Below are 326086 nucleotides of genomic sequence, written 5' to 3' on the forward strand. Positions count from 1 at the left end.
TTCTTCCGTTTTTAGTGGTGAGTGATGAAGATCACTTGCTGCGTGACAAGTTACGCTTGGCAGCCATAGCGCGTTGGACCCACGCCTTCCCATTTCGAACAGGACCGTGAAACGACGTAGCGCCGATGATAGTGAGCATTGCGCTTGTGAAAGTAGGACACTGCCGGGCACCCCACAGGAAGCCCCTGATCTGACGATCAGGGGCTTTTTACGTTTGCAGCGGGGGAATGCACATCGAAACCCGCCTACTCGAACAGGCTGGCGATGCCGTCGAGGCGGCTGGCGTAGTAGGGGCTGCTGAGGTTGTCGGTGCGTACCAGCCCGCCGGTGCTGGGGGCGTGGATGAACTGGCCGTTGCCGATGAAGATGCCCATGTGCGAGTGCGGGGCGCCGCTGGTATTGAAGAAGACCAGGTCGCCGGCCTGCAGCTCGGTGCGGAACAGCGGCTTGCCCAGACGTAGTTGGTCGCTGGCGTTGTGCGGTAGCCGGATGCGGGCAATCTGCTGGAACACGTACTGGGACAGGCCGCTGCAATCAAAGCCGGTACTGGTGGTGCCGCCGCCATAGCGGTACGGGGTGCCGACCAGTCCCAGCGCGGCCATCACCACCTCCTCGCGGAAGTGGGCGGCGATGCGGATGCTTTGCTGGCGCGGCTGGTAGGAGGCCGTAGTGGTACTGGTACAGGCGCTGAGTACGGCGGCGCTGCCGGTGATGAGGGCTGCCAGCGTCAGGGCGCGCAGCGGCTGCGATGGGCGCAGAGTAGGCATCGACCCTCCTGAAAAGTCATTGGTATCTATCCCCTGGCAACGCGGTGCCTAGGGCCGGATGCGGTCTTAATTGCAATCTAGCAGACATCTACCCACTTCGCATTGGTAATCTCGGCGATCTGGGTGGGGCTGATACGCACGGCACTGTGAATGGCCCCTGCGGCGGGCAGGACCTCGTCAAAGCTGGCTAGCGATTTATCCAGATACACCGGTAGCGGCTGTGCCAGTCCGAAGGGGCAGACACCACCGACCGGATGACCGGTCAGTGCGACGACTTCGTCTGGTGGCAGCATTTTTCCTTTGCCAAAGGTGGCTTTGAACTTGCGGTTATCGATGCGTGCGTCACCGGAGGCAACCAGGATGATGGCGCTGCCATCGCCAAGCCTGAACGACAGGGTTTTGGCGATCCGGCCCGGTTCGACACCATGGGCTTCGGCGGCCTGTGCCACGGTGGCAGTGCTGACCGCCAGCTCGATAATGGGAATATCCAGCTCTCTGGCCTGAAAGAATTCGCGTACGGATTGCAGACTCATATGGGTGCTGTCTGTCCTGAGGTTACAAGAAGATAGCCTAACAATAACGGTCTGCTAGTGATTCGGCAAGTCAGTTTTTGTGCTGGCTGGCGCGCCGCCGTTTTTGCCGGATGCCTAGCCAGACCAGGGCGGAGCCGGTGAACAGTACCAGTAGAAGAGAGACCTGATTGAGCAGCTTCCAGCCACTGGCGGTGACCAGTGCGCCAGAGGCGAAGGCCGTGACGGCCATAGTCGCGAATACCCCGAAGTTGATGATTGCCTGGGCGCGGTCTTTTTCTTCCGGCTGATAGGTTTGCATGGCCAGCGTGGTACTACCGGTGAACAGCAGGTTCCAGCCCATGCCAAGCAGTAACAGGGCGATGACAAACTGATGTACGTCTTGACCGGACAAGGCGACGGCAATACAGGCGGCATTGAGCACCACCCCGGCCAGCATCACAGGCAACACGCCGAGTCGACGGATCAGGTGGCCGGTGAAGAAGCCGGGTGCAAACATGCCGATCACGTGCCACTCCAGTACCAGCGCGACATCGCTGAACGGATATTTGCACAGCTGCATGGCCAGGGGCGTGGCGGCCATCAAGAGGTTCATGACGCCATAACCTAAGGCCGCCGCCAGCATGGAGACCAGGAAGGCCGGTTGTTGCATCAGTTGCGACAGTGTGCGTCCCTTCGGCGTGTTGGCGGTGGCTGGTACGACAGGGGGAAAGCGAATAAACGCCATCAGCAGCATGGACAGCAGGGCGACTGCTGCCAGGGTCAGATAGGCTCCCGCAAAGGGTACGCTCAGCAGGTTGCGGGTCAGGTTGGCCAGGTTAGGACCTGTGACTGCGCCTATCAGCCCGCCGGCCAGCACCAGAGAGACGGCCTTTTCCCGATGGGCCAGAGCCGCCAGTTCCCCGGCTGCAAACCGGTATAGCTGGCCATTGGCACTATAGAAGCCTGCCACCACCGTGGTGGCCAGCAATAGCCAGAAATTCCCGTGCATGACCGCCAGCGCGCACGATAGTGCTGATACCAGGGCGACCAGCAACCCCAGTTGAAATGAGACTTTGCGGCCCCAGCGCCGCTGACTGGCCGCGACCAGTCCGGTCGATAATGCTCCGCCAACGACGTAACCCATGACCGGCAGGGTGGCCATCCAGCCATGCGGGGCCAGATGCAAGCCCACCAGACCGTTGATGGCAATGAAAACGATGTTGTTGGTGAGAAACAGGCCTTGAACGGCGGCCAGCAGCCAGAGGTTACGATTCATGCGGGGATTGTAGCCAGTTTTGGCGTGTTGCGCAGGCAGAACATTGAACGAACGTTTTAGGTGTCGGGATTTTGTATACACTTGTGCAAGGCGAGTATAGTGCAGGATGAGTAGCTGCATGCCGGGCATGCAGTCTGATGAATGGCTGAACCGAAAGTGTTTGATGACCAAGCTGCTGTATTCGATTGCCGGTATTTTGTTTGGCAATGCCTTTCTGATGATGGGGCTGGGGGTATTCAGTACCCTGATTTCTGTGGATCTGGTACAGAGTGGCACGGCCCCGCTGGTGATCGGACTGGTGCAGTCTTCGTACTACTTTGGTTTCATCCTGGGGGCGATCGGTGCCAGTCATCTGGTGGCACGGCTCGGCCATGGGTCGGCGTATGCGGCGCTGGCGGCTGTGGTGTGCTGCGCAACGCTGGGGCATGTGATTTTTCCGCATCCGCTGGTGTGGGCGTTGCTGCGGATGATCGAGGGCGCCTGCATGGCGGGCCTGTTTACGGTGATTGAAGGGGGGTTGCACCTGTCGGTCAGTAACAGCCTGCGCGGGCGGGTGTTTTCGTTTTATCTGACGACGGCGTATCTGGCCAGCAGTCTGGGGCAGAACCTGCTCAAACTGGCCGAGCATGACAGTACCAAACCGTTCATTCTGATTGCCTGTCTGTTTGTGCTGTCGTTGGTGCCGATCATGCTGGCCGAAGGGAATGCGCAAGGGGCCGCTGCACACACCACGGTGAAAAAGACATCGCTGAGCATGGGGTCCCTGCGCGAGTTGTATCGCGTTGCGCCGCTGGGTATCTGGGGCGCGCTGGCGGCCGGTACGCTGAACGGGTCTTTTTATTCCATGATGCCGGTGTTTATGCGTGGTGTCGGGTACTCGGTGGTGGAAGTTTCCGGTTTCATGGGCGGGGCGATGATTGCGGCGCTGGCCTTGCAGTGGCCGATCGGCCGCTTGTCGGACCGGATGGACCGGGGATGGGTGCTGTTCGGGGTGGGGATGCTGGGCGCTTGCCTGACGGCGGCGATTGCCTCTTACCGTCACGGGTCGTGGTTAAAGCCGATGGTATTTGTGTATGTCAGCCTGTCGTTTACTGTATACGGGCTGGTGATTTCTTATGTGAATGACCTGATTGCGGACCACCTGCGGATTGCGACCAGTGCGTCCTTGCTGATGCTGTTTTCTGTGGGCGGGACGGTGGGGCCGACAGTGGTCTCTGGCGTGATGACGCGGGTGGGACCGACCGGCTATTTTGTGGTGATCAGCAGCGTGATGGCGTGTCTGGCGGTATATGCGCTGCAGATGAAGTGGCGGGACAAGCGGATTCCGGTCCGGGCAGATGAGTCTGCCTGACAAGGGGTACTGCGTACAAGGTTTGGTGATGCGGGCAGAGTCGCCCGCTTGGACGGTTTGGTGAGGAATAACAGCATGGAATGTTCACGTATTGCCCTGGGACAGGGCGCGATTTCGGTATCCCGGGTGATTGCCGGCATGTGGCGGATGGCTGACTGGGGCATGGATGTGCAAGCCCGGGCCGGGTTGATCGAGGCCTGCATGGAAATGGGGGTGACGACGTTTGATCACGCGGATATTTATGGCGACTATACGGTGGAGTCGCTGTTTGGCGAAGCATTGCACAAGTTGCCAGGCATGCGCGACAAGATGGAGATCATCAGCAAGTGCGGTATCAAGCTGATTTCGGACAAGCGGCCTGCCCATAATGTCAACCATTACGACACGACAGCGGCGCACATCCAGGCATCGGTGGAAACGTCGCTGAAAAACCTGGGAACGGAGTATCTGGACATCTTGCTGATTCACCGGCCTGACCCGCTGATGAACTATGACGAGATGGCCGAGGCGTTTACGCGCCTGCATACGGAAGGCAAGGTGCGGCATTTTGGGGTGTCGAATTTTACGGCCGTGCAGTTTGCCGCCATGCACAAGCGCTTTCCGCTGGTTACCAATCAGATTGAACTCTCGCCAGTCAACGTGGAGGCGATCGAGCATGGCTTGCTGGACGTGATGCAGGATCTGGCTGTGCCGCCGATGATCTGGTCTGCGCTGGGGGGCGGGCAACTGTTTGCCAGCGATCGTCAAGACACGCCGCTGATGCGCCTGTTACAGACCGTGGCGGCGGATCTTGGGGTGACGGTTGCCATGGTGATTTATGCCTGGCTGATGAAGTTGCCATCCCGGCCCATACCGTTGACCGGTACCGGCAAGGTTCAGGGTATCCGCGATGCGGTAGCGGCGACCCGGCTGGACCTGGACCGGATGACCTGGTTCCGGATTTATGAGGCGATCCGCGGCCACGAGGTGGCCTAAGTCCGGGCTTAAGCCCAGTGCATGACGCGCTGAACGGCTTGTTGCCAGCGGGCCATGCGCTGGCCGGCCTGGTCGGCCGAGATGGCCGGTTCAAAGACGCGGTCTGTCTGCCACTGGCGGGCGATCTGGTCGGTATTGTCCCAGATACCCACGGTCAGCCCGGCCAAGTAAGCAGCGCCCAGCGCGGTGGTCTCCAGAATTTTCGGGCGAATGACGGGCAAACCGCACAGGTCGGCCTGCAGTTGCAGTAATAGCGTGTTGGCGGTGGCGCCGCCGTCGACCCGCAGGCTGGTGACGGTTTGTCCGGCATCGTTCTGCATCGCCAGCAGCAGTTCTGCAGACTGGAAGGCGATAGACTCCAGGGCCGCCCGGGCGATGTGGGCTTTGGTGGTGCCACGATGCAAACCCAGCACGCCACCCCGGGCGTATGGGTCCCAATAGGGGGCGCCGAGTCCGGTAAAGGCCGGCACGAAGATCACCCCGTCACTGTCTGGCACGCTGGCTGCCAGTGCTTCTACCGCGCCTGCGGTGGGTATCATCTCCAGACCATCCCTGAGCCACTGAATGACCGCACCGCCGACAAATACGCTGCCTTCAAGTGCGTAGGCGGCGTCCGGCCCTGTCTGGGCTGCGCGCGTTGTCAGCAGGCCATGCTGTGACGCTTTGGCGTCTGCACCGGTCTGCATCAGCATGAAGCAGCCAGTGCCATAGGTGTTCTTGACCATGCCGGGCTGGTGGCAGGCCTGACCAAACAGGGCAGCTTGCTGGTCGCCTGCGACACCGGTAATCGGGCAGGCGTGACCAAACTGGCTGGCATCGGTATGGCCAAACAGCGAACTGGAGGGCTGGACAGCCGGTAGCAGGCTGGCCGGAATATGCAGATGGGCCAGCAGGGTTTCGTCCCATTGCCCGGTATGGATATTGAACAGCAAGGTGCGTGAGGCGTTGCTGGGGTCGGTGACGTGTACCCGGCCCTCGGTCAGTTGCCAGATCAGCCAGCTGTCGACCGTGCCGAAGGCCAGCTTGCCGGCTTCGGCTTGCTGGCGCGCACCCGGGACGTGGTCGAGTATCCACGCCAGTTTGGTGCCGGAAAAATAGGGGTCGAGTAACAGCCCGGTACGGGCGTGGAAATCGGCCTCCAGCCCTTGGGCCTTGAGCTGGTCGCAGTGGGCGGCGGTACGCCTGTCTTGCCAGACGATGGCGTTGTATACCGGCTGGCCGGTCTGACGATCCCACACCAGGGTGGTTTCCCGCTGGTTGGTGATGCCGATGGCCGCGATGTCGGCGAGCGTGAGGCGGGCCTGTTCCAGCGCCTGGCGGAGACTGGTCAGCTGGGTGTGCCAGATGGCCCACGGGTCATGCTCGACCCAGCCGGACTGCGGGAACAGCTGCGGGAACTCGTGTTGGGCCAGGGCTACGATCTGGCCGGTTTCATCAAAAATCAGGGCACGGGAACTGGTGGTCCCTTGATCCAGCGACAAAAGGTAGGGCATGCGGACTCCGGAGCGGCGGTTTCTGGCCTGACGCCAAGCTTATCCAATATAGCACCCCTGCGGGCCGTTGTCTGACCATGGATTATCCAGCCTCTGGTGGACAGGTCAGGCAGACATGACCTGCTGACACAGTGCTTGCAGCTGGCTGGCCAGTTGCTGGACCGTGTGCGGTGCATCCCGGCGGACATGCAACACCAGTTCGAGCGCCGGCAAGGCGGGAAAGCCTTGGGCGGCCGTCAGGCATTGGTGGCTGGGCAGGGCTAGCCGGGTGGGAATCAGGCTGATGCCCAGGCCATGACTGACGGCGGCACGGATGCTTTCCAGACTGGTGCTGCTGTAGCAGATGCGCCAGCGTTTGCCGGCCGACTCGATGGCATGCATCATTTCATCCCGGTAAAGACCGCCCGCCGGAAATACCACCAGCGGAATCGGGTCTTGCCCGTACGCGGGGGTATCGGCGCTGTCGATCCAGGACAGTGGCTCCGGCCAGCAAGCTTGGCCGATGGTATGCCCGGGGCGCTGTTTGATCAGGACCAGATCGTGCTCGCCATCACAGAATTGCTGCCACAACCGGTGGCTGAGATCGCTGGTGACGCTGAGCCGGATGCGACGGCTGGTCTGGATAAACCGTCCCAAGAGCGGCGTGAGCGGGTGGGAGGCAAAGTCTTCCGGCACCCCCAGGCGAATTTCCCCCTGAACATCCCCCTCCTGCAGTTCTTCCACCATGGTACCCATCAGTTTCAGGATTTGCCGTGCGTGTTCCAGCAGCCGTTCTCCTTGCAGGGTGGGGACGATGTAACGGCCGCTGCGGTCCAGCAAGGAGCATCCCAACTGGTCTTCCAGGCGCTTGAGCTGCTGGCTGACGGTGGACTGGCTCAGAAACACCCGCTCGCCTGCCCGGGTAAAACTGCCGCTTTCGACCACGGCAATAAAGCTTTTCAGGAGCAGCGGGTCGATTAACGGGATTTGCATTCGATTTTCCACTGAAATGTAGTTATTTATTTAATTTGTGAATTATAGCGTGCATTGTTAGATTGATGGCAAGACATGTGCCGGCTTCATCACGGGGATGAGGGGCAAAGAGCATGTCACAGGGAATTCGGGTGGCGAGACATACAGACAAGACGTGCTGCACGGCAAGGGCGGGCGAACCCGCCGGATACGGATGGTTGCTGGTGGTACTGCTGGGACTCAACCTGCGGCCATTCATGACCTCGGTCGGGCCGCTACTGGACGAGTTGCGCACGGCGTTATCGCTGGGGTTCCGCCCGGCGGCCTTGCTGACCACCCTGCCGTTTGTGCTGATGGGAGTGATGGCGTTTGCTGGCAGTGCCTTGTCGCGGCGGCTGGGAGAACACCGGGTCATGACCGGGGCGCTGGGGTTGCTGTTGCTGGGGTGTCTGTCACGCGGCTGGGTACAGGACAACGCCGGGCTGTTTGCCGGGACCGTGGTGGCCAGTGTCGGGGTAGCGACCCTGCAGGCGCTGATGCCCGGTGTCATCAAGCGCGGGTTTGGCGGACAGGCGGTCCTGATGATGGGGGTGTATTCGGCTGCACTGGTCGGGGGCGGTGCTTTGGGCGCGCTGGTGAGTCCGTGGTTTGCCGCATGGGGTGGCTGGCGCACCGGTCTGGCTGTCTGGAGTGGCCCGGCCTTGCTGGCGCTGTTGCTCTGGTGCAGGCAAGGGAAGCGTCCGACGGAGGTGTCTGGTTCACAGGTCGCCGCGGTGCCAATGCGGTTCTTTTTTTCCAATATCCGTGCCTGGCTGCTGGCGCTGTATTTTGGACTGACCAACAGCGGCTATTCCAGCCTGGTTGCCTGGTTGCCGACGTTTTACCGCGAACACGGCATGGGGCGTCAGGCGGCGGGCAACCTGCTGGCGCTGATGGCGCTATGCCAGGCCGGCGCGGCGCTGGTTTTCCCGGCCTTGTCGCGGCAACAGGCCGACCGGCGGCAGATGCTGTGGCTGGTGATGGGCTTGCAGGCCGCCGGGTTTGCCGGACTGGCCGTGGCGCCGTCTGCAACGCCCTGGCTGTGGATTGCCCTGGCGGGATTGGGGCTGGGTGGATTTTTTTCACTCAGCATCATTGTCACGCTGGAACATTTTAGCGAGGTGCAACCGGCCGGGGTGCTGGCGGCGTTTGTGCAGGGGGTCGGTTTTCTGCTGTCGTCCTGCAGCCCCTGGTTGCTGGGCTGGTTGCGGGATGAAACCGGGGGGTTTACGGCGGGTTGGAGTGTGCATGTCGGGCTGATTGTGCTGATGGGCATGCTGACCCGGGTGTTTTCTGCGGGGAGCTACCTGCACAGCATGCATGGCTGGCAAGCCCGCGTGCGTGCGGGCTGACCGCAGGGTGGATGGTTGACTGTTTCAACACGGGATGGAGAGATCGAGAATGCGTAAACAAAAAACGTGGTGTCTGGCATTGTGCCTGTCGGTGAGTGCTGCGGTGGCATCGGCGGCGGAAGAACCGGTACTGAACATCTATAACTGGGGCGATTATTTCGGCAAGACCACGCTGGAGAAATTCCGTCAGGAAACCGGTATCAAGGTGACCTACGACAAATACGACAGCAATGAGGTATTGCAGTCTAAGCTGATGACCGGTAACAGCGGTTATGACCTAGTGTTCCCCGGGGCGCAGTTTTACGCCAAGCAGGTACAGGCCAACGTGTTTTACCGGCTGGACAAGCGTCAGTTGCCCAACATGAAGCACCTGGACCCGAAGGTGCTGTCTTTCCTGAATGCCATTGATGCCGGCAATGAACACGGTATGCCGTATGCGCAGGGAACCACCGGCGTGACGGTCAATATCGACAAGGTGAAGAAGGCGATTGGTGGCGAGCTGCCGGACAACCCCTTGGCGCTGCTGTTTGAACCCAAATATGCCAGCAAGGTGGCCAGTTGCGGCATGACCTATTTTGACTCGGCCAGTGAAATGTACGGGCTGGTGTTTTCTTATATGGGCAAGGACCTGGCATTGGCAACAGCGGAAGACTTGAAGAAGGCACAAGCGCTGCTCAAGCCGGTGCGGCCGTTTGTGCGCAAGTTTGTGGGGTTGCCGTCCCAGTACATGGCCAGCGGCGATTTCTGTGTGGCGATGGCGTATTCGGGGGATTCCAGTTTCTCGGTGAAGAAGGCCAAGGCCGCCACCGGTGGCGCCATCCAGTACTTTACCCCGCCCCATCACACACCATTCTGGATCGACATGATGGCGATTCCGCGCGATGCCAAGCATCCGGGCAATGCGCTCAAATTCATGAACTTCATTATGCGGCCAGAGGTGATTGCCGAACTGACGCGCGACATTTACTACTCGACGGCCAATACCGGCACCCAGCCGTATGTGAGTGACGAATACCGCAAGAATACCGGCATTTTCCCGACGGAAGCCATGAAACAGCAGTTTGTGCTGGTCAGGCCGTTGTCACCAGTGCTGCAACGGCAGCTGACCGAACGCTTTAACCAGTTCAAGACCGGTAAATTCAATTAAGTCATGGCGTGAACCGGCAGGCAGCAGCGTCTGCCGGTATTGAAAGAGACAAGGAGTCAAGGTGGAAACAACATGCTGGATTCGACGGGTTCGGCCTTATGGCGGGGACATGCAGGACATCAAGGTGGTAGACGGACGCATTGCGGCACTGACCCCCGCCAGCGATACCCCGGCGAGCGGGGCGGACCTGGACGGGCAGGGGCAGCTATTGACCCTGCCGCTGGTGGAAAGCCATATCCACCTGGACAAAACCCTGTGGGGCTTGCCGTGGCGTGCCCACAGCGCTGGGCCGAGCCTGACCGAGCTGATCGGTAACGAGCGGCAGGTACTGCGCACGCTGACGTCGCCGATTGCCGAACGGGCCGGTGCCTTGCTGGCCCACTGTATTGCCAAAGGCACCCAGCTGGTGCGTTGCCATGTGGATGTAGACCCGGAGCTGGGTTTGCGCCATGTTGAGGCGATGCTGGCCTTGCGGACACGCTTTGCACCGCTGGTGGACATGCAGCTGGTGGCGTTTCCGCAAACCGGGCTGATCACCAATCCGGGGACCGCGGCGCTGATGCGCGAGGCGGTGGCCATGGGGGTGGACGTGCTGGGCGGGCTGGACCCGTGCGGCATCGACAAAGACCCGATTGCGCATCTGACCAGCATCTTTGAGCTGGCCCGCGACATGGATTGCGGCGTGGACATCCACCTGCACGACGGCGGCGAACTGGGGTTGTGGGAAATCGAGCGCATCATCGACTTTACCGAACGCTATCAGCGACAAGGCCGGGTGATGATCAGCCATGCCTTCTGTCTGGGCATGAAGCCCTGGCCGGTGATTGCCCCGCTGGCGGCCCGGCTGGCAGCCAACGGGGTATCGATCTTGAGTTCGGCCCCGGCGGACATCGAGATTCCGCCGTTTCTGCCCTTGCAGCAGGCGGGCGTGAATGTGTGCCTCGGGTCTGACGGCATCCGTGATGCGTGGACGCCGATGGGCAATGGCGACATGCTGGAACGGGCGATGCTGCTGGCTTACCGGTTTGATATGCGGCGGGATGACGAGTTGCAGCTGGCGTTTGAGGCGGCGACCCGTGTTGGCGCCAAAGCACTGGGGCATGAGGATTACGGGATGGCCGTCGGCAAGCCGGCGCACTTTGTGCTGTTCCCGAGCGAGACGCTGGCAGAAGCCATTGTCAGCCGGCCTCTGGCGCGCACGGTCATCCGCCATGGGCGGGTGATTGCCCGTGATGGCCAGCTGCTGGCCGAGGCGGGCTAGCCACAGCCGGCCGACATCCGCACCGGGCTAGCCCGCGGTGCCGGATGTTTGACGGACTGCCGCACAACCCGGTTTCCTGTGCCTGCGTAGCGATGTACACTTGAAGCAGATATCTCTGTGTGTGCGGTGTGGAATCCGTCTGCCTGGACGGGTGAAGCCCGCGAGGTGACGGCATTCAAGACATCGGGGCTGACGAGATGAGGGCATGGTTACATGATCGGAATGCACGGCACCTGGCCAGACAGTGGCCGTTGCTGTGCGTGATGGCAGGCCTCCTGCTGGCCGGCCTGTGGCTGGCCCTGCCAGTGATGGCGGCGCCGCTGGAGATTTATGTCGAAAATGCCTCTACCCCCTGGTCGAACCCGGACGGCACCGGCTATGCCAACCGTCTGGTCACCAGTGCGTTCGCCTCCGTCAATACCCAGATCAATCTGGTGGTAGTGCCTTACAAGCGTTGCAAGCTGATGGCGATGTCCGGCCAGACCAGTGCGTGCTTCAGCATGTCCTGGGAGCCGGCCATGAAAGGGCTGATCCAGTTTGCCGACCAGCCGCTGTACGAAGTGGAAGCCCAGGTGTTCAAAACGGACAGGGCACGGTTTCCTGCCGTCGAGCGTCTGGAGCAGATTCCGCGCGGGCGTTCGGTCGGCATCGTCAATGGTTATGAGTATCCGGAGGCTGTCACCCGGCTTGCCAAGCGGGGTATCCGGTTTGACGTGTCTGCCACCGAGGCCATCTCCCTGCGCAAGCTCAAGGCCGGGCGGATCGACTTTGCGGTGATTTTTGTAGACCCGGTCAAAACCAGCCAGACCATCGTCCGGGAAGCGAACGCGGAAGGTGTGGCATTTGCCTTTTCTGCCGGCAAGCAGGGTTCTTATATCGGTTTTAGCCTGGCACACCCTGAGGGTGCGAAAGCCAGGCAGTTGTTCGATGAAGGGTTTGCCATCATCAAGAATAACGGTGTCCTGAAACAGATGATGACAGCCTGGAATCTCCACTCGTTGAGCACCCCTGACTAATGCCTGCCGCTGCCGGTACGAGCGCCAGCACCTGAATGATGCAGAGGAAGATCGTGAACACACCGGATACCGGCCCTGTAGCGGCCTTTCTGACGCACATCCGTCCATCTTTTCCGTCGGGCACCCGGCTGACCTGGTTGCAGATTGGTCTGGATGACACCCGGGTCGTGACGGACCATGAGGCCGGTACCCCCGTACTGTACCGGCTAGCGGTCGGGACACAGCAGATGGGGGGACGCGGCTTTAAGCAATATCCGCCAACGCCGTATGAGCTGGAAATGGCGATTGCCGAGGTGGAGGACGAGCTGATGCCGCTGGCCAGGCAATGGCACGGGGTCTCCACGCTGGTGCTGGCGGATACGCTGGCGCAGCAGGTGGTGCTCATGTCTGGCGAGCCGGTTGGCGATACCGGTGTGTGCAGCCGCGACGCCATCGAGTCCCTGTTCGGCCAGCTGGCCGCGGTATCGCAGGGCCGGCCGGTAGCCTCCAGCGGTTTGCCCGCCGAGACAGACTTTGCCGCGTATGTCCTGATCCTGCGCGAGTTCATGCATCACGTCGGTTTTGAGTCTCTGACCCTGCGCTAGCCACCGGTTTACGATGCATCTTTCCTGATATTGCCTGCCGGATACGGCATTCTGCCTACCCGGATTTTCCCCTGTTTTTTCCCATGCCAGCTTCATGGCGACCTGCTTATGATTCTTTTAAGGTTTGCTGAGGGTCATTGAGTATTCATTTAAGAAACGTCCGGCATCGGCTTTGGTAAGGTAGCAGACATACCCGAAAAGGGAACGCGTATCTGCAATCAACCGGAGAAGAGAAATGAATGATGTACACAGTGGCCAATCAGTCGCCAACCGTTTAAACCTGTACCAGGCCGTCCATAAAGGCTTGCGGGCGATGATGTCGGACACCTTGTTGCTGGTGGGCAAAACCGATCTTGAAGACACGGACAACTTTGTCCACGCGCTTGAGCGGGTTGACCAGCTGCTGACCATCTGCCAAGCGCATCTGGAACATGAAAATGCCTTCATCCATCCCTCGCTGGAAGCACGGGTTGCCGGCAGCAGTGCCCAGTGCACTCACGACCATGTCGAACATGTGGCCGAGATCAACCGGTTGCGCCATCAGGTGGCCCTGCTGCGGCATGCCGATGCGGTCGATCCGGCCCTGGCCTGGCACCAGCTGTACCAAGCACTGAGCGTGTTCATGGCAGAGAACCTCACCCATATGCTGATCGAAGAAAACAGCCATATGCAGGCGTTATGGTCTGCCTATACGGAAGAAGAACTGCACGGCATTCATTCTGCGCTGGTGGCATCCATTCCGCCCGAGGAAATGGCCATCCATGCCCGCTGGATGGTCTCGTACGTGTCGCACCCGGAACGGGTGGGCATGTTCATGGGCATGAAGGCCGAGGCGCCACCTGCCGTCTACGAGGCCAATCTGGCCAAGGCCCGGGACTGGCTGTCTGCCGCCGACTGGGACCGCCTGAATCGCGCGCTGGCGTAATCCGGCGCATGCAAGTCACCACATACCGATATTACGTTATTGAAAAGGGATGATCAGATGTCCGCACGTTTACTTCGCTGTGCCGTCGTGTATTCGATTGTAGGGATTTCCATGGGGATTGCCATGGCCGGCAGTCATGACTTTACCAACAAGGGCGTGCATGTACACGCCAATCTGGTGGGCTGGGTCTCCATGGCCGTCATGGCCCTGGCGTACCGCGCGTTTCCGGCATTGGCCGCCAGTCGTCTGGCCAGTGTGCATTTCTGGCTGCATAACCTGGGCTTGCCGGTGATGCTGGTCGGCTTGTACGCCCTGTTGCATGCCATTGCCTGGGGAGAGCCGGTGGTTGCCGCCGGGTCGATCATCGTCGCGCTGGCGTTTCTTTGTTTTGCCATCAATGTGTTCAGGCATGCGCATGACTGAGCTTGTACCCTGGCTGCGCCACCCAGGCGCAGCCCGTTGCAATCTGGATAAGGAATGATCATGAAATCATCCGCTGCAGAAGCAGTACAGTTGCTGGAAAAAATGATGCTGATTCGTGCCTACGAAGAGCATCTGGCATCGTTGCAGGCGAGCGGGCATTTCCCGATGACCTGCTCGCCACAGGGGCAGGAAGCCTCGGCTGTGGGCGTGGTGTCCGCACTGGATGCCGACGACACCATTCTGACCAATCACCGCAGTGCCGGCCATCTGCTGGCCCGCGGCGCCGACCCCGGCCGGGTAATGGCCGAAGTCATGGGCAAGGCGACCGGGTATTGCAAGGGCAAGAGTGGTTCGCTGCATATTTCGGCCAAAGAACTGGGCGTGGTGCTGACCTCGACCATTGTCGGCGGGGAATTATCGATGGTGACCGGGGTGGCGCTGGCCAAGAAAATGCTGGCCGAAGCCGGTGTGGTGGTGTGCTTCTTTGGTGACGGTGCCGCCTGTGAAGGTATTTTTCACGAATCGCTGAACCTGGCGTCGGTCTGGCAGCTGCCCATTCTGTATGTGTGCGAGAACAACCAGTGGCAGGCGTTTGTCCGTCGCAAGGAAACCATGGCGGTCGAGTACATTGCCCCGTGGGGCAACAGTTACGCCATGGCCAACCAGACGGTGAACGGCAACGATGTGCTGGCGGTGCAGGCCGCCACCAGGCATGCCGTGGCGCACATCAAGGCCACTGGTACACCGTACCTGCTGGAAACCTGGACGTACCGGCAGCGTGGCCACTACTCCGGCGACAACATGGCCCACATCAGCGCCAGCGAGCAGGCCCCGTGGCTGGTGCTGGACCCGATTGCCCAGTGCCGGCAGCAACTGACGGCCGACGGGACGCTTACACCCGCCCTGCTGGCCGATATCGAGACCAGGGTTGCTGCCGAGATTGCCCGAGCCAGTGAATTTGCCCATGCCTCGCCCTATCCGGCAGCGGCAGAGCTGTTAACCGACGTGTATGCATAAAGGGATGCGCCATGAGTGAAATGACATTGAACGCAGCTGTCGGCCAGGCCCTGCGCGAAGAAATGCAACGTGATAGCACGGTGATGATGTTCGGGGAAGGGGTGGCACTCAGCCGCGCCGACCTGCTGACGGAGTTTGGTGCGGATCGCATTCGCAATACCCCGCTGTCCGAAGCCATCATTGCCGGCACCGCCGTGGGCGCAGCCGCCAGTGGCCTGCGGCCAGTTATCGACATGCTGTATGCACCGTTCCTGACCTATGCGATGGATGCCATCGTCAACAGCGCCGGCAAGTTGCGCTATATCTCCGGCGGGCAGTTTGCTTTCCCGCTGGTGGTGCTGGCGCAAACCGGGGCCGGTTGGGGCGTGGGCGCGCAGCATACCCACAATATCGAGGCCTGGTTTGCCCACAGCCCCGGGCTGAAGGTGGTCATGCCGTCCAATGCCGCTGATGCCAAAGGGTTGATGAAAGCAGCCATCCGTGACAACAACCCGGTCATCATGCTGCTGGACATGTCGCTCGGCTACAACCCGGGCGAGGTCAGCGATGATCCGGACTATGTGGTACCGCTGGGTCGTGCCCACGTGGCGCGTGCCGGTCGCCACGTGACGCTGGTGTCTTACGCCAAAACCACGCTGACCTGCCTGCAAGCAGCCGAGGCGCTGGGGCAGGAAGATATCGATGTCGAAGTGATCGACCTGCGCAGCATCAAGCCGCTGGATATCGGCACCGTGCTGCAGTCGGTCCGCAAAACCGGCCATCTGGTGGTGGTGCACGAGGCTGGCCCGCTGTGCGGAGTGGGCGCAGAAGTACTGGCCCAGGTCAACGAACAGGCGTTTTCACAGCTGAAGTCGGCACCGGCACGCATTACCAGCCCGGATGTGCCGACACCGTCGTCCTATGCGCTGGAACAGGCGTTCCTGCCGCAGGTGGCGCACGTGGTTGCAGCGGTACAGAAACAGCTGGGCCGACAAACGGTTGCGACTGCCAGTGTGGCCATGTAAGCCAGGGGAGGGCGAGGCAAACCGGCCGGGAGACCCCGGTTTGCCTTGTGATCGGGCGTATGCAACCCTCCGCCATGCCGGGGCAGAAACCGGATTGGGCTGCGAGGGGTGTAGATGAAAAACGACAGGCGATTGTGCTAAGATTTGGATTCATGCACATTGAATATCGCTCATGTCTGATTCTGCCGACCCCTTGATCAGCGTTGAACTGGCGTCGTTTCTGGAACGCGAGGTGGCCATTGATGCGGCCTCTCGCGGGGCCGACCTGTGCCCGAGTTCCGCCCGCAGCATGGTTGCGGTGGTCGACGCCGACTACCGCCATGTGACCGTGTGGATAGACCGGGAGAAATCCCGGCCGTTTGTCACGGATGTGCTGGCCAGTGGTGAAATTGCGGTGGTGTTCTGCCTGCCGGAAAGCGAGCGTTCCGTTCAGCTCAAGGGCCGGCGTGTCGAACAGGTGGAAACGACCCAGGCCGACATTGTGCGGGCAGAACGCGCGGCCGCCCGGTTTGTGGACGGTGTGGCCAAACTGGGGCACGGCCGCCAGTTTGCCGAAGCCTATATGGCGTTTCAGCCCCAGCATCTGGTGGGCATCCGGTTTGAAGTCACGGCCATTTTTGAGCAAACGCCTGGGCCCAATGCCGGCAAAAAGTATTGAGCGATGACGCCATGCAAGCTGAAGACATTTGCATCGAAAATTTGCGCGACTGTTTTGAAGGGGCCGTTCCCAGTGCCATCGCGACCTGTTCTCCGGACGGCACCCCCAACATTACCTATATCTCCCAGGTGCAATATGTCGACCGCCAGCATGTGGCGCTGACCTTCCAGTTTTTCAACAAGACCCGGCAGAACATCCTGGCCAACCCGATGGCCATGCTGACGGTGGCCGACCCGTTTACCGGCTCGCGGCACCGTCTGAAAGTGCGCTACCTGCATACCGAGACCAGCGGCCCGCTGTTTGAAAGCATGAAGGCCAAGCTGGCCGGCATTGCATCGCATACCGGCATGGCGGACGTGTTCCGTCTGCAAGGGGCAGACCTGTACCGGGTGGAAAGCGTCGATTCCTTTATCTCGCAGGTGCCGTCTGCCCGGCGCAACAAATTGTCTTTCCTGCCCAAGCTGCGGGAAGTCATCGCCCAGCTGAATACCTGTACCGATCTGAACGAGCTGTTTGATACGGCCCTGACCCTGTTAAACGACAAGTTTGCCATTTCGCATGCCATGCTGCTGAAACTGGATGAAGCCGGACAATGCCTGTTTACCATGGCCAGCCGGGGGTACGAGACCTCCGGTATCGGCTCGGAAATTCCGGTCGGTCACGGGGTGATCGGGGTGGCGGCCAGAGAACGGACCCCGATCCGGATTTCGCACATGACCAGCGACTACACTTACGGTAAGGCGGTGCGCGAAAGTGCCGAGGCACTGGGGTTGCAGCATCATCTGGAAACGGCCATTCCGATGCCCGGCCTGCCGGAAAGCCGCAGCCAGATGGCGGTGCCGATTCTGGCGGGCGACAGCCTGTACGGCGTGCTGTATGTCGAAAGCCCGCAGGATTTGTACTTTAGCTATGACGACGAAGATGCCCTGATGCTGATGGCGTATCAGCTGGGCTGGACGGCCAGCGGGTTGACGTGCATGGAGGCCGTGGCCGATACGCCAGCCTTGTCTCTGGCCGAGCGGGTGATGCTGCCGGAAGGGCAACGCTTGCAGGTGCGATACTTCATGGCCGACCACAGCGTCTTCCTGAACGACGATTACCTGATCAAAGGGGTGGCGGGTGCCATTTTCTGGCGGCTGGTCTCGCTGTACCAGCAACAGCAGCGCAACGAATTTACCAACCGGGAGCTGCGTCTGGATGCCAGCCTGAACCTGCCGGACCTGGTCGATAATCTGGAAGCCCGGCTGGTGCTGTTGCAACGGCGACTGGAAGAGCGCGAGGCCAGCGTGCGCATCGTCAAAACCGGTCGTGGCCGTTTTCATCTGCAGGTCAACCAGTTGCTGGACCTGCACTGTCAGGACAAATAGGCAACCCGCGTTTCATTCCCCGGCCGGGCGGATCAGCAGTGCCTGTGCCGTTTCAAACAATTCCCGTTCTTCAAAGCGGACATGGGCCTCGAGCAGGCTGGCAAATGTCATCAGCGTGTCGCTATCCGGTTGTGCCAGTCGGCTAACCAGCTCGCGGAGCGCCTGATGTTCGGCCAGCGTGCGCGCTGTCAGGGCCTGCTCGCCGGCCGCCGACAAGTTTTTCAGCAGGTCTTGTTCTTCCCGCTGGAAATGGGGCTCCAGTTCGGTGACAAACAGGGTCGTCGCCTGTCGTGACAGGTCCTGAACCGCCGCTGGCTGGCCGCTGGCGGCGGCCAGTCGCGCATGCCGGGCCAGTTTGAGGGCCAGATGATGTTCCCGGGACAGTTGCTGCAGGGTCGGGTGACGCTTCATGTTGTCTGCCTTGAATGGCGGGTGTCAGGTGGATGCACGGAATGGCGTCTGCGGTGGGCCGTCTGACAACCCTGTCGTTACTCATTAGAGAATTTATTGGCGATTATCACCACGTCCGTGACGGCCGTGCAGCTTGCGGTAGCGCGGGGCGTAGTCGCGGTTATACCAGCCGTCCTGCACAAAAAATACCCGTTCGCCACAGGCATGGTATTCCCTGCAATGCTTGTCCCAGTGTTTGGCATGGCCGGGAGGGACCCGCATGTAGATGGGTGAGGGGAGGTCTGACCGCTGCTCGATCATGATCGGGTGCCGGTAGATGACCCGTGGCTGGGGATAGTCGCCAATCTCTATCCGGCCATAAAAGCGGGGATCACCCAGGCTGATGGATAGGCGGGCATCGGCGGCCAGCGCCGGTAAGCTGGCGGCTGCCATTAGGGCGGCGATCAGTAGATGTTTCATGCTGGATACTCCTGTGGCCGGTGTGATGCGGCGGGTGGATGCAAACCGGAACACCGGTGATTCTCCGCTTGTCAGGCGTATCTCAGCTCAGCGATCGGGATACCAGCACTATCCTCTCATTCACGTCGTTTGCCGGTCTGTTCGCTGACAGACACATGCGACGTGCTGTCTTGTTGCGCTGGCCAGACGCGGCCCTGAAACCGGGTACCTGCTCGCTATGTGCATCAACAGACAGACCGGCATCCCGGGGCAGTCTATTCTGGAGTCATTGGCGTCATGGACTGTGCAATACCCCGATGTCACCAAGGCGGGCTCTGGCAAGCAGCAAGCCTGCTCTGTTCCGGTACCTCACCGGTCACATTTTGCAAGAAATAGAGGTAATCCCATGAAAACGAATCAAAAAATTGTCACCAGCATTGTTGCAGCGGCCATTCTGGTCAGCCTGAGTGGTTGTTCCGGCATGTCCCGGCGTGATCAGAATACCGCCATTGGCGCTGGTATCGGCGCGGTAGGTGGTGCCGTCCTGACTGGCGGCAGTACCGTCGGCACGGTTGGCGGTGCAGCTGTCGGCGGCATCATCGGCCATGAACTGGATAAATGACACCACGTTTACCGCGCTCATCCTGACCTGTTGATCAGCGAGTGTGATTTTCATCACACTCGTTTTGGTTTGTTCAGGGTGAATGCCGGCATGTGCCGATTGCTTATGACCCCGTTTGGGCCAGAATCAATCCAAGCCCCGCCATCACCTGCCGGTTGGCATTTTCCATGGCAGCCAGCTCGTCAATCCCGGCGGCCAGCCCACCCTGGTAGTACAGTTCCAGCGCGCGGCGTGCGTGCTGATGCACCGCCCGATGCGGTGTTTCCAGATCCCGATAACCGCTCAGGCTGGCAAAGCGCTCGTGGCCTTCACCCGTGTAATACCATTGCCCCAGCCGGCAATGGGTATCATCCGGCAAGGCGTCCGGTGACAGGGTCGACAGACCCAGAAACACCTTGTACACCTCCAGCTTGAGGACCACTTCTTCGATGTTGGCCAGCTCTACATTCGATAACAGAGCCGAGGAGGACACGGCACGTTCCATGCGGGTCGACAGAGACAGTAAATGCTCCATGCTGTGCATGGCGTTTTCGCTCTCTGCTGCGTACTGGCGGGCTTCTTCTGCACCTGCCTGCATGATCTGGCGTGCCGAACGGGTTTCGGTCTGGATGTTGCCGACCAGGTCTGAAATCTCGCGCGTCGCGTTGGTGGTGCGCTCGGCCAGTTTGCGTACTTCGTCGGCCACCACGGCAAAACCGCGCCCCGCTTCACCGGCTCGTGCCGCTTCAATGGCGGCGTTCAGCGCCAGCAGGTTGGTCTGGTCGGCAATTTCCTTGATCAGGTTGATGATGCCGCCGATTTCGCTGGCGCGCTGGTTCAGGCTGTCCACATTTTGCGAGGCATCGGCCATCTTCTGGCACATGGCGTCCAGATTGCGTGCCGTCAGCTCAAAGGCCTGGCGGTTGGTCTCGGACAAGCCTGCTGCCTCTTGTGCAGAGGTTTTTTCCTGGTTGAGCGTGTTGGCCAGCGACTGAAAAGACTGGCTGACGCCGTTTAGCGAGTCACCAAAACTATCCAGGCTGGTAAACACGCCGCCCAGATGGGTCCGCTCTTGCGTGAGTGCGGCCATGCGGGCCTGCTGGTCCTGATGCTCGGTTTCCAGCCGGGTGATCCGGTCGGTCAGGGCCCGGTTTTCCTGTTGCAGACGGGCATTGTCTGCCAGGGCGGTATCGAGCTGTTGTTTGCGTTTTCGGAAGAACATGCGGTCTCCTGCCAGCGGTGTGAGGCGCTTCGTTTTGTTATTTATGATGTCTGGGGTTGGGGGACGATTTTCCGTCCCCGGCGGATACTGTACAGCATCACGGCAATGAAAAGTAGCAAGGCCACCGCATTGCAAAGACCGCCTGTCCGGCGCAGGGCAAAGTCATTTTGCAAAACACCGCTCACACGTAACGCCAGCGAGGCATGCAAGAGCAGCAGCGGCAGGTAGAACACCGGGCTGTAGGGGATTTTTACCCGCGCCACGGCGGGGAAAATGATCGGCGCATGACCAAAGATCATCGCGAACACAAACCCGAGGCAAACCGCATGCAAGGCAGCGTCGCGCCACGGATGAGCAGCGTTAAACCCGCCCGCCAGGCCGATCAGCCCTGCCAGTAGCAGCCAGAGGTAGCCAGACAACAGGCAGGCGGCGATGAAGCGGGTCAGTCCGTGCTGGCGGATGTTGTGACGGGCAATGTCATAGCGCAGCAGCCACAGCGCCAGCGCCAGCAGGCTGACCGAAAACAAGGCCAGCCCGGCCGGCTCAGAAAACAGGACGACAGTCGCCCCCAGCAGCATGCTGCCGGTGATCCAGAAAAACAGGGTCTGCGCGATTTTGGGGGTGGGCAGGAAGCGGGTCATCTCCAGACGCTCGCCGGCAATGGTCAGCACCAGAAATGCCAGCCACCAGGACACCGCGACAGAAATGACGCCGGTGATCCACCAGACCAGATTACCCGCCAGCCAGCAGGCAGCGCCCAGCGACAGTACCACGGTAAACGGGGCGACCAGCCGTTGCAGCACCCGGGTGGTGGCACCCAGCATGATGAGGGCGGCCAGCACCGACAGCAGATGGGTCAAGAGAATCGGTTGTCCTGCCAGTGCCAGCAAGCCACCCAGTCCGGCGGCTGCCGGGGCCAGGTACGCCCAGCGCTCGCCAATGGCGACCGCCCGCTCCAGACTGATGACGGTCCCCAGAAAAGCGGTGATCATCAGGGCGCCATGCCAGCCGGCCGCGTTCACTGCCAGCGCAGGGACGCCCCATGCCAGCCGTGCCAGTCCGGCCAGTACGCCGCCCAGCAGCGAGAGCATCGCGATGATCAGTAACGGCAGGCGGGCGGGGGTGCGAAGGTCTGGCATGGCAAGTGTCCTTTAACCGGCATTACAGCCGCAGCCGGTAGCGGCGGGCAAGGGTTTGCCGATCCGTACCTGCCAGACGTCAGGACCGGATTCCAGATATTCCCAGTCAAACTGGCCGTTCAGTTCGGCCTGGAACTGATAGTACAGCGGTTTCGGGTCATGGTCATTGACCAGCAGCAGCGACTGGCCGATCGGCAGGGCATCAAACGTGCCAAAAATCAGCGGGTGACGTTCGCGCGGGGCAATGGTACGGACATCAATGACGGGTTGGGTAACGGTGGTCATGGTATTTTCCTTGTCGGGTCAAAAAAGCATGCAGAAAAAAAGGGCCGGTTTACCAGCCAAAGTGCTCGCGGCTGGCGTCGCTCATCATGGCGGGTTCCCATGGGGGCTCCCACACCAGTTGAATCGCCACCTGGCAGCTGGCCGGCACCAGACCGGTCAGTACCGCGTGTACTTCCTCAGTAATCATCTCGCCCATCGGGCAGGCAGGCGACGTCATGGTCATGTTGACCAGCAGTTGCTCCGGACGGATCTCGATCTGGTAGATCAGCCCGAGATCGACGATGTTTTCGCCGATTTCAGGGTCAATCACCTCACGCAGTGCATCGCGGACCGTGGCTTCATCGGGTAACGCTGTCGTGGTTGTCATGACTGCCTCTAAAGATGTATATTTGATGCATGTTATGCTAGCGCGGCGTGATTTCTAAAGCAATATCAAATCTACTGCTTATAGGGGCCAGCTGCATTTTTCTTGATCCAGGTTAGGTTGTATGCGACTGACTTCGTTTTCTGACTACACGTTGCGGGTGCTGATGTTTCTGGCCCTGCATCCCGAGCGGCTTGCCACCATTCCGGAAATCGCCACGGCGTATGGCATTTCGGAAAACCACCTGATGAAGGTGGTCCAGCAGCTGGTGCATGCCGGTACTATCGAATCCGTGCGTGGCAAAGGCGGCGGCATCCGGCTGGCCAGACCAGCGGCCGAGATCCGTCTGGGGCAGGTGGTAAAGGCCAGCGAAGGCAGTGCCCCGATTGTGGAATGCCTGTCACACGATGGCGGCCAATGCAAGATTGCCCCTGCCTGCCGCTTGACCCGTGTCCTGATGAACGCCTTTGCGGCGTTTTATGCCACGCTGGATGAATGCACGCTGGCCGACCTGGTCAGCGCCCCGCATCTGCTCAACCAGCTACTGCAACCGCCGCTGGATCGCTAAAGACAGCCGGGTTACAGGGCGCTGGCACCGGGCCGGCGGCGCATTTGAAAGTCGCACAAAGAAGCGTGTAGACTAGGTCCGGACTCGACCGGCTGGCGGGCAATAACCGCCTCATCCCCCGGTTGCCGGACCTCACAACCAATGCGGAAATCCCGTCATGACCCACACTGATACCGGTCTCGCCATCGCGCCGATGGTACCCAATACCATCCCTTCTGCCCCTGCTTTGCTGCTCACGCATCAGCCCTTGCCGGAGACGGCCGATGTGGTGATTGTCGGTTCAGGCATCATGGGGTGTGCCACGGCCTATTATCTGGCCAAACACGGCATCAAGGCGGTGGTGATCGACAAGTCGCGCATCGCGGGCCAGCAATCCACCCGGGCCTGGGGGTTTGTCCGCCAGCAGGCGCGGGCGCCAGAAGAAGTGCCGCTGATGATGGCCAGCAACCGCCTCTGGCAAGGGCTGGAAGCCGACCTGCAGGCAGATCTGGAATGGCGGCAGGGCGGGTGTCTGTTTACGGCAAGCCACGCAGAAGAAATGGCCACCTATGAAGACTGGATGTCAATCGCCAAAACGCATCAGCTCGATACCCGGCTGCTCACGCCGCAAGAAATCCGGCAACAGTTGCCCGATCTGACCGACAGGCCGCTGGGAGCGCTGTATACCGCCAGTGATGGTCAGGCGGAGCCGCGCAAGGTGGCGCCGGCGTTTGCCCGGCGGGCGACCGAACTGGGTGCGCGGTTTTTTGAAGGTTGCGGCCTGACCGGGCTGGAGCTGGCGGATGGCAAGGTGGTGGGCGTGCAGACCGAAATGGGCAGCATCCGCACCCGTCAGGTAGTGTGTGCGGCCGGCGTCGCCAGCTGGCGCATCCTGAAGTCGGTTGGTATCGACCTGCCACAGCATCTGGTGCGCGGTACCGTGGCCAGAACGTCTCCCGGCCCGCAGCTCAGTGCGGTCAGTTATCTGGGTAACGGCATCGGCTGGCGCCAGCGTACCAACGGCAGCTTTAACCTGGCGGACGATGCCCAGGTGGATGTAGACATCACGCTGGGTCACCTGCGCGGACTGGAATGGTATCTGGGGCCGCTGATGACGCACCACAAGTCGTTCCGGTTTAACGTCAACCGCATGACGCTGGACGACCTGCGCCAGCGCCTGCCCGGTTCTGAGGCCCGGCATAACGGCCCGCTGGTGCATGTACGCGATCTGGCGCTGCTGGCCAACGAAGGGAAAGCGCGGGGCGCTTTGCGCGCCTTGCACCAGTCGTTTCCATCACAAAAGCAGGTGCAGATTGTCGACAAATGGGCAGGCGGCATTGACGTGCTGCCGGATGGCATTCCGGTCATCGATGCGCTCACGCAACCGGACGGACTGCTGGTGGCGACCGGCTTTTGCGGCCACGGGTTTGCCATGGGGCCGATTGTCGGCAAGGTGATGGCGGACTGGATTAGCAAGGGGGAACCCGGCTTTGACCTGCATGGCCTGCGGCTGGCACGTTTTCCGGAGAAAGACGTCAAGCCGCCTTACTCCTTGTTCTGAGGATAATCATGCCATGCCTGGCCCTTTGCCAGGTATGGCGGCACCAGACCGATGTACTGAAGTTCGTCTGTTCACATTGAGTCGGCTAATAATTTGCTGGCTCATGTGTTTCAAAATAAATTCAAAAGAAACACTTGATCTCTCTTGACGCCCGTATTTATACGTGTTTTACTTCGTTCATATTACGAACTAAATGGAATACAGCAGACAGGTACTGCTCCGTTCGTCGGAAACCTCTCGGTGCTAAGTGTGAATAAATGACAAATCAATCAAGGCTGGTCTAAAATTGGTTTAATTCGGTCTAAATACGAACTAAACTATTGATACAGACTTAACTTTGATGGCAGGGGAGGTTGTATGCGAGGCGTATTGTCAGATTCAGCATTGGGCAGACAGGTGAATGGCCAGTTGGTCATGGATTATATCGTCCAGCACGGACCCATTTCCAGGGCTCAGGTCGCCAAGATGAGCGGCCTGTCCAAACAGACCGTCTCTGAACTGGTACTGATGCTGGAAGAACACGGTTGGGTACGTGAAGTAGGGATTGTACAGGGAAAACTGGGCCGCACGGCAGTGACCTATGAATTAAACCCGGAAGCCGGCTATGTGGCGGTGGCCGATATCGGAGGAACCCAGATCAAGCTGGGGGTGGCCGATGTGTCTGGCAAGCTGCTGGAAGAAGTGCGGATTCCGCTGGCGGCCGAAGGCCAGCAAGTAGCAGACCAACTGTTGCATGGCATTAACGACCTGTTAGCGAAAAACGGCATTCGCCAGGACAAGCTGTTGCAGCTGGTAGTAGGTGTACCCGGGGTGGTGGACCGCCAGAAGAAACAGGTGCATCACTCGCCCAACCTGCCGGCTTTGCAGGGTGGCTGGCTGGAAGAACAGCTGCGCGAGTCGCTAAAGACGCAGGTGCTGCTGGAAAACGAAGTCAACCTGGCCACCATTGGTGAGCAATGGAAAGGCAAGGGGCAGCAGCACGGCAGCTTCATCTTTGTGGCCATGGGTACCGGCATCGGCATGGGGGTGGTGCTGGATGGCAAGTTGTGGCGGGGCGCGCGCGGGTTTGCCGGCGAAATCGGCTATATGCCGGTGCTCGATACCATCGACCCGATGGTGAAGCAGCGCGGTGCGCTGGAAAGCGTCGCCAGTGGTCACGCCATCCTGACGCAGTACGCCACCCTGACCGGCCAACCGGCTACCAGCTTGCCAGAAGTATTTGCGCTGGCCGAAGCGGGCGATGCCGTGGCGTTGGGCGTGATGGACAGTGTCGCCATGAGTTGTGCCAAAGCCATTGCGGCGACGGCCACCGTGGTGGACCCGGAAGTGTGCATTCTCGGCGGCTCGATCGGGTCTCGTCCGGAGATGCTGGTACGGGTGCAGGAATGGCTCGGAAAAATGATGGATGAACCGCTACCGGTAGAAGCGAATCATCTGGGTAAAAGTGCAGGTTTGTTTGGTGCCATTGCGCTGGCATTGCAAGCGGTCAATAGCCGCTATTTTTCACCTCAGCACACGTTTGGAGAAGTCGTCATTCCTTCTGCCTAGCCAGAAGACGGCTTGGGTTCCGGCAGGTAGCAGGGAAACGTGTTTCAGGGTTGAGAGATTGCAAATACTGGCAGTGGCAAAGGTCTTTTGAGCGCTTGCTGAAGTTTGGCAGGCAACGTGAAGTCAGTAAGTGTCACACATTTTGCAAACTTGGTGGGAAAGACTATGAGCACAGTAAAAATTGGTATTAACCCTATTACCTGGACAAACGACGATGTGCCGGAACTGGGTGGTGATACACCGCTGGAAGTGTGTCTGAGCGAAACCAAACAAGCCGGCTATGCCGGTACGGAGCTGGGTGGCAAGTTCCCGCGCCAGTCTGCCGTGTTGCGTCCGATCGTGGAAGCCCATGGCCTGGAAATCATATCCGGCTGGTATGACGGCCGTATTGCCGAAAAAGAAGTCGACGCCGAGTTTGACGCCATCCTGCCGCACCTGACCCTGTTAAAAGAAATGGGCAGCAAAGTGGTGGTGTATGCGGATACCAGCTATGGCCGCCACGGCGCCATCCATGACCCTGCCTCCATCCGTCCGGAACTGCCAAACGGCGACTGGGCTGCCTACGGCAAGAAAGTTACCCAACTGGCCGAAAAAATGGCCGACTTCGGTGTGCGCATGGGCTACCACCACCACATGGGTACCGTGGTGCAGACCGACAGCGAAATCGACAACCTGATGCAGCATACCGGCGAAGCCGTCGGCCTGTTGTTTGATACCGGGCATTGCCTGTACGCCGGTGGTGATCCTTACGCCCTGGTCCGCCGTCACGTCAAACGTATCAACCACGTTCACCTGAAAGACGTGCGTCCAGCCGAGCTGGAACGTGCCCTCAAAGAAGACCTGAGCTTCATGGCGGCTGTCATGAACGGCATCTTTACCGTGACCGGCGACGGCTCTGTCAACTATGCCGACATCCTGAAAGTCTTGTGTGACAACGACTACAACGGCTGGCTGGTGGTCGAGGCCGAGCAGGATCCAAACAAAGCCAATCCGCTGAAATACGCCACCATGGGTTACCAGAACACCAAGCGACTGGCCGAAGCTGCCGGTTTCACCGTGATCGTTTAAGCCGTTGCGTGACTGACGTTTCCAGATAAAAGGGATTGGCCATGAAAAAGAAATTGCGTGTAGGCGTGTTCGGTGCGGGTTTGATTGCCCAGCTGGAGCATATTCCGAACCTGCTCAAACTGAGCGACCTGTATGAACTGGTCGGCATTGCCGATGCATCTGCTACCGTACGCGGGTTTTTCCAGAACAAAAACCTGCCGGTGTACGAGTCTCACCAGCAACTGTTGTCCAAGGCCGAGCCGGAAGTCATCTTCGTGTGTTCGCCTGACTGCTACCACGCCGACATGGTGATCGACGCGCTGAACGCCGGCTGCCATGTGTTTACCGAAAAACCCATCTGCTACACGCTGGAAGATGTCGCCCGTATCAAGGTAGCACGTGATGCCAGCGGCAAGCACCTGCAAGTGGGTTACATGAAGCGTTTCGACCCGTCTTACCAGCTGCTGCACGACATGCTGCCAACTGATGGTGCCAAATTGCGCATGGTTAGCGTGGAAGTGTGCGATCCGGATTCATGGCCATTCCGCGAACATCAGGGCGATCTGGTGTTTGCCAACGACATTTCCCAAGAGATGCGCAGCGAATTCAAGGCACGCCAGAGCGAGCAAGTGGCTAAAGCCCTGAATGCGCAACCGGATGAAAACAGCTTCCGCGGTTTCACTGGTGCCTATTGCTCCAGCCTGGTGCATGACATCAACGTGGTCCACGGCCTGTTGCAGAAGATGAACGTGTCTACCGTGGGTATCGAAGGGGCAACCTTCTTTGCCAACGGTGATGGCGGCCAGGCCACTGTCCGTCTGAATACCCAGACCAGCCTGTGGCAGATGATGCACCTGACCGTGCCGAAAGTGGCGGAATACCACGAACGCATCACCCTGTATTTTGACGATGCGGTGTACCACCTGGAGTTCCCGTCGCCTTACCTGAACCACTTCCCGACCCGCCTGACCGTGTGGAAGTCCGATGGCGAGCATTCCCAGAAAACCGAACATCGCGCCAACTACAAGGAAGCGTTTGTCGAGGAAATCAAGTACCTGTGGGAAACCGTGGTGAACAACCGCCCTGCGCGCAACACGCTGGAAGATGCAGAGCAGGATACCCGTTTGCTGGTGGCCATGGGCCGTTCGGCACTTGCTAACAAAATCAGCACCATCTGAGAGGTGTCTATGCGCAAGTTGAAAATTGCAGTGATCGGTGCGGGTGTGATCGGCAAGATGCATATCCGCAATCTGGTCAAGGGTGTCGAAGGGGCAGAGCTGGTGGCCGTGGCCTCGCCTTCTATGAGCAAGCATTCTGAATGGCTGACCAGCCTGGGCGTGGTCAACCAGTTTGCCGACTACAAGGAAATGCTGCAGAAGGTAGATATCGATGCGGTGTGTGTCTGCTCTGCGACCACCGTGCACCTGGATATCGTCAGGCATGTGGCGTCGCTGAAAAAAGCCATGTTCTGCGAAAAACCGCTGGATATCGATTACCAGCGCAGCAAGGAAATCGCGGCCATCGTCAAAGAAGCCGGCGTGCCGTTCCAGGTGGGTTTCAACCGCCGTTTCGATGCGCAGTTCAGCCAGTTGCACAAACTGGTGAGCGAGGGCGAGATCGGCCGTCCGCAAGTGGTCAAGCTGACCTCTCGCGAGTCCGAGCTGCCACCGCGTGGCGCCTTGCAAAGTGCCGGTAACGTGTTCTTCGACATCCATGTACACGACTTTGACATGGCGCAGTACCTGATGAACGACACCATCGAGCGCGTGTATGTGGAAGGTGGCGCCATTGCCGATCCGTCCCGTGCCGACGAAGAAGGCTTTGTGGACACCACCGTGATCACGCTGAAGTTTGCCAAGGGTGGCGTGGGTACCGTGGATTGCTCGCTGCTGGCAGTGTACGGCCATGACCAGCTGGCGGAAGTACTGGGTTCCAAAGGTCTGGCCAAGCTCCACAACACCAAACCGACCACGGTGGAAGTGTTCAAGGAAGACGGCGTCAAGACCGACAAGCCGTACTTCTCTTGTCTGGATCGCTACCCCGCATCTTACGCCGCTGAACTGGCTGCCTTTGCCGATAGCGTGCTGAACAACAAACCGGTCCGCGTCGGCGCAGAAGACTCTCTGCGGGCAGAACGTGTGGCACTGGCGGCAGACCTGTCGCTCCGCGAACAGCGTCCGGTCAATATCAAGGAAGTCATCTAAAAGCGAATTAGCAGGAGGAAGAGGAACAGAAACAGTGGAATTTTAAGATTGGTATCGCGAGTAACACCTGGTGTAGTTCCGAGAAGTCAATTGAAAGTCCAAGATAAGAAAAGAGGAGTTTTAAGATGAAATCCAAATTCAAGAATGTTCTGTTGCGTACAGCCCTGGCCGCTGTTGCTGTGGCAACCACCGCCGTGTCTTTTAATGCTGCTGCGGCAGACAAGCCTGTACGGATCGCCTTTGTGACGCACGGCCAAGCCGGCGACTCTTACTGGAATGCCCTGAAAAAAGGTCTCGAAGATGCCGCCAAAGAAACCGGCGCCAAAGTGTCTTACCAGGCACCTGAATCTTTTGACCCGATCGCCATGTCCCGCATGATTGACGCTGCCGTGGCTTCCAAGGTGGATGGTCTGGTGGTGTCCGTACCGGATGCCAACGCCCTGCAAAAATCCATCAAGGCTGCTGGTGCGGCCGGTATTCCGGTGATTGTGGTGGATTCTGGTGAAGGCGACGTGAAAAAAGTCGGTGCCGAATTCTACGTGGGTAGTGCTGCGGAATATGAAGCCGGTAAACAGGCTGGCGAGCGCTTCAAGGCCGCTGGCGTGAAAAACCCGATCTGCCTGAACCACGAAGTGGGTAACGTGGCCATTGATGACCGTTGCCGTGGCTTCAAGGACGGCATGGGTGGTAACGCACCGGTAGTGGCCATGACCATGGACCCGACCGATGTGACTTCCCGTACCGGTGCTTACCTGGCTAGCCACCCGAACACAGATGGCATTCTGGCAACCAGCTCCAGCGTGGCGAACGTGCTGATCAGCGACATGCGCAAAAAAGGCACCCTGAAGAAATACAAATTCGCCAGCTTTGACGTGTCTCCAGAATTGCTGGATGGCGTGGTGAAAGGTGACGTGTTCTTCGCACTGGACGCACAGCAATACATGATGGGCTACCTGCCAGTGGTGATGCTGACCAAGCATGCCAAATACGGTCTGCTGCCGATGAACAACATCTATACCGGCCCGCTGTTTGTTAACAACAAAGCCGATGCCGCACAAATCCTGAAGTTGAGCAAACAGGGTTACCGTTAATTTCCACGTTATTCATCTAGCCGCATGAGGGTCTTCCATCACGAAGACCCGCCCCGGAAGACCAGCACGGTCTTCCGGCGGGTAGCACCACGTCTGCCGTGCGGCTGAATTTGCAAGAGGCATCAACATGAGCAACAACGTAAAGATTGGCATCGTAGGGCTGGGCCGCATCGGCAAGAACCATGCGCGTAATCTGGCACGTCGCGTACGCGGTGGTGAGCTGATTGCCGGCGCAAGTCCGGTGGCTGCCGAGCGTGAATGGGCACAGACAGAGCTGGGTATCCAGAAGCTCTATCACACCATGGAAGAACTGCTGGCGGACAAGGAAATTGATGCCGTCTGGCTTGCCACCCCAACGTCTTTCCACGCCGACCAGATCGTGGCCGCACTGGAAGCCGGCAAGCACGTATTCTGTGAAAAACCCCTGGCACTGACGCTGGAAGAGTGCGAGCGCGTGATGAAGGCCGCCGAGAAGCAGCCTAAAGCCACCATCATGATCGGCTTCATGCGCCGTTATGACCCGGCTTACGCCGAAGCCAAGCGCCTGCTGGACAACGGCAGCCTGGGCACCTTGTTCCGTCTGCACTGTGCCTCACTGGATGCCATTGATACCAACGGCTTCTTTGTCCAGTTTGCCCCGACCTCTGGCGGCCTGTTCCTGGATTGCAGCATCCACGACATCGACGTGGCCCTGTGGATGACCAACGGTGCCAAACCGGTATCCGTCTCTGCCACCGGCATCCGCGGCATGTACCCTGGCCTGGCCGCTTGCAACGACGTGGATAACGCCACGGCCACCGTGCTGTTTGAAAACAATATTCTGGCGACCTTCCATGCATCACGTACCTCGCATCATGGCGATGAAACGTCCCTGCAACTGGTGGGTACCGAAAGCTCCCTTTCTCTGGGCGTAGGCGGCACGCCAACCTCAGAAGTGAATGTACAAAAAGGCAACGCCAACCATTGCGACATGGTGGTGGATTTCTTCGCCCGTTTCGAACAAGCGTTTGTCGCAGAAGCACAAGCCTTTATTGATGCGGTAAAAAATGGTGACACCCTGCGCAGTCGTCTGGTGGAAGCATGTGATGCAACCCGCATCGGGGTTGCCATGCGGGAAGCGCTGGAACAGCAAAAGATTGTCACTTTTGATTGATTGAAAACCTGAAAACGGCCTTTGACCAGACCTGTCCACCAGGCATAAAGCGATAAAAGCGCAGTCAAAGGCCACCCTGAACATGTGTACATGTCGGGTGACAATCCGAATGGAGAACCAAATGAGCGAGACAAATACCGGGTTGGCTAAAGACCTGAAAATTACGAAGAAAGGTGCCGGCAGCGACGCAAAGCGCATGGCCAAGCAATCCCTCTTCGCCCGAATCATGCATCGTCCGGAGTCTGGTGCCGTTTCCGGTCTGATTTTTGTATATGTGTTCTTTATGATGTTTGCCAGTGGCAGCGGCATGTTCAGTGCCGATGGCCTGATGAACATCTTCAAGGTAGCTGCCGAGCTGGGCATTCTGGCCGTGTCGGTGTCGCTGCTGATGATTGCCGGCGAGTTCGACTTGTCCATCGGTTCGATGGTGGCGCTGGCCGGCCTGATCATCGGCGTGGGCGTGACCAAGCTGGGCATGCCGCTACCGCTGGCCGTGATGCTCGCCTTTGTCTGCAGTATGGCCATTGGTGCCTTCAATGGTTACCTGGTGGTACGGACCAAACTGCCGTCCTTCATCGTGACACTGGCGTCCATGTTCATCCTGCGCGGTCTGGCCGTGGCGGTGACCCGTCTGTTGACCGGCAAGACCCAGATTTCTTACGTGGTGAACGAGCTGAACCAGAATTCTTTCGTGGTGTCGCTGTTCTCTGGTCACCTGTTTACCGGTTTCTTCCAGTATCTGGCCGAGCACGGCGTGATCGGCATCCGCGATGACGGTCTGGCTGTGGTGCAAGGCATTCCGGTGTCTATCGTGTGGTGGTTTGCCATTACCGCCCTGGCCACCTGGGTACTGCTGCGTACCAGCTTCGGTAACTGGATTTTTGCGACCGGTGGCGATGCCAATGCCGCCCGCAACATGGGTGTACCGGTCAGCAAGGTGCGCATCATGCTGTTCACGTTCTCTGCCCTGACGGCCACCCTGTTTGCCACCATCCAGGTGCTGGAATCCGGTTCTGCCGATACCTTGCGCGGTATCCAGAAAGAATTTGAAGGGATTATCGCGGCCGTGATCGGTGGTTCGCTGCTGACCGGTGGTTATGGCTCAGCCGTGGGCTCCATGTTCGGCGCGCTGATTTTCGGTACGGTACAGATTGGCATGTTCTACACCGGCATCGACACCGACTGGTTCAAGGTGTTCCTTGGCGTGATGGTGCTGCTGGCAGTGTTGTTCAACGATTATATTCGCAAGATGGCGACAAGTAGCCGATAGGAGATTGCAAAATGGTTCCCGTAATTGAACTTGCAGATGTACGTAAAACCTTCGGCTCTGTCATTGCGCTAGATGGTGTGTCTTTTGATGTCAAACCCGGCGAAGTGCATTGCCTGCTGGGCGATAACGGTGCCGGCAAGTCAACCCTGATCAAGGTGTTGTCCGGCGTGCACCAGCCTTCACAAGGCACCATCCGCGTGGGTGGCAAGGAAGTGCTGTTCAAGAGCCCGCGTGACGCCTACAGCGAAGGCATCGCGACCGTGTTCCAGGATCTGGCCATGCTGCCGCTGATGAGCATTACCCGTAACTTCTTTCTGGGCCGTGAACCGACAAAAGGCCGTGGCCTGACCAAGCGCTTTGACGTCAAGCGGGCAGACGACATCACCCGTGCCGAGATGGAACGCATCGGCATTGATATCCGCGACCCGGGCCAGGCGGTGGGCACCTTGTCGGGCGGTGAACGCCAGGGGCTGGCGATTGCCCGTGCCACCTACTTCGGCGCCAAGGTCCTGATTCTGGATGAACCGACTTCTGCGCTGGGCGTGCATCAGGCCAGCATGGTGCTGAAGTACATCGACAAAGCCAGAAGCGACGGCATCGGTGTGGTGTTCATTACCCACAACATCAACCACGCCTATCCGGTGGGTGACCGTTTTACCCTGCTGAACCGTGGCAGAAATACCGGTACCTACAAGAAGGCCGACATCACCCGCGACGAGATCCTGTTTGTGATGGCGGGGGGTGAAGACGTGAGTTCCCTGCTGGAAAAAATGCCGGGTGTCGAGGTTTAAGCACGTTTGGATGATGTGGACAGAACATGAAAAACCAAACCAAGTTCGCCAATGACCGCGCCCTGGACCTGATCAGCATCGGCCGGGTGGCGGTGGACCTGTACGCCCACCAGGTAGGCTCAACGCTGCAGGACGTGGCCAGCTTCGCCAAATACCTCGGTGGCTCGTCCGGCAACATCGCCTTCGGTACCGCCCGTCTGGGGCTCAAGTCCGCCATGCTGTCCCGGGTGGGCGACGAACAGATGGGCGAGTTCCTGATCGAGACCCTGCGCACCGAAGGCTGCGACATATCGCAGCTCAAGCGCGACCCGGATCATCTGACCGGTCTGGTCCTGCTGGGGCTGAAGGACCGCGACAGCTTCCCGCTACTGTTCTACCGTGACCACTGCGCCGACATGGCACTGTGCGAAGCCGACATCGACGAAGCGTTCATTGCCACCAGCAAGGCATTGCTGATCACCGGTACCCACTTCTCGACCCCGTCGGTACACGCCGCCTCGGTCAAAGCCTTGAAGGCCGCCCGTGCCAACAACGTCCGGACCGTGATCGACATCGACTACCGGCCGGTACTGTGGGGGCTGACCGGCAAGGGCGACGGGGAAACCCGCTTTGTCGCTGACGGCAAGGTCAGTGCCCATCTGCAGGGCATCCTGCCGTACTTCGACCTGATCGTCGGGACCGAAGAAGAGATCAACATCGCCGGTGGTAGCGAGGACGTGATTACGTCACTACGCACCATTCGCCAACTCAACCCGCACGCCACCCTGGTGGTGAAGCGCGGGCCGATGGGCTGCTGCGTCATCGATGGTGACATTCCATCCCATATTGACGACGCCTTCACCATCAAGGGCATTCAGGTGGAAGTACTGAACGTGCTGGGGGCAGGGGATGCCTTCATCTCCGGCTTCCTGTCCGGCTGGATTCGTGGCGAAGACTATGACACCTGCTGCCGCTACGCCAACGCCTGCGGTGCGCTGGTGGTCAGCCGTCACGGCTGCGCCCCGGCCATGCCGACCCCGGTCGAGCTGCAGTACTTCCTGCAACAGCAACCGGCCAAGCCGGCAGAAGACGCGACGCTTAACCGCCTGCACCGCGTCACCGTGCCACGCGCCAAGCGTGACGAAGTGCTGGTATTCGCCTTCGACCACCGCAACCAGTTCTTCGATCTGGTGCAGAAGCTTGGCGCCGATGAAGGCCGCCTGCCGCAACTGAAACAGCTGTTCGTGCAGGCCGTGGGCGAAGTCGAGACCGAACTGGGCCTGCAAGGCAAGGTCGGCATTCTGGCCGACGACCGTTACGGTCAGGATGCCCTCAATGCCGCTACCGGTCGCAACTGGTGGATCGGCCGGCCGGTGGAACTGCCGCTGTCCAACCCGCTGGAATTCGACCTCGGTCGTTCGGTCGGCAGCTACCTGCAGAACTGGCCGAAGGAACACATCATCAAGTGTCTGGTGCAATACCATCCGGACGATAGCGTCGAGAACCGGCTGGATCAGGAAACCCAGATCCGTACCCTGTACGAAGCGGCGCAGGCTTCCGGTCACGAGCTGTTGCTGGAGATCATTCCCAACAAGCAGCTGCCGCAGCACCCTGATACCGTCTACCGGGCGCTGAAGCGCCTGTACAACCTCGGTATCTATCCGGAGTGGTGGAAGCTGGAACAATTTGATACCGACGAACAATGGGCCGCGATCGACAGCCTGATCCAGGAACGCGACCCGTACTGCCGTGGCGTGGTGCTGCTGGGGCTGAATGCCCCGGTAGAGACGCTGAAGCAGGGCTTCAAGGCTGCCAAGGTCAGCCAGACCGTGCGTGGCTTTGCCGTGGGTCGCACCATCTTCTTCGAACCGGCACGTCAGTGGCTGGCGGGGGAAGTAGATGACCGTGGCGTGATCGAGGCTTGCAAGGCTACCTTTAAAACGCTGATTGCTGCCTGGCGCGGTTAAGCCAGCCAGCGGGGTCAGGTATGTAAAACACAGGCCGGCCGCTAATTGAAAGATCGAAGTGATACGCATTACGGGCAGGTAGATACCGACCTCGGCACAGTGAGTAACTGGCACTTGCAACTGAATACAGGACATACAACATCATGAGTCAAACCATCCGCCTTACCATGGCGCAAGCGCTGGTCCGTTACCTGACGGCCCAGTTTGTTGAAGAAGACGGGCAGCAGGTGCCGCTGTTTGCCGGCTGTTTCACCATCTTCGGTCACGGTAACGTGGCTGGCTTTGGCGAAGCGCTGTACCGTCATCGCGAACAACTGCCCACCCTGCGTGCACACAACGAGCAGGGTATGGCACATGCGGCCATCGCTTTTGCCAAGAGCCATTTCCGTCGTCGCATGATGGCGGTTAGTACCAGTATCGGCCCGGGTGCCACCAATATGGTCACCGCTGCCGCGCTGGCACACGTCAATCGCCTGCCGGTACTACTGTTGCCAGGCGACTACTTTGTGAATCGACTACCTGACCCGGTACTACAACAGGTGGAAGACTTTACCGATGGCGGCATCTCTGCCAACGACTGTTTCAAACCGGTATCCCGCTATTTCGACCGCATCGTGCATCCGGCCCAGTTACTCAGCGCCTTGCCGCGTGCCATTGCAACCCTGACGGACCCGGTCAATTGCGGCCCGGTGACGCTGGCACTGCCACAGGATATTCAGGCCACCGCCTATGACTATCCGGTCGACTTCTTCGAGCCCCGCGTCATCCGTTTCCGCGCCCCGTTGCCGGAGATGACCGAACTGGAAGCTGCGGTGGCTACCCTTAAAACCGCCCAGCGTCCACTGATCGTTTCTGGCGGCGGCGTGCTGTACGCTAAAGCGACCGAACAACTGCGCCAGTTTGCCGAGAAACACGGCATTCCGGTTGGTGAAACTCAGGCTGGCAAGAGCGTATTGCCGTGGGACCATGCGCTGCTGTCCGGCTCCATCGGTGTCACCGGCTCTACCGCCTCCAACGCCCTGGCCAAAGAAGCTGACGTGATTCTGGCCGTGGGTACCCGGCTGCAAGACTTCACCACGTCGTCTAACAGCCTGTTTACCCAGGCCAAGGTGATCAGTCTGAACGTCAACCCGTTTGACAGCGTCAAATGGCGTGCTCAGCCGCTACTGGCGGATGCCGGCCTTGGTCTGACTGCACTGAGCGACTGGCTCGGCCACTGGCAAGCCAGTCCGGCTTGGACCGAGAAAGCCAAAGGCCTCAACCAGGCCTGGCGCGACACCGTGCTGACGATTACCAGCAAGACTCAGCCACCATCCGCCGACTACCTGCCATATGACGGCGAAGTGATCGGTGCCGTCCAGCGTAGCGGGGATTCTACCCATACCGACATCGTGGTTTGTGCCGCCGGTACCTTGCCGGCCGAGCTGCACAAGCTGTGGCGCACCAGCTTCCCGGGTGGCTACCACATGGAATACGGCTACTCCTGCATGGGTTACGAGATTGCTGGTGGCCTGGGTGCCAAGATGGCTCGCCCGGACAAGGAAGTGTTCGTGATGGTGGGCGATGGTTCCTACCTGATGATGAACTCCGAGATCGCTACCTCGGTGATGCTGGATTACAAGCTGATCATCGTGGTGCAGGACAACAGCGGCTACGGCTGTATCAGCCGGCTGCAGGTCAATAGCGGCAGCGAACCGTTCAACAACATGCTGCGCGACTGCCTGGTTGGCCAGCACGGCTTCCCGAAAGTCGACTTCGCCAAACACGCCGAAGCACTGGGTGCGATTTCCGAGCACGTACCGGATATCGCCGCACTGGAAGAGGCGCTGAAACGCGCGCGTGCCGCGGACCGCACTTACGTGATCGTGATCGATACCGACGACCGTCGTGTGACAGAAGAAGGGGGCGCCTGGTGGGAAGTGGGTATTCCGGAAGTCTCGGAAAGCGAACGGGTCAGAAGCACCCGCGCCCGCTACGACGAGATCAAGCGGACGCAAAAGAAATAACAGATGCAACAAGGCCGCGGCAACAAAGCGGTCAATCAACCAGACACCAGCCGGTCCCTTAGTGGGGCAGGCGGTCATCGAGTCTGGGTAGCCGGCGAGTCAGTGTTGAGAGACAGTGCGCGCTTGTTGGTGGGGGACCGGTAAGCCGCGACTCCCGGCTGCTTCAGGCTCCGGCCATCAGGCCGGATGACAGATAGAGGATAAACCATGCAATTTGACGTAAAGATCGGGGTCAACCCCATTTCCTGGTTCAACGACGACCTAACCTCGCTGGGGGGCGAAACGCCGCTGGCAGTGGCGCTGACCGAAGGCAAGGAAATCGGCTTCCAGGGCTTTGAACTGGGCAACAAGTTCCCGAAAGACAAAGTGGAACTCAAAGCCACGCTGGACCAGTACGGCTTTGAATGCGTGTCCGGCTGGTACTCCGGGTTTCTCGGCCACGACAGCGTTGAAGCCGAGATCGACCGGGTGGCCCCGTATCTGGACAAGATGCTCTACAACAACAGCCACGTGATGGTGTACGGCGAATGCGCCGGCACCATCCAGGGCGACCGCAGCAAACCGCTGTACATGCGGCCCAAGTTCCGCAACGACGGCGAATGGCAAGCCTACGCCGACAAACTGACCCGCTTTGCCGACTGGCTGCTGGCGCGCGGCATGCGCCTTGGCTACCACCACCACATGGGCGCGTTGGTCGAAACCCCGGCCGACGTCGACACCCTGATGCGTCTGACCGGCGACTCGGTCGGCCTGCTGTTCGATACCGGCCACATGACCTTTGCCGGAGGCGATGCACTGACCGAGCTGAAGAAACACCTCCACCGCGTCTGCCACGTGCACTGCAAGGACGTGCGCCCGCACGTGATCAAGCTGGCCCGCAACCGCAACTGGGCGTTCCTGGACGCAGTACTGAACGGCGCCTTTACCGTACCGGGTGACGGCGCGATCGACTTTGGCCCGATCCTGCAAACACTAGCCGACCATCAATACAAAGGCTGGCTGGTGATCGAAGCCGAACAGGACCCGGTGGTGGCGCCAAGTTACGAGTATGTGAAGAAAGGCTTTACCACCCTGAAGCAACTGGTCACGCACATTCAAGGACAATCCTCATGAGCCTGCTGGTCAAGAACACCCGTCAGGGACAAGACAGAATCACCATCACCCCGCAAAGCGCCGGCTGGGAACACATCGGCTTTGGCGTCAAACGCCTCGCCCCCGGCGACGTGGTGACGCAACAGGAAACCGGTCGCGAAACCTGCGTGGTGGTGCTGTCCGGCATCGTCACCCTCAGTGCCGGTGAACACAGCTGGAAAGAGATCGGTGCCCGCACCAGCGTGTTCGACGAACGCGCCCCGTACGCCGGTTATGTCCCGCCGAAAGTGCAATGGCAGGTCACCGCCCATACCGACGCCGAGATCGCCATCTGTACCGCGCCAGCGGAAGGCAAATACCAGCCCCGGCTGATCGAACCGTCGCAGATCAAACGCTCGGTACGCGGGGTCTCCACCAACACCCGTTACGTCACCGACATCCTGCCGCAAGGCGAGCCGGCCGAATCGCTGCTGGTGGTGGAAGTGCGCACGCCGCAAAGCCACAGCTCCAGCTACCCGCCGCACAAGCACGATCAGGACGCGATTCCGGACGAGAGCTTTCTGGAAGAAACCTACTACCACCGCATCAACCCACCGCAGGGCTTCGTGTTTCAGCGGGTGTATACCGACGACCGCAGCCTGGACGAAAGCATGGCGGTAGAAGACGGTGATGTGGTGATGGTGCCGCGAGGCTACCACCCGGTGTGTGCGCCCTACGGTTACGAGAGCTATTACCTGAACGTGATGGCCGGGCCGAAGCGCCAGTGGTGCTTCAAGAACGACCCGGCGCACGAATGGCTGATGACGCGCGGACCGGGGCAAGCCAATGCACCGGCACCGACACCGGTGTTTTTCAAGTAGATTTGAAAGTCACTGGTATTAGACGCAAAGAGTTTGTTGTATCTCCACATCTGAAGGGCTTGACCGGGACTATATGTCCCGGTTTTTTTATGTGTTTTGGTTCAGGCTCAAAACATGTCGTGTGCGATGCAAACCGGAGCTGGATTGATTCAAAAGCGAAGGAGGAGAAATCGGGAAAGTAGGCAAAAGCCGACGTCGATGCAAAGTGATGGGGCCAGGCGCTTGTTTTGTTCAACGAAATTTCTGCATAAGTACGCTTTTCGCTAGGTGTCCATCAAATCGGGGTAAAACCACCCTGACTATGTAATAATTCCGCAATCAGGTCATTGTGTCGCAAAGACGCTTGCTGCCAGAGTGGGTATGGCAATCCATTCTTGGTGGAGAGATCGAAAGGATTTTGTAAGGCAATGATTATACGACACTGTCTCAGCATTTTTCTTCTCTTTCCCATTATTTCCCAGGCTGACCAAATAATTCTGGTCGCTGATCAATGGTGTCCATATAACTGTGAAAGCAGTAGCGATAAACCTGGTTTCATGGTGGAAATTGCGTCCACTATTTTTTCTCAAGCTGGTCATCACATTGAATATAAAGTAGTCCCATGGAAAAGAGCTTTACAAGGGGTTCAAAGAGGTATTTATCAAGGAGCGATTGCGGCAACACCTGAAAATAGCAAATTTATTCAGCCCAATTTGATATTTCCTCGTGAGGAACAAGGGAGAATGCATAACGTTTTCTTTACGTTAAAATCTTCCGTCTGGCGCTACCAAGGGCCAAACACACTTGATGGGCAGAAAGTTGGGCTGGTTGGTGGTTATGCGTTTCCGGAAATTTCATCTTATGCTATCGCCCATCCCAAGAAGGTCGATTTGCAATACACAACTGGCGAACTGGCGGTTCAGGAGAATATACGCAAACTCTTTTTTAGACGTGTCAGTACCGTACTGGAAGATGAATCGGTGTTTATCTACAATGCAAATGCTCTAGGCATGCTAGATGCTTTTCATATTGCGGGGGAAGAGGGGAGTAGCACTAGCTCCAATAATTTATATATTGGCTTTACACCTTTCTCAAAAAATCCCAAGTCTATTGAATATGCACGAATTCTATCGGATGGTATGCAGCAGCTGCGTAAAAGTGGCAGACTTGCACAGATCATGGCTAGGTACGGTTTAAAAGATTGGCGATAAGTTTTGAGCAGATTGCATGCGTGTCGTCCTCGACATCTCAAGGGGTTTAGCGTGTTTCAGAATCAAGCTGCTCAATGTGAATAACAGCAGAAGTTGGCCATCAGAGCTGAGACAGTCCAGAAAGCAAAAAAGCCGCTCACGGTGTCGTGAGCGGCTTTTATTTGGCGTCCCCACGGGGATTCGAACCCCGGTTATCGCCGTGAAAGGGCGGTGTCCTAGGCCTCTAGACGATGGGGACAGAAACCTGTCTACAAGAAACCAAACCGAGGCTGTTTGAATTTCAGGTTCACTTGGTGGAGGTAAGCGGGATCGAACCGCTGACCTCTTGCATGCCATGCAAGCGCTCTCCCAGCTGAGCTATACCCCCTAGCGAAGAAACGAGATTATCCACGAACTTTTATGGTTTGTAAATATACCTCGTCACTATTTTGCTAATAATTTTTTTACAGGCCTTTTACCGCATAAATGCCTGGTGCATTACGCCAGTAGCTTTTGTAGTCCATCCCGTAACCAAACAGAAAGCGGTCTTGCACTTCCAGCCCAATGTAGTGGGCTTTGGCTTCTGGCGCTTTGCGATCATGCATCTTATTGATCAGCACGGCCACTTTCACATCTGCCGCACCTTGGGCCAGGCAGTGTTTCACGATTTCTGTCAGGGTATGGCCTTCATCCAGAATGTCATCAATGACCAGTACCGTCCTGCCTGCCACCTTGTTGGTGGGTTCAACCAGCCACTTCAGCTTGCCGCCAGAGGTTTCTGCCCCATAGCGTGTGGCATGGATGTACTCATACTGCAGCGGGAAGCTGAGTTTTGTCAGCAACTGACCAGCAACAATCAGGCCGCCATTCATGACGCAAAAAACCAGCGGGTTTTGTCCCTTGAGATCTTCAGTAATGGCTAATGCCATGTTGGCAATTGCTGCATCAATTTCTTGTTGTGAGTGCAGACAATCTGCGGAGTCCATGACTTCTTGAGCTTCTGAAGGTGTGATTGGCATGGCAGTTCTTTTCAAGGGTTCCAATCTGCCTATTTTAATGTATAGCCGTCACTTGTTTGCAACCTTTGTGAGGCATATTTTTAGAGTTTTTGCTGCTTGATGCAGTTTTGGCAGGCTTTGTTGGTAATTCCGCATTGGTTCAGGCTTTGCATCAAGGCACAACTGGACCGACGGCATGCAAGCATGGGGATGTTGTGCTCATGGGCAAGGAGCCGGAAATGCCGCATGACATTATGACCGACAAAGTCGGTAAACAGGATCAGCATGTCGATGTCTTTGGGGAGTGTGGGCAGTTTCCTTTGATGGGATGCATTTCTGCCGGAGATATGCCTGAAAATGGATATGCCGTGCTCGGAGAGGAGTTGTGGGATTCCGCCAAGGGTGTCTGCACCAATGACCATTGCATTCATGTCGATTCTCCGTGTTTGTAATGTGCATTTATTAAACGATAATCATTATCATTTGTAAAGTGGAAATGTCAGCTTCAAACCGGATAAGAACAATAATTTTCTATGCAACTGTACTTGCCTCTTGCGGCAGAATATACGATGCTTAAGACAGGGTAACCATGGAGTAACCAGATGACTGAACAAATGACGGCATATCAGATTGCGCTGCCTGCAACAGGCGCCCGGGAAATCAAGTTAAGTGACTACGCTGGCAAGTGGGTTGTGCTGTATTTTTATCCCAAGGACAACACGCCTGGTTGTACAACAGAGGGTATGAACTTTCGGGACCTGCACGAAGCGTTCGTGGCACTTAATGCCGTGATTCTGGGGGTATCGCGCGATAGCGTAAAATCGCATGAAAATTTTAAAAGCAAGATGACGTTTCCGTTCGACTTGCTGTCAGACCCGGATGAACTGCTTTGCAATGCGATGGGAGTCATGAAAATGAAAAACATGTATGGCAAACAGGTGCGTGGCGTAGAAAGGAGTACTTTCCTATTTTCACCAACAGGAGAACTGGTTAAGGAGTGGCGTGGTCTTAAAGTACCAGGGCATGTGGATGAAGTTCTTGCCACACTCAAACAGTTGAGCGGTTCTTAGCAGGGTCCGGTCAACACCAAAACAACCATCCCGTCTGAAAGGAATCACAATGGGCAGTCCAAGGAAGGCCAGCAAGAAAAAAAATGCGGAAACAAAGCTGTTCGTTCTTGATACCAATGTGTTGATGCACGATCCAACCAGCTTGTTCCGTTTTGATGAACATGACATCTTCTTGCCAATGATGACACTGGAGGAACTCGACAACAATAAAAAAGGGATGTCAGAGGTTGCCAGAAACGCCCGTCAGGCCAGCCGGTTTCTGGATCAGATAGTCAGTCATACCGAGACAAACTTATCAGAGGGGATTCCGCTCTCTGCGCATTCGCAGGGTGGCGCATCGGGTTACCTCTTCTTGCAGACAGAGCCATTGGCACCTACCCAGCCGGTTGTGATGTCTTTGGGTAAGGCAGATAACCTGATTCTGTCTGTTGTGCTTGGCCTGCGGGACAAGTTCCCGGGGCGTCAGGTCATTCTGGTGTCGAAAGACATCAACATGCGCATCAAGGCACGCGCCATGGGCGTGCCCGCAGAGGACTACTTCAATGACAAGGTGCTGGAGGATACCGACCTGCTATATACCGGGGTCCGGGAGCTGCCTGCTGACTTCTGGGAAACGCACGGCAAGGACATGACCAGCTGGAAAGAGGGGGATCGCAGTTTCTACAAACTGACGGGGCCATTGTGTAAATCATTGGTGACCAACGAGTTTGTATACGATGCCAACGGCGGGGGCGATTTTGCCGCCATCGTACGGGAGCAGAGCGGAAGTACCGCGGTTCTGGAAACACTAAAGGATTACAGCCACCAGAAAAACAACATCTGGGGGATTGTTGCCCGTAACCGCGAGCAGAACTTTGCGCTCAACTTGCTGATGGACCCGGAAATCGACTTTGTCACGCTGCTGGGGCAGGCCGGTACGGGTAAAACCTTGCTGACGCTGGCAGCGGGTCTGGCGATGGTACTTGAGAAGAAAATCTATTCCGAAATCATCGTGACACGGGTGACCGTGCCAGTAGGTGAGGATATCGGCTTCTTGCCGGGTACCGAAGAAGAGAAAATGACCCCGTGGATGGGCGCGCTGGAAGATAACCTGGATGTGCTGAACAAATCGGACCAGGAAGCCGGGGAGTGGGGGCGTGCAGCCACGCGCGACCTGATTCGCGCCCGGATCAAGGTTAAGTCGCTCAACTTCATGCGGGGCCGTACGTTTCTCAACAAACTGGTGATCATTGACGAGGCGCAGAACCTGACCTCAAAACAGATGAAAACGCTGATCACCCGTGCGGGTCCGGGTACCAAGGTGGTGTGTCTGGGTAACATTGCCCAGATCGACACCCCTTATCTGACGGAAGGCAGTTCGGGCTTGACCTATGTGGTTGACCGTTTCAAAGGCTGGGAGCATTCTGGCCATATTACGCTGCAACGTGGTGAGCGTTCACGGCTTGCAGATTACGCCGCTGAAACATTATAGTTTTACTCGCGTATAATGGAGACTGAAAGCAGGCCGGTTTGTCCGGCCTGCTTCTGTTTTGTTATACCACTGGATTTCTGAGACTTCTCTTTTCTGACATTGGCAAAATCACGATGAGTATTCTTGCTGTATTTAACCAGAAGGGTGGCGTGGGTAAAACGACCACCTCGTTCAATCTGGCCGCTGCCATGCGCAAAGATCAGGTGCATCCGCTGTTGCTGGATCTGGATCCCCAATGTCACCTGACGATGCTGGCCGGTGTGCAAACCCAGCTGGGTACGTCTTTGTACGGGTTTTACAAGGAAGGGCGGCAGCTGACCGACCTGATCCGTCAATTGCCAAACGGGTTTAATCTGGTGCCTTCGCATATCGAACTTTGCAAAATCGATATGCTGCTGGGCAGAGAACCCAGAATTGCCACCAAACTGCGTCAGGCAATCCAGTCTGAGATGCTGGAAACCCCGGAAATGCCGATTGTGTTTGACTGCTGTCCGATGCTGGGCGTGTTGTCGATTAACGCACTGGTGGCGTCTGAGCGTGTTCTGGTGCCTGTCGCTGCTGACTATCTGTCTTATCAGGGCGCCGTGCAACTGGCACATACCCTCACTGGCCTTGAGCATGCACTAAAACGCAAGTTTCAGCGTCGATACCTGATAACCCGTTTTGATCCATCCAGAAAGTCTTCTCTGGAAGTGGTTGATAAGCTGCGCGCAACCTTTGGTGAAGATGTGTGTAAAACCGTGATCCATGAGAGTGCGTCGCTGGCTGAGGCTTTGCTGATGGGTAAGGACGTCTTTCATTATGAGCCAGCCCAGCAGTCTGCTGAAGACTATGCCAAACTGTTTGAGGAACTGGTAGGGGACGGCTTCTTGCCACTGGGCGACTAAGCCAAGCGATTGTGAATGGCGGCTAACGACTCAGGCCGTCTCTCCGGTTTGCTTGAGCCATGTCAGAATGCTTTGCCATTGCTCCCTGTCTCGGCTAAAACGCTGGGCCGGCAGGTCGAACAGGGTAATGCCTTTTGGCAGGGTTTGAAGGTAGAGCTGAGTATCGCGGATCGTGCCGATCAGCGGCACATCCCGACTGGACAGAAACTCCGACAGCACACGGTGGCTTTGCGTACGGGTATTTTGCCGCATGGCCACCAGTCCCACCTTCAGCTTGCCTTTACGCACAGCCTTGATGGATTCAATCTTGTCCAGAAAATCGCCCACTGCCCATAAATCAAACTGTGAAGACTGCACGGGCACAATCAGCTGGTCAATTTGATCGAGCAGATAATCCAGTTTCTTGCCATGCAAGCCGGCTGGGCTGTCCAGAATGGCAATGTCGGTGTTTTTAGGCAGTTTGGCAGGGCCTTCATCAGAAATATCCCAGCCTCGGATGCTTGGCAGATTATCGGGCCGAAGCGATAACCAGCGCCGGCAAGATTGCTGGCGGTCAACATCACCCAGCATGGTTTGCAAACCTTGCCACGCAAACCATCCAGCCAGGTTCGTGGCCAGCGTGGATTTGCCGCTACCGCCTTTAGGGTTGGCAATCAGGATTTTTTGCAAACTCATACCGCTTTTCGCTCATACACGGCTTGGGCCAGCGTACCTGAATCTACATATTCCAGTTCGCCTCCCACTGGCAAGCCCCTCGCAATACGCGTGACCATGATCGACTTGCGACGCAGCATCTCGGCAATATAATAAGCCGTTGCTTCACCCTCGGCCGTGTAATTGGTGGCGAGAATCACTTCTTCAACAAATCCATCCTGTACTCGGCTAAACAGCTTATCAATCGCGATATCGTCCGGGCCAATTCCATCCAGCGGGGAGATTCGCCCTTGCAAGACGTAGTAAAGCCCATGATGGCACTTTGCCTGTTCCATCATCAGCAAGTCGGCGGGCATTTCCACGACACAAATCCGGGTGCGATCCCGTTCTTCGTCCTGGCAAAGCGCGCACACATCCGTTTCACTGTAGTTATTGCAAAGGCGGCAATGCTTCAGGGTATCCAGTGCCAGATTCAGCGAAAAGGCAAGACGGCGAGCGCCAGCCTGATCTCTTTGCAAGAGATGGTAGGCCATGCGCTGTGCCGATTTGGGTCCGACGCCCGGAAGGCATTTCAGGGCGTCAATCAGTTCTGCGAGTGCATTGGGCGATTTAATGGACATGTAGTGATCAGAATGGCAGTTTCATGCCTGGTGGCAGGTTAAGCCCGGCACCGAATGCGGCCATTTTTTCGTCAGACGTCGTTTTTACCTTGTTCAGGGCATCGTTCAGCGCCGCAGCAATCAGGTCTTCCAGCATTTCACGGTCATCTTCATCTCCGGAAATGATGCTCGGATCAATGGAAATGCGTTTGACTGCGTGATGGCATGTCATGGTGATTTTTACCATGCCTGCACCTGCCTGACCTTCCACTTCGATGCTGCCCAAGGAGTCTTGCACCTTGCGCATGTTTTCCTGCATCTGCTGGGCCTGTTTCATGATGTTACCAAGGCCACCTTTAAACATAGCTATTTCTCCTGACGTACGAACCGGGACTGTCCCGGCATTGTTAAACGATTTGGTTACTTGTCATGCATCCCGTGTGGTCATGATTGCATGATCCATGGGGGAGTACCCCGTATACCCGGTTATTACGCGGATGGTTGCTCTGCCATCGGAATGACCGAATCCTGCAATAGACGGGCACCCGCATGTTCTTGCAGATATTGCACCACCGGATCGGTCAGAATGGCTTCTGTAGCATTTGCCATTTCTTCCTGTCGTGCTTGTTGTTCCAGTTGTATCGGAGCCGGGCCTTCGGACGCGCCCAAGACAATTTTCAGTGTCACCGGCTGTCCGGACCATTGAGACAACGCATCTTTCAGCTTGTCTTGCTGAATCAACAAGGGTTGCTGGTTGGATGGCAGTTTGAATGACCAAAGGCCGTTATCCACCGAGTCCAGCGTCATGTGCTTGGCCAGCATGGCCGCCATGCCGCTTAGGCCAAGCTCGTAAACCACCTGTTGCCACTCTGGCTGACTTGTCTGTTGTGCATGGACCTCAGCGGTTGCTGCCGCAGGCGGCGTCATGTCTACCGGCAATGCCACAGGTTCTTCTACCACCTGTTCCTGAATCACGGGTTCTTCGGCTACTGGCGCAGGGGCGGCCTCAGCTTCGGCAATTATCGGGGCTGTCGGAGCGACTTCTTGCGCTGACTCGGCCACTGGTGGGGCGTCTTCCCACGGCGGGGTCGCAACGGGTGCAGGCTCAGGCGTTTGTCGGGCTACCGGCGTTGGGGCCGACCGATCATCGGGTTCTGGCCTCACAACCTGTTTTGCCGGTGTCGGTTCTGCTACAACAACCGTTGGAACCGGTGTACTGGCAACATTGCCCGCTGGCAGTGTTGCAGATGGCTTGAAGGCAAACATGCGCATCAATGCCATGGTAAAACCGGCATATTCATCGGGCGCCAGGTCAAGGTCTTTGCGGCTATGAATGGCAATCTGGTAATACAGCTGGATGTGCGCGGGCGGTATTCTGCCTGCCAGATCCATAATGGCGGAATAATCTGGTGTGCTTTTATCCAGCGCAGCCGGTACTGTCTGCGCGAGGGCAATCTGGTGAAGCAGTAATGCCAGTGCCTGCAAGGCCTGATCAAAACTGATCGAACGTGTGGCCATTGCGTCTGCTTCTTGCAGCAGTGTCAGGCCATTGTTCTCAGCGAGCGAGCCCAGTAACCTCAGCAGGTAACTCTGATCGACTGTGCCCAGCATGCCTTGCACTGCATCAGCAGTGACCGTACCCATGCCATAGGCGATGGCCTGGTCCAATAGTGACAGCGCATCCCGCATACTGCCTTGGGCGGCAAAGCCAATCTGTTTGAGGGCACCATCTTCAAAGACGATGTTTTCTTGGCCAAGGACAAAGGCCAAATGTTCTGCAACTACCTGTGGCGGGATTTGTTTCAGGTTAAATTGCAAGCAACGACTCAGCACCGTCACGGGGACTTTTTGCGGGTCGGTGGTGGCTAGAATGAACTTCACATGCGGAGGCGGTTCTTCCAGCGTTTTCAGCATCGCATTGAAGGCACTTTTGGACAGCATGTGCACTTCATCAATGATATACACCTTGAAGCGGCCAGAAGTTGGCGCATATTGCGCATTTTCCAGCACTTCCCGGATGTTATCGATGCCTGTGTTGCTCGCAGCATCAATTTCCAGCAAGTCCACGAATCTGCCGCTATCAATTTGCAGGCAAGCCTGGCACTGGCCGCAGGGTGTATCTGTTACCCCTGTTTCACAGTTGAGCGATTTTGCCAGAATGCGGGCGATGGACGTTTTACCGACCCCCCGGGTTCCGGTAAACAGATAGGCATGGTGCAAACGATCCGTTTGCAATGCGTTTGTGAGGGCGCGGACAACGTGCTCCTGCCCAACGACTTGAGCGAAGTTACGTGAGCGCCATTTGCGTGCGAGAACTTGGTAGGCCATAGACCGGGATTCTACCAGAAAGTCAGGCGAAAATTGGCAGCGAATATGCCTTGCCCGGCCTGAGGTTTCTGTTTTTGCTGCAGGCTTTAAGCAAGAAGCATGAAATATGGGTAAAATGCTGCTTGAATGCGTGCCGCAAGCAGCAGAGTCTTGATAAGCTGCTATAGTGGGTTCTGGTTGGGCATGTGCCTTTGATAATGCAATTGATGGCTGATTTACATTTGTGCTGGGATCTCTGTGGGTATTAAACGGCGTTCACTTTCTATACGGCAGGCTATTTTCGGCGTAATTGCCCTGGGTCTGCTGATTCCTGCGCTGGTCAATAGCTTTATTTCCCTTCGCTATTCTGAACTCTCTCTTCGCCAGAATCTGGATGCACAAGGGCGAATCATTCTGGACAACCTGTCCGTTTCGCTGGAACAACCCCTGTGGGACATGAGTTTTTCTACAGCAGAGCGTCTGGTGGATTCGCTGATGCGGGATACCCGTATTGTCAGGGTGACGATCACCGATGCCAACTTCGGTAAATTTGTAGACCGGTTCAAACCGGAGCGTGCGCATGCCAACCAATGGAAAGAGGTTCGTCCTATTGTCCATGAGGGGCAGCCTATCGGCCGTGTCATCCTGATCATGGATGATGGCGAGCTTCGCAAGCAGTTATCTACCCAGATTACCGGTATCTGGGTGCTAATTCTGGGACAGTTATTCATTTCTCTGGCCCTGATTAGCTGGTTGCTGCAGATACGTCTGATCCGCCCCCTGATGCAGTTGATGAATGATTCGACCCGACTGGCGGCGGGGTCTCTGGATCTTGCGTTTAACTGGAGCCGTAATGACGAACTGGGCATGCTGGGCAAGAGTCTGGAATTTACCCGTCAGTCACTAGAGACCATGGTGAATGAGCTGGAAGACAAAAACGACCGGCTGAATACGGATATCCAGATCCGCAAGCAGATTGAAGAAGCGCTTCGTGCATCAGAGCATCGTTTCCGTACGCTGGCCAGCAATGCGCCGGTGGGGATTTTCCGCATCACGTCCAGTGGGCGATGTTTGTTCATAAATGCCTATTGGACAAGTCGTACCGGCATTTCGGTTGAAAGCGTCATCGGCACAGACTGGCTGTTATTGATTGCGACGGAAAACAGAGAGCAAGTGAAGGCCGCCTGGTTAGAGGCTAGCCAGAACAAGAAAGAATTTCTGGCCGAGTTCCGTGCAGAGAACATGATGGGGGCGCCGTTCTGGGTGGACTGTAAACTGCTGCCTTTGGTAGATGAGCAGGAACTCTTGACAGGCTATATTGGTACGCTAACCGATATTTCCGAACAAAAAGATGCCGAGACCGTCTTGCTGAAAGCCAAGGAGGCGGCGGAAGCCGCAAATGCGGCCAAAACCGAATTCTTGTCCAATATGTCGCATGAATTAAGAACTCCGATGCACGCCATCTTGTCGTTTTCGGATTTGGGTGAGCGACGCATGCCCGAGTTGCCGCCGGAAAAAGCCAAGCAATATTTTAGCCGTATCCGGGCCAGCGCCCAGCGGCTTCTGACACTGCTAAATGACTTGCTGGATCTATCCAAACTTGAAGCAGGGCGTATGAAGTACTATCCTGAAACAACGTATCTGTCTGCTTTGGTTCAGGAAGTCGTTGAAGAGATTGCACCTATTGCCTTGTCACGCAAGATTCGCCTTGTGATAGACGGGGATGCCAGAGAGCCGCTGCAACTCGATCAAATCCGTATCGGGCAGGTTATTTCCAACGTGCTTTCCAATGCAATACGATTTACACCTGACGGTAGCGAAGTCATCATTCGTTTGCAGCAGCCGGCAGGACATGATGGCCATGAAGATGGTACCCGGTTAAGCATCATTGACGAAGGCCCGGGCGTACCGGATCATGAAGTAGAACTGATTTTTGATAAATTCATTCAGAGCAGCCAGACCAAAACCGGAGCTGGCGGGACTGGCTTGGGGTTATCTATATCCAGGCAGATTTTATCCGGACATGGCGGTTATATCTGGGCAGAAAACAGGCAGGATCGATCTGGGGCTATTTTTCACGTTTGGTTGCCAAAAAACTTTCCCTGATAGGGACATCATCAGTAGCATTGGCCTGGCTAGATGAGTTCGGCGCACTGGTAAATTAACGGGACGCACCATATTGGTGCGTTGTGTGGGGCTTTGGACCGGCAAAGTACCGGATTGTGTCAGGGTTGTCAGGCATGATTCTTGCGGAGAATCACGCTGTGAATAACTAAATGATGCAAACTGGCCTTTGTCGGTTTCCTGATGACTATGAATTTGAATGATATGCCTAATATTGCCTCCCCCTTTTTGATCAAGCAATTATCCTCATTGCTGGACAACTGGCATAACCAGTTGGCTGCTAGTCATTTTCAGCCTGTTTTTGGCTTGGCACACCGGCATATCATCGGGTTTGAAGCGCTGCTAAGAGTAGGGCAGGATGCCAGTAACTGGCGCAGTACGCCGGATTTTCTGGTGGAGGCTTCAACTCAGGCCAGTGCCAGAGCGATTGACTTCGTATGCATAGAGTCACATCTTCGCGCCTTTATGGACGCCAGCGACTCTGCCAACTGGCTGTTTATCAATGTATTGCCGGAAACTTTTCTGGACCCTTCCACGGCAGAAGAATACCTGCCCGCATTATTCGAGAAGCTGGGATTCCCGGCAGACAGCCTGGTTATTGAAACAACGCTTGATAACCGGATAGATCCTCCGCTTTATCTTGCCGCTGTCGAGAGGTTCAGAAAACTAGGCTGCCTGATTGCCGTTGACAAGTTTGGTACCGGACGTGGGAGCGTCGATCAGGTCTGGCAATTGCAGCCGGATATCATCAAGCTGGATCATGAGCTGGTGGCACGGGCTGCGGTGGATGATCGCACCCACAATCTGATGAAAGGCATGGTCACCCTGCTTCATGAGGCAGGGGCACTGGTGGCCATTCTGGGGATCGAAACGGAAAAGCAGGCCATGGTGGCCATGCAGACGGACTGTGATTTCGTGCAGGGTTTTTATTTTGGTGCGCCGCAAGCAAATATCCGTCAGATTCGCGACCAGACGGATGTGATTGACCAGTTGTGGCAGAGTTATCGCCGGCTGGACACGGAGGCCAGCATTGCGCACCGCGAAAAACTGGCACCGTATGTGGATGCTTTTCGTTTGATTCCTACCCGCATGATGATGAATGGCGAGCCATTGCAGACGGCGGCAGGTCATTTTCTGGGGTTGCCTGCAACAGTGCTGTGTTTTGTGCTGGATGCAGAAGGGCGCCAGATCGGTGAAGGCATGCGTGGTCTGGCCGCCCGCGAGTTAAGCCGTCAGCAAAACAGGCTTCAGGAAACCGCAGGTGCGAGCTGGGTACGTCGTCCCTATTTCCGGGATGCCATGCATGCGGTTGGCGAGTTGCAAATTTCCCGTCCATATCTGTCATCCAGTACCGGGCAGTTTTGCGTGACCCTTTCCATTGCTTTCGAGTCCGCAGGCCAATGTATCGTGCTCTGCGGTGACATAGACTGGGATGAAGCAGCACATATGCATCCCAACTAAGGCGCAATAGCAAAAAAAGACAATCAAATTGCCGTAATTGGATCTGAACGTGTTTGTTTTGATACGCTATCAGGGTTAAAATCAGGAAGGCGCTTGTTAATTGCTAACAGCGTCTTTTTGTTTTTGGGCTTACACATTTGCATCTGGCAAATCGTATCTATCGAATAATAGGCTTTGACAGGTTTTCAGGGTGGCATGCATGCCAGGTACTACACCAAATTTTTCCGGTTCTCCGCGCGTTGTTAATACACTGGTTGTCATGGGCGTTGGCCTGATTGGCGGGTCTTATGCCCTTGCGCTAAAGCAGGCCGGACTGGTCAAGCATGTCATTGGCGTTGGACGCTCCATGGCTAATCTGGAAGACGCATTGGCCCATGGCATTGTGGATGAGGTGACGACAGACCCTCAATACGCCATTCAAAAAGCGGATCTGCTGATGCTGGCGACCCCTGTGGGTCAGCTGGACACCATCTTGCCTCTGGTCGAGCGCTATTTGCCTGCCCACGCCATGGTGACAGATGCCGGCAGCACCAAAGGAAATGTGGTTGCGTTGGCCCGCCAGCACTTGAAGACTCGCCTGTCAGCCTTTGTGCCCGGACACCCGATTGCCGGTGCCGAATTCAGTGGGGCCAAGGCTGCCAAACCGGATTTGTACCGCAAAAAACACGTCGTGATTACGCCGTTGGCAGAAACTGACCCAGAGGCTGTACTGGCGGTTAAGGCACTGTGGGAAGTCTGCGGTGCCGATGTGCGCGAAATGACCCCGGATTTGCATGATCGTATTTTTGCGGCGGTCAGTCATCTGCCGCATGTGCTGTCTTTCGCATTGGTTGAAGCGCTGGCCAGTCGCGAAAACGGTAGTGTATTTTTTGATTTTGCAGCGAGCGGTTTTCGGGATTTCACCCGCATTGCCAGCAGTCATCCGGAAATGTGGCGCGACATTTGTCTTGCCAATAAACAGGCATTATTGGCCGAACTGAATGAATACCGCCATCAGCTCGACCGGTTGGCCGACTTGCTGGCGTCGTCAGACGGCGAAGCCCTTGAGCAGGTGTTTTTGACCGCTCGAGAGGCACGCAATGCCTGGTTGCAAAAGCGTCAGGCCTCTTTGCAAGTCTGACCGGCACGTTTGGTGACATCATTATCCCCCTGCCATCATTAGCTAACTTCAATCTTAATTAACGGATACGTAATGGAATTTCTGGATTTGGCACCGATTGCTTCGGTAAAGGGCACGGTTTTATTACCTGGCTCAAAAAGCATTTCTAATCGCACCTTGTTACTGGCGGCCTTGGCAGAGGGTAATACCGAGGTTAAAGGGCTGCTTGCATCCGATGACGTTCACTACATGCTCGAAGCCTTAAAGCAACTGGGAGTGAAATGGTCCCAGCACGGTGATTCCCGAGACTTTCTGGTCGAGGGAGTGGCAGGGCTCTTCCCGGTAAAGCAGGCGGATCTTTTTCTGGGGAATGCTGGCACGGCGTTTCGTCCGCTAACGGCGGCGCTGGCGCTGGCGCAGGGTGAGTACAAATTGTCTGGCGTGGCGCGCATGCACGAGCGCCCGATCGGGGATCTGGTGGACGGTTTACGCCAACTAGGCGCCGATATTCGCTACGAAGGCAACGATGGCTATCCGCCGCTGCATATCAAACCGGCGACGATTGAAGCAAATCGCGCTATTCAGGTCCGTGGCAATGTATCCAGCCAGTTCCTGACCGCATTGCTGATGGCCTTGCCATTGACAGGCCAGTCCGCCACCGTCGAGGTAATTGGCGAGCTGATTTCCAAGCCCTATATTGAAATCACCCTGAATCTGATGCAGAAATTTGGTGTGGTGGTTACTCGTACAGACTGGTCATCTTTCCATATCGCCGCTGGCCAGAAGTACATCAGCCCAGGGGTGATTCATGTAGAAGGCGATGCTTCCAGTGCATCTTACTTTCTGGCGGCTGGTGCCATGGGGCAAGGTCCTGTGCGGGTTGAAGGGGTAGGCAAAGAAAGCATCCAGGGCGACAAGCGCTTTGCGGATACCCTGGCAGAAATGGGTGCCCGGATTACCTGGGGCGATAACTGGATTGAAGCCCAGGCGCCAGCATCTGGCCGTCTGAAAGCCATCGATGTGGACCTCAACCATATCCCGGATGCTGCCATGACAATTGCTGTTGCTGCCTTGGTGGCGGATGGCACTACGACCATTCGCAACGTCGCCAGCTGGCGTGTCAAAGAGACAGACCGGTTATCGGCCATGGCGACTGAGCTGCGCAAGGTAGGAGCCGAAGTAGAGGAGGGCGAGGACTATATCCGTATCACGCCACCAGAAACCCTGACACCGAATGCGGTGATCGATACCTATGATGATCACCGGATGGCAATGTGTTTCTCATTGGTCGCGCTAGCTGGTGTGCCCGTCAGAATCAATGATCCTAAATGTACGGCAAAAACGTTCCCGACTTACTTTGAGGTGCTGGCAGGCATCAGCCACTAAGGCCGGAAAAGGTTTTCAAGGCAGTTTTCATGCGCCTTGTTGACGATAAAAGCTGTAGCACCAATACAGGGGCTGTCGATAAATCGCCGACAGCCCTTTGTTTTTACGATAAAATAAGCCCGTTTGCCGACCTGTGTTCGGCTTTATTTCTTTGTGATGGTTATGACTCTTCTGCAATTACTTAATGATCGCGTTAAAGCAGCACTTGCACTGGCAGGTGCGCCAGATGCCCAGGCTATTGTTCAACAGGCAGCCAAGCCGGAATTTGGCGACTATCAGGCTAATGGCGTGATGGGTGCTGCCAAGCAGCTGAAAAAGAACCCTAGAGAGTTGGCTCAGGAGGTGATCAATCACCTCGACTTGCAAGGTATTGCGAGCGAAGTGTCAATTGCCGGGCCAGGTTTTATCAATATTCGCCTGGATAACGGATTTCTGGCTGCTCGGGCCGCAGAAGCGCTAAAAGACCCGTCCTTGTCTGTCAAGGCGGATCATCCGCAAACCGTGGTAGTGGATTTGTCTTCGCCAAACCTGGCAAAAGAAATGCACGTTGGCCATTTGCGCTCCACCATTATCGGCGATGCATTGGCCAGAACCTTGACGTTTCTTGGGCATAACGTCATTCGACAGAACCACGTAGGGGACTGGGGGACGCAGTTCGGCATGTTGACCGCCTACCTGATCGAGTCTGGTAACGAACAGAACCCCGCACACGCGCTGGAAGATCTGGAAGACTTCTATCGTCGTGCCAAAGTACGCTTTGATGAAGACGCCGCTTTTGCTGACCGTGCGCGTGAGTACGTCGTCAAACTTCAAGGTGGAGACGAGCAAGTGCTGGCCCTGTGGCGCCAGTTTGTGGAAATTTCCCTGTCCCATTGCGAGGAAGTCTACAAAGAACTGGGTGTTGATCTGACTCGCAAGGACGTGATGGGTGAGTCTGCCTATAACCCGGCACTACCGGGTATTGTGGCGGAACTCAAAGCCAAAGGCTTGCTGACTGAAGATGCCGGCGCACAAGTCGCATTTCTGGATGAGTTCAAGAATAAAGATGGTGAACCTGCAGTCTATATCGTACAGAAGCAGGATGGTGGTTATCTGTATTCCACGACCGATCTTGCTGCCGCCCGTTATAGAGCAGACGTACTCAAAGCCAATCGCGCCCTGTATGTGGTAGATGCTCGTCAAGGCTTGCATTTCCAGCAGATGTTTACGCTTGCACGCAAGGCGGGGTTTGTGCCTGCCGACATGCAGCTGGAGCATGTGGCATTCGGTACCATGATGGGGGATGACGGCAAACCGTTTAAAACCCGCTCCGGTGGCACTGTCAAACTGGCAGAACTGCTCATTGAAGCCGAAGAACGGGCATTTGCACTGGTATCAGAAAAGAATCAGGACCTGTCCGAAGCAGAACGCAGAACCATTGCCAAGGCGGTTGGTATTGGCGCGGTCAAATATGCAGATCTAAGCAAGCACCGAACCAGTGACTACATTTTTAACTGGGATACCATGCTGGCCTTTGAAGGCAATACGGCACCATACCTGCAATATGCCTATACACGCATTCAAAGCTTGTTCCGCAAAGCAGGCCTGCCTGAAGCCCATCAGCCTATCGTGATTGCTGAACCGGCAGAGCATGCATTGGCATTGGTACTGGCGCAATTCCCGGATGCCGTGGATAGCGTGTCCAGAGAAGCATGTCCTCATTTCATGTGTGCCTACCTGTATCAGGTAGCAACGCAATTCATGCGTTTCTATGAAGCTTGCCCGGTGCTAAAAGGGGCGGTAGAAACCCAGCAGAGTCGCTTGCAGTTGTGTCAGCTCACCGCAAATACATTGAAAACCGGTTTGGGTCTGCTGGGTATCGAAGTACTCGATACCATGTAATGTTGCTCAGCATCTCCTTCATGCAGACAACTTAATATGCGCATGAAGGAGGTGCCTGTTGCCGACCATCAAAGGCAAGCATGTTGCCAGGGTATTCGCCAGGAAATGAATAGATTGCACAATGACAATCCATTCTTTGCGTTGTCGCGAGTGGTGTGCGGCCCATACCTAGCAGAAAGCCATCCCGGCCCTGTTTGCCATAACGGATCAACCTACCGAGAGACATTAACATGGTAGAACTAGCCAGCCTGAATTCAGTTTCAATTATTACCATCGATGGTCCTTCTGCGTCCGGCAAGGGGACTGTCGCACAGAAGGTCGCATCACGCCTGGGCTTTCATTATCTGGATTCCGGTGCGCTTTATCGCCTGGTTGCCTTGGCCGCCCTGAATTCGAGTACCTTGCTGGATGCAGAGACTGACATTGCCCGGATTGCTGCCACGCTGGATGTATCATTTGAAGGCGAAAAGATCGTGATGTCCGGCATTGATGTGACCGAGGCCATTCGTCAGGAAAGAATCGGTACCGCGGCCAGCAAGATTTCTGCCTTGAGTCAGGTTCGCCAGGCGCTGACAGAGCGCCAGCAGGCCTACGCACAAGCGCCAGGCTTGGTGGCAGACGGTCGCGACATGGGCTCGGTGATTTTTCCGATGGCCAAAACCAAGATTTTTTTGACTGCCAGTGCCGAGGTCCGTGCCGAGCGTCGCTATAAGCAGTTGATCGGTAAAGGAATTAGTGCTAATCTACACGATATTCTTCGTGATATCAGGGATAGAGATGTCCGTGATAGCGCCAGAAGCATTGCCCCTTTGCAACAGCATGCGGATTCCGTGTTACTGGATACCTCGCACATGACGATTGAAGAAGCAGTTAATTTCGTCGTCAAGGTGTTCGAAACCAGCGAACCAAAAACTGTCAATTAAGGCTTTGCCAAAATCTGTACTGGCATGATGTCTGTGCCAGAGGTGGTGCTGTTTTTCTCCAAAAACAGTTTTTTAAAACGAACGGTTGTCGCAAGACAACAATCTAGGTATTTATCACATGTCTAACGTAACCTCTGCTGCCGTGGATTCCATGGAAAGCTTCGCCGCCCTGTTTGAAGAAAGCCTGCAACGTCAGGAAATGCGTACCGGTGAAGTGATCACCGCTGAAGTGGTGAGTGTGGATCACAACTTTGTTGTTGTGAACGCTGGCCTGAAATCCGAATCTCTGATTCCTGTTGAAGAATTCAAAAACGACAAGGGTGAAGTATCAGTTAAGCCTGGTGACTTCGTTCAGGTTGCTATTGATTCTCTGGAAAACGGCTTCGGCGAAACCAAGCTTTCCCGCGACAAGGCAAAACGCCTGGCAGCATGGCTGGATCTGGAAGTTGCACTAGCAGAAAACAAACTGATGTCCGGCATGATCAGTGGCAAGGTCAAGGGTGGTCTGACCGTCATGATCAACGGCATCCGTGCATTCTTGCCTGGTTCTTTGGTAGATATCCGCCCAATCAAGGATACCTCTCCATTCGAAGGCAAACAAATCGAATTCAAGGTTATCAAACTGGATCGCAAGCGTAACAACGTTGTTGTTTCTCGCCGTGCGGTACTGGAAGAAAGCCAAGGCGCAGAACGTCAAGCTCTGCTGTCTAACCTGAAAGAAGGCGCAATCGTTAAGGGTATTGTGAAAAACATTACCGACTACGGCGCGTTCGTTGACCTGGGTGGCATCGACGGTCTGTTGCACATCACTGACCTGGCATGGCGCCGTGTTAAACACCCATCTGAAGTTCTGGCAGTGGGTGATGAGGTTGAAGCTAAAGTTCTGAAGTTCGATCAAGAGAAAAACCGTGTTTCTCTGGGTCTGAAACAACTGGGCGACGATCCTTGGATCGGTCTGTCTCGTCGTTACCCACAAAGCACCCGTCTGTTCGGTAAAGTAACCAACCTGACTGACTACGGCGCATTTGTTGAGATCGAACAAGGCATCGAAGGTCTGGTACACGTTTCTGAAATGGACTGGACCAACAAGAACGTACATCCATCCAAAGTAGTTGCTCTGGGTGACGAAGTTGAAGTCATGATCCTGGAAATCGACGAAGAACGTCGTCGTATCAGCCTGGGCATGAAACAATGTATGTCTAACCCATGGGATGACTTCGCTGCTACCTACAAAAAAGGTGACAAGATGTCAGGTACCATCAAGTCAATCACTGACTTTGGTATCTTCATTGGTTTGCCTGGCGGTATCGATGGCCTGGTACACCTGTCTGACCTGTCTTGGACTCTGCCAGGTGAAGAAGCTGTTCGCTCATTCAAGAAAGGCGACGAAGTTGAAGCCGTCGTTCTGTCTATCGATGTAGAGCGTGAACGCATCTCCATGGGCATCAAACAGCTGGATGGGGATCCTTTCAACAATTACATCGCTATCAATGATAAAGGTGCAATCGTTAAGGGTACCGTGAAGTCTCTGGATGCTAAAGGCGCAGTGATTACGCTGGACGGCGACGTAGAAGGCTACTTGCGTTCTACTGAAGTGTCTCGCGAGCGCGTTGAAGACATCCGTTCTGTGTTGAAAGAAGGCGACGAAGTTGAAGCCCTGATCATCAACGTAGATCGTAAGAACCGTTCTATCAACCTGTCTGTAAAAGCTAAAGATGTGGCTGATGAATCTGATGCAATGAAATCTCTGGAAGCTACTGGCAATGCTGGTACCACCAGCCTTGGCGCTCTGTTGAAAGCCAAGCTGGACGGCCGTAGCGCTGAGTAATTTCAGCTAGTGTCTGCCGTCAGTTGCATGAGTAACTGACGGTAATTCATCTTAGTTTTACTGAGCAGGGGTCACATGACAAAATCCGAGTTGATAGCTAAGCTCGCGATGCGTTACCCGCAACTTGTGGCCAAAGATGCCGAACTTGCGGTCAAAGCGATTCTGGATACAATGTCCCAAGGTTTGGCCGAAGGACAGCGCATCGAGATCCGCGGCTTTGGCAGTTTTGACCTGAATTACCGTCCTCCTCGTTTAGGGCGGAATCCCAAGTCTGGAACGAAGGTGGAGGTACCACCGAAGTACGTACCACACTTCAAGGCTGGCAAGGAATTGCGAGAACGTGTCGATGCTGCACCATTTGTTGGTGAATAACAGTTGTATGACTGATTATGCTCAAGGCAAAAAGCAACAAACTGCGTGAAGGCGTAATCCTCCATGTAATTTGAAGCTGGTTGTTTAGTTGTATGAAAACCAGGTCTCCGAAAGGTGGCCTGGTTTTTTTATGTCTGCAAGAAATGGATACACCTGATTGCCTGCCAATACCTTTCTGACTGTCTGGCGTCAGAGGTATGATGTGTCGCCTCAGGCATGGATGAGTCAACAGGCTGCTTGGCTCCTGTGATGCGTGTCTAGGATAACCATCATGAAGATTTCAGTGTGCATCAGTCCTTGGACTTTTGTTGCTCGCAGCAACTTGGTATAGCACTTCTCTGGAAATCCCGTTCCGAAATATATTCGGCCCTGCGTGGTTAGTCTGATTTATAATAATGCCCTCTCGTTTAATGTTCGGACAATGTCATGCCCCTGATTACCCTTGATAATGCACAACTGGCATTTGGCCACTGGCCTTTGCTGGATGGCGCTAACCTTGTGCTGGACAAGGGGCAGCGTATTGGTTTGATTGGCCGCAATGGTGCTGGTAAGTCCTCCCTGCTAAAAGTGCTGTCGTCGCAACAAATGCTGGATGATGGCAAATTCTGGGTTTCACCGGATGCCGTTGTGGCATTTGTACCGCAAGAACCGGTGTTTGAGGCCGGGCATTCCGTGTTTGAGGCGGTTGCGGAAGGTTTGGGTAGCTTGCGTCAGGTGCTGATTGATTACCATGCGATTACGCATCAGGTGACACTGGACCCAAATGACGAAAATCTTGCAGAGATGCAGCGCCTGCAAATGGAACTGGAAAACCAGGATGGCTGGCGGTTCAATTCGCTGGTAGATACGATGATCAGCCATTTGGGGCTGGAGGCCGACAAGCCGGTAGATGCACTTTCAGGCGGCTGGAAAAAGCGTGTTGCGCTGGCACGTGCACTGGTTAGTGAGCCAGATGTGCTGTTGCTGGATGAACCAACCAACCATCTGGATCTGTCTGCCATTCAATGGCTGGAAAGCCTGTTGCAGGCGTTTAACGGCGCTATTCTGTTTATTACCCATGATCGCCAGTTTCTGGATAACGTCAGTACCCACATCATTGAGCTTGATCGCGGGCGTTTAACGGCATTTACGGGTAACTTCACCGCCTACCAGCTGAAAAAGGCTGAAATGCTGGAGGTTGAAGCGGCCCACAATGCAAAATTCGACAAATTCTGGAAAGAGGAAGAAGTCTGGATTCGCAAAGGGATTGAAGCACGCCGTACACGCAATGAAGGCCGTGTGCGACGTCTGGAAGAGCTTCGCCGGGTTCGCTCGCAGAGACGCAGCCAGCAAGGTCAGGTAAATCTGCAACTGGATGCGGGCGAAAAATCCGGAAAGCTGGTCGCAGAACTCGAGAATGTAACGTTTGCGTATGATGACCGGACGCTGGTTCGTAATTTCTCAACCCGTATTCAGCGGGGTGATCGCATTGGTCTGATCGGGCCTAATGGTATTGGTAAAACCACTTTGCTGAAGCTGATTCTGGGAGAGCTGCAACCCCAGTCAGGCCATGTAAAGCAGGGCACCAATCTCAATATTGCCTATTTTGACCAGTTCCGTGTACAGCTCGATGAAAATGCCACCCTGACGGATACCATCAGTCCTGGTAGTGAGTTTATTGAAATTGGCGGTATCAAGAAACACGTTATTAGTTATCTGGAAGAATTCCTGTTCCCGCCGGCACGCAGCCGGTCTCCAGTCAGTTCCTTGTCGGGCGGAGAGCGTAACCGTTTGCTGCTGGCAAGGCTGTTTGCCCGCCCGGCCAATGTCCTGGTACTGGATGAGCCCACCAACGATCTGGATATCGATACGCTGGAGTTGCTGGAGGCTTTATTGCTGGATTATCCGGGTACCGTATTTCTCGTGAGTCATGACCGTATTTTTCTGGATAACGTGGTGACCAGTGTCATTGCATTTGAAGGCAATGGCCAGCTTGAAGAGTATGTCGGCGGTTACTCTGACTGGTTGCGTTACAAGTCAGAAAAAGATGCCGCGCCACCTGTGATCAAGAAGTCCAGCGTGGAGCAGAAAACCATGCAGGAAGGGCGTAAACGCTCGGTTTCCAGCAAGTTGTCGTTTAATGAAAAGCGTGAACTGGAACTGTTACCACAGGAAATCGAGCAGCTGGAAGAAGAGCAGTCTGCCTTGCAATTTCAGTTGCTGGACCCGGATGTGTATCGCAAAGATCCAAAGGGGTCTGCACGCATGCAACAGCGTGTTGAAGAGATCGAATTGTCGTTATTAGAAAAACTCGCGCGTTGGGAGTCGCTAGAAGCAAAGTCAAACGCGTAAACCTCGTGTTAATATGTCGCTACGTTTCCGCCAACGCTTCCATTTTTGCTAATTTTTGTTCAGGAGTTTTGCAATATGTACAGCAAATCCGTTTCTCTTGCTCAGCAAGATCCTACACTGTGGGGTTTTATTCAGCAGGAAGTTCAACGTCAGGAAGATCACATCGAGTTGATCGCCTCTGAAAACTTCACCAGCCCGGCTGTCATGGAAGCGCAAGGTTCCCAGCTGACCAACAAATATGCTGAGGGCTACCCAGGCAAACGCTTTTACGGTGGTTGCGAATATGTTGACCAGGTTGAGCAACTGGCCATTGACCGCCTGAAACAACTGTTCGGTGCCGAATACGCCAACGTGCAGCCACATTCTGGCTCACAGGCCAACCAGGCTGTGTATTTCTCCATCCTGAAACCGGGTGATACCGTCATGGGTATGAACCTGGCGCACGGTGGTCACCTGACTCACGGCTCTCCTGCTAACCTGTCAGGCAAACTGTTCAATATCGTTGCTTACGGTCTGAATGAAAATGAAGAGATCGATTACGATGAAATGGAACGCGTTGCGACAGAAACCAAACCAAAACTGATCATTGGCGGTGCTTCTGCATTTGCCTTGCGTTTTGATTTTGCCCGTATGGCAGAAATCGCGAAAAAAGTCGGTGCCTACTTCATGGTCGATATGGCCCACTATGCTGGCCTGATCGCTGCTGGTGTGTATCCTAACCCTGTTCCACACGCTGACTTCGTGACGTCTACGACTCACAAGACATTGCGTGGTCCACGCGGTGGTTTGATTCTGGCAAAAGCCGAACACGAAAAGATCCTGAATTCAAACGTGTTCCCAAGCCTGCAAGGCGGCCCGCTGATGCATGTGATCGCTGCTAAAGCGGTTGCTTTCGGCGAAGCGCTGAAGCCTGAGTTCAAAGCTTACCAAGAACAAGTGCTGAAGAATGCTGCTGCAATGGCAGAAGCGCTGGCGGCACGTGGTGTGCGTATTGTTTCTGGCCGAACAGAATCTCACGTGTTCCTGGTTGACCTGCGTGCAAAAGGTCTGACAGGTAAGGCTGCTGATGCTGCACTGGGTAAAGCGCACATTACCGTTAACAAGAACGCGATCCCTAACGATCCGGAAAGCCCATTCGTGACTTCTGGTATCCGTATCGGTTCTCCAGCCATTACAACACGCGGCTTCAAAGAAGATGAAGCTCGCATTGTTGCCAATCTGGTGGCTGACGTTCTGGATAACCCGAACGATGAAGCTAACCTGGCTACCGTACGTGAAAAAGTAAAAGCATTGACTGCACGCTTCCCTGTTTACGGTGCGTAATCCGGTTTAGTGCATCATGCATGTATAAAAAACCCTGCCAAACGGCAGGGTTTTTTATTTTGGCGTGTTTCGCGCAGTTTTTTAAGTGTCACGGGTGTTTTTTGGCAACTGTCCATGTCGACAGGACGATTTTCTTTCTAGAGTAATGGACTGTCTGCTCACAGGGTGTAACGATGAAAATTGATCTGCCGGTTTCCACGGTCATAGCCGGATTAATCACGGTACTGGTTGGCTATACCAGCTCTGCTGCCATTGTATTTGAAGCCGCTCATGCCGCAGGTGCTACCTCCGGTCAACTGGCGTCATGGCTCTGGTCTTTGGGGCTTGCAATGGGGTTGACCTGTATCGGCCTTTCCTTGCGTTACAAGGCTCCGATTGTGACGGCTTGGTCTACGCCAGGGGCTGCATTGCTGGCGACCAGCCTGCTGGGGCATAGCATGTCTGAAGCAATTGGCATTTTTCTGTTTTCAGCTTCTTTGATCACCATTGCCGGTTTTAGCGGGTTATTCGAAAAGATGGCCGACCGAATTCCAGTGAATCTTGCATCTGCCATGCTGGCCGGGGTACTGCTCCATTTTGGGATTCAGGTATTCTCCAATCTGCAAGTGCATGCGGAGCTGGTGGGCGCCATGTTGCTGACGTATGTGCTGATGAAGCGGTTGGCGCCACGGTACGCCATTCTGCTGGTGTTACTGGTGGGGGTGGGGTATGCCCAATTTACTGGCGGTATGCAGCTGAGCACGGTTTCATTTGAGCTGACCAAGCCGGAATGGGTGACCCCCACGTGGTCCATTCAGGGGATTGTCGGGGTAGGGATTCCGCTTTTTCTGGTGACGATGGCTTCGCAAAACTTGCCTGGGGTTGCTGTTTTGCGCGCGAATGGGTACACCACACCCATATCTAACCTGATTGGCTGGACGGGTATTACCAATTTTATCCTGGCGCCGTTAGGGTGCTTTGCAGTCAACCTTGCCGCCATTACCGCTGCCATCTGTGCCGGACCAGAAGCGCATGAAGAAACGCGCCAGCGCTTTAAGGCCAGTATCGCTGCCGGTGCATTCTATGTCTTGCTGGGGCTGTTTGGTGCCACTGTCGGGGCATTGTTCAATGCGTTTCCTAGAGAACTGGTGCTTAGCCTCGCCGGCATTGCGCTATTTGGTACTATCGGGCAATCGCTGGCGGTGGCCATGCGCGACGATAGCGAGCGTGAGGCCGCGTTAGTAACATTGCTGGTGACCGCATCCGGTCTAAAGATGTTCGGCATTGGCGCCGCTTTCTGGGGTTTGTTGGCCGGGCTGATTGTCCGGTTTGTCATGACCAGCAGGCGTTAGACCATCAAGTAATGGCACGGATGTCCCAACCCACGGTATGATTATGTTTTGCGCTGCAATAACTTGGATTGCGGCCAGCAAACCACTCAAACCTGACATAGGGGGCATCGGTGAAATGTCCATTTTGCGGGTCACCGGATACACAGGTGATCGATACGAGAATGACCGAAGAGGGCGATACGATTCGCCGTCGTCGTCGCTGTACGTCATGTGAGAAGCGTTTTAATACCTTTGAAACTGCCGAGGTCCGTTTGCCGCAAGTCGTCAAACAGAACGGCAACCGTGCCGAGTTTGATCGCGAACGCCTGCGCATGTCATTCATGCGCCCCTTGCACAAGCGTCCGGTGCCCACTGCCCTGGTGGATGAAGCCATCGGGCGCATTACCCAGCGCATCCTGAGCCTTGGTTTGCGTGAAATTCCTTCCCGCCAGATTGGCGAAATGGTCATGACCGAACTGAAAAAGCTCGACCATGTTGCCTATATCCGTTTTGCTTCTGTTTACCGCAGTTTTGAAGACGTGGAAGATTTCCGTGACGTGATCAAGGAAGTCCAGAAAGATGTCTGACGCAGCAAACGATGCGTACTGGATGTCTTTGGCATTGGCTCAGGCCAGACTAGGTATGTTTATCACCAGTCCTAACCCCAGTGTGGGGTGCGTACTGGTCAAAGACGGACAATTGGTGGGGCAGGGCCATACGCAGCCGGCAGGTCAGGCACACGCCGAGGTCATGGCTTTGCGCGATGCAGGCGCTGCTGTCAAGGGCGCAACCGCCTATGTTACGCTGGAGCCCTGCAGCCATTTCGGACGGACCCCCCCCTGTGCCGATGCGTTAATCAACGCAGGCATTGCCAGGCTGGTGATTGCTGCACATGATCCCAATCCGCTCGTGGCAGGGCAGGGCCTGCAGCGAATCGCAGCCGCCGGGATAGAGATCAAAACGGGCGTGTTAGAGCCGGAAGCGCTGGAGCATCACAAAGGATTCATCAGCCGGATGACGCGCCATCGCCCCTGGCTGCGCCTGAAGATTGCAACCAGTCTGGATGGTAAAACTGCCTTGGCCAATGGCCAGAGTCAATGGATTACCGGGCCAGAAGCAAGGCGGGATGTTCAGGCCTTGCGCGCCAGAAGTTGTGCCATGGTAACGGGCATCGGAACGGTCCTTGCAGATAACCCGCGGCTGAATGTGCGTGAGATCGAAGGACAGCCATGGACGGGGCGCCAACCGGCCAGAGTAATCCTGGATAGCCGCTTAAGAACGCCTATCAATAGCCAGATTCTGGACACGCTAGGCGTGTCCATCATTACCCTGGAACCGGATACTTCGCTACACCAACCCTATCTGGACAAAGGTGTTGAGATAAAGGTGGCAGAGAGCGATAACGGTAAAATCAGCCTGCAATCCCTGTCGGATTATTTGCATCATCAAGGCTGGAATGAGGTCACTGTAGAGGCCGGCGCCATTTTGAATGGCAGCCTGATGCGCTCGGGGCTGGTAGATGAGATTGTGCTCTATCAGGCCCCTGTTTTTCTGGGTCAGGGGGCGCGAGACATGCTGGCAGGACCAGAACTCACCTCGCTGGCACAGGCTTACCGGTTTGATATCCATGAACAGCAGATAGTCGGGCAGGATGTCCGTACCGTACTGCGCCCTGTAATGAAAGAACACTGATGTCTTTTCATGATCATTTCTCCGCATTGGCTAATGAGTACGCCAAGTATCGTCCCCAATATCCTGACACCTTGTTTGCTTACCTGGCCGACCAGGTTGCTACGCATGATTTGGCCTGGGATTGTGCTACTGGCAATGGTCAGGCCGCCAGCCGGTTGGCCGGATATTTCCGGCAGGTGATTGCCACCGAACCGAGCGCTGCCCAGATTTCTCATGCGCCTGCCATTAAAAACGTGGAATACCGGGTAGAAACTGCCGAAAACAGCAGCCTGTTAGATGAAAGTGTGGATTTGATTACGGTGGCGCAGGCCATGCACTGGTTTGATTTTGACGCCTTTGGCAAAGAAGCAACCAGAGTCCTGAAGCCCGGTGGGGTTTTGGCTGCATGGTGTTATGAGGGCATTCGCGGCGTACAGAATGTTGAAGCAGTCACCCGGCATTTTTATCAGGACATCATCGCTGATTATTGGCCGCCAGAGAGGCGCTGGGTAGATGCGGGCTATGAAGGCATCCCGATGCCTTATCCAGCGCTGCCGGTTGAGAAATTTGAATTGACCGCAGCATGGTCGTTAGAGGCATTGATGGGCTACCTCTATAGCCTGTCTGCCGTTAAACAGTACCGAGAGCAGACCGGAGAAGATCCAGTGGCGTTGATCCGGTCAGATCTTCAAAAAGCCTGGGGTGAACAGGAAATCCAGACCATGCGTTGGCCGCTCTCCCTAAAGTTATGCAGAAAGGAATAATGTGTTTACAGGAATTATCGCCGCAGTTGGCAAAATTACGGCCATTGAGCCAAGAGGGCAGGATGTGCGCCTCACGGTAGATTCAGACAAGCTGGATTTGTCTGATGTCCAGTTGGGCGACAGTATCGCCCACAATGGGGTGTGCCTGACCGTGATAGACAAGCTCCCACAAGGATATCTGCTGGACGTCTCTGCCGAGACTTTGCGTGTAACGGTGGGTCTGGAGAAGGTAGGTAATCTGGTAAATCTGGAGAAAGCCTTGCGGCTATCCGATCGGCTGGGCGGACACCTGGTTTCCGGGCATGTAGATGGCGTCGGTGAAGTGGTTCGTTTTGAAACCCCAGAAGGGGAAACCGACAGCGACTGCATGGAGCTGGTCATTGATGCACCGGTCAATATTGCCAAATATATCGCTCATAAAGGGTCGGTCACCGTCAATGGCGTCAGCCTTACGGTCAACAAAGTGGATGGAACCAAATTCTCCATCAATCTGATTCCGCATACGCTGCAAGAAACCAACCTGCATCAGCTCAACGCAGGAAGCAAGGTCAATCTGGAGATTGACCTGATTGCACGTTATGTTGAGCGTATGAATTCATTTAATGCATAAGTTGTAGTTGTCTGCCTCACAAAACAAACAGGCCAGAACATCTGGCCTGTTTGTTTTTACCTGCCCGGGTTTACGCAGGTTTACGTCTTTTTGGCTTTGCTGCCGGCTTTGTCGCAGGTGCGGCGACTGTTTTGGCTGCCGGAGTTTTCAGCGTAGCTGGCTTGCTGGTTGACCGGTTACGCTGTGGCTTGGACGTTGCCGTTGCCGTTGGTTTGTTAGCCTTCGGCTTGGTGGTCTTTGCGTCTTTAGGCTCGTCTGTGGTTTCCTTGTTCAGCTCGCTGGCGTCAACCAGCACGAAATCAATCTTCGAGCTTTCCATGTCAACACGGACGACCTTGATGGTGACCCGTCCCCCTAGCTGGAAACTGGTACCTGTTTTTTCACCATTCAGCTGGTGTCTAACTGCGTCAAAATGGTAGTAATCTCGGCCAAGTTCAGAGATATGAACCAGTCCCTCAACATAAACATCATCCAGTACCACAAAGATGCCAAACGGCGTGGCTGCTGAAATGGTGCCGGAATAAACCTCACCCACTTTATCCTGCATGAAGTAGCATTTCAGCCAGTTTTCCACATCGCGCGAAGCTTCATCTGCACGACGCTCAGTCATCGAGCAATGCTCGCCTAACTGGACCCAGTCACCTGCCTTGTATTTCTTGCCAGCCAGAATTGCTTTGATGGTTCGGTGAACCAGCAAGTCCGGATAGCGACGAATAGGGGAGGTAAAGTGGGTGTAAGCGTCGTATCCAAGCCCGAAGTGTCCCACGTTTTCTGGCCCGTATTGCGCCTGCATCAGAGACCTTAACAATACGGTCTGCATCAGGCCGGCATCCGGCCGAATGCGAATCTGATCCATCAGGGTGGCGTAATCTTTTGCCGATGGCGATTCGCCGCCCGCCAGAGACAAACCAAAATCTTTCAGGAATGCACGCAGCTTTTCCAGTTTGTCCAGTGAAGGGGTTTCATGGTTACGGAACAGGCAAGGGTGCTTGTGTTTGAGAATAATCTCGGCGGCACACACGTTGGCCGCCAGCATGCATTCTTCGATCAGGCGGTGTGCATCGTTGCGCACCACGGGGACAATAGTCTCGATCTTGCCATGCTCATCAAAGATCATGCGGGTTTCTGTGGTATCAAAATCAATCGCACCACGATGATCCCTGGCAGTTTTCAGTGCCTCAAATACCTGATTCAAATGAACCAGATGCGGCAGTACCTTTTTGCCGGTTTCATCCGTAACTTCATCCGGTTTTGCAAGCCATTCAGCAACTTGCGTGTAAGTCAGACGGGCCTGGGAGAACATCACCGCTTCATAAAACTCATAGCTTTTGATTTCGCCTTTACGGTTGATTTGCATGTCGCAAACCATACACAGACGTTCAACGCTCGGGTTGAGTGAACAAATCCCGTTAGATAGTCCTTCCGGCAGCATTGGAATCACGCGACGCGGGAAGTACACCGAATTACCGCGAGCCTTGGCTTCATCATCCAGCGCAGTGCCAGTCGTAACGTAATAGCTAACATCAGCAATGGCGACCAGCAGGCGCCAGCCTTTTCCTTTGGTTTCACAAAAAACGGCGTCATCAAAGTCTTTTGCCGTTTCGCCATCAATGGTGACCAATGGCAGACCCGTGATGTCTACGCGTCCTTCTTTATCTTTTTTCCGGACCTTTTCCGGAATCTTGCTGGCCAGCACCGCTTCAGAGAACTGATGTGGCAGGTTGTGCTTACGCAAGGCAATTTCGACTTCCATGCCAGGGTCAGCATAGTTCCCCAGTACCTCCAGTACACGCCCGATTGGTTTTGCATACTTGCTAGGCTGCTGAACCAAAGACACCATGACGATCTGGCCAGGTTTCAGTGGCTCGGTCAGGTGCGTGTTTTCGCTTTTTGGCAGCAGGATTTCATGCGGAATCCGCTTGTCTTCTGCGAGCGCAAACGGAATGCCGCGCTCAACAATGATGCGCCCCACCAGCGTTTGCTGGGCGCGCTCAAGGACTTCGATAATGATGCCTTCACGCTTGCCGGTGCGATTCCCGCCACGGCGGTCGCTCTGGGTTTCACGAACCAGAACCCGGTCACCATGCATGACCTTTAGCATCTCGCGGGCAGAAATAAACAGGTCCGGACTGCCATCTTCTGGTATGCAGAAACCAAAGCCATCTGGATGTCCCTGGATTTTGCCGCGGATCAAGTCAATCTTTTCGGCGATGCAGATGGCACCCTTGCGGTTGAAGATGATCTCACCTTCGCGTTCCATGGCCCGCAGGCGCTTGGCAAACAGGGTTTCTTCATCGGTATGGATATCAAGCAGGTTCATCAGCTCGACAGGCCACATCGGGACGCCTTGTTCCGTCAGGATCTGGCGAATGTATTCCCGGCTTGGTAACGGGGAGGCGTAGTTGGTTTGCTCACGCTTTAACCATGGGTCCTGCATGCGTATGCTATCTGAGGACATTTTCTTTGGCCTTGGTTTTTCTGTGGCTTGAATAGTAGGGGTTGAAGGCGTCTGAACTGAGGTGTCAGTTCGCTTTCTGGTACCGGTGCGGGGGGTTGAACGAGGGGTAGAAGTACTGGTGTGTCTCTTTTTTTGCATTCTGGTAGTTGACATAGAGTCGGAAAGCCTTATAATGCGTGCTTCTTCGCAAGGATGCAACAGAAAACGAAATTAAATTTTCTGTTGTTGATTGTCAGGAATGCAGAAAATTACTGCCCAGGTGGCGGAATTGGTAGACGCACTAGGTTCAGGTCCTAGCGGTGGCAACACTGTGGAAGTTCGAGTCTTCTCCTGGGCACCAGTAAGTTTCTGTATGAATGATGATTTATCCTTGATCATGTGTCATGATTGAGCACATGCCCAGGTGGCGGAATTGGTAGACGCACTAGGTTCAGGTCCTAGCGGTGGCAACACTGTGGAAGTTCGAGTCTTCTCCTGGGCACCAGCTTTTTTGGTTCCTTTCTGGTTTTAAATCCCAAGTTTCACTTTAGATGTCTTTATCATCGGCCCTCGGTTGATTTGACCTCTATCTCTTAGTCTTAAATTTCCCCAAGTAGTGACCTTCTTCAGATTAAAAATCTGCAAAAACGTTAAAATTTTGACTTCAGACTTGTCTAGATGTCGCGTTTTATGAAATAGTTAACGCTTTTTTGAATCTTTAATCCTTGTCGCGTGGCAAGGTGGTAAGATTATGCGTCATGCAGTTGACGCATTTTTCTGGGTTTTAATTTAGGTAACGAGGGAAACATGGCAGTTAAGCACTTTTTGCAATTTAGCGACTTTACTCTGGCCGAATATGAGTACCTGATCCGACGTACTGCAGAGTTGAAGCGACGCTGGAAAGCGGGCGAAGTGTATCAGCCTTTAAAAGGTAAAGTGCTAACCATGATTTTCGAAAAAAACTCTACCCGTACCCGGGTAGCGTTTGAAGCCGGTATGGCCCAGTTGGGTGGCCACGCAGTCTTTTTGTCAAATAATGACTCCCAATTAGGTCGTGGCGAGCCGATTGAGGATGTCTCCCGTGTTGTCTCCCGCATGACCGATATTGTCATGGTTCGTACCTTTGAGCATCGTATTGTTGAACGGTTTGCTTCCGTATCCCGCGTACCGGTCATTAATGCGCTGACGAACGAACTGCACCCATGCCAGACATTGGCTGATATTTTCACGTTCATTGAGCACCGCGGCTCTATCAAGGGTAAAACTGTTGCCTGGGTCGGGGATGCCAATAATATTTCCTATACTTGGCGGCAGGCAGCCAAGCTATTTGATTTCCAGCTTCGTGCCGCAACACCTAAGGGTTATGAATTCAAGGATGTGGATGGTGTGAAATACGACGAGCGTCATTTCCTCCAACTGACAGATCCTAAAGACGCCATTTCTGGCGCTGATATCGTGACAACCGATGTGTGTGTCTCCATGGGCTTTGAGCGCGAGTCATTGCAGCGCAAGATGGACTTTGAGCCTTATGAAGTAACTAACAACCTGATGTCTTTGGCAAAACCTGATGCAGTCTTCATGCATTGCTTGCCAGCACATCGAGGCGAGGAAGTGGCAGCCGAAGTCATTGACGGGCCGCAAAGCGTAGTCTGGGACGAAGCAGAAAACCGTATGCACACCCAGAAAGCACTGCTTGAATACTTGTTGCTGGGTGAAGTAAATGACTGAGTTGTGACAGACTGTCTGATCTGTCGATAGGCCATGGAGGCAGCAGTGTCTGGCTTACGGCAAATGCAGCGTTGATACAACAAAAAAACCGTGGAATTTTCTTCTGCGGTTTTTTTGTGCTTGTTTTGGCAAGGCAGGGTCAGACTTGGGCGTATAATTTTGGTCTGGTAAAAATGCTGTGTGAACTGGGGTTCTAAATGCAGTTAAATGAAGAAGTGATCTCGACCTTGGGTATGGAAATCGGGGTAACCGGGTTGATTTTGTACATGGGTTTCATTGTCTATGATCTGGCAAAGGAATCAAAAGCTGGCAAGTATGGTTCGATGGTGTTGTTTGGTACGTTGGGCCTTGGCGTATTCGGATTTGTATTAAAAACGGTCTTAACACAAGTATTGACTTGAAAAGGTAACTTGAAATGAGCAATTTGGTATTTGATCAGGTAAGCGTCAATAAAAAAGCCAGTGTGTACTTTGACGGCAAATGCATCAGCCATGGTATTATTTTCCCTGACGGCACAAAAAAGTCTGTCGGTGTTATTTTGCCTGCGTCCCTGACGTTCAATACTGGTGCCCCTGAGATCATGGAAATTATCGAAGGTGCCTGCAAGGTGAAGCTTAACGGTCAGGATACCTGGGTTAGCTATACGGCCGGTTCGCAATTCAACGTGCCTGGCAACTCCAGTTTTGAGATTGAAGTGACAGATACCGTACATTATGTTTGCCACTTTGGCTAAGCTAGCATAGTCGCTGTAATTTGACCGCCACTTGCACAATCTTGAAGTGGCGGTCTTGTTGTTGTCATAAAATTATTGCATCATTCTCTAAGGTTTATGGCTTGCACCCAAGTCATGAGCGTGCTCTCTGCCAAGTCCGTAGCTGGCTTGATATCACTCGATTCTCGTATTGCAGTGCCATTTGGAAGTTGAATATCAACGATGGGGTCTAGATGCTGAATAATGATCAATTGACGGATATTCTTTCTGCATTTCCTGATCCCGTATTCATCCTGTCACAAAGCGGCAAGTATGTTGCCATCCTTGGGGGGACTGATCACCGTTATTACCATGATGGCAGCTCGCTGATTGGCAAATCGATCCTGGATGTGATTCCGGAGGATAAGGCACGTTGGTTTATTGAGCAGATCAGCCTGGCCATCCAGCATCAGGGCTTGCATATCGTTGAGTATAGCCTCGGAGGTGAGGAGGTTGCCGGTCTTGAAGAAGACGGTCCCATAGGGGCCATCTGGTTTGAAGGTCGAATTCAGCTTTTACCGGGGCTGTATGAGGGGGAGCAGGCAGTACTGTGGGTTGCCAGCAATATTACCGAGCGCCATGAGCTGGAAATCAAGCTTCGTCAATTAACGGAGATTGATGAGCTGACAGGTATTTTTAACCGGCGAAAGCTCATGAGTACGCTACAGGACGAGTTCGAACAATTTACTCGCTACCAGGCTGCTACTTCATTGTTTATCTTTGATATCGACAACTTCAAACACATCAATGACAGTCTTGGGCACCATGCGGGGGATGAAGTTCTGCGCGTAGTGGCTGATGTTTGCAAGCATCACCTGCGTAAGACAGACCTTGCCGCCAGGTTGGGAGGAGATGAGTTCGTTGTCTTGATGCCACACACCCATCCCGAACAAGCCCTTCAACTGGCAGAGCGCATCAGAAGCCATTTACCAGAAGCAATTGCGACCATGTTGCAACTGGGGCCGATAAGCCAGTTAGGGACCATCAGTGGAGGTATCAGCGAGATGCGCACGGAGGATGCGTCCATGGCCGATGTGTTGCGGCGCGCAGATGCAGCCCTTTACCAGGCCAAGGGTGAAGGCCGAAATTGCCTGAAATTTCTGTAAGTACCTGGCACAGGATTCTCCTGCCAGCCAAGCCCCCCCCCCTTTTTGATGGTACGGACTAGAGAAAGCGATCCCACTCAATGGGTGAACGCCCCATTGCCTGAAGCCATTCATTTGCGGTTTTGAAATGACCACATCCTATGAACCCTCTGTGTGCTGACAGCGGGGAGGGGTGAGGTGCTTCAAGGATCAAGTGTGATGCAGTATCCAGGAGCGGCTTTTTCTTCTGTGCATCACTTCCCCATAGCATGAAAACCATTGGTTGTTCTGATGCCGCCAACGCATGAATCAGATGGTCGGTAATGATCTCCCAGCCACGTTTTCTGTGGCTTCCTGCTTCTCCGGCTCTAACCGTCATGACGGTATTCAGCAGCAAAACTCCTTGATCAGCCCATCCTGATAGATGGCCATGCGCAGGCATGCTGGAGATTTGTCCGGAGTGTTGTAGTTCCTTGAAGATATTCTTGAGGGATGGAGGGGCTTTGACACCTGGCAGGACAGAAAATGACAATCCGTGGGCCTGCCCCTCTCCGTGATAGGGATCTTGTCCGAGAATGACGACTTTGACCGCCTCCAGCGGGGTGTGCTGCAATGCCGTAAAGGGGGTGGACGGATAAATCTGATGGCCGGCCTGACGCTCTTGCTCCAGAAAGTCTTGCAATGCTTGCCAGGTAGCCGTCAGTTGAGGCGTCTGTAGCATGTGTTTCCAGCTTGCGGGCAGGGAGTCAAGCTGATCCGCCAGTGGTGTCATTGCCTGTGCTTGTGGGGGCGCAAAAAGATCTGATTGCATGCGTTATCGTTTCAGTTTGGCAAAGGCTGCAGAAAAAGCAGTTTCTTGCTGGGCTGGTTGATGTTTGCCAGCCGCTTTGGCTGCAGGCGTACGTGGTTGTGCCGTTTGTGGCGCCTGCTGCGGTCTTGCCGGTTTAGCTGCTTCATCCTTCAGACGCATTGTCAGTGCGATACGCTGCCTTGGAATATCAACTTCCACGACTTTGACTTTGACGATATCACCCGCTTTAACCACCTGACGCGGGTCTTGCACAAATTTGTCGGCCAGTGCCGAGATATGGACCAGCCCATCCTGATGCACGCCAATATCCACGAAAGCCCCGAAATTGGTGACGTTGGAAATAACGCCATTCATGATCTGGCCGGGGATAAGGTCTTTAATCGTTTCAATACCTTCCGTAAAGACAACCGCCTTGAATTCCGGGCGCGGGTCGCGGCCTGGCTTCTCAAGCTCGCTCATGATGTCTTTGACGGTAGGCAAACCCACCTGCTCATCAATAAAGTCTGCCGGTTTTAATTGCCTTAACAGCTCGATCTGCCCCATCACTTCTTTGATGGACTTATCCAGTGTCTTTAGCATTTTATGCACGACTGGATAACTTTCCGGGTGCACAGCTGATGCGTCCAGCGGGTTTTCCCCGTTGTTGACCCTTAAAAATCCTGCTGCCTGTTCAAACGTTTTTTCGCCAAGGCGAGGCACTTTCTTCAGCTGTTGCCGGCTGTCAAAACGACCCGTTTCATTGCGGTACTTAACGATATTCTGTGCCAAGGTGGTGCTAAGGCCAGAAACGCGTGCCAGCAGGGCCACTGAAGCGGTATTGAGGTCTACCCCTACGGCATTCACGCAATCCTCTACAACGGCGTCCAGCGCACGTGCAAGCTGTGTCTGGTTGACGTCATGCTGGTACTGGCCAACCCCGATGGATTTGGGTGTGATCTTGACCAGCTCTGCAAGCGGGTCCTGCAAGCGCCGGGCAATCGAAACTGCACCCCGCAGGCTGACGTCAAGATCTGGAAACTCTTTGGCAGCCAGTTCCGAAGCTGAATATACAGAGGCTCCGGCTTCAGAAACAACCAGTTTTTGCATGCCCAGAGAGGCATTCTGCTTGATCAGGTCGGCTGCCAATTTGTCGGTCTCCCGGCTAGCAGTACCGTTGCCGATGGCAATCAGCGCGACTTGATGTTTTTCGGCCAGTTTGGACAATTGGTGCAGGCTACCATTCCAGTCATTCCGAGGTGCATGCGGATAGATGGTTGCTGTTTCAAGCAGCTTGCCTGTCGCATCGACAACGGCTACCTTGACGCCGGTACGCAACCCTGGGTCGAGGCCCATGGTTGCCTTCATGCCAGCTGGCGCTGCCAGCAATAGATCGCGCAAGTTACTGGCGAAGACCCGAATGGCCTCGGACTCGGCCTGTTCTCGCAACTGGTTGATCAGCTCCAGCTCCAGGCTGGTACCAATCTTTGCACGCCATGCAAGGCGGACCGTATCGAGCAGCCATTTGTCTGTCGGTGTGCCTTGGTCGCGGATGGCGAAGGCTTGTGCGATGCGTTGCTCGGCACGATGAAAGGGCGGCGGGGTATCCTCAAGCTGCTCTGGCAGCAAAAGAGAGACATTGAGTACACCTTCATTTCGCCCCCTTAGCAGTGCCAGCGCACGGTGTGAGGGGACTTGCCGTATGGCTTCCGTATAGTCAAAGTAATCCGAGAATTTGGTGCCTGCATCTTTTTGCCCATCAATCAGGGTTGATTTCAGTACCCCATCCTGCCACAGCAGTTCACGCAGTTGTCCGAGAAGCGGGGCATGCTCAGAGAAAGTTTCGATCAGGATATGGCGTGCACCATCCAGTACGGATTTGGTATCTGCAAAGCCCGTTTCAGGGTTCAGGAATGGCGTTGCCAACGCTTCAAGCTGTGCATCCGGTGATGTCAGCAACTGATCTGCCAAAGGCTGTAGACCAGCCTCTCTCGCAATCTGGGCTTTGGTTCTGCGCTTGGGTTTGAACGGGAGATAAAGGTCTTCCAGGGCCTGTTTGGTTTCTGCCCGCAGGATCAGGTTCTGCAATGGGGTATCCAGTTTGCCCTGTTCTTCGATGCTCTGGATGATGGCTTGGCGCCGGTCTTCCAGTTCACGCAGGTAGGATAGCCGCTCTTCCAGAAGACGTAACTGTGTGTCGTCCAGACCGCCGGTGACCTCTTTGCGATAACGTGCAATGAAGGGCACTGTTGCACCTTCATCAAGCAAGTTCACGGCAGCAGCAACCTGTGACTCTCTTGCATGAAGTTCGTTGGCTAATCTGGAAAAAATCGAAGGAAGCATGTGGCGATCCTGCTAGATAACAAGTTCGCCACTTTGGGGAAGTTTAACCAGAAAATCAAGTATTAGTTGATCTTTGCATGTAAGCCGTCATGTCCTCTGAAGACAATGGCTTGCTGTAGTGGAAGCCTTGGGCGTACTCACAGCCCAACTGGCGCAGGAATTTGGCTTGTTCCTCTGTTTCTACGCCTTCCGCAACCACTTGCAGCTTCAGGTTGTGTGCCATCGCGATAATCGCCGACGTGATGGATGCATCGTCCGGGTCATTGATCACATCACGCACAAATGACCTGTCTACTTTCAGATGGTCAATCGGGAAGCGTTTCAGGTATGACAGGCTTGAGTAACCTGTCCCAAAATCATCAATTGCCAGAGATACCCCAAGCTCATGAAGCTCGGATAGCAGCTGAATGGTGTCTTCCACTTCATACATCAGCAGAGATTCTGTAATTTCGAGTTCCAGATAATCCGGGTCCAGCCGGCTTTCTGCCAAAGCACCAGATACGGTCTCAACCAGAGAGCCTTTCAGGAATTGTCTTGCAGAAAGGTTGACGGCGACTGGAATCTTGATCAGCCCGGCATCCTGCCAGATTTTTGACTGACGGCATGCTTCTCTCAGCACCCATTCACCAATCGGAACGATCAAACCGGTTTCTTCGGCAATCGGAATAAAGCGCAGCGGAGAAACCAGGCCATGCTCAGGATGGCGCCAGCGAATCAGGGCTTCCATACCGACCAGTTCACCAGTGTTCAGATCGACCTGCGGTTGGTAATGCAATTCAAACTGATTCTGCTTGATGGCAATCCGTAACTGACGTTCCATATCCAGTCGCTCTGTCGCCGCAGTATTCATGCTTTGCTTGAAGAACTGGTAGTTGTTACGGCCACTGTCTTTGGCAAAATACATGGCTGTATCGGCATTACGCATCAGCCCATCAACGGTGGAGCCGTCATCCGGGCAGATTGCAATACCGATTGACGGCGTGATGTGCAGATCCATATTGTCAATGACAAACGTGCTGGTCAGCGCTTCCATGATCTTCAGGGCGCTGGTTTCGGCGCCGCTGGCATCATCCAGGCTGGACAATACAATCACGAACTCGTCACCGCCAATCCGCGCTACTGTATCTGCATGCCGCACACAACCAATCAGCCGATCCGCCACATGCTTTAGCAACCGGTCACCAAAGCTGTGCCCCAGGGTATCGTTGATGTTCTTGAATCGGTCCAGATCGATAAATAGCAGGGCACTCTTCTTGTGGTTGCGCTCTGCCTGCAAGATGGACTGCATCAACCGGTCTTGCAGCAGGTTTCTGTTTGGCAGACCTGTCACCGTGTCGTGATGTGCCAAATGCCAGATGTGGTCCGCATGCTGTTTTTGCTCGGTAATATCAGACGTGATGCAGACAAAGTTACGGATACCGCCATCATCCATGCGGATAGGGGACAGCGTGACCAGTTCCAGGAACATTTCGCCGTTCTCTTTGCGCGTCCAGATCTCACCTTCCCAATAGGTGTGGGTTGTCAGGTGCAGCTGTATGGTGTCCAGCAGGTTCTGGTAATGGTCCTTGCCTTTCAGCATGGGTGCAATAGAGCCGATCAAATGATCTTCAGTGGTGGCCAGCATCTGGCAGAATGCCGGGTTGGCCGAAATGATCTTGAAGTCACGGTCCAGAATCAGAATACCGTCCCGGCTTTGCTGAATGGCTCTTGACGCCAGTTGCAGGCCTTCTTCAATCATCTTCCGCTGCGTGACATCTACAATGGTGGCGCGAACATAGTTTCCAGACAGGGATGGCATCCTTGAAAGACGGATTTCCACCTGCAAATTAGGGTTTCTGGTGGTGGTATGCAACCACTCAAATACTTGGGGCTTACCAGAGAAGGTGGCCTCAAGAATGCGATGCCCACGCTCTTTGGAGGGTTGCCCATCCAGTTGCAGTGCCGGGGTGATGAGTGCATCCCACAGTGACAGGGTCAGCAGGCGTTCGCGGGTCAGGTTGTACAGGTCGCAGGCAAACGGGTTCGCATCGGTAAAGATGCCGGTATCGACATCAATCACCACAATGGCTTCAGGTGCATTCTCAATCAGAGAACGGTAACGCTCTTCGCTCATGGCCAGGGCCTGAGCCGAACGTTTACGGCCTTCAAGATCTTCTTCCAGCTTGAGATTGGTTTCTTCAAGTTCGATAAAAAGCGTATTGAGCGAACGGCGCGTGGTTTCCAATGATTGTCCCAGCATGCCCAATTCGTCCGTACGATCCCAGATGAATGGGGTTTCCAGCTCTTTTCGGGCCAGGCTTGTTGATTCTGAGATCAGTTTTCGGAGCGGGTCCAGCAAGCGCTTTTGTAGCAGGACCAGAATCATGATCATGCTGAGTAATAACTGACCCAGTAGAATGTTCAGGAAGGTGCGCTGGTAAATCGCGAGTTGCTCTTGCAGCAGGCCATCATGCATCACAATTTGCACGTCACCAATGGCCGTTCCTTTGCGCATGATCGGGCGTGTCACGCTGTAAGCCGTTCCAATGGCATTCTCTGTGTGTGACAGGGACAGGAAAGTACCTACGTTTTCGGCCTGGACTTTGATGCTGGCAATACGGTGGTCGCTGGCCAGTGCCTCCAGAATCGGTTTGGCCGATTCCGGGCTCAAGTTCCAGACAGGCTCTTGCATCCCTAGCGCCAGAATTTCTGCCAGCCGCTTTTGATCAAGATTAAAAGACTCATAAAGCTCTGCACGTCGTTTTTTGATGGCGTACAAACCCGTGCCTACTGCTGGCACGAGCAAGGCCAAAACCACTGTTACGATTAGAGCGCTACGAAGTGTTAGTCGAAAATTCAATCTCATGCAGTTGCCCGTCTAGCGACTGATAACCCGTTTTCGTTATAAAATTCTGTGTTCATTGTGTTGCTTCTTATTATTAGAGCATAACAGATGTTTGCTGCAATTGTTGTATAGAAAAAAGCATTATGCGTAAAGGGTTCACTGTACAATGTGCATCAGAAATTAAACGGCGCTATGCTGTCAATCGTTTATTGCACGTCAATTACGTAATCTCAATCCTATGTGAGCGTGTGCATTATACGCATTTAACACATATTCAATATGAGTTATTGTCAACCTTTTACTGTACCCGAGCGTTATTTTCCGGATGCTTTTCGAGTTTAATCAAACAATATAATTGAGTGTCAAATGAGTATCGAATCCTCGCGCATGTCATCTCTTGAGTTACGGGCCGGTTTGGGCCTGGCTGGCATCTATGCCCTCAGAATGTTGGGGATTTTTTTGTTTCTGCCGGTGTTTATGCCTTACGCCTCACATTTGCCTGGTAGTGATCCGGCGCTGGGCGGTATGGCGTTTGGCATTTTTGCATTGGTTCAGGCATGTCTGTTAATCCCGTTTGGCATGTGGTCAGATCGGGTGGGGCGAAAAAGAGTTATCTATATTGGCCTTGCCTTGCTGGCCATTGGTAGTTTTATAGCAGGTTCTGCTACTGATATCTACACGTTAATTGCTGCGAGAGCATTACAAGGGACAGGGGCAATCTCTGCCGCGCTAACCGCACTGCTGGCTGACTTGACCCGTGAAGAGCATCGAACCAAAGCCATGGCGATGATTGGTGGCAGTATCGGCGTGACATTTGCCGTTTCTCTGGTGGTCGCAGCCAAAATCGAGCACTGGATTGGGGTGCCCGGCATGTTCCGCCTGATCGGTTGTCTGGCAATTGCGGCCGCGCTTGGTGTGAAGTTCGTCGTGCCTGATCCCGTGATTTCCAGATTCCATTCAGATGCAGAAACCAAAGCCAACAGGCTGCCTGACATATTACGCAACCCGGATTTGCTGCGTCTTAACTTTGGGGTGTTTGCACTGCATGCTGCGCAGGCCGCCATGTTTGCCGTGATTCCGTTTGTACTGACAAAAGTATTGCAGCTGGACAAATCGGTGCAGTGGCATATTTACTTGCCGGTTGCCGCACTCGGATTTGTCCTGATGGTGCCTGCCATTATCTATGGCGAAAAGAAAGGCAAGCTGAAACCGGTGTTTTTAGGCGCGATCATACTCATGTTGATTGCCCAGGCAGGTATGGCATTCGGTCTGGTTTCGTTTACCAACATTTTTGCGTTGCTGGCCATCTACTTTGTCGCTTTTAACGTGCTGGAAGCGACACTACCTTCCTTGATTTCAAAGATGGCGCCCGCCGATGCCAAAGGGACGGCGATGGGCGTTCAAAATACGGCGCAATCCATCGGTTTTGCGGTGGGTGGTGGCTTGGGAGGGGTTATCTACAAGCATCAAGGTACCATGCCAACCTTTCTGTTCTGTGCTTTTCTGATGCTTGTCTGGTTTGTGATTGGCCTTGGCATGCGGCCTCCAATGAAGGTATCCAGCAAGATGTTTCATCTTGGAGATGACTGGCGTGGAGATGCCAATGCCCTCAGACAAAAACTGGCGGCATGTGATGGCGTACTGGAAGTAGCCGTGATTCCTGAAGAGTCTGCTGCTTATCTGAAGGTTGCACAAGCTGGCTGGGATGAGATGGCGGTCAAACAGTTGATTGACTCCACGCTGTAAACTGACCCCGCGGCAATTTTTTATGTGTTTGACATAAATATTTTTGACGTTGATCTGTTTGTGATGTGTTTTGCCTGTGATTTATAGGCTAGAATGCAGGTGATTAACGATGAGTATCGTTGCGTAGGTTTATTGCCTGTTTAGTTTACGAATGGATGATGTGTGTTATGGCTTCCTTAAATAAAGTGTTGTTGATTGGTAATCTTGGTCGTGATCCGGAAGTGCGTTACATGCCAAACGGTGAGGCTGTTGCCAATTTCAGTATCGCAACAACTGATAACTGGAAAGACAAGAGTGGTCAGAAGCAAGAGCGTACAGAATGGCATAACATTGTCATGTACCGTCGCTTGGCCGAGATTGCCGGGCAATATCTGAAAAAGGGCAGTTCTGTCTATCTGGAAGGGCGTTTGCAAACGCGCAAATGGCAAGATAAACAGACTGGTGCAGACCGTTACACAACCGAGATTGTGGCTGACCAGATGCAAATGCTGGGTGGCCGTACCGGCGCAGGTGGTAGTGCCGATTTTGGAGCGTCTGATGATGGCGGTTTCTCTGCACCTCCAGCTTCTGCTCCGTCTCAGCAGTCTTATGCCCCACCCGCTGCCAGTGCGCCGCGTCCGGCCCAGCGTCCGGTTATGGATGATTTTGCTGATGATGACATTCCATTCTGATACTGTGCTAAAAATATAGCCGTGAGAATGACAGGACAAGACCCGCTTAGTGCGGGTTTTGTCGTTTATTGACAAGCAAAACTGGCCGGTTCGGTTATGCTTTTGCACTAATTTGACCGGTTGTTTCAAGATACTTGGAACAACTGATTTACCCGACGACATACAGCAAGTATTCACATTTAAAATTTTCACTCTTCTGGAGATGCTCATGGATGTTCGCGCAGCAGTTGCCCATAAAGCGGGTGCCCCACTGACAATTGAAACCGTACAGCTGGAAGGCCCAAGATTTGGTGAAGTTCTGGTGGAGATCAAAGCGACCGGGATTTGCCATACGGACGAATTTACCCGTTCGGGTGATGATCCTGAAGGTATCTTCCCTGCCATTCTCGGCCATGAAGGGGCTGGTATTGTGGTGGATGTCGGACCAGGTGTGACTTCTCTCAAGAAGGGGGATCACGTCATTCCGTTGTATACACCTGAATGTCGTCAATGCAAATTTTGTCTGAGCCAGAAAACCAACCTGTGCCAGGCGATCCGGACGACTCAGGGTCAAGGTCTGATGCCGGATGGCTCCAGCCGCTTCTCATTGAATGGCGAGAAGGTTTTTCATTACATGGGGACGTCTACATTTGCAAACTACACGGTCGTGCCGGAAATCGCCCTGGCAAAAATTCGCGAAGACGCGCCTTTTGACAAGGTCTGCTACATTGGTTGTGGTGTGACGACCGGCATTGGTGCCGTGATCAATACCGCCAAGGTAGAACCTGGTGCCAATGTCGTCGTATTTGGCTTGGGGGGCATTGGCCTGAACGTGATTCAGGGGGCTCGCCTGGCCGGTGCCAACAAGATCATCGGGGTGGATATCAACCCGGCCAGACGTGCACTGGCAGAGAAATTCGGGATGACTCACTTTGTAAACCCGAAAGAGGTTGAGGGGGATCTGGTTCCGTATCTGGTGCATCTGACCGATGGCGGTGCCGACTATAGTTTTGAATGCATCGGCAATGTGGATGTTATGCGCCAGGCACTGGAGTGCTGTCACAAGGGCTGGGGTGAAAGTATCATCATCGGGGTTGCCGGTGCGGGTAAAGAAATCAAGACCCGGCCATTCCAGCTGGTGACCGGTCGAGTCTGGAAAGGGTCTGCATTCGGTGGCGCCCGTGGACGTACGGATGTACCCAAGATCGTGGACTGGTACATGGACGGCAAGATCAATATTGATGACTTGATCACGCATGTCATGCCGCTGGAAGACATCAATAAAGGGTTTGACCTGATGCATTCCGGTGAATCCATTCGCAGTGTGGTGGTATTTTGATGAAAGCAAATGCGATTGACACTATTTCTGCCCACAAGGCTTTTGATGGAGTTCAGGGCTTTTACAGCCATGAATCCGAATCTTGCCGGGGACAGATGAAGTTTTCTGTCTATCAGCCACCTCAGGCAACTTCTGGCAAAGTACCCGTGTTGGTGTATCTGGCCGGGCTGACATGTACAGAAGAAACCTTCATGATCAAGGCCGGCGCGCAGCGTCTGGCCAGCGAACTGGGGATGATGCTGGTAGCGCCGGATACCAGCCCGAGACATGCGGCTGTTGCAGGGGAGTCTGATAGCTGGGATTTTGGTGTGGGTGCCGGTTTCTATGTAGATGCAACCGGACACCCATGGTCTGCCGCATATAATATGTACAGTTATGTGGTAAAAGAATTGCCTGCCATCCTGGCTGAGCATTTTCCTGCGGCGGATCTATCCCGTATGGGGATTTTTGGCCATTCGATGGGCGGGCATGGTGCACTGACCATCGGGTTGAAGCATCCTGAACTTTTCCGGTCGTTGTCTGCATTTGCACCGATTGTGGCGCCGATGACGTGTCCTTGGGGTCAAAAAGCCTTTACCGGATATCTAGGTACGGATCAGGCACAGTGGAAGGCCTATGATGCCTGCCAGTTAGTCCAGCAATCATGCTTCCCGGGCGAGATTCTGATTGATCAGGGAACTGCAGATAAATTTCTGGTTGAGCAGCTTAAGCCTGAGCTTTTTGTAGCAGCTTGCAAAACGGCCGGGCAGTCACTCAATCTGCGTATGCACGATGGTTATGATCATGGGTATTACTTTATTAGTACCTTTATGGAAGACCATCTAAGGCATCATGCCAAAGCACTAGGTAAATAAGTGTATTACCCTTAAAATGGGCTGCCTGAAGGCAGCCCATTTTTTATGGGGCTGATTACAAAATGTACCTGGTCAATGCTTGCAAATTGACCGGTTGAGGTTTGCGCTGGAGCCAATTGGTGATTTATCTGAAACTCATTTTAACGACCCTGTTCTGGGGTGGTTCGTTTATTGCGGCGCATGTTGCCGTTGGCTCATTGCCACCCATGGTGGCTGCCTGGTTAAGATTTCTGATTGCATGCATTTGCCTGTTTGGTTTGATGTACCGTAAAGAAGGCCTGCCATCCCTGAGTAAACAGCAGTTATTGGCTGTGTTTGGCCTAGGGGTTACCGGAATCCTTGCGTACAACTATTTCTTCTTCAAGGGCTTGTCCCTGATTCCTGCCAGCCGGGCGGCGTTACTGGTGGCGTTAAACCCCATTTTGACAGTTGTGGCCGATGCGCTTATCTTCCGGCGCCGTTTGGCGCTTAGCAGGCTGGTTGGGGTGGTTTTGTCTCTGGTGGGGACAGTATGGGTCGTTAGTCAGGGGAACCCGGATTTTCTGTTGCAGATGCATGGTGGAATGGGGGAGCTGATCATTCTGGGAGCCTGTCTTTCCTGGGTGGCTTATACCATGATCAGCAAGCTGGCTGTTACCGGGCTTTCTCCGCTGACCAGCACAACGTTATCCAGCCTGATCGGCTTTGTGCTGATAACTCCGTTTGCCCTGAATGAAGGGTTGATCGGTTTTCTTCCCGGTTTGCACATGAAAGACTGGTATCTGGCGGCTTATCTGGCCATTCCTGGTACAGTGCTTGCATTTAGCTGGTATGCCGAAGGTATCAAGGCAGTTGGCGCCCAGCGAACCATCATTTTTACCAACCTTGTTCCAGTATTTGGGGTGCTCTTGTCTGTCATTTTGTTGGGCGAACACCTCAGCATGGCTACCTTGCTGGGTGGGTGTTTAACGGTGGTTGGCGTTTTCCTGACCAATCGTCCTCAACCTGTAAAAGCTGTCGGGTAATTTATGATTCCTGTTCTTGTTTTTGATATTGAAACCATCCCGGATGCTAACGGATTGCGGCAGTTGCAGGAGTTTCCGGATAACGCAAGTGATGAAGAAGTCATCAAGCTGGCCATGGAACGACGGCGTGAATCGCATGGTCATGACTTTATGCCATTACATGTACAAAGAGTCGTCGCCATATCGTGCGTATTAAGGTCTGATGCTGGATTCAAGGTATGGTCACTGGGAGAGCCAGACGAGCCTGAAGCAGCCCTGATTCAGCGTTTTTTTGATGGTATCGCACGTTACACACCGCAATTGGTTTCCTGGAATGGCGGCGGTTTTGATCTGCCCGTGCTGCATTATCGGGGCATGATCAATGGCGTAGTAGCACCACGTTACTGGGATCTGGGGGAGGATGACAGAGAGTTCAAGTGGAACAACTATATCAGTCGCTACCATACCCGCCATATGGACCTGATGGATCTGCTTGCCTTGTATCAACCGCGTGCAAATGCACCGCTGGATGATCTGGCCAAATTGTGTGGTTTTCCGGGCAAATTGGGGATGGATGGCAGCAAGGTATGGCAGGCTTTTCTGGACGGGAAAATCGGTGAGATCCGTGACTATTGCGAAACCGATGTCGTTAACACCTATCTTGTGTATGTGCGCTTTCAATTGATGCGTGGAACCCTAAGCCCCGAGGCTTATGCCAATGAAGTTGCTTTCGTAAGAGAACACCTTACCAGATTGCCGGGTGCGCATTGGCAAGCCTATCTTGAGGCCTGGAAGTAACACAAACAGGCTTAACAAAATTTATCATCCATTTAATACACTTGCAGAACAGACATGAAAGACGACAAGTATCCGGTAACCACAGCGGTAAGGGCACTGCGTGCAGCCAATGTGCAGTTCACGCCTTTTTTATATGAATACGTGGAAAAGGGCGGAACACGTGCCAGTAGTGAGGCGCTTGGGGTTGCAGAACATTTGGTCATCAAGACCATTGTGTTTGAAGATGAAAGCAAGCAGCCCCTGATTGTCTTGATGCACGGGGATATGGATGTTTCTGCCCAGGCACTGGCCAGACTTATTGGCAAAAAGAAGATTACCCCTTGCCAGCCTGAGACTGCCAACAAGCACACAGGCTATCTGGTGGGGGGGACTTCCCCGTTCGGCACACGCAAGTCCATGCCTGTTTATGCTGAAGCAAGCATTCAGGCACTCGACACATTCTGGATCAATGGGGGGAAACGTGGTTTTCTGGTCAAGATGAGCCCTCGGGATCTATTGCAAGTACTGGATATCCAGTTTGTTACGGTTGGCGTCTGATTTTTCGTCTCAGACCATCAAAATGGCAAAGTATTGCTAGGCATCGCGAATCTAATTGTTCTATGATAAATGGATTGTTGGTGTGCTTAAAGTTAGATTTCAAAAGGCGATGTCGTGATGGGGGTTGTGACCAGATTACCTGATAGCCTGGGCCTGTTGAGTAATAGCTTCAGCGTCTTGAATGCACTCACCAGCCCGGTATGGATTTTTGATATTGATGAGTCGCGGATTTATTGGGCAAATCCGCCGGCACTTGATATCTGGAATGCCGAATCCTTGACTGCACTGCAAGACCGCGACATGGCGGCAGACATGTCTCATGCCGTCACCCGCCGGTTGCAACAATACCAGCAAGACTTTGAGCGCAATCAGGCGCGTTTTACCGAGATCTGGACCCTGTACCCGAAGGGGGTCGCCAAGACGTTCAAGGTTTTCTTTAGTGGTATCCGTCTGGAAGATGGCCGTGTGGCCATGCTGTGCGAAGTTGAGAGTGAATATCGGGGAGACCCGGAGACCTTGCGCAGTGTTGAGGCATTACTGCATACCAATACCATGATCTCCCTCTATTCGCCTGATGGGGATGTGCTGTATCAAAACCCTGCTGCCAGAGCGTCATTTCCCCTGAATCTGATTCCTTATCCTTACGGGTTTGCCGCACAAGAAGATTATTTGCGTCTGAAAAGTACAATGGATCTGCATGGCTTTTGCCAGCAGACGGCGCTGATGATGACCAACCACGGAAAGCGCTGGCATGAAATTTCTGCCCGTGTTTGTCATGATCCGGTCACTGGAGAGCAGGCCATTCTGGTCAGCGAACTGGATGTCAGTGATCTGAAAATGGCCGAGGGCAAGGCGAGTTATCTGGCAGAACACGACATTCTGACAGGGTTGCCTAACCGTAACTATGTGCTGCAGCACTTTGAAAAACAGTTACAGGTACTGTTATCACACGGTCAGGAAGCTGCACTGATCTTCATCGATCTGGATCACTTCAAGCAAGTCAATGATTCGCTGGGGCACACGGTTGGGGACATGTTGCTTGTACAGATGGCCAGCCGGTTGACCGATCTGATGAACCCAGGCGACATGCTGGCCAGACTGGGTGGGGATGAGTTCGTCGTATTGAGTACGGCGCGGCATATCGAAACCCATGCAAAATCATTATGTGAGACCTTGCTGGAGCGATTAAGTGACCCGCTTGTTGTTTCTGGCTCTCTCATTCACCCCACCTTATCGATAGGGGTTAGCCTTGCCCCGAAAGATGCAAAAGACATTAACCACTTGATGCGAAATGCAGACTTGGCCATGTATCGGGCCAAGGATGAGGGGCGAAACCGTTACGCATTTTTTACCCGGGATCTGACAGAGGCAATCCAAAGCCGGCATGTGCTTGAAAACGAGTTGAAACATGCGCTGGTGAATGATCAGTTCGAGGTGTTCTTTCAGCCCCGGATCAATGCAAAAAATGGTTGTATTACCGGGGCAGAGGCTCTTGTCAGATGGCGTCACCCTGAAAGAGGGATTATTGCCCCCGGTGTGTTTATCACGTTATGTGAGGACTGCGGGATTATTGACCAGCTGGACATGTTCGTATTGCACGAAGCTATCCGCTACCAAAAAATCTGGTTGTCGCAAGGCTGGCATCTCAAAATATCCGTCAATTTGTCGCCACGCCAATTTGCGAACCCTGAGTTAGCGGAGGACATATGTGCCATGTTCACCGAGTTATCAGCCAACCCTGCAGATTTTGAACTGGAAATTACCGAGTCTGCGCTGCTCGGGAATGATCACAAAACCATACAGATGCTGACCCGGCTTCAGGATTCCGGCTTCAGTATTGCAATTGACGATTTTGGTACCGGGTATTCAAATCTTGCCTATCTACGTCGTTATCCGATTGACTGCATGAAGATAGACAAATCGTTTGTGCAGAAACTGGATGAGTTTGAAGCTATTACGGGTCTGATTGTTGCGCTCGCAAAAGTCATGAACCTGAAAATTGTCGTGGAAGGGGTTGAGACGGAAGCGCAACTGGCATGGCTGAAGGAGCAGGGATGTCACGAGTATCAAGGTTATCTGTTTAGCCCGCCAGTGCCACCAGAGCTATTTGCATCCTACAGAGACAGGCAAGAATTCAGGTCAATGGATAGGACCGAATAAACACAAAGGCCTGCATTTAGCAGGCCTTTGTGTTTATTGTGTAGCATGGGGAACTGGGCGACAGGGAGATCAGTCTTCCAGCAAGCCTGCTGCAATAAATGTATTTTCCATCAGTGAAGCAACCGTCATCGGGCCGACACCACCTGGCACAGGGGTAATCCAGCTTGCTTTTTGTTTGGCAACTTCATACTCAACATCGCCCGTAATCCGGTCATCATCCAGCCGGTTAATACCCACATCCAGAACAATGGCACCCGGCTTGATCCAGTCACCTTTAACGAACTGTGGACGACCTACGGCAGCGACAACAATATCGGCACGCGATACATGCTCAGCGAGTTCCTTGGTGGCACTGTGGCAAACCGTAATCGTACAGCGCGCCATCAAGAGTTCCAGCGCCATCGGGCGGCCGACAATATTGGATGCGCCGACAACAACCGCATTTTTACCCACCAGGTCTTCGCCGGTTTCTTCCAGTAGGGTCATCATGCCTTTGGGTGTACAAGGTCTCAGGAGAGGCATCTTCTGTGCCAGGCGGCCGATATTATAGGAGTGGAAACCATCCACATCCTTCTTGGGGTCAATAGCGGCAGTGACTGCATCTGCATCAATGTGTGCAGGCAATGGCAACTGGACAAGAATGCCATCCACTTCCGCATCATTATTCAGCTTGTTAACCAATGTCAGCAAATCAGTCTGAGTTGTCGATGCTGGCAACTCATGGGAAATGGAGCGAATACCGGATTTTTCGCAGGCATTTTTCTTGTTTCTGACATAGATTGCGGAGGCAGCGTTGTCGCCCACCAGCACAACGGCCAGTGTCGGGCTGCGTTTTCCCTGTGCAATCAAAACCTTGGTGCGTTCGGCCAGCTGATTAATAATCCGTTGAGAAATGGATTTACCATCAAGAATGCGTGCAGTCATGGGGAGGCTATATTCATTATGTTGTGAAAGCCGAATTATCTCACCCAATAGCCGCCTGACTCAAGCAAGAAAAAATTTGACACTCCCTTATGATCTAGGTATAGTCACGTCCTCCGGTTCGGTGTGTAGCGCAGCCTGGTAGCGCATCTGGTTTGGGACCAGAGGGTCGGGAGTTCGAACCTCTCCACACCGACCAAATTAAAAAAGCGCAATGTGCAAACATTGCGCTTTTTTAATTTTCAGGCCTTGTCATTGCATCACGCGATGAAGGCCAGGATTTGACATGCATTTAGAGTGTGTTATATTCGCAGTCCCTTGAAACATGAACATTGTTCGGTTCTATTGTAGAATGTCTCGTGATTCTGGTTGTAGCAGTTGTTTTTCAAAGCGGCAGTAGCTCAGTTGGATAGAGCAGTGACCTTCTAAGTCACCGGTCGGGGGTTCGACTCCCTCCTGTCGCGCTCTGATGTTCTCTAGGTAATACCCCTTTTTTCCCGATATTGCATGCGAATACGCCAACGGTGTTGTTATACTCCGTCCAAAGCATTGATGAATTGAATCCAGGATTTGATTTCGTCTTGCCTTGTGTATTGATGGTGTTTCTTACGTTTTCCATTAAGGGTGTGAAATGTCTCATCTTTGGTCTTTTCTGATTCAGAATACGCTCTTGATTGCAGCAGCATTGCTGCCAATTATCAATCCGGTTGGCCAGGTACCGATATTTTTGTCGCAAACCAAGCAAGATACTGCGGCAACCCGGAATATCCTTGCCCGAAAAACAGCCATTTATGGCTTCTTTGTCATTCTGGTGTCGCTGGAAATCGGGTCTTATGTCCTGAATTTCTTTGGTATTTCGATTCCGATCGTGAAGGTGGGGGGCGGGTTGCTGGTGACATCGATTGGCTGGAGTCTATTGAATCCGGATGAAACACCAAAATCCGCTGTTGAACTTAACAAACCCAGATATGGCACGGCACTGAAAAAGGCATTCTATCCGCTGACATTCCCGCTAACGGTTGGGCCCGGGTCTATCTCTATTTCCATTACGCTGGGCGCATCTGTGCCTGATAGCCGTATTGAAGACTTATACTGGTTGCCAGCCGGTGTGGCCGGTGCTGCCATCATCGGGGTGTGTATTTTCATCAGTTATCGCTTTGCCGATAAGGTCAGCAAGTTGCTGGGGGAAACCGGGACTCATATCTTCTTGCAGCTTTCTGCCTTTATCGCTTTGTGCGTCGGCTTGCAGATTACCTGGGGTGGGGTGCTGGAGCTTGCGCACCTGTTGCAAAAGTCTCTGGCTGCCGGCTAATGCTGGCAAATTGATGAAATCCGATGTTTTGGTACGTTCGTTCTTTATCAATTTTTTAAAGCATGGTATAACGACGCCAACCTATATTTGCCGTACTGGAATTTCCGCTTATGTCAAAGCTATACGATGAATCGTCCGTCAGGGTATTAAAAGGCCTGGAGCCCGTAAAGGAGCGTCCCGGGATGTATACCCGGACCACGGACCCTACTCATATTTGCCAGGAAGTAATCGATAACGCGGCAGATGAGGCATTGGCTGGTTTTGCCAAGAAAATTGAAGTCACGTTGCATCATGATGGTTCTTTGACCGTTGCAGATGACGGCCGCGGCATACCGGTCGGTTTGCATCCGGATGAACACGTACCTGTTGTCGAATTGGTATTTACCCGTTTGCATGCCGGGGGCAAGTTCAATAAAAAGGATGGCGGCGCGTATAGCTTTTCTGGCGGCTTGCATGGGGTCGGTGTGTCAGTCACCAACGCCTTGTCAACCCGGCTGGAGGTTGAGGTCATGCGCGAAGCCAAAGTGCACCGGCTGGTGTTCTCTGGCGGTGACGTGATTGAGCCGCTGGCGGAGATTGGCACTTGCGGGCAAAAACGTAGCGGGACCAAAGTCAGGGTTTGGCCAGACGCAAAGTATTTCGAGTCTGCCAAGGTCAGCATCCATGAGCTTGAGCGCTTGCTGCGTGCCAAGGCGGTACTGCTGCCCGGCACGACTGTAACGCTGAATCAGGAAAAGGCAGACGGCACGATAGAGGCCAAAAACTGGACCTATCCGGAGGGTTTGAAAGGCTATCTGGCAGAGCTGTGCATGGATAGTGAGCTGATTGTCCCGATTTTTGCCGATGAACGCTTCTGTGGAAGACCAGCGGAGGGCGACGCATTTGCCGAGGGGGAAGGTGCTTCCTGGGCGGTGGCCTGGACCAATGAGTCTGGGGGCGGTGAGTCTTACGTGAACCTGATTCCTACGGCGCTTGGCGGTACACACGAAGCTGGACTGCGTACCGGCTTGTTTGAAGCATTACGTGATTTTATCGATCACCATAATCTGCTGCCCCGAAACGTCAAATTGCAGGCGGAAGATGTCTGGTCACGAGTGCGGTATGTATTGTCGGCCAAAGTTCTGGACCCTCAGTTTCAGGGTCAGACTAAAGAGAAGCTCAACAGCCGTGAAGCACTGAAACTGGTCGCCAGCGTGGTGCGGTTGCCATTTGAAGTATGGCTGAACCAGCACGTTGAAGAAGGCAAGAAACTTGCGGAACTGGCCATTGCACAGGCCATGAGTCGTTTGCGCTCAGTCAAGAAGGTGGAGCGTCGCAAGAGTTCTGGTATCGCCGTACTGCCCGGGAAACTGACGGATTGCGGATCAGAAGATACTGAGCGGAACGAATTGTTTCTGGTAGAGGGTGATTCTGCCGGTGGGTCTGCCAAACTGGCGCGAGATAAAGAATACCAGGCCATTTTGCCATTACGCGGCAAGGTGCTGAACTCTCTTGAAACACCACGGGAGCAGCTGTTTGCCAATCGCGAGATTGCCGATATTTCTGCATCCATCGGGGTGGATCCGCATGATGTCACTGAGCCGGATAGCGTTTTGTCCGGTTTGCGGTATGGAAAAATCATTATCCTGTCGGATGCGGATGTGGATGGTTCGCACATTCAGGTCCTGCTGCTGACCCTGTTTTACCGGCATTTCCCGAAGTTGATCGCAGCCGGACACATCTATATTGCCAAACCCCCACTGTACCGGATTGATACTGCGAGCCAGGGTAAAGGACGTCCTGCACGCAAGTTCTATGCGCTGGATGAAGCCGAGCGCGAGCATATTCTGGAGCGCCTGACAGACGAAGGTGTTCGTGAAGATCATATCAGTGTTGGTCGTTTCAAAGGTCTGGGTGAAATGAATGCAGACCAGTTAAAGGAAACGACCATGTCCACAGATACCCGGCGTTTGTACAAGGTCAGTATTGTGGATGGTGCCGAACATGATACCCGGCAATTAATGTCCATGCTGATGGGTAAAGGCGAAGCCTCCGGTCGGCGTGAATGGATGGAACGACGCGGCAATGAGGTTGAAGCAGATATTTGACCTTGGGTTGCCATAACCAGAAGTGCGATCTGGATCCTTGAATTTATAAATCCCTTTTAATTGGCCAGTCATGACCGAACAAGTGATAACAACCGAGCTACCTGATGATGCATTGGCATTAGGCGATTATGCCGAGCGTGCCTATCTTGAATACGCCATGAGTGTTGTGAAGGGGCGTGCTTTGCCTGACGTGGCAGACGGACAGAAACCCGTCCAGCGCCGTATTCTCTATGCCATGCGCCGAATGGGGTTGACCTCGACAGCCAAGCATGTGAAAAGTGCCAAGGTTGTGGGTGAAGTACTGGGTAATTACCATCCTCATGGTGACAGCGCTGCTTACGAGGCGATGGTCCGCCTGGCCCAGGATTTTGTGATGCGCTATCCGCTGGTGGACGGGCAGGGGAACTTTGGTAGCCGCGATGGTGATGGTGCAGCTGCCATGCGATATACCGAAGCCCGCCTGACCCCGCTGGCGGAACTGTTGCTTTCTGAACTCGATCAGGGGACCGTTGATTTCATTCCGAACTACGATGGTACCAATCAAGAGCCTCTATTGTTACCTGCACGCCTTCCCATGGTGTTGCTCAATGGTGCATCCGGTATTGCAGTGGGGATGGCCACAGAGATTCCGCCACACAACTTGAGAGAGGTAGCGGCTGCGGCGATTGCGACGCTGGAAAACCCGGATATCGATATCGCCGAGTTGCGGACTTTCATGCCTGCACCGGACTTCCCCGGGGGCGGGCAGATCATCAGTAGTGATCAGGAGCTGCAGAACGCTTATGAAAGCGGGCGTGGCAGTTTGCGTGTCCGGGCGCGTTGGGAAGTCGAGCAATTGGCCCGTGGTCAGTGGCGGGTCATTGTGACAGAGTTGCCGCCGGGCACGTCTACCCAAAAAGTGTTGCTGGAAATCGAAGAAGCAACCAATCCACAGATCAAATCCGGCAAAAAGGCTCTTACGCCTGAGCAGCAGACCATCAAAACCCTGATGGTGGGTTTGCTGGATAAAGTACGTGATGACTCGGACCAGAACAGCCCGGTGCGTCTGGTGCTTGAACCCAAATCCCGGACGATTGATCCGAATGAGTTCATGGCCGCCTTGCTGACGCATACCAGCCTGGAAACCTCCGCTTCATTGAACCTGGTTATGCTGGGGTTGGACGGACGGCCACAACAGAAGAATTTGAAGCAAATCCTGCAGGAGTGGGGACAGTTCCGTTTTGCAACGGTAACCCGTCGCTTGCAGCACCGCCTGAGTCAGGTTGAAAAGCGTATCCATATTCTTGATGGTCGCATGATCGCCTTCTTGCACATTGAAGAAGTGATTCGTGTGATTCGTGAGTCGGATGAGCCAAAGCCGGCACTGATGGCGCGTTTTGGTCTGTCTGACATTCAGGCGGAAGACATTCTCGAGATCCGGTTACGCCAGCTGGCAAGACTGGAAGGGTTCAAAATTGAATCCGAGCTGAAAGGGCTGAAAGAAGAGCGCGATCAGCTCAACCATTTGCTGTCGAATGAAGATGCTCGCCGCAAGTTGGTTATTGATGAAATCCGTGCCGATGCGGAAAAATTTGGTGATGACCGCAGAACCGTGATTGAAGAGGCCGTCCGTGCCGGTGCTGCTCGGGTAGTGGCAAATGAACCAGTGACCATTGTGCTCTCCAAAAATGGCTGGATCAGAGCCAGAAACGGGCATGGTGTTGACTTGGGCAGTTTGGGCTTCAAAGACGGTGATGGCCTGCTGGCAGCTCTGGAAACCAGAACGATCCATCCTGTGATTGTGCTCGATAGCAACGGACGCAGTTATCAGATTGATCCGACTGATGTCCCGACAGGCCGTGGTGATGGCGTGCCGGTGGCCACACTGATCGAGCTGCAGGACAAGGCAAAAATTGTTCAGGTCTTTTCTGCGCCAGCCGATCAGACCGTGTTGGTCGCCAATACCGGTGGCTATGGGTTTGTCTGCAAGGTGTCTGACATGTTGACCCGCCAGCGTGCCGGTAAGGTTTTCATGTCGCTAGAAGCAGGTGAAAAACCGCTACCACCACTTCTGGTGCCGGATGAGCGTGCAACCGGTTATTTTGCGTTCTTGTCTGATGCCGGGAAATTGCTGCTAGTAACTGCGCCGGAAATCAAAATACTGCCTAAAGGCCGTGGCGTTATTCTGATGGGTCTGGATAATGGAGACCCGCTTGCCAGCCTTGCCTGGTGTGAAACCGAGCGTTTTGAAAGCAATATCACCCTGAGAACAGGGCGGGTTGAGAATGTGGCGCTGGAAGGGGAGCGTTTTGCCGAGTACCTGGGTAAGCGTGCCCGTAAAGGCAAGGCATTCCTGAAGCGTGGTCAGTCGATGGGCAGTTTGTTTTAAACACAGGAATAAATCGGATCGTCACGAGTCGCCCTGATCCAGATGCATGGCGACTTATGACGCGCTAGGGTGTTCTGTGCCGAGTACAGTATAATCGTCGATATGGTCAGCCATGGGCCATGTACCAGGTCTGTTGATTTGCGCCGGACGGCTTCATATTTAAAAGGATTCCGCAGTGTCTTCTATTGCTTCAGTACAAGAAATTATCCAGGAAATTCGTGCAGGACGCATGGTCGTACTGGTTGATGAAGAAGATCGGGAGAATGAAGGTGATCTGGTGATGGCGGCTGAGTTCGTCACGCCAGAAGCCATTAACTTCATGGCCAAATACGGGCGTGGCCTGATTTGCCTGACCCTGACGGAAGAGCGGGTCAATCATCTGGATCTGGCCATGATGGCTGCAAGAAACGGTACTCAGTTTGGGACTGCTTTCACTGTATCCATCGAGGCGGCAGAAGGTGTGACAACAGGTATTTCTGCAGCTGACCGGGCGCATACCATCAAGACAGCGGTTGCCAGAAATGCCAAAGCATCTGACATTGTGCAGCCAGGACATGTCTTTCCCCTGAAAGCCCAGAATGGTGGCGTGCTGGTACGTGCTGGCCATACGGAGGCTGGTTGTGATCTGGGCAAACTGGCTGGTGTTGAGCCTGCTGCGGTTATTTGTGAAATCATGAATGATGATGGCACGATGGCTCGCTTGCCCGAGTTGCTGGTGTTTGCTGAAACCCATGGTCTGAAGATCGGTACGATTGCCGATTTGATTCATTACCGGCACCAGACAGAAACCCTGGTTGAGCGCGTCGCCGAGAGAACCGTGCAAACACCTGCCGGGGAGTTCCAGCTGCTGGCATTCCGCGACAAATTATCCCGTCAGGTCCATCTGGCGCTTGTGAAAGGTGACATTGCACCCGAAGACGACGTGCTGGTCCGTGTGCACGAGCCGATTTCCTTGATCGACGCGCTGGATACTGGTGAGTCACGCCATTCATGGAGCCTGTATAAGGCGTTGGAAAAGATTCAGCAAGAAGGCAAGGGCGTTGCCTTGCTGTTGCATCGCCCTGAATCCGGGGATGATTTGCTGGCCAAGATTGTGCCTCCGGCAGAGCCGCGCAGCGGCAAATGGGATGCCAAGACATTCGGTATTGGCGCTCAAATTCTGTCCGAGATTGGGGTAAAGAAAATGCGTGTAATGGCGGCACCGATGAGACTGGCCAGCATGACCGGTTTTAACCTTGAGATTACCGGTTTTGTCTCCCATACGGAGTAAGCCGGGGTAAAATCGGGTATTGTGATTGAATTTTCAGGTGAATTTGGCTACATGCTATAATCACGAATTGGCGAATAAAATACGTTAAGGTTTGGATAATGACTCAATATGCTGGCTTGGTTGAAATTGCTAACGAACTGAATGGCGCCGGACTGAAAATCGGTGTAGTGATGAGCCGTTTCAATACCCCTGTGTGTGAGGGTCTGCTGTCTGCATGCCTGAAAGAACTGTTTGCCCTTGGTGTTAAAGCAGAAGATGTTACCTTGGCCACGGTTGCCGGTGCACTGGAGATTCCGCTGGTACTGCAAAAAATGGCTGCAACGGGTAAATTTGATGCCATGGTGGCATTGGGTGCCGTGATTCGTGGCGAAACCTACCACTTTGAACTGGTTTCCAACGAGTCAGGCTCCGCCATTACTCGTGTTGGTCTGGATGCGGGTATCCCGATCGCCAATGCAGTATTGACCACAGAAAATGATGAACAGGCAGAAGTTCGCATGCACGAAAAGGGTACCGATGCTGCCCGCGTTGCTGTCGAAATGGCATGCCTGCTGAAGAAAATAGCTTGAGTCTTAGCCTTTGGCTTTGAGATATCGAGTTTCCTGAACAATTGTTGTAATAGATAGTATTGGTTGTCTTACATGAGTCAAGTGCAAAAGAAAAGCGCGCGTCGTCGCAGCCGTGAACTGGTGGTTCAGGGTTTATACCAGTGGCAGTTTACAGACCACGATACGCTGAATATCGAATTGAACCTGCGTGATGAAGTTGAAGACTTCAATAAATGCGATATTCCAATGTTCAAAAGCTTGCTGTCTGGCTGTATTTCGAATGCTGAAACTCTGAAAGAAGAAATCGCTGCTTTTCTGGACCGTCCTTATGAAGAGATCAGCCCGGTAGAGCGTTCTGTATTATTATTGGCGACTTTCGAGTTTTCTCACCTGCTGGATGTGCCTTATCGTGTCGTGATTAACGAAGCGATTGAACTGGCCAAGACATTTGGCGGCACCGATGGGCACAAGTATGTCAATGGCGTGCTGGACAAACTGGCTGCCAAGTTGCGTGCCAATGAAGTGGGCGCACCTCGCTGAGCAAAAAGCAGGTTCCATTGTTCTTTGTATATCCGGACGACGATTGCTTTTTGTCTGTAAGCCAAGAGGCAAGTATGTTTTCCTTTCTCAGGATGTGCTAATCCTGTGTCTGAATTTGACTTAATCCGTCAATATTTTCACCGTTCGTCCCCTTCCGCTGATTTGGGGGTTGGGGACGACGCGGCCATTATTTCCGTTGGTGCAGGCAAACAACTGGTTGTATCAACCGATATGCTGGTTGAAGGCAGGCATTTCTTTGCTGATGTTGATCCATTTCTGCTGGGGCATAAATCGCTCGCGGTCAATTTGTCAGATATCGCTGCCATGGGTGCGACACCAAAATGGGCGACGCTGGCCATTGCACTTCCCAATGTCAATCATGACTGGCTGGCACGTTTTTCTGCTGGTTTTTTCGCGCTGGCGCAGCAGCATGGCGTAGACCTGGTTGGGGGGGACACAACAGGTGGACCGCTGACGATTTCTATCCAGATCATGGGGGAGGTCGACACGGGTTTGGCCATTTGTCGCCATACGGCCCAACCCATGGATGATATCTGGGTCAGCGGGTGTCTTGGGGATGCTGCTCTTGGTTTGCATGCATTGCAGGGCAAACTGGTGCTCAAAGATACGGAGCACCTTACCTTTTTGCGTGACCGGCTAGAAAGGCCTGTGCCGCGTTGTGAGCTGGGGCTGGCTTTGGTGGGTAAGGCAAATGCCATGCTGGATATTTCGGACGGTTTGGCGGGGGATCTGGGGCATATTGCCCAAAAATCCCATCTGACCGCCGAAGTAGATGTCAGCCTGGTTCCTGTATCGGATGTTGCTGCTGCCTATGAGGACTATGCGGGTTTCTGGCCGTGCATACTGGCCGGCGGGGATGATTATGAGCTATGTTTTACGGCGCCCTGCGAGCAGCGTGATGCGCTGCTTGAGGTGTCAGAACGGCTTAACATACGGCTAACCCGCATTGGTCGCATGCAGGCAGAGCCTGCGTCCCGTCCGGTTATCTGGACCCGGCATCATCAGCCAGTCCATATTGAGTTGCAAGCATTTGACCATTTTAGTCCGGCTGACAAAGCCGAAAGCTGAAACGCAAACGAGGTAACCGTATGACAAAGCCCAATCTTGCTTTTCTTTTACAACATCCCGCCCATTTTCTGGCCTTGGGGTTTGGTAGCGGCCTGGCACCTAAGGCACCTGGTACTTTTGGCTCGATCGCGGCTTGGCCATTTTATCTGCTGTTGATGATGTTCTTGTCACCCTTGCAGATTCTTGTGCTTTCCCTTCCTCTGTTTCTTCTAGGGGTCTACGTTTGTGGCAAAGCGGGCAAGGCCTTGGGTGTGGTCGACCATGGGGCCATTGTCTGGGATGAAATTGTCGCATGCGTATTGCTGTTTTCGGTCATCCCTCAAACCCTTGCTTCCCAATTGGCTGGCTTACTGCTATTCCGGTTTTTTGACATTCTCAAGCCGTGGCCTATTCGCTGGTTTGATCGTCACCTGAAAAGCGGTTTTGGCGTGATGTGGGATGATATTGTTGCTGCGATCATGGCTTGGGTTGTTTTCCTGATCGGGCATATGGTGTTTGTGCGCCAGTTTACAGTTTAAGAATGAATTAGGTCATCATGTCTCAACACGCGTTTTCTCCTGATAAAAATACCCACCTTTCACCGGCAGCCTGGTATGGCGCTACATTGCAGCAGCGCGGGTTTCATGCAGATGAAGCACAGGCCACCGCCATTGCCCAGCTGGAAGCGCTCTATCAGGAATTGCTGGTGTTCCGGCAGAAGCGTCATCGCACATTTGCCGCCATTCTGCCTTCGCCAAAACTGCCCAAAGGGCTGTATATGTGGGGTGGTGTTGGCAGGGGCAAGAGTTTCCTGATGGATGCCTTCTTTACCTGTCTGCCTTACAAGCGCAAAGTCCGGTTGCATTTCCACCATTTCATGTTCGATATCCATGCCGAGCTGAAAGCGTTAAAAGGCGAGGCAGATCCGCTGATTACGGTTGCGGATAAACTGGCCAAAAAATATCGGGTCATCTGTTTTGATGAGTTTCATGTATCTGACATTGCTGATGCCATGATTCTGGGGCGTCTGATGTCTGCCTTGTTTGAGCGTGGCGTGATTTTTGTCATGACATCAAATTACCCGCCTGATCAGCTGTACCCTAATGGATTGAAGCGTGAGAATTTTCTTCCGACCATTGATCTGCTGAACCGGGAATTAAACGTGCTGAATGTGGATGGTGGACAGGATTACCGGCTACGGTCCCTGACCAAGATCCCGGTGTATTTGCCGACTCAGGCCAGCGAGACCCAACAGCAGCTGGAAGAGATTTTTTCATCTGTCGCCACGGGTAAAGCACTAAAACCGGTGCTGCATATTGAAGGACGGACATTACACCCGCTCAAGCTAGCACCCGGGGTTGTCTGGTTTGATTTTGCAACATTGTGTAAAAGTGCCAGATCGCAGGTGGATTATCTGGAATTGGCGCGGTCTAACCATACAATCATCTTGTCTTCTGTTCCACGCATGACATCGTCCATGTCTTCAGAAGCCCGGCGTTTTACCTGGCTTGTGGATGTTTGCTACGACCAGCGTGTAAAACTCTTTATTTCTGCCGATGTACCCGCCAGCGAGCTCTATACTGAAGGTAGTTTTGCTAATGAGTTCTTCCGCACGATTAGCCGGCTGGAAGAAATGCAAAGCAAAGAATATCTGGCATTGGCTCATCTGGGTTAAGTAGTGTGTAGCAGCACCCGGTTTATGAAGTGTTTGCAATGCGGCCTATCCGGTATGGCCTGGTATGAATAGGGATGCAGCGTCAAAGCTTGAGGAATGGCTATGTTAACGAATGATAATCTACTCGTGGAACGCCCAAGATTGTTGATCGTGGATGATTCGCGCATGGTCCGGGCATCTCTGAAAAAACATCTTGCAGATACATATGACCTGCTGGAAGAGGCGGACGGTGAGGCAGGGTGGGCACGCTTGACGCTGGATAACATGATTCAGCTGGTGATCAGTGATGTATCCATGCCCAAACTGGATGGCCATGCCTTGTTACAGCGCATCCGCTCATCTGAAGACCAGAGAATCCGCCGGGTACCTGTCATCATCATTTCCGGAGATGACGATGATGATGCAAAAAGTCATGCCGTATCGCTTGGGGCGAGTGATTTCATTACCAAATCTACAGATCAGGTTGAGCTCCTGGCTCGCATCCAGTCGAATCTTGCCCGTTCAACCGCAGAAAAAGAATTGGTCGAGGCGCAGAAAACCATTGCGGAAGATGCGACGACGGATGCTGTAACAGGGCTTTTTACAAGAAACAGCCTGATCAAGCAAGGCGACAAGCTGCTTGCCTATACTCGCAGGCATGATCAGGCCATGTCTGTTCTCTCGTTGACAATAGACCGGTTTGACGAGCTTTTAAACCGTTACCCGGAAGCCGTCTGTAACAAGATACTGCAACTGGTGGGCAAAATGCTGACTGGCAAGCTGCGTGGTGAAGACGTGGTGGCCCGTTGTGAGGATCAGCACTTTGTCATCGTGTTGCCGGTTGCGTCTTTGAATCAGGCACTGATTGCGGCTGACCGGATTTGCCAGTCTACCAGTGCCGCCAAAATCACCTTTAAAGGCGATACCATCAAATTGTCCTGTAGCATTGGTGTGGCTAGCCGGGATCAGATCGAGAAAGAACATGATTTCTTAAGTTTGTTATCGCTGGCGGTCGCCAGACGTAAACATGCACAAGATCAGGGGGGTAACTGGATTGAGGCAAATCTGGCAGTTGAAGTGGCCTCCACGGAGCCAGCTCCACTGCTGCCAATGTCTGCTGAGAACACAGTCAGTCCGGATGCGGGCCAGATCGAGTCTGACAATATCAAAATCCAGCAAGCCATTGACTGGCTAACGGCAGGCAGGCATGAAGAGGTTATTGCACACATGCCAGCACTCTTCCACGAGCTGCTGCCACTCTTGGAGCTCATGAATGCATATTATGGTTTGGGTTTGCCGCTCGATGCGGCCAGACAGAAAATGCAAAACAACAGTTGATGTGTGTGACGTCTGGTTGAAAAAAATACCCCGGAGAATCATGTCTACCGGGGTATTTTTATGGTGCTGTACTGGCAGCGACAGGCTTGGGTGGTATTAACTTCTTTGCTGGTTTAGCTGAAGCCGCACTTTCTTTCTGCTGCTTACTAATTGTTTTTTGCTGCTGTACTGGCAAGGCTTTGTATTTCAGGTATTGTTCCCGGGCTTTTTTGCGTTGCTCGGGGGTCATGGCTACCCATTGCTTTAGCCTCTTTTGCAGTCTTTCTTGCTGTTCTTTCGGCAGAGAGTCATATCGCGAAGCAATACCCAGCATGCTGTTGCGTTGATGCTCTCCCAGTTTTCCCCAGTCATTGGCCAGCGGTGCTAGCACCGATTTTTGCTTACTGGTCAGTTGGGACCAGGATGCCGGCGCTTCTGGCGTGACGGCCACAGCTAAGCCAGACCACAAGCCAAGCACCAATATCAGGAAGGATTGCGTGTATCTTCTAGCCATTTGGAAAACTGTTCATCCAGATATGCGTGAGGTGGAAGCTCATCAGTTAATAATTGAGTATCGACGTCAACTTGGTCTTGGGTGTCCTGAGCGGTCATCCACCAGCCCGCCCCAATCGCCAGTGTGAGCAGACAAGCGCTCGCAGAATAGGCAAACGGGTGTTGTGCCAGATGCAGGACGTGGGAAACTTTCCACCATGTACTGCGTTCTTCTGCCGGTTTGTATTGGCTGAGGGCGGATTGTCTTGCTGTGGCCAGACGCAATTGCAAGCGCTCGGATTCATTCTCAAGGCGATGATCCAGCGCGGCTTTTACTAGCCGGGCTGTGTGCTGATGCGAATCAGTCATGATCTGTCTCCTTGATGCCATGTTCCGATAGCCATTGTGTCAGACTGGCATTGGCCCTGGCACAGTGTGTTTTTACGCTGCCTTCCGAGCACCCCATCAGGGCGGCCGTGGTGGCAACATCGTGTTCTTCCCAGTAACGGAGCAGGAATGCTTCTCGCTGTCGTGCTGGCAGCCGGGCTAAGCCGGCTTCAATAATGTTGATGGTTTGCTGGTTACCCAGCATCTTGCGCGGATCTTGCCCGTAGGAAGACTCACTTTCAACGGTGGATAGCAGGTCCACTTCATCATCATCGTCTTCTTTGGTGAAGAGACTGAACGGCAGTACCCAGAAATTCCGGACCTTTTGCCGACGATGGTGATCGGTAATCACGTTTTGCAATATACGATGAAAAAGCATGGGTAGCTCTTCCACCGGTTTGTCCTGGTATTTGTCTACCAGCTTCAGCATGGCATCCTGAACCAGGTCTAGCGCAGTATCTTCATGCTGTACGGCTAATCGTGCGTGTCTGTAGGCGCGTTTTTCTATATCAACAAGAAATTGCGACAGTTCTGCTCTACTAGCCATTTGGCAAGGCCTTCTGGCAACAATCTGATGTTTCTTTGTCTTTTAAACGTAACACAATAAATCCGGTTGACATGAAATTAAGATAATAGTGATTTACATAAACTTTTCAAGAGGCCGAATAGTATGAGCTTTGCCGGTTTTTGGCTATCAAAACATAATAGGCCATGCGGGTGTTGTTGTCAGGGGCAACAAGGTAAAATGTCATACTTAATGTCATGTATGGACCCAAGTCCATTCGTGTGTAGTAGAGGCCAAAAAGATGAGGTGCACCAGCCGCAGGGGCGGCCATGGTGTGACCACATCATACAGACAAGTTAGGTAGAGCGGGTGTCAGATACAATCGTCAATATTTATACCGATGGGGCCTGTAAGGGCAATCCGGGCCCTGGCGGGTGGGGCGCCATTTTGTGCTACGGCGCTTCCCGAAAAGAGATTTTTGGCGGAGAGCCGGAAACGACCAACAACCGGATGGAAATGACAGCGGTCATCGAGTCGTTAAGCTTGCTAAAACGCCCTTGCACGATTCATATCCACACTGACTCGCAATATGTCTTGAAAGGCATGAGTGAATGGTTGAAGGGCTGGAAAGCCAGGGGCTGGAAAACAGCGTCCAAAGAACCGGTGAAGAATGTGGATCTCTGGCAAAAACTGGATGCGCTGGTACAAACGCATGATGTGACCTGGCATTGGGTCAAGGGCCATGCGGGCCATCCCATGAATGAAAGAGCAGATGAACTGGCTAATCAGGGCGTCGCCTCCCTCGGCTGATATCAAAACGGGTGCGGGACGAGGTAACGGTCCGCACTTGGGTTCACTGGATAATAATTTACGTAAAGAGCACCAAACATGCGTCAAATTGTACTGGATACAGAAACAACCGGCCTGGACCATAAGCAAGGCAACCGGATTCTTGAACTGGCCTGTGTAGAGCTTTCTGATCGCAGGCTAACGAACCGGCATTTGCACTTGTACATCAATCCGGAACGGGAATCGGAAGAGGGGGCATTGCGTGTCCACGGCATTACCAGCGAGTTTCTGGCTGACAAACCCAAATTTGCAGAGATTGTGGATGATTTTATCCGCTTTGTAGAGGGTGCCGAGTTAGTGATTCACAATGCACCGTTTGACATTGGCTTCCTGAATGCAGAGCTGTCGCGCCTGGGCAAACCATTGATTGCGGATATCTGTCCATCAGTATTGGATACATTGGCCATGGCGAAGGATCTGCGTCCTGGCAAGCGAAACAATCTGGATGCGTTGTGTCGGGATTACGGCATTGATAACTCTAACCGTACTTTGCACGGCGCGTTACTGGATGCGGAGCTGCTGGCGGATGTATATCTGCAAATGACGCGTGGCCAGGATAGCCTGGTGATGGACCTGGAGGGTGAAAAAACCGTTCAGCTAACGGGGGACATGGTCATTGATCTGAAAGCACGACCCAAGGTCAGGCAGATCCGTGAAGACGAGATCCAGGCTCATCAGGAATACCTTGAAGGGCTGGAAAAAGCCAATAAAGCACCTTCTGTATGGGTGCAACTGTTGACGCCTCCTGCCGCAGAAGCCGAGGCATGAAGACTGGCACGCGATTTGTCGGCCTTGTACCTGCAGCCGGTGTGGGTAGCCGGATGAATGCGGACAGACCCAAGCAATATTTGCTGGTGAAACAGCATCCGGTGTTATGGCATACGGTCAATGCATTGCTGGCGGATCGTCGTATAGAACAAGTCGTGGTAGTGATCGCCCCGGATGACCCTTGGTTTGACCGGTTTGACTGGTCTGGCCTGCCCGGCATGCAGGTGGTTCGATGTGGTGGGGCCAGCAGGGCTGAGAGTGTTCGTAATGGTTTGCGGTACCTTGCGAATGACTACGCGTCATCGGACTGGGTGCTGGTTCACGATGCAGCCCGTCCATGTCTGGGGTACGATCATCTTAAATCTCTGATGGATACGCTGCACCAGCACGATGTGGGCGGGATTCTGGCGGTGCCGGTGCCGGATACAGTCAAGCAGAGCAGGGATGGTGTACTGATTTCTGCCACGGTACCAAGAGCTGACTTGTGGCTGGCACAGACGCCGCAAATGTTCCACTTGGGTATGCTGTCTGCCGCACATGCTGGTGATTTGTCTGCCATTACCGATGAAGCCTCCGCGATGGAGCAGGCCGGTTTTGTGCCGGCGCTGGTTCTTGGGAGCCGTAACAACCTGAAAGTGACTTTCCCTGAAGATTTGCAAGTGGTTGAAGCACTCTTAACGTAAAACGCACAGGAGTAACCCCATGAAATGGGATGAAATGCGTCGCAGTGACGAAGTGGAAGACCGTCGGGACGAGCGCGGTGGTTTTGGCCTTGGGGGTGGCGGCGGGTTTTCCGGCTTTGGCGGGTTTCGCTTGAGCGGTACAGCCATCATTATTGTCATTGTGGTGAGCGTGTTGCTTGGCAAGAACCCGTTAGTGATTCTTTCATATTTGCAGGGCGGTAGCCCGGTTCAGGTTACTCAGCATGCGGCACCGACACAGGCTAAAGCGCCTCCAGTAGAGGATCAGACCGCGCAGATGGTACGCGCAGTACTGGGCGATACCGAGGATGTCTGGGGAAAACTGTTTGCGGAGGCGGGCAAAACCTATACGCGCCCCCGATTGGTATTATTTCGCGGCGCTGTTCAGTCTGCTTGCGGGCGTGCGACCTCTGCGGTGGGGCCCTTTTATTGTTCCGGAGATCAAAAGGTTTTTATTGATCTCGAATTCTTTGATGAATTGCATCAGCGTTTTGGTGCGCCGGGGGATTTTGCGCAAGCGTATGTCATTGCACATGAAGTAGGTCACCACGTACAGAATCTGATAGGCGTGACTCAGCAAGTGGCCGAAAAAGGCGATGGTGCCTCTGAGAAAGTCCGCAATGCGCTTTCTGTAAGACAAGAGCTGCAAGCAGATTGCTTTGCCGGAGTATGGGGGCATTCTGCCCAGTCCAGAAACCTGCTGGAAGCGGGTGATCTCGATGAGGCACTACGGGCTGCCAACGCAATTGGTGATGATCGGCTGCAGCAAGAGGCTCAAGGACACGTATCACCGGACTCGTTTACCCATGGAACCTCTGCACAGCGGATTCATTGGTTTAAGGTCGGGTTTGAATCCGGTCAGATCAGTCAGTGCAACACGTTCAAGGTTGCACATTTATAAGTGAATCCAGTGCAGGCTAAAACGTGTCTTTCCACTGACGTAGCAGGGTAAAGACGTCTGTGGCATCTTGAGGCGATTGATAGGAATGCTGACTGACTGCGTATTCAACCTCTGGGGTGTGGCATCGCAGGAATGGATTGGTCGCTTTTTCCAGAGAGAGTAACGATGGAATCGTGGGTTGCAGTTGCTCGCGTTTGTGGGAATCGGCAGCGATCCGCTGCTTTAGCTGCTGATTATCCGGCATGACCGCAAGTGCAAACTTCAAATTGGCCAGCGTGTATTCATGAGCACAGCAGATCTGGGTGTCATCCGGCAATTGGCTGATTTTCTGCAAAGACTGATAAAAAGAACGCGCATCCCCATCAAAAATACGGCCGCAGCCAGCACCAAACAGCGTGTCGCCGCAAAATAACCAGGGACTCAGGTGATAGGCGATATGATCACCGGTATGTCCTGGAACATTCAGGACGCGGCAAGGATGTCCCAGAATCTCCAGGTGGTCTGGCTCTGTGACCGCTATGGTCCTAAAACCGGTAAATCGTTCGCTACCCGGTGCGTAGACCTGTGCAGATGGATACTCTTCTCGCAATTTCATGATGCCGGCAGTATGATCACCATGATGGTGTGTGCAAAGAATGGCATCCAGACTCAAGTGATGCGCTTGCAAGAAATGAAGTACCTGCGCTGTTTCACCGGGGTCGACGACAACTGCGTGCACATTATCATGAACAAGCCAGATATAATTATCATTCAAGGCAGGTAAGGTAACGAGAGTCAACATGGCGGAATGGTCTGGAAAAAGTTCATCGTTATCCATGCAGCAGTGGGCAGACTGGCTTGCCAGTCCCTTGGGCCAATATCTGCTGTCAGTAGAAGCTCACTGGTTTTGCAATACCATGGAAAACCAGTACGGGTACACCGCAATTCAATTGGGTACCACACAGGTCAATTTACTCGCTACCTGTAAAATCCGTCAACGAATATTAGCGGGGCAAGGGCAGGGCGTGCATGTGGTTGCAGACCCGCTGAACATGCCGTTTGCCAGCAGCAGCGTGGATGTGCTGGTCTTGCCGCATGTACTGGATTTTAGTGCTGATCCGCATCAGGTCCTGAGAGAGGCGCAGCGTGTTCTGGTGCCGGAAGGACGCATCCTGATTTCCGGTTTTAACCCGTTCAGTCTCTGGGGTGCGCGGCGCTGGCTCGGAAAACGCAACATTCCCTGGGCAGGCAATTTTATCCGTTTACCCAGGGTCAAAGACTGGTTATCGCTGCTGAATTTCCGCATTCGGACCAGTGCGATGGGGGCTTACATTCCACCTTCAAAACAGCGTCAATGGCAAAAGCGGTTTATGCGGCTGGAATCGGCCGGAGACCGCTGGTGGCCGGGTCTGGGCGCCATTTATTTTCTGGAAGCGACCAAGCAGGTGTATGGCATGCGGCTAACCGGCTTGCTAGAGCGCCAAGGTATTCGGCAGACCAGACCTTCCAGATTAAAGCTGGTGACCGGAAAACATGAATTACCCGTTTCCAGACTGATTTCCGAGCAGTTTTCACCGCAGGATACAACCCTCAGTCCGGATGAATAGAGCTTCCGCCCGTTTATCTATGCGGCTTCTGTGGTTTCCCTGATCAGTTTGTCCCGGTTTCTAAGGGCAGGGAACAAATACATCCAGGTACTCACAATCAGCAATGTTCCGATTCCGCCCAATACAACCGCCGGTATGGGGCCAAACCAGGCTGCTGTCAATCCGGACTCAAACTCACCCAGTTCATTGGATGTACCGATAAAAATGGCATTGACCGCGCTGACACGGCCACGCATTTCGTCCGGTGTTTCCAGTTGCACCAACGTGGTACGGACCACCACGCTGATCATGTCGGACGCGCCAAGCCCAACCAGTGCCAGGTAAGAAACCGGGAACCAGCTGGAAAGACCGAACGCGATGGTACAAAGCCCAAATACAGCCACGGCGTAGAACATCTTCTTACCAACCCGTTTTTGCAGTGGATGCTTGGCCAGATACAGTGACATCAGCAACGCGCCAACGGCAGGTGCCGACCTTAGCAGACCTAGCCCCCATGGTCCTGTGTGCAGGATATCCTTGGCAAAAATGGGGAGCAGGGCCGTTGCACCACCCAGCAAAACCGAAAACAGATCCAGCGAGATAGCCCCCAGAATGACTGGTCGCTGACGGATAAAGGCAATCCCGCCCAGAATGGCTTCTACGGTCACTTTACGGGTGGCATGCACAATCGCCGTCATGGTCTGCATGCGGAAGATCAGGAACGAGGCACTCAGGTAACAAAAGGCGCTCAATCCGTACACCCAGTCTGCACCGATTGCATATAGGAAACCACCCATGGCTGGACCGCCAATCACGGCGACTTCGCGCCCGGCACTACTGAGCGCCATGGCCTGGGGGTAATGCTCCGGGGTGACCAGGTTTGGCAACATGGATTGGGTTGCAGGAAATTCAAACGCTCTTGCCGTACCAAGCAAGCTAGCGGCGGCATATAGCCAATATTCATTTAGCGAATTGCTGTGGGTGCCGATCGCAATCAGTGCAATGGCCAAGCCTTCAATCAACTGGCAGATGAACACAATCCGTTTGCGATCAAAATGATCGACAAAGAAACCGGCTGGTAACGTAAACACCAGTTGTGGCAGAAATTGCGCAAGCCCCATGAGGCCGAGGCTCATCGGACTACCGGTAAGATAATAAATCTGCCAACCCATGGCGACGACCACCATTTGGCGGGCGATAGTCGACAGGATTTGTGCAGACCAGAATTTGCGATAATTGGTGTATTGCTTGAGTAAGTGCAACAGCATGGGCGGGAAATCCGTCAATGGGTTTGGAGATAAGCGATATCTCGATCAGGAAGTCAGGGTAATCACAGCCATGATTAGTGCTTGGTTTGCTGTAATGTTTTCATGGCCAGACACAGGTCTTGCCATGCTTTGGCTTTGTCCGGCAGGTTACGTAGCAAATACGCCGGATGGTAAGTGACAATCAAAGGGATGCCTTCAACATGATGCACAGTGCCTCGCAGGCTGGCAAGCGTACTGTCAGTGTTCAGTAGCGTATTGGCAGCAAAACGTCCCAAGGCCACCAGAATCTTTGGTTGTACCAAGGCTATTTGCCGGGTCAGGAAATGCCTGCATGCGGCGACTTCAGCAGGCTGCGGGTCCCGGTTGCCTGGTGGGCGGCATTTTAAAACATTGCCGATATAGACATTGTCGCCGCGTTTTAGCTGCATGGCTGCCAGCATGTTATCCAGCAACTTGCCGGCGGTACCCACAAACGGTTCGCCAAGGCGATCTTCTTCTGCTCCCGGCGCTTCGCCAATAAACATCCATTCGGCTTGTACATCACCAATACCCGGGACCGCCTGTGTTCTGCTGTCACACAATGTACAAGCCCGGCACTGGTGGATTTCTCGCGTCAGGTCATCCCAATTGTCATTGGCGGGAGTAACAGGCTTTGTCACCAAAGAAACTGGGGCAGGCGCTTCCGCCTGGACCGGTGGCTGTTGCGCTTCCGGTAGTGCTACATGGGTAGCGGGTTTTTCAGGTGCATGCCGCAACGAAGAACTGCCGCCTCTGGCTGCTGCCAATGCAGCCGCCAGGCCAGCTTTGGCACTGGCACTGATGACCGGTTTGGCCGCGGGCGTTTCAACATCTGGCGTGCTTTCTGTAAAGCCAAATGGACTGGCGACATGTACTGATGCTATGGATGGTTCATGGCTCGCAGCAGGTTCGCTCAGTGTCACCACCTCGGTTTCCTGATCCTTGGGAACCCATAGCGGCCATAATCCCATGGCCTTCAGCAATTGCTCATCCATGAGCAGGCTCCAACGTCACAAGGTTGTCAGACATAATCAGAGACATGCAAATAGCGTCTTCACGCCCGTTCCGGGCAGGGTAATAGGCTTTTCTCAAACCGGTTTGAACAAAGCCGCTACGGGTATACAGCTTGATGGCGGCCGCATTGCCTGCCCGAACTTCCAGAAACATGGTCTGGCTTGCATGCTTATCCCGTGCTTCCTGAATGACGCATTGCATCCAGTGTTTGCCAAATCCCTGGCCTTGGTATTCCGCTGCAATGGCAAAATTCAGCAGATTGGCCTCGTCCAGAACATACTGGACAACGGCAAGGCCACAGAGCGTATCTCTATCAACCCAGCCATAGACGGCATCATGGTGTTCAAAAGAGCCCAGATACTGAGTGCGCAGCCAAGGCCACTCACTGGCTGCCGCATCCAGTTCAATCAGGTTATCCAGCCAGCGATCGGTAAGCTTTTGCAGTTTCATGAGCCGGTTCGCTCTTTGGTCGTCAGGGCCACTTTGTCTCTCAGGTAAACTAGCCCCGCTTCATGGGGCAGACAGGTGCGACCTGCTTCATAGGCCTCTACTGCAAGCTCTGCCTGATGGTGCGCATCTGGCAGACGAGCATCGTCTACTACGTGGCATCGTTCTGTCAGTGGCTCTGGAAACTGCCCTTGGTAGGCTTTGAATCCATTACCAACGGCTTGAATAACGGCTTGAATATTCGTGAATTCGGCAGAGATGTCCAACATATCCGGATTGGTAAGATGGTCGGCCACCAGATTGGTCAGCTTTCCGTCAATCCGCTGATACAAGCCAGCATAAACCTGCCCCATCCTGGCATCCAGACACGCCAGAATCGGCTGCTCGCCAGCCACTGATTGCGCCAGGGTTGCCAGCGTAGAGATACCGATCAATGGGCGCTGCAAGGCAAACCCCAGGCCTTGCGCGATACCGCATCCAATCCGCAGGCCCGTGAATGCGCCAGGCCCAACCGGGTACGAAATGGCGTCCAGCGCAGTTGGCGTCAGTTGAGCATCTGCAAGGAGCTTTTCGATCAGCGGGATTGTCATTGAGGAATGCTGCTGACCCGCAGTTTCAGTCAAACCGGTCTGAATGCCGTCATTCCATAATGAGATGGAGAGTTGTTCTGTAGAGGTATCTATGGCTAGGATTCGCATGCCGGCATTATACGGGATACTGGCGCACCCCGTAACTGTATGATCTGCCATTTGTTCAGAGTGAAAAGCCTGGATGGGTTCGTCGCACTTTCCCATACGGAAGACGGCAGATCCACAGGTCGGTAAACAAATCCATGCCGACTTGGGGCAGGCGAGAGGGGATGTGTTAGCATATTTGATGAATACCAAGTGTGTTGATGACGCAGGCTCTGGCGCAATTTTCAAGAGACCGGTCTGATATGCTATTGTGCTGAATAATGCATGAGAAACAATGAAAAGATGTAAACGTGTTAATGATCGCACCAGGCGTGTTAACCGTTAAACAGAGAAAACATGGCAAAAGCAAAATCCATTTATGTATGTACAGAGTGTGGCGGTACCTTGCCAAAATGGCAGGGCCAATGCCCGCACTGCCAGGCCTGGAATACGCTGCAAGAAACCGTGCCGGAAAGCTCAAGCAGCCGTTTCAAGAGTTTGGCGGCTTCCAGTACCTTGCAATTGCTTGAAGACGTAGAAGCACAGGATGTACCACGGAATCCGACCGGAATCAGCGAATTTGACCGCGTACTGGGTGGCGGCTTGGTGGAAGGGGCGGTCATCCTGCTGGGCGGAGACCCGGGTATTGGCAAATCAACCCTGCTGCTGCAGACATTGTGCGCTGTGGCAGACAGGATGAAAGTGGTATACGTCAGTGGTGAAGAATCTGCGCAGCAGATTGCCCTGCGCGCCAAACGCCTCACGGTCGCGTCCAGAGGGGTACAGCTTCTGGCGGAAATTCAGCTGGAAAAAATCATTTCAACGCTGGATGCCCATAAGCCGCAACTCGCGGTCATCGATTCGATTCAGACCGTGTATTCTGAAGCCTTGAATTCGGCACCCGGTAGCGTTGCGCAGGTCAGAGAGTGTTCGGCGCAGCTGACCCGTTTTGCCAAGCAGAGCGGTACGACCCTGATTCTGGTCGGGCATGTGACCAAAGAAGGCGCACTGGCCGGGCCGCGCGTGCTGGAACATATTGTTGATACCGTTCTGTATTTTGAGGGGGATACCCACTCGAGTTTCCGCTTGGTACGCGCGTTCAAGAACCGCTTTGGTGCCGTGAATGAACTGGGTGTCTTTGCCATGACCGAAAAGGGGTTAAGAGGGGTGACCAACCCTTCTGCCTTGTTTCTTTCCGGGCATGATGAGCCTGTGGCAGGCAGTTGCGTACTGGTAACCCAGGAAGGGACGCGTCCCTTGCTGGTCGAGGTGCAAGCGCTAGTCGAAGATGCTCACGGGTTTAATCCCAAGCGTCTGGCCAACGGCATGGAACAAAACCGCCTGGCATTGCTGCTGGCGGTATTGCACCGTTTTACCGGGCTTGGCCTCTTTGATCAGGATATCTTTCTCAATGCGGTGGGCGGGGTAAAAATCAATGAGCCTGCGGCGGATCTTGCGATCCTTGCTGCCATTATTTCATCCTTTAAAAACAAACCATTACGGGATAAACTTGTTGTATTTGGCGAGGTTGGCCTTGCGGGTGAAATTCGCCCGATCCAGCGCGGACAAGAGCGCCTGAAAGAAGCGGCCAAGCTGGGGTTTACCTCTGCCATCGTGCCTGCAGCCAATGCACCAAAGCAGGACATTGCTGGTATTCAGGTCTTTCCGATTTCGCGGCTTGAGCAAGCATTGGATTATCTGTTTGAATAAGTCGAATCAACCCGGAGCCACAATAAAATGAGCGATAAACTGAAGGTATTGGTAGTGGATGACAATCCTACCAACCGACAGGTGCTGCTTTTTTTGCTTAAACAGTATCCTTGCGAGACGACCATGGCCGCCAATGGTGCAGAGGCAATAGCGCTTGCAGCCAAGTCGGCTTTTGATCTGATCATCATGGATTGCCACATGCCTGTGCTTGATGGGCTGGAGGCCAGCAAGGTGATCCGTCAGCATGAAAATGAATCGGGGCATCGCAGCCGGATTATTGCACTGACAGCGTATGGCAGTCCGGAAAACCGGGAAGCATGCATGGTTGCCGGTATGGACGATTTCTTTGTCAAACCGGTTAGCCGGGGCATGGTGCAGCAATGGTTGGACCCCAAGGCCTCAGAGCCTGTTAACCCGCGTCCTGTTCCTGATCAGGAAAATACGCCACATCATCCCGGGGACCTGAAAGGTATCGAGCACGCGATACGCCAGCAACTCAAAATCCTGGGGCTGGATTTTCGGACAATCTCAATCGCTGCAACATTATTGGTAGAGCAACTGCCGGATACATGTGCCCAGTTGCATGGTGCATTTGCGGTACAAGACCGCGAATCGGTACAGAAGATTGCCCATAAATTGAAAGGGACGATCGGTACTTTCACTGCGCACCAGCCATTTCAGGCATGCCTTGCGCTGGAAATGTTATCCAAACGTCCGGAAACCGGCTGGTCAGAGCTATCTGTACAATTGGCCGAAATCGAGCGCTGGCGCGCGGGTTTTATCACGGTACTTGAAAAGATGCTGCAAGAAGCTACTGGGCAGTCTGGTGTTGAAGGCCAATAGTCGCGGACGCTGGAATACGTGATCTATCCCATCGCGGGATTGCCCAGTTGATGATGTCTTGTAGTGGCCAACGGGCCAATTCTTCCGGCGGTTGCTGTCCAAGCAAATCCAGGGTGAGGTGCCAGTTTTCTGCGGCTGCCGTCATTTGAATGGGCGCGGCCATGTTTTGTTTGCTTAATTTCTGGCCGTTTTCATTCACAATAACAGGCAAATGACCATAGACCGGGTGTGGATAGTCTAAAGCGTCCTGCAATTTTACTTGTCTTGGTGTCGAATGCACCAGATCCATACCTCTGATGACATGGGTTACCCCTGCTACAGCATCATCAACCACTACCGCCAACTGATAAGCGAACAGACCATCGGCACGCTGGACAATAAAGTCGCCCAGATCCTGGTTTAAATCATAAGTCTGCTTACCCTGAATGAGATCTTCAAACGAGAACGCCTGGTCTGGCAATTGAAAGCGCCATGCACGCACATCTCCGTGCTGGCGGTGACGACAGGTGCCAGGATAAACCGGGCCTTCAACGCCTGCATGGGCGATATCCGAAATTTCTTTTCTTGAACAGCTGCAAGGGTAAATTGCACCCAGATTCTTCAGTTGGGTAATGACTTCGCGATAGTGTTCATATTGCGTGCTCTGATAGACCAGATGACGATCCCACCACAAACCGTAATGTTCCAGCACCCGTAAAATCTCGTCTGTAGCGCCAGGCATGATTCTTGGCGGGTCGATGTCTTCGATGCGCACCAGCCATTCACCGCCCAGTTTTTTGGCATCCAGAAAACTGGCGACGGCCGTGAGCAGCGACCCTAAATGTAGGGGGCCGGTGGGGGATGGCGCAAATCTGCCTACGTAGTTCTGTCTATTCATTGCAAGGCCCGTATTTTTTGTACTTAGGGGTGGAGGCTGAATAAGAGCGGGTATGGAATGGCGTTTTGGCACACATGCCATTTCAAAGAAGACGAATACTCATGTTTTTTGTTCATATGACGTGAATGCTGGGGCAAATTGCGTTTTGTATCCAATTTATCCGTGTTTTCCAAATTCGAATGTTGCTAAAATGCGCCTTGACGTCTATGACTAGTACAGGCTGATCAAAATTGGTTTATATGCTATTACAAATCAATGTATCTGGCACATTAGTTTAGACTTTCACGAGGGAGATTGAGATATGCGTACGTTGCTACGCCCGCTTGCAGGCCTGTTCATGATGGGTGCCTTATGCACCATGACATCCGCCTTGGCCGACGGATTGGCAAAGCCGACCGGACCTGTTGTCCTGACCATTAGTGGTAAACTGACAAAAACCAACACCGACAAGCAAACGGCAGTATTCGATATGGCCATGCTGAAATCCATCGGCATGAAAACCGTCCAGACCTCAACTACCTGGACCAAAGGCAAGCCAAAGTTTGAAGGCCCGCTGGCAAGAGATGTGCTGAAGGCCGTGGGTGCTACAGGCAGCAAAACAATTGCTATTGCCCTGAATGATTACAAGGTGGAGATTCCGACTGCCGACTTTACTAAGTATGATGTCATTCTGGCCATTACCATGGATGGCAAAACAATGTCTCGGCGTGAGAAGGGTCCGCTATGGATTATCTATCCGCGTGACCAGTTCCCTGAACTGGTAACACCGGAGGCAGATGCCAAGTTTTTATGGCAGTTAAAAGGGCTGGATGTCAAATAACGTGACGATGGCAAAATCCGGCAAGAGTCGGCAGTACTTGCTGCTGACTATTTTTGTATCTGTTGTCATCTCTTTGGCCATCGGGTTATGGAGTTTTTACGTCCGTATCCCGATGGAGAATGCCGCGCGCCTGTCTGCCCGGTTTGACAGCCCGTTCTGGGCATCTGCCCAGCTGGAAATCGAATACGAAAGATTTTTGCTTTCTCTGACAAGGTATGAGAGCAAAGCGCCGGACGTTACCTACGACAACATGGCAGAACGCCTTGATATTCTCTGGAGCCGTTTGCAACTGTTCCAGGAAGAGGGCGTACATGGCCAAGAGTTGCGTGGTGTGAGTGGAGCTGTCACTACTACCCAAAAGTTAAAATCCGTTCTGGAGGATATCGATCCGGTTGTGCAGGACTTTCATGCGGGTGACGAAGCTACTTATCAGAAGCTCATGGCGCAGTTGCTGCCTCTCCGTCCCTTGTTACACGATCTGACAGTCAATGCAAACCACGATGAGACCACCGTCCGTACGGATACGGTTTTGCGACAAAAGCAAGCCTATAACTGGATGGGCTGGGCTTTTATCTCCGTATTCATTGTCGGTTTGGCTGTACTTGTAAGCCTGTATCTCAACTTAAGAAAAAACCAGCGTTTGCTGGAGGCTGTCAGTCAGAAGAATGATGCCTTGAAGTTGGCCAAAGAAAATGCCGATATTGCCAACCGGGCAAAATCGCAATTTCTGGCCACGATGAGTCATGAAATCCGTACGCCGATGAATGGCGTCATCGGGATGGCCGAGTTGCTGAGTTACACCCCGCTAAACGAAGAGCAGGCACACTTTGTCTCGACTATCAGAGAATCCGGGCAGGCACTGATCTCTGTGATCAACGATGTGCTGGATTACTCCAAAATGGAGGCAGAAAAGCTGGTTCTGCATCCGCATGATTTTGATCTGAAAGACCTTGTGGAAGGGGTGGTTGAAGTCCTGGCCCCCAAAGCCAATGACAAGTCACTTGATGTGATTCTGGATTATCCTGCCAACTTCCCTGGTCAATGGCATGCTGACAGCGGGCGTCTGCGCCAGATTATGCTGAACCTGATTGGCAATGCCATCAAATTTACCGAACATGGTGCCGTCACGATCAAAATGGCGGTCAAGCCTACGAGTGATGAGCAACAGTTCCTGCTGCAGTTTGAGGTGATCGATACTGGCATTGGTATCAGTGCGCAGGATCAGGAAAGCCTGTTTACCCCATTTACCCAAGCAGATGCATCGCTCTCAAGACGTTTTGAAGGGACGGGGCTCGGTTTGGCCATTTGCAAGCGGCTTGCCGAACTGATGGGTGGGGAAATAGGGGTGCACAGTCAGCAGGGCAAAGGGAGTACCTTCTGGTTACGGGTACCTGTGGCCCCGGCCATGGCTCCGGTCGAAATGATGCCGATGGTTGCATCCGGTGCAGAAGGCAATACTGTCGTTCATGTCATCGGATTAGCGCCCGGACTTCGAAACTGGTTTGAAGCACGTCTGCAGGAAAAAGGCCTGACTTGCGAGTTGTACCACGATGTAGATGAATGCCTGGTAGCCAGTCAGTCATTTACGGATGCTTTCAGGCATGTCATCGTGGTAAATCATTACTCGGATGAAAGTCTGCTGGCTTCTGCTGCCTTGCAAAAGCTGGCAGAAAACAAGTTTACGCACGATCTGCCGGTCATCATGCTAAATGGTTCTCATAGTGCAGATACCATGGAGCGTGAATACAACCCGTTGATCATGCTCAGGAAGCCGATCACCCATCGTGCACTGGATATTGCGTTGCGCCGTGCCACGCAAGACAGTGTATCGCGTCGCTCCATGATCGTTCAGCCACAGAGTAAAGCACCAGACTCTGCTCCTGCCAAGGAAATTGGCGTCAAGGTGCTGCTGGTTGAGGATAATCTGGTCAATCAGAAAGTAGCTGCAGCATTGCTTGGTAAATATGGTTATTCAGTGACGATTGCCAATAACGGCATCGAAGCCATTCGGGCAATTCAGGATGCACCGCCAAGCCTTATACTAATGGATATTCATATGCCGGAGATGGACGGTATAGCCGCCACGGCGGCGATTCGCGCCATGCCGGAACCACTTTGCCGTCTACCCATCATTGCGATGACAGCGAATGCCATGCCGGAAGATCGTGAACGGTTTTTGTCCGCGGGTATGGATGACTATCTGGCCAAACCGATCAATGCTCAGGCTTTCCGGCTAACACTGGAACAGTGGGTAGCATATTCCCGCAAAAACATCTCCTTACCGATTCAGTGACACCCTATATCCTTGGGGTTCACTGGATCATCACACAAAGAAATCTGTAAAGTGCAACATCATGCACTTCTTGTCAGTGGCGCATCGCGAATATCCCGGAAAATGCAGTTTTTTTGAATTTTCCGGTTATTTTCATAGAGATATGCTCCCCCAGCTGCTTTAGTTTGAAGTAAAATATTTCCTCATTTTTTTATTGATTCAAATATCGGAATAGGCAATGGCGCTCATCGTTCAGAAATACGGCGGCACCTCCGTGGGGAGCCCCGAACGCATTAAGAATGTCGCCAAGCGGGTGGCTCGTTTTAAAGACGCAGGTCATCAGCTGGTGGTTGTAGTCTCTGCTATGAGCGGAGAAACCAACCGCCTGATTGCCCTTGCAAAGGAAATCCAGAGTTCGCCTGATCCGCGCGAACTGGATGTTCTGGCCTCTACTGGCGAACAGGTGACGATTGCCCTGTTGTCCATGGCCTTGCAAGAACTCGGTTACAAAGCCAAAAGCTATACCGGTGGGCAGGTGCGCGTTCACACAGACAACGCATTTACCAAAGCACGTATCGAACACATTGATACCGAACGCATGCGTGCTGACCTGGACAACGATACCATTCTGATCGTTGCCGGTTTCCAGGGTATGGACCCTGAGGGTAACATCACTACGCTAGGCCGTGGCGGTTCTGACACTTCTGGTGTTGCATTGGCTGCGGCGCTGCAGGCAGATGAATGTCAGATTTATACCGATGTGGACGGTGTGTATACCACCGACCCTCGTATCGTGCCAGAAGCACGCCGTCTGGACACCATTACCTTTGAAGAAATGCTGGAACTGGCTAGCCAGGGCTCCAAGATTCTTCAGATTCGCTCGGTCGAATTTGCAGGTAAATACAAAGTCAAATTGCGCGTGCTTTCCAGCTTCCTGGATGAACCAGGCGCAGGTACCCTGATTACTTTTGAGGAAGAAGATAATATGGAAAAGCCAGTCATCTCCGGTATTGCATTTAACCGCGATGAAGCAAAAATTACCGTTCGCGGTGTGCCTGACAAGCCAGGTATTGCATACCAGATTCTGGGGCCGGTTGCAGAGGCGAATGTGGATGTGGACATGATCATCCAGAACATCAGCACTGACGGCACCACAGACTTCTCTTTCACCACGCACCGCAATGACTTTGCACGTGCAAAGCAGATTCTGGAAGACAGCCTGTCTCACATTGGCGGCGCCAGCGTGACCGGTTCTTCAGACATTGCCAAAGTATCCATTGTTGGTATCGGCATGAAGTCTCACGCGGGTGTAGCAAGTACCATGTTCCGTGCACTGGCTGAAGAAGGTATTAACATCCAGATTATCACCACCTCTGAAATCAAGATTTCTGTTGGTATTGATGAGAAGTACATGGAATTGGCCGTGCGCGTTCTGCACAAAGCCTTTGAACTGGACAAAGAGCCAACACCGTTGGCTTGATTTTCAGTAAAAGCATAACAACAAAGGCAGCGAAAGCTGCCTTTGTTGTTTGTATGGCTGGTTTTTTATTAGCTGCCATTTCTACTGGGCTAAAATGAACAACAGACACAGGCATGAAGCTGCGCTGATGGCGTCTATCTGATGTTTACGCGCGATTTCACCCAATGGCCGGGTGGGGTAGTGTCAGGCTAAAGCTCGCCAAGTTTTAAGATGGCCTCCCGGTTACTGGGAGAGAACACAAGATCAGCGGCGATTTTCCAGTCCAGCCAGCGATAGCTGATGTGTTCTTTAGGTGCTAACTTGACTGGCACTATGGATCGGGTGCAAAAACTGAAAACATGTTCGCGATTATGGGTGACGCCAGGTGCATAACGGTGCCGCCAGGTTTCATAAATCTCATAATCTGTATGTGTTTGCCAGTCCGTCAATACACCATCTGCCGGTGTCAGGCCAGTTTCTTCTTGCAACTCTCTTAGTGCCGTCTCGATCAGCGGTTCTTCGTTTTCCTGGCTGCCGGTAACAGACTGCCAATATCCTGGATGATCTGCTCTTTCGAGCAAAAGTATTTGCTTTTCTGTCGTATGAACAACGATCAACGTTGAAACAGGGCGCTTGTATGGCATAAGTCGAGTACTTGATTCCGGAAAATAATGAACAAGACAGGCAGACCCGCATTCTAGCGCGAACCGGGGGGGATTTCAGGCAAATTTGAGGTAATGCTTGCAATCGACAGGTTTTGAAAGGTAAATGACAGGTTTTCCCGTAGAAAATAGCTGAACGAAATTATCGAGAATTACTGAGCAATTTAACCGAGTCAGTTATAATGCAAGGCTAGAACAAAAAAAGTACCGATGGCAGCCTCGGTAGGTGGCTGTCATTCCCCCCACGACAATCGGAATGCAGGAGCTAGCATGGATGAAGAGTTGCGCAAAAGCGCACTGGAATATCACCGTTATCCCACAGGCGGTAAAATCCAGATTTCCCCAACCAAACCACTGACAACCCAGCGTGATCTGGCTCTGGCGTACTCGCCAGGCGTAGCAGCCGCATGTGACGCCATTGTCGAAGACCCGAATGAAGCCATGAACCTGACGGCTCGCGGCAATCTGGTTGCCGTGATTTCCAACGGCACTGCCGTACTGGGCCTGGGGAATATCGGGCCATTGGCAGGCAAGCCTGTAATGGAAGGTAAAGGGGTTTTGTTCAAGAAGTTTGCCGGTATCGATGTATTTGACATCGAAGTGGATGAAAATGATCCGGACAAACTGGTCGATATCATCGCTGCGCTAGAACCCACATTTGGCGGGATTAACCTTGAAGATATCAAGGCGCCAGAATGTTTCTATGTAGAGCAAAAACTGCGTGAGCGGATGAAGATTCCGGTCTTCCATGATGACCAGCATGGTACCGCCATCATTACTGCTGCAGCTGTCCTGAACGGTCTGCGCGTGGTGGGTAAAGAAATCTCCAAGGTTAAACTGGTAACTTCCGGCGCCGGCGCTGCTGCAACAGCGTGTATGGATTTGCTGGTTGCGCTGGGTGTCAAACACGAAAACATCTTGGTGTGTGACTCCAAAGGCGTGATTTACAAAGGCCGTGACGAAAAGCTGGATGCCTCCAAAGCCCGCTATTGTCGCGAGACTGATGCCCGTACGCTGAAAGACGCGATTAACGGCGCCGACATTTTCCTGGGCTTGTCTGGCCCTAAACTGGTCACCCAGGACATGGTTCGCAGCATGGCTGACAAACCGTTGATTTTGGCGTTGGCCAACCCGGAACCGGAAATTCTGCCGCCTTTGGCAAAAGAAGCACGTCCGGATGCCATTATCTGTACCGGTCGTTCTGACTTCCCGAATCAGGTTAACAACGTACTTTGTTTCCCGTTCATCTTCCGTGGTGCGCTGGATGTTGGCGCAACGACCATTAACGAAGAAATGAAACTTGCTTGTGTTCGTGCGATTGCCGATCTGGCCATGGCCGAGCAAAGTGATGTGGTTGCGTCTGCATATGCAGACCAGAGCCTGTCATTTGGCCCGGAATACCTGATTCCAAAACCGTTTGACCCTCGTCTGATCGTCAAGATTGCGCCAGCAGTGGCAAAAGCGGCGATGGAGTCTGGCGTGGCCAAGCGTCCGATCGAGGACTTTGATGCATATGTCGACAAACTGACCCAGTTTGTTTACCGCACCAATATCTTCATGAAGCCGGTATTTGCCGGTGCCAAGAAAGCACCAAAACGTGTTGTATATGCCGAAGGTGAAGACCAGCGTGTATTGCATGCCGTTCAAGCTGTGGTGGATGAAGGTCTGGCGAAACCGATCCTGATCGGTCGTCCTGCTGTAATCCAGCAACGTATCGAAAAGCTGGGGCTGCGTATCCGTCCGGGCGAGCATTTCGAACTGGTGAATCCGGAATATGACCCACGCTACCGTGAGTACTGGTCTTTGTACTATGACATCATGCAGCGCAGGGGGGTTACCGTTGCCGATGCCAAGCGGGAAGTCCGTCGTCGCGTGACCATGATTGCAGCGCTGATGATCAAGCGTGGTGATGCAGATGCAATGATTTGCGGCATGATGAGCCATCATCACAACCACTTGCAGACCATCAAGGATATTCTGGGTTATGCACCTGGTGCCAAGACCATGGCGGCCATGAATGCCCTGATCTTGCCTTCTGGCAACATCTTCATTGCCGATACCTATGTAAACCATGATCCATCTGCAGAGCAACTGGCAGAAATTACCTTGATGGCTGCAGAGAGCATCCGTCGCTTTGGTATTGTGCCGAAAGTAGCGCTGTGCTCGCATTCCAGCTTTGGCAGCATTGATACACCAACATCGGTGAAAATGCGCAAAGTGCTGGAGTTGGTGAACCAGATGGCACCTGAGCTGGAAATTGACGGCGAAATGCATGGTGACGCAGCGCTGAGCGCAGAAGTTCGTCAGATGACCTTCCCGAACTCACGGCTCAAAGGCCCTGCCAACCTGTTGATCATGCCAACGCTGGATGCTGCCAATATTGCATTCAACCTGCTGAAAACAAGTGTGGATGGCGTGACCATTGGACCTATCTTGCTGGGCGTGGGTAACCCTGTTCATATCCTGACACCGACATCGTCTGTACGCCGGATTGTGAACATGACTGCTCTTGCCGTGGTAGATGCAGCAGCAACATCTGCGTAAGGTAGCAATCTGAAAAAAGCCCCGGTTAGCCGGGGCTTTTTTCATGTGCGGATTTTATTATTATCTACACATGATGGCCTATATAAGCGTCTGAAGACTTAGGCTATACTGAATTCAGCTAAACTACCGGCTGGCTCAAATCCCTATATCAGGAGGTTTCCATGGCAGATGACATGAATGATCCGTTTAAACTGTTCCGGGACATGTGGAAACCGATGGAAATGCCGGCGACTTCCATGCCGCCCATGTTTTCGCTGGAAGAGATAGAAAAGAAAATCAACGAGCTTCGTGTGATTGAGGGCTGGTTGACGGTGAACCTGAACATGCTCCAGATGACGATCAAAACGCTGGATGTTCAGCGCAGTGCGTTGCAGACCCTGCAGCAGGCTGCGAAACAGAATGATTCAAAACCTTGATGTAACGACAAGATGGACGTTTAACTATGTGCCCTTATGAGCTGATCGAGCTGCCAGCTAACCGTATTCCTGCACTGCGGGTTTTGACCATGCCCAAGGATGCCAATGCATATGGCTCCATTTTTGGTGGCTGGATGATGTCGCAAGTGGATATTGCCGGCGCGGCAGAGGCCATGACACTGGCCAGAGGCGCCGTAGTGACCGTGGCCGTCAACGCATTCCAGTTCAAGGAGCCGGTACATGTGGGGGATATGGTGAGTTTTTATGCTGCACCGCTGCGTGTTGGCAGAACATCCGTCACCATCAAGGTTGAGGTGTTTGCAGAGCGGAATCCGGTTGACCCGGAGGTGGTTAAGGTGACAGAGGCTACGCTGACCTATGTGGCGGTTGATGCTGCCGGCAAGCCTCGCCAGATTGTAAAAGCAGACAAAGCCTGACGAACGGAAAGTTTCATGACGTTAACCGAGTTACGATACATTCTGGCCGTGGCGACAACCCGCCATTTTGGCCGTGCAGCAGATGCATGCTATGTCAGTCAGCCTACGCTGTCTGTGGCAGTCAAAAAACTGGAAGAAGAACTCGGTGTCCAGATTTTTGAACGCAACGGGGATATTACGTTAACCCCGCTGGGTGAGCAGATTGTGTCACAAGCACAACGGGTGCTTGAAGAAGCGGATGCACTGAAGCAAATGGCCAGGGCAGGGCAGGATCAACTCTCCGTTCCATTGCGTTTGGGCGTGATCTATACCGTCGCGCCCGGTTTGTTGCCGCACCTGATCCCGCGTTTGCAGCCGCTTGCGCCTCACATGCCTTTGCTGATCGAAGAAAACTACACCAGCCGACTTTGCGAACTATTACGTCAGGGCAAGCTGGATGCGATGATTCTGGCCCTGCCGTTTAACGATACCGGTTTTGAAATGGCGCCTTTGTATGATGAGTCGTTTGTGGTTGCCATGCCCAAAACTCACCGCTGGGTGCAGGAAGTAGATCGTCTGCCACCTGCACGTCTTGTAGAAGATGATGTGCTGCTATTGGGGCAGGGTAACTGTTTCAGGGATCAGGTGTTGCAGGTTTGTCCTGCGCTCAACAGGGGCGGACAAGCCGGATTGCAAAGAACACTGGAAGGCTCTTCTTTAGCGACCATTCGCCAGATGGTGGCATCCGGCTTGGGCGTGACCGTGTTACCGGCGACAGAAGTCGCCGAAACCGAACCTAGTCATAGTTTGGTCAGCATCATGCGTTTTGAAGCGCCAGAACCTACGCGGCGGATTGTATTGGCCTGGCGCCGGCGTTTCCCGCGCCCGGATGCCATCGATGTGCTACAACAAGCGATTCGCAATTGCCCGCTGCACGGGGTGACCTGGGTGCCGGAAACAACGATTGCGGCCTGAAGGGTCCATCTAGGACACAGCCCCGCAAACCGGTTCGAAAACAGCGATTTGTCGGGGCTGGCTTCTGTTTCCGGTGTTTCAGGTAGGCAGACTGTTGATGGCTTCCTGATAACGTTCCATCAGTTCTTCCTGACTGGAAATGGATATTTTCAGGTCATTCAATAAACCGTTATTCAGTCGATATACCCATCCATGAACAGTCAGTGGCTGACCGCGTTGCCAGGCATCTTGCACGACAGTGGTCTGGCATGCATTAAGTACCTGTTCAATCACGTTCAGTTCGCAAAGCCTGTCACTCTGCATGTTGATATCCTGCTGGGCTTTCATCAGGGTATCGTGCTTCTGGTTGATGTCATGGATATGCCTCAGCCAGTTATCCACCAGTCCGACACGCTTGCCTTTCAGGGCGGCGTTAACACCACCACAGCCGTAGTGGCCGCATACGATGATGTGTTTGACGGCCAGTACATCAACGGCAAACTGGATGGTAGACAGACAATTCAGGTCACTATGGACGATGAGGTTGGCAATGTTGCGGTGAACAAACACTTCACCAGGCAAAAGGCCGATCAGCTCGTTGGCAGGAACACGGCTATCAGAGCAGCCGATCCACAAATATTCAGGTGCCTGCTGGTGGGACAGTTTTTCAAAGAAGGTTGGATCTTTTTCTTTGACTTTCTCAGCCCATTGGCGGTTGTTCGCGAAGAGGTTATTCAGGTGATCTGGCATGCATTTTCCTCCATCAGGGAACATTGGCAAGATTTTAAAGCCTATGCTTGAAGGCTGTCGTCTATCGTCAGGTGCGGGTTTGGGTAGTGGCGCACCTTACTGTGGGGAGATCGCGGGGCAGATGTTAGGCGACATTCGGGTTTATGGCAACCCTAACAGTAGCATGGATTTTGCTTCATACTGCATTAATGGGCTTTTGAGAAAATTCCGGTCGTTTCCGGACAGAAAGTGAACTTATGTTTGGCTGGTATTTGTTCTGGCGGGATATCCGGCAAAACTGGATGATGCTGGTTGCGTTGATCATTGCCATCAGTGCGCTTTCCACCGTGCAGTTAGCATCCAGCCGCTTGACTGGCGTGGTGGAAAGCCAGGGCGCTGTGCTGCTGGCGGGGGATGCTTTGTATTCGGCAGACCATCCTGTACCAACGGCACTGATAGATGATGCCAGACGGTACGGATTGCAGACAGCCAGAGCGTACAGTTTTCCCAGTATGGCACAAACGCCAAAGGATGCGTTGTTAGTGAGTGTCAAGGCAGTGGAATCTGCCTATCCATTGAGGGGGAGGCTGACCGTGGCACTGCCTGCCGGTACGCAGGCAAACACTGTCGCACCGGCAGCAGGGCGCGTCTGGGTAGATCAGAGTGTACTTGACCGTTTGGGGTTATCTATTGGCAGCCCTGTCTCTGTCGGGGATGCCACTCTGAAGATTGCCGGCGTGTTGTTGAAAGAACCTGATGCCCGGTTCAGTTTCAATGGTCTGGCACCTCGCTTGATGATGTCCGCATCCGATCTGCCAAAGACTGGGCTGATGCAGGCACAAAGCCGGATCAATTATTCCATGATGGTCGCGGGAGACCCGCAACCCCTTTCACAGTGGCTATCAGCCACCCGCAAAGCACTCAAGCCGGGAGAACGGCTGGAGGATGGCGCCAGTAGCCGCAGCGATATCAAACCTTTGCTGGACCGGGCTGTACGGTTTCTGGGGATGGCAGGCGTACTCTCTGTGGTGCTGGCCCTCTCCGCCACACTGCTATTGGCGAACAACTATATTGCCCGTCATCTGAAAGTCTGGGCTCTGCTGAGGGTGCAAGGTCGCACTACACGCCAGCTGATGACCTTGTATATTGGCCAGTTTTTGGGGCTGGGTGCCTTGGCTACGTGTATTGGCCTCGTCATTGGCTGGGTGGCCCAATCGTTTCTGGTGGCGCAGTTAAACGGATTACTCACGATGGATTTGCCGAGCATCCCTTGGCGGGTGGTCGCAGTTACATGCGGGATGGGGCTTAGTCTGATTCTGGTGGTGGCATTACCCGCTTTATGGCAGATGCGAGGGTACCCCGCGACGGTTCTGCTAAGGTCGGAGATCCCGGTTCGTGGTCATATCTCGGGTTTGCTATTGGGCGGCGTGTTGTTGTCTCTGGTCAGTTACTGGATATTGGCGAGTGTGTGGGTGGCCGGGTTGTTGCTTGGCGGATTACTGGCGTGGTGCCTGGTGATTGGCCTTGTGACCTGGCTGGTGACCCTGGCTATTTATCGCTGGCTTCCGGATGGGGCGATTGCCATCCGGCTGGCAATGACGCCATTTTTGCGGCAACCCTTCGTGACAGGTTTGCAGGTTGGGGCGATCAGCCTGGGTTTGTTTGCCATGTTGCTGATTGGTCTGACGGCCACACGGTTGATGCAAAGCTGGGAAGGGAAAATCCCCGATCGGGCTCCCAACCGGTTTGTACTGAATTTGCAGCAAGATCAGTTACGGGCTTTTGATCTGGCTTTCAGGCACGCCAAACTGGAAGCTCCGGTGGTGTATCCGATGATTCGTGGGCGCCTGATGTGGATCAACCAGCTGCCGGTCAGGGAAAAGAATTATGCCGACTTACAGACCCGGCGGCTGGCAACGAGGGAGTTTAACTTGTCATGGATGCAGGCGGCACCGATCGGCAATCAGGTGATTGCCGGTAAAGCATTTGATGCAGACACCCGGCAGGCCTGGTCGGTGGAGCAGGGGCTAGCAGAACGACTGAATATTCATGTCGGCGATCGGTTGCAGTTTGATATTGCGGGGGATACGGTATCGGGCACCGTCACGAATCTGCGCAAGCTGGACTGGACGTCTTTTCAGGTCAATTTCTTTGTCATTGGCAGTCCGGACCTGATGCAGCAGATATCCAGCAGTTATATCTCCAGTTTTTACCTGTCGCCAGCGCATCGCTCGCTTGCCACGATGCTGGTTAAAACCATGCCAAATCTGACCATTATTGATGTAACCCAGTTGCTGGATCAGGTAAGAGGGGTGATTGCGCAGTTAACCGGTGCGGTTCGTTTTGTCCTGTCTTTCAGCTTGATGAGTGGTGTGCTGGTTCTGTGGGCTGCACTGACAGCAGATATGCAAAACCGCAAACAGAAAATAGCGACCCTTAAAGCACTGGGGTTCCATCGTCATCTGCTATGGCGGGTTTCATTGTGGGAGTTTTTGCTGCTGGGGGCGCTGGCAGGTTTTTTTGCCTTTGCCATGAACGAGCTGTTTGCGTACGTGGTATCCACACGCTGGCTGGAACTGCCTTATCAGTTTGACTGGAAAGACTGGGTGATCACGCCGTCGCTGTCTGCGTTGCTGGTTGTGTTGTGTGTCTTGCCGGTGCTTGCCTGGTTGCAGCAATTACCGCCTGTCAAAGCCCTCAGAGGGTAGTTCCCTCTGAGGTTTTCTGGTGAGTCCGTCCGGATTAACCGACGACCAGCGGCTTCATCAGTTGTCGGGCCTTGACGTCATCATCCGTGCTTAGCGCTACATAGCAAACGCCACCGTGACGCTGCAAGGTGCTGATGCCGCGGATGGATAAACCAGCATCGCTAAGTTGCCGGGTGACCTGTGCCAGAGCACCTGGCTGGTCTTGCAGCTTGAGCGTGATCACGTCGTCCGTGACTATCTGAAAGCCATAGGCAGACAGAATATGCATGGCATCATCGGCCTTATCCACACAGATTTCTACCAGGGCACTACCAGATACGCTTTGTGCGTTCAGTTCCAGAATATTGATGCCAGCCTTGCCCAGAACGTCGGCAATTTCAGCGGCAAGCCCCTTGCGGTCTGCTGTAATCAGCGTGAACTGTTTCATGCGAGCTCCTTGGTCATGTCGGCAATCAATGCATCAATATGGGCGGTGGTCACACCGGGCATGGTAATCACGTGACTATGGTCATCCTGTGTGGCCAACTGCCATTTGTTTTTCACAAATTCGCTGACTTTAGGAATCACGATGGTCAATGCACCCGGGTTACGCCACGCATGAATGCCTTTGGCGTTCATTGCGTCTACTGTATAGGCCGCCACTGCCTGACAGCTTTGCAGACGTGCTTTCAGACCGTCTTTACCCAGTTGCTTGATGGCCTGCCACAAGAGTAGCGGGGTAAAGGCGTTACGAGAACCGGTAATGGTGGTATCCATGCTACCAATATAACCGATTGAACGGCCAATTCGATCTACATAGCGCTTTTTGGCGATCACAACGCCGCATGGCAGAGGAGAACCAATGAATTTGTGGCCGCTAATGGCTACGGAGTCAGCCCCATCGACGAAGTCAAATGCTGGACGCGGGTCCAGGAATTGGGCAAACGGGCCACAGAGCGCGCCATCACAGTGGATATAACGCTGCTGGATAACCAGATCATCCAGTATTTTCTGGATTTGGCGGATATCGTCCTTGGCTTCTTTCATTGTGGTGCCAATGTTGGCAAAAATGATGGCCGGAACATCACGGTGCAGCTTGATGCTTTCTTTCAGGTCTTCGTAATCGATCTCGCCGTTTTCCAGCGTGCGGATCATGATGTGGCGCAGGCCCAGAAAATGGACGTTCTTTGCAACGCTGTAGTGAGTTTCTTCCGAAAAATAAACCACGCCGTTAGGGTACAGTTCACGGGCCAGATACAGACCGTACAGGTTACCTTCGGTACCACCGTTGGTGACGTAACCCCAGTAGTCATCCTGCGGTGCCCTGAAGAGGTCGGCAAAGAAGTGCACGACTTCCTGTTCGATTTCACGGGTAGCCAGACGATAGGTACTGTCCTGGAACGGATCACCGACGTTGTTGATAGGGAACTGCAGAAAGCGGAACAGGTTTTCGTAGTCCAGATCATTTGCGCAGGGGTAACCCAGGAAATGCTGGCTGTTTTCGGAAAGATTCTGGTATAGCGCGTCAAGCCGCGCTTTATCTACTGCGGATAGCATTGTGGCCTCATCTTGTGGATGTTGTTACTAAGGCAGCTGGCCTTTGTGAGGGGCTGCGTTAATGGTATTCAGCCATTTATGGCTGATGAAGGGCAATGCTAATCTGCTTTGGGGTGGTCTTCAAGTATTTGCGGGTACTACGGAGAAGAAATGATGCTGCATCACCTACAAGTGATACTGACCTAGGCAAACGATATGCGGTATCCGATGCCCCTGACCGTTTCGATGACAATCTGGCAATCGGATAGCTTGGCCAGTTTTTGCCGGACATGACTGACATGCACATCAATGCTGCGGTCAAAGGCCTCCATGGCACGTCCGAGCACGATCTCAGACAGGCTCTCTTTGCTGACCACTTTGCCTACGCCATCCAGCAAGGCGCAGAGCAGGTTGAACTCGGTGGCCGTCAGCTCAAAGGGTTTCCCTTGCCAGGAAGAAATCCGCGTTTCAGTTTCCAGTACCAGTTGATCCAGCTCGTGCCGGGTGGGGGAGGCAGGTGCACCATTGCCGGTTCGTCTGAGGATGGCTCTGATGCGAGCCGCGAGCTCTCTGGGATAACAAGGTTTGGAGAGGTAGTCATCTGCCCCCATTTCCAGCCCCAGGATCCGATCAATATTGTCTCCGCGTGCGGTCAGCATGATGACGGGTACATCGCTGATCTGGCGAATGTGCCGCAATACGGTCATGCCATCCATCTGCGGCATCATGACGTCCAGCACCACACAGTCAATCCCGCCGTGGCGTATGGTCTCGATACCTGCTGTACCCTGATGACGCAATGACACTTTAAAACCTTCACCTTCCAGGTACTCGCCCAGCATGCTGGCAAGGGTGATGTCATCGTCGATCATTAAAATATGCAAGGTATCTCCGGGAAAAACGCTGGTCTGATGGCTATTCTAATGGCTTTTACGAAATCTTAACAAAGTCTTTAATGTTGCTTAACCCCTGTGCAACGGCTTGTTTGTCAAACTGGGGGTATCTCGTTAATGCTAAAGATCCGGATTTTCATGAAGGCCTTTCAGAGTAAGACATTACGCTTCGGCGCACTCGCTATCGTGCTGGCGGGGCTGGGTTATTGGGGTAAGCAGTATTTTGCCCCGGCAAACCCGGCACCTGACTATACCACTGCAATCGTTACCAGAGCAGATATCGAAAACACGGTGCTGGCCACCGGTACCGTAGAGGCGTTAAAGCAGGTAAGCGTAGGCGCACAGGTGTCCGGACAACTGAAGTCTCTGAAGGTGGCTTTGGGCGAGCAGGTCAAGGCTGGACAGCTGATTGCCGAGATCGATTCGGTGACCCAGCAAAATACCCTGAAAAATGCAGAGGCCAGTCTGGCTAATACGCGGGCACAACTGATGTCTAAAGAAGCCAGCATGTTGTTGGCGCAACGCGCATTTCGCCGGCAACAGGTATTGCTGAGCGAGGATGCGACGGCTGTGAGTGACCATGAGTCTGCCGAGGCGAGCCTGAAAATGGCGCAAGCAGACGTGGCAGCTCTTAAAGCGAGTGTCCAGGAAGGTGAAATTGCCGTAGAAACAGCGAAAGCCAATCTGGGCTATACCCGGATTCTTGCACCCATGGATGGCATTGTGGTGGCAGTTGTGACCAAAGAAGGGCAGACCGTGAATGCCAATCAGAGTGCGCCCACCATTATCAAGCTCGCCAAGCTGGATCAGGTGACCATCAAAGCTGAGATATCGGAAGCGGATGTGATTCATGTCAAGTCAGGGCAAAAAGTCTATTTCACGATTCTGGGGCAACCTGACAAGCGTTATTACTCCGTGATCCGGGAAATCGAACCCGCGCCGACCTCCATTAGTAGCGACAGTGCGACCAGTAGTACCAGTAGCACCAGCAGTGCGGTGTATTACAACGCGCTACTGGAGGTGCCTAATCCGGGGCATCAGTTCCGTATTGACATGACGGCACAGGTTTACGTGGTTCTGGCAGATGCGCGGAAGGTGCTGACCGTTCCTGCCTCTGCACTGGGGCAAAGGCAGCCGGATGGCAGTTATCTGGTTAAGGTCATGGGTCGTGAGAAAGAGGTCTCCAGCCGGCGAATCCGCATTGGCATCAATAACCGGGTCAGTGTTGAAGTAGTGAGTGGCCTGAAAGAAGGGGAACAAATCATTCTGGGGGATGCATCCCTGACGACCTCAAGCAGTACCCGCCGTGGCGGCCGCCTGCCAATGGGGCTGTAACATGGCCGACGCACTGTTATCCCTGAACGGCATCACCCGACGCTTTTGGGCGGGAGATGAGCCGGTTGCCGTGCTTAAGTCGGTCAGCCTGGAGATCATGCCGGGTGAAATGGTCGCCATTATGGGGGCTTCCGGCTCTGGCAAGTCGACTTTGATGAATATTCTGGGTTGTCTGGATCAGCCTTCCGAAGGGGATTACCGGGTTGCCGGACGCAATACCCGTGACATGACGCCGGATGAACTGGCCGCTTTGCGACGCGAACATTTTGGCTTTATTTTCCAGCGTTATCACCTGCTTGGGGACTTGAGTGCAGTCGGCAATGTGGAGATACCTGCCATCTATGCCGGTAGTGCACGACAGGCAAGGCAGCAACGAGCAACCTCGCTGCTGACCCGCTTGGGGCTGGCATCAAAGCTTGCAAGCCGCCCGGGGCAGCTCTCTGGCGGGCAGCAGCAGCGCGTCAGCATTGCCCGGGCGTTGATGAACGGGGGCGAGGTCATTCTGGCCGACGAGCCGACGGGGGCGCTGGATTCGCAAAGCGGCAAAGAGGTGATGGATATCCTCAAACAGCTACATCAGGATGGCCATACCATCATTCTGGTGACTCATGATATGCAAGTGGCCGCCCATGCACAGCGGGTGATCGAATTGAGTGACGGGGTCGTGATCAGCGACAGACAGACCGACCCGCAAGCAGCAGGTCTTCCAGTGGTTAGGGCAAATCAGGTACGGGCTGGATTCTTTAATCTGTTTGATCGCCTTGGCGAGGCGTTACGGATGTCGGTAAAAGCCATGCTGGCTCACCGCTTGCGGACGTTTCTGACCATGCTGGGCATCATCATCGGGATTGCCTCTGTGGTGTCTGTTGTCGCACTGGGAGAGGGCTCCCGGCTAAAGATCATGAAAGACATCAGTGCCATGGGTACCAACACGATTGATGTGTTCCCCGGTGCGGACTTTGGCGATGAACGTTCTGGCAAGGTGCAAACACTGGTGCCTGCGGATGCCATGGCGCTGGCGGATCAGCCGTTTGTCGACAGTGTTACCCCCAGTGTTTCCACCTCGCTGACTGCACGTTACCGGGATATTTCTGTGAGCACGTCAGTCAACGGCGTTGGCGCGGCTTATTTCAGGGTGAGGGGGCTGGTATTTGCACAGGGTAATGCTTTTGAACTGCAGGATGAAAAGAGCCTGGCCCAGACGGCAGTCATTGATGACAACACATACAAAAAGCTGTTTGGCGGCACGGGCGATGTACTGGGGCAGACGATCCTATTGAGGGATGTACCTGTCCGGATTGTTGGCGTCACACAGAAGAAAGACAGCGGTTTTGGCAATAACAGCAATCTGAACATCTGGCTGCCCTATACCACGGTGATGGGACGGATGCTGGGAACATCCTACCTGAGAAGCATGACTGTACGCGTCAAGGATGATATTTCTACCAAGGCGGCAGAGGACGGCATCGTCAAGCTGCTGACGCTGCGCCATGGTCGCAAGGATTTCTTTGTCTTTAATACGGATTCTGTGCGCCAGACCATTGAAACAACAACCCAAACCATGACCTTGCTGGTCTCCATGATTGCAGTGATTTCTCTGGTAGTAGGTGGCATCGGTGTCATGAACATCATGCTGGTATCGGTGACTGAGCGCACCCGGGAAATCGGGGTGAGGATGGCTATCGGCGCCCGGCAAAGCGATATTCTGCAGCAGTTTTTGATCGAGGCGGTGCTGGTCTGCCTGATGGGTGGGGTCTTGGGTGTGCTGTTGGCGTTGTCTGTCGGGATGGTGTTTGATCAGCTGGCAACCGGGTTCAGCATGGTGTACTCCACAACCTCCATGGTATCCGCCTTTGTGTGTTCCACCCTGATCGGGGTGATTTTCGGATTTTTGCCGGCCAGGAATGCAGCCCAGTTAAATCCGGTAGATGCACTGGCAAGAGAATAAAATGAAATATTATAAAAAACAGTTAATTACCGTTGTTTTATCAAGTGTTTTGTTAGGTGGGTGCACAAGTACGGGTAGCCAACCGGATACCGCTGTGAATGCAAAAATCCCTGCTCAATGGCAAAACCGTGTCGCCGGGGATGCAGCCAACTACTCCTCTCAGAATGACTGGTGGCGAATATATCAGGATGAAGCGTTGAACCGGCTGATATCTGATGTGCTGGCTAAAAACAATGACCTGGCTGTTGCAGGGCTTAAATTGAAAAAGGCCCGTTTGCAGGCCGGTTTGGCTGCGGATGATGAGTTGCCATCTCTGGCAGCGAATATCAACACCAGCACCAGCCGTACGCTGGATAGCAATGCAAGCGCAAGTCATTCCGTCAGTACATCGGTCAGTGCAAGTTATGAGGTGGATCTTTGGGGGAGATTGTCGCATGCGACATCCGCGGCCGATTGGGAAAGCCAGGCCACGGCATCCGACCTTGCCAGCACGGCTTTGTCGTTGACTGGAACCACCGCCAAGCTGTACTGGAAGACCGCTTACCTGACCCAGCGTATAGCACTACAGCAAGATACGGTTAACCGATACGAAAAGCTGGCTTCCATTGCCAAGGCGCGGCATGCGGCAGGGGCAACCAATGCCGTGGATGCGGCATCAGCCCTGCAATCCCTGATGCAAGCCAAGGCGACGCTGCTATCTCTGCAGCAGCAACAGTCAGAAACCCGTAACGCGATTGCCATTTTACTGGATGCGCCGCCTGAAGCACTGAACTACCCCTTTGCCGATACGTTGCCAGCATCAGCGTTACCGGACATTCCTGCCGGTATTCCGGCCCGTACCATCTCCCGCCGTCCTGATCTGGTGGCGGCGGAGCAACGACTGAAAAGCAGCCTGGCCACGGTTGAGGCAACACGTACCAGCTACTACCCGAAACTCACCCTGACGGGAAGCTTGGGCACCAGCAGTAATGCCCTGAAAGACCTGCTGCAAAACCCGGTTGCCACACTGGGGGCGGGCCTGGTACTGCCGTTTCTGCAATGGGACGAGATGAAAAAGAACGTGGCCATTAGCGAAACCGACTATGCCATGGCTGTCAGCAATTACCGACAAGCCATTTATACGGCATTGGCCGATGTTGAAAATGCACTGTCTGCCAATCAGCAATATGCGACAGAGGCATCGTTGCTGACGCAGTCGTATCAGTCTGCCAAACGTGTTTCGACCATTGATGAAGCCAGATACAAAGCTGGACAGAATGATCTGAAGACCTGGCTTGATGCATTAAACGCGCAGCAGAATGCAGAAGCCTCGCTACTGGAGAACCGCCTGAACCGCTTGAACAGTCAGGTAACTCTCTGGCTAAGCCTGGGAGGTGCTGGTGCGTGAAAATATGGCGGCAATTTTTGCCGGCAAGGTTTTTGTATTTTTATAAATTTATTAAAAAACAAATAATTACATATTAAATATAAAGTTATTTGTAACGATTATTTTTGCCGCCAGGCGCTTTGAGTGGGCAAATTTAACCCAGTAGACAGCATGATCCGCCCCAAAGAGATATGTGCTTAACATCTCTTAACAGGCTTTTACACGGAGCATCAGAAAAACCCGGCGGTGCAGGCCGATATATTGCTAGAGACAGCGTGGAGCGGGTGCAGGCACCGGCTCAGTCATTTTCAAGACAAACGGGATATGTATCGCTGTCTCGATAGGTGTCAGGTAAATCTGATGAAAAGGAGTGAATCATGGTGAGTAGTATTAGCAGTAGCGGCTGGTCGAGGCCAGATCCATCGCAAATGGTCAGCAAGGTCTTCTCGAAGCTGGATACCAGTAACAAAGGGTATCTGGACAAGTCTGACCTTGAAAGCGCGTTCAGTAACATCTTGTCTTCTACCGGCAGTTCGTCCAGCACGTCGTCGTCCAGCACCTCTGGCACGGCCAGTGCGGATGACCTGTTCAGTCAGCTGGATAGTGACAGTGATGGCAAGGTCACCGAAAGCGAGATGACCGACGGCTTGAAAAATCTGGCCAGCACACTGGATAGCACATTCAACAATATGCGCATGCATGGTGGCATGCACGGCGGAGGCGGAATGCCCCCACCGGGCGGCCAGGGTGGTCAAGGGGAGGACCAAGGGTTTACCCAGGATCAGCTAACCACCATGGCATCCGATACCAATACCGACAGTAAAATGTCATCCCTGTTCAGTTCGCTGGCCTCCAATTTTGATTCGGCCGATACAAACGGCGACGGCAAGGTGACGCATGATGAAGCCATGGCATTTGAGCAGCAGAATCAGTCCAGCAGTTCATCATCATCCGCTTCCACGGATACGGGCAGCACCAGCAGCGCGGCCAGTAGCAACAGCCAGCAGGCCGTGATGATGAAACTGATGCAGCTGATGCATGCGTATGGTGGTCAGGGGCAGGACAATGCGCAATCCAACCTGAGTAGCCTGATCTCGGCCCTTGCATGATGACCACACTGAAGTATTGATATGACCTTCGGGCATGCCTTGGTTGGACGGGGCATGTCCGTTTGCCGTTAACCTGCTGGATAAACCATGAATGTATTACTGATTGATGATGATGTTGCGTTGCTTGACATGTTGCAGGACTATCTGACGCAAGAAGGCTTTACGGTCTTCAAGGCGCACAATGGACTGGATGGTTTGGCGCTGTTCCAGCAATTGAAGCCAGACATGGTAGTGCTGGATGTCATGATGCCCAAGCAGGGCGGCATCGATACCTTGCGCAAGATCCGGACTGAAAGCACCATACCCGTCATCATGCTGACAGCAAAGGATGAAGAGCTGGACCGAGTGATCGGGCTGGAGCTCGGGGCGGATGACTACGTCTCCAAGCCTTGTACGCCCAGAGAGCTGGTAGCCAGAATCCGGGCCATCCTCAGACGTGCCAGACCGGTCACGACGCCGGCCGAAATTGATGTGATCGAAGTCGGTGACCTCTCTATCTGGCCGGGACGACGCCAAGCAGCCTGGAAGCAACAGGAAGTCCAGTTGACCAGTACAGAATTCAACCTGCTGGAAACACTGGCCCGGCACGCCGGCAAGCCTGTCAGCAAGGAAGAGCTGTCGGAAGCCGCCCTCGGACGCCCGTTAACGCGTTATGATCGCAGTATTGATGTACACCTGAGCAGTATTCGCCATAAACTTGGGCCGCTACCCGATGGGCGCTCGTGCATCCAGACGGTGTTCCGTTTGGGGTATCAATTAATCAAGGCATCGTGATGGGGCGCTTGTTCTGGAAGTTCTTCTTTGGTATCTGGCTTGCCCAGCTGACAGGCATGTCGGCGGTCGGCATTGCATTCTGGCTGCATGACAAGGCTCGCCAGAATGCACAGATGCATATCGATACCAGCCCGCCAGCCAGGTTCATGGTGCAGGCGACATCCTCTGTGCTCCAGCTGGCAGGCCAGCAGGCCGTTATCCAGTTGCTGGCGAGTGATCCGCATAATCCTGTGGTGGTGCTGGACAGCAAAGGACAACTGGTTGCCGGGCAAGGTCCTTTCTCCCTGACGGCAAATGACCTGGAGAAATTTGCGGCGCACCTTGATCAACAAGCCCTGGCAAAAGTGCGGGGGCCTGCTGGCGAGATGTTCTGGGTGTTGGCAAAGCAAAGGGGACGTGGGTCTGATGTGTCTGGCGGCCCTGCTCATGTCGAGCCACCCAAAGGCATGTTTCCGTTACTGCCATTATTGTCCGGACTGGTGGCCAGCCTGTTGTTTGCAGGTATTCTGGCCTGGTATTTCTCTAAACCAATCAAAGTATTACGAACTGCTTTTGAAGCTGTTTCTGAGGGTGATCTCGGCACGCGCATTGCGCACCGCCTCAACCGAAAAGACGAACTATCCGATTTGTCCGATGCATTTGACCAGATGGCCGACCAGCTCCAGCGACTGATGGAAGGGCAGCAACGTCTCTTGCATGACGTATCGCACGAATTGCGTTCGCCGCTGGCAAGATTACAGGCTGCCATCGGGCTTGCCCGCCAGCAACCGGACAAGTTCGAGAAATGCATGTCGCGCATCGAGAGTGAAAGCGAACGCATGGATGAGCTGATTGGCGAGCTGCTCACTCTGTCCCGTTTGGAGGCTGGTGTCGCCAACCAGCAGACCGAAGAGCATTTTTCCGTTCAGGAGCTGCTTTCCTCGGTAGTGAGTGATGCCAGTTTCGAGGCCGAGCAGCATGAACGCTCGGTATCGCTGGAGTGTGAACAGGATGCCCAGATATTTGCCAGGCCCGCACTCATGCAGCGTGCCATCGAGAATATTGTCCGCAACGCCATACGCTACACCGAACCACACTCTACCGTGTTCATTTTGCTGACCCATCGGGCGGAAGAGCACATGTGCAGCATCAAAGTGCAGGATAAAGGCCCCGGCATCCCGCTGGATGAACTGCACCTGATCTTTACGCCGTTCTATCGTGCCTCGAACGGCATTGCCAAAGAGGGTTACGGCTTAGGGTTGACCATCGCCAAGCGCGTGATAGAGGCCGCCGGCGGCAAGATTTCTGCCCGTAACCGAGCAGAAGGCGGATTGTGTGTGGAGATGCTGTTACCGATCAGCCAATGGTCGGCGGAAGAACCGGCTTCCCGGTAACGTGGGTAGACAGCACAATGGCTGTCGATGTGGACCCAAACTGGTTGAGTTCTTCAATCAGCTTCTGCAGGTGAGGGATGTCAGTCGCCAGTACTTTCAGTACTGCACAATCCTCACCTGTCACCGTGTAGCAATCGACCACCTCGGGTTTATTGGTCACATAATCTTCATAGGGGCGACCCTGCTGGCTGGCCACCCGGATGACTGCGGTGATGCTGTACCCAAGCTTTACCGGGTCTACATCGGCGTGATAGCCGCGTATCACGCCATTGCTTTCAAGGCGTTTGATCCGTTCAGATACCGCAGGTTGAGACAAATGCACCTGCCGGCCAATTTCTGCGTGCGACATGCGTGCATCCCGCTGCAAGCAGGCCAAAATCTTGTGATCGTAGTTGTCGGTTTTAAAATGCATCTCAATTTCCGTGATTACCTATTTAACCAAAAGTCTTTCAGAATTGATGTTGCTCAAATCTTGAAGATGGCCGCATGACGCTTATAGCATAGTCTTTTCATTCCGGATGTGTCCATCGCCAGAAGGTGAAGGTTTGGCAGATACTTAGTAAGGCGCCATACCAAACGCAAGACTACAAACTGACTACATTGCGTGCTTTAATTTAGTTGATAGGATGCAATTTACGCAGAGAATGACAAATTCGATCGCAAAACATGTCCTGGTTTCTATAAAATCCAGTCTGTAACTACATGTAAACTACAAAATTGCAGGGCAATCCACTCAAATACATGTACAGTCCTGAATCAGGATTGAGTAAACTCATCAAAGAGGCGAATGCGCAGCGTCCCGCATAGGCCTGATCGTAACGGAATTCTGACCAACAAGAATGAATGCGTTTTCATGATGCAACCCACCATTTTCCACACCAGTGCCTGGCAAGCGCTAGAACGCCATCAGCGCAGCACTTCGCAATGGCACATGCGTGACCTGTTTGCGACAGACCCGGACCGTTTCAAGCGGTTCTCGCTGGATGTCGCCGGTATTTTTCTGGATTACTCCAAAAACCGGATCAACCGCGAAACCATCGCCTTACTGACTGATCTGGCACTGGCTGCCGGCTTGCCCAATGAAATCCACCGCATGCGCATGGGCGCCGCTATCAATGTCAGCGAAAACCGGGCGGTATTGCACATTGCGCTGCGCGAGCAGGGGGATTTTGATTATCGGGTCAATGGCAAGAGCGTCATGCCGTCGGTACGCAAAGTATTGCGGCAGATGCGCAAGTTTGTGCATGCCGTGCACAGCGGGGCATGGACCGGTTTTGACGGCCAGACCATCACCGATGTCGTCAACATCGGGATCGGCGGTTCTGACCTGGGCCCGCGGATGGCCGTGGAGGCTCTGCAGCCCTATGCCAACAAAGGCATCAAAAGCCATTTTCTCTCCAATATCGACCCCGAGCATGCGCACCAGGTCCTCTCCGAGCTCAATCCGGCCAGGACGTTGTTCATTGTAGTGTCCAAATCGTTCACCACCCTGGAAACCCAGCTCAATGCAGAAGTGGCCAAGGCCTGGTTTATTGGTCGCACCGGCCAGCCGGACCAGATTGGCCAGCATTTTGTAGCGGTCTCCACCAATACAGAAGCTGTCGAAGCGTTTGGTATCCGGCCAGAAAACATGTTCGAGTTCTGGGACTGGGTAGGTGGTCGCTACTCGGTCTGGTCGGCCGTGGGGCTGTCGCTCGCACTGGCGATTGGTATGGACGGTTTTGATGATTTTCTGGCGGGCGGTGCCGCCATGGATCAGCATTTCTTCAATGCGCCACTCGAAGCCAACATGCCGGTAATCATGGCCTTGATGGGGATCTGGTACAACACGTTTTACAAGGCACACACGCACGCTGTCATGCCGTATGTGCAAGGCTTGCAGCGTCTGCCTGCCCATTTGCAGCAGCTGGACATGGAGTCAAACGGCAAGCGGGCAGGGAAGCATGGCGAGCCCATCCTGTTTGATACCGGTCCGGTCATCTGGGGCGATGTCGGGGTGAATGTCCAGCATGCGTTTTTCCAGTTATTGCATCAGGGCACACGGCTGGTGCCATGTGATTTTATTGCCACCGTTAATCCGCATTATGAAGTCAATGAGCACCAGGCTAACTTGCTAGCCAATTGCCTGGCCCAGAGCGAAGCATTGATGCGCGGCAAGACCACGTCAGAAGCGCAGCGGGAAATGTTCAATGCCGGGCTGGATGAAGCCCGGATCGAAGCGCTGCTGCCTCACAAGGTTTTTCCGGGCAACCAGCCGTCCAATACCATCCTGCTGCGTCAGCTAGACCCGAAAAGTCTGGGTGCGCTTCTGGCCTTGTACGAGCATAAAGTGTTTGTACAAGGGGTAATCTGGGGGATCAACTCGTTTGACCAGTGGGGCGTGGAATACGGCAAGCAGCTGGCCAGGGATATTCTGCCACTGCTCACCGACTCTGCCGCAAATAATAAGCATCATGATGCTTCCACTTTAGGGTTAATCGCGTATTATCATCAGTATAGAGACATCAAGGACTGATCATGATGGCGACTGACCCGCACCCGGATTCTGCCCTGTATCAACTGGCGTATTCTGCAGGGGATGCACTCAAATCACGCGGCTGGTACTGTGCTACGGCAGAGTCATGTACCGGTGGCGGCATTGCCAGCGCCATTACGTCCATCGCGGGCAGTTCTGCCTGGTTTGCCTGCGGCTGGGTGACCTACAGTAATATTTCCAAAGAACAATTGCTAGGGGTCTCGGCCGATGCGCTGGAAAAGCAGGGCGCGGTGAGTGAAGCTGTTGTCCGCCAGATGGCAGAAGGCGCGCAAAAGAAAAGTGGTGTCGATATCACGGTGGCCGTCAGCGGTGTTGCGGGCCCTGACGGTGGCACGGCAGAAAAACCGGTCGGCATGGTCTGCATTGCCTGGACAACCCGGACCCAGACCGAGTCGACAACTTTCATGTTTGACGGCAATCGTGCCGATGTCAGACTCCAGACTATCGAAGCCGCGCTCAATGGCCTGATCAGATTATGTTGTGTCTCCTGAACGGTTTCCTTTTACCCCTTGCCATTTAATCTGTAAAATTGCCTCTTTTTTGCGTTTGCCGTCCCGCTGCGGATGGTACTGGCCCGGACGGCTGTCCGGGCCTTGAAGAGGTAGCCTTATGATTTCCATCAAACAACTGGTATTGCAGCGCGGGCAAAAAGTATTGCTCGACAAAGCCAATGCCACCATTTTCCCGGGCCAGAAAGTAGGTCTGATTGGTCGTAACGGGATGGGCAAATCCAGTTTGTTTGGATTGTTACTGGGCGAACTGCAGCCAGACCAGGGCGATGTCGATCGCCCGGCCAACTGGGTAGTGGCTCATGTGGCGCAGGAAACCCCCGCACTGGACACATCTGCACTGGATTACACGCTGGACGGTGACCGCGAGTTGCGCCAGATCGAGGCGGAGTTAATCCAGGCAGAAGAAGCACATGATGGCAACCAGATCGCGCATTGTCACGATATTCTGCACACCATTGGCGGGTATTCTGCTCGTGCAAGGGCTGGTGAGCTGCTCGCCGGCCTTGGCTTTAAGAACAGTCAGCTCGATCAACCGGTACGGAGTTTCTCCGGCGGCTGGCGTATGCGTTTGAACCTGGCGCAGGCGTTGATGTGCCGGTCAGACCTGCTGCTACTCGATGAGCCAACCAACCACCTGGATCTTGATACCGTCATCTGGCTGGAAGGCTGGCTAAACCGCTATCAGGGGACATTGGTCCTGATTTCTCATGACCGGGATTTTCTGGATAACACCGTCAATGCCATTTTGCATCTGGAAAACCAGCAGCTAACACTCTACACCGGTAACTATGCCGACTTCGAGCGCCAGCGTGCCGAGAGGTTGTCCCAGCAGCAGCAATTGTTTGACAAGCAGCAACGCGAAGCCGCGCATTTGCAATCATTCATTGACCGTTTCCGCGCCAAAGCCACCAAAGCAAGGCAGGCACAGAGCCGTATCAAGGCGCTCGAAAAAATGGAGCGTGTGGCAGCGGTGCGGGTCGAGTCCCCATTTAACTTCAGCTTCCGTGAGCCCGAGAGCCTGCCGCATCAGTTGTTGTCGCTAGACCATGTGGACGGCGGCTACGGCGACAAGGTCATTCTGCGGGACGTGAACCAGGCAGTTGTCTCTGACATGCGAATCGGCCTCATCGGTGTCAATGGTGCCGGTAAGTCAACGCTGGTGAAAATGCTGGCGGGCGAGCTGGCGCCGTTAGTCGGTGAGCGCAAAGAAGGCAAGGGGTTGAAGGTTGGCTACTTTGCCCAGCAGCAGCTGGAGCAGCTGGACCCAAAAGCATCTGCCTTGTTGCATCTGCAGCGTCTTGACCCCAATACCCGTGAGCAGGAACTGCGTGACTTCCTGGGCGGTTTTCTGTTTTCTGGCGATATGGCCACGACACCGATCGAACCCTTCTCTGGCGGTGAGAAAACCCGGCTGGCACTGGCAATTCTAATCTGGCAACGTCCAAACTTGTTGCTGCTGGATGAACCGACCAACCACCTGGATCTGGCGATGCGTGATGCGCTGACGTTTGCGCTGCAAGATTACAATGGTGCCCTGATTGTTGTGTCGCATGACCGGCATTTGCTCAGTACCACCACTGATCAGTTCTGGCTGGTCGCCAATGGGCGTGTACAGGTATACGACGGTGACTTGAACGACTATCGTGATTTCCTGAAAGCCAATACCGTGTCTGCGCCTTCGGTGGTTGACCCGGCAGACAGTCAGGCTGCCGTGGTTGCTTCCAATGACCGCAAAGCGCAAAAGCGGGAAGAAGCAGAAGCACGCCAGCGACTTGCCAATGCACGCAAACCGATAGAGCAAAAGTTAAAGCAGCTGGAACCCAAGCTGGCCAAGCTGCAAGCGGAAATGGCTACGTTGCAAACATGGCTGGGACAAGAATCTGCTTATGACCCTGCCAACAAGACAGAGCTGCAAAATACCTTGCAACGTCAAACCAATATCAAGGCAGAACTGGAAGCCCTGGAAGAAACCTGGTTGATGCATCAAATGGAACTGGAAGAACTGAAGGCCAGTTGACGCTGTCTGGTAGATGTCTTATTATCCTTAACAGGATTCGCGCCGATTTGCTGCTGCTTGCGGGCGCTTTATAAATACAGCTAAAAGTGCGACAAACCCGTTGTGCTTTTACAAGCCAGCGGGTTTTTTGTTTTTGAATGTACCGTCATTCAGTTGGATACGCCGATTTATCAGCTACTTGCGAGGCGTGGGTGATAACACACCGAAATATCGCTAAACCGCTGGCCGGTTATTGCCCAACCCGTGCCAAGCGCAACGATTGGGGCCGGAGATTATCATGTCAGCACACACTTCCCAGCATTCCATCAGCCAGGCTTGCCGTTTTTCCGGCATTTATCAATCGATCCGTCGGTTGCAGCAAGACAAGACCTGTTGGCTGATGGTTGGTAATAGCCAGCCAAACCTTGCTCGCCTGGCGAGCCGTTTTCAAACCAAACGCACGGTCAAACTGCAGGAGCTGAGATTCGTACAACCTAGTACGGCTCAATTAACAGTCCATGCCGATGCCCAATTCGATCACATCATTCTGGATGGGCGTAACTCGGCCATTACCGAATCACTGCTGTCTGAGGCCGTACGCGTGGCCAAAGAGGGCATCATTCTCTTTTGATGAGGTACCCCGTACTAGGGCTGGTCAAGGTTGGCAAGCTGTTGCACGGGTTTTAGCCCTTGGCGTTTCAGCAAGGTAATGATATTGGCTGGGCCTGCAAAATGTAGCGCCCCGACGGCCACCAGAACGGACTGCTTGCCTTTGAGGAACGCGACAATTTTTGCCGCCATGGCCGGGTTGCGGTCTTTGAGCAATCTCAGTTCAAAATCATTCATGGCCGGTTTGTGTTTCCCGCTGGCTTCCATTTGCCAGATTTTGGCCATATCGTCAGGATTTCCCTGCTGCCAGCTGGTAACAAGCGTCGACAAGGTGGCCTGGGAACGTGCATTTTCAGCCGGATCCACCATGGACATGATCCAGTCTATCTGTGTCGCTTCGGAAAGGTTTTCAAGGGCGTTCAACTGGGAAGCAAAAGACTCCAGACTGGTGATGGGCTTGCCATCCTGATGAGCGCGTTTCAACAGATGCAGGTCTATGCCGTAAGCTTCATCAAATCCCTGCTGTCTGGCACTGGCCATGGAAAGCACGGATGCCAGCATCCAGGGTTTGCTGCGTTCAAAACCTTTGGCTTCGATGCCATACATCACGGGCAGCGCCGCAGAGAGCTTCTGCCAGTTGACGTGTCCCAGGTGTTTTTCCAGAGAGTCGCCCAGCGGGTACAAAGACCGCTTCATCAGGCTGATCGGGTCAATATCCGGCTGCAACACATCAATCTCGACAGCCAGCCTGTCGCTGTGCGTGTAGGCATACTCAACCGAGGCAGGTAGCGGGTAAAAACTGGCCTTGCCAACGTGTACCGTGCCGAATAACCAGACGGTGGTTGTCTTGCTATCCACACGCCACAAAAATGCCTTGTCGGCAGACAAAACCGGCAGACAAAGCAAAAAAGCCATTCCGGCTGGAATGGCTTTTTGCAGGACTTTACAGAAAAACAGATATTTCATCTTGAGCTATGGTCCCAACACTGTTTTTACTGTGGACGCGATCAGGCCATGCCTAAGACGTCCTGCATGTCGTACAGCCCGGCAGATTTACCTGCCAGGAAATGGGAGGCACGCAATGCACCTTGGGCAAAAGTGGCACGGCTACTTGCCTTGTGGCTGATCTCAATACGCTCGCCAATACCGGCAAACACAACGGTATGATCACCAACGACATCGCCACCACGCATGGTTGCAAAACCAATGGTTTTCGGGTCGCGTTCGCCTGTTACACCTTCACGGCCATACACGGCATCGGTTGCCAGATCACGGCCCAGGGTTTCTGCAATGACTTCACCCAGGCGCAAGGCTGTACCACTTGGCGCATCTACCTTGTGGCGGTGATGCATTTCCACGATTTCAATATCATAGCCTTCAGAAAGCGCCTTGGAGGCTTGCTGCAGCAGTTTGAGCAGTACGTTGACCCCCACACTCATGTTGGGTGCCATCATGATGGAAATGTCTTTCGAAGCATCCTGAATCAGCTGCTTTTGTTCTGCACTGAAACCGGTTGTACCGATCACCAGCTTCACACCCAGTTTGCGGCAGATTTCCAGGTGCTGAAGCGTTGCTTCCGGACGGGTGAAGTCGATCAGCACATCACATCCCTTGAGTGCCGCTTCAACATCTGCACTCACCTTGATACCGTTCGGCGCACCAATCAGCATGCCGGCATCCTGACCGATAAAGTCGTTGCCGGCCCGATCCAGTGCCGCACCCAGGGTTGCATTTGCATCCTGATGTACAGCAGATAATAATTCGCGTCCCATGCGGCCGCTAGCACCGGCCACCGCAATACGTAAACTCATGATTTCAAACCCAGATTCAAACAATTAATGTACTTGCAGTTGCCCTGTATTACTGGGTAACTGCCTGTGTCGTGACCGCTGCGGATGCTGTTGTTTCCGGTTGTGCGACTTTGGCAGCAGCAGATGCCGGTGCTTCCGGTGCTACCACTTTGGCAGCAGAGGCAGGGGCTTCTGGCAGGGCTGGTTTCAGTGCCGGCATGACTTCACCGGTGTATTTGGCCAATACGTCATTCTCAAACCAGACCGTAAACTGCTTTTGCTCTACCAGATTGCCAGACTTGTAAAGGCGATATACATAATCCCAACGATTTGCGTGAAAAGCATCCTGCACCAGCGGGGTACCCAGCAGAAAGCGGACTTGAGCGCGTGTCATGCCTGGTTTCAGTTTGTCCACGGCATCCTGGGTAACATAATTCCCCTGGATAATGTCGATCTTATAAGGGGTCAGATGGTTGACCAGGCTGGATGTGGTACCGCAACCGGCCAAACCGAAAGCCACCAAAGAGAGAGCCGCAAGAACTGTGAATTTACGAGGAACCATTGTGACGGGATGCTTTGACATGCTTTTCCTTGCATTCATGGCAAATAAATCGGATTAAAAATTGATGTAAAAATATGTTTTGCTAAATAACTGTTAACTTTAGCACGACATTATACTTTGGTTATAGGCAAAGTCGCTAAAAGCCTTTATGATAACTCAACCTATTACGTTTGAGTGTTTGCATGAGTAAAGCGAGTGAGCTAAAAGGGGTCGGTTTAAAAGCAACCGGGCCTCGTATGCGTATTCTGGAGCTGTTCGAGACCAGCAACGTACGTCATTTATCTGCAGAAGATGTATACCGGCAATTGATCGGTGAGGGTGATGATGTGGGTCTGGCAACGGTCTACCGGGTGCTTACTCAGTTTGAACAGGCAGGCATTCTGGAACGCCATTATTTTGAAGGCGGTAAAGCGGTATTCGAACTCAGACCGGAAGGTCACCATGATCATCTGGTGTGTATCCAGTGCGGCAAGGTAGAAGAATTTTACGATTCTGAAATTGAACGCCGTCAGGATAAAATTGCCAAAGAGCGCAATTTTACCGTGCATTCCCATTCTCTTTATCTGTATGGCCTTTGTGAAGCGTGCGGTGAAAAACCCAAGCGCCGCCAGCCTTAACATCAAGTTTTTTCCTGCAGTCTGACATGCCAATGACGCCCCGGTATTGGTGACAGATGATTCCCTGGCTGGATTCGCAGTTAATCTTTCCTGACCCTTCCCGTGCATTGCAAGAGCCAAATGGCCTGCTTGCAGCAGGAGGGGATCTAACCACGCCCAGACTGCTAGCGGCTTACCGCCAAGGCATTTTCCCCTGGTTTAGCCCCGGGGACCCTATCTTGTGGTGGAGCCCGGACCCGAGGATGGTTCTGATTCCGTCAGAGATCAATATCTCCCGATCACTTCGCAAGACTATCCGTCACAAATCGTTCGACATCCGTTTCAATACCGTATTTGAAGAGGTCATTCGTGCCTGTGCCGCACCTCGGTATGGCCAGTCAGGCACATGGATTGTTGAAGACATGATCGCGGCTTATTGCCGGCTGCATCAGGAAGGGCATGCCCATTCTGTGGAGTGCTGGGCGCAAGGGCAACTGGTTGGTGGCCTGTATGGTGTTGCAGTTGGACGCATGTTCTTTGGCGAGTCCATGTTCAGCCGGGCGACAGATGCGTCAAAACTGGCGCTGGTGGCCTTGGCGCAGGCCTTGCATGCACAAGGTTTTCACATGATAGATTGCCAGATGTATACCGATCATCTGGCGTCCATGGGGGCCAGACCCATGCAGCGTGCCGATTTTCTGCTACGCTTGAAAGAAGCGGTGCAATTGCCAACACCCTATGACTTGTGGTGTGATGCATTTGAGCTAAGGGTTTAACACGGTTTTGTGTTTGTCTGAGGGGAGGGGAAATGAACAGCCAGGAATCCGGACGGCATCAGTTTGTTCAGTTTTACAGTACCTCCAGCTATCCTTGCAGCTATCTTGAAGACCAGCGCGCCCGTTCGCAGGTAGCCATTTCTGGCGAGCATATCGATACCGATACCTATAGCCAACTGGTGCGTCATGGTTTTCGGCGCAGCGGCATGTTTGTGTACCGTCCGCACTGCGACATGTGTCAGGCGTGTGTACCCGTCCGTTTGTGTGCCTTTGATTTCAAGCCAAATAAAACCCAGCGCAAAATCATGGCGCGCTTGAAGGGTATGCGTGTCACCATCATGCGTGCTTCTGAAAAAGCGGAGCATTACCATCTTTATCAGCGCTACCAGAAAAGCCGTCATCCTGGTGGCGGTATGGATGATGACGGGTATGATCAATACCGGAATTTTCTGCTCAGAAGCCCGGTATCCAGTTATCTGGTCGAGTTCCGCTTACTGGATAAACTGAAAATCGTTAGCGTGATTGATGAACTGGATGACGGCATTTCGGCGGTATATACCTTTTTTGATCCGGATGAACCGAATGCCAGTTATGGTGTCTATGCGGTTTTGTGGCAGGCAATGTATTTGCAGTCCATCAAAAAGCCTTACCTCTATCTCGGGTACTGGATCGAATCATGCCGGAAGATGAGCTACAAGTCCGTTTACCAGCCACTGGAAAGATTGTCGGATGGACTGTGGCTACCCTGGCCGGTCACGACTTCTCCAGATTCGGCAACATTGCCGGATCCCGGGTGACACAAGGAAAAACGGTTGGGAAGCCATCTGATTAAACAATTACCCCGTCTCCACTATTTACAGCAGCTGACGCTTTGTCTGGTGTCAGCTGCTTTGTTGTGTCTGACAGGGTGTGAACAACGCCCGGAAGTGACGGCAAGCCAAACCCAGTCTGCCGCCAACGTGCTGACAGTACTTACCCACAATGATGCTACGACCTATTTTGTCGATGCCAGCGGACACTATGCCGGTCTGGAATATGATCTGGTGAATCTGTTTGCCGAAGAAATGGGCATGCAGGTGCACTGGAAAGTGGTTGACCATGTCAGTCAGGCGTTACCCTTGCTGGAAAAAGGGGAGGCCAGCTTTGCAGCTATGGGTTTATCTACCGGCATCCCCGGGAATGGGCGGTTAAAGTTTGGCCCGGCATACCAGCAAGTCATGCCGGTCTTTGTTTATCGTACTGGCACTAACCCAATCAAGAAGCTGGATGATCTGTCCGGGCGAAAAATCATTGTCGAGGCTGGTAGCGGGATAGCTGCCCGCTTGTCTGCACTCTCCAAACAAAATCAGAACATCAATTGGCAAGCGGTCACAGACAGAAGTGCGGAAGATTTGCTGGAAGAAGTGGCCACTGGCACTGTGGATGTGACCGTTGCCAGTGAGTATATGGCCAGCAGCATGAAGCGGTTTCACCCGGAGCTGGAGGTAGGGCCTGTGTTAGGTCCTGCAGAGTCGATTGCCTGGGCGTTCCCGCCGGGGACAGATCCGGAAGTCATTGCCAAAACGTCTTACTTTTTTAAGCGCATCGGGCAGAATGGTACGTTAAAACGGCTGCTGGACCGTTACTATGGGCATCTGGACCGGCTACAGCCCGTGGATGTGGAGGCATTCCTGAAGCAGCGGCTTGAGCTGTTACCCAGATACCGGGCCTGGTTCCATGAAGCACAGAAACTTACCGGGGTGGATTGGCGATTATTGGCCGCAGTTGGTTATCAGGAGTCTCACTGGAACCCGCTCGCAGTTTCTCCCGCAGGGGTTCGGGGGCTGATGATGCTGACCGAAGAAACGGCAAACCGCATGGGCGTGCTTAACCGCACGGACCCGCGCCAGAATATCATTGCAGGTGCCCGTTATATTCGACAGATTCTGGAAGACCTGCCCGTGCAGATTGGGGAGCCAGACCGTAACTGGATGGCGCTGGCGGCCTACAATACGGGACTCGGGCATCTGGAAGACGCCCGTGTGCTGGCCAGTAAACAGAAACTGGACCCGAATGCCTGGACTGACATGAAAGGTACTTTGTTACAGCTTAGAAACCCTGCATGGTTTACAAAAACCAAACATGGGTATGCCAGAGGCGGGGAAACCGTGATTTTTGTCGAGAATATACGGACCTACTACGACATTCTCAGCCGGCTGGAGACACCGCTTGTCGAAGGGCTCCCCGGTCTGAGCCCGGGCGAACATGGTGCCTCTGCTCCATCGCTGACACCGGGTGCGACGGGCATACGCCTGCCAAACGCCACCTGAGCCAGTCTCCAGGAGGCCGGCTCAGGTTACTGCCTGTTACTGATCAATTTTCAAACACTAAAAGCAAACCTTGCCCGGCTGACCGCAAACTTTATGTAGCTGTTTCAGCAGTTCGTCATCGAGTGCAATTTTCCATTCCCTGCCCAATTCTATCTGGGCTTTGGCTTTAACGTTGGAGACGTTCAGGCGCACGGTCATGCCTTCTTCGTTACGGAAAGGCTCCAGCATGCTCAGGAAGGATTTCGGTTCCAGCTTGTTCGGGTACACCAGTTCGATCGCTTGCGCAAAGCGGGTTCTGGCCTCGTTGAATGTCATGACGTTTTCTACGTTGACCCGCACGCCACCGCTAAAGTCATCGTTACTGACTTTGCCTTCAATCACCAGCAAGCTATCTACCACCAGCTTGCGCTGGAATTGCTCCAGCGTTTCAGAATACAACGTGACATCCTGGGTGGCAGAGGCATCATCAATGGTCACAAACGCCATTTTTCCTCGATTGCCGACCTTGGTACGTACGGCCACCACAATGCCAGCCAGACGCTGCGGTGCTTTGTCCGGCGTCAGGCTGGAAAGCCGGGTCCGGATAAACGGCGTTACCTCTTTGCGATAGGCGTTAAACGGGTGACCAGACAGGTAAAAACCGATGGCCAGTTTTTCTTCCTGAAGCCGGGTTTTCTCATCCCAAGGCTCCACTTCATCCATGGTCAGTTCATGTTCTGGTTCGTTATCCAGCAAATCAAACAAACTGACCTGTGCTGCATTGGCTGCCGCAACTTCTGCCTGTTCCAGCGCCTTGCTGACGTTCGCCAGCAATTTGGCACGGTTATTATCCAGCAGATCAAATGCACCAGCGCGAATCAAGGCCTCGATGGTTCGCCGGTTAACCACACGTTTGTCAGTGCGGTTACAGAAATCGAACAGGTCTTTGAACGGGCCATTTTTCTCGCGCTCTGCAATGATGTGCTCGACCGCTTGTTCGCCAGTGCCTTTGATGGCACCCAAGGCATAACGGATGCGCTTGGTGTCTACCGGTACAAAGCGGTAATGGCTCTGGTTGACATCCGGCGGCAAAAATTCCAGTTTATTGTCGACAGCATCTTCAAAGAAGATACGCAACTGATCGGTGTTATCCAGTTCCGATGACAAGGTGGCGGCCATGAACGCGGCAGTGTGATGCGCTTTCAGCCATGCGGTGTGGTATGACACCACCGCGTAGGCAGCCGTGTGCGACTTGTTAAAGCCGTACTCGGCAAACTTGGTCATCAGGTCGAACAATTGCTCGGCTAGCGCCGGATCGTAACCTTTCTGTTTTGCCCCGTCGGCAATGGTTGCCCGGTGTTTTGCCATTTCCTCGGGTTTTTTCTTACCCATGGCACGACGCAGCATATCTGCGCCACCCAGCGTATAACCCCCGATGATCTGGGAGATCTGCATCACCTGTTCCTGATACACAATCACCCCGTAGGTGGGTGACAGGCAGTCTTTCAGATCCGGATGGAAGTAGTCGATTTCCTGCTTGCCGGCTTTACGCAAGATAAAGTCATCCACCATCCCTGAGCCCAGCGGCCCCGGACGATAAAGCGCCAATACCGCGATGATGTCTTCAAAACGGTCGGGCTTTAGCTTGGTCAGCAGTTTTTTCATGCCGTCCGATTCCAGCTGGAAGATGGCCGTTGTATTGGCTTCCTGCAGTACCTTATAGGCAGCCGGATCGGTAAATGGCAGTTCCTCTAGGCGAATGTTGAAATTCGGGTCCAGCTGTTTGATGTATTTGACCGCCAGATCAATAATGGTCAAGTTACGCAGCCCCAAGAAGTCAAACTTCACCAGGCCAACGCCTTCCACATCGTCTTTATCGAACTGACTGACCACGCTCTCCGAACCCGGCTGAGCATACATCGGGCAGAAATCCGTAATTTTGCCAGGCGCAATCAGAACACCACCGGCGTGCATACCGATGTTTCGGGTCAGACCTTCCAGACGGGTTGCCAGATCCCACAACTCCGCCAGTTCTTCTTCGTTCTCGATGCGCTCCTTGAGCACAGGTTCCATGTTCACTGCATCTTCCAGCGAATATTGCTTGCCAGGCGCAGCAGGGATCAGCTTGGAGATGGTGTCGCAGAACGTGTAAGGCAGGTCCAGTACGCGACCAACGTCGCGCACCACGGCTTTGGCCGCCATGGTACCGAAGGTCGCAATCTGGGAAACGGCATCGACACCATATTTCTGGCGGACGTACTCGATGACGCGCCAGCGGTTGTCCTGGCAGAAGTCAATATCAAAGTCGGGCATGGATACCCGTTCCGGGTTCAGGAAACGCTCAAAAAGCAGTGCATACGCTGTCGGGTCCAGATCGGTAATCCCCAGACTATACGCAACCAGAGAGCCCGCACCAGAACCACGGCCTGGGCCAACCGGGCAACCATTGTTTTTGGCCCAGTTGATAAAGTCAGCCACGATCAGGAAGTAACCCGGGAACCCCATCTGCAGGATGGTATCCGTTTCAAATTTCAGGCGATCCAGATAACGCGGGCGTTCTTCGTTTCGCCTTGCCTCATCAGGATAAAGTTCGGCCAGGCGTTTTTCGAGCCCTTCCTTGGCACTATGCACCAGAAAATCATCCAGCGTCATGCCATCCGGCGTAGGGAATTGAGGCAGGTAGTTTTTACCCAGCGTAATGGTCAGGTTGCACAATTTGGCAATCTGCAGGGTGTTTTCAATGGCCTCAGGGTAATCTGCAAACAGCGCGCACATCTCATCCTGGGTTTTGAAGTATTGTTGCGGCGTAAAATGTTTTGGGCGACGCTTGTCAGACAGAGTAAAGCCTTCGGCAATACAGACTCTGGCTTCGTGAGCCTTGAAATCGTCTTCCGTCATGAACTGGATCGGATGTGTCGCTACCAGCGGCAAGTCCAGATCAACGGCCAGCTTCGCCATCGGTGCAACCAGGCTGTCAACGGCAGGGTCACCCGTACGCTGGATTTCCAGAAAGAAATTGTCCGGAAAATGACTGGCCAGCATTTTTGCTGCGGTTTCTGCTGCAACCAGGTTACCGTTGGTGAGGTGTACACCGATTTCCCCCCAGTTGGTGGCAGACAGTGCCAGAAGGCCGCTGTTGTCTCCGCCCTGTGTACCATCCTCGGAGGTTGGATTGTGGTGCAACCAGTCCGGCATGACTTCGGCACGACCACGGTGCTGGTTCTTACGGTAAGCAAGCGTCAGGATGTCACATAACCGGCCGTAGCCCTGGCGGTTTTTCACCAGCAGCAGCAAACGGAACGGTTTATCCCGGTCTTCAAGATTGCTGACCCAGATATCGCATCCGACAATGGCTTTTAAACCTTTGCCGCGGGCGGCTTTATAGAATTTGACCATGCCAAAGACGTTGGCAAGGTCCGTTATGGCCAGTGCAGGCATCTGGTCTTTGACCGCAGCCTTGACTGCATCATCAACCCTGACAATGCCGTCAGCAACAGAGAATTCGGAATGTAGGCGAAGGTGTACGTAGCGGGGAGTATTCATCCCGCCATTTTACCTCAACATGACATGGTTGCTCAGGTGCAAGCGATTTTATTTCTGGTTTCAGAAGCTGGAAATGCCGGGCTGCCTGTGGTAAATCAGGCAGCCAGTTCCTTTTGCCAGAACGGATAAAATTCCCGTATCAGCCCCAGAAATGCCTGCTTGGCTTCTTCCTGAGGCAATAGCACCAGAATGGCATTGACGCCCGCACGGTAGACGGCGGGCTGAATTGGCTGATCCCGCATGACAAACAGCAGACAACGAAGAAAACGATGTCGCAATTGTTTGTCTGTTTCCGTAATCAAACCTGCCAGCTTGGCCAGGTATTCATCTAGGCACGCGACTGGTGTCTGATACCATGGCGATGCACAAACTTCGTTCCACAGTTCTTCGATACTGTTGCTGAGTTTGACATTGACCGCCTGTAGAAAAAAGCCATCACCAGATGCCAGCGCGGCGATGGTGCGCAGGTCTTCGTTCCAGAACGGATAAAATTCACGGGCAATATTGATAAAGAAGGACAGATTATCATCTGTCGCCATTTTTTGCAGGGTGCTGTCAACCGCATGCCGATAGGCCACGCTATCGTCACGGTCACAACCTTCCAGTGCGCTGACCAGATAACGCAAAAAGTGTTTGCGCTGGTTCAGGCTACTGGTGGTTGCACCTTTTTGTTTCAGAAGCGCCAGATATGCGTCTAACGGCGTTAGTTCTTTGGTTTCGGTCATGAGTCAGCAATACAGTCGAAAAAGGGAGTCCAATTTCAGACTAGTTGGATTCTGTGCCTTACGCAAGCCCCGAGACCTCAAAGCGATATGATTCAGGTCAAAAAACGGTGTTTTAGCTGCAGGCAGGGGTATCTTCTACCAGCAAGAGCTCACGGGCATGCTGCCGGGTGGTCTCGGTAATGGTGGCGCCGCCCAGCATGCGGGCGATTTCTTCAATACGGCTATTGTCACACAAGGCATGAATCCGGCTGACAATTGCATCTTCTTCAAAAGCTTTACTGACTTGCCAGTGCGTGTGCCCTTTGGCCGCCACCTGGGGTAGGTGGGTAATGGACAGGACCTGATGCTTTTGCCCCAGATTGCGCAACAGCCGGCCGACAATATCTGCCACACGGCCACCAATCCCGACATCCACCTCATCAAAAATCAGGGTAGGGACCGAGGCAATGGATGACATGGCAACCTGAATCGCCAGACTGACCCGGGAAAGCTCGCCACCAGAGGCTATCTTGGCCAGTGATTGTGCCTGTGCGCCATGGTGACTGATTCGATATTCGATTTGCTCCAGACCCGCGCTACCTGGCGTGTCCAGTGGCAACAGATGTACTTCAAACCGTGTATTGGCCATGGCCAGCTCGCCCAGTGAAGCGGTCACCACGTTGGACAAGCCTTCAGCGGTTTTCAGGCGCTTGTCGGTCAGTTGTCTGGCCGCTTGCAGATACATGGTCTTGGCTTGGGTAACTTCGGCGGCAAGGGCCTCAATATCAACCTGGGCTGCGATTTTCAACCGGTTTTCTTGCGCGGTTTGCAGTGTGGCATACAGTGCATCCGGCGATACGCGGAATTTTCTGGCCAATGTATAGATATCGCCAAGCTGCTGATCCAGTTTTTGCAAGGCAGCAGGGTCCAGTTCTTGCCGGCCGGCATAATGCCGAAGGCTATAAGATGCCTCTTGCAGCTGGATCACTGCGCTCTCTATCAGTTCAGCCGGTTCTGCCAGGGCCGGGTCAACGCTGACCAGGTCTTTGATACGGTCCAGATAGTGGCTAAGCAGCGGAATGGCGGCATGATTGGCATCTTGCAGCAACTCCAGGCCATCATTGGCTGTGCTTTCCAGTGTAGAAGCATGGCTCAGGCGTGCGTGGTCTTGTTGCAGCTGCAACCATGCGTCTGGCGGGATAGCGACAGGTTTTAGCTCGGAGATCTGCCAGTCCAGCTGGGCCAGAATTTCCTCCTGGCGAGACTGGTTGGCTTCTGCATCATGCAGGTTTTTTTCCAGCTGTTTCCAGGATTGGTAAAGAGAGTGTACTTTCTTGACCAGGTCGGTATGTCCGCCATAAGCGTCAACCAGCTGGCGTTGCACATCCAGCCGCAACAAAGATTGATGTGCGTGCTGACCGTGGATGTCTACCAGCCATTCCCCCACCTCTTTGAGTTGTTGCAGGGTACAGACAGTGCCATTGATAAAAGCGCGGCTTTTGCCTTGTTTGTCCAGCGTGCGTCTTAGAATCAGCTGGGATGGGGTATCACCTTCCAGCTGATTATCACTGAGCCATTGCTGGACATCAGGCAAACCGGAGACATCAAATTCTGCTTGCAGATCCGCACGATCTTTACTGGAACGTACCATGCCAGCCTCAAAACGCCCGCCCAGCAAGAGGGATAGCGCGTCAATCAGCAGCGATTTACCGGCACCGGTTTCTCCGGTAAGTACCGTAAAGCCTTCTGAAAAAGAAAGCTCAAGGCGATCAACAATGACAAAGTCCCGAATCGAAAGGCTAAGCAGCATGGCAGAGGATGGATCCAGTGTTGATGGTGGTTACAGAAGCTGTTCACCCCAGTGGAGTTTTTCGCGCAGGATATCGTAGTAGTTGTAGTCTGTCGGGTGCAGCAAGGTCAGAGACCGTTCAGAACGACGGATTATGATGCGGTCGGTTTCTTGCAGATCAATATGAGACTGCCCGTCAAAGTGAACCCGGCTATCAAAGCCCTTGAGCATCACCACTTCTACCTCGCAACGGTCGCCCACGGCAATCGGACGATTGGTCATGGATTGCGGGCAAATCGGGACCAGCGCAATGGCAGGTACGGTCGGGTGAAGAATCGGCCCGCCAGCGGCAAGCGCATAGGCGGTAGAACCTGTCGGGGTGGTAACGATCAGCCCGTCAGAGCGTTGGCTGTAAACAAACTGGCCGTCGATGAAAATTTCGAACTCGATCATGGCACCCAGCGCACCACGGCTGAATACCACATCATTAAAAGCGCTGCCGGTGGCTACTTGCTGATTATTTCGTACCACCGAGGTTTCCAGCAGGATGCGTTCTTCGGAAACGTAATTGCCTTCCAGCATGTCACGGATGATGCTCATCATCCGGTGCAGCGGCACATCGGTCATGAACCCGAGACGCCCCTGGTTGACCCCGATCAGTGGGACATTATGACCTGCCAGCAAACGGGCCACACCCAGCAGGGTGCCATCGCCACCAATGACAACGGCCAGATCGACCAGATTACCCATTTCTTCACGGGAAATACGGGGGTATGCGCCTGCCTGAGACTCGGAGACTGCTTCAGCATCCAGATACACGGTGAGCCCTTGGTCTTTCAGGAATTCTGCCAGTTGCAATACAGAAACCTGTACCTCCGGGGTACGCCGACGGCCTACGATAGCGATGCGAGGAAATAATCGGTTCATGAGCGCATTATAAGCATAAGCCAGAACATTCTTCCAGCATGTCGGCTTGGCGCTTGCTGTTTTGAACTGCATGCGTGAATATCTGCTCTAATGCTTTGAATATCTCGTTTCAACTCGTCACAAAGTGGCGTATTTGTGGTAAAAATCTGTCCCATGATGAATAAACGTGCACAACAGTTACTTAGAATCCTGGTAGAGCGCTATATCGAGGACGGGCAGCCTGTCGGGTCGCGTACTTTATCTGAAAGCCCTGGCATGGACCTGAGTCCGGCGTCCATCCGTAATGTTATGGCTAACCTGGAAGAAATGGGCTTCATTACCAGCCCGCATACGTCAGCAGGCCGGATACCGACCGCCCGGGGTTATCGGTATTTTGTAGATACTTTGCTGACCACCAAGCCCAACGTCAAAGAAGAGTTGCGGCAACAAGTGGAAGCACAACTGAATCCGGATACCCCTCAGCGTCTGGCCAATACGACGTCGCAACTGTTGTCTGAACTGACCAGTTTTGCCGGTGTGGTACTCACCCCCAAGCGCACCAATCTGGCTATCCGTCATATTGAATTTCTGAGCATGGGACCCAAACGGGTACTGCTCATTCTGGTGGCGACAGACGGCAGTGTGCAGAACCGTTTCTTGCAGACTGACCGCGACTACAGCAATGATGAACTGCTGGAAGCGGCCAATTTCCTGAACAAACATTATGTCGGTTGCTCGTTTCTGGTCATGCGTGAGCGCTTGCATGCCGAACTCAAGCAGCTGCAATCTGACGTTACCTCGCTGATGACCGCCGCGCTGGATGCTGGCGAATCGGCCTTGAATGAAAAGTCGGATACGCTGGTGCTAAGCGGTGAACACAATCTGATTTCCAGCATGGATTTGGGACACAATGTGGACCGTCTCAAGCAGTTGTTCCAGGTATTCGAGCAAAAAACAGCCCTGATGCAATTGCTGGACTTCAGCCAGAAAGCGCAAGGCGTGCAGATATTCATTGGCGGAGAATCCGGCATGTTGCCGCTGGACGAATGTGCACTGGTGACGTCGCCGTATGCGATAGATGGCGAAATCGTCGGCACGCTGGGCGTGATTGGTCCAACCCGGATGGCTTATGAACGCGTTATCCCGATCGTGGATGTCACAGCGCGCCTGTTGTCCAATGCACTATCGCAATAAGTACTTGTCCCGTATTCGAATAATCCTGATTGAACGACTTACCTGACCGGATGAACCATGGCCCGTTATTTGTCTGAACCCCCGTTTGAACATGGCAGCAGCAAGAAAGTAGGGGTGCTGATCGTCAATCTGGGCACGCCAGAATCTGCAACGCCCGCTGCGTTAAAACATTACCTGCGCGAGTTTCTTTCAGATACCCGGGTGGTTGAGATTCCCCGGCCGATATGGTGGGTTATTCTCAATGCCTTCATTTTGCCGTTTCGTCCCAAACAGTCTGCCCTGAAGTACGCCAGCATCTGGACGGAAGAAGGTTCCCCGCTGATGGTACATACCGTGAAGCAGGCCAAGTTGCTGAAAGGGCTGCTGGGTGAAAAAATGGGGCAGGGCGTCATGGTGGACTTTGCCATGCGTTATGGACATCCGTCCGTGGCAGAGAAGATGCAGAACCTAAAAGCCAATGGTTGTGACCGGATTCTGGTGCTACCGCTTTATCCGCAGTATGCCGCCAGTAGTGCCGGAGCGGTCATGGATGCCGTTGCCAACACGGTCAAGCGCATGCGTAACCCGCCAGAACTGCGTTGGGTAAAACACTTTCATGATCACCCGGCGTACATTGCCGCGCTAGCCGAGAAGGTTAAACGTCACTGGGCGTTAAATGGCCGTGGTGACCATTTGCTGATGAGTTTTCATGGCGTGCCCAAATATACGCTGGAAAAAGGTGACCCGTATTTTTGCGAATGCCAGAAGACCGGCCGATTGCTGGCGGAGGCACTTGGGTTGAAAGAGGGGGCGTTTACCATTGCTTTCCAGTCGCGGTTTGGCAAGGCAGAATGGGTAAAACCCTATACGTTTGACATGCTGAACAAGCTGGGCAAAGCCAAAACGGCCAGTCTGGATGTCATTTGCCCGGGGTTTGTGTCTGATTGCCTGGAAACTCTGGAAGAAATTGCCATTGAGGGTAAGTCGGAATTCATGACCGCTGGTGGCGGGCAATACCGTTATATCAACTGCTTTAATGAAGACGGTTCTTTTATCGCCTTGCTGGCCAGCCTGGCAGAGCAGCATACTGCTGGCTGGCTGATTGCACCGGATAACCTGGCGGAGCTGGAAAACAGCCGTTTGCGGGCCAAAGCGTTGGGTGCCAAACAGTAGCTCAAGCAGGCGGATTTGCTTTTTTGTGGCATTGTGCATTTAAGGGTAATTTTTGTTGATGCGTGTCAATGATTTTCAGGCCAGTCGGCGTAATGTGGCGGAAAGTCATTATGACATCAATTTAAAGGAACCTTCATGGCCACGCTTGCCCAATTACATACAGAAGATCATTTCGCCTGCGAACGCCATTTACAGTCTTTGATTGTAGCGGCAGAAACCTCCAACACGACCGGTTGCTTGCGGTCATTTGATGATTTTCGTGACGCTCTGTTGCCGCACTTGGCCATGGAAGAAAACTCGCTGTTCAATTCGATTACCGCGGCGATGCCATCTGCTGAAGGCACCATTGCCAAATTGCGCAAGGCGCATGATCAACTGCGCAACCAGGTAGACCAGGCAGCCAAGTACCTGAGCCGGCATGACTTCTCTGCTTTGGCAGTATCAGCGCGCCAGATTCAGCAAGACTTGCATGAACATGCCTCAGAAGAAGACCGGTTGTTCACTGCCGTTGGTGATGTCATCCACGCGACGCAATAACCTCCACTAGTTTTCGACCTTCCTGAACCGGGCAGGCGTGCAATCCATGCGCGACCTGCTTGGTTGTCTCTTGTCATGTCTTCCTTGTCATCGTATTGATCACGATTGACGCACGACGATTATTTTCCCGTATAATCAGCCACTGACTTGCAGCGGTTCCTACAATGCCGCGCCTGTCTGCTTATTATATAAAAACGATAAATAACTACAAAAACCATTAGCCACACAAAACCGGATTTCTTTATACATTGCCTTTTTGGCATGGAGAAGTCTTATGCGTTTTTCACGACTCCCACTCAAAACCCGTCTTGTCACCGCTTTTCTGGTTGTTATCATTGGCTTTCTGGCCCTTGGCATTACATCCTTGTTTGATCTGAAATCTTCCATGCTGGAAGATCATCGCATACAGGTCAGGTCTGTCACGCAAAGTGCGCTGGCAACGCTGGCACATTACGAATCCTTGCAGGAAAAAGGCCATCTCAGCAAGGCTGAAGCCCAGCGACAAGCGATTGCTTCGTTGAGGAACCTGCGCTTTGACGGCAAGAACTATGTGTTTGTGCTGGATACGTCTTACCGGTTTGTATTAAGTCCGGCCAAACCGGAAATGGAAGGCAAATCTGCCAGAGATTACAAGGATGGCAACGGCAAACCTGCCATGCAGTATATCGTAGCGGCGGCGCAAGGCAGCCCGGAGGGCGGATTTGTTGATTACCTCTGGCCGAAACCCGGTTTTAAAGAAGCGCAGCCCAAAGTATCGTATTCCTACCTGTTTTCCCCTTGGGGTTGGGTGATCGGCTCGGGCATTTATGTCAATGATGTATCGGATGCATTCTGGCATAACACATTAGAGTTTTTGCTACTGGCCTCGCCAATCCTGCTGCTGATTGTGGGCATCTTTATCTGGATCAGCAGGAGCATCCTGGGGCAGTTGGGCGGGGAGCCTGCCTATGCGGTGGCCGTGGTTCAGTCTATTGCCCGCGGGCATCTGGATACCGACGTAAACCTCAAGGGGGCGCAAAAAGGCAGCATGTTGTCTGCCGTGGCGGACATGCGGGATAGCCTGGTGGTGATGCTGAAAAAAATGACGGCTGTATCCGATACCATTACGGAACACGCCCAGCATTTTTCGACATCGGCACACGAAGTGGCGGCGGCCAGTCATCAGCAAGCCCAAGCCACGTCCGCCTGTGCTGCGGCACTGGAAGAAGTGACGGTAAGCATCAACGAGGTATCGGAAATTGCGCAAGTGACAGCCGAGCACGCAGAAAGTACCGTGAAGATTTCCAATCAGGGTGAGCTGGCCGTCAAGCAGGCAGCGCAAGAAGTGGTGGCGGTTGAGCAATTGATTGCAACCTCGGCCAGCAAGGTGAGCGAGCTCAAATCCAGATCAGAGGAAATCGGCCACATCGCCGGGGTAATCAAGGAGATTGCTGACCAGACCAATCTGCTGGCGCTCAATGCCGCCATTGAAGCGGCACGCGCAGGAGAACAGGGAAGGGGCTTTGCCGTGGTGGCAGATGAAGTCCGCAAACTGGCCGAAAGAACCACCAGTGCCACCAAACTGATCAGTGACACGGTATCTGCCGTTGAGTCAGAAACAGACGGTGTGGTGAACGCCATGCAGGCTGCCGTACCGCAAGTACAGGCCAGTCTGGCCCAGGTTCAGCAGGTTTCCGGTATTTTGAGCGACATACGGCTGCAGGCAGATGATTCGCAGATCAAAGCCAGGGAAGTGGTGCAAGCTACCAAGGCGCAAAGCATTGCCGCCAACGATATCGCCGCCAATGTAGAGCATATTGCGAGCATGGCAGAAGAAGTCAGTGCCACCATGGAAGGCAATGCCGGCGTCGCCAACGAGATGGGTAACCTGTCCCATTCTTTGCAGGCGGCAGTGGCTCAGTTCAAACTGCCGTAAGGCTGCCAAACCCGGTACAGGCGTCCGGCAATCTTGCAGGATGCCTGTGCCGGTTAGCCTGTCTATTTACCAAACCCGTAGGCACGCTCCACTTTGGCGACCCGTGTAAATGCAGCCTCATACCATTGCTGGTGGCCCTTCTGGATGGCCAGCTGGTGTTCGGCGTGCTGCCGCCATCCCTTAATTGAAGCCTCGTCCTGCCAGTAAGACACGGTAATGCCTAAACCGTTGTCTGCCCGTACAGACTCAACACCAAGAAACCCGGGTTGTTGTGCCGCGAGCGCCACCATTTTATCGGCCATCTCGGCATAGCCCTCATCTACTTGAGTTCTGACTGAGGTAAAAATAACGGCATAGAACGGTGGAGCAGGGAGGTCGGCAATACCTGTAGTCGGATCAGACATCGATAGTCCTTTCAGCCTGTTGCTGGTGGTAAATGACGGCATCAAAAAATGCGTTACATAACGGATGAACCGAGTTGCCCAGTGCCCGCCGTTCTGGCTGGTAAAGGGTGGCCACAAAGAATGGATGAGGCTGATACTGGACTGCACGTACATCGCCTTGTTCATCGACTGCCGCAATCCTGAGCCCGGACATGGCATCTTGCTGGCTGAACAATAGCGGGTAATAGTGTTTGTTCACGCCATAATTGCAATGGTACATTTCGGTCGCATGGGGTGTCATATAGATTTTCCTGAGGATGCTGTCCGTGGGGAAAATCACTTCTCCACCCGTTTCGACCAACGAGCAGGACAACGCTGATATCACGTTCTCTTTGGCATCCGGGGTTTCTTCTGCGTGGCTGGCATTATCAACTCCCTTGGCATGACGGGCGAACTCGATAATGGCATGCTGGAATCCGCCGCACGTACCCAGAAACGGGATCTGACGTTCTCTGGCATACCGGATGGCCTTGAACACTCCGTCGGGATTTTTATACGGACTGCCCGGCACGCACCATACGCCGTCTGCGTCTGCCAGTGATTGGGCATGATGAATGTGCTCTGTTCCGAGCCAGACAGCATTTATCGGCTGTTCACTGGTTTTGTTGAAGATTGCAATGGAGGCATTAATGGCGTTATGCGCCGTAATGTGTGCATTGAAGTCACCGATCAGGTAAATCGTAGGCATGGCGTCAGAGTCCTTGTGCGTATTTCTTAAATGAAAAATACTTGTGCCGGCCAGATGTATGAGTCATCATGAATAGCCAACAACGTTGATTTTCCATCGATAAATCCAGCTGTACAAACGGAATGTTTTTATCTTAAACATGAATAAATTTTATGAAAAATCTCGGTCCGCTAGAAATACGACACCTGGAAACACTACTGTCACTGGAGCAGACAGGCAGCTTTACAGAAACAGGCAAAGCACTGCACCTGACGCAATCCGCCATTTCTTACCAGATCAAACAGCTGGAAGAACATTACGAAACGCCCTTGCTGGTCAGAAAGTCCAATCCACCACAGTTCACGGCCGCTGGCTTGAACCTGATTCAGCTCGCTAAAGACGTCAGAAGCCTGCTCCGTTTTCATCAGGAGAAAATGGACCATATTATTCATGGCGAAGCAGGGCGGTTGAGGATCAGCGTTGCGTGCCATTCGTCATTTGACTGGCTGCTGCCAGCCAATGATGCCTTTCACAAGAAATGGCCGGACGTTGAGCTGGACTTTGTGCTTGGCTGGCAGGCAGACCCGGTGACGCTGCTAAGGCAAGGCACGGCGGATCTTGTCATCATGTCCGAACCTGCCGAATTACCCGGTATATCGGTGCATCCCTTGTTCAGCTTTGATATTCGGGCCATTGTGGCCAAGGATCATCCGGCTGCTCAAAACCGCTTTATCAGTGCAGAAGACTTCAAAGATGAAACACTGGTTTGCTATCCGTTGCCAGACCATCGACTGGATGTGGTGCATCGCGTTCTGACACCCGCTGGTATCAAGCCCGAGAAACGCCATGTCGAACTGACGGCCGCCATCATCCAGTTAGTGGCCCTGAGACAAGGGATTGCCGCATTGCCAGCATGGAGCGCGGCACCGTACGAACAACGTGGGTATATCGTCACAAAACCCGTTACTCACGAAGGCCTGACGTGTAATTTGTACGCGGCCACACTGACAGATTATGGCGATTTGCTTTTTGTGCAGGAATTTATTTCAGAAATTCGCAAAGCCGGTTTGGCGTTGATTGAAGGGAGTTATCGGGCGTAATGACAAACAGCCGGCATATAATCATTATTTGATCATTAACTGAAAGTTTTTAAGGTTGTTTTTGTAGTCGAGTGTGGTCTGTACTGCACATTTGAACCAAATGTTATCAGCACCATTACCGAACTTGTCTAGCGCCTCTTTGTTACCTGCTTCCGTCAGCATTAATGGCCGACCGCATGTATCTTGCCGATACTGAAAAAATGACTTGGGCGTTTGCCTGGGCAGGGTTTTATCCAGCTGGGCCAGCTTACCCATACGGCAAGAAGATATCTCTGCATGCGACAAGACCTGGCCGTTACAAAGCCATTTTTCTGCGTTATCTGCATATGCCAGGGTCGATAGCAATAAAAACGAACATAAAGTATATTTCATGGGCTGTGTAACTTTCAGGGCTAAATAATGTATGCAGGGTCTAATCAGCGCATCCTGAGACGGATACCACGAATCAGAAGTCTGGCGAAGCCCAGTGCAGCGGCTAGAGATGCAACAACAGCGACAGGCCAATAAAGCCAATCGTAGAGCGTCTTTTCCCAGTCTGCCCACTGAAAAACCCTGGCAACATCAGGACATCCATCCGTCAACTGAGCATCAAGGTAGGCAAAACTAATTATCCCGGCCAAAAAAAAGATAGCGAACACCAGCACAAGCAGCAGCAGAGGTTTTTTCTTTTGCATGGTGGTAGAGATTTGCTGTAAACAAGATATGCAAATGGTATCAGGAGAGTCAGGCGGTTTCTAACAATATTTTCGGAATTTTCTGGGTGTTATAGGTCCATACTTTATTTCGCATAATTTATATTATGTAAAATAGTATCTGCAAAGATGCGAACTACGGTTAATATGCCTTTGGTATACTTGATGCCTTGGTTCATACAAAGGCTTCACTCCCCATGAAACACATTTTGCTTTCCCTGTTGCTACTGTCAGGTTTCTCATCTGCTGCTCCTATCGAGAAATGGCTTTGTAATGGACAAGGCTTATCACATGCAGAAATATCTGTTTGCCGCATGCAAAAACTTGAAGAACTTGATAAAACCTTGCCGAAGCAAACCCCTAAGTCTTTTTTTCAATACCGGCAAGATACTTGCGGACGCCCTTTGATGCTCACAGAATCGGGTGATAAAGAAGCTCTGGATAAGTATGGCAATGGTGCTGATGGCGTTTGGTTCAGATGCGCAGTTCAGACCACGCTTGATTACAAGAAGAATCTCAAAAATTTCCAGTTACTGATCAAGTGAAGGCTTAAGGTCTGGAACTGATGCCGTAAAGTTGGACAGTTAAGCCTGCGTGGTAACTAAGCCATTCCTCCTGGCAAGCCATCAGCCGGATAGTTAGTTCTGACATAGAATTATATGCTGGACTTTGGTTGTCTGTGACGGCATACTTTTTACTACAAAAAAACTAATGCCCGCATGAAAGACGCTTAAATGAATAACCGTGATTTCATTCTTCCCGATATCCTTGCCCATGAAGCAGACATGCTGGCCATCCGGCATCAGATTCATCAGCATCCGGAACTTAGTTTTGAAGAAGTGGCGACAAGTGATCTGGTTGCCCGGTTATTGGCTGAATGGGGTTATGAAGTGCATCGAGGCCTGGGCAAGACGGGGGTGGTTGGCACGCTCAAGCGCGGGACTAGCCCCAGGTCCATCGGTATCCGGGCAGACATGGATGCCCTCCCCATTCAGGAAGAAACCGGCTTGCCCTATGCCAGTCGCCATCAGGGGAAAATGCATGCGTGCGGGCATGATGGTCATACGGCGATTTTATTATCTGCGGCCAGGTATCTGGCATCCCAAGCGGATTTTGATGGCACGGTTCATCTGATTTTTCAGCCAGCAGAAGAAGGTGGCGGCGGTGCTTACCAGATGATGCAAGACGGTTTGTTTGAATGCTTCCCGTGTGATGCCGTCTTCGGCTTGCACAATATGCCCGGATATCCGACTGGCTTGCTGGGTTTCAGGGCGGGGCCGTTCATGGCATCTTCTGATTCTGTTCATATCAAAATCAGTGGCAAGGGTGGCCATGGGGCCATGCCTCACAAAGCAGTCGACCCGATTGTAGTGGGTGCTTCCATTGTCATGGCCTTGCAAAGCATTGTGTCACGTAATGTCCCACCGCTAGAAACCGCTGTGGTGACGGTTGGGTATTTTCATGCAGGCCATGCCTCCAATGTGATTCCGGATACCGCTGAAATGGAACTTAGCGTGCGGGCCATGACATTTGAGGTTCGCCAATTGCTGCTCAAACGGATTGAGGAAACCGTGCAGGCGCAAGCCGCCAGTTTTGGGGCGGCTGCCGAGATCAACATCCACGACCCCTACCCGCCTTTGATTAACCATGCCAAAGAAACCGAGTTTGCACGTCAGGTGGCGGTAGACTGGCTGGGTGAGCAAGGACTGATTCCGGATTTGCAACCGATTACAGGCAGTGAGGACTTTTCTTTCATGCTGGAGAAGGTGCCTGGGTGTTATTTGCTGATTGGCAACGGAGATGGCGAAGGCGGCTGCATGGTGCATAACCCTGGTTATGACTTCAATGATGACTGTTTGTCTGTCGGGGCCAGTTACTGGGTGAAGTTGGTCGAAAAGTATTTGTCCAATTCGTAATGCAGGATATCTGACCCGGCATGAGCCCGACATGCCGGGCGCTTTGCTATTTCACGACTTGAACATGATCCACCTTGTATTTCATGGTATTGCGAATGCTGGAAGGGCCAATGACCAGCATCCCTACCCCTGCAATCACCATCAGATAGAAAGCGTGATCCAGCCCGGTTTTCTCTGCAACGTAACCGACAAAGGGTGGCCCCATCAGGTACATGCTGTAGCCAAACGTGGCTGCAGCAGAAATATTGATGGATGAGCATTTGATATTGCGTGCGGCAGCGCGGAAAGCCAGTGGTATCACATTGGCAATACCCACCCCGACCAGTACAAAACCGATGATGCACACCAGTGTATCTAGCTGGCTTAGTACAAGTGCCATGCCAGTGAGGGTAAGGTATCCGGAAATCTTGATCAGCCGGATTTCCCCCAGTATGCCCACCAGTTGATCCCCAACCAAACGTGTAACCGCCATGGCCAGCATGAACCATGTAAAACCTACGGATGAAAATTGTGTGGTCACATGAAGGTAGTTGAGCAGATAAATGGCGCTCCAGTCCGTTACCGTGCCTTCAATAAACATGGCCAGCCCTGCCAGACCACCCAAAAACCATACTTCCGGCGATATGTCTTTCAGTTTGAATCCATGTTTGTCGTCTACGCGGCCCTTTTTATTAAGACCCAGATACATCACGGTGATGTATACCAAAAGGATCATGGTCGCAGGCAAAAGCAAGATCATCTTGAAAGGCACGTGATGGTGAATGGCGAAGCCGAACATGATAGAACCTAATGCACAACCCACGCTCCACGCCCCATGAAATGAGGACATCATCGGGCGTAAGGCATCTCTTTCTACGTAAGACCCGTACAAGCTTTGAAAAACATCTGCTGCGCCGTTAGCCATGCCAAGAATGGCCAGAAAAATGACCAGTTGGCCCAGATTCTGAATATAAAACACACATAAGAGTGCGCTGGCAAATAACAGCATCAGGTACTTGAGCGCGCGTGCCGCCCCCAGTTTTTTGGCCACTTCCGGTGCAATTTTCATGGCCAGAATGGCCCCCACAGAGAAGCCGAACAAGCCGGCACTGAGCTGGAATGGGGTTAAGCCGAGACGGGATTTGATGAAGGGAATCGATGCTGCCCAAGAACCGATGGCGATACCATTCGCGAAAAATACCAAAGTGGCAGCGAGCCTGCTTCTTACTGTAACAATCAACGTATTTCTTTCTGTACTACAACTTCTGCACCGCATGCAGCGGCACCGGAACTGCATATTTCATATTGGCATCCGGGTGTTACACAAACCGGATGGTGTTATTGCTGCTGGAGGTATCAGCCAAACCTTGCTCAAACGGACAAGCGGTTGCGCCCCTGCTCTTTGGCCCTGTACAGGGCCTGATCCGCCGCCTTGAGCAAATCCTCCGACTTCTCGAATTGGCCACTGTCCGTTGCGGCGATGCCAATACTGAAATTGACCGGAATTTCCTTGCCCTCGGTCCGGATGGACTGATGTTGCTGGCGGGCCAGTAATTCTTCTGCAATCGATACCCCGACGCTTTGCGAGGTTCTTGGCAGGATGATCACAAACTCTTCACCACCATACCGGCCGAAAAAGTCACTGATACGTAACCTGGTTTTCACGCTGGTGGCAACTGTTTTCAATACTTCATCCCCTGCGAAATGGCCAAAGCAATCGTTGATATGCTTGAAGTAATCCAGATCAAACATCAGCAGGCACAGCGGGGTTTTGTGCCGAACCGATTCTGCAAACCTTTTTTGCAACTCCTGCACAATCGCACGCCGGTTGCCGATACCAGTCAGCTCATCTTGCATGGCCAGAGTCTTGATGTAGTGATCAGACCTGTCTTTGTACATGCCGATAATACCCACCGCCGTAAACAAGACGAATACACCGCCGCTCATAAACGTCCAGGTCTGTATTAAACCGGGGTGCCAGACTGCCTGAGGAGATGTGATGCCAGCGAGCATCGCGATCATGCGTGAAGCAAATATCAGCACGCCAATAGTCACGCCACACAGCAGCAACCGATAACTGTTGCCAGACGTGTCATGCCTTCTGACCCAGACTGTCATGAACAGGCTCAGCATTTGCAATAGCATCAGCAGTGACATGGTGGAAAAACGTAATGCCTGCTGGTTGAGCAAAACGATCGTAGAAACAAATACCAGTGCTACAGGCACCATCACCAGTTTGCAATTAACCGGCTTGAGATAAAAGCGGTAAATGGCAGCCAGGAAAAACCCAAATGCGGCAGACACGAGCGTATTGCCGGCAATAATGGAAAATGCTTCAGGAATCACTGCACGAAACGCGACCACAGGGACACCGATGGCATGACATAGCAGACCAATGCTGAACAATCTAAACCCTGGTACATGCTCCTTGGAGGAAACACAACGCAAAGCAATGGCCATGGCAAGGGAAACTACTGCAACCATGGCAGCCATGGTGGGAACATCAAAAATCATTTTTATCGTATTTCGTGACTTGGGCTACACACATCAAGGCATCGTATTCACGCGGCCTTGATGACGGGGGGGATAACACAAGATGGAAGGAAGTTACTTTTTGACTAACACGCGATGGTCAATTTTTGCCTTGGTATCTCTATAAGCGGCATCAAGCTTGCCCTGCTCTTTCAGAGAATGCAGTATCTGATTGAATTTGCTCATGAATTCGGATGCACCGGCCACGTTCCGATTGATCAGGAAATACACGGGGACCTGCCAGATGACTTCATCAGAAGGCACAAGGTCTTGCTGCTCTTGCACGGTCAGACTGGACTGGATCAGGTATTGACCTGCTTCAATTTCCATCGGAAACAAGTCAATTCGCTTCATAAGCAATTTCCGCAGGCCGGACAAATCATCAAATGCTTCATCCACTTTCAACTTGCCTTGCTTGCTGAGAGCAGAAAACTCTTTAGAGACAAAATTTCCTTTGGTAACCCCAATCGGATACGGGGTCAATTGCTGCATGGATGTCCAGTGAATGCGGTTTGCCTTGCGCTGGAAAAACACCATTTTGAAAGTGGCAATCGGGTCAGAATACAGCATTTTCTGCGCCCGTTCCGGCGTATAGGCCCAGCCGAAAGTGGCATCATAAGCACCTTGCATGGCCCCTTCGATTGCCCGGTTGTTAGGCACCGTGATCAGCTGGTAATCAGCCCCCTGCTTTTGCAGGACTTCTGTCAATACCCTGGTAAGGATGCCTCCATCTGGCAATTGGTCGCTGATATACGGCTTGTAGTCTGTCGCCGCAATGCTCAGACTCTCTCCTTGAGCCAGGCTGGCTAAGCCACAGATGAGTAGCATTGGCAGGGATAAGCACGCTTTTGTCAGCAGATGCATATTTAGTTCGTTCCGTTGACGTTCTTTAAACTGGGTGCAATTCTACGTGATTAAAATAGCGTCAGCAAAGCCTAAGTGGGGATAAGAAGACCCGATGCCGAAAAGCATCGGGTTTTGTTGCAAAGTTGTCAGTCAAACCGGCATAACGAGGCGTAGGCGGATGATTACCCGGGGACGACTTTGTTTTTGCCAGTGGTTTTGGCAACGTAGAGAGCCTTGTCAGCAACGCTAAGCAAGGCGGAGATATTTCTTTCTGTCATGCTGCTGGTATGAACAGCGCCAATCGAGACCGTTGCATGGATGATGACATCCTCATCGCACACGAAATCATACTCGGCAAATAGCATGCGGAATTCTTCTGCCTGGGCCAGCAAGCGCTCCTGGCTGATATAGGGTAACAAGACGGCAAACTCTTCGCCCCCCAGACGACCATAGAGTGCATTGTTAATGTTCAGGGACTTGAGCAGTTCGCCAAAACCGACAATGACCGTATCGCCTGCCGCGTGACCATAAGTATCATTAATATGCTTGAAGTTATCGATATCCAGCATCAGCAAGCCGCAGCTGCCCGCCGTCTTGATGATAAGGTCAGCCTTCTGCATGAAGGCACGGCGGTTATAGATACCGCTAAGCATGTCGGTATTGGCCAGCAACTGCAGTTTGTCTTGCAGGTTCTTATGAACAGACAGATCGAAGCTCCAGAACAGATAGGCTTTTTGATTATCGATCAGAATCTTGCGGGCAGATAAAGAGCTCCAGTATGGGCTGCGGACAGAAATCATGCCCTCCCAGTCATCTACCGCACCATGTGTGTCCAGATCTACAATCAGTTCTTTGGCCTTTTTCGGATCAAATACAAGGTCTGACACCATAAAAGGCTGGTTGACATCGGTCAGACACAGACGCCTTGAAAACCGCTTGTTGATCAGCAGGATTTTTCCGGTCGCCTCTGTGAACAGCACCACTTCACAAGGGCTGGCTTCAATGACTTCCAACAGCAACTGGCGCTCATTGCGCAGTTCGCTCGTTTTCACGTTGATGTCATTTTTCAGGCGCTCATTGAGCTCTGATAGGTAAATGTTGATTTTCCTGAAAAAGCGGATATCCAGTAAAAGCTTGAGAAAGAGCAGGATGGAAAATACAAAGCAGGAATATAGGACCCAGCGAACAGACGTAAACCGGTTTTTCAGGCTGAGGCGATCCTGATCCAGATGGGCCGACATGGTCCGGTGAATATCGGTCATCATGGCTAGCAACTGCTCGTGATTGGCCTCGTGCTCTTTCAGGATATCACTGGCCAACAGCAGCATAGGTGCACGGTCATTGTGGCTTTGTGTACGCAATAACCAAGTCTTGATGGTGCTGGACAACACATCCAGCCCTTTGAAGACAACCGGGTTATCCCGGTTGGTCAGCGCACCACTGGCAAGAAAGTCTGATCTGGTTTTCTCGATCAGCACCAGGGAGTCGGCCAGACCCCGGGTCAACTGCTCCCGCCCGGTCTTGTTGCTGATGAACTGCGTGGCCAGATGTCTTATCTGTTCCAGCTGGTTCCCGACGCTATACATCTGCCATAACTCGTCATGCTGCTGTGGCGTAGACAGGGACGTACCCTCTTTATCCGCCAGCCAAAGCGCCCAACCCGTGACAACCATGATAATGGCGACAAGAATGGTCAGGAATTTGGAAATAACGGTTCTAGAGTCAATGGTATTCATGAGTTGGCGTTTGTTTTTTTGATATCACGTTTCCAGGCAGCTCATGGTTAGCCTGCGCAAGCAACCGATGGATTGCTTGTTTATCCTGCAGATTAAAATACATGCCAAAACAATACATGCACTTCCTTTAAACAGCCTTTAAATGACTGGGTATTTTTTTCTGTCAGCCATGATATAACACTATTCATGCGCTTACCGAATTATTTTGATACAGATTAAATTACAGTGATAAGCACCTGAAATATATATACAAACATTATTTCCATTCCTTGTTTTGCATCTAGAAAATAATGTTTGTCCATGATGGGCAACTCCGGAATCACCATCATCAGATACAAACGTTCACTGGCTGTAGATAAACATGACCCGACAGGCCAGGATTGACGGGGTCAATCCGCCTTGTCCGTCAGGCCGGATTTGGCAGAATGCTTCAGTTTCTTGTTTTCGATGTATTTCAGGCCGACATAGGTACTCCAGCCAATTAACGCCATGACACCGACAAATGCGCCATAGGCAAGTGGCCACGGGATGCCTTTTGTCATCATCGAGAACTCAGACATGCCGCCAATACCGGCAAAAATGTTGATCGGCATGAAAACCACACCAAAGATGGTCAGCTGGGTAACACGCCGGTTCTGGTTAATGTTAATGAAACCAATCGTGGCATCCATCAGGAAGTTGATTTTGTCGAATAAAAAGGCGGTATGGCTGTTCAGGGATTCGATATTGCGCATCACCTGTTTGACATCGTCCACTTGCGAGGCAGAGAGAATCTTGCAACGCATCAAGAACGATAACGCGCGCTGGGTATCCAGAATATTGCTGCGAATACGCCCGTTCAGGTCTTCTTCTTCGGCAATATCCCCCAGAATGCGCGCGGCCTCTGTATCGCTGATGGTTTCGCTCAGTACCTGGCGTCCTACTTTGCCCAGCGTGCTGTAAATGTCTTCCAGCGAGTCGGCAGAGTATTCGACATCAGCGCCGTACAAGTCCAACAGCACATCCTTGCAGTCCGTCACATAACCGGGTTGTGTTCTGGCACGGAGCCGCTGCAGACGGAAGACAGGCAGGTCTTCTTCACGTACTGAAAACAGAATGCCATCATGCAGGATAAACGAGACCGGTACGCTTCTGGAGTCTCCCGAGCGGTCCAGCAAAAAGTTGGCGTGCAGTACGATATCGCCATTTTCTTCGACCAGAAAGCGGGAGCTGACTTCCAGATCCGTCCCGTCACTCGGGTCTGGCAGCTCAAGTCCGTAATACTCGCCGATGAACTGGCGTTCTGCCTTGCTGGGGTTCAATACGTCGATCCAGATAGGCTGATGGTTTGCCAGGTCTTTGCGGTTGCTGATGGTAATCTGCTTAAGGCGCTCTCCCACCAGCTCGAAGATGTGTATCTGGCTCTCAAAATCATCCACGACCTTGCTGGCGATGAGTTCTGTTTGCAAATCAGCCGGCAATAAGTCCAGGATGCCGGTTTCACGCGCAGCCGGGATTTCGTGCCATAGCAGGCAGGCATCTGCCCTGGTCAAAGCCGTCTGGGTTTCGGCAATTTCTTCTGCAGAGAGCTTGTCCAGCAGGTTGTGGAGCTCTGCCAGATGCTGGCGGTGCACGACATTTTCGACCAACTGGTGGCGAGGCATGTCCTGGCTGTGAACCATGTTCTCGACCAGTTTTTGTTTGTTGAGGATGGTGGTGATTTTTTCGAGGGACATGGCAGGGTCACGGTCAGGTTATTGTTATTAGCTACGTGGTGCCTTGCAGCTTATGGCAGGCTTGTAATTATTCTAGCATGGCAATTATGACGATCTGACGTGAAAATGCCAAACGTCACAAAAGTGCAATGCCGTTTGGTAACAATGAGGACTTCTTTCATTCCCTCAACCACTGGACTACCCATGAAAAAATATGCCTTATGTGCCGGTTTGATGCTCGCTTCTACCCTGCCACCGGTATTTGCCGACAGTTTCTCGTTTGGTCTTTGGGGGGACATGCCATATGCCAAAAATGGCGATATGCCCAAAATGCAGGCGGTGATCAATAGCATTAATCACTCGGATATCCGGTTCTCCATTTATGATGGTGATATCAAGGACGGTAGTTCTGAATGTACCGATGGGGTATATACCGATGCCATCACCATGTTCAATACCTTGAAGAAGCCCGCCGTCTATGTACCGGGAGACAATGAATGGACAGATTGCCACCGTACCAACAACGGGGGATATAACAATCTGGAGCGTCTAAGCCATCTCCGCAAAGTCATGTTTGGCAAATCAGAGAGTTTTGGGCAGCAAACCATGCCACTGGTGCATCAGGCACCTGCCGGGGAGAAATTTTCTGAAAATGTCCGGTTTGAATTCGGAAAAATCGTCTTTGTCGGGCTCAATATCCCGGGCAGTAATAACAATATGGTGACCGATAACAAGGATTGCACCAAGAAAAGTGCCCGTGATCAGGCGCAATGCGATGCAGACAATGCCGAATATCTGGAGCGGGATGCTGCAAATATTGACTGGTTAAAAAGCAGTTTTGATCAGGCAAAAGCCAGGCATGCCAAAGGGCTGGTACTGGTTTTCCAGGCGGACCCTGGCTTTGATTTGCCGGAAACCGAAGAGGTCGATGAGAGCAAGCTTCCTGGGTACCAAGCCTACCGGAAATTCATGGAGGCTGTAGCTACTGAAACGGCCGGCTTCAAAGGGCAAGTTTTGCTGGTGCATGGTGACACCCATTTCTTCAAGGTAGACAAGCCACTGTACAACCCATTGAAAATGCTGAATAATTTTACCAGACTGCAAACATTTGGCAGCCCATCCAACCACTGGGTTCGCGTGACGGTCGATACCAAACGCCCGGAGGTATTTACCATTCGCCCGGTGATGGTTGAACAGCCGTAAACCTTGGGAAAGTTATTTGTCTGGGCAGGGTTTACCATGCCCAAACATGCTTAAAACAAAAGGTAGCCTCTGTTTTACAGGGGCTACCTTTTGTCGTCTAAACGCGGTGTTGCTATTTGATCAGCGGCACCACCAGGAACACGCACAACATCACCCACACAGCCCCACCCAACGAGAAGATCTCGTAGCTGAGAGATTGCGCCTCGAACCGGTCTTCCATTTTCAGTTCTGCGTACAGCCCGTGGTACAACAGGCTGGCGGCCAGGGCCAATCCGGCAATCGCCAGGCCAATGGTCATCCACATGCTGCTGGCGAGTAGCCCCAGGCTGGATAACCACATGGGGACTGCAATAATGGCGGCCAGCAGGTAGGTATCCTTGAAGCTGACATTCAGGTTGTACTTGCCCGCATTGTGCTTGATGACCCATCCCATCATCGGCACCGTGAGCAGTTCTGCGATAAAGAAAATGATTGCGACGGCCAGCCAGTCTGAATGCGTGTCGTTCTGCAACCAGACAGAGAGATGATGGTTACCCGCATACAGCAAGGTTGCTGGCGGAATAAGAGAAAACGGCAGAACAAGCAACAGGAATGTTCTTAGGACTTTGGGATGAATATTGACGATACGATCCCAGCCGGCATGAAATGAAAATGGCATTTTTGTGTACTGTAGTGGATTCATGTCGCTACTCCTTTGATTCGGGTTAGAGCAATACGGTCAAATATGCCGGATGCCACGTCACAAAAAGAAGCTGTTACTACATCAAATGGCCGAAAACAGATCCTCTTGTTTTGCGGCTTTTTTCTTTGCCTCAATTGAATTGTAGGGCAAAAAATCACCACCGTTATTTTGTTTTTTTAGCTTAAATCAAGGATTTAGAAGTAAGTTTTCTGATACTGGCCATCGCATGCAGGTAGTTAGGTGGTTAGTGACGGGCCTACCTTATTTAGCTATCGATATCTATCGGGTTTGATAATTATCAGCACTGGTGCAATCTTGGCAGATTCAACTACAGACAACCCACCGGGGGGCTGCTATGCTAGACGATCACCCAAAGTCACAGACACGAAGTCGCCAACTGACGTGTAATTGACCGTACTGGACACTAAAACCGGGTTCTCCTGGAGGTTGTTTGAACATGCTGGATGTCAAAATGGCAAAGACACCATTGTTACTGGATCATCTGGTAGGTTTTACGATGATTCGTGACCTTGAGTTGCTGGAAATCAGTTTGCTCAACACCCTGCACAACCTGATGCAACCGCAGCACCTGGAAATCCTGAAACTGGACAGTGCCGGCTCTCCTATCGAGAAAATCCTCCATGGCAAACCGACCTGCAGTATCCAGACAGATAATCTGACGATTTCCGATGAACTGAAACAGGCGGATCAAGCCATCAGTGCCTCTGAGCTGAGTCATATCGTCACCCGCAATGATCAGGGGCTCCTGTTTGTCTATTTGCTGTTGGAAACCCAGTTTGAAAAGAGTTATCTGGTCATTGCCAGCCCACAGGCGCTGAGCGACCAGGACGCATACTTTTTATCGGGTGTGTTGCAAATCTACCGGAATTTCTGCAGCCTGCTCCAGCATGCCCAAACGGATGAATTGACCGGACTGGCCAACAGAAAAACCTTTGACGAGTATTTCTCCAAGGTAAGAAAACCACCGGCAGCAGCATCTGGCCACGATGCAGCTGATAAACGGGCGGATAATGCCGGCGAGTACTGGCTGGCGATGGCAGATATCGACCGTTTCAAATCCATCAATGACAGATTTGGTCATTTATATGGGGATGAAGTGCTGGTACTGTTTTCGCAGATCATGAAGTCTACTTTCCGCAGTGATGACATGCTGTTCCGGTTTGGCGGCGAAGAGTTTGTCATTGTATTGCGTTGCCGGGATCAGGAAAGCTGCCGCGAAGTGCTAGAACGCTTCCGTCAGCGTATTGAAGACCGCAATTTCCCGCAGGTAGGTGTTGTGACTGTCAGTATGGGGGCCGTCAAGCTTGACCCGGATACCTTTTCGGCCACGCTGCTGGATTATGCCGACAAGGCGCTGTACCACAGCAAGCATAATGGCCGTAATCAGGTCACATTCTTTGAAGACATGCTGGCCGAAGGAACCGCCTCCAGACATGTGGTTGAGGCCGGCGATATTTCCCTGTTCTGAAACGGCTGCCTGTCAGGCAGCCCCAAATACCTGATCTCTCAGGGTTTTTAGCTGATCGCGCAGTTTGGCGGCTTGTTCGAACTCCAGGTTTTTGGCGGCGCTGAGCATTTCTTTCTCGATCCGTTTGATCTCTTTGGCCAGTTTTTTCGGGTCCATGTCGATCAGTTCTTTATTGTGTGCCTGCTCCAGCTTGGCAACTTCCGGATCATATACCCCGTCAATAATGTCTTTGATGCGTTTCGTGACCGATTTTGGCGTAATGCCATTGTCGATGTTGAACTGGATCTGCTTGTTCCGGCGCCGTTCGGTTTCCCCCATGGCACGCTTCATCGAATCGGTGATCCGGTCTGCATACAGAATGGCGCGACCATTGAGGTTACGGGCAGCACGGCCAATGGTCTGGATCAGCGAGCGTTCGCTGCGCAAGAAGCCTTCTTTGTCGGCATCCAGAATGGCAACCAGAGAAACTTCTGGAATATCAAGGCCTTCTCGCAGCAAGTTAATGCCGATTAGTACGTCAAATACCCCCAAGCGCAAATCCCGAATGATCTCTACCCGTTCTACCGTATCGATGTCACTGTGCAGATAACGCACTTTAACGCCATGCTCGCTGAGGTAGTCGGTCAGGTCTTCTGCCATGCGCTTGGTAAGCGTTGTCACCAGCACCCGCTCATTCACTGCGGTACGTTTGGTAATTTCTGACAGGACATCGTCTACCTGTGTCAGGACCGGCCGGACTTCGACTTCCGGGTCGACCAGCCCCGTTGGCCGAACCACCTGCTCTACGACCTGGGATTGATGCTCAGCCTCATAAGCGGCGGGTGTGGCCGAGACAAACACGGTCTGACGCATCACGTGCTCGTACTCCGGGAACGTGAGTGGCCGGTTATCCAGTGCAGATGGCAATCGAAAGCCGTATTCGACCAGATTTTGCTTGCGGGCGTTATCCCCCCTGCTCATCCCGCCGATCTGGCCGATCAGTACGTGGGATTCATCCAGGAACATGATGGCGTTTTTGGGCAGGTAGTCGATCAGGGTGGGCGGTGGCGCGCCACGCGGGCGCCCAGACAGGTGCCGTGAGTAGTTCTCGATCCCCTTGCAAAAGCCCATCTCGTAGAGCATTTCCAGATCAAACTGGGTACGCTGCTGCAGTCGCTGGGCTTCCACCAGTTTGCCATTGGCGTAGTAGAACTCTAGCCGGTCTCGCAGCTCTTCCTTGATGGCTTCGCAGGCACGCAGGACGGTTTCGCGCGGGGTAACATAATGGCTGCTGGGGAATACGGTAAAGCGGGAAACCCGTTTTTCGATATGTCCGGTGAGCGGGTCAAACAGCTGCAGGCTCTCGACTTCATCGTCAAATAGCGAGATACGGATGGCTTTGTCGTTAAATTCGGCTGGGAATACATCAATGATGTCACCCCGGACACGGAAGACCCCGCGCTTGAATTCAAAATCATTGCGCTCATACTGCATGGACACCAGGCGCTCGACAACGGCACGCTGGGCGATCTTCTCGCCCTCTTTCACGTGCAGAATCATCTTGTGGTAATCCTCGCGATCACCAATACCGTAAATGCACGATACCGTGGCAACGACAATACAGTCCTGACGTTCCAGCAGGGATTTGGTGGCGGACAAGCGCATCTGCTCGATGTGCTCGTTGATTGAGGAGTCTTTCTCGATGAACAGGTCCCGGCTGGGGACATAAGCTTCTGGCTGGTAGTAGTCGTAGTAACTGACAAAATATTCGACTGCGTTTTCCGGAAAGAACTCGCGGAATTCGGCATACAGCTGGGCCGCCAGGGTCTTGTTGGGCGCCATGACCAATGCGGGCCGGCCGGTGCGGGCAATCACGTTGGCCATGGTGTATGTCTTGCCAGAGCCGGTTACCCCAAGCAGGGTCTGGAAAGCCAGGCCATCTTCAATGCCCTCTACCAGTTTTTCAATGGCAGCAGGCTGGTCACCCGCTGGTGCAAACGGCTGATGCAATCGATAGGGAGAACCCGGATACGTCACTACTTCGGCCATATGATCAACTTTTCTCTGTTCAGCCGCTGGGCTGATTAGTCGGGTAATACAGGAACGTCGCGTTCCAGATAAATGGCAAGCTGGTCTACTACAAACTGGTGATCCTGCCGCTGTGGCAACCCGGAAATGGTAATGGTGCCAATGCAGCTGCTATTGTGGATACGCACCGGAAATGCACCGCCATGGGTAGCATAGTCTGCAACGGGTACGCCCATTTTCTCGAAGATGCTGCCACCGGATAATTGATAACCGAGACCTACCGCATAGGAACTTTTGTTCATCAGCCGTACCACATTGCGTTTGCGTCTGGCCCACTCTGCATTGGCGACGGCTGCGCCAGGCAATGCGGCATGGAAGAGGCATTGGTCACCCAGCCAGATATCGATGACGACAGGCAATTGGGCCAGGGTGGCTTCTTCTCTTAGCTGGCTGCCAATCTGCCAGGCGATGCTGGCATCAAACTGTTTGAAAACCAGTGCTTCTTCCTGTTCGGCAATAATCGCCAGATCTTGTTCAATGGTCATGATGACTTTCTTCTATGACAGGATGGCCTAACGGATGTTACGGACCAGAAAATCGCCGCTGCGGCAGGATTTTTGCATCTGTTTTTGCATGCTGGCAGAGCATGACATGGCCTTGTTGCCTTGCCGGTTCAGGCAAATGCGTACCTCCTGCAAAAAGCGGCCGCCGCCACTACAGGCAATGGCAACAGCGGTTTGCGGTATGCCCGGATTGGCCTTGTTAAACGCGGATTGCAATTGTGCAATGCTGGTTTTAAAGGGCTGTGCAGGCTGGATGTAATCTGCCGGAATTTTGACCGCGTTCTTTACCTGGGCCGACAATGCAAAATAGCCCGCTTGGCTCAAGCCGGCACAAGTACCGTGTTTTTCCCATTCATGGCGGATCAGAAACGGGCTGGGGTAAATGACTGAGAACTGGTCTTTTACCCGGTTGTCCAGACGCTCTGTCGAGCAGGATTCGGGATACCCGTTGGTGTATTGCGGCCAAAGGCCATGCAATACAAATCCGAGGCGTTTGGTACATTGCTGGGTATCATCCGGCCGGCTGGCACAGTAATCTGGCGACCAGGACAAGGCCAGTACATAGTTGTCAAACTGCCCGGGAGTATCTGCATGCAGGGGCGTGATGGGCCATGCCAGCAGCAACACCCACAACCTGATCAAGCCTTGTTTCATTCGTCTTCTTCCCAGCCTTCGTCACGGTATTGCGCCAGCTTGTAGCGCAGGGTGCGTTCGCTCATGCCCAGTTTTTCTGCTGCCAGTTTACGGACACCGCCAGCAGCGGCCAGCGTATCCAAAATATGCTGGCGTTCCAGATCCTTGATGTTGTCTGGCGTATGCTTGACCGGCTCGGCCACCGGCATGGATGCGTGGCTGTTCATGTCGGTGAGCATCAGCATCAGGTCATCCGGCGTCACGATCTGGCCATTGCACAGAATGACGGCGCGCTGGATCACGTTTTCCAGCTCGCGCACGTTGCCCGGCCAATTGTACTGTTGCAGCACCTGACAGGCAGCGTTAGACAGGTGCAATACCTGTTGTTCTGACCAGCGCGACAAGGCATGTCTGGCCAGCGGGACGATGTCTGCGACCCGGTCGCGCAAAGGGGGCAGATGCAGTGGAAACACATTCAGTCGGTAATACAGGTCTTCGCGGAACTTGCCTTCCTTGACCCATTCACCCAGGTCCCGGTTGGTCGCCGTCAGGATACGCACATCCAGCGGAATGGCTTTTTGCCCGCCTACCCGTTCGACTTCACGTTCTTGCAACACCCGCAGCAGTTTGGATTGCAGCGGTAGCGGCATTTCGGCAATTTCATCCAGAAACAGCGTGCCGCCTTGCGCCTGTTCAAACTTGCCGATGTGTGTCTGACTGGCGCCGGTAAATGCGCCTTTTTCATGACCGAACAAGGTGGCTTCCAGCAGGTTTTCCGGAATGGCGGCACAGTTAATGGCAACAAACGGCTTGTGACTGCGATGGCTATGCCGATGAATGAAGCGTGCCAGCACCTCTTTGCCGGTGCCAGATTCGCCCGTGATCAGTACGGTTGCTTCTTTGGGGGCGACCCTTTCGGCCAGTTGCAGCAATTGCCGGGTGGCTGGTGCCTCGGCCACGACGGAGTCATCATCGCCAGGCAAACGGCTGAGCGCAAAACGGGTGACCTGATTCACCAGTGCATCCGGCTCAAACGGTTTGGGCAGGTAATAGGCGGCTCCGGCCTGCATCGACGCCACCGCATGCTCGATAACGCCATAGGCAGTCATCAGTAATACGGGCAGATGTGGCCAGCGGGTCTTGATCTCTTTCAGTAGCTGGTTGCCATCCATGGGTTGCATGGCGACATCGGACACCACCATGCATACCGGGGTGTTTGCCAACACCTGCAGGGCGGCGGAACCATCGCTGGCCGATACCGTTTCAAAACCGGCCAGCTCCAGCGTATCAATAACCGCCTCGCGCAAGGCGGCATCGTCTTCTACTACCAGCACAGGCAGTCTTGCCATGGATTAATCCCGGAAGTTTTGGTATTGCAGCGGAAAGTCGGTTACTTCTTTGCGCATGAGCGCGATGACTTCTTGCAGGTTGTCCCGCTTGGCACCGGTAACACGCACCGTATCGCCCTGAATGCTGGCTTGTACCTTGATTTTGCTGTCTTTAATGATGCGGACAATCTTTTTGGCCAGTTCGGTTTCAACCCCCACCTTGACCGTGACAGTCTGCTTGACCTTGTTGCCACTGACTTTTTCCAGTTTGCCGTATTCGAGGCAGCGTACATCGACATTACGCTTGGCCAGCTTGTTGATCAGAATGTCTTTGACCTGATCAATCTGGAACTCGGCATCGGCGTACATGGTCAGCACTTTTTCAGACTGCTCTACCCGTGCATCACTTCCCTTGAAGTCGTAACGATTGGTGACTTCTTTGTTGCATTGGTCCAGCGCGTTGCGTACTTCGACCAGATCCACTTCAGAAACAATATCAAATGAAGGCATGTATAAACTCCAGAACAAATGACTGTGGATGACAAGGCTTGATCATTGCCATCCAGTTAACGGGCTTATTTTACCTTGGTTTGGGCGCGGCTGCATGGAGATGACAGCTTATTCATTCAGGCAAACCACCCGGCAGGCCTGTCATCGCAAAAACAGGGTAAAAAACATCAAACAGTTGGCGGTATTGCCAGCGCCTCTGCCAGTCTCGGCATGATGAACTGGATAAATACCTGATATTTTTTGGGTTGGGGCCGGTGATAGGGGTACACCAGAAACACCGGCCATGAATCTCCGGACCAGTCTGGCAAAACACGGACCAACTGACCGCGCTGCAGGTACTTCTCGGCCAGTACATGCGACAGCATCGCAATCCCCTGGCCTTGAACAGCGGCATTCGCAAGCACTTCGGCATAGTCACTGCTCAGTGCCGGGTCTATCTGGACACACCGCGTATCGCCTTCCCTGTTTAGTCGCCATTGCATGCCATTCATTAGCTTGCTGTCACTCAGGGCCCGATGACAAGACAGTTCATCCAGGCATTCTGGCTGGCCATGTTTTTCCAGATAAGCGGGAGATGCATATAAGGCGGCATGGATCATGCCGACTGTCCTGGCCACCAGAGAGTCATCATGCACACGTCCTGTCCGCAGGCAGAAATCTACTCCTTCCTTCACCGGGTCGATCAACTGGGTATCTACCTGCAAATGGATTTGCAGATTGGGATACATCGCCGTGAAGTCTGGCAAATAGCGGGACAGAATGACCTGGGATAGCACGGGCGGCGCGCTGATCACCAGTCTGCCGGTGACATCGTCCTGCACGGATGCTACCTCTGTCCTGGCATTGATCAGGATTTCTTTCAGGGCGTGGGCATGCCTGGCTAGTTTCTCGCCTGCTTCCGTCAGGGCGACACGTCTGGTCGTCCGGATGATCAGCAAGGCGCCGAGTTCTTTTTCCAGCTGGCTGACCAGAATGCTCACCCGGCTCTTGGCCATGCCGATTTCGGCGCCTGCGGCCGTAAAGCTTTTGAGCCGTGCGACAGCATCAAACGCCAGCAGGGCCTCTGCGGATAAAAATGAATTGATATTCATGAGAGAACAATCGGTTAATTTAAACGCTATATATCCGGAATATACAAAAATATAGCATGACATGACTGTTATTTGATAACAATCTGCGGAGGTCATGATGCGTACGTTTATTCATTTGCTGAGACGGAGTCTGGGGGCATTTTGGGGCTGGCTATCTCGTATCGAGATAGATGGTCCACACCCAAGGCATGAGAGGTACCAATGGAATGAGGAAGAGCGGCTCGATCAGCTCAAAGACAGAATCCGCTATCAGACAGACCGTTATGTCAGCGGCAGAAGCTGGCCTTAAGGCGCCTCTAGCGTGGGCGATTCTCTGCCGTCATTTCTTGCAGCGGGGAAAGGTCGGGGTCTTGCATGAGCCCGGGGGGCTTGTCGTTAGGAAGCCATTTTTTATAGATGGCCTTGAAAGCACCGTCCAGCTTCATCTGATCCAGCGCGTTTTGCCAGACCGAGACAATATCGTCAGCGGTATCTCTCGAAAAGGCAATATACGTACTGTTTCTCATGAAGGGCAGCACCGCCGTGACCAGGCCCGGGTCAGCCCCCTCCGCTGCCAGTAGCGCTGGCAGGTTTTGCTGGTCTGTCACCATGAAGTCTACCCGCCCGGACTTCAGCAGCTTGATCATGAGTTTGGGGTCATTGACTGGCTCCAGATTCTGGAAACCGGCGCTTAACAGGGTCTGGTAAGAGGCCCAGTCCAGCGGCACGGTAATGGCTCTGGCCTTGCGGGCATCATCCAGCGTTTTTAGGGTTAGCTTTTTTCTGCTGAGCGCATAAAAGCTGGAGGTTGTCGTCGTCAACGGCCCTACCCATTTAAAAATCCGCTCCCGTTGCTCGGTGCGCATGGTAGAAAAAAGTCCGGTATTGGTCTGAAGCTGGGCCAGACGAAAACCTCTGGCCCACGGCACCACAAATATGCTGACGGGTACGTGAATCCGCCGGGCAAGTTCTTGCACAACATCCACCGCCAAACCCGCAGGCTTGCCATTACGGGTAAAGTTCATGGGGGGATATTCTTCGGTATACAAGTAAATACGTGGCTCAGCGCAGGCATTTGCCATGCACAGCAGCAAGCAGCACGCTGAAAGTACAACACGCAAGGAGTGGATGCGACCAAGAATCGACAACGGATACCCTCCATTGTGATGCATATCAGCGCATGACTGTTGTCACGGGGTTTGCCCATCAAGATGGCCGCTCATGGCAACAACCATGCCGCATGGTACGAGCACATTGATAGTTTTAATGTAGACCCCGCCACCTCGAAATACAATCGGATAATGGCGCTTGTTTCACAGAGCCTGTCCGCATTATGCTATTGTCACGAATACTTTTTCTGCTGCCGTGTGCGAACATGACAACCATGCTCAAATGCAGCAGCCTTATCTAACACATAGCGTAGCCGAACCAAGCGATGACTCAGATTGCGATTATTTTCCATAGTGCTTCCGGCACAACAGCCCAGCTTGCCCGCGCCATCACCACTGGCGTGATGCAGGTATCCGGGTGCGAAGCATCTATCCATGAAATTCTGGGGCAGGACATTGTAGAGGGGCGTTTTCGCAACGAAGCGTTGCTGGCACAACTGGACAAGGCAGATGCTCTGATCTTTGGTGCACCAACCTATATGGGCGGCCCGTCAGCGCAATTCAAGGCGTTTGCAGATGCCACCAGCGAGCGTTGGGAAACCCAGCAATGGCGCAACAAGCTGGCAGCAGGTTTTACCATCGGTTCGAATCCCAATGGCGATCAGGGACAGACCATGCAGTACTTCAGCATTCTGGCCTCTCAGCATGGCATGCTATGGGTCGGACTGGATATCCCTGGCGGTTATGATCAAGAGGGTCGCAACCGTTTGGGGTTGCAGTCAGGCATGTCTGCTCACACAACCCAACCTCTTGTCGCTGCCACAGACCTGGAAACGGCGACGTATCTTGGCAAACGGGTCGCCATGCTGGCCGTTACCGGCATCAGCAAAGTAGGCAACGGGGCGTGACACCCCGTTTGGGGATCTGAGGGTTTAGACTGCGGAATGGTGCAGTGCTTTACCTACCTTGCTGCCAACAGGGCGTTTGAGCTGGTGGCTGATCCAGGCCGAGGTTTCTACCAGTTTGGCCAGATCAATGCCTGTATCGATGCCTAACCCGTTCATCAGCCACACCACGTCTTCTGTGGCGACATTGCCACTAGCCCCGGGTGCATAGGGGCAGCCTCCCAGGCCGGCGACTGAGGCATCAAACGTGGCGATGCCCATCTGCAGGACTGCATAAATGTTGGCAATGGCCATGCCATAGGTGTCATGAAAGTGGCCTGCCAGCCGGTTGATCGGGATATGTGCCGACACGGCTTCGATCATGCGTTTGACACGCTCTGGCGTACCGGTGCCGATGGTATCGCCCAGGCTGATTTCTTCGCAGCCAAGCTCAAACAGTTGTCTGGCCGTATCGGCCACCTTGGCGGGTGAAATGGCTCCCTCATAGGGGCAATCGATCACGCAGGACAAATAGCCCCTTACCACCACCCCGTCTTGCCGGGCCGCATCTACAACTGGACGAAAGCGTTCTATGGATTCGGCTACCGAGCACTGGATGTTTTTCTGTGAAAAACTCTCTGATGCCGCGCCAAAGACCGCAATCTCTCTGGCACCGGCTGCGCGGGCCGCTTCGAACCCTTTCAGGTTGGGCGTGAGTACCGGATACGTCACACCCGGCAGCCGGGTTATGCCGGACAGCACCACACTGCTGTCTGACATTTGTGGCACCCGCTTGGGGGAAACAAAAGCCGTGGCTTCAATGGTTTTCAGCCCTGCCTGGCCAAGGCGCTGGATGAGCGAAATCTTGGTGGCGGTATCGACCCAGTTGGGTTCGTTTTGCAGCCCGTCACGCGGGCCGACTTCGACGATGTGTACGGATGCAGGTAATGTCATGATCCCTCCTGTACTGGCGCTGCCGGATTGGCCGCATGCAGCCGCACCAGAATGGCATCGGCCGGGACCTGCTCGCCTTCTGCAAAGAAGTAGCAATCCAGCAAACCGTCATTGGGCGCCGTAATGGTGTGTTCCATCTTCATGGCTTCCATCACCAGCAACGGCTGTCCCTTGACCACATGGCTGCCCGCTTCGGCCAGCAGGGCGATAATCTTGCCCGGCATGGGGGCATGCAAACCACCCTCTTCTGCCTCGCTGCTGCCGTGTTGCGCCAGCGGGTCCTGATATTGCAACTGATAGTGCTGCCCGCCTGCCCATACATGACAGGTATTGGCGTGTACCACCACGCTGGTGATGATGCCACCCTGCAAGTGCTTGATCTGGCATTGCTGGGGCGATAACCAGTGCACGGTTGCGTTCAGCTGGCTGTCGTTACATTGCGCCAGGAGGGACTTGTTCAACTGCATGGCGACATCCACCGTGGCAGACGCAGACTGCTGTGCCGTGTGGATGCTAAAGCTGACTTTACCCTGATGCTGGCTGTTGAGACGCCAGTCATCATTGGCGGCCCAGGGGGACGCATGCTGTTGCTGACGGTTCTTTGACCAGATGGCGAGTGCAGCCTGGCACCAGATGATATCCGGCACATCCGCCGGCGGCGGGAACAATGCTGCTTGCTGTTGCTCGATGAGCGAGGTACTTAGCGCGGCAGACTCGAACGCACTACACCCCACCAGACGGTGCAAGAAGGCAATATTGTGATGCACCCCTACGATCTGATAACTGGCGAGGGCTTCTTTCATCCTTGCCAATGCCTGGGTGCGGTCTTGCCCCCAGACAATCAGCTTGGCAATCATCGGGTCGTAATATGGGGTGATCACATCCCCTTGGGTTACGCCGGTATCCACCCGGATATACGGATGCTTGGCTGGCTTGTGCAGGTGATGCAGGCGGCCGGTAGATGGCAGAAAACCGGCCTCCGGGTCTTCTGCGTAAATGCGCGCCTCGATGGCATGCCCATGAATCTGCAAGTCTGACTGGGTCAGGGGAAGAGATTCACCAGCGGCGACCCGGAGCTGCCACTCCACCAGATCCAGCCCGGTAATCATCTCGGTGACCGGATGCTCTACTTGCAAGCGGGTATTCATCTCCATGAAATAAAAGCTGCCGTCCTGCTGGACGATGAATTCCACCGTCCCTGCGCCGGTATAGTTGACCGCCGCCGCGGCAGCAACCGCTGCTTGGCCCATGGCCTGACGGCGGGCGTCTGTCATGCCGGGGGCCGGGGCTTCTTCCAGCACTTTCTGGTGACGGCGTTGCACAGAGCAGTCCCGCTCGAACAAATACACATAATGCCCATGGGCATCGCCAAATACCTGGATTTCGATGTGCCTGGCCGGGCTGATGTATTTTTCGATCAGCACCTGATCATCGCCAAAACTGGATAAGGCCTCGCGTTTGCAGGACGTAAGTGCCGCTGCAAATTCCGCAGCACTGTCTACCCGGCGCATGCCTTTGCCCCCGCCACCTGCACTGGCCTTGATCAGCACCGGATAACCGATCCGGTCTGCCTCTTGCTGCAACAGCACGGGTTCTTGTGCGTTGCCATGGTAGCTGGGGGTCAGTGGTACGCCGGCAGCTTCCATCAAGGCCTTGGCCGCAGATTTGGAACCCATGGCAGCAATGGCACTCACGGGTGGGCCGATAAAGACAAGCTGATTGGCCTCGCACAGGCGGGCAAACTCGGCATTCTCAGACAAGAAACCATACCCCGGGTGAATGGCTTCGGCACCGGTAGCCAGTGCGGCATCGATGATGCGGGCTTGTTGCAGGTAACTTTCCTGAACGGCGGCTTCACCAATCCATACCGCCTCATCGGCCAGCCGCACATGCAGGCTGTTGGCGTCTGCCGTAGAGTATACGGCAACGGTCTGTATCCCCATCCGTTTGGCGGTTTTGATCACGCGGCAGGCAATTTCACCACGGTTTGCAATCAATATTTTCTGAAACATGACGACCCTTTTCAGGTTTTATTCGCAGTTTGTTCTTGTGTGATTACCCAGGCTGGCGGGCGCTTCTCCAGAAATGCCGCCAAGCCTTCCTGACCCTCGGCAGAGGCGCGCCGTTCTGCTATGCGCCGGGCAGTGTCCGTCAACCGTTCTTGGCTGAGCAGCGTATGGCCAATGTCGCGGATCAGGGCCTTGGACTCGGTCTGCGACGCAGGCCCGCCCAGCAGCAACTGGGTTACCAGTTGCCCGATAACCTCATCCAGTGTTTCTGGCGTTGCCACATCGTGCACCAGCCCCAGCCGGTAGGCCGTGGCTGCATCAAAACGTTCTGCCGTCTGAAAATAGCGGTATGCCTGCCTTTCGCCGATGGCACGGATGACATAAGGGGCAATGGTGGCCGGAATCAGCCCGAGGCGGACTTCGGACGTGGCAAAGATGGCCGTTTGCGACGCGACAGCCATGTCACAAGCGGCGACCAGCCCCAGTCCGCCGCCCAGCGCTGCCCCTTGAATGCGGGCAATGGTGGGCTGGCGCAATGTGGCCAGTGCTTTCAGCATGTGCGCAAGCTTCAGGGCATCTGCCTGATTCTCTGCGAGCGTGGCGTTGCCAAGCGTTTGCATCCAGGCCAGGTCTGCTCCGGCCGAAAAACTCTTGCCACGGCTGGCCAGAATGACGACACGGACATCATCTCGCTGATGAATATGCAGGCAGGCTTGGTGTAGCTCTTCAATCAGCAAGGCATTAAAGGCATTGTGGACCTCTGGCCGGTTAAGCCAGACGGTCATGACCTGATCTTGCAGGGTGAGTTCGATGGTTTGATACATGACGGCTCCTACATCCGGAAAATGCCGAACCGGGTCGGAACCACCGGTGCATTGAGTGCCGCAAACAGGCTCAGCCCCAGCGTGCGACGGGTTTGCGCAGGGTCAATGATGCCGTCGTCCCATAATCTGGCCGTGGCGTAGTAAGGGTGCCCCTGGGTTTCGTACTGGGTCCGGATGGGGGACTTGAAGGCCTCTTCTGCTTCTGCAGACCAGCTTTCGCCTTCTGCCTCTGCACGGTCCCGGCGCACCGTGGCCAGCACGCTGGCCGCTTGTTCCCCGCCCATGACAGAAATCCGGGCATTGGGCCACATCCACAAAAAGCGCGGAGAGAACGCCCGCCCGCACATGCCATAATTACCCGCACCAAAAGAGCCACCAATCACGGTGGTGATCTTGGGTACCTGTACGGTAGAAACGGCTGTCACCATCTTGGCGCCATCTTTGGCGATGCCGGCGTTCTCGTATTTTTTGCCCACCATAAAGCCGGTAATGTTCTGCAGGAACACCAGCGGGATATTGCGCTGGCCGCATAACTCGATAAAGTGCGCCCCTTTTAGCGCGGCCTCGGAGAACAGAATGCCGTTATTGGCAAGAATACCGACTGTTTGCCCGTATAGTTGCGCAAAACCGGTGACCAGCGTGTTGCCATAACGCGGTTTGAACTCGTCAAAACGGGAGCCGTCTACCACGCGGGCGATAATTTCCCGCACATCGAACGGCTTGCGGGTATCGGTTGGCATGATGCCGTACAGTTCTTGCGGGTCGTATAACGGTTCTTCAACGTGCAAGTCGGCCAGAGAAGCGACGGCAGGCCGGTTAAGGTTGGAGACAATCTGCCGGGCCAGTGCCAGCGCATGCGGGTCATTTTCTGCAAGATAATCGGCCACACCGGACAAGCGGGTATGAACATCTCCGCCGCCCAGCTCTTCTGCCGTGACAATCTCGCCCGTCGCTGCACGGACTAATGGCGGTCCACCCAGAAAAATGGTGCCCTGCTCCTTGACGATGACCGTTTCGTCCGACATCGCCGGCACGTAGGCACCGCCGGCGGTACAGCTCCCCATCACCACGGCAATCTGGGGAATCCCCTTGGCCGACATATTGGCCTGGTTATAGAAAATCCGCCCGAAGTGATCCCGGTCCGGGAAGACTTCATCCTGCTTTGGCAAAAAGGCGCCGCCGGAATCCACCAGATAAATGCATGGCAGATGGTTTTGCTCGGCAATTTCCTGCGCGCGCAGGTGTTTTTTGACCGTCATCGGGTAGTAAGTACCCCCTTTGACGGTGGCATCATTCACCACCAGCATGCACATGACGCCATTGACACGGCCAATGCCGGCAATCAGACCTGCACCGGGTGCCTCGTTATCGTACATGTCCCATGCGGCCATCTGGCCGATTTCCAGAAAAGGAGACCCCGGGTCCAGCAACTGGTTTACCCGGTCTCTGGGTAACAGTTTTTGTCTGGCGACATGTTTGGCACGGGCTTTGTCCCCGCCCCCCAAGGCGATGCGCGCCGCTTTGTCATGCAAGTCGTCTACCAGCTGGCGCATCTGGCGGGCATTTTCCAGAAAGCCGGCAGACGTCGGGCTGATTGAAGTTTGTAAAATGGTCATGCGCTATCCTTGCTGCAGAGAGGCGGTCTGCATGTGCTCAAAATCAAGCCGCCTGTCTATATATAAAGTAAAAGATTAACTATTTATCTTAATATATTGTTTATATTCACTTTATATGCCAGACATAAGTTCACGTCCGATCAGCATCCGGCGGATTTCCGACGTGCCGGCGCCAATCTCGTACAGTTTGGCATCGCGCCACAATCGCCCGGTCGGGTAATCATTGATATAGCCGTTCCCACCTAATGATTGAATCGCCTCACCGGCCATCCAGGTGGCTTTCTCTGCGGCGTACAAGATGGCGCTGGCGGCATCCTTGCGCAAAGAGCGATGTCCGTGCGGCAGACGGTCACATGCACTACCCACGGCATACACCAGCGCCTTGCTGGCCATCCAGGTGGAATACATATCCGCCAGTTTGCCCTGCATCAACTGGAAGTCACCAATCGACTGGTCAAACTGTTTGCGCTCTTTCAGGTATGGCATGACCACATCCATACAGGCCGACATGATGCCAAGCGGGCCGCCACACAGCACGGTGCGCTCGTAATCCAGCCCGCTCATCAACACCTTGACCCCATTGCCAACCCCGCCCAAGACGTTTTCTGCCGGCACTTCGCAATCATCAAAGAACATGGGGTAAGTGTTGGAGCCGCGCATGCCCAGCTTGTCCAGATGGTGGCCGCAAGAGAAACCTTTAAAGCCTTTTTCGACAATGAACGCCGTAATCCCCTTGGGGCCGGCATTCACATCGGTCTTGGCATACACCACCAGCGTATCGGCATCTCCGCCGTTGGTAATCCACATCTTGCTGCCGTTCAGCACAAAGCGATCGCCTTTGGCATCGGCCCGCAATTTCATGCTGACCACATCAGAACCGGCATTGGGTTCAGACATCGCCAGGGCGCCAACATGATCGCCAGAGATCAGCTTGGGCAGATATTTCTCCCGCTGTGCTTCATTGCCGTTGCGATAAATCTGGTTCACGCACAGGTTGGAATGCGCGCCGTAAGACAACGCTACCGAGGCACTGGCACGAGAGATTTCTTCCATGGCGATGATGTGGGCCACATAGCCCATGTTGGTGCCGCCATATTTCTCGTCAACCGTCATCCCCAGAAGCCCCATGTCGCCGAATTTCTTCCACATGTCAGCCGGAAAAAGATTGTCCCGGTCGATGTCTGCCGCTCTGGGGGCCAGCTCCTCAGCCACAAAATGCTGAACGGATTCGCGCAGCATCTGCAGGGTTTCATCCTGATGAAACTCGAGAGAAGGTAAATGACTCATGCCAGACTCCTTTGGGTATCGGTGGTTTCTGTTGTTATTTTTTGGTCGGATAACTGCTGCAGCAAGGCATCGCGCTTCTGCCTGGCCAGTACCAGAGATTCATCCTTGATGTGGCCAAAACCTCGTACTTCCTGCGGCCAGCGCAAGAACTTCTGCACCTGCAGCCGGTTTTGCTCGTTCAGAAGCGCCAGGGCAGACTTGACATCCTCCTGATAGGATTTGATCAGTTGCCGTTCCATTTTGCGTTCTGCGGTGTAGCCAAACGGATCAAATGGCGTACCGCGCAAGCCTTTGAGTTTGGCCAGCACTGTAAAGGCTTTTGCCACCCAAGGGCCATAACTGGCTTTGATCAGGTGCCCTTTCTGGTCTTTTTTGGCAAACAGGGGGGCCGCCAGATGGAAGTTCAGCTGATAGTCCCCTTCAAAGTCACGGGCAATCCGGGCAAAGAAGTCGGTTTCTACATACAGGCGTGCCACCTCGTACTCATCCTTGTAGGCCATGAGCGTGAATAACTGCACCGCCACTTCGCTGGCCATTTCATCCCCGGCAGTGGCACTGACATGAGCCACAAAATCCCGGTACTGATTGGCATAGGCAGCATTCTGATAGGCCGTGAGTCGCTGCATCCGGTCTGCCAAGATGGCATCAAGCGATAGCGGTTTGCGTGGCAACCAGTGAATCGCCGTGCTGTCTGCAAGCCCTGCGGCAGCCTTCACCTTGCCCAGGTCCAGTACGGCCTGACGCCCCCAGGCAAATGCCGCCAGGTTCATGTCGATACTGACCTGATTCAGCCGGATGGCTTGTTCGATGGCCTCTCCAGACAGCGGAATCCAGCCCTTTTGCCATGCATAACCCAGCACAAACATATTGGTTGCGACCGCATCGCCAAACAGCGCGGTGGCCAACTGGGTAGCATTGACGGTTTCCAGCGCAGCGGCCGCGGTTTCAACCCGGTCCAGCAAACGCTGAGGCTGAGCATCCCAGTCGGCGTTCTGGGTAAAGGCACCGGTCGGGGTGATATTGGTATTGATCAGGCAATGGCTGCGCTCTTTGGTCAGCATGTTCATGACTTCATTGCCGGCACTGACCACCAGATCACAGCCCAGCAGCACGTCCGTATCGCCACTGGCGATGCGGGCGGAGTGCAGGTGTTCCGGACAAGAGGCAATCTTGACGTGCGAGGTGACCGCGCCGCCCTTTTGCGCCAAACCGGCCATGTCCAGTACCAGAACCCCTTTGCCTTCGATATGGGCCGCCATCCCCAGCAGGGCGCCAATGGTGACCACCCCTGTACCGCCCACCCCTGTAATCAGCACGTTATAGGCGTGAGAAGACAAGTCAGGTAATTGCGGCGCAGGCAAGTCTGTCGGCACCGTTACTTTCTTGGGTGATGGCTTTCTGAGCTGCCCGCCTTCCACCGTCACAAAACTCGGGCAAAAGCCGCGCAAGCAGGAGAAATCCTTGTTACAGGATGACTGGTCAATGGTACGTTTGCGACCCAGCGGGGTTTCCAGCGGCAAGATGGACACGCAGTTAGACTGTTTACCACAGTCTCCGCAACCTTCACACACATGCTCGTTGATGACTGCCCGTCTTGGCGGGTCGATCATCTGTTTTTTCTTGCGACGGCGGCGTTTTTCGGCTGCGCATACCTGGGCATACACGATGATGGACACCCCAGGGTGCTGACGCAGCGTTTCCTGCACTTTCATCATCTGATCGCGGTGGTGAATTTCCACGCCAGCGGGTAATCCGCCCAGCTCTTTGTAGTATTCCGGCTCGTCCGATACCAGACAAATCCGTCTGGCGCCCTCTGCGTACACCATCTGGGTAATCTGCGGTACGGTTGGCAAACCTTCTACCGGTTGTCCACCCGTCATGGCGACGGCGTCGTTCACCAGAATCTTGTAAGTCACGTTCACCTTGGCGGCAATGGCGTAGCGAATTGCCAGCGAGCCGCTGTGCATAAAGGTACCATCGCCCAGATTGACGAACACATGCGGGGTTTTGGTAAATGGCGCCTGGCCGATCCAGGCCACACCCTCGCCGCCCATCTGGCTGAAGGTCTCGGTCCGGCGGTTCATCCACATGGCCATGTAATGGCAGCCAATCCCCGCCAGCGCCCGGCTGCCTTCCGGCACCTGGGTAGAGGTATTGTGCGGGCAGCCGGAGCAATAGTAAGGCACCCGTTGTGCCAGTGTTTTGTCTGGCCGGGTAAACCCTTCGGATGCGCTGCAGACAATATGGTGCGCTTGCACCAAAGACATGATGCGCTCGTCACCGCATACCTTGGCCAGCCGGCTGCCAATCACGCAGGCGATGGTGGTGGGGGTAAGTTCACCGTTTGGCGACAGCAGAATCCCGCTCTTGGGCACTTTTACCCATTCGCCGGTCTCGTCGTATTTGCCCACTACCCGAGGGCGATTGGGCGCGTTGTACAGGTGTTCCTTGATCTGGTATTCCAGAATTTGGCGTTTTTCTTCCACCACCAGAATCTCGTCCAGCCCTTCTGCAAATGTCTGGATGCACTCAGGCTCCAGCGGCCAGGAGACCCCTACTTTCAGCAGGCGAATCCCCATGCTGGACGCTGCTGCTTCGTCCAGGTCCAGCAAGGCCAACGCTTCCATCACATCCAGATACGACTTGCCGGTGGTCACGATCCCCAGCTTGGGCGTGGGGGAATCAATCATCAACCGGTTCAGGTTATTGATGCGCACGTATTCCAGCAACGCATACAGACGCTCCCGTTGCAGGCGGTTTTCCTGTTCCAGCGGCGGGTCTGGCCAGCGGATGGAAAAGCCGTCCGCAGGGATGGGATACGCATCCGGAATCTTGATCTCGACCGCGTGCGGATCAATCTCGAAAGACGAAGACGACTCGACGGTATCCGAGATGGTCTTGAAGCCCACCCAGCAGCCAGAGTAGCGCGACATGGCCCAGCCATGCAGACCGAACTCGATAAATTCCTTGACACTAGAAGGGTTCATCACCGGAATCATCGCGGCAATAAAGGCATGCTCACTCTGGTGTGGCAAGCTGGACGACTTGCAGGCATGGTCGTCGCCCGCTACCAGCAACACACCGCCATGACGGGATGTGCCGGCAATATTGCCGTGCTTGAAGACATCGCCACTGCGGTCTACACCGGGGCCTTTGCCATACCATAAAGAGAAAACACCATCGACCGTGGTGTTAGGGTCCATACTGACTTGCTGCGTACCCCAGATTGCGGTGGCCGCCAGCTCCTCGTTAAGACCAGGAGTAAATTTGATGTGGTGCTGTTCCAGAATCTCTTTGGCGTTCCACAACGCCTGATCCAGACCGCCCAGTGGGGAACCCCGATAACCGGAAACAAACCCGGCTGTATTCAGACCTGCCGCTTCATCCCGCGCTTTTTGCGCCAGTAATAAACGCACCAAAGCCTGTGTACCACTCATGTACACCCGGCCCGTTGTTTGCGTATATTTATCTGTTAGGGAAATCTGCTTATTCATCAGACACTCCTTTACAGCGCCATTCATCAAACAGCAGCATGCCCGTGCACACAACCGTTTTATGAGACCAACCGATTTTGTCGGTTGGTGGCTAGTCATCACAAATTGTTGGGTAATTCAAAAACGCTACATTGGCAGGTTGCAACGGGGTTAACGGGTACATCAACCCTGCCTGCAAACCGACAATTAAAACGATTGTGTACCGGAGTATAGTCAGGCAAGACATGCAATGCGAGTAAATTCGATGCTGCACCGCAAGGTGAAATTGGACAGATTGGGGAACGTCGTTACGTGCATTTTCAATGTCATTGGCACCGCATTCCCAGACCTGATCCGGGTTACAATGAAACCTAGAGATTGCTTTTATGTCTATAAAAACAACTACCCAACCGGAGAGTTTCAATCATGAAAAAACTGGCTTCCAGCCTTGTGCTGGCTTTTACCCTGGCGGGTTGCCTTGGCAGCACGGCTTATGCAGAAAAACCAGAATGGGCAGGTAAGAAGCACAAGCAGCATAAAGTGAAGAATGCAGACAATCTTCGTTTTAGCGATGAATCCAGACAAACCCTGTATGACTACTATGGCAGCCAGCAGCGTGCGGGATTTTGTCCGCCAGGGTTAGCGAAAAAGAACAATGGCTGCATGCCGCCCGGACAAGCCAAAAAGTGGCAACGTGGTGAGCCTTTGCCTTCAGACCTGCCCTACCACGATCTGCCACGGGATATTCTGAGCAAACTGCCACCCCTGCCAGCTAACCATCGCTACGTGCAGATTGCCCAAGATATTCTGATTATCGCCAATGGTTCCAGACGGGTACTGGATGCCGTTGAAGACATCATGAGATAAATGACAGGATTGCGGATGCCGTAGCGTGTCCGCCCGCCCCATTTTTCCTCACATGAATACGTCTATGGGTTATCCGCAGGCCGTCTGGCTGTCATAACTGCTTGCGCAACCCTATCACCCTCCCTCTCCTCACCATCCATGTGCTTTGTGAAACCAGCCTGTGGAGTTGCATCACACTTTTTTACATAAATTTTAACCATCGGCCCGCGTATCCAAGATATGCCAGGCGTATGATGAATCTGTTGTATCAGTGAACTTTTGATGGTGCAAAACATCGGCTGCGTGCAGCCGCTCTGGACAAGAAGGAGAGCATCATGGTTTCACGTTATCACCCGTTGCTGGTTACCCTGCACTGGCTGCTGGCCTTGCTGATTCTGGGCATGCTGATAGATGGTTGGCAGGTGCTGTCGCTCTTCAGAAATACCAATCCGGCCAAGGTATTACAATTGCAGTTGCATGTTGTGGCAGGTTTAACGGTGGGGGTATTGATGCTGGCAAGACTGGGTACCCGCTGGGGAACAGACAAACCCGCACATGCGCAAACGGGCAATGCCTTGATGGACATGGTTGCGCAGATTGTCCATGTCATTCTTTATGTTCTGGTGTTTGCGATGGTGATCAGTGGCATTGCGCTGGCGTTTAATACCGATCTGTTCAATATCCTGTTTGGCCCTAATCCGCTACCACTACCCAAAACCTTCCGGCACTTATTGCCAAGGTCCATTCATGGCACACTGGCCAATATTCTGATGTTCACCTTCCTGGCCCATTTTGCGGGTGCGTTATTTCACCAGAAGATACTCAAGGACAATCTGATTGCACGGATGTGGTATGGCAACAGGAAGTAAGCTTATGTTCTGAAAGGTAAATTGATATCAACCCGCATAAAAAATGGTGCCATCGGCACCATTTTTTACTATACATCTGCGGGAGTTAATCCTGCAGCAATCCCCAGGCAAATTCCTCGCCCCGGCCGGTGGCCAGGCCAATCATCAGAGTCAGGATCAGTTGCGGCATGTCTTTGATCCATAGTTGCAGTTCGCCCATGTGGGCAACAGCGGCGCTGTCTTCTGGTGCTTCGCCCAGTTGTTCCAGCTGCTGGTGCAAAAAGTCGATGTCACGTAGCGGCAACTCTTGATAGTGCTTGAGAATGGCTTCAAAGATCACGATACGGTAGGCATTTGGCAACAAGGTGTCATCCAGTTTGGCGGATGCACGAATGATTTCACCAATCAGGCTGGCTTTTACCGAGATTTCGGGTTGTGCTTTTTTGTTGGTCTTTTTTTGCCGGAAAATTGCCATGTGAGGGTTTGCTCCAATTATAAAATGCAGTCAATACATGCCCTTAAGTCATGACCATGGGCATGGAGGTAGGCTGCCATTGTCTCATATCCTGGGCTGTTCGCTCTAATAGATCGTACAGGCTTACGCTGCGCAGACTGTAAATCTATTTAATCCGCCTGACTGCGGCGTAGCGCCGACGGTGAAAAACCAAAGCGCTGCCGGAAGCGATCCGAGAAGTGCGAGGAAGAGTCATAACCCACTTCTTGTGCAATACGGGTAACGGGAATCGTGGTGGATTGCAGCAACTGGATGGCGCAAGACATGCGAACATCCAACAGCAAGTCGCTAAAACGGGTATGTTCTGCGGCCAGTTTGCGGCGCAGGGTAGCTTCGCTCATCGCCAGCGTCTCGGCCACATCTGGTGCTGCCCAGTTGTGTGCAGGTTGCTGGCTGATCATGTTGCGTACCCGGTGAGAGGTACTGGCAATCTCTTTCATGCTGAAGAGCCCTCCGGCATCCATCAACCAGAGTAACACCTCGTTCATGTGGTGTTGGGCAATGGATACAGGCACCGCATCATCACAGATGGCTTGCACGGCCCTCTCGCAGGCAGCATGAAACCCATCAGGGATGGCGGCCATTGGCAATGCCTGATGGATAGGCTGTACAGTCGTTGCCGAATGTTGTCGCACAAAATTTTTTAGTAGCGCGTCATCCCACACCAGCCAGTAGGCTTCATATTGCCCACCCTCTGGCCCCCGGTTGGTAATATCCAGCGTCTGCCCACCCGCTATAGCCACTGCGCCACCAGTATGGATAACAAATTCTCCACCAGGCCAACGGACAGTTTTCTCCCCTTTGGCGACCAGAATCAATACCGGATGACTAATATACAACCGGGTAAGCTCCAGCGGCTGGTATTGGGTAATTCTGGCGGTTATCCCTACTTCGTCACGCTTTACGATGCCAGGTTGCATATACTAAAGTCTTTAAAAATCATATGAATACGAAATTACATTCATGCAGTACATCATGTTTTGCTGTGTACTGCATGAATATAATTTTATTAGCGGCTACCGTATGCCGTCAGGCTGGCGGCGCCAATTTCCGTCATGTGCGTCATGAATCCGACCAGTGCGGGGGTTGCATTAGCGGGGAGATCCAGTTTTTCTACTTTTAGTGCGTGCACGGTAAAGACATAACGGTGTTTTTCACCTGCGGGCGGGCACGCCCCCAAAAAGCCTGGCATGCTGGCATCGTTGTTAATGGGCATTGCACTTGCCGGCAATCTGGACACATCGCTACCTGCACCGGCTGGCAGACTGTTCGTCGTTGCAGGCAAGTTGGCCACCACCCAATGCCACCAGCCCGAGCCGGTCGGGGCATCCGGGTCGTAAACGGTCAGTACAAAACTCTTTGTATCTGCCGGGGCATGCTGCCAGCTCAGTTGTGGCGATACATTGCCACCAGAACAACCAAACACATTGGCAAACTGTTGCTGCCCTAACACCCCGCCATCTTGCACATCCGTGCTGGACAGCGTAAACGTATCTGCCAGCACTATCAACGGCATAGCCGTAGCCATCACGGCTGCTGCTACCCAAACCTTGCATTTCATCATGATCATTCTCCAACAAATTGTCCGGATTGACATGACTATTTTCCGCATGAAAACATAGGTAAACCATCTGGATACGATCAACAATTATCGGAATTCGATCAATGCATGGTGTATCAGCCTCAAGCGCTCGGCTAGCACCCGTGGTCTAAGATGAATAGATGAACCCGTCAGGAGAGTGCCATGACCCCTTTGCTTCAGATACTTGCGCTGATGCGCCAAGGCAATTGGAATGAGGCGCACAATCTTGTGCAGCTGGATGATTCTGCATTAGCCGCCTGGCTGCACGCGCTGCTGCACATACAAGAAGGGGATCTTGAAGATGCAGAATACTGGTACGAGAAATCGGGGCGTCACTTTCACACCAGAGGCAGCCTTGACGATGAAATGGATGCGCTGGAAGATATGCTGCGCAAGCAATAGCCAGCTTGGTTGGCTTTGGCGCCAGCAGCCATTACAATGTCATTTTGCATGTTGGTTCAATGACCGATGTGCAGCACCTCTGTCATTTCACCCTTGTGGAGCTATCGTGACAACCGCCCCGCCATTCTTTTTGCAGGACTATCAGTTTTCAGAACGGCATGACTCCGAGCCAATGGCTTTCACGGCAGACGCCATCCTTGCCAAGGTAGAAACCTTTGACATGCGGTCAGACTGGGTAACGGATCTGTTGCTGACGGTGCGAGAGTGGCCAACTCGCTTGCAAGGCCTGTTCAGCAACAAGAGCCCTCAGGCAAAAGCAGCCTTTGGCCTGCATACATTCACATTGCTGCAGCGTTCTAGCAATGAATTATCCCTGGGGTTGGTCGGGAAGTTCTGGCGCCCGGATATGGGTCTGGTGGCCATTCCTGATGTAGCAGCTTTCAAAGCGTTCAACGATCATTCTGCCGCGAAACTGGTCTTGCGGTTTCAAGTAACAGAGAGGCCAGGCAACACCTGCATACTGCGAACCGAAACATTCATCTATTGCCCTACCCCAAGGACCAAACGCTTGTTTTTACCTTACTGGATTGCCATTCGAGCAGCCAGTGGCTGGATACGCAAACGCACGCTAAAGCTGATTCACCAGCAATTGGCAAAGGACGCGGCAGAAGCCCGGCCGCCTAGTGATTCTCAAGGTAAATGACTTTCCGTCAGATAGAATACAAAAGGGCTGCCAGATTTGGCAGCCCTTTTGAAAATGCCTTACAAGATAAATAGTACCCGGATCAGAGCTTGATGAAATGTTCACGGTAGTATTTTAGCTCGTCGATAGACTCGTATATGTCGGCCAGAGCTTCGTGCTTGCCGTGTTTTTTCAGGCCTTTGGCGACTTCTGGTTTCCAGCGTTTGGCCAGTTCTTTCAGGGTGCTCACATCCAGGTTACGGTAGTGGAACCATGCTTCCAGCGTTGGCATCCAGCGGGCCATAAAGCGGCGGTCCTGGCAGATGGAGTTGCCGCACATGGGGGATGCGCCCTTGGGCGAGTATTCGGCCAGGAATTCCAACATGCGTTTTTCGACTTCGGCCTCATTCAGCACGGAGTCTTTGACTTTCTGGATCAGTCCAGAGCGGCCATGGGTACTTTTGTTCCAGTCGTCCATGCCATCGAGCACGCTATCTGGCTGGTGAACCACCAAAACCGGGCTTTCCGCCACGGTGTTGAGTTCGCCATCGGTAATGACGACCGCAATTTCAATAATGCGGTCAGTTTCCGGAACCAGTCCAGTCATTTCCATGTCTAGCCAGATCAGGTGGTTTGCGTCTTGTGCCATATTTCATTTTCTCTATATAAAACATCATCTGCTGCCATTTTAGCCTACCCTGCCCGCTTTGGCTGAAAATCCGCAGTTTTCGCCACAGCTGTGGGATAATTGCCTCAATAAGTAACTTTTGAGAATGTTTGCTTCATGTCCGGATTGACCTTGTTTTCTTATGTGTTTATCGCCTTGGTTCTGTTTGCTGCCGGTTTGCAGCACTGGCTGGCTAACCGCCAGTTAAAACATATCGCGGCACACCGTGCCGAAGTACCTGCTGCATTTGCCAAAGACATTTCTCTGGCCGACCACCAAAAGGCGGCAGACTACAGCACCGCCCGCGTGACGTTCAGCCGTTGGCCCCTGCTGGTGGATATTGCCTGGACCTTGGGCCTGACTCTGGGTGGCCTGCTGTCTTGGCTGCATCAATTGACATCCAGCTGGACAAACAGCGCGGTCTGGCACCCGGTGGCGACTATTGTTCTGGTGATGGTGATCCAGGGCATGATCGGTTTACCTGCCAGCCTCTGGAAAACCTTCCATATTGAAGAAAAATTCGGGTTTAACCGGCTGACCCTCAAGCTGTTTTTTCTGGATGGGCTCAAAGGTCTGGTGATTGGCGGCCTGATTGGCGTGCCGTTTCTGGCCGGCGCCATCTGGTTGCTGAAAACCATGGGCGAGTTCTGGTGGGCATACGTATGGGCCATGTGGCTGGTGTTTAACCTGCTGATGCTGGCCATTTACCCTACCTTTATTGCTCCGCTGTTCAACAAGTTTGTGCCGTTGGCGGATGAATCCCTGAAAGCCCGCATTGACGGCCTGCTACACCGTTGCGGCTTTGAGAGTTCTGGCGTGTTTGTCATGGATGGCTCCAAGCGCAGCAGCCATGGCAACGCCTATTTCACCGGCTTTGGCCGCAACAAGCGGATCGTGTTCTTCGATACCCTGATCGAACGTCTGACCCCAGAGGAAATCGAAGCGGTGCTAGCCCATGAGCTGGGACACTTCAAGCACAAGCATATTGTCAAACGCATGGTCTGGATGTTCTCTACCGCCCTTGTGGCGCTGGCCGTGGCCGGGTGGGCGGTGACACAGCCCTGGTTCTATCAGGGACTGGGGTTTGCCCAGCCGGATAGTGCCATTGGCCTGTTCCTGTTCTTTATTGTTGCGCCGCTGGTATTGTTGCCCTTGGCGCCACTCTCAAGCTACTACTCCCGCAAGCACGAGTTCGAGGCCGATGCCTTTGCTGCGGCCCACGCCAACGCGGAGGACCTGATCAGCGGTCTGGTCAAGCTGTATCGTGATAACGCCAATACGCTGACTCCGGACCCGCTGCATTCGGCGTTTTATGACTCTCACCCGCCTGCCGCACTGCGTATTGCAGCCCTGCAACGCGCCAAATCTGCCTAAATACAGGACACTGCATGAGCAAAAAAAGCAAGCCGGGCAAAGACAACTCGAATAACCTCAAAGGCTTGGTGATTCAGAGTTTTGGCCGGCGCTTCCGGGTAGAAACCCCCAACGGCATTTTAAGTTGCGTGACCCGTGGCAAGAAAACCGATGTGGCATGCGGTGACCATGTCGAAGTGAAAGAAACCGGGGTAGACGAAGGCGTGATTGAAGCCATCCTCCCGCGTACGTCGCTCCTCTACCGGCAAGACGAATGGCGCAGCAAAACCATTGCCGCCAACGTGACCCAGATTCTGCTGGTCACGGCCGGCGTGCCTGCGTGCCACGAAGCCATGCTGAACCGCTGCCTGATTGCAGCAGAGGCCAACGGCCTGCCAGTGACGATTCTGATCAACAAAACCGACTTGCCAGAGTCACAAGCACTGATCCAGCAGCTACAACCGTTTGCCGACCTGGGTTACCGCATCGTACCGTTGTCTGCCAAACAGGATGTCAGCCCGATTCGTGAACTGTTGCACGGACATACTTCTGTGCTGGTTGGGCAAAGCGGCATGGGGAAATCCACCCTCGTTAACGCGTTGGTGCCAGAAGCAGCAGCTCGCACTGGCGAAATCTCCGAAGCGCTGAACTCCGGCAAGCACACCACTACCTTTGCCACGCTCTACCACCTGGACGCAGAGACACAGTTGATTGACTCTCCCGGTATGCAGGAGTTTGGTCTGCATCACGTAGAAGCGCGAGATCTTGCCAGCCTGTTTCCTGAATTCCGTCCCCATCTGGGCCAGTGCCGGTTTCATAATTGCTGGCACAAAGTAGAACCCGGTTGCGCCATTACGGCTGCTGCTGAGCGCGGTGAAATTCGCCCGGGGCGTCTGACGTTTTACCGCGACTTGCTGGCAGAACGTAACTGAATATCCATCCTGACCGGGAATTTCTGTAACTCCCTGTCGTTGCTTTTCTCTTTTTGATAAGTGTTCCCATTACCAGTTGGCTAATGGGAACCCAAGCCTCTCTTCCTTCTCCCTTGTTATTTCAACTTGCCTGCCAAGCAGGCTGGTTTGCCACAGGCTTGTGTGCCATCCGGCAGTCGTGCAGCGGCATATCACACCGGATTTGATCCATGCCGATACATGCATGGCCCCGGAACACCTCTGGGTCGCGTGCAACGCCCCCTCCTGAGATTACTTTTGTTTTTTGATAACTGAACTTGTGTACATCAGGATTTATCTTCTGCTACCCACCTGTGTAGAGTTTGTAAAAACAAAACCCGGATACAAAAAGGGTGATCTGGTGATTCGGATTTACGTGAACAGTAAACAGATTTATCACTACCAAAGAGGGACAAGATGAGTTCAACCCAACCACAAACCGTTTTTGTGACCGGTGCAGGTAGCGGCCTTGGCTATGCAATCGCCCTTGCTTTTGGTCAAGCCGGTGCTTGTGTCTATGCCAATGATTTGCCAAGTCAGCCTGGTTTGCTGCAACTGCAAGCCGAGATTGAAAAAGCCGGCGGCAAATGCATTCTGAAACCGGGCGACGTGTCTGATTCTGCCCAGGTTAAATCGCTGTTTGCAGATATCGACCAGCTGGACGTAATGGTCAATAACGCCGGTGTTCTGCAAGAAGTACCCATTGTAGAGATGTCTGATGCCGCCTGGGACCGGATGATCCGGGTACATCTGTACGGTACCTTCCATTTCTGCCGCGAAGCCGCCCGTTTGATGATGACCCAGAAAAGCGGCTGCATCATCAATATTGCTTCAGACCTTGGGCAACTGGGTTGCGAAAACCTGGTGCATTACAGCGCCGCCAAAGGCGGCATTATCTCGCTGACCAAAAGCCTGGCGCGTGAATTGAGCCCTTATGGGGTACGGGTCAATGCCGTGGCCCCGGGGGCGATTCATACCCCGATGGTCGCTGCACTGGGCGAAGAATATGTGGTGAGTGAATCTGCCAAATACCCGATGAAACGTCTGGGCCAGCCCGATGAAATTGCTTCTGTCGTCCGCTTTTTGGCCTCTGACCAGAGTTCTTTCATGACCGGGCAAACGCTGGGGGTGAATGGCGGAGGTGTCATGAACAGTTAAGCAGTATCAAAAGTAGGTTCATACGGAGTCATACGTAATACACAATAAAGAGGAGACGTCATGAAACTGTTGGAATTATTCGGTTATGACCGCCATGGAGAAATCCAGGAGGTGCATACCACGCTGAACAAAGGCAAGTTGACCACCAAGGAAGTCACGCTGGCTGCGCTGGGCTTTAATGCACCGGCCTGGGTAGCGGCTTCGTCCATGTCCATTTTGTACTCGATTGTTGGTCATGCAGCGCCCTTGGCCATTCTGATTGCCTATTTCTTCCCGATGCTGGTACTGGCGTTTTGTCTGATTCGCCTTACCCGCCATGCGCCATCGGCCGCAGGCATTTTTACCTTTACAGAGAAGTTTCTGCATTCACGCATCGGCACGGTGCTGGGCTGGACCTACACGCTGGCCTGTGCGGCCGTGGCCCCAATGACCGCTGTCATTGGTGCCCAGTACATGCAAGCGTTGTTCCCGGGGCTGGCTGGTGACATCAACGCCAGAATTCTCGGCACGCTGATGTTGGTAGTGTTCTTTGTCATCTCTTGCCGCGGTATCGAAATCACCGCCAAGATCGCCGGCGTGTTCCTGACCTTCGAAATTCTGGTGGTGGCAGGTCTTGGCATCATGGGGATTGTGCATCCGCACGTCACCGACTTGTCGCTTGGCGATATGTACTCGCTATCCAAGGCCGGGGGCATGAGCGTGGTCGGGCCTGGCGTGCTGTTCGGGGTATGGATGCTGGCCAACTTTGACTCTGCCATCAACTATATTGAAGAAGCACGGATGCCGGTACGTACCGTACAGCGCTCCATGTTGTTGGTGTTGACGTCTGCTTTCGTCATCTACAGCCTGGCCGCCATTGGCTGGCAATATGCCGTGCCAGTGAAAACACTGGCCGCCATTGTCGAAGGTGGTGACGGAGGCCCGATTGCAGCCATTGCCAAAGTGTATTTGCCAGCCTCGCTGGCCTGGGTGGCCATTTTTGTGGTGATCACTTCGGCGGCTGCCGGTTTGCAGATTTCCATGAACTCCGGCGCACGCACGCTATACCGCATGAGCCAGGAAAAACACCTGCCAGCCCTGTTTGGCAAGGTGAATGAGCGCAAAGTGCCGTGGGTGGCTGCACTGGCCATGACCATCGTGGGTGTAGTGCTGGTGTGGTACAAGCCGCTGGCCAAAATCATGTGGTACTACGATGTGGTCACCATCACGCTGGTACTGTCATACATTGCAGCCTTGGCCGCGTTTGTTCGCCTGGCGTGGCAGATTCATCGCCCTGCCGTGTCGCTGAGCGTATCGGTACCTGCAGTTCTGGCCATGGGTGTGCTTGGCTATATTGCCTACACGGCAGGTGCTGTACCGGTAGACCCTAGTGACCTCTACAACGCCTGGTATATCGGCATTGCAGTGGTGGTTTCCGGCTTTGCCATCTCCATGACTGGCAAGCAACACGCAAAGACTTGAGGCATTAGCCCGGGCGGGTGATTTGCTTGCCCGGGTGATGCCTTGCCAATCCACCGACAGTACAGGATGCCATGATGGATACCCGCTTTAAGTGGCCAGACGGAAAAAAAGTGGCCGTATGTATCACCTTTGATGTAGACGCCGAATCTGGCTGGAAATTTGACCCGGCCAACCAGCAGCGGCTCTCCCTGTTGTCGTCTGGCGCCTATGGCCGCCGCACCGGAGTACCCCGCATTTTGCGGCTGCTGGCCAAGCATGGCATCCCGGCGCAGTTTTTTGTGCCTGGTTATACGGCAGAGATCGATCCGGCGTTGGTGAAGTCCATTCACGATGCCGGTTACCCGATCGGCTGTCACGGCTATGACCATGAACGTACCGATGAACTGACTTATGAGCAGGAAGACGACATTCTGGCCAGATCCAAAGACCGGCTGGCCAGCATTACCGGCATTGTGCCGACTGGCTTTCGGGCGCCGCTATGGGAAATCACCCCGCAAACCCTGCAACTGCTAGACAAACATGGCTTTGAGTACGATAGCAGCCTGATGGGAGATGACATCCCCTACTGCGTTCAGGCGGGCCAAAAAGACCTGCTGGAACTACCGGTCACCTGGCTGCTGGACGACTGGGAGCAATTTGCCTACTCGGCCATGCCGCAAACCGGCTATGTCATCGAAGAACCGGAAAAAGTCTTGCGCATGTGGAAAGCAGAGTTCTCTGCCCTGTATGAAGAAGGCTGTTACTTCATGCTGACCATGCATCCGGAAATCATCGGCAGGGCATCGCGGATTGCCATGCTGGACCAATTGGTCACATTTATCAAATCGCATGAAGGAGTGTGGTTCTGCACGCCCGAGATGCTTGCAAAGAGTTGGCGTACAGGTGAATTTTCTACCGAGAAACATCCTTATTAATTCGCAGATGGTGCGAAGCAGGAGAACAAGAATGAGCATTCTAGTGACAGGCGGGCAAGGTTTTCTGGGTAAAACACTGGTCAGCATGCTGCGTGCCCGTGGCGACGACGTCGTCAGTTATGACCGCCGGATGGTGGAAGACACCTCCGACCCCAAGCTGCACCATGTACAGGGTGACCTGAATGATCTGCCCTTGCTGTTCGAAACCATTCGCCGTCATCAGGTGGATCGCATCATCCATACCGCGGCCATTTCTCACCCGGTGGCTTCACGAGACATCCCCTACCAGACCGTCATCACCAACGCTTTGGGCACCACCACAGTCTTTGAGGCTGCGCGCCTGCAAAACATCCGCCGGGTGGTGAATTTCAGCTCTGAATGCGCGTATGGCTCTAATGAAGAGTTGGGTGTGATTGATGAAGATGCACCGTTAAACCCCAGCACGCCTTATGGCGCCACCAAGGTATTTGGTGAAAAGCTGGCCGCGGTTTACAACCAGCTGTACGGCATGGAAATCATCTCGCTGCGTCCGGGCTGGATTTACGGGCCGGGCCAGTTCATGCAGTGCTACATGAAAACGCTGATTACCAATGCCATCAAAGGCATCAAAACCGTAGAGGAAGAAGGCCTGGATTATCGGTTCCAGTACGTGCATGTCACGGATGTGGCCAATGCCTCCATTCTGGCGGCAACTGTCCCCATGCCTTATACCTACGTGTTCAATATTACCGGGGGTGACCAGATCACCTACGCCGAGCTGGTGTCACACGTTAAAGCGGTGTTCCCGGCGGCAGATATCGACATCGGGCCGGGCAGTATCGCGGTACTCGACCGGAACGCCCGTTTCGACTTGGGCCGTGCCAAGACCCATTTGGGCTATGTGCCGCAAGTAACGCTGGACCAGGGCATCCGCAGCTATAGCGACTGGTTGCACCAGCACGATTTCTAACCCGATTGCATCTACTGCTGATTATGACTGTATCCGACTCAGTTGGCCGGATACCTAAGATTTGTTAAAGGAATGAAACCATGTCATCAGACTTTCCGCAGCCCCTCGATGCCGCCGTGATTCCGCGCTTTGCCGGCATCCCCACCTTTATGCGCTTACCGGCCTTTACCAACCCTGCTGATGTGCAGATCGGTCTGATTGGCGTGCCATGGGATGGCGGTACCACCAACCGTGCCGGCGCCCGTCACGGCCCGCGGGAAGTCCGCAACATGTCCAGCTTCATGCGCAAAGTGCACCATGTCAGCCGCATTGCCCCTTACGAACTGGTACGGGTTGGCGACCTGGGCGATGCACCGGTCAATCCGATCGACCTGCTGGATGCCCTGAAACTGATTGAAGGCTTTTACAAAGAGGTACACGCTGCCGGGACAGTGCCTTTGTCGGTTGGCGGAGATCACTTGGTCACCTTGCCTATCTTCCGTGCCATTGCCAAAGACGGCCCGATCGGCATGGTTCATTTTGATGCACACTCCGATACCAATGACCGCTATTTTGGCAATAACCCCTACACCCATGGCACCCCTTTCCGCCGTGCCATCGAAGAAGGCTTGCTGGACCCGAAACGCACGGTACAGATTGGCATCCGTGGCTCCATTTATGATCCGCAAGATATGGCCTTTGCCGAGGAATGTGGCATTCGCGTGATTTACATGGAAGAGTTTTCAAAAATCGGTGTGGAAGCCACCATTGCAGAAGCCCGGCGCGTGGTTGGCGACTTGCCTACCTATATCAGCTTTGACGTAGATGCTATCGACCCGTCTTTTACCCCCGGGACGGGCACGCCGGAGATTGGTGGCATTACCACGCTGGAAGCACAGCATCTGATTCGCGGGCTGCAAGGTTTGAACCTGATTGGTGCCGACGTGGTAGAAGTCTCGCCACCGTTTGACCCGAGCGGCAATACCGCACTGGTTGGTGCCACCCTGATGTTTGAACTGCTGTGCATTCTGGCAGATGCCATTGCCAAACGTTAATAATCCCCCGCCTTTGCCTGCAGCAAGCCGTATCACACGGCTTGCTGCCTCTGCATTCGGCAAAACCCGGAATTTGCTTCTATACTCTAGCTCTGACGAATACTGATCATGGCGGCCATGCTACGAAACCTGTTTGATGTAGACCTGAAGCTGTTGCGGGTTTTCTGCACCATTGTGGAGGCTGGCGGTTTTACCGCTGCACAGACGGTACTGAACACCGGCTTACCACGGCTAAGCACCATGATCCGCGATCTGGAAGTCCGTCTGGGCACTACACTTTGCCAGCGGGGCCGGCAGGGTTTTCAGCTGACCGAAGAAGGCCTGGCCACTTATGAAGCCGCCAAAGCCCTGTTTTCTGATATCGACCGCTTCCGGAACCGGGTAGCGGTACTGTCCGGCCGGCCGACAACCCACCTAAGTATCGGTTTTGTAGATGGCCTCTATACCCTGCCCGGTGAACCCATGGCCAAAGCACTGGCCGCACTGAACGAACAGCTGCCCGATACCCATATCACCCTGCATGTCATGCGTCCGGACGAGCTGGAACGGGCCGTGATTGAAGAACGGCTACAAATCGCCATTGGCGCATTTCATCATCATTTGTCTGGGTTGATCTACCAGCCCTTGTTTACAGAACTACAAGACCTGTATTGCAGTACAGAACACCCACTGGGTGCCATGGCAGGGCAAAACATCCCGCTGGAAGACGTCTGCAAGGCGGATTATGTAGAGCGTGGCTATATGCTGGAGAGCCATAAACCGGTGCTGATCAACTTCAAACGGTCTGCCACTGCGTTTAGCATGGAAGCCATCCTCATGATGCTGCTTTCCGGTAAATACATCGGTTATTTACCTACCCATTTGACCAGCCGCTGGGTAGAAACCGGCCGGTTACGCCCGCTAAACACCGACGCATTTTCGTACTCTTCCCTGTTCAGCTGCATTTTCCGGCCGGGGCAAGAATCTAACCAAGCCTTTAATTGCGCCATGTCGGTCTTCAACCAGGTGGCCATTACACGCCCTGATCTGACCAATCCGTCACACTGATCTCACCCGCAAATGCCGCCTCAGTTACTGCCACCAGCACGACATTAGTCTTTTGTCATATGAATGCTGTTACAATCCGCAGCAATAAAAATTCTTGTGACTGACGGCAGAATACGCATATGACCCCAAGCAAAGTTACGTCGACCCTGATCATGGCGCTGATCTTTATCCTGACCTGGCTAAATCCGCTTTGGCCGGTAGAACAAGGCTTGCATACCTCATTGACGGTGATTGGTCTGGCCGGGCTTTGGTATTACATGAAAAAGCACCCGCTGGATGATCTGCATTATGGCCTGATCATGCTGTTTTTATCCGTGCACGCGCTTGCCGCTCACTGGCTGTATTCCTACGTGCCATATGAGCAATGGCTGAAATCCGCATTTGGATTCACCTTGGCTCAGCAGTTGGGCTGGCATCGCAATAACTTTGACCGGCTGGTCCATTTTTTGTACGGGTTTTGCTTTACCCCAGCCATTGCCGGTTATGCCCTCCAGCGGTGGACAAAAGGCCGAAAGCAGGCATTCGTGATCGCCATTTCCGCCATCATGATCACCAGTTTATGGTACGAATGGTTTGAGTGGTTTATTGCCATGACACTCTCGCCCAAAGATGCGGAGTCTTACAACGGCCAACAGGGAGACATGTGGGACGCCCATAAAGACATGCTCACTGCGACGATTGGCAGTTTGCTGTGGTATGTCAGTTACCGACGGCCAGTCAGCAGCCAGATTGGTAACAGGCAGGCGTAATCTCTGTCCGTCGCCGCTTAGTTCCTATTCTCCAGAAATTCCTGAAGTGGCGCTGGCAGCTTGTCCAGTAACCAGTTGCTGATCGCCGCTTCATGGCGTTGCCAGAGAATGCCCATATACACCACCCCAAGACCGATCAGCGTTAGTGCAAACGGGAACAGCAGACTGTCCTGAAACACGTGGTAGGCCAGATAGCCTAAATAGCTGGCCACACCAATGGCCCCAAACACGGCAAACACGCGCCGGGACAAAATGGCGCTGAGTGCAATCATGCCCAGGTTGATGCACATGTAGATGAACTTGTTGAGTTCGCTGTCCGAATTCATGGACGACAGGCCACCCCAGAACGCCATGGTCCCGAACAGGTACAACCAGAAGGCGTAGTCTTTGTCTTTGCGAGCCCGGATATCGACCCAGATGGCGATAAAAATCATCATTACCCCAAACCAGACGGACAGTAGTTTACGGATGTCCCAGTCTGCATCTTCCCCAAACAGGAAAGGGGCAAAATCCATGCTCATGTACCAGAGTGTAACGGCCACAGGCATGACCTGAAACGGAAGCTGGTAGCGCCACAGCATGACCGCAGCCACGATCAGGGTGGCAAACTCCATGAAGATCCAGCGCCAGTCGATATACACATGATAATCACGGTAGGCACCAGGGTCTGTCCACCAGCCAAGGCCCGACTGCAGCCCGTAGACGGCCAGCGGGGTGAGCACGATGACAAAAGTGGCGGTAAGGCCAGTCGGAATCTGCAGCTTGAGTTGATACAGGAAGTGCTCTGTCAGCCGTAGCCCCAGCCCGGCGTACAGTAGCGCAATAAAGAAGATGCCCCAGCCGCCAAAACTCTCCCAGGCCAGGGTCATAAAGAGGCTCATGGCGCCGATGGCGATCATCCCGCCAAGGTAATACAGAATATGGGTAAAGCGAAAGGACGGTGTGTGGGCGCCCTTCTCATTCAGGAAGGCCCACAGCACGCTGGCTTGGGACTCGGATATGATGCCTTTGTCACTGGCTTCTTTGAGGTATTGCCGCTGTATCTGCATAATGAGACAACCCGGAAAGTTCTGATGGTCCCAGCATGCAGCAATGCCAATTGAATATCAAGTTTTCGTCAGGGGAAAGTGATGCTGGTAAGCCAAATCACCTACCATGGAGGAGAGCTGTTTCGGCATGTTGTCAGCAAAGAATTTGGAAATTGTGCAGACCATTCAACGTGGATGATCAATCCAGCATCCCAAGAGGGGGTAATTCCCTGCTTGGGATGGGGTATGAAGTTGCAGATTAACGCGTTGCCTTTTCAGCCATTGCAGATATTTCTGCATATTTTTTCAATGAGTTATTGAATGTTTCCTGGCTTTGTTGAACAAGTGAATTGTTATTAGCTGCTGATTGCAGTTCAGATGCGATGTCAGCATCAGACGCCCCTGTTTTTTCGGAAGCATTCTCAGACGAAGAACCGTTCACGCTTGATGTTGATGCATTCGTTGGCGTTGCACCCTGCACGCTTGATGCTGATGCATTCTCTGAGGTAGCACCTTGCACGTTTGCTGTCGATGCATTGGCGGCCTGTTGAGCCAACGCCAATCCTTCAGAAGAAATTCGTACTTTCTCTTGATTATCTTGCTGGGCAACCTTCTGACCGGATGAGCTTGCAATCTGGTTGTCAGATGTTGAGGCAATCTTTGAACCAGACGTCAGACGCTGTGCCTGAGAAGCATTTGCAGCATATTGCTGAGCTTTAAGAAGCGCCATATTTGAATTGATTGTCATTGCCATACGGGCCTCCTAATTCATCGCACTGAAAAACGCATTATTTTTAAACCTTTTTAACATTTTAGCCGTTAAAAATCAATTATTTGCCAAAAGATCGACGACGGTCTGTCAGCTTTTAGCGACTGTTATCTGCCTTAGTGGCTGGTACCTTCTGAGCGGGTGGTCTTGTTATACACATTGTATTTCCCTACCGGCTTGACCATGGGGATGCGCTTGATTTCCTTAAAGGTTTTGGCGTCGTACACCACGATGGCGCCATCCATCTCCCACAGACTGACCAGTGCATAGCGTCCGTCACGGGTGAACTCTACATGCGCAGCCGTTTTGCCGGGGCTTGGCGTGACCTGCCCTACTACCTTGAAGCTTTCCTTGTCGATGATTTGCAGGGTGTCGTGCTTGTCTTTGCTCATCATGGCATCGACCCAGGCATACGGCGTGTTTTCATGGCTACGGATAAAGAACCCCGGGCCATTGGTGGTGATTTCGCCAATATTCTGCCAGTTGGACATGTCGACCATGGTTACCCGGCCTTCTTTCAGATTCGGGGTGGCCAGTACCGTCTTGCCGTGCCATTGCCAGGTAATGCCAGACCCGAGATGCGGCATGCCGGAGAGGTCAAGGTCGGCAATCTTGCGCCGAACATTCAGGTCGATGACCTGCCCTTTTCCGTTACGGGATGCGCCAATCAGATGGGTATAACTCTGGTCAAAAAAGAAGTCATCCAGCACATCGGCCAGCTCGATAACCCTGGGGGTAAACTGCCCCGGCAGGGCAATGGCCTCGTCCATCTGGTAGTCGTGGACCAGCCCCGGGTATACCGGCTTAGCGTGCGGGTCGTAGCTGATCTCCCACACCTGCGGCGAATCTTTCAAGGCCACGATAAAACTCTGCCGCGGGCCGGCATCATACACGGCAGATACGCGCGAGGGCTTGCCTTTGGTATCCGTCACCGGATAAATGCGCACCACGGACAAGTCTCTGGCATCCAGCAGCACCAGCGTATCCGGCAAATAGTTGCCAACCAGTACGTATTTGCCATCACCCGATACGGCCAGGTTGCGGGTATTCAGGCCAACGCGGATTTCTGCCACCACTTTCAGGTTATAAATGTCGAATTTGCTGATCCAGCCATCCCGCGAGCAAAAATAGACATAGCGCCCGTCGGACGTGAATTTGGGTCCGCCATGCAAGGCATAACGGCTCTGGAAACGGAAGATGGGTTCCAGCTTGTCGCCATCCAGAATGCTGACGTGGTGATCCCCCCCTTCTACCACCACAAACAGGTTTTTCGGATCTGCCTTGAATTGTGGCGTGTCTTTCAGATCGCCCGGCTGCACGTACACCACATGGCTAGCATCCATGTCTTTGCGCTCGAACGATACCGGCACTTTGGGTGGCTGATAGAGAAACGTCCCCAGGGTCTGGATATCTTCTGCGCTCAGTTTCTTGGCAAAGGCCGGCATTTGGGTTGCAACACGCCCGTTGCTGATGGTTGCAATGGCTTCTTGTGGCTTCAGGCGCTCCAGGCTTTGCGGCAATAAGGCCGGCCCCATGCCGCCGGTTCGGTTGCTGCCATGGCATTGCAGGCAATTGGCATCATAAAGTTGCTGGGCATGGCTGGCATCAAATGCCGACGTATCTGCCCACGCGGCCAGGCTGGCCAGCAGCATGCTGGCAGTGAACAATGGCTTCATGCGGAGACCTCTTCTGGCACGGGTACGGACAAGCCGACTTCTTCATCGCTCAGATAACAGGCAGGGTCTTCCGCCCAGAAATCTCCCGTCAGTTGCCAGGCACGCACACGGGTATTGCCACCGCAAATGGCCAGATGCTGGCAACCGGCACAACGCCCTTTCAGTGGTCTGGGGCTGGATTTCAGGCCGGCCATGAGCGGGTCTGATACATCTGGCCAGATTTGCGAAAACGGACGCTCCCGCACGCTGCCCAAGGGGTAGTTCCACCACATGGTATCCGGGTGCACAATGCCAAGGTTGTCGATATTGGCGACATTCACGCCGCTGCTATTGCCGCCCCATTGCTGCAGCATCTCCGCAATATGTGCTTGCTGCGTCGGGTAGTGTTTTGCCAGCCAATGCAGCAGGTACACGCCATCGGCATCGTTGTTACCGGTGACATAGTCTTTAGGTGTACCAGCCCGCAGGTTTTTCAGGCAATGCTCAAACAGCAGGTCCATCGCGTCCCGCGTGGCAGCAAACACGGCATCGTCCTTGCGGTTTTTCATGCCGCGACCGGCATAGTTGAGGTGGCTGAAATAAAACTTGTCGATGTCTTCGCGGTCGACCAGGTCCAGCAGCAAGGGAAGCTCGCTGGCGTTATCTTGTGTCATGGTAAAGCGCACACCAACCTTGATGCCGTGCGCTTTGCACAGGCGGATACCTTCTAGCGACAAATCAAACGCGCCTTCTTTGCGGCGGAACTTGTCATGGGTGGCACCAATGCCGTCCAGGCTAACCCCTACGTAGTCAAAACCCACGGCTGCTATCTCTGCAATATTGTGCTCGTCAATCAAGGTACCGTTGGACGACAGCCCCACATAAAACCCCATGGATTTGGCACGTCTGGCCAGCTCAAAAATATCCGGCCGCAGCAGCGGCTCGCCGCCAGACAAAATCAGTACAGGCACCCCAAAGGCTTTCAGGTCATCCATGACCGTGCAGGCTTCCTGGGTACTCAGCTCGCCTTTAAAGTGGGTATCGGCAGAAATGGAGTAGCAATGCTTGCAGGTCAGGTTGCAGCGGCGGATCAGGTTCCAGATGACGACCGGGCCGGAGGGCTTGCGCGCCGGCTTTAACGGGGTGGGATGGTCGATCTGCTGCAGATAGTGTGTGATGCGAAACATGGTTGACTCCTGTGTGTTCAACCTGCCGTTATCGGGCAAATGTCTGGTCACCGGGGATACGTAATCCGGTCTTTTTTAGAATTCGGGTGGAATACAGCACCGTATGCTTGCGGCAATGCTCACTGGCCAGCTGCTGCATGCGGGCTTCCATGTCTTTGGCGGTGGCTTCGTCTTTGGCATGGATCATGGCAAACAGGTTGTACGGCCAGTCCGGGTAGCGCGGGCGCTGATAGCAATGGGAAACAAACGGTAACTGGCAAAATGCGGCTGCAACGTCCGTGAGGGCTTCGTCCCGGATATCCCACACCGTCATGCCGTTAAACAGATACCCTAGCCGATAGTGGTTAGGCACCGCGGCAATGCGACGTAACACGCCCTGCTCCGCCAGTCTTTGCATGCGATGGATAATGGTGGCTTCATCTGTGCCCAATTGTTCTGCCAGTGCGGCAAACGGGCGAGACACCAGCGGCAATCCGGCAGCACTGATTTGCATCAGTGCCTGGTCCAGGGCATCCATCACAGGGGAAGTCGGTGTGTTCATGCAGCCATTTAACCGTAGTGGCAGCAGGGTTTCCTTAACCGAGATCAAGCATAGTGGGGGCTAGGCGTCGAAGCGGAGATGTACCCGAAACTCTTGCTGTTTGGGCAGGTTAAGCACGGCTAACCCGGTTTGATCTTCAATTGTGCGCAAGACTTGCTGACACCCGGCATCAGACGTAGTGGCCACCACAAACCACATGTTGTAGTGATGGTTGCGCAGGTAATTGTGGGCGACTTCTGGCATGGCATTGACGATGCCGGCTACCCTCTCGATATCGTCCTCTGGCACGGCAAGTGCGGCCAGGGTAAACGTGCCGCCTGCTTTCTCTATCTGCCACATAGGGCCAAAGCGGGTCAGTACGCCGTTAGCCAGCAGCGTCTCGATGGTCGAGATCACCTCGGTTTCGGTCAAGCCCAGTTCGTGCGCGATATCGGCATAAGGTGTGGCGGTAATGGGCAAACCGTCTTGCAGACGGTTCACCAGCAGGCGTTCGATGTCTGTCAGCACGGTTGCCATCGTTCTTCTCCCCGGTTCAGTACCTGGCATACCTGGCGCCACATTGCTTGTAACGCTTGGTAGAAAACAACACATCGGACGGATAACCTGTCAGCCCCAAGCGTACATTGATGTCGGCCAGCTGCTGCCGGACCGTGGTTTCATCTTTGCCGTGAATCATGGCAAACAGTGTGTAGGGCCATTCCGTACCGCAAGCCGGACGCCGGTAACACAGGCGCACGCAATCTTCTTGCGCCAATTGGGTGCCGATCTCGTTAATGCGATCTTCCGGAATCTGCCAGACACACATGGCATTGGATTTATACCCCAACCCGCGGTGATGCAAGACCACCCCCAGGCGGCGGATGATGCCCTCTACCAGCCATTGTTTTAATTGCATGATGACATCGTGCCCCGTCGCCCCCCATTGGGCAGCCAGATCGGTATACGGTGTCGCACTGAGCGGAATGCCCTCTTGCAGCAGTTGTACCAGTTGCCACTGCCGCGCAGTAAGGCTGACAGGTTCTATGGCTTGTACCACCGGCAGGCTGCGCTTTCTGCCCGGCCCTACCAGAGAAAAACCCAGGTCAATATGGTACTCCGTCAGCAAAGGCAGATTCAGCAACGGTTTACGGCGGAAACTGGCAGTTTCTGCCTCTATCATTTGCAGGATGCGCGCAAGTGTCAGGGTATCGGTGGCAGCCACTACAAACCAAAGGTTATAAACATGGTGGCGTGCATAATTGTGGTTTACGGCTTCAAACTGGTTAATAACGTGGGCGGCTTCTTCCAGATAGGTAGGGGCAACAGAAATGGCCGCCAGTGTTGATACACCAATCCGGTTGGGCGCCCATACCACGCCAACACGGCTGATTTTGCCGCTGGCTTTCCCCTGTTGCAGGGTGTTTATCACGCGAGCTTCGGTCCAGTCTTTGCCTAGCGATGAGGCAATGTGCTGATACGGGTGCGGCATGAGCGGAAAGTCATGCTGAAAATCATCCAGCAGCTTGAGCTCTGCTGCATCTACCCCCGCAGGCGGGCCATAACCGGTAAAGGCCGGTGCCAGATCATTGTGCATGGCTACATCCCCAACCGGCCTGCACGCCAGCCAAAGAAGATGCCAGACGGGTTGTCTGCGGGCAGTGTGGTAATGCGTTCCAGCGTTTGCGTGTCGTACACCTCTACCCGGTTTTCATCCCGGCAAGACAGCCAGACCTGATCGCCCCTGGCTGTAAATTCAAAATGCAATACGCCCTTGCAAGGCTTGAAGGTACGGACCACCTTCATGGTGGGTACATCAATGACCTGAACCGTGTCGTTGTCCGGAAACGCAAAATTGGCCCACACCTGCTTGCCGTCCGGCCTGGCCATCACAAATACCGGTTGGCCGGCCAGCGGAATATGGCGCCTGATTTCCCAGCTGCGGTTATCCGCCACGATGGCTTCTTTATGGCCGATAGACGGAAAAAATGCATAATCACCAGCCACAGACCAGCCGCGCAGGTGCGGCATTTTGTACACGGGCTGCTTCTCTGCGCCCTGCCCGTAGCCGTTCAATACCCGTGTTACACCTTTTTCCGGATACCAGGTATCCAGCAAGGCCACACCGTCTTCCCCGTACAAACCAGCCATATAGTAGCGGCCATCCATGGTGGCCAGGCCATCATAGGGCTGCTGGCCGATATGCGGATAGCGGGTGATGACCGGTTGGCGCGGGTTGCTGGCATCTACCACCCAGATCTGCCCCGCCTCGAACAAACTGAAGGCAAACCGGTGCCCTGGCAAATCCGCCAGGCCCACTACCTTGGAAACCACGCCCGTGGCCGGGTCCAGCGCCGGAATATCTGCCAGCAGTGCCAGCGTATCGGCATCAAACAGTTTCACCCCACCGGGCTGGTAATTTTGGGCTGCGATGATGCGCCCGTCACTGGAAATCGCCCCGCCAATGCTGTTACCCGCTTGCAATACCCGTTTGACCAACTGGTGCGTCAGCAAATCTACCTTGCTGATGCCGCCATCACGCCCAAACACATAGGCAAAGCGTCCGTCACGCGAGAACACCGCTGCCGCATGGGACAAATCCCCCAGGCCGCCGACATTGGCAAGTTGTGTGTGGGTAGAGTTTTCGACAATACGAATATGGCCGCTGGCCCGTTCGATGATGATGCCAAGATCAGCCGTGCCGCGAGCAACAGGTTGCGATGCACAGCCGGCCAGCAGCAGCGCAGACATCAGGGTAGTCAGTAGGGTTTTCATGGTGGATACACAATGAACAGGATGCACCGATTGTGCGGAGTTGTCCGCGATGCGTCATTGATTCGGATCAAGTGGCTTTTGGGATTGCAGCCATTGCACTAGCCATTCGGCCTCGGCCTCAGACATAAAGGGCTTCCATGGCGGCATCGGCGTGCCGGGACGGCCATTCATGATGGTGGCGACCAGATTTTCCATCGGTTTGCCGGATAATGCCTGCGGTGTCAGCGGGCTACCCAGGCCACCTTTCAGTGTCAGGCCATGGCAGGCACCGCAATCCTGATGCAACAGATGCAGCAAGGCTTGCTGGCGTGCAGGGTCTGGCGCATTGGAGGTATCTGCCCAAGCGGACATACCGGACAAACCAAGGCAACAGGCAAGAATTAGCAATCTCAGAGGGCGCATGATCTGCAGGCTTATGAAGGAATAAAGACAAGCCTCTACTACCAGAGGCAGGGCTGCCCGGACAAATCCCCCGTTACGCACAGACAAACATCACGGGAGATTGGCAGCCCTTAAACCACAACAACAGCTAACCGCTTACAGAGACAGAATCCAGTGCGCCAGGGTTTTGGCTTCTTCTTCGGTCACATTATTGGCCGGCATCGGAATCGGGCCCCAGACACCTGCCCCACCCTTGCGGATTTTATCTGCCAGCTGGGCTTCCATACCGGCTTTGCCTTTGTACTTGGCCGCTACCATTTTGTACGCCGGGCCCAGAATCTTGTTGTCCACACCGTGGCAAGACAGGCAGTTTTTATCTTTGGCCAATTGTTGCGGGTCTGCCGCATGGGCAGCTGTCATGCCAATACCTGCACAGATTGCCAGCATCAAAGTCAGTTTTTTCATGATGTTTCTCCAAAAACCGGATGACACCGCAAGGCGCGCGATGCCATCCATCACAATCAATCAATAAATGTCATGTTGCGTGTTATGCACGTTGAACTTGCCGGTCGGGGTGATCAGGCGCGGGTCTTTGATCACGGCTTTCAGGGTGCGGGTCTTGTCATCTACCACCACAATGGCAGAATCCTTGTTCTTCGCACTCCACACAGAGAACCAGACTTCGTCCCCTTTGGCGTTGTATTCCGGTTGCAGTACACGTTTGGCACCATCCCCCAGGCCTGCCCATTCGGCAATCGGCAAGGTTTTGAAGCCAGCATCCAGATGGTTGATGTCATACACCGCAATGCTCTGGCTCACCGCCGGATCAGGGTTCAGCGTGTTATCTACCCACAGGTTTTTAGATTTCGGATGGGTCTTGATAAACAATGAACCACCGCCCTGGCTCTTGATAGTCGCTACCATCTTCCAGGCATACTGTTTGTGTTTGACCGGGTCAGTACCGATAATCGCGATGCTGTCATCACCCAGGTGGCCGGTGGTCCAGACAGGGCCGTATTTAGGGTGCACAAAGTTAGCGCCACGGCCTGGGTGCGGGGTTTTGCCCACATCTACCAGAGCAGCCAGTTTGTCTTCTTTGGTATCCACCACGGCAATCTTGTTAGAGGCATTGGCCGCCACCAGGAAGTAACGACCGGTGCTGTCAAAGCCGCCATCGTGCAAGAACTTGGCCGCGTCAATCACGGTGGTTTTCAGGTTATTCAGGTCAGAATAATCCACCATGTTGATCTTGCCGGTTTCTTTGGCATTGATCACGAACTCTGGCTTGTAGTGAGACGCCACAATAGACGCCACGCGCGGCTCTGGGTGGTATTCGTTATCCACGGTCATGCCGCGGGTAGACACCACTTTCAGCGGCTTGAGCGTATCGCCTTCCATGATCACGTACTGTGGCGGCCAGTAAGTACCTGCTACGGCAATCTTGTCTTCAAAGCCCTTGAACTTGGAGGTCTCGACAGAACGGGCTTCCAGACCCACCTTGATCTCGGCCACGTTGTCCGGCTTAGGCAACCACAAGTCAATCAGGTTGATCTTGGCATCGCGGCCAATCACGTACAGATAACGGCCAGACGCAGACATGCGGGAGATGTGCACCGCATAACCGGTCTTGACGATATTGATGATCTGCTTGGTATCGCCGTCAATCAGTGCCACTTCGCCGGTATCGCGCAGGGTCACAGAGAACAGGTTGTCCAGGTTGTATTTGTTCATCTTCTTGGTAGGACGCTTGTCTACCGGAATGATGATCTTGCGGCTTTTCTCGATATCGGCCATCGAGTATTCAGGCGGTGTAGGCGGCTCTTGCTGAATGTAACGCGCCATCAGGTCCACTTCGTCGTCGGACAGCTCGCCAGATGTACCCCAGTTAGGCATACCAGCCGGGCTACCATACTTGATGAACGCCTTCAGGTACTCGGTACCACGGTCCAGCGTAATATTGGTGGTCAACGGCTTGCCGGTCGCCCCTTTACGCAAAACCCCGTGACAGCCGGCACAGCGCTCAAAGTAAATCTGGCGCGCTTTGTCAAACTCTACCTTGGTCATCGGCGGCGCTTTCGGGTTGATGTTCTGATACATCTCCGTCCCCGCCATTGGTGACCCGCCCCCGCTCTGGTAAGCCGCCGCAGGCTGATTGGCATGGGCAGCAGGCGCATCTTCTGCAAAACCTGTATGCACGGCAAACGCCAGCGTCGCAAGGGTGAACCCACGGATAATCTGTGTTGTATTTCGTTGTTTCATTTTTTATTACTCCCAACAAAAAAACCGTCTATCACAGCCATCAAAAATCGAGATATCCAATACGTGAGCACAAATTAGACCTCGGCATGCCCTTCTTCCTTGACCCGAATCAAGTTAAAAAAAACAGCCGTAGCGAGGGCGAAATTTGCGCAAGGATGGTGGGGATGGGGCGGAATCGACAGTCTGAAGGGAGCAAATAACAGCCTGAACATTATGCCATTGCGGTATTTCATAAAATCAGGAAGGTATGTATATTCCAGAATCAAATAGCGCGACAAAAAAGAATCATTAGCTCAAGATAATGAAGCAAAAGATGGTCAGAAAACCCAACATACATGATCGTGAACTGTATCGCGCGATAGATGAGGTTCAGTATTACGTGTGGGGCACGATTGGTATTGCTGACAGCCCCCAAAGCAGGGATGAATATTCTTCCTACTTGCCCCAAGTGTTTCGCATGCTTCAGGATGGTGCGAAGAGGTTATCGCTTCACATTTAGGCAAGGTGGCCTTGTTTCACATGGCTTTATCAATCGATGCAGAAAGTAATATGCATGTAGCTCGCCTGTTGTGCGAATGGCGAGATTTTCTTTTATGCTCGCCCTGACAATATGGGATGATTTATGAATTCAGACCTTGTAGCTTGCCCTTGCTGTGGCAAACTGGTTTCAGCAAATAGAATGGAATTAACTTTTCGGCGACCTGATGAAATTGCAGCACTGACCGACGAAGACAGAAATATCAGATGCTGGTACAACAATGACATCTATGTTCTGGATGACGCCAGATTTTTCTTGCGGTGTACTATCCCACTGCCTATTGCCGGATTACCTGAGCGGTATTCGATTGGCGCTTGGGCAGAAGTTAATCGCGAAAGTTTTAAGCGTATTTATGATCTTTGGGAAGATGATCAACAGGCAAATGAGCCGCCAATGAAGGCACATTTGGCAAATAATATTCCACTCACATCCGGGTCTCTGAACTGTGATGTCAATGTACAGCTTACAGGGCCAACAACAAGACCAGAGATCATCATTATTGATAAAGAGTGCTCCTTACACGATGAACAAGTAACTGGAATTAGCCTTCACCGAGCAAATGAATATTCTGGTCTCATCAGATAAAATACAGCCCACTGCCCATCACAATATCAAGTCATTACATAACCAGGATATTTATGCCACGTTTTTTGGTAACGCTTATCAGAACCCCGCAATTTCAGACATCTGCCATTGCAGCACATCAGGCTTTTCTTGAAACACTTAGACAGAACGGCAAGCTGGAACTCGCCGGGCCATTTACGGATAAAACAGGTGGTGCCTATCTGATGCATGCTGAAAACCTGGAAGAAGCGCACGCCATTGCCATGACCGACCCATTGCATATCACACAGTCTTCTGTGGTGACTGTGCATGAATGGGATGCCAAGTAAAGAAGCTGGCATGTTGATGTTCTTCTACGCTTCCAGCAAATTCAGCAGAGACCAGAGATCAAAACCATGCATGCATTATTTCTGTGTAGCCAGAACCGTCTGCGTAGCCCGACCGCAGAGCAAGTATTTTCCAGCTGGCCTGGGGTAGAAACAGATTCAGCCGGTTTGGGAACAGGTGCTGATGTTCCCTTGTCTGCTGATCAGCTTGAATGGGCTGATATCATCTTTGTGATGGAAAAAGTGCACAAAGTCAGGTTGGCGCAGAAATTCAAACCTTACCTGAACGGTAAAAGGGTGATCTGCCTTGATATTCCTGATGTGTATAAATTCATGCAACCAGAGCTAATTCAGCTTCTGGAAAAGAAAGTCAGCAAATTCCTGCGATGAGGATGCTTGCCCGCAGCAAGTTATCCGTCTTTTCCAGACGCCTTAGTCCTATCACTGGTTTTCCTTCCCGCCAAACCATCCCAACTCCCCCTGCAACTTCACCACTTCACCAATAATGATCACGGCGGGCGACTGAATACCTGCGGCCACAATTGCCTCTGGCAGTTCACCCAATGTACTGGTAACTACCCGCTGTTGTGGCAAGGTAGCGTTCTGGACCACGGCCACAGGCGTGTCTTGGCGTCGGCCACGGGCGACCAGTTCTTTGCAGATGACGGGGGCTTGCTCTACGCCCATGTAAACGACTACGGTTTCGGTGTCTGCTGTGAGTCTGGCCCAGTCGAGTGTTTCTTGCCCTGCCCGACGGTGGCCGGTGACAAAGGTACAGGATTGGGCGTAATCCCGGTGGGTAAGCGGTATGCCGGCGTAACAGGCAGCGCCGGAGGCGGCGGTAATACCGGGGACGACTTCGATATCAATATCCAGTGACAACAGCGCAGACAGTTCTTCCCCGCCACGGCCAAAAATAAACGGGTCCCCGCCTTTCAGGCGCACCACTTGTTTGCCCTCTTTGGCCAGCCGGAACAATGTCTGGTTGATGTCTTCTTGCGGCAGGGTGTGGCGACTACTGGCCTTGCCTACGTATATCCGCTCTGCATCCCGGCGGATGAGGTTGACGATTTCGGGTGAGACCAGATTGTCATACACGACCACATCGGCAATCTGCATGAGCCGTAGCGCACGGAAGGTGAGCAAATCCGGGTTGCCCGGCCCAGCGCCAACCAGATACACCGCACCTCTGGCCGTTTTGGCTTCTTCTTTGGCGTTGGCCAGTTCGCTGATCAGCAAGGTTTCTGCCTGCTCCATTCGGCCGTTGAGCGCCATGTCCGTCATCGGGCCATCCAGCAACCGCTCCCAGAACATGCGTCGCTCGCCCGGGTTGGGTAGCACGCGCTTGGCAGAATCGCGGAACTTGCCAATTAAACCGGACAACTTGCCCCATTGATGCGGAATGATGCCTTCGAGCTTTGTGCGCATATGTCTGGCCAGCACGGGTGCGCCACCAGAGGTGGATACGGCAATCATCAGGGGCGAACGGTCTACAATCGCGGGCATGATAAAGCGGCACAAAGCTGGCTGATCTACGACGTTTACCGGTAGGCGCTGGGCTTCTGCCGCCTCAAAAACAGTGCGGTTCACGTCGGGTTGGTCTGTTGCGGCTATCACTACCCGCACATCATCCAGATGCTGTGTTTCAAAAACACTTTGGGTCCAGTGCCAGCCGGCGGCGTCGATTTTGTCTGCCATGGCCTGGCAAACTTCGGGTGCCACCACACGGACCTTCGCGCCGGCGTCATCCAGCAGGCTTGCCTTGCGCAAGGCTACCTCACCCCCACCCACAACCAGCGCAGGCAGACCTTGCAAGTTCATGAAAACCGGAAAGTAATCCATGACACGCTCCCTTTTCTGCACCTGACGATGCGTTTTTTTCATGTGAGGCAGTGTAACGGAGGGGGGCTTCCGATTTCGTTGACCCGCATCAAGGCGTCATAACACCGCTAATTTGTAAAGTGCGGCCATGGTTGCGATTTACACCGAATCGCACCGTAAACGGATCACAGGGAGGAATCATGAGTGGAAGTTTTACCAAAGCCACCGCCCGAAACATTTTTTATGGCGGCGCGGCATTTTTCTTTTTACTTTTCCTGGCCCTTACTTTTGATAGTCAGCAAGCACTACCAAAACGGGATAACAGCCAGAATCTGACACCGCAAGTCATACGGGGCAAGTATCTGTGGGAAACCAATGATTGTATCGGTTGCCACACGCTCTTGGGTGAAGGTGCGTACTTTGCACCAGAACTGGGTAACGTCTACAAACGCAGAGGCCCTGACTTCATTAAAGCCTGGATCAAGGCTCAGCCAACCGGCACCCCTGGCCGTCGCCAGATGCCGAATTTCCACTTTAATGATCAGGAGCTGGATGATCTGGTGCAGTTCTTCAAATACACCAATGGGATCAATACCAACAACTGGCCACCAAACATCCAGGGTTAAGCAATGTGACTTTCTGTCACGGTATCTGTAGATACCCGTCAGAGAATAACAACCGCTACCGTATGGGAGATAAACAATGAAGTACCAATCACAGGCAGTCGCGAAGCCTTACTTCATCGCGGCAATCGGCCTATTCATTGGCCAGATACTGTTTGGCCTGATCATGGGCTTGCAGTATCTTTGGGGGGATTTTCTGTTCCCTGCCATTCCTTTTAACGTGGCCCGCATGGTCCACACCAACCTGTTGATTGTATGGCTGCTGTTCGGTTTTATGGGCGCAGCGTATTACATGATTCCTGAAGAAGCAGAAAGAGAGCTGTACAGTCCCAAACTGGCCAAGCTCATGTTCTGGGTGTTTCTGGTTGCTGGCGCACTGACTGTTGTGTCTTATCTGGCGGTGCCCTATGCCACGCTGGCCAAATGGTCCGGTAACGGCCTTGTTGCCACCATGGGCAGGGAGTTTCTGGAGCAGCCGCTCTATACCAAGGTAGGTATCGTGGTGGTAGCACTGGTGTTCCTATTCAACATCTCCATGACACTGCTGGCTGGTCGCAAAACCAGTATCAGCCTGGTGATGATTCTGGGGCTGTGGGGGCTGGCGGTATTCTTCCTGTTCTCGTTCTATAACCCTAACAACCTGGTAAAAGACAAATATTACTGGTGGTGGGTTGTGCATCTATGGGTAGAAGGCGTCTGGGAACTGATTCTGGGTGCCATGCTGGCCTTTGTGCTGGTGAAAATTACCGGTGTAGACCGTGAAGTGATCGAAAAATGGCTGTATGTGATCATCGCCATGACCCTTATCACCGGCATTATCGGTACAGGTCACCACTACTTCTGGATTGGTACACCGGCCTACTGGCAATGGTGGGGTTCCATCTTCTCAGCACTAGAACCAATCCCGTTCTTCATGATGACTGTATTTGCCTTCAACATGGTTAACCGTCGCCGCCGCGAGCATCCTAACAAGGCTGCCACCTTGTGGGCACTGGGTACTGGCGTGATGTCTTTCCTGGGCGCTGGTGTGTGGGGCTTCCTGCATACGCTGGCACCAGTGAACTACTACACCCACGGTTCACAAATTACCGCCGCACACGGCCACATGGCTTTCTACGGTGCGTATGTGATGGTGGTGATTACCATGATCAGCTATGCGATGCCGCTGTTGCGTGGCCGTGAAGCCAACAGCAACCGTGCTCAGGTTCTGGAAATGTGGTCTTTCTGGCTAATGACCATCGCCATGGTGTTCATTACCCTGTTCCTGACTGCGGCCGGCATCCTGCAAGTCTGGTTACAACGGATTTCTGCCACACCAATGTCCTTTATGGATACGCAAGACCAGTTGCGCCTGTTCTACTGGTTGCGTGAATTCAGCGGCGTGATCTTTGCTGTTGGCCTGGTGCTGTATGTGATCAGCTTCTTTATCAAAGAACGCAAAACCGCCAATGCCTGATTAACTGGCGATAAAGGTTAGACCCGCTCTGCCGTGTGACTGGCGGGTTTGTTTGGGGCGGCATTCGTGCCGCCCTGTTTTTTTGCAGCAATCCGCTGGAGGCTCATGATGACTACCCTCACCCTGCAAGCAACACCCCAGAAGAGTATCCCTGGCGATCTGGCCATGTGGTTCTTCATACTGGCAGAGTTGCTGGTATTTGGCGTGCTGTTTATCTGCTACGGCATTACCCGCTTTGCAGACCCTGCCCTGTTTAATGCCGGACAAACCCATCTGCATGCTGGCCAGGCCGCGTGGAATACCCTGTTTCTGATTACCGGCTCCGGCACCGCCGTATTGGCCGCACATGCTATCGCCCGTCTGCAATACCGCCAAGGTAGTATTTTTCTGGTCGCGACGTTTGCCAGCGGCGTGCTGTTTGTGGTTAACAAACTCATGGAGTTCGCGTCTTATCTGGGCCAGGGCTACACCTTGTCTACGGACAACTTCTGGATGTTCTATCTGTTTCTGACCTTTTTCCACTTTTTGCACGTCATCCTTGGCATGGTCATTATTGCCGCAGTCTGGATCAAACTGCAGCAAGGCCATTACCGTAACGGCCAAACTGCGGGCGTTGAAACCGCTACCAGTTACTGGCATATGGTCGATCTGGTCTGGATTGTGTTGTTTCCGCTGGTTTATCTCATCAGATAAACTAAGTGATTAAAAACAATATATTGTGAATGTAACTTAAGAAGATACATGAAATGAAAACAGGATTTTACATACAGTGGGGCTTGCTGACGGCACTTACCCTCATCGCCCTGATGGCACCCAGATGGCTGGAAGTAGAACACTACCTGCTGGCAGGTTTGGCCATTACCACGCTCACCAAGGGCCAGATCATCATTGACCAGTTCATGGGGTTAAAACGCGCCCCAAACTGGTTAAGATGGACGGTGACCGGGTGGCTGTGGCTGGTGCTGGGGACGCTTGGCTTATGCTTCTATTAACCCGCTTCGGGTTGTAACATGCACCGGATCTGCCGGTCATGCCAACGGGACATCAGCGCCAGGCTCACCATGGACCCGATCAGCGCAAACAGCATGTCAGACTGCGTATCCCATGGGTCACCCTGTGTACCCAAAAATTCATCCGCTCCCTGCCCCAATGCCACGGCAGCACCCCATTCGATCAATTCGTAACTGGAACTGATCAGCATCACCACACAAATCGCCAGAAACGCCTGCATCTTGCGGCCAATGACAACGCCTTTGCGCAAGAAAATCTCTCTGGCCACCAGCGCAGGCACAAAACCCTGAAAGAAATGGCCGATCTTGTCGTAAGGATTGCGCTGCAAATGCAGCCAGGATTGTAACTCGAACCCCAGTGGCACACGGGCATAGGTGTAAGCACCGCCCAGCATCAGTACCAGTGCATGCAGGGCAATGCAGCCATACAGCAGGTTGGTTAGCGGAAAACGTGCGTAGCTGCCCCACAGTAGCGGCAAGGCAATCAGGACAGGGAAGACCTCCAGCAGCCAGGTCGCCCGGTCAAATGGACGCCAGCCAGAGACCAGTAGCGCCAACAGCAACAAGACAGAGATTGCCGTTAGCGCTTTCGGGATACGGGAGGCTTCTTGTGTCTGGGTCATCTCAACTCCAATGCCGTGTGGCAGAAAGCTTAGATTACCAGTTTATTCCATTTTGACGATGGTATTCACCAATGCAGCCACCAGATCAGACTGTGTCAGCATGCCGATGACTTTCCGGTGCTCATCTACTACCGGCAAATGGTGCAGGCCACCGTCAGAAAACAGGTGTGCCAATGACATCACGGATTGATCTGCATGCGCCACTTTCACAAACGTGGTCATCAGGGTGCTGATTTTCTGGCTACCACGTTCGGCCAGCGGAGAGGCAATCAGACGTTTGTCGTGATCGATAAAGAAATCGTGCAAGGAGACAATGCCCTGCAATACAGAGGACTCGTCCACCACGGGGATGGCCTTCACTTTGTGTTTGGCCAGTTTGGCCCAGGCTTTCAAGATGGAGTCATCCTCATGTACCACCACCACATCTCGCGACATGACATCCTGACAGCGAATATCGCCCATGCGCCGTTGCCCTGCCCTAATGGCTGCCTGCTCCAGAATGTTTTCCAGATCATCCTTGCTGATATCGAGCAACTCGCCCCGCGCTGTCAGCACGGCTTCCAGATCTTCATGGGTAATGCCACTTCGCTGACTTGGGCTTGGGTCTGATGTCTGGTGATGATTGGGGTGGCTTTGCGGGCGATGCGGATAACGCCGGCCGGCAAGTGCATTGAACACCAGCGCACACACCAGCAATAGCAGAGAGTTCACAAAGACAGGGCCAATGGCGTAATGGTAACCCATGGCCAAAACATGCGACCCGCCAAATACGGCAGACACTGCAATGGCCCCGCCTGGCGGGTGCAGGCAGCGTAACTTGAACATCACGCCAATGGCCAGCGCAACCGCAATGGCAGCAGTAAACCCAGTCGGCCCCAGAAACAGTGTCACGCCAACCCCGACCAGCGCAGAGACCAGATTACCGGCCAGCATGGGCCATGGCTGTGCCATCGGGCTGGATGGTACCGCAAACAACAAGACGGCAGAGGCGCCCATCGGGGCGATGAACCAAGGGTTAAACCCCAGCAGCAAATGCCTGCTAACGAGCTCCGTACAAAAAATGCCGATAAATGCGCCAAGGCAGCCCAGTATCCGTTCTTTGACACTGGCGGTAATTTCCATCGGGATAAACGTTCTTAACCAGGTATTCATATTTTCAGGCATGACAAATCCATCAACAGCGTTCAGACGGTGCGTACCATTCCCTCTGTTTGCGCTTACACACATTACATGATTATTTTTTAACGGCGATGCACCATTTTGGAAAACATGGTGCCGAGAGTGCACCATTATGATGCATGTCACCAAGAAAAAAATGCCCTGTTGGTTAAGTTTTCTGCAAAAAAACCTGATGCTTCATCCGCACAGTGTTCTGCCAAGTTTTGGCGACGATATAAATGCCAATAAAATAATACAATTGATTTTTGGGGAAAAGGAAATCCGGATTTCAGACTCTTTATACATGGTCCGGTATATGGTCTTGATTAAGAGATATGTTGTGCTTTAAAGGCATGCATGAATTGCGTGTATCATCCAGCGACAAATAACTTGAACTTTTCTGATATCTGCATCATTCTTTGGCCTCACTCTCAAGTAACGCTTGATGTTTTCTGTCAAAAACCTGCCCCACTGTTTCTCATGACCCGTTTTTTATTCGGCTTTCTGATATTTGTCTTTTTTGCCCTTGCCAATACAGCAAGTGCGAGAGACTTCGCAATTGAAAAGGCCTGGTATGAAGATACGTCCGGCACCCAGACATGGGAGCAGGTCAGGCAGCAGCCATTTCATGCTTATCGGGGAATCCTCAACAAAGGGGTTAGCAGATCTGCTTTCTGGATTCGTTTGAAAGTGGATAGTCGCGGCTATGTGCCGGTCTTTTCCAAAATTCATGATGACAGACAATTGATTGTACGTATTACACCCGGATATCTGGATGAAATACGTCTGTTTGACCCGCAGGAAAAAACGGCGCTTACCCGGGTAACGGGTATGTTATATGGCGCCAGCCACGATGAATATCAGTCGATCAATTTCAATTTTGTGATTCCGCGTACAGACAATATCCGCTATGTATGGCTCAGGATAAAGACTGCCACGCCAACCATGGCCGATATCAAGGTGCTGAGTGTCGCTGACACCATTTCCCTGGACAAGATCCAGCAGAACCTGGTAGCCATCAATCTGTTCATCATCTTTTTTGCCATTGCATTGACCATATATGCCTGGATTATCAACAAAGACAAGCTCATCTTGCTGTTTACCATCCGGCAAATTGGTACTTTCCTGTTTATGTTTTTTATTACCGGTTATGCAAGGCCGCTGCTGGATGGCGTTTTGCCCCCGGTAAGTCTCAATAAAATACTCGATGGCACCATCGTTACATTTATTGCATTTGCATTTATCTTTGAGGGTTATTTTTTCAGGCGATATGCCTATTCGCACTGGATCATGAAGGCTTCTGCATGGCTGGCCGTATTTCCACCCATTGCTTTGGCGCTGGTAATTCTGGACCAGTCATATCTTGCATATCAAATAAGCGGCTATACGCTGATCACTGATTCGGTATTGAGCCTTGCCTGCATTTTAATTATTTACGTCAAGCATCGCGACAAGATATCTGATGATTTTGTGGTGCCTAAAAAGTATATATTGCTAGTTTATGGCTCTATTTATCTGGGCTTTTTTGCTACCAGTTTATCTATCATGGGGCTGATCAAATTAAACCAGGTAAGGGATAGCCTGGTTCCGATGGGTGGCATCATTTACTTCATTAACTCGTTGTTAATCATGTCGTTTTACTTTAACCACATCCGGAAAAAACAGTTGCTGCTGCAACAGCAAAATCTGGTGCAAGTCATGCTGGCAGAACAATCTGCCATTCAAGAGAAGAATTATCGGCTTGAACAGGAAAACCTGTTTTCCATGCTGGCACACGAGCTAAAAACCCCGCTTGCCATCCTGAACATGCGTATTGGCAAACTTCCGGCGTCAGACAGTACGGTGGATAGCATGAAAAGAGCCATTCGTGACATGAATGGCGTCATCGAACGCTGTATTGATGCCAGCAAGGTATTGGATAAAAAGCTGACCCCCATCATCCGGGCATCCAACCTGCATGAAGAGCTGTTACGTCAGCAGCAACTCAGCAGAGACCCGCACAATATCGCCATCAAATGTCCGGACCCTTTGATCGTCAATACAGACCCGCAGATTCTGGCCATTGTGCTCAATAATCTGATTGATAATGCCTGCAAATACAGTCCGACCAACAGTACAGTCAATGTAGAAGTCATGGCCAACCATGATGGCGAGGCCATGACGAATGTACAGATAGTCATCAGCAACTATCCTGGCCTGGCCGGCTGGCCCGATCCGGAAAAACTGTTCACCAAGTTTTACCGCAGCCAGAACGCCTACCATCAGGTTGGCTCCGGGCTGGGTTTGTTTATTGTGCAACAGCTCGTTTATTTGCTGGGTGGCTCCATCACCTATATGCCGTCACGAACACATGTGAGATTTGAAGTATGCCTTCCCGCCTGAATATCATCCTGGTAGAAGATAATGATGACCTGAGAGAAGCCACCATTGATGTCTTGCTGGCAGAAGGTCACAGGGTCATTGGCGCTGCGTCTGCCGAAGACATCAATGATCTTCAGACCACGATCATCCCTGAGCTCTATATTCTGGACCTTAACCTGCCCGGGGAAGATGGCATGACGCTGGCCAAACGCTTACGCCATGCCAATACCCATATCGGCATCATCATGGTCACTGCCAGACATCAGATTCAGGACCAGGTGGCGGGATATGATGCGGGTGCCGATATTTACCTGACCAAACCGATTGACCCGGACGTATTGTTGGCCACTATTGCATCGCTGGCCAGAAGGCTGAAACCACAAACACAGCAGCCTCACAGCCTGGTATTGAATAGCCAGCGCCTACGCCTGACCGGGCCGAACGGCCACTGTGATTTATCGCAAAACGAGGCCAAAGTCCTGATTTCACTGGCTCAAGCGCCTGAACAAATGCTGGAACGCTGGCAGGTGATGGTGAACTTTGGCCAATATGAGGTGAACTTCAATGAAGCGAGCCTTGAAGTCAGGTTGTCCGGGTTGCGGAAGAAATTACGCACGGTGGGCGCACAAGACAATTGTCTCAAGGCAATCCGGGGCGTGGGTTATAAGTTATGTGTGCCCATCACGATTGCCTAGAGAAGGTTTTGTGAGTGAGGATGGTTTAAGCTGCTAGTTTGCCATCTGAAAAATCCTTGTAAACCCGGCAATGTTCATCAGATCCAGCGGAAAGCCACTGCAGTTGGTGATGATGACTTGTTTACCGCTTTCTTCTGACCGTTCCTTTAACAAAAGCAGCATGCCAAGTGCAGCACTGTCCAGATAATCGATCATGGAAAAATCGATGTGAATGGTGGTATACGGGGATGCATACAGCAGCTCTTTATAGGCATCGGTAAACAGCTTGCGTGCAGCGTAGGTAAACTTTCCGGACAGCTTTATAACGGCATACTCTTTTTGGTACTCAACTTCCAGCTTCACTGGCACTGCTCCCAAACAATCAAATCTGGCACAACTCGCTACGGTTTTAGTAAATGTCCAAATCATACGAGGCAGGATGTTTTAAGATGCCAGCCCTTGCTTGTCAGCGTGGCAGGATGTATCAAATCATCGCCAATCACTAGTCTGCCTGCTCCAGATGAACCAGTTCCTCAACACTCAGATGGAGGGCATTTGCTAGCTTCAAGATATGTTTCGGGCTTGGTTTATAGGTACTTTTACACCAGTGCGTGATACAGGCAGGACTCACCCCAACCTTTTCTGCGAGTGCGGCTCTGGTAAAACCCTGCCTTATCATGGCCTGGTTCATTTTTAAGACTTCCAGCCTGTATTTCATATGAAGATCCCATCCAGTCAATCAGAGACGTTATATGTGGCTTCTTGATCAATTTTTCCGGTAAATGGCAGGGGCAATCGCTTCCAGCCCCTCATATACGCCATTCAAACTCTCGGAATGACCAATAAAAAGATAGCCCCCGGGCCTTAACTGTTTGACCAGACGTTTCACTACGTCATGCTTGGTCTGTAAATCAAAGTAAATCATTACGTTACGCAAAAAGATCACATCAAAGAGACCAATATCAGGCAAATTATTTGTCAGATTGATCATGTCAAAACGGGTGCGCTTGCGCAGTTCGGCAGACATCAAAAAGGTACCTTCCTGAGCGCCCGATCCTTTCAGGCAATACTCAGTCAGATAGTGCTTGGGAATATGCTGGATTTGCTCAATCGGGTAATGCCCGGTTTTGGCTTTTTCCAGCACGCGCGAACTGATATCAGACGCAAAGACTTCCCATGGTCGCCCACCCAAACGGTCGGCCAGCACCATGGCAATAGAATAGGCTTCCTGCCCGTAAGAGCTGGCCGCACTCCATACCCGAAACGGTTTGCCCGGGACAAGTTCGGTTTGGGCACACTGGCTCAAAAAGTGGAAATGCTTGGGTTCCCGAAAAAAATACGTCTCGTTGGTGGTTAACAAATCCAGTGCAATCTGGCGCTCTTGCGGGTGGGCATTGCCGGTCAGCAGCTTGAAATATTCGCTGTAGTTAGGCAGCTGGTAGTGGTTAAGCCGTTTGGTCAGCCGGCTGCAGATCAGGGCTTTTTTGGCATCCGACATTGCTATACCCGCCTGCTGGTATATCCAGTTCTTCAGCTGGAGAAACTCCTGATCAGTAATGACTGCACCGTACATAACTCATGAACCCCTGCCGGGTTTCGGTCTACCCGAATGACCGGCGCAAAGTGAATCAACAACGCTGGTGGGGTACCCCACCAGCCTGCAACACAGACATTCAGCCTGTTTTACTTCAGTTTGAAGAATGAAATATGCCCATCCAGAGTGTCGGCCTGATCAGCCAGCAACGATGAAGTTGCGGACAATTCTTCGGATGCAGACGCATTAGAGGCGGTGGAAATCGTAATCTGCCCGATTGCCTGATTCACCTGGGTAATGCCAATCGCCTGTTCTTGAGATGCGGCAGAAATTTCTTCAATCAGACTCGCGGTTTTTTCAATGGTCGGTACCATTTTTTCCAGCAGCTCGCCCGCGTATTGCGCCAGTTCCAGACTGTTGGCCGCCAATGCACCAATTTCTTGCGACGCTTCCTGACTTCTGCCTGCCAGGCGGCGAACCTCTGCCGCTACAACCGCAAAACCCTTGCCATGCTCGCCTGCGCGGGCAGCCTCGATGGCTGCATTCAAGGCCAGCAAATTGGTCTGGTAGGCAATTTCATCCACAATGCCAATCTTCTTGGCAATTTCACGCATGGCTGCTTCGGTATTCTTGGTGGCCTGACCACTTTCTTGCACGTATTCCGCCGCCTGGGTTGCAATCTGGCGGGTAATCTGGGCATTTTCATTATTGGAGTTTACCGATGCCGAAATTTGCTCCATGGATGCACTGGTCTGCTCGACACTGGCTGCCTGTGAACTGGCCGACCCGCTCAATGAGTGGGCGGAGGAGTTCACTTCTTTAGCCGCATGTGTTATCTCCTGGCTCGCTGTCTTGATTTCTTGCATGGTGGCCGACAAACGGGTCGCCATCCGCTGCATCGCATGCTGCAAGATGTAAATCTCGCCTGCCTTGGCCGTTACCTGGACTTCCTGTGTCAAATCTCCGTTAGCCAGCCGGTCCAGAGACTTTGCCACGCTTGAAATAGGCTCACCAATGCGGCGTGCAATCCAGACCATGAGGGCCAGCCCCGCCAGACCCATCAGTAACATCAGTGCGATCATTTTCATCAGCATGGCCTGCACCGGGCCGGTAATTTCTGACTCTGGTAACTCCACCACCACATAACTGTTCAGTGTTGGCACATAAGAAGACGCCACAATATGGTTACCATCCATGGCCTTATAGTGGCCAATGTTAAAGTCACCCGGTTGCAACAGGGATTTGGCAACGTCTGCCATGCCAGGCAAATCGGCCAGCTTTTTCTTGGCAATCAGCGAGCTGTCACGATGCACCAGAATCTGGCCATCGGCTTTGACCAGCATGGCCTGGCCCTGCTGACCCACTTGTACCTTGCGGATTTGCTCGGCCATGCGGGATGCTTTTAGCCCCAGACCGCCCACGGCTTCATTGCCTTGGGCATCTTTGCCCCGAACGTTGATGTACATCATCATTTCATTCGGGTTGGTTTGTGACGGGTCCAGATTCAGCTCGGACTCTGCACCACTTTTCAGAAAATTAAAGAACCACCCGTCACCCGGGTCACTTTCACTAACGGTTTTCAGCAATCCGTCCTGGCTGTAATAGTGGGCACTTTTGACTGACACAAACGATACGAAATCGGCGTTATTAACCTTCACCAAGGCTTTGCCATAGTTTTTCCAGGATTCCAGCCGCTCAGCCGGTTCTCCTGCGGCAATCCATTCATACAGCATCGGGTCATTGACCATGACACGAGAGGCAGACAACGGCCCCGCAATTTGTTGTTCGATCTGATTGCGAATGCTTGCCAAGGTGGCAGGCATTTCTGAGTTTTCAATGCGCTGATTGATAAAGTCATGGGTATTGGTATAAAAAACAAAAGACGACGTACCCAAGGTAATAAAAAGAACCAACGAGATCGCGATGATCAGTTGCATCTTGATTGAATTGATTTTTAACTTCATCAATAGCATCCCTAATAATTTTTTGGTAAACCCGGTTTACCCATTTGAAACTGATGCTGCCTTCCGTTTGGTGCAGCTGATCAATCCTGATATGTTGCCGGCACGCAAAAACGGCCAATGCTCGCCTTAAACCAAATAGATGCTTCCGCCAAAAAAGTGGTGCTCTTCTGCGAAGAGCACCCCAAGCGGAGAGATACTCTATGCTGCAACTACTTCTGCGGCCTTTTCCAGCATGGCCATTTCTTCGACTGACAATACGTTTTCTACGCTAAGAATAATCACAAACTCACCATTCACCTTACCCATCCCGCGGATAAAGTCAGTACGGATATGTGCGCCAAACGCCGGTGGCGGTTCGATATCCTGTGCGGCAATTTCCAGCACCTCAGAGACCGAATCCACAATCACACCGATGTCCTGGGTCACCGGGTCTTCATCAGCACTACCCTCAACCTGCACCTCGATAATCACGATACAAGTACGTTTGGTGACTTCTGATGAAGGTTTGCCAAACCGTGAACGCAAATCCACCACCGGTACGACCCGTCCGCGCAGGTTGATCACCCCGCGGATGAACTCTGGCATCATCGGTACGGACGTCAGGTGTCCGTACTCGATAATCTCCTTGATATTCAGGATGCCAATGGCAAACATGTCGCCCCCCAGAAGGAACGTCAGGTATTGACTCTCCTCCGGCAGGGCTACAGCTGCCGCTGGTCCTTTTTGTTCCACTTTCACCAGTGAACTCATGCCTGATACTCCTAGAAACGTGTAAAGTCAGATTCAGACACTGATGCCGCCGCCGTTGCGGAGGCAAAGCCGCCAATACTTGTTTTTGAACCTGATTTTCTGGCTTTGCGAACTTCCTGATGACCGGCAGACGATCCACTGTTTGAATTCACCTTAAAGAACGCAATCAGTTCTTGCAGTTGCTCTGCCTGGCTGCTCATCTCTTCTGCCGTAGCTGCCAGCTCTTCCGATGCTGTCGCATTCTGCTGGGTGATCTGGTTCATCTGCGTCATGGCCGTATTCACTTGTGTCAGACCAGTAGACTGTTCTTCTGAGGCCGCCGTAATTTCTTGCACCAGATCTGACGTACGGTTAATGGCGGGTACCATTTCGTCCAGCAACTGGCCGGCACGCTCTGCAAGTTGCACGCTACTGCCGGCCACTTCACCAATTTCCTGTGCCGCTACCTGGCTGCGTTCTGCCAGTTTGCGCACCTCGGCAGCTACTACGGCAAAACCTTTGCCATGCTCACCGGCACGGGCTGCCTCAATGGCAGCGTTCAGCGCCAACAGGTTAGTCTGGTAAGCGATATCATCAATAATGCCGATTTTGGCTGCGATCTGTTTCATGGCAGATACGGTGGCTTTAACCGCTTCGCCGCCCTGCGTGGCTTGTCCGGAGGCCTGTGTGGCCATGCCGTCTGTCACTTTGGCGTTTTCTGCGTTCTGGTGTACGGAAGCAGACATCTGCTCAACCGATGCGCTGGTTTCTTCCACACTCGCTGCTTGTTCACTGGTGGCCTGACTCAGGCTTTGGGCCGTTTCAGCAACTTGCTCGGATGAACCGGACAGGCTGTCGGCTGCACCTCTTACCTGACCCATGATATTGGACAGGTTCGCTGCCATGGATTTGATGGCAACCAGCACACTGCCATGGTCATGCGCATGGGTGCTCACTTGCGTCGTCAGGTCACCCTCCGCAATTTTCTTGATCACTTCTGCTGCATAAGCCGGCTCGCTGCCCAATTGGTTCATCAGCACGCGATACGTAATACCCAGCGCAAATACCAGAATGCCCAGCATCACGGCCAGACAGACATAGAGCGTGCCTTTCAAGGTGGTATTCTTTGCTTCTGCGGCTGCCACATCCCCGGATGTACGCTTGTCCAGCATCACGAAGAAGTCATCGATCGGCTTCATGATCTTGGCTTTTTCCTGATGGTATTTCGCGTCATGCATCATGGCCTTGGCGGCTTCAACGTCTGCCGTTCCCGGCACAAACTTGCCGGTACCGTCATCTACCAAACCTTTGCGTGCATTCATGGCAATGGTTTCGGTCTTGACCAGTGCATCAGATTTGGCCCCCGCTTCTGCCAGTTTGGCCAGTTCATCGTCGGTAAAGCCGTTTTGTTTCATCAGATCCAGCAATGCAATCTGGTCGCCGCTATCCGGACGAGGTTTCTGGCCGTCTGCCGCTACAAAGTCCCAGTAAATCCGGTTGTAATCTTGCGGACGTGGCTTTTTACCGTTGCGGATGTCCAGAATGTCAAAATACTGCTGTTCATATTTGGGCTCGCCCGTCATCACGAAAGTACGAGCCAAGCGGGTCAGGTCATCCGAGCTCTGACGCAGCTCATCTGCCAGCTGGTAGGAGATGTAGCGATTTTTAAATGCCTGATTCAGTACATTGGTACTCTCGGCCAGTTGCATCTGTACCACCGTCATGATGCCAACCAGCACCACTACACACACAAATAGCGATACAAACATTTGTTTGATCGTCATCCGATTCGCAAATTTAGCAAACATACATTTCTCCCTGTAGTGAGACCATGACACTGCATTTATTTTTAAACATATTTATAATCAATGAATTACAGTCACTCTTTCACGCTTGCTCTTGATGTTTCATGATGACTCTTGCGAATCATCTGCTGCACCAGACCCGGAATATCCAGAATCAGCGCCACCTCTCCAGTCCCCAGAATCGTTGAACCGCCAATCCCCCGGAGACGCTCAAACAGTTTGCCCAGCGGTTTGATGACTGTCTGGAACTCACCCAGCAAGGCATCCACCACCAGCCCGGCACGGGTATTGCCGTATTTCACAATCACAACACTCTCGCGTTTGCCCGTTTCGCCGGTGACTTCAAAGCTTTCCCGCAAACGCATGTACGGCAGAACCTCACCACGCAGGCTGAAATAATTGCTGTCGTGGCCATCGTTGATGTTCTCTTCCGGCAGATCAACGCACTCAATCACCATATCCAGCGGAATCACGTAATGCGCATTGCCGACTTTGACCTGGAAGCCATCAATAATGGCCAGTGTGAGCGGCAGGCGGATACGGATGGTGGTACCGGCCATGTATTGGCTATCGATTTCGATATTGCCGCGCAAGGCTTCGATGTTGCGGCGGACCACATCCATCCCTACCCCGCGGCCAGAGATATTGCTGACCTTGTCCGCCGTCGAGAAACCGGCTTCGAAGATCAACTGATAGACTTCGCTATCCGGCAGATCAATACCGGGTTCTACCAGGCCTTTTTCGATGGCCTTGGCCAGAATCTTGTCGCGATTAAGGCCCCCGCCATCGTCCTGGACTTCGATGATGATGCTGCCGGAATCATGGTAGGCATTCAGACGGACTTTGCCCTGAGCCGGTTTGCCGCGTGCGGCACGGATATCTGCCGGTTCAATGCCATGATCAATCGAATTACGTACCAGATGGGTCAGCGGGTCGCCAATCTTCTCGACCACTGTCTTGTCCAGCTCAGTGTCGCCACCGGTGATTTCCAGCTCGATTTCCTTGCCCAGATCTTTGGCGACATCGTGCACCACGCGCTGGAAGCGGTTAAAGGTTTCGCCAATCTGCACCATGCGCAGGTTGAGCGCGCTATCGCGTACTTCTTCTACCAGCCGTGACAAGGTGGATGCCGCCTCCAGCATGTCGGTCTGCCCACTGCGATGCGCCACAATATTGACACCGGCACCGGCAATCACCAGTTCACCGATCAGGTTGATTAACGTATCCAGCTTTTCGGCATCTACGCGGATGGACTGCTGCTGGCGCGATTTGGCTTTTTTCTGCTGGATTTGCTTGTGCAAGGCGGCTTCTACCACCTCGGGCTGAACGATACCGGCTTGCACTACCATTTCACCCAATGGGCGCTTGTGTGGGTCCTGACTGGCGGAGTCGCCCTGCTCTTGGGCGGTCTGGTATGCCAGTACCGCATCCAGCTCCCGTTGGGTCAGCGTGCCTGACTTGACCAGCATCTCGCCAATGCGCAAGTCATCCTGCTTCAGGTTTTTGATAGCCTCCACAAAATCAGCCACCCGGCTGTGTGGGGGCAGAATATTGATCTTGCAGTCTTCCTGCACAAATTCGAATGCGGATTCGATCGTGGCTTTGTCTGCTTCGCTATGGAAATTCAGCACATAGGACATGTAGCAGGATTCAGGATCCAGCTCGGACAAGGCAGGCAAACGGTCAAAGAATGACACCACCCGGACGATGTGCCCCATGGTGCCGAGATAGCGGAAGATGGATAACGGATCCATACCGTTACGCAGTACATCCGTGCCAAACTCGATGGAAATATGCCAGTTGTCGTTATCCAGCACATTGCCGCCCAGACTTTCCAGCGCCAGAGAGTCTGTCGGGTGGGCCGGTGCAGGATGAGATGCTTCACCCGCAGGAGCCACCGCGGCCTGTGGGGTATCCGTCAAATAAACAGAAAGACGGGCCACCAGCTCGTTCCCCTTGCCTTGATCATCAGTGCTCAGGGTTGCACCGCTCTCCTGCAGCTCTACCAACCGTGCGACATGGTCCTTGCAGTCAAGAAACAGACTGACCATGTCGGCATCCATCATCAATTGTCCGGCACGGACCTTGTCCAGCACGCTTTCCAGCACATGGGTGAATTCGACAATGCCATCCAGCCCAAAGAGCCCCGCAGAGCCTTTGATGGTATGTGCCGCGCGGAAAATGGCATTGATGGTTTCGCTACGGTCTTCTTCTGCCAGGGCCGGAATGGCCAACAGGCGGTCTTCCATTTCCTGCAATAGCTCATGGCTTTCGGCAAAGAATGTCTGCAGGGCTTCTTCCATACTCATATCGGGTATCCTTGCAACAGCTTAATTGGAGGAAATCACAACCGGGTCACCAAACACATGAGTGAGATTGCACAGGTCCATCACATCCAGCACGGGCGCCGAATGGTGAACCAGCGTCAAATCACCACCTTTGGACTGGCAGGTCAGTTTGGCGGCCAGTAACAGTTGCAGTCCGGCAGTATCAATCTCGCTTACCTCTGCCAGGTCAATCTCCAGCCGCGGAGATGTTTCCAGCCGGGCAAGCAACTGCTCACGAATCGCCGCTGCGGTAAAAATGTTGACCTCGCCCGATAATTGCAGCGGACCTGCCTCTGGGATGCCGTGCGTCATGAGAAACTCCTGTGCTTGCGTGATCAAGGCTGAATCAGTTTGGAGACTGCACTAATCATTTGGTCGGGTTTGAAGGGTTTCACCACCCAGGCTTTCACGCCGGCTGCCTGCCCTTTGGACTTCATGTCATCACCAGACTCGGTCGTCAGCATGATGACAGGGGTGAATTTGTATTCCGGTTTCTTTTTCAGTTCTTGCACAAAGCTGATGCCATCCATATTGGGCATATTCACGTCACTGATCACCAGATTGATCTTCTGACCGGTCAGCTTTGATAGTGCGTCTTTACCGTCGCAGCCCTCCAGTACATCGTAACCGGCGCCTTTCAAGGCAATGGAAACCACTTGTCTCAGAGATGCAGAATCATCAACGACCATGATCACTTTGTTCGCCATACGGGTTGCTCCTAAAAGAAAGTAATTTCGTCAGTGTCGTCCGCGACCGCAGTAGTCACTGACTTGCCATGGTTCTGGTGCTCTTCCACCGTGGCATAAGACTGCTCAAGCTCATGAATCAGCCCGGACCAATCAATGGCTTGCAGCTGGCCGCTTTGTTCATAGGCCTGCTCGCTTTGTTTGAGATACGCAGGAAAACTGTGAATGTTGTCGCGCACGTGGCACAAAATCTGGCTGACACGGTCCTGAAACTGCAACCCGACCAGCAATTCTGATATTTGCACCTGAATTTGCTGACTATTGTTCCGCAGCATGGAGGTGGCTTCCAGCAGCCCGCTGGTCACGCCTTGGAAGTCTCCCAGCACATCATGAATGGACACTTCGGCAGCCTGGATGGATGCACCGGCACTGGCGGCCGATTGCTCGGCGGAGGCAAACGTGGCGCTAATGGCTTTGCTGATCACCTCGGTGGTTTCAGTAATGCGCCGCCCGGTATCGCCTGACAGGTTGGACAGCTTGCGAACTTCATCTGCAACCACCGCAAATCCGCGCCCCGCCTCTCCCGCACGTGCCGCTTCAATGGCCGCATTCAGGGCCAGCAAGTTGGTCTGGTCAGCAATGCTGGCCACAGAAGCCGCCATGTCTTTCAACTGGTCGATGTATTGCACCAGCGATTTAACCTCTGCCAGCATGGCATCACCCTGGTTAAAGGATTCACGCAGCAGGGCCAACACAGACTTCAGCTTGTCTTCACTGCGCGCAAAGAGCTCGGACAGGTCATTACCGTCATTCCGGTTAATCAGCGCAGACGAATTCACTTCGCTCAGCTTTTGTACAACCCCGGCGAAATGGTTGGTCAGATCAATAATGGCCGCCTCACTGATGTGCCGTCCGGATTCGATCTGTTTGCTCCAGATGCTGGTCACCTGGTCTTCAACCCGGCCAAGACCCGCGAGAAACGCTTTAACCTCGGTAACATGCAGTTCATGCTGACTCTGCACGCTTTGATCTGCTTGCCAGGTTTTCCAGCGCGTTAACTGCCGGTGCAATAGCCAGCCGCTCACACCAGCTGCCATTAGGGCGACGGCGGCAATGGCGGCAAACCGGGTAGTCAACGGTAACAGCATTGCCATAGTGGCCAGGACTGCCACCACAGGGGGTAGCATGTATGCCAAGATGCCAGGCAGCGAGAAAGTTTTTTCTGAGGTCATAGCCAATTCAAAAAAGAGGTTATTAGCTGCGGGTTAATTCAAACAAGAACGCGGATGCCATTATCATTTCATGGTGGCGTGTATTTTCATGAAACACCACCATATAGTTCTATTTCCGAACAAAATAACATCGCAATATTGAGAAAGCTAAAGTAAGCTTAAAAACACCGTGGATTTTGCTTAAATCGCTACGTATTTTTACCAGGTGTTGTTTCCAGCAAACGGGTTATGCAGATACCTGGCAGGACATTGCATAATGTTTGCAGGTAGAGAGGGGTTCTGATCAGTGATCAGCAGATATCAGCTGCACACATTGGCTCATGTGCGTTGGGCACAGCAAAATGCATATAAAAAAAGAGGCTGCAATCAGAACGATTCGCAGCCTCTTTTATGCGCAAAAATGCGCATCACACAGCCCAAGCACCGTTAACTCACTACAGCCCCGGAATTATTTGCGACTGACTCAACCAGCATCATTTCTCCGCTACTCATCAGCTTTTCGATATCCGTCAGGATGATCATATGCTCATCCACGGTAGCAAGGCCTTGAATATATTCGGTATTCATCACGGCGCCAAACTCTGGTGCCGGCCGGATCTGTTCCGGGGTCATGGTCATGACATCCGATACCCCGTCTACCACAATGCCGATCACGCGATTCGCCACGTTCAGAATGATCACCACGGTAAACTGGTCGTAGGTAGCACGCCCCAGTTTAAACTTGATACGCAAATCCACGATCGGCACAATCAGGCCACGCAGATTGATCACCCCTTTGATAAAGTCTGGCGAATTGGCAATGCTGGTCACGGCCGCATACCCTCTGATTTCCTGCACCTTCAGAATATCCAGCCCGTACTCTTCCTTGCCCAGGGTAAACACCAGATATTCATTACTGGCGTTGACGGGTTCTGCCTGTGAAGTTGTATCCATCATTTTTCCTTCATCACTGCAACGTATGTCATGGTCGCCCGTTGGGGAATACATCCGCCGAGCAACCATGCTTCACCAGCGCCATCGTTACGAAACGCAGCGGCTCAAAACTCTTGCCAGTCATCATCTCCCTGACTGGCAAATGAAGTCACCGGGCTTGTCTGCCGTACGGGACGCGACAAGGCTGACGATACGGACCTTGCCACTGGCGCTTTGACTTGCCGAATGTTCCGGCCGCCCGTCTGGCTGTCTTGCAGCAGGAACGATTTGACCATTTCTGACAGCGATTGGGACTGTTCTTGCAAGCTTTCTGCCGCTGCAGCCGCCTGTTCTACCAGGGCTGCGTTTTGCTGGGTTGCATCATCAAGCTGGGTGATGGTCTGGTTCACCTGTTCGATACCCGTGCTTTGCTCATGGCTAGCAGCCGAAATTTCGGACATGATGTCCGTCACGCGTTTAACCGCGGTCACCACCTCTTCAATGGTTTTACCGGCTTCATCCACCAGTTTGGCCCCGGTTGCCGTTTTCTCGACCGAGTTCCCGATCAGGTCTTTGATTTCTTTGGCCGCAGCAGCAGAACGCTGGGCCAGCGTCCGCACTTCTGATGCCACCACCGCAAACCCGCGCCCCTGCTCGCCGGCCCGGGCGGCTTCTACCGCCGCATTCAAAGCCAGAATGTTGGTCTGGAAGGCAATGCCGTCAATCACGCTGATAATGTCCACCACCTTCTTGGAGGCCGTGGTAATGTCATCCTGGTATGCACAACCTGGCTTACCACTACCCCGCCGCGGACCGCAATGTCAGATGCACCTTTGGCCAGCGTATTGGCCTGACGGGCATTTTCTGCATTCTGTTTCACGGTACCGGTCAGTTCTTCCATGCTGGAGGCGGTTTCTTCCAGACTAGCGGCCTGCTCTTCAGTCCGCTGGCTCAGGTTCTGGTTACCGATAGAGATTTCACTGGCAGCGCTATCCACCGAAACCGCCGCTTCCTGCACCTCCAGAATTACCTGGCTCATGCTGTCCAGCAAATCATTGATGCCCGTACACAAAGTTGCCACCGGGCCAGAAATGCCCTGCATGTCTACCCGCAAAGACAAATCGTTATTCTTGGCAGCCGACACCACGCGCAATGACTTCTCGACTGCATTTTCCAGCACCTGCGCAGCCAGTACCTGCTCGGTCACATCCGTAGCGTATTTCACCACCTTGAATGGTCGGCCATTCAAATCCATGATCGGGTTATAGCTGGCCTGAATCCAGACTTCCTTGCCGTGCTTGCCAATGCGCTTATAGCGTGCGGCCTGATATTCACCACGTCCGAGTTTTTCCCAGAACTGGCGGTATTCGGCCGAGTTTTTCATGCTTTCTTCAACAAACATGCTGTGATGCCGGCCCTTGACCTCATGGGACTCGTAACCCAGAGCATTCAGAAAATTGTCATTCGCCTCGATGATGGTGCCATCCAGATTAAACGAAATCACCGCTTCTGACTTGCGAATGGCTTCCAGCTGTCCGGCGTTGTCCACTTCGGTCATTTTGGCTGCGGTAATGTCCGTGGCAAACTTGATGACCTTGACCGGTTTACCCTGTTCATCAAATACCGGGTTATAACTGGCCTGAATCCAGACTTCTTTGCCCGTTTTGGTAATGCGCTTAAACTGGGTTGCCGTAAATTCACCCTGCCTTAAACGGTCCCAAAACTGGCGATATTCGTTGGAGTTCCGGTAATTGGCATCCACAAAAATGCCATGGTGCTTGCCTTGAATTTCTGCCTGCGTATATCCCATCAGGGTCAGAAAATTGTCATTTGCTTCGATGATGGTGCCATCCAGCTTAAACTCGATAATGGCCTGCACCTTGTTCAATGCCCGGATCACGGCTTCTGCATTGCTCAGTCTTGCCTGAATCTCTGCTGTTTTTCCACCAAACATGTTATTAAATAATGCCATGATCCAACTCCTTTAAATTGCTTTAAATGTAGGCAACACAAAACCCTGCCCTATCAAATATCAGATTTAGCACATTGACTCAGGTTAAAAATCGATTCTACATCAATAATCAATGCCACCCGGCCATCGCCCATGATGGTGGCGCCAGACACCCCGGCTACCTTGCGGTAGTTGGTCTCCAGACTCTTGATCACCACCTGGTGCTGGCCCAGCAAGTCATCCACAAACAGCGCCATTTTGCCGCCGTCGGCTTCCAGAATGATCACCAGCCCCTGGTCGTAGTCGCTGGCGTGCTCGGTAATGTTGAAGACGTCATGCAGCGACACCAGCGGCAGGTATTCGCCTCGCACATGGATCACCTTGCCACGGCCGGCCAGGGTGTTGATGTCGCTCAGGCTCGGCTGCAGCGATTCGACGATGAAGGTCAGCGGAATCACGTACACTTCCTGCCCCACCGAGATCGACATGCCGTCCAGAATCGCCAGCGTCAGCGGCAGGCGGATGGACATGGTGGTGCCCTTGTCCAAAAAACTCGCGTTCTGTTTTACCGTGCCGGTCAGCTCTTCCATGCTGGACGCGGTTTCTTCCAGGCTGGCGGCCTGTTCTTCCGTACGCTGGCTCAGGTTCTGGTTACCCACTGCAATTTCTCTAGACGCCGTATTGATGGTGTCAGTGGCTTCGCGAATCTGGGTCACGATGTCGGCAATCCGGGTGACCGTCTGATCGCTGTCTTGTTGTACTTTGCCAAGCATGCCAGCAAAATTGCCCTGCATACGGCAGGTCAGATCCCCTTTGGACAGCGCATCAAAGATTTTCACGACTTCACTGAGCGCATCTTCAATGTTCTGCAACAGGGAATTGGTGGTTTCTGCCAAGGTCAGGAAGAACCCGCTCTTGCCGACTGTCTGCATCCGCTTGCTGAAATCACCTTGGGTTGCGGCAGACATCACGCTGGAAATATCGGCTTCGGACTCTACCTCGTTGGTCCGGTTCAGCCATTCCACGACGGTGCCCAGGCGCTTGCCGTCTGCATCCAGAATCGGGTTCATGGTCAAGCGGAACTGCAGTTTGCCCACCGAAATGTTACCCACGTGGGTAGACGTGAGCCGTGACAGCAGCATCTGCTGGTGTTGCGGTGCCTTGTGGAAAATATCGATATTCTTGCCAATGATGTCGTTCACGTTGAACTGCGGCAACTCTCTGCGCAACTCGGACTCTACCTGACGGAGCATGTACAGCTGGGACGGGTTCAGGTAAACGATATTCCGGTCGGCGTCGGCAATCATGACGTTGGTTGTCACCGAATCCAGCGCCTGCTTGATCCGGGCATTTTCGATGGCGGCTTCTGCCGCTTTCTTCAGCGAAGCAACCATGTGCTGTAGCGCATCCATCAGGCTAGCCACTTCATCCTGTCCCGTGACCTCGACTGCGACATCCAGCTTGCCGTTGACAATGGTACGCACCACGTCAACCGCTTTGCTCAGGGGACGGGTTATCGAGCGGGTGATGAGCACGGCTGCCAGCAGCCCCAGTACCAGCCCCACCACCAACAGCCCCACCACCAGCATCCGTGCATCGGCATAGCTTGCTTCTGCTTGAGAGGCCGAGTCATTTGCCCCTTTGATGTTCAGGTCGCGAAGTTTTCTGGCCGTTGCGCTCAGGGTTTCAAAATGGGTCCGGGTATCTCCTGCCAGATCTGCTGCCGCTGCATCAAACTGGCCGCTCGTCAGCGAGGCACGGATTTTCTGGTCATCCTGCATATAGGCGGCATAGTTTGACTTGAACACTGTGTACGCCTGCCGTTCGGCGTCCTCAGACACCAAGGGTTCATACTGGGCCATCGCTGTGGCCAGTGCAGCCCTGCTTTCATCCCATGCTTTGAGGGCTGCCGGTGAGCCTTTATCCAGCACGGCCCGATATTGTCGCGAGCGCAGGTAGTTCAGTTCCACCGACATATTGTCCACGGCCGTCACACTGGGCAGCCAGTTCTTGCTCATGTCCGTGGTCGCGCCGTTGATGGTTTGCATCTTGAGAAGGGAGAAAACCCCCAAGATACCCAGTAACAACAGCAGGACGACAAAGCCGGTGGCGAGTCTTGTGCCTATCTTGTAATTTGATAACGTCATGACTACTCTCCCTTACCCGTTTTTCTTGTCATTCAGCCAGCCAGATAGCTGCTGGATACGTCATGGATCAAACCGTAGCTGCTTCAACCAGCATCATCTCGCTGCTGGTCATCAGTTTTTCGATATCGGTCAGAATGATCATGCGCTCTTCGACCGTCCCCAGCCCCTGGATGTATTCGGTATTCAGTGTCGCGCCAAACTCGGGCGCCGGCCGTACCTGCTCCGCCCCTAGCGTGATGACGTCAGACACCCCGTCCACTACAATCCCGACCACGCGGCTGGCGACATTCAGAATGATCACCACGGTAAACTGGTTGTAGGTAACACTGCCCATCTGGAACTTGATGCGCAGGTCCACAATCGGCACGATCGTGCCGCGCAGGTTGATCACCCCCTTGATGAACTCGGGAGAATTGGCGATGCTGGTCACGGTGTCATACCCGCGGATTTCCTGCACTTTGAGGATATCAATCCCGTATTCTTCCTTACCCAGCGTAAACACCAGATATTCGTTACTGGATGCAATCATGTCTTGTGGGGTCGAGGCTTCCATCTTCCGCTTTCCTTCATACAAGCTGGACAGGCTTCTCGGCCCGCCAGCAAACTACCGGTTTGTTATCTGCCATCCGCAAACCTTGCGGACTTCCTGCCTGGTATCGGTTCTGCCACCGGCTTAGTGCTGGCTCAACCGGAACAAGGCTTCTACATCAATAATCAGTGCCACCCGGCCATCGCCCATGATGGTGGCGCCAGACACCCCCGCGACCTTGCGGTAGTTGGTCTCCAGACTCTTGATCACCACCTGGTGCTGGCCCAGCAAGTCATCCACAAACAGCGCCATCTTGCCGCCATCGGCTTCCAGAATGATCACCAGCCCCTGGTCATAGTCGCTGGCGTGGTCGCTAATGTTGAAGACGTCATGTAAAGACACCAGCGGCAGGTATTCGCCTCGCACATGGATCACCTTGCCACGGCCGGCCAGGGTGTTGATGTCGCTCAGGCTCGGTTGTAGCGACTCGACAATGAAGGTCAGCGGAATCACGTACACTTCCTGCCCCACCGAGATCGACATGCCGTCCAGAATCGCCAGCGTCAGCGGCAGGCGGATGGACATGGTGGTGCCCTTGTCCTGCACCGATTCGATATCGATCCGGCCGCCCATGCCCTGGATATTACGGCGGACCACGTCCATGCCCACACCGCGGCCGGAAACGTCGGTTACTTGTTCGGCGGTGGAGAAGCCGGCTTCGAAGATCAGGCTCCAGACTTCCTGGTCGGTCATGCTGTCGCTCACCGCCATGCCGTTGCTTCTGGCCTTGGCCAGAATCCGTTCACGGTTAAGACCGCCACCGTCGTCGGCCACCTGAATCATGATGTTGCCACCCTGATGGAAGGCTTTCAGGGTCAGGGTGCCTTTGGCGGGCTTGCCCTTGGCCAGCCGGGCCTCGGCGGTTTCGATGCCGTGGTCGAGGCTGTTGCGGACCAGATGGGTGAGCGGGTCGGCCAGTTTCTCGATCAGCCCCTTGTCCATTTCGGTGTTCTCGCCGATCAGCACCAGATCCACCTGCTTGCCGAGTTTGGCGGCGACGTCGCGGACCACCCGCGGGAAGCGGCTGAACACGAACGAGATCGGCATCATGCGGATCGACATCGCGGATTCTTGCAGTTCGCGGGTATTGCGTTCCAAGAGCGCAATGCCGTTGTGCAGCTGTTCGTGGATCACCGGGTCAAACTGGCTGGCGATCTGCGCCAGCATGGCCTGGGTAATCACCAGCTCGCCGACCAGGTTGATGATCTGGTCGACCTTTTCCACGCCGACGCGAATAGAACTGGCTTCGGCGGTGGCCGGCGCGGACGCGGCAGCCTTGGGGGCACTGGCGGGTTTGGCCGCCGGCTTGTCGGCAGGGGCCGCCACCACGGCAGCCACGGCCGGGTGTTGCGCCACGGCGTGCACTTCGCTGTCCAGCAGCACCTGTTCGCCCTCGTTGAGCGGTGCAAACAGGCCAAAACCGTCGTCTTCTTCCACAACCAGCGGCGGTGCCGGCAAAGGGTTGAACAAGCCGAAACCGTCCCCTTCTTCCAGAATGTCGCTGACCGCGGCAATTTCTTCGGCACTCAGCGGGGCAAACAGCCCGAAGCCGTCGTCTTCTTCCAGCACCGTGGCATCGGCGACCGGGTCGGTAAAGAAGCCAAAGCTGCCATCGTCGGCATCGGTCAGGTCCGGCACGTGTTCTTCGGTAATCTGGTACGCCGATTCCGGTAGCAGGAAGCCGAACATGTCCTGCAGGTCTTCCAGCGTCGAGACGGTATGAAAGGTATAAATCCGCTGAAAGCCGCCATCGTCGCGCGGGATGTCGGCAATGATGGTCAGTTCGCCAAACCCTTGCAGGCGGGTTTCCATGGCTTTCAGGTCAAAGGTGTCGATCAGCTCAGGCGTCAGGCTGATGGCCATCTGGAAACGGTGTTCCGTCACCGCCGGGTCGTTGTGACGGGGATCAGTGCGGGCAGGCGCAACGGCGACCGCGGCATGGCTGCCAGCCAGGGCATGCAGCCGGTCACAAATCAGCCGCGCCGGTTCTTCATCGGCCAGCCGGCCGCTCTGGTGGGCATCGAGCAGGTCTTTGAGGATATCGCCCGCCTGCAGGAATACGTCCACCATCTCGCTGGTCAGGCCGAGCTCTTGCTTGCGAATGCGGTCGAGCAGGTTTTCCAGAATGTGCGTGACTTCGGTCAGGTCGGTAAAGCCGAAGGTACCCGCCCCACCCTTGATCGAGTGCGCGGCACGGAAAATCGCGTTCAGCGATTCGGCGTCCGGCTGCTGGATGTCGATCTTCAGCAGCAACGCTTCCATTTCCGCCAGATGTTCCGCCGCCTCCTCAAAGAAGACCTGGTGGAACTGGGACATATCAATACTCATCGCCTACTCCGTTTGCTATGCAACCCGCTGCCAGAAACCTAAAATGCCCCTCTCAAAAGAAGCGCATGCATGTCAATAAACGGATCAACCCGCCACCTTTTTGACGACTTCCAGTAACTTGGCAGGATCAAACGGCTTGACCAGCCAGCCGGTAGCCCCTGCTGCACGCCCCTGCTGTTTCATCGTTTCTCCGGCTTCGGTGGTCAGCATCAGGATAGGGGTGCTGCGATATTGTGGTAACGCTCTTAAATGCTTGATCAGGGTCAGACCATCCATGCCCGGCATGTTCTGGTCAGTCAGTACCAGATCAATGCTGTTACTTTTGGCTGTATTCAACCCTGCGTTTCCGTCCACCGCTTCCAGCACGGTGTACCCCGCAGATTTAAGGGTAAATGCCACCATTTGGCGGATGGATGCCGAATCGTCAACGGTGAGAATGGTTTTTGCCATGTACTGACTTCCTCCAGGTAAAGTGCCGGATTAAAACAGCTCTATATCACCCGTGTCCATGCTATGTTGTGTGACCGGGTTGAATTCAACATCTGCATGCAGTGCCGCAAGACGGGAATGGATATCATCAATCACGCCCGGTAGCTTTTGCAGACGGAATTCCGCATTTTCCAGTAGCATCGGATCACGCTCCAGAACGCCGTGCAGACTGGACACTTCACTGCACAATGCATGCATGCGCTCCATCCGCTTGGTGGTGTGGCCAATGCATTGGGACATAAGATCCTGAAACTGCAAGGCAGATACCGCCTGATTGGTATTACCCTCAACCACTTCGGCAATACCCGCCAGCTCCTGAAGCGTGTGCGCCATATCATCATTCAGCACCCGCAGTGCAACCATGGTCTGCTCTACCCGCGTCTTGGAGTGAATGGCAAAACTCATATCCTGGGTTGCCAGCTTTTCAATATGGGTTTCCGCATCCATGACAGACTTTTGTACTTGATCAATATTGTTACGGATCTGCTGGCTGAATTCGTTGGTTCTGAGCGACAGGTTACGCACCTCGTCGGCTACCACGGCAAAGCCGCGGCCCGCTTCGCCCGCCCGTGCAGCCTCGATGGCGGCATTCAGGGCCAGCAGATTGGTTTGCTTGGCGATTGATTCGATATCACCGACAAACTCCAGTACGCTGCCAACCTGATGCACGACAGAGTCCATTTTCTCTACCAGTGCCATGCCGATTGCACTGTTATTCAGCGTGCTATCGACAAACATGGACAGCGTCTTGGAAGTATCTTCTGCAAAACCTTCAAAGGTGATAGTGCCCCCAGAGTCGGATATGGTCGCCCCATGCGTCAGCCGGTGAGCCAGCACCTGCTGGTATTTGGCCTGATCGGTAATCCCGTTAAAACTAGTGAGCAAGCCCTCGAATGCCTGCTGCAAGATTGTCAGCACACGTTGCATTTCTGCCCGGGACAGTTCGAATTGATGGATGAATTCTTCATCTACCTGGCGCAACGTCGTCAGCAGTTGGTCTCTTGCTGCAACTTCTGGCTTTATTTTCTGTGTCGGGGCAATTTGTTGGCGGTTCAGGAAAGTAATGACCACATAAATCAGAGCAAAAACCAGTACCTGCACACCTGCCTGATATATCGATAAAAAATTGAATGCATAGAGCAAACATTCTGCAGCCAGAATGATGGCGAATACAATCAAGGTATTGATCGAGGCACGAGGCTTCATGGTGGACTACCTAAAAAGAGTTAGCGTTTTATCGATCATGCATCCGGGCCATATATCTGTCAGCAATGTGTAAACATATTCGCCTTGCAGATATAAAAGCGTGCTTACGGCAGCCAATAGAAACACGCTTGGGCAAAATACCGTTGCATGGGTAAAAATAGTAGCGTCCTCATGTAAATGGCATCTTTCTAGTTATAGCCATAAAAAAGGAATTTATCGGAGATTTTTATCCAGTCAGTATTTATATAATTCAAGTACAGAACGAACTAATACATGATTATACAGAATCCGCATTCTTCGAATATCTGCTGCTTTTACCATGACTCATTCACACGACACATGTCTCGGATGCCAGCGCGGGCCGGCATCATGGTGTGCGCCGGCAATTAGATCACACACAACCAAAATTAACAATGTTTAACATATCGCTAAAATGCTGATGGCAACACAAGACTTGGACCAGTGATATGTCAGGCCAGTGCAGGATAGACCAGGATGGTGCCCTGCTGACAACTACAGCAAAGGAGATGTCATGGCATGACAATGATGGTTAAGCTCATCAGGGGCATCAAAGAAACCCGACAGCAGCAGGGGATACCCTCCCCCGCTGTCCAGGTCTCTTAATGCCGGTTTCTGAGTTTCAGGTACAGCTTGGGTAGTAACATTGGCAGGCTGGCCGCATGCTCAATCTTGATGAATCCATCCTGCCCGAACAGATACGGCAGGTAATCATGACCATCCGGATCAATGGTTACACAAAACGGAATACAGCCAGCGGCACGGGCTTCCAGCACGGCCTGACGGGTGTCTTCGATACCAAACCGGCCTTCATAATGATCCAGATCATTGGGCTTGCCATCCGTTAACAGCAACAGCACCTGTTTTTCTGCCTTTTGCCCGGTCAGGATGCGGGTGCTCTGCCGAATAGCAGCCCCCATGCGGGTATAGAACCCTGGTTTGATGGCAACAACACGGCCCAATGCTTGCGCATCCCAGCGGTCGGCAAAGTCTTTTAGCAAGGACAAGCGGACGTTATCGCGCTTGATGCTGGAAAAGCCGTACAGGGCAAACCGGTCTCGCGTCACGCTGAGCGCTTCTGCAAATAGCAACAGACTATCGCGAATCACGTCAATCACCCGCTGGTCGTTGTTCACCCAGGTGTCTGTCGATAGAGAAAGGTCCGCCAACAACAGACAGGCCAGATCGCGCTGCACCCCCTGGCGGTCGGTATATAGACCCTGGGCTTGCGGGGTGATGCCGCTTTTCAGATCGGACTGGTATCGGCTGTAGGCATCCAGATCAATTTCATCCCCTTGCGGCTGCGCGTACATCCGCTGCATTACCGGCTGCAATACTTCAAACTGGCGGCGTAACTGACGCGCGCAGGCTTTCAGATGTTCAGGTAGAGGTTGCGCCACGGCATCTTTAGGCAGCATGGGCTGAATGCGGCAATGATCCTGTTTAAGCTGTTGCAGCTTGTAGTCCCATTCCGGCACACGCAACCCTGGTCCTACCGGCGTGTCGTCTACATCAGGGGACGGCAGGTCCAGATCAAATTTCAGCCGGGTTTTCAGGGTATGCCCGCCCTCGGTAATCGACAGGGTTTGCATGTCGTCTGCCGCTTTGCGGGCATCGTCATTTTCATCATCGTCTTCGTGACGGTTGACCTTGATGTATTCATCCCAGGTAAACAGGCTTTCGGCCCGGAACTGTAGCAGCATGCCGTCTTTGCGGTTATCCGGGTTTACCTGCTGCGCATGTCGGCGCTGTTTGTCCTGTTCTTCGTCGTCCTTTGGTGTGGGATCATGCTGTACATCCTGATGCTGCCTTGCTGCGGCTGGCTGGCTGGCTTCAGTCGGAAAGCACCAGAGTGGTACAGGTGCCGGGTTATGCCGGGCTTTTCCCTCTGGCCAGACTAACGCCAGATCTGGTTGCAACAAGGCCTGCCGGATGACAAATTCTTGCGCAGCGGCGGTGCCTTGCAATGTGTCTGGCGCGGGTCTTTGTGACAGATGCGCCTGCACCAATGCCTGATAGCGTTGTCGCAAGCCGGGAAAACGGGCCAACGTGGCGACTGTGGCCAGCCGGTTATGCGTCAACCAGTGCTGGCCAGCGGGTACCTCAACGGTTGCCAGTGCCAATAACCAGAAATACAAATCCTGATTGAGTGGCCTGTGCGGGAAATAATCGATATGGGGCGGGAGTTGCACGGTTGTGTCGTCGATCAGGCACGGGTGCGTATGCTCGCCTGTCCCGGCCAGTTTGGCCAGCCAGTGGCGTGCTGCACCATGCGCTCGCTGGCTGCTTGCCTTGACGGACATGGCAGGCGCGCCCCCCAGCGCACGGAAGTACATGGGCGCAACCGGCAAGACCTCTTCCAGCACCACCCGCTCTGCCGGGAAGCCATTGTATGCCACATGGCGTATGGCTTTATCCCACCAGCCACCAATCCACTCTTCCATATCAGTCCTTTAACCTTTCCGGTTGATGCACATGGTCCAGCACCGGCTTGCCTTGGGCTGCCCGGGCATCGAATGCGGCTTCCTGACTGGCGCGGTTACCCTTTTCCCATTGCAGCAATATCACCTTGCCTGTGGGCGCTTGTTGCGTTTCGCACCGGTCCAGACACTGGCCGCATTGCACGCAGGCAAACATCATCCGCTTGACCTGCCGGGGTTTCAGCCGCATCGGGCACACATCTTCGCAACCTGACTGGCAACCGCTGCAACCGGCTGCAGATTCGCGCTTGAAACTCACTACCATGGCTTTGCGGTTGGCCATCCACGCCAGACTCTGGAACAGGCCGGCTGCACAGGCATAACGGCAAAACAGATGCCGGGCAAACATGAACTCAATCGTCAGCAAGCTGGTCCCCACCCCCAGGAAAATTCCCTGTGCCCGGGTCAGCTGGCCGGTCAGCAAATTGTGGTAAATCGTCATCGGTGGCAGCAGATAAGTCAGCGCAACCAGTGCCCACAAAAAGGCAAACCCTGCGACGGCCGGTAGCAGGACCAGCCACCAGCGCGGGTCCGGTACACCGATCTTGCCGTTGCCGGTACGCCAGATTTGAGGCTGTTTGTCCCAGATGCTTTGTTTGCCAAACGTTTTCAGCATCAAGCGATTGATGGTTTCTACTACTGAGAAATGCGGACACAGCCAGCCGCAGTAAAGCCGCCCCCATTTGAAAGAAACCCACAGCACACCGCCCACCATCAGGAGGATCGGCAGCAGACCGCGTGCAAACAGATGCCAGGCCGCTACTGCGGCACTGTCTTTGCCCGCCACAAAACCGTCCAGCCCCAGAGTCCAGTCCCAACCAAACAGGATAAAGTGCCCGAGCGTGAGATCCAGCCGGAAGAAATTGAGCGGCGGCGCAAGTACAAACAGGGCAAAAAAGCCTGCTTGCATGAGTCTGCGCTTGTTTTGTAGAGACAAAGTCACCTGATGCTCTTTCTTAATGACGTTCAGACACGGGCCATACCGGCAAGCAGACCCTACCTGCCAGAATTCTGGCCAGACTGAGCATGCCCATGAGCACCAGCGTGGTATGTACGCAGAGCAGATACACCACCAGCCAGACCCATGCGGTTGCATTGCCAGCCCGGATTTGCCACCAGACCAGCACACAGGTCATCAATAACAGCACCCCACCGGTGATGCTCCAGTACCAGAACTGTTTCAGATACGCTTTGGCCACCGGCTCTGCCGGGCGAAGAAAATACAACCAGCCAATCATCAGTACCGGCAGCCCGGGCAAGATCAGCAAATTGAGCAAATAGCACGCCAACCCCATCAGCACGGTACGCTGAGTCTTGGGAGAGATGGCAGGCGTGGTCTCTTGCATGATGTCTCAATGTCCCAAATGCGCCCGCGCCACTTCGCGCAGGGCATTCATGGTGGTCGGATCATCCGTGAGCGGTTCGATCAATGCGGCTTCTACCACCGTACTCACCGGGCAGCCGGTGAGCCACAAGCGGGCGGCATATACCAGCAAACGGGTACTGGCAGCCTCTTCCAGATCATGAGCAGCCAGGCGACGCAGCGCCTGGCCAAGCTGCGCCAGCTGCATAGCGCGCGGCGCATCAATGCCGGTTTCGGTTTCCAGAATCTTGGCTTCCAGCGCTGCAGATGGGAAACCCAGGGTAATGGCAATAAACCGCTGCCGGGTGCTGGGTTTCAGACTTTTCAGCAGGTTCTGGTAACCGGGGTTGTAAGACACCACCAGCATGAACCGTTCTTTCGCCTGCAGGATTTCCCCGGTGCGGTCGATCGGCAAAATGCGGCGGTCATCGGTCAGCGGATGCAGCACAACCGTGGTGTCCTTGCGCGCCTCTACCACTTCATCCAGATAACACATACCCCCTTGGCGCACGGCCCGGGTCAGCGGCCCGTCTTGCCATACGGTATTCCCATCCACAATCAGGTGCCGTCCGACCAGATCGGCCGCAGACAGGTCATCGTGGCAAGCAACCGTGGTAAGCGGTAGTTGCAGGCGTGCCGCCATATGCTGCACAAAGCGGGTTTTGCCACTGCCGGTTGGACCTTTCAGCAACAGGGGCATCTGGTTCTTCCATGCATGCTCGAAGAGCTCGCATTCATTACCCTGCGGCTGGTAGTACGGCAGCAACACAGCAGATTGGTCATTCATGGTGATACCTGTCCGGTTTTGTATCAAGATAATCGCCAGACTAATGGATGATTGCCACGCTGCCCTTGATGCAAGGCAAGAATCCGGGAACGCAAAATATATAATTCACAATTATAAATGGTACAAATAAATTTTCTGATTTTTATTTGTATACAATTAATTTTACTGATGGTTGTTTAAAGCGGGATCGGGGTGGAGGCCGTTGCCCTGTGCCAGCGCCATTGCCCGATCACAGCGCTTACGTCCATTACCCGGCTTGTGCCATGCAAGCCAGCTCGAAAACCAACTTAGGTCGCTTGCATGAATTTTCGAACATCCGGGATGCCAAACGGGTAAATTGGTGCTACATTGACAACAGGTGAATTCACCTTTCTTGCGGGAGACGTTTACAAATGAAAACATCCCATCATGCATTTCTAATGGCCGTACTGATATCTTGTGCTGCGCAGGCGGCCCCTTCCGACATCATAGGTCATATCCAGAATATCCAGGGCACTGCCACCATAGAGCGCGGTAATACCACCCTGCCCGGCATCAAGGGGACGGCGCTTTATCGCGGCGACCGGATAAGAACCGGTAAGCCAGGTGCTGTCGGCATTGTGCTCACGGACGATACATCGGTCTCACTCGGGGCCTCCAGCATCCTGACCCTGAACGACTACGACTTCGACCCGAAAGAAGGCAAGTTTTCACTGGTGATGCGCATGCTGAAAGGCACGTTCTCCTATATATCAGGACAAATCGTCAAACTCTCGCCAGATGCCGTGCAACTGCAAACCCCGGATGCAACCATTGCCGTCCGTGGCACCAAACTGCTGATCAACGTGGAGGAGTAATCATGAATCGCTTTATCTCCACCCCGCCGTCAAGATTATCCGGTGCCACAGTGCTTGGCTTGGCCTTGTTGTGGTTGTTTCTGATGATGCTGAGTGGCTGTGCCAAGCAGGCGGTTATCCTGATGCCAGACCGCGACGGGCATGTAGGCAAGGCAGAAGTCAGCACCACCAAAGGCAAACAGACGCTCGACAAGGAAGGCGATACCACCTCGGTCATCAGCAAAAATTTCTCACCCTCATCTGTCACAACAGCGAAACCGGCCGATATCCAGAAAACATTCGGCGAAGTACTGGCCATCGAACCGCCACCGGCAGAAACCTTCACGCTGTTTTTTGAAACCGGTACAACCGACCTGACGGCTGAATCCAGCGAAAAGATTGCCGCCATCATCCAGTCCTGTCAGCAACGTGGCGCCATCAGTGTCAGTGTCAGCGGTCACACGGATGCAACAGGCTCTGACCAGCTAAATGATCAACTGGCGCGTGACCGGGCCGAGCAGGTCAAAAAACTGCTGGTAGAGCAAGGGCTGAATCCTGACCTGATTACAGTCAGTTCGCACGGCAAGGGCAACCCGGCCTACCCGACCCCAGAGGGTGTCGCCGAGCCGCGTAACCGGCGGGTGGTTGTCATCATTCATTAACGGCAGGTGAGCCCATGCGCCAGACAGGTGAAGATACGCCCCCCTCCTCGTGGATGGAACGGCTGCTGGAACACAAAGCTGCGCTGTACGCGATAGGGCTCTTCCTGACGCTGATTCTGGCAGTTTTGTCCGTTACCCAGCCGGACATCATCCAGACCGCCGATCAGAAATTGTATGATCAACTGGTCAGTGGCCGCGTGCGGCCACCCCAGTCCGCGACGCCAGTGCTGGTCGGCATTGATGAAGAAAGCCTTGCCGAACTGGGTCAGTGGCCTTGGCCCCGCTACCGGATTGCATTGCTGCTGACCCAGTTGAAGCGATTGGGCGCAAAATCTGTTGCACTGGATTTTTTGATGCCAGAACCAGACCGCAGCTCGCCAGAAGTCATCCAGATGGAACGTCAGCGGGATTTGCAAGGTGTCGTTAACCCTGCCGGACCAATTGATCAGGACAGCAACTCGCAGCAATTGGCCAGTGCCTTGCATGATACCCATACGGTGCTGGGATATTTTCTTGATTACGAAAGGCTCTCTGCCCCCAACCGGCAGCAGCAGCCACCTGCCATTCCGACAGGTACGGTGCTAATCCGGTCGCAAGGGATATCCTTGTCGGTCCCGCCACCCAAAGGGGTTGTACGCAGCCTGCCCGTACTCACCCATGCAGCGTATGCAGAAGGGTTTACCAACGCGCTGCTGGATAATGACGGCACGCTAAGGCGTGTCCCCGTCCTGCTTTCGGCCGAAGGCCAGATTCACCCCTCCCTTGCACTTGCTACCCTGCTGTCTGCATCGACAGAGCGCAAACTCAAGCTGACAAAGGATGCAAACGGTATTGTGCTGCAGTGGGATCACCGCCATATCCCGCTGGATGCACGCGGCAACATGATGCTCGATTACCGTACCGACACCTACCCGTACTACCCGGCAGCGACCATCCTGAAAGGCGGGCTGGCGCCAGGCGCACTGCAAGACAAAATCGTGTTTATCGGCAGTTGGGCCAGCGGGCTCAATGACATGCACCTGACACCTTCCGGCAAACTGGTGAACGGTCTGGTCATTCATGCCATGGTGGTAGACAACATCTTGTCCAATACCTTTATCAGCCGCCCTGACTGGAGCAAAGGGGTGGAACTGTTTCTGGTCTTGGCCGCCGGTTTGTTCTGCACCTGGCTACTGAGTCGCGCCGGGTTTGTCATGTCGGTATTGACCGTATTGCTAGGCACGACCGGTTTTTACGCTGTCAGTCATCTGCTACTCATCAAGGAAGGGGTTTACCTTTCTCCGCTGATGCCCATGATGGCATTTATTGTCATTACCGCTGTCCTAAGCCTCTGGAAATACGAAATAGAGGCCCACAAAGTCAGGGTTCGCACCAAAGAACTGGCGGCAGCGCAAGATGAGATCATTGTCAGTATGTCCGTCATGGCAGAGGCAAGAGATAAAGAAACCGGCGGGCATATTCATCGCACCCAGCGTTATGTGGAGACCCTGGCCAGACAATTAGCCAGCACGCCCAAGTACGCACATCTGACAGAGTTCGATATCCTGTTACTGGGTAAATCTGCCCCTTTGCACGATATCGGCAAGATCGGCATTCCGGACAGTATTTTGCAGAAGCCGGGCAAACTGACACCAGAAGAATACGCGATCATGCAGACACATACGCAAATTGGCGCAGAATCCCTTGCCAAGGTCATGAACGGGTCAGGCAACCCGGATAAACAGAGTTTTCTGAACTACGCCCGGGACATGACGCTTTGCCATCACGAGCGTTGGGATGGCAATGGCTACCCGCAAAAGCTAAAAGGGGAAGATATTCCCTTGGCGGGGCGGCTGATGGCCCTGGCCGATGTGTATGATGCGCTGATTAGCGAACGGGTTTACAAAAAAGGGTTTCCACCCGAAAAAGTGCGCGAATTCATCATCGAGAATGGCGGCAGTCATTTTGACCCCGCCGTGGTAGATGCCTTTCTGGCCAGAGAAGCAGAGTTCCTGCAAATCTACAAACAATTTGCGGATGTCGCCTGATTATCCGCAAGTTATATTCACCACGCAGGTTGCTGGCTTTTGGCCGCATTTTCCCTGAGTTTCTGCAAGAATGCCGCCATTGCTGCCCTCTCCTTTTCTTGCTGACGCCCCCGCCAAACCCATAACGCTTCCAGTCCGCCCTCTGCCAGCTTGTCCATATTGCAACGCACGCCTCGCTTTAAGATTTCCGGTTCAATGATGTCGTGCCATTGCGGCTTGACCAGATTCACATAACAAAGCGCTGCATCACTGGTGTTTGCCAATGCCAAGACCAGATCTTCTTTGGTAGGTGCTGCCTGGGTCACCAGCCCCACCAGCAGCACGCAGAGAAAAACCGCTAGCTTCATATTGACTTCATCCCAGTCTTTACGGTTCAGCACGCTTTTTTTACGGAGGGCAAGTCTGTGCAGGCAGCATTCACAGCTTGCCAAGCCTGCCCTTTTAGGATCATGCCAACCCAGGTTGCTTGAAGCAATTGCATGCTTCACATATAATAAGCATTACTTACTATCTATTGGTCTACACACAAGTGCGACAAGACAGTCTAGGATTTTTGCTGGCAGATGTCTCCCGTTTGATGCGCCGAGCCTTTCAGCAGCGGCTGGAAGGCAGCTCTCTGACCCTGGCGCAAGCCCGGGCGCTGGTCTATGTATCCCGCCATGAAGGCATCAGACAGGTGGATCTGGCAGACATGCTGGAAGTACAACCCATTACCCTGGCAAGGCTGATCGACCAGCTGGCCAATGATGGTTTGGTAGAACGTCGGCCAGACCCTGCAGATCGCAGGGCATACCATCTGTTTTTGTTGCCGGCAGCCTCCCCGCATTTGACGGCCATCGAACAGGTTGCAGCGGCTATCCGCATGGATGCGCTGAAAGACCTTGACGAAGCAGAGGCAGAGATTCTGATGCAGTCACTCAAAAAAATGCGCGATAACCTCTGTTTGCGCTAAACCATACTGTTCTTTCCCGTACAGTTCTCTTCATCAAGAGCGATTAATTTCATGACCGATACCGCACCCGCCAGCCCAAATGCAAACCCGGCCGTCCCGCATGTACCCAACCGGCAAATGACCCGGTTTATCCTGCTGGTACTGATTCCTTTGGTTGCCATTCTGATCGTCGGTATTGTCTACCTGAAAGGCGGCCGGATGGTAGAAACGGATAACGCTTATATCAAGGCAGACAAAGTTCCTGTCAGTACCGAAGTCACCGGCATCATCAAGGAAGTACTGGTCAGGGAAAACCAGCCGGTCAAGGCAGGGCAGCCATTGTTCCGCCTGGACCCTGCACCTTTTGAAATGGCAGTCGCCAAAGCAGAAGCCAAACTGGCCCAGGTGCGTACCGACCTTGCCTCTGTGAAGGCCAGCTACCGCGAGAAACAGGCAGAAATTGCCCTGGCACAAACCAAACGTGCCTTTGCCATGAAAGACCAGCAACGTCAGGCAGATCTGGTAGCGAAGAATTTTGTATCAGCCTCCAAGTTTGATGATGCCAAACAGACAACGGATATTGCTGGTCAGCAGGCCAATGCACTGGAACAAGACCTGAAGCGCATTGCAGAAACGCTAGGCGGTAGCGTGGACGCCCCCATCGAGCGACACCCTAGCTATCTGGCTGCGCAGGCTGAGCTAGCCCAGGCCAAGCTGGATCTTGCCCGGATAGAGGTCAGAGCCTCCCTGCCCGGCATTGTCAGCAAACCGCCCAAACCTGGCCAATACATCACGGCAGGCAATCTGGCCATGACGCTGGTAGTGAGCGGTAACCTGTGGGTAGAAGCCAACTTTCCGGAAACCGACCTGACCTATGTCCATGAAGGCCAGCCAGTTTCTGTCCGGGTCGATACCTACCCGGATATCGAGTGGAAAGGTGTGGTAGATAGTCTGAGCCCCGCCACGGGGGCAGAGTTTTCGGTTATTCCAGCCCAAAATGCAACCGGCAACTGGGTCAAGATTGCCCAGCGCGTACCGGTCAGAATCCGGCTGGAAAACAATGCCAATGCACCGCAACTGCGTGCCGGCTTGAGTGCCATTGTAGAAATCAATACCGGACACCATCGTCGCTTGTTTGGCATGTCGTTGTGAGCAAGCCCTGATGTCATCCGCTACAAGCGCAACCCCATCTGATAACACCCATCGCGGGTTGGTTACCCTGTCGGTAATGCTGGCTACCATCATGCAGGCGCTGGATACCACCATCGCCAACGTGGCCTTGCCGCACATGCAAGGCACCATGGGTGCAACACAAGACCAGATTTCCTGGGTGCTGACCTCCTATATCGTAGCGGCAGCCATCTTCATGCCGCTCACCGGCTTTCTGACGGCCAGACTGGGGCGCAAGCGGGTATTCATGTGGGCGGTACTCGGCTTTACCGTGACCTCCATGCTGTGTGGCGCGGCGCAAACCCTGTCCCAGATCGTGATTTTCCGTTTGCTGCAAGGCGTGTTTGGCGCCAGCCTAGTCCCCTTGTCGCAAGCCGTGCTGCTGGACACCTACCCGCGCGAGCGTCATGGTTCTGCCATGGCCATGTGGGGCGTTGGCGTCATGGTCGGGCCGATTCTGGGCCCCTCTCTGGGTGGCTGGTTAACCGAATACTATAACTGGCGCTGGGTGTTCTATATCAACTTGCCATTTGGTTTGTTGACCTGGTTCGGCCTGGCCGCGTTTGTGCACGAAACCCCTATCGACAAGCATCGCCGGTTTGACTTGCTGGGTTTTGCCTTGCTCAGCCTTGGCATTGGTGCGCTACAGATGATGCTAGACCGTGGCGAATCGCTAGACTGGTTTTCCAGCACCGAAGTGGTGGCAGAAGCAATGATTGCCGGCTTGGCGATGTATCTGTTCATTGCCCATATGTTTACCCATGAACACCCTTTTATCGAACCCGGTCTGTTCAAAGACCGTAACTTCAGTGTCGGGTTGATCTTTATCTTCATCATCGGGGTTATCCTGCTCGCTACCATGGCCCTGCTGCCCCCTTTCATGCAGAACCTGATGGGATATCCGGTCATTGATGTCGGTTATCTGCTGGCCCCGCGCGGTGTGGGTACCATGGTTGCGATGATGATTGTCGGCAAGCTGTCCGGCAAGGTAGATGCCCGCTACCAGATCCTGCTTGGTCTGGTACTGACCTGCCTGTCTCTTTGGGATATGACCCTGTTCAACACTGATGTCGATGGCTGGGATATTGTGCGTAGCGGGGTAATTCAGGGTTTGGGTCTCGGTTTCATCTTTGTGCCCCTTTCAACCATGACGTTTTCGACACTGGCTGCCCGTTACCGCAACGAAGGCACAGCCCTGTTCAGTTTGATGCGGAATATTGGCAGCAGCATTGGTATTTCGGTGGTCATTACCTACCTTGCGCAGCATACGCAGGCCAACCACGCCGCTTTTGCCGACTACATCAATCCGTTCAGCTTGGCATTGCGGCAAGCCACAGAGGCTGGCGCCTATAACCTGAGCACCCCTCAAGGGCTATCAGCCATGAATAACGAGGTCACCCGCCAGGCCGCCACGCTGGCCTACCTGCAAGACTTCAGACTGATGATGTGGATCACGATGACGGCAACGCCCTTGATCTTGCTCTTGCGCGCACCAGCCAAAAAAGCACCACCCAGTGATGTTCATGCGGCCATGGATTAATTGGGATGCGGAGAAGATGGGCAGCCCGGTCAGGTAGCCATCAGTTGACGCAGCGTTTGTTCTGTCTGCTTGAATAACTGCCAGGCCTTCAGCAGGTTTCTCGCCCAGATCAGGTTGGCCACAATCAGTGGCAGTAATGCCAGCATCGCCAGCACAGGCCACCATGGTGAGACAATGACACTCAGCATCAGACCCGCAATCGCCGCCAGATGCCAGCGGAAGTGCATGCTCATGGCACTGCTGGCAAACACCTGACGCATATTGGGTACTTGCCGGGTGAGTTTGGGGCCGGCAATCTTTTGCAAATGCCACCAGACCAGAAACGCCACAATCTTGTAGAGCATGCTGATAATCACGCTCTGAACACAACCGGCAAAAAATAACGCACCCAGCAAAACGTAATGATCCCATGGCTGGCTAATCGTCAGCAGCACTTGCACCAGCCACAGCACACTCACGCTGCCTAACGCCCACATACCCAGTTTCCAGAACCGGACTGTTGCATCCTGCGGGCGTTTGCTTTTCTGCTGCAGGAACAAGGTCAACGCGGCAAAGCACGCCAGCGTAACAGCTAATGCCATGTTGGCCAGCGATTGCAGTGCCGGGACAAACCCGGCCAGACACCACGCTACCACCCACGGGGTTAGCCACGTTTTAAGGCGTGCGGGATATGCAGGTGTCAGCTGAAACATCGGTACCACATTCTGCGCGGTGGTCATCACCAGCAATGCCATCCAGCCGATGGTTGCAAACCGGACATGCCTTGGCAGCGCAGACATGACGTCTACCCACGGGATACCATCAAACGCCAGCAGCATGCCAACCCCCAGTACGATGGCAATCAGGATCATGCAGAGTGCGCCTTGCATACCCCGTGTTGTCACGTCGTTCACCTTGCTGCCAAAAGCGCTGATGACCAGCAACAGGCTGGTAGGCAATGTAGCCATCGACAATACGGCCGCACAAATCTGAAAACCATGAGCATACCCAGAAAACGCCAGCCCCATACTGACCAAACCTGCATAGAGCAGCGGCGGGAAAAACCATTTGAACCATGGTCGGCACGGTACTTGTACCCCGGCCACCACGGGTTGCATCTGCAATAATGCACCCACCATGATCGGCAGCAACGCGCCCAGTGCCATGAAGTGGGTTGCGAGTATGACCCAGGATGTACCCGCCAACATGCCGGTCAAAGTTGAAAAGGCCAGCAGGCCGACCGCGACATTGGCGGCCAGCGTACCCAGCAGGAAGAGCCGCATGGGCAGTGCGAGCGGCGGGGAATTTTCTACATCAAGCGCAGCAGACGGTATCATTCACCAAGGCGATGCTGAATGCGGATTTCAAAGGTGCCGTCTTCCAGCGTTTCAACACGGTAGCTGTAGCCATGGTCTCGTAAAATGTCATACAGTGGCTGCGGCTGACGATGGATTTTAAGAAACAGTTGCTGCCCTTTTTCCAGCAGGTTCAGGGCCTGCATGGCTTTTTCGAAAGGCTCTGGTGGCATCAGGCCGCACACGTCCAGACGGATGGGTTCTTTGCTCATTTGGCACTCGCTTGTAGGGGGTATCGGGTCAAAAAAGGGTGACGGGCTTCATTGGCCCAGCATCTCTGCCAGCCTGGCGGCAACCTTGTCTTTTGCATCGGTAATCAACCGGTCGCAAGACGGGTACAGCATTTTTTCTTCCTTGAGATTATGCTGCTGCATGTACATCAGCAGCGTCTCGGCATTGCCCAGGAACATGTCTTCATCCTGCTCAACCAGTGCATCGTCCAGCTCTTCCACCAGGGTGCGCATGATCTGGTGTTCTTCCCGCATGACAAACGTCGGGCCGGCTGTCATGCCGGTGGCTGCTTCAAAAGCAGGAAACAGCGATTGCTCTTCAGCATCAAAATGTCGCAGCAACTGGGCTTTGAAAGCAGGCCATATATCATTACAGGCGGTCCAGTCCCCAGCCTGCACAGCAGCTTCAGCTTTCTCGAACACGGCATCACAATGCTGATGATCTTCCTGCAAACATTGGGTTAAACCAGCCATGATATTCACCACCACTATCCGTTAACAATGGTGATACTGTATCTGCCTGGCGCCCCAACTACCTTGATACCTGTCAAGACAGAAAAACAGCGGTCAGGCGTATTGCTGCAGTCTGGCAATATCCAGCAAGTGGATGGTCCGGTTTTCTACCTGAATCAATTCTTCTGCCGATAACTGGTTGAAAATGCGTGACAGGGTTTCCGGTGTCAGGTTCAGGCGTGATGCAATCACATGTTTGGACGCTGGCAACTCCACATACCCCTTGTTGTCTTCGGTCTGGCGCAAGTCGCTGTTCAGCAGATAACCAATTACCCGCTGAATGGCTGAATTCAGACTATAAGACTCTACATCCCGAACCAGCTCATGCAAGCGCAAAGACAAACCGCCCAACATTTTGCGCGCCAGACCAACGTCCCGAGCCAGCGCCGCAAAAATGGCATTTTTATCGACATGCAGGATCAGGACATCTGCCAGCGCCTGAGCATATACCGGATATGGCCGGTCCAGAAACACCACCGCCTCGCCAAAACTCTGCCCCGGGCCAAAAATCTGCAGCACCTTCTCGGCACCCTGCTCGCTGGAAAATGCCAATTTGACCTGACCAAAAATGACGTGATGAATGCCGGAAGGCGAATCCCCCTTCTGGAACAGCATATCACCCCGCTCAGCCCGGATTTCCGTCGTTGCATGGTGAATTTCATCCAGTTGGCTGTCGGTTAATTGCTGGAACAACGGCATGTTGCGCAATACGCTTTTGACATCCAGTTTGCTGGCCATCGGTTTTCTCCGGTTTTTATGGTTTTAGTAACAGTGCTGCATGTGTGAATTACATCAGTTGGGATAATGGAACGAACCGAACCAGATCACCCGCCGCCACCGTGGTATGCGGCAATACGTCCACCAGCCCGTCGGCCCAGGCAAGCGAGGTCATGACACCAGAGCCCTGATTTTTGAAGAGTTCTACCTGCCCGCTGGCATTCAGACGCCCGCGCAGAAACTCGCGGCGTTTGTCTGCCTTGCTCCAGACAAAACCGGCCGGTACGTTCAATACCAGCGGCATGTAATCCGTGCACCCCATGCTGGCCAGCAAGAACGGACGCACCAGCATGGCCAGCGTCACATAACTGGAAACCGGGTTGCCCGGCAACCCGACAAACGCCGTTTGCCCAATATGACCAAACGCCAGCGGTTTGCCCGGTTTCATGGCAATACGCCACAGGGCAAGAGACCCTAGCGTTTCTACCGCTGCTTTGACGTGGTCTTCTTCCCCGACCGATACACCACCGCTGGTCATCACCACATCGTGCTCTGCCGCGGCTTCTTTCAGTGCCGCCAGGGTCGCTTCCCGGTTATCCGGTACGTTGCCCAGATCCGTCACTACACAGCCCAGACGGCGTAACAGCGCGGTGATCGAAAAGCGGTTAGAGTTATAAATACCGCCCGGCGGCAAAGGTTCGCCCGGCATGGAGAGTTCATCCCCGGTAAACAGGGTTGCGACACGCAATGGGCGGTACACCTGCACCGTGGGGATGCCAACCGATGCAATCAGGGCCAGTTCAACCGGCGTCAGGCGCGTGCCCGCTGCCACAACCACAGACCCGGTCGCAATGTCTTCACCCACCCGGCGGATATGCTGGCCAGTTTTGGGGGTATGCTGAATCTCGATGCCCGCCTCAACTGTCACAGTGTCTTCTTGCATGACCACCGCCGTTGTCCCTTCCGGCACGGGTGCACCAGTAAAAATCCGCGCAGCCTGCCCCGGCTGCAGCGGCTGACCGGTTTGACCGGCAGCAATGCGCTGAACGACAGGCAAGGTAAACGGGGCGGTCTGATCGGCCGCTACCGCAATCGCATAGCCATCCATGGCACTGTTATCAAACCCGGGCACATTCATCGGGGATAACACGTCTTGCGCCAGTACACGGCCATCGGCATACATGGTATCCACGGTGTCAGAACGGGTGGGTGTTTTTACCAGTGATAACAACTGGGTCAGTGCGTCATCTACGCTCAATAATTCTGCGGGTTTGCCTTGGTTCATGATAAGGGTCACTTTATTTGCGAAGTTCTTTGCTGCAACCAGTTCAATATCCAGTCTGCAACGATTTGCGGTTGGTCCAGATCCAGCCAGGTCTGGCTGAGTCCGGGTTGTGCTGCCAGATTGATGTTAGACGCTACGGCCAGAATGCTGGCATCACCCGATGCCAGCATCGGCTTTTCGTTTTCCGGGCGCCAGACTTCCAGCTTGGGATGGGCATCATGCTTGAACCCTTCGACCAATATCAGGTCAGCTGGCGCCAGTCGCGCCAGTTGCTCGGCCAGCGTAGGCTCTTCCTGCCCTCGCAGTTCATGGGTAATGGCCCAGCGGTAAGGAGAACACACCATGACTTCCTGAGCCCCTGCCGTCCGGAAACGTGCGCTATCTTTACCTGCGGGTTCCAGTGTCAGGTCATGATGACTATGCTTGATGACATTCACCTTGAGCCCTGCCTGCCCCAATAGCGGCAACAGCGCCTCCAGCAACGTCGTTTTGCCGCTGCCAGACCATCCCACAATGCCCAGAACAGGGTAATCTGCCAACGGGTTCCTGGGCATGCTCATCACGCGTTATCCGGCTGGCCAGACTTGTCGCTGTCACTCGGCATGCCGTGCTCTACCGCAAACACCGCGGCCTGAACACGACTGCTCAGGTTGAGTTTTTTCAGGATATTCTGGACATGAATCTTGACTGTACTTTCTGCCAGATCCAGCTCCCGGGCGATTTCCTTGTTACTCCCCCCCTTGGCCAGAAAAGACAGGATTTCCCGTTCTCTCGGTGTCAGTTTGTCCAGCTCAGACACTGTCGCCGGCCCCGGCTGCTGGCCATGCTGAAACTGCGCCACCAGCTTACTGGTCAGGCTGTGGTCAATCACCGCATTGCCTTTGGCAATCTGGCGGATGGAAATGGCCAGAAACTCGGCATCAATGTTTTTCAGCAGATAACCTTGCGCCCCGCCTCGCAGCGCGGCAGACAAGTCTTCCGCGTCTTCTGACACCGTCAGCAAGACCACCTTGGTTTCCGGGCAATCCTGACGGATCAGCTGAACCGCCTCCAGACCGGACATGCCGGGCATGTTCAGATCCAGCAGCACGACATCCGGCTGCAACTGGCGAGCACGCTTGATACCCTCAATGCCATCCGCAGCTTCACCCACGACCTGAAAATCAGGCTGGCGCTGCAAGACCAGTTTGATACCGGCCCGAAACAGGGTATGGTCATCCACAAGGAGAATGCGAATCAATGGCGTAGCGGTTTGTGACTCTTCTAACGTCATGGGGTTATCCGGTTAAGATGAAAATCTCACACTTCGGTGAATAAAAAGATCCAGTCTGGTGCCCTGGCCAAGATGGCTGTCAATCGACAGCTCTGCCTGTATGCGCTGGGCGCGTTCCTGCATGATGGACAAGCCAATGTGCCCCTCTTTGCGGGATGCTTCGGTCATGTCAAAACCGTCACCGTCATCTGCAATGCTCAGCTTGAAATCCTGGCCATTATCCAGATGGATGGACACTTGCTTGGCGTGGGCATGCTTGCGGATGTTCGACAAGGCTTCCTGTACGATAAACAGCACTTGCAACTGCTGTTCCGATTGCAATGGTGCGCCCGTCCCGGTCATTTGCAAGGCCACATTCAGACCGGTCTGCCGGCGGAACTTGTCCAGCGTGGTTTGCAGGGTTTTGGTGAAGTCGCCTTCATCAATTCTGGCGCGGAAATTCGTCAGCAGCTCACGAACATCATCATAGCTTTCTTGTACCCCCATTTTCAGCATGGTGAGGGTATCAGATACTTCTTCCCGGTTTTCACGTTCAACCGAGTCTTCCAGCAGTTGCACTTGCAGGTTCAAAAAGCTTAAGCCTTGGGCGATACTGTCATGCAAGCCTTGTGCAACCAGATTGCGCTCCGCAGCGACCGCCATCTCGCGTTCGCTGGCGGCCAGCAGCATGTTCTGGATAGCCGCACCCGCATGTTGGCCCAACGTCTCCAGCAACACCAGCTGTTTGCGGGTAAAAATGTGGGCTTCCTTGAAGTGCAGGTTAAAGAGGCCGATCGGGTGCTGGCCCGCACGAATATGGAACATGGAAACGGTGTTAAACCCCTCTTCCGCACAGGCAAAGCTGCCTGACTTTTCTGTCTCGCCAAACTGATGCACCATGGTTTGCTGTGAACGCACGGCTTTGCCACACAGGCAGTCATCAATCTTGATACAGTGCTCTTGCTCGGCCAGTAGCTCGGAGATACCCCGGTGAACCACCATATGGGCAGACTCTAGCTGGGTGGCGTACAGGCGCACCGTACCGCCTTCGGCATGAAAATACTGCATCAACCGGTCCAGGTACCCCTGGCACAGTTCCTCGATACTTTGCGGTTTGCTCAAAAAGGCGGTGATCTCATACAGTAAAGAGACATCACGGTTTTGCTCTGCCAACTCTCTGGTCTTTTGCTGAACCCGTTTCTCCAGCGTGCCATACAGGTCTTCCAGCCGGTCCGCCATCTGGTTAAACCCTTCTGACAGCTGACCAAACTCGTCCTTGGACTCGACGGGCAAGCGCACGGTAAAGTCTTTGGCCCCCATGCGGGAAATGCCGCTTTGCAGGCGGGTCACCGGGCGAATGATCATCAGGAAAAACAGGTAAATGACCGCAACGGTTCCCAAGAGCGCCATACCAATCAGGAACATCTGGGAAGAACGCAAAAAGAAGGTTTTGCTTGAGTTATCCTGCTCTATCAGCGAAACCAGATGGTCCAGCTGATTCACAAAATCATCCACCTGGTTAAGATAACTGTTCCAGATTACCGGGCTCCTGCCCGCAACCATCGCATTCACCTGAGGTAACATGACTTTTTGCCAGCGGTCCTGGCTGGCCAGAAATGCGCTCTGGATATCATCCTGTTTGGGCAACAGCAGCGGTCGGGTCGGGTCCCCTTGCTGCAAGTTATCAAACGTCTTGCCTATCTGGTCGACTTGCTGATGAATGGAAGGCAAAGCCTCTTGATGACCATCCATATACTGGTTCAGCGACAAGGTGAGCCGGTAGGTACGCATCCTCAGGCTACCCGCATCATTGATCGCCCCGGCACCGCCTTCCAGTTGCCACGAAAGCAGCAAGGTATAGCCAATGGCCCCCAGTGCGCACAGCAAAAAGGTAATCAGCACACCGACAATTTTTGTGGTGATTTTTTGTTTGGTGAGTAAGCGGGTACTTATGGCCATTCAGTAAGTTTTACTTTTCATGTAGCTGCATCATACACCTGGCAGAATGCTATTGGCGTTATTCACCTTGCAGGATGCCTGGATCAAAGCGATAGGTACCAAACGCCGGCATGTTAATAAGGCTGCCCTAGCGGACACACAAGCGGCATAAAACGCCGGGCTTCCGGGTCAAACGCCAGCAACGCCCCTTGTTCGATATCAAAATACCAGCCATGCAGGCTTAATTTGCCCTCGTCTACACGACTTTTTATCCAGGGGAATGTCAGCAGATTATCAAGCGACACCAGAATGCTGGCCAGTTCTGCTGCCCTGCGCTGGATATCTTCGCTTTTGCCATGCAACTCGGTCAGGACCTTTTGACGGGCAGGCTCGGCAATCTTCATCCAGCGGCCAATGTAGTCTTCGGGCTTCGGGTTGCTGCCACGGCCATTCATCAAGGCACGGATGCCACCGCAATGTGCATGGCCCAAAATGATAATTCTTTCTACTTCCAGATCACACACGGCAAACTGGATACCGGCTGAGACACCCTGGTTATGGGTACCGACTTCACACACGGGCACCAGATTGGCCACATTGCGCACCACAAACATTTCGCCCGGCGCACATTGCGTCAGCAAGGCTGGGTCTACGCGGGAATCACAACAACCAATCAGCAGGGTTTTAGGCTGCTGACCTTTGGCCAGGGTTTCAAACACCGACCCGGCTTCTGCAAAATACTGCTGCTGGAAATTGCGAAACCCTTCAACAAAGCGTTCCAGATCTTCCATGATGCCACTTTCCCTGCTAATCAAACGGTGGAGACTGCCCGTACAGACTATCCCCCGGTTTGCGACATAAAACGCAGTATTTTCTTGGGTGCTTCCAGAAAATCATGTTTCGCGGGTTTAATGGCAATGGCCTCGTGAATGGCGGCATCCAGATCATCATCGGTTGCACCGCCGCGCAGCAATGGACGGAATTCAAACTTGTGTTCCTGCCCCAGGCACAGGTACAACGTGCCATCCACGCTCATGCGCACCCGGTTGCAGGTGGCACAGAAATGCTGTGACATGGGCGTGATAAACCCGATCTGCCCTTTGCCGTCTGCGGTCTCCCAGTACCTGGCCGGGCCACCGCCCAGCTCGGCTACCGTGGGTTGCAAACTAAAGGTGCTGATCAGGTTAGACTGGATTTCCTGCAACGGGACATAAGACGCCTTCTGCCCGGTTTCACCCATGGGCATGGCTTCAATAAACCGGAGGATAAAGCCATGTTCCAGACAGAACTCTGCCATCTGCATGACTTCATGATCATTCACGCCACGCATGACCACCATATTGATCTTGATCGGGGAAATACCCGCGGCTTTGGCAGCAAACAGGCCGTCCATAACCTGATCAAACACATTGCGCCCAACCACATGCTCAAAACAGCCTTTGTCCAGTGAATCCAGGCTCACGTTGATGCGTCTGACACCCGCAGCTGCGAGCGGCTCTGCAAACCGTACCAGTTGCGTTGCATTGGTGGATAGCGATAAATCGGTAATCCCGGGTAGCTGATGCAGACGGCTGGCCAGTTTGGTTACATCCCGTCGCAGCAGTGGCTCCCCGCCCGTTAGGCGGACACGCTTGAGTCCCTGGCGGGCAAAAGCGGCCACCAGCCGTTCAACTTCATCAAAGGTCAGCCAGTGTTCCGGCTCTTCAAACCCTTTGAAGCCTTTGGGAATGCAGTATGAGCAGCGCAAATCGCACCGATCCGTCACAGACAGGCGCAAATAATCCAGAATGCGCCCGTGCGGGTCTTGCAGTACGTTTGCGTGAGGAAGTGAATTACCCATTTTCTGGCCTGCCTTGATCTGGTCTGCCGTTATTGCACCAGCGGAGAGCCCGCCTCTGCGCCTTGCAGCTCGATGCCCGAAATATCTGCAGCCGCCACCAGACGTTGCAGGTACTGGTGCAGGCCACGAGCATACGATTGCTGTTCCAGGTAGTCATGAATCTTGTTCTCTACCTGCTCAAACGGAATCGGCTTGCCATCATCACGACGATGCAACTGGATGATGTGCAGGCCAAAACGGGTTTCAATCAGCTTGTCTGAGATGCTGCCCGGTTTCATGGTGAACAAGGCGGTTTCAAACTCCGGTACGGTTTGTCCTTTGGACAATTGGCCCAGCTGGCCACCTACGGCACCGCTCGGACAATTGGAGAATGTCTTGGCCAATTCGGCAAACTGGTCAGGGGCATCCTTGACCAGCTGCAACACCTCTTGCGCCTTGGCACGCAGTGACGGCAAATCCAGATTTGGCGTTACCTGGAACAGGATATGGCTGGCTTCTGCAATGGCGCCCGCGGTAAAAAACGAGGCATGCTGCTCGAAATAGCGTTTACAGGTTTCGGTATCGGCTGTCGGAATATGAATCTCTTTTGCCAAGACTGCGTCGATACGCGCTTGTTCAGAATCTCCTTCAATGCCCAGCTCGTCTGCCTTGTCCAGCAGCAAACGGCGAAATACCAGTTCCTGGGTTGCCATCTGAACCGGATTGGCAGTTTCCTGATGGTGAGGCAATTCGGCCTCCAGCATTTCATCGGTCAGTTCAAAACCGTTAATGACTACGGGCATGCTAAAACTCCTGCGGCCATATGGCCTATTAGACGGGTGAAGCCTGTACTGGTTGATCGCTATTCATTGTTTAGTCGATCAACAAGGTACAACCTTACAAAATCATGATCGGGCATCTGCCTGCGGCGTTGCTGCATGGGGCACATTTTGTCTGCCCGCAGGAGAACAATAAAAAAACTCATTCCCATCTATCTATAGATTTTATAGATTGTGGCAAGTTGTGCAATCGCTCTGGCGTCATCTAGCAGACAAACGACGACTTTTTCTTGTCAGCCGGGTCTGCAAGGCCTGTTAAACACTAGCGAAAAATGTGCCAACCCTTGATAAGCAGTCTAAAGAAGTCGCATCCAACCCGACATTCACCAATGGGAGGCAAAATACGGCAATTTGGTAGTAGTGGGTATAGTTCAAAAGGAGTAGAAGACAAGAACGCCGGCAGGAGGTGCTCATCGGAAATGTAGGGAGTGCTTTGGCTGACGCGTGGACGGAGGAATTAGCAAATTCGCACCGCGTATCAGCCAAGTCCCCATATAGTGAACTGGCTGATACCGATAGTCACTCGCATTTAGTTGGATGAAAATGCAGCATTGAATTTATTATTGTCCAGATATTTTGAATAGCTGTTAAAAGAATCATATACCTTAGGATTGGTCATCAGCTCCTGCATGGCCAACTTGCCAATCGATTCAAAAGCAGCCTTGAGCGACGGATTTCCTTCACTTGATAATGCCCATTTGACTTGGGACTTGCAGTTTTCTGTCATCAGCCTGGTAACCAGATTGCCCATCAAGCGATCCATTGAATCCCGATTTTCGGGTGTAATGGTCGATAGTCCCTGCATGTCCGGGTGAACAGCAATCCCCATAAAAACCCACTTCGCCATATCCTTGCGGTCCTTGCCTGTTGTGTTATTTGCAAGGCAAGTGGTTAATGCATCAGTCGCTGGCCCGGCTAACACGGGTGTTGGGGTCATTAATGAACTCATCAAGATAGCCGTTAAAGCGATGGTAGTTTTATTCATGATGCGATGCGCTTCCCTTGTTAATAAGACGATCTGCCTGATTCAGCATATGACAAAGACCATGACATGTAAATGAATTGAGCGCAAACATTGGAGCCGTCTTTAACTAAACATTGCGGACCATTCAGACGGCCCGTTACCCCCAGCCGGTGCGATCTTTGGTTTACTGACATTTCAACATGCGACTACCCCCTGAGTTTCAACCAATCATGCTTGCTGGTTGAAACTCAGGGGGTAGTCGTTTAAATCAGTTTATTAAATCTGATGATCAGATCAGCGAGTACGCACCAGTTGCCATGCACGGCTCAGGTACGTTACTGCACCAAAACCGCTCCACACGTGCACCAGACGGGTGAACGGGAAGAGGACAAACAAGGTCATGCCCATGAACATGTGGATCTTGTAGATGGTTGGTACGCCGGTGATGATCACTGCGGCATCGCTACCTTGCAGCGTCACGATTTTCTGTGCCCACATGCCCAGCAGTACCATCACATGACCATCCAGATGGTCCAGCGAGAACACGATACTGATCAGCCCCAGACACAGGGTGGCAAACAGCCAGAGATACAGAAACTTGTCCATCGGTTTGGTCACGGCGGCAATGCGCTCGTTACTCAAACGGCGGTGGATCAGAATCAGCATGCCGATGAAGCACATGATACCCAGCAAGGTACCGCCCACAATCGCCATCAATTGCTTGGCTTCTGTGGTCAGACCAAAGGCGTGGTAAACCTCTTTCGGGGTCAGCAAGCCAACCAGATGGGTAAAGAACAACGAAATGATACCAATGTGAAACAGGTTGCTACCCAGTCTCAGGTTGCCACGGTGCAGCAACTGGGAACTGTCGGTTTTCCAGGTGTACTGTTCGCGCTCGAAGCGGACCAGGCTGCCCAGAAAGAATATCGCCAGCGCGATATACGGGTAAATCCCGAAGAAAAATGCGTTCATGTTCGACTCCTGTGAGGAAGTTGTTTCCGGTCCTGCCTGTAGCCGGTCTCGGTCGGGAGAAACCTGGCCGGCTACAGAGGTCCGAAAAACCTTTTCAATACCTTATCCGTGACAACCGGCAGTAGGTGCACTGCCTTTTGGATAAAACGTCATCGCTTGGGTAGCACCTGGTTTCAGCAACGGCTCGACACCATCTGCACTCGGGCCAAACTGCTCCATCGCTTCATCCATGTCGCGGATGGGCGGCTCTACCAGTGGCAGCGGTTCGACCGGGGTCAATTGCCGCAATACGGTAAAGACATGGTGGTATGGGCTGCCATTCTGTTCCAGCTTGTTGCCAATCATTGCCAGGACATGAATTGCCTCACCCAGCAGGCGGCTGGACGTTTCTTCGTCGACTTGCGCCAGAAACTCCAGAAACAGCGGCACATAGTCCGGCAGTTCATCGCTGGTGGCGGCAAACCCGTGCTGGCGATACTCTTCCAGCAAATCCACCATGGCTTGTCCACGATCACGGCTTTCGCCGTGAATGTGTTCAAACAGGTGCAGTGAATGACGCGGGTTACGGTCAAACGTAGCCACGTAGTTCTCTTGCAGGGTCAGCAAAGAGTCGCTTTCCAGATAGTTCAGCAAGGGCACCAGGGCCTGCTGGGCTTTCGGGTAAGTGGCCAGTGCGCCGGCCACTTCCGGAATGGCATCCAACAGATCACCTTCCGGATAACACAGTAGCGATGAAAGTACGCGGTAAATTACCTGACTCATGACGCTCTCCTACGAGTTTTCCGAGGCTTGCTGCTTGCGTGACTTCGGCATGTTCACAAAAATCTTGCTGCCTTGCGGTTTTTTGCCAAACAGCGAACCGTCTGACGTGCCGCCAGAGCAACCGTTGCCAAAGGTAAAGCCGCAACTGCCTTTTTCGTTAAAGCTGTCTTCCACCATCTCTTTGTGAGAGCTAGGGATGACGAAGCGGTCTTCGTAGTTGGCAATGGCCATGATCTGGTACATGTCTTCTACTTGCGCTGCAGTCAGGCCGCTTTGTGGCAGTACAGAGGTATCTGGCTTGCCATATACGCTCTTGCCACGCATGTAGGCTCGCATCGCCAGCATCCGGTCCAGTGCCAGTTTCACCGGCTCTTCTTTACCGGCGGTCAGCAGGTTGGCCAGGTAGCGTACCGGAATCCGCAGGGATTCTGTATCTGGCAGGATACCGTTTGCACCAATCTTGCCGGCTTCAAACGCAGACTGGATCGGGCTTAGCGGCGGGATATACCAGACCATTGGCATGGTGCGGTATTCCGGATGCAGCGGGAAGGCCACTTTCCATTCCATTGCCATTTTGTAAACTGGCGACTTCTGGGCAGCATCCAGCCAGCTGTCCGGGATGCCCTGTTTACGGGCTTCTTCGATTACGGCAGGAGAATGCGGGTCCAGGAAGCACTTCAGCTGGGCTTCGTACAGGTCCTGTTCGTTTTCAACTGATGCAGCTTCTTCGATCATGTCAGCGTCGTACAGCAACACACCCAGATAACGGATACGCCCTACACAAGTCTCGGAACAAACCGTTGGCTGGCCACTTTCGATACGCGGGTAGCAGAAAGTGCATTTCTCGGCCTTGCCAGAACTCCAGTTGTAGTAAATCTTTTTGTACGGACAGCCGGAGATACACATCCGCCAGCCGCGGCATTTGTCCTGGTCTACCAGCACAATGCCGTCATCTTCACGTTTGTAGATGGAACCGGACGGGCAGCTTGCAACACAGGCCGGGTTCAGGCAGTGCTCGCACAACCGTGGCAAGTACATCAGGAAAGTATTCTCGAACTGGGAATAAATCTCTTTCTGTACACCTTCAAACAGGGCATCACGGCTACGGGAGCTGAATTCGCCACCCAGATCATCCTCCCAGTTCGGACCCCATTCGATCTTGTCCATTTTCTTGCCGGTAATGACAGAAATCGGACGTGCAGTCGGTGGTGTCTGGCTGAGCGGTGCGTTTTGCAGGTGCTCGTAGTCAAACGTAAACGGCTCGTAATAGTCGTCAATGGCGGGCAGATTCGGGTTGGCAAAAATATTGGCCAGAATCCGCGCCTTGCCCCCTTGTTTAGGGGTCAGCTTGCCGCTGGCATCACGCTTCCAGCCGCCCTGCCATTTCTTCTGGTTTTCCCATTCTTTGGGGTAACCGATGCCTGGCTTGGATTCTACGTTGTTAAACCATGCGTATTCCACGCCGTCACGGCTTGTCCAGACGTTTTTGCAGGTAATGGAACAGGTATGGCAACCAATACATTTATCCAGATTGAGTACCATGCCTACTTGAGCGCGAATTTTCATTGTGCGGCTCCTTCTTCTTCACGCGGACCTTCCATCCAGTCCACCTTGTTCATTTTTCTCAAGACAACATATTCATCACGGTTGCTACCCACGGTACCGTAGTAGTTAAAGCCGTAAGACAGTTGTGCATAGCCACCAATCATGTGTGTCGGTTTGGTCACCGCACGGGTTACCGAGTTGTGAATGCCACCGCGCATACCGCTGGTTTCTGCACCCGGTACGTTGATGATCTTCTCTTGTGCGTGGTACATCAGGCACATGCCTTTTGGTACACGCTGAGAAACCACCACACGTGCGGTCAGCGTACCGTTCACGTTGTAAACCTCTACCCAGTCGTTATCCTTGATACCGGCTTCTTTGGCTTCCTGTTCGGAAATCCACACGTGTGGACCACCACGGCTTAGCGTCAGCATGCGCAGGTTGTCAGAGTACGTAGAGTGGATACCCCATTTCTGGTGCGGCGTAATCCAGTTCAGTACCAGCTGGTGGTTGCCATTGCCCATCTTGTCGATGACTGGCGCCACGGTTTTGGTATCGATGGCAGGTTTGTACACGCACAGTTCTTCACCAAAATCGATCATCCAGCGGTGATCCTGATAGAACTGCTGGCGACCTGTCAGCGTGCGCCAAGGAATGTACTCGTGCACGTTGGTGTAACCGGCGTTGTAGCTGACCTCTTCGCTTTCCAGACCAGACCAGGTTGGCGAGCTGATGATCTTGCGTGGCTGAGCCTGCACATCGCGGAAGCGGATGGAGTCATGCTCACGCGGAAGCGCCAGATGGGTATGGTCACGACCGGTAATCTTGCCCAATGCGTCCCAAGCCTTGACGGCCACGTGACCGTTGGTTTCCGGCGCCAGTGTCAGAATCATCTCTGCCGCGTCAATGGCGGTGTTGATGCATGGCTGCCCCTGGGAAACACCGGGTTCTGTGACGACCTTGTTCAGGCCGCGCAAGACATCCACTTCATGAGCGGTTTTCCAGCCAATCCCCTTGCCGCCGTTACCGACTTTTTCCAGCAATGGGCCGATAGACGTAAACTTCTTGTAGGTATCGGCGTAGTTGCGCTCTACCACGGTCATTTGCGGCATGGTTTTGCCCGGAATCGGCTCACACTCGCCTTTTTTCCAGTCTTTCACTTCCAGTGGCTGCCCCAGTTCCCCCGGGGTGTCGTGCATCAGCGGAGTCAGTACCAGATCTTTACGGGTACCAATTTCGGTGCCGGCAATCTCGGAGAACTTCTTGGCGATGCCTTTGTAGATTTCCCAGTCAGACTTGGCTTGCCACAGGGGCTGAACCGCTTCAGACAATGGGTGAATGAACGGGTGCATGTCAGACGTATTCAGGTCGTCTTTCTCGTACCATGTTGCGGTTGGCAGCACGATGTCTGAATACAGACAGGTCGTAGACATGCGGAAGTCCAGCGTCACCAGCAGGTCCAGCTTGCCTTCGGCAGCCGGGCGAACTTTGACTTCAGATGGCTTCAGCGCGTCATCTTCATCACCAAACACGGCATTCTGGGTACCCAGCAGATACTTCAGGAAGTACTCGTGGCCTTTGCCAGAGCTGCCCAGAATGTTGGAACGCCATACAAACATGTTGCGCGGGAAGTTAGCCGGATTATCCGGATCATCACAACTGAAGTTCAGCTTGCCTTCACGGATCTGGCTAACGGCATACTGAACCGGATCAACACCGGCACGCTCGGCAGCCGCCACGATATCCAGCGGGTTAGTTTCCAGCTGCGGTGCAGAAGGCAACCAGCCCATGCGTTCAGACTTGGCGTTGAAGTCGATCAGGCTCATGTCGCCAAACGCGCCTGCCTTGGCTGTCGGGCTCAGGATTTCATCCACATGCAGCTTTTCGTGACGCCATTGGCTGGTGTGTGCATAGAAGAAGCTGGTACCGTTCATCTGACGGGATGGGCGCATCCAGTCAGCTGCAAAGGCCAATGGTGCCCAACCGGTTTGCGGACGCAGTTTTTCCTGGCCCACGTAGTGAGCCCAGCCACCACCACTTTGGCCCACGCAACCACACATGGTCAGCATGTTGATAATGCCGCGGTAGATCATGTCGTTGTGGTACCAGTGGTTCAGCGCAGCACCCACAATCACCATGCTCTTGCCATGGGTGTCGTGTGCGTTCTGGGCAAACTCGCGGGCAACCTGAATCACTTGCTCACGTTTTACACCGGTATGTTTCTCTTGCCATGCCGGGGTATAAGGCACGTCGTCTTCAAACGATTTGGCTACATCGCCACCCAGACCGGTATCTACACCGTAGTTGGCCAGCATCAGGTCATATACGGTTGCCACCAATGCAGTGGTGCCATCAGCCAGTTGTACGCGTTTAACCGGTACATTGCGGCGCAGCACTTCGTTGGCATCGTTGCCACCAAAGTACGGGAAGCCGACTGAAACAACTTCATCAGCAACAGATTGCAGTGACAGCCGTGGGTCAACTTCACGACCAGAACCACCGTCTTTCATTTCCAGGTTCCAGCGCCCTACTTTGGCACCGTCATTGAGCTTGTCTTCACCCCAACGGAAACCGATCGTGCCATTTGGTGCAACGATCTCGCCGCTTGCTTCGTCAATCAGCAGGGTTTTCCACTCTGGGTTGTTTTCTTCACCCAGATTGTTAGCCAGGTGAGATGCACGCAAAAAGTGACCACCAACCTGGTATTCGCCACGGTTTTCCAGCATCACCAGCATCGGGAAATCGGTGTATTGCTTGCCGTAAGAGGTAAAGTAGTCAGACTTGCCTGTCAGATGGAATTCTTTCAGGATCACGTGGCCCATGGCCATCGCCAATGCGGCATCGGTACCCTGTTTTGGTGCCAGCCAGATATCGCCAAACTTGGCCATTTCGCCAAAGTCAGAGCTCACGGCTACCGTTTTGGTCCCTTTGTAGCGGACTTCGGTATAGAAGTGGGCATCCGGGGTACGGGTTTGCGGTACGTTAGAACCCCAGACCATCAGGTAGGTACTGTTGTACCAGTCGGCAGATTCGGCCACGTCGGTTTGCTCGCCCCACACTTGCGGAGAAGACGGAGGCAAATCGCAATACCAGTCGTAGAAAGACAGTGGCACGCCACCAATCAGACTCAGGTAACGGCTACCCGCAGCGTAAGACACCATCGACATCGCCGGGATCGGCGAGAAACCGACAACACGGTCCGGACCAAATTTCTTGATGGTAAAGACGTTGGCTGCCGCAATGATCTCGTTCACTTCATCCCATGTTGCACGGATAAAGCCACCCTGACCACGCACATTTTTATAGTAATGCGCACTTTCAGGGTTCTGGCTGATATGCTCCCAGGCACCTACTGGTGTCATGGTCTTGCGGGCATTGCGCCACAGTTCCATCAGGCGGCCACGGATCATCGGGTATTTAACGCGCTGGGCAGAATACACATACCAGCTGTAAGACGCACCACGCGGGCAACCGCGCGGCTCATGGTTCGGCAGATCCGGGCGGGTGCGCGGATAGTCGGTTTGTTGGGTTTCCCAGGTAATCAGACCGTTCTTGACATACACTTTCCATGAGCAGGAACCGGTACAGTTCACCCCGTGGGTAGACCGAACGATCTTGTCATGTTGCCAGCGCTGCCGGTAACTGTTTTCCCACGTACGGTCTTCGTCTACGACGGCGCCGTGCCCGTTAGAAAACGTCTCTTTTACCTTACTAAAAAACTTCAGTCGATCCAGAAAATGGCTCATCAATGCCTCCAGCACAGTGTCGCGTTAAGCAACCTACAAATGGGGTAATCCTTGATGAGCAGTCTAAAGAAGTGCGTTCAAGCACAACATTCACCAATCGGGGGCAAAGCCGGGCTATTTGGTAGTAGTCGGGATAGTTCTAAAGGAGTAGAGGGTCCAAGGCTGAACTTGAGCAGGCTCAAATTAGGAGAATCCAGACTCAATTACAGAGAATTTACCCTGCAATCCAGCCAGAAAACCTGTACACGTCGCCAGAAATTGGGACTATGATTTTCATATCACCCTGCCTCAACGGAGGTTGTCATGAATATCGAGCAAGCAAATCAAGTTGCCAGCCAGTTCATCCAGTTTCTGGAAACCGGTACACCACCTGCCGGTTTACTCACCGATGACATTTTCTGTGACTTCACCATGCCACGGTGGCGCCTGCAAGCCCAAGGGCTGGCGCAAGTAGTCGCCCTGCGACAGCACGGGCACCCAAGCCCCGGAAAAGTACCGCGCTGGCGGTGCGACCCCACACCGACGGGGTTTGTGCTGGAACTGGAAGAAACCTGGACCGAAAAAGGCAAAGACTGGTATTGCCGGGAGCTATTCCGGGCCGATGTGGTAGACAATGCGATCTCTGACTTGTCCGTATATTGCACGGGGGATTGGGATGCAGAACGGATTGCAGAGCACAAACAATCTGTCACTCTCTTGCGGCCTTGAAATCTCGACTGGCTCAAATAATCAGCCAACGCAGGGTGGATCAGGGCAGTAGCCATCATCTGCCAGACCATGGAGGGTGTTGGCGGGTTACGCTACGCCGCCATCCTGCAATGTATAAAAGGAAGCAAACATGGCTACCGTCTTACGTGCCATTCAGGCAGACATCACCACGCTCGGTGTTGATGCTATCGTGAATGCGGCCAATGAATCACTGCTGGGTGGCGGTGGCGTAGATGGGGCGATACACAGGGCCGCAGGCAGAGAATTGTTAGCGGAATGCCGTCAGCTAGGTGGCTGCAAAACCGGGGATGCCAAGCTAACGAACGGCTACCAGCTTCCCGCAGCCTTTGTCATCCATACCGTCGGCCCTGTCTGGCATGGTGGCCAGCACAAGGAAGCTGAACTACTCGCATCCTGTTACCGGCGGGTACTGGAAATTGCCGCCGCTCATGCAATCACCAGTGTCGCATTTCCAAGTATCAGTACCGGTGTTTACGGCTACCCGATTGAAGCTGCTGCGCAGATTGCAGTGAGCACTGTTACAAATAATCTCCAGCAATGCCCTGCCCTTCAAGAAGTAATTTTCTGCTGTTTTTCAGATTCTGATCTGGCAATTTACCAACATGTACTCAGCAAATCCGGACTGTAACTAACAGTCCGGAGGTGACCACCTTGGGTGACACTCCTTTTACACCTTGGCCAAACACAGGGGTTCGGCCAAGGATTGGACTTGTCTTATAGCGGTGGCCGTTGCTGATTCACCCATTGCTGTACGGTAGGCCGTAGCCACTGCCGGGTTGCATAATTGGCGAGTTTTTCTGGTACCGGGTCGCCGTTTAACAATAAACGGTTGAGCATGATGGTCAGGTCAACATCGGCAATGCACCATTCGTCGAACAGGTTTTCTGTATGAGCGGACAGTAGAGAATCGGCAATAAAAAAGAGTTTGTCTGCGGCAGTCTTGGCGGCAGCAGACAAGGGCGTTGCCGTTGGCCGATAGAAGATAACCTCGGTAGAACGCTCTTGCCGGATGGGCATCAGGTCACTGCGCAGCCAGGCCTGTACCTGACGTGCCCTCGCTCGGCTTTGTACATCAGCCGGATACAAGGGCATACCGGGGAATACTTCGTCGATATATTCTGCAATGGCAGAAGACTCTGACAATGAAAACCCGTTATGCACCAGGGTTGGTACGCGCTGTGTAAGTGACAGCACCGCAAAACCAGCCTCATGCTGAGCATTGGCCGCAAGGTCTACCGTGGTGATATCAAAAGGCAGCCCCTTTTCACGGAGGGCTACATATGCCGACATGGCATACGGGCTTGCGTATTGGGAATCAACAAACAGATGCAGCTCATGATGTGTCATGGGGTGACTCCTGCAAGCAAGACGGATTGAAATACCATACTGTCATAACGATACGGACAACGCAAGCCAGTACCCACTGCTTAGGTATTTGTACGGCCTCTGCCGCCATACAGGCATCTGGCTCCATGACCTTTAACTTTCCGTCCATAAAAACACCGCCGGTGGTGCTGCCCTGATACCTTCACAGAGCAACATCACCGGCGGTGGTGTACAGACAATGACAGCCAGATGCATTAGCAAGGCATGTTGGCAGCCTTGCGCACGTAGAACCACCAGGTCACCAGCAGGCAGCTCAGGTAGAAGCCGATAAAGCAGTACAGGGCCAGGTCTGGTGCGCCAGTAGCCGCGATAGAACTACCAAAGCTTTTCGGAATGAAGAAACCACCGTAAGCACCAATGGCGCCAGAGAAGCCCAGAACTGCGGCAGATTCTTTACCGGCATCCAGAGTGGCCTGACGCAGTGCGGCTTCTGATGTACCAGCCGCACGCTGACGTTCGGTCAGGAAGATCACCGGAATCATGCGGAAGGTAGAGCCGTTACCAATACCTGTCAGGGCAAACAGAATGATGAACATGCTCAGGAAACCCTGGAAGTTGCCGGTAGAGCCTGCGTGTGGCAAGAAGTTGATCACCCCCATCACGGCCAGCATCATCAGGAAGAACACCACCAGCGTCACGCGGGCGCCACCCAGTTTGTCGGATACCCAGCCACCAATCGGACGGGTCAAGGCACCTACTAACGGCCCAAGGAAGGCGTACTGTGTCGGGTTAACATCCGGGAACAGGGCTTTGGTCAGCATGGCCAGACCAGCAGAGAAACCAATGAAAGAACCAAAGGTACCCACGTACAACCAGCACATGATCCAGTTATGTTTGCGTTTGAAGATAACCGCCTGATCTGCAAAAGAAGCTTTGGCATCGGCAATGTCGTTCATGCCGAACCAGGCCAGCACGGTTGAAGCAATAATGAACGGTACCCAGATGAAGCCGGCATTTTGCAGCCAGATGTGTTTTTCTACACCGGCTTTGACAAAGGTATGCGGTTCACCAGACAAGGCACCAAAGATGGCACTGGCCACCACTACCGGCACCAGAAACTGCACCACAGACACGCCCAGATTACCGATACCTGCGTTCATGCCCGTGGCAAAACCTTTTTTGGCTTTCGGGAAGAAGAAGCTGATATTGGACATGCTGGAGCTAAAGTTACCACCGCCCAGACCGCATAACAGGGCCAGCACCAGCAAGGTTGGATAGCTGGTGGTCGGGTCGCCCAAGGCAAACCCCATGCCCAGTGCCGGAATCAGCAAGCTGGCGGTTGAAATGGCTGTCCATTTGCGACCACCAAAAATAGGCACCAGGAAGGAATAGAAAATCCGCAAGGTGGCACCAGACAACGAAGGCAAGGCCGTTAACCAGAACAATTGGTTTTTGCTGAAGTTGAACCCGGCCTTATCCAGGTTCACTACTACCACACTCCACAACATCCAGACAGAGAATGCCAGCATCAGGGCAAAAATCGAGATCCACAGGTTGCGCGATGCAACCTTCTCCCCCGTTTGTTGCCAGAATGCAGTGTTTTCTGGCTGCCAGTCTTTTAACACATGACTACTCATTTTTTTACTCCCTCATGGGATACAGAAATTGACCAGGAACTTAACAAAAAATCTTTCAGGCCTTGTGATGCGCAATGACCTGCTCGCCGTAAGCCACGCTTTCAGGGCGGAAGCTAAAGTGCATCCAGATCAGGCTGACACACACGGTGCCGTACAGCAGCATGAAGCTGGAGCTGCGCACACCGGTCAGATCCACCAGCGCACCAAACATGATCGGCAGGATGAAACCACCCAGACCACCAGCCAGCCCCACCACGCCGGATACCGCACCAATGTTTTGGCCGAAATCGTCAGAAATGAACTTGAAGACAGACGCTTTACCGATGGCCATCGCAATACCCACCATGAACAGCACGATGGTGAACATGGTTGGGCTCAAGCCGATATGAAAGGTGCGAGGACCGGAAACGGTGGTAATGGTGAAATCGGTTTGCGGATAAGACAGGATAAAGAAGGCAATCCAGCACACCCACATGACCCACCAGGTAGTTTTGTAGGCGCCAATCCGGTCTGACATATAACCACCTAAAGCGCGCAGCACGCCACCTGGCAGTGAGAAACAGGCAGCCAGCAAGGCAGCCGTTTTGATGTTAAAACCGTATTCGTTAACATAGTATTTGGTCATCCACAGCGACAAACCGACATAGCCGCCAAACACCACAGAGTAGTATTGGCAATAGCGCAGTACACGCGGGTCTTTCAGCATGGAGAGCTGTTGGCGCAGCGGCACATTGCTTTTGACCAGATGCTCTGGGTTAGATGCAGAAAACACCCAGAAGATACCTGCCGTTACCAGCATGGCAATGGCGTAGATTTTCGGCACGATCATCCAGCTGCCTGCTGCTGCAATCAAGGCCGGGGCAACAAACTTGTTAAGCGCAGAACCTGAGTTACCGGCCCCGAATACCCCCATCGCAAAACCTTGCTGGTCTTTACGGAACCAGCGGGCCACATATGGTGTACCAACAGAGAAAGAACCACCTGCCAGACCGATCCACAACCCGAGTGCCAGGAAGTGCCAGTATTGGGTGGCAAAACTGATCATGAAAATGGCTGGCACAGTTGACAGCATCACGCAAAAGAACACGATGCGGCCACCGAAGCGGTCCGTCCACAGCCCCAGAGGTACACGGATCAATGATCCACTCAGTACCGGTGTGGCAGCCAGCAGGCCAAATTCGGTTTCATTCAAACCCAGCTGGGCTTTGATAGGTATACCGATGACGGCAAACATCATCCAGACAGCAAAACAGATGGTAAAGGCAAAGGTACTGGAGACCAGTACCGAAATGGCTTTACCGGAGTGGTGTTGGCTCATGACGAACTCCCGTTGATAAAAACTTTTTTAGTTGTTCGCAGCTTACCCCTACAAAAGCTAGGGATATATTCGCCAAAAGCATGGCCTCCTCAGCACAAAGGGACTACACCCCACAGTCCAAATCACTAGTCGACCTAGACCGAAAGGAGTATTTGACCTCGGTCAAAAATACTTTGCATGCTAAAAATATCGAAAATTGATCTCTCTCAAGTAAATCGCATCTGCATATTTACCCTTCACAAAACACAACATATAGTAAAAAAACAAATTTCAAACACAACATGTTGAATCCGGGAGGTGCCAGATGAGCAAAATGGATAGCTTGGTTGGTTGCAAGGTGCGTAAGCGTAACGGGCAAATTGCCGACTTCTTGCCAGCCAAGATTGATGCCGCCATCGAGAAGGCGGGCAAGGCGTCTGGCGAGTTAAACCCCGAGACCGTCATGCGGGTCTCCCGCGCGGTTCAACATATGTTGTCGCACCGGCCAGACCCGTCTGAAGCGGTTTTTGATGTCGAAGAAATCCAGGATGCGGTCGAGCATGTCTTGATGAGCGGCGATTACTACCGCACCGCCAAGGCTTATATTGTTTACCGTGCCCAGCATGCCAAGATGCGTCAGGACAGCAAAACACTGGTCGACGTGGAGTTATCGGTCAACGAATACCTGAAACAGCTGGACTGGCGCGTCAACGCCAATGCCAACCAGGGCTATTCGCTGGGCGGGCTGATTCTGAACGTATCCGGCAAAGTCATTGCCAATTACTGGCTTAACCACGTTTATCCGCCGGAAGTGGGTGAAGCACACCGCAAGGGAGATGTGCATATTCATGACCTGGACATGTTATCCGGTTATTGTGCCGGCTGGTCTTTGCGCACCTTGCTGAACGAAGGGCTGAACGGTGTACCGGGCAAAGTGGAAGCGACCGCCCCCAAACACATGAGCTCTGCCGTAGGCCAGATCGTGAATTTCCTTGGCACCTTGCAAAACGAATGGGCGGGCGCACAGGCATTCAGTTCATTTGATACCTATATGGCCCCCTATATCCGCAAGGACAACCTCGACTACCCTACCGTCAAGCAATACATCCAGGAGCTGATCTACAACCTGAATGTACCTAGCCGCTGGGGCACCCAGACACCGTTTACCAACCTGACCTTTGACTGGGTATGCCCGGAAGACTTGCGGGAGCAGATTCCCTACATTGGCGGGGTAGAAATGCCATTCAGCTATGGCGACCTACAGGCTGAAATGGACATGATCAACCGGGCCTATATTGAAGTCATGATGGCGGGCGATGCCAAGGGCCGGGTCTTTACCTTCCCGATCCCGACGTACAACATCACCCATGATTTCATCTGGGATAGCCCAAATGCTGACTTGCTGTTCGAGATGACGGCCAAGTACGGCCTGCCCTACTTCCAGAACTTCCTGAATTCGGAACTCAAGCCCAACCAGATCCGCAGTATGTGCTGCCGTCTGCAGCTGGATTTGCGAGAGCTGCTCAAGCGCGGCAATGGTCTGTTTGGCTCTGCCGAGCAAACCGGATCGCTGGGGGTGGTGACCATTAACTGCGCGCGTCTGGGGTATCGCTTTAAAGGCGATCAGGCCGCCCTGTTTGCAGAGATTGATCACCTGATGGACCTGGGCAAGGCCAGTCTGGAAATCAAGCGCAAAACCATCCAGCGGCTCATGGATGGCGGTTTGTTCCCGTACACCAAACGCTATCTGGGCACCTTGCGTAACCACTTCTCGACGCTGGGCGTGAATGGCATCAACGAGATGATCCGCAACTTCACCAACGACGAGCACGATATCACCAGTCCATGGGGGCACCAGTTTGCCTGCCAGCTGCTGGACCATATCCGCGAACGCATCGTGCAGTATCAGGAAGAAACCGGCCACCTGTACAACCTGGAAGCCACACCGGCAGAAGGCACAACCTACCGTTTTGCCCGGGAAGACAAAAAGCATTATCCGGAGATTCTGCAAGCCGGCACAGAAGACATGCCGTACTACACCAACTCGTCCCAACTGCCCGTCGGCTTTACCGATGATCCGTTTGAAGCACTGGACAGACAAGATGAACTGCAACGCCGCTATACCGGCGGTACCGTGCTGCACCTTTACATGAACGAGAAGATTTCCAGCATCAGTGCCTGCAAGAAGCTGGTTTACCGTGCATTGGCCAACCACCGCTTGCCATACATCACCATTACGCCGACTTTCTCGATTTGTCCGGTGCATGGCTACCTGTCTGGCGAGCACGAGTTCTGCCCCAAGTGTGACGATGAATTACTGGCCAAGCAGCCAGTAGAAACTGAAGTTTGCAGTAGCTGTTAAACCCTGTCCTTTTAACCCTGTTTAAGGAGAACACCATGGCAACCGTAAAACCGCATCCCGTCTTGAAAGACGAACACCGCCAGCGCTGTGAAATTTGGACCCGCGTCATGGGCTACCATCGCCCGATGTCATCTTTCAATACCGGCAAAAAAGGCGAATTCTTCGAGCGAACCTACTTCACCGAATCCGCCATCCAGCCGCAGAACCATGCATAACCATTCTGCCCTTACAGCAGAATCGCTGCAGCTCGGCGGCTTTGTGCCCATGAGCTGTAGCGACTGGCCAGACATGCTGGCAGCAGTGGTCTTCATTGCCGGTTGTCCATGGCGGTGCAGTTATTGCCATAACCCGCATTTGCACCAGCGCGATGAGGCCACTGCCCATGCAACCCGCCAACTGCTGAAATTCCTGGAAAGCCGGCAGGGTTTGCTGGACGGCGTGGTATTTTCTGGTGGCGAACCCACCATCGACCCTGCACTGCCAGCCGTCATCCAGCAAGTAAAGGCCATGGGATTCAAGGTTGGGTTGCATACCGCAGGCTGTTATCCGGACCGTCTGATCGCCATGCTGCCAGATCTGGACTGGGTCGGCCTGGATATCAAAACCCTGCCAGAACAATACGATGCGCTCACCGCCATCTCAGGCAGCGGCCAGCGAGCCGTTGAATCGCTCGATGCCGTCATAGAGGCCGGTATCCGTTTTGAAGTCCGCACCACCATTCATCCTGACTGGCTGCCAGAGCACAGCATCACGCAACTGGCAGACTGGTTGGCCGGCAAAGGCGTCCGCCATTTTGCCTTGCAGCGCTACCGCCCTTCCAGCAAAACACCGCCGCCCCCTCCTCCAATGACCTATCCCGACCTAGCCTGTTTGGCGTATTGCGAGAAACGCTTCGAAAGCTTTACCTTAAGGAACAGTAATACATAGGATGGAGAAAGCATATGCATCCCAAAATGGATGTCGCAGGTTTGCTAAGGAATACCCCGTTTTTCAACGGTTTGTCTGATAGCCAGTTGTTCCAGATCCAGCAAGGCACCTCCGTGGTTAGGGCCAAAAAGGGGGATATCCTGTTTCTGAAGGGTGACCAGCCGACCGGCCTGTATCATCTGGTTTTCGGGCAGGTGAAAACCGCATTCCCTTCTGTCCATGGTAGCGAAAAGGTCTTGCAGATACTGGATAAAGGCCACCATATCGGCGAGGTTGCCGCGCTGCTGAACTGCCCGTATCCGGTGTATGCCCAGTGCCTGACGGACTCCCTGATCCTGCATATCAGTGCCCAGACCATTACCAATGTCATCACGCAAGAACCTGCGCTGGCATTACATTTGCTGCAGGATATATCCGAACGTCTGTTAAAACTGATGCAGGACGTAGAAGCATTCAGCCAGCAAACCACCCAGCAACGGGTGATTCATTATCTGCTGGACCTGACACTGCAACAGCAGAACCTGCAGCAAACCAGCCAGATCCGCCTGCCCACCACCAAGGGGGTGCTGGCCTCCCGGCTTAGTCTGAAACCGGAAACCCTCTCGCGGATCTTCCATCAATTGGTCAGCGATGAGCTGATTAGCGTCAAGGGCCGGCAAATCCAGATTCACGATGTTAACCGCCTGAAGAAGATCATCTGATGCGGTGGATTTCCCTGCCCTGTTAGTGACAAGCCAAGACCCCGGAGGCATATGAATCAAACCCATCTCGCCAAACATGCATTGCCGTTGGTGTATTCATGCTCCGGGTGTTCCAATGCCGCACAAATGGCCAATTATCTGGCGCTACAGCTAGACCGCGAGGGACTGGCCGAGATGTCCTGTATTGCAGGGGTGGGTGGCGGCGTTGCGCCCTTGGTACGCAAAGCCAGGGAAAACCGGCCAGTGATTGCTCTGGACGGCTGCAAGCTGCATTGTGTGAAAGCATGCCTGACCCAGGCATCCGTGGTGGCGACCGTCCATATTACCCTGTCAGACTATGGGGTGAAAAAACGGCAACATACCGACTTTGATCTGCCCGAAGCACAACAACAACTGGCCAGGCTCAAGCAGTTGCTGTCCACTCAAACCTCCGCTTCCCTCACTGACGGCGGGCAACTGGCGTCAACCACCATTGTAGAGATCGACTTAGGGTAAGGCAGATTCCGCCGGGCTAGGTGTGTCCACTTGCCCAGTCAGGGCTGTCCAGGTCAGTAGCTCAGGTACGTGCACGGCATATCCCTGGGCCCAATCCACTTCCAGCGCCCCCAGACGTTCCAGAATCCGAGTGTTCTCGACAAACTCTGCTACTACCGGTTTCCCCAGCCGGTGCGCCATTTCAACCATGGACTTCACCATGGCGTGTTGTGCCTCATCGACATCCATCTCGCGCACAAAAATGCCGTCAATCTTGATGTAATCAAACGGCAGTTCCTTCAGGTATGAAAACGACGCAAAACCGCTGCCAAAATCATCCAGCGCAAAGCTGCATCCTTTGGCATGCAGCTCTTCCATCAGCGTCCGTGCCCGTTCGATATTCACGATGGCTTCTGTCTCTGTGATTTCGAAACACAGCTTGCTGGCGGGTACATTGTGCATTTTCAGTAAATCCTGCACATAGTCGGACAACCCCGGTTCTCGCAGCGTAATGGCCGACAGGTTTAACGCCACGTGCTGTATCAAGTGCAGTTTGTCAGGTTGTGACCCAAGGAAAGTAATCACCTCACGGATCATCCAGCGGTCCAGATCGCTGATCATCATGAAACGCTCGGCAGGTGCAATAAAGCTACCGGGGTAAATCAGCTTTTGCTGATCTTTGTCCCACAGGCGAATGAGGGTTTCGAACCGGAAGCCTTGATCAAGCTCTGGCTTTAGCGGGCGCAAACGCTGGAAATACACCTGAAAATGGTTTTCCCTCAGCGCCTTTAGCAGCACCACCGCCCAATCATAAGTCGCACGATGATCCCGCTGGCGGGCAGCAACCTCCGTATATTGCAACATGCCGCCTTTGCCCTGACGCTTGCACAGGTAGGCCGTTTCGTCAGCCATCAGCATCAGTTGCTCAAAAGAGATGACTTCACGATCCACCTCCACCACGGCAAGCGATACCGACAATTGAAACTGACGGTCATTCCAAGAGAAAGAATGCTGCTGCAATTGGGCGTGAATGGCCGTAGCCAGTCGCATGGGGGACCCAGCCGCGATGTTATCGCTTACGATAGCGAACTTGTCACCGCCCAGCCGGGCAAAGAAATCGCCTCTATCCAGCAAACCGCTGATCAGGTCTGCAAACTGTTTCAGTACCTCGTCACCCGCAATACACCCGAACGTTTCATTGATGGAACGGAACTGATCGATGTCCATCATCAGGAATACAGGGGTTAGTCCCTCTGTCATCTGCACCTTGGCCAGTAACTGGGTAACATGGGTTTCCAGCGCGTTACGGCTATACGTCCGTGTGACAAAATCATGCGTTGCCAGATAATTCAGGCGATCCTGCAGATAACGGCGCTCGTTGATTTCTTCGCGCAGGTGATAATTTGATAACGTCAGTTCAGAGGTTCTGGCACGCACCTTCTCTTCCAGATGCTGGTTAAGGGTCACCAGTTCACCCAGCATCTGCAAACGCTCCAGCTGGTGCCGTACCCTGGCACGGACTTCGGCCGGATTAATGGGTTTGGTGATGTAATCATAACCCCCCACCTCAAACCCGCGCGCGACATCATCCGTTCTGGCCGTCACAAAAATCACCGGGATATTTTGTGTCTCAGGTTGCTGCTTTAGCCGCGAGCACACCTCGAACCCGTCCATACCCGGCATCATGACATCCAGCAATACCAGCGAGGGTCGGGTTTTACCGGCAATCTCCAATGCCTTTGCGCCATCCGTGGCAACCAGAATATCCACGTCGAACTCGGCAAGCGTTTCACTCAACAGGGCAATATTCTGAGGTGTATCGTCAACGATCAGTAACTTGGGTAGTGCGCGAGTATCAATCATCTATTGAACCTCAGTCTGGGGTGCATCTAGTAATGTACTGACGATTATGACGACATGGTCGAAATCAAAGCTTTGCAGCGCCTCATCCAGCGTCGCAAGCCAGGCGGCAGGGAAACCAGCCGCCGCAAGCGCATCCCGCAAACGGCGAACCTGCGTGAGTTGCCCAGTTTCTGCGGCCTGACGCAGCTGCTCCAGCAGCGCACGCGCCTCATGACTCACCAAGACCTGTACATCGGGGTTATCAGCTGTCTGGTTCGGTTCTGCATCCGGTGCTGACGTTTTAAATCTTACGTTGGCATATTTTGAAAGCATTTGGTAGATACTGCCAAAAATATAGGGCTTGCTGACAAAGTCGATAAATCCTTTTTCAACATAGAAACGACGCTCATGCTCCAGGCTGGACGCCGTCACCGCCACCACCGGAATGCTGGCAAGCACCGGGTTGGCCTTGATCCGGTCCATCAGCTCGACACCATTCATCAATGGCATGCGAATGTCTGAAAACACGATATCCACCGGAGAGGTTTCCAGTATCTCCAGTGCCTCCAACCCGTTATTGGCCAGGTAAATCTGGCAGCCGGCATTTTGCAGCGCCTGTGCCAGCACGTCACGACTCAGATCATCATCTTCTACCACCAAGGCATGGCAGTGACAATCGTCCTGTAATGTTACCCCTTCATGCAACAACCGGGATGCCCCTGAATCATCCTGCCCCGCATCGCCTTGCAGAGGAGCTAGCAATAAGGTCAGTCGCGCCGTCAGCCCTTCTCCGGGCTGGCTGAACAGCTGCAAATCCCCCCCCATGGCCAATGCCATTTTCTTGCACAGCGACAAACCCAAGCCCGACCCGCCCTTTTCAAGTCCTTGCGTATCCTGGCGGAATGGCCGGAACAATGCATCGGCATCTGCCACGTTCATGCCAGGCCCGGTATCCGTAATGTCCATGCAGACCAGATCGCCATCACGGTACACATGCAACGTCACACCGCCCGCATCGGTAAACTTGATGGCATTCCCCAGCAAATTGCCCAGCATCTGCCCGGTTTTCAGTTTGTCTCCATTCACCAGTGCTGGGGCAGGCAGTTCGATGCTTACCTCAAAACGCAGGTGCTTCCGCTCAGCCTTGCCAGCAAACAGGGCTGCAATCTCTCGGGTTTCACGGTTCAGGTCAAAATGCTCGTTCACCACCTGCAAACTGCCAGACTCGATCTTGGACAAATCCAGAATATCGTTGATCAGCCGCAGCAAACGCTGGCCAGCCGCCAAAATCGTAGACAGCTTCTGCCGGGTTTCGCTATCTACCCGGTGGTCCTCCAGTAACAGTTGCGTATAACCAAGTACCGCATTAAGCGGCGTGCGGATTTCATGGCTCATATTGGCCAGGAACACGGATTTGGCCTGGTTTGCATTGTCGGCCTCTGCCCGGGCCGTACGTAACTCTTGCTCCAGTACGTTTCGCCGGTCAATTTCCTCCAGTAAGGAATCGTTGGTCTTTTCCAGACTGGCAGTACGACGCTCGACCTCTGCTTCCAGATCCGCCTTGGCGGCCATCAAGTCCAGCTCGCGCTTGCGGCGCATGAACACAAACGCGGCCAGTACGGTGGTAAATGAAATACCGCTCCCCAGAATACCCATTTGCAACCAGGAAGGACGCAGGTCATTGATCCACACGGGTGAGGCTGCCAACCGCCAGTGCTGGTTACCCAGCGAAACGCCATACTGGAAAACCAGCTTGTCATTGCTGGTCAATAATCTCATTCCTTCGGATGGCGTTACATTACCCGTCCCTACCCATGCCGTATGCGGTGCCCCCGGGTCTCCCAGCACAACATGCTGGTCCACCAGATTGACTTCCTCCATCGAGGCTGCCAACAAGGTTTGGGGGTCCAGCACCACAGACACAAAGCCGCGAATCAGATCAGGATGATACGGTACCGTTGCTGCTGGCAGCGCATAAGACACCGGCTCATAACCCACCAGTGCACTGGTATTTGCTGAAATTCCATTTCTGGCTTTTATCAGAGAGGTAAACCGGGTAGACCCCGTATCACGGGCAGAAAGCAACGCAGGTGCCAGATAAGCATCTACAGACTCATCCGTGCCTATGGTTTCAGATCCGGCTTTCGGGTCTGCCCAGGCAACCGGAAAATACTCTAGCCTGGACGAAGCCGGTTTGCTCATGCCGTCTATGGTCCGCTCCGTGATGGGGGCAGATGCGGCACGCTCGAAAGCCTTTCGATCCGACTCATTCACCAAGGGTAACCATGAAAAGCGCAACAACCACGGGCTCTGTTTTAATAAGGGCGATGTTACATAACGGAATTCGTCTTCCTGAATGTCTGCCTTAAAATAAAGCAATCTCACGGTTTTCAGGTCTTTCAGCACCATATCGATATGGTTCTGCAACGTAATTGACAATAACTTGCTCTGTGCTTCAAACGCATCCAGACGCTGTCCGCGCTCCAGATGCCCGACTATCAGCGTCATCATCAGGGTAAAACCGATGCCCATATTGACGATCGGAAAAGCAAGGCAGGCATTGAGCGCCGTACGAATGGTCGGGTGCAGCGCCCACAGGATCAGCGGAGCAAACACCAGCATGCCGGCGCAGTCCCCCACCCACCACACCAGCCAGCCATAGGTCAGCTCTGCATTCGACATCAGCTTAAGCTGCCAGAACGTGAACATCCCCACCGAGGCGGCAATCACGCAACACAGGCAAACTATCAGGGTAAACAGAAAAGACTGTTTCAATACCCCTTTGAACACCATGTTCCGGATGACCGGTTTTAATATCCAGCCAGCCAGCATAAACTGGCTCACGGAACCTACGGTTTGTTCAAGCGCTCCCACCAGTGCGGGGGTATTGTGTCCGCTCAGGTAGAACATTGAGCTGATGTTCATCCACAGGCTACCTGCAATCAGGCCAGGTAGCGATGAACGACCATAAAGGATGAATGCCGCCAGGGCAAGGCCAGAGGGGGGCCAGACGGGGGTAATCAGATTGGGACCAACGCCAAGCGCAATGCCTAGTTTGCCGAATGCCACATACAAAACGGCAAGAATAACCGACTTGAATACCAGCGAAACAAATCCGGGCATTGGCATGTATTCCTGTTTTAACGTCCCCGGGTGAGCGGAAGAGGATGGTTGGCCGTTACGCAGGCTAAATACTGTTATGTATACACTTTATGATATGACATAAAAATCGCTTATACCAATATCTTTGTACATCATGATGGGCTCCCGATACAAGTCTGCGGTACAATTGTCGTTTAGAAACATACCGCAAGAATCATCATGTCAGACCAGACCCAAACCGAAGATCAAACAACCGCAACACCAGCACATGGCCATATCAAGAGCTTTGTGCGCCGTGCCGGCCGCGTCACGGAAGGCCAGCAACGCGCACTGGAAAAGCTGTGGCCTGCGTATGGCGTTGATTACCAGCAAGCGCTGATCGACTTGCCCAAGGTGTTCAACCGTCAGGCACCCTGCATTCTGGAGATTGGTTTTGGCATGGGCGGTGCAACGGCCGAGATTGCTGCAGCACATCCGGAAAATGACTACCTGGCGCTGGAAATTCATCCGCCGGGCGTCGGCAACCTGTTAAAGCTGATTGATGAAAAGGGTCTGACCAATATCAGGATTGTGCAGCATGATGCCGTTGAGGTGCTGCGCGATATGGTGCCGGAAGGTAGCCTGGCTGGCGTGCATATTTACTTCCCGGACCCATGGCACAAAAAACGCCACAATAAACGCCGTCTGATTCAGTCACCGTTTATCGCCAATCTGGTGAAGTACCTGGCCCCCAATGGCTACCTGCACTGTGCTACCGACTGGGAAGAATACGCCATACAAATGCTGGAAGTTCTGAGTGCTGAACCTTTGCTGAGTAATACGGCAGACGGATATGCACCACGTCCAGACTGGCGCCCGCTCACCAAGTTCGAGCAGCGCGGCATTCGGCTGGGCCACGGCGTATGGGATTTGCTGTTTACCAAAAAAGCATAATCAAGACCATTCACAATACTAAAAGGGCCACTTGTGTGGCCCTTTTAGTTTTGTAGTGCATTACGTCACCAGCTTCTGACAGTCAGTCTGTCAGTGTTGCAAGTCCCCATGCCTCTCGCAGGTAGTGGGCAATGGCGGACGCTTTGTTAGATCCCAAACGCTTGGCATGCGATACCGCGGTGACGAGACCAGGCGCTGCATCTTGCATCACAAATGCATGACCAACATGCTGCAACATCTCCACATCATTCATATGGTCGCCAAAGGCCACGCAATGGCGGGCATCTACGCCCAACTGATCCAGTAGTCTGGCCAGTGTGGTGCCTTTACTGGTGTTCTCTGCCATCACCTCCAGACAACCATCGGCCGAGAACGTGATGTGGGTGATACCTGCGTATTGCTGGCGCAAGACGGGTTCTATGGCCCGCAGCTGCTCATGCTCACCCACAAACAGCACCTTCAGCACACCTTGGCCGTCGTGCTGGCGCAAATCCTGTATGTCGTACAAAAACCCGGACTCTTCGTGATAGGGTAGCAAGTCTGGTGCTTCACGATTAATCAGCCATTGATCATCCAGGTACAGATTCAGCCAGATCTCGTCCGATGCCCCCCACTGGCCGGCAATTTCCCTGACGATCCAGTCGGGTACATTGGCCGCATGGATCAGCGCCCCGTCAGGTGCATGCAACCGTGCGCCGTTAGACGTAATCAGATAAGGCTGTTGCTCAAGGGCAGCGGCAATTCCCCATACATCCTCATGATGCCGCCCGGTTGCCAATACCAGATGTACGCCAGACTGTTGCAGGTAATTCAGGGTTTGCGCGGTAAATTCATTGATTCGATGGTCTGCATCCAGCAAAGTACCATCCAGATCTGAGGCGATAAGGGGAAACATAAATACATCCAGACAATGGGCAGAATCAAGGGTTATTGTAAGCCATTCATTCACTGAAAAAAGATTACATTTAGACTACAAAGCAAATGCACCAGAACCAGATCAGGTATTGTGCGACACTATGTCACACACAATAACCCCGGTTTTTCCGGTATTGTTGCGTCATCTTTTATCAACGCAACCTGTCTGGTGCTTTTCAAAGGTACGTCATGAAGCTAAAACATCTCGCCCTGGGTATCAGTGCGCTTTCCGTTATGACCTTCGCGGGAGCACATGAGTTCAAAGCCGGGAATCTGGTCATTCAACACCCATGGGCCAGAGAATCCATGCCCAACATGAATATGGGGGCTTTCTACTTCAAGATAGAAAATACCGGCAATTCAGCAGATACCCTGCTGGCGGTGGATAATGCCGATGTCGCCGACAAAATGCAGCTACATACCAACCTTACTGAAAATGGCATCATGAAAATGCGGCCAGTGACTGATGTCGTGATTGCGCCCAAATCCACACTAGAATTCAAGCCACAGAGTTACCATGTCATGGTATTTGGCATCAAAAAGCCCATGAAAAAAGGCGACTCGCTCCCCATTACGCTGCATTTCAAAAATGCCGGGGATGTCAAAGTAGAAGTGCATGTCGAAGCGGCAGATGCCATGCACTGATGCACATGACACGTTCCGGTGATTGAGATGGCACTCATGGGCAAACCAATCACCGGTACACGCAAGCAGTGTTAAGGTTGTGCCTCTCTCAATGCCCGGCCGATATCCCGTTTCAAATCCTCGATGTGCTCCAGCCCCACCGACATCCGCACAAAATTAGGCGCAATATTGGCAGCTTTCATCTGAGCCTCATTCATGGTGCCAGACCACATGGCCGCCGTATGCACCAAGAGGGAATCCACCCCACCCAAACTCACCGCATGAGTAGCCAGCCGCACATTCGAGACAAAACGGCTGGTCATGTCATAACCACCCCGTACGGCAAATGCGATCACCGCACCAAAGCCTGACATCTGCCGGGTAGCCAGTGCATGCTGAGGATGACTCTCAAGTCCCGGGTAAAAAACCCGTTCTACTTCGGGTTGCTGTTCCAGCCACCCCGCCAGGGCAAGCGCATTCTGGTTGATGCGACTGACCCGAACCGGCAGTGTGCGCAGTCCGCGCAACAGTAACCATGCATCCATCGGGGAGAGTACCGACCCGAGGGTGGTATGCATTTTCCAGATTTCATCGGCCAATGCTTCTGAGCAGCAAATCACGCCTGCGGTAATATCATGGTGGCCACCAAGGTATTTGGTCGCACTATGCACCACCACGTCAATCCCCAGACGGTGAGGCTTCTGGTTCAAGGGACTGGCCAGCGTATTATCAGCAATCGTTAAAATATGATGGGCACTGGCAAGTTCTGCCACCGCTTTCAGGTCTGTCAGCACCAGTGTCGGGTTTGCGGGTGTCTCCACCATGATCAAGCGGGTTTCCGGGCGGATGGCCGCCTTGATCGACGCCACATCATCCTGATCGACAATGCTGACGCTGACGCCAAACTTCGGCAGCACCTCTTCAAACAGTTTGGTGGTACTCATGTAATGCCGCGTCTGGGCAATGACATGATCTCCCGCCTTGACCAGCGCCAACACCGCGGTACTGATTGCCCCCATGCCGGAGCCCGTCAACAAGGCGGTTTCTGTTTCTTCCAGCCTGGCCAGAATCGAGACTACCCGCTGATGCACCGGGTTGCCGTAACGGGTATAAAACCCCGTGTGGCGCGGCGTATTTGCCATGTCGGCAAACATCTCTGCATCGGTTGCCTTGAAAGTGGCCGAGTAATAAATGGGCGGAGAAATGGACAATTCATCACCATGATCACCGTGCAATACCAGCGTTTCATCTTCCAGGTGCATATCCATCAACTCATGATCAAGGCGTGTCATGCGGGCTTTCTGTCATCAAAGGAAAGACATAAGAGTCATACCGGTAGTGGTGGCAAACCGTGCCCTGCCCGGGCCCGATTGCAGGCGGGGATAAACACACCCACCGCAGACATGGCCGCAAACTCACGGCAAGGGGATGGCCGTTCTTCATAAATGCCGCAGCGCACCGACTCGCCAACCTTGCCAATCAGCGCCACGCACCTTGGTCTGGCGTAATCCGTTCCGCGCATGCGGCACAGTGTATCTGTTTCATCATCGGCCAATCCGCTGGGCACTTTGCCGCCAGGCTCGTCATCCCGTTCAGACCGGTGAAACGTCACTTTAAATGCAGCACAACAAGCGCCGCAACGCATGCATTCATTACTCACTTAACGCTACCTCGCTCGTTTCTAGCCGTTGTCTGGACATGTACTGAAAAATATCTGCCGGTTTGCTAAGCGTCCGGATATCCATGAAAAAAGCATTTGCTTCCGGATAGCCTTTTCTTAAATAGCCTACCCATTGTTTGAATCGTCCGGCAGCATGCTTGGGTTCAACCTTGGCACAAATTTGCCGGAAATAATCCTCAAAGACTGGTATCAGGTCCGGCCAATACACGCTGCTGCGGTCAGACGTTTGCCCGCCCATGCGGCGGCGGATTTGCCACGCAAGGTCTGGCCTTGATAACAAACCACGGCCGATCATGACATCCGCCAAGCCGGATACCTGCTTGCAGCGCACATAGTCATCAGCGCTCCAGATTTCGCCATTGGCAATCACCGGGATATGGATATGGTCCGCAATCCGGGCAATCCATTCCCAATGCGCTGGCGGTTTGTAGCCATCCACCTTGGTTCTGGCATGCACAACCAGTTCTGACACCCCTGCACTTTCCAGCGCAGCGGCACAATCCAGTGTCAGTGCCGTATCCTTGACACCCAGACGCATTTTGGCGGTAACAGGCGTAGCGGCAGGGACAGCACGCCGCACGGTAGATACAATGTCATACAGTACATCTGGCTCGTCCAGCAGCACGGCCCCGCCCCGGTGACGGTTGACAATCTTGGCCGGGCAGCCAAAGTTCAGATCAACCGCCGGGCTGCCCAGTTCAGCCACCCTGGCAGCATTCTCCGCCATGCAAACCGGGTCGCTACCCAGTAGCTGGGCTCGAACAGGTACGCCTGCCGGCGTCTTGCTGCCATTTTTCAATTCAGGCATCACACGATAAAAATGCCGTGGTGGCAGCAAGGTATCGGTTACCCGCATAAACTCCGTCACACACCAGTCCACATCAGACAGCCGTGTCATCTGGTCCCGCATCAGATGGTCTGCCACCCCTTCCATCGGGGCAAAGACAATCCGCATCAGCTGCGTTCCTCACGGCGCCATGGGGGTAACAAGCCTCGCTGGGCCCAGGCATTTTCCAGTCGTGTCCAGACAGCTTCCTTTGCGATATCCGACATCGCAACCCAGGTTGCCACCTCTTCAAAGGTCCGGCCGCAACCCGCGCAAAGCTCATCGCCCAGTGCAGTAGAGCAAATGGCAACGCATGGAGAATCTGGGCGTGGTTTACAAGTCATGGATAAAGCCGATGAAGTCTGAATGATCTGCAATTTTACTTGAGAGCCAAGGTGAATACCACGAAAGATTCTCGCCCCCCGCCATGTTTGGGCGTGTTTGCAAAAATACCTGACCTGCAGCAAGAAAACCTGCCATATCAAGCAGATAGGTTGCTATCGGTTGCGAGCTCTTCGTGATGATGAACTGTGGAAACTAACCCGATTCATGTTGACCACAACGGTTTTTGTCCCGTTTGATCTTTTCAATATGTTCATTCTATTTAATATTGTTCGTTCATTGAACGAAATAATTTGTATTTTGCAAAAACCATGGGTAGAATAAATTCATCGTAAAGTTTGCAAGCAGTCACTAGCCAATTTCCTCTGGCTAAGCGGATGCGAGCATGCTTTCCGTCATGTGCGTGTTTATCCTCTTTTAAGTGCTACCTTGTGTAGCACTTTTTTTCGCCTGTACGCCGCAGTCTAAACATGCAGCCTCCCAGTCCGCATCAGGCTCAATGACAGACAAATACACGTCTTCCTCACGCTAGCCCCTCTCACCGCTTCTTTTGTGGCACATCTTCAGTTATATTAAAGATGACAACAACTTATTCAATGCATCTGCCATTGCCGATGGCTCGGTACTACCGGGTTTGCCATTCGCCCGGCAATCGCGGCAGACCTTCATCCATACAAGATTGATTCATGAAGAAACCGGAGGCCACACATGCCTGCATTAGAAATTGCAACCCTGGGCGGCGGCTGCTTCTGGTGTACAGAAGCTGTTTTCTCCGCACTAACGGGTGTACAGAAAGTCATTCCCGGCTATACCGGTGGCCATATCGACCAGCCTGACTACAAGTCTGTGTGCTCTGGTACCACGGGCCATGCAGAAGCGATCGAGATTCACTATGACCCGGCGCAAATCAGTTTCGAGACCCTGCTACTGGTCTTTTTTGCCACGCACGACCCAACCACACTGAACCGCCAGGGACATGACATCGGAACGCAATACCGATCCGTCGTGTATTACCACAATCCCGCCCAGCAAAAAATCCTACAGGACACCATCCGGCAACTGACGGAAGAAGGCATTTACGACCAGCCTATCGTGACAGAATGCGCTGCCGCCACTACCTTCTATGCGGCTGAGGCGTATCACCATGCCTATTATGCGCAAAATCCATATCAGCCCTATTGTCAGGCGGTGATTTCGCCAAAGCTGTACAAGTTGCAAAAACGGTATCAGCACTTGCTGCGTCGCTAGGTGTCCCATGCAAGAGAGCATACAAATCCAGATCAACCTGCCTGTTCCGCTGATGGTTGCAGATGAATTTCTTGCTGACCCGAGCAATTACAGCCTTTGGGCATCCGGATTGGGTGCTGGCATCAAGTCAAACCCACAGTCTGACTGGTGGATGGCAGATACGCCCTTGGGACCAGTGCAAATCCGATTTTCCAGCAGGAATCGCTTGGGTATTTTTGATCATTGGGTCAAACTGGCGGACGGGACAGAGGTTTATATCCCCATGCGGCTGATCGGCAATCAGGAAGGCTGCTTACTGGTGTTTACGCTCTTTCGACAACCGGGCATGTCGGATGAGCAATATGCGAGTGACAAAGCTTGGGTAGAAAATGATCTGCAACAGCTGAAAGACTGCCTTCATGTCCGATCTAGCGGATAGGCCAGCTGCGGGTTGATAGAAAACGGAATACTATCCCCAACGCCAGCAAGCCCAACCTGCATCCACTCGCGGCGGGAGAGCTGCAAGTGCCACTCCCAATCCTGAGCAAATACACTCAGTTGCACCGTATCTCCCTGCGGCTTCACCGCAGTGATACGGCCTTGTTCTGGCCCCGTCAGCAAGAATGCCTCTTCAGGCCATAGTATCTGGTCGCGAATATTCCGGTGCCCCAGAAAATTGGCCACCCACATATTGGCAGGTCTGGCATAAATCTCTGCAGGCCGACCGGTCTGAATGATTTTTCCATCCCGCATCATGGCAATCTGGTCTGCCAGCGCAAAGGCCTCTTGCTGGTCATGCGTCACCATCAAGGCCGTTTGACCGGTTTCGACCAGCAATGCACGTAACATGGCTTGTAGCTCCAGCCTCAACACCGCATCCAGGTTTGAAAACGGCTCGTCCAGCAATAACAGTTGCGGGTTTGCAGCCAGCGCCCTGGCAACCGCCACTCGCTGTTGTTGCCCGCCAGATAATTCGTGCACATAACGGTGCGCCAGATGCGAGATCTGCAAACGCGTCAGCCACAGACCAACCTGCGTTTCGATCACGCTTTTAGACTGTTGCTGCTCTACCAGCGCAAATGCGACATTCTCGCCTACGGTCAGGTGGGCAAACAGCGCGTAATCCTGAAACACCATGGCAAATCGCCGCTGCTCAGGCGGAATGGAAGCCATATCCCGCTTCTGCCAGCAAACAGAACCGCTATCCAGCGTCTCCAGGCCAGCAACCTGTCGTAGCAGCGTTGTCTTGCCACAGCCACTCGGCCCCAGCAATACAAGGGTTTCACCCGCCTCTAGCTGCAAACTGGCCTGGTTTACCGCAAAGTCAGACTGGCCGGGGTAACATTTGGATACCGCTTCAATATTCAGCATATCAATTATCTGGAGGAGCGGGATGCATGCACACCCCAAGTTAACAGCCCAAAGACCAGCGACGATAACAGCAATAATAAAACAGCGGCGGCTTGCGCCTCTGCAAAGCTGGACATGCCAGGATGTCCCAGACGCTGGTAAATCAATGTCGTCAAGGTCATCCATTCGGGGCGAGACAAAAAGAGCGTCACAGCAAACTCACCTAACGCCGTGGCAGCCGCAAATGCCATACCGGTCTGCATGGCAGGACGCAAGGCAGGCAACACCGCCCTTATCCAGGCACGGACAGGAGGTGCGCCAAGCACCTGCGCCGCTTCAAACACATTGGGCGACAGATTGCGCCAGGCCAGCGACATATTACGGGCAATAAAAGGATAAGCAAGCAGCACATAGCTGCCTAACAACATCAACAAACTGGCCGCCCATGACGGATACGTCACCAGCAGCGCAAGAGACAGCATGGATGCAGAGACCAGATATGGCCCGTAGGCAAGCACATGGGGCACAAACCGCCCCCGGCGTACGCCAGCGGCCAATACCCAGCCCAGCATCAGGGCACATGGGAGGGAGATCAGTGTGAATTTGAGGCTATTGGCACACGCAAGCCAGAACTCATCAGCACCAAACAGACGCAGATAGGCCGCATGGTCCAGCAAGACGCTTTTCAACAACAGTGTGGCTAACGGGCCAAGCGTGACAAATGCAATCAGACCTAGCGCCACCCACCCTTGCACACCGGGTCGCTTTTTGGGCAATGTACGGTGATTGACAACCACAGTCGCTGTCACACGTGACGTATTCTTTACATACAGCCACACCACCACAAGACACATGGCGGCCTGCATCATCGCAAGTACAGAGGCAGAGCTGATATCCAGCTGTAATGCTGTCAGGGTATAAATTTCGACTTCCAGCGTCGCCCATCTGGCACCACCCAGCATCAGTGCAACACCAAAACTGGTAGAGCAAAACAGAAATGTCAGTAACAAACTGGACCAGACCGAGGGCGCAATGGATGGCCAGATAATCCGGGTCATGATCCGGACAGGTGAAGCCCCGAAAACCCGTGCGGCCTCAATGGCGGCAACAGGCACCCGGCACAGCGCCTGATAAGTCATCCAGACCACGATACCGACATTATAAAAAACATACCCCCACAACAAGAGCCATGGGGACTCGTCTGCCAGCAAAGGCAACCAGCCTCTGGGGCCAATCAGGCTATGTATGGCCATGGCACCCACCACAGTGGGGACGAGATACGGCAGCAACAGCAATCGCAAGAACCAGTGATGCCCGGGAAAGCGCGTCTGGAATAACACCCAGGCAGCAGGCAAACCTAATAGTGCACACCACAGAGTGGCAGCCAACCCTTGTCCAGCAGTGATCAGAAAACGTTTCCAGTAGTAACCATCGGCCAGAACAGCCCGGACATCGGCAACATCCACCACCAGATGCAAGAGGGGCCACACCAGTGCGCCGACCAAAAAAAGACATGCCACGCACAATCCGAGGCATTTTAACCAATGGAGTGTGCGTGGCATGTCAGATTTATCGGCTAAACAGAAGGCTTACGGGCGCATCAGTTTTTGCCACTGTGATACCCAGCCCTGTAGCTGTTTGGCAGATGCAGGAACAACCGGTTTGCCCAGCTTTGGCAAGGTTGCAAACTGGAAGCTCTTGTCCAGAGTCAAGCCGTCCTGAACCGGGTACATCCACATCTGGGTTGGCAAATCTGCCTGTACGGGGGCAGATACCATGAACTCGACAAACGCTTTTGCCAAGGCAGGCTCTTTCCCGCCTTTTACCAGACCGATGCCTTCAACCTGCATGAAGCTGCTGCCAGGCAGAAACACATTGTCTGTTGGCGGCACGGTCAGTTTCCCTTCACTATAGAAAACTTCCGCTGCAGGCGATGTACTGTAACTCACGACAAAAGGACGGCTACCACCATTACGGGAAAACTCTTTCTCGTAAGCATCCGTCCAGCCTTGCGTCACTTTCACGCCATTGTCTTTCAGCTTTTGCCAGAAAGCCCAGGCTTTCTGCTCGCCAAAATGCTGAACGGTTGCCATCAGAAAAGCCAGCCCCGTACTGCTGGTTGCAGGGCTTTCTACCACCAGCAAATCCTTGTAGGCCGGCTTGGTCAGATCATCCAGGGTTTTAGGCAACGCCAGCTTGTGGTCCGCCACATACGCCTTGTCCACATTCAAGGCCACCAGGCCGTAATCTACCGAGGTCAAACGGGCACTGAATGGAAATTTCTTGCTGGCAACACCGGTTTTATCCGCCAGCACCCCTGCTTCTGCCGCTTTGGCAACCAGCAGGTTATCAATCCCGAACACGACATCTGCAATCGGTGCAGATTTGGTCAGGATCAGCTTATTCAGCATCTCGCCGGCATCACCCGCTTTGATGATAGACACTTTGGACCCCGTCTTTTGTTCAAAGGCCGCAATCAGCTTCTGATCTACCGCAAATGAACTATGAGCCAGTACGCGGAGTTCAGCGGCAGATGCCAATGTCGAGACAGACAACAAAGAAACCAGTAATGATTTACGAAACATATTCCCTCTCATACAACTTCAAAAGGGGCTATGCAGGGGAAGATGGACGCTCAGGATATACACGCTCCCTCCGCTGGCATGACCCAGATCAGGTACAGGGTATTTCTCAGCCAAGGCAACCATTTGCCAAGGCACCCCCGGTGCTTGCAGACATGCCACGGAACGTGACATGCTGTTTTTTGCTGGCCATAGGATATATGGCTCAGCAGGCATCATACTACCAGCAAACGGCATCACAGACGGACGCTATTCTCAGCAGTACAAATAAAAACAGCCGCTATAAGCGGCTGTTTTTATGAAACTGGCGCATCCGGAGCGATTCGAACGCCCGACCCTCTGGTTCGTAGCCAGATACTCTATCCAACTGAGCTACGGATGCGCTGCTTCAACTTAACTATTGGCGGAGAAAGAGGGATTCGAACCCTCGATACGAGTTTTAGCCCGTATGCTCCCTTAGCAGGGGAGTGCCTTCGACCTCTCGGCCATTTCTCCGTCAAGAGAGGCGCAATATTAAAGCGTTATCCAAACCCCGTCAACCCCCAATCCAGATATTTAGCCATTTTCAGCGATTTTTTTCATTTTCCGGGCGAGTTGTCTGTTTTATGAGCAAGTGCTGCAGCAAAATCACCGTTTTGGCATCTTGTAGCTCTCCAGCGGCCAATCTTCTGGCACATTCGGCCAATGGCAGTTCTAGCACCTCGATTTCCTCCCCCTCCTCTACCAGACCACCACCCGCCCCCTGTTTTTGAGACTCATCAATACAGGCTAGATACAACAGCAAGTATTCCGTTGTCACCCCTGGGCTGGTAAACACTTTCATGACAAAGGTGACATCCTGAACGCTATAACCGGTTTCCTCGCGGATTTCCCGAATGATGGCCTCCTCGGGATGTTCTCCATCCAGCAGGCCGGCACAGGCCTCTATCAAAAGTGGTTCTTCCCCCAGGTAAAATAACGGGCAGCGAAACTGCCTGACCATGACCACCGTGTCTTTAGCGGGGTTATACAGCAATACGGCCGCACCCGGCGGTTTGATATAAAGCTCACGCTGCAATGTCTGTACATGCCCGTTCAGGTGCTCATAGGTCAAGATCACCTTATGAAGCGGATTCCAGACATGCGCCACCAATTCGTCTTTCTGTATCTGTACCCTGTCCTGAATTGGCTTGGTCATACTTTCTCCACATATTGACTGGATGCTCAGCTTGTCATCGACTCATGCCTGCATTGCATCTGATGCACATCACGCCTAAAAGGTGTGCACCCCTTTCCAAAAGAAAAGGGAGCTACCTGAGCTCCCTTTTACACACAGACGACAGTCTGATTAATTCAGACCGGACAGAAACAACTGGTTAACCCGCTTAACAAAGCCAGCAGGGTCTTCCAGTTGGCCACCTTCCGCCAGCAACGATTGCTCGAACAGCACCAGGCTCAGTTCTTTAAAGGTGTCATCTGAACCATCTGCAGCCAGTTTCTTCACCAGTGAATGTGCCGGGTTCAATTCGAGAATTGGCTTGCCGGCTTGCACCTGCTGACCAACCGACTTCAGCAAACGCTCCAGGTGACCACTCATATCCTGCTCTTCTACCACCAGACAAGATGGAGAATCGGTCAGGCGGTGCGTCACGCGAACTTCTTTCACCTTGTCGCCAAGAACATCTTTCACGCGAACCAGCACGTCCTTGAGCTCATCTTCGGCTTTCTTCTGGTTTTCTTTCTCGGCTTCATCTGCCAAGGCATCCAGATCCAGCTCGCCTTTGCTGACGGACTGGAGCTTTTTACCCTCAAACTCGCTCAGGGAAGAAATGACCCATTCATCCACACGGTCGGTCAGCAACAGGACTTCTACGCCTTTCTTGCGGAAGATTTCCAGATGCGGGCTATTGCTTGCGGCAATGAAAGAGTCTGCAGTGACATAATAAATCTTGTCCTGGCCTTCTTTCATGCGGCCAATGTACTCATCCAGTGACACGATCTGGTCAGCCGTATTGGCATTGGTAGACGCAAAACGGCACAGTTTGGCAATCTTCTCTTTATTGGCAAAGTCTTCGCCCACCCCTTCTTTGAAGACCGTACCAAACTCTTTCCAGAAGGTAGCGTATTTTTCTTTGCCTTCATCCGTCTCTGCGGTGGCCAGATCTTCCAGCAAACCAAGGACCTTTTTCACGCAACCGGCACGGATGGCATCAATGTCTTTACTATGCTGCAAGATTTCGCGGCTCACGTTCAGTGGCAGGTCGTTACTATCTACCACCCCTTTAATAAAGCGCAGGTAGTGTGGCAGCAGTTTCTCTGCATCGTCCATGATAAACACGCGACGTACATACAGTTTGATACCGTGCTTGCGATCACGGTCGTACATGTCAAACGGGGCGCGTTTCGGAATATACAGCAGCTCCGTATATTCCTGGCGGCCTTCTACACGGGCATGAGACCAGGCAAGAGGCTCTTCCCAGTCATGAGAAACGTGCTTATAAAACTCTTTATACTGCTCTTCGGTGATGTCAGATTTACTGCGAGTCCAGATAGCAGATGCCGAGTTGATGGTGTCTGCTTCTGTTTCACCGGTCGGCTCACCCTTTTCATCCAGTTTTGGCTTGTGCAGGATAATCGGCAGAGAAATATGGTCAGAGTACTTCTTGATGATGGCACTCAGGCGCCATTCATTCAGGAAATCATCCTCGCCTTCACGCAGGTGCAGGACAATTTCGGTGCCACGGCCAGACTTTTCCACGTCTTCCAGCGTATATTCGCCATCTCCGTGGGACTCCCATCGCACGCCCTCGGATGCAGGACGTCCGGCACGACGGGTGGTTAGCGTGACTTTGTCTGCCACAATAAAGGCTGAGTAGAAGCCGACGCCGAACTGGCCAATCAGGTTGGAGTCTTTTTGTGCGTCACCGGAGAGCTTTTCAAAGAATTCTTTGGTACCGGATTTGGCAATGGTACCGATATGGTTAATGACTTCGATACGGCTCATGCCGATACCATTGTCAGCAATAGTGACGGTACGGTTAGCCTTGTCAAACGCGATGGAAATTTTCAGTTCCGGGTCATCCGCCAACAAGCTGCTGCGCTCGATTGCTTCGAAGCGCAATTTGTCTGCCGCATCTGAAGCATTGGACACCAGCTCGCGCAGGAAAATCTCTTTATTTGAATACAAGGAATGAATCATCAGCTTGAGTAGCTGTTTCACTTCGGTTTGAAAGCCCAGCGTCTCTTTATTCGTGCTCATCTTTATACTCTTCCAACGTCAAAGAAAAGAAAGTTAAAAAACTGTAGTTTCCCAGATGGGGATCGCGTGGCAGGATTCAAGCCCTGAACAAGGCGGAATTCCGGTCTAACCGGCAGAAATCTGACCAAAAAGACATAAACCTTTAAGGATTGGATGAATTTAGCATATCCAGTCCGCCTTTGGCTTGCAGTGTTTTCTTGCACTGGCGCTCAAAGGTGTTAATTTCTTTCAGGACGGCATCGATATCCTTGCGCTGCTGTTCCAAAAGTACTCTTCTTTTTTGCAGGATACGCAATGATTTGATCAACTCTGATACTTCTTCTCGCGGCGCATCATAAATATCAAACAACTCCTTGATTTCGCCCAGCGAAAACCCGAGACGCTTCCCTCTCAAGAGCAACATCAAGCGCACCCGCTCCTTGGCCGAGTAGTAGCGGTTTCTGCCTACCCGGTCAGGCGACAACAGGCCCTCATCTTCATAAAAGCGGATAGACCGGGTGGTCACGTCAAACTCTCGCGCCAAATCAGAAATGGTAAAGGCTTTCTTTCCGGCTAATGCGCTATCTGGCACAACGTGCTCCTGTTTTTCGAGTGTTTGTACAACAAAAATTTCTTTTACGTAAACGTCACTTGCATAAAGAATGATACGCTTTTGCGATATTTTCTCAAAGAGGTCTTGGTCTATTTGCCCAAACCTGATACATATACGTATAACCGGAAAATTGCATCACAAAATTCTTAGACGGACAAAGAATGACAACCACAATAAAAAAACGCGCCCGCGACGAGTCATCGAAACTGGCTCGCAAGGAAACAATTCTTGAAGCAGCCTTAAGCCTGTTTCAAGGTGGCAGCCTGCTGCCAAAAGTTGACGAAATCGCCCTCAAGGCTGGCCTGGCCAAAGGAACAGTCTACCTGTACTTTGATTCAAGGGAAGAAATCTACCTGCACCTTGTCACGATGCACGTCACTGCATACTGGGAAAACCTTGAAGCCCATTTGCGTGCCGAAACCTCCCTGACGCCGGAAGAACTGGCCAGATGGATTCTGGATTACCATGATACTCATCCGCACTATTTGCCGATGGCCAGTATCCTGAACCACATTCTGGAAGAAAACGCCGGATTGAGTGAAACGGTCAACTTCAAGCATCTGCACGCACAGAAACTGGGCGAATGCGGAAAGCTGCTGGACATGACCGTTGCCGGCCTGCCTGCGGGCGAAGGGGTACATTTGCTGCTGGCGCTGAATGCCCTGATGGTCGGGCTTTGGGAAAGAGCCAATCCAACCCGGGCAGTTCGTGACCTGCTTGAACTGCTCGAGTTAAAAAGCCTGCAGATCAACTTCTCGAAAGAAGCCGAACGAAGCGTGTTTGCCTTGTGCAAAGGTTATAGCACAATTGCAGCTAACCCTTAGTCAATAAAACCTTGACCTGATCTCCGGGCTGAAGCGTGCCCGGATTGTTATTCCATTTTTTCAGGTCAACGGGTGTCACCTTGTAGCGACGTGCAATACTGTAAAGCGTGTCTCCATGCTTTACAGTATAAAGCGTCGATTTCTCAGCCGCCTGCTTTGCACGACTCTTCTTGATGTCTTCCTTGCCTGTGCGGCCGCCATCAACCTGTCCATCAGCGGCTTTTGCCAGTTTGGTCGGCTCAGCAAGGGGCGCTTCTTTAGACTTGATCAACAACTCCTGACCGATCTTGATACCATGTCCACCCAGTTTATTGAGCTGCGACAACTGGGCGGTAGTCAGGTTATACCGCTTGGCAATATTGTAAAGCGTGTCACCAGCAACTACCTTGTGTTTGATCACTTGAGGTTGCGCACTAATAACCGGTTTGGCTGGCGTAGACACCCGGTCGACCAATTGCAAGGTCACAGGAGTAAATGAGCCAGAGACCGGTGCTGCATTTGGCAATAAGTCAGCAGTATCGTTTTCTGCCACCAGAATTTCATTCTGTTTGGCCGGTTGCGCCAATGCCGCTGGGACTGACTCTTCGACAACAGGCTTCACAGAAACGGCCACTGGCTTGGCGACAATCGTCGGCTGCGTAATGACCGGCTCTGTTTTTGTAACCACCACAGGGGCAGGCACGGCTGGGGCAAGAGTTGCAGCAGGCTTAACCTCGGCCTTTGTCTCAACAACGGCGGGTTTCTTCACGTCTACAACTTTGGCAACAACCACCTGCTTTTCTGCCTTGTTGGCCTGTTCCGGTTTAGGCTGGGCTGGAGATACGGTTTCCAGTTGCGCAACCCTCGCCGGCGTCAGGTCACTCATCGGCGCCAGCAACGAAGGTTTCAGGTTGGTTCTGCGAGCGATTTGCAACGGCTCCGGCTGCGACAGTCTTGGCTCTCCAGCTGCCGTCAGGCTGTTTCGTTCATCCGACATTGGCACCAGCAGAATCTGTCCTGTTGCCACTTTGGCTTTAACAGGGATCTTGTTGTAATTCTTGAGTTCCTGCACCGAAATGCCATGACTCTCTGCGATATCGGTCAGGCTTTCACCTTTGCGAGTACCATAAGCCTGCCAGGACAAGGTTGGCTTGTCATAGCTAGACAGGTTACTCAGAAAACCATCTGCCTTATCTACAGGCAAGAGAATGCGCCTGGAGTCTTTACTGGCAATCACCGGCTTTGTATAAGCAGGGTTGAGATTGGTAAAGTCTTCCACGCTCATATCAGCCAGCTTGGCGGCCAATTTGGTATCGATATGGCGGTTGGGGGCAACTGTCACAAAATACGGGCGATTCGGGATAGGATCGAGCTTGACGCCATACGCTTCCGGATTACTCACAATATTGCGTAGTGCAATCAGTTTTGGGACGTAATTACGGGTCTCTGCGGGCATGTTCAGACTCATGAAGTCTGTCGGCAAGCCTTTGTCACGGTTCTTTTGTACGGCCCTGGCAACAGCGCCCTCCCCCCAGTTGTAGGAAGCAAGGACCAGATCCCAATCGCCAAACAAGCTATAAAGGTATGTGAAGTAATTGATAGCTGCATCAGTAGCAGCTACCACATCCCGGCGCCCGTCGTACCACCAGGTCTGTTCAAGCCCGTAGGTTTTCCCCGTAGAAGGAATAAACTGCCACAAACCGGAAGCATGGGCCGGTGAATAAGCTGTCGGGTTGTAAGCACTTTCCACAATAGGCAGCAACGCCAGCTCGGTTGGCATGCCCCGTTTTTCGAGTGCATCTACAATATGGTACATGTAGCGGCGTGCCCGTTCGGTCACGCGCTTGAGATAATCCGGGCGGTTCACAAACCAGTTCTCGTGGTCTTTAACGAGCTGGTTGTCCATGGGTGTCATCTGGAACCCGGCGCGCATTCTTGCCCACAAGTCATCCTGCAAGGCATTATTGAGCGTAGTAACCGGCTTGAAATCAATGCGGGGGGTAATGCGGAACTCGACAGGCGCAGGAGGCTGGACGTCATTCTCCGCCGTCAGGTCGGAACCAAATGCTTGTAATGTAACAGCAAATAAAGATGCAGGGACTAGCAGGGAGCGAAATGTCATGCGGCGGCCTGCCTCAGGCATATAGTACGAATCGCCACATGTTATGTTGACTGGCTTCTGACGTCAAGCCGTATTCTCTAACATACGGATTCTGTTGATAATTGTTTAACCGGCCTTCAAGTTGCAATATGCGCTGCCTGATGGGTTGCCGGGTCATTCTGACTATAAAACAACCGTTATTCCGGTTATCTCATTTTTTCTTGTCTGTGACAGATGCGTCGCCGTCCGGTTTTTTGGCTTGTATGCCAGCCGTGTTTCTTAACTCCCAGGCACGATAAAGTTTGGCCAAGGCAAACGGGCCGCAACAAAACCGCGGGTCCAGAAAACGGGCGCGTGTATGACTGGTTTTTCTCATTGTATTTGCTCACCTTACTTCATGATGCATCGCAGCATAGCATGTATAGCCATTTTTTGAGAATGGTCTTTTGTCATGGCTGATGCAAAAATACAAATTTGATCAAATTGACAAAGACTGAAACTAAGCATAAAGTGAGTGTACGTTAAACAAACGATGATTTACATGAGAAAATTCAAGTTGTGCAAAACCAGCGCATCCGGTGGAAGTTAGCGTCCATTCATTACACACATAATATTTGATCAAACAATAGGTGGTAAAAATGGACAATAAACTAAAAGATTTTCTGACGGAAAACCGTATCCACGAGGTGGAATGCGTGATCCCGGACATGACAGGTATTGCACGGGGCAAAATTGTGCCCAAAAACCTGTTTATTGCTGAAGACAACATGAAAATGTCCAAGGCAGTACTCATGATTACCGTGAACGGTGAATTTGCCGACTTCGAGAAATTTGTTGGTCCGAGCGATCCGGACATGGTTTGCGTACCGGATCCCAATACAATTCGCAAGGTGCCTTGGGCCATTGAGCCTGTGGCTGTGGTCATCCATGACTGCGTGGACTTTGATGGCCGCTCTGTGGGCTTGTCTCCGAGGGCTGTTTTGCGAAAAGTCCTGCGCCTATACGAAAACAAAGGCTGGAAACCGGTAGTGGCACCGGAAATGGAGTTTTACCTGATCGCGCAGAACAACAACCCGCACGAGCCGCTTCGCCCGCCTGTCGGACGAGCAGGCAGAACCGAAGTGGGCCGTCAGTCTTTCTCTATTGATGCCGTGAACGAGTTTGATCCGTTCTTTCAGGATCTGTCCAATTTCTGTGATGAATCCGAACTGGGCGTTGAAACCCTGATTCATGAGGTTGGCGCAGGCCAGATGGAGATCAATTTCTCGCATGGGGATGCGCTGGATCTGGCGGATCGGGTGTTTCTGTTTAAACGCTGTGTCCGTGAAACCGCTTTCCGTCACAACATCTTTGCGACCTTCATGGCCAAACCGATGGAAAACGAGCCTGGCAGCGCCATGCACATCCACCAGAGCATTGTAGATAGCGAAACCGGCAGAAACATTTTCTCCAATGCTGATGGCTCAGCCAGCGAGTTGTTCTTTAGCTATATTGGCGGCTTGCAAAAATACATGCCGCACGCCATGCCGATGTTTGCGCCGTATGTGAACTCGTATCGCCGCTTGTCGCGTTTTACCGCGGCACCAATCAATGTGCGCTGGGGTTATGACAACCGGACTTGTGGCATCCGTGTACCCAACTCCGGACCTGAAGCGCGCCGGTTGGAAAACCGCGTACCCGGTGTAGATGTGAATCCTTACCTGGCCATGGCTGCCACGCTTATCTGTGGTTATCTTGGCATGGTAGAAGGCTTGGAAGCATCTGAGCCCATGAGCGACAGTGCTTATGATCTGGATTATGAATTGCCACGCAATCTGGATGATGCGGTAGAAGCCATGCTGGCCTGCCCGGAATTGTCTGAGGTGTTAGGCAGCGAATTCGTACAGGCATTCTGTGCGGTCAAAGAAAAAGAGTCAGAAACGTTCTTTAGAGGCATCACGGCCTGGGAACGTGAACACTTGCAATTGCATGTCTGACCGGAGGATAAGAAATGACATATAACACAGGTATTAATTGGGACAAGGCCCGCGCATTATTCGAAGCAGAGAAACAGGCGTTTGTAGCAAACATGCCCAAGTCGCGCGAGCTATCTGCACTGGCTGGCGAGCATTTACTGTTTGGCGTGCCGCTGCACTGGATGAATGATTGGTCCACGCCCTTCTCTCTTTACGTAGACCAGGCAAAAGGTGCCCGCTTCAAGGATGTGGATGGTCACAATTATGTAGACTTCTGCCTGGGAGATACGGGCGCAATGTTTGGCCATGCACCGGCACCTGTTGCTGAAGCCGTCAAGCGTCAGGCCGAACGCGGGTTTACGACCATGTTGCCGTCCGAAGATGCGGCATGGGTAGGCAAAGAGTTATCCCGCCGCTTTGGCCTGCCCTACTGGCAGTTTGCCATGACCGCGACTGATGCCAACCGGTTTGCCATCCGTTGGGCCAGAGCGGCAACCAATCGCCCGAAAATCCTGATTTTCAATGGTTGTTATCATGGTACGGTGGACGATGTATTTGTAGACTTGGTGGATGGCGTGCCGACTCAGCGCGATAGTCTCTTGGGTCAGGTCTATGACCTGAAGCAATATACCAAGGTGGTCGAGTTTAACGACTTGCCAGCCCTGGAAGCCGCGCTGGCTGAGGGTGATGTTGCCTGTGTGCTGGCAGAACCCGCCATGACCAATATCGGCATGGTGTTGCCAGAACCGGGTTATTGGGAAGCAGCGCAAAAAATCATCCGGAAGCATGGCACCTTGCTGCTGATTGATGAGACTCATACCATCAGTACCGGGCCTGGCGGCTATACCAAGGCATTTGGCCTGCAACCAGACCTGTTTGTGGTGGGCAAGCCTGTGGGTGGCGGTGTACCGTGTGCAGTGTATGGCTTTAGCGAGAAAATCGCGGCGGCAGCCCAGTCTGCCAAGCGCAATGCGCCACCGGGGCATAGTGGTATCGGCACGACGCTGACCGCCAATATGCTGGCCATGGCGGCCATGCGGGCCAATTTGGCAGACGTCATGACCGACAGCGCCTACGAGTATATGTTTGGGCTGGCCAAACAACTGGCTGACGGCTTGCGTGCGGTGATCGACAGACACAATCTGCCATGGTGTGTCACACAAGTCGGGGCAAGAACCGAATTCCAGTTTACGCAAACACCGCCTAAAAACGGAACGGAAGCCGACCGGATTCTGGTCCCAGAGCTTGAGCATATCATCCACCTGTTCCTGTTAAATCGCGGGTTGTTGATTACCCCGTTCCATAACATGATTCTGGTGTGTCCAGATACCAAGGCCGACGATGTCAGCCGCCTGGTCGCAGCGTTTGAGGCTTGCATTCAGCACATCAAGCTCTAAACGCGATACCCCTTGCCCGCATGCCGGCTGACACATGTCTTGCCACCGCATGCGGGCGAGTGATCAGGGCACATATGCGTTACCGGTGTTTTCTTTGCAAAATGCGCGCTCAGACTGGTTTTACAGCAAAATTCTGGACTAAGTACGTGCACTTTTCATGAAAGACAACTAGACTAACCGCTTATTTTTGTACCGACCCTGATTATGAAAACGGCTGAAGCGGCATCCATACAAGATCACGTTTATCTCACGTTGCGCCAATGGCTAACGGTTGGCAAATACCTGCCAGGCGATCGCCTGAAAATCAAGACCATTGCAGATGAAATGAATGTCAGTCAAATGCCGGTTCGTGCCGCTTTGCAACGGCTGGCAGCCGAGCATGCCGTGGTGAATATTCCGAACTGCGGCATGACCGTTCCTACCCTCAGCAAGGCACAATTTGATGATGTTTTGCAGGTAAGGCTGATGTTAGAAGGCCAGGCAGCCGAGTCTGGCGCCCACCGACTGACCGAAGACGAACGTCAGCAACTGATTGCCCTGTGTCTGCAGATGCGGGATGCACTGGCAACCATGAATGCCAAAGCCTATCTGGACGCAAACGAGGATTTCCACCTGATCTTGTACAAGGCCAGTGGCTCACCGCTTTTGATGGAGCTGATCGAAACGGTCTGGCTACAGGTTGGCCCTATTTCCAACCGCTTGTTTGAAGACAGCAATTTTGCCAGACGCCTGAATGATGCCCACGAAGATGCCATGGTAGCCCTGGAAAACCGGGACCCGACTGGTGTGCGCCGTGCCATTGAACGGGATATTTTTTACGCTGCCCAGCATCTGAAATCACTCTGCACATAGGGTTCGTTTTCGCATATTTCCTTGACATGTCACGATCTGTGATCTATACCTTAGTCAAATGACAAATAGCTAATTTCTATTAGCTATTCCTATCTTATGCTCCAACCCCGATTTGGAGCTTCTTCTTTTGTGCCTAGCCTGTAACAGACAAGGAGCTGTCCATGAGAACATCGTGGATGCCATCAAAAGCCTCACTCATCACAGGTGTGGTAGCAATCCTCCTATCCATCATCGCGACATGGTATTACCTTGCCGAGCAGAAATCTCTGGTCAAGGATGCAGAACAAAACAATGCCCGGCTGGCGGACATATACGCAGCCCGTATCGAAACCATCTTTTCTGAAGACACACAATACGCAAAGCTTCTTACTTACATTCTTGGCAATGTCAGAGAAGACGAGAAGCAGCTTGAAGCAAGAATGAGGGCTGCCTTGCAAGGCGTCAACAAAGACGCCGTGTATGGAATAGGCATATGGTTTGAACCCGGCATCTTTGCCCCTGGAAAAGAACGGTATGGCCGTTTCATTGCTCAAAATGCCCTCAAAGAATTAGACGGTCTGCCGATGGATTGGCTAAGAAGCGGTAGTGTATTTGGTAATGCACTTTGGTATAAAAAGAGCTTGATCGCTCATGGCCGCATTATTTTTTCTGAACCCTACTATGACATTTCCGATGCCTACATCACGATTGGCAGGAGTTTCTTTACCAAGCAAAACAAACCTGGCGGCATTGTTACTATTGATATTCTTGTATCCCAGATTCGTAATCAGCTAGACAACTTGCGTTTACCTGGTGGCGCCTGGTTATCTCTGAAAAGTGCACATGGCGCCTTGATTTCGCATCCGAATCAGTATGAACTGCTTAAAACTGCGCAGCGAGATGGCATATACGCCAATGACATTATCGAAATCTCGCCAGCCCAGTTGAAAAAAATCATCACCAGACACCCCGAGCTGAACCTGTCACCCAAGGGGTTTTCCTATGTCAAGCGGACCTTGGACCTGTCTGGCTGGGAAATGACCTTGGCCCTACCCGACAATACAAACCTGGCCCCTCTGGAGCACATCAAGGACATATATGTCGCTTCATTGGCTGTGCTGTGGTTCTTTACCATTTGCCTGTGGTATTTGTTTGCCAGAATTGCATTACAGAAACAACAGCTGGAAACAGAAAAAATAGCCGCAGAAAAACAGCGCGGCGAATCGCAGATGGAAATCTGGCAAATGGCAGAGCGGTTTGAAATGCTGTTTCTGTCTAACCTGGATGGTGTCTTTGTCATTAATGACCACGGTGTAAGCGAAGTGAACCGTGCGGCCCTCGCCATGTTTGGCGCCAGAGAATCAAACCAGTTACTGTCATTAAGAAAAAAACATTTTTTCCCTAAAAATCAGCCAGATGGAAAGCTTTCATTTTGTAGTTTCTTGAGAGAAATTAAACAATGTATTCGCAAGGGAAATCATCGTTTCGAATTTATTTTCCAGAAGCTTGACGGTAGTCGTTTTCCTGCCGAGGTAGTTGTGAATAACATGCATCTTGAAGAAGGTTTCATGCTTCAACTGATGCTGAGGGATATTTCGGAAAGAAAGCATGCCGAGCGGGAATTGTTGAATCGTCAAACACAACAAGAACTCCTGATCAAAGAATTGCGGCTTACTCAGGAACATCTGGTTGAGGAAGTGCTGGAGAGGCAGCATGCCGAACAAGCATTGATAGACTCAAAATCCATGCTAGATAGTGTTATTCATACTGCACTGGATGGCATTGTCATGATTGATGCGCAAGGAGAAATCGAGCTGTGGAATCCTGCTGCTGCGACAATGTTTGGATACCTTGAAAGCGAGGCACTTGGACAACCACTCAATGCCATGATTCAAAAAGGTCAGACATGCTATCTGCAGGATGAAGCCAAAGAGATTGCAATTGATCTGACCAGAAGCGGAACAACCGCCTTGGTTGGCCATACAGTCGAAATGATCGCTAAACACAAAAATGAGCAACTTTTTCCGGTAGAAATCTCCATCACGTCTACGTTGCGAAATACCCAATGGCATGCGGTGGCAGTCATCCGGGATATCACTGACAGGAAAGAAGTCGAGCGAAAACTGATCAATGAGCAGCAGGCGCAGCGCAAGCTCATCGGGCAGCTGGAACAGACTCAAAACCAGTTGCTGCAATCAGAAAAAATGGCTGCCATCGGGCAACTGGCAGCTGGTGTAGCTCATGAGATCAATAACCCGACCGGATTTGTCGCATCGAACCTGAACACGCTGAGCAAATATTTTCAGGATATTTTAAGTCTGTTTGAACTGTATCAGTCGAGTGAACCCTGCCTGCCTGAAGACCGTAAAGCAGACATTCAGCAGAAGAAAAAACAGCTGGATCTAAACTTCCTGCTGGAAGATATCGTCGCGCTGCTGGCTGAGTCCAAAGATGGTATCAGTCGTGTAAAACATATCGTTCAGGACCTGAAAGACTTCTCCCATGTGGATGAAGGCGAATGGTTGGTTGTTGACGTGCATAAAGGGATTGATTCAACGCTGAATGTGGTTTGGAACGAAATCAAATACAAAGCAAATGTTGTCAAGGAATATAGCGCTTTGCCAAGCATTGAGACGATTCCTTCCCAGTTGAACCAGGTGTTCCTGAACATTCTGGTCAATGCGGCACAGGCCATGACAGACTTTGGCACCATCACGATCAAGAGTGGCGTGACCGATCCGGATCATGTCTGGGTCTCCATCAGGGATACAGGTAGTGGTATTGCAGAAGAAAACCTGAAACGGATTTTTGATCCGTTCTTTACAACAAAACCGGTTGGGCAAGGTACTGGATTAGGGTTATCTCTGGTTTTTGGCATCATGAAAAAACTGGGGGGCTCAATTGACGTTGAAACCGAAATTGGCGTTGGCACCTGTTTCACCATCCATATCCCTGTCAGAAAACAGGTCATTCAGACTGAAGACGCTGGAGAAACAACACATGCATAAATTAATTGTGGTTGATGATGAGATTAATGTTCTCAATGCCATTCGAAGAGAGTTGTCGTTCTTGACCAAGGCTGAGGATTCTGCCTTCAAAATTCAGCTTGCATGTTTTACATCACCGCTGGAAGCACTTTTACTTGCCCAAGCGGAACATGTGGACCTGATTATCAGTGACTATCGCATGCCAGAAATGAATGGTGTCGATTTTTTAAGGGAAGCCAAACGACTACAGCCCTTGGCAGCGTCCATCATTCTTTCAGGGCAGGCGGACATGACAGCCGTACTCAGGGCCATCAATGAAGTCGGTATTGCCCGTTATATGGCCAAGCCATGGGATAGTGTCGAATTGATTACCCATGTGCTGGAAGTGCTGGCTGATGTGTCCATCAAACGTGAAAATATTCGCCTGGCAGACGAGATGCGTCAATTGATTCACGGATTCAAGATGGAAGCTGATCAGCTACCAACGCAGATGGAAAATATTGTACTGGGTAATGATGCGCTTCCAGAGAACTCGTCTCGACATCCAGAGAAGGATCAGTAAGTTATGTCCCAGGTTATTTTACTGGTTGATGACGAAGAGAATATTCTCTCTGCCTTATACCGACTGCTTCGCCAAGACGGATATGAAATCCTTCGTGCAGTGGGTGGGGCTGCTGCGCTAGAACTTTTGAAAAGCCACAAGCCTGGCGTCATTATCTCCGATCAACGCATGCCCGGCATGACCGGTGTACAGTTTTTATCGCAGGCCAAAACAATTTGTCCGGATAGTGTCCGCCTTGTGCTTTCTGGCTACACGGACCTGAAAACAGTAACAGACGCCATTAACGAAGGTTCCATTTACAAGTTTCTCACGAAGCCATGGGACGATGATTTTTTACGCGCCACTGTTGCCGATGCTTTCCGCTTTCACGATATCCTGCTGCAGAACAAAATCCTGCAACAAGATTTGCTTGCCGCCAATGAACAGTTATCAAGGCAGGCAGAACTTGAAATAGCTCTCAGTCATGAACAGACCAAAGTAAGTCTTGAGGCACTGGAAACGGCCCAAGAAGTTCTGGATATCATTCCTGTCGCCGTCATTGGGGTCTCGATGGAAGGCGATATTATTCTTGCGAATCAAGCAGCTGAAAACCTGTTAGGAGGTATTAGCCTCTTTGGTGGAAATATACATCACGTGTTGCCAGGCATTCTTGATAACCCTGATGCAATAGCGCTTCCTGGTGTTCGCCCCTATTTAATTAATGAAACTCAGACCACACTGAATATTTTACCCCTTTCACCAATGCATAAAGGGCTTCGTGGATTGGTCTTGGTATTTACCCCTATGAATGCGAATATCTAATATGTCTACGATGGATACATATATCAGCGAGCAAAATGGGCTTCCAAGTTCAGAACATGTGATCATGGAGCTTATCAGGAAAATTGATGATACAGAGGTTGCTCTTGATACACTCGTTCATCAAATTGGTAATGACACGGTATTGTCTGCCCGGTTATTGAAACTTGCCAATTCATCCTTTTTTGGCATGTCCTCGAAAATTGGCAGCATCCAAAGTGCGGTATTGGTTTTGGGATTGGCGAATGTAAAAAAACTTGCCATCAGCGTTTCATTTTTGAATACAAAGGGTGCCTCACCGATACTTATTGATTTTTGGCGGCGCAACTTATTGATTGCATACTGTGCTGACTGGTTAGCCCACAAAACAGGACATCCCCAGGATATCTGCTTTGTCGGCGGCCTTCTTCATGACATAGGTATGCTGCTACTGTACAGCAAAGACCCAGAGAGTTTTAGCCAACTGGTTCATGACCAACAGTGCGGTATGGAGCTCATTATCAAAGAAAAAGAGATATTGGGTTTTGATCATACCGAATTAGGTGCCATGCTTGCAAAGCAATGGCATTTCCCTGAAGATATCATTCAGTCAATTCGCTGCCATCATACAAGCCAGGCCGCGACTATTAGCCACATTGCTCTCATAGTGTATTGTGCAGATGAACTGGTCAATCTTTATAAAAGCATTACTGCATCTGAAAATACAGAGATTAATACATCAATTCCTGCTGACCTTATTCAATATTTAGGCCTCGCACCAGAGCAATTATCTGACTGGATAATAGAACTGGAAAAAATGGCAAATGGTGTTGATTCAATACTACTGGAGTAGCAGCATGGAGCAGATTTTGCATGAAAATGGAATTCTGCCTGTACAGAATTCGAATCCGGCAACAATTCTTATTGTTGACGATGAAGTTAATATTCTTTCGTCACTGAGACGTCTCATCCGGCCATTGGGCTATCAGATCTTGACGGCAGAAAGTGCGGCAATGGGTTTATCCATTCTGGAGGAAGAGCCGGTTGATCTGATCATTTCAGACATGCGTATGCCCAACATGAATGGGGCGGAATTTTTAAAACAGGTAAAAGAGCGTTGGCCCTCTATCGTGCGTATCCTGCTGACGGGCTATTCTGAGGTTTCTTCAACCATTTCCGCAATTAATGAAGGTGGTATTTATCGCTATCTTTCAAAACCATGGGATGAAAGAGAGCTGTTGCATACCATTGCGCAAGCAATTGAACTCCGGCAACTGGAACAGGAGAAAATTCGACTTGAGGCATTGACTGAGCAGCAAAATATTGAACTGAAATCCTTGAATGCCAATCTTGAAAAAGAGGTAAATGCAAGAACCGAAGAATTGCGCCAAACGGTGTTGTTTTTAGAAAGTGCACAAGAGCGATTAAAGAAAAATTTCTTTACCATGCTCAAAGTATTTTCAAACTTGCTGGAGCTGCGTGAAGGCGTATTAGCCGGAAATGCCAACCGTGTTGGAGAATTAGGACGACGACTTGCCAGGAAAATGCAACTTCCAGAATTGCAGGCACAAGAATTACTGATTGCAGGCTTGTTGCATGGGATTGGCAAAATAGGTCTGCCTGACGATATATTGAAAAGGCCATTTGATCAGCTGAGCCCGGAGGAGAAGGTTTTATTTTCAAAACACCCGGTCAAGGGCCAGATGGCACTCATGCCAGTGGAGCAATTGGCCGGTGCTGCAAAGCTGATTCGCCATCAAAATGAACGCTATGATGGCAAGGGTTTTCCGGACAAGCTTGCAGAGGCCAATATTCCCGTCGGCGCCAGAATCCTGGCTGTTGTCAGTGATTTTGAGGCCTTAAGAAATGGTTCATTGATTGGCCATTCCTTATCGACAGAAGAAGCAGTGGCATTTCTCCAGAAATACAAAAAGATACGTTACGACCCGGAAGTTGTTGCCATGTTTGAGCTGGTATTACAAGAACCGGACGCACTACTCCCGTCTGGGGCTAAAATCGTGAGGGCAAGCGACCTTCAGGCGGACATGAAATTAGCAGATGATCTGAAAACGCCGGATGGTGTGTTACTGTTATCCCGTGATCACGTTCTGACTCAACCACAAATTCAGCAAATACAACGGTTTGAACACACTGAGGGTAAGTCTTTCTCTATTGCAGTCTATGCCTGACAGATCATGAGGCACTTTTGCAAACACTTTATCTGTGCAAAGTCTCACATAAAAGGCACTTATATTATCTCGGTATAAACAATGAAGTATTTAACATTTAAACGGTTTTGAATCATGCTTTAAAATTGCTGTGGTAATTTTTCGCAATGTTATTGTTAAACATATTCTTGCAAACCATAGAAAGATATCACCATGTATAAACAAGTAATACTGTTTGCAATTTCAGCCATTGGCATTAGCTCTGCACTGCAAGCCAAACCCTTAACCGTGTGTACCGAAGCCAGCCCGGAAGGCTTTGATGTCGTGCAATATAATTCGATCACGACGACCAATGCATCCGCAGACCAGATCTTTAACCGTCTGGTGGATTTCGATACCGTTAGCAGCAAAGTCGTGCCAAGTCTTGCAGAGCGCTGGGAGGCCAGTCCGGATGGCCTGAATTACACGTTTTATCTGCGGAAGAAGGTTGCCTTCCAGACAACCGATTATTTCAAGCCAAGCCGCCCGTTTAATGCCGACGATGTTGTGTTCAGTTTCGAACGCATGATTTCCCCGACACACCCATGGGCAAAAATTACCGGGCCGAATGGGTTCCCTCATGCGCAATCATTCCAGTTCCCTACCCTGATCAAAGCGGTCAAAAAAATTGACGATTACACGGTCAGGTTTGAATTGAGCCGCCCGGAAGCTACCTTTTTGGGCCGGCTGACAATGGGTTTTGCATCCATTTACTCGGCAGAATACGCCAATCAGCTCGCCAAAGCCGGCAACCAGATTCAGATGAACCAGAAACCGATCGGGACCGGTCCGTTTGAGCTGAAGTCCTTCCAGAAAGATGCAGTCGTCCGGTTTGACGTGAATCCGGATTACTTTGGGCCCAAACCCAAAGTCGACCGATTGATTTTTGCGATTACGCCAGACAGCGCGGTGCGGGTACAAAAGGTCAAAGCAGGCGAATGCCAGATTGCGCTCTCCCCCAAACCACTGGATATTCTGACCTTGAGAACGGATAAAGCAGTCAAGGTGGTGGATACCCATGCATTTGGTACGGCGTTTATTGCCTTGAATACCCAGCATAAACCGCTGGATAACCCCAAAGTACGCCAAGCCATCAATCTGGCGTTTGACCAGAATACCTACTTGAAAACCGTTTTTAGCGGTACGGCCGTATCCGCCAATAACCCGTACCCGCCAGGCACATGGAGCTATGCCAAAGACCTGCCGGATTATCCGTTTGACCCGGCCAAGGGCAAAAAACTGTTGGCAGACGCCGGGTTTCCAAACGGGTTTAGCACTACCTTGTGGGTAAGGTCCAGCAGCAGCTTCACCAACCCTAACCCCAAAGCGGGTGCCGAGCTAGTACAAGCGGACCTGGCCAAGATTGGCATCAAGGCAGAAATCCGCACGGTTGAATGGGGAGAACTGATCAAACGCGGCAAGGCTGGCGAACATGATTTGCTGTTCATGGGCTGGGTAGGCGACAACGGTGACCCGGATGATTTTCTGACACCCCAGTTCAGCTGCGCAGCGGTCCAGTCTGGTACCAACTTTGCCCGCTACTGCGATCCACAACTGGACAAACTGATCTCTGATGGCCAGAAAACGCCAGACATTGCGACCAGAACCCGGTTGTATCTGGCCGCTCAGAAGATCATTCGTGATCAGGCTTTGTGGGTCCCGCTGGCGCATCCACTCAATGCCGTTATCACCACGCCCAATGTCAGCGGGTTCCGGGTGAGTCCATTCTCTCGACTGGATTTCAGCAATGTCAGCGTGAACTGATACTGGTCTGACACGCTGGGTTGTACGTCAAAAACAAAAGCCCGTCTGCAAGAACAGACGGGCTTTTTTACGTAACTAGCCGTGATTAACGGTACTACGGGATAACTACTCAGCTGCGACTAACCCGAGCTCGGACGACACCGCACATACCCCAAACCCGTACGGACGCGATACCCGCTCCAGAATCCGCCACACGTAATCCGCAAAGCTGCGGCGGAAGATCACAAAGCACCCCTTGTCATCATGACGGTACACCGTCACGTTGATCTTGGTCAGCACGGTACTGATCGCCTGACCCGGTGTAATGCTCTCGAAGTCGTACACACCCAGGTGACGCAGCACCGTGACGTGCTCCTTGCCGGTCAGGTAGGCCATGGTGTAGCCACCGGAGTTGTCGGCAACCTGCACGTGCTGGCCTTTCAGGGCTTCTTCCAGCGCGTTGATCAGCGCGGTGTTGCCACCTTTCGGGCCGGTAATCAGCCATTCGTCCGGCGACAGCCAGAT

General features: G+C 53.3%; 299 protein-coding genes, 8 tRNA genes, 1 rRNA gene and 2 pseudogenes. 162 read left to right on the forward strand and 148 right to left on the reverse strand.

Features of this window, described 5'->3' with window-relative positions; genetic code table 11:
* Positions 1-55 precede the first annotated feature (55 nt).
* Positions 56-169 (forward strand): 5S ribosomal RNA (rrf, locus tag F552_RS0109930).
* 76 nt (positions 170-245) lie between these two features.
* Here rrf and F552_RS19035 read toward each other — a convergent pair.
* From F552_RS19035 to F552_RS0109945, 3 genes are all read right to left on the reverse strand, one after another.
* Positions 246-767 (reverse strand): C40 family peptidase, encoded by a 522-nt coding sequence (locus F552_RS19035; RefSeq protein WP_018151590.1) that lies wholly within the window; start codon positions 765-767, stop codon positions 246-248.
* A 77-nt stretch (positions 768-844) separates the two neighbouring features.
* Positions 845-1300 carry a YbaK/EbsC family protein gene (locus tag F552_RS0109940; protein ID WP_018151591.1) on the reverse strand — a complete coding sequence of 152 codons (456 nt, stop codon included), beginning with the start codon at positions 1298-1300 and terminating at the stop codon, positions 845-847.
* 70 nt (positions 1301-1370) lie between these two features.
* The gene (locus F552_RS0109945) at positions 1371-2555 is read right to left on the reverse strand and encodes an MFS transporter (protein ID WP_026182585.1); all 1185 of its coding nucleotides are present in this window, start codon (positions 2553-2555) and stop codon (positions 1371-1373) included.
* A 163-nt stretch (positions 2556-2718) separates the two neighbouring features.
* Here F552_RS0109945 and F552_RS19040 point away from each other — a divergent pair, with 163 nt between their 5' ends.
* Positions 2719-3906, forward strand: coding sequence for an MFS transporter (locus F552_RS19040; RefSeq protein ID WP_169333587.1), 1188 nt, complete (start codon positions 2719-2721; stop codon positions 3904-3906).
* Positions 3907-3981: 75 nt separating this feature from the next.
* Positions 3982-4881 carry an aldo/keto reductase gene (locus tag F552_RS0109955; protein WP_018151594.1) on the forward strand — a complete coding sequence of 300 codons (900 nt, stop codon included), beginning with the start codon at positions 3982-3984 and terminating at the stop codon, positions 4879-4881.
* 8 nt (positions 4882-4889) lie between these two features.
* Here F552_RS0109955 and glpK read toward each other — a convergent pair whose 3' ends face one another.
* Positions 4890-6374: a glycerol kinase GlpK gene (gene glpK, locus F552_RS0109960; RefSeq protein ID WP_018151595.1), complete on the reverse strand. Its 1485-nt coding sequence runs from the start codon at positions 6372-6374 to the stop codon at positions 4890-4892.
* A gap of 105 nt (positions 6375-6479) precedes the next feature.
* Positions 6480-7346: a LysR family transcriptional regulator gene (locus F552_RS0109965; RefSeq protein WP_018151596.1), complete on the reverse strand. Its 867-nt coding sequence runs from the start codon at positions 7344-7346 to the stop codon at positions 6480-6482.
* 113 nt (positions 7347-7459) lie between these two features.
* On the opposite strand from F552_RS0109965, the gene F552_RS19045 reads away from it, so the two are divergent.
* From F552_RS19045 to F552_RS0110020, 11 genes are all read left to right on the forward strand, one after another.
* Positions 7460-8716, forward strand: a complete 1257-nt coding sequence (locus F552_RS19045; RefSeq protein ID WP_156802282.1) for a cyanate transporter — start codon at positions 7460-7462, stop codon at positions 8714-8716.
* 49 nt (positions 8717-8765) lie between these two features.
* Positions 8766-9863 (forward strand): extracellular solute-binding protein, encoded by a 1098-nt coding sequence (locus tag F552_RS0109975; protein ID WP_018151598.1) that lies wholly within the window; start codon positions 8766-8768, stop codon positions 9861-9863.
* 61 nt (positions 9864-9924) lie between these two features.
* Complete coding sequence (locus F552_RS0109980) at positions 9925-11124, forward strand: amidohydrolase family protein (protein ID WP_033375347.1); 1200 nt, start codon at positions 9925-9927, stop codon at positions 11122-11124.
* Between the two features lie 197 nt (positions 11125-11321).
* Positions 11322-12140, forward strand: coding sequence for a substrate-binding periplasmic protein (locus tag F552_RS0109985; RefSeq protein WP_018151600.1), 819 nt, complete (start codon positions 11322-11324; stop codon positions 12138-12140).
* 53 nt (positions 12141-12193) lie between these two features.
* Positions 12194-12724: a hypothetical protein gene (locus F552_RS0109990; RefSeq protein ID WP_083917476.1), complete on the forward strand. Its 531-nt coding sequence runs from the start codon at positions 12194-12196 to the stop codon at positions 12722-12724.
* Between the two features lie 235 nt (positions 12725-12959).
* Positions 12960-13649 (forward strand): hemerythrin domain-containing protein, encoded by a 690-nt coding sequence (locus tag F552_RS0109995; RefSeq protein ID WP_018151602.1) that lies wholly within the window; start codon positions 12960-12962, stop codon positions 13647-13649.
* A 57-nt stretch (positions 13650-13706) separates the two neighbouring features.
* Complete coding sequence (locus F552_RS0110000; RefSeq protein ID WP_018151603.1) at positions 13707-14072, forward strand: hypothetical protein; 366 nt, start codon at positions 13707-13709, stop codon at positions 14070-14072.
* A 60-nt stretch (positions 14073-14132) separates the two neighbouring features.
* Positions 14133-15089: a thiamine pyrophosphate-dependent dehydrogenase E1 component subunit alpha gene (locus tag F552_RS0110005; RefSeq protein WP_156802283.1), complete on the forward strand. Its 957-nt coding sequence runs from the start codon at positions 14133-14135 to the stop codon at positions 15087-15089.
* A gap of 11 nt (positions 15090-15100) precedes the next feature.
* On the forward strand, positions 15101-16093 hold the full coding sequence (locus tag F552_RS0110010) for an alpha-ketoacid dehydrogenase subunit beta (protein ID WP_018151605.1): 993 nt from the start codon (positions 15101-15103) through the stop codon (positions 16091-16093).
* 172 nt (positions 16094-16265) lie between these two features.
* Positions 16266-16751, forward strand: a complete 486-nt coding sequence (locus F552_RS0110015; protein WP_018151606.1) for a hypothetical protein — start codon at positions 16266-16268, stop codon at positions 16749-16751.
* A gap of 11 nt (positions 16752-16762) precedes the next feature.
* A complete protein-coding gene (locus F552_RS0110020; protein ID WP_033375386.1) occupies positions 16763-18118 on the forward strand; it encodes a GAF domain-containing protein in 1356 nt (451 codons plus the stop codon).
* A gap of 12 nt (positions 18119-18130) precedes the next feature.
* Here F552_RS0110020 and F552_RS0110025 read toward each other — a convergent pair whose 3' ends face one another.
* Complete coding sequence (locus F552_RS0110025; RefSeq protein WP_018151608.1) at positions 18131-18529, reverse strand: hemerythrin domain-containing protein; 399 nt, start codon at positions 18527-18529, stop codon at positions 18131-18133.
* A gap of 93 nt (positions 18530-18622) precedes the next feature.
* On the reverse strand, positions 18623-18988 hold the full coding sequence (locus F552_RS19050) for a hypothetical protein (RefSeq protein WP_018151609.1): 366 nt from the start codon (positions 18986-18988) through the stop codon (positions 18623-18625).
* A 385-nt stretch (positions 18989-19373) separates the two neighbouring features.
* Here F552_RS19050 and osmB point away from each other — a divergent pair, with 385 nt between their 5' ends.
* The gene (osmB, locus tag F552_RS0110035; RefSeq protein ID WP_026182590.1) at positions 19374-19589 is read left to right on the forward strand and encodes an osmotically-inducible lipoprotein OsmB; all 216 of its coding nucleotides are present in this window, start codon (positions 19374-19376) and stop codon (positions 19587-19589) included.
* 103 nt (positions 19590-19692) lie between these two features.
* Here osmB and F552_RS20810 read toward each other — a convergent pair whose 3' ends face one another.
* The 5 genes and pseudogenes from F552_RS20810 to F552_RS0110055 all read right to left on the reverse strand — a co-directional run bounded on the left by F552_RS20810 (position 19693) and on the right by F552_RS0110055 (position 22581).
* Positions 19693-20073 (reverse strand): CZB domain-containing protein, encoded by a 381-nt coding sequence (locus F552_RS20810; protein ID WP_245546682.1) that lies wholly within the window; start codon positions 20071-20073, stop codon positions 19693-19695.
* A pseudogene (locus F552_RS20815) lies at positions 20071-20391 on the reverse strand (methyl-accepting chemotaxis protein); the annotation flags it as partial. The gene F552_RS20810 and the pseudogene F552_RS20815, both read right to left, overlap by 3 nt.
* A 440-nt stretch (positions 20392-20831) precedes the next feature.
* A complete protein-coding gene (locus tag F552_RS0110045) occupies positions 20832-21929 on the reverse strand; it encodes a DUF8744 domain-containing protein (RefSeq protein ID WP_018151612.1) in 1098 nt (365 codons plus the stop codon).
* Between the two features lie 12 nt (positions 21930-21941).
* Positions 21942-22214 carry a DUF2249 domain-containing protein gene (locus F552_RS0110050; RefSeq protein WP_018151613.1) on the reverse strand — a complete coding sequence of 91 codons (273 nt, stop codon included), beginning with the start codon at positions 22212-22214 and terminating at the stop codon, positions 21942-21944.
* A gap of 49 nt (positions 22215-22263) precedes the next feature.
* Complete coding sequence (locus F552_RS0110055; RefSeq protein WP_018151614.1) at positions 22264-22581, reverse strand: metal-sulfur cluster assembly factor; 318 nt, start codon at positions 22579-22581, stop codon at positions 22264-22266.
* A 121-nt stretch (positions 22582-22702) separates the two neighbouring features.
* On the opposite strand from F552_RS0110055, the gene F552_RS0110060 reads away from it, so the two are divergent.
* From F552_RS0110060 to F552_RS0110130, 15 genes are all read left to right on the forward strand, one after another.
* Positions 22703-23146 (forward strand): RrF2 family transcriptional regulator, encoded by a 444-nt coding sequence (locus tag F552_RS0110060; RefSeq protein ID WP_018151615.1) that lies wholly within the window; start codon positions 22703-22705, stop codon positions 23144-23146.
* Between the two features lie 157 nt (positions 23147-23303).
* On the forward strand, positions 23304-24686 hold the full coding sequence (locus F552_RS0110065) for an NAD(P)/FAD-dependent oxidoreductase (protein WP_018151616.1): 1383 nt from the start codon (positions 23304-23306) through the stop codon (positions 24684-24686).
* Positions 24687-25100: 414 nt separating this feature from the next.
* Positions 25101-26234 (forward strand): ROK family transcriptional regulator, encoded by a 1134-nt coding sequence (locus tag F552_RS19055; RefSeq protein ID WP_169333588.1) that lies wholly within the window; start codon positions 25101-25103, stop codon positions 26232-26234.
* Between the two features lie 165 nt (positions 26235-26399).
* A complete protein-coding gene (gene iolE, locus F552_RS0110075; RefSeq protein WP_018151618.1) occupies positions 26400-27302 on the forward strand; it encodes a myo-inosose-2 dehydratase in 903 nt (300 codons plus the stop codon).
* Between the two features lie 41 nt (positions 27303-27343).
* Positions 27344-28459 (forward strand): Gfo/Idh/MocA family protein, encoded by a 1116-nt coding sequence (locus tag F552_RS0110080; protein ID WP_018151619.1) that lies wholly within the window; start codon positions 27344-27346, stop codon positions 28457-28459.
* Positions 28460-28468: 9 nt separating this feature from the next.
* Positions 28469-29485, forward strand: coding sequence for a Gfo/Idh/MocA family oxidoreductase (locus F552_RS0110085; protein ID WP_018151620.1), 1017 nt, complete (start codon positions 28469-28471; stop codon positions 29483-29485).
* A gap of 125 nt (positions 29486-29610) precedes the next feature.
* Complete coding sequence (locus tag F552_RS0110090; protein ID WP_018151621.1) at positions 29611-30576, forward strand: rhizopine catabolism ABC transporter substrate-binding protein; 966 nt, start codon at positions 29611-29613, stop codon at positions 30574-30576.
* A 127-nt stretch (positions 30577-30703) separates the two neighbouring features.
* A complete protein-coding gene (locus F552_RS0110095) occupies positions 30704-31729 on the forward strand; it encodes a Gfo/Idh/MocA family oxidoreductase (protein ID WP_018151622.1) in 1026 nt (341 codons plus the stop codon).
* Between the two features lie 121 nt (positions 31730-31850).
* A complete protein-coding gene (locus F552_RS0110100) occupies positions 31851-32999 on the forward strand; it encodes an ABC transporter permease (RefSeq protein ID WP_018151623.1) in 1149 nt (382 codons plus the stop codon).
* Positions 33000-33010: 11 nt separating this feature from the next.
* The gene (locus tag F552_RS0110105; RefSeq protein WP_018151624.1) at positions 33011-33790 is read left to right on the forward strand and encodes an ATP-binding cassette domain-containing protein; all 780 of its coding nucleotides are present in this window, start codon (positions 33011-33013) and stop codon (positions 33788-33790) included.
* Positions 33791-33816: 26 nt separating this feature from the next.
* Positions 33817-35736: a bifunctional 5-dehydro-2-deoxygluconokinase/5-dehydro-2-deoxyphosphogluconate aldolase gene (locus tag F552_RS0110110; RefSeq protein WP_018151625.1), complete on the forward strand. Its 1920-nt coding sequence runs from the start codon at positions 33817-33819 to the stop codon at positions 35734-35736.
* A gap of 143 nt (positions 35737-35879) precedes the next feature.
* A complete protein-coding gene (gene iolD, locus F552_RS0110115; RefSeq protein ID WP_018151626.1) occupies positions 35880-37742 on the forward strand; it encodes a 3D-(3,5/4)-trihydroxycyclohexane-1,2-dione acylhydrolase (decyclizing) in 1863 nt (620 codons plus the stop codon).
* Between the two features lie 207 nt (positions 37743-37949).
* Positions 37950-38855, forward strand: a complete 906-nt coding sequence (iolE, locus tag F552_RS0110120) for a myo-inosose-2 dehydratase (protein ID WP_018151627.1) — start codon at positions 37950-37952, stop codon at positions 38853-38855.
* Positions 38852-39694, forward strand: coding sequence for a 5-deoxy-glucuronate isomerase (gene iolB, locus F552_RS0110125; RefSeq protein WP_018151628.1), 843 nt, complete (start codon positions 38852-38854; stop codon positions 39692-39694). The genes iolE (F552_RS0110120) and iolB overlap by 4 nt, the downstream gene beginning before the upstream one ends.
* A 407-nt stretch (positions 39695-40101) precedes the next feature.
* Positions 40102-40884, forward strand: a complete 783-nt coding sequence (locus F552_RS0110130) for a substrate-binding periplasmic protein (protein ID WP_018151629.1) — start codon at positions 40102-40104, stop codon at positions 40882-40884.
* Between the two features lie 162 nt (positions 40885-41046).
* Here F552_RS0110130 and F552_RS0110135 read toward each other — a convergent pair.
* From F552_RS0110135 to F552_RS0110150, 4 genes are all read right to left on the reverse strand, one after another.
* Positions 41047-41122 (reverse strand) — tRNA-Glu (locus F552_RS0110135).
* Between the two features lie 53 nt (positions 41123-41175).
* Positions 41176-41251: transfer RNA gene (locus F552_RS0110140), tRNA-Ala, on the reverse strand.
* Positions 41252-41327: 76 nt separating this feature from the next.
* On the reverse strand, positions 41328-41882 hold the full coding sequence (locus F552_RS0110145; RefSeq protein ID WP_018151630.1) for a hypoxanthine-guanine phosphoribosyltransferase: 555 nt from the start codon (positions 41880-41882) through the stop codon (positions 41328-41330).
* 80 nt (positions 41883-41962) lie between these two features.
* The gene (locus tag F552_RS0110150; protein ID WP_026182595.1) at positions 41963-42292 is read right to left on the reverse strand and encodes a DUF2325 domain-containing protein; all 330 of its coding nucleotides are present in this window, start codon (positions 42290-42292) and stop codon (positions 41963-41965) included.
* 171 nt (positions 42293-42463) lie between these two features.
* Here F552_RS0110150 and F552_RS0110155 point away from each other — a divergent pair, with 171 nt between their 5' ends.
* The 3 genes from F552_RS0110155 (at position 42464) to F552_RS0110165 (ending at position 45289) form a co-directional block, all read left to right on the forward strand.
* Positions 42464-42931 (forward strand): peroxiredoxin, encoded by a 468-nt coding sequence (locus F552_RS0110155; RefSeq protein ID WP_026182596.1) that lies wholly within the window; start codon positions 42464-42466, stop codon positions 42929-42931.
* Positions 42932-42980: 49 nt separating this feature from the next.
* Positions 42981-44402, forward strand: coding sequence for a PhoH family protein (locus tag F552_RS0110160; protein ID WP_018151633.1), 1422 nt, complete (start codon positions 42981-42983; stop codon positions 44400-44402).
* Positions 44403-44515: 113 nt separating this feature from the next.
* Positions 44516-45289 (forward strand): ParA family protein, encoded by a 774-nt coding sequence (locus F552_RS0110165; RefSeq protein ID WP_026182597.1) that lies wholly within the window; start codon positions 44516-44518, stop codon positions 45287-45289.
* Positions 45290-45319: 30 nt separating this feature from the next.
* Here F552_RS0110165 and F552_RS0110170 read toward each other — a convergent pair whose 3' ends face one another.
* The 4 genes from F552_RS0110170 to dnaX form a co-directional block, all read right to left on the reverse strand.
* On the reverse strand, positions 45320-45964 hold the full coding sequence (locus F552_RS0110170; protein WP_018151635.1) for a nucleotide-binding protein: 645 nt from the start codon (positions 45962-45964) through the stop codon (positions 45320-45322).
* A complete protein-coding gene (recR, locus tag F552_RS0110175; protein ID WP_018151636.1) occupies positions 45961-46563 on the reverse strand; it encodes a recombination mediator RecR in 603 nt (200 codons plus the stop codon). The genes F552_RS0110170 and recR overlap by 4 nt, the downstream gene beginning before the upstream one ends.
* A gap of 7 nt (positions 46564-46570) precedes the next feature.
* Positions 46571-46906, reverse strand: coding sequence for a YbaB/EbfC family nucleoid-associated protein (locus F552_RS0110180; protein ID WP_018151637.1), 336 nt, complete (start codon positions 46904-46906; stop codon positions 46571-46573).
* 125 nt (positions 46907-47031) lie between these two features.
* Positions 47032-48870: a DNA polymerase III subunit gamma/tau gene (gene dnaX, locus F552_RS0110185; protein WP_026182600.1), complete on the reverse strand. Its 1839-nt coding sequence runs from the start codon at positions 48868-48870 to the stop codon at positions 47032-47034.
* A gap of 237 nt (positions 48871-49107) precedes the next feature.
* Here dnaX and F552_RS20065 point away from each other — a divergent pair, with 237 nt between their 5' ends.
* From F552_RS20065 to F552_RS0110260, 15 genes and pseudogenes are all read left to right on the forward strand, one after another.
* Entirely contained in the window at positions 49108-50955 is a 1848-nt protein-coding gene (locus F552_RS20065; protein WP_018151639.1) for an ATP-binding protein, read from the forward strand.
* A gap of 222 nt (positions 50956-51177) precedes the next feature.
* A complete protein-coding gene (locus F552_RS20070) occupies positions 51178-52434 on the forward strand; it encodes a sensor domain-containing phosphodiesterase (protein WP_169333589.1) in 1257 nt (418 codons plus the stop codon).
* A gap of 199 nt (positions 52435-52633) precedes the next feature.
* On the forward strand, positions 52634-53554 hold the full coding sequence (locus F552_RS0110200) for a prephenate dehydrogenase (RefSeq protein WP_018151641.1): 921 nt from the start codon (positions 52634-52636) through the stop codon (positions 53552-53554).
* A 72-nt stretch (positions 53555-53626) separates the two neighbouring features.
* Complete coding sequence (gene aroA, locus F552_RS0110205; protein WP_018151642.1) at positions 53627-54919, forward strand: 3-phosphoshikimate 1-carboxyvinyltransferase; 1293 nt, start codon at positions 53627-53629, stop codon at positions 54917-54919.
* Between the two features lie 162 nt (positions 54920-55081).
* Complete coding sequence (gene argS / locus F552_RS0110210; protein ID WP_018151643.1) at positions 55082-56800, forward strand: arginine--tRNA ligase; 1719 nt, start codon at positions 55082-55084, stop codon at positions 56798-56800.
* 230 nt (positions 56801-57030) lie between these two features.
* Complete coding sequence (gene cmk, locus F552_RS0110215; protein WP_018151644.1) at positions 57031-57723, forward strand: (d)CMP kinase; 693 nt, start codon at positions 57031-57033, stop codon at positions 57721-57723.
* A 151-nt stretch (positions 57724-57874) separates the two neighbouring features.
* Positions 57875-59551, forward strand: a complete 1677-nt coding sequence (gene rpsA / locus F552_RS0110220; protein WP_156802297.1) for a 30S ribosomal protein S1 — start codon at positions 57875-57877, stop codon at positions 59549-59551.
* Between the two features lie 75 nt (positions 59552-59626).
* Entirely contained in the window at positions 59627-59923 is a 297-nt protein-coding gene (locus tag F552_RS0110225; RefSeq protein WP_026182602.1) for an integration host factor subunit beta, read from the forward strand.
* Positions 59924-60349: 426 nt separating this feature from the next.
* The gene (locus F552_RS0110230) at positions 60350-62254 is read left to right on the forward strand and encodes an ATP-binding cassette domain-containing protein (RefSeq protein ID WP_018151647.1); all 1905 of its coding nucleotides are present in this window, start codon (positions 60350-60352) and stop codon (positions 62252-62254) included.
* 75 nt (positions 62255-62329) lie between these two features.
* Entirely contained in the window at positions 62330-63577 is a 1248-nt protein-coding gene (glyA, locus tag F552_RS0110235) for a serine hydroxymethyltransferase (protein WP_018151648.1), read from the forward strand.
* Between the two features lie 170 nt (positions 63578-63747).
* Positions 63748-64908 (forward strand): annotated as a pseudogene (locus tag F552_RS0110240) (benzoate/H(+) symporter BenE family transporter); the annotation flags it as partial.
* A 110-nt stretch (positions 64909-65018) separates the two neighbouring features.
* Entirely contained in the window at positions 65019-65474 is a 456-nt protein-coding gene (nrdR, locus tag F552_RS0110245; RefSeq protein WP_026182603.1) for a transcriptional regulator NrdR, read from the forward strand.
* Positions 65467-66579 carry a bifunctional diaminohydroxyphosphoribosylaminopyrimidine deaminase/5-amino-6-(5-phosphoribosylamino)uracil reductase RibD gene (ribD, locus tag F552_RS0110250; RefSeq protein ID WP_018151651.1) on the forward strand — a complete coding sequence of 371 codons (1113 nt, stop codon included), beginning with the start codon at positions 65467-65469 and terminating at the stop codon, positions 66577-66579. The genes nrdR and ribD overlap by 8 nt, the downstream gene beginning before the upstream one ends.
* The gene (locus F552_RS0110255; protein ID WP_018151652.1) at positions 66579-67322 is read left to right on the forward strand and encodes a class I SAM-dependent methyltransferase; all 744 of its coding nucleotides are present in this window, start codon (positions 66579-66581) and stop codon (positions 67320-67322) included. Before ribD ends, F552_RS0110255 begins: the two co-directional genes overlap by 1 nt.
* 1 nt (position 67323) lies before the next feature.
* Positions 67324-67932 carry a riboflavin synthase gene (locus F552_RS0110260; protein WP_018151653.1) on the forward strand — a complete coding sequence of 203 codons (609 nt, stop codon included), beginning with the start codon at positions 67324-67326 and terminating at the stop codon, positions 67930-67932.
* 70 nt (positions 67933-68002) lie between these two features.
* Here the strand turns inward: F552_RS0110260 and rnr are convergent, their stop codons facing one another.
* Positions 68003-70390: a ribonuclease R gene (gene rnr, locus F552_RS19070; protein WP_156802284.1), complete on the reverse strand. Its 2388-nt coding sequence runs from the start codon at positions 70388-70390 to the stop codon at positions 68003-68005.
* A gap of 253 nt (positions 70391-70643) precedes the next feature.
* Between rnr and F552_RS0110270 the strand changes: the two genes are divergently transcribed.
* The 6 genes from F552_RS0110270 to F552_RS0110295 all read left to right on the forward strand — a co-directional run bounded on the left by F552_RS0110270 (position 70644) and on the right by F552_RS0110295 (position 73954).
* Positions 70644-70730: transfer RNA gene (locus F552_RS0110270), tRNA-Leu, on the forward strand.
* A gap of 57 nt (positions 70731-70787) precedes the next feature.
* Positions 70788-70874, forward strand: a tRNA-Leu gene (locus F552_RS0110275).
* Between the two features lie 302 nt (positions 70875-71176).
* Positions 71177-72097, forward strand: coding sequence for an ornithine carbamoyltransferase (gene argF / locus F552_RS0110280; protein WP_018151655.1), 921 nt, complete (start codon positions 71177-71179; stop codon positions 72095-72097).
* Between the two features lie 197 nt (positions 72098-72294).
* Positions 72295-72498: a DUF2788 domain-containing protein gene (locus F552_RS0110285; RefSeq protein ID WP_018151656.1), complete on the forward strand. Its 204-nt coding sequence runs from the start codon at positions 72295-72297 to the stop codon at positions 72496-72498.
* 14 nt (positions 72499-72512) lie between these two features.
* A complete protein-coding gene (gene ppnP, locus F552_RS0110290; RefSeq protein ID WP_018151657.1) occupies positions 72513-72830 on the forward strand; it encodes a pyrimidine/purine nucleoside phosphorylase in 318 nt (105 codons plus the stop codon).
* Between the two features lie 212 nt (positions 72831-73042).
* Entirely contained in the window at positions 73043-73954 is a 912-nt protein-coding gene (locus F552_RS0110295) for a GGDEF domain-containing protein (RefSeq protein WP_018151658.1), read from the forward strand.
* Positions 73955-74012: 58 nt separating this feature from the next.
* Here F552_RS0110295 and F552_RS0110300 read toward each other — a convergent pair whose 3' ends face one another.
* The 3 genes from F552_RS0110300 to F552_RS0110310 are packed head-to-tail and all read right to left on the reverse strand — an operon-like array spanning position 74013 to position 79842.
* On the reverse strand, positions 74013-74705 hold the full coding sequence (locus F552_RS0110300) for a uracil-DNA glycosylase (RefSeq protein ID WP_018151659.1): 693 nt from the start codon (positions 74703-74705) through the stop codon (positions 74013-74015).
* A gap of 42 nt (positions 74706-74747) precedes the next feature.
* Entirely contained in the window at positions 74748-77063 is a 2316-nt protein-coding gene (locus tag F552_RS0110305) for a Tex family protein (RefSeq protein ID WP_018151660.1), read from the reverse strand.
* Positions 77064-77118: 55 nt separating this feature from the next.
* Entirely contained in the window at positions 77119-79842 is a 2724-nt protein-coding gene (locus F552_RS0110310) for a bifunctional diguanylate cyclase/phosphodiesterase (RefSeq protein ID WP_169333590.1), read from the reverse strand.
* Between the two features lie 411 nt (positions 79843-80253).
* Here F552_RS0110310 and F552_RS0110315 point away from each other — a divergent pair, with 411 nt between their 5' ends.
* The 8 genes from F552_RS0110315 to F552_RS0110350 all read left to right on the forward strand — a co-directional run bounded on the left by F552_RS0110315 (position 80254) and on the right by F552_RS0110350 (position 88954).
* On the forward strand, positions 80254-81633 hold the full coding sequence (locus tag F552_RS0110315; protein ID WP_018151662.1) for an MFS transporter: 1380 nt from the start codon (positions 80254-80256) through the stop codon (positions 81631-81633).
* 167 nt (positions 81634-81800) lie between these two features.
* A complete protein-coding gene (gene ssb / locus F552_RS0110320; RefSeq protein ID WP_018151663.1) occupies positions 81801-82304 on the forward strand; it encodes a single-stranded DNA-binding protein in 504 nt (167 codons plus the stop codon).
* Between the two features lie 208 nt (positions 82305-82512).
* Positions 82513-83622, forward strand: coding sequence for an S-(hydroxymethyl)glutathione dehydrogenase/class III alcohol dehydrogenase (locus F552_RS0110325; protein WP_018151664.1), 1110 nt, complete (start codon positions 82513-82515; stop codon positions 83620-83622).
* A complete protein-coding gene (gene fghA, locus F552_RS0110330) occupies positions 83622-84476 on the forward strand; it encodes an S-formylglutathione hydrolase (protein WP_018151665.1) in 855 nt (284 codons plus the stop codon). The genes F552_RS0110325 and fghA overlap by 1 nt, the downstream gene beginning before the upstream one ends.
* Positions 84477-84595: 119 nt before the next feature.
* Positions 84596-85480 carry a DMT family transporter gene (locus tag F552_RS0110335; RefSeq protein ID WP_018151666.1) on the forward strand — a complete coding sequence of 295 codons (885 nt, stop codon included), beginning with the start codon at positions 84596-84598 and terminating at the stop codon, positions 85478-85480.
* Positions 85481-85483: 3 nt separating this feature from the next.
* A complete protein-coding gene (locus tag F552_RS0110340; protein WP_018151667.1) occupies positions 85484-86257 on the forward strand; it encodes a 3'-5' exonuclease in 774 nt (257 codons plus the stop codon).
* A gap of 54 nt (positions 86258-86311) precedes the next feature.
* The gene (gene ybaK, locus F552_RS0110345) at positions 86312-86794 is read left to right on the forward strand and encodes a Cys-tRNA(Pro) deacylase (protein ID WP_018151668.1); all 483 of its coding nucleotides are present in this window, start codon (positions 86312-86314) and stop codon (positions 86792-86794) included.
* 117 nt (positions 86795-86911) lie between these two features.
* A complete protein-coding gene (locus F552_RS0110350; RefSeq protein ID WP_018151669.1) occupies positions 86912-88954 on the forward strand; it encodes a putative bifunctional diguanylate cyclase/phosphodiesterase in 2043 nt (680 codons plus the stop codon).
* A gap of 69 nt (positions 88955-89023) precedes the next feature.
* On the opposite strand, the gene folD is transcribed toward F552_RS0110350, so the two are convergent.
* Positions 89024-89878, reverse strand: coding sequence for a bifunctional methylenetetrahydrofolate dehydrogenase/methenyltetrahydrofolate cyclohydrolase FolD (folD, locus tag F552_RS0110355; protein WP_018151670.1), 855 nt, complete (start codon positions 89876-89878; stop codon positions 89024-89026).
* 119 nt (positions 89879-89997) lie between these two features.
* On the opposite strand from folD, the gene F552_RS0110360 reads away from it, so the two are divergent.
* From F552_RS0110360 to F552_RS0110415, 12 genes are all read left to right on the forward strand, one after another.
* Positions 89998-90074, forward strand: a tRNA-Pro gene (locus F552_RS0110360).
* Between the two features lie 191 nt (positions 90075-90265).
* Positions 90266-90339 (forward strand) — tRNA-Arg (locus F552_RS0110365).
* Between the two features lie 167 nt (positions 90340-90506).
* On the forward strand, positions 90507-91187 hold the full coding sequence (locus F552_RS19075; protein WP_018151671.1) for a MarC family protein: 681 nt from the start codon (positions 90507-90509) through the stop codon (positions 91185-91187).
* A 110-nt stretch (positions 91188-91297) separates the two neighbouring features.
* Positions 91298-93274, forward strand: coding sequence for a DNA topoisomerase IV subunit B (parE, locus tag F552_RS0110375; RefSeq protein WP_026182608.1), 1977 nt, complete (start codon positions 91298-91300; stop codon positions 93272-93274).
* A gap of 70 nt (positions 93275-93344) precedes the next feature.
* Positions 93345-95642 carry a DNA topoisomerase IV subunit A gene (gene parC, locus F552_RS0110380; protein WP_018151673.1) on the forward strand — a complete coding sequence of 766 codons (2298 nt, stop codon included), beginning with the start codon at positions 93345-93347 and terminating at the stop codon, positions 95640-95642.
* 175 nt (positions 95643-95817) lie between these two features.
* Complete coding sequence (ribBA, locus tag F552_RS0110385) at positions 95818-96912, forward strand: bifunctional 3,4-dihydroxy-2-butanone-4-phosphate synthase/GTP cyclohydrolase II (RefSeq protein WP_018151674.1); 1095 nt, start codon at positions 95818-95820, stop codon at positions 96910-96912.
* A gap of 98 nt (positions 96913-97010) precedes the next feature.
* Positions 97011-97481, forward strand: a complete 471-nt coding sequence (gene ribH, locus F552_RS0110390; RefSeq protein WP_018151675.1) for a 6,7-dimethyl-8-ribityllumazine synthase — start codon at positions 97011-97013, stop codon at positions 97479-97481.
* 72 nt (positions 97482-97553) lie between these two features.
* Positions 97554-98000 carry a transcription antitermination factor NusB gene (gene nusB, locus F552_RS0110395; protein WP_018151676.1) on the forward strand — a complete coding sequence of 149 codons (447 nt, stop codon included), beginning with the start codon at positions 97554-97556 and terminating at the stop codon, positions 97998-98000.
* Positions 98001-98105: 105 nt separating this feature from the next.
* Positions 98106-99089, forward strand: coding sequence for a thiamine-phosphate kinase (thiL, locus tag F552_RS0110400; RefSeq protein WP_018151677.1), 984 nt, complete (start codon positions 98106-98108; stop codon positions 99087-99089).
* A gap of 20 nt (positions 99090-99109) precedes the next feature.
* Positions 99110-99607, forward strand: a complete 498-nt coding sequence (locus tag F552_RS0110405; RefSeq protein ID WP_018151678.1) for a phosphatidylglycerophosphatase A family protein — start codon at positions 99110-99112, stop codon at positions 99605-99607.
* A gap of 17 nt (positions 99608-99624) precedes the next feature.
* Complete coding sequence (gene zapE / locus F552_RS0110410) at positions 99625-100743, forward strand: cell division protein ZapE (protein WP_018151679.1); 1119 nt, start codon at positions 99625-99627, stop codon at positions 100741-100743.
* Positions 100744-100845: 102 nt separating this feature from the next.
* Entirely contained in the window at positions 100846-102060 is a 1215-nt protein-coding gene (locus F552_RS0110415; RefSeq protein WP_018151680.1) for a diguanylate cyclase, read from the forward strand.
* Positions 102061-102118: 58 nt separating this feature from the next.
* Here F552_RS0110415 and F552_RS19080 read toward each other — a convergent pair whose 3' ends face one another.
* Genes F552_RS19080 through F552_RS0110430 form a run of 3 tightly spaced genes read right to left on the reverse strand, consistent with a single transcriptional unit; the run spans position 102119 to position 103465 of the window.
* Positions 102119-102553 (reverse strand): DUF3106 domain-containing protein, encoded by a 435-nt coding sequence (locus tag F552_RS19080; protein WP_083917479.1) that lies wholly within the window; start codon positions 102551-102553, stop codon positions 102119-102121.
* Positions 102523-102900, reverse strand: a complete 378-nt coding sequence (locus F552_RS0110425; protein WP_018151682.1) for a DUF3619 family protein — start codon at positions 102898-102900, stop codon at positions 102523-102525. Before F552_RS0110425 ends, F552_RS19080 begins: the two co-directional genes overlap by 31 nt.
* Positions 102893-103465, reverse strand: coding sequence for an RNA polymerase sigma factor (locus F552_RS0110430; protein ID WP_018151683.1), 573 nt, complete (start codon positions 103463-103465; stop codon positions 102893-102895). The genes F552_RS0110425 and F552_RS0110430 overlap by 8 nt, the downstream gene beginning before the upstream one ends.
* A 327-nt stretch (positions 103466-103792) precedes the next feature.
* On the opposite strand from F552_RS0110430, the gene rnhA reads away from it, so the two are divergent.
* The 4 genes from rnhA to ypfJ all read left to right on the forward strand — a co-directional run bounded on the left by rnhA (position 103793) and on the right by ypfJ (position 106642).
* Positions 103793-104233, forward strand: a complete 441-nt coding sequence (rnhA, locus tag F552_RS0110435) for a ribonuclease HI (RefSeq protein WP_018151684.1) — start codon at positions 103793-103795, stop codon at positions 104231-104233.
* Positions 104234-104311: 78 nt separating this feature from the next.
* Entirely contained in the window at positions 104312-105040 is a 729-nt protein-coding gene (gene dnaQ, locus F552_RS19085; protein WP_018151685.1) for a DNA polymerase III subunit epsilon, read from the forward strand.
* Positions 105037-105723: a 2-C-methyl-D-erythritol 4-phosphate cytidylyltransferase gene (gene ispD, locus F552_RS0110445; RefSeq protein WP_018151686.1), complete on the forward strand. Its 687-nt coding sequence runs from the start codon at positions 105037-105039 to the stop codon at positions 105721-105723. Before dnaQ ends, ispD begins: the two co-directional genes overlap by 4 nt.
* Before the next feature lie 19 nt (positions 105724-105742).
* On the forward strand, positions 105743-106642 hold the full coding sequence (gene ypfJ, locus F552_RS0110450; RefSeq protein WP_018151687.1) for a KPN_02809 family neutral zinc metallopeptidase: 900 nt from the start codon (positions 105743-105745) through the stop codon (positions 106640-106642).
* 16 nt (positions 106643-106658) lie between these two features.
* Here the strand turns inward: ypfJ and gloB are convergent, their stop codons facing one another.
* Positions 106659-107459, reverse strand: coding sequence for a hydroxyacylglutathione hydrolase (gene gloB / locus F552_RS0110455; protein WP_018151688.1), 801 nt, complete (start codon positions 107457-107459; stop codon positions 106659-106661).
* Here gloB and F552_RS19090 point away from each other — a divergent pair.
* Complete coding sequence (locus F552_RS19090) at positions 107458-108228, forward strand: class I SAM-dependent methyltransferase (protein WP_018151689.1); 771 nt, start codon at positions 107458-107460, stop codon at positions 108226-108228. The genes gloB and F552_RS19090 overlap by 2 nt on opposite strands.
* Before the next feature lie 17 nt (positions 108229-108245).
* On the opposite strand, the gene F552_RS0110465 is transcribed toward F552_RS19090, so the two are convergent.
* The 4 genes from F552_RS0110465 to tsaB form a co-directional block, all read right to left on the reverse strand.
* Positions 108246-109475 carry an MFS transporter gene (locus F552_RS0110465; RefSeq protein WP_018151690.1) on the reverse strand — a complete coding sequence of 410 codons (1230 nt, stop codon included), beginning with the start codon at positions 109473-109475 and terminating at the stop codon, positions 108246-108248.
* A 74-nt stretch (positions 109476-109549) separates the two neighbouring features.
* On the reverse strand, positions 109550-110488 hold the full coding sequence (locus F552_RS0110470) for a uracil-DNA glycosylase (protein WP_018151691.1): 939 nt from the start codon (positions 110486-110488) through the stop codon (positions 109550-109552).
* Complete coding sequence (gene rimI, locus F552_RS19095) at positions 110481-110957, reverse strand: ribosomal protein S18-alanine N-acetyltransferase (RefSeq protein WP_018151692.1); 477 nt, start codon at positions 110955-110957, stop codon at positions 110481-110483. Before rimI ends, F552_RS0110470 begins: the two co-directional genes overlap by 8 nt.
* On the reverse strand, positions 110954-111748 hold the full coding sequence (tsaB, locus tag F552_RS0110480; protein WP_083917482.1) for a tRNA (adenosine(37)-N6)-threonylcarbamoyltransferase complex dimerization subunit type 1 TsaB: 795 nt from the start codon (positions 111746-111748) through the stop codon (positions 110954-110956). The genes rimI and tsaB overlap by 4 nt, the downstream gene beginning before the upstream one ends.
* A gap of 237 nt (positions 111749-111985) precedes the next feature.
* Between tsaB and radA the strand changes: the two genes are divergently transcribed.
* Positions 111986-113338, forward strand: a complete 1353-nt coding sequence (gene radA, locus F552_RS0110485; RefSeq protein ID WP_018151694.1) for a DNA repair protein RadA — start codon at positions 111986-111988, stop codon at positions 113336-113338.
* A 27-nt stretch (positions 113339-113365) separates the two neighbouring features.
* Entirely contained in the window at positions 113366-114181 is an 816-nt protein-coding gene (locus F552_RS0110490) for a response regulator (RefSeq protein WP_018151695.1), read from the forward strand.
* Here F552_RS0110490 and gluQRS read toward each other — a convergent pair.
* On the reverse strand, positions 114150-115130 hold the full coding sequence (gluQRS, locus tag F552_RS0110495) for a tRNA glutamyl-Q(34) synthetase GluQRS (protein WP_245546677.1): 981 nt from the start codon (positions 115128-115130) through the stop codon (positions 114150-114152). The genes F552_RS0110490 and gluQRS overlap by 32 nt on opposite strands.
* 229 nt (positions 115131-115359) lie before the next feature.
* Here gluQRS and F552_RS0110500 point away from each other — a divergent pair, with 229 nt between their 5' ends.
* From F552_RS0110500 to F552_RS0110510, 3 genes are all read left to right on the forward strand, one after another.
* A complete protein-coding gene (locus tag F552_RS0110500) occupies positions 115360-115878 on the forward strand; it encodes a putative pterin-binding protein (RefSeq protein ID WP_018151697.1) in 519 nt (172 codons plus the stop codon).
* A 7-nt stretch (positions 115879-115885) separates the two neighbouring features.
* The gene (locus F552_RS19100) at positions 115886-118171 is read left to right on the forward strand and encodes an ATP-binding protein (protein WP_018151698.1); all 2286 of its coding nucleotides are present in this window, start codon (positions 115886-115888) and stop codon (positions 118169-118171) included.
* A 217-nt stretch (positions 118172-118388) separates the two neighbouring features.
* The gene (locus tag F552_RS0110510; protein WP_018151699.1) at positions 118389-119630 is read left to right on the forward strand and encodes an aspartate kinase; all 1242 of its coding nucleotides are present in this window, start codon (positions 118389-118391) and stop codon (positions 119628-119630) included.
* Positions 119631-119818: 188 nt separating this feature from the next.
* Here the strand turns inward: F552_RS0110510 and nudB are convergent, their stop codons facing one another.
* Positions 119819-120253: a dihydroneopterin triphosphate diphosphatase gene (nudB, locus tag F552_RS0110515; RefSeq protein ID WP_018151700.1), complete on the reverse strand. Its 435-nt coding sequence runs from the start codon at positions 120251-120253 to the stop codon at positions 119819-119821.
* A gap of 288 nt (positions 120254-120541) precedes the next feature.
* Between nudB and F552_RS0110520 the strand changes: the two genes are divergently transcribed.
* From F552_RS0110520 to F552_RS0110535, 4 genes are all read left to right on the forward strand, one after another.
* Complete coding sequence (locus F552_RS0110520) at positions 120542-122815, forward strand: NADP-dependent malic enzyme (RefSeq protein WP_018151701.1); 2274 nt, start codon at positions 120542-120544, stop codon at positions 122813-122815.
* A 161-nt stretch (positions 122816-122976) separates the two neighbouring features.
* Positions 122977-123231, forward strand: coding sequence for a PhaM family polyhydroxyalkanoate granule multifunctional regulatory protein (locus F552_RS0110525; protein ID WP_018151702.1), 255 nt, complete (start codon positions 122977-122979; stop codon positions 123229-123231).
* 26 nt (positions 123232-123257) lie between these two features.
* Positions 123258-123668 (forward strand): acyl-CoA thioesterase, encoded by a 411-nt coding sequence (locus tag F552_RS0110530; protein WP_018151703.1) that lies wholly within the window; start codon positions 123258-123260, stop codon positions 123666-123668.
* Positions 123669-123683: 15 nt separating this feature from the next.
* Positions 123684-124622: a hydrogen peroxide-inducible genes activator gene (locus F552_RS0110535; protein ID WP_018151704.1), complete on the forward strand. Its 939-nt coding sequence runs from the start codon at positions 123684-123686 to the stop codon at positions 124620-124622.
* Between the two features lie 78 nt (positions 124623-124700).
* Here the strand turns inward: F552_RS0110535 and can are convergent, their stop codons facing one another.
* Positions 124701-125351, reverse strand: coding sequence for a carbonate dehydratase (gene can / locus F552_RS0110540; RefSeq protein ID WP_018151705.1), 651 nt, complete (start codon positions 125349-125351; stop codon positions 124701-124703).
* Positions 125352-125587: 236 nt separating this feature from the next.
* Between can and F552_RS0110545 the strand changes: the two genes are divergently transcribed.
* On the forward strand, positions 125588-128038 hold the full coding sequence (locus tag F552_RS0110545) for an ABC transporter permease (protein ID WP_018151706.1): 2451 nt from the start codon (positions 125588-125590) through the stop codon (positions 128036-128038).
* Positions 128039-128072: 34 nt separating this feature from the next.
* Here F552_RS0110545 and F552_RS20075 read toward each other — a convergent pair whose 3' ends face one another.
* The 3 genes from F552_RS20075 to F552_RS0110560 all read right to left on the reverse strand — a co-directional run bounded on the left by F552_RS20075 (position 128073) and on the right by F552_RS0110560 (position 130425).
* Positions 128073-128465 carry an ACT domain-containing protein gene (locus F552_RS20075; RefSeq protein WP_018151707.1) on the reverse strand — a complete coding sequence of 131 codons (393 nt, stop codon included), beginning with the start codon at positions 128463-128465 and terminating at the stop codon, positions 128073-128075.
* On the reverse strand, positions 128462-129574 hold the full coding sequence (locus tag F552_RS0110555) for a histidine decarboxylase (protein WP_018151708.1): 1113 nt from the start codon (positions 129572-129574) through the stop codon (positions 128462-128464). Before F552_RS0110555 ends, F552_RS20075 begins: the two co-directional genes overlap by 4 nt.
* A gap of 182 nt (positions 129575-129756) precedes the next feature.
* Entirely contained in the window at positions 129757-130425 is a 669-nt protein-coding gene (locus F552_RS0110560) for a response regulator transcription factor (protein ID WP_018151709.1), read from the reverse strand.
* 159 nt (positions 130426-130584) lie between these two features.
* Here F552_RS0110560 and F552_RS0110565 point away from each other — a divergent pair, with 159 nt between their 5' ends.
* The 6 genes from F552_RS0110565 (at position 130585) to F552_RS0110590 (ending at position 138351) form a co-directional block, all read left to right on the forward strand.
* Entirely contained in the window at positions 130585-131781 is a 1197-nt protein-coding gene (locus tag F552_RS0110565) for an efflux RND transporter periplasmic adaptor subunit (protein ID WP_018151710.1), read from the forward strand.
* Position 131782: 1 nt separating this feature from the next.
* The gene (locus F552_RS0110570; RefSeq protein ID WP_018151711.1) at positions 131783-133729 is read left to right on the forward strand and encodes a MacB family efflux pump subunit; all 1947 of its coding nucleotides are present in this window, start codon (positions 131783-131785) and stop codon (positions 133727-133729) included.
* Between the two features lies 1 nt (position 133730).
* Entirely contained in the window at positions 133731-135116 is a 1386-nt protein-coding gene (locus F552_RS0110575; RefSeq protein ID WP_026182616.1) for an efflux transporter outer membrane subunit, read from the forward strand.
* Between the two features lie 356 nt (positions 135117-135472).
* On the forward strand, positions 135473-136204 hold the full coding sequence (locus tag F552_RS0110580) for an EF-hand domain-containing protein (protein WP_083917485.1): 732 nt from the start codon (positions 135473-135475) through the stop codon (positions 136202-136204).
* Positions 136205-136291: 87 nt separating this feature from the next.
* On the forward strand, positions 136292-136978 hold the full coding sequence (locus F552_RS0110585; protein WP_018151714.1) for a response regulator transcription factor: 687 nt from the start codon (positions 136292-136294) through the stop codon (positions 136976-136978).
* A complete protein-coding gene (locus F552_RS0110590; RefSeq protein WP_169333594.1) occupies positions 136927-138351 on the forward strand; it encodes an ATP-binding protein in 1425 nt (474 codons plus the stop codon). The genes F552_RS0110585 and F552_RS0110590 overlap by 52 nt, the downstream gene beginning before the upstream one ends.
* Here the strand turns inward: F552_RS0110590 and F552_RS0110595 are convergent.
* Positions 138314-138763, reverse strand: coding sequence for an Lrp/AsnC family transcriptional regulator (locus F552_RS0110595; RefSeq protein WP_018151716.1), 450 nt, complete (start codon positions 138761-138763; stop codon positions 138314-138316). The genes F552_RS0110590 and F552_RS0110595 overlap by 38 nt on opposite strands.
* A 441-nt stretch (positions 138764-139204) precedes the next feature.
* Here F552_RS0110595 and pgi point away from each other — a divergent pair, with 441 nt between their 5' ends.
* The 4 genes from pgi (at position 139205) to F552_RS0110615 (ending at position 144026) form a co-directional block, all read left to right on the forward strand.
* Positions 139205-140866, forward strand: a complete 1662-nt coding sequence (pgi, locus tag F552_RS0110600) for a glucose-6-phosphate isomerase (RefSeq protein ID WP_156802285.1) — start codon at positions 139205-139207, stop codon at positions 140864-140866.
* Positions 140867-140868: 2 nt separating this feature from the next.
* Positions 140869-141378 (forward strand): CinA family protein, encoded by a 510-nt coding sequence (locus tag F552_RS0110605; protein ID WP_018151718.1) that lies wholly within the window; start codon positions 140869-140871, stop codon positions 141376-141378.
* A 118-nt stretch (positions 141379-141496) separates the two neighbouring features.
* Positions 141497-143416, forward strand: a complete 1920-nt coding sequence (locus F552_RS0110610) for an ATP-binding cassette domain-containing protein (protein WP_018151719.1) — start codon at positions 141497-141499, stop codon at positions 143414-143416.
* 277 nt (positions 143417-143693) lie between these two features.
* Positions 143694-144026, forward strand: coding sequence for a hypothetical protein (locus F552_RS0110615; RefSeq protein ID WP_018151720.1), 333 nt, complete (start codon positions 143694-143696; stop codon positions 144024-144026).
* Between the two features lie 14 nt (positions 144027-144040).
* Here the strand turns inward: F552_RS0110615 and F552_RS0110620 are convergent, their stop codons facing one another.
* The 3 genes from F552_RS0110620 to F552_RS19110 are packed head-to-tail and all read right to left on the reverse strand — an operon-like array spanning position 144041 to position 146377.
* Complete coding sequence (locus tag F552_RS0110620; RefSeq protein ID WP_018151721.1) at positions 144041-144970, reverse strand: TraB/GumN family protein; 930 nt, start codon at positions 144968-144970, stop codon at positions 144041-144043.
* Positions 144971-145011: 41 nt separating this feature from the next.
* Positions 145012-145815 (reverse strand): 4-hydroxy-tetrahydrodipicolinate reductase, encoded by an 804-nt coding sequence (gene dapB, locus F552_RS0110625; protein WP_033375431.1) that lies wholly within the window; start codon positions 145813-145815, stop codon positions 145012-145014.
* Between the two features lie 49 nt (positions 145816-145864).
* Complete coding sequence (locus F552_RS19110) at positions 145865-146377, reverse strand: outer membrane protein assembly factor BamE (RefSeq protein ID WP_245546678.1); 513 nt, start codon at positions 146375-146377, stop codon at positions 145865-145867.
* Positions 146378-146538: 161 nt separating this feature from the next.
* On the opposite strand from F552_RS19110, the gene fur reads away from it, so the two are divergent.
* From fur to mltF, 4 genes are read left to right on the forward strand one after another with little or no spacing between them, the layout of a single operon-like run.
* Positions 146539-146973 carry a ferric iron uptake transcriptional regulator gene (fur, locus tag F552_RS0110635; protein WP_026182619.1) on the forward strand — a complete coding sequence of 145 codons (435 nt, stop codon included), beginning with the start codon at positions 146539-146541 and terminating at the stop codon, positions 146971-146973.
* Between the two features lie 56 nt (positions 146974-147029).
* Positions 147030-147728 carry a leucyl/phenylalanyl-tRNA--protein transferase gene (aat, locus tag F552_RS0110640; protein WP_026182620.1) on the forward strand — a complete coding sequence of 233 codons (699 nt, stop codon included), beginning with the start codon at positions 147030-147032 and terminating at the stop codon, positions 147726-147728.
* A gap of 32 nt (positions 147729-147760) precedes the next feature.
* Positions 147761-148525 (forward strand): arginyltransferase, encoded by a 765-nt coding sequence (locus F552_RS0110645; RefSeq protein WP_018151726.1) that lies wholly within the window; start codon positions 147761-147763, stop codon positions 148523-148525.
* Positions 148526-148540: 15 nt separating this feature from the next.
* Positions 148541-150037 (forward strand): membrane-bound lytic murein transglycosylase MltF, encoded by a 1497-nt coding sequence (gene mltF, locus F552_RS19115; protein ID WP_156802286.1) that lies wholly within the window; start codon positions 148541-148543, stop codon positions 150035-150037.
* 57 nt (positions 150038-150094) lie between these two features.
* Here mltF and dnaE read toward each other — a convergent pair whose 3' ends face one another.
* The 4 genes from dnaE to F552_RS0110670 all read right to left on the reverse strand — a co-directional run bounded on the left by dnaE (position 150095) and on the right by F552_RS0110670 (position 156979).
* Positions 150095-153559 (reverse strand): DNA polymerase III subunit alpha, encoded by a 3465-nt coding sequence (dnaE, locus tag F552_RS0110655; protein WP_018151728.1) that lies wholly within the window; start codon positions 153557-153559, stop codon positions 150095-150097.
* A 95-nt stretch (positions 153560-153654) separates the two neighbouring features.
* Positions 153655-154284 carry a hypothetical protein gene (locus F552_RS0110660; protein WP_018151729.1) on the reverse strand — a complete coding sequence of 210 codons (630 nt, stop codon included), beginning with the start codon at positions 154282-154284 and terminating at the stop codon, positions 153655-153657.
* Positions 154285-154396: 112 nt separating this feature from the next.
* Entirely contained in the window at positions 154397-156073 is a 1677-nt protein-coding gene (gene recN, locus F552_RS0110665; protein ID WP_018151730.1) for a DNA repair protein RecN, read from the reverse strand.
* Positions 156074-156103: 30 nt separating this feature from the next.
* A complete protein-coding gene (locus F552_RS0110670) occupies positions 156104-156979 on the reverse strand; it encodes an NAD kinase (RefSeq protein ID WP_026182621.1) in 876 nt (291 codons plus the stop codon).
* A 153-nt stretch (positions 156980-157132) separates the two neighbouring features.
* Here F552_RS0110670 and hrcA point away from each other — a divergent pair, with 153 nt between their 5' ends.
* The 4 genes from hrcA (at position 157133) to F552_RS0110690 (ending at position 161756) form a co-directional block, all read left to right on the forward strand.
* Complete coding sequence (gene hrcA, locus F552_RS0110675) at positions 157133-158152, forward strand: heat-inducible transcriptional repressor HrcA (RefSeq protein ID WP_026182622.1); 1020 nt, start codon at positions 157133-157135, stop codon at positions 158150-158152.
* A gap of 57 nt (positions 158153-158209) precedes the next feature.
* Positions 158210-159304 carry a ferrochelatase gene (gene hemH / locus F552_RS0110680; RefSeq protein WP_018151733.1) on the forward strand — a complete coding sequence of 365 codons (1095 nt, stop codon included), beginning with the start codon at positions 158210-158212 and terminating at the stop codon, positions 159302-159304.
* A gap of 135 nt (positions 159305-159439) precedes the next feature.
* Positions 159440-159841 (forward strand): hemerythrin domain-containing protein, encoded by a 402-nt coding sequence (locus F552_RS0110685; protein ID WP_018151734.1) that lies wholly within the window; start codon positions 159440-159442, stop codon positions 159839-159841.
* A 274-nt stretch (positions 159842-160115) separates the two neighbouring features.
* Positions 160116-161756, forward strand: a complete 1641-nt coding sequence (locus F552_RS0110690) for a methyl-accepting chemotaxis protein (RefSeq protein ID WP_018151735.1) — start codon at positions 160116-160118, stop codon at positions 161754-161756.
* A 62-nt stretch (positions 161757-161818) separates the two neighbouring features.
* Here the strand turns inward: F552_RS0110690 and F552_RS0110695 are convergent, their stop codons facing one another.
* Together F552_RS0110695 and F552_RS19120 are read right to left on the reverse strand one after the other, a co-directional pair.
* On the reverse strand, positions 161819-162160 hold the full coding sequence (locus F552_RS0110695; protein ID WP_018151736.1) for an antibiotic biosynthesis monooxygenase family protein: 342 nt from the start codon (positions 162158-162160) through the stop codon (positions 161819-161821).
* Positions 162153-162887, reverse strand: coding sequence for a CTP synthase C-terminal region-related (seleno)protein (locus F552_RS19120; protein WP_018151737.1), 735 nt, complete (start codon positions 162885-162887; stop codon positions 162153-162155). The genes F552_RS0110695 and F552_RS19120 overlap by 8 nt, the downstream gene beginning before the upstream one ends.
* Positions 162888-163039: 152 nt before the next feature.
* On the opposite strand from F552_RS19120, the gene F552_RS0110705 reads away from it, so the two are divergent.
* Entirely contained in the window at positions 163040-163966 is a 927-nt protein-coding gene (locus tag F552_RS0110705; RefSeq protein ID WP_018151738.1) for a LysR family transcriptional regulator, read from the forward strand.
* Between the two features lie 24 nt (positions 163967-163990).
* Here F552_RS0110705 and F552_RS0110710 read toward each other — a convergent pair whose 3' ends face one another.
* The gene (locus F552_RS0110710) at positions 163991-164338 is read right to left on the reverse strand and encodes a hypothetical protein (RefSeq protein WP_018151739.1); all 348 of its coding nucleotides are present in this window, start codon (positions 164336-164338) and stop codon (positions 163991-163993) included.
* 44 nt (positions 164339-164382) lie between these two features.
* A complete protein-coding gene (locus tag F552_RS0110715; RefSeq protein WP_018151740.1) occupies positions 164383-164640 on the reverse strand; it encodes a hypothetical protein in 258 nt (85 codons plus the stop codon).
* 215 nt (positions 164641-164855) lie between these two features.
* On the opposite strand from F552_RS0110715, the gene F552_RS0110720 reads away from it, so the two are divergent.
* Complete coding sequence (locus F552_RS0110720; protein ID WP_156802287.1) at positions 164856-165203, forward strand: hypothetical protein; 348 nt, start codon at positions 164856-164858, stop codon at positions 165201-165203.
* 189 nt (positions 165204-165392) lie between these two features.
* On the forward strand, positions 165393-166574 hold the full coding sequence (locus F552_RS0110725; protein WP_018151742.1) for a M20 aminoacylase family protein: 1182 nt from the start codon (positions 165393-165395) through the stop codon (positions 166572-166574).
* Between the two features lie 46 nt (positions 166575-166620).
* Here F552_RS0110725 and F552_RS0110730 read toward each other — a convergent pair whose 3' ends face one another.
* From F552_RS0110730 to F552_RS0110755, 5 genes are all read right to left on the reverse strand, one after another.
* Positions 166621-167793, reverse strand: a complete 1173-nt coding sequence (locus tag F552_RS0110730; protein ID WP_169333595.1) for an MFS transporter — start codon at positions 167791-167793, stop codon at positions 166621-166623.
* A gap of 131 nt (positions 167794-167924) precedes the next feature.
* Positions 167925-169046 (reverse strand): GGDEF domain-containing protein, encoded by a 1122-nt coding sequence (locus F552_RS0110735; RefSeq protein WP_018151744.1) that lies wholly within the window; start codon positions 169044-169046, stop codon positions 167925-167927.
* 114 nt (positions 169047-169160) lie between these two features.
* Entirely contained in the window at positions 169161-169949 is a 789-nt protein-coding gene (locus F552_RS19125) for a substrate-binding periplasmic protein (RefSeq protein WP_018151745.1), read from the reverse strand.
* Between the two features lie 164 nt (positions 169950-170113).
* On the reverse strand, positions 170114-171667 hold the full coding sequence (locus F552_RS0110745; RefSeq protein ID WP_018151746.1) for a GGDEF domain-containing protein: 1554 nt from the start codon (positions 171665-171667) through the stop codon (positions 170114-170116).
* Between the two features lie 389 nt (positions 171668-172056).
* Positions 172057-173382, reverse strand: a complete 1326-nt coding sequence (locus F552_RS0110755; RefSeq protein WP_018151748.1) for a magnesium and cobalt transport protein CorA — start codon at positions 173380-173382, stop codon at positions 172057-172059.
* 183 nt (positions 173383-173565) lie between these two features.
* On the opposite strand from F552_RS0110755, the gene F552_RS0110760 reads away from it, so the two are divergent.
* Positions 173566-174564, forward strand: a complete 999-nt coding sequence (locus F552_RS0110760; RefSeq protein WP_018151749.1) for a hypothetical protein — start codon at positions 173566-173568, stop codon at positions 174562-174564.
* A 112-nt stretch (positions 174565-174676) separates the two neighbouring features.
* Here the strand turns inward: F552_RS0110760 and F552_RS0110765 are convergent, their stop codons facing one another.
* Positions 174677-175246 carry a Yip1 family protein gene (locus F552_RS0110765; RefSeq protein ID WP_083917487.1) on the reverse strand — a complete coding sequence of 190 codons (570 nt, stop codon included), beginning with the start codon at positions 175244-175246 and terminating at the stop codon, positions 174677-174679.
* A 472-nt stretch (positions 175247-175718) separates the two neighbouring features.
* Here F552_RS0110765 and F552_RS0110770 point away from each other — a divergent pair, with 472 nt between their 5' ends.
* Positions 175719-176735, forward strand: a complete 1017-nt coding sequence (locus F552_RS0110770; protein WP_169333596.1) for a GGDEF domain-containing protein — start codon at positions 175719-175721, stop codon at positions 176733-176735.
* A 12-nt stretch (positions 176736-176747) separates the two neighbouring features.
* On the opposite strand, the gene uvrB is transcribed toward F552_RS0110770, so the two are convergent.
* From uvrB to F552_RS19130, 7 genes are all read right to left on the reverse strand, one after another.
* Positions 176748-178763 carry an excinuclease ABC subunit UvrB gene (gene uvrB, locus F552_RS0110775; protein ID WP_018151752.1) on the reverse strand — a complete coding sequence of 672 codons (2016 nt, stop codon included), beginning with the start codon at positions 178761-178763 and terminating at the stop codon, positions 176748-176750.
* Positions 178764-178798: 35 nt separating this feature from the next.
* Entirely contained in the window at positions 178799-179287 is a 489-nt protein-coding gene (locus F552_RS0110780; protein WP_018151753.1) for a heme-degrading domain-containing protein, read from the reverse strand.
* 27 nt (positions 179288-179314) lie between these two features.
* Positions 179315-179959 (reverse strand): ribonuclease T2 family protein, encoded by a 645-nt coding sequence (locus F552_RS0110785; protein WP_018151754.1) that lies wholly within the window; start codon positions 179957-179959, stop codon positions 179315-179317.
* A complete protein-coding gene (locus F552_RS0110790; protein ID WP_018151755.1) occupies positions 179956-181287 on the reverse strand; it encodes a sigma-54-dependent transcriptional regulator in 1332 nt (443 codons plus the stop codon). The genes F552_RS0110785 and F552_RS0110790 overlap by 4 nt, the downstream gene beginning before the upstream one ends.
* 3 nt (positions 181288-181290) lie before the next feature.
* Positions 181291-181776, reverse strand: a complete 486-nt coding sequence (locus tag F552_RS0110795; protein WP_018151756.1) for a YajQ family cyclic di-GMP-binding protein — start codon at positions 181774-181776, stop codon at positions 181291-181293.
* A gap of 167 nt (positions 181777-181943) precedes the next feature.
* Positions 181944-182867, reverse strand: coding sequence for a LysR family transcriptional regulator (locus F552_RS0110800; protein WP_018151757.1), 924 nt, complete (start codon positions 182865-182867; stop codon positions 181944-181946).
* 296 nt (positions 182868-183163) lie between these two features.
* Complete coding sequence (locus F552_RS19130) at positions 183164-183928, reverse strand: substrate-binding periplasmic protein (RefSeq protein WP_018151758.1); 765 nt, start codon at positions 183926-183928, stop codon at positions 183164-183166.
* Between the two features lie 353 nt (positions 183929-184281).
* Here F552_RS19130 and F552_RS0110810 point away from each other — a divergent pair, with 353 nt between their 5' ends.
* Positions 184282-184863 (forward strand): flavodoxin family protein, encoded by a 582-nt coding sequence (locus F552_RS0110810; protein ID WP_018151759.1) that lies wholly within the window; start codon positions 184282-184284, stop codon positions 184861-184863.
* Positions 184864-184887: 24 nt separating this feature from the next.
* On the opposite strand, the gene F552_RS0110815 is transcribed toward F552_RS0110810, so the two are convergent.
* The 6 genes from F552_RS0110815 to F552_RS19135 form a co-directional block, all read right to left on the reverse strand.
* Positions 184888-185793, reverse strand: coding sequence for a hydroxymethylglutaryl-CoA lyase (locus F552_RS0110815; protein ID WP_018151760.1), 906 nt, complete (start codon positions 185791-185793; stop codon positions 184888-184890).
* On the reverse strand, positions 185790-187805 hold the full coding sequence (locus F552_RS0110820) for an acetyl/propionyl/methylcrotonyl-CoA carboxylase subunit alpha (protein ID WP_018151761.1): 2016 nt from the start codon (positions 187803-187805) through the stop codon (positions 185790-185792). The genes F552_RS0110815 and F552_RS0110820 overlap by 4 nt, the downstream gene beginning before the upstream one ends.
* Positions 187806-187816: 11 nt before the next feature.
* Positions 187817-188626, reverse strand: a complete 810-nt coding sequence (locus F552_RS0110825) for an enoyl-CoA hydratase/isomerase family protein (protein WP_018151762.1) — start codon at positions 188624-188626, stop codon at positions 187817-187819.
* 8 nt (positions 188627-188634) lie between these two features.
* A complete protein-coding gene (locus tag F552_RS0110830) occupies positions 188635-190242 on the reverse strand; it encodes a carboxyl transferase domain-containing protein (RefSeq protein WP_018151763.1) in 1608 nt (535 codons plus the stop codon).
* A 111-nt stretch (positions 190243-190353) separates the two neighbouring features.
* Complete coding sequence (locus tag F552_RS0110835) at positions 190354-191529, reverse strand: isovaleryl-CoA dehydrogenase (RefSeq protein ID WP_018151764.1); 1176 nt, start codon at positions 191527-191529, stop codon at positions 190354-190356.
* On the reverse strand, positions 191526-195023 hold the full coding sequence (locus F552_RS19135; RefSeq protein WP_018151765.1) for an indolepyruvate ferredoxin oxidoreductase family protein: 3498 nt from the start codon (positions 195021-195023) through the stop codon (positions 191526-191528). The genes F552_RS0110835 and F552_RS19135 overlap by 4 nt, the downstream gene beginning before the upstream one ends.
* 405 nt (positions 195024-195428) lie before the next feature.
* Between F552_RS19135 and F552_RS0110850 the strand changes: the two genes are divergently transcribed.
* Complete coding sequence (locus F552_RS0110850) at positions 195429-195869, forward strand: hypothetical protein (RefSeq protein WP_018151767.1); 441 nt, start codon at positions 195429-195431, stop codon at positions 195867-195869.
* Between the two features lie 314 nt (positions 195870-196183).
* Entirely contained in the window at positions 196184-196717 is a 534-nt protein-coding gene (locus F552_RS0110860; RefSeq protein ID WP_018151768.1) for a cytochrome b, read from the forward strand.
* Between the two features lie 85 nt (positions 196718-196802).
* Here the strand turns inward: F552_RS0110860 and F552_RS0110865 are convergent, their stop codons facing one another.
* From F552_RS0110865 to F552_RS0110875, 3 genes are all read right to left on the reverse strand, one after another.
* Positions 196803-197171: a hypothetical protein gene (locus tag F552_RS0110865; protein WP_018151769.1), complete on the reverse strand. Its 369-nt coding sequence runs from the start codon at positions 197169-197171 to the stop codon at positions 196803-196805.
* Positions 197172-197320: 149 nt separating this feature from the next.
* Positions 197321-198130 (reverse strand): AraC family transcriptional regulator, encoded by an 810-nt coding sequence (locus F552_RS0110870; protein ID WP_018151770.1) that lies wholly within the window; start codon positions 198128-198130, stop codon positions 197321-197323.
* Positions 198131-198219: 89 nt separating this feature from the next.
* Entirely contained in the window at positions 198220-198774 is a 555-nt protein-coding gene (locus F552_RS0110875; protein WP_245546680.1) for a YbhB/YbcL family Raf kinase inhibitor-like protein, read from the reverse strand.
* A gap of 180 nt (positions 198775-198954) precedes the next feature.
* On the opposite strand from F552_RS0110875, the gene F552_RS0110880 reads away from it, so the two are divergent.
* On the forward strand, positions 198955-199194 hold the full coding sequence (locus F552_RS0110880) for a hypothetical protein (protein ID WP_018151772.1): 240 nt from the start codon (positions 198955-198957) through the stop codon (positions 199192-199194).
* Positions 199195-199300: 106 nt separating this feature from the next.
* On the forward strand, positions 199301-199897 hold the full coding sequence (locus tag F552_RS19140) for a hypothetical protein (RefSeq protein ID WP_211208263.1): 597 nt from the start codon (positions 199301-199303) through the stop codon (positions 199895-199897).
* An 82-nt stretch (positions 199898-199979) separates the two neighbouring features.
* Here the strand turns inward: F552_RS19140 and orn are convergent, their stop codons facing one another.
* Complete coding sequence (gene orn / locus F552_RS0110890) at positions 199980-200525, reverse strand: oligoribonuclease (protein ID WP_018151774.1); 546 nt, start codon at positions 200523-200525, stop codon at positions 199980-199982.
* 135 nt (positions 200526-200660) lie between these two features.
* Between orn and F552_RS0110895 the strand changes: the two genes are divergently transcribed.
* The 9 genes from F552_RS0110895 (at position 200661) to F552_RS0110935 (ending at position 210158) form a co-directional block, all read left to right on the forward strand.
* Positions 200661-201917 carry a M48 family metallopeptidase gene (locus F552_RS0110895; RefSeq protein WP_018151775.1) on the forward strand — a complete coding sequence of 419 codons (1257 nt, stop codon included), beginning with the start codon at positions 200661-200663 and terminating at the stop codon, positions 201915-201917.
* A 14-nt stretch (positions 201918-201931) separates the two neighbouring features.
* Positions 201932-202828 (forward strand): ribosome small subunit-dependent GTPase A, encoded by an 897-nt coding sequence (gene rsgA, locus F552_RS0110900; RefSeq protein ID WP_018151776.1) that lies wholly within the window; start codon positions 201932-201934, stop codon positions 202826-202828.
* 435 nt (positions 202829-203263) lie between these two features.
* Positions 203264-204004 carry an SDR family NAD(P)-dependent oxidoreductase gene (locus F552_RS0110905; RefSeq protein WP_018151777.1) on the forward strand — a complete coding sequence of 247 codons (741 nt, stop codon included), beginning with the start codon at positions 203264-203266 and terminating at the stop codon, positions 204002-204004.
* A gap of 60 nt (positions 204005-204064) precedes the next feature.
* The gene (locus tag F552_RS0110910; RefSeq protein WP_018151778.1) at positions 204065-205465 is read left to right on the forward strand and encodes an APC family permease; all 1401 of its coding nucleotides are present in this window, start codon (positions 204065-204067) and stop codon (positions 205463-205465) included.
* 74 nt (positions 205466-205539) lie between these two features.
* Entirely contained in the window at positions 205540-206379 is an 840-nt protein-coding gene (locus tag F552_RS0110915; protein ID WP_018151779.1) for a polysaccharide deacetylase family protein, read from the forward strand.
* A 31-nt stretch (positions 206380-206410) separates the two neighbouring features.
* Positions 206411-207328, forward strand: a complete 918-nt coding sequence (locus F552_RS0110920; protein ID WP_018151780.1) for an NAD-dependent epimerase/dehydratase family protein — start codon at positions 206411-206413, stop codon at positions 207326-207328.
* 80 nt (positions 207329-207408) lie between these two features.
* Positions 207409-208362 carry an agmatinase gene (gene speB / locus F552_RS0110925; protein WP_018151781.1) on the forward strand — a complete coding sequence of 318 codons (954 nt, stop codon included), beginning with the start codon at positions 207409-207411 and terminating at the stop codon, positions 208360-208362.
* Between the two features lie 108 nt (positions 208363-208470).
* On the forward strand, positions 208471-209409 hold the full coding sequence (locus F552_RS19145) for a LysR family transcriptional regulator (protein ID WP_018151782.1): 939 nt from the start codon (positions 208471-208473) through the stop codon (positions 209407-209409).
* Between the two features lie 119 nt (positions 209410-209528).
* Complete coding sequence (locus tag F552_RS0110935) at positions 209529-210158, forward strand: DUF2238 domain-containing protein (RefSeq protein WP_018151783.1); 630 nt, start codon at positions 209529-209531, stop codon at positions 210156-210158.
* A gap of 17 nt (positions 210159-210175) precedes the next feature.
* Here F552_RS0110935 and F552_RS0110940 read toward each other — a convergent pair whose 3' ends face one another.
* The 11 genes from F552_RS0110940 to F552_RS0110990 all read right to left on the reverse strand — a co-directional run bounded on the left by F552_RS0110940 (position 210176) and on the right by F552_RS0110990 (position 220729).
* The gene (locus F552_RS0110940) at positions 210176-211207 is read right to left on the reverse strand and encodes a hypothetical protein (RefSeq protein WP_018151784.1); all 1032 of its coding nucleotides are present in this window, start codon (positions 211205-211207) and stop codon (positions 210176-210178) included.
* Positions 211208-211445: 238 nt separating this feature from the next.
* Positions 211446-211940, reverse strand: a complete 495-nt coding sequence (locus F552_RS0110945) for a hypothetical protein (protein WP_026182626.1) — start codon at positions 211938-211940, stop codon at positions 211446-211448.
* Positions 211941-212071: 131 nt separating this feature from the next.
* Positions 212072-213631, reverse strand: a complete 1560-nt coding sequence (locus F552_RS0110950) for a nitrite reductase (protein WP_018151786.1) — start codon at positions 213629-213631, stop codon at positions 212072-212074.
* The gene (gene nirJ, locus F552_RS0110955; protein ID WP_018151787.1) at positions 213628-214797 is read right to left on the reverse strand and encodes a heme d1 biosynthesis radical SAM protein NirJ; all 1170 of its coding nucleotides are present in this window, start codon (positions 214795-214797) and stop codon (positions 213628-213630) included. Before nirJ ends, F552_RS0110950 begins: the two co-directional genes overlap by 4 nt.
* Positions 214798-214825: 28 nt before the next feature.
* Entirely contained in the window at positions 214826-215338 is a 513-nt protein-coding gene (gene ahbB / locus F552_RS0110960) for a siroheme decarboxylase subunit beta (RefSeq protein ID WP_026182627.1), read from the reverse strand.
* Between the two features lie 60 nt (positions 215339-215398).
* Positions 215399-215854, reverse strand: coding sequence for an Lrp/AsnC family transcriptional regulator (locus F552_RS0110965; protein WP_018151789.1), 456 nt, complete (start codon positions 215852-215854; stop codon positions 215399-215401).
* 16 nt (positions 215855-215870) lie between these two features.
* Positions 215871-216911: a siroheme decarboxylase subunit beta gene (gene ahbB / locus F552_RS0110970; protein ID WP_018151790.1), complete on the reverse strand. Its 1041-nt coding sequence runs from the start codon at positions 216909-216911 to the stop codon at positions 215871-215873.
* 2 nt (positions 216912-216913) lie between these two features.
* Positions 216914-218089: a cytochrome D1 domain-containing protein gene (locus F552_RS0110975; RefSeq protein WP_018151791.1), complete on the reverse strand. Its 1176-nt coding sequence runs from the start codon at positions 218087-218089 to the stop codon at positions 216914-216916.
* Between the two features lie 54 nt (positions 218090-218143).
* Entirely contained in the window at positions 218144-218440 is a 297-nt protein-coding gene (locus F552_RS0110980; RefSeq protein ID WP_018151792.1) for a c-type cytochrome, read from the reverse strand.
* A 186-nt stretch (positions 218441-218626) separates the two neighbouring features.
* On the reverse strand, positions 218627-218935 hold the full coding sequence (locus tag F552_RS0110985; protein WP_026182631.1) for a c-type cytochrome: 309 nt from the start codon (positions 218933-218935) through the stop codon (positions 218627-218629).
* 60 nt (positions 218936-218995) lie between these two features.
* On the reverse strand, positions 218996-220729 hold the full coding sequence (locus tag F552_RS0110990) for a nitrite reductase (RefSeq protein ID WP_018151794.1): 1734 nt from the start codon (positions 220727-220729) through the stop codon (positions 218996-218998).
* Positions 220730-221351: 622 nt separating this feature from the next.
* On the opposite strand from F552_RS0110990, the gene F552_RS0111000 reads away from it, so the two are divergent.
* The 3 genes from F552_RS0111000 to F552_RS0111010 all read left to right on the forward strand — a co-directional run bounded on the left by F552_RS0111000 (position 221352) and on the right by F552_RS0111010 (position 222547).
* The gene (locus tag F552_RS0111000; RefSeq protein WP_026182632.1) at positions 221352-221852 is read left to right on the forward strand and encodes a DUF2199 domain-containing protein; all 501 of its coding nucleotides are present in this window, start codon (positions 221352-221354) and stop codon (positions 221850-221852) included.
* A gap of 53 nt (positions 221853-221905) precedes the next feature.
* Positions 221906-222160, forward strand: coding sequence for a YciI family protein (locus F552_RS0111005; protein WP_018151797.1), 255 nt, complete (start codon positions 221906-221908; stop codon positions 222158-222160).
* 66 nt (positions 222161-222226) lie between these two features.
* Positions 222227-222547, forward strand: a complete 321-nt coding sequence (locus tag F552_RS0111010) for a low molecular weight protein tyrosine phosphatase family protein (protein ID WP_018151798.1) — start codon at positions 222227-222229, stop codon at positions 222545-222547.
* A 51-nt stretch (positions 222548-222598) separates the two neighbouring features.
* Here the strand turns inward: F552_RS0111010 and cysG are convergent, their stop codons facing one another.
* Positions 222599-223999 carry a siroheme synthase CysG gene (cysG, locus tag F552_RS0111015; RefSeq protein ID WP_018151799.1) on the reverse strand — a complete coding sequence of 467 codons (1401 nt, stop codon included), beginning with the start codon at positions 223997-223999 and terminating at the stop codon, positions 222599-222601.
* 179 nt (positions 224000-224178) lie between these two features.
* Between cysG and F552_RS0111020 the strand changes: the two genes are divergently transcribed.
* From F552_RS0111020 to F552_RS0111035, 4 genes are all read left to right on the forward strand, one after another.
* Complete coding sequence (locus F552_RS0111020) at positions 224179-224604, forward strand: c-type cytochrome (RefSeq protein WP_018151800.1); 426 nt, start codon at positions 224179-224181, stop codon at positions 224602-224604.
* Between the two features lie 76 nt (positions 224605-224680).
* Positions 224681-226057, forward strand: coding sequence for a cbb3-type cytochrome c oxidase subunit I (locus tag F552_RS0111025; protein ID WP_018151801.1), 1377 nt, complete (start codon positions 224681-224683; stop codon positions 226055-226057).
* Between the two features lie 105 nt (positions 226058-226162).
* Positions 226163-226750: a cytochrome c oxidase subunit 3 gene (locus tag F552_RS0111030; RefSeq protein ID WP_018151802.1), complete on the forward strand. Its 588-nt coding sequence runs from the start codon at positions 226163-226165 to the stop codon at positions 226748-226750.
* Between the two features lie 53 nt (positions 226751-226803).
* Complete coding sequence (locus F552_RS0111035; RefSeq protein ID WP_018151803.1) at positions 226804-227049, forward strand: cytochrome C oxidase subunit IV family protein; 246 nt, start codon at positions 226804-226806, stop codon at positions 227047-227049.
* On the opposite strand, the gene F552_RS0111040 is transcribed toward F552_RS0111035, so the two are convergent.
* Complete coding sequence (locus tag F552_RS0111040) at positions 227046-227690, reverse strand: DUF2238 domain-containing protein (RefSeq protein ID WP_018151804.1); 645 nt, start codon at positions 227688-227690, stop codon at positions 227046-227048. The genes F552_RS0111035 and F552_RS0111040 overlap by 4 nt on opposite strands.
* 42 nt (positions 227691-227732) lie before the next feature.
* Positions 227733-228854, reverse strand: a complete 1122-nt coding sequence (locus F552_RS0111045; RefSeq protein WP_018151805.1) for an HPP family protein — start codon at positions 228852-228854, stop codon at positions 227733-227735.
* A gap of 474 nt (positions 228855-229328) precedes the next feature.
* Here F552_RS0111045 and F552_RS0111055 point away from each other — a divergent pair, with 474 nt between their 5' ends.
* Positions 229329-231230, forward strand: coding sequence for a sensor histidine kinase (locus tag F552_RS0111055; RefSeq protein WP_018151807.1), 1902 nt, complete (start codon positions 229329-229331; stop codon positions 231228-231230).
* Positions 231215-231904, forward strand: a complete 690-nt coding sequence (locus tag F552_RS0111060; protein ID WP_018151808.1) for a response regulator transcription factor — start codon at positions 231215-231217, stop codon at positions 231902-231904. Before F552_RS0111055 ends, F552_RS0111060 begins: the two co-directional genes overlap by 16 nt.
* A gap of 33 nt (positions 231905-231937) precedes the next feature.
* Here F552_RS0111060 and F552_RS19150 read toward each other — a convergent pair whose 3' ends face one another.
* The 22 genes from F552_RS19150 to F552_RS0111175 all read right to left on the reverse strand — a co-directional run bounded on the left by F552_RS19150 (position 231938) and on the right by F552_RS0111175 (position 256430).
* The gene (locus F552_RS19150) at positions 231938-232312 is read right to left on the reverse strand and encodes an STAS domain-containing protein (protein ID WP_083917491.1); all 375 of its coding nucleotides are present in this window, start codon (positions 232310-232312) and stop codon (positions 231938-231940) included.
* Between the two features lie 73 nt (positions 232313-232385).
* The gene (locus F552_RS21105) at positions 232386-232601 is read right to left on the reverse strand and encodes a helix-turn-helix transcriptional regulator (protein ID WP_018151810.1); all 216 of its coding nucleotides are present in this window, start codon (positions 232599-232601) and stop codon (positions 232386-232388) included.
* A 48-nt stretch (positions 232602-232649) separates the two neighbouring features.
* Complete coding sequence (locus tag F552_RS0111075) at positions 232650-233456, reverse strand: CheR family methyltransferase (protein ID WP_018151811.1); 807 nt, start codon at positions 233454-233456, stop codon at positions 232650-232652.
* A 110-nt stretch (positions 233457-233566) separates the two neighbouring features.
* Positions 233567-235381 carry a methyl-accepting chemotaxis protein gene (locus F552_RS0111080; protein ID WP_156802290.1) on the reverse strand — a complete coding sequence of 605 codons (1815 nt, stop codon included), beginning with the start codon at positions 235379-235381 and terminating at the stop codon, positions 233567-233569.
* A gap of 198 nt (positions 235382-235579) precedes the next feature.
* Positions 235580-236131 (reverse strand): chemotaxis protein CheW, encoded by a 552-nt coding sequence (locus F552_RS0111090; protein WP_018151814.1) that lies wholly within the window; start codon positions 236129-236131, stop codon positions 235580-235582.
* An 11-nt stretch (positions 236132-236142) separates the two neighbouring features.
* Complete coding sequence (locus F552_RS0111095) at positions 236143-237894, reverse strand: methyl-accepting chemotaxis protein (RefSeq protein ID WP_245546681.1); 1752 nt, start codon at positions 237892-237894, stop codon at positions 236143-236145.
* Positions 237895-237989: 95 nt separating this feature from the next.
* Entirely contained in the window at positions 237990-240224 is a 2235-nt protein-coding gene (locus F552_RS0111100) for a chemotaxis protein CheA (RefSeq protein WP_018151816.1), read from the reverse strand.
* A gap of 21 nt (positions 240225-240245) precedes the next feature.
* A complete protein-coding gene (locus tag F552_RS0111105) occupies positions 240246-240554 on the reverse strand; it encodes an STAS domain-containing protein (RefSeq protein WP_018151817.1) in 309 nt (102 codons plus the stop codon).
* 23 nt (positions 240555-240577) lie between these two features.
* Positions 240578-240949, reverse strand: a complete 372-nt coding sequence (locus tag F552_RS0111110; protein ID WP_018151818.1) for a response regulator — start codon at positions 240947-240949, stop codon at positions 240578-240580.
* Positions 240950-240960: 11 nt separating this feature from the next.
* On the reverse strand, positions 240961-242160 hold the full coding sequence (locus tag F552_RS20945) for a methyl-accepting chemotaxis protein (protein ID WP_018151819.1): 1200 nt from the start codon (positions 242158-242160) through the stop codon (positions 240961-240963).
* Positions 242161-242586: 426 nt separating this feature from the next.
* Positions 242587-243096, reverse strand: a complete 510-nt coding sequence (locus F552_RS0111120; protein WP_083917492.1) for a chemotaxis protein CheW — start codon at positions 243094-243096, stop codon at positions 242587-242589.
* 101 nt (positions 243097-243197) lie between these two features.
* The gene (locus F552_RS20950; protein ID WP_308417739.1) at positions 243198-243815 is read right to left on the reverse strand and encodes a methyl-accepting chemotaxis protein; all 618 of its coding nucleotides are present in this window, start codon (positions 243813-243815) and stop codon (positions 243198-243200) included.
* Entirely contained in the window at positions 243797-245044 is a 1248-nt protein-coding gene (locus F552_RS21040; RefSeq protein WP_051078300.1) for a methyl-accepting chemotaxis protein, read from the reverse strand. Before F552_RS21040 ends, F552_RS20950 begins: the two co-directional genes overlap by 19 nt.
* Positions 245045-245097: 53 nt before the next feature.
* Positions 245098-247170 carry a chemotaxis protein CheW gene (locus tag F552_RS20960; protein ID WP_018151822.1) on the reverse strand — a complete coding sequence of 691 codons (2073 nt, stop codon included), beginning with the start codon at positions 247168-247170 and terminating at the stop codon, positions 245098-245100.
* A 67-nt stretch (positions 247171-247237) separates the two neighbouring features.
* The gene (locus F552_RS0111135) at positions 247238-247723 is read right to left on the reverse strand and encodes a chemotaxis protein CheW (protein ID WP_018151823.1); all 486 of its coding nucleotides are present in this window, start codon (positions 247721-247723) and stop codon (positions 247238-247240) included.
* Positions 247724-247843: 120 nt separating this feature from the next.
* Positions 247844-250087, reverse strand: a complete 2244-nt coding sequence (gene cheA, locus F552_RS0111140) for a chemotaxis protein CheA (protein WP_018151824.1) — start codon at positions 250085-250087, stop codon at positions 247844-247846.
* An 84-nt stretch (positions 250088-250171) separates the two neighbouring features.
* On the reverse strand, positions 250172-250537 hold the full coding sequence (locus tag F552_RS0111145) for a response regulator (protein WP_018151825.1): 366 nt from the start codon (positions 250535-250537) through the stop codon (positions 250172-250174).
* Between the two features lie 30 nt (positions 250538-250567).
* Positions 250568-251782, reverse strand: coding sequence for a methyl-accepting chemotaxis protein (locus F552_RS20965; protein WP_018151826.1), 1215 nt, complete (start codon positions 251780-251782; stop codon positions 250568-250570).
* 620 nt (positions 251783-252402) lie between these two features.
* Positions 252403-254244: a nitric oxide reductase activation protein NorD gene (locus tag F552_RS0111160; protein ID WP_018151827.1), complete on the reverse strand. Its 1842-nt coding sequence runs from the start codon at positions 254242-254244 to the stop codon at positions 252403-252405.
* A gap of 1 nt (position 254245) precedes the next feature.
* Positions 254246-255190 (reverse strand): 4Fe-4S binding protein, encoded by a 945-nt coding sequence (locus F552_RS0111165; RefSeq protein WP_018151828.1) that lies wholly within the window; start codon positions 255188-255190, stop codon positions 254246-254248.
* 46 nt (positions 255191-255236) lie between these two features.
* A complete protein-coding gene (locus tag F552_RS0111170) occupies positions 255237-255626 on the reverse strand; it encodes a hypothetical protein (RefSeq protein WP_018151829.1) in 390 nt (129 codons plus the stop codon).
* 6 nt (positions 255627-255632) lie between these two features.
* Complete coding sequence (locus F552_RS0111175; protein ID WP_018151830.1) at positions 255633-256430, reverse strand: CbbQ/NirQ/NorQ/GpvN family protein; 798 nt, start codon at positions 256428-256430, stop codon at positions 255633-255635.
* A gap of 392 nt (positions 256431-256822) precedes the next feature.
* On the opposite strand from F552_RS0111175, the gene F552_RS0111185 reads away from it, so the two are divergent.
* The 3 genes from F552_RS0111185 to F552_RS0111195 are packed head-to-tail and all read left to right on the forward strand — an operon-like array spanning position 256823 to position 259934.
* Positions 256823-257266, forward strand: a complete 444-nt coding sequence (locus tag F552_RS0111185) for a FecR family protein (RefSeq protein WP_156802291.1) — start codon at positions 256823-256825, stop codon at positions 257264-257266.
* A 2-nt stretch (positions 257267-257268) separates the two neighbouring features.
* Positions 257269-257907: an OmpA family protein gene (locus F552_RS0111190; protein ID WP_018151832.1), complete on the forward strand. Its 639-nt coding sequence runs from the start codon at positions 257269-257271 to the stop codon at positions 257905-257907.
* Positions 257908-257921: 14 nt separating this feature from the next.
* Positions 257922-259934: a CHASE2 domain-containing protein gene (locus F552_RS0111195; protein ID WP_156802292.1), complete on the forward strand. Its 2013-nt coding sequence runs from the start codon at positions 257922-257924 to the stop codon at positions 259932-259934.
* Positions 259935-259951: 17 nt separating this feature from the next.
* On the opposite strand, the gene F552_RS0111200 is transcribed toward F552_RS0111195, so the two are convergent.
* A complete protein-coding gene (locus F552_RS0111200) occupies positions 259952-260281 on the reverse strand; it encodes a hypothetical protein (protein WP_156802293.1) in 330 nt (109 codons plus the stop codon).
* A gap of 182 nt (positions 260282-260463) precedes the next feature.
* Here F552_RS0111200 and F552_RS0111205 point away from each other — a divergent pair, with 182 nt between their 5' ends.
* Genes F552_RS0111205 through F552_RS0111215 form a run of 3 tightly spaced genes read left to right on the forward strand, consistent with a single transcriptional unit; the run spans position 260464 to position 263575 of the window.
* Positions 260464-260886, forward strand: coding sequence for a MarR family winged helix-turn-helix transcriptional regulator (locus F552_RS0111205; RefSeq protein ID WP_033375368.1), 423 nt, complete (start codon positions 260464-260466; stop codon positions 260884-260886).
* Positions 260887-260937: 51 nt separating this feature from the next.
* A complete protein-coding gene (locus F552_RS0111210) occupies positions 260938-262017 on the forward strand; it encodes an HlyD family secretion protein (RefSeq protein WP_018151836.1) in 1080 nt (359 codons plus the stop codon).
* A 10-nt stretch (positions 262018-262027) separates the two neighbouring features.
* Positions 262028-263575 (forward strand): DHA2 family efflux MFS transporter permease subunit, encoded by a 1548-nt coding sequence (locus F552_RS0111215; RefSeq protein WP_026182636.1) that lies wholly within the window; start codon positions 262028-262030, stop codon positions 263573-263575.
* Between the two features lie 29 nt (positions 263576-263604).
* Here F552_RS0111215 and F552_RS0111220 read toward each other — a convergent pair whose 3' ends face one another.
* From F552_RS0111220 to F552_RS0111295, 16 genes are all read right to left on the reverse strand, one after another.
* Entirely contained in the window at positions 263605-264837 is a 1233-nt protein-coding gene (locus F552_RS0111220; protein ID WP_156802294.1) for a hypothetical protein, read from the reverse strand.
* A 50-nt stretch (positions 264838-264887) separates the two neighbouring features.
* Complete coding sequence (locus F552_RS0111225; protein WP_018151839.1) at positions 264888-265121, reverse strand: DUF2249 domain-containing protein; 234 nt, start codon at positions 265119-265121, stop codon at positions 264888-264890.
* Positions 265122-265169: 48 nt separating this feature from the next.
* Positions 265170-265613 (reverse strand): hemerythrin domain-containing protein, encoded by a 444-nt coding sequence (locus F552_RS0111230; protein WP_033375371.1) that lies wholly within the window; start codon positions 265611-265613, stop codon positions 265170-265172.
* Positions 265614-265706: 93 nt separating this feature from the next.
* Positions 265707-266390 carry a Crp/Fnr family transcriptional regulator gene (locus F552_RS0111235; RefSeq protein WP_018151841.1) on the reverse strand — a complete coding sequence of 228 codons (684 nt, stop codon included), beginning with the start codon at positions 266388-266390 and terminating at the stop codon, positions 265707-265709.
* A gap of 49 nt (positions 266391-266439) precedes the next feature.
* Complete coding sequence (locus F552_RS0111240; RefSeq protein WP_018151842.1) at positions 266440-267654, reverse strand: molybdopterin molybdotransferase MoeA; 1215 nt, start codon at positions 267652-267654, stop codon at positions 266440-266442.
* Between the two features lie 8 nt (positions 267655-267662).
* On the reverse strand, positions 267663-268214 hold the full coding sequence (gene mobB, locus F552_RS0111245) for a molybdopterin-guanine dinucleotide biosynthesis protein B (RefSeq protein ID WP_018151843.1): 552 nt from the start codon (positions 268212-268214) through the stop codon (positions 267663-267665).
* Positions 268214-268927, reverse strand: coding sequence for a response regulator (locus F552_RS0111250; RefSeq protein ID WP_018151844.1), 714 nt, complete (start codon positions 268925-268927; stop codon positions 268214-268216). Before F552_RS0111250 ends, mobB begins: the two co-directional genes overlap by 1 nt.
* Positions 268928-268939: 12 nt before the next feature.
* The gene (locus F552_RS0111255; RefSeq protein WP_018151845.1) at positions 268940-270865 is read right to left on the reverse strand and encodes a type IV pili methyl-accepting chemotaxis transducer N-terminal domain-containing protein; all 1926 of its coding nucleotides are present in this window, start codon (positions 270863-270865) and stop codon (positions 268940-268942) included.
* A 113-nt stretch (positions 270866-270978) separates the two neighbouring features.
* Positions 270979-271635, reverse strand: a complete 657-nt coding sequence (locus F552_RS0111260) for a carbonic anhydrase (protein ID WP_018151846.1) — start codon at positions 271633-271635, stop codon at positions 270979-270981.
* A 47-nt stretch (positions 271636-271682) separates the two neighbouring features.
* Complete coding sequence (moaA, locus tag F552_RS0111265) at positions 271683-272684, reverse strand: GTP 3',8-cyclase MoaA (protein WP_018151847.1); 1002 nt, start codon at positions 272682-272684, stop codon at positions 271683-271685.
* A gap of 29 nt (positions 272685-272713) precedes the next feature.
* A complete protein-coding gene (locus F552_RS0111270; RefSeq protein WP_018151848.1) occupies positions 272714-273466 on the reverse strand; it encodes a peptidylprolyl isomerase in 753 nt (250 codons plus the stop codon).
* A gap of 565 nt (positions 273467-274031) precedes the next feature.
* On the reverse strand, positions 274032-274487 hold the full coding sequence (locus tag F552_RS0111275; protein WP_033375376.1) for a hypothetical protein: 456 nt from the start codon (positions 274485-274487) through the stop codon (positions 274032-274034).
* A 273-nt stretch (positions 274488-274760) separates the two neighbouring features.
* Complete coding sequence (gene narI / locus F552_RS0111280) at positions 274761-275438, reverse strand: respiratory nitrate reductase subunit gamma (protein WP_018151850.1); 678 nt, start codon at positions 275436-275438, stop codon at positions 274761-274763.
* A gap of 102 nt (positions 275439-275540) precedes the next feature.
* The gene (narJ, locus tag F552_RS0111285; protein WP_018151851.1) at positions 275541-276200 is read right to left on the reverse strand and encodes a nitrate reductase molybdenum cofactor assembly chaperone; all 660 of its coding nucleotides are present in this window, start codon (positions 276198-276200) and stop codon (positions 275541-275543) included.
* A 9-nt stretch (positions 276201-276209) separates the two neighbouring features.
* Positions 276210-277766 carry a nitrate reductase subunit beta gene (narH, locus tag F552_RS0111290; RefSeq protein WP_018151852.1) on the reverse strand — a complete coding sequence of 519 codons (1557 nt, stop codon included), beginning with the start codon at positions 277764-277766 and terminating at the stop codon, positions 276210-276212.
* Positions 277763-281491: a nitrate reductase subunit alpha gene (locus F552_RS0111295; RefSeq protein WP_018151853.1), complete on the reverse strand. Its 3729-nt coding sequence runs from the start codon at positions 281489-281491 to the stop codon at positions 277763-277765. Before F552_RS0111295 ends, narH begins: the two co-directional genes overlap by 4 nt.
* A 303-nt stretch (positions 281492-281794) precedes the next feature.
* Between F552_RS0111295 and F552_RS0111300 the strand changes: the two genes are divergently transcribed.
* Both F552_RS0111300 and F552_RS0111305 read left to right on the forward strand, forming a co-directional pair.
* Positions 281795-282199 (forward strand): hypothetical protein, encoded by a 405-nt coding sequence (locus tag F552_RS0111300; RefSeq protein WP_018151854.1) that lies wholly within the window; start codon positions 281795-281797, stop codon positions 282197-282199.
* A 130-nt stretch (positions 282200-282329) separates the two neighbouring features.
* Entirely contained in the window at positions 282330-282848 is a 519-nt protein-coding gene (locus tag F552_RS0111305) for an O-acetyl-ADP-ribose deacetylase (RefSeq protein ID WP_018151855.1), read from the forward strand.
* A gap of 86 nt (positions 282849-282934) precedes the next feature.
* Here the strand turns inward: F552_RS0111305 and yfcF are convergent, their stop codons facing one another.
* The 3 genes from yfcF to F552_RS0111320 all read right to left on the reverse strand — a co-directional run bounded on the left by yfcF (position 282935) and on the right by F552_RS0111320 (position 286501).
* The gene (gene yfcF, locus F552_RS0111310; protein WP_018151856.1) at positions 282935-283567 is read right to left on the reverse strand and encodes a glutathione transferase; all 633 of its coding nucleotides are present in this window, start codon (positions 283565-283567) and stop codon (positions 282935-282937) included.
* A gap of 233 nt (positions 283568-283800) precedes the next feature.
* On the reverse strand, positions 283801-285183 hold the full coding sequence (locus F552_RS0111315; RefSeq protein ID WP_026182639.1) for a NarK family nitrate/nitrite MFS transporter: 1383 nt from the start codon (positions 285181-285183) through the stop codon (positions 283801-283803).
* A gap of 55 nt (positions 285184-285238) precedes the next feature.
* Entirely contained in the window at positions 285239-286501 is a 1263-nt protein-coding gene (locus F552_RS0111320) for an MFS transporter (RefSeq protein ID WP_018151859.1), read from the reverse strand.
* A gap of 313 nt (positions 286502-286814) precedes the next feature.
* Between F552_RS0111320 and F552_RS0111325 the strand changes: the two genes are divergently transcribed.
* Genes F552_RS0111325 through F552_RS19175 form a run of 5 tightly spaced genes read left to right on the forward strand, consistent with a single transcriptional unit; the run spans position 286815 to position 290965 of the window.
* Positions 286815-288842, forward strand: coding sequence for a ribonucleoside triphosphate reductase (locus F552_RS0111325; RefSeq protein WP_211208264.1), 2028 nt, complete (start codon positions 286815-286817; stop codon positions 288840-288842).
* A gap of 35 nt (positions 288843-288877) precedes the next feature.
* Positions 288878-289057 carry an anaerobic ribonucleoside-triphosphate reductase gene (nrdD, locus tag F552_RS20970; RefSeq protein WP_018151861.1) on the forward strand — a complete coding sequence of 60 codons (180 nt, stop codon included), beginning with the start codon at positions 288878-288880 and terminating at the stop codon, positions 289055-289057.
* Positions 289050-289769 carry an anaerobic ribonucleoside-triphosphate reductase activating protein gene (locus F552_RS0111335; RefSeq protein WP_018151862.1) on the forward strand — a complete coding sequence of 240 codons (720 nt, stop codon included), beginning with the start codon at positions 289050-289052 and terminating at the stop codon, positions 289767-289769. The genes nrdD and F552_RS0111335 overlap by 8 nt, the downstream gene beginning before the upstream one ends.
* A 14-nt stretch (positions 289770-289783) precedes the next feature.
* Positions 289784-290470, forward strand: a complete 687-nt coding sequence (locus tag F552_RS0111340; protein WP_018151863.1) for a Crp/Fnr family transcriptional regulator — start codon at positions 289784-289786, stop codon at positions 290468-290470.
* 51 nt (positions 290471-290521) lie between these two features.
* Entirely contained in the window at positions 290522-290965 is a 444-nt protein-coding gene (locus F552_RS19175; RefSeq protein WP_018151864.1) for a putative zinc-binding protein, read from the forward strand.
* Here the strand turns inward: F552_RS19175 and F552_RS0111350 are convergent.
* A complete protein-coding gene (locus F552_RS0111350) occupies positions 290957-292807 on the reverse strand; it encodes a two-component system response regulator (protein WP_018151865.1) in 1851 nt (616 codons plus the stop codon). The genes F552_RS19175 and F552_RS0111350 overlap by 9 nt on opposite strands.
* On the reverse strand, positions 292808-295909 hold the full coding sequence (locus F552_RS0111355; RefSeq protein WP_018151866.1) for a response regulator: 3102 nt from the start codon (positions 295907-295909) through the stop codon (positions 292808-292810). It lies immediately after the preceding gene.
* A gap of 198 nt (positions 295910-296107) precedes the next feature.
* Between F552_RS0111355 and trmB the strand changes: the two genes are divergently transcribed.
* Entirely contained in the window at positions 296108-296821 is a 714-nt protein-coding gene (gene trmB, locus F552_RS0111360) for a tRNA (guanosine(46)-N7)-methyltransferase TrmB (protein ID WP_018151867.1), read from the forward strand.
* 82 nt (positions 296822-296903) lie between these two features.
* Here the strand turns inward: trmB and F552_RS0111365 are convergent, their stop codons facing one another.
* Positions 296904-297716 (reverse strand): Cof-type HAD-IIB family hydrolase, encoded by an 813-nt coding sequence (locus F552_RS0111365; RefSeq protein ID WP_018151868.1) that lies wholly within the window; start codon positions 297714-297716, stop codon positions 296904-296906.
* A 209-nt stretch (positions 297717-297925) separates the two neighbouring features.
* Between F552_RS0111365 and F552_RS0111370 the strand changes: the two genes are divergently transcribed.
* The gene (locus tag F552_RS0111370) at positions 297926-298381 is read left to right on the forward strand and encodes a copper chaperone PCu(A)C (RefSeq protein ID WP_018151869.1); all 456 of its coding nucleotides are present in this window, start codon (positions 297926-297928) and stop codon (positions 298379-298381) included.
* A gap of 71 nt (positions 298382-298452) precedes the next feature.
* Here F552_RS0111370 and F552_RS0111375 read toward each other — a convergent pair whose 3' ends face one another.
* Genes F552_RS0111375 through F552_RS20365 form a run of 4 tightly spaced genes read right to left on the reverse strand, consistent with a single transcriptional unit; the run spans position 298453 to position 301211 of the window.
* Positions 298453-299652 (reverse strand): trans-sulfuration enzyme family protein, encoded by a 1200-nt coding sequence (locus F552_RS0111375; RefSeq protein ID WP_018151870.1) that lies wholly within the window; start codon positions 299650-299652, stop codon positions 298453-298455.
* Between the two features lie 35 nt (positions 299653-299687).
* Positions 299688-300020: a YkgJ family cysteine cluster protein gene (locus F552_RS0111380; protein WP_026182640.1), complete on the reverse strand. Its 333-nt coding sequence runs from the start codon at positions 300018-300020 to the stop codon at positions 299688-299690.
* Complete coding sequence (locus tag F552_RS0111385) at positions 300013-300996, reverse strand: tRNA dihydrouridine synthase (RefSeq protein ID WP_018151872.1); 984 nt, start codon at positions 300994-300996, stop codon at positions 300013-300015. The genes F552_RS0111380 and F552_RS0111385 overlap by 8 nt, the downstream gene beginning before the upstream one ends.
* A complete protein-coding gene (locus F552_RS20365; RefSeq protein ID WP_026182641.1) occupies positions 300996-301211 on the reverse strand; it encodes a DUF1289 domain-containing protein in 216 nt (71 codons plus the stop codon). Before F552_RS20365 ends, F552_RS0111385 begins: the two co-directional genes overlap by 1 nt.
* A 706-nt stretch (positions 301212-301917) precedes the next feature.
* Between F552_RS20365 and msrA the strand changes: the two genes are divergently transcribed.
* Both msrA and F552_RS0111400 read left to right on the forward strand, forming a co-directional pair.
* Positions 301918-302457 (forward strand): peptide-methionine (S)-S-oxide reductase MsrA, encoded by a 540-nt coding sequence (gene msrA, locus F552_RS0111395; protein WP_018151874.1) that lies wholly within the window; start codon positions 301918-301920, stop codon positions 302455-302457.
* 7 nt (positions 302458-302464) lie between these two features.
* Positions 302465-302875, forward strand: a complete 411-nt coding sequence (locus F552_RS0111400) for a hypothetical protein (RefSeq protein ID WP_018151875.1) — start codon at positions 302465-302467, stop codon at positions 302873-302875.
* On the opposite strand, the gene F552_RS19180 is transcribed toward F552_RS0111400, so the two are convergent.
* From F552_RS19180 to F552_RS0111440, 8 genes are all read right to left on the reverse strand, one after another.
* The gene (locus tag F552_RS19180) at positions 302854-303807 is read right to left on the reverse strand and encodes an ABC transporter ATP-binding protein (RefSeq protein ID WP_018151876.1); all 954 of its coding nucleotides are present in this window, start codon (positions 303805-303807) and stop codon (positions 302854-302856) included. The genes F552_RS0111400 and F552_RS19180 overlap by 22 nt on opposite strands.
* A gap of 5 nt (positions 303808-303812) precedes the next feature.
* Positions 303813-305306, reverse strand: a complete 1494-nt coding sequence (locus F552_RS19185) for an ABC transporter permease (protein WP_169333597.1) — start codon at positions 305304-305306, stop codon at positions 303813-303815.
* Positions 305307-305375: 69 nt separating this feature from the next.
* Positions 305376-306371: a thiamine ABC transporter substrate-binding protein gene (locus F552_RS0111415; RefSeq protein ID WP_018151878.1), complete on the reverse strand. Its 996-nt coding sequence runs from the start codon at positions 306369-306371 to the stop codon at positions 305376-305378.
* 302 nt (positions 306372-306673) lie between these two features.
* Positions 306674-306750, reverse strand: a tRNA-Arg gene (locus F552_RS0111420).
* A gap of 19 nt (positions 306751-306769) precedes the next feature.
* A tRNA-Ser gene (locus tag F552_RS0111425) sits at positions 306770-306863 on the reverse strand.
* A 70-nt stretch (positions 306864-306933) separates the two neighbouring features.
* Positions 306934-307545, reverse strand: a complete 612-nt coding sequence (locus F552_RS0111430; protein ID WP_018151879.1) for an NUDIX domain-containing protein — start codon at positions 307543-307545, stop codon at positions 306934-306936.
* Positions 307546-307695: 150 nt separating this feature from the next.
* The gene (htpG, locus tag F552_RS0111435) at positions 307696-309606 is read right to left on the reverse strand and encodes a molecular chaperone HtpG (RefSeq protein ID WP_018151880.1); all 1911 of its coding nucleotides are present in this window, start codon (positions 309604-309606) and stop codon (positions 307696-307698) included.
* Positions 309607-309748: 142 nt separating this feature from the next.
* Positions 309749-310177, reverse strand: a complete 429-nt coding sequence (locus F552_RS0111440) for a MerR family transcriptional regulator (RefSeq protein WP_018151881.1) — start codon at positions 310175-310177, stop codon at positions 309749-309751.
* Positions 310178-310359: 182 nt separating this feature from the next.
* Between F552_RS0111440 and F552_RS0111445 the strand changes: the two genes are divergently transcribed.
* A complete protein-coding gene (locus tag F552_RS0111445) occupies positions 310360-311022 on the forward strand; it encodes a TetR/AcrR family transcriptional regulator (protein ID WP_018151882.1) in 663 nt (220 codons plus the stop codon).
* On the opposite strand, the gene F552_RS20090 is transcribed toward F552_RS0111445, so the two are convergent.
* Both F552_RS20090 and F552_RS20555 read right to left on the reverse strand, forming a co-directional pair.
* Positions 311012-313123 carry a LysM peptidoglycan-binding domain-containing protein gene (locus F552_RS20090; RefSeq protein WP_018151883.1) on the reverse strand — a complete coding sequence of 704 codons (2112 nt, stop codon included), beginning with the start codon at positions 313121-313123 and terminating at the stop codon, positions 311012-311014. The two genes, F552_RS0111445 and F552_RS20090, sit on opposite strands and share 11 nt — an antisense overlap.
* A gap of 190 nt (positions 313124-313313) precedes the next feature.
* Entirely contained in the window at positions 313314-313478 is a 165-nt protein-coding gene (locus F552_RS20555; RefSeq protein WP_018151884.1) for a hypothetical protein, read from the reverse strand.
* A gap of 262 nt (positions 313479-313740) precedes the next feature.
* On the opposite strand from F552_RS20555, the gene F552_RS0111465 reads away from it, so the two are divergent.
* The 9 genes from F552_RS0111465 to F552_RS0111505 all read left to right on the forward strand — a co-directional run bounded on the left by F552_RS0111465 (position 313741) and on the right by F552_RS0111505 (position 325582).
* The gene (locus F552_RS0111465) at positions 313741-315078 is read left to right on the forward strand and encodes a glutamine synthetase family protein (protein WP_018151885.1); all 1338 of its coding nucleotides are present in this window, start codon (positions 313741-313743) and stop codon (positions 315076-315078) included.
* Positions 315079-315092: 14 nt separating this feature from the next.
* Positions 315093-316454 (forward strand): aspartate aminotransferase family protein, encoded by a 1362-nt coding sequence (locus F552_RS0111470; RefSeq protein ID WP_018151886.1) that lies wholly within the window; start codon positions 315093-315095, stop codon positions 316452-316454.
* Between the two features lie 204 nt (positions 316455-316658).
* The gene (locus F552_RS0111475) at positions 316659-317306 is read left to right on the forward strand and encodes a GntR family transcriptional regulator (RefSeq protein WP_018151887.1); all 648 of its coding nucleotides are present in this window, start codon (positions 316659-316661) and stop codon (positions 317304-317306) included.
* A gap of 161 nt (positions 317307-317467) precedes the next feature.
* Entirely contained in the window at positions 317468-320293 is a 2826-nt protein-coding gene (locus F552_RS20095; RefSeq protein ID WP_083917495.1) for a PAS domain S-box protein, read from the forward strand.
* Positions 320286-320834, forward strand: a complete 549-nt coding sequence (locus tag F552_RS19200) for a response regulator (RefSeq protein ID WP_018151889.1) — start codon at positions 320286-320288, stop codon at positions 320832-320834. The genes F552_RS20095 and F552_RS19200 overlap by 8 nt, the downstream gene beginning before the upstream one ends.
* Before the next feature lie 3 nt (positions 320835-320837).
* On the forward strand, positions 320838-321635 hold the full coding sequence (locus F552_RS19205) for an ATP-binding response regulator (RefSeq protein ID WP_018151890.1): 798 nt from the start codon (positions 320838-320840) through the stop codon (positions 321633-321635).
* 1 nt (position 321636) lies between these two features.
* Complete coding sequence (locus F552_RS0111495; RefSeq protein ID WP_026182642.1) at positions 321637-322464, forward strand: HDOD domain-containing protein; 828 nt, start codon at positions 321637-321639, stop codon at positions 322462-322464.
* 4 nt (positions 322465-322468) lie between these two features.
* On the forward strand, positions 322469-323800 hold the full coding sequence (nosR, locus tag F552_RS0111500; RefSeq protein ID WP_018151892.1) for a response regulator c-di-GMP phosphodiesterase, NosR family: 1332 nt from the start codon (positions 322469-322471) through the stop codon (positions 323798-323800).
* A 192-nt stretch (positions 323801-323992) separates the two neighbouring features.
* Entirely contained in the window at positions 323993-325582 is a 1590-nt protein-coding gene (locus F552_RS0111505; protein WP_018151893.1) for an ABC transporter substrate-binding protein, read from the forward strand.
* A gap of 105 nt (positions 325583-325687) precedes the next feature.
* On the opposite strand, the gene F552_RS19210 is transcribed toward F552_RS0111505, so the two are convergent.
* Positions 325688-326086 (reverse strand): sarcosine oxidase subunit gamma (locus F552_RS19210; RefSeq protein WP_018151894.1); only part of this gene is annotated, 399 nt, incomplete at its 5' end.

The organism is Leeia oryzae DSM 17879 (assembly GCF_000376945.1).
Taxonomy (GTDB): Bacteria; Pseudomonadota; Gammaproteobacteria; order Burkholderiales; family Leeiaceae; genus Leeia; species Leeia oryzae.

Coding starts and splice junctions, on each gene's coding strand:
- F552_RS19035 (WP_018151590.1), bottom strand. CDS start 767: ATGCCTACTCTGCGCCCATCGCAGCCGCTGCGCGCCCTGACGCTGGCA.
- F552_RS0109940 (WP_018151591.1), bottom strand. CDS start 1,300: ATGAGTCTGCAATCCGTACGCGAATTCTTTCAGGCCAGAGAGCTGGAT.
- F552_RS0109945 (WP_026182585.1), bottom strand. CDS start 2,555: ATGAATCGTAACCTCTGGCTGCTGGCCGCCGTTCAAGGCCTGTTTCTC.
- F552_RS19040 (WP_169333587.1), top strand. CDS start 2,719: ATGACCAAGCTGCTGTATTCGATTGCCGGTATTTTGTTTGGCAATGCC.
- F552_RS0109955 (WP_018151594.1), top strand. CDS start 3,982: ATGGAATGTTCACGTATTGCCCTGGGACAGGGCGCGATTTCGGTATCC.
- glpK (WP_018151595.1), bottom strand. CDS start 6,374: ATGCCCTACCTTTTGTCGCTGGATCAAGGGACCACCAGTTCCCGTGCC.
- F552_RS0109965 (WP_018151596.1), bottom strand. CDS start 7,346: ATGCAAATCCCGTTAATCGACCCGCTGCTCCTGAAAAGCTTTATTGCC.
- F552_RS19045 (WP_156802282.1), top strand. CDS start 7,460: ATGTCACAGGGAATTCGGGTGGCGAGACATACAGACAAGACGTGCTGC.
- F552_RS0109975 (WP_018151598.1), top strand. CDS start 8,766: ATGCGTAAACAAAAAACGTGGTGTCTGGCATTGTGCCTGTCGGTGAGT.
- F552_RS0109985 (WP_018151600.1), top strand. CDS start 11,322: ATGAGGGCATGGTTACATGATCGGAATGCACGGCACCTGGCCAGACAG.
- F552_RS0109995 (WP_018151602.1), top strand. CDS start 12,960: ATGAATGATGTACACAGTGGCCAATCAGTCGCCAACCGTTTAAACCTG.
- F552_RS0110000 (WP_018151603.1), top strand. CDS start 13,707: ATGTCCGCACGTTTACTTCGCTGTGCCGTCGTGTATTCGATTGTAGGG.
- F552_RS0110005 (WP_156802283.1), top strand. CDS start 14,133: ATGAAATCATCCGCTGCAGAAGCAGTACAGTTGCTGGAAAAAATGATG.
- F552_RS0110010 (WP_018151605.1), top strand. CDS start 15,101: ATGAGTGAAATGACATTGAACGCAGCTGTCGGCCAGGCCCTGCGCGAA.
- F552_RS0110015 (WP_018151606.1), top strand. CDS start 16,266: ATGTCTGATTCTGCCGACCCCTTGATCAGCGTTGAACTGGCGTCGTTT.
- F552_RS0110020 (WP_033375386.1), top strand. CDS start 16,763: ATGCAAGCTGAAGACATTTGCATCGAAAATTTGCGCGACTGTTTTGAA.
- F552_RS0110025 (WP_018151608.1), bottom strand. CDS start 18,529: ATGAAGCGTCACCCGACCCTGCAGCAACTGTCCCGGGAACATCATCTG.
- F552_RS19050 (WP_018151609.1), bottom strand. CDS start 18,988: ATGAAACATCTACTGATCGCCGCCCTAATGGCAGCCGCCAGCTTACCG.
- osmB (WP_026182590.1), top strand. CDS start 19,374: ATGAAAACGAATCAAAAAATTGTCACCAGCATTGTTGCAGCGGCCATT.
- F552_RS20810 (WP_245546682.1), bottom strand. CDS start 20,073: ATGGAACGTGCCGTGTCCTCCTCGGCTCTGTTATCGAATGTAGAGCTG.
- F552_RS0110045 (WP_018151612.1), bottom strand. CDS start 21,929: ATGCCAGACCTTCGCACCCCCGCCCGCCTGCCGTTACTGATCATCGCG.
- F552_RS0110050 (WP_018151613.1), bottom strand. CDS start 22,214: ATGACCACCGTTACCCAACCCGTCATTGATGTCCGTACCATTGCCCCG.
- F552_RS0110055 (WP_018151614.1), bottom strand. CDS start 22,581: ATGACAACCACGACAGCGTTACCCGATGAAGCCACGGTCCGCGATGCA.
- F552_RS0110060 (WP_018151615.1), top strand. CDS start 22,703: ATGCGACTGACTTCGTTTTCTGACTACACGTTGCGGGTGCTGATGTTT.
- F552_RS0110065 (WP_018151616.1), top strand. CDS start 23,304: ATGACCCACACTGATACCGGTCTCGCCATCGCGCCGATGGTACCCAAT.
- F552_RS19055 (WP_169333588.1), top strand. CDS start 25,101: ATGGATTATATCGTCCAGCACGGACCCATTTCCAGGGCTCAGGTCGCC.
- iolE (WP_018151618.1), top strand. CDS start 26,400: ATGAGCACAGTAAAAATTGGTATTAACCCTATTACCTGGACAAACGAC.
- F552_RS0110080 (WP_018151619.1), top strand. CDS start 27,344: ATGAAAAAGAAATTGCGTGTAGGCGTGTTCGGTGCGGGTTTGATTGCC.
- F552_RS0110085 (WP_018151620.1), top strand. CDS start 28,469: ATGCGCAAGTTGAAAATTGCAGTGATCGGTGCGGGTGTGATCGGCAAG.
- F552_RS0110090 (WP_018151621.1), top strand. CDS start 29,611: ATGAAATCCAAATTCAAGAATGTTCTGTTGCGTACAGCCCTGGCCGCT.
- F552_RS0110095 (WP_018151622.1), top strand. CDS start 30,704: ATGAGCAACAACGTAAAGATTGGCATCGTAGGGCTGGGCCGCATCGGC.
- F552_RS0110100 (WP_018151623.1), top strand. CDS start 31,851: ATGAGCGAGACAAATACCGGGTTGGCTAAAGACCTGAAAATTACGAAG.
- F552_RS0110105 (WP_018151624.1), top strand. CDS start 33,011: ATGGTTCCCGTAATTGAACTTGCAGATGTACGTAAAACCTTCGGCTCT.
- F552_RS0110110 (WP_018151625.1), top strand. CDS start 33,817: ATGAAAAACCAAACCAAGTTCGCCAATGACCGCGCCCTGGACCTGATC.
- iolD (WP_018151626.1), top strand. CDS start 35,880: ATGAGTCAAACCATCCGCCTTACCATGGCGCAAGCGCTGGTCCGTTAC.
- iolE (WP_018151627.1), top strand. CDS start 37,950: ATGCAATTTGACGTAAAGATCGGGGTCAACCCCATTTCCTGGTTCAAC.
- iolB (WP_018151628.1), top strand. CDS start 38,852: ATGAGCCTGCTGGTCAAGAACACCCGTCAGGGACAAGACAGAATCACC.
- F552_RS0110130 (WP_018151629.1), top strand. CDS start 40,102: ATGATTATACGACACTGTCTCAGCATTTTTCTTCTCTTTCCCATTATT.
- F552_RS0110145 (WP_018151630.1), bottom strand. CDS start 41,882: ATGCCAATCACACCTTCAGAAGCTCAAGAAGTCATGGACTCCGCAGAT.
- F552_RS0110150 (WP_026182595.1), bottom strand. CDS start 42,292: ATGAATGCAATGGTCATTGGTGCAGACACCCTTGGCGGAATCCCACAA.
- F552_RS0110155 (WP_026182596.1), top strand. CDS start 42,464: ATGACTGAACAAATGACGGCATATCAGATTGCGCTGCCTGCAACAGGC.
- F552_RS0110160 (WP_018151633.1), top strand. CDS start 42,981: ATGGGCAGTCCAAGGAAGGCCAGCAAGAAAAAAAATGCGGAAACAAAG.
- F552_RS0110165 (WP_026182597.1), top strand. CDS start 44,516: ATGAGTATTCTTGCTGTATTTAACCAGAAGGGTGGCGTGGGTAAAACG.
- F552_RS0110170 (WP_018151635.1), bottom strand. CDS start 45,964: ATGAGTTTGCAAAAAATCCTGATTGCCAACCCTAAAGGCGGTAGCGGC.
- recR (WP_018151636.1), bottom strand. CDS start 46,563: ATGTCCATTAAATCGCCCAATGCACTCGCAGAACTGATTGACGCCCTG.
- F552_RS0110180 (WP_018151637.1), bottom strand. CDS start 46,906: ATGTTTAAAGGTGGCCTTGGTAACATCATGAAACAGGCCCAGCAGATG.
- dnaX (WP_026182600.1), bottom strand. CDS start 48,870: ATGGCCTACCAAGTTCTCGCACGCAAATGGCGCTCACGTAACTTCGCT.
- F552_RS20070 (WP_169333589.1), top strand. CDS start 51,178: ATGCCTAATATTGCCTCCCCCTTTTTGATCAAGCAATTATCCTCATTG.
- F552_RS0110200 (WP_018151641.1), top strand. CDS start 52,634: ATGCCAGGTACTACACCAAATTTTTCCGGTTCTCCGCGCGTTGTTAAT.
- aroA (WP_018151642.1), top strand. CDS start 53,627: ATGGAATTTCTGGATTTGGCACCGATTGCTTCGGTAAAGGGCACGGTT.
- argS (WP_018151643.1), top strand. CDS start 55,082: ATGACTCTTCTGCAATTACTTAATGATCGCGTTAAAGCAGCACTTGCA.
- cmk (WP_018151644.1), top strand. CDS start 57,031: ATGGTAGAACTAGCCAGCCTGAATTCAGTTTCAATTATTACCATCGAT.
- rpsA (WP_156802297.1), top strand. CDS start 57,875: ATGGAAAGCTTCGCCGCCCTGTTTGAAGAAAGCCTGCAACGTCAGGAA.
- F552_RS0110225 (WP_026182602.1), top strand. CDS start 59,627: ATGACAAAATCCGAGTTGATAGCTAAGCTCGCGATGCGTTACCCGCAA.
- F552_RS0110230 (WP_018151647.1), top strand. CDS start 60,350: ATGCCCCTGATTACCCTTGATAATGCACAACTGGCATTTGGCCACTGG.
- glyA (WP_018151648.1), top strand. CDS start 62,330: ATGTACAGCAAATCCGTTTCTCTTGCTCAGCAAGATCCTACACTGTGG.
- ribD (WP_018151651.1), top strand. CDS start 65,467: ATGTCTGACGCAGCAAACGATGCGTACTGGATGTCTTTGGCATTGGCT.
- F552_RS0110255 (WP_018151652.1), top strand. CDS start 66,579: ATGTCTTTTCATGATCATTTCTCCGCATTGGCTAATGAGTACGCCAAG.
- rnr (WP_156802284.1), bottom strand. CDS start 70,390: ATGTCCTCAGATAGCATACGCATGCAGGACCCATGGTTAAAGCGTGAG.
- argF (WP_018151655.1), top strand. CDS start 71,177: ATGGCAGTTAAGCACTTTTTGCAATTTAGCGACTTTACTCTGGCCGAA.
- F552_RS0110285 (WP_018151656.1), top strand. CDS start 72,295: ATGCAGTTAAATGAAGAAGTGATCTCGACCTTGGGTATGGAAATCGGG.
- ppnP (WP_018151657.1), top strand. CDS start 72,513: ATGAGCAATTTGGTATTTGATCAGGTAAGCGTCAATAAAAAAGCCAGT.
- F552_RS0110295 (WP_018151658.1), top strand. CDS start 73,043: ATGCTGAATAATGATCAATTGACGGATATTCTTTCTGCATTTCCTGAT.
- F552_RS0110300 (WP_018151659.1), bottom strand. CDS start 74,705: ATGACACCACTGGCGGATCAGCTTGACTCCCTGCCCGCAAGCTGGAAA.
- F552_RS0110305 (WP_018151660.1), bottom strand. CDS start 77,063: ATGCTTCCTTCGATTTTTTCCAGATTAGCCAACGAACTTCATGCAAGA.
- F552_RS0110315 (WP_018151662.1), top strand. CDS start 80,254: ATGAGTATCGAATCCTCGCGCATGTCATCTCTTGAGTTACGGGCCGGT.
- ssb (WP_018151663.1), top strand. CDS start 81,801: ATGGCTTCCTTAAATAAAGTGTTGTTGATTGGTAATCTTGGTCGTGAT.
- F552_RS0110325 (WP_018151664.1), top strand. CDS start 82,513: ATGGATGTTCGCGCAGCAGTTGCCCATAAAGCGGGTGCCCCACTGACA.
- fghA (WP_018151665.1), top strand. CDS start 83,622: ATGAAAGCAAATGCGATTGACACTATTTCTGCCCACAAGGCTTTTGAT.
- F552_RS0110340 (WP_018151667.1), top strand. CDS start 85,484: ATGATTCCTGTTCTTGTTTTTGATATTGAAACCATCCCGGATGCTAAC.
- ybaK (WP_018151668.1), top strand. CDS start 86,312: ATGAAAGACGACAAGTATCCGGTAACCACAGCGGTAAGGGCACTGCGT.
- F552_RS0110350 (WP_018151669.1), top strand. CDS start 86,912: ATGGGGGTTGTGACCAGATTACCTGATAGCCTGGGCCTGTTGAGTAAT.
- folD (WP_018151670.1), bottom strand. CDS start 89,878: ATGACTGCACGCATTCTTGATGGTAAATCCATTTCTCAACGGATTATT.
- F552_RS19075 (WP_018151671.1), top strand. CDS start 90,507: ATGTCTCATCTTTGGTCTTTTCTGATTCAGAATACGCTCTTGATTGCA.
- parE (WP_026182608.1), top strand. CDS start 91,298: ATGTCAAAGCTATACGATGAATCGTCCGTCAGGGTATTAAAAGGCCTG.
- parC (WP_018151673.1), top strand. CDS start 93,345: ATGACCGAACAAGTGATAACAACCGAGCTACCTGATGATGCATTGGCA.
- ribH (WP_018151675.1), top strand. CDS start 97,011: ATGACTCAATATGCTGGCTTGGTTGAAATTGCTAACGAACTGAATGGC.
- nusB (WP_018151676.1), top strand. CDS start 97,554: ATGAGTCAAGTGCAAAAGAAAAGCGCGCGTCGTCGCAGCCGTGAACTG.
- F552_RS0110405 (WP_018151678.1), top strand. CDS start 99,110: ATGACAAAGCCCAATCTTGCTTTTCTTTTACAACATCCCGCCCATTTT.
- zapE (WP_018151679.1), top strand. CDS start 99,625: ATGTCTCAACACGCGTTTTCTCCTGATAAAAATACCCACCTTTCACCG.
- F552_RS0110415 (WP_018151680.1), top strand. CDS start 100,846: ATGTTAACGAATGATAATCTACTCGTGGAACGCCCAAGATTGTTGATC.
- F552_RS19080 (WP_083917479.1), bottom strand. CDS start 102,553: ATGGCTAGAAGATACACGCAATCCTTCCTGATATTGGTGCTTGGCTTG.
- F552_RS0110425 (WP_018151682.1), bottom strand. CDS start 102,900: ATGACTGATTCGCATCAGCACACAGCCCGGCTAGTAAAAGCCGCGCTG.
- F552_RS0110430 (WP_018151683.1), bottom strand. CDS start 103,465: ATGGCTAGTAGAGCAGAACTGTCGCAATTTCTTGTTGATATAGAAAAA.
- dnaQ (WP_018151685.1), top strand. CDS start 104,312: ATGCGTCAAATTGTACTGGATACAGAAACAACCGGCCTGGACCATAAG.
- ispD (WP_018151686.1), top strand. CDS start 105,037: ATGAAGACTGGCACGCGATTTGTCGGCCTTGTACCTGCAGCCGGTGTG.
- ypfJ (WP_018151687.1), top strand. CDS start 105,743: ATGAAATGGGATGAAATGCGTCGCAGTGACGAAGTGGAAGACCGTCGG.
- F552_RS19090 (WP_018151689.1), top strand. CDS start 107,458: ATGCAGCAGTGGGCAGACTGGCTTGCCAGTCCCTTGGGCCAATATCTG.
- gloB (WP_018151688.1), bottom strand. CDS start 107,459: ATGGATAACGATGAACTTTTTCCAGACCATTCCGCCATGTTGACTCTC.
- F552_RS0110465 (WP_018151690.1), bottom strand. CDS start 109,475: ATGCTGTTGCACTTACTCAAGCAATACACCAATTATCGCAAATTCTGG.
- F552_RS0110470 (WP_018151691.1), bottom strand. CDS start 110,488: ATGGATGAGCAATTGCTGAAGGCCATGGGATTATGGCCGCTATGGGTT.
- rimI (WP_018151692.1), bottom strand. CDS start 110,957: ATGAAACTGCAAAAGCTTACCGATCGCTGGCTGGATAACCTGATTGAA.
- tsaB (WP_083917482.1), bottom strand. CDS start 111,748: ATGGGAAAGTGCGACGAACCCATCCAGGCTTTTCACTCTGAACAAATG.
- radA (WP_018151694.1), top strand. CDS start 111,986: ATGGCAAAAGCAAAATCCATTTATGTATGTACAGAGTGTGGCGGTACC.
- F552_RS0110490 (WP_018151695.1), top strand. CDS start 113,366: ATGAGCGATAAACTGAAGGTATTGGTAGTGGATGACAATCCTACCAAC.
- F552_RS0110500 (WP_018151697.1), top strand. CDS start 115,360: ATGCGTACGTTGCTACGCCCGCTTGCAGGCCTGTTCATGATGGGTGCC.
- F552_RS19100 (WP_018151698.1), top strand. CDS start 115,886: ATGGCAAAATCCGGCAAGAGTCGGCAGTACTTGCTGCTGACTATTTTT.
- F552_RS0110510 (WP_018151699.1), top strand. CDS start 118,389: ATGGCGCTCATCGTTCAGAAATACGGCGGCACCTCCGTGGGGAGCCCC.
- nudB (WP_018151700.1), bottom strand. CDS start 120,253: ATGCCATACAAGCGCCCTGTTTCAACGTTGATCGTTGTTCATACGACA.
- F552_RS0110520 (WP_018151701.1), top strand. CDS start 120,542: ATGGATGAAGAGTTGCGCAAAAGCGCACTGGAATATCACCGTTATCCC.
- F552_RS0110525 (WP_018151702.1), top strand. CDS start 122,977: ATGGCAGATGACATGAATGATCCGTTTAAACTGTTCCGGGACATGTGG.
- F552_RS0110530 (WP_018151703.1), top strand. CDS start 123,258: ATGTGCCCTTATGAGCTGATCGAGCTGCCAGCTAACCGTATTCCTGCA.
- F552_RS0110535 (WP_018151704.1), top strand. CDS start 123,684: ATGACGTTAACCGAGTTACGATACATTCTGGCCGTGGCGACAACCCGC.
- can (WP_018151705.1), bottom strand. CDS start 125,351: ATGCCAGATCACCTGAATAACCTCTTCGCGAACAACCGCCAATGGGCT.
- F552_RS0110545 (WP_018151706.1), top strand. CDS start 125,588: ATGTTTGGCTGGTATTTGTTCTGGCGGGATATCCGGCAAAACTGGATG.
- F552_RS20075 (WP_018151707.1), bottom strand. CDS start 128,465: ATGAAACAGTTCACGCTGATTACAGCAGACCGCAAGGGGCTTGCCGCT.
- F552_RS0110555 (WP_018151708.1), bottom strand. CDS start 129,574: ATGCTATCCGCAGTAGATAAAGCGCGGCTTGACGCGCTATACCAGAAT.
- F552_RS0110560 (WP_018151709.1), bottom strand. CDS start 130,425: ATGATCGACGATGACATCACCCTTGCCAGCATGCTGGGCGAGTACCTG.
- F552_RS0110565 (WP_018151710.1), top strand. CDS start 130,585: ATGAAGGCCTTTCAGAGTAAGACATTACGCTTCGGCGCACTCGCTATC.
- F552_RS0110570 (WP_018151711.1), top strand. CDS start 131,783: ATGGCCGACGCACTGTTATCCCTGAACGGCATCACCCGACGCTTTTGG.
- F552_RS0110575 (WP_026182616.1), top strand. CDS start 133,731: ATGAAATATTATAAAAAACAGTTAATTACCGTTGTTTTATCAAGTGTT.
- F552_RS0110580 (WP_083917485.1), top strand. CDS start 135,473: ATGGTGAGTAGTATTAGCAGTAGCGGCTGGTCGAGGCCAGATCCATCG.
- F552_RS0110585 (WP_018151714.1), top strand. CDS start 136,292: ATGAATGTATTACTGATTGATGATGATGTTGCGTTGCTTGACATGTTG.
- F552_RS0110595 (WP_018151716.1), bottom strand. CDS start 138,763: ATGCATTTTAAAACCGACAACTACGATCACAAGATTTTGGCCTGCTTG.
- pgi (WP_156802285.1), top strand. CDS start 139,205: ATGATGCAACCCACCATTTTCCACACCAGTGCCTGGCAAGCGCTAGAA.
- F552_RS0110605 (WP_018151718.1), top strand. CDS start 140,869: ATGATGGCGACTGACCCGCACCCGGATTCTGCCCTGTATCAACTGGCG.
- F552_RS0110610 (WP_018151719.1), top strand. CDS start 141,497: ATGATTTCCATCAAACAACTGGTATTGCAGCGCGGGCAAAAAGTATTG.
- F552_RS0110615 (WP_018151720.1), top strand. CDS start 143,694: ATGTCAGCACACACTTCCCAGCATTCCATCAGCCAGGCTTGCCGTTTT.
- F552_RS0110620 (WP_018151721.1), bottom strand. CDS start 144,970: ATGAAATATCTGTTTTTCTGTAAAGTCCTGCAAAAAGCCATTCCAGCC.
- dapB (WP_033375431.1), bottom strand. CDS start 145,815: ATGAGTTTACGTATTGCGGTGGCCGGTGCTAGCGGCCGCATGGGACGC.
- F552_RS19110 (WP_245546678.1), bottom strand. CDS start 146,377: ATGTCAAAGCATCCCGTCACAATGGTTCCTCGTAAATTCACAGTTCTT.
- fur (WP_026182619.1), top strand. CDS start 146,539: ATGAGTAAAGCGAGTGAGCTAAAAGGGGTCGGTTTAAAAGCAACCGGG.
- aat (WP_026182620.1), top strand. CDS start 147,030: ATGATTCCCTGGCTGGATTCGCAGTTAATCTTTCCTGACCCTTCCCGT.
- F552_RS0110645 (WP_018151726.1), top strand. CDS start 147,761: ATGAACAGCCAGGAATCCGGACGGCATCAGTTTGTTCAGTTTTACAGT.
- dnaE (WP_018151728.1), bottom strand. CDS start 153,559: ATGAATACTCCCCGCTACGTACACCTTCGCCTACATTCCGAATTCTCT.
- F552_RS0110660 (WP_018151729.1), bottom strand. CDS start 154,284: ATGACCGAAACCAAAGAACTAACGCCGTTAGACGCATATCTGGCGCTT.
- recN (WP_018151730.1), bottom strand. CDS start 156,073: ATGCTGCTTAGCCTTTCGATTCGGGACTTTGTCATTGTTGATCGCCTT.
- F552_RS0110670 (WP_026182621.1), bottom strand. CDS start 156,979: ATGAACCGATTATTTCCTCGCATCGCTATCGTAGGCCGTCGGCGTACC.
- hrcA (WP_026182622.1), top strand. CDS start 157,133: ATGATGAATAAACGTGCACAACAGTTACTTAGAATCCTGGTAGAGCGC.
- hemH (WP_018151733.1), top strand. CDS start 158,210: ATGGCCCGTTATTTGTCTGAACCCCCGTTTGAACATGGCAGCAGCAAG.
- F552_RS0110685 (WP_018151734.1), top strand. CDS start 159,440: ATGGCCACGCTTGCCCAATTACATACAGAAGATCATTTCGCCTGCGAA.
- F552_RS0110690 (WP_018151735.1), top strand. CDS start 160,116: ATGCGTTTTTCACGACTCCCACTCAAAACCCGTCTTGTCACCGCTTTT.
- F552_RS0110695 (WP_018151736.1), bottom strand. CDS start 162,160: ATGTCTGATCCGACTACAGGTATTGCCGACCTCCCTGCTCCACCGTTC.
- F552_RS19120 (WP_018151737.1), bottom strand. CDS start 162,887: ATGCCTACGATTTACCTGATCGGTGACTTCAATGCACACATTACGGCG.
- F552_RS0110705 (WP_018151738.1), top strand. CDS start 163,040: ATGAAAAATCTCGGTCCGCTAGAAATACGACACCTGGAAACACTACTG.
- F552_RS0110710 (WP_018151739.1), bottom strand. CDS start 164,338: ATGAAATATACTTTATGTTCGTTTTTATTGCTATCGACCCTGGCATAT.
- F552_RS0110715 (WP_018151740.1), bottom strand. CDS start 164,640: ATGCAAAAGAAAAAACCTCTGCTGCTGCTTGTGCTGGTGTTCGCTATC.
- F552_RS0110720 (WP_156802287.1), top strand. CDS start 164,856: ATGAAACACATTTTGCTTTCCCTGTTGCTACTGTCAGGTTTCTCATCT.
- F552_RS0110725 (WP_018151742.1), top strand. CDS start 165,393: ATGAATAACCGTGATTTCATTCTTCCCGATATCCTTGCCCATGAAGCA.
- F552_RS0110735 (WP_018151744.1), bottom strand. CDS start 169,046: ATGGCTGCCATGGTTGCAGTAGTTTCCCTTGCCATGGCCATTGCTTTG.
- F552_RS19125 (WP_018151745.1), bottom strand. CDS start 169,949: ATGCATCTGCTGACAAAAGCGTGCTTATCCCTGCCAATGCTACTCATC.
- F552_RS0110745 (WP_018151746.1), bottom strand. CDS start 171,667: ATGAATACCATTGACTCTAGAACCGTTATTTCCAAATTCCTGACCATT.
- F552_RS0110755 (WP_018151748.1), bottom strand. CDS start 173,382: ATGTCCCTCGAAAAAATCACCACCATCCTCAACAAACAAAAACTGGTC.
- F552_RS0110760 (WP_018151749.1), top strand. CDS start 173,566: ATGAAAAAATATGCCTTATGTGCCGGTTTGATGCTCGCTTCTACCCTG.
- F552_RS0110765 (WP_083917487.1), bottom strand. CDS start 175,246: ATGAATCCACTACAGTACACAAAAATGCCATTTTCATTTCATGCCGGC.
- F552_RS0110770 (WP_169333596.1), top strand. CDS start 175,719: ATGGCAAAGACACCATTGTTACTGGATCATCTGGTAGGTTTTACGATG.
- uvrB (WP_018151752.1), bottom strand. CDS start 178,763: ATGGCCGAAGTAGTGACGTATCCGGGTTCTCCCTATCGATTGCATCAG.
- F552_RS0110780 (WP_018151753.1), bottom strand. CDS start 179,287: ATGACCATTGAACAAGATCTGGCGATTATTGCCGAACAGGAAGAAGCA.
- F552_RS0110785 (WP_018151754.1), bottom strand. CDS start 179,959: ATGAAACAAGGCTTGATCAGGTTGTGGGTGTTGCTGCTGGCATGGCCC.
- F552_RS0110790 (WP_018151755.1), bottom strand. CDS start 181,287: ATGGCAAGACTGCCTGTGCTGGTAGTAGAAGACGATGCCGCCTTGCGC.
- F552_RS0110795 (WP_018151756.1), bottom strand. CDS start 181,776: ATGCCTTCATTTGATATTGTTTCTGAAGTGGATCTGGTCGAAGTACGC.
- F552_RS0110800 (WP_018151757.1), bottom strand. CDS start 182,867: ATGAATATCAATTCATTTTTATCCGCAGAGGCCCTGCTGGCGTTTGAT.
- F552_RS19130 (WP_018151758.1), bottom strand. CDS start 183,928: ATGGCAAATGCCTGCGCTGAGCCACGTATTTACTTGTATACCGAAGAA.
- F552_RS0110810 (WP_018151759.1), top strand. CDS start 184,282: ATGACTCAGATTGCGATTATTTTCCATAGTGCTTCCGGCACAACAGCC.
- F552_RS0110815 (WP_018151760.1), bottom strand. CDS start 185,793: ATGACATTACCTGCATCCGTACACATCGTCGAAGTCGGCCCGCGTGAC.
- F552_RS0110820 (WP_018151761.1), bottom strand. CDS start 187,805: ATGTTTCAGAAAATATTGATTGCAAACCGTGGTGAAATTGCCTGCCGC.
- F552_RS0110825 (WP_018151762.1), bottom strand. CDS start 188,626: ATGTATCAAACCATCGAACTCACCCTGCAAGATCAGGTCATGACCGTC.
- F552_RS0110830 (WP_018151763.1), bottom strand. CDS start 190,242: ATGACCATTTTACAAACTTCAATCAGCCCGACGTCTGCCGGCTTTCTG.
- F552_RS0110835 (WP_018151764.1), bottom strand. CDS start 191,529: ATGAGTCATTTACCTTCTCTCGAGTTTCATCAGGATGAAACCCTGCAG.
- F552_RS19135 (WP_018151765.1), bottom strand. CDS start 195,023: ATGAATAAGCAGATTTCCCTAACAGATAAATATACGCAAACAACGGGC.
- F552_RS0110850 (WP_018151767.1), top strand. CDS start 195,429: ATGAAAAAACTGGCTTCCAGCCTTGTGCTGGCTTTTACCCTGGCGGGT.
- F552_RS0110860 (WP_018151768.1), top strand. CDS start 196,184: ATGGTTTCACGTTATCACCCGTTGCTGGTTACCCTGCACTGGCTGCTG.
- F552_RS0110865 (WP_018151769.1), bottom strand. CDS start 197,171: ATGGCAATTTTCCGGCAAAAAAAGACCAACAAAAAAGCACAACCCGAA.
- F552_RS0110870 (WP_018151770.1), bottom strand. CDS start 198,130: ATGCAACCTGGCATCGTAAAGCGTGACGAAGTAGGGATAACCGCCAGA.
- F552_RS0110875 (WP_245546680.1), bottom strand. CDS start 198,774: ATGATGAAATGCAAGGTTTGGGTAGCAGCAGCCGTGATGGCTACGGCT.
- F552_RS0110880 (WP_018151772.1), top strand. CDS start 198,955: ATGACCCCTTTGCTTCAGATACTTGCGCTGATGCGCCAAGGCAATTGG.
- orn (WP_018151774.1), bottom strand. CDS start 200,525: ATGGCACAAGACGCAAACCACCTGATCTGGCTAGACATGGAAATGACT.
- F552_RS0110895 (WP_018151775.1), top strand. CDS start 200,661: ATGTCCGGATTGACCTTGTTTTCTTATGTGTTTATCGCCTTGGTTCTG.
- rsgA (WP_018151776.1), top strand. CDS start 201,932: ATGAGCAAAAAAAGCAAGCCGGGCAAAGACAACTCGAATAACCTCAAA.
- F552_RS0110905 (WP_018151777.1), top strand. CDS start 203,264: ATGAGTTCAACCCAACCACAAACCGTTTTTGTGACCGGTGCAGGTAGC.
- F552_RS0110910 (WP_018151778.1), top strand. CDS start 204,065: ATGAAACTGTTGGAATTATTCGGTTATGACCGCCATGGAGAAATCCAG.
- F552_RS0110915 (WP_018151779.1), top strand. CDS start 205,540: ATGGATACCCGCTTTAAGTGGCCAGACGGAAAAAAAGTGGCCGTATGT.
- F552_RS0110920 (WP_018151780.1), top strand. CDS start 206,411: ATGAGCATTCTAGTGACAGGCGGGCAAGGTTTTCTGGGTAAAACACTG.
- speB (WP_018151781.1), top strand. CDS start 207,409: ATGTCATCAGACTTTCCGCAGCCCCTCGATGCCGCCGTGATTCCGCGC.
- F552_RS19145 (WP_018151782.1), top strand. CDS start 208,471: ATGGCGGCCATGCTACGAAACCTGTTTGATGTAGACCTGAAGCTGTTG.
- F552_RS0110935 (WP_018151783.1), top strand. CDS start 209,529: ATGACCCCAAGCAAAGTTACGTCGACCCTGATCATGGCGCTGATCTTT.
- F552_RS0110940 (WP_018151784.1), bottom strand. CDS start 211,207: ATGCAGATACAGCGGCAATACCTCAAAGAAGCCAGTGACAAAGGCATC.
- F552_RS0110945 (WP_026182626.1), bottom strand. CDS start 211,940: ATGGCAATGACAATCAATTCAAATATGGCGCTTCTTAAAGCTCAGCAA.
- F552_RS0110950 (WP_018151786.1), bottom strand. CDS start 213,631: ATGAAGCCATTGTTCACTGCCAGCATGCTGCTGGCCAGCCTGGCCGCG.
- nirJ (WP_018151787.1), bottom strand. CDS start 214,797: ATGTTTCGCATCACACACTATCTGCAGCAGATCGACCATCCCACCCCG.
- ahbB (WP_026182627.1), bottom strand. CDS start 215,338: ATGAACACACCGACTTCCCCTGTGATGGATGCCCTGGACCAGGCACTG.
- F552_RS0110965 (WP_018151789.1), bottom strand. CDS start 215,854: ATGGCAACCGTGCTGACAGACATCGAACGCCTGCTGGTGAACCGTCTG.
- ahbB (WP_018151790.1), bottom strand. CDS start 216,911: ATGCACAATGATCTGGCACCGGCCTTTACCGGTTATGGCCCGCCTGCG.
- F552_RS0110975 (WP_018151791.1), bottom strand. CDS start 218,089: ATGAAAACCCTACTGACTACCCTGATGTCTGCGCTGCTGCTGGCCGGC.
- F552_RS0110980 (WP_018151792.1), bottom strand. CDS start 218,440: ATGTCCGCTTGGGCAGATACCTCCAATGCGCCAGACCCTGCACGCCAG.
- F552_RS0110985 (WP_026182631.1), bottom strand. CDS start 218,935: ATGAAAAAACTGACTTTGATGCTGGCAATCTGTGCAGGTATTGGCATG.
- F552_RS0110990 (WP_018151794.1), bottom strand. CDS start 220,729: ATGAAACAACGAAATACAACACAGATTATCCGTGGGTTCACCCTTGCG.
- F552_RS0111000 (WP_026182632.1), top strand. CDS start 221,352: ATGAATTCAGACCTTGTAGCTTGCCCTTGCTGTGGCAAACTGGTTTCA.
- F552_RS0111005 (WP_018151797.1), top strand. CDS start 221,906: ATGCCACGTTTTTTGGTAACGCTTATCAGAACCCCGCAATTTCAGACA.
- F552_RS0111010 (WP_018151798.1), top strand. CDS start 222,227: ATGCATGCATTATTTCTGTGTAGCCAGAACCGTCTGCGTAGCCCGACC.
- cysG (WP_018151799.1), bottom strand. CDS start 223,999: ATGGATTACTTTCCGGTTTTCATGAACTTGCAAGGTCTGCCTGCGCTG.
- F552_RS0111020 (WP_018151800.1), top strand. CDS start 224,179: ATGAGTGGAAGTTTTACCAAAGCCACCGCCCGAAACATTTTTTATGGC.
- F552_RS0111025 (WP_018151801.1), top strand. CDS start 224,681: ATGAAGTACCAATCACAGGCAGTCGCGAAGCCTTACTTCATCGCGGCA.
- F552_RS0111030 (WP_018151802.1), top strand. CDS start 226,163: ATGATGACTACCCTCACCCTGCAAGCAACACCCCAGAAGAGTATCCCT.
- F552_RS0111035 (WP_018151803.1), top strand. CDS start 226,804: ATGAAAACAGGATTTTACATACAGTGGGGCTTGCTGACGGCACTTACC.
- F552_RS0111040 (WP_018151804.1), bottom strand. CDS start 227,690: ATGACCCAGACACAAGAAGCCTCCCGTATCCCGAAAGCGCTAACGGCA.
- F552_RS0111045 (WP_018151805.1), bottom strand. CDS start 228,854: ATGCCTGAAAATATGAATACCTGGTTAAGAACGTTTATCCCGATGGAA.
- F552_RS0111055 (WP_018151807.1), top strand. CDS start 229,329: ATGACCCGTTTTTTATTCGGCTTTCTGATATTTGTCTTTTTTGCCCTT.
- F552_RS0111060 (WP_018151808.1), top strand. CDS start 231,215: ATGCCTTCCCGCCTGAATATCATCCTGGTAGAAGATAATGATGACCTG.
- F552_RS19150 (WP_083917491.1), bottom strand. CDS start 232,312: ATGATTTGGACATTTACTAAAACCGTAGCGAGTTGTGCCAGATTTGAT.
- F552_RS21105 (WP_018151810.1), bottom strand. CDS start 232,601: ATGAAATACAGGCTGGAAGTCTTAAAAATGAACCAGGCCATGATAAGG.
- F552_RS0111075 (WP_018151811.1), bottom strand. CDS start 233,456: ATGTACGGTGCAGTCATTACTGATCAGGAGTTTCTCCAGCTGAAGAAC.
- F552_RS0111080 (WP_156802290.1), bottom strand. CDS start 235,381: ATGAAGTTAAAAATCAATTCAATCAAGATGCAACTGATCATCGCGATC.
- F552_RS0111090 (WP_018151814.1), bottom strand. CDS start 236,131: ATGAGTTCACTGGTGAAAGTGGAACAAAAAGGACCAGCGGCAGCTGTA.
- F552_RS0111095 (WP_245546681.1), bottom strand. CDS start 237,894: ATGACGATCAAACAAATGTTTGTATCGCTATTTGTGTGTGTAGTGGTG.
- F552_RS0111100 (WP_018151816.1), bottom strand. CDS start 240,224: ATGAGTATGGAAGAAGCCCTGCAGACATTCTTTGCCGAAAGCCATGAG.
- F552_RS0111105 (WP_018151817.1), bottom strand. CDS start 240,554: ATGACGCACGGCATCCCAGAGGCAGGTCCGCTGCAATTATCGGGCGAG.
- F552_RS0111110 (WP_018151818.1), bottom strand. CDS start 240,949: ATGGCGAACAAAGTGATCATGGTCGTTGATGATTCTGCATCTCTGAGA.
- F552_RS20945 (WP_018151819.1), bottom strand. CDS start 242,160: ATGACCTCAGAAAAAACTTTCTCGCTGCCTGGCATCTTGGCATACATG.
- F552_RS0111120 (WP_083917492.1), bottom strand. CDS start 243,096: ATGATGGATACAACTTCACAGGCAGAACCCGTCAACGCCAGTAATGAA.
- F552_RS21040 (WP_051078300.1), bottom strand. CDS start 245,044: ATGGCATTATTTAATAACATGTTTGGTGGAAAAACAGCAGAGATTCAG.
- F552_RS20960 (WP_018151822.1), bottom strand. CDS start 247,170: ATGACGTTATCAAATTACAAGATAGGCACAAGACTCGCCACCGGCTTT.
- F552_RS0111135 (WP_018151823.1), bottom strand. CDS start 247,723: ATGGAAGCCTCGACCCCACAAGACATGATTGCATCCAGTAACGAATAT.
- cheA (WP_018151824.1), bottom strand. CDS start 250,087: ATGAGTATTGATATGTCCCAGTTCCACCAGGTCTTCTTTGAGGAGGCG.
- F552_RS0111145 (WP_018151825.1), bottom strand. CDS start 250,537: ATGGCAAAAACCATTCTCACCGTTGACGATTCGGCATCCATCCGCCAA.
- F552_RS20965 (WP_018151826.1), bottom strand. CDS start 251,782: ATGAAGCCTCGTGCCTCGATCAATACCTTGATTGTATTCGCCATCATT.
- F552_RS0111160 (WP_018151827.1), bottom strand. CDS start 254,244: ATGGAAGAGTGGATTGGTGGCTGGTGGGATAAAGCCATACGCCATGTG.
- F552_RS0111165 (WP_018151828.1), bottom strand. CDS start 255,190: ATGCAAGCAGGCTTTTTTGCCCTGTTTGTACTTGCGCCGCCGCTCAAT.
- F552_RS0111170 (WP_018151829.1), bottom strand. CDS start 255,626: ATGCAAGAGACCACGCCTGCCATCTCTCCCAAGACTCAGCGTACCGTG.
- F552_RS0111175 (WP_018151830.1), bottom strand. CDS start 256,430: ATGAATGACCAATCTGCTGTGTTGCTGCCGTACTACCAGCCGCAGGGT.
- F552_RS0111185 (WP_156802291.1), top strand. CDS start 256,823: ATGAAAACATCCCATCATGCATTTCTAATGGCCGTACTGATATCTTGT.
- F552_RS0111190 (WP_018151832.1), top strand. CDS start 257,269: ATGAATCGCTTTATCTCCACCCCGCCGTCAAGATTATCCGGTGCCACA.
- F552_RS0111195 (WP_156802292.1), top strand. CDS start 257,922: ATGCGCCAGACAGGTGAAGATACGCCCCCCTCCTCGTGGATGGAACGG.
- F552_RS0111200 (WP_156802293.1), bottom strand. CDS start 260,281: ATGAAGCTAGCGGTTTTTCTCTGCGTGCTGCTGGTGGGGCTGGTGACC.
- F552_RS0111210 (WP_018151836.1), top strand. CDS start 260,938: ATGACCGATACCGCACCCGCCAGCCCAAATGCAAACCCGGCCGTCCCG.
- F552_RS0111215 (WP_026182636.1), top strand. CDS start 262,028: ATGTCATCCGCTACAAGCGCAACCCCATCTGATAACACCCATCGCGGG.
- F552_RS0111220 (WP_156802294.1), bottom strand. CDS start 264,837: ATGCGGCTCTTCCTGCTGGGTACGCTGGCCGCCAATGTCGCGGTCGGC.
- F552_RS0111225 (WP_018151839.1), bottom strand. CDS start 265,121: ATGAGCAAAGAACCCATCCGTCTGGACGTGTGCGGCCTGATGCCACCA.
- F552_RS0111230 (WP_033375371.1), bottom strand. CDS start 265,613: ATGGCTGGTTTAACCCAATGTTTGCAGGAAGATCATCAGCATTGTGAT.
- F552_RS0111235 (WP_018151841.1), bottom strand. CDS start 266,390: ATGGCCAGCAAACTGGATGTCAAAAGCGTATTGCGCAACATGCCGTTG.
- F552_RS0111240 (WP_018151842.1), bottom strand. CDS start 267,654: ATGAACCAAGGCAAACCCGCAGAATTATTGAGCGTAGATGACGCACTG.
- mobB (WP_018151843.1), bottom strand. CDS start 268,214: ATGAGCATGCCCAGGAACCCGTTGGCAGATTACCCTGTTCTGGGCATT.
- F552_RS0111250 (WP_018151844.1), bottom strand. CDS start 268,927: ATGACGTTAGAAGAGTCACAAACCGCTACGCCATTGATTCGCATTCTC.
- F552_RS0111255 (WP_018151845.1), bottom strand. CDS start 270,865: ATGGCCATAAGTACCCGCTTACTCACCAAACAAAAAATCACCACAAAA.
- F552_RS0111260 (WP_018151846.1), bottom strand. CDS start 271,635: ATGGAAGATCTGGAACGCTTTGTTGAAGGGTTTCGCAATTTCCAGCAG.
- moaA (WP_018151847.1), bottom strand. CDS start 272,684: ATGGGTAATTCACTTCCTCACGCAAACGTACTGCAAGACCCGCACGGG.
- F552_RS0111270 (WP_018151848.1), bottom strand. CDS start 273,466: ATGCCCGTAGTCATTAACGGTTTTGAACTGACCGATGAAATGCTGGAG.
- F552_RS0111275 (WP_033375376.1), bottom strand. CDS start 274,487: ATGAATAAAACTACCATCGCTTTAACGGCTATCTTGATGAGTTCATTA.
- narI (WP_018151850.1), bottom strand. CDS start 275,438: ATGAACGCATTTTTCTTCGGGATTTACCCGTATATCGCGCTGGCGATA.
- narJ (WP_018151851.1), bottom strand. CDS start 276,200: ATGAGTCAGGTAATTTACCGCGTACTTTCATCGCTACTGTGTTATCCG.
- narH (WP_018151852.1), bottom strand. CDS start 277,766: ATGAAAATTCGCGCTCAAGTAGGCATGGTACTCAATCTGGATAAATGT.
- F552_RS0111295 (WP_018151853.1), bottom strand. CDS start 281,491: ATGAGCCATTTTCTGGATCGACTGAAGTTTTTTAGTAAGGTAAAAGAG.
- F552_RS0111300 (WP_018151854.1), top strand. CDS start 281,795: ATGAATATCGAGCAAGCAAATCAAGTTGCCAGCCAGTTCATCCAGTTT.
- F552_RS0111305 (WP_018151855.1), top strand. CDS start 282,330: ATGGCTACCGTCTTACGTGCCATTCAGGCAGACATCACCACGCTCGGT.
- yfcF (WP_018151856.1), bottom strand. CDS start 283,567: ATGACACATCATGAGCTGCATCTGTTTGTTGATTCCCAATACGCAAGC.
- F552_RS0111315 (WP_026182639.1), bottom strand. CDS start 285,183: ATGAGTAGTCATGTGTTAAAAGACTGGCAGCCAGAAAACACTGCATTC.
- F552_RS0111320 (WP_018151859.1), bottom strand. CDS start 286,501: ATGAGCCAACACCACTCCGGTAAAGCCATTTCGGTACTGGTCTCCAGT.
- F552_RS0111325 (WP_211208264.1), top strand. CDS start 286,815: ATGGATAGCTTGGTTGGTTGCAAGGTGCGTAAGCGTAACGGGCAAATT.
- nrdD (WP_018151861.1), top strand. CDS start 288,878: ATGGCAACCGTAAAACCGCATCCCGTCTTGAAAGACGAACACCGCCAG.
- F552_RS0111335 (WP_018151862.1), top strand. CDS start 289,050: ATGCATAACCATTCTGCCCTTACAGCAGAATCGCTGCAGCTCGGCGGC.
- F552_RS0111340 (WP_018151863.1), top strand. CDS start 289,784: ATGCATCCCAAAATGGATGTCGCAGGTTTGCTAAGGAATACCCCGTTT.
- F552_RS19175 (WP_018151864.1), top strand. CDS start 290,522: ATGAATCAAACCCATCTCGCCAAACATGCATTGCCGTTGGTGTATTCA.
- F552_RS0111350 (WP_018151865.1), bottom strand. CDS start 292,807: ATGATTGATACTCGCGCACTACCCAAGTTACTGATCGTTGACGATACA.
- F552_RS0111355 (WP_018151866.1), bottom strand. CDS start 295,909: ATGCCCGGATTTGTTTCGCTGGTATTCAAGTCGGTTATTCTTGCCGTT.
- trmB (WP_018151867.1), top strand. CDS start 296,108: ATGTCAGACCAGACCCAAACCGAAGATCAAACAACCGCAACACCAGCA.
- F552_RS0111365 (WP_018151868.1), bottom strand. CDS start 297,716: ATGTTTCCCCTTATCGCCTCAGATCTGGATGGTACTTTGCTGGATGCA.
- F552_RS0111370 (WP_018151869.1), top strand. CDS start 297,926: ATGAAGCTAAAACATCTCGCCCTGGGTATCAGTGCGCTTTCCGTTATG.
- F552_RS0111375 (WP_018151870.1), bottom strand. CDS start 299,652: ATGACACGCCTTGATCATGAGTTGATGGATATGCACCTGGAAGATGAA.
- F552_RS0111385 (WP_018151872.1), bottom strand. CDS start 300,996: ATGCGGATTGTCTTTGCCCCGATGGAAGGGGTGGCAGACCATCTGATG.
- F552_RS20365 (WP_026182641.1), bottom strand. CDS start 301,211: ATGACTTGTAAACCACGCCCAGATTCTCCATGCGTTGCCATTTGCTCT.
- msrA (WP_018151874.1), top strand. CDS start 301,918: ATGCCTGCATTAGAAATTGCAACCCTGGGCGGCGGCTGCTTCTGGTGT.
- F552_RS0111400 (WP_018151875.1), top strand. CDS start 302,465: ATGCAAGAGAGCATACAAATCCAGATCAACCTGCCTGTTCCGCTGATG.
- F552_RS19180 (WP_018151876.1), bottom strand. CDS start 303,807: ATGCTGAATATTGAAGCGGTATCCAAATGTTACCCCGGCCAGTCTGAC.
- F552_RS0111415 (WP_018151878.1), bottom strand. CDS start 306,371: ATGTTTCGTAAATCATTACTGGTTTCTTTGTTGTCTGTCTCGACATTG.
- F552_RS0111430 (WP_018151879.1), bottom strand. CDS start 307,545: ATGACCAAGCCAATTCAGGACAGGGTACAGATACAGAAAGACGAATTG.
- htpG (WP_018151880.1), bottom strand. CDS start 309,606: ATGAGCACGAATAAAGAGACGCTGGGCTTTCAAACCGAAGTGAAACAG.
- F552_RS0111445 (WP_018151882.1), top strand. CDS start 310,360: ATGACAACCACAATAAAAAAACGCGCCCGCGACGAGTCATCGAAACTG.
- F552_RS20090 (WP_018151883.1), bottom strand. CDS start 313,123: ATGACATTTCGCTCCCTGCTAGTCCCTGCATCTTTATTTGCTGTTACA.
- F552_RS20555 (WP_018151884.1), bottom strand. CDS start 313,478: ATGAGAAAAACCAGTCATACACGCGCCCGTTTTCTGGACCCGCGGTTT.
- F552_RS0111465 (WP_018151885.1), top strand. CDS start 313,741: ATGGACAATAAACTAAAAGATTTTCTGACGGAAAACCGTATCCACGAG.
- F552_RS0111470 (WP_018151886.1), top strand. CDS start 315,093: ATGACATATAACACAGGTATTAATTGGGACAAGGCCCGCGCATTATTC.
- F552_RS0111475 (WP_018151887.1), top strand. CDS start 316,659: ATGAAAACGGCTGAAGCGGCATCCATACAAGATCACGTTTATCTCACG.
- F552_RS20095 (WP_083917495.1), top strand. CDS start 317,468: ATGAGAACATCGTGGATGCCATCAAAAGCCTCACTCATCACAGGTGTG.
- F552_RS19200 (WP_018151889.1), top strand. CDS start 320,286: ATGCATAAATTAATTGTGGTTGATGATGAGATTAATGTTCTCAATGCC.
- F552_RS19205 (WP_018151890.1), top strand. CDS start 320,838: ATGTCCCAGGTTATTTTACTGGTTGATGACGAAGAGAATATTCTCTCT.
- F552_RS0111495 (WP_026182642.1), top strand. CDS start 321,637: ATGTCTACGATGGATACATATATCAGCGAGCAAAATGGGCTTCCAAGT.
- nosR (WP_018151892.1), top strand. CDS start 322,469: ATGGAGCAGATTTTGCATGAAAATGGAATTCTGCCTGTACAGAATTCG.
- F552_RS0111505 (WP_018151893.1), top strand. CDS start 323,993: ATGTATAAACAAGTAATACTGTTTGCAATTTCAGCCATTGGCATTAGC.